356 protein-coding genes, 3 tRNA genes, 7 pseudogenes and 2 riboswitches are annotated in these 396,151 nt (G+C 64.7%); of the genes and pseudogenes, 137 read left to right on the top strand and 229 right to left on the bottom strand.

The genetic code is table 11. From position 1 onward, the window contains the following. Positions 1-146: 146 nt before the first annotated feature. The 9 genes from AC1DQ3_RS06005 to AC1DQ3_RS05965 form a co-directional block, all read right to left on the bottom strand. Entirely contained in the window at positions 147-1,295 is a 1,149-nt protein-coding gene (locus AC1DQ3_RS06005; RefSeq protein ID WP_477119250.1) for an alginate lyase family protein, read from the bottom strand. Continuing rightward, positions 1,292-2,221 carry an SMP-30/gluconolactonase/LRE family protein gene (locus AC1DQ3_RS06000; RefSeq protein WP_477119249.1) on the bottom strand — a complete coding sequence of 310 codons (930 nt, stop codon included), beginning with the start codon at positions 2,219-2,221 and terminating at the stop codon, positions 1,292-1,294. The genes AC1DQ3_RS06005 and AC1DQ3_RS06000 overlap by 4 nt, the downstream gene beginning before the upstream one ends. Continuing rightward, complete coding sequence (locus AC1DQ3_RS05995; RefSeq protein ID WP_477119248.1) at positions 2,218-3,063, bottom strand: NAD-dependent epimerase/dehydratase family protein; 846 nt, start codon at positions 3,061-3,063, stop codon at positions 2,218-2,220. The genes AC1DQ3_RS06000 and AC1DQ3_RS05995 overlap by 4 nt, the downstream gene beginning before the upstream one ends. 92 nt (positions 3,064-3,155) lie before the next feature. Then, positions 3,156-4,394 (bottom strand): porin, encoded by a 1,239-nt coding sequence (locus AC1DQ3_RS05990; RefSeq protein ID WP_477119247.1) that lies wholly within the window; start codon positions 4,392-4,394, stop codon positions 3,156-3,158. Positions 4,395-4,482: 88 nt separating this feature from the next. Then, the gene (locus tag AC1DQ3_RS05985) at positions 4,483-5,580 is read right to left on the bottom strand and encodes an ABC transporter ATP-binding protein (RefSeq protein ID WP_477119246.1); all 1,098 of its coding nucleotides are present in this window, start codon (positions 5,578-5,580) and stop codon (positions 4,483-4,485) included. A 31-nt stretch (positions 5,581-5,611) separates the two neighbouring features. Then, a complete protein-coding gene (locus tag AC1DQ3_RS05980) occupies positions 5,612-6,511 on the bottom strand; it encodes a carbohydrate ABC transporter permease (protein ID WP_477119245.1) in 900 nt (299 codons plus the stop codon). Next, on the bottom strand, positions 6,508-7,398 hold the full coding sequence (locus tag AC1DQ3_RS05975; protein ID WP_477119244.1) for a carbohydrate ABC transporter permease: 891 nt from the start codon (positions 7,396-7,398) through the stop codon (positions 6,508-6,510). The genes AC1DQ3_RS05980 and AC1DQ3_RS05975 overlap by 4 nt, the downstream gene beginning before the upstream one ends. 29 nt (positions 7,399-7,427) lie before the next feature. After that, on the bottom strand, positions 7,428-8,762 hold the full coding sequence (locus tag AC1DQ3_RS05970; protein WP_477119243.1) for an ABC transporter substrate-binding protein: 1,335 nt from the start codon (positions 8,760-8,762) through the stop codon (positions 7,428-7,430). Between the two features lie 99 nt (positions 8,763-8,861). After that, positions 8,862-9,710, bottom strand: a complete 849-nt coding sequence (locus AC1DQ3_RS05965; protein WP_477119242.1) for an SDR family NAD(P)-dependent oxidoreductase — start codon at positions 9,708-9,710, stop codon at positions 8,862-8,864. 346 nt (positions 9,711-10,056) lie between these two features. On the opposite strand from AC1DQ3_RS05965, the gene AC1DQ3_RS05960 reads away from it, so the two are divergent. The 6 genes and pseudogenes from AC1DQ3_RS05960 to AC1DQ3_RS05935 all read left to right on the top strand — a co-directional run bounded on the left by AC1DQ3_RS05960 (position 10,057) and on the right by AC1DQ3_RS05935 (position 16,156). Further along, complete coding sequence (locus AC1DQ3_RS05960; protein ID WP_477119241.1) at positions 10,057-11,319, top strand: glucarate dehydratase family protein; 1,263 nt, start codon at positions 10,057-10,059, stop codon at positions 11,317-11,319. A 36-nt stretch (positions 11,320-11,355) separates the two neighbouring features. Next, entirely contained in the window at positions 11,356-11,577 is a 222-nt protein-coding gene (locus AC1DQ3_RS05955; RefSeq protein WP_477119240.1) for a hypothetical protein, read from the top strand. Between the two features lie 234 nt (positions 11,578-11,811). Beyond that, the gene (locus tag AC1DQ3_RS05950) at positions 11,812-12,861 is read left to right on the top strand and encodes a LacI family DNA-binding transcriptional regulator (protein WP_477119239.1); all 1,050 of its coding nucleotides are present in this window, start codon (positions 11,812-11,814) and stop codon (positions 12,859-12,861) included. Positions 12,862-12,983: 122 nt separating this feature from the next. Then, positions 12,984-13,236 (top strand): annotated as a pseudogene (locus tag AC1DQ3_RS05945) (aquaporin family protein); the annotation flags it as partial. Between the two features lie 215 nt (positions 13,237-13,451). Next, complete coding sequence (gene nikR / locus AC1DQ3_RS05940; RefSeq protein WP_477119238.1) at positions 13,452-13,913, top strand: nickel-responsive transcriptional regulator NikR; 462 nt, start codon at positions 13,452-13,454, stop codon at positions 13,911-13,913. Positions 13,914-14,119: 206 nt separating this feature from the next. Beyond that, positions 14,120-16,156 carry a TonB-dependent receptor gene (locus tag AC1DQ3_RS05935; protein ID WP_477119268.1) on the top strand — a complete coding sequence of 679 codons (2,037 nt, stop codon included), beginning with the start codon at positions 14,120-14,122 and terminating at the stop codon, positions 16,154-16,156. Positions 16,157-16,280: 124 nt separating this feature from the next. Here the strand turns inward: AC1DQ3_RS05935 and AC1DQ3_RS05930 are convergent, their stop codons facing one another. Together AC1DQ3_RS05930 and AC1DQ3_RS05925 are read right to left on the bottom strand one after the other, a co-directional pair. Next, a complete protein-coding gene (locus AC1DQ3_RS05930) occupies positions 16,281-16,835 on the bottom strand; it encodes a single-stranded DNA-binding protein (RefSeq protein ID WP_477119237.1) in 555 nt (184 codons plus the stop codon). A 172-nt stretch (positions 16,836-17,007) separates the two neighbouring features. Beyond that, positions 17,008-18,264 carry an MFS transporter gene (locus AC1DQ3_RS05925; protein WP_477119236.1) on the bottom strand — a complete coding sequence of 419 codons (1,257 nt, stop codon included), beginning with the start codon at positions 18,262-18,264 and terminating at the stop codon, positions 17,008-17,010. 441 nt (positions 18,265-18,705) lie between these two features. Between AC1DQ3_RS05925 and uvrA the strand changes: the two genes are divergently transcribed. The 3 genes from uvrA (at position 18,706) to AC1DQ3_RS05910 (ending at position 22,530) form a co-directional block, all read left to right on the top strand. Next, positions 18,706-21,570 (top strand): excinuclease ABC subunit UvrA, encoded by a 2,865-nt coding sequence (uvrA, locus tag AC1DQ3_RS05920; protein ID WP_477119235.1) that lies wholly within the window; start codon positions 18,706-18,708, stop codon positions 21,568-21,570. Positions 21,571-21,579: 9 nt separating this feature from the next. Next, complete coding sequence (locus tag AC1DQ3_RS05915) at positions 21,580-21,936, top strand: hypothetical protein (protein ID WP_477119234.1); 357 nt, start codon at positions 21,580-21,582, stop codon at positions 21,934-21,936. A gap of 108 nt (positions 21,937-22,044) precedes the next feature. Continuing rightward, positions 22,045-22,530, top strand: coding sequence for an adenosine-specific kinase (locus AC1DQ3_RS05910; RefSeq protein ID WP_477119233.1), 486 nt, complete (start codon positions 22,045-22,047; stop codon positions 22,528-22,530). A 110-nt stretch (positions 22,531-22,640) separates the two neighbouring features. Here the strand turns inward: AC1DQ3_RS05910 and AC1DQ3_RS05905 are convergent, their stop codons facing one another. Beyond that, positions 22,641-23,213 (bottom strand): adenine phosphoribosyltransferase, encoded by a 573-nt coding sequence (locus AC1DQ3_RS05905; protein ID WP_477119232.1) that lies wholly within the window; start codon positions 23,211-23,213, stop codon positions 22,641-22,643. Positions 23,214-23,413: 200 nt separating this feature from the next. Here AC1DQ3_RS05905 and AC1DQ3_RS05900 point away from each other — a divergent pair, with 200 nt between their 5' ends. Then, positions 23,414-23,992: a DJ-1/PfpI family protein gene (locus tag AC1DQ3_RS05900; protein WP_477119231.1), complete on the top strand. Its 579-nt coding sequence runs from the start codon at positions 23,414-23,416 to the stop codon at positions 23,990-23,992. A gap of 60 nt (positions 23,993-24,052) precedes the next feature. After that, positions 24,053-24,439: a ribbon-helix-helix domain-containing protein gene (locus AC1DQ3_RS05895; RefSeq protein WP_477119230.1), complete on the top strand. Its 387-nt coding sequence runs from the start codon at positions 24,053-24,055 to the stop codon at positions 24,437-24,439. Between the two features lie 7 nt (positions 24,440-24,446). Here AC1DQ3_RS05895 and AC1DQ3_RS05890 read toward each other — a convergent pair whose 3' ends face one another. After that, on the bottom strand, positions 24,447-26,426 hold the full coding sequence (locus AC1DQ3_RS05890) for a monovalent cation:proton antiporter family protein (protein WP_477119229.1): 1,980 nt from the start codon (positions 26,424-26,426) through the stop codon (positions 24,447-24,449). A gap of 152 nt (positions 26,427-26,578) precedes the next feature. Here AC1DQ3_RS05890 and AC1DQ3_RS05885 point away from each other — a divergent pair, with 152 nt between their 5' ends. The 10 genes from AC1DQ3_RS05885 to AC1DQ3_RS05840 all read left to right on the top strand — a co-directional run bounded on the left by AC1DQ3_RS05885 (position 26,579) and on the right by AC1DQ3_RS05840 (position 35,463). Next, entirely contained in the window at positions 26,579-27,562 is a 984-nt protein-coding gene (locus AC1DQ3_RS05885) for a KpsF/GutQ family sugar-phosphate isomerase (protein WP_477119228.1), read from the top strand. Between the two features lie 15 nt (positions 27,563-27,577). Next, positions 27,578-28,204 carry an LPS export ABC transporter periplasmic protein LptC gene (gene lptC, locus AC1DQ3_RS05880; protein ID WP_477119227.1) on the top strand — a complete coding sequence of 209 codons (627 nt, stop codon included), beginning with the start codon at positions 27,578-27,580 and terminating at the stop codon, positions 28,202-28,204. Positions 28,205-28,290: 86 nt separating this feature from the next. After that, complete coding sequence (lptA, locus tag AC1DQ3_RS05875) at positions 28,291-28,935, top strand: lipopolysaccharide transport periplasmic protein LptA (RefSeq protein WP_477119226.1); 645 nt, start codon at positions 28,291-28,293, stop codon at positions 28,933-28,935. Positions 28,936-28,971: 36 nt separating this feature from the next. Then, complete coding sequence (lptB, locus tag AC1DQ3_RS05870; protein WP_477119225.1) at positions 28,972-29,799, top strand: LPS export ABC transporter ATP-binding protein; 828 nt, start codon at positions 28,972-28,974, stop codon at positions 29,797-29,799. 146 nt (positions 29,800-29,945) lie between these two features. Further along, on the top strand, positions 29,946-31,421 hold the full coding sequence (locus AC1DQ3_RS05865) for an RNA polymerase factor sigma-54 (RefSeq protein WP_477119224.1): 1,476 nt from the start codon (positions 29,946-29,948) through the stop codon (positions 31,419-31,421). 49 nt (positions 31,422-31,470) lie between these two features. Further along, the gene (hpf, locus tag AC1DQ3_RS05860; protein ID WP_477119223.1) at positions 31,471-31,821 is read left to right on the top strand and encodes a ribosome hibernation-promoting factor, HPF/YfiA family; all 351 of its coding nucleotides are present in this window, start codon (positions 31,471-31,473) and stop codon (positions 31,819-31,821) included. 385 nt (positions 31,822-32,206) lie between these two features. Beyond that, on the top strand, positions 32,207-32,662 hold the full coding sequence (locus tag AC1DQ3_RS05855) for a PTS sugar transporter subunit IIA (protein ID WP_477119222.1): 456 nt from the start codon (positions 32,207-32,209) through the stop codon (positions 32,660-32,662). 35 nt (positions 32,663-32,697) lie between these two features. Then, on the top strand, positions 32,698-33,669 hold the full coding sequence (gene hprK / locus AC1DQ3_RS05850) for an HPr(Ser) kinase/phosphatase (RefSeq protein ID WP_006159437.1): 972 nt from the start codon (positions 32,698-32,700) through the stop codon (positions 33,667-33,669). A 122-nt stretch (positions 33,670-33,791) separates the two neighbouring features. Next, positions 33,792-34,709: an RNase adapter RapZ gene (gene rapZ, locus AC1DQ3_RS05845; protein WP_477119221.1), complete on the top strand. Its 918-nt coding sequence runs from the start codon at positions 33,792-33,794 to the stop codon at positions 34,707-34,709. Between the two features lie 64 nt (positions 34,710-34,773). Further along, positions 34,774-35,463 carry an LON peptidase substrate-binding domain-containing protein gene (locus tag AC1DQ3_RS05840; RefSeq protein ID WP_477119220.1) on the top strand — a complete coding sequence of 230 codons (690 nt, stop codon included), beginning with the start codon at positions 34,774-34,776 and terminating at the stop codon, positions 35,461-35,463. 99 nt (positions 35,464-35,562) lie between these two features. On the opposite strand, the gene mutY is transcribed toward AC1DQ3_RS05840, so the two are convergent. The 3 genes from mutY to mutM all read right to left on the bottom strand — a co-directional run bounded on the left by mutY (position 35,563) and on the right by mutM (position 39,961). Then, positions 35,563-36,735, bottom strand: coding sequence for an A/G-specific adenine glycosylase (mutY, locus tag AC1DQ3_RS05835; protein WP_477119219.1), 1,173 nt, complete (start codon positions 36,733-36,735; stop codon positions 35,563-35,565). Between the two features lie 92 nt (positions 36,736-36,827). Next, the gene (locus tag AC1DQ3_RS05830; protein ID WP_477119218.1) at positions 36,828-38,771 is read right to left on the bottom strand and encodes a dynamin family protein; all 1,944 of its coding nucleotides are present in this window, start codon (positions 38,769-38,771) and stop codon (positions 36,828-36,830) included. 275 nt (positions 38,772-39,046) lie between these two features. Next, positions 39,047-39,961: a bifunctional DNA-formamidopyrimidine glycosylase/DNA-(apurinic or apyrimidinic site) lyase gene (gene mutM, locus AC1DQ3_RS05825; RefSeq protein ID WP_477119217.1), complete on the bottom strand. Its 915-nt coding sequence runs from the start codon at positions 39,959-39,961 to the stop codon at positions 39,047-39,049. A gap of 142 nt (positions 39,962-40,103) precedes the next feature. On the opposite strand from mutM, the gene AC1DQ3_RS05820 reads away from it, so the two are divergent. The 7 genes from AC1DQ3_RS05820 to pth all read left to right on the top strand — a co-directional run bounded on the left by AC1DQ3_RS05820 (position 40,104) and on the right by pth (position 46,326). Beyond that, positions 40,104-41,996: a tetratricopeptide repeat protein gene (locus AC1DQ3_RS05820; RefSeq protein ID WP_477119216.1), complete on the top strand. Its 1,893-nt coding sequence runs from the start codon at positions 40,104-40,106 to the stop codon at positions 41,994-41,996. 103 nt (positions 41,997-42,099) lie between these two features. Then, positions 42,100-42,714: a lipoprotein insertase outer membrane protein LolB gene (gene lolB / locus AC1DQ3_RS05815; protein ID WP_477119215.1), complete on the top strand. Its 615-nt coding sequence runs from the start codon at positions 42,100-42,102 to the stop codon at positions 42,712-42,714. Beyond that, a complete protein-coding gene (gene ispE, locus AC1DQ3_RS05810; protein ID WP_477119214.1) occupies positions 42,711-43,589 on the top strand; it encodes a 4-(cytidine 5'-diphospho)-2-C-methyl-D-erythritol kinase in 879 nt (292 codons plus the stop codon). The genes lolB and ispE overlap by 4 nt, the downstream gene beginning before the upstream one ends. 61 nt (positions 43,590-43,650) lie before the next feature. Then, positions 43,651-43,727 (top strand) — tRNA-Gln (locus AC1DQ3_RS05805). A 96-nt stretch (positions 43,728-43,823) separates the two neighbouring features. Continuing rightward, entirely contained in the window at positions 43,824-44,777 is a 954-nt protein-coding gene (locus tag AC1DQ3_RS05800; protein ID WP_477119213.1) for a ribose-phosphate pyrophosphokinase, read from the top strand. Positions 44,778-44,894: 117 nt separating this feature from the next. Then, positions 44,895-45,503, top strand: coding sequence for a 50S ribosomal protein L25/general stress protein Ctc (locus tag AC1DQ3_RS05795; protein WP_477119212.1), 609 nt, complete (start codon positions 44,895-44,897; stop codon positions 45,501-45,503). Positions 45,504-45,732: 229 nt separating this feature from the next. Next, complete coding sequence (gene pth / locus AC1DQ3_RS05790; RefSeq protein WP_477119211.1) at positions 45,733-46,326, top strand: aminoacyl-tRNA hydrolase; 594 nt, start codon at positions 45,733-45,735, stop codon at positions 46,324-46,326. Positions 46,327-46,426: 100 nt separating this feature from the next. On the opposite strand, the gene AC1DQ3_RS05785 is transcribed toward pth, so the two are convergent. The 5 genes from AC1DQ3_RS05785 to AC1DQ3_RS05765 form a co-directional block, all read right to left on the bottom strand. Beyond that, positions 46,427-46,687 (bottom strand): YfhL family 4Fe-4S dicluster ferredoxin, encoded by a 261-nt coding sequence (locus AC1DQ3_RS05785; RefSeq protein ID WP_477119210.1) that lies wholly within the window; start codon positions 46,685-46,687, stop codon positions 46,427-46,429. A gap of 68 nt (positions 46,688-46,755) precedes the next feature. Beyond that, the gene (gene coaD / locus AC1DQ3_RS05780) at positions 46,756-47,241 is read right to left on the bottom strand and encodes a pantetheine-phosphate adenylyltransferase (RefSeq protein WP_477119209.1); all 486 of its coding nucleotides are present in this window, start codon (positions 47,239-47,241) and stop codon (positions 46,756-46,758) included. A gap of 191 nt (positions 47,242-47,432) precedes the next feature. Next, complete coding sequence (gene rsmD, locus AC1DQ3_RS05775) at positions 47,433-48,086, bottom strand: 16S rRNA (guanine(966)-N(2))-methyltransferase RsmD (protein ID WP_477119208.1); 654 nt, start codon at positions 48,084-48,086, stop codon at positions 47,433-47,435. 97 nt (positions 48,087-48,183) lie between these two features. After that, positions 48,184-49,563, bottom strand: a complete 1,380-nt coding sequence (locus tag AC1DQ3_RS05770; protein WP_477119207.1) for a M16 family metallopeptidase — start codon at positions 49,561-49,563, stop codon at positions 48,184-48,186. Positions 49,564-49,583: 20 nt separating this feature from the next. Continuing rightward, positions 49,584-50,984, bottom strand: a complete 1,401-nt coding sequence (locus AC1DQ3_RS05765) for a M16 family metallopeptidase (protein WP_477119267.1) — start codon at positions 50,982-50,984, stop codon at positions 49,584-49,586. A gap of 186 nt (positions 50,985-51,170) precedes the next feature. Between AC1DQ3_RS05765 and ftsY the strand changes: the two genes are divergently transcribed. Beyond that, positions 51,171-52,283, top strand: a complete 1,113-nt coding sequence (gene ftsY / locus AC1DQ3_RS05760; RefSeq protein WP_477119206.1) for a signal recognition particle-docking protein FtsY — start codon at positions 51,171-51,173, stop codon at positions 52,281-52,283. A 72-nt stretch (positions 52,284-52,355) separates the two neighbouring features. Here ftsY and maiA read toward each other — a convergent pair whose 3' ends face one another. Next, complete coding sequence (maiA, locus tag AC1DQ3_RS05755; protein ID WP_477119205.1) at positions 52,356-53,003, bottom strand: maleylacetoacetate isomerase; 648 nt, start codon at positions 53,001-53,003, stop codon at positions 52,356-52,358. Between the two features lie 4 nt (positions 53,004-53,007). Beyond that, on the bottom strand, positions 53,008-53,709 hold the full coding sequence (locus tag AC1DQ3_RS05750; RefSeq protein ID WP_477119204.1) for a fumarylacetoacetate hydrolase family protein: 702 nt from the start codon (positions 53,707-53,709) through the stop codon (positions 53,008-53,010). A 208-nt stretch (positions 53,710-53,917) separates the two neighbouring features. Between AC1DQ3_RS05750 and AC1DQ3_RS05745 the strand changes: the two genes are divergently transcribed. The 3 genes from AC1DQ3_RS05745 to ybiB all read left to right on the top strand — a co-directional run bounded on the left by AC1DQ3_RS05745 (position 53,918) and on the right by ybiB (position 57,122). Further along, positions 53,918-54,565, top strand: coding sequence for an ANTAR domain-containing response regulator (locus AC1DQ3_RS05745; RefSeq protein ID WP_477119203.1), 648 nt, complete (start codon positions 53,918-53,920; stop codon positions 54,563-54,565). 127 nt (positions 54,566-54,692) lie between these two features. Next, positions 54,693-56,009, top strand: a complete 1,317-nt coding sequence (locus AC1DQ3_RS05740) for a CmpA/NrtA family ABC transporter substrate-binding protein (protein WP_477119202.1) — start codon at positions 54,693-54,695, stop codon at positions 56,007-56,009. Positions 56,010-56,114: 105 nt separating this feature from the next. Further along, on the top strand, positions 56,115-57,122 hold the full coding sequence (ybiB, locus tag AC1DQ3_RS05735) for a DNA-binding protein YbiB (RefSeq protein ID WP_477119201.1): 1,008 nt from the start codon (positions 56,115-56,117) through the stop codon (positions 57,120-57,122). A gap of 14 nt (positions 57,123-57,136) precedes the next feature. On the opposite strand, the gene AC1DQ3_RS05730 is transcribed toward ybiB, so the two are convergent. Next, positions 57,137-58,012: a pirin family protein gene (locus AC1DQ3_RS05730; protein ID WP_477119200.1), complete on the bottom strand. Its 876-nt coding sequence runs from the start codon at positions 58,010-58,012 to the stop codon at positions 57,137-57,139. Positions 58,013-58,409: 397 nt separating this feature from the next. Between AC1DQ3_RS05730 and rpoH the strand changes: the two genes are divergently transcribed. Next, the gene (gene rpoH / locus AC1DQ3_RS05725; RefSeq protein ID WP_477119199.1) at positions 58,410-59,303 is read left to right on the top strand and encodes an RNA polymerase sigma factor RpoH; all 894 of its coding nucleotides are present in this window, start codon (positions 58,410-58,412) and stop codon (positions 59,301-59,303) included. A 113-nt stretch (positions 59,304-59,416) separates the two neighbouring features. Here the strand turns inward: rpoH and AC1DQ3_RS05720 are convergent, their stop codons facing one another. The 5 genes from AC1DQ3_RS05720 to AC1DQ3_RS05700 form a co-directional block, all read right to left on the bottom strand. Beyond that, positions 59,417-60,028, bottom strand: a complete 612-nt coding sequence (locus AC1DQ3_RS05720) for an SCO family protein (RefSeq protein ID WP_477119266.1) — start codon at positions 60,026-60,028, stop codon at positions 59,417-59,419. Between the two features lie 173 nt (positions 60,029-60,201). After that, positions 60,202-61,137: a heme o synthase gene (gene cyoE, locus AC1DQ3_RS05715; RefSeq protein WP_477119198.1), complete on the bottom strand. Its 936-nt coding sequence runs from the start codon at positions 61,135-61,137 to the stop codon at positions 60,202-60,204. Then, positions 61,134-62,237 (bottom strand): COX15/CtaA family protein, encoded by a 1,104-nt coding sequence (locus AC1DQ3_RS05710; protein WP_477119197.1) that lies wholly within the window; start codon positions 62,235-62,237, stop codon positions 61,134-61,136. Before AC1DQ3_RS05710 ends, cyoE begins: the two co-directional genes overlap by 4 nt. A 7-nt stretch (positions 62,238-62,244) precedes the next feature. Beyond that, a complete protein-coding gene (locus AC1DQ3_RS05705) occupies positions 62,245-62,901 on the bottom strand; it encodes an SCO family protein (RefSeq protein ID WP_477119196.1) in 657 nt (218 codons plus the stop codon). A 133-nt stretch (positions 62,902-63,034) separates the two neighbouring features. Beyond that, positions 63,035-63,778 (bottom strand): SURF1 family protein, encoded by a 744-nt coding sequence (locus tag AC1DQ3_RS05700; protein WP_477119195.1) that lies wholly within the window; start codon positions 63,776-63,778, stop codon positions 63,035-63,037. Positions 63,779-63,862: 84 nt separating this feature from the next. Between AC1DQ3_RS05700 and AC1DQ3_RS05695 the strand changes: the two genes are divergently transcribed. Beyond that, positions 63,863-64,072 (top strand): twin transmembrane helix small protein, encoded by a 210-nt coding sequence (locus tag AC1DQ3_RS05695; protein ID WP_035861044.1) that lies wholly within the window; start codon positions 63,863-63,865, stop codon positions 64,070-64,072. 168 nt (positions 64,073-64,240) lie between these two features. Here AC1DQ3_RS05695 and AC1DQ3_RS05690 read toward each other — a convergent pair whose 3' ends face one another. The 8 genes from AC1DQ3_RS05690 to AC1DQ3_RS05655 form a co-directional block, all read right to left on the bottom strand. Further along, positions 64,241-65,101 (bottom strand): cytochrome c oxidase subunit 3, encoded by an 861-nt coding sequence (locus AC1DQ3_RS05690; RefSeq protein WP_477119194.1) that lies wholly within the window; start codon positions 65,099-65,101, stop codon positions 64,241-64,243. A gap of 144 nt (positions 65,102-65,245) precedes the next feature. Continuing rightward, positions 65,246-65,458, bottom strand: a complete 213-nt coding sequence (locus AC1DQ3_RS05685) for a DUF2970 domain-containing protein (RefSeq protein WP_035861042.1) — start codon at positions 65,456-65,458, stop codon at positions 65,246-65,248. Between the two features lie 32 nt (positions 65,459-65,490). Next, on the bottom strand, positions 65,491-66,105 hold the full coding sequence (locus tag AC1DQ3_RS05680; protein ID WP_477119193.1) for a cytochrome c oxidase assembly protein: 615 nt from the start codon (positions 66,103-66,105) through the stop codon (positions 65,491-65,493). Between the two features lie 17 nt (positions 66,106-66,122). Then, entirely contained in the window at positions 66,123-66,254 is a 132-nt protein-coding gene (locus AC1DQ3_RS05675; protein ID WP_477119192.1) for a cytochrome oxidase small assembly protein, read from the bottom strand. Positions 66,255-66,314: 60 nt separating this feature from the next. Beyond that, on the bottom strand, positions 66,315-67,919 hold the full coding sequence (ctaD, locus tag AC1DQ3_RS05670; RefSeq protein ID WP_477119191.1) for a cytochrome c oxidase subunit I: 1,605 nt from the start codon (positions 67,917-67,919) through the stop codon (positions 66,315-66,317). A 23-nt stretch (positions 67,920-67,942) separates the two neighbouring features. Beyond that, on the bottom strand, positions 67,943-69,205 hold the full coding sequence (gene coxB / locus AC1DQ3_RS05665) for a cytochrome c oxidase subunit II (protein ID WP_477119190.1): 1,263 nt from the start codon (positions 69,203-69,205) through the stop codon (positions 67,943-67,945). A gap of 56 nt (positions 69,206-69,261) precedes the next feature. Beyond that, positions 69,262-69,771, bottom strand: a complete 510-nt coding sequence (locus AC1DQ3_RS05660) for a DUF2244 domain-containing protein (RefSeq protein ID WP_477119265.1) — start codon at positions 69,769-69,771, stop codon at positions 69,262-69,264. A 265-nt stretch (positions 69,772-70,036) separates the two neighbouring features. Next, complete coding sequence (locus tag AC1DQ3_RS05655; RefSeq protein ID WP_477119189.1) at positions 70,037-70,987, bottom strand: methyltransferase domain-containing protein; 951 nt, start codon at positions 70,985-70,987, stop codon at positions 70,037-70,039. Here AC1DQ3_RS05655 and AC1DQ3_RS05650 point away from each other — a divergent pair. Further along, positions 70,976-71,908, top strand: a complete 933-nt coding sequence (locus AC1DQ3_RS05650; RefSeq protein WP_477119188.1) for a double zinc ribbon domain-containing protein — start codon at positions 70,976-70,978, stop codon at positions 71,906-71,908. The genes AC1DQ3_RS05655 and AC1DQ3_RS05650 overlap by 12 nt on opposite strands. A 118-nt stretch (positions 71,909-72,026) precedes the next feature. After that, entirely contained in the window at positions 72,027-72,497 is a 471-nt protein-coding gene (gene trmL, locus AC1DQ3_RS05645; protein ID WP_477119187.1) for a tRNA (uridine(34)/cytosine(34)/5-carboxymethylaminomethyluridine(34)-2'-O)-methyltransferase TrmL, read from the top strand. Between the two features lie 24 nt (positions 72,498-72,521). Here the strand turns inward: trmL and AC1DQ3_RS05640 are convergent, their stop codons facing one another. From AC1DQ3_RS05640 to AC1DQ3_RS05615, 6 genes and pseudogenes are all read right to left on the bottom strand, one after another. Beyond that, on the bottom strand, positions 72,522-73,511 hold the full coding sequence (locus AC1DQ3_RS05640) for a Bug family tripartite tricarboxylate transporter substrate binding protein (protein ID WP_477119264.1): 990 nt from the start codon (positions 73,509-73,511) through the stop codon (positions 72,522-72,524). Positions 73,512-73,560: 49 nt separating this feature from the next. Next, positions 73,561-74,577: an NAD(P)H-dependent glycerol-3-phosphate dehydrogenase gene (locus tag AC1DQ3_RS05635; RefSeq protein ID WP_477119263.1), complete on the bottom strand. Its 1,017-nt coding sequence runs from the start codon at positions 74,575-74,577 to the stop codon at positions 73,561-73,563. A 210-nt stretch (positions 74,578-74,787) separates the two neighbouring features. Next, positions 74,788-74,925: pseudogene (locus AC1DQ3_RS05630) on the bottom strand (RRXRR domain-containing protein); the annotation flags it as partial. Positions 74,926-75,327: 402 nt separating this feature from the next. Next, on the bottom strand, positions 75,328-75,846 hold the full coding sequence (gene secB, locus AC1DQ3_RS05625) for a protein-export chaperone SecB (protein ID WP_477119186.1): 519 nt from the start codon (positions 75,844-75,846) through the stop codon (positions 75,328-75,330). 160 nt (positions 75,847-76,006) lie between these two features. Next, positions 76,007-76,264, bottom strand: a complete 258-nt coding sequence (grxC, locus tag AC1DQ3_RS05620) for a glutaredoxin 3 (RefSeq protein ID WP_477119185.1) — start codon at positions 76,262-76,264, stop codon at positions 76,007-76,009. Positions 76,265-76,407: 143 nt separating this feature from the next. After that, complete coding sequence (locus AC1DQ3_RS05615) at positions 76,408-76,821, bottom strand: rhodanese-like domain-containing protein (RefSeq protein ID WP_477119184.1); 414 nt, start codon at positions 76,819-76,821, stop codon at positions 76,408-76,410. A gap of 140 nt (positions 76,822-76,961) precedes the next feature. Between AC1DQ3_RS05615 and gpmA the strand changes: the two genes are divergently transcribed. The 3 genes from gpmA (at position 76,962) to AC1DQ3_RS05600 (ending at position 80,305) form a co-directional block, all read left to right on the top strand. Then, positions 76,962-77,708 carry a 2,3-diphosphoglycerate-dependent phosphoglycerate mutase gene (gene gpmA, locus AC1DQ3_RS05610; RefSeq protein WP_477119183.1) on the top strand — a complete coding sequence of 249 codons (747 nt, stop codon included), beginning with the start codon at positions 76,962-76,964 and terminating at the stop codon, positions 77,706-77,708. A gap of 165 nt (positions 77,709-77,873) precedes the next feature. Beyond that, the gene (locus AC1DQ3_RS05605) at positions 77,874-79,472 is read left to right on the top strand and encodes a S41 family peptidase (RefSeq protein WP_477119182.1); all 1,599 of its coding nucleotides are present in this window, start codon (positions 77,874-77,876) and stop codon (positions 79,470-79,472) included. A gap of 62 nt (positions 79,473-79,534) precedes the next feature. After that, complete coding sequence (locus tag AC1DQ3_RS05600) at positions 79,535-80,305, top strand: HesA/MoeB/ThiF family protein (protein ID WP_477119181.1); 771 nt, start codon at positions 79,535-79,537, stop codon at positions 80,303-80,305. Between the two features lie 7 nt (positions 80,306-80,312). Here AC1DQ3_RS05600 and mnmH read toward each other — a convergent pair whose 3' ends face one another. The 12 genes from mnmH to AC1DQ3_RS05540 form a co-directional block, all read right to left on the bottom strand. Next, a complete protein-coding gene (mnmH, locus tag AC1DQ3_RS05595; protein WP_477119180.1) occupies positions 80,313-81,425 on the bottom strand; it encodes a tRNA 2-selenouridine(34) synthase MnmH in 1,113 nt (370 codons plus the stop codon). Next, a complete protein-coding gene (selD, locus tag AC1DQ3_RS05590) occupies positions 81,425-82,492 on the bottom strand; it encodes a selenide, water dikinase SelD (RefSeq protein WP_477119179.1) in 1,068 nt (355 codons plus the stop codon). Before selD ends, mnmH begins: the two co-directional genes overlap by 1 nt. A 266-nt stretch (positions 82,493-82,758) precedes the next feature. Then, positions 82,759-83,238, bottom strand: a complete 480-nt coding sequence (gene bfr, locus AC1DQ3_RS05585; protein WP_477119178.1) for a bacterioferritin — start codon at positions 83,236-83,238, stop codon at positions 82,759-82,761. 109 nt (positions 83,239-83,347) lie between these two features. Then, positions 83,348-83,644 (bottom strand): (2Fe-2S)-binding protein, encoded by a 297-nt coding sequence (locus tag AC1DQ3_RS05580; RefSeq protein ID WP_477119177.1) that lies wholly within the window; start codon positions 83,642-83,644, stop codon positions 83,348-83,350. Positions 83,645-83,877: 233 nt separating this feature from the next. After that, entirely contained in the window at positions 83,878-85,662 is a 1,785-nt protein-coding gene (gene ptsP, locus AC1DQ3_RS05575) for a phosphoenolpyruvate--protein phosphotransferase (RefSeq protein WP_477119176.1), read from the bottom strand. Positions 85,663-85,824: 162 nt separating this feature from the next. Continuing rightward, entirely contained in the window at positions 85,825-86,094 is a 270-nt protein-coding gene (locus tag AC1DQ3_RS05570; RefSeq protein WP_477119175.1) for an HPr family phosphocarrier protein, read from the bottom strand. After that, positions 86,063-86,518, bottom strand: a complete 456-nt coding sequence (locus AC1DQ3_RS05565; RefSeq protein WP_477119174.1) for a PTS sugar transporter subunit IIA — start codon at positions 86,516-86,518, stop codon at positions 86,063-86,065. Before AC1DQ3_RS05565 ends, AC1DQ3_RS05570 begins: the two co-directional genes overlap by 32 nt. Positions 86,519-86,608: 90 nt before the next feature. Then, positions 86,609-87,562 carry a glutathione synthase gene (gshB, locus tag AC1DQ3_RS05560; protein ID WP_477119173.1) on the bottom strand — a complete coding sequence of 318 codons (954 nt, stop codon included), beginning with the start codon at positions 87,560-87,562 and terminating at the stop codon, positions 86,609-86,611. Positions 87,563-87,648: 86 nt separating this feature from the next. Continuing rightward, entirely contained in the window at positions 87,649-88,944 is a 1,296-nt protein-coding gene (gene gshA, locus AC1DQ3_RS05555; RefSeq protein ID WP_477119172.1) for a glutamate--cysteine ligase, read from the bottom strand. Positions 88,945-89,524: 580 nt separating this feature from the next. Beyond that, a complete protein-coding gene (locus AC1DQ3_RS05550) occupies positions 89,525-91,060 on the bottom strand; it encodes an ammonium transporter (RefSeq protein WP_477119171.1) in 1,536 nt (511 codons plus the stop codon). 31 nt (positions 91,061-91,091) lie between these two features. Continuing rightward, positions 91,092-91,430, bottom strand: a complete 339-nt coding sequence (locus AC1DQ3_RS05545) for a P-II family nitrogen regulator (RefSeq protein WP_477119170.1) — start codon at positions 91,428-91,430, stop codon at positions 91,092-91,094. A 64-nt stretch (positions 91,431-91,494) separates the two neighbouring features. Further along, on the bottom strand, positions 91,495-92,304 hold the full coding sequence (locus AC1DQ3_RS05540) for a TorF family putative porin (protein WP_477119169.1): 810 nt from the start codon (positions 92,302-92,304) through the stop codon (positions 91,495-91,497). A gap of 379 nt (positions 92,305-92,683) precedes the next feature. On the opposite strand from AC1DQ3_RS05540, the gene AC1DQ3_RS05535 reads away from it, so the two are divergent. Together AC1DQ3_RS05535 and AC1DQ3_RS05530 are read left to right on the top strand one after the other, a co-directional pair. Then, positions 92,684-92,947, top strand: a complete 264-nt coding sequence (locus tag AC1DQ3_RS05535) for an accessory factor UbiK family protein (protein ID WP_477119168.1) — start codon at positions 92,684-92,686, stop codon at positions 92,945-92,947. A gap of 138 nt (positions 92,948-93,085) precedes the next feature. After that, positions 93,086-93,283: pseudogene (locus AC1DQ3_RS05530) on the top strand (magnesium chelatase domain-containing protein); the annotation flags it as partial. A gap of 123 nt (positions 93,284-93,406) precedes the next feature. Here the strand turns inward: AC1DQ3_RS05530 and AC1DQ3_RS05525 are convergent. From AC1DQ3_RS05525 to AC1DQ3_RS05510, 4 genes are all read right to left on the bottom strand, one after another. Continuing rightward, positions 93,407-94,657, bottom strand: coding sequence for a tyrosine-type recombinase/integrase (locus AC1DQ3_RS05525; RefSeq protein WP_477119167.1), 1,251 nt, complete (start codon positions 94,655-94,657; stop codon positions 93,407-93,409). Between the two features lie 644 nt (positions 94,658-95,301). After that, a complete protein-coding gene (locus AC1DQ3_RS05520) occupies positions 95,302-97,455 on the bottom strand; it encodes a hypothetical protein (RefSeq protein ID WP_477119166.1) in 2,154 nt (717 codons plus the stop codon). A gap of 25 nt (positions 97,456-97,480) precedes the next feature. Next, complete coding sequence (locus AC1DQ3_RS05515; RefSeq protein ID WP_477119165.1) at positions 97,481-99,532, bottom strand: hypothetical protein; 2,052 nt, start codon at positions 99,530-99,532, stop codon at positions 97,481-97,483. Between the two features lie 437 nt (positions 99,533-99,969). Further along, the gene (locus tag AC1DQ3_RS05510; RefSeq protein WP_477119164.1) at positions 99,970-100,812 is read right to left on the bottom strand and encodes a hypothetical protein; all 843 of its coding nucleotides are present in this window, start codon (positions 100,810-100,812) and stop codon (positions 99,970-99,972) included. 1,295 nt (positions 100,813-102,107) lie between these two features. Here AC1DQ3_RS05510 and AC1DQ3_RS05505 point away from each other — a divergent pair. Further along, positions 102,108-102,488, top strand: coding sequence for a winged helix-turn-helix domain-containing protein (locus AC1DQ3_RS05505; protein WP_477119163.1), 381 nt, complete (start codon positions 102,108-102,110; stop codon positions 102,486-102,488). Here the strand turns inward: AC1DQ3_RS05505 and AC1DQ3_RS05500 are convergent. Then, positions 102,394-103,488, bottom strand: a complete 1,095-nt coding sequence (locus AC1DQ3_RS05500; RefSeq protein ID WP_477119162.1) for an ATP-binding protein — start codon at positions 103,486-103,488, stop codon at positions 102,394-102,396. The two genes, AC1DQ3_RS05505 and AC1DQ3_RS05500, sit on opposite strands and share 95 nt — an antisense overlap. After that, positions 103,478-104,269: a response regulator gene (locus AC1DQ3_RS05495; protein WP_477119161.1), complete on the bottom strand. Its 792-nt coding sequence runs from the start codon at positions 104,267-104,269 to the stop codon at positions 103,478-103,480. Before AC1DQ3_RS05495 ends, AC1DQ3_RS05500 begins: the two co-directional genes overlap by 11 nt. Before the next feature lie 282 nt (positions 104,270-104,551). Between AC1DQ3_RS05495 and AC1DQ3_RS05490 the strand changes: the two genes are divergently transcribed. The 3 genes from AC1DQ3_RS05490 (at position 104,552) to AC1DQ3_RS05480 (ending at position 107,279) form a co-directional block, all read left to right on the top strand. Then, a tRNA-Arg gene (locus AC1DQ3_RS05490) sits at positions 104,552-104,628 on the top strand. Between the two features lie 171 nt (positions 104,629-104,799). Continuing rightward, positions 104,800-106,527, top strand: coding sequence for an Eco57I restriction-modification methylase domain-containing protein (locus AC1DQ3_RS05485; protein ID WP_477119160.1), 1,728 nt, complete (start codon positions 104,800-104,802; stop codon positions 106,525-106,527). A gap of 17 nt (positions 106,528-106,544) precedes the next feature. Next, the gene (locus tag AC1DQ3_RS05480; RefSeq protein WP_477119159.1) at positions 106,545-107,279 is read left to right on the top strand and encodes a PaeR7I family type II restriction endonuclease; all 735 of its coding nucleotides are present in this window, start codon (positions 106,545-106,547) and stop codon (positions 107,277-107,279) included. A 757-nt stretch (positions 107,280-108,036) separates the two neighbouring features. On the opposite strand, the gene AC1DQ3_RS05475 is transcribed toward AC1DQ3_RS05480, so the two are convergent. The 6 genes from AC1DQ3_RS05475 to AC1DQ3_RS05450 all read right to left on the bottom strand — a co-directional run bounded on the left by AC1DQ3_RS05475 (position 108,037) and on the right by AC1DQ3_RS05450 (position 117,981). Continuing rightward, on the bottom strand, positions 108,037-108,873 hold the full coding sequence (locus tag AC1DQ3_RS05475) for an HNH endonuclease (RefSeq protein ID WP_477119158.1): 837 nt from the start codon (positions 108,871-108,873) through the stop codon (positions 108,037-108,039). After that, positions 108,870-110,387, bottom strand: coding sequence for an ATP-dependent nuclease (locus tag AC1DQ3_RS05470; RefSeq protein WP_477119157.1), 1,518 nt, complete (start codon positions 110,385-110,387; stop codon positions 108,870-108,872). Before AC1DQ3_RS05470 ends, AC1DQ3_RS05475 begins: the two co-directional genes overlap by 4 nt. A gap of 12 nt (positions 110,388-110,399) precedes the next feature. Next, the gene (locus tag AC1DQ3_RS05465; RefSeq protein WP_477119156.1) at positions 110,400-111,623 is read right to left on the bottom strand and encodes a phospholipase D-like domain-containing protein; all 1,224 of its coding nucleotides are present in this window, start codon (positions 111,621-111,623) and stop codon (positions 110,400-110,402) included. 174 nt (positions 111,624-111,797) lie between these two features. Then, entirely contained in the window at positions 111,798-112,664 is an 867-nt protein-coding gene (locus tag AC1DQ3_RS05460) for a PIN domain-containing protein (RefSeq protein WP_477119155.1), read from the bottom strand. A 6-nt stretch (positions 112,665-112,670) separates the two neighbouring features. Next, positions 112,671-112,844 carry a hypothetical protein gene (locus tag AC1DQ3_RS05455; protein WP_477119154.1) on the bottom strand — a complete coding sequence of 58 codons (174 nt, stop codon included), beginning with the start codon at positions 112,842-112,844 and terminating at the stop codon, positions 112,671-112,673. 832 nt (positions 112,845-113,676) lie between these two features. Beyond that, positions 113,677-117,981 carry a Tc toxin subunit A-related protein gene (locus AC1DQ3_RS05450; RefSeq protein WP_477119153.1) on the bottom strand — a complete coding sequence of 1,435 codons (4,305 nt, stop codon included), beginning with the start codon at positions 117,979-117,981 and terminating at the stop codon, positions 113,677-113,679. Between the two features lie 1,205 nt (positions 117,982-119,186). Between AC1DQ3_RS05450 and AC1DQ3_RS05445 the strand changes: the two genes are divergently transcribed. From AC1DQ3_RS05445 to AC1DQ3_RS05430, 4 genes are all read left to right on the top strand, one after another. Next, positions 119,187-119,609: a hypothetical protein gene (locus tag AC1DQ3_RS05445; RefSeq protein WP_477119152.1), complete on the top strand. Its 423-nt coding sequence runs from the start codon at positions 119,187-119,189 to the stop codon at positions 119,607-119,609. A gap of 137 nt (positions 119,610-119,746) precedes the next feature. After that, a complete protein-coding gene (locus tag AC1DQ3_RS05440; RefSeq protein ID WP_477119151.1) occupies positions 119,747-121,354 on the top strand; it encodes a hypothetical protein in 1,608 nt (535 codons plus the stop codon). Further along, a complete protein-coding gene (locus AC1DQ3_RS05435) occupies positions 121,342-131,562 on the top strand; it encodes a hypothetical protein (protein WP_477119150.1) in 10,221 nt (3,406 codons plus the stop codon). The genes AC1DQ3_RS05440 and AC1DQ3_RS05435 overlap by 13 nt, the downstream gene beginning before the upstream one ends. A gap of 241 nt (positions 131,563-131,803) precedes the next feature. Then, entirely contained in the window at positions 131,804-132,589 is a 786-nt protein-coding gene (locus tag AC1DQ3_RS05430; protein WP_477119149.1) for a carbohydrate-binding protein, read from the top strand. 763 nt (positions 132,590-133,352) lie between these two features. On the opposite strand, the gene AC1DQ3_RS05425 is transcribed toward AC1DQ3_RS05430, so the two are convergent. Together AC1DQ3_RS05425 and AC1DQ3_RS05420 are read right to left on the bottom strand one after the other, a co-directional pair. Further along, complete coding sequence (locus tag AC1DQ3_RS05425) at positions 133,353-134,087, bottom strand: TOPRIM nucleotidyl transferase/hydrolase domain-containing protein (RefSeq protein WP_477119262.1); 735 nt, start codon at positions 134,085-134,087, stop codon at positions 133,353-133,355. After that, positions 134,084-134,380, bottom strand: a complete 297-nt coding sequence (locus AC1DQ3_RS05420; protein WP_477119148.1) for a hypothetical protein — start codon at positions 134,378-134,380, stop codon at positions 134,084-134,086. The genes AC1DQ3_RS05425 and AC1DQ3_RS05420 overlap by 4 nt, the downstream gene beginning before the upstream one ends. A 190-nt stretch (positions 134,381-134,570) precedes the next feature. Here AC1DQ3_RS05420 and AC1DQ3_RS05415 point away from each other — a divergent pair. Then, positions 134,571-134,669: pseudogene (locus tag AC1DQ3_RS05415) on the top strand (H-NS family nucleoid-associated regulatory protein); the annotation flags it as partial. Positions 134,670-134,683: 14 nt separating this feature from the next. Here AC1DQ3_RS05415 and AC1DQ3_RS05410 read toward each other — a convergent pair. The 3 genes from AC1DQ3_RS05410 to AC1DQ3_RS05400 all read right to left on the bottom strand — a co-directional run bounded on the left by AC1DQ3_RS05410 (position 134,684) and on the right by AC1DQ3_RS05400 (position 136,298). Beyond that, the gene (locus AC1DQ3_RS05410) at positions 134,684-135,034 is read right to left on the bottom strand and encodes a YHYH domain-containing protein (protein ID WP_477119147.1); all 351 of its coding nucleotides are present in this window, start codon (positions 135,032-135,034) and stop codon (positions 134,684-134,686) included. 404 nt (positions 135,035-135,438) lie between these two features. Continuing rightward, positions 135,439-135,663: an HD domain-containing protein gene (locus AC1DQ3_RS05405; protein ID WP_477119261.1), complete on the bottom strand. Its 225-nt coding sequence runs from the start codon at positions 135,661-135,663 to the stop codon at positions 135,439-135,441. A 191-nt stretch (positions 135,664-135,854) separates the two neighbouring features. Continuing rightward, positions 135,855-136,298 carry a hypothetical protein gene (locus tag AC1DQ3_RS05400; RefSeq protein ID WP_477119146.1) on the bottom strand — a complete coding sequence of 148 codons (444 nt, stop codon included), beginning with the start codon at positions 136,296-136,298 and terminating at the stop codon, positions 135,855-135,857. A gap of 363 nt (positions 136,299-136,661) precedes the next feature. Between AC1DQ3_RS05400 and AC1DQ3_RS05395 the strand changes: the two genes are divergently transcribed. Further along, entirely contained in the window at positions 136,662-136,979 is a 318-nt protein-coding gene (locus AC1DQ3_RS05395) for a hypothetical protein (RefSeq protein ID WP_477119145.1), read from the top strand. 30 nt (positions 136,980-137,009) lie between these two features. On the opposite strand, the gene AC1DQ3_RS05390 is transcribed toward AC1DQ3_RS05395, so the two are convergent. The 5 genes and pseudogenes from AC1DQ3_RS05390 to AC1DQ3_RS05370 all read right to left on the bottom strand — a co-directional run. Continuing rightward, a complete protein-coding gene (locus AC1DQ3_RS05390; protein WP_477119144.1) occupies positions 137,010-137,267 on the bottom strand; it encodes a hypothetical protein in 258 nt (85 codons plus the stop codon). A gap of 153 nt (positions 137,268-137,420) precedes the next feature. Then, entirely contained in the window at positions 137,421-138,551 is a 1,131-nt protein-coding gene (locus AC1DQ3_RS05385; RefSeq protein WP_477119143.1) for a hypothetical protein, read from the bottom strand. Between the two features lie 127 nt (positions 138,552-138,678). Next, entirely contained in the window at positions 138,679-139,272 is a 594-nt protein-coding gene (locus tag AC1DQ3_RS05380; RefSeq protein ID WP_477119142.1) for a hypothetical protein, read from the bottom strand. Positions 139,273-139,340: 68 nt separating this feature from the next. Further along, positions 139,341-139,655, bottom strand: coding sequence for an H-NS histone family protein (locus tag AC1DQ3_RS05375; protein WP_477119141.1), 315 nt, complete (start codon positions 139,653-139,655; stop codon positions 139,341-139,343). Between the two features lie 505 nt (positions 139,656-140,160). After that, a pseudogene (locus AC1DQ3_RS05370) lies at positions 140,161-140,388 on the bottom strand (IS3 family transposase); the annotation flags it as partial. A 175-nt stretch (positions 140,389-140,563) separates the two neighbouring features. Between AC1DQ3_RS05370 and AC1DQ3_RS05365 the strand changes: the two are divergent. The 8 genes from AC1DQ3_RS05365 to AC1DQ3_RS05330 all read left to right on the top strand — a co-directional run bounded on the left by AC1DQ3_RS05365 (position 140,564) and on the right by AC1DQ3_RS05330 (position 153,162). Next, positions 140,564-142,159 carry a hypothetical protein gene (locus AC1DQ3_RS05365; protein ID WP_477119140.1) on the top strand — a complete coding sequence of 532 codons (1,596 nt, stop codon included), beginning with the start codon at positions 140,564-140,566 and terminating at the stop codon, positions 142,157-142,159. Next, a complete protein-coding gene (locus tag AC1DQ3_RS05360; RefSeq protein WP_477119139.1) occupies positions 142,160-142,894 on the top strand; it encodes a hypothetical protein in 735 nt (244 codons plus the stop codon). Between the two features lies 1 nt (position 142,895). Beyond that, positions 142,896-147,230, top strand: a complete 4,335-nt coding sequence (locus AC1DQ3_RS05355; RefSeq protein WP_477119138.1) for a coiled-coil domain-containing protein — start codon at positions 142,896-142,898, stop codon at positions 147,228-147,230. After that, complete coding sequence (locus tag AC1DQ3_RS05350) at positions 147,227-148,270, top strand: Wadjet anti-phage system protein JetD domain-containing protein (RefSeq protein WP_477119137.1); 1,044 nt, start codon at positions 147,227-147,229, stop codon at positions 148,268-148,270. Before AC1DQ3_RS05355 ends, AC1DQ3_RS05350 begins: the two co-directional genes overlap by 4 nt. Positions 148,271-148,984: 714 nt before the next feature. Beyond that, entirely contained in the window at positions 148,985-149,629 is a 645-nt protein-coding gene (locus tag AC1DQ3_RS05345; protein WP_477119136.1) for a hypothetical protein, read from the top strand. A gap of 1,013 nt (positions 149,630-150,642) precedes the next feature. Next, positions 150,643-151,137, top strand: a complete 495-nt coding sequence (locus AC1DQ3_RS05340; RefSeq protein WP_477119135.1) for a TIR domain-containing protein — start codon at positions 150,643-150,645, stop codon at positions 151,135-151,137. Between the two features lie 111 nt (positions 151,138-151,248). Next, positions 151,249-152,688 carry an SIR2 family protein gene (locus tag AC1DQ3_RS05335; RefSeq protein WP_477119134.1) on the top strand — a complete coding sequence of 480 codons (1,440 nt, stop codon included), beginning with the start codon at positions 151,249-151,251 and terminating at the stop codon, positions 152,686-152,688. Between the two features lie 147 nt (positions 152,689-152,835). Further along, positions 152,836-153,162, top strand: coding sequence for a hypothetical protein (locus AC1DQ3_RS05330; protein ID WP_477119133.1), 327 nt, complete (start codon positions 152,836-152,838; stop codon positions 153,160-153,162). A 225-nt stretch (positions 153,163-153,387) separates the two neighbouring features. On the opposite strand, the gene AC1DQ3_RS05325 is transcribed toward AC1DQ3_RS05330, so the two are convergent. Continuing rightward, on the bottom strand, positions 153,388-153,906 hold the full coding sequence (locus AC1DQ3_RS05325) for an HAD domain-containing protein (protein ID WP_477119132.1): 519 nt from the start codon (positions 153,904-153,906) through the stop codon (positions 153,388-153,390). A gap of 92 nt (positions 153,907-153,998) precedes the next feature. Then, positions 153,999-154,289 (bottom strand): hypothetical protein, encoded by a 291-nt coding sequence (locus AC1DQ3_RS05320; RefSeq protein WP_477119131.1) that lies wholly within the window; start codon positions 154,287-154,289, stop codon positions 153,999-154,001. Between the two features lie 133 nt (positions 154,290-154,422). Here AC1DQ3_RS05320 and AC1DQ3_RS05315 point away from each other — a divergent pair, with 133 nt between their 5' ends. Next, entirely contained in the window at positions 154,423-154,668 is a 246-nt protein-coding gene (locus AC1DQ3_RS05315; protein ID WP_477119130.1) for a helix-turn-helix domain-containing protein, read from the top strand. Positions 154,669-155,033: 365 nt separating this feature from the next. Then, positions 155,034-156,398, top strand: a pseudogene (locus tag AC1DQ3_RS05310) (YifB family Mg chelatase-like AAA ATPase); the annotation flags it as partial. Positions 156,399-156,463: 65 nt separating this feature from the next. Here AC1DQ3_RS05310 and AC1DQ3_RS05305 read toward each other — a convergent pair. The 3 genes from AC1DQ3_RS05305 to AC1DQ3_RS05295 form a co-directional block, all read right to left on the bottom strand. Beyond that, positions 156,464-156,643, bottom strand: coding sequence for a hypothetical protein (locus AC1DQ3_RS05305; protein WP_477119129.1), 180 nt, complete (start codon positions 156,641-156,643; stop codon positions 156,464-156,466). A gap of 112 nt (positions 156,644-156,755) precedes the next feature. Then, complete coding sequence (locus AC1DQ3_RS05300) at positions 156,756-157,406, bottom strand: LysE family transporter (protein WP_477119128.1); 651 nt, start codon at positions 157,404-157,406, stop codon at positions 156,756-156,758. A 66-nt stretch (positions 157,407-157,472) separates the two neighbouring features. Further along, positions 157,473-158,072 carry a hypothetical protein gene (locus tag AC1DQ3_RS05295; protein WP_477119127.1) on the bottom strand — a complete coding sequence of 200 codons (600 nt, stop codon included), beginning with the start codon at positions 158,070-158,072 and terminating at the stop codon, positions 157,473-157,475. A gap of 283 nt (positions 158,073-158,355) precedes the next feature. On the opposite strand from AC1DQ3_RS05295, the gene AC1DQ3_RS05290 reads away from it, so the two are divergent. The 5 genes from AC1DQ3_RS05290 to AC1DQ3_RS05270 all read left to right on the top strand — a co-directional run bounded on the left by AC1DQ3_RS05290 (position 158,356) and on the right by AC1DQ3_RS05270 (position 164,750). Continuing rightward, positions 158,356-158,784 (top strand): thioredoxin fold domain-containing protein, encoded by a 429-nt coding sequence (locus tag AC1DQ3_RS05290; RefSeq protein WP_477119260.1) that lies wholly within the window; start codon positions 158,356-158,358, stop codon positions 158,782-158,784. A 98-nt stretch (positions 158,785-158,882) separates the two neighbouring features. Next, positions 158,883-159,437: a TlpA disulfide reductase family protein gene (locus AC1DQ3_RS05285; protein WP_477119126.1), complete on the top strand. Its 555-nt coding sequence runs from the start codon at positions 158,883-158,885 to the stop codon at positions 159,435-159,437. Positions 159,438-159,976: 539 nt separating this feature from the next. Then, complete coding sequence (locus AC1DQ3_RS05280; RefSeq protein WP_477119125.1) at positions 159,977-160,945, top strand: reverse transcriptase domain-containing protein; 969 nt, start codon at positions 159,977-159,979, stop codon at positions 160,943-160,945. Next, positions 160,942-162,285 (top strand): AAA family ATPase, encoded by a 1,344-nt coding sequence (locus AC1DQ3_RS05275; protein WP_477119124.1) that lies wholly within the window; start codon positions 160,942-160,944, stop codon positions 162,283-162,285. The genes AC1DQ3_RS05280 and AC1DQ3_RS05275 overlap by 4 nt, the downstream gene beginning before the upstream one ends. 353 nt (positions 162,286-162,638) lie before the next feature. Next, the gene (locus AC1DQ3_RS05270; protein WP_477119259.1) at positions 162,639-164,750 is read left to right on the top strand and encodes an ATP-dependent helicase; all 2,112 of its coding nucleotides are present in this window, start codon (positions 162,639-162,641) and stop codon (positions 164,748-164,750) included. 23 nt (positions 164,751-164,773) lie between these two features. Here AC1DQ3_RS05270 and AC1DQ3_RS05265 read toward each other — a convergent pair whose 3' ends face one another. The 3 genes from AC1DQ3_RS05265 to AC1DQ3_RS05255 form a co-directional block, all read right to left on the bottom strand. Beyond that, positions 164,774-166,090: a sigma-54-dependent transcriptional regulator gene (locus AC1DQ3_RS05265; RefSeq protein WP_477119123.1), complete on the bottom strand. Its 1,317-nt coding sequence runs from the start codon at positions 166,088-166,090 to the stop codon at positions 164,774-164,776. Between the two features lie 8 nt (positions 166,091-166,098). Beyond that, complete coding sequence (locus AC1DQ3_RS05260; protein ID WP_477119122.1) at positions 166,099-168,084, bottom strand: sensor histidine kinase; 1,986 nt, start codon at positions 168,082-168,084, stop codon at positions 166,099-166,101. Positions 168,085-168,163: 79 nt separating this feature from the next. After that, on the bottom strand, positions 168,164-169,465 hold the full coding sequence (locus AC1DQ3_RS05255) for a dicarboxylate/amino acid:cation symporter (RefSeq protein ID WP_477119258.1): 1,302 nt from the start codon (positions 169,463-169,465) through the stop codon (positions 168,164-168,166). 438 nt (positions 169,466-169,903) lie between these two features. On the opposite strand from AC1DQ3_RS05255, the gene AC1DQ3_RS05250 reads away from it, so the two are divergent. The 6 genes from AC1DQ3_RS05250 (at position 169,904) to AC1DQ3_RS05225 (ending at position 175,302) form a co-directional block, all read left to right on the top strand. After that, positions 169,904-170,224, top strand: a complete 321-nt coding sequence (locus AC1DQ3_RS05250; RefSeq protein ID WP_477119121.1) for a (2Fe-2S) ferredoxin domain-containing protein — start codon at positions 169,904-169,906, stop codon at positions 170,222-170,224. Between the two features lie 72 nt (positions 170,225-170,296). Next, positions 170,297-170,941: an alpha/beta hydrolase gene (locus tag AC1DQ3_RS05245; protein ID WP_477119120.1), complete on the top strand. Its 645-nt coding sequence runs from the start codon at positions 170,297-170,299 to the stop codon at positions 170,939-170,941. A 73-nt stretch (positions 170,942-171,014) separates the two neighbouring features. Then, entirely contained in the window at positions 171,015-172,223 is a 1,209-nt protein-coding gene (locus tag AC1DQ3_RS05240) for a D-alanyl-D-alanine carboxypeptidase family protein (RefSeq protein ID WP_477119119.1), read from the top strand. A 16-nt stretch (positions 172,224-172,239) separates the two neighbouring features. After that, entirely contained in the window at positions 172,240-172,545 is a 306-nt protein-coding gene (locus tag AC1DQ3_RS05235) for an HP0495 family protein (RefSeq protein WP_477119118.1), read from the top strand. A 173-nt stretch (positions 172,546-172,718) separates the two neighbouring features. Then, entirely contained in the window at positions 172,719-173,912 is a 1,194-nt protein-coding gene (locus tag AC1DQ3_RS05230; protein ID WP_477119117.1) for a class I SAM-dependent rRNA methyltransferase, read from the top strand. Between the two features lie 412 nt (positions 173,913-174,324). Continuing rightward, a complete protein-coding gene (locus tag AC1DQ3_RS05225) occupies positions 174,325-175,302 on the top strand; it encodes an NAD(P)H-dependent flavin oxidoreductase (RefSeq protein ID WP_477119116.1) in 978 nt (325 codons plus the stop codon). A gap of 40 nt (positions 175,303-175,342) precedes the next feature. On the opposite strand, the gene AC1DQ3_RS05220 is transcribed toward AC1DQ3_RS05225, so the two are convergent. The 7 genes from AC1DQ3_RS05220 to AC1DQ3_RS05190 form a co-directional block, all read right to left on the bottom strand. Then, positions 175,343-176,593 carry a phenylacetate--CoA ligase family protein gene (locus AC1DQ3_RS05220; RefSeq protein ID WP_477119115.1) on the bottom strand — a complete coding sequence of 417 codons (1,251 nt, stop codon included), beginning with the start codon at positions 176,591-176,593 and terminating at the stop codon, positions 175,343-175,345. A gap of 81 nt (positions 176,594-176,674) precedes the next feature. Then, a complete protein-coding gene (locus tag AC1DQ3_RS05215) occupies positions 176,675-177,490 on the bottom strand; it encodes an ABC transporter ATP-binding protein (RefSeq protein ID WP_477119114.1) in 816 nt (271 codons plus the stop codon). A gap of 150 nt (positions 177,491-177,640) precedes the next feature. Beyond that, positions 177,641-178,975 carry an ABC transporter substrate-binding protein gene (locus tag AC1DQ3_RS05210; protein WP_477119113.1) on the bottom strand — a complete coding sequence of 445 codons (1,335 nt, stop codon included), beginning with the start codon at positions 178,973-178,975 and terminating at the stop codon, positions 177,641-177,643. Positions 178,976-179,062: 87 nt separating this feature from the next. Then, complete coding sequence (locus AC1DQ3_RS05205; RefSeq protein WP_477119112.1) at positions 179,063-180,139, bottom strand: branched-chain amino acid ABC transporter permease; 1,077 nt, start codon at positions 180,137-180,139, stop codon at positions 179,063-179,065. Between the two features lie 26 nt (positions 180,140-180,165). Continuing rightward, positions 180,166-181,080, bottom strand: a complete 915-nt coding sequence (locus tag AC1DQ3_RS05200) for a branched-chain amino acid ABC transporter permease (RefSeq protein WP_477119111.1) — start codon at positions 181,078-181,080, stop codon at positions 180,166-180,168. Between the two features lie 13 nt (positions 181,081-181,093). Next, positions 181,094-181,990, bottom strand: coding sequence for an ABC transporter ATP-binding protein (locus AC1DQ3_RS05195; protein ID WP_477119110.1), 897 nt, complete (start codon positions 181,988-181,990; stop codon positions 181,094-181,096). Positions 181,991-182,013: 23 nt separating this feature from the next. Further along, the gene (locus tag AC1DQ3_RS05190; protein ID WP_477119109.1) at positions 182,014-183,984 is read right to left on the bottom strand and encodes an AMP-dependent synthetase/ligase; all 1,971 of its coding nucleotides are present in this window, start codon (positions 183,982-183,984) and stop codon (positions 182,014-182,016) included. 237 nt (positions 183,985-184,221) lie between these two features. On the opposite strand from AC1DQ3_RS05190, the gene AC1DQ3_RS05185 reads away from it, so the two are divergent. Further along, positions 184,222-184,890: a Crp/Fnr family transcriptional regulator gene (locus AC1DQ3_RS05185; RefSeq protein ID WP_477119108.1), complete on the top strand. Its 669-nt coding sequence runs from the start codon at positions 184,222-184,224 to the stop codon at positions 184,888-184,890. Positions 184,891-185,010: 120 nt separating this feature from the next. Here AC1DQ3_RS05185 and AC1DQ3_RS05180 read toward each other — a convergent pair whose 3' ends face one another. The 3 genes from AC1DQ3_RS05180 to icmF form a co-directional block, all read right to left on the bottom strand. Further along, entirely contained in the window at positions 185,011-185,865 is an 855-nt protein-coding gene (locus AC1DQ3_RS05180) for a 3-hydroxybutyryl-CoA dehydrogenase (protein WP_477119107.1), read from the bottom strand. A 76-nt stretch (positions 185,866-185,941) separates the two neighbouring features. Further along, complete coding sequence (locus AC1DQ3_RS05175) at positions 185,942-186,376, bottom strand: HIT family protein (RefSeq protein WP_477119257.1); 435 nt, start codon at positions 186,374-186,376, stop codon at positions 185,942-185,944. A 136-nt stretch (positions 186,377-186,512) separates the two neighbouring features. Continuing rightward, a complete protein-coding gene (gene icmF, locus AC1DQ3_RS05170) occupies positions 186,513-189,809 on the bottom strand; it encodes a fused isobutyryl-CoA mutase/GTPase IcmF (RefSeq protein WP_477119106.1) in 3,297 nt (1,098 codons plus the stop codon). Positions 189,810-190,364: 555 nt separating this feature from the next. Here icmF and AC1DQ3_RS05165 point away from each other — a divergent pair. Both AC1DQ3_RS05165 and AC1DQ3_RS05160 read left to right on the top strand, forming a co-directional pair. Beyond that, positions 190,365-190,628: a DUF4258 domain-containing protein gene (locus tag AC1DQ3_RS05165; protein ID WP_477119105.1), complete on the top strand. Its 264-nt coding sequence runs from the start codon at positions 190,365-190,367 to the stop codon at positions 190,626-190,628. 36 nt (positions 190,629-190,664) lie between these two features. After that, a complete protein-coding gene (locus tag AC1DQ3_RS05160; protein WP_477119104.1) occupies positions 190,665-191,087 on the top strand; it encodes a BrnA antitoxin family protein in 423 nt (140 codons plus the stop codon). A 116-nt stretch (positions 191,088-191,203) separates the two neighbouring features. Here AC1DQ3_RS05160 and AC1DQ3_RS05155 read toward each other — a convergent pair whose 3' ends face one another. Next, entirely contained in the window at positions 191,204-191,542 is a 339-nt protein-coding gene (locus tag AC1DQ3_RS05155) for a DUF2917 domain-containing protein (protein ID WP_477119103.1), read from the bottom strand. A 190-nt stretch (positions 191,543-191,732) separates the two neighbouring features. Here AC1DQ3_RS05155 and AC1DQ3_RS05150 point away from each other — a divergent pair, with 190 nt between their 5' ends. After that, the gene (locus AC1DQ3_RS05150) at positions 191,733-193,139 is read left to right on the top strand and encodes an aminotransferase-like domain-containing protein (protein WP_477119102.1); all 1,407 of its coding nucleotides are present in this window, start codon (positions 191,733-191,735) and stop codon (positions 193,137-193,139) included. Between the two features lie 9 nt (positions 193,140-193,148). Here the strand turns inward: AC1DQ3_RS05150 and AC1DQ3_RS05145 are convergent, their stop codons facing one another. The 3 genes from AC1DQ3_RS05145 to aptA form a co-directional block, all read right to left on the bottom strand. Continuing rightward, a complete protein-coding gene (locus AC1DQ3_RS05145; RefSeq protein WP_477119101.1) occupies positions 193,149-194,540 on the bottom strand; it encodes an amino acid permease in 1,392 nt (463 codons plus the stop codon). A gap of 148 nt (positions 194,541-194,688) precedes the next feature. Continuing rightward, on the bottom strand, positions 194,689-196,206 hold the full coding sequence (locus AC1DQ3_RS05140; protein WP_477119100.1) for a CoA-acylating methylmalonate-semialdehyde dehydrogenase: 1,518 nt from the start codon (positions 196,204-196,206) through the stop codon (positions 194,689-194,691). A 37-nt stretch (positions 196,207-196,243) separates the two neighbouring features. Continuing rightward, positions 196,244-197,575, bottom strand: coding sequence for an omega-aminotransferase AptA (aptA, locus tag AC1DQ3_RS05135; RefSeq protein WP_477119099.1), 1,332 nt, complete (start codon positions 197,573-197,575; stop codon positions 196,244-196,246). 348 nt (positions 197,576-197,923) lie between these two features. On the opposite strand from aptA, the gene AC1DQ3_RS05130 reads away from it, so the two are divergent. Next, the gene (locus tag AC1DQ3_RS05130) at positions 197,924-199,438 is read left to right on the top strand and encodes an aminotransferase-like domain-containing protein (RefSeq protein ID WP_477119098.1); all 1,515 of its coding nucleotides are present in this window, start codon (positions 197,924-197,926) and stop codon (positions 199,436-199,438) included. 32 nt (positions 199,439-199,470) lie between these two features. Here AC1DQ3_RS05130 and AC1DQ3_RS05125 read toward each other — a convergent pair whose 3' ends face one another. The 5 genes from AC1DQ3_RS05125 to AC1DQ3_RS05105 all read right to left on the bottom strand — a co-directional run bounded on the left by AC1DQ3_RS05125 (position 199,471) and on the right by AC1DQ3_RS05105 (position 204,479). Further along, the gene (locus AC1DQ3_RS05125; protein WP_477119097.1) at positions 199,471-200,049 is read right to left on the bottom strand and encodes an acyloxyacyl hydrolase; all 579 of its coding nucleotides are present in this window, start codon (positions 200,047-200,049) and stop codon (positions 199,471-199,473) included. Between the two features lie 397 nt (positions 200,050-200,446). After that, positions 200,447-201,331 (bottom strand): alpha/beta fold hydrolase, encoded by an 885-nt coding sequence (locus AC1DQ3_RS05120; protein ID WP_477119096.1) that lies wholly within the window; start codon positions 201,329-201,331, stop codon positions 200,447-200,449. Between the two features lie 12 nt (positions 201,332-201,343). After that, complete coding sequence (gene leuD / locus AC1DQ3_RS05115) at positions 201,344-202,003, bottom strand: 3-isopropylmalate dehydratase small subunit (RefSeq protein ID WP_477119095.1); 660 nt, start codon at positions 202,001-202,003, stop codon at positions 201,344-201,346. After that, positions 201,996-203,414, bottom strand: coding sequence for a 3-isopropylmalate dehydratase large subunit (leuC, locus tag AC1DQ3_RS05110; protein ID WP_477119094.1), 1,419 nt, complete (start codon positions 203,412-203,414; stop codon positions 201,996-201,998). The genes leuD and leuC overlap by 8 nt, the downstream gene beginning before the upstream one ends. A gap of 60 nt (positions 203,415-203,474) precedes the next feature. Next, positions 203,475-204,479, bottom strand: a complete 1,005-nt coding sequence (locus AC1DQ3_RS05105) for a tripartite tricarboxylate transporter substrate binding protein (protein WP_477119093.1) — start codon at positions 204,477-204,479, stop codon at positions 203,475-203,477. A 157-nt stretch (positions 204,480-204,636) separates the two neighbouring features. On the opposite strand from AC1DQ3_RS05105, the gene AC1DQ3_RS05100 reads away from it, so the two are divergent. Then, the gene (locus AC1DQ3_RS05100) at positions 204,637-205,557 is read left to right on the top strand and encodes a LysR family transcriptional regulator (protein ID WP_477119092.1); all 921 of its coding nucleotides are present in this window, start codon (positions 204,637-204,639) and stop codon (positions 205,555-205,557) included. A gap of 20 nt (positions 205,558-205,577) precedes the next feature. Here the strand turns inward: AC1DQ3_RS05100 and chrA are convergent, their stop codons facing one another. From chrA to AC1DQ3_RS05080, 4 genes are all read right to left on the bottom strand, one after another. Beyond that, positions 205,578-206,933, bottom strand: a complete 1,356-nt coding sequence (chrA, locus tag AC1DQ3_RS05095) for a chromate efflux transporter (protein WP_477119091.1) — start codon at positions 206,931-206,933, stop codon at positions 205,578-205,580. 95 nt (positions 206,934-207,028) lie between these two features. Next, a complete protein-coding gene (locus AC1DQ3_RS05090) occupies positions 207,029-207,475 on the bottom strand; it encodes a GNAT family N-acetyltransferase (protein ID WP_477119090.1) in 447 nt (148 codons plus the stop codon). Between the two features lie 214 nt (positions 207,476-207,689). Beyond that, positions 207,690-207,765 (bottom strand) — tRNA-Cys (locus AC1DQ3_RS05085). Positions 207,766-207,858: 93 nt separating this feature from the next. After that, entirely contained in the window at positions 207,859-208,278 is a 420-nt protein-coding gene (locus AC1DQ3_RS05080) for a hotdog fold thioesterase (protein ID WP_477119089.1), read from the bottom strand. Positions 208,279-208,526: 248 nt separating this feature from the next. Between AC1DQ3_RS05080 and AC1DQ3_RS05075 the strand changes: the two genes are divergently transcribed. Both AC1DQ3_RS05075 and AC1DQ3_RS05070 read left to right on the top strand, forming a co-directional pair. Then, positions 208,527-210,371: a putative bifunctional diguanylate cyclase/phosphodiesterase gene (locus AC1DQ3_RS05075; RefSeq protein WP_477119088.1), complete on the top strand. Its 1,845-nt coding sequence runs from the start codon at positions 208,527-208,529 to the stop codon at positions 210,369-210,371. Positions 210,372-210,379: 8 nt separating this feature from the next. Continuing rightward, positions 210,380-211,831, top strand: a complete 1,452-nt coding sequence (locus tag AC1DQ3_RS05070; protein WP_477119087.1) for an HDOD domain-containing protein — start codon at positions 210,380-210,382, stop codon at positions 211,829-211,831. A 53-nt stretch (positions 211,832-211,884) separates the two neighbouring features. On the opposite strand, the gene AC1DQ3_RS05065 is transcribed toward AC1DQ3_RS05070, so the two are convergent. The 4 genes from AC1DQ3_RS05065 to glmU all read right to left on the bottom strand — a co-directional run bounded on the left by AC1DQ3_RS05065 (position 211,885) and on the right by glmU (position 218,629). Then, on the bottom strand, positions 211,885-212,313 hold the full coding sequence (locus tag AC1DQ3_RS05065; RefSeq protein WP_477119086.1) for a GNAT family N-acetyltransferase: 429 nt from the start codon (positions 212,311-212,313) through the stop codon (positions 211,885-211,887). Positions 212,314-212,881: 568 nt separating this feature from the next. Next, a complete protein-coding gene (locus AC1DQ3_RS05060) occupies positions 212,882-214,636 on the bottom strand; it encodes a phosphodiesterase (RefSeq protein WP_477119085.1) in 1,755 nt (584 codons plus the stop codon). A 672-nt stretch (positions 214,637-215,308) separates the two neighbouring features. Further along, positions 215,309-217,147 carry a glutamine--fructose-6-phosphate transaminase (isomerizing) gene (gene glmS / locus AC1DQ3_RS05055; RefSeq protein ID WP_477119084.1) on the bottom strand — a complete coding sequence of 613 codons (1,839 nt, stop codon included), beginning with the start codon at positions 217,145-217,147 and terminating at the stop codon, positions 215,309-215,311. A 120-nt stretch (positions 217,148-217,267) separates the two neighbouring features. After that, positions 217,268-218,629, bottom strand: a complete 1,362-nt coding sequence (gene glmU / locus AC1DQ3_RS05050) for a bifunctional UDP-N-acetylglucosamine diphosphorylase/glucosamine-1-phosphate N-acetyltransferase GlmU (protein ID WP_477119083.1) — start codon at positions 218,627-218,629, stop codon at positions 217,268-217,270. A gap of 302 nt (positions 218,630-218,931) precedes the next feature. Between glmU and AC1DQ3_RS05045 the strand changes: the two genes are divergently transcribed. Further along, positions 218,932-219,798, top strand: coding sequence for a DUF6279 family lipoprotein (locus tag AC1DQ3_RS05045; RefSeq protein WP_477119082.1), 867 nt, complete (start codon positions 218,932-218,934; stop codon positions 219,796-219,798). 15 nt (positions 219,799-219,813) lie between these two features. Here AC1DQ3_RS05045 and ttcA read toward each other — a convergent pair whose 3' ends face one another. The 3 genes from ttcA to AC1DQ3_RS05030 form a co-directional block, all read right to left on the bottom strand. Then, positions 219,814-220,755 carry a tRNA 2-thiocytidine(32) synthetase TtcA gene (gene ttcA / locus AC1DQ3_RS05040; RefSeq protein WP_477119081.1) on the bottom strand — a complete coding sequence of 314 codons (942 nt, stop codon included), beginning with the start codon at positions 220,753-220,755 and terminating at the stop codon, positions 219,814-219,816. Between the two features lie 156 nt (positions 220,756-220,911). Beyond that, positions 220,912-221,313, bottom strand: a complete 402-nt coding sequence (locus AC1DQ3_RS05035; RefSeq protein ID WP_477119080.1) for a dihydroneopterin aldolase — start codon at positions 221,311-221,313, stop codon at positions 220,912-220,914. Positions 221,314-221,374: 61 nt separating this feature from the next. Beyond that, a complete protein-coding gene (locus AC1DQ3_RS05030; RefSeq protein WP_477119079.1) occupies positions 221,375-222,202 on the bottom strand; it encodes an SDR family oxidoreductase in 828 nt (275 codons plus the stop codon). A 15-nt stretch (positions 222,203-222,217) separates the two neighbouring features. On the opposite strand from AC1DQ3_RS05030, the gene AC1DQ3_RS05025 reads away from it, so the two are divergent. Together AC1DQ3_RS05025 and AC1DQ3_RS05020 are read left to right on the top strand one after the other, a co-directional pair. Beyond that, positions 222,218-223,417, top strand: coding sequence for a class I SAM-dependent methyltransferase (locus AC1DQ3_RS05025; protein ID WP_477119078.1), 1,200 nt, complete (start codon positions 222,218-222,220; stop codon positions 223,415-223,417). Positions 223,418-223,453: 36 nt separating this feature from the next. Continuing rightward, the gene (locus tag AC1DQ3_RS05020) at positions 223,454-223,648 is read left to right on the top strand and encodes a DUF2905 domain-containing protein (protein ID WP_477119077.1); all 195 of its coding nucleotides are present in this window, start codon (positions 223,454-223,456) and stop codon (positions 223,646-223,648) included. 118 nt (positions 223,649-223,766) lie between these two features. Here AC1DQ3_RS05020 and AC1DQ3_RS05015 read toward each other — a convergent pair whose 3' ends face one another. The 4 genes from AC1DQ3_RS05015 to AC1DQ3_RS05000 form a co-directional block, all read right to left on the bottom strand. Next, complete coding sequence (locus AC1DQ3_RS05015; RefSeq protein ID WP_477119076.1) at positions 223,767-225,002, bottom strand: multifunctional CCA addition/repair protein; 1,236 nt, start codon at positions 225,000-225,002, stop codon at positions 223,767-223,769. A gap of 8 nt (positions 225,003-225,010) precedes the next feature. Then, entirely contained in the window at positions 225,011-225,700 is a 690-nt protein-coding gene (locus tag AC1DQ3_RS05010; protein ID WP_477119075.1) for a glutathione S-transferase family protein, read from the bottom strand. Positions 225,701-225,918: 218 nt separating this feature from the next. Beyond that, a complete protein-coding gene (locus tag AC1DQ3_RS05005) occupies positions 225,919-226,944 on the bottom strand; it encodes a complex I NDUFA9 subunit family protein (RefSeq protein ID WP_477119074.1) in 1,026 nt (341 codons plus the stop codon). A gap of 95 nt (positions 226,945-227,039) precedes the next feature. Further along, a complete protein-coding gene (locus AC1DQ3_RS05000) occupies positions 227,040-228,986 on the bottom strand; it encodes a lytic transglycosylase domain-containing protein (protein ID WP_477119073.1) in 1,947 nt (648 codons plus the stop codon). Positions 228,987-229,082: 96 nt separating this feature from the next. Here AC1DQ3_RS05000 and AC1DQ3_RS04995 point away from each other — a divergent pair, with 96 nt between their 5' ends. Next, on the top strand, positions 229,083-229,691 hold the full coding sequence (locus AC1DQ3_RS04995; RefSeq protein ID WP_477119072.1) for a 5-formyltetrahydrofolate cyclo-ligase: 609 nt from the start codon (positions 229,083-229,085) through the stop codon (positions 229,689-229,691). Positions 229,692-229,702: 11 nt separating this feature from the next. On the opposite strand, the gene AC1DQ3_RS04990 is transcribed toward AC1DQ3_RS04995, so the two are convergent. From AC1DQ3_RS04990 to ahcY, 5 genes are all read right to left on the bottom strand, one after another. Beyond that, a complete protein-coding gene (locus AC1DQ3_RS04990; protein ID WP_477119071.1) occupies positions 229,703-230,461 on the bottom strand; it encodes a Mut7-C RNAse domain-containing protein in 759 nt (252 codons plus the stop codon). 55 nt (positions 230,462-230,516) lie between these two features. Then, complete coding sequence (locus AC1DQ3_RS04985; protein ID WP_477119070.1) at positions 230,517-230,876, bottom strand: TfoX/Sxy family protein; 360 nt, start codon at positions 230,874-230,876, stop codon at positions 230,517-230,519. 22 nt (positions 230,877-230,898) lie between these two features. After that, positions 230,899-231,729, bottom strand: a complete 831-nt coding sequence (metF, locus tag AC1DQ3_RS04980; RefSeq protein WP_477119069.1) for a methylenetetrahydrofolate reductase [NAD(P)H] — start codon at positions 231,727-231,729, stop codon at positions 230,899-230,901. A 62-nt stretch (positions 231,730-231,791) separates the two neighbouring features. After that, complete coding sequence (locus tag AC1DQ3_RS04975) at positions 231,792-232,145, bottom strand: phage holin family protein (RefSeq protein WP_477119068.1); 354 nt, start codon at positions 232,143-232,145, stop codon at positions 231,792-231,794. 110 nt (positions 232,146-232,255) lie between these two features. Continuing rightward, positions 232,256-233,674: an adenosylhomocysteinase gene (gene ahcY / locus AC1DQ3_RS04970; protein WP_477119067.1), complete on the bottom strand. Its 1,419-nt coding sequence runs from the start codon at positions 233,672-233,674 to the stop codon at positions 232,256-232,258. 137 nt (positions 233,675-233,811) lie between these two features. Further along, positions 233,812-233,892: riboswitch (S-adenosyl-L-homocysteine riboswitch) on the bottom strand. Positions 233,893-233,966: 74 nt separating this feature from the next. Here ahcY and thiD point away from each other — a divergent pair. Beyond that, complete coding sequence (gene thiD, locus AC1DQ3_RS04965; RefSeq protein WP_477119066.1) at positions 233,967-234,797, top strand: bifunctional hydroxymethylpyrimidine kinase/phosphomethylpyrimidine kinase; 831 nt, start codon at positions 233,967-233,969, stop codon at positions 234,795-234,797. Between the two features lie 57 nt (positions 234,798-234,854). Continuing rightward, positions 234,855-235,295, top strand: a complete 441-nt coding sequence (locus tag AC1DQ3_RS04960; RefSeq protein ID WP_477119065.1) for a PGDYG domain-containing protein — start codon at positions 234,855-234,857, stop codon at positions 235,293-235,295. 4 nt (positions 235,296-235,299) lie between these two features. On the opposite strand, the gene AC1DQ3_RS04955 is transcribed toward AC1DQ3_RS04960, so the two are convergent. From AC1DQ3_RS04955 to thiC, 6 genes are all read right to left on the bottom strand, one after another. Further along, positions 235,300-235,746, bottom strand: a complete 447-nt coding sequence (locus AC1DQ3_RS04955) for a PaaI family thioesterase (RefSeq protein WP_477119064.1) — start codon at positions 235,744-235,746, stop codon at positions 235,300-235,302. A 141-nt stretch (positions 235,747-235,887) separates the two neighbouring features. Next, positions 235,888-237,021 carry a thiamine phosphate synthase gene (locus AC1DQ3_RS04950; RefSeq protein WP_477119063.1) on the bottom strand — a complete coding sequence of 378 codons (1,134 nt, stop codon included), beginning with the start codon at positions 237,019-237,021 and terminating at the stop codon, positions 235,888-235,890. Then, a complete protein-coding gene (locus AC1DQ3_RS04945) occupies positions 237,018-237,866 on the bottom strand; it encodes a thiazole synthase (protein WP_477119062.1) in 849 nt (282 codons plus the stop codon). The genes AC1DQ3_RS04950 and AC1DQ3_RS04945 overlap by 4 nt, the downstream gene beginning before the upstream one ends. Before the next feature lie 6 nt (positions 237,867-237,872). Next, entirely contained in the window at positions 237,873-238,070 is a 198-nt protein-coding gene (gene thiS / locus AC1DQ3_RS04940; RefSeq protein ID WP_477119061.1) for a sulfur carrier protein ThiS, read from the bottom strand. Positions 238,071-238,091: 21 nt separating this feature from the next. Further along, on the bottom strand, positions 238,092-239,270 hold the full coding sequence (locus AC1DQ3_RS04935) for an FAD-dependent oxidoreductase (RefSeq protein ID WP_477119060.1): 1,179 nt from the start codon (positions 239,268-239,270) through the stop codon (positions 238,092-238,094). A gap of 139 nt (positions 239,271-239,409) precedes the next feature. Continuing rightward, positions 239,410-241,296: a phosphomethylpyrimidine synthase ThiC gene (gene thiC / locus AC1DQ3_RS04930; RefSeq protein ID WP_477119059.1), complete on the bottom strand. Its 1,887-nt coding sequence runs from the start codon at positions 241,294-241,296 to the stop codon at positions 239,410-239,412. A gap of 103 nt (positions 241,297-241,399) precedes the next feature. Continuing rightward, a riboswitch (TPP riboswitch) is annotated at positions 241,400-241,501 on the bottom strand. Between the two features lie 251 nt (positions 241,502-241,752). Between thiC and AC1DQ3_RS04925 the strand changes: the two genes are divergently transcribed. Beyond that, entirely contained in the window at positions 241,753-243,414 is a 1,662-nt protein-coding gene (locus tag AC1DQ3_RS04925; protein WP_477119058.1) for an acyl-CoA dehydrogenase family protein, read from the top strand. A gap of 35 nt (positions 243,415-243,449) precedes the next feature. Here AC1DQ3_RS04925 and AC1DQ3_RS04920 read toward each other — a convergent pair whose 3' ends face one another. Next, entirely contained in the window at positions 243,450-245,129 is a 1,680-nt protein-coding gene (locus tag AC1DQ3_RS04920; RefSeq protein WP_477119057.1) for a GMC family oxidoreductase, read from the bottom strand. 287 nt (positions 245,130-245,416) lie between these two features. Here AC1DQ3_RS04920 and AC1DQ3_RS04915 point away from each other — a divergent pair, with 287 nt between their 5' ends. Then, on the top strand, positions 245,417-246,820 hold the full coding sequence (locus AC1DQ3_RS04915; protein WP_477119056.1) for a coniferyl aldehyde dehydrogenase: 1,404 nt from the start codon (positions 245,417-245,419) through the stop codon (positions 246,818-246,820). A 60-nt stretch (positions 246,821-246,880) separates the two neighbouring features. On the opposite strand, the gene AC1DQ3_RS04910 is transcribed toward AC1DQ3_RS04915, so the two are convergent. Both AC1DQ3_RS04910 and metK read right to left on the bottom strand, forming a co-directional pair. Then, positions 246,881-247,834, bottom strand: coding sequence for a Kdo hydroxylase family protein (locus tag AC1DQ3_RS04910; protein ID WP_477119055.1), 954 nt, complete (start codon positions 247,832-247,834; stop codon positions 246,881-246,883). 185 nt (positions 247,835-248,019) lie between these two features. Next, positions 248,020-249,183, bottom strand: a complete 1,164-nt coding sequence (metK, locus tag AC1DQ3_RS04905; RefSeq protein ID WP_477119054.1) for a methionine adenosyltransferase — start codon at positions 249,181-249,183, stop codon at positions 248,020-248,022. A 283-nt stretch (positions 249,184-249,466) separates the two neighbouring features. Between metK and AC1DQ3_RS04900 the strand changes: the two genes are divergently transcribed. The 4 genes from AC1DQ3_RS04900 (at position 249,467) to AC1DQ3_RS04885 (ending at position 253,120) form a co-directional block, all read left to right on the top strand. Next, on the top strand, positions 249,467-250,405 hold the full coding sequence (locus tag AC1DQ3_RS04900) for a lysophospholipid acyltransferase family protein (RefSeq protein WP_477119053.1): 939 nt from the start codon (positions 249,467-249,469) through the stop codon (positions 250,403-250,405). Beyond that, on the top strand, positions 250,402-251,295 hold the full coding sequence (locus AC1DQ3_RS04895) for a lipid A biosynthesis lauroyl acyltransferase (RefSeq protein WP_477119052.1): 894 nt from the start codon (positions 250,402-250,404) through the stop codon (positions 251,293-251,295). Before AC1DQ3_RS04900 ends, AC1DQ3_RS04895 begins: the two co-directional genes overlap by 4 nt. A 100-nt stretch (positions 251,296-251,395) precedes the next feature. Further along, positions 251,396-252,262 carry a diaminopimelate epimerase gene (dapF, locus tag AC1DQ3_RS04890; RefSeq protein ID WP_477119051.1) on the top strand — a complete coding sequence of 289 codons (867 nt, stop codon included), beginning with the start codon at positions 251,396-251,398 and terminating at the stop codon, positions 252,260-252,262. A 48-nt stretch (positions 252,263-252,310) separates the two neighbouring features. Next, positions 252,311-253,120, top strand: a complete 810-nt coding sequence (locus AC1DQ3_RS04885; RefSeq protein WP_477119050.1) for a polyphosphate kinase 2 family protein — start codon at positions 252,311-252,313, stop codon at positions 253,118-253,120. A 108-nt stretch (positions 253,121-253,228) separates the two neighbouring features. Here AC1DQ3_RS04885 and AC1DQ3_RS04880 read toward each other — a convergent pair whose 3' ends face one another. The 4 genes from AC1DQ3_RS04880 to pyrE all read right to left on the bottom strand — a co-directional run bounded on the left by AC1DQ3_RS04880 (position 253,229) and on the right by pyrE (position 256,701). After that, positions 253,229-254,431 carry a DUF3734 domain-containing protein gene (locus AC1DQ3_RS04880; protein ID WP_477119256.1) on the bottom strand — a complete coding sequence of 401 codons (1,203 nt, stop codon included), beginning with the start codon at positions 254,429-254,431 and terminating at the stop codon, positions 253,229-253,231. Positions 254,432-254,666: 235 nt separating this feature from the next. Beyond that, entirely contained in the window at positions 254,667-255,449 is a 783-nt protein-coding gene (locus AC1DQ3_RS04875; RefSeq protein WP_477119049.1) for a 3-hydroxybutyrate dehydrogenase, read from the bottom strand. A gap of 93 nt (positions 255,450-255,542) precedes the next feature. Further along, positions 255,543-255,824, bottom strand: coding sequence for a hypothetical protein (locus tag AC1DQ3_RS04870; RefSeq protein WP_477119048.1), 282 nt, complete (start codon positions 255,822-255,824; stop codon positions 255,543-255,545). A 187-nt stretch (positions 255,825-256,011) separates the two neighbouring features. After that, positions 256,012-256,701 (bottom strand): orotate phosphoribosyltransferase, encoded by a 690-nt coding sequence (pyrE, locus tag AC1DQ3_RS04865; protein ID WP_477119047.1) that lies wholly within the window; start codon positions 256,699-256,701, stop codon positions 256,012-256,014. A 30-nt stretch (positions 256,702-256,731) separates the two neighbouring features. Between pyrE and AC1DQ3_RS04860 the strand changes: the two genes are divergently transcribed. Beyond that, entirely contained in the window at positions 256,732-257,508 is a 777-nt protein-coding gene (locus AC1DQ3_RS04860; RefSeq protein WP_477119046.1) for an exodeoxyribonuclease III, read from the top strand. Between the two features lie 9 nt (positions 257,509-257,517). On the opposite strand, the gene AC1DQ3_RS04855 is transcribed toward AC1DQ3_RS04860, so the two are convergent. Both AC1DQ3_RS04855 and AC1DQ3_RS04850 read right to left on the bottom strand, forming a co-directional pair. After that, positions 257,518-257,919: a type II TA system antitoxin MqsA family protein gene (locus AC1DQ3_RS04855; protein ID WP_477119045.1), complete on the bottom strand. Its 402-nt coding sequence runs from the start codon at positions 257,917-257,919 to the stop codon at positions 257,518-257,520. Between the two features lie 3 nt (positions 257,920-257,922). Next, positions 257,923-258,219, bottom strand: coding sequence for a type II toxin-antitoxin system MqsR family toxin (locus AC1DQ3_RS04850; protein WP_477119044.1), 297 nt, complete (start codon positions 258,217-258,219; stop codon positions 257,923-257,925). Positions 258,220-258,368: 149 nt separating this feature from the next. Here AC1DQ3_RS04850 and argC point away from each other — a divergent pair, with 149 nt between their 5' ends. Further along, a complete protein-coding gene (argC, locus tag AC1DQ3_RS04845; RefSeq protein ID WP_477119043.1) occupies positions 258,369-259,316 on the top strand; it encodes an N-acetyl-gamma-glutamyl-phosphate reductase in 948 nt (315 codons plus the stop codon). Positions 259,317-259,421: 105 nt separating this feature from the next. Here the strand turns inward: argC and AC1DQ3_RS04840 are convergent, their stop codons facing one another. Further along, entirely contained in the window at positions 259,422-260,414 is a 993-nt protein-coding gene (locus AC1DQ3_RS04840) for a M48 family metallopeptidase (RefSeq protein WP_477119042.1), read from the bottom strand. 147 nt (positions 260,415-260,561) lie between these two features. On the opposite strand from AC1DQ3_RS04840, the gene AC1DQ3_RS04835 reads away from it, so the two are divergent. Continuing rightward, complete coding sequence (locus AC1DQ3_RS04835) at positions 260,562-261,818, top strand: muropeptide transporter (protein ID WP_477119041.1); 1,257 nt, start codon at positions 260,562-260,564, stop codon at positions 261,816-261,818. A 17-nt stretch (positions 261,819-261,835) separates the two neighbouring features. Here the strand turns inward: AC1DQ3_RS04835 and AC1DQ3_RS04830 are convergent, their stop codons facing one another. From AC1DQ3_RS04830 to argB, 7 genes are all read right to left on the bottom strand, one after another. Beyond that, positions 261,836-262,666, bottom strand: a complete 831-nt coding sequence (locus AC1DQ3_RS04830) for an acyl-CoA thioesterase (protein WP_477119040.1) — start codon at positions 262,664-262,666, stop codon at positions 261,836-261,838. Between the two features lie 98 nt (positions 262,667-262,764). Next, entirely contained in the window at positions 262,765-263,607 is an 843-nt protein-coding gene (locus tag AC1DQ3_RS04825) for a DMT family transporter (protein WP_477119255.1), read from the bottom strand. A 228-nt stretch (positions 263,608-263,835) separates the two neighbouring features. Continuing rightward, positions 263,836-264,447, bottom strand: coding sequence for a methionine biosynthesis protein MetW (gene metW, locus AC1DQ3_RS04820; protein ID WP_477119039.1), 612 nt, complete (start codon positions 264,445-264,447; stop codon positions 263,836-263,838). Further along, the gene (gene metX / locus AC1DQ3_RS04815) at positions 264,444-265,616 is read right to left on the bottom strand and encodes a homoserine O-succinyltransferase MetX (RefSeq protein WP_477119038.1); all 1,173 of its coding nucleotides are present in this window, start codon (positions 265,614-265,616) and stop codon (positions 264,444-264,446) included. The genes metW and metX overlap by 4 nt, the downstream gene beginning before the upstream one ends. 343 nt (positions 265,617-265,959) lie before the next feature. Continuing rightward, positions 265,960-266,616, bottom strand: a complete 657-nt coding sequence (gene slmA / locus AC1DQ3_RS04810; RefSeq protein WP_477119254.1) for a nucleoid occlusion factor SlmA — start codon at positions 266,614-266,616, stop codon at positions 265,960-265,962. Continuing rightward, positions 266,616-267,572, bottom strand: coding sequence for an HAD-IA family hydrolase (locus tag AC1DQ3_RS04805; RefSeq protein WP_477119037.1), 957 nt, complete (start codon positions 267,570-267,572; stop codon positions 266,616-266,618). Before AC1DQ3_RS04805 ends, slmA begins: the two co-directional genes overlap by 1 nt. Positions 267,573-267,641: 69 nt before the next feature. After that, a complete protein-coding gene (gene argB, locus AC1DQ3_RS04800; RefSeq protein WP_477119036.1) occupies positions 267,642-268,559 on the bottom strand; it encodes an acetylglutamate kinase in 918 nt (305 codons plus the stop codon). 269 nt (positions 268,560-268,828) lie between these two features. On the opposite strand from argB, the gene AC1DQ3_RS04795 reads away from it, so the two are divergent. Genes AC1DQ3_RS04795 through AC1DQ3_RS04785 form a run of 3 tightly spaced genes read left to right on the top strand, consistent with a single transcriptional unit; the run spans position 268,829 to position 269,883 of the window. Then, positions 268,829-269,404, top strand: coding sequence for a sigma-70 family RNA polymerase sigma factor (locus AC1DQ3_RS04795; protein WP_477119035.1), 576 nt, complete (start codon positions 268,829-268,831; stop codon positions 269,402-269,404). A gap of 24 nt (positions 269,405-269,428) precedes the next feature. Beyond that, on the top strand, positions 269,429-269,659 hold the full coding sequence (locus AC1DQ3_RS04790; protein ID WP_477119034.1) for a zf-HC2 domain-containing protein: 231 nt from the start codon (positions 269,429-269,431) through the stop codon (positions 269,657-269,659). After that, entirely contained in the window at positions 269,656-269,883 is a 228-nt protein-coding gene (locus tag AC1DQ3_RS04785; protein ID WP_477119033.1) for a cysteine-rich CWC family protein, read from the top strand. Before AC1DQ3_RS04790 ends, AC1DQ3_RS04785 begins: the two co-directional genes overlap by 4 nt. Here AC1DQ3_RS04785 and AC1DQ3_RS04780 read toward each other — a convergent pair whose 3' ends face one another. Beyond that, positions 269,884-270,402, bottom strand: coding sequence for a DMT family transporter (locus tag AC1DQ3_RS04780; protein WP_477119032.1), 519 nt, complete (start codon positions 270,400-270,402; stop codon positions 269,884-269,886). It abuts the gene before it with no gap. 95 nt (positions 270,403-270,497) lie between these two features. Here AC1DQ3_RS04780 and AC1DQ3_RS04775 point away from each other — a divergent pair, with 95 nt between their 5' ends. Beyond that, positions 270,498-271,433: a LysR family transcriptional regulator gene (locus AC1DQ3_RS04775; protein ID WP_477119031.1), complete on the top strand. Its 936-nt coding sequence runs from the start codon at positions 270,498-270,500 to the stop codon at positions 271,431-271,433. 23 nt (positions 271,434-271,456) lie between these two features. On the opposite strand, the gene AC1DQ3_RS04770 is transcribed toward AC1DQ3_RS04775, so the two are convergent. Next, the gene (locus tag AC1DQ3_RS04770; RefSeq protein ID WP_477119030.1) at positions 271,457-271,936 is read right to left on the bottom strand and encodes a copper chaperone PCu(A)C; all 480 of its coding nucleotides are present in this window, start codon (positions 271,934-271,936) and stop codon (positions 271,457-271,459) included. Between the two features lie 181 nt (positions 271,937-272,117). Here AC1DQ3_RS04770 and AC1DQ3_RS04765 point away from each other — a divergent pair, with 181 nt between their 5' ends. Both AC1DQ3_RS04765 and AC1DQ3_RS04760 read left to right on the top strand, forming a co-directional pair. Next, positions 272,118-273,515 (top strand): ATP-binding protein, encoded by a 1,398-nt coding sequence (locus tag AC1DQ3_RS04765; RefSeq protein WP_477119029.1) that lies wholly within the window; start codon positions 272,118-272,120, stop codon positions 273,513-273,515. Then, a complete protein-coding gene (locus tag AC1DQ3_RS04760; RefSeq protein WP_477119028.1) occupies positions 273,512-274,111 on the top strand; it encodes a response regulator transcription factor in 600 nt (199 codons plus the stop codon). The genes AC1DQ3_RS04765 and AC1DQ3_RS04760 overlap by 4 nt, the downstream gene beginning before the upstream one ends. 38 nt (positions 274,112-274,149) lie before the next feature. Here AC1DQ3_RS04760 and AC1DQ3_RS04755 read toward each other — a convergent pair whose 3' ends face one another. Beyond that, complete coding sequence (locus AC1DQ3_RS04755; RefSeq protein ID WP_477119027.1) at positions 274,150-274,446, bottom strand: hypothetical protein; 297 nt, start codon at positions 274,444-274,446, stop codon at positions 274,150-274,152. A gap of 198 nt (positions 274,447-274,644) precedes the next feature. Further along, the gene (locus AC1DQ3_RS04750) at positions 274,645-275,226 is read right to left on the bottom strand and encodes a V-type ATP synthase subunit E family protein (RefSeq protein WP_477119026.1); all 582 of its coding nucleotides are present in this window, start codon (positions 275,224-275,226) and stop codon (positions 274,645-274,647) included. 257 nt (positions 275,227-275,483) lie between these two features. Here AC1DQ3_RS04750 and AC1DQ3_RS04745 point away from each other — a divergent pair, with 257 nt between their 5' ends. Next, a complete protein-coding gene (locus tag AC1DQ3_RS04745; RefSeq protein ID WP_477119025.1) occupies positions 275,484-276,035 on the top strand; it encodes a YcnI family copper-binding membrane protein in 552 nt (183 codons plus the stop codon). A 67-nt stretch (positions 276,036-276,102) separates the two neighbouring features. Here AC1DQ3_RS04745 and hslU read toward each other — a convergent pair whose 3' ends face one another. The 4 genes from hslU to AC1DQ3_RS04725 form a co-directional block, all read right to left on the bottom strand. After that, positions 276,103-277,434: an ATP-dependent protease ATPase subunit HslU gene (gene hslU / locus AC1DQ3_RS04740; protein ID WP_477119024.1), complete on the bottom strand. Its 1,332-nt coding sequence runs from the start codon at positions 277,432-277,434 to the stop codon at positions 276,103-276,105. Positions 277,435-277,523: 89 nt separating this feature from the next. Then, complete coding sequence (gene hslV, locus AC1DQ3_RS04735) at positions 277,524-278,060, bottom strand: ATP-dependent protease subunit HslV (protein WP_477119023.1); 537 nt, start codon at positions 278,058-278,060, stop codon at positions 277,524-277,526. Positions 278,061-278,359: 299 nt separating this feature from the next. After that, positions 278,360-279,346: a tripartite tricarboxylate transporter substrate-binding protein gene (locus AC1DQ3_RS04730; protein WP_477119022.1), complete on the bottom strand. Its 987-nt coding sequence runs from the start codon at positions 279,344-279,346 to the stop codon at positions 278,360-278,362. A gap of 292 nt (positions 279,347-279,638) precedes the next feature. Continuing rightward, positions 279,639-280,538, bottom strand: coding sequence for an alpha/beta fold hydrolase (locus tag AC1DQ3_RS04725; protein ID WP_477119021.1), 900 nt, complete (start codon positions 280,536-280,538; stop codon positions 279,639-279,641). Positions 280,539-280,811: 273 nt separating this feature from the next. Here AC1DQ3_RS04725 and AC1DQ3_RS04720 point away from each other — a divergent pair, with 273 nt between their 5' ends. The 7 genes from AC1DQ3_RS04720 to AC1DQ3_RS04690 all read left to right on the top strand — a co-directional run bounded on the left by AC1DQ3_RS04720 (position 280,812) and on the right by AC1DQ3_RS04690 (position 289,590). Next, a complete protein-coding gene (locus AC1DQ3_RS04720; protein ID WP_477119253.1) occupies positions 280,812-281,288 on the top strand; it encodes a Fur family transcriptional regulator in 477 nt (158 codons plus the stop codon). A 105-nt stretch (positions 281,289-281,393) separates the two neighbouring features. Then, on the top strand, positions 281,394-282,482 hold the full coding sequence (locus tag AC1DQ3_RS04715; RefSeq protein ID WP_477119020.1) for a CobW family GTP-binding protein: 1,089 nt from the start codon (positions 281,394-281,396) through the stop codon (positions 282,480-282,482). Positions 282,483-283,072: 590 nt separating this feature from the next. Next, positions 283,073-283,492 (top strand): RNA polymerase-binding protein DksA, encoded by a 420-nt coding sequence (dksA, locus tag AC1DQ3_RS04710; RefSeq protein WP_477119019.1) that lies wholly within the window; start codon positions 283,073-283,075, stop codon positions 283,490-283,492. Between the two features lie 237 nt (positions 283,493-283,729). Then, complete coding sequence (gene zigA, locus AC1DQ3_RS04705; RefSeq protein ID WP_477119018.1) at positions 283,730-285,034, top strand: zinc metallochaperone GTPase ZigA; 1,305 nt, start codon at positions 283,730-283,732, stop codon at positions 285,032-285,034. Next, complete coding sequence (locus AC1DQ3_RS04700; protein WP_477119017.1) at positions 285,024-285,497, top strand: hypothetical protein; 474 nt, start codon at positions 285,024-285,026, stop codon at positions 285,495-285,497. The genes zigA and AC1DQ3_RS04700 overlap by 11 nt, the downstream gene beginning before the upstream one ends. A gap of 165 nt (positions 285,498-285,662) precedes the next feature. Continuing rightward, positions 285,663-287,813 (top strand): TonB-dependent receptor, encoded by a 2,151-nt coding sequence (locus AC1DQ3_RS04695; RefSeq protein ID WP_477119016.1) that lies wholly within the window; start codon positions 285,663-285,665, stop codon positions 287,811-287,813. A gap of 193 nt (positions 287,814-288,006) precedes the next feature. Next, a complete protein-coding gene (locus AC1DQ3_RS04690) occupies positions 288,007-289,590 on the top strand; it encodes an ABC transporter substrate-binding protein (protein WP_477119015.1) in 1,584 nt (527 codons plus the stop codon). 36 nt (positions 289,591-289,626) lie between these two features. Here the strand turns inward: AC1DQ3_RS04690 and AC1DQ3_RS04685 are convergent, their stop codons facing one another. The 24 genes from AC1DQ3_RS04685 to AC1DQ3_RS04570 form a co-directional block, all read right to left on the bottom strand. Continuing rightward, entirely contained in the window at positions 289,627-290,220 is a 594-nt protein-coding gene (locus tag AC1DQ3_RS04685; protein WP_477119014.1) for a GNAT family N-acetyltransferase, read from the bottom strand. A gap of 99 nt (positions 290,221-290,319) precedes the next feature. After that, positions 290,320-290,916, bottom strand: coding sequence for a GatB/YqeY domain-containing protein (locus tag AC1DQ3_RS04680; RefSeq protein WP_477119013.1), 597 nt, complete (start codon positions 290,914-290,916; stop codon positions 290,320-290,322). Between the two features lie 39 nt (positions 290,917-290,955). Next, positions 290,956-291,873, bottom strand: a complete 918-nt coding sequence (locus tag AC1DQ3_RS04675; protein WP_477119012.1) for an MBL fold metallo-hydrolase — start codon at positions 291,871-291,873, stop codon at positions 290,956-290,958. 31 nt (positions 291,874-291,904) lie between these two features. After that, the gene (locus tag AC1DQ3_RS04670; RefSeq protein WP_477119011.1) at positions 291,905-292,585 is read right to left on the bottom strand and encodes a DsbA family protein; all 681 of its coding nucleotides are present in this window, start codon (positions 292,583-292,585) and stop codon (positions 291,905-291,907) included. 42 nt (positions 292,586-292,627) lie between these two features. After that, a complete protein-coding gene (locus tag AC1DQ3_RS04665) occupies positions 292,628-292,876 on the bottom strand; it encodes a DUF1289 domain-containing protein (RefSeq protein ID WP_477119010.1) in 249 nt (82 codons plus the stop codon). Positions 292,877-292,936: 60 nt separating this feature from the next. Next, positions 292,937-293,458 (bottom strand): YbaK/EbsC family protein, encoded by a 522-nt coding sequence (locus tag AC1DQ3_RS04660; protein ID WP_477119009.1) that lies wholly within the window; start codon positions 293,456-293,458, stop codon positions 292,937-292,939. Between the two features lie 25 nt (positions 293,459-293,483). Continuing rightward, positions 293,484-294,419, bottom strand: coding sequence for a hydroxymethylglutaryl-CoA lyase (locus tag AC1DQ3_RS04655; RefSeq protein ID WP_477119008.1), 936 nt, complete (start codon positions 294,417-294,419; stop codon positions 293,484-293,486). 86 nt (positions 294,420-294,505) lie between these two features. Beyond that, positions 294,506-295,447 carry a 2-hydroxyacid dehydrogenase gene (locus AC1DQ3_RS04650; RefSeq protein WP_477119007.1) on the bottom strand — a complete coding sequence of 314 codons (942 nt, stop codon included), beginning with the start codon at positions 295,445-295,447 and terminating at the stop codon, positions 294,506-294,508. A gap of 297 nt (positions 295,448-295,744) precedes the next feature. Next, entirely contained in the window at positions 295,745-296,788 is a 1,044-nt protein-coding gene (gene bioB / locus AC1DQ3_RS04645; protein ID WP_477119006.1) for a biotin synthase BioB, read from the bottom strand. A 58-nt stretch (positions 296,789-296,846) separates the two neighbouring features. Continuing rightward, positions 296,847-297,584: a dethiobiotin synthase gene (gene bioD / locus AC1DQ3_RS04640; protein ID WP_477119005.1), complete on the bottom strand. Its 738-nt coding sequence runs from the start codon at positions 297,582-297,584 to the stop codon at positions 296,847-296,849. After that, positions 297,581-298,798 carry an 8-amino-7-oxononanoate synthase gene (gene bioF / locus AC1DQ3_RS04635; protein ID WP_477119004.1) on the bottom strand — a complete coding sequence of 406 codons (1,218 nt, stop codon included), beginning with the start codon at positions 298,796-298,798 and terminating at the stop codon, positions 297,581-297,583. Before bioF ends, bioD begins: the two co-directional genes overlap by 4 nt. After that, entirely contained in the window at positions 298,788-300,242 is a 1,455-nt protein-coding gene (bioA, locus tag AC1DQ3_RS04630; protein ID WP_477119003.1) for an adenosylmethionine--8-amino-7-oxononanoate transaminase, read from the bottom strand. The genes bioF and bioA overlap by 11 nt, the downstream gene beginning before the upstream one ends. 310 nt (positions 300,243-300,552) lie before the next feature. Then, the gene (locus tag AC1DQ3_RS04625) at positions 300,553-301,431 is read right to left on the bottom strand and encodes a dienelactone hydrolase family protein (RefSeq protein WP_477119002.1); all 879 of its coding nucleotides are present in this window, start codon (positions 301,429-301,431) and stop codon (positions 300,553-300,555) included. A 61-nt stretch (positions 301,432-301,492) separates the two neighbouring features. Continuing rightward, the gene (locus AC1DQ3_RS04620; RefSeq protein WP_477119001.1) at positions 301,493-302,185 is read right to left on the bottom strand and encodes a glutathione S-transferase family protein; all 693 of its coding nucleotides are present in this window, start codon (positions 302,183-302,185) and stop codon (positions 301,493-301,495) included. Continuing rightward, the gene (locus AC1DQ3_RS04615) at positions 302,182-302,607 is read right to left on the bottom strand and encodes a YchJ family metal-binding protein (RefSeq protein ID WP_477119000.1); all 426 of its coding nucleotides are present in this window, start codon (positions 302,605-302,607) and stop codon (positions 302,182-302,184) included. Before AC1DQ3_RS04615 ends, AC1DQ3_RS04620 begins: the two co-directional genes overlap by 4 nt. Continuing rightward, positions 302,604-303,293, bottom strand: coding sequence for an HAD family hydrolase (locus AC1DQ3_RS04610; RefSeq protein WP_477118999.1), 690 nt, complete (start codon positions 303,291-303,293; stop codon positions 302,604-302,606). Before AC1DQ3_RS04610 ends, AC1DQ3_RS04615 begins: the two co-directional genes overlap by 4 nt. Continuing rightward, positions 303,290-303,997, bottom strand: a complete 708-nt coding sequence (locus AC1DQ3_RS04605; protein WP_477118998.1) for a DsbA family protein — start codon at positions 303,995-303,997, stop codon at positions 303,290-303,292. The genes AC1DQ3_RS04610 and AC1DQ3_RS04605 overlap by 4 nt, the downstream gene beginning before the upstream one ends. Before the next feature lie 148 nt (positions 303,998-304,145). Further along, positions 304,146-305,276, bottom strand: a complete 1,131-nt coding sequence (locus AC1DQ3_RS04600; RefSeq protein ID WP_477118997.1) for an acyl-CoA dehydrogenase family protein — start codon at positions 305,274-305,276, stop codon at positions 304,146-304,148. Positions 305,277-305,336: 60 nt separating this feature from the next. Beyond that, positions 305,337-306,017: an SDR family oxidoreductase gene (locus AC1DQ3_RS04595; RefSeq protein ID WP_477118996.1), complete on the bottom strand. Its 681-nt coding sequence runs from the start codon at positions 306,015-306,017 to the stop codon at positions 305,337-305,339. Between the two features lie 81 nt (positions 306,018-306,098). Then, complete coding sequence (locus AC1DQ3_RS04590) at positions 306,099-307,295, bottom strand: acetyl-CoA C-acetyltransferase (protein ID WP_477118995.1); 1,197 nt, start codon at positions 307,293-307,295, stop codon at positions 306,099-306,101. Between the two features lie 105 nt (positions 307,296-307,400). After that, the gene (gene can / locus AC1DQ3_RS04585; protein WP_477118994.1) at positions 307,401-308,072 is read right to left on the bottom strand and encodes a carbonate dehydratase; all 672 of its coding nucleotides are present in this window, start codon (positions 308,070-308,072) and stop codon (positions 307,401-307,403) included. After that, positions 308,069-309,913: a bifunctional isocitrate dehydrogenase kinase/phosphatase gene (gene aceK, locus AC1DQ3_RS04580; protein WP_477118993.1), complete on the bottom strand. Its 1,845-nt coding sequence runs from the start codon at positions 309,911-309,913 to the stop codon at positions 308,069-308,071. The genes can and aceK overlap by 4 nt, the downstream gene beginning before the upstream one ends. A 132-nt stretch (positions 309,914-310,045) precedes the next feature. Then, positions 310,046-310,504: a PaaI family thioesterase gene (locus tag AC1DQ3_RS04575; protein WP_477118992.1), complete on the bottom strand. Its 459-nt coding sequence runs from the start codon at positions 310,502-310,504 to the stop codon at positions 310,046-310,048. A 127-nt stretch (positions 310,505-310,631) separates the two neighbouring features. Then, a complete protein-coding gene (locus AC1DQ3_RS04570) occupies positions 310,632-311,069 on the bottom strand; it encodes a MerR family transcriptional regulator (protein ID WP_477118991.1) in 438 nt (145 codons plus the stop codon). Positions 311,070-311,252: 183 nt separating this feature from the next. On the opposite strand from AC1DQ3_RS04570, the gene AC1DQ3_RS04565 reads away from it, so the two are divergent. Beyond that, the gene (locus AC1DQ3_RS04565) at positions 311,253-312,347 is read left to right on the top strand and encodes an MBL fold metallo-hydrolase (RefSeq protein WP_477118990.1); all 1,095 of its coding nucleotides are present in this window, start codon (positions 311,253-311,255) and stop codon (positions 312,345-312,347) included. A gap of 140 nt (positions 312,348-312,487) precedes the next feature. On the opposite strand, the gene AC1DQ3_RS04560 is transcribed toward AC1DQ3_RS04565, so the two are convergent. The 5 genes from AC1DQ3_RS04560 to argS form a co-directional block, all read right to left on the bottom strand. Further along, entirely contained in the window at positions 312,488-313,321 is an 834-nt protein-coding gene (locus AC1DQ3_RS04560; RefSeq protein ID WP_477118989.1) for a helical backbone metal receptor, read from the bottom strand. Beyond that, positions 313,318-314,118, bottom strand: coding sequence for an SDR family oxidoreductase (locus tag AC1DQ3_RS04555; RefSeq protein ID WP_477118988.1), 801 nt, complete (start codon positions 314,116-314,118; stop codon positions 313,318-313,320). The genes AC1DQ3_RS04560 and AC1DQ3_RS04555 overlap by 4 nt, the downstream gene beginning before the upstream one ends. A gap of 136 nt (positions 314,119-314,254) precedes the next feature. Then, complete coding sequence (locus AC1DQ3_RS04550; RefSeq protein WP_477118987.1) at positions 314,255-314,893, bottom strand: thiol:disulfide interchange protein DsbA/DsbL; 639 nt, start codon at positions 314,891-314,893, stop codon at positions 314,255-314,257. A gap of 88 nt (positions 314,894-314,981) precedes the next feature. Continuing rightward, positions 314,982-315,758, bottom strand: a complete 777-nt coding sequence (locus tag AC1DQ3_RS04545; RefSeq protein WP_477118986.1) for an SPOR domain-containing protein — start codon at positions 315,756-315,758, stop codon at positions 314,982-314,984. Positions 315,759-315,873: 115 nt separating this feature from the next. Next, positions 315,874-317,667, bottom strand: coding sequence for an arginine--tRNA ligase (gene argS, locus AC1DQ3_RS04540; RefSeq protein ID WP_477118985.1), 1,794 nt, complete (start codon positions 317,665-317,667; stop codon positions 315,874-315,876). A gap of 245 nt (positions 317,668-317,912) precedes the next feature. Between argS and AC1DQ3_RS04535 the strand changes: the two genes are divergently transcribed. After that, positions 317,913-318,236 carry a DUF1840 domain-containing protein gene (locus tag AC1DQ3_RS04535; protein ID WP_477118984.1) on the top strand — a complete coding sequence of 108 codons (324 nt, stop codon included), beginning with the start codon at positions 317,913-317,915 and terminating at the stop codon, positions 318,234-318,236. 270 nt (positions 318,237-318,506) lie between these two features. Here the strand turns inward: AC1DQ3_RS04535 and AC1DQ3_RS04530 are convergent, their stop codons facing one another. Both AC1DQ3_RS04530 and AC1DQ3_RS04525 read right to left on the bottom strand, forming a co-directional pair. Further along, the gene (locus tag AC1DQ3_RS04530; protein WP_477118983.1) at positions 318,507-318,890 is read right to left on the bottom strand and encodes a glycine zipper domain-containing protein; all 384 of its coding nucleotides are present in this window, start codon (positions 318,888-318,890) and stop codon (positions 318,507-318,509) included. Positions 318,891-319,010: 120 nt separating this feature from the next. After that, positions 319,011-319,172 carry a DUF1328 domain-containing protein gene (locus tag AC1DQ3_RS04525; RefSeq protein ID WP_150992526.1) on the bottom strand — a complete coding sequence of 54 codons (162 nt, stop codon included), beginning with the start codon at positions 319,170-319,172 and terminating at the stop codon, positions 319,011-319,013. 284 nt (positions 319,173-319,456) lie between these two features. On the opposite strand from AC1DQ3_RS04525, the pseudogene AC1DQ3_RS04520 reads away from it, so the two are divergent. Continuing rightward, positions 319,457-320,815 (top strand): annotated as a pseudogene (locus AC1DQ3_RS04520) (CHASE3 domain-containing protein); the annotation flags it as partial. A gap of 259 nt (positions 320,816-321,074) precedes the next feature. Here the strand turns inward: AC1DQ3_RS04520 and AC1DQ3_RS04515 are convergent. The 6 genes from AC1DQ3_RS04515 to AC1DQ3_RS04490 all read right to left on the bottom strand — a co-directional run bounded on the left by AC1DQ3_RS04515 (position 321,075) and on the right by AC1DQ3_RS04490 (position 327,208). Then, positions 321,075-321,218: an entericidin A/B family lipoprotein gene (locus AC1DQ3_RS04515; protein WP_477118982.1), complete on the bottom strand. Its 144-nt coding sequence runs from the start codon at positions 321,216-321,218 to the stop codon at positions 321,075-321,077. A 150-nt stretch (positions 321,219-321,368) separates the two neighbouring features. Continuing rightward, a complete protein-coding gene (locus tag AC1DQ3_RS04510) occupies positions 321,369-321,776 on the bottom strand; it encodes a response regulator (RefSeq protein ID WP_477118981.1) in 408 nt (135 codons plus the stop codon). 108 nt (positions 321,777-321,884) lie between these two features. Beyond that, entirely contained in the window at positions 321,885-322,517 is a 633-nt protein-coding gene (locus AC1DQ3_RS04505) for a response regulator (protein ID WP_477118980.1), read from the bottom strand. 236 nt (positions 322,518-322,753) lie between these two features. Continuing rightward, positions 322,754-323,119 carry a hypothetical protein gene (locus tag AC1DQ3_RS04500; protein ID WP_477118979.1) on the bottom strand — a complete coding sequence of 122 codons (366 nt, stop codon included), beginning with the start codon at positions 323,117-323,119 and terminating at the stop codon, positions 322,754-322,756. Positions 323,120-323,357: 238 nt separating this feature from the next. Next, complete coding sequence (gene metH, locus AC1DQ3_RS04495) at positions 323,358-326,105, bottom strand: methionine synthase (protein ID WP_477118978.1); 2,748 nt, start codon at positions 326,103-326,105, stop codon at positions 323,358-323,360. Between the two features lie 35 nt (positions 326,106-326,140). Continuing rightward, the gene (locus AC1DQ3_RS04490; protein WP_477118977.1) at positions 326,141-327,208 is read right to left on the bottom strand and encodes a homocysteine S-methyltransferase family protein; all 1,068 of its coding nucleotides are present in this window, start codon (positions 327,206-327,208) and stop codon (positions 326,141-326,143) included. 166 nt (positions 327,209-327,374) lie between these two features. On the opposite strand from AC1DQ3_RS04490, the gene AC1DQ3_RS04485 reads away from it, so the two are divergent. Then, on the top strand, positions 327,375-327,767 hold the full coding sequence (locus AC1DQ3_RS04485; protein ID WP_477118976.1) for a rhodanese-like domain-containing protein: 393 nt from the start codon (positions 327,375-327,377) through the stop codon (positions 327,765-327,767). Between the two features lie 101 nt (positions 327,768-327,868). Here the strand turns inward: AC1DQ3_RS04485 and AC1DQ3_RS04480 are convergent, their stop codons facing one another. From AC1DQ3_RS04480 to AC1DQ3_RS04465, 4 genes are all read right to left on the bottom strand, one after another. After that, positions 327,869-328,126, bottom strand: coding sequence for a BTH_I0359 family protein (locus tag AC1DQ3_RS04480; protein ID WP_477118975.1), 258 nt, complete (start codon positions 328,124-328,126; stop codon positions 327,869-327,871). A 253-nt stretch (positions 328,127-328,379) separates the two neighbouring features. Next, positions 328,380-329,222, bottom strand: coding sequence for a 3-oxoadipate enol-lactonase (gene pcaD, locus AC1DQ3_RS04475; RefSeq protein WP_477118974.1), 843 nt, complete (start codon positions 329,220-329,222; stop codon positions 328,380-328,382). 85 nt (positions 329,223-329,307) lie between these two features. After that, positions 329,308-330,369, bottom strand: coding sequence for a DUF3108 domain-containing protein (locus AC1DQ3_RS04470; RefSeq protein ID WP_477118973.1), 1,062 nt, complete (start codon positions 330,367-330,369; stop codon positions 329,308-329,310). Continuing rightward, positions 330,329-331,165: an IclR family transcriptional regulator gene (locus AC1DQ3_RS04465; protein ID WP_477118972.1), complete on the bottom strand. Its 837-nt coding sequence runs from the start codon at positions 331,163-331,165 to the stop codon at positions 330,329-330,331. The genes AC1DQ3_RS04470 and AC1DQ3_RS04465 overlap by 41 nt, the downstream gene beginning before the upstream one ends. A 245-nt stretch (positions 331,166-331,410) precedes the next feature. On the opposite strand from AC1DQ3_RS04465, the gene AC1DQ3_RS04460 reads away from it, so the two are divergent. The 6 genes from AC1DQ3_RS04460 to rfaE2 all read left to right on the top strand — a co-directional run bounded on the left by AC1DQ3_RS04460 (position 331,411) and on the right by rfaE2 (position 337,484). Next, positions 331,411-332,394, top strand: a complete 984-nt coding sequence (locus AC1DQ3_RS04460) for a fumarylacetoacetate hydrolase family protein (RefSeq protein ID WP_477118971.1) — start codon at positions 331,411-331,413, stop codon at positions 332,392-332,394. A gap of 224 nt (positions 332,395-332,618) precedes the next feature. Continuing rightward, entirely contained in the window at positions 332,619-333,482 is an 864-nt protein-coding gene (locus AC1DQ3_RS04455) for an enoyl-CoA hydratase/isomerase family protein (RefSeq protein ID WP_477118970.1), read from the top strand. Between the two features lie 69 nt (positions 333,483-333,551). Then, a complete protein-coding gene (locus AC1DQ3_RS04450) occupies positions 333,552-334,454 on the top strand; it encodes a PhaM family polyhydroxyalkanoate granule multifunctional regulatory protein (protein WP_477118969.1) in 903 nt (300 codons plus the stop codon). A gap of 48 nt (positions 334,455-334,502) precedes the next feature. Next, complete coding sequence (locus tag AC1DQ3_RS04445; protein ID WP_477119252.1) at positions 334,503-335,744, top strand: patatin-like phospholipase family protein; 1,242 nt, start codon at positions 334,503-334,505, stop codon at positions 335,742-335,744. Positions 335,745-335,964: 220 nt separating this feature from the next. After that, positions 335,965-336,828: a ferritin family protein gene (locus tag AC1DQ3_RS04440; protein WP_477118968.1), complete on the top strand. Its 864-nt coding sequence runs from the start codon at positions 335,965-335,967 to the stop codon at positions 336,826-336,828. Between the two features lie 161 nt (positions 336,829-336,989). After that, positions 336,990-337,484, top strand: coding sequence for a D-glycero-beta-D-manno-heptose 1-phosphate adenylyltransferase (rfaE2, locus tag AC1DQ3_RS04435; protein ID WP_477118967.1), 495 nt, complete (start codon positions 336,990-336,992; stop codon positions 337,482-337,484). Between the two features lie 21 nt (positions 337,485-337,505). On the opposite strand, the gene AC1DQ3_RS04430 is transcribed toward rfaE2, so the two are convergent. From AC1DQ3_RS04430 to AC1DQ3_RS04420, 3 genes are all read right to left on the bottom strand, one after another. Further along, positions 337,506-338,219 carry an SPOR domain-containing protein gene (locus tag AC1DQ3_RS04430; RefSeq protein ID WP_477118966.1) on the bottom strand — a complete coding sequence of 238 codons (714 nt, stop codon included), beginning with the start codon at positions 338,217-338,219 and terminating at the stop codon, positions 337,506-337,508. A gap of 61 nt (positions 338,220-338,280) precedes the next feature. Further along, on the bottom strand, positions 338,281-339,126 hold the full coding sequence (locus AC1DQ3_RS04425; protein WP_477118965.1) for a type III pantothenate kinase: 846 nt from the start codon (positions 339,124-339,126) through the stop codon (positions 338,281-338,283). Further along, positions 339,123-339,989, bottom strand: coding sequence for a biotin--[acetyl-CoA-carboxylase] ligase (locus tag AC1DQ3_RS04420; RefSeq protein WP_477118964.1), 867 nt, complete (start codon positions 339,987-339,989; stop codon positions 339,123-339,125). Before AC1DQ3_RS04420 ends, AC1DQ3_RS04425 begins: the two co-directional genes overlap by 4 nt. A gap of 211 nt (positions 339,990-340,200) precedes the next feature. On the opposite strand from AC1DQ3_RS04420, the gene AC1DQ3_RS04415 reads away from it, so the two are divergent. The 5 genes from AC1DQ3_RS04415 to AC1DQ3_RS04395 all read left to right on the top strand — a co-directional run bounded on the left by AC1DQ3_RS04415 (position 340,201) and on the right by AC1DQ3_RS04395 (position 345,116). Continuing rightward, positions 340,201-341,322, top strand: coding sequence for an MlaE family ABC transporter permease (locus tag AC1DQ3_RS04415; RefSeq protein WP_477119251.1), 1,122 nt, complete (start codon positions 340,201-340,203; stop codon positions 341,320-341,322). Further along, the gene (locus AC1DQ3_RS04410; protein WP_477118963.1) at positions 341,319-342,182 is read left to right on the top strand and encodes an ABC transporter ATP-binding protein; all 864 of its coding nucleotides are present in this window, start codon (positions 341,319-341,321) and stop codon (positions 342,180-342,182) included. The genes AC1DQ3_RS04415 and AC1DQ3_RS04410 overlap by 4 nt, the downstream gene beginning before the upstream one ends. Continuing rightward, positions 342,182-343,120, top strand: coding sequence for an MlaD family protein (locus tag AC1DQ3_RS04405; protein WP_477118962.1), 939 nt, complete (start codon positions 342,182-342,184; stop codon positions 343,118-343,120). Before AC1DQ3_RS04410 ends, AC1DQ3_RS04405 begins: the two co-directional genes overlap by 1 nt. Positions 343,121-343,221: 101 nt before the next feature. Next, positions 343,222-343,851: an ABC-type transport auxiliary lipoprotein family protein gene (locus AC1DQ3_RS04400; RefSeq protein WP_477118961.1), complete on the top strand. Its 630-nt coding sequence runs from the start codon at positions 343,222-343,224 to the stop codon at positions 343,849-343,851. Positions 343,852-343,862: 11 nt separating this feature from the next. Continuing rightward, positions 343,863-345,116, top strand: coding sequence for a VanZ family protein (locus tag AC1DQ3_RS04395; RefSeq protein ID WP_477118960.1), 1,254 nt, complete (start codon positions 343,863-343,865; stop codon positions 345,114-345,116). Positions 345,117-345,121: 5 nt separating this feature from the next. On the opposite strand, the gene pcp is transcribed toward AC1DQ3_RS04395, so the two are convergent. The 9 genes from pcp to AC1DQ3_RS04350 form a co-directional block, all read right to left on the bottom strand. Further along, positions 345,122-345,796: a pyroglutamyl-peptidase I gene (gene pcp, locus AC1DQ3_RS04390; RefSeq protein ID WP_477118959.1), complete on the bottom strand. Its 675-nt coding sequence runs from the start codon at positions 345,794-345,796 to the stop codon at positions 345,122-345,124. Between the two features lie 70 nt (positions 345,797-345,866). Then, positions 345,867-346,817, bottom strand: a complete 951-nt coding sequence (locus tag AC1DQ3_RS04385) for a DUF979 domain-containing protein (RefSeq protein ID WP_477118958.1) — start codon at positions 346,815-346,817, stop codon at positions 345,867-345,869. A gap of 3 nt (positions 346,818-346,820) precedes the next feature. Further along, the gene (locus AC1DQ3_RS04380; RefSeq protein ID WP_477118957.1) at positions 346,821-347,561 is read right to left on the bottom strand and encodes a DUF969 domain-containing protein; all 741 of its coding nucleotides are present in this window, start codon (positions 347,559-347,561) and stop codon (positions 346,821-346,823) included. A 122-nt stretch (positions 347,562-347,683) separates the two neighbouring features. Continuing rightward, positions 347,684-348,424, bottom strand: a complete 741-nt coding sequence (gene pxpA, locus AC1DQ3_RS04375) for a 5-oxoprolinase subunit PxpA (RefSeq protein ID WP_477118956.1) — start codon at positions 348,422-348,424, stop codon at positions 347,684-347,686. Positions 348,425-348,500: 76 nt separating this feature from the next. Further along, positions 348,501-349,529, bottom strand: coding sequence for a 5-oxoprolinase subunit C family protein (locus AC1DQ3_RS04370; RefSeq protein ID WP_477118955.1), 1,029 nt, complete (start codon positions 349,527-349,529; stop codon positions 348,501-348,503). Continuing rightward, positions 349,526-350,176, bottom strand: coding sequence for a 5-oxoprolinase subunit PxpB (gene pxpB / locus AC1DQ3_RS04365; RefSeq protein ID WP_477118954.1), 651 nt, complete (start codon positions 350,174-350,176; stop codon positions 349,526-349,528). The genes AC1DQ3_RS04370 and pxpB overlap by 4 nt, the downstream gene beginning before the upstream one ends. Positions 350,177-350,673: 497 nt before the next feature. After that, complete coding sequence (gene lipA / locus AC1DQ3_RS04360; RefSeq protein WP_477118953.1) at positions 350,674-351,669, bottom strand: lipoyl synthase; 996 nt, start codon at positions 351,667-351,669, stop codon at positions 350,674-350,676. 43 nt (positions 351,670-351,712) lie between these two features. Further along, positions 351,713-352,444 (bottom strand): lipoyl(octanoyl) transferase LipB, encoded by a 732-nt coding sequence (gene lipB, locus AC1DQ3_RS04355; protein WP_477118952.1) that lies wholly within the window; start codon positions 352,442-352,444, stop codon positions 351,713-351,715. A 194-nt stretch (positions 352,445-352,638) separates the two neighbouring features. After that, positions 352,639-352,998, bottom strand: a complete 360-nt coding sequence (locus AC1DQ3_RS04350) for a DUF2917 domain-containing protein (RefSeq protein WP_477118951.1) — start codon at positions 352,996-352,998, stop codon at positions 352,639-352,641. A 217-nt stretch (positions 352,999-353,215) separates the two neighbouring features. On the opposite strand from AC1DQ3_RS04350, the gene AC1DQ3_RS04345 reads away from it, so the two are divergent. After that, positions 353,216-354,175 (top strand): transcriptional regulator GcvA, encoded by a 960-nt coding sequence (locus AC1DQ3_RS04345; protein ID WP_477118950.1) that lies wholly within the window; start codon positions 353,216-353,218, stop codon positions 354,173-354,175. On the opposite strand, the gene AC1DQ3_RS04340 is transcribed toward AC1DQ3_RS04345, so the two are convergent. The 7 genes from AC1DQ3_RS04340 to gatC all read right to left on the bottom strand — a co-directional run bounded on the left by AC1DQ3_RS04340 (position 354,172) and on the right by gatC (position 361,127). Beyond that, positions 354,172-355,350 (bottom strand): tyrosine recombinase XerC, encoded by a 1,179-nt coding sequence (locus tag AC1DQ3_RS04340; protein WP_477118949.1) that lies wholly within the window; start codon positions 355,348-355,350, stop codon positions 354,172-354,174. The genes AC1DQ3_RS04345 and AC1DQ3_RS04340 overlap by 4 nt on opposite strands. Before the next feature lie 40 nt (positions 355,351-355,390). Then, on the bottom strand, positions 355,391-356,059 hold the full coding sequence (locus AC1DQ3_RS04335) for a DUF484 family protein (protein WP_477118948.1): 669 nt from the start codon (positions 356,057-356,059) through the stop codon (positions 355,391-355,393). A gap of 186 nt (positions 356,060-356,245) precedes the next feature. Next, positions 356,246-357,706 (bottom strand): Asp-tRNA(Asn)/Glu-tRNA(Gln) amidotransferase subunit GatB, encoded by a 1,461-nt coding sequence (gatB, locus tag AC1DQ3_RS04330; RefSeq protein ID WP_477118947.1) that lies wholly within the window; start codon positions 357,704-357,706, stop codon positions 356,246-356,248. An 87-nt stretch (positions 357,707-357,793) separates the two neighbouring features. After that, positions 357,794-358,768, bottom strand: a complete 975-nt coding sequence (locus AC1DQ3_RS04325) for a dienelactone hydrolase family protein (protein ID WP_477118946.1) — start codon at positions 358,766-358,768, stop codon at positions 357,794-357,796. Next, positions 358,765-359,232 (bottom strand): hypothetical protein, encoded by a 468-nt coding sequence (locus tag AC1DQ3_RS04320; protein ID WP_477118945.1) that lies wholly within the window; start codon positions 359,230-359,232, stop codon positions 358,765-358,767. Before AC1DQ3_RS04320 ends, AC1DQ3_RS04325 begins: the two co-directional genes overlap by 4 nt. Beyond that, positions 359,229-360,734: an Asp-tRNA(Asn)/Glu-tRNA(Gln) amidotransferase subunit GatA gene (gene gatA, locus AC1DQ3_RS04315; RefSeq protein WP_477118944.1), complete on the bottom strand. Its 1,506-nt coding sequence runs from the start codon at positions 360,732-360,734 to the stop codon at positions 359,229-359,231. The genes AC1DQ3_RS04320 and gatA overlap by 4 nt, the downstream gene beginning before the upstream one ends. A gap of 93 nt (positions 360,735-360,827) precedes the next feature. Further along, complete coding sequence (gene gatC, locus AC1DQ3_RS04310) at positions 360,828-361,127, bottom strand: Asp-tRNA(Asn)/Glu-tRNA(Gln) amidotransferase subunit GatC (RefSeq protein ID WP_477118943.1); 300 nt, start codon at positions 361,125-361,127, stop codon at positions 360,828-360,830. Positions 361,128-361,796: 669 nt separating this feature from the next. Between gatC and AC1DQ3_RS04305 the strand changes: the two genes are divergently transcribed. The 6 genes from AC1DQ3_RS04305 (at position 361,797) to AC1DQ3_RS04280 (ending at position 368,984) form a co-directional block, all read left to right on the top strand. Further along, on the top strand, positions 361,797-362,840 hold the full coding sequence (locus AC1DQ3_RS04305; protein ID WP_035859663.1) for a rod shape-determining protein: 1,044 nt from the start codon (positions 361,797-361,799) through the stop codon (positions 362,838-362,840). 205 nt (positions 362,841-363,045) lie between these two features. Continuing rightward, positions 363,046-364,071 (top strand): rod shape-determining protein MreC, encoded by a 1,026-nt coding sequence (gene mreC / locus AC1DQ3_RS04300; RefSeq protein ID WP_477118942.1) that lies wholly within the window; start codon positions 363,046-363,048, stop codon positions 364,069-364,071. Next, the gene (mreD, locus tag AC1DQ3_RS04295; protein WP_477118941.1) at positions 364,068-364,580 is read left to right on the top strand and encodes a rod shape-determining protein MreD; all 513 of its coding nucleotides are present in this window, start codon (positions 364,068-364,070) and stop codon (positions 364,578-364,580) included. Before mreC ends, mreD begins: the two co-directional genes overlap by 4 nt. Positions 364,581-364,650: 70 nt before the next feature. Continuing rightward, positions 364,651-366,981: a penicillin-binding protein 2 gene (mrdA, locus tag AC1DQ3_RS04290; RefSeq protein ID WP_477118940.1), complete on the top strand. Its 2,331-nt coding sequence runs from the start codon at positions 364,651-364,653 to the stop codon at positions 366,979-366,981. Between the two features lie 12 nt (positions 366,982-366,993). Then, entirely contained in the window at positions 366,994-368,136 is a 1,143-nt protein-coding gene (rodA, locus tag AC1DQ3_RS04285; protein WP_477118939.1) for a rod shape-determining protein RodA, read from the top strand. Between the two features lie 80 nt (positions 368,137-368,216). Further along, a complete protein-coding gene (locus AC1DQ3_RS04280) occupies positions 368,217-368,984 on the top strand; it encodes a ParA family protein (protein ID WP_477118938.1) in 768 nt (255 codons plus the stop codon). A 101-nt stretch (positions 368,985-369,085) separates the two neighbouring features. Here the strand turns inward: AC1DQ3_RS04280 and AC1DQ3_RS04275 are convergent, their stop codons facing one another. The 6 genes from AC1DQ3_RS04275 to AC1DQ3_RS04250 all read right to left on the bottom strand — a co-directional run bounded on the left by AC1DQ3_RS04275 (position 369,086) and on the right by AC1DQ3_RS04250 (position 378,978). Beyond that, the gene (locus AC1DQ3_RS04275) at positions 369,086-370,018 is read right to left on the bottom strand and encodes an alpha-E domain-containing protein (RefSeq protein WP_477118937.1); all 933 of its coding nucleotides are present in this window, start codon (positions 370,016-370,018) and stop codon (positions 369,086-369,088) included. Between the two features lie 95 nt (positions 370,019-370,113). Beyond that, the gene (locus tag AC1DQ3_RS04270) at positions 370,114-371,148 is read right to left on the bottom strand and encodes a transglutaminase family protein (protein ID WP_477118936.1); all 1,035 of its coding nucleotides are present in this window, start codon (positions 371,146-371,148) and stop codon (positions 370,114-370,116) included. Then, positions 371,145-373,814: a circularly permuted type 2 ATP-grasp protein gene (locus tag AC1DQ3_RS04265; RefSeq protein ID WP_477118935.1), complete on the bottom strand. Its 2,670-nt coding sequence runs from the start codon at positions 373,812-373,814 to the stop codon at positions 371,145-371,147. The genes AC1DQ3_RS04270 and AC1DQ3_RS04265 overlap by 4 nt, the downstream gene beginning before the upstream one ends. A 24-nt stretch (positions 373,815-373,838) precedes the next feature. After that, complete coding sequence (locus AC1DQ3_RS04260) at positions 373,839-377,393, bottom strand: transglutaminase family protein (protein WP_477118934.1); 3,555 nt, start codon at positions 377,391-377,393, stop codon at positions 373,839-373,841. Between the two features lie 164 nt (positions 377,394-377,557). Beyond that, positions 377,558-378,298: a tetratricopeptide repeat protein gene (locus AC1DQ3_RS04255; RefSeq protein ID WP_477118933.1), complete on the bottom strand. Its 741-nt coding sequence runs from the start codon at positions 378,296-378,298 to the stop codon at positions 377,558-377,560. A gap of 89 nt (positions 378,299-378,387) precedes the next feature. After that, a complete protein-coding gene (locus tag AC1DQ3_RS04250) occupies positions 378,388-378,978 on the bottom strand; it encodes a MarR family winged helix-turn-helix transcriptional regulator (protein WP_477118932.1) in 591 nt (196 codons plus the stop codon). A gap of 203 nt (positions 378,979-379,181) precedes the next feature. On the opposite strand from AC1DQ3_RS04250, the gene AC1DQ3_RS04245 reads away from it, so the two are divergent. Next, complete coding sequence (locus tag AC1DQ3_RS04245; protein ID WP_477118931.1) at positions 379,182-380,177, top strand: Bug family tripartite tricarboxylate transporter substrate binding protein; 996 nt, start codon at positions 379,182-379,184, stop codon at positions 380,175-380,177. Between the two features lie 56 nt (positions 380,178-380,233). Next, positions 380,234-381,793, top strand: a complete 1,560-nt coding sequence (locus AC1DQ3_RS04240) for a sulfatase-like hydrolase/transferase (RefSeq protein ID WP_477118930.1) — start codon at positions 380,234-380,236, stop codon at positions 381,791-381,793. 490 nt (positions 381,794-382,283) lie between these two features. On the opposite strand, the gene kdpE is transcribed toward AC1DQ3_RS04240, so the two are convergent. From kdpE to AC1DQ3_RS04200, 8 genes are all read right to left on the bottom strand, one after another. Continuing rightward, positions 382,284-382,979 (bottom strand): two-component system response regulator KdpE, encoded by a 696-nt coding sequence (gene kdpE, locus AC1DQ3_RS04235; RefSeq protein ID WP_477118929.1) that lies wholly within the window; start codon positions 382,977-382,979, stop codon positions 382,284-382,286. Beyond that, a complete protein-coding gene (locus tag AC1DQ3_RS04230; RefSeq protein WP_477118928.1) occupies positions 382,969-385,914 on the bottom strand; it encodes a DUF4118 domain-containing protein in 2,946 nt (981 codons plus the stop codon). Before AC1DQ3_RS04230 ends, kdpE begins: the two co-directional genes overlap by 11 nt. Positions 385,915-386,050: 136 nt before the next feature. Beyond that, entirely contained in the window at positions 386,051-386,686 is a 636-nt protein-coding gene (kdpC, locus tag AC1DQ3_RS04225) for a potassium-transporting ATPase subunit KdpC (protein ID WP_477118927.1), read from the bottom strand. Positions 386,687-386,722: 36 nt separating this feature from the next. Next, entirely contained in the window at positions 386,723-388,954 is a 2,232-nt protein-coding gene (gene kdpB / locus AC1DQ3_RS04220; protein WP_477118926.1) for a potassium-transporting ATPase subunit KdpB, read from the bottom strand. An 85-nt stretch (positions 388,955-389,039) separates the two neighbouring features. Continuing rightward, the gene (kdpA, locus tag AC1DQ3_RS04215) at positions 389,040-390,860 is read right to left on the bottom strand and encodes a potassium-transporting ATPase subunit KdpA (protein ID WP_477118925.1); all 1,821 of its coding nucleotides are present in this window, start codon (positions 390,858-390,860) and stop codon (positions 389,040-389,042) included. Then, positions 390,860-390,949: a K(+)-transporting ATPase subunit F gene (gene kdpF / locus AC1DQ3_RS04210; RefSeq protein WP_006164365.1), complete on the bottom strand. Its 90-nt coding sequence runs from the start codon at positions 390,947-390,949 to the stop codon at positions 390,860-390,862. The genes kdpA and kdpF overlap by 1 nt, the downstream gene beginning before the upstream one ends. Further along, on the bottom strand, positions 390,949-391,116 hold the full coding sequence (locus tag AC1DQ3_RS04205; protein WP_477118924.1) for a hypothetical protein: 168 nt from the start codon (positions 391,114-391,116) through the stop codon (positions 390,949-390,951). Before AC1DQ3_RS04205 ends, kdpF begins: the two co-directional genes overlap by 1 nt. Before the next feature lie 196 nt (positions 391,117-391,312). Further along, complete coding sequence (locus tag AC1DQ3_RS04200; RefSeq protein WP_477118923.1) at positions 391,313-392,284, bottom strand: magnesium and cobalt transport protein CorA; 972 nt, start codon at positions 392,282-392,284, stop codon at positions 391,313-391,315. Between the two features lie 220 nt (positions 392,285-392,504). Between AC1DQ3_RS04200 and minC the strand changes: the two genes are divergently transcribed. The 4 genes from minC to AC1DQ3_RS04180 all read left to right on the top strand — a co-directional run bounded on the left by minC (position 392,505) and on the right by AC1DQ3_RS04180 (position 395,853). Continuing rightward, positions 392,505-393,308 carry a septum site-determining protein MinC gene (minC, locus tag AC1DQ3_RS04195; protein WP_477118922.1) on the top strand — a complete coding sequence of 268 codons (804 nt, stop codon included), beginning with the start codon at positions 392,505-392,507 and terminating at the stop codon, positions 393,306-393,308. 62 nt (positions 393,309-393,370) lie between these two features. Beyond that, positions 393,371-394,186 carry a septum site-determining protein MinD gene (minD, locus tag AC1DQ3_RS04190; protein WP_477118921.1) on the top strand — a complete coding sequence of 272 codons (816 nt, stop codon included), beginning with the start codon at positions 393,371-393,373 and terminating at the stop codon, positions 394,184-394,186. A gap of 15 nt (positions 394,187-394,201) precedes the next feature. Further along, positions 394,202-394,456, top strand: coding sequence for a cell division topological specificity factor MinE (minE, locus tag AC1DQ3_RS04185; protein WP_017225994.1), 255 nt, complete (start codon positions 394,202-394,204; stop codon positions 394,454-394,456). 308 nt (positions 394,457-394,764) lie between these two features. Further along, complete coding sequence (locus AC1DQ3_RS04180) at positions 394,765-395,853, top strand: porin (protein WP_477118920.1); 1,089 nt, start codon at positions 394,765-394,767, stop codon at positions 395,851-395,853. Positions 395,854-396,151 lie beyond the last annotated feature (298 nt).

The following is a 396,151-nucleotide window of genomic DNA, read 5'->3' as shown; positions in this document are numbered from 1 at the left end:
GGCCCCGGGGCACCCCTGCGTAAGCAGCGTCATGTGGCAGATTCTATCGCCACGCTGCGATTGGAGCTCGCTGCCGCACTGCTTGCCCGCCTTGAACGGTGCCCGTGCTGCGGTCGGAAAACCGAGTAGTTGTTAACACAGTAGTACTATCCGGGGAACAAGGCGGGGAACAACGCCCGCGTCACTGGCCTGGCGTCGAGCATGGCCGACACGGCGGCAAATTGCCCATCCAGGCGCGAGGCAATCCAATACAGGTCGGCGGCCTCGTTCCGCTGCCAGAGACCCGAATACCCTTTCACCTGCGCGGCGGCACGCCTGGCATCGAACTTGACGGTGCTATGCACGAATTCCTCATGCTGCCGTGCGCCCCGCGCGTAAGGCGCGAGCCACTGCAACGCAAGCGGCAGCCTGCCGCGAATCTCGGGCGCGCCATACCAGTCGTCGCCGTGCGCGGCGGCCATCGAAGCCGCCATCAGGAGTGGCTCCAGGTCGTACACAACGTAGTGCATGGCGTCGCGCTGCGTGAAATCGTAAGTGCTGCCGTCGTCCCGCACATTGCGCTGCACATGGGCGACGAAGGCCGCGCGCGCGGCATCCACCCACCTGGCATCGGCGCTCAGGTAGGCGCCGGCAGTCGCAAGCTTCACCCGATGGCTTTGCCAGTTGTTCAGCAGCGTGCTGTCGTCGCCCACGCGCCGCGCGGCCCCCAGATACGCCTGCGCCACTTGGCCGCCAAAGCCGGAGATGCGATCGGCGATTGCCGGCGCCAGGCGGTCTTCCAGCAAATCCAGCGCAATCAGTAACTGCGCGAGATCGGCCTCGTCGACCGGGTTGGCCGATGACCGATAAGCGGGCAACCAGGCGCCGACATAGGCGCAGGCCTTCTCCGCATACGCTGCGTGGCCGGAGATCCGGAAGGCCAGCGCCTGCTTCAGCGTCTGCCGCCAGTCCTCCTGGGCCTGTACGCTGGCGTCGCGCTCCCCCTCGTGGGGCAGCAAGCCCTGCGTATGAACGACAGGCCGCGCATGCATGCCGCGCGCGAGTCCCGCGTCGGCCTCGGCGATCAGTTGCGAGGCCACGCCGGAAGGGACCAATGCCGCCAGTTCCAGCGCTCGCGGCGGCGCGATCAGTGCATAGCCGCGAGCCGTATTGCCCGGCTGGCCCGGCTGGCCCATTGCCATGCCGGCCGCCCAGGTCTCACCGAACGCACCGCCGATCAACGCCAACGGCGCGGCGACCGCGCCGCGCAACAATCGGCGGCGGCGCTCCAGGCACAGCGCATCGTGGCGACTCACAGCGCCCCCGCGTATTCCGGCTCAGGGAGCCCCTGCACGCCCGGACGAACGGCGAAGACATGGCCGTCGTTGTCATTGGCGCCAGTGGGAGGACGAATCGAGGTCACGAACAAAGTACCGAGATCGCGATCCCCGAAGGCACACATCGACGGCTTCGCCGCCGGTAGGGGAATCATCCGATCGAGCTTTCCTTGCGGCGTGAAACGCAACAAGGCACTTCCATCGTTGGCGCAAGTCCAGTAGCAACCGTCCGCGTCGACAGCCGCGCCGTCCGGCCGCCCGACGTAATAATACAAATCGGCGAAAAGACGGCGGCGGCTTGGCTCGCCTGTCTCGATGTCGTAGTCGAAGGCCCAGATCAGGCGCCTTGAAGGGTGCGAGTCGGACAGGTACATGGTCCTGCCATCCGGCGACCATGCCAGTCCGTTCTGCACAATCAGCTCGCCGACCACGGGTCCCGACAAGCCGCGCTGCGCGTCGAAGCGGAACAGCGTGCCCACGGGACTGGCCGCCCCCATGTCCATCATCATGGTTCCCGACCAGAACCGGCCCTGCCGGTCGCACCGTCCGTCGTTGAACCGCATGTTTTGCGTGGGGAACACGGGCGCGGCGAGTTTGCGCACGGAAGCGGGAACCGCCTCGCCAGGCGATGCGGGCTGCGGCAGTGCCACGGAAAACAGCCCGGTCTCCAAACCGGCCAGTACGCCGCCATGGCGGCCGAAGGCGATGCAGGCCACCTTCTCCGGCAGCAGCCATTCCGCCCGCGCACCGCTCTCGAGGTGCTGGCGAACGATCCTTTGCGCTGGGATGTCGACCCAGTAGAGCGCGCCTTCCGCGCCACGCCAGACCGGGCTTTCCCCGACCGATGCGGGTGCCTGCCCAACGTCCACGCGCTCGGCGCGCAAGCTCGAAGCCGGATACGTCATTTCGGCTCCATCGGACCGGCGAGGACGAATGGCCCCCCCTGGAACGCCTGGGTCGGATCGTCGCGATCAGCCGTCGGCGCGCTGGCCGGAAACAAATGCTCGAATTGTACCGAGCTGTCCTGCGGACGAAAGCCGAGAAATCCGGCCTTGGTATTGTCCGCCCATTTGACGCGGTTGTCCGACACGCCATAGACAATGGCGTGACCCACCCGATTGGTGAACAGCGAACAACGCACGAGTTCGATGAAATCCCGATAGCTCAGGTAGGTAACGAGCATGCGCGGGTTCTTCGGCGCTTCAAATGACGAGCCGATACGCAGGCACACCGTCTCGAGCCCGAAGCGATCGAAATAGTAGCGCGACAAGGCTTCGCCAAAGCACTTGGTCACCCCGTACAGGCAATCGGGCCGCAGCGGCGCGTCGGTATCGAGCACGGACGTCACCGGCTGAAAGCCGACCGCATGGTTCGAGCTGGCATACACGACGCGCTTGACGCCGTGCTTTTGTGCAGCCGAATACAGGTTGTAGAGACCGCGGATATTGCTTTCGAGCAAATCGTCGAATGGCGCCTCGACGGAAATGCCGCCGAGGTGCACCACCGCGTCCACCCCTTCCAGCAGCCTGTGCACCGCGTCGCGGTCCGACAGATCCACGACCGCGCCCTCTTCATGCGGGGCCATGCCGCCCAGCGGCGCAATATCGCTCACCCGGACGATATCGGCCCACCCCGCAAGCGCTCCCCGCAGCTGCTTTCCGAGATTGCCAGCCGCCCCGGTCAGCAGTAGCCGCCGGAACGGCTTGTGCTGCACCGCCGTGCGGTCCTTGATGCTATCTTCGCCCATGCTCCCTGGCTCCTTGATGTTGATGGGTGCCGGCCCGCTTCAACCCTGCAGCGGTTCCGCCGCGCGGCGGGCCGGCAACCGTACTTTAAAAACTAGAACGAATGGCGGATGCCAATGCCCGCGCCAAGCGGCGAGCCGCCCGGCGCCCGGCTCCCGACAGAGGTGACCACCGGACCGGTGTCGTAGTCATAGGTACCGAACGAGCTGTTGCGGATCCGGCTGACGTAGGCTTGCAACATGGTCCGCGCCGACAGCCAGTAGTGGTAGGCAAATACCATTTGCTGTGCCCCCGTATGCGGCTTCTGGGCGGCGGAGCACTGCCCGGACAGCGCGGCGCCCGAACAGCTTAGCGGACGAGCCGCGGAGTAGCTGAAGATAAAATCCTGCGGACCGATCTTCTGCATGATGGCAATGCTGAAGGCATCGCGATAGGTCTCGCCGCCACCGGCCGCACTGCCCGCGCCGAAGACGCCCTTCGAGCCCAGGCGGTCCCAGCCCACGGAGAAGCTCGTCGCGCCAAACGAAAACGGACGCGTTTCGTAGCGCAGCGCCAGGCGATGCTCATAGTCGTTCGAATAGCCGGCCGCGGCGACACCAAGGCCTGCGCTGGCGGCTCCGGACAAGCCTGCGCCAGCGCCGAGCAAAGCCTGCCCGCGGCGCGACTCGTAGGCATACGCGGCATAGATCTGGCCTCCCGCATATTGCGTACCGAATCCGTATGCGTACATGCCGTTCAGCGGGGCACCGCCCGATCCTGAAACGCTGCTGTTGGAGGGCGGCGTGCTGCCCTCGCCTGGCGAGTACACCATTTGTGCGGTGAGCCCCCCGAAATCGGGCGTGCTGTACTGGATGGAGTTCGCCAGGCGCGCGTTCAGATTGGTCTGCGTGCCGTTCAGTGTCGTCATCACACCGATATTGTTGGCTATCGACGTGCTGCCGGGGATGAAGTTGAGCTTTCCGCCCAAGGCGCGCATGGGCGAGGTCAACAAGCCAAGTTGCAGCAAGCCGAGATTGTTGCTCGACAGCCCGACGTACTGGTCGCGGCCACTCGGGCCCGAACCGGTATCGACGTTGAACCCATACTCGATCTGGAAAATGGCGGCCAGGCCGTTCCCCAGGTCTTCCTTGCCCCGCATGCCCCATAGCGAACTGTTGCTGTTCTCGCGGCCTGTCGTTGGCACATTGGCCCCCGCCTTGTTGGAGCTGGTGGTCCGTACCGCTTCCACCGTCGCGTCGATGACGCCATACAGCGTTACCGAACCCTGGGCGTGCGCGTGAACGGATGCGCACGCCATCGCGGCGATGCAGGCAAATTTCAACTTCGTGCTCATTTCATTTTCCTCCTCTTAACCTTCTTTTCTCGTTTTGATTTTTTCGGCCGCGCGGGCGCCTTCCCGTGCGACCTTGGGAAGCCGGGCATTAACCGAGACGCAGCTCGGAATGGCGGTCAAACAAATGCAGGCTCGCGGAAGGAATCTGCAAGCGGATCCGCGCGCCTTTCTTCAAGCCATATGCATCCCGGTCCCGCCCCGTCGCCGCCAGCGTCCCGACAGGGGTATCGCAAACCAGCAAGGTTTCCGCCCCGTAGAACTCGCCGCTCTTCACGTGCCCGGGCAAGCACAACTCGGCCTGCGCCTGGTCCTGCGCAGCGCCCACCCGGATATGCTCGGGGCGCACGCCACAGACAACCTCCTGCCCGTCCTTGACCGGCGGACGGCTCGCCAGCGGGACCTCGTAACCGTCCGCGCAGCGGATCGTCGTGCGCTCGCCGCGCACCTGCGCCACGCCTTCGAAAAAGTTGATCGCCGGCGAACCGATGAACTGGGCGACGAAGCGGTTCGCCGGCCGGTCGTAGAGCTCGGCCGGCGTACCGACCTGTTCGACGCTTCCGTCCCGCAGCACCACGATGCGGTCCGCCAGCGTCATGGCCTCGACCTGGTCGTGCGTGACGTAGACACACGTCGTGCGCATCCGCTCGTACATCTCGCGGATCTCGCCGCGCACGCGATGTCTCAACGCGGCATCGAGGTTGGACAGGGGTTCGTCGAACAGGAACACCGAGGGCTTGCGCACGATCGCGCGACCCATGGCCACACGCTGCCGCTGGCCGCCGGAAAGCTGACGCGGATACCGGTCGAGCAGCTTGTCGAGCGCAAGCGAAGACGCAATCTCGTTCACCACGCGATCGATCTCCGCCTTCGGCCGCTTGGCGAGCTTGAGACTGAAACCCATGTTCTCCCGCACGGTCAGCTGGGGATAGAGCGCGTAGCTCTGGAACACCATCGCGATATCGCGGTCCTTCGGGTGCAGCTGCGTGACGTCGTGCGCGCCGATCCTGACGGCGCCGCCGGTGACCTCTTCGAGACCGGCAATGATGCGAAGCAGTGTCGATTTGCCGGACCCGCTCGGGCCGACCAGTACGCAGAACTCGCCGTCGCGAATCTCCACGGAGACGTTCTTGATAATGTGCAGATCGCCAAAACGCTTGTCGATCGCATTCAATGTCACGGAAGCCATGCGCTTCACTCCTGGTGTCGGGTACGCAAGTTCAGCCCTTCAGCGCGCCGGCCGTCAGGCCGCGCTGGAAGTGCTTCTGAAGGCCGAGGTAGAGCAGGATGCTCGGAATCATTGCCAGCAGCGTGACGGCAATGAAGACGTTCGGCGAGATGTGTTCGTCGGTGCGCAGCGAGGCGAGAATCACCGGGAGCGTGTAGAGGGTCTCGCGGTTCACCACGATGAGCGGCAAGAGGTACTGGTCCCAGATCATCAGGAAGCCGAAGATCGCGGTGACACCCAGCGCTGGCTTGACCAGCGGCAAGACCACCCTGAAGAAGATCTGCCACTCGCTGGCGCCGTCGATGCGCGCCGCCTCTTCCAGCTCCAGCGGCACGGCCTTCATGAACTCGGTCAGCACGAAGATCGAAAACGCCCACCCGGCAACGGGCAGGATCATGCCGAGATACGAGTTGAGCAGGCTGACATGCACCACCGGCAGCTTGCCAAGCACCAGGTAGAGCGGAATCGCGATCACCTCTTCGGGCAGCATCATGGTCGAAAGGAAGAGCAGGCTGACCATGCCGGCCCCGGCGAACTTCTTGCGCGCCAGCGCGTAGGCCGCCAGCGCGCTGACCGAGATCTGCAGTGCCAGGGCGGCAACCACCACCACGCAGGAATTCAGCAGGTAGCGCCAGGTGCCGACATCGCTCCATGCGTAGACAAGATGCTTGAGCGACGGATGCGACGGCCAGAACTGCATCTGCCCGGGCTGGACCGTCTGCGCGCTGAACGCCGTCGCCACCATCGCCCAGTACGGGCCGGCGAACACGGCGATGACCGCCGCATAGAGGAGCCATCGGCCCGCAGTCGCCGCAATGGCGGCAAAGCCGTAGCGCGGAGTCGCGACATCCATGGCGGGGGCATGCCCCGATAGCGTCTGTTTGGTGTTCATTGCGCTTTGCTCCGTTGCCGCAATACCAGATAGGTGACGGTCGTGACCGCGGTGAACAGGAACAGCAGGCACGACACCGCCGATGCATAGCCGTAGTCGAACTGCACGAAGCCTGCCTTGTAGACGTAGGTCATCACGACCTCGGTCGCACCGCCCGGCCCGCCCCCCGTGCTCGAGTACACCTCGGTGAACACGCGCACGCCGCGGATAAAGCCGAGCACGCCCACGATCACCAGGGTGTGGCGCATTGCCGGAAGCGTCACGTACCAGAGGCGCTGGTGCCAGCGTGCGCCGTCCACCGCCGCGGCGTCGCACAGCTCCCGGTTGACCCCGGTGAGCCCGGCTATGAAGATCATCATGTCGTAGGGCACCGTCTTCCAGATCTGCATGGCGATCAGCGAACCCAACGCCTGGTCGGGATCGGAGAAGAAGCCGGCCGGCGCGGCGCCAAGCCAGCCAAGCACGATGTTGCCGATGCCCTGCGGCGTCGGCGCCAGCATGATCTGCCAGATCTGCGCGACCACCGCGGCGCTGGTCACCGCAGGCAGGAACATGGCCGTGCGGATGATGCGCAGATGCCGTGCCGGGCCTTCGAGCGCCAGCGCAAGACCGAAGGCGACGATCGCCGACACGATGACCGAGACCGAGACATACACGGCGGTCTGTATCACTGCCGCGTGCAGGTCGCTATCGGCGAAGGCGCGGCGGAAATTGTCGAGCCCCACCCATTCCCATTCCGAACCGAACTGAACCTGGTAGAAGCTCATTTCGAGCCCGCGCAGCATCGGCACGAACTTGAACGTGACAAAGAGTGCGAGCGCCGGCAACAGAAAGAGCCATGGCGCGATAGCGTTGGACGTCGCCAGGCCGCGAGCGTTGCGTTTCATGATGTGATCTCCGGGTGGATGAAACGCGCTCAGTTGGCGGCAACGCGTTGGCGCGCCAGTTCCTGATTGACCTTCCTGTTCAGGTCCTTGAGGCCCACGTCGATATCGCTGCCGCAGTTGGCGAGGATGCGGTTGAGGCCGTCCGCGGTCACCTGGCGCAAGCTCATCCAATCCGGAATGGCGGGCGCGTAGTGCGCGTTCTTCTCGTAGACGCTTTCGACCGTCTGCCAGCGCGGGTCGTTATAGACCTTGCCGGGGTCGACGTTCTTGTTCACCGGCAGGCGCACCACCGGAAAACCGCCCGGATGCATGCCCAGCCGTTGCCCGTCCGGCGATGTCAGGAAGGTGATGAAGGACAGCGCCGCCGCCTTGTTGGCGGTGCGCGTGACATAGGCCAGCTCGCCTTCGCCCAGGCTGTCAGCCTTGCCGGCCGGGCCAGGCGGGGGCGCGATGACCTCGACCTTGCCGCGGCCAGGTTCCTGGTCGACCACGGCAATGTGGTAAGGCCCGCTGAAGAAGATGCCGGTCTGCCCGGAGCGGAAACTCGCGATGGCGTCGGCCGTGCTGGCGTTGATCGCGCCCGGCTGCGTCACCTTGTCCGTGCACATCATCTGGCGGAAAAAGCCGACGGTCTTCGCGGCGGCGGGCTCGTCCAGGGCCCCTCGGAATTTCCCGTTTCCCTCGGGTCGAATGAAGTCGCCGCCTGCCTGCCACAGGAAGCTGCTGATAAACCAGGTGGTATAGCCGCGCGTTGCCGACGCGGGGAATGCAAAGCCGTAGACCTGCTTGCCCGGACCGGCCGGCTGCCGCGTGGTGAAGGCCTTCGCAAGCGCGGCGATGTCGTCCCAGGATTTCGGCACGGGCAATCCGAGCTTTTCCCGCCAGTCCTTGCGGATGAAGAATACGAACGACTGGACCGAGACGGGTACCGCGTAGTACTTCCCGTTGTAGCCTTGTGCGCCTTGCCACGCACGCTCCTGGATATCGGCCGCGCCTGCCAGGCTGCCCCGGTCGATCTCGGTCGCGACGCCGGTCTTCATCATCAGGCCCAGCGACGAACTATCGTTGATGATGACGTCGGGCAAGTCGTTGCCCGCGATCGCGCGCGACAGACGCTGCTCGTAGTCGGTCATCGCGTTGAAGTATTCGACCTTGATGCCGGTCTTCTTCGTGAACGCGGCGGCAATGCTGTCGTAGGTCGCGCGGGCGTCCGGGTTCGAACGGGTCCAGATGCGCAGGGTCGTGTCCGCGTGCGCCGACGCCGCGAAGCCGGACAGTGCGATGCACAGCGCCCCGGCCAGCGCCGGTCGCGCGAGAGGCGAGTGCCGCGCTTTGTTGTTAATGTTGTTGTTGCTGCCGTTCATATTGTCTCCTGATCTTGTCGTCGTCACGGCGTCCGATGCGTCCGGCGCCGTAATCGCTTCCTGGTCGTCACCGCGAGGCGCGCGGGCCCCGCGATGTACTCATTTCGCCGGCATCCGCAACTGGGCCAGCAAGCCACCATCGACAGGCAACACGTGGCCTGTGATGAACGACGCCGCGTCGGAGGCCAGGAACAGCACCGGCAGCGCCGCCTCCTCGGTCAATCCGTGACGCGGCAGCGGCAAGCCGCGTGCGGCTTCCGGGTCCACGTCCGGCGTATGCGAATGCGGAATCTGCGCAGGGGCAATGGCATTGACCCGGATGCCGTGGCGACCGAAGTCGACCGCCAGGCAGCGCGTCAACGCGTCGACACCGCCCTTGCTGACGTCGTAGAGGGCGTTGTTTCGATGCGCGCGCTGGGCGCCCGGCGACGAAACATTGACCACCACGCCCTCGTGCCCGCGGGCCACCCATGACCGGATCACGTCCAGGCTGAGGGCATACATCGACCGCAGGTTCACCGCGACGATCTCATCGAAATCCTCGAGGGTGGTTTCCCCCGTGGGCTTCCTGGTCTGGGTCATGCCGGCGTTGTTGACGAGCACATCGATGCCGCCTTGCCGCGCCGCGCGCTCGACGATCTCGCGTCGATGCGCCCCATCCATCATGTCGCCGACAACGATGTCGCAGCRCTCGCCCAAGGCTTCGCTCAGCGAGAGGAGCGCATCGCGGTTGCGGCCGGTGGCAACCACATATGCGCCCGCTCGATGGAATTGCTTCGCGATCGCGGAACCAATCGCGCCGCTTGCGCCTGTCACTACTGCCAACTTGCCGTGGAAATCGAACTGGGTCTGCATATTGAAAAAGCGATCAGGCTTCCAAAGAAAAACGTTTTCCCGAATATATTCACGAAGAACAGGCAAGTCAATCGTTTTCCTGATCTGACGCACCCGGGGAAACACCAATCCGCAACACGAGCGCCTTTCACGACGCATGAGCCTTACCCCCGGAATGTCTACGCTGTGTTCCGCTGCTAATTCGCGCGAAAAATCGAGTTAAAGGCATAAATTATCGAGCCAATCGGATTGCCGTGGCTTTTAGCTAACTTGCTGAAGGAATCGGAAACACGTTCACGATCCGGGCCCCTGCCCGGGTTTACGGCCTCGATTTTTTTGGATAGCATTGGAAAACGTTATTCTTAACGAGGAAAGCGCAGAGGCCTCGCGTCACAGACGCAACCCACCCGGCAGAGAGATCCGCCCAATGCCGCCCTTGCAAGACAACAGGAATTCGTAGATGAAAATCGCCACCGTCCGCGTCACGCCCATCGCCATCAGCGATCCCCCCCTGCTCAATGCAAGCGGGGTTCATGAGCCGTACGCCCTGCGCGCCATCATCGAGGTGGAAACGGACAACGGACTGGTCGGGCTGGGGGAGACATACGGGGACAAACCTGTGCTCGATGGACTGCTGCGCGTGAAGGACCTGCTCATCGGGTTAGGCCCGTTTGACCTGAACGGCCTTTGGCAGCGCGTCCTTTCCGCCGCAGCGCCCACCTCGGCAGGCATCGAGCTCGACGTTGCGCCGGGCTCGCAGGCGAGCAAGGCGGATCGCAAGGTGTTTGGCGCGTTCGAAGTCGCGCTGCTGGATCTCCAGGGACGCGCGCTCGGGCTCCCGGTGCACGCGCTTCTGGGAGGCGCATTGCGGCGGCAGGTCCCGTTCTCCGCCTACCTGTTCTTCAAGTTCGCCAGCGACATCGATCCGGCCTATAAGGCAGACTCCTGGGGACCCGCCCTGGATGCCACGCAGCTTGTCGCGCAGGCGCGCGCCATGATCGACCGCTATGGCTTCGGCAGCATCAAGCTGAAGGCGGGCGCACTGGAGCCGGACCATGAAGTCGAATGCCTGAAGGCGCTGAAGCGGGCTTTCCCCAACCACCCGCTGCGCATCGACCCGAATGCGAACTGGTCGCTCGACACCGCGATCCGCATGGCCGAGCGGCTGCAAGGCGACCTGGAATACTATGAGGACCCGACGCCGGGGCTGGAGGGCATGTCCGCCCTGCATCGGGCTACCGGCCTGCCGCTGGCGACCAACATGGTGGTCACCGACATGGAGGAGTTCCGCCGCAACGCGACGCTGAACGGCGCGCAGATCGTGCTGTCCGACCATCACTACTGGGGCGGCTTGCGCGCGACGCAGGTCCTGGCAACGATGTGCGACACGTTTGGGCTTGGCCTGTCGATGCATTCGAATTCCCACCTGGGCATCAGCCTGATGGCGATGTCGCATCTCGCGGCCGCCGTGCCCAACCTCACCTACGCCTGCGATACGCATTACCCGTGGCAGGACGATGAAGTGCTGAAAGGCGGCAAGATCCCGATCCGGAACGGCTGCGTCACGGTCACCGACGCGCCGGGGCTCGGCGTCGAACTCGACCACGACGCGCTGGGCGCGCTTCACGAGCAGTACCTGCGCTGCGGCATCACGAATCGCGACGACGTGTCGCAAATGCGCAAGTTCCGGCCCGACTGGACGCGCAAGAAGCCTCGCTTCTGATGCGTGCCTTCGCATGCACGTGACACCTCGCCTGCCATGAGCACTTCGACGGCGATCACGCTGCGGGCTGGCGGCATCGAGGCCGAGTTGCATCCGGCACCGGCCGGCACCTTGCGCTATCGTGCCCTGAAGCGGGATACACGGTGGTCCATCACCGGGCCGGCGAAGGGTTCCTCTGCATCGAGCCATGCACGCATCAGGCGGGCAGCCTGGACCCGGCAGCAAACGCGGCTCGCCCTGGCGAGCCGGTCGCGCTAACCATGCGGCTCGACCTCGGGTAATGCAATGCCGCCAGGGGCCCGTCCGCAGAGCGTCTCGCCCATGGGCCGGATCCGGCCGGAGACGTTTTCGACATATAATTCCGCACCCGGCCCCGACTGCATCCAGCCCATGCGCGGCCGGGGCACAGGGATCCGCCGAGGCGCAGCCCGTGAGAGCGTTGCACCTCGGCCGGAGCAGGCTCACACATGGTAAAAGGCAAATGCCTCACCGATGAAAAAGAATTCTCCGACGATTCGTGACGTAGCCGCGGCAGCCGGAGTCTCGGTTGGCACCGTCTCGAAGTTCATGAACGAGACGCAGCGCTTTTCCGCGCCGGTGGAAGCCAAGCTGAAGGCCGCCATCGAGGCGCTCGGCTATCGCTCCAATCCGCTGGCGCGCTCCATGATCACGGGCAAGACGCGCACCATCGGCCTTGCCATCCTCGACATCCGCAATCCGCATTTCACGAACATCGTCAAAGGCGCGAACCGGATCGCCCTGCAGAACGACTACACGCTGCTGCTGGTCGACACCGAAGAGAGCCAGGAACGCGAGCGGCAACTGCTCGAAGCCCTTGCGCAGCGCGTCGATGGGATGATCGTCAGCTCCCGCATGCCGGAGGACTCCGTGCAATGGATGCTGGAACTCAACAAGCCGGTCGTGCTGTTTGGACGTCACCAGCATCTCCCGATCCCGAGCGTCGGCACGGACAGCTACCTCGCGGCATACATGCTCGCCCGTCATCTGCTCAACGAAGGGCATCGGCACGTGGCATACCTCGGCTTTGGCCAGTCGCGCTGGAACGCCGAGCGGATTCGCGGTGTCGCCGACTGCCTCAGGGAAGAAGGCCTGGAGCTCGACATCTACGATGCGCTTGCGCCATCGGCCCAGGCCGGCGAGCGTACTTGCTCGGCCATCATGCTAGGCCCGAAGCGTCCGCAAGCCGTGATTTGCTACAACGATCTCATCGCGCTCGGCTTCATGAAGGAGGCACGCACGCTCGGATTCAAGCTGCCCCAGGATGTGTCGATCGCCGGCTTCGACAACGTGCCCTACGGCGAATATGCCTCGCCGGCACTTACCACCATGGATCTCCAGAGCGAGCGGATGGGTGAGCTGGCCATGCTGAAGCTGCTGGACGCACTGGACGGCAAGGAGGACCGCGAGTATTCGCTGCTCGAGCCCCGCCTGATTGTTCGCGAGTCGACCCAGCGCCGCGCCGATGCGGTCGCGCCCGGCACGCCCGGCGCAGCGCCAGCGCGCAAGCGGACCAAGGAATAGCACACACGGCCCGCCGGTCTGGTCCAGCCGTGTCGTGGCCGGGCGCGCGGGCTACAAAGCACTACCGCCCTAATCTGTTGGCTCGTCAGTGGCCTCGTCGCCGCGTTCGCAGGTTTCCGAGCGTGGCAAGCTACATCGGCGCGGCCTACTGGTTCACGGCTTCGACGTCGTTCGCCAACCCGCGCGGTGCTAAGCCGCATGTTCAGCAACAGCTTTGCCGGCATCGCACCGGTCAGTGCGCCGGGCTTCATGATTGCAGAATTGGCAGGCGCGGCGATCGGTTTGGCCCTCCACTCCGTCTTTGAACCGGGCAGACAACGTATCGGCCACCCCAGCGTCATCGAGTCCTCCGGAGAGCACGAGGAGATTTGCTAAGGCCAGCGTCCCGGCTACGTGGAGTTGAGCCGTTTTTTTTTTGGACGCGTGCCTTCTTCCGACGCCAGCGGCTGGCTTCGTTACGCTCCGAGTCGCGATCGTTTTCGACTTTTCCGTGTCACATGTTCGAATCGGCCAGTTGGGCCATGTCGGTCAACACACCTGGACCTCGTGGTAACGTTTCTCTCTCCACCAATCAATTTCGCGCCAGATCCATGGAACGGTTCACCATTTCGCTAGACGACGCCCTTGCCACCGAGTTTGACCACCTGATATCGGAGCGCGGGTATGGCAATCGGTCCGAAGCAGTGCGCGACATCCTGCGACGCCATCTGGATCACTGGCGCGAGTCGATTGATGCCGACGGCCCCTGTGTCGCCAACCTGTCCTATGTCTACAACCATCATGAGCGTGAGCTGGCGGAGCGGCTGACCCGCATCCAGCATGATCACCACGACCTCACCGTCTCGACCATGCATGCCCATCTTGATCACGAGCATTGCATCGAGACCGTTATCCTGAAGGGGCCGGCCAGTGCCGTCCGTAGGCTCGCCGATGCCATTAGCAGTGAGCGCGGTGTGCATCAGGGGCAACTGAACATGGTCATGACCGACGGCGATCCCACGCGCCTGGACTCGCTTGCGCATAGCCACGCGGGACACAACCACCACAACTGACCGATTCGAAGGGGTCTGGCTCCGCACCATGAAGGTGCGTACAGGATGGTATGAAGTTTGCGAGATTCTTCATACCATCCTATAAAGTAAAAATGAGCCAGTTTTCTCCTTCCCGCTGCGCGCCCGAGACGCGCTCAGGCGGTCCTGGACTTGGCCTTCTCGCGGCAGCGCTTGCCGCTGCACCTGCCACCAGCCTGGCCGGTGGCATGCAGCAGCCCCCACAGGAACTCCCTGCCGTAACGGTTCAGGCGACGCGTTCCGACGCCTCGACGGCCGATACCGCCGTCTCTGCAAGCCAGGGCTTCGTCAGCCAGGAGCAGCTCGCAAACCGGCCCTTGCTGCGTCCGGGCGAACTCCTGGAGACGGTCCCGGGACTGATCGTCACGCAGCACAGTGGCGACGGTAAGGCTAACCAGTATTTCCTGCGCGGGTTCAACCTCGATCACGGCACCGACCTGGCCACGACCGTTGCCGGGATGCCCGTCAACATGCGAACGCATGCGCATGGACAGGGCTATACCGACCTCAATTTCGTGATTCCCGAACTGGTCAGCGGCATTGCCTACAAGAAAGGCACGTACTTTGCCGAAGATGGAGACTTCTCGGCGGCGGGTGCGGTCAACATGAACTATGTGTCACGACTGCCTGCCGGTATTGCACAGATCGAGTTTGGTCAGCACGACTATCGTCGCGCGCTACTGGCCAATTCGCATCAGGTAGGCCCTGGCACTGCGCTCTTCGGCCTGGAATGGCTGCAGGAGAACGGTCCCTGGGTGATGCCCGAGGGGGTTCGCAAGCTCAACGGGGTGTTCCGGTATACGCTGCCACTTGGTGGCGGTGAGCGCGTGAGCGTTACCACAATGGGATACCGCAATAGCTGGGACGCAACGGACCAGGTGCCGCAGCGTGCGATCAACGAAGGCCTGATCTCGCGCTTCGGGTATATCGATCCCACGGATGGTGGCTACGCTTCCCGCTACAGCCTCAGCGCTGACTGGCTGCGGCCGCTGCAGTCCGGCCTGTTCACGGTGAACGGGTATGTCATCAAGAGCCGGCTCCAACTGTTTTCGAACTTCACCTATGCGCTGAACAACCCAGAGCGTGGCGACCAGTTCCAGCAGTTCGAGAATCGCGTCACGGCAGGCGTCAATGCATCACGGCTCTGGTTCGGCAAGCTCGGACAGCACGACTCGGAGACCGAGGTCGGCGCGCAACTTCGGTTTGACCGTCTGGATCCCATCACGCTGGCCAATTCGGAAGCGCGGCAGATCTACGAAACGGTACGGACCGACACGGTCAACGAGACCAGCGCCGCGCTGTACGTCCGCAATACGACCGAGTGGCTGCCTTGGCTGCGCACCATCGCTGGGCTGCGCGCGGATCAGTTCTGGTATGGCGTGTCGAGCGACAACCCCGCCAATTCCGGAAACGGCACCGACCACATCGTGAGTCCCAAGTTCAGCATTGTGATGTCGCCAGCCGACCAGACGGAAGTCTTTCTGAACTGGGGGCGCGGCTATCACAGCAACGATGTACGCGGTGCAACGACCACGATAGATCCGACCACCGGCGAGCGGACGCAAAAGGTCAGTGTACTGGTACCTGCAACCGGCTATGAGATCGGGGTCCGCACGAGACGCCTTGCGCCAGGCCTCCAGCTGTCTGCCTCGCTCTGGCAACTCGATATCGGCTCCGAGCTGGTTTTCTCTGGCGACAGCGGCACCACGGTGCCAAGCCGCCCCAGTCGCCGCAGAGGGATCGAGCTGGCCGGATACTACGCACCGCCCGATGGCCCGCTCGCTGGGTTGATCCTGGACGCCGATGCGGCATTCTCACGTGCTCGCTTTCGCGATCATGAGGACGTTGGCGACTACATCCCGGAGTCCATTCAGACCACAGCCTCGATGGCCGTTTCGTACAACACGGGACGATGGTCCGTCGGCGCGCGGGCGCGGTATTTCGGTCCGCGCCCGCTCATTGAAGACAACAGCGTGCGTTCAGCATCCTCGTTCCTGGTCAACCTGAAGGTGGGCTACCGCGTGCTGAAGGATGTCCGAGTCTTTGCGGAGGTTTTGAATGTGCTCGGCAAGCAGGTGAACGACATCGATTACTACTATGCGTCGCTCCTGAAAGGCGAGACATCTCCGGTGAATGCTGATGGCAACCCGACCGGGATCAACGATCACCATATCCATCCGGCCGAACCGAGAACTTTCCGGGTGGGTGTCCTTTGGAATTTCTAGCCTCAGGCCTGTTCCGTCTGTCCGCGCCGACTGAGCCAGGATGTTGACAGCAACAAGAAAGCAGAAACCCCCGCAGGGCGGGGGTCTCAGGGCGATACTTTACAACTTACTCTCAGGTGTAAGTCTAGAACGGAATATCGTCGTCCATGTCCTCAAACCCGTTCGACGGCGCCTGCTGCTGACGGCGCGCGCCGCCGCCCTGCTGGCCACCGGCCGCCGCCTGGCCGCCACCGCTGCGGGCACCGCCGCCGTAGCCACCACCGCCCGACGCTTCACGGCCACCGCCGTAACCGGCGCCACCACCGCCCATGTCGTCACCGCCACGATCAGCGCCGCCCATGCCCTGGCGCGAGCCCAGCATCTGCATCTGCTCGGCGACGATCTCGGTGCTGTACTTTTCCGCGCCCGACTGGTCGGTCCACTTGCGGGTGCGGATGCGGCCTTCGATATAGACCTGCGAGCCCTTGCGCAGATATTGGCCGGCGATCTCGGCCAGCTTGCCGAAGAAGGCGATGCGGTGCCACTCGGTGGCTTCCTTCATCTCGCCGCTGGTCTTGTCCTTGTAGCGATCGGTGGTCGCCAGGCGGATGTTGCTCACGGCGTCGCCGCTGGGCAGGTAGCGGGTTTCCGGGTCCGCGCCCAGGTTGCCGACGAGAATGACTTTGTTGATCGATGCCATGTGAATGTTCTCCCAGGGCCACGCCCTCTGCTGCAAGCGGCGTGGCGATGCCTTGACTGATGCGTAAACGAATAACGCGCCCCCGGCCAAGAAGTCGGGCGCGCGGTCATGCTAGTGCCTGTTTGGGGCAAAAAGCTTTACAAAGTGATGCAGACGCAATTCAGGACCGACCTCACGCCGCAGCAGTCCGGCCGGTACTTACCCGGGCCGGAGGTGGCTTCATACTCCAGGCAATTATAAGCCAGAGCATCAACAACACCGCGCAGCCTACAAATACAGCGCTTCGTCCCTCATGCTGGAGCAGCCAACCGCCTGCGGGCCCACCCAATGCCATGCCCAGCGCCTGCGTAGTGTTGTAGACGCCCAGCGCCGCACCACGAGAGGCGGCAGCGTAGCGAGATACCAGTGATGGCTGCATGGCCTCCAATAAATTAAAGGCAACAAAGAACAGCAACAATACGCCGGCGATGGCCCACAAGCCATGGACCGTTGCGAACAGCAACTGTACAGCAGTCATCAGCGCCACCGAACCGAGCAGCACAGGACGTATCTTTCCGTATCGCTCCGCGGCCATCATCGGCGCCAGCATCAGGACAAATGACACCAGCACTACCGGAAGATAAACCTTCCAATGCTGGTCAAGTGGCATACCCGCGTCCGTCAGCATGGCCGGCACCACCATAAACATGGCGACCTGGGAGACATGAAGCGCCAGGACACCGACATTAAGGCGAACCAGGTCGGGATTCATCAGCACAGCGCGAAATGGCAGCCGCACCGGATGCGGCGGCGGAGGCGCCGGGACCACGAACAACGTGACGAAGATTGCTAACAATCCAAACACGGACATCATTGCAAATATGCCGGGCATGCCAATGATATGCAGCAGCGGCGAGGCGATCACCAGCGACAACGCAAACGTCAACCCGATGCTGCCGCCTACCATGGCCATGGCCTTGGTGCGATGCTGCTCGCGGGTGAGATCCGCAATGCACGCAGTGATAGCCGCGGAGATGGCCCCCATCCCCTGCAGCGAACGGCCAATGATGATGCCTGTCAGGGTGTCGGAAAAGGCAGCCACCAGAGCGCCGACAGCAAACATCAACAGGCCGCCTACCATCACCGGCTTACGGCCCACCCGGTCGGACAGCCAGCCAAGCGGAATATGGAGAAAGGCCTGCATTAGCCCGTATATACCCATGCCAATGCCAACCCGGAGCCCGTCGTGGCCGTCCGGAAGGGTTCGCGCGTACTCCGCGAAGATTGGCAGGATCAGGAACAGGCCCAGCATGCGCAGTGCAAAGATGCTGGCCAGCGAGATACTGGCCCGCAATTCCATGCGGGTCATGCGGTCGCGCCCGGCAGCGGGCTGCACCTTGGAATCGTCGGCCTTGGCCGCATCTTGGGAGGAGCTATGGATCGACGACATTGCGATCGTGGGGAGTTTCTCTGACGGATTGCCGGCTCGTGCACCGCGCACGTACCGCATCACCCCAGTGCTGACGGGGCGGCGACAACTTCGATCCATGGCCGGAGCGGAAGTTGCGGCCCCTTCTGCCACCGTTGCGCCGGGCGCCAGCCAAGACGGAAGCATCCTTGCCAGACAACCTTGAGCAGCATGCCGGATCTGGGCATCGCTGGGTGCCATCTGATGGCCCATGCAACCCCCGGAAACCGAAGTTCGGTATATTAACAGGTTTGCTCCGCTGCGCTTTAGGGTCCGGAGCGGACGCCGCAAGCCCCGGCGCAGACCGGCACAGCCAGGCCAGAAGCCGGCTGCAGCCAAGCTGGCATGCTTTTTTCTTGAAGTTCCGTGAGACCCGGCCTGTCGACCTGACCGGCGGCCCCGCCTGGCGTAGACAATCGGTATATGGAAGAAATTAGAATCCGTGGTGCCCGTACCCACAACCTGAAAAACATCAATCTCGATCTGCCGCGCAACAAGCTGATCGTGATTACCGGGCTGTCCGGATCGGGCAAGTCCTCCCTTGCCTTTGACACCCTGTACGCGGAGGGCCAGCGCCGCTACGTGGAGTCGCTGTCGGCCTATGCGCGCCAGTTCCTGCAACTGATGGAAAAGCCCGACGTCGACCTGATCGAGGGGCTTTCGCCGGCGATCGCCATCGAACAGAAGGCAACCAGCCACAACCCGCGTTCGACCGTGGGCACGGTCACCGAGATCCACGACTACCTGCGCCTACTGTACGCCCGCGCCGGCACGCCTTACTGCCCCGACCACAACCTGCCCTTGCAGGCGCAAAGCGTCTCGCAGATGGTCGACGCCGCGCTGGCGCTGCCGGAAGACACCAAGCTGATGATCCTGGCGCCGGTGGTGGCCAACCGCAAGGGCGAGCATTCCGACCTGTTCGACACCATGCAGGCGCAGGGCTTCGTGCGTTTTCGCGTGCGTTCGGGGGGCGGCACCGCACATGAGGCGCCGGCGGTAGTCTACGAGGTGGAGGCGCTGCCCAAGCTGAAAAAGACCGAGAAACACTCCATCGAGGTGGTGGTGGATCGCGTCAAGGTGCGCCCCGATATCAAGCAGCGGCTGGCGGAATCGTTCGAGACCGCGCTGCGCCTGGCCGACGGCCGCGCCATCGCGCTGGAGCTGGACACCAACCAGGAGCATGGTTTCAGCTCCAAGTTCGCCTGCCCGATCTGCTCGTACTCGCTGCAGGAACTCGAGCCGCGCCTGTTCTCGTTCAACAACCCGATGGGCGCCTGCCCGACCTGCGACGGCCTGGGCCAGATCACCTTCTTCGATCCCAAGCGGGTGGTAGCCTTCCCCAACCTGTCGCTGGCCTCGGGCGCCATCAAGGGCTGGGACCGCCGCAACCAGTTCTACTTCCAGATGCTGCAGAGCCTGGCGGCCTACTACGACTTCGAGCTCGATACGGCTTTCGAGGACCTGCCGGCCGAGGTGCAGGAAGTCGTGCTGCACGGCTCCGGCGAGGTGGAGATCCCGTTCACCTATATGAACGAGCGCGGCCGCACCACGGTGCGCGAGCATGCCTTCGAGGGCATCATCCCCAACCTGGAGCGGCGCTATCGCGAGACCGATTCGATCGCCGTGCGCGAGGAACTGGCAAAGTACCAGAACAACCAGCCCTGCCCCGCCTGCCACGGCACCCGCCTGCGCACCGAGGCGCGCCACGTCAAGCTGGGCGAGAACGAGCAGGCGCGCGCCATCTACGAGATCAACGGCTGGCCGCTGCGCGACGCGCTGACGTATTTCCTCACGCTGGACATGCACGGCGCCAAGCGCGAGATTGCCGACAAGATCGTCAAGGAAATCAGCGCGCGCCTGAACTTCCTCAACAACGTGGGGCTGGATTACCTGTCGCTGGAGCGCAGTGCCGACACCCTGTCGGGCGGCGAGGCGCAGCGCATCCGGCTGGCGTCGCAGATCGGCTCGGGCCTGACCGGCGTGATGTATGTGCTGGACGAACCGTCGATCGGCCTGCATCAGCGCGACAACGACCGCCTGATCGGCACCCTCAAGCACCTGCGCGATATCGGCAACTCCGTGCTGGTGGTGGAGCACGACGAGGACATGATCCGCGCCTGCGACTACGTGGTCGACATCGGCCCGGGAGCCGGCGTACACGGCGGCATGATCGTGGCCGAGGGCACGCCGCAGCAGATCGAGCAGTCGGCCAACTCGCTCACCGGCCAGTACATGTCCGGCGCGCGCCGCATCGAGGTGCCCAGGGAGCGCGCCGCGCCCGACGAGGAAAAGCTGCTGCGCATCATCAATGCCACCGGCAACAACCTGCGCAACGTCAGCGCCGAGATCCCGGTGGGCCTGCTCACCTGCGTGACCGGCGTGTCCGGCTCGGGCAAGTCGACGCTGATCAACGACACGCTCTACCACGCGGTGGCGCGCCACCTGTACGGCTCCACCGCTGAGCCCGCGGCGCACGACCGCATCGACGGACTGGAGCATTTCGACAAGGTCATCAACGTCGACCAGAGCCCGATCGGCCGGACCCCGCGCTCCAACCCCGCCACGTACACCGGCCTGTTCACGCCGATCCGCGAGCTGTTCGCTGGCGTGCCGTCGGCCAAGGAGCGCGGCTACGATCCGGGCCGCTTCTCGTTCAACGTCAAGGGCGGGCGCTGCGAGGCCTGCCAGGGCGATGGCGTGATCAAGGTCGAGATGCACTTCCTGCCGGATGTGTACGTGCCCTGCGACGTCTGCCACGGCAAGCGCTACAACCGCGAAACGCTGGAGGTGCTCTACAAGGGCAAGAACATCCACGAAGTGCTCGACATGACGGTGGAGCAGGCGCATGAATTCTTCCTGGCGGTGCCGGTGGTCAGGCGCAAGCTGAAGACGCTGCTCGATGTCGGCCTGGGCTACATCCGCCTGGGCCAGTCCGCCACCACGCTGTCCGGCGGCGAGGCGCAGCGCGTGAAGCTGTCGCTGGAACTATCCAAGCGCGACACCGGCCGCACGCTCTACATCCTGGACGAGCCCACCACGGGCCTGCACTTCCACGATATCGAGCTGCTGCTCAAGGTCATCCACAAGCTGCGCGACCAGGGCAATACGGTGGTCATCATCGAGCACAACCTGGACGTGATCAAGACCGCCGACTGGCTGCTAGACATGGGCCCGGAAGGTGGTGCGGGTGGCGGCCAGGTCATCGCCAAGGGCACGCCGGAAGCCGTAGCAAGGAGCAAGGCCAGCTTCACCGGCAAGTACCTTGCGCCGCTGCTCGAGCGCCGCTGAGTGCGCGCCATGCGCCCGGGTGCCCGCCTGATCCTTTGCGCCTGGCAATGCGCGGCGCTGCTTGGCGGCGCCGCTGCCGCCAGCCCGGCCGCGGCGCAGGCGACCGTCACCCCGATCGACCTGGCCGCACCGCAGGCGCGCGCGCTGGACGAACCGGCAGCGCCGGCGGCATCCGCCCCACCCGCGCAAGCCGCCCGGCCGGCGGAGCCTGCCAGCGCGGCACAGGCGGCAGGCAAGACCGGCAGCGGGGTTCCTGGCACCGCGATCCTGACGACAGCCGGTGCGCTCCTGCTCGCGGGCATCGCGCTACTGCTCCGGCACATGCGGAGCAGGCGCCGCAACGACGGCTCATCGCCCGGCAAGTAGCCCCGCGCGGCTCCTTGCATTCGACCCCGCCCGGCCTACCATAGACTGCGAGAGGCCCTTGGCGCCCATCGGACGCGGATCAACGCAGGCCAACGCAGGAGCACGGCCATGGATCTCATCGTAGTACCGGTCACCAAGCCCGAGGCGATCAATTTCATCTTTGGACAATCGCATTTCATCAAGACCGTGGACGACATCCACGAGGCACTCGCCGGCGCGGTGCCGGGCATCCGCTTCGGCCTGGCGTTCTGCGAGGCCTCGGGCAAGCGCCTGGTGCGCTGGTCCGGCACCGACGATGCCATGATCGACCTTGCCTGCGAGAACGCGATGGCGATCGGCGCCGGCCACAGCTTCCTGCTCTTCCTGGGCGAAGGCTTTTATCCCGTCAATGTGCTGGCCACGGTGCGCGCGGTACCGGAGGTGTGCAGGATCTTCTGTGCCACGGCCAACCCGACCGAAGTGGTGGTGGCCCAGACCGCGCAGGGGCGCGCGGTGCTTGGCGTGGTCGATGGTGCTTCGCCGCTCGGGCTGGAAACCGAGATCGACATTGCCTGGCGGCGGGACCTGCTGCGGGAGATCGGCTACAAGCTGTAGCCCGTCGCGGGCAACGCCATGGGCGCATGGCCTGAATAGGCCGCAACACCGCGTCCCGCCTGGGATTGGCGGACCGCGGAAAATCCACGCTCAGGCGTTAATGCCCGTCGTCAATGCCCGTCAAAGCGGCAAACGGTGAACAGCGGCAGGCCGCTGTTGAGCAGGTGGCGCGAGCCGCCCAGTTCGGGCAGGTCGACGATGGCAGCGCCCTCCACCACCGTGGCACCCAGACGCTCCAGCAGCTTGCGGCCGGCCATCATGGTGCCGCCGGTCGCAATCAGGTCATCCACGAGCAGCACGCGGTCGCCGGGCTTGCAGGCATCGGCGTGGATTTCCACCGTGGCGCTGCCGTATTCGAGTTCGTATTCCTCGGCCACGGTCTGGAAGGGCAGCTTGCCCTTCTTGCGGATGGGCACGAAGCCAAGGTTCAGTTCGTAGGCCACGATGGCACCGAGGATAAAGCCGCGAGCGTCGATGCCTGCCACCATGTCGAGCCGGGCGTCCATGTAGCGGTGCACGAACACATCGATCAGCACGCGCAGGGACTTGGGATCCTGCAACAGCGGCGTGATGTCGCGGAACATGACGCCGGGCTGCGGCCAGTCCGGCACGGTACGGATGCGCTCGCGCAGGTAGTGGGTGACGTCGCCAAGGGCAGACGACTGGATGGTGGTGTTGGGCATGGGGACTCGTTCGGAAAGCCGGCCGGAGCGACGGAAACGACGGAAACGACGAAAGCGACGGCAACGGCAGGCTGAATGCGGTAATGGGTTACCACCCGGGCTGCCGCAAACGGCAACACAATGGGTGCAAGGCTCAGGCGGGCCGCACGCGTTCCGGCGCGGCTCCCGGCCTGACAACCGTAACCATACAGGAGACCGCGATGGCTAAAAAGATCTTGATGCTGGTCGGCGACTATGCCGAAGACTATGAAACCATGGTGCCGTTCCAGGCCTTGCAGATGGTGGGCCACACGGTCCACGCGGTGTGTCCGGACAAAGCGGCCGGCGCCAGTTGCCCAACCGCCATCCATGACTTCGAGGGCGACCAGACCTACAGCGAGAAGCGCGGGCACAACTTCGCGCTGAACGCGAGCTTTGCCGATATCGATCCGGCGGCCTATGACGGGCTGGTGATCCCAGGCGGCCGGGCGCCCGAATACCTGCGCCTGAACGAACGGGTACTGGAGATCGTGCGTCACTTCGCCAGCGCCAACAAACCGATTGCCGCGGTGTGCCACGGCGCCCAGTTGCTGGCCGCTGCCGGCGTACTGGAAGGCCGGACCTGCTCGGCCTATCCAGCCTGCGCGCCCGAAGTGCGCCTGGCGGGCGGCAAGTACGCCGATATCCCGGTCGACCAGGCATATACCGATGGCAATCTGGTGACCGCCCCGGCATGGCCTGCGCATCCCGCCTGGCTGGCACAGTTCCTTGCCGTCCTGGGCACCAGGATCGTACATTAGAGACTTCCGAACGCGGCCCGCGAGCAATCCTTCCCAGGCCGTCACGCACGGGAGTTTTCTATGTGTGAAATCTTCATCCGGGCCAACCCGCAGTCGTACGCGTGCCAGTCGCGCTCCTTGCGCTTGCACGGCGTGGCCACCAGCATCCGGCTGGAAAGCCTGTTCTGGGAAGTGCTCGAAGCGCTGGCACAGCGCGACGGCATGAGCGTTGGCCAACTGATCACCCGCCTGCACGACGAACTGACCGCCTACCGGGGCGAGGCGGCCAACTTCACGTCCTTCCTGCGCGTGTGCTGCCTGCGCTACCTGATGCTGCAAGGCGAGGGCCGCATTCCCGCCGATTCGCGCGTGCCGATCGGCTCGCTCGACGCGCGCGCCGTGCTCGACGGCCTGCCGCCGTCATGGGCGGAAGCGGCGCGCCCCGCCAGCCACGCGGCGGCGGCATAGGGCCGGATCAGCCGCCCAGCATGCGCTGTTCCGCTGCCTCCAGCGCCTCGGGCTGCCCGCGCAGCACCACGATGTCCCCTGGCTCCAGCACGGTTTCCGGCTGCGGATCGAAGGCGCGGATGCCGCGCCGGCGCACCGCCGTCACCTCCACCCCGATGCGATCCAGCCCGAGTGCGCCCAGGCGCCGGCCCACCGCCGTGGCGTCGGGGCCGAGCGAGACCGACTGCAGCCGCACCGACTCCCGCTCGACCAGATCCTCCTCGTCGTCGCGCCCGTGGAAATAGCCGCGCAGCAGGCTGTAGCGCGCATCGCGCGCCTGCTGCACGCCGCGCACCACGCGACGCATCGGCACGCCCAGCAGCACCAGCGCGTGCGACGCCAGCATCAGGCTGCCTTCGATGCTTTCCGGTACCACCTCGGTAGCGCCCGCCTTCTGCAGGATGTCGAGTTCCGAATCGTCCATGGTACGTACGATGACGGGCAGCGCCGGTTCCAGTTCCTGCACGTGGTGCAGCACCTTGAGGGCCGAGGGCGTGTTGTTGTAGGTGATGACCAGGGCAGCCGCCCGATGCAGGCCCGCCGCGATCAGCGCCTCGCGCCGGCCAGCGTCGCCGTACACTACGGTATCGCCGGCGCCGGCGGCCTCGCGCACGCGATCCGGGTCAAGGTCGAGCGCCACATAGGTGATGCCCTCCCGCTCCAGCATATGCGCCAGGTTCTGCCCGCTGCGGCCGAAGCCGCAGATGATGGCGTGCTTCTCGGTCTGCAGGCTTTGCGCCGCGATGCGCGTCATATTCAGCGACTGCATCAGCCATTCGTTGGCAGTAAAGCGCAGCACGATGGCATCGCTGTACTGGATCAGGAACGGCGCCGCCAGCATCGACAGCAGCATCGAGGCCAGGATGGCCTGGATCAGCACCGGATGGACCAGGTTCAGCCCGTCGATCTGGTTAAGCAGCACGAAACCGAACTCGCCGGCCTGCGCCAGCCCCAGGCCGGTGCGGATCGCCACCCCCTGGCGCGAGCCGAACAGGCGCGCCAGGCCGGAAATCAGCAGCAGCTTGAAGACAATCGGCACCACCAGCAGCCCCAGCACCAGCCACAGGTGATCGAGCACCACGTGGATATTGAGCAACATGCCGATGGTGACGAAGAACAGCCCCAGCAGCACGTCGCGGAAGGGCTTGATGTCCTCCTCCACCTGGTGGCGATACGGCGTCTCGGAGATCAGCATGCCGGCAATGAAAGCGCCCAGCGCCATCGACAGGCCCAGCCGTTCGGTCAGCGCCGCCATGCCCAGCGTGACCAGCAGCAGGTTGAGCATGAACAGCTCTTGCGAACGGCGTGCCGCCACGATGTGGAACCAGCGGCTCATCAGCCGCTGGCCGACGAAGAAGATCAGGCTCAGGGCCACCACGATCTTGACCGTGGCCAGCCCGAGCGCCATTGCCATGTCGCCGGGCTCGCGCGACAGCGCCGGGATCACGATCAGCAGCGGCACCACCGCCAGGTCCTGGAACAGCAGGATGCTGATGATGTTGCGCCCGTGCTCGCTTTCCAGCTCCAGGCGCTCCGACAGCATCTTGGACACGATCGCGGTGGACGACATGGCCAGCGCGCCGCCCAGCGCCACCGAAGCCTGCCAGGACAGCGGAAACAGCCAGTTGAACGCCCAGCTCGCCGGTATCACCGCCAGCAGCGACAGCACCACCTGCGAGCCGCCCATGCCGAAGACCAGCCGCTTCATGGCCTTCAGCTTGCCCAGGCTGAACTCCAGGCCGATCGAGAACATCAAAAAGACCACGCCGAACTCGGCCAGGTACTTGGTTTGCGCGGTATCGCTGGCCAGGCCAAGCGCGTGCGGCCCGATCAGGATGCCGACGACCAGGTACCCCAGCATCGGCGGCAGCTGGAGCATGCGAAAGGCGACCACGCCGAATACGGCGGCAGCCAGCAGCACAAGGGTCAGGTCCAGCGCAGAGTGCATCGGAAGGATCAGGGTACGCCGCCAACAGACCAGGGGGCAGCCCGGCGCGGGCGGCCCTGCCGGCGCATTGCGGCAAGCACGGCAGCCGCCCCGGCCGCCCGATCCCAGGAACAGCCCAAGCGCCATCGCATTCGTTGGTATACTTCGTCGCCATGATAGCTAATTTCAATGCGGATCGAGCACTTCGGCTCGCTCGCGAGACCCTCCAGATCGAAGCCGATGCCGTCGCCGCCCTCGCGGGCCGCCTGGACGGCGAATTTGCGCAGGCCGTCCAACTGACCCTCAATTGCAGCGGACGCGTGGTCGTGTCTGGTATCGGCAAGTCGGGACACATCGGCCGCAAGGTCGCCGCCACGCTGGCATCGACCGGCACGCCGGCCTTTTTCGTGCATCCGGCCGAGGCCAGCCATGGCGATCTCGGCATGGTCACCCGCGACGATGTGCTGATTGCCTTTTCCAACTCCGGAGAGACCGCCGAGCTGCTGTCGATCGTCCCGATCGTCAAGCGCATCGGCGCCAAGCTGATCTCCGTGACCGGCAACCCCGACTCCACGCTGGCCAAGCTGGCCGACGCCCACCTCAATGCCGGGGTGGAGAAAGAGGCCTGCCCGCTCAACCTGGCCCCGACCGCCAGTACTACCGCCGCGCTGGCGATGGGCGACGCGCTGGCGGTGGCTGTTCTGGACGCCCGCGGCTTCGGCGAAGAGGATTTTGCCCGCTCGCATCCGGGCGGCGCGCTCGGGCGCAAGCTGCTGACCCATGTGCGCGACGTCATGCGCAGCGGCAATGCGGTGCCCAAGGTGCGCGAAAGCACGCCGCTGGCCCAGGCCTTGATGGAAATCACCCGCAAGGGCATGGCCATGACCGCGGTAGTGGACCCGGACGACCGCCTGATCGGCGTGTTCACCGACGGCGACCTGCGCCGCCTGCTGGAAACGCCGCGCGACTGGAAGACCGTGCCCATCAGCGAGGTGATGCACCGCTCGCCGCATACGGTGGGGCCGGACCAGCTGGCGGTGGAAGCCGTGCAGGTCATGGAGGCGAACCGTATCAACCAGATGCTGGTGGTCGATGCCGACCAGCGCCTGGTCGGTGCCCTGCACATCCACGACCTGACCCGCGCCAAGGTCATCTGAGGGCAACCAGAACCTATGCAGGATCTCCTGTCCTCCCTGAGCCGGCTTGGAATGCGAATCTTGCCGCTGCTGCTGATGGCGCTGGTGGCGGGCAGCACATTCTGGCTGGTGCAGGTCAATTCCCCGAAGGAAGCCGCCACCGGGCCGGTGGGCAAGAAGCATGAGCCCGATTACTACATGATCCGTTTCTCCGCCACCGAACTCGCCGAGGACGGAAACACCAAGATGCGGTTTACCGGCGACAAGATGATCCACTTCGAGGATGACCAGACCTACGAAGTCACGCGTCCGGCCATGCGCGCCTATGAAATCGACCGTCCGCCCGTGACCGGCCACTCCGATCGCGGCACGATGAACGCGGAAGGCTCGGTGATCGACCTGTTCGGCAATGCCTTCATCGTGCGCGCCCAGGGGCCCGACCTCGCCAAGGATCCCCAGATGACCGCCGCCTCCGAGTATTTCCAGGTGCTGGTCAACGATGACATCGTCAAGACCGACAAGGCTGTCAAGCTGACCCGCGGCCCGTCGGTGATGACGGCCAACGGGCTGATCTTTAACAATGTCACCCGCGAAGTACAATTGCTGGGTAACGTACGCGGCACCATTATCACGGGACCGCCGCCGGCGAGCCCCGTGAAGTAGTCCATCTCCCTTGTTCTTCGACAGCCGCCAGGAAACGAAGCCGCCCGCGGGCTACAGCCGTCCGCGCCAACCGCCATCACGCCAACATGAATCCATTCCTGACGACATCGTCCTGTCGCCGCCGCACCACGGCCGCTTTGCTGACGCTGGCAGCCGTCCTTGGCCTCGCGCTGGCCGCGCCCGCCAGCGCGGAGAAGGCCGACCGCGACAAGCCGCTGGTGCTGGAGGCCGACAACGCCAGCTACGACGACGTCAAGCAGGTTTATGTGCTGACCGGCAACGTGGTGCTGACCAAGGGCACCATGGTGCTGAAATCCGACGCGGCCGAAGTCCGCACCGATCCCGAGGGCTACCAGTACGCCGTGGCCACGTCCAAGGGCGACAAGCAGGCCTATATCCGCCAGAAACGTGACAACGTCGACGAATACATCGACGGCTGGGGCGACCGCATCGAGTATGACGGCAAGCAGGAATTGTCCAAGCTGATCGGGCGCGCACGCATGGCGCGGCTGGCCGGCGCCAAGCTGGTCGACGAGATCCGCGGTGCGGTGATCACCTATGACAGCCGCAACGAGTTCTACACCGCCAGCGGCGGCGCGGAGAACGCGACGGCGGGCAGCCCGTCCGGGCGCGTGCGCGCCGTGTTGTCGCCGCGCCAGGAGCAGCCCGCCAGCGGCGCCGCCGGCAAACCGGTGCAGCTCAAGCCGGCGCCCGCCCCCGTCAACCCCTGACGCCGCCGCGTCGCCCGATCCACGGATTCCAGCTTCATGACCGAGACCCAGACCCAAACCGTTACCGAGGCCGTTACCCAGGCCGCTCCCCGGGCCGCGCCCGCCCATCCCGCCGCCCTGACGGAGAGCAGCACGCTGGTCGTGCGTCACCTGAAAAAGCGCTACGGCTCGCGCACGGTGGTCAAGGATGTGTCTCTCGACGTCAAGAGCGGCGAGGTGGTTGGGCTGCTGGGGCCCAACGGTGCCGGCAAGACCACCTCCTTCTACATGATCGTGGGGCTGGTGGCGCTGGACGAGGGCGACATCGTGCTCGACGACAAGCACATCAGCGGCCTCGCCATCCACGAACGGGCCCGCATGGGCCTGTCCTACCTGCCGCAGGAAGCCTCGGTGTTCCGCAAGCTCAATGTGCAGGAGAACATCCGCGCGGTGCTGGAGTTGCAGGTCCAGGACGGCAAGCCGCTTGGCAAGACCGAGATCGAGCGCCGGCTGGACACGCTGCTCGATGACCTGCAGATTGCCCACCTGCGCGACAACCCGGCGCTGTCTCTGTCCGGCGGCGAGCGCCGCCGCGTGGAAATCGCCCGTGCGCTGGCTTCGGCGCCGCGCTTCATCCTGCTCGACGAGCCTTTCGCCGGCGTCGACCCGATCGCGGTCGGCGAGATCCAGCGCATCGTCAGCTTCCTGAAGGCGCGCAATATCGGCGTGCTGATCACCGACCACAACGTGCGTGAGACGCTTGGCATCTGCGATCACGCCTATATCATCAGCGAAGGCGCCGTGCTGGCTTCAGGCCAGCCTGAAGACATCATTGCCAACGAATCGGTGCGCAAGGTCTACCTGGGCGAGAATTTCCGCATGTAAGGGCTCACGGGCGGCACGCGGCGTCTGGCGCGAATTTGCGCCCAGGTGCCTCCGGTGCCCCCTTTTGTCCGGCAAACGATCACGGCGGCGTCAGCGATAGCAATTTCCGTTCCACCAGTACGGAAGTTGGGCATAAAATAGGTCGCATGAAACCGTCGCTTCAGCTCCGCCTCTCGCAGCATCTCGCGCTTACGCCGCAACTCCAGCAGTCGATCCGGCTGCTGCAACTGTCCACGCTCGAACTGCAGCAGGAAGTGGAGCAGGCGCTGACCGAGAACCCGCTGCTCGAACGCGAGAACGACTGGCTGGACAGCCCGCTGCGCGTCGCTGCCGACGGCTCGGTCAATTTGCAGAGCGCGCCCGCGCCGGCGCCCGCCGACGGCCAGGGCACCAGCGAGAACCGGCCCGACGGCGCGCCCGAAGCCGAAGACAATTATTCCGACAGCAATGAAGACTACGGCAGCGACTGGAGCCTCGACGATTTCGCCCGCCGCCCGCAGGGCGACGACGACGAAAAGACGCCGATGCAGTTGCGCGATGCCGAACCCACGCTGCGCGAATACCTGATGGAACAACTCGCGCCGCTGAAGATTTCCATGCGCGACAAGGGGCTGGCCATCTTCCTGGTGGAATCGCTGGACGACGACGGCTACCTGAGCGCCTCGCTCGAGGAAATCTGCAGCGAACTGCCGGAGGAGCTCGAATTCGAAATCGACGAGGTCCACGCCGTCCTCACCCTGCTGCAGAGCTTCGATCCGCCTGGTGTGGGCGCACGCAACGCAGCCGAGTGCCTGGCGCTGCAATTGCGCCGGCTCAAGCACCCGCAGCGCGACCTGGCGCTGAACATTGTCACCAACCACCTGGAACTGCTTGCAGTGCGCGACTACACGCGCCTGAAGAAGGCGCTGCAGGTGGACGAGCCGGAACTCAAGTCCGCGCACGAACTGATCCGTTCGCTGGCGCCCTATCCTGGCCATGCGTACAGCCGGCCGGACGCCGACTTCGTCGTGCCGGACGTGTTTGTTCGAAAACTGAACGGCGGCTGGATCGCGCAACTCAATCCGGACGTGATGCCGCGACTACGTATCAACGACATGTACGCGCAAATCTTGCGCGGTGCAAAAGGCGATGCGGGTGCGGCTGGACTGCAGCAAAAGCTGCAGGAAGCACGCTGGTTGATCAAGAATATCCAGCAAAGGTTCGACACGATATTGCGCGTCGCACAAGCGATTGTCGAACGTCAGAAGAACTTCTTCACCCACGGTGAAATTGCGATGCGCCCCTTGGTTTTGCGGGAGATTGCCGATACACTGGGATTACACGAGTCCACCATCTCTCGGGTGACTACCAATAAATACATGGCAACGCCGATGGGGACTTTCGAGCTGAAGTATTTCTTCGGCAGTCATGTTTCCACAGAAACCGGCGGCGCGGCCTCGTCAACGGCAATCCGTGCGTTGATCAAGCAGTTAATAGGAGCCGAAGACGCCAGGAACCCCTTGTCCGACAGTCGGATCGCCGAATTACTCGGCGAGCAAGGCTTCGTAGTGGCACGGCGTACCGTTGCCAAATACCGCGAGGCGCTCAAGATTCCGGCAGTTACTCTCCGAAAGACTTTGTAGCCGAGCTGCATCGCCTGCCTGATGCAGCTCTTTCAGAAGGAGAAACGCTATGAACTTCAAGATCAGTGGACACCACTTGGACATCACGCCCCCGCTGCGTGAGTACGTGGAAACGAAACTGGAGCGTATCGTCAGGCATTTCGATCAAGTCATTGGCGTAAGTGTGCTGCTCTCTGTCGACAATACAAAAGAAAAGGACCGGCGGCAGTACGCGGAAATCAATCTGCATCTGAAGGGCAAGGACATCTTTGTCGAAGCGCACCACGAGGACCTGTATGCCGCTATCGACGCGCTGGTCGACAAGCTCGACCGGCAAGTGATTCGCCACAAGGATCGCGTGCAAAGCCACGACCGTGAAGCGGTCAAGTACCAGATGGCCGAATCGCAGATGCAGCAATGACCGTGCCTGGCGGCCCACAAACCGCGCCGCCTGTGTCAGTCCTCTGAAAAATGGAATCAAGCCGCGCCCATAGCGCGGCTTTTTCGTTGCTGGCGCCCGTCCGGGACCACGCAGGGGATTCCGCAACGCACACGTACCGGTGTATGCTGTGCAATACATAATTCACTTGGCTCGGCCATTTTTCCGTGCGCGCGGCACCACTTCCGCGCATCGGCTATTGCATTGCACAAGGCGGGGGCGGGCCTGCTCTATAATGGCCACACGCCCGACACCGGCATGGGGATACCCGGTGAAACATCGGACCTTGTCTTTTATCTTTTCTGCCCGCTGGGACGCCCCGAGGCCCCGGGCATGCTCTTACTAGAAAACGCTGCGCATTCCACACATGAATCGTTTGGCTAAATTGCTGCCACCCGGCAACATCAACCTCGACGTCAGCGTCACCAGCAAGAAGCGCGTGTTCGAACAGGCCGGGCTCCTCTTCGAGAACAATCATGGCGTAGCGCGCGCTACCGTGACCGACAACCTGTTCGCCCGCGAATCGCTGGGGTCCACCGGGCTGGGCGCCGGGGTTGCCATTCCGCACGGTCGCATCAAGGGACTGAAACAGCCGCTGGCCGCCTTCATGCGCCTGGCCGAGCCGATTCCCTTCGAGTCGCCGGACGGCAAGCCGGTCGCGCTGCTGATCTTCCTGCTGGTGCCCGAACAGGCCACCCAGCAGCATCTGGAAATCCTGTCCGAGATCGCCCAGTTGTTGTCCGATCGCGAGATGCGCGACGGACTGGCTACTTTGCCCACCCCCGACGACGTGCACCAGTTGCTGATGCAATGGCACCCCTGACCCGCCACTGAAAGTTCGTCCCTGAAAGCATTCGCATGGAACTCACTGGCGTCACCTCGCAGTCGATCTTCGACGACAACGCAGCCGATATCAAACTGTCCTGGGTAGCGGGACTGGAGGGCGCGGACCGTGCCTTCGATGTCGAGTTCGCGCGTGAAGCCACTTCCGCGGCCGATCTCGTCGGCCACTTGAACCTGATCCACCCGAACCGGATCCAGGTACTGGGCAAGCCCGAGATCACTTATTACCAGCGCCTCGACGACGAGATGCGCAAGCGCCAGATGGGCGAGCTGATCCTGCTGGAGCCGCCCTTCCTGGTGATCGCCGACGGCATGGAGCCACCGCCCGACCTGGAACTGCGCTGCACGCGCTCCTCCACCCCGTTGTTCACCACGCCGGTGTCTTCCGCGGCAGTGATCGATCACCTGCGCCTCTACCTGTCCCGCATTTCCGCGCCGCGCGTGACCATGCACGGCGTGTTCCTCGACATCCTCGGCATGGGCGTGCTGGTGATGGGCGAGTCCGGCCTGGGCAAGAGCGAACTCGGCCTGGAACTGATCTCGCGCGGACATGGGCTGGTGGCCGACGACGCCGTGGACTTTGTCCGCCTGGGACCCGATTTCATCGAAGGCCGCTGCCCACCGCTGCTGCAGAACCTGCTGGAGGTGCGCGGCCTGGGCCTGCTCGACATCAAGACCATCTTCGGCGAGACCGCGGTGCGCCGCAAGATGAAGCTGAAGCTGGTGGTGCAACTGGTGCGCCGCAACGACGGCGAATTCGAGCGCCTGCCACTCGATTCCCAGTACCTGGATGTGCTCGGCCTGCCCATCCACATGGTCAAGATCCAGGTGGCGGCCGGCCGAAATCTCGCCGTGCTGGTCGAGGCCGCCGTGCGCAACACCATCCTGCGCTTGCGTGGCATCGACACGCTGCGCGATTTCATGGACCGCCAGCGTGCCGCCATGCAGGCCGACGTGGCGTCGCGGGGCCAGGGCCGGCTGCTCTAGGCCTCGGCAACAAAGTCCTGACCGTGCGGACGTGCGAAAATGGCGAACCCTCCGGTTCGCCATTTTTCCTGGCGCCTTGCCGTCATGACGGCGTCATCACCTGATGTTATGCTTGCCGTGCTATGCGCATCATACTTATCACCGGCATCTCCGGCTCCGGCAAATCCGTTGCCCTGAACGTACTGGAAGACGCAGGTTATTACTGCGTTGACAACCTGCCGGCCCAGTTCATCCCGGAACTGGCCAAGTACCTCGCGGCCCAGGGCTACACGCATCTTGGCGTAGCCACCGACATCCGCAGCCGCGAATCGCTGGACGAATTGCCCGGCACGCTGCGCGACCTTGCTTCCGAACACCAGGTGCGGGTGGTTTTCCTGACCGCCAACACCGACGCGCTGGTACAGCGATACTCGGAAACGCGGCGACGCCATCCGCTGTCGATGCGCGTCGACAAGGCGGCGCTCCCCGCCAGCGCAGAAAGCGCGGGCGTTGCGGACAATGCACTCGATGCGCTGTACAGCGACACTTCCCTGATCGAGGCCATCGAGATGGAGCGCGAATTGCTCAGCCCGCTGGCGGAGGCTGCGCATCGCATCGACACGAGCAATGTGCGCACCAATACGCTGCGTGCATGGATCAAGGAATTCGTGCGCGGCGATGACCTGAAGCTCACCCTGCTGTTCGAGTCGTTTGGCTTCAAGCACGGCGTGCCCAGCGACGCCGACCTGGTGTTCGACGTCCGCTCGCTGCCCAATCCCTACTACGACCTGGCGCTGCGCCCGCTGACCGGCCGCGACGAGCCCGTGATCGAATTCCTGCAGAGCCAGCCCATGGTGCTCGCCATGGCCGAAGACATCCGCGCCTATGTGGAAAAGTGGCTGCCGAGTTTCATCGCCGACAATCGCAGCTACCTGACCGTCGCCATTGGCTGCACCGGCGGCCAGCACCGCTCCGTGTATATCGCTGAAAGACTTGCCAACTATTTTCGCGCCCATGGTAATGTGCTGGTGAGACACCGCGAGCTCGCACCGGGCGGCTAAGGCCGCATCGCCAGTTCTCGCGGCCAGGCTCGGCAGTCCTCGCCCGAAACTCTGCTGGCTCCGCATGTCACACGCCACGCCCGGCTCGTCCGCATCGCCCGCCGCCTTTTCCGGAACATCGTCCGGCACATCGTCGGTACCGCCTACGCTGGATAGCCTGCCGCTATTTCCGCTGCACACCGTACTTTTCCCGGATGGCCTGTTGCCGCTGCGCGTTTTCGAAGCACGCTACGTAGATATGGTGCGCGCATGCATGCGCGATCACACGCCCTTCGGCGTCTGCCTGATCGCCAGCGGCAACGAGGTTGCCCGCCCCAACGAGTCCACCATGCCCGAGCCCATCGGCTGCCTGGCCGATATCGTCGACTGCAATATGGAGCAGCTTGGCGTGTTGCTGATCAGCGCCCGCGGCCGCCAGCGTTTCCGGCTGCTGGGCCACAGCGTAAGCGCGGATGGCCTGCTGGTGGGCCAGGCGGAATTGCTGCCGCCCGACATCATCGATTGCAAGCTCGAACTGCTGGGCGAATGCCTCGCCGTGTTGCGCCGTATCGTTGCCTCGCTCCACGCGGAGCATCCGGGCAAGCTTCCCTTTGCCGAGCCGTTCCTGTGGGATGACCCGAGCTGGGTCGCCAACCGGCTTTGCGAGTTGCTGCCGGTGCCGCTCAGGGCCAAGCAGATGCTGATGGCGCTGCCGGATGCAGGAATGCGGATCGAGATCGTGCACAAGTACATGCACCAGCACCATATTCTCTAGAAAGGTCTGGAAAGGTCTGGAAAGGTACAAGGTGCGACTAAATCCGCTGCGCGGCCCGTGGCAGGCGCTGCGATTTCTTCGCACCTTCCGACGCGCGGCTTAGAACAAACCGCCTTGGGCTTGTGCCTCCAGCAGCTTGCGCACCGGTGCCGGCGTGCCTACCGTGCCGAGATCGTCCAGCGACAGCCAACGCAACGCGGGGCCGTTCGTGGCATCGTGCGCGGTCAGGCCGGTCACCTCCACTTGGATGGCGCGGATCAGCAGACGGAAGTGGGTGAAGACGTGGGTCAGTTCGCCGACCATGTTGGCAGTGGTGGGCGTGCCAAATTCGCGGGCGCGTTCGAGGGCGGCGTCTTCGGCCAGTTCGGCATCGAAGGGCACGGTATCGACGGGCATTTCGGGCAGGCTCCACAGGCCGCCCCAGATGCCGCTGTCCGGACGCAAAGCGAGCAGGACCTCACGGCCACGGCGCACCAGCAGCATCACGGTACTGCGCTCGGGAATGGCCGCGCGCGGTTTCGGCGTGGGCAGCACGGCGGTCAGGCCGTCACGGCGCGCCACGCAGTCGCTGGCCAGCGGACACGACGCGGCGGCGGCAAGGCAGGCTGGCTTGCCGCGCGAGCAGACGGTGGCGCCAAGATCCATCACCCCCTGCGTGTACGACACCATGTCCTCGGCCTGCTTCGGACCCTTGGCGGGCAGGACCTCCTCCGCGATGCGCCACATGCAGTTTTCCACCGCCTTGACGCCGGGGTGGCCGTGGATGCCGAAGAACCTGGCGAATACGCGCTTGACGTTGCCGTCCAGGATGGGCGAGCGCACGCCGGCGCTGAACGCGGCCACCGCCGCCGCGGTGGAGCGGCCAATGCCGGGCAGCGTCACCAGTACTTCGGGGTCGGTCGGGAACACGCCGCCATGCTCGCTCATCACGGCTTTTGCGCAGCGATGCAGGTTGCGCGCACGCGAGTAATAGCCAAGCCCCGCCCAGAGCGCCATCACCTCGTCCGCGCTAGCCTCGGCCAGGGCGGCCACGGTAGGCAGCCGGCCGACGAAGCGCTGGAAATACTCGATCACCGCGCCGACCTGGGTCTGCTGCAGCATGATTTCCGACAGCCAGATACGGTAAGGGTCGCGCGTGTTCTGCCACGGCAGGTCGTGGCGCCCGTGCTGGCGCTGCCAAGCCACCACGCGCGTGGCGAAATCGGCGGGAACGGCGTCGGGAGAAAGATCGGCGAGAGAGAGGGCGGAAGAGGCGGCTGGCTTGCGGGGCATCGGAAACGTGACGGGAAAGGCGGCGGCGCCGGAAGCGGCGGCGCGTCATGATACCGCCTCGCCGCCTCCGGCACTGCCGGCGGGCCGTTGCGTCAGGCCGCGACGGCCTTGAGCTGCCCGTCTTTCGCGTCCGCCCGCAGGATCTGCCGGGAGAAGGACTCGATGCGTCCGCTGCGCTCGTCCAGCCCGTTGAGCACTTCCTCCAGTTGCGCGATGCGGCCCTCCAGCGTGTCGGTAGCCTCGTGGATGCGCTCGATCGAATCCACCCGGCGACGCAACTGCTTCTGGTGCTCGCGCACCTGCGCTTCCAGCGGCGTCATCACCGACTTGAGCCAGATCTCGATATCGCGGTTGAGATCGCGGAAGGTTTCCAGCACGCGGCTGGCGATGGTGGAGAACGCGCTTTGCATCAGCTGGGGCCGCGAGCGCGTCAGCATGCTCATGGTGCCGAAATGCGTGTGGGCCAGCGCCAGCGTCTGCTGCAGTTCGCTGACATAGCGCGCGGTGACGAACTGGATCGGCGCCGGCAACGTAAAGCCGTGCTCGGCATTGAAGCGGCGGTACATGCCATCGGTAAGCTGGTGAAGCTGGACGATTTTCTGGTCGGCCTCGCTGACCAGCTCGCCAAGCCGCACGAACAGCCCGTCCAGGTCCTCGCGCATGCCGCGCGAGAAGAACCGCTCCTTCATCTGCTCGCGGCGCTCGCGCATGGTACGGCGTACGTCGCGCAGTTGCAGGCTCTTGATGATGTCGGCGCTATGGCGCCCGAATACAAGACGCAGCGCCTGGAACTTGGCGATACTCTGCTCGAACTCCTCCTTCTCCGAATGCACGCGCATCAGCATGTGCTTGACCATCGCGTGGTTCTTGCCGCGCAGGCCGCGCAACTCGAACAACTGCTCGACGATGCTGCGGCGGCGGCTCTGCAGCAGTTGCTGCGCGCCGCGCGCCATTTCCTCCACCGAGCGCTGCACCTGGTCGGCGACGATCTCGCGCCGCTGCGGGATCAACTGGTCCGACAGCACGTGCTCGAACTGCGGCAGGCCGCTGCGCGCCAGCAGGTCGTCGTCTTGCGTGACCTTGGCCACCAGGCCCTTCTGCGCCGACACCGGGTAGACGCGCGACTCGTCGATTCCCAGTACCTGGGCACTGTTGGTGACCTGGCGCGCGATTTCGGACGCGGTCTCGGCCGGCGACTTGAGCGGGTCCCACAGGCCGTCGATCTTGTTGAGCACCGCCAGGCAGCCCTTGCGGTGGCCCGCACTGACATGGCTGCGCCAGAGGTCGAGGTCGCTCTTGGTCACGCCGGCATCGGCGGCAAGCATGAACACCACCACATGCGCCTCCGGAATCAGGCGCAGCGTCAACTCCGGCTCGGTGCCGATGGCGTTGAGACCCGGCGTGTCGAGAATCACCAGGCCCTGACGCAGCAGCGGATGCGGGAAGTTGATGACCGCATGGCGCCAGCGCGAAATCTCCACCATGCCATCGGCATCGAGCGCGTAGGCGGCGTCGGGATCGTTCTCGTTGTACAGGCCGAGCGACTCCGCCATCGCGCGCGTGACGCGGTTGGTCTCGACCACGTGCCGGAACGCATCGAGCATCCCCTCCGGCGACGAGGGATCGAGCGGCACGGTATGCCAGTGCGCTTCGACGTCGAGGAAATCGGCGGTGGAGGCCTCCTGCAGGCGTGTCTCGATCGGCAGCAGGCGAATGCACGGCGCCTCGGCTTCGTCGTAGCGCAGCTCGGTCGGGCACATCGTGGTGCGCCCGGCGGAAGACGGCAGGATGCGCCGGCCGTAGTCGGCAAAGAAAATGGCGTTGATCAGCTCGCTCTTGCCCCGCGAGAACTCCGCGATGAAGGCAACCTTGAGCCGGTCGCTCTTGAGCACGCCCTGGATGCGCTGGACGCGTTCGTCGGCCTGGGCGTCGTAGAGATCGTGCTGCTGCAGCCAGGAGCGGAATTCGGCCAGGGAGTCGAGTACCCCGGTTCTCCAGGCGCCGTATTGTTCGAATTGAAGGGCGAGGGTTGTCATTGGCACTGGGGTCGGCTTGGCGAAAAGCCCCCGCGACGGCGCTGCAGGTCTGGCGTCTTGATGTCCGATAGCCTGCACCCGGGCGGTGACATGGTGTCTTGGTAACACTTTTTTACTTTGCTGAAGATACAGGTTTCCGGCGGACTTTTGTGAAATTCACGTCGCGTGGCGGCCCTGCTGTTGCGCCGGCCCATCGGCCTGCGTCGACGGCACCGGGAAGTTATCCAGTAACCACTTCGATGCGGGGATCGCCGCCGCGCAAGGCCGCCGTCATTTCAGCGCTGGCAGGTAGGGCAATAGAAAGTAGAGCGCTGGCCCTGGACGATCTGCCGGATGGTGGTGCCGCAGACCCGGCACGGATGGCCGGCACGGTCGTACACGGCGCAATCCAGCTGGAAATAGCCGCTGCTGCCATCGCTGCCGACGAAGTCGCGCAACGTGCTGCCGCCGCGCTCGATGGCACGGGCCAGGGTGTCCCGCACCGCTGCGGCAAGGCGTTCGCAGCGCGCCAGGGACAGCCTTCCGGCCGGCGTGGTGGGACGGATGCCGGCGGCAAACAGGCTCTCCGACGCGTAGATATTGCCCACGCCCACCACGATGTCGCCCGCCAGCAGCACCGTCTTGATGGCTGCGCTGCGCCCGCGCCCCAGGCGATACAGCCAGGCCCCGTCGAAGCGGGGATCGAAAGGCTCGACGCCCAGGTTGTGCAGCAGCGGATGCGTTGGCAACTGCGCCTCTTCGAGGGGGCTCCAGAGCACCGCGCCAAAGCGGCGCGGGTCGCGAAAGCGAAGCACCAGGCCGGTGCCAGTGCCGGCGTGGGCATCCGCGGGGTCCGCCAGGACCAGGTCGAGGTGATCGTGGCTGCCCGGCGGCGGCGCCTGCGGCAGCACCCGCAGGGTGCCTGTCATGCCGAGGTGGATCAGCAGCCAGCCGCGGTCATCCCCGCATGGCGCGTCCGGGAAGCCATCCGGCGGCAGGCCGGCCACGGCCGGGCGCACGCACTCCAGCAGCAGGTACTTGCCGCGCCGTTCGATACGCGCGATCACCCGGCCGGCCAGTTGCGCTTCAAGCTCAGGCTCGACCGGCCAGCGCAGGCCGCGATGGCGCACCACCACGTCGGTAATGCGCCGCCCCACCACGTGCGGCAGCAGGCCGCGCCGGGTCACTTCGACCTCCGGCAACTCTGGCATCGAACCTCTCCGTTTTGTGCCACTCCAACCGCCAGAGACCCCAGTCATACTGGCGCCATGCGGATCTGCAAGGCATTGTAGCGGCAGGCTACAATGCCCTTAACATTCCGATCGCCATTGAGTGCTGGAGCACCCACCCCCCATGTCGGACCGCCTGGACCGTACCTCGATGACCACCGCTCAACTTCTCTCCATCCGGCGCTCTACCCGGCGGCCACTGCGTCACAGACTCGCAGCCACGGCTGCGGCTGCGCTTGCGGTCTGCGCCCTGGCGCCGCTCGTCAGCCATGCCGCGCCCCCGCAGGGCAAGCGCGCGATGAAGGTGGCGGCGGAGGCCACCGCGCCGATCCGCTCGACGCCGTTGCCGCCGAAGATGCCGCTGCCGGCGGTGCCGCTGACCGCCGACATCCTGTACCGGGTGATGGCAGCGGAAATCTCCATTCAGCGCGGCGTGGTCGGTCCGGCTTACCAGACTTACCTGGAACTGGCCCGCAATACGCGTGACCCGCGCTTTGCCCAGCGCGCCACCGAGATCGCCTTCAATGCGCGCAGCGCCCAGCAAGCGCTCGACGCCGCGCGCCTGTGGACCGAACTCGCGCCCACTTCGGCCGGTGCACGTCAAGTCCTTTCCACCCTGCTGGTGCTGAGCGGCCGCTGGGACGAGGCCGAGCCCTTGCTGGCCGCGCAGCTCAACGGCGTGCCGCCGAGCCACCGGCCGGATGCGATCCTGCAGATGCAGCAACAGCTTTCGCGCACCAGCGATCCCGCCGGCGCCGTTGCCCTGATGCAGCGCCTGGCGGCGAACGACATGCGCTCGGCCGAGACCCACCTCGCACTCGCTCGCGCCAAGGAAGCCGCCAACGACATTCCCGGTGCCCTGGCCGAACTCGACGAAGCCCAGCGCATCCGCCCCGACTACGAAGCCGCCGCGCTGACGGCAGCCGAGTTGCGCGCCGACAGCGCACCGGACGAGGCTATCGCCGGCCTGAAGTCGTTCGTCGGCAAGGCGCCTGCCTCGGTCAATGGCCATATCACGCTGGCGCGGCTGTACCTGCAGCAGAACGACCTGCAAGCCGCCCGCGCCGAATTCGAGGCCCTGCGCAAGATCGCGCCGAAGGACCCGCGCGTGCCGCTTGCCCTTGGCCTGACCAGCCTGCAGTCCAAGCGCTATGACGAAGCCGAGCAGTACCTGAAGGAGTACCTCGACCTGGCCCAGCAGGTGCCTGCCGCCAGCCCGGATATCGCCTACCAGTACCTGGCGCAGATCGCCGAGGAAAAGAAGGACTACCCGGCCGCCGTCGCCTGGCTCGACCGCATCGAGGACAGCCGCCTGGCGCCTGCCGCCGCCGTCAAGCGCGCGCAGTTGCTGGGCCGCATGGGCAAGCTCGACGACGCCCAGTCCGTATTCAACGACATGCTGGCCGATACCGAGGATATCGCCGATCCCGACCAGCGCGCGCAGCGCATGACCGCGATCCGCCAGGCCGAGGTTGGCATGCTGATCGATGCCAAGGCCTACGGCCGCGCCCGCAAGGTGCTGGAGGAACGCACCGTGGCCGAGCCCGACAACTCGGACTGGGTCTACGAGCTGGCCATGCTCGACGAGCGCGAGAAGCACTACGACAGCATGGAGAAGCTGCTGCGCCAGGTGATCGCCATGCAGCCGGACGCGAAACAGGGCTATAACGCGCTCGGCTACTCGCTTGCGGACCGCAACGTGCGCCTGCCGGAAGCCCTCCAGCTGCTGGAAAAGGCCTCCGCGCTGGGCCCGGACGATCCCTACATCATGGATAGCCTGGCCTGGGTCAAGTTCCGGCTCGGCCAGTTGCAGCCTGCCGCCGAACTCTTGCGCAACGCCTACGCCAAGGCGCCCGAGGCGGAAATCGGCGCCCACCTCGGCGAAGTGCTGTGGCAGCTCGGCGAGCATGATGAGGCGCGCAAGACCTGGACCGAAGCCGCCAGGATCGAGCCGGACAATGTGATCCTGATCGACACCCTGCGCCGCTATAACGTGCCGCTCTCCGCGCTCAAGTAGGCACAGGTAGGCACAGGTCGTTTCCGATATTTCCACATAGCCCGCGTCATCCGCCGGGCCGGGCGCCGGGCGCCCGGCCGCGCCGGTGCGGGCGCAAGACTCCATGCATAGATCCCGACGCCTAGCCCTGCTCTGCCTGAGCGCCCCATTCTGGCTTGCCGCCTGCGCCAGCATTACGCCCACGCGGCAGTTCGATGCCGGCGAGACTGCGCAGGCGCGCGACCTCAGCGGACGCTTCGCCGCCAACTACGTGCGCTATGGCCGCGCGGAAGGCGTGCAGGGCAGCTTTCAATGGCATGAGCAAGGCCGCAACGTGCGCCTGGACCTGATCTCGCCGCTGGGCCAGACCCTTGCCGTGGTCACCGCCACGCCTTCGGGCGCGACACTCGACCTGCCCAACCAGGCACCGCGCAATGCGCCAGAGGTGGATACCTTGCTGGAACAGGCGCTCGGCTTCTCACTGCCGGTGGCCGGCATGCGCGACTGGCTGCACGCCCGCCCCGCGCCGGGCAGCCCGGCGCGCACCACCCGCGACGAGAGCGGACGGCTGGCCACGCTGGCGCAGAACGGCTGGACCGTGCGCTATGTGGCGTGGCAGGACACTCCGGCAGCGGCCACGCCGGCCGCGGCGCTTCCGCGCCGCATTGACCTCGCACGCGATGGCGACAGCAGCCCGCTCTCGGTGCGTCTTGTGATCGATCCGGAGCATGCGCAATGAGCACGGCCCACCCCCTGCCCCCCGCTGAACTGCGCGGCTGCCCGGCGCCCGCCAAGCTGAACCTCTTCCTGCACGTGACCGGCCGCCGGGCCGACGGCTATCACACCTTGCAGACCGTTTTCCAACTGGTGGACTGGAGCGATACGCTGGATTTCCGCCGCCGCGACGATGGCCGCATCGAGCGCACCACCGAGGTGCCCGGCGTCCCGGCCCAGGCGGACCTGATCGTGCGCGCCGCGCAGGCGTTGCAGCTAGCCGGCGGCACGCGCTTCGGCGCCGACATCGCCATTGCCAAGCGGCTGCCGATGGGCGGCGGCATTGGCGGCGGCTCTTCGGATGCGGCGACCACGCTGCTGGCGCTCAACCATCTGTGGGGCCTGGGCCTGGGACGCGACGAACTCAAGCGTGTCGGCCTCGCGCTGGGCGCGGACGTGCCCTTCTTCGTGCATGGAGAAAACGCCTTCGCCGAGGGCGTTGGCGAGGAACTGACGACGGTCGATTTGCCCGAGAGCTGGTTCGTGATCATCCATCCACGGCAGCATGTTCCGACCGCTGCAATTTTTTCGGACGAGCGCTTGACAAGGGATACGCCCGTCAGCATAATAGCGGACTTCACTGGATGCACAAACAAATTCGCTTTCGGTCGCAACGACCTGGAAACGATAGCAACAGTGAAGTTCGGCGAAGTTGCCCGAGCCCTTGAATGGCTGAGACAATACAGTCCCCATGCAAGGATGACCGGTTCCGGAGCCTGCGTGTTTGCGCGATTCAACGACGCGCAAACGGCGCAGCAGGTACTAGGCCGGTTGCCACCCGAATGGGATGGCAGGTGTGCGAAGAGTTTATCGCAACACCCGCTCGCAACGCTCGCATAAATAGTTTTTCGTTCGGCGTCGCAGTTTGGTTGAGTGTGACGATGAGCGTACCCGGTTGTGTAGGGGAGTCGCCAAGTTGGTCAAGGCACCGGATTTTGATTCCGGCATTCGAAGGTTCGAATCCTTCTTCCCCTGCCATTACATTCCTATAGTGTCCTTACGGACCCGCGCGACAAAGCTGCCGGCACTAGCCGGCAGCAGTCTTTCCCCCCAGCAGCAAGACAGGTGCACCGAATGAGCAGCGAAGGCTTGATGGTTTTTACCGGCAACGCCAACCCCAAACTCGCGGAGGCTGTCGTTCAGCACCTCGGCATCCCACTCGGGAAAGCCCAGGTCGGCCGGTTCTCCGACGGCGAAGTCCAAGTTGAAATCCAGGAAAATGTTCGCGGCAAGCACGTCATCGTGCTGCAGTCCACCTGCGCGCCGACCAACGACAACCTGATGGAACTGATGGTGATGGTCGATGCGCTCAAGCGCGCCTCGGCACGCAGCATCACCGCCGCCATGCCCTACTTCGGCTATGCCCGCCAGGACCGCCGCCCGCGTTCGGCGCGTGTCGCGATCTCGGCCAAGGTGGTTGCCAATATGCTGGAAGTTGCCGGCGTCGAGCGTGTCCTGACCATGGACCTGCACGCCGACCAGATTCAGGGCTTCTTCGATATCCCGGTTGATAACATCTACGCCTCCCCGGTACTGCTGGGCGACCTGCGCGAGAAGAACTACGGCAATCTGCTGGTGGTCTCGCCCGACGTCGGCGGCGTGGTGCGCGCCCGTGCGCTGGCCAAGCAGCTGAACTGCGACCTGGCCATCATCGACAAGCGCCGTCCCAAGGCCAATGTGGCCGAGGTGATGAACATCATCGGTGAAGTCGAAGGCCGCAACTGCGTGATCATGGACGACATGATCGACACCGGCGGCACACTGTGCAAGGCTGCCCAGGTGCTCAAGGAACGCGGCGCGCTGAAGGTCTTCGCCTACTGTACCCATCCGGTCCTGTCCGGCGGCGCGGCTGCCCGCATCGCCGACTCGGAACTGGACGAAGTGGTGGTTTGCGACACGATTCCGCTGCGCGACGATGCCATCCAGTCCGGCAAGATCCGCCAGCTCTCCACCGCATCGCTGCTGGCAGAGACCTTTACCCGGATCGTCAAGGGCGACTCGATCATGTCGCTGTTTGCCGATTCCTGATAGAATTCAAGGCTTTACCGCGTTTGCGGCCGTTTTTCGGGAACATCCCGGCTACGGCGCAGGCGCGATTCATCGGGCTGTCTGGTCGCGGACAGCCCTCTTACATTTGGAGTCATCATGAAAGTAGTAGCCTTCGAGCGTAGCGTACAGGGAACGGGTGCGAGCCGCCGCCTGCGCAACGCCGGCAAGACCCCCGGCATCATCTATGGCGGCGCAGCCGAGCCCAAGATGATCGAACTGGATCACAACGCACTGTTCCACGCACTGAAGAAAGAAGCATTCCACTCGTCGATCCTCGACCTCGAAGTGGAAGGCAAGGGCGAAAAGGCCCTGCTGCGCGCTTTCCAGATGCACCCGTTCAAGCCGCTGGTCCTGCACGTCGACTTCCAGCGCGTGTCGGCCACCGACAAGATCCACGTCAAGGTGCCGCTGCACTTCATCAACCAGGAAAACGCCCCGGGCGTGAAGCTGGGCCATGGCATCGTCAACCACATCCTGAACGAACTGGAAGTGTCGTGCCTGCCGGCCGACCTGCCTGAGTTCATTGAAGTGGACCTGGGCAACGCCGAACTGGGCCAGACCCTGCACCTGTCCGACCTGAAGCTGCCGAAGGGCGTCAGCGCCATCACCCATGGCGATGAAAACCCCACTATCGCCAGCGTCTCGCTGCCGGCCGGCGGCGTGTCGGAAGCAGCCGAAGGCGAAGGCGAAACGCCTGCTGCCTGAGTACCCTGATCGCAGCCTTCGGGCCGCGCACAGGACGGCTCTCGCAGCCGCAAGAAAAAACCGCCGGCGCGTCCGGCGGTTTTTTTTCGCGTCACGGATCGCGTATCCTTGCCATGCAAAGCGAATCCCCGGCGATGCGCAGCCAGTCCCTCACGCGACGCGAGCCGTAAAGGTTTTTGCAGTCAGATCAGATCCGCCCGAGCCATCCAAAACCAAGCAGTCCAACCCCATGATCAAACTCATCGTCGGCCTCGGCAACCCCGGGGCGGAATACGAAGCCACCCGCCACAACGCCGGCTTCTGGCTGGTCGACCAGCTGGCCCGCATGGGTGGCGTCACCCTGCGCGTGGAAGGCCGCTTCCACGGCCTGGCAGCACGCGCCGGGCTGTGGGACCAGGACATCTGGCTGCTCAAGCCATCCACCTTCATGAACCGCTCCGGCCAATCCGTGGTGTCGCTGGCGCGCTTCTACAAGATCCTGCCCGACGAGATCCTGGTAGCCCATGACGAAATGGACATGCCGCCCGGCACCGTCAAGCTCAAGCGCGGCGGCGGCGCCGGTGGCCATAACGGCCTCAAGGACATTGCCGCGCACCTGACGACGCAGGACTACTGGCGCCTGCGCATCGGTGTGGGCCATCCGCGCAACTCGGCAAGCGGAGGCGGTGATCGCGAGGATGTGATCAATTACGTATTGAAACCGCCGCGCCGCGAAGAGCAGCAAGCCATCGATGAAGCCATCGACCGCAGCCTGGGCCCGCTCGCGCTGCTGGCCAGGGGCGAGAGCGAACGCGCCATGCTGGAGCTGCATACGAACCGCTGAACAGCCGCACTACCAACGGCGAGATCAACGAAGAAAGCCCCGTCACCTCTCGGTGACGGGGCTTTCTTCATACCTGCGAGCCGCAATCGCGACGGCCGCGTCAAGTTACTCGTTTGGCCGCCGTGAGCAGCCGATAGCGCTGCATCAAGGTATCGCGCGACTCGACCCGGTTGGGGTCGTTCGGGATGCAAGCCACCGGGCAAACCTGCTGGCATTGCGGTTCATCGAAGTGTCCGACGCATTCCGTGCATTTGCCGGGGTCGATCTCATAGATCTCGGGCCCCATCGAAATGGCTTCGTTTGGGCACTCGGGCTCACAAACGTCGCAGTTGATGCAGTCGTCGGTGATCATCAGTGCCATGGTGTTTCCTTTAAGCCAGACATGCCCGCGCCCGACTGGCCGCGGCCGGCATGTCCCAAAGCTCTATTTTATTCCGGTTTGGCAATCTTCTCCTGAAGCCAGCGTTCGACCGACGGGAATACGAACTTGCTGACATCGCCGCCCAGCACCGCGATCTCGCGCACGAAGGTGCCCGAGATGAACTGGTATTGGTCGGACGGCGTCAGGAACATGGTTTCCACATCCGGCAACAGGTAGCGATTCATGCCCGCCATCTGGAACTCGTACTCGAAATCGGAGACGGCACGCAAACCCCGCACGATCACCCGTGCATTGTTCTTGCGCACGAAATCCTTGAGCAGCCCGGAGAAACCTTCGACTCGCACATTGGGATAGTGTCCAAGGACTTCGCGGGCGATGCTTATGCGCTCTTCCAGCGAAAAGAATGGGCGCTTGTTGGGGCTATACGCCACGCCGACCACGAGCTCATCGAAGATATTGGACGCTCTGCGTACCAGATCTTCGTGGCCCCGTGTCATTGGGTCGAAAGTGCCGGGATAGACCGCGACGACCATGCTTCCTCCTTGTTCTGCCCGTTGCCGGTCCTGGATGGACCAATCGACCCCGCCCGCTATGATTGAGGGCTGGGGCCAAGGCAGCCTGACGAGCGTTGGCAACCGCGCCGTAGTGTAACCCTAAACGCGGCACTTGGAAGCCATCGCATCATGCTTTCGCGGCAGTGCCGCAGCAAGCGTGCGATGGCCGCTCATGCCGCGTCCGGCCCGCCGGCCCGGTTGTTCCTGTGCTGCAGCAAATGGAAATGCACCGCGCCCGCACGGGCATGCCGCACGATCTCCAGCGCCGCCGGTACCGGCGCATCCGGGCCCGTCAAGGCACGGTCGGTTTCCACATAGACGGCGCCGCCCGGCCGCGACAGCCGCGCCGCATGTTCCAGCGCGGGACGCAGCCAATCCTCGGCAAACGGTGGATCGAGAAACACGACGTCGAAGCTGGCGGATGGCATCTGCGCCGCCGTAGCGAATGCGTCACCCTGCACAACGCGAATCTGCTGGGCATCCAGGCGATACTGGTTGTCGCGCAGTTGCTTGGCCACGCGCGGGTTGGCTTCCACCAGGGTGACCTGGTGCGCACCGCGCGAAGCGGCTTCGAAGCCAAGCGCGCCAGAGCCCGCAAACAGGTCGAGGCAGGCCAGCCCGGACATGTCCTGGCCGAGCCAGTTGAACAGGGTTTCACGGACGCGGTCCGGGGTGGGACGCAGCCCTTCGGCCGCCAGCACGGGCAGCGGCGTGCGCTTCCACTTGCCGCCGATGATGCGGACCTGCGCGGGCGACTGCCGCGGCGAGGGGGGAGAAGTTCGCGCGCTGGCAGCGGGCGAGGGAGATCGGGTACGCGAATTCATGTCGTGATTGTAGAGCCTGCGGGCCGGATCGCGCTCACTCCCTTCTCACTCCCTTCTCACTCCCTTCTCACTCCCTTCTCACTCCCTTCTCACTCCCTTATAAGCCCTTGCCCCCTTGCTCCGGTCCACCCACGATCACGGTCGCCATGGCGTCGGGATGCACGTGGCGCAGAAAGGCGTCCTTGACCTGGGCTCGCGTGACCTTGCCGATCTGCCTGGTCCACGTGTCGAGGTAATCCAGCGGCAACCCGTACCAGCCGATATTGGCCACATTGGTCAGCAGCTTGCGGTTGTTGTCGATACGCAGCGGGAAGCCGTTGACGAGATTGTCCTTGGCGGCCTTCAGTTCCGCGTCGGTGGGGCCTTCGGCCACGTACTGCGCCAGCACCTTGCGCACCAGCGCCAGCGCCTCGTTGGTCTGCGCCTTCTTGGTCTGCAGGCTGATGCCGAATGGCCCTGCCTGCTTGGCCGGCGCGAAGTAGCTGTCGACGCCGTAGGTCAGGCCACGCTTCTCCCGCACCTCATTGGTCAGGCGCGAGCTGAACCCGCCGCCGCCGAGGACGTAGTTGCCCACCAGCAGGGCGAAATAGTCGGGATCGCCGCGCGCAATGGCGGGCTGGCCCATGGTCACGGTGGCCTGCTGCGCCGGATGCGGCACACGCTGCTCGCTGGCCGGGATCGTCGGCTGCACGGGCGGCATCGTGGGCGGCGTGGCGCCGGCGGGCAGCCCGCGCGTAAGCTGTTCGGCGATGGTCTCGGCCTGCTTGCGGTCGATGGCGCCGATCAGCGTCACGACGGCGCGCGACGGCGCGAAGTTGTCCCGCCAGAAACGCTCGATATCGGCCCGGGTGATCGACTCGACCGAAGCCACGGTCGGCGAAACGCCATAGGGATGGGCCGGATAGATCGCCTTCGACACCATCTTGTCGGCAATCACGCCAGGCTTGGTATCGGCTTCGCGGATCGCCGTGATCAGGCGTTGCTTCTCGCGCACCACCACGGCGTCCGGGTAGGCCGGCGCCTTGATCAGCTGGCCGGCCAGCGCCAGCGACTGGCTGAGCTCCGGCTCGGAGGTCAGCGTGCGCAGGCCGATGCCGCCGCGATCGCTGCTGGCGGCGCCGCCGAAGTCGGCACCCGTATCGGCAAAAGCATCGGCTACCTGCGCCTCACTGCGCGCGGGCTGGCCGTCCTGCGCGGCGGCGCCCTTGTCGAGCAGGGCCGATGCGAGCGTGGCAACGCCGGCCTTGCCGGGCGGGTCGTAGCGGCTGCCGGCGTCGAAGTCCATATTGACGTCGAGCATGGGGATGGACGGGCTGCGCACGAAATACACGCGGGCACCGGTGGAGGTGGTCCATTGCTCGATCGGGATGGCAGCCAGCGCGGCCTGCGAAGCGATCAGGGCAAGCGCGCCGCAGGCAGCGCCTGCGATGCGGCGCAGCAGGCGCGGCGACGGGATCGTCGGGGCAAAGAGAGACATCGTCGGTCCTCTGAATGGCTTTAGCGGAGCGAGCCGGCGTCAACCGGAGCCTTCGGCTTGTTCGGGTCGATCGGTTGCGGCAACAGGGTTGCCACGGTCAGGTTATCGTCATTGAAGTATTTGCCTGCCACAGCCTGCACCTGGGCGGGCGTCACTTCCTTGATCTTCTCCAGCATGCGGTCGATCTGGCGCCACGAAATACCGGCGATCTCGGTCACGCCGATTTCCATGCCCTGCCCGAACACCGAATCGCGCTTGTAGATCTGCGCGGCCACGACCTGTGTCTTGACCCGCTTGAGCTCTTCGGGCGAAACCCCCTCCCGGGCGATGCGGGCGATCTCGTCGCGCAGCGCTCGCTCGAGCTCCTCGGTGGTGTGGCCATCGGCCGGCGTGCCATCGAGCACTATCACGGACTCGCCACGGTTGACACTGTCGTAGCCCACGTTGACGTCATCGGCGATGCGGCGCTCGCGCACCAGGTCGCGCGGCAGGCGGGCGTTGTCGTAGCCGTTGAGCACGGCCGACAGGACCTCCAGCGCGTAGGGGTCCACGTCCTTCTCGACGTCGTGCAGGCGCGGCACCTTGTAGGCCATCACCATATAGGGGTTCTCGGCCGGCGCCTTGACCCAGATCCGCTTGACGCCCTTCTGCGCCGGCTCGATCTGGTCCCTGCGGATTGGCAGCGGGCGCGCCTTGAGCTTGCCATAGTAGCGTTCGGCGAGCACCTTGACCTCGGCCGCCGTGACGTCGCCGGTCACGACGAGCAGCGCGTTGTCAGGCACGTACCAGTTCTTGTACCAGGCCTGCACGTCTTCCACGCGCATATTGACCAGGTCGGCCGGCCAGCCGATCACCGGGTGGCGGTAGGGCGCGGCCGTGAACACAGTGGCCAGCAACTGCTCGTAGACCGTGCCACGCGCGGAGTCGTCCGTGCGCAGGCGCCGCTCTTCCATCACGACCTTCATTTCCCGCTCGAACTCATCCTTCCTGATGATGAGATTGGCCATGCGGTCGGCCTCGAGCTCCATCATCCTGGGCAGATACTGTTTGCTGATCTGCTGGTAATACAGGGTGAAGTCGCGGTTGGTCATGGCGTTCTCGCGCCCGCCCAACGCCGCTATCTGCTTGGAAAACTCCCCCAGGCCGACCTTTGGTGTACCCTTGAACATCATGTGCTCAAGCATGTGCGCCACGCCCGTGGTGCCGCTGACCTCGTCCATGCCACCCGCGCGATACCAGATCTGGTGGGCTACGGTGGGCGCGCGATGGTCTTCCTTGACAATGACCCGCATGCCGTTGGACAGCTTGAATTCGGTGGTTTTGGCCTCCCCCGCGACACTTTGCGACGCGCTCGCCTGGCTGCCCGGCGCCGGCGACGCCACCGCGCCGGTCTGCGCATGAGCGGCGCCGAACCAGGGCATGGCGATCAACAGGAGGGTGGGAAGAAGGCGCCGGGAGAAAGCGGCCTGGCGAGAAACGCCGGCACCGGCAAGATGCGATGCGGTACGGGCGGCGCCCGACCTGGACCTGACAGCACAATGGTTCATGCGACCCCGTCTGCTAGAATTTTGGCGATTGATTCTACCGGGGTATTGACCCCTTTCCCAATGTTTAGTTTCTGGAAGAAGCGCAAGGCCGAACCGGCCGGTGCGCCACCCGAGGTGCAATACCCCGCGCCGGTTGCCGTGCCCGCACCCGCGCCGGTCGCCAGCGCGGCGGTCTCCGACGCCGTTTCCGCCCCCGTTCCCGACCCAATTTCCGACGCCATATCCGCCCCCGCAGACCTGGTCCTGATTCCGCCGCCGGCCCCCACCGCCGAAGCCAGGCTCGGCTGGATGCAGCGCCTGCGCACCGGCCTGTCCAAGACCAGCCGCAATCTTGGCACGCTGTTTGTCGGCGTCAAGGTTGACGAAGATCTGTTCGAAGACCTGGAAACGGCCCTGATCATGGCCGACGCCGGCGTCGAGGCAACCCAGCATCTGCTGACCGCCCTGCGCCGCCGCGTCAAGAACGAGCGCATCGAGACCTCCGAGGGCGTCAAGATCGCCTTGCGCGAATTGCTCACCGACCTGCTGCGCCCGCTCGAGAAAACCATGGTGCTGGGCCGCGAGCAGCCGATGGTCATGATGATCTCCGGTGTCAACGGCGCCGGCAAGACCACCAGCATCGGCAAGCTGTGCAAGCACTTCCAGAGCTACCACCAGTCCGTGCTGCTGGCCGCGGGCGACACCTTCCGCGCCGCCGCGCGCGAGCAACTGACGATCTGGGGCGAGCGCAACAACGTGACCGTGGTCGCGCAGGAGAGCGGCGACCCCGCCGCGGTAATCTTCGACGCGGTCAACGCGGCGCGCGCGCGCGGCATCGATATCGTGATGGCCGATACCGCGGGCCGACTGCCCACGCAGCTGCATCTGATGGAGGAACTGAAGAAGGTCAAGCGTGTCATCGCCAAGGCAATGCCGAGCGCGCCCCACGAATCGCTGCTGGTCATCGACGGCAACACGGGCCAGAACGCGCTGTCCCAGGTCAAGGCCTTCGACGATGCACTGGGCCTGACGGGCCTGATCGTGACCAAGCTCGACGGCACCGCCAAGGGCGGCATCCTGGCAGCGATCGCGCGCCAGCGGCCCGTGCCGGTCTACTTCATCGGCGTGGGCGAAAAGGTCGAGGACCTCCAGCCCTTCAAGGCCGAGGAATTCGCCGAAGCATTGCTGGGCTGAACGCCGCGGCAATGAAGAAAAGCCCCGCAATGTCTTGCGGGGCTTTTCCTTGCGACGGCCTGCGCGCCAGCCTTACTCGGCGTCCGGCTGCGTCTTGGGCTCGGCCTGCTGGAACGCAGGCAGCGCCATGCTGGACTCGAACACCCTGGCAATGGCCGGATAACGGCTCACGTCAATATTGAAACGCTGCGCGTTGAACACCTGCGGCACCAGGCAGATATCGGCCAGCGTCGGCGTATCGCCAAAGCAGAAACGGCCTGCCTTGCCCGTGCGCACCAGGTTCGTATTTACCGACTCGAAGCCCAGCTCCACCCAGTGGCGATACCAGGCGTCCTTGGCCTCCTCCGCCACGCCCAGCGTGTGCTTGAGGTACTTCAGCACACGCAGGTTGTTCAGCGGATGGATTTCGCACGCGACTTCCTGCGCCACCGCGCGGATATAGGCGCGGTCGAGCGCGCTGCCCGGCAGCAGGGGCGGCTCGGGATGCGTCTCGTCGAGATACTCGACCATCGCCACGGACTGGATCAATACCTGGTCGTCCTCGACCAGGGTCGGCACCAGCCCGTCCGGATTGAGCGCGCGGTAGGCCGGCAGCAGTTGCTGGCCGCCGTCGCGCAACAGATGCACCGGCACATACTCGTAAGGCAGGCCCTTGAGGTTCAGCGCGATACGCACCCGGTACGATGCCGAGCTGCGAAAGTAGCTGTAGAGCTTGAGCATGGCCTCAGGCCACCTTGACGGTGAGCTCGCCCACGCCTTCGATCTTGCACAGCATGACGTCACCCTTCACCACCGGGCCCACGCCTTCGGGCGTGCCGCTATAGATCAGGTCGCCGGGCTGCAGCTCGAACAGCCGGGACAGGTACGAGACCATCTCGGGCACCGACCAGATCAGGTCGGACAGATCGCCACGCTGCTTCTCCACGCCATTGACGGACAGCGTCACCGCGCCCTTCCCGGGATGTCCGATGGCGGACACGGGCACGATCGGGCCGATGGGCGCAGACTTGTCGAAGGCCTTGCCGGTTTCCCAGGGCCGGCCGGTCTTCTTCGATTCGTTCTGCAGGTCGCGGCGCGTCATGTCGAGGCCGAGCGCGTAGCCAAATACGTGGCTGGCGGCGTCTGCCTCGGCGATATCCTTGCCGCCCTTGCCGATGGCGACAACCAGCTCCGCTTCATAGTGGCAGTTGCTGGTGCCCTGCGGATAAGGGAAGGTGCCTTCACTGCCCTCGGCCACATAGCTCACCGCGTCGGCGGGCTTGCAGAAGAAGAACGGCGGTTCACGATCGGGATCCGAACCCATTTCACGCGCATGCGCGGCATAGTTGCGGCCCACGCAGTAAACCCGGCGCACCGGGAACTGAGCGCTGCTGCCGCGCACGGGCACGCCTGTGGGCGCCGGCGGGGCAAATACGAATTCGGTCATCCTTCTCTCCAGACTTGTGTATTGTGTTTTAGGCTGCGCGCCGGCTGCAGCGTCGCCAGTAGACGCCCCGCTGCGCAGCAGGGCAATAGGATACACCTGCGGTTCCCGCTACGTATGCTGGCAACCATTGAATCCGGGAAACTCCGCCATACAATGAGAAGCATCTCGGCGCGAATCTTGCATGGCACGAGAGATCTCAAGCGACGCCATGAATCGACGCCCCCCAGCCCCTCCCAGCCCGACGCATCCCGCGCCCGCCTCCGCAGCGGGTTCGCGCTCGCTGCGCATCCTGCTGGTGCGCGATCCGCACGACGCCGACCCGCTCAATGTCGAGACAATCCACACCGGGCTCGTGTCCGCGGGTTTTACCGACATCGAGACGGTGGACGCCGACCTGCGGCTGCCCGACGCGATTGCCGCACGGCAGCCTGACCTGATCATCATCGCTTCCGAGTCCGCGGCGCGCGATACGGTCGAGCATGTGTGCGTTTCCACCCAGCACGCGCCGCGCCCCATTGTGCTCTTTACGGATAACGACGACGCCCAGCGCATCAAGGCCGCCCTTACGGCAGGCATCACCGCCTACATCGTCAACGGCCTGCGCGCCGATCGCGTGAAGACCGTGCTCGACGTGGCTTACGCGCGCTTCGAGCTGGATCAGGAACTGCGCGCCGAACTGGATGCCACGCGCCTGCAGCTCGCCGAGCGCAAGGAAGTCGAACGTGCCAAGGGCCTGCTGATGAAGGAGCGCGGCATGAGCGAGGAAGAGGCTTACAAGCGACTGCGCAGCATGGCCATGGAGCGCGGCATCAAGCTTGTCGAAGCGGCACGGCGCGTTATCGATGTGATGAGTTGAAGGCGGGACGACGCCCCGCACGTGTTTGGTGCAACGCACAAGGATGGCGCTGCCGCCCTGCCTCCCGCGCACCGGCACCGACCGCCGCCCTGCCAATCCAGGACGCTTTTCTTTTTGGAGCCGTGGAATGCCCTCTCGCGTGAAAATTACCAAGCCGCTGCATGCCGCGGTTGCCTCCGACACCAGCGCCGCCGCCGATGCCGTGCCCGCCAGCAATGGCCGCCGCCGCGCGCTCGCCACCATCGGCGGCGCCAGCGTGGTGACGCTGGTTGACCCCCTGGTGCGCGCCGGGGCCTGGGCCGCCGGCTCCGATGCGCCGGAAAAGCCGGAAGTGCGGATCGGCTTTATCCCGCTGACGGACTGCGCCTCGGTGGTGATGGCCGGCACGCTCGGTTTCGACAAGAAATATGGCATCAAGATCACGCCCACCAAGGAAGCCTCCTGGGCCGGCGTGCGCGACAAGCTGGTCAATGGCGAGCTGGATGCGGCGCACGTGCTGTACGGCCTGATCTACGGCGTGCAGCTCGGCATCGGCGGGCCCAAGAAGGAGATGGCCGTACTGATGAACCTGAACCACAACGGGCAGGCCATCACGCTGTCGTCAAGACTGGCCGAGAAAGGCGCCAGGGACGGCGCCAGCCTGAAAGCGCTGATGATGAAAGAGAAGCGCGACTACACCTTCGCCCAGACCTTCCCTACCGGCACCCACGCGATGTGGCTGTACTACTGGCTGGCCGCCAACGGCATCGACCCGATGCAGGACGCCAAGGTCATCACCGTGCCGCCGCCGCAGATGGTGGCCAATATGCGCGCGGGCAATATGGACGGCTTCTGCGTGGGCGAGCCCTGGGGCGCGCGCGCCATCGCGGACAAGATCGGCTTTACCGTGCAGACCACGCAAGCGATCTGGCAGGACCATCCGGAAAAGACCCTGGGCACCACGGCCGAGTTCGTGCAGAAGTACCCCAACACGGCACGCGCCATGGTTGCCGCCGTGCTGGAGGCATCGAAGTACATCGATGCCTCGGCCTCCAACCGCCGCAAGACCGCGCAAGCCATTGCCGCCAGATCCTACATCGACACGGATATGGACATCATCCTGGACCGCATGCTCGGCCGCTACAGCAACGGCCTGGGCAAGACCTGGGACGATCCCCACTCGATGAAGTTCTACCAGGACGGTGGCACCAACTATCCCTTCCTCTCCGACGGCATGTGGTTCCTCACGCAGCACAAGCGCTGGGGCCTGCTCAAGGACCATCCCGACTACCTGGCGGTGGCGAAGAAGGTCAACCGCATCGACATCTACAAGCAGGGCGCCGCGGCCGCGCAGGTGCCGGTGCCCAACAGCGACTTCCGCACCGCGAAGCTGCTGGATGGCGTGGTGTGGGATGCCAGCAAGGACCCGAGGGCTTACGCCGACGCCTTCGAGATCAAGGCCTGAACCAAGCGCGGCATTGTTCGATGTCGCGCTGGCATGCCCAATGCCATGGGCACAGCCTGCTCGCTCCGCTATCATGAACCTCAAACCACATTGCCCCAGCCCGCCATGACCAGCACGCCCGCTACCGCCGCCCCTGCTTTTGCCGCCGCAAAGTACATCAAGGAAATCGGCCGGGGCGTCAACGGCGCCCGCGCGCTGCCGCGCGAAGATGCCCAGGCCTTGTTCGATGCCATGCTGGCCGGCCGCGTGGCCGATATCGAGCTTGGCGCGGTGCTGATGGCCTATCGCATCAAGGGCGAAGCCCCCCACGAACTGGCCGGCATGCTCGATGCAGCCCACGCGCACTGCCTGCCGCTGGCTGCGCCGCCGGACCGCATCGTGGTGACCATCCCAAGCTATAACGGCGCGCGCAAGCAGCCCAACCTGGTGCCGCTGTTGTCGCTGTTGCTGGCGCGCGAAGGCATTCCCGTGCTGGTGCATGGCAGCCGCGCGTTCACCGGGCGCGTCACCAGCATCTCGCTGTTCGAGGCGCTGGGCATCGCGCCGTGCAGCGCCGTGGCGCAGGCCGAAAGCCAGCTTCGCAGCAAGGACAGCCAACCCGGCCCGCTGGCGGTGCTGCCGATCGATGTGCTGTCGCCGGCGCTGGCCGGCATGCTGGACCGGCGCATGCAGATCGGCTTGCGCAACTCCGCGCATACCGTGGTCAAGCTGCTTCAGCCGGTGGGCACCCACTCCCCGGCCGAGGCGCTGCGGCTGTACAGCTACACCCATCCCGAGTACCGCGAGACCCTCACCGACTACTTCTCGCGCGAACCCGCCAATGTGCTGCTGGCGCGTGGCACGGAGGGCGAGGTGGTGGCCGACGCACGCCGCGGCGGCCGCATCGACTGGCTGCACGATGGGCATCAGCGCACGCTGGTCGATCCCACCGCGGGCTCCATCGTTGAAGTGCCGGAATTGCCGCCCGGCAGCGATGTGGACCAGACCGCCGCCTGGATCCGGCTCGTGCTGGACGGCAAGGCGCCCGTTCCCGCTCCGATCGCCACCCAGATCGAGGCGATCCGCAGTTGCCTGGAACAAGGCACGCGGGTGACCTGGGCCAGCCCGGTCTGAGCCATCCCGGGCGTTCAGCGCTTGCGCTGGGGCAGCGGGATGCGGTCGTCCTCGCCGGGCACGCGCGGGAACTGGTTATCCTCCCAGCGCTGGGAGGCTGCTTCGATGGCTTCCTTGGTGCTGGCGACGAAGTTCCAGAAGATAAAGCGGTGCCCGTCGGCCGGGTCGCCCCCAAGCAGCATCACCCGCGACGGCTCGCGCGCCGTCAGCGTCACGGTCTCGCCCGGCACCAGCACCGCCAGATGCCGCTCCGGCAGCGTTTCGCCATCCAGCGCGATGCTGCCGTCCACCGGATAGATGCCGCGTTCGGCATGCTCCGGCGGAATTTCCAGGCTGGCACCCGCATCGAGCTCGATCGCCACGTACAGCGTACGGCTAAACACCTTCACGGGCGCCACCGCGCCAAACGCGTCTCCCGCGATCACGGTCATCCTCACCCCCGGACGCTCCAGCTTGGGCAGCGTGGCGGCGGGATGATGATGGAAGGACGGCTCGTCGTTCTCATGCGCCTTGGGCAGGGCCACCCAGGTCTGGATTCCATGCAGGCGCGGCCCGGCATCGCGGGCGGCCTGGGGCGAGCGCTCGGAGTGGGCGATGCCCTTGCCCGCCGTCATCCAGTTCACGTCGCCCGGCCTGATCACCTGCTTGCTGCCCAGGCTGTCGTGGTGAAGGATCTCGCCTTCGAACAGGTAGGTCACGGTCGCCAGGCCGATATGCGGATGTGGCCGCACATCCGCACCTTCCCCGGGCGGCATCGCCACCGGTCCCATATGGTCGAAGAAGATAAAGGGCCCGACAGTCTGGGTTGCCGCGGCGGGCAGCAGCCGGCTTACGGCGAAGTCGCCGAGGTCACGCGTATGCGGTTTGAGCAAGTGTTCTATGGCAGACATGAATTCTCCCCGGTTCGGCCGATGCTGGCGGCACTGGCGGTCAGTGTAATAAAAAAGAGTGTAGCCCCTGAAGAAACACTGCATCTCATTTGGCGGAAGAACCGAAGGCGGCGGGTGCCCTCTAACCCTTGTCATTCAGCTGATAGCGCAGCGCAGGATAGTGGGCTCGCCACATCCCGCAAGCTCTTGGCGCAAAATACTATGTAAAAGCATAATGTGATTGTCGGGAACTATTAACCCTATAGTTACTCCAACTTAGCAGTCCCCCGGCTTGAGTGCTAATATGTGTTGCAATGCAGTGCGTAGCCCCCATGGGTTGGCGTACGCGGGCAACCCACCCGCCGGATGCAAAAGGAGCAATCGAGTGAACGCGGTCCTATCTGCTGACCAAACCCAAATGACCAAGCTGCCCACGGCCCCCAAGGGCGCCGGGACGTTTGCACTGACACTTCCCGGAACGCTGGGAAATCTGGACAGCTATATCCAGGCTGTCCACCGTATCCCCCTGCTCACCCCCGAGGAAGAGCAGCGGCTGGCGCGCGAGTTGCGCGAGCACGACTCCGTGGATGCGGCACGCCGGATGGTGCTGTCGCACCTGCGCCTGGTGGTGTCCATCGCCCGCCAGTACCTCGGCTACGGCCTGCCCCATGCGGATCTGATCCAGGAAGGCAATATCGGCCTGATGAAGGCCGTGAAGCGCTTCGACCCGGACCAGGGCGTGCGGCTGGTGTCGTACGCGATGCACTGGATCAAGGCCGAGATCCACGAATATGTGCTGAAGAACTGGCGCATGGTCAAGGTGGCTACCACCAAGGCCCAGCGCAAGCTGTTCTTCAACCTGCGCAGCCACAAGCAGGGTGCCCATACCTTCACGCCGGAACAGATCGACGCGGTGGCGCGCGAGCTGAACGTCAAGCCGGAAGAAGTGATGGAGATGGAAACCCGCCTGTCCGGCGGCGACCTGGCGCTCGAAGGCCAGATCGACGATGGCGAGGAGGAGTTCGCTCCCATCGCCTACCTGGCCGACAATCACAACGAGCCCACCCGCGTGATCGAGGCCCAGCGTCACGACCGCATGCAGGTGCAAGGCCTGGAAGAAGCCCTGTCCAAGCTCGACGACCGTAGCCGCCGCATCATCGAAGCGCGCTGGCTGCAGGTCAATGACGACGGCTCCGGCGGTTCCACGCTGCACGAGCTGGCCGACGAGTTCGGCGTTTCCGCCGAGCGCATCCGCCAGATCGAAACCGCGGCGATGAAGAAGATGAAGGGAGCGCTGCAGGCATTCGCCTGAAGCGCGCCGGACGGCGGCGGGCATTTCTCCCCCGCCCCTTCCCGAAGGCAACAGGGCCGGTCTCGCGACCGGCCCTGTTTTATTTTGCCAACCGGGGCAACCGGCGGCGCCCCTCAGGAAGCAAGCAGTTGCTTGATGTCGTGCGCGATCGGCTCCGGCCCCTGGCCGTGGCGAATGAACAGGCGCAGCTTCMCGCTCGGGTCGAACACATAGCTGCCCGCCGAGTGGTCCATGGTGTAGTTGGACGGCGACGTGCCCGGCACCTTGGCGTAGAACACCTTGAAGTCCTTGGCGACCTTTTGCAGCGCGGCGTCGTCGGCCGCACGCATGCCCAGGAAGCGCGGATCGAAAGCCGGCACGTATTGCGCCAGCAGCGCCTGCGTATCGCGCTCGGGATCAACCGTGACAAACAGCACCTGCACCTTGTCGGCGTCCGGTCCCAGTTGCTCCATGACCGCCTTCAGCTCAGCCATGGTGGTCGGGCACACATCGGGGCAATGCGTATAGCCGAAGAACATCACCACTACCTTGCCCTTGAAGTCCGCGATCGTGCGCACCTTGCCGTTGTGATCGGTGAGGACGAAGTCCTTGCCGAATTCACTGCCGCCAGTGATGTCGACGTTCTTGAAGGACGCCCTTTGTTGCCCGCATGCCGCAAGCAGCAACGAGCACAGCGCCAGCAGGCACAACCGGCGCAAGGTGGCGAAGTTGGCGAAGTTGGCCATGAGGCCGGGAGAGAGACGGTTTGACATGCGGGTTCGGTAGGTTTGGCGGGCCGGGAACGCCCGGCACTCGGCCGGACGCGGCAAGGTCACATTGACAGTTGTCATGCAGTATCGCCGATTCGAGTTCCCGCGCACGCAGGCCGCGACAAGATGTCGCAAGCCATGCCTGCCGCTCAGGCCTGCGGCAGGTACTTGAAGTAATGGTCGACCAGCAGCGCGGCGAATAGCAGCGAGAGGTAAAGGATCGAGAAGCGAAAGGCCCGCTGCGCCAGTGCATCCGAATAATTGCGGTACATCTTCCAGGAATACGCCAGGAAAACGCCGCCCAGGATCAGCGCCGCCGCCAGGTAGATATAACCGCACATGCCGTACACGAACGGCAGCAGCGTAGCCGCGATCATGATCAGCGTGTACAGCAGGATGTGCAGCAGCGTGAAGCGCTCGCCATGCGTCACCGGCAGCATCGGCAGGCCGGACTTGGCGTAATCGGCCCGGCGGTACAGGGCAAGCGCCCAGAAATGCGGCGGCGTCCACGTGAAGATGATCAGCACCAGGAACCAGGCCTCGGCCGGCAGATCGCCTGCAACAGCCGCCCACCCAAGCGCCGGTGGCATGGCGCCGGACAGGCCGCCGATCACGATATTCTGCGGCGTGGCCGGCTTGAGCAGGATCGTGTACACCACGGCGTAGCCGACGAAGGTGGCCACGGTCAGCCACATGGTCAGGTCATTGGTGTAGACATGCAGCAGCCACATCCCCGCCCCGCCCAGCACCGCCGAGAACACCAGGGTCTGGAAGGTGGTGATTTCGCCAGTGGCCGAGGGGCGCCAGGCCGTGCGGCGCATCAGCGCATCGACCTTCTGTTCCACCAGGCAGTTAATGGCGAAAGCGGCACCCGCCAGCAGCCAGATGCCAGCGGCGCCCCCGATCAGCACCGGCCACGGCACCATGCCTGGCGTGGCCAGGAACATGCCGATGATGGCGCAGAAGACGGCAAGCTGCGTCACTCGGGGCTTGGTCAGGGCGGCGTATTGGCGGACCAGGTGACGAACCCGTCCGAAGGGATGTGTGTGGGTAGCAGTAGCCACTGGGGAGTTCTTGTCTTTCATGTGGCGCGCGCGGCAGCCGGCACGTCCGTAGCGATGTTCGCGGACCGGGCCGCGAGCCCTATATTGTAATTGAGGCGAACCAACAGCAGCAGCAAGACCGCCGCGCCACCGTTATGCGCCACCGCGGCGCCCAGCGGCCAGTCGAACACGATGTTCGAAAGACCGGTTGCCAGTTGCAGCGCCAGCACGCCCATCAGCCAGCCGGCGCTGCGTCCAAGGCCGCCAATGCGGCGCGCCCGCAGGCCGAACCAGGCCAGGAAAGCCAGCACGACAAAGGCAAAACCGCGATGCACCCAGTGGATCGCCACCAGGGCCGAGTGCGGAATGTAATCGCCGTCGGCGGTCATGCCGAGCTGGCGCCACAGCGTGAAGCCGTGGCGGAAATCCATCTCCGGCACAAGCTGGCCGTTGCACAGCGGGAAATCGGTACAGGCCAGCACCGCATAGTTGGTGCTCACCCAACCGCCCAGGAAGATCTGCAGCACAAGCAGCGCCAGCGCAATGCGCGCCGGCCAGCGCAGCCCGCCCGCCGAGGGCGCAATCGACAACGGCGGATCGCTGCGCGAACCCAGCCAGATCAATGCCGCCAGCAGGCTCATGCCGAGCATCAGGTGCGTCACCACGATGATGGGCTGCAGCTTCAGCGTCACGGTAAAGGCGCCGAACGCGCCTTGCACGCAAACCAGCAGCAGTACGCCGGTGGCGAACCAGGGTGACTGCCTGAGTTCGCGCCGCTTGACCCACGCCAGCACCATCAGCGTGGTGATCAGCACGCCCAGCGCCATGGCGAAGTAGCGGTGGCTCATCTCGATCCACGCCTTGGTGATGGTCACGGGCCCGCTGGGCATGGCCGTCTCGGCCGCGCGGATATGCTCTTGCGCCGCATGCGGATTGGAGTGGCCGTAACAGCCCGGCCAGTCCGGGCAGCCCAGGCCGGAATCGGTCAGCCGCGTGAAACTGCCGAACATGATCAGGTCCAGCGTCAGGAAGGCCGTGATCCACACCAGCTTGCGGTATTTGTTGCGATCCCCCTTGACCAGCACATAGCCGAGCGGGAACAGTGCGATCAGGACGCCAATGATGGCGAGTTGGAGCAGCATGCGCGCCTCACCCGATGTGAGAGTACTTGAGCAGCTTCTTCAGGTCGGAGCTCATTTTCTTGGGGTCCGGCTCCCTGGGGAAGCGCATCATCAGGTTGCCCAGCGGGTCGACCAGGAACAGGTTGTCCTCGATCCGGGCACCCGGTTCCGCGGGCAGCCATTTCTGCATGGCTTCGCGGTTGGCGCGCAGGAAGCGCACGCCCGCATAGGGTTCGTTGTAGGCGGCCGACAGACGGGCATCGATGGGGCCGTCGTCGCTGACCAGCCAGACCGGCACGATGCGCTCGCGGTCCTGTCCCTGCCCTGCACGGATCTGACGAATGGTGAAAAGCTTCCTGGCGCAAGCCTCGTCGCAGGCGGCGCCGTCGGCGGTGATCAGCAGCCACTTGCCCTTGAAGCTGTCCAGCGGCACGGACTCGGCGCGCTCGTTGCCGACTTGCATCGCCGGCATCGGGCGCTGCGGCTCGACCAGCGCGCCGTAGTTGGTGGATCCGCCTGCCGGCTTGAACACGTAGTAAGTGAGGTAGGAGGCGATCACCGGCGAAGCGCACACCAGCAACAGCATCAGCATCTGGATGCGGCCGCGGCGGGTGCGGGCGTCGATGCGCGAATCTTGCGGCGCGGCGCGGGCGGCCTGGGCGGAGGCGGGATCTGGCTGTTGCATCGTGTTTCGTCTGTTGGTCTGTTGGTCTGTTTGTCTGTGGTTGGGAGCGCCTGCGGTCATCTGACCGCAGGCGCCCGCCGTGGTTCGCCGAGTGACGGCGCAACGCTGGTGCCGCCAGCCGTGGCCATGTCTCTCAAGCCGCCATACGGGCGGCACGCCGCCAGCTCAACGCCACCAGCAGCACCAGCGTCAGCGCGGCCAGGCCGAACCACTGGAAGGCGTAGCCATAGTGGCGCTCGGCGCCGATATCCGCCGGCGCCCAGTCGCGCGCCAGTCCGTCGCCGCTATCGTTGCGCTGTTCCAGCACAAAGGGCTGCAGCGGCACGCCAAGCTCTTTCGCGAAAGAAGCAAGATCCACATTCTGCCGGATCATCTGTCCGGCCTCCGCACCGGCGTCCCTGCCCAGGCTGAAGACCCTGGGCACCGTGGCCAGCGCGGTGCCGTCCAGTTCCACTTCGCCGTCGGGGGTCGGGAATGGCGCGATGTGCGTGCGGTCCTGTGCGTCGCGCGGCAGCCAGCCGCGCAGCACCAGTACCGCCGGCGCCGCGGGATCGGCCCCCGCCACGTGCAGTGGCGTCAGCACCATGAAGCCGGCACGGCTATCGGTGCCGTTGCCGTGGGGGCGATTGTCCAGCAAAACGGTATGCGCTGCATCGAAGCGGCCGCGCACATGCACCCGCCGCTCCGCTACCAGCCCTTCCACCGGGGCAGTTCCGACCATCAGGGGCGCTTGCGCGGCCAGCGTCTCCAGCCGCGCGGCCCGCGCCAGCTTTTCATGGGCACGGTTTAGCTGCCAGTTGCCAAGCGCGCAGGTGACGGCAATCACCACCAGCGCGGCGAAAGTGGGGATCGGACTCAGCGCACGCCATAGCTTCACGGGCGGCTCCCGAGTGCATGCGAGCGCGCAGCGATGTGATAATGGCACATTACCTCTAGCGGCCCCCGCGCCTGCGGCCCCTCCATGCGCATCGTCATCATCATCGCGTTCATCCTCATCATCGGCAGCCTGGCCTCGGCCCTATTCTTCATGATGCGCGACCGCGGCAAGACGCCAAACATGATGCGCTCGCTGATGTTCCGGGTCGGCTTTTCCGTGGCGCTGTTCGTCTTCATCCTGTTCTCGCACTGGATGGGCTGGATACAGAGCACGGGCATCCGCATGGGGCCCTGAGCCCGGCGCGCCCGCCGGCACACCTGCCGCAAGTATTCGAATCATAAAAAAAAAAGCGCCGCAGTGGCTGAACTCCCGCGGCGCTTGTTTTTTTGTTGTTCTTCGCCGGGAGACGAACCTCTCCGGCGATTCCGCCGGCAACGCCGGCGGGCACTGCAGTCGGGTGACTTACAGCCAGTACACCACGATGTAGAGGAACAGCCACACCACGTCCACGAAGTGCCAGTACCAGGCGGCGCCTTCGAAGGCGAAGTGGTGATCGGGGGTGAAGTGCCCCTTCAGCACGCGCACCAGCACCACCGTCAGCATGATCGCGCCCATGGTCACGTGGAAGCCATGGAAGCCGGTCAGCAGGAAGAAGGTGGAACCGTAGATGCCCGAGGTCAGCTTGAGGTGCAGTTCCGTGTACGCATGATGGTATTCGTACACCTGGAAGCACATGAAGACCGCGCCCAGCAAGATGGTGAGCACCAGGCCCTGGATCAGCTGGCTGCGCTTGTTGGCCAGCAGCGCATGGTGCGCCCAGGTCAGCGTCACGCCGGACATCAGCAGCAGCGCCGTGTTGATCGTCGGGATCGGCCACGGGCCCATGGTCTGGAAGGACTCGACGACGCCGGCCGGGCCAGAATTAGGCCACACGGCGGCGAAGTCGGGCCACAGGATCTTGTTGTTCAGGTCGCCCAGCCACGGCATGGCGATATTGCGGGCGTAGAACAGCGCGCCGAAGAACGCCGCGAAGAACATCACTTCGGAGAAGATGAACCAGCCCATCGACCAGCGGAAGGACAGGTCGATGTTCTTGCCGTACTTGCCGGTCTCGGATTCGCTGATCGCCTCGCTGAACCAGCTCTTGAGCACGAACAGGAACCACAGCAGGCCCAGGATGCAGACGTAAGGCCCCCAGGGCTGCCCGTTTACCCAACCAGCAGCACCCCCAGCCGTCAGCAGCAAGCCAAAGGCCGCCGTGATCGGATGGCGCGAGGGGCCCGGTACGAAGTAGTACGGAGCGTTTGCGCGGTTCGCACTCATTCTTTTTTCTCCAGCTCAGAGTCTCTGATTCAGTCGTCGTTATCCGCACATCCGGCCCCGACTGCTGGCCGGCGGCATGCTTTTGCCCTGCTTTTACTTTTACTTTTACTTTTCCCTGCCCGATCCCGCCCCGCGCGAGGCTGCCTACCCTACCACTACGCGTACCACTGTGATCAGCACGGCGATCAGGATGGCTACCCCGATCAGTCCGGCAATGATCACGTGGACCGGGTTGAGCTGTGCCATGTCGCGCTCATGCTCGCTGCCCTTGCGCAGGCCGATAAACGACCAGAACACCGCGCGCAGGGTCTGCGCAAATGACAGCTTGCGCTTGACCGCATCCTTCATCTCATCCACGGCTACCCCTTGCAACCACTACACCTGCAAATTCAACTGCCCTTGCCTGCTCCGGACGGCTGCGCATCGAGCGGACCCTGGGGCGCTTGCGCCACCGGCAAACCGGTCTCGAAGAAGGTATAGGACAGCGTAATGTTCTTCACATCTTTCGGCAGGTCCGGATCGATCACGAACACCACCGGCATCTCGCGTGCTTCATTCGCCTTGAGCGTCTGCTCCTTGAAGCAGAAGCACTCGATCTTCTTGAAATACTGCGTGGCCAGCTTGGGCAGGTAGCTCGGGATCGCTTGCGCCGAGATATCGCGCGTCTGCCCGTTTGCGACTTCGTAGACGATGGTGGTCATTTCGCCCGGATGCACCTCCATGCTGCCCTTGACCGGACGGAAGGCAAACGGACCGCGCGCGTTGGAATCGAACTCGACCGTGACGGTGCGCGTCTTGTCCACCTGCGTATTCTTCACCTGCCCGCCGTACAGATCGCGCGTGGTCAGCACATTCAGGCCGGTGATCTCGCAGATCTTCTTGTACAGCGGCACCAGCGCATAGCCGAACGAGAACATCAGCGCCACCACCACCAGCAGCCGCAGCATCATCCCGCGGTTGAACTTCCTGTCGGTGGCATCGTTTGACTGCTGGTTCACGCTCATCTCAATACCCTGCGGGATCAGCCGAGAAGAATCATCTTGGCGAAGAAACCCAAAAAGAAAATCATCACGATCGAGAAAAGGATCAGGCCGAGACGACGATTCGAGGCCTTGCGCTCTGCCTGCGATGGACTTTTGTCCGGATCCTGCATAACACCTCGCCTGCGTGACGCGCAAGGACGGGCATCGCCCAGCCTTGCGCGCATCATTGCTTACTTGACCCGCGGGGGGACCTCAAAGGTATGGAACGGGGCCGGCGACGGCACGGTCCATTCCAGGCCTTCGGCGCCATCCCAAGGCTTGTCTCCGGCCGGCTTGCCGCCACGGTAGGATGGCAGCACCACGAAGAAGAAGAAATACACCTGCATCAGGCCGAAGCCCAGAGCGCCAATCGAGGCAATCGCGTTGAAATCCGCGAACTGCGTCGGGTAGTCGGCATAGCGGCGCGGCATGCCGGCCAGGCCCAGGAAGTGCATCGGGAAGAAGGTGACGTTGAAGAAGATCATCGAGCCCCAGAAGTGGATCTGGCCGCGGGTTTCGTTGTACATGAAACCGCTCCACTTCGGACCCCAGTAGTAGAAGCCCGAGAACATCGCGAACAGCGAGCCCGCCACCAGCACGTAGTGGAAGTGCGCCACGATGAAATAGGTATCCTGCAACTGGATGTCGATCGGGGCCACCGCCGGCATCAGGCCGGTGAAGCCGCCGATGGTGAACACGAAGATAAAGCCGATCGCGAACAGCATCGGCGTCTCGAAGGTCATCGAGCCGCGCCACATGGTGGCGATCCAGTTGAAGATCTTCACGGCCGTCGGCACCGCGATCAGCATGGTGGCGTACATGAAGAACAGCTGGCCGGTCACGGGCATGCCGGTCGTGAACATGTGGTGGGCCCACACGATGAACGACAGGATGGCGATCGAGGCGGTCGCGTAGACCATCGAGCTATAGCCGAACAGGCGCTTGCGGGCGAAGGCCGGCACGACGTGCGAGACGATCCCGAACGCCGGCAAGATCATGATGTAGACCTCGGGGTGGCCGAAGAACCAGAAGATGTGCTGGTACATCACCGGGTCGCCGCCGCCGGCAGCCGAGAAGAAGCTCGTGCCGAAGTGGCGGTCGGTCAGCACCATGGTGATGGCGCCAGCCAGCACCGGCATCACGGCGATCAGCAGGTAGGCGGTGATCAGCCACGTCCAGCAGAACATCGGCATCTTCATCAGCGTCATGCCGGGTGCGCGCATATTGAGCACCGTGACGATAATGTTGATCGAACCCATGATCGACGACGCGCCCATGATGTGCATGGCGAAGATCGCCATGTCCATGCCCGGGCCCATCTGCACCGACAGCGGCGCATACAGGGTCCAGCCGGCGGCGGTGGCGCCGCCCGGTGCGAAGAACGACAGCACCAGCAGCAGCGCTGCCGGGGGCATCAGCCAGAAGCTGAAGTTGTTCATCCGCGCGAAGGCCATGTCGGATGCGCCGATCTGCAGCGGGATCATCCAGTTGGCGAAGCCGACGAAGGCCGGCATGATCGCGCCGAACACCATGATCAGGCCGTGCATGGTCGTGAACTGGTTGAACAGTTCGGGGCGGAAGAACTGCAGGCCCGGCTCGAACAGTTCGAGGCGGATCAGCAGTGCCAGCGCGCCGCCAGACAGCAGCATGGTGAACGAGAACAGCAGGTACAGCGTACCGATGTCCTTGTGGTTGGTGGCGAACAGCCAGCGGCGCCAGCCATGCGGATGATCGTGGTGCTCATCGTGGGCGTGGTCGTGCGGGTGGGCGAGCGCGTCCGGGGTAGCAGTACTCATCGCGAAAACTCCTGAAATCCTGTTCAGCCTGCGGCGCGGTCACCCGCGGCGCTTGCCTGCTTTGCAGCCGGCTTGTCTTCCGTCTTGGGCGCGGCATCGCCGGAGGCACCAGGTGCGCCGCCGCCTTCGCGGAACTTGCCCGCACGGGCGTTCACGAAATCGCTCGGTTGAATCACTTCACCGGTCTTGTTACCCCAGCTGTTGCGGGTGTAGGTCATGACGGCAGCGAGTTCGGTATCGGAGAGATGCTTCCAGACCGGCATGGCGCCCTTGCCTTCCAGCAGGATGTGCATCTGGCCGGCGTCGGGCCCGTTGACGACCTTGGAGCCGTCCAGCGCCGGGAAGGGACCGCCGCCCTTGCCGTTCGGCTGGTGGCAGACCGCGCAGTTGGCGGTATAGACCTTCTCGCCACGGGCCTTGATTTCTTCCAGGGTCCAGGTCTTGTTGGGGTCGTCGGCCTTGGCGGCGAGTTCCTTCTTCTTGCCATCGACCCACTTGGCGTAGTCGGCGTCGGAGACCACGCGCACGACGATGGGCATGAAGGCATGCTCCTTGCCGCACAGTTCGGCGCACTGGCCGCGGTACACGCCGATCTTCTCGGCCTTGAACCAGGTGTCGCGCACGAAGCCGGGGATCGCATCCTGCTTGACGCCGAAGGCCGGGATCATCCAGGCGTGGATGACGTCGTTGGCCGTCAGCACCATGCGGACCTTCTTGTGCACGGGCACCACCATCTCGTTGTCCACCTCCATCAGGTAGGTGTTCGACTTGGGGGCCTCGTTGTTGATCTGATCGCGCGGGGTGGTCAGGGTGGACACGAAGGAGATGCCTTCGCCGTCGCCCTTGAGGTAATCGTAGCCCCACTTCCACTGGTAGCCGGTGGCCTTGATGGTGAGGTCGGCGTTGGTGGTGTCCTTCATCGCCACGACCGTCTTGGTGGCGGGCAGGGCCATGCCGATGACGATCAGGAACGGGATGATGGTCCAGATCACCTCGACGGTGATGCTTTCGTGGAAGGAAGCCGACTTCGCGCCCTTGGACTTGCGGTGCTTGAACACGGAGTAGAACATCACCCCGAACACGCCGACGAAGATCACGGTGCACATGATCAGCATCATCCAGTTCAGCCAGTGAATCTGTTCTGCGATCTTGGTGACCGGCTCGGTCAAATTGAGCTGGCGCACGGCGGGGCCGCCTGGCATGTCTTCCACTGCCAGGGCTGCATGACCAGTGAGCAGGGACGCGCCCACCAGACACGCTGCGGATGCCTTCTTCCACATTTTCATTTGTTATCTACCCAATTTACAGATTCAAATCTGTCACTCGCCAGACCCGCGCTGCCTCAGAGGTAACGCAAAGCCGATACGAGTTCCTGCGCGAACTTTCGCCGCTTGTACGGGTCCAGAAAATACCCCACCCGCACAGCGCACTTGCCCGAGCGCAGCAACACCAGCGCCCGTAATGATTCACCCAGTTCGACCCGCACCCACAGCGGGTTGAATTCATGCCGTGTCAGCTTCCCTGCACTGACCGAAACCACTACCAGCCTGCCGTCGACCAGGCTGACGCGTTCATAGTCCGACGCGTGGCGCCCATGCACTAGCAGCGCAATGCCCAGCCCCAGCAGCTCCAACCCGGCGAAGGGAAGGACGAGCCATGACCCTCGCCACGCAAAAAACAAGGCGATGGCGAGTGAAACACTGACGATAGAGAGGTAAAACCAGCCGACCTGGCGCGGAGACAGCGAACAATTCCGCTTCATCAGCCAGTCTTTGTCCGGCGCGCCGGACCCGCCGGACCTGCCGTCGGGTTCGTCTTGCGCCGTCTGGAATGCGATACCCAAGTCTTGCATCGCCAACCTTGCATCGCCAACCGCTGTGACCGGATGCACGCCTGGAACGATTGCGCCTGGGACGCACCATTGGGGTGCGGTGTGGGGCAAATAGTGCCAGGGAGACCACTGCGACAAACTGGCGCATTATAGGGCGCTTCGCCTACTCGGACAAGGCCGCCACTTGACCAGGGGGCTGGCGCGCGACAAGTTTTTGTGCTTCGGCGCGGTGCTTGCGACAGCGGGCTTGACTGGGCCGGAGATGCATGCAGGTGCGCCGGTCACGCTACTTGCGCAGCCGCGCCCGCCCGATCTTGTCGAGTGGAACCACGGCGTGGCCGAGTTCGTCGACGGCCTGTTTGCCGCGCGGCGCGAGCTTCCAGGCATGGCCGTAGACGATCTCGAAGGTGAGCGGAATCAGGCCATCGGCATTGCGCCGGCGCTCGAGCGCGGCCAGCAGCGCCTCGAACCAGGCGCGCCCGCGCAAGCCCCCTTCGCTGATGGGCGCCGGCGGCAAGCGCAGGCCGCCGAAGGCCTGCACTTCACGCAGCAAGGTCCGCGGCGACTCGTAGGTGACGGTGAGGGTTTCCATGTCCATCACCGGCGTCGACCAGCCGCTGTGCACCAGCATGTCGCCGATATCGTGCATGTCGACGAAGCGCAGCGAATGCGTGTCGCCGTCCACCTCGGCGAAGGCGGCACGCAGTTCGGCCAGGGTATCGGGCCCGAACAGGGAGAACAGCACCAGGCCTTCGTCGCGGGTGACCCGGTGCCATTCCGGGAAGACCCGGTGCGGCTCGGGGTGCCAGTGCAGCGCGAGATTGGACCACAGCAGGTCGAAGCTGGCCGGGGCGAAGGGCAATGTGGCAAGATCGCCCTGCACCAAGTCGAAGGTGGGCCGCTTGCCAAGCAGGCGCCCCAGCCACCCGGACTGGTGCTGGGGATCGCGCTGGGCTGCCTCGCGCAGCATGGCGCCGGAGATATCGAGGCCGGCGATCTGCGCATCCGGGTACTGGGCGCGCAGCGCGGCCAGGCCGCGGCCGTGGCCGCAGCCGATGTCGAGCGCGCGCGCCGGCGCCAGCCGGATCATCTGCATGCGCTCCTGCATGCGCTGGCCGATCTCGCCCAGCAGGAAATCGAGCTGGCCGAAGCCGGCGCTGCGCCGGTCGAAGGCGAGACGGGTCAGCCGCGTGGGCGGCAAATAGGCATCGGGGGAGTCGGCGTCATGCAGGGACACGGTCAAACCAGGCAACAAGAGGATGAAGACGGCGGCCGCGGCAATGCGTCCGTCCAGGATACGGTGCGCGCGCCAGCGGACGGCGCGACCGGATCGCAAGTATACGCGCCTGCCGCCGCGACTGCCGGCGGCGCTCCGGCATCCCATGTGGCTTGCGGGCGCGCGCCGCCCCTGCTGGCGCGCCCCGGCGAGAGCACGCTGCGCCAGCATGCGCGCCGCTGGATGCGCACGCTGCTGCCGGCGGCCTGTGCGCTGTGCGGCACGGTGCAGGACGAAACCGTCTGCGCCGGCTGCGCGGAGGAACTGCTGGCGCCGCTGCCGCGCTGCCGCTGCTGCGCCCGCCCGCTGGGGCGCACCGCCGCGCCTGACGCGGCCTCGGTCTGCAACCAATGCCGCTACGATCCACCGCCCTTTGATGCCGCCCTGGCGCTCGGCGATTACGCCAGCCCGCAGGACGGCACGGTGCTGGCGCTGAAATTCGGCGGCGTGCTGCCGCTGGCGGACTGGCTCGCGAGCGAACTGGCACGCCGCTGGCCGGCCGCTGCCGCCACGGCCGGTCTGGCATCGCCCGATATGCTGGCGCCGATTCCGCTATCCCCGCGGCGACTGGCGGAACGTGGCTTCAACCAGTCCTGGGAGATGACGCGGCCCCTGGCACGCCGTCTCGGCGTGCGCGCCGCGCCGACGCTGCTGGCGCGTGTGCGCGATACCCCGGCGCAGGCCACGCTGGACCTGCCCGCGCGGCAGGCCAACCTGCAGGGCGCCTTCGGCCTTGGGACCGGCCACGATGTCGCGGGGCTGCACGTTGGCCTGGTCGACGATGTGATGACCAGCGGCGCCACCCTGGGCGAAGCGGCACGCGTCCTGAAGGCGCATGGCGCAACGCGCGTGACGGTGCTCGTGGCGTTGCGCACGCCATAGGCCTGGCGCCGCGATAAAGCGAAGTACGCACTGGCCCCGCCCCGCGTGACAGGCAGCGCCCGGCAGGGTAAGCTGCGCAGCGTTTCACGGCTGCGGCGCCTCCGGCCCGCCCCTTCCCATGTTCAATGTCGTCCTGGTCGAACCCGAGATCCCGCCGAATACCGGCAATGTGATCCGCCTGTGCGCCAACACCGGCGCACGCCTGCACCTCGTCAAGCCACTCGGTTTTCCGCTGGAGGATGCGCGCATGCGCCGCGCCGGGCTGGACTACCACGAGTACGCCAGCATGCGCGTGCACGAGAACTGGGACGCGCTGATGGACAGCGAGCAGCCCGACCCCACCCGCATGTTCGCGCTGACCACGCACGGCTCTACACCGTTCGGGCAGGTCAGCTTCCAGCCTGGCGACTGGTTTGTCTTCGGCTCGGAAACGCGCGGGCTGGCGCCCGAGCGGCGCGCATGGTTTCCCGCCGCGCAGCGCATCCGGCTGCCGATGCGGCCGGACAACCGCAGCCTGAATCTCTCCAATACCGTCGCCGTGGTGGTGTTCGAGGCCTGGCGCCAGAACGGCTTTGCGGGCGGCGCCTGACCCGGGCGTACGAACGCGCGCGGCTTATTCCGGCTGCACGCCGGCGACGCGGATCACCTGGTCCCAGCGCACCTTTTCGCTCGCCATGGTCTGGCGCAGCGATTGCGGCGCAGTACCTGCCGGCACGAAATACAGGGCCCGCATCCTGGCGCGCACATCCTCGCTGCCGATGATGGCCACCAGCTCGCGATAGAGCCGGTCGATCACCGGCGCGGGCGTGCCCGCCGGCGCCAGCACGGCTTGCCATGAGATCGCCTCGAAGCCGGGATAGCCGGATTCCGCCACGGCAGGCACCGCCGGCAGCAGGCTGGTGCGCCCGCTGGTGGTAACCGCGATGATGCGCAGCTTGCCGGCGTTCACCAGGGGCATGGCGACGGCGGGCACCATGAAGCCGGCCTGCAACTGGCCGCCGACCATGGCGGTGGTGATCTGCGCGAAGCCCGGATAGGGAATGTGCTGCAGGTCGATCCCCGCCGCCGCCTTGAGCTGCTCCATGGCCAGGTGGGCAGCGCTGCCGTTGCCAACCGAACCATAGTTCAGCACGCCCGGACGGGACCGTGCCAGCGCCACGAACTCGCGCACGTCATGCACCGGCAGGCGGGCATCCACCACCAGCACATTGGGCGAGGTCGCCACCAGCGACACGGGCGCCAGCTGGCGCACCGGGTCGTAGCCGAGATGGCGCGACAAGGTTGGCGCGGTCACCAGCGGACCGTTGATGGTCAGCAGCAAGGTGTAGCCGTCCGGGGCGGCCCTTGCCACCATGCCGGTGCCGATATTGCCGCCGGCGCCCGGGCGGTTCTCCACCACCACGGGTTGCCCAAGGGCGACGGCCAGTTTCTCGGTCAGCAGGCGCGCGATCAGGTCGGGCGAGGACCCTGCCGGGAACGGCACCACCATGCGGATCGGGCGCGCCGGCCACGGCTGCCCGGAGGGCGCGGCCAGCGCCCTCCCTGCCGCGCCGGACAAGGCGCAGGCTGCCAGGGCGATCAGGGTACGGCGGCGGGCCGCCATGAAGTCCCGGGACATGGTGCAAGGTGGCGCACCGCTGATCAGCACGCGCTCACTCATCGCGCGCGTCGCGCTGCAGCAGCCGCGCCACCGCATCGGCGGCAGACAGCCCTTCGAAGAGCACCGCGCACACGGCACGCGTGATCGGCATATCGACGCCCTTTGCCGCCGCCAGCGCCGCCACCGCCTGCGCGCAGCGCACGCCCTCGGCAACGTGGCCCAGCTCGTCCAGTACCAGGGCCAGGGTCTTGCCCTCGGCCAGTTGCTGGCCCACCTTGCGATTGCGCGAAAGGTCGCCGGTGGCGGTCAGGATCAGGTCGCCGATCCCGGCCAGGCCCATGAAGGTTTCAATGCGGCCGCCCAGCGCCATGCCCAATCGGGTCATCTCGGCCAGGCCGCGCGTCACCAGCGCGGCACGCGCGTTCAGGCCCAGGCCGAGCCCGTCGCTGGCGCCGGTGGCGATCGCCAGCACGTTCTTGACCGCGCCGCCCACCTCGGCGCCGACCAGGTCGTCGCTGCCATAAATGCGCATGGCGTGGTGATGGAATGCATGCTGCGCCAGTTCGGCGAGCGCGGGCGAGGTGCCCGCCACGGTCAGCGCGCACGGCAGTCCAAGCGCTACCTCGCGGGCAAAGCTGGGGCCGGTCAGCACGCCATAGCCGGTGTCATGGAGATGGCCGGCGGCGTCGAGTTCTTCGCGCACCATCTGGTGCGGCAAGGCATTGGTGCCGGCCTCGAAGCCCTTGCACAGCCAGAGCATGCGCAAGGCCCGGGTCTGCCGCGCGGCCAGCCTGCGCGTCATTTCGCGCAGGCCCGAGACCGGCGTGGCCACGATCACGAGGCCAGCGGGCTCGACATCGGCATGCGCCGCGGCACGCTCGAAATCCGGCTCGACCGCGAGCCGCGCGGACAGCGGCACGCCAGGCAGGTAGGTGGCATTGACGCCATCGGCACCGATGGCGGCCAGCTGTTCGGCGTCCCGCCCCCACAGCACCACATCGTGGGCCGCGGCGGCATGGCTGGCGAGCGCGGTACCCCAGGCACCTGCACCGAAGACTGTGATTTTCATCAGTGTGCGCGGGAAACATCGGCCTTCAGGCCGGTGAGGGATAGCGCGCGACGCGAAGCGTCGCCCCTGCGCCCGCTCTCCTTCGTGGATGGCGCTACGCGTGAATAACCATATCCGTCGCCGCGTTGCATGAGCGTGCAATCGCGGTGAGAGACACCCTGGACGACCCCTTCGGCGGTCTGAATGTTGAAGGAGCCGGTGGCGCGAATCGCGCCGATCCACCAGGCGGATGGCGAAGGGCATCACGCGGTGCACGCGCGCGCGGCCGCACGCCAGCAACAGCCTGGCGCGCTTCTCACTGCACGGCATGAGCGGCTTGCCGCGCTTGTCCAACACAAAGACTGCCAAGGCAATCTCTCCTAAAAGTTGCCCTTGCGGGCCTGGTGACGCCTCCCCTGCGGGAGGTCTCCCCTCGGCAATGTTGCGAACCGGCGATCTGCCCCGATCCGTTTCGTGCTTACCCTGTCGCTTGTCTGCAACCGGGGCTTCAAGAGGTTGGAACTGAGGAAGCATTCCAACGTTGGTCTTGCACCTATTCGCAACGTAGCGGGTTGGGTACCGCTTTGCCTGGTCAACCCGAGCCTGTTCGGTTGCCTCTACAAGCTCCGGCCTTTTAGGCCGGGGTAGTTGACGGCCGTTCGCCTCGTTGGTTCGGCCCCGCGCATACATCGCGACTACGGGGGCCGCAAAGACAAAACGGGGCCGAGGCCCCGTCTTCGCAACTGACTACTGACTACAGACCCCGCAGGATCAGTGACGAGCCTGGCTGCCGTCGGGCATCACGATGCCGCTGTTGCCGTCGTGGGCGGCTCCGGCTTCTTCCATCGCCGCCTGCAGGCGTTGCTCGTACAGCGCCTGGAAATTGATTTCCGACAGGTGGATGGCCTGGAAGCCGGCGCGGGTGATCACGTCAGCGATATTGCCGCGCAGGTACGGGTAGAGAATGGTCGGGCAGGCGATGCCCAGCAGCGGGTCGAGCTGCTCCGCCGGCACGTTGCGGATATCGAAGATGCCGGCCTGGTGGGCTTCCACCAGGAAGGCGACCTTATCCTGCACCTTGGTCGTCACGGTACCCGTCACCACCACTTCGAAGATGCCTTCCTGCAGCTGCGAGGCACCCACGTTCACCTGCACTTCCACGGCCGGCGCTTCGGTCTCGAGGAAGATGCCGGGCGAATTCGGTTGTTCGAGCGACATGTCCTTCAGGTACACACGCTGGATATTGAAGAACGGCTGGTCTTCCTGCTGATTGTTTTGCTGGTCGCTCATGAAAGGCTTCCGGAAAGGGGCATTGGGCGCCTGGCCTCCAGGCCGTCTGCGCCGCGGGCGGGAATGGCCCTGGCTAACGGCCGGGTCGGCACCCGGTTGGAAAACACGTATGGTACATGACGCGGGTGACGAATTCACCCGCGGCGGGACGGGCCGCGCTTCAGGCAGCCAGCAGCGGCACCAGCCCGCCCTGGCGATCGAGCGCCGCGAGCTCGTCGAAGCCGCCCACATGGGTCTCGTCGATGTAGATCTGCGGCACGGTGCGGCGGCCGGTGCGGGTCATCATTTCCTCGCGCTTGCCGGGCTCGCGGTCGATCAGGATCTTCTCGATCGACTCGACGCCCTTGGCCTTCAGAAGGCGCTCGGCCATCTGGCAATACGGACAAACTACCGTGCTGTACATCACAACGCGGGTCATGCGGTTCTCCTTAAGACTGGACTCTGGGCCTAACTCGGGATAGCTCGGGTGCAGGCAAGCCAGGACTGCGCCACACCGGACGAGGACGGGCGCCCTGATGGCGCGGCGACGGGGGCATGCCTCCGAAGCCGCTCAGGCGCCACTTACTTGACGATGGGCAGGCCGGCTTGCTGCCAAGCGGCCAGGCCGCCTTCGAGCGAATAGATCTCACTGTAACCGGCTTCCTTCAAGGCTGCTTGACCCTTGCCCGAGCGCTGGCCGGTCTGGCACACGACGATGATGGGGACGGACCTGTCCTTTGCAAGGCCGGCGGCGCGGCTGGGCAGGTCGGCGAGTGGCGCACTCTTGGCTTGCGGCAAGTGGCCCTTGGCGTATTCGGTGGCTTCCCGGATATCCACGACAACCGCATTGCGCTTGTTGATCAACTGGGTCGCGCCGGCAGGGTTGACGGTCTTGCCGGAGGTACCGCGCGTGATGGCGGGCCAGGCCAGCAGGCCGCCCGACACCACGGCGATGGCGATCAAGGCAAGGTTGTTGTAGTCGGCGAAGAAATTCACGTTGGCATTCCGGTGGGTTGAGTCGGCGGCATTATAAAATAGACGGTTCCGCGCCCGCGAACCGTCATTGTCCCTTAGTTGGCATATGTGCGGTGATATGTGGCTGGGCGCACACAGGTTTCTCACGCTTTGGAAGCAGCATGTACAAACTCGTTCTCATCCGCCACGGCGAATCCACGTGGAATCTAGAAAACCGCTTCACGGGCTGGGTCGACGTCGACCTGACCAGCACCGGCGTGGCCCAGGCCAAGCTGGGCGGCAAGCTGCTGCGCGAAGCCGGACTGGCTTTCGATGTAGCCTATACCTCGGTGTTGAAGCGCGCCGTGCGCACGCTGTGGCACGTGCAGGACGAAATGGACCTGATGTGGATCCCGGTACGCAACGAATGGCGCCTGAACGAACGCCACTACGGCGCGCTGTCCGGCCTCAACAAGGCCGAGACCGCCGCGAGGTTCGGCGACGAGCAGGTGCTGGTATGGCGCCGCAGCTACGACACCCCGCCGCCGGCGCTGGAAGCGGACGATCCGCGCGCCGCGTACGAGGACCCGCGCTACGCCCAGGTGCCGCGCGAGCAGATCCCGCTGACCGAATGCCTGAAGGACACGGTGGCCCGCGTGCTGCCGCTATGGAACGAATCCATTGCGCCCGACATCAAAGCGGGGAAGCGCGTGGTAATCGCGGCCCATGGCAACAGCATCCGCGCGCTGGTGAAGTACCTGGACCAGGTTTCGGATGACGATATCGTTGGCATCAATATCCCCAATGGCACCCCGCTCGTGTACGAACTGGACGCCGATCTGCGCCCGCTGCGCCATTACTACCTGGGCGACCAGGAAGCGATCGCCGCGTCGCTGGCAGCCGTGGCGAACCAGGGCAAGGCACGCTGAGGCCAGGGCCGGGCGCGCGCCTCCCAGGCGCGCCGTCCGGCCGCCCGATGCAGTGGACCGGTCTTTTTTTTCCGCTCCCTCTTATACTGTCGGACAAAGCCGGCCGGCGTGATGCGCCAGGCCGGATCCGACACAGCACAATCCTCACACGTTCAGGCCGCCCTCATGCGTAAGACGCTCAAGAACATCAGTCTTGTTTCTGCCGGACTCGTTGCCGGCGTGCTCGCCACTCTGCAGCTATCGGCCACCGCGCAAAACTCTTCGGGGCCCCTGCCGTTGGAGCAGTTGCGCTTGATGGCAGACATCTTTGGCCAGATCAAGCGCGAGTACGTAGAGCCGGTCGATGACAAGAAGCTGCTGACCGAAGCCATCAAGGGCATGGTCGCGAGCCTGGATCCGCACTCGGCCTACCTGGACGAGAAGGATTTCAGGGAATTGCAGGAAGGCACGCGCGGCCGCTTCGCCGGCCTGGGGATCGAGATTTCCCAGGAGGAAGGGCTGGTCAAGGTGATCAATCCGATCGAAGACACCCCCGCGTTCCGCGCCGGCATCCAGCCCGGCGACCTGATCACCCGTATCGACGACAAGCCCGTGCGTGGCCTGCCGCTCGAACAGGCCGTCAAGCGCATGCGCGGCGAACCGGGCACCAAGGTCACGCTGACCATCTATCGCAAGAGCGAGGAACGCACCTTCCCGGTGTCGATCACGCGCGCCGAGATCCGCGTGCAGTCGGTCAAGGCCAAGCTCATCGACAACGACAAGCTCGCCTGGGTGCGCCTGACCAGCTTCCAGGAGCGCACCGTGGCGGACCTGGGCAAGAAGCTCGATGAGCTGGCGGCGAAGAACCCGAACCTGAAGGGCGTGATCCTGGACCTGCGCAACAATGGCGGCGGCGTGCTGCAAGGCGCGGTCGGCGTGGCAGCGGCCTTCCTGCCCGACGACGTGACCGTGGTCTCGACCAACGGCCAGGTGCCCGACGCCAAGCGCGTCTACAAGGCCACCTTCAACAACTACCGCCTGTCGTCGCTGGAAGACGATCCGCTGAAGGATCTGCCGGCGCTGTACAAGAAGCTGCCAATGGTGGTGCTGACCAACGCCTACTCGGCCTCGGCGTCGGAAATCGTCGCCGGCGCGCTGCAGGACCACAAGCGCGCGCTGATCATGGGCAAGACCACCTTCGGCAAGGGTTCGGTGCAGACCGTGCGTCCGCTCACCAACGACACCGGCATCAAGCTGACCATCGCGTACTACTACACGCCGACGGGCAAGTCGATCCAGGCGAAGGGCATCCGCCCGGACATCCCGGTCGACCAGAACCCGGAAGGCGATCCGGACGATGCGCTGATCACGCGTGAGATCGATACCGAGCGTCACCTGCACAACAAGCAGGAGTCCGAGGAACCCGAGATGAACGAGCGCGAACAGCGCCGCGTCGAGGAGCTGCGCAGGCTCGAAGAGGACAACGCCAAGAAGACGCCGGAAGAGCGCGAGAAGGAACGCAAGAAAAAGCCGATCGAATTCGGCACGGCAGAGGACTTCATGCTGCAGCAGGCTGTCGCACAGCTCGAAGGCCAGCCGGTCAAGCGCTCCAAGTCGAAGCTTGAGGCCCTGGCATCGACCGACAAGCCTGCCAAGGCTGGCGCGGCCAAGGGCGCAGGCACGGCGAAGCCCGCGGCACCGGCCGGCAAGGCACCAGCCGTCGGCACGCCGCCGGCAAGCGCTCCGGTCACCCCGCTGGGCACGCCGACAGGCAAGGCTCCCTGAAAACCTGACGGACAAAAGCGGCCCTGCGGGGCCGCTTTTGCATTGCACGACCATTGCACCACATGAACGACGATCAACTGCTGCGCTACTCGCGGCATATCCTGCTCGACGAACTCGGCATCGAGGGACAAAACCGGCTGCTGGCCGGCCACGCGCTGGTGATTGGCGCTGGCGGCCTCGGCGCTGCCGCCCTGCCTTACCTGGCCTCCGCCGGTGTCGGCACCGTCACCGTGGTCGACGACGATGTGGTCGACCTGACCAACCTGCAGCGCCAGATCATCCACACCACAGCCAATGTCGGCCGGCCCAAGGTGGAATCGGCGCGCGAAGGCATGCTGCGCATCAACCCGGGCATCGACGTGCGCCTGGTGCAGGCACGCGTCGGCGCGGCCGAACTCGCGCGCCTGGTGGCCGATGCCGATGTGGTGCTCGACTGCTGCGACAACTTCGACACGCGCCAGGCGGTCAATCGCGCCTGCGTGCGGCACAGCGTGCCGCTGGTGTCCGGCGCGGCCCTGCGCTTCGACGGCCAGATCAGCGTGTTCGACCGCCGCCAGCCGGACGCACCCTGCTATGCCTGCCTGTTCCCGCCGTCACATCCGGCGCCGGAAGTGGCGTGCGCCACCATGGGCGTATTCGCGCCGCTGGTGGGCATGGTCGGAACCGTGCAAGCGGCGGAGGCGCTCAAGTTGCTGATGGGAATCGGCACCACCCTGGCGGGCCGCCTGCTGATGGTCGATGCGCTCGGCATGGAATGGACCACCATGCGCCTCGCACGCGTGCCGGATTGCGAGATTTGCGGCGGCGAGGACCATCGGGACCTCGGCGACTAGGCGCCTGTCAGGCGCGCGTGCGCTCGCGCAGGAAGGCGAGCACGGCGGCGCGCTCGCCGCGGAACACGATCCTGGCCTCGCGCTGTTCGCGCTGGTAGGCATACATCGGATCGTAGTATTGCTGCAGCAGCACGGCGATCCATGCCCGATGCAGATCGGTATCGCCCGTTTCGGCCTGGCGTGCCAGGGCCTGCCCCAGCAGGTCCGAAAGGCGTTCATAGCGGGCCCCGCCGAGCCGCCTGGCAATCGCTGCCATGGCGTCTTGCAGGCGCGCGGCATAGGCTGCAAAACCCGCCTGCTCGCCGAGTGCCGCGACGAAATCGGCCGACAGGCCAATCACATAGTCTTCCAGCACGCGGTTCTCGCGCGCTTCGAAAGACTCCTCCAGCCAGACCAGCGGCGCCGCCTGCATGGTGAGGTAGAGGGACTGCGGCAGGTTGCGTGCGCCAATGAAGCGGCCTTCGTCCTCCAGCACCAGTACCGATCGCCCGGTCGCGCGATGGCGCAAGAGCGCGATCGCCAGATCGCTCTCGAAATCGATTTGCGTGGGCTGCGCCACCGCGCGCCGGCCGAAGCTGGAACCGCGATGGCGGGCCAGGCCCTCCAGGTCGATGGCTGCGTCCTGGCCAGCCATCAGGTCGGCGATCACTTCAGTCTTGCCGCTGCCGGTCAGTCCGCCCAGTGTCAGCAGGCCGCATTCGGCGGCGGCGGCATCGATGGCGTCGATCAGGTAAGCGCGCATCGCCTTGTAGCCGCCCGTCACGCGCGGATAGTCGATGCCCGCATCGTCGCGTAGCCATTGCTGGACGATCTGCGAGCGCATCCCGCCCMGGAAGCAATACAGGTAGCCTTCCGGATGTGCCCGCGCAAACGCCGCCCAGGCGGCGGTGCGCGCGGCGCGAACTTCGCCGCTCACCAACTGGTGGCCAAGCACGATCGCGGCCTGCTGCCCCTGCTCCTGATAGCACAGGCCCACCTGATGCCGCTCGTCGTCGTCCATCAGCGGCAGGTTGACGGCACCGGGGAAGGCACCGCGCGCAAACTCCACCGGCGCGCGCACGTCGAGCAGGGGAAAGCCGGACAGGAAAAGCTGACGAAAGTCGGACGCATCCTCGCGCATCAGATCACCTCGACGGCGTACCGGCCTTGCGCCACCATCTCGCCGACCGGCGCCAGCGCCAGGCCGAACTCGGCACAAGCGGCGTGGAATTCGGCTTCGCCAGCCGGCTCGACGGCCACCAGCAAGCCGCCGCTGGTCTGCGGATCGCACAGCACGGCGCGCTGCACGTCGGACAGCGCCCCGCCCTGGTTTGCAATGCCGGCGCCAATCCGTACGCCGTAGCTGTCGAAGTTGCGCTGGGTGCCGCCCGGCACGCAACCGGCTTCCACGTAGCGCAATATTTCCGGAAGCAGCGGCACCGCGGCGTAGTCGAGGCGGGCGGTAAGGCGGCTGCCTTCGGCCATCTCGACCAGATGCCCGAGCAGGCCGAAGCCGGTCACATCCGTCATGGCACGCACGCCAGGCAGCTTGCCAAAGCGGCTGCCCGGCCGATTGAGCACGCACATCCAGTCACGTGCCAGGCTTGCATCCTGCGCGCGCAGCTGCCCCTGCTTCTCGGCCGTGGTCAAGATGCCGATCCCCAGCGGCTTGGTCAGGTAGAGGCGGCATCCGGCGGTGGCGGTATCGTTACGCTTCAGGTGCGCACGATCGACCACGCCGGTTACCGCGAGGCCGAAAATAGGCTCGGGCGCATCGATGGAATGGCCGCCGGCGAGCGGGATGCCGGCATCCTCGCAAGCGCGCCGTCCGCCCGCCACCACCTCGCGCGCCACTTCGGGCGGCAGCAGCTTGACGGGCCAGCCAAGGATGGCGATGGCCAGCAGCGGATCGCCGCCCATCGCGTAGATGTCGCTGATGGCATTGGTGGCGGCGATGCGGCCGAAGTCGAACGGATCGTCGACGATCGGCATGAAGAAATCAGTGGTGGAAACCACGCCGCGGCCATGATCCAGCCCATCCAGCGCATAGACTGCCGCGTCGTCGCGGGAGGCATTGCCGACCCAGAGGCGCGGGTCGATATGCTGATTGCCGCTGCCGGCAAGGATCACATCGAGCACCTGCGGCGAAATCTTGCAGCCGCAGCCGGCACCATGGCTGTACTGCGTCAGGCGGATGGGTTCTTCCATGATGTTTGGCTCCTGTTGCGTAGCGTCACGCGAATGGTGCGCCTGGGCTTGTCCACTCTCTATGCTATCCGCCGCCCTTCTCCCCTGCATAGCCGGATCGAGGCCGAGTTTGCACCAGCAGCGACAACGCGGCGGGATTGGCAAGGAATGGGAATCCGAATGAGACGGGTTACTACCCGGAGACGGGCTGCTGCGGCAGCACCGAGTGGCGCTGCGCGGGCGCGACCACTACGTTCTCGCGAACTTGCGGCCGGCTGCCGGGCTGACTACTGCTCGCCCGGCTCCATCTGCGACTGCAGATAGTTGGGCAGGCCAACCTTGTCGATCAGGTCGATCTGCGTCTCGAGGTATTCGATGTGCTCTTCGGTATCGGTCAGGATGTCGACCAGGATCTCGCGGCTGACGTAGTCTCCCACCGATTCGCAGTAAGCGATGCCTTCCTTGACGGTGGCATGCGCGCCCTGCTCCAGCTTCAGATCGCACTTGAGCATTTCCGGGGTGTTTTCGCCCAGCAGCAGCTTGTTGAGATCCTGCAGGTTGGGCAGTCCATCGAGCATCAGGATGCGCTCGATCAGGCGATCGGCATGCTTCATTTCGCCAATGGATTCCTTGTACTCGACCTCGCCGAGCTTTTTCAGGCCCCAGTGGCGGTACATGCGAGCGTGCAGGAAATATTGGTTGATCGCGGTCAGCTCGTTCTTCAGCTGCGCGTTCAGATGCTGGATGACCTTCTTGTCACCTTTCATTGGCGGCTCCTGTTACAACGGGCCCCCGCAAAAACGCGAAGCGGCGCAAGGCGCGCCGCAGGCAGTCTGTCAGTGCAATGACGCCGTAACCTGATGGTTACGGGCGAACTCAGGCAACCAGCGCGGTACGCTGATCGTTCGCGACTGCCGGGTCCCGAGTGTCCATTATGGCACGTGGGCCCGATGACGAACAGGAGGAAATGTCCACGACCTGGATGGCGGAGACCTTCACATTGCGCACCGCCGCCACGCCTTCGCAAAGCACCTGCTGGGCGCATTCGCGGCAGCGGCCACAACAGGTGCCGACGCCCAGCGTTTCAGCCAGTTCGTCCAGCGTCTCCACGCCAAGATGCGCGGCGCCATGAATTTCTCGGTCGGTAATCTGATTGCAAATGCAAACGTACACAAATCCCTCCTTGGGAGAGGGGTGACACCGGCATGTCACCCGCGATGTACGTCAGAATATCAGAGATCGAAAATGATAACAATTCCCATTAAGGCACTTGGTGAACAAGCCAGGAACACGACACTTATGACCGGCAAAATGCATATCGACTACGTCACACCCGGCCAATGAAGTGCCTGAAAAGGCATTGTCGATGTTGGATTTCGGAAAAAACCTTAGTGTGGCCAGGGTTGTCAGAGCTGCTTCAGCGCGCTGGCCAGTTCCTCCGGCTCGTATGCGCCCAGGACCTGCTCGACCAGCCGCTCCAGCCGCTCGCAGTCGGCATGCAGCACTTCCTGCTTGACCCGCAGCAGCTGCGAAGGATGCATGGAGAACTCGCGCAGCCCCATGCCGAGCAGCAGCCGGGTCATGGCGGGGTCGCCGGCCATTTCGCCGCACACCGCCACCGGCACGCCGGCGCGGTTGGCCTCGCGGATGGTGCGCGCGATCAGTTGCAGCACCGCCGGATGCAGCGGGTCGTACAGATGCGCCACGGCGTTGTCGGCGCGGTCGATGGCCAGCGTGTACTGGATCAGGTCGTTGGTGCCGATGGAGAGAAAATCCATGCGCCGCAGGAACAGCGGCAGCATCAGCACGGCGGCCGGGATCTCGATCATCGCCCCGACCTTGAGATACGGGTCGAAGGCCTGGCCACGGACGTCGAGCTGGCGCTTGGCCTGCGCGATCAGGTCCAGTGTCTGGTCGATCTCCCGCGCGTGGGCCAGCATCGGAATCAGCAGCCGCACCGGCCCGAAGGCCGAGGCCCGCAGCAATGCGCGCAGCTGGGTCAGGAACATGGCCGGCTCGGACAGCGACCAGCGGATCGCGCGCAAGCCCAGCGCCGGGTTGAGCGCGGTCTCGAAATCGTCGCCGCGCCCATCGCGCCCGTCACGCCCGTCCCGGCCGTCGAGCGGCTTGTCGGCGCCGATATCGATGGTGCGGATGGTGACCGGCAGCCCGTGCATGGCATCCACCGCGCCGCGATACGCCTGGAATTGCTCCTCCTCGTCTGGCAACTCGCCGCGGCGGTTCATGAACAGGAATTCCGAGCGGAACAGGCCGACGCCGACCGCGCCGGCGGTCAGCGCCGCGGTCGCGTCCTCCGCCATCTCGATATTGGCCAGCAGGTCGATCTCAAGCCCGTCCAGGGTCACCGCAGGCGTATGGCGCAGGCGCTGCAGGCGCTTTTTCTCCAGTGCCCGCTCGCTCTGCCGATGCCGGTATTCCTCGAGAATGATGGCCGATGGGTCGACGATGACCAGGCCGGCATCGCCGTCGATGATGACCCAGTCGTCCTGGCGGATGAGTTCGCTGGCGCTCTGCACGCCCACCGCGGCCGGGATGTCGAGACTGCGCGCGACGATGGCGGTATGGGAAGTGCGCCCGCCGAGATCGGTCACGAAGCCGTGGAACACGGTGTGGCGGAACTGCAGCATGTCGGCCGGCGAGATGTCGTGGGCCACCACGATCACGCCGGGCGCCGGCTCGCCGTCGGGCGCCAGCGAGGAAGGCGGCGCCGGGGCCGGCGCCAGCATGGCCGCGCCGGCCAGCACCTTGAGAATGCGCTCGACCACCTGGCGGATATCCGCCTTGCGCTCGCGCAGGTATTCGTCCTCGATTTCGTCGAATTGCCGCATCAGCTCTTCGAGCCGCGTGGTCAGCGCCCATTCGGCGTTATAGCGCCGGTTGCGGATCAGCGCCTCGGGCTCGCGGGCCAGCGCCTCGTCGTCGAGGATCATCGCGTGCACATCGAGAAAGGCGCCCAGCTCTTCCGGGGCTTCGCGCGGGAGATCGCGCTTGAGCGTGGCCAGTTCGGCCCGCACCGCCGCGCGTGCCGAGCGCAGGCGCTCGACCTCCGCGTCGAGCCGGTCTTCGTCGACCAGGTAGTGGGAGACATCGAGCGCAGCAGGCGCCAGCAAGTGCGCGCGCCCGATGGCGACGCCGCGCGAGACCGGGATGCCGTGCAGGGCAAATGGCATGTACCGCTCCGTCAGGAACGTTTAAAAAGTCTGGCCAGGGCCAGCAACCTTGGAAGCGGTGTCGGGATGCAGCGAAGCGGCCCCGGCCAGGCGCGCCGCGGTGCAGTGCCACCGCCTTCATCCCGCATCGACCTCTACCTCCTACCTCCTACCTCCTGCCTCCTACTCTCCTTCGCCGAAGCGGTTGGCAATGAGCGCCAGCAACGCGTCCATCGCCTCTTGCTCATCGGGTCCGTCGGTCTCGATGGTCACGGTGGAGCCAATGCCGGCCGCCAGCATCATCACGCCCATGATGCTCTTGGCGTCGACCTGCCGACCATTGCGCGACATCCTGACCTGACTGACGAAGTTGCCCGCCAGTTGCGTCAGTTTGGCGGAAGCACGGGCATGCAGCCCAAGCTTATTGATTATGTTCGTGTCCCTCTGCAGCATATTTGTCGGGATGATTTGCGATCTGGTTCTGGACGGTGGTGGAGCCTATCTGCAGCACGCCTTGCGAGCCGCCGGCCAGCGCCTTGAGGACAAGCTGGTCGAGTTTCTCGCTGCGGTAGCAAATGGCGCGCACCAGCATGGGAAGATTGACGCCGGCGAGCACCTTGACGCGGCCCGGCTCGGCGAGACGGGCGGCAATGTTGGCCGGCGTGGCACCAAAGATATCGGTCAACACCAGTGCGCCATTCTCTTCGCTGACCTCGGCCAGGCGGCGCCGGGCTTCGGCCAGCACGGCGGCGGGGTCGGTGTCGGGCATGACGTCGATGGCCTCGAGCCGTTGGGGCTGGCCGCAGTAAACGTGGGCGGCGCACTCGCGCAATGCCGAAGCCAGCGGGGCGTGCGCGATGATCAGGATGCCTGCCATGGTGGTGAATCCGTTGGATTGACGCGATTGTAGCAGGCACACTGGCCGGTAATTCAGTGCGCCGCGCCGGTTTGGCCCGGCGCCGGCACCTCAGCGGGCGCGGGCCTGCACGGCTTGCTCCAGTGCATCGATGAACATGGCGGCGACCCGGAAGCCCGTTTGCTGGGTGATTTCCTGGAAACACGTCGGACTCGTCACATTGACCTCGGTCAGGTAATCGCCGATCACATCCAGCCCGACCAGCAGCAAGCCGCGCGCCCACAGGCCCGGCGCCAGCGACTCGGCGATTTCGCGATCGCGCGCGGAAAGCTCCTGGGCCCGGCCGGTGCCGCCCGCGGCCAGGTTGCCGCGCACCTCGCCGTCCTTGGGAATACGCGCCAGCGAATACGGCACGGGCAGGCCGCCGATCAGCAGGATGCGCTTGTCACCGTCCTTGATGGCGGGAATATAGCGCTGCGCCATCAGCGTGCGCGCGCCGTTCTCGCCAAGGGTCTCGATGATGGCGCCGAGATTCATGCCGTCCGGCCCGATCCGGAAAATCCCCATCCCGCCCATGCCGTCGAGCGGCTTGAGGATGACGTCGCGGTACTCGGCATGGAACGCGCGGATGCGATCGGCGTCCCGCGTGACCAGGGTCGGCGTGATGAACTCGGGGTACTGGGCAATTGCCAGCTTCTCGGAATGGTCGCGGACCGCCTGGGGCTTGTTGAACACATTGGCGCCCTGCGATTCGGCCAGTTCCAGCAGCCAGGTGCTGGTCACGTACTCCAGGTCGAACGGCGGATCCTTGCGCATCAGCACGGCGTCGAAGCCCGTCAGCGGCCGCAGGCTGGCCTCGCCGGCGCGGTACCAGTCATGCGGATCACCGGTGAGTTGCAGCGGATGCACGGGCGCCTCGACCTGGTGCCCCGACAGCGACATCTGCGACTGCAGGCAATAAAACAGCTCGTGCCCGCGCTCGACCGCCTCGACCATCATGGCGTAGGTCGAATCCTTGTAGGTCTTGAAGGTGTGCAGCGGGTCGGTAATAAACAGAATACGCATGATGGCTCGTCCCGGTCGCAGGGTTGCCGCGCGGCTTGCGCGGCAAGTCAGGGCGCTGCCGCCAGGGCAGCGCCGTTTCAGGCATGTCAGAGAATCGGATTGGGGTCGGTCTTCTCGAGTTCCAGCGACGCCGCCAGCAAAGCCAGCCGCGCCACCACACCGTACATATAGAAGCGGTTCGGCACCGCCGCGCCGGGCTTGGCATGGCTGTCGGGAATGCCGTTGGGCGCGAACGCCAGCGGCACGAAATGCATGCCCGGCGCATTCAGGTTCTCGTCGTGGCCGCGGCCGGTATGGACACGGTAGAAGCCGCCGACCACATAGCGGTCGATCATGTACACCACCGGCTCGGCCACCGCTTCGTTGACCTTCTCGAAGGTGTGCACGCCTTCCTGGATGATGACGTCGTTGACCTCGAGGCCTTCCTTGACGACGCTCATCTTGTTGCGTTCCTTGCGGTTCAGCCCCTTGATCTCGGACGGATCCTTGATCGTCATGATGCCCATGCCATAGGTGCCGGCATCCGCCTTGACCACCACGTAGGGCGTTTCCTTGATGCCGTATTCGCGGTACTTCTTGGCGATCTTCTTGAGCACGCCCTCGACCGAGTCGGCCAGCGCCTCTTCGCCCACGCGCTCATGGAAATCAATTCCCGAGCATTTGGCGAAATACGGGTCGACCATCCACGGATCGACGTCGATCAGCTTGGCAAACTTCTTGGCGACCTCGCTGTAGGCGGCAAAATGGCTCGTCTTGCGGCGCGTCGACCAGCCCGCGTGCAACGGCGGCAGCAGGTATTGCTCGTTGATGTTCTCCAGGATCGGCGGGATGCCGGCGGAGAGATCGTTGTTGAGCAGGATCGAGCAGGGATCGAAATCCTTCAGCCCCAGGCGGCGGCCGCGCGCGCCCAGGCGGGCCAGCGGCTCCACCACCAGCGTCTGGCCGTCGGGCAGTTCGATCGGGGTGGGCTCGGTGATGTCTTCGGACAGCGAGCCCAGGCGGACGTTGAGACCGGCCTGGCGCATGATCAGCGACAGCCGCGCCACGTTCTGCAGGTAGAACATGTTGCGGGTGTGGCGCTCGGGAATCAGCAGCAGGTTCTTGGCGTCCGGGCAGATCTTCTCGATCGCGGCCATGGCCGCCTGGACCGCCAGCGGCAGCATTTCCGGCGCCAGGTTGTTGAAGCCGCCCGGGAACAGGTTGGTATCGACCGGGGCCAGCTTGAAGCCGGCGTTGCGCAGGTCGACCGAACAGTAGAACGGAGGCGTATGTTCCTGCCATTCCAGCCTGAACCAGCGCTCAATGGACGGCGTCGCATCCAGGATCTTCTTTTCCAGCTCGAGCAGAGGACCGTTCAGCGCGGTGATGAGATGCGGGACCATATACATCCTATTGATCGTCTTTATCGTTCGCCCAGATTGTAGAGGAACGGCCAATTGGCTGCTGGCGCTGCCAAATTAAGCATATGCGAGCGCCGGCATAAGGGATAAGGGATACGGATATGGGGGTACGGTCCCGGAATAAAAGGGGGGGCGGACCCAAGCGCAATCGGGCGCACTTACGGACGGCCTCGCCAGGGCCAGCCTGCCCCGCCACCCATCGGGAACAGTTATCGCGGCCGGGAGGCAAAAAAAAAAACGCGACCGGAGCCGCGCTTTCAAATGACCTGACAGAAACGGGGAGCGCTCTGCAGGCGGAGGAAACTGCCTCATTGGCACTGTATGTGCGCCACCCCCCGAAAACAATTGAAGCTTTTTAAGATCGGATTTAAGCACTTTGCGAGGCAGTCGCCCCGATCCGGGCGCCAGAATCGGGATCACACGCCACATCCGCATTGCTCCGCGCGTCCTTCAGACCCCCGGCGCACATGGAAAAAAGCCCGGCACAAGGCCGGGCGAAACTCCTGAGAGAGATTCCCAATCAGCTCTCCAGCACAACACCTTTACGATCAGGCTTCATACATCAGGCTTCATACGCGGTTTCGCCGTGCGAGGTGATGTCCAGACCCTCGCGTTCTTCTTCTTCCGGCACCCGCAGGCCGATCAGCATATCCACCAGCTTGAAGGCCACGAAGGCCACCACGCCCGACCACACGATCGTGGTGAGCACGCCCTGGAGCTGGATCCACACCTGGCCAACGATCGAATAATCGTCCGCCACCTTGTTGGCCACGTAGTCATAGATGCCGGTGCCGCCCAGGCTCGGCGCGGCAAACACGCCGGTCAGCAGCGCACCCAGGATGCCGCCCACGCCGTGCACGCCGAACACGTCCAGGGAGTCGTCCATGCCCAGCAGTTTCTTCAGGCCGGTCACGCCCCACAGGCACAGCAGGCCGGCGGCGATACCGATCACGATCGAGCCCATCGGGCCGACGAAGCCGGCAGCCGGGGTGATGGCCACCAGGCCAGCCACTGCGCCCGAGGCGCCGCCCAGCATCGAGGGCTTGCCTTTGCTGATCCACTCGCCGAAGGTCCAGGACAGCACCGCCGCGCAGGTGGCCAGCAGGGTGTTGACGAAGGCCAGGGCCGCCGAACCATTGGCTTCCAGCGCCGAGCCGGCGTTGAAGCCGAACCAGCCGAACCACAGCAGCGAGRCACCCACCATGGTGAAGGTCAGGCTGTGCGGACGCAGGGCCTCGCGGCCAAACCCGATGCGCTTGCCGAACATGAAGGCACCCACCAGGCCAGCCACGGCTGCGTTGATGTGCACCACCGTGCCGCCGGCGAAGTCGAGCGCGCCCTTCTGGAACAGCCAGCCGCCCTTGGCCGTGGCTGCCGCGCCGGCTGCCGCGTCGGTGTACAGGTCAGGACCAGGCCAGAACCAGACCATGTGGGCCATCGGGATGTATGAGAAAGTGAACCACAGCACCACGAAGACCAGCACGGCCGAGAACTTGGCGCGTTCGGCGAAGGCGCCGATGATCAGGCCGCAGGTAATGGCCGCGAAGGCGCACTGGAAGGCGAAGTAAGCCAGTTCCGGTACCACCACGCCCTTGGAGAAGGTGGCAGCCACGGCATCCACGTTGAGGCCCTTCATGAAGAGCCGGTCGGTGCCGCCAAAGAAGGCGTTACCCTCGGTGAAGGCGAAGCTGTAGCCGTAGATGGCCCACAGCAGCGACACCAGCGAGAAGATCACCAGGCACTGCATCAGCACCGAGAGCATGTTCTTGGAACGGACCAGGCCGCCGTAGAACAGCGCCAGGCCCGGCAGCGTCATCAGGATCACGAAGGCCGTGGAGACCAGCAGCCAGGCGGTATCGCCCTTGTTGGGCACGGGTGCCGGCGCGGCGGCGGGAGCAGCAACAGCAGCAGCGGCCGCAGCAGGCACCGCTGCGGCGGGAGCGGCGGCGGGCGCGGCGGCGGCGGGAGCGGCCGGTGCCGAGGCTTCGGCTGCGGGCTTGTCCTGCGCCACGGCATGGGTGGACATGCCGATGCCGGCCGTGCCCAGGGCCAGCGCCATGGCGCCGGTTATCAGGATGCGCTTGATCCAGGATTTCATTGTGATTAACCTTTTGTCGTTGGGCCGTGCGTCACAGTGCATCGCCGCCGGTCTCGCCGGTACGAATACGGATGACCTGCTCGATGGGCGCGACAAAGATCTTGCCGTCGCCAATTTTGCCGGTTCGCGCCGATTTCTCGATCGCCTCGACGGCTCGCTCGACCACATCGTCCGGGACGGCCACTTCGATCTTCACCTTGGGCAGGAAATCCACGATGTATTCCGCGCCCCGATACAGTTCGGTATGGCCCTTCTGGCGGCCGAAGCCCTTGACTTCGGTCACGGTGATGCCGGACACGCCCACATCCGAGAGCGCTTCGCGCACCTCGTCGAGCTTGAACGGCTTGATGACGGCGATGATCAGTTTCATCCGATTTCTCCTGTGAGCGGGACGGCCCGGCGTGCGTCCGGCGCCCGCTCTACCTGATACGTGTTTAGAAAGTCTTGGTGATCGAAGCCCAGGCGGTGGCCTTGCCGACATAGCGGCCATACGTATTGGTATAGACCGACTTGTGGGCGTTGGTGTCGATATAGGCGACCGCCAGCGAGAAGCCCTTGCCCAGGTCCTTGGTCAGCCCCAGCTTCCAGTCCGTGTACGAGGCGCTGTTCACGTGCTTCACGTTCTGGTAGCCCACGTGGGCATTCAGCGTCAGGTCCCAGAAGTTCAGCGGCACATTGGCCGACAGGTCGGCGTAGTAACTGTACTTGCTGTCGGTGAAGCCAAACAGGTTGGTCACCGCCTGCGACCACTTGAAGAACACGGGACCATAGCCGGCGCCGACATACACTTCCGTGGTGTACGGGCGCGTGAAGCCGTTCGGATAGTCGCCCGGGTAGTAGTACTGCAGCACGCCTACGTCATAGTTCCACTCCAGGCCGGCCACCGTCACCGTGTTCTTGAAGCCGCCGTAGAAGTCCATTTCGATCGGCGCGGAAACTTTCGAGTTGCTGTCGCCCAGCCAGCTGATGTTCGAATTCCAGTTCCCCAGGTAGAAGCCGCTCGAATGCGCATAGTCGAACCCGCCCTGGATGGCCGGGCGGCGGTTGGTCTGCATCAACCCGCGGTAGCGATACTCGCTGGCCAGCGTCACGTTGGCGGTGAACGTATGGGGCGAGACTTCGGCGGCCGGCGCGGCGTCGGCGGGTGCTCCACCTTCCTGCGCGGTGCTCTGGGCAAAAGCGGGAGGCGCAAGCCCGCAAAGCAGGACGACACTGGCGCTAGCTGTAAGGGCCAACTTCTTCATGAATTTGTTCTCCTTTTCCTTTGGCTCGGTACTCGCGTGTTCAAGAATTCTTTGTGAAGCGAGGCTCCCGTCAGCATTACTGCAACTGCCGTGCCAGGTTGGATGGCACACTCGCGAAATCTCGCTTTATGACGAAAGCGCCCCTCTGAAAGACCGCGCGGACCGCCTCCGGACGGGCGCGCAGACGTTAAAAGGTGTTGCCAGACCGCACCGGCGCTTTCCCGGCGAGGCTTGAAGCGCGATAATCGGCCCATGCTGGCGGCAAGTGCCGTGCACGCACCGCGTTCGTCCGCGCCCCACAGAGGCGCACCGGAATGCGGCGCACCAAATCCGCCTCCCAGGTTACTCGCACCAAGGCGGTGCAAAGGAGAGTCATAAAATGAAACCCACCGACCTGTTCAACGATTTCCAGACCAAGATCAGCGAAGCCCTGCGCAACTCGCCCGCCAAGGACATTGAAAAGAACGTGCGAAGCATGATGACGCAGGGGTTTTCCAAGCTCGACCTGGTCACCCGCGAGGAATTCGACGTGCAATCGCAGGTGCTGGCGCGCACGCGTGCCCGCCTGGAAGAACTGGAAGCCCGCATGCAGGCCCTGGAAAGCCGCGCCGCTGGCGGGTCCGATACGCCGGTTTCGGGCTGAAACCCTTGTCCTTGTCACGCGCCGCGCTCGCCCGATGGGTCCGATGACCCCCGGGCCCGGGCTCCCGACTGCCAGGATGGCCGCCGTATTCCGGCGGCCATTTTCGTTAACACATTCCTTGATGTTGCACGGAATCCGATGAGCCTTGCCCTTCTGCGCAGCCGCGCCCTGACCGGCCTCGAGGCACCCCTGGTGTCGGTCGAAGTGCACCTGGCCAACGGCCTGCCCGTTTTCAATATCGTGGGGCTGGCCGATACCGAGGTGCGTGAAAGCCGCGAGCGGGTGCGCGCGGCCATTCTCAACAGCGGCCTGGAGTTTCCCAGCCGGCGGATCACGCAGATTTTCTGGACACACCCTTACAATCAAAAGGAGCTCCTGCGCCTGGAGCGCCGCCAAGCAGCAGTTCAACTGACATCCACCAACTGACTATTTTGCAGGTCACCTCACGTAAGGAACCCCTCAAGTCTTCAATGCCCGGCTCACTGACCGCTGAAGGCTATCGGCGAGTTCCAGCAATCGCCGTGAGAACTCGGTATGGAGCGGTCCCTGGCAGTCAACTTCCTCCTGCTGCATCCAGCGCAACGTCTGATGCGCGATCTCCAGGTCGATCCGCAACTGATTAAGCTCATCCGCATTTCCAAAAGCCCTCAGTTCTTCGATCGCCAGATGAACGTAGGGCATTAGGCTCGCCTCGCTCCCATGCCCGGTGAAAGCTCTTACACGAGCGAGCACACTGCGGTAATCTGCATCGGACAACAACAAGCGCTCCCCTCTGCCTTGCGCGCTCATAAACGCCTGCAGGTGAATCCGAATCATATTAGTAATGAATCTGTGCCGAAACATACTCATACAGACATGCTGAAACGGTGCTGCAATTACCGCAAGGCGCCGAAAATCCTTCTGAAGTGAATCTATCGTCAGCGGGGCTCCGCTAAAGGCGTCCAAAAAAACAAGTTGGTCGACTTCAGCGACGCCTCCGGTGGAACCAAGCTCCAGAAGGAGAGTCCTTCTGGGGCCCGCTATAAACAAATCCAACCTGATCGCAATTGCTTCGGGTATGGGAATCCGCCTAAATGGATCCTCGACCTTCCTTGTTTTCAACGTTGGCAGAATTATCGTTCTCTGCGACAGCGGGCCAACGCAATCTGCCGTCTTTAATCTAATCAACTCTGCAGGGCGGCAACCCGTTCCCTCAAGCAAAATAAGCATAAGTTCACGGCGCGCCTTGAGAAAGCTCTGCCGCCGCTTATTCCAAAAACGGGATCCTTGACTCTTCGCCAGAACCGCATCCCATAGTGCATTACGCAAAGGACTTGAAATCGGCTGCTTTCTCTCAGTCGCAACACGCCTTGGATAGAATCGCGGCATTCGCACACCCAACACTTTATGCCCTTCCCCCGACTTTAGCCGCCACGCCCCCAGGTCGTCATCGTCAAATACACCAAATAATTTTCGACACCACAGAACAAAATCTACGCACACTGAAATTATATTTCTTATCGTATTTACGTTCCGCACCTTTCTTCCATCTTCTCGCCGTGCTGACCCGAGGTATTCAGAAAATTCAACTAAATCTTGCTCATCAAGCTCCCAAAACTCTACGCGTCGCGCCCAACAGAAGTCGATTATCCGCAACAGGCTCGACGAAATCATTTTTAGCGAACCGCCGTCGTGGGGTCGGACGGTAAATCGCCCTTGAATTTCGAGCACGTACATCTCCGCTAGCACGCATGGATGCCCATCAGGCTTCAAAAGTGCGAACACAGCGGGCCGAGTCACTAAATTGGGGCCGTAATCTCCCATCGATGAACTCCACCGCGCAGATGCCGCAACGGGCAGATTTCTGTAAAGCCTGGAGATGGATTGCACGTCGCAGGCGTCAACTACTAACGACGCGCAGCCTCATCAGGTCCCCGAATGCAATCAGGTGCCGCTGTAGTCTTCGATCGATCAACGGATCTTGTTTCGCTGCCGTTCGGGCTATTGACAGGACGTCGAGATAAGCCATCTCCAAGCCCATTCGCCCGGTAACCTCGTTCCGAAGGCTCTCCTGCGCATCCAAGCACTTCCTCTTCCAAGACGTATCAGTAGTAGTAATAGACCAGATCCCTTCTTTTCCCTGCAAATAATCGTGCAACTCTCTGCGCCTTTTCTCCAGATCACGCCAACCTTTCTGCCCAAAAACTCGCGTTGCCGCGCATTTCAGGGTATTCAGACTCATTGAAATAACACCATAGCTTTCATAGCTATACATTGCGAGCCCCTTCTGTGTCTTGACTGCCTCCTTTAATTCCACTGGAACATCTCTACCTTTGAGACATTTCGCCATCAACTCATATAGTTTTCGAACACTACTATCGCAGCGATCTTCCTTTATCGCCGTCGAAACTGCCTTTTCCCCTTTTTTTAGCACGCTTACCCCCCTCATCCAACCTAACAACAATAGAGACACTCGCAGCGGTACCCTGCTGCAGATTAACCACCTCGATTCTGTACAATTTTTGAGAAAAGGCAATCTTCAGCCATTCCCGCAACTCCTCCGTGTCAATAGCCATCGCGCTGGATACGCAGAAGTGATTGCACACAGATCGGTACAACTCGTCCACTTTTCCCAACTCCGCTTCCTCTCCACCGCCTTCATATGCCAATAACTGCTGCCGCGCGTAATMCGCCTCTATGCCCGGCAACTCATCGCCAGGAAAATTTGCTTCGATATAGGCGAACACGTGCTCGGCATCCGTGTGTCCCGCAATCCACCTAGCCGCATCTAATCCTCCGAATCTGTAGCACCAGAAATATGCAATTAGAAAGCTCTTTCTTAGCTGGTGAATACGGATATACCAGCGCACGCCATCACTTTCATTTGACGGGGCTATATAATCAGCAAAATTATCAACATATCGGTAGAAGGTATTTCTCGTAAGCTGTATGCCGTGCTCGCCACCATCCCGTGTAAAAGCCGGAAGATAAAATAAGCCTCCGCGCCGTCTACGCCCTAGCCCCCAAATCTCCTCACTACAGGCGTCACCAAGTCTGATAAGAAGGGAGATCGCTTGAGCAACAATATTTGGAATCGGCCTACTAATTGCCTCCCGCCGATCCTGCACGACACGTTTCAATTGTGTATGCTCAAGCCACGCACCGCCGTCCGGACCAACATGGAGGCAATCACGCTCCAATGTCAATAATTCCATTAACCTTATAGGTTTAAGCGTAGCTATTAATATACTCACTGCAGCCACCAGCATGGCCAATGATTCGCAAAGAGATGGGCGCTCTCTTAATTGCGCAAAGCTACGAAAATTACCTGGGCCGCCATAGACACTGCACCACCCATTAATATTCAGCTCTCTCAGTGGAACTGACAACATGAGCATAACGATTTCGTCACGGCGATTCCGCTTTCCAACTTTATATCTTTGAGCATCGTGCGAGCTTGGAAGCAGGTGCTGCTCGGCAAATTTCTTTAATGTACTGATACACATGTCGACCAAAGCGTTACCATATTTACAGACGTAAGCCATAGCCTCCCGTAGGTAAACAAGTGCAACTGGCATAGGTAGCCATGGCGTGTGACCTGCAACGTTCGAGGCTAGCTTAGTTGCCGGCATCCCTGATTTCCAATCGCCTAATAATGGAAAAGCCTGGGGGAAATGCGGCTGAAGACTGCACCAAATCTGCAAGGACCGAACGAAGCGATTTAAGTGACTTCGCGATCGCCTCGGGGAGGCTATATTTGTGGCATTAGGGGGCTGTTCTTGCCATAGATTAGTAGCCCGCCCCATATAACCGCCTCGCCAAGCTTGCAATTCCGGCTCGAACTGCCGAAAGAATAACGTCAAGCGACTATTTGATTCTAAGTTCGGCAGCCCCAATAGCCTGCTCAATTCTTTTCGCTTTACTCGCCTCAGCCCTCTTGATCTACCGTAAAGCGAGTTCATTTCAATCCATCTTGAAATTCTCCGGCAGACATTTTTTGGAAGATTAAATGGATCAAAATTAAATCCTCCTCGACCCAGATTATATTCTGTCTTTACGAGAAGACAATCCAAGCAAGATTTAACCCACTCCATCATTTGGATGTGACATCCACTCCCGAGATCCTCTATCATTCTATCTATCGATGGGCCATCCAAATACCGGAGAAAGTAATTATCAGGATTGAATTCATCTGAATATTTGCACACCCATTTCACAATCGCTATTACATCGCGAATCCACTGAACAAATGTCTTCGTTGAAACTCTCCTGAGAGTGGAGAGCGTCCGGGCCTTCACTATCGATATTTTTACGAAAGAAAGCAGATCTCTATGCTGTGGATCGTTAAGCTTTGTGCCATCTGCCAGCTGTACTGACCAGCGCACCCTTACCACGTCGACCCATTTTCCATCGATCAGCTTTGACTGTCGCGAGCGTATCACCCAAACGTCTTCGTCCAAATCGGATATCAGCCATTCTGGGTGCTCGTGCTTCAACCCAGCTCTTGCATGAGCGAGTATAAATTCCACCTGGCGAATCTCCACCTTTGTGAAATTAGATGGCAGAGGCATCATCGATCTTCGTGAAACGACTGCTATTATCAATGACGATCTTTAGGTTATTTTCCAGCGAAAGCCCTATTCCTGTAGTAGCTAAATCATGCGCCCGTCGCAGATTGTTTTCTCGATGCGTCGGAAGTGTTCCGCGGAGAAATCTAGCAAGATTGAGGAACGCTTCCGGGCTTATGCCGGCGAATTTCTTGCGAAGATTAGCTTGTCCAGGATTTGATAGAACGAGCTGCCTCTCATATGCATATAGCAGTCTTAGGGAGTCCGGTGAGACGGATATCATGAGTGTCTTCCCGTTGAGATCAGCTTCTTGGTTTTCATCTAGAAGTTCACCGAACCTCTTATGTAACTCCTTTCCAAGCGGCGAGTCGCAAGCTCGGTGCTCGGCAAGAATCTCACATAGGAATTTGTGTAAACCCACCGCATCTTTGAAGTCCGTCTTCTCCAAAAGGCCTTCTGGCGTACCCCAGGCTACGCATATTTCTAGATTCTGATATCGTCTAATCTGCCTTGCATTCCATAACTCGATTAACCACGGCGGTATATAGTGAATCAGCACGGTGCCGGTCGTGTTGCCGAGCCGCCTTGCGACAGCCTTTATCGATCCAGTTTTGAAGTATTCGAGTACACCTTCTGTGTTTCTGATACGTGAAAAGCTGATCGGTAGAGACGGCCCAAAACCCATTTGTTGAAGCTCAGGGAAGTGGTCAACGAGAGAAATCTCTCTCTCACCGCTATTGGTAAGCGCTGCGGCACAAGTTCGATATGCGGGTTCACGCGGTCGCCCGGATTGCGCCTGTATAAAAAGAGTCTTTGATACTGGACTTGCCGTTCGCCTCAGCTCCTCCCTATGAAATCTTGTCATCTCAAGAACCCCGGAGATGATCTCACGGGATATCTCGCTCAAATTTGACGTCTTATAGCTAGTTGCCCTTGCCTTGAGCACTGTAAATGAATAGCCGCATTCGCCCACCTTAAGCATTGAGTGACCTCTCTCATTCTCAATTTGAGCATCCACTATTGCTTGCGGCGTGAATACTGGGTTTTCCATTAAGAGCAAGGCACAAAAACTAGCCACTTCAGAAGCACCAAGATTCCCCAGCATGTAGTTCACAATCTGTGTTTTTCGCAAGTGGGGAGAGAATGGAGTTGGTGCTGAAGAAGGAAACCTGATGACAGATAGGCTAGGCAGCCCCTCTGAATTTTCCACTAGCTTTTTCTCAAACATCGACCCGTGACGGGTTCGCAATAGATATAGCAAAAGACCTAATGATTCTTCAGTTCCGCCATTCAGAATATGTGGCCCACCCTTTATCCAAGGGACCCGCCGCATACCGCGTAGATATAAATTTAAAAGTGATTTTATGTTTTCCTCCCTTGCCACTTCTCGCCCAAAAAGAAAGCATTCTTTAACGAAGGTCCAGTGACGAAGCAAGCATTCCCGGACTATACTTCTCCGCATCAAAAGTCGGTCCGCATAGATCTGTAAAAAATCAGCTCCCCCAATACTCAAATCGATGTCGAGAAGCAGTTTGCATGTTGCGGGATAATGGGTGTGCTCCTCTTTGTCGGCTAGCGTGCGCCCGTGAACGTCTTCACCCTGCACAACTGCGTATGGTACCCGCGGGAGAAAAATCCCAACTGGCAATAAACCATGCTCGTCACGCAGATACCGTAGCAATGGTTCGACACCTTTATTCCAGTAGTGAACCCTGCTCTTCAGATTTGCTGTCGACGTGCTATTTGTAATAGTCCACTCGAGACATTTCTCTATAAGCAAAGTCCACTGTTCGTCATTTGCAGGCAACTTTTTTATGGCGAGGGCGTGTAAAGCATTGCCAAGTAGCTGCAGCGCTCGAATGCGATTACGGATGGTATAGAAGTTGGCGCATGCGAGAAATCCTTGCGCAAGGTCTGCAAGGTTCCTTCCGTCGGCGCATGTAAGGTTCAGCTTACTAATATCGGCCCGATATGTCTTGCCGTAGCGGCTCGGATACTCGAGTGCAATGGGAGCTAGCTTCTTCCTCGCACTGGGCATGGGCACTCTCCGAGAAGCCTACGGACCGATGGTCTTAGCAACGCGCACATCGAGGAAGCCTAACTCTTCCCGGACGCTGTGCGCAACCACCAAGGACGCGGCGCTTTCTTTGGTGCTCTGAATAGCACATAGCAAAAATGAAGGGAGTCTTCACGGATATTTTTGATTTTCGTGGCGCGCCGCCGATATTCCAGAGGATATCTCCGCTACATAACCATTTTTTCTGCGTTCCACCCGTTTCCGTGGAGGAAAATAATATTAATTATCTCGCTACCCTAACAAATGTGTTGCGCAAAAGCAACAAACTATCTTGTAGGTCCTAGTTGGTCGACGCGGGTTTCGGCATGTGCCGCAGGAGCTCACGATCATTGGTGTCAAGGGGACTGCAGAGGAGTGATGTATTCAAAAAATGCTCAAGGAAACCACCGTTCCTGCACTTAGCGCTCCTCTGGCGTTTTCCATGTCTGGAAGCGCTCAAGCGGATTCAAGCCTTGCGCGAGAACGAAGAACTGCGACGGCGTGTAGCTGACCTCACCAAGCACAAGGTGGTGCCACTGCGAACGGATAAGGAGCAACGCTAACATTACATCCTGGTTCTTGAGGAGTTCGAGTTCCACCAGCTCTGGCCGACGACCGCCGAGCATGGCCTCGGCACCTTCAATCCAGCTCTGGGTCTGGGTAATTACGAGAATGCGCCATACGCTGCCATCGACCTGACCCGTCGGGCCGAGGATAGCTTGAAGGAACTGCCGGATAACACCGAACTCCACTGGGTCGATACGTTCGGCGGAGTCGACGACGAGAACATTGTTCGGGTTGACCGTCGAGTTGAGAACCTGCGCCAGCTCATGCCTGAGGGGAAGCGTGCCGCGACGCGCTGCGCTGAGCGCAGTCTTCAAATCCTCGGGGCCGAACCAAACCTGCGTCCACGTCCCGAACTGCGCGCCAAGTACATTTTTTACGAGTGCTGATTTGCCTGAGCCCGACGCTCCGAATACCACTGTGATCGCATTCGCGGAAATCGCAGTTTCCAGCTTCGACTTCTCTTCATTCCGCGGGACACTGTAGCCTGAAGGTAGCTCCGTCTCTACCCGCGCCTTGTAATCGGACGTGATGTTGGAGAGCGTCTCCCAATCGCGGGCAAAATCAGGATGGTGACGAAGGCCGAGCTCCTTGCGGAGCGCCGACCAGAGGCCCTGAATGGTGATGGTGCCGCAGCGAAGGCGAACCTCCTTTGCCACGTTGATGAGCCTCACCCAAAGCTTTTCTGCTTCCGTCAAAGACGTGATGTATCCCGCGTGTCACGAGCGCTAGACCGTCGCGCGATCGGTTCATCGGGCTCTGTGGGTTGCGCCACTGCTCCCACGCACGGTTCACGAAGTCCGCTGGTAGGCCTGACGCACTGACTTGCAAGTTTCCCTTCGCGGAGATGGCTAGCCGTCCAGCGGTGTCTGCGCCCCCCTGCATCGTCAGCAGCAGGTCGTCAATGTGCCAGCTGAGAGAGGAAACCTGCGCCTGGAGTTGGGTGCCGGTTCCGCCAATTGCGGGGGCCTGCTCACCTACCAGCATCTTCACCAGAAGCCAGGCGCTAATCTGGTCCTCAAACTCGAACCCAGCACCACTCGTTGACCGTAGGGTCGCGGGTGCTCGCTTCCTTCCGTCTAATTTTTTCGGCATCGCTGATTTCTTCGGTCAGGCCATCGCCATGCGAGACTAGTACCAATAAATCTCGCACGTGCGAACTGGGCGGTGTTCAGAGAAGTCTAGCTCAAGACGATCGCTCGTTCAGCGGCGGCTTGATGGCGAACGTCAACGGCCCCTGTCTCGGTTGCGGACTTCACGACGATCAAGAATCGGGGGCAAAGCCCCACCCTCAGGATCCTTGCCAACTTCCGCTTCGGGGCGGAGCGTGCTCTCGCTTGCTGGATGCCTAAAGGTCGAGTTAAGTGAACGGCAGCGCCATGGGAAGCGTCGAATTCGAGTCGATCTCTCAAACGGGATGCGGCTCACGCCGCTCTCCACTGTCGCCGACGATTCCCGGACCAGGCTCGTTAGCGGGCTCACCCAGCAGCGAGGCCGATCGCCGCGAGCTCGCACCAATGGCTTGTCGGTCATCGCGGCGCTGCCGTTCCCTTTATAGTTGCCCATCGGGCACGCCCGACCCCGAAGGATGAAGCGGGCTTTGGGCCACCGAATTGCGTTTGGACGGTAATAAGATGGTAGTCGGTGTCGGTAACAAGGTCGGCTTCTGATTGGTACCCCGAGCCCGTTTTATAGTTGGACCCGCAGCCCTGCGAGCACCCCGAATTGCGACCATGGGTGGTGACACCCCGGAGCGCGCCTAGTAGATTTCGACGACGAGGGCTACTGGCGATGCCATCCGCCACCTGCTCAAACGCCTCGCGGACCTCGGGTGCCACGTCGATCCCATCGCTCATGCTGTCTAACGCTTCTTAGTAGTTGTCCATCGGGCGCGCCAGACCCCGATGGATGAAACGGCGGGGACCAAGAGGCACTTCGTGACAGCGTTTCCTAGTAGGGCAGAACCGTTTCTTCGCGAACGCCGGGCGCATGCATGGGCTTGGGATGCTCAGAAGCATCCGTGAGCTATTTCGAGACCGAAGTCCTGGCCCATATGTTCCCGGACGTTCTCGATCTGCTGACCCGCATGTCGATCTGTAATCCCGTCAGCGGGCCGCTCTGCGCCGCACTGCTCGGCGATCCGCACGCCGTAGCGAAAACTCTGGCGCGGCTCGGCCGGCTGGATGCCGGCGATCTGTTCATCACGCAGATCAACGACAGCGAGCACGAGACCTTGTTCAAGCTCCACCCGCTAATGCGCGAGGCCCTGCTCGCGCGCCTTAAATCCGAACATCCCGAACCTCAAATGAAAACCTATTCTCGGATATTGGAATTCCATTCCGCTCGTATTTGGCCGGACCACACGAGACATTAATGCGAGTGCGGTTTGCCTTCGCAGCCTCTTGCGCTACAAATAAGCCCACCCCCATTCCATCACCATCAATTGCTTGACCATAAACACCGCGCACCCCGCGCTCAAAAATGATTTCGCGCTCTCCATCACGGATGGCAGGGCCGACCGAAACAACCTCAATAAAAGTGTGATCTGCTTTATCAACAAATCGAATTGTAATCGAATCATCTATTGAATACTTGACAGCATTGTTTATCAAAACAAGCGGTATTATTTTAAATGATTCGAAAACATTAAATTTTCTGAATGATCCGCCCTCCATGGCTATCTTCTTTCTAAATCCGCCATTCTTGCTGATCGCCAGTAATCGCGTTAGTTTGTCTACTAACTTGTAAGGCTCGATTGTATGCAAGTCCCCCAGGCTAGCGCTTGCTGGGTTAAAAAATATAGCCAGCATGTCGAAACTATCGACCAGTAGATCTGCTGCTTTGAAAATCGTCCTTTCAGCCGGGCTTGCAGCATCAAATTTTAAATCAAATGACGCCCCTGGCTTTCCAATTATAAGGGATTCAGCAGCATTGCGAATCTCCTGCGCTAGCTTTGGGGTCTCATGGAGTGGGTGCAACGCCTCACTTATTTTCTTCGCCTCTTTTTTGGATAAGAAGTTAAACAACGCTCTCAGCTTCTCCATCCACTCAGAAAATTGTTGTGTAGTGCATGTCCTGCCCTTTAAGTCATCTTTGTATTTATATTGAATGTATTTTGAGAGTGCCTCTTTGCCATCTCTACCCAATACGCCATATACGACTATTGAGAATTTATCAATCTTTGACTCGTAAAACGTAAACCCATATGGACATTTTTTCCCCAAGATCGTTCCGTGACCTTGCATGCAGACCCGTTGCTCGCAATCATTTGTACATGCGAGTGGTTCGGCTACCAACGCGTCATAGACTTTAGAGTGGCTAGCCGTCGGCCAGGGAAGGTGGAGAGCGCCCGTTGCAAGAATCTCATCGAACATCGTAGTACCTCGCAAAGCGCTGAAAGGTCTGCATCAATTGTTCAATTCTTGCTTGTCGCGCGCTGTCAGAAATATAACCAGCCGGAAGATTCCGCCCCCCTGCAAGAAGGGTCTTGATTATTTTTTTGGAAGTTTTTGCCTTCTTGGCCCCATCCTCCGGAAGATTGTTAACCTCTGATTCGATCAACGAAGCAACCCCAACTGGAGTAGCCCGCATGACAAGAAGAGACTCCAAGCATTGCGAGAAATCCGCTTCCTTGATTGGTTTTTTTATATTTTTGTCGGCCAGTCGGAAAAAATCAATTACCGTCGGATCCCATTTCTTTGCGGAGGCTGCAATAATTAGTGGGGATGGCGAATGAGATTTTATAATCTTCAGCAATTCCAGCCCACCCGCAACCTTGTCTTCCGCAACGACCCCGGAAATATCAAGCACCACTAAATCAAGACGTTGTAATTTCGCGGCATCAGCGAGCGAGACGCTCGTAAGCACATCAATGTTATAACCAAGGTTTCTCGAAAACTGTATAGGGAAGTGCTCAGGTTGATCGTCAACTATTGCAATTGAAATTGATGCTTTTGATGCGGGATTGAGCTTTTTCCCACCGGGGCCATATCGTTCTTCGGACCACGCGGTCAGACCTGACCACTTCATTTTTCCGGAGAAATATGAATATATGCTTATGGGAATGCCGAATAAAGTCAAAAATCCTGTGATTATTCCAAAAGCGTTTGCGAGAGCGGATTGCCCCGCAAAAAAATCCCATATTGCCTGTATCATTATTCGTATATTTTGTTGGCCACACAATAAAAACCGGTCGACCCACCGGTGCAATCCGCCCCTACGGGGCTTAGTGAAACCGCCCTTCACTTCGCGACTCCGCTCTGCGCTCAGACGAGGCTAGATCGTAGCATTGTGACGTCACAGGAACAAACCGAGGTGCGGATACCGAAGGAACAATGTGAGTGCATCATGAGTCACTATACGGCCACCTCAATAAGGCTGCCTGCGAAAGCAATGCTTGCATTTTCACGCGACTGCGCTAGAATCACGACCTCGCGTGCGGCTGTAGCTCAGTTGGATAGAGTACTTGGCTACGAACCAAGGGGTCGTGGGTTCGAATCCTGCCAGCCGCACCACCAATTAAAAGGGCTTCCAGAAATGGACGCCCTTTTTCGTTGCGTCGGCATAATCGTCCGCGGGCCGGCCGTGCCCGTGGCAAATCGAGGCGCTTTGCCTATCGTAGGCAGCAGGGCGCACGAAGCGTGCCGCTAGCGTCGCCTTCACCACGGTAAAATGCGCAGTCTCACTTGGATCTTACCCATACCGTGCCGCAAGAAATTCACGACCTTAAACAGGCTGCCCTGCCTGGCTTCTGCCCGATTACAGAAGCCGTCTACGGTTTGGCGCATGGTGCCGGCACGGAGCAGCGCGGCGCGGTCTTCACACGGCGAGAGGTTGTTGACTTTATCCTTGATCTGGCTGGCTACACTCCGACGAGAGCTCTCTACAAACTAAAGTTGCTTGAGCCTTCGTTTGGTGAGGGTGATTTTCTAATGCCGGCGATTGATCGGCTGCTCTTCGCACGAAAGAAGGCTTTGGCCGCAGGCAAGCAAGTTGGAAGCCTAGCAAACTGCATACGGGCTATAGAGGTTCACCAAAACACCTTCAATAACGTTTGGAACCGAGTAATTGAGCGCCTCAGGCGAGATGCATTCTCGGAGAGCGAAGCAACTGAACTGGCAAACGCTTGGCTCATTCACGGTGATTTTCTCCTTGCTGAGTTGCCTGGGGATTTTGATTTTGTTGTCGGAAATCCACCCTATGTCCGTCAGGAGCTAATCCCCGCTGCACTCCTTCAGGAGTATCGCAGGCGCTTCTCCACGCTCTACGATCGTGCGGATCTCTACATACCCTTTATCGAGCGCTCGCTAAATTTGCTCGGCAAAAACGGACAGTTGAGTTTTATTTGTGCGGATCGTTGGATGAAGAATCGCTATGGCGGGCCACTCCGTCGCTTAGTTTCCAAAGAGTTTCATCTGAAAGCCTATGTGGATATGGTGGACACGCCTGCGTTCCTTTCAGAGGTGATCGCCTATCCCGCAATCACCTTGATCGCCAGGGGTTCACATGGAGCCACGCGCGTGGCCGAACGGCCAAAGATTGAGGCAAAGGCATTAACGGAGCTGGCGAAGGCGCTGACTGACTCCAGATCATCGCCCTTGGTTCGCGAACTTATTAATGTTGCTTTAGGCGACGAACCGTGGGTTTTGCATGGCGTCGAACAGACGGACTTAATCCGCCGCATCGAAGCCGCCTTCCCGACACTTGAGGAAGCGGGGTGTAAGGTGGGCATTGGGGTCGCGACAGGGGCTGATAAGGCTTATATCGGACAGCTTGATCAGCTTGACGTCGAGCCAGACCGAAAAATTCCGCTGGCAATGACTCGTGACATCCTTTCCGGTCATGTCGCGTGGCGAGGATATGGTGTCATTAATCCATTCACCGATGAAGGCCCGCTGGTTGATCTCGCAGAATACCCCAAGCTTAGGCGATACCTCGAAGCCCGCAGACAAGAAATCGAAGGGCGACATGTCGCGAGAAAGGCTCCGGGGAAATGGTATCGCACGATCGATCGCATCACGCCTTCCATTGCGAAGCGACAAAAACTTCTTATCCCCGACATCAAGGGCGAAGCCCAAGTGGTCTTCGAAGAGGGCAAGCTCTACCCTCACCACAACCTTTACTACGTTGTATCGGATGCATGGGAGCTCAGGGCCTTGCAAGCGGTGTTGCTGTCCAACCTTACGCGGTTCTTCGTCGCTGCATATTCGACTAAGATGCGCGGGGGCTTCCTCCGGTTTCAGGCGCAGTATTTGCGTCGAATCCGTCTGCCTCGCTGGGAGAGCGTGTCAGTGCCTCTCCGTGAGAAGCTTGCCCGAGCGGCCATTGGGCTTGATATCAACGCCTGCAACGAAGCAGTTGGGGAGCTCTACTCACTCACGAAGGAAGAGCGGGCAGTGCTTGCAGGGAAATAGAATAATCAAAGGGAATCATGGCTCTGGATTTGGTCGGCTACGAAATAAAGGCACGAGACGCGGTTAAGGCGTTTTGGGGCAACCGAGATAAAGCAAGACAAAAACAGATCGAGGCGGGGAAGATCGATCAGGGTGAGCGGTCGGGCGTAACGGGTGGGAAGAATCTCGACGGCTTTATCTCATTGATCCTCGATCTGGTTGAGGCCAACGGCCTAAGTCATGCTGATATCCATCAGAGTCGCGCACTTGTCACGCTACCGGGATTCTTCCGCCCCACCAAGCTATGGGATTTGCTCGTAATTCACAGGGGGCATTTGGTAGCAGCCATCGAGCTCAAGAGTCAAGTAGGTCCCTCCTTTGGCAACAACTTCAACAACCGGACAGAAGAGGCGATCGGTACCGCCCACGATCTTTGGACCGCCTATCGTGAAAAGGCATTTGGCGAGCAATCCAGGCCTTTTGTTGGCTGGCTTATGGTCGTTGAGGATGCTCCAGGCTCACGCTCCCCCGTTCGAGACTCGTCACCGCACTTCCCCATTTTCCCGGAATTTCGAGGCGCTTCCTATCTGCAGCGCTACGATATTCTCTGCCAAAAACTTGCTCTGGAGCAGCTATACACGGCTGCTTCTGTAATCACATCGTCGCGGGATGGAGCGAATACTGGCGCTTATTCGGAGCTGTCGGAAATGACTGGTCTCAAGACGTTCGTGCGGTCTTTCGCCGCACACATTGCTGCAGAGGCGTCGCGATAAGCGATGCGCTCTGCCGGACAATCCGACTGGTAGCAAACTACGTGAGGCAACAGGTCAGCACGGGTTGCAGTTCTAACAGTTAGCCGTATTTCCTTCCACGCCTTGAAGGACAACGACATCGGGCGATACCAGCGCCTTCGTTCGCGACGTCGATCGCGATGCTTCGAGACGCGACGCAGGGAATTGCACGCGTTGGAACTGTTGATGCGCTTCTTGCGTGATCGAGGAGGGTGTCCTGCCGCTCAAGCGCGCGCTATTGCCGCTGACGACGTTGCCGAGGAGTTCGCGCAGTCCTTACAGCGCGATCATGGGTTGGCCGTTGTGACCGTCGAGACCTACGCAAGGATGGCGCGCAAATTCCTGGTATGGCGGTTCAGCGGGCGGCCTCAAACAATTCTTGCTGAATGTCGCTTTGGCGGGGAAGAGACGACGGGACAACTGCGGGCCGAGGTCCCTTCCCGACCCACTTCGGCCCTTCGACGGGCGTTAAGCCGACGGCAGCTTCCGAGGGACAACGGCCATTCGCTGACCCGCGTCGGACGGCGCGTGATCGGCCATTGAAGACGCTCGCGGATCGCTGGCAGCGGTCGACCAGCAGCGTATCTTGGGCGTCTGTTTCCAAGATTGCTGAGGGATCCGTTCCGACGCCTCACGGATCTTCGGCTAGTGACCGATCAAAGGGCGTTCATGACCCAAAGGCAACAATTCCCTGCGGTCTATTCGCATCAAAGCCCATCGTTGGCGGCTACTCCGAGAGCTACTCTTCGATGCACTCAAATCCTCCATTGCAAAAGTCATCGCTTTCAGCGAGTCCCCAGTACAATGCCGCCCGCCATGAATTGAGATTGTCGCGCTGGCGACTGCGAGCAATGAGGCGCAGCTCGTCGCGGAGAACCTCTACTCCGCCGGCAAAGTTCCGACGGAACGTGTCTTTGCTCTCAACCAGTTCCACTGCCGTGTGGGAACTGTACAACTGGCCAAGTTGAAGCAAGTCGAAATGGTGCTGAGCGCGCTGTACCTTCTCGGCCGGGAAACCCGGCACACCCACGATTGCGAAGGCTACGGAAACAGACTGGTCGACGTCTACTGTGGCATGGAGGATCCGACGCGAGCCCCAATTATCGAAATAAGGATGAAACGTCTGCTCAGCGTGTGCCGTGGCCGCGTGAGCCAGTTTGGACTTGTTGCAGTCAGAGCAGCTCGGGACGAGATTCGCTGGGAATACCGCTAGTTCTGGATAGTCAGAACGGGGAAGATAATGATCGAGGGTCTTTACGTCCCGTTCGGCACACAGAGGGCAGCGCTTAAACTTTGAGCTAGCCTTAATGCGATCGTATAGATCTCGCTCATTCCCTTTCACAAGCGCGCGATCATAAACGCCGGAGAGCTGCTCGCTGGTTATCCCAACTGGAACTTCGGCCTCCATTTGAAATAGCTCGCCGGAGTCAGCTAGTTCGAGATACTCCGCGGCTCTCTCACCGACGCGTACGCTTACGCCAAGCAACGCCCTTCGAAGAAGAATGTCTCGAGTTCGCGACGCAGCCCTGCGGAATACGGCTTCAGCGTCATCATCTGGGCAGGGAATGCTGATCACGCGTCACTCTCCCGCCAAAGCGCTCGGACGAGCGCACGCCCTTCGGCCCCAAGGTTTCCGCCAAACTTTTCGAGCGCCTGATTCACCGTATCCGATCGCCTGACAGCTTGTGCTATTAGCGCGTGATAGCCGCTCTCTGTGAGTTCAACCCGAAATATTGCCCGCGTAAGTAGCCCAACATTCTCTGCGAAGGTTTCAATCTCGGGGCGCTCAACCTCGACGTTGTCACCTGACCGGAATAACAACGACACACAGGTGTGCGGCACTTCTTGGACGATCACCGGAGAGTGGGTGGCTAGGATCGCGACACCGTTGCGATGAACAAGTAAATCGGACAAAGCACGAATAAACGAGGCCGCAAGAGGCGGATGAAGGTGAGCTTCTGGCTCATCGATAAGAACGAGCGTTCTTTCACTGACGAGCTCTACCAGTCGCGTCATTGTCAACAGCACAATCTTGTGACCAGAGCTAGCGGCATCAAAAAGCGCGGTAGCTTCGGGCTCAAAATCCTCTTGCGGAAGGTCTGCTAGTCTCTCAAGCTGCAATGCGGCGAAGCCGGGATCATTTTCGAGGACACGCATGGCGGCACGCCAGCGCGGCTTGCGGGAACTACGGAGGCACTTCAGCGTACTTGAAACGAAATCCTTGCGGAGATCGGCGGGAGTTTTGTTACGGGACTCGACGCTGCCGCTCTTCAAACGAATGTTCTTTCGTAGACCAATGTACGTATACTGAATTCCCGTTTTAGTGCCTTCATTTAGCCGCGGTGATTCAAAATCGTCGAAGGCACTGAAAGCCACCGCTATAAGATTTGCAAAGCCATCTTCACCGCTGGTTTCATTATCTTCCGAGAAGAAGGTGAGTAGCCCGAGCTGGCGCCGTTTTCCATCTCGCAGAAGTGTGCTGATGTTACGGAGGAGTCGCGTTTTGCCTACCCCATTGCGCCCGATGATAACGTGAATATTGGTCGGCGGAACGGCATTCGGCGTTACCTCAACTTCGATACGCGCATTCTCACTGTTCGGAAAACAATATTCGAAGTGGAATGGCGTCAAGGTGGCCTGTTCGTGTATAACAGCGCGAAATTTCTTCAGTTCCCGATCGGTTACCGACCGTCGAAGCGATGTCTCGAATGCGCCCTCGTCGCTGAATGCAGAAAATCGCTCTTCATCCCAAATTGCGTCTCTAAGAGCCGTCAGTATCTCTATCCGCACAGTCTCTTTGAAGCTGACGAGGTTCTCGTAATATTCTTGGTCTTGGCCTAGCGACGCATAGTCTTCGCCGAGGATTTCGAATGCACTATCGATTCCTGTGTAGCTGCGGGACATACCCCTTCGCATGATCTTCAAACTGCCCACATCATGCCTGGTGCCCGCTCCGTCAAAATAGACAAGTGCGAATGTGGTCTTGTACGAGTAATCGTCCCAATTGTTTGTGATTAAAAAGCATTCATCTGCACCGGCCATATTTCCGGTATCCGATGAGCGAGAATGTGGGATTACAGTAAAATTCAAAACGGACTCTCCTCAATCTACTGGATTTCGGCGCGCCATTGACGATCCTTGTGCAACTGTTCCGTCCGAATCCTGATTTACCTGTAATAGATTTCTAATCCTTGTGTCAATCAAATCCTTTACGAAAAGCGCGAAGTCTTTTGTTATTTGGAAATAGCTATTCCCAAAGTTGATCGCGTCCTGAAGATTATCGCCGCCGTTCGTGGTGATCGGTACGCCTGGATAACACTTCTTGAAGTGTTCGGTCACATCTCCATAGAAGATTGGATCCTCGAACCACGTTGCGCCGAACATTGGCGCCAGATTATTCGCTGTCATGTAGTATTTCCAGCGCTTGTGATGCGAGTTCTGTGCTTGCTCCCGAGCGGTACGCATGGACGCGCCGCTGGAGCAGGTGTAGTAGGTAAGAAAGCACTTGCCACCTACCGCCACTTCGACCAGCATATCGCCCGGGTATATGCCTTTGGGCTCTCTCGCGAAGCTTAGTTCGGGATGCGGGTCGTCCCGTGGCTCCCGGTTTTCGGGGAGAATCGGCTCATCCTTGTAGCCYGATACTTTCACGAAATATCGCGCATCTGGTTTGAGCACGATGTCGGTATTATGAGTGCTCGGTGCGCAGTTTTTTGCGAGGATATCAGGCAACCCCATGTCGATGTCGTCATCTTTCGTTCGGGTGGGCGCAGCAGCGCCCACAACGGAGCAAAGGATACTGACCTGTTGCTCGGTGATGTGCACGAAATCGATGTTGCGATCGACGGCGAGGCGGAGATCACGTAGGATCGCCTTATCCGTTATAACTATGCCCGTTTCAGAATTGTTCTGAAGGCCACCATGGGTCAGATTGCCAGACGTCACGACGCCTACTACGGGATTTTCCTTATCTCCGAAGATATAGACTTTAGAGTGCAGTGATTGGTCGATGTGGATGACAGGCCACCGACCTGTCTGTTCCTGCACGAGTCTGCCGAAGCTCTGCATGGAGAATGGTTTGGTCAGCAGATCGTTCCCGCGCGGTGTGCAACACGTCACTAGGTCTACACGCTTTTTCGACAAGTCGATGCCAGAAAAAAGGGCATTGAACTCCATGAAGAGGAAGGGTGAAACCAGATATGTGTAGTCAAACCTTTGAAGCAGCGCTCTTATCAACTGGAAATGGTTGTTGACGGTGATATCAAAATTGCCTTCTGACGTGGTAATCGAGAGCCTGAGCTCCCCCCGATTGCTAACCACATGCATGCCGCCCCCGTATGTGCTGTGTTTGGTCCGCCGATGATACACCGGCGACAATACCCGTCCAAACGGTCAGATCGCGAGTCCTGAGAGAACAGATCAGCGCAGATGAGTGAATCAAATATTGCACGGCGACGTCCTTGCCGCTAGGAGCGTGTGCTGTCCAAGGGTTCTGCTGGACTACTTGTACGTTTCATACTGCTGGATATCCACATAGACGAAGTCGTCGTCAAGAAACTGCAGTTCCTCGACTGCAACGGGGTTCGCGCTTTTGTCGACGGATACGAGCATCGAGAATCGTACGTCGAAGTTCACGTCGGTCTCTCCGCTGACCTCTCGCCACGGTATTGCGACCTTGTCGTCCGAGTCCCAACTCGCCGTGTCCCAGTCGGGATGTGTATATGACACCTTTGCGGTCACAGTAGCGGTGTCGACCGCGAGGATACTTCCGCTGTCTTTCGTCCAACGGAAAGTTATCAAGTCCGCAAGTTGAACCTGCGTCACAGACGCCTCGTCGATCTCCGCCTCGGGAACATCGGCAACTTCAAGACCCCAATTAGATAGTTCCGCGTCAAAAAGGCCGACGACTTCTTCCTCGTGGTCGTCCAGAAACTGCTGAATCTCAGGGGCTTCGACTTCCAGTCCAAGTAACTTAAACAGTTCCGGCAAGGACTTTACCAATGTGATCTGCGGTTCGTCCTTGACTGGGCCGGCGAAGTCGCCGTCGGCCGACACGATAATCAGAGGCACGTCTTTCGTTGCCAAGACACGCAACCGTTCGAAGATAAATGCATCCGGGAATTGGTGTTTCTTGCCTTCCCCGGCAAAGAATCCAGTGCCTCCTGAATACGCTTCAAATACAGTAGATGGTCGGACTTCGTCGATCGACAGTGTCGTTGCGCCCAGTCTGGCGAACACGCGTTTCGTGCCGGTATCGAACTTCTCGGCGATCTTCCTTTTAAGGGTAGCCTTGTCAATGTGCGGCAGTTTCGTTCCTAAGGCGTCGCCAAGGATGTCGCGATAGTGATGGCGTGCGTAATCCTTCACGACCTCCTAATCGGTCTCGGTGTGCTTCTTCACCACCTCGGTCACGGTTAAATCCGTCGTAACGACCGCGATGATGCCCACATCGACGAGATCAATCAGCCGTTTGATTGTCGGGCCGCCTGGAGGCTTGCCCGTTTGAATCACTATATTAGCGTCGAGGAATACCTGACGAGGTCGCATTTTGGTCATTCGTTGTAGGCGGACTTAAACGAAGCAGTGAAGGCCTCTCCTGCCAGCTTCCTGCCTGTTATGCAAATCGGTACCTAATACTAGCACTGGCAGGTGGCCACTAGTTGATCGACGGTTGAGCGGGGTAATTCGCCGCTCTTTAACCAACCGTTCCAGACTGAAGCGCAGCTTTGTGGTAGCAGCGTTTTCCAGTCTGGTGACGACGATTGGACGGCCGCTCTGGACCACTCATGTGGTCCGATTGGGGCTCGTAGCACCGCTCGGAACCGGACATCTCAGAGGGCCATAACGGGGATCGCGCGAACGTCCGCGTCGGCCGATGACCCGCCGAATCGAGTCCTTGCCCGAATGTCCGGTACCTAAGCGGAGCTGACGTTCGAATGTCCACTGGAGAGCGAGGTCGAAGGTCCGTAGATGGCCGGCAGTCGCCCTGCGTGAGCCAGGTCGTCATCGGCTCTTCCCGACCCATTTCGGTCTTTCACTGGGACGCTGGTTCAACGGCAGATATCTGGTGCAGAGCGGTCGCCAAACAAAACTGCAGGATCCGCAGATCAACCATTGCTGACCTCCCGGGTCAATTCTGCGTGGACATCAACAGACAGATGGTCTTCCGAGCTTCGGAGTAAGGAAGAAGGGGCTCTCCAAGCGCCTTAAAGTCAGGTTGAAGTGCGTCAGGGAGGCGGCTCGTGCCTTGCAACCGCGGCTTCCCAGGCAAGCGCCCAACGCAACCCTGTGATCTCGCGACCCGCTCCGCGGTAGACGCCGCGCAACAGCCCCTCCATAGCAACGAGCCATTGCCCTGGTTTGGACGACCGCAACCGACTCAGAATGTCGCGGCGTAGTCCAGCCCGACAATCACGTCGGCGGCGTTCGTGAAGTCCACTCCCGGGTTCGCTGCCTTGCGGATTTGGACAGTGAACGCCTGTGAGAGGTCGATCCCCGAAAGCGCATTTAGCGGCGAGGGGGGCGACGTCGACAGCGCATCGGTGATCGGCGGCGCATTCGAGTAGGTCGCACCGTTGGCGAGCGTGACCTTGATCGACTTCGCCGGACTGGTCGTCTTGACGACCGCGTTTACCGCCGCACCGTCCGGGGCGCCCGCGAGCACAACGAAGATGTTGGTGAGCTTGCGCGTCTTCTCGAGCATCGGCAGATCTAGCTTCGAGACGTCGAACACAAAATCCGCACTGCTTTTCTTCTGGAGGTCGCTTAGCGCCGAGGGCTGGAGTCGACTGGCGGAGAGCATCAGCGTCTTTTCGGCCGTAGTCAGAGGCGATCCGGTCGCCTGCTGGTACAGGGGCGCCGAGAAACGCGCCGTCAGGCTGAAGGTCAGTTGCACGTCGGCAACGCCGTTGACGCCGGTCGGATTAGCCGCGGGGGGAAGCTCGATCGACCACACCGAATCGAACCCGCCCCCTTCAAACTGCATGAGCGTAGCGCCGGGCAGCCCGAAGAGGTTCATGTCGAGCGTGGAGATATCGAACTCGCTGATCGGCAGCGCGTCGGCGGGCCTGAGGGACGGCGCGAGCGCGCCGTCAGGGCCGCTGATCTGCGAAACTCCGGGATTGRCGAGCACTCCACGGATCGGAGCCCCGGCCGCCATGCGCACGACGCGCGGCGTCACCGCCCGAATCCGGAATCCGTACATTCCCGGGTAGGACGTCTGCAGAACGAGATCGCTGGTCTTGAACTGGCAGGCGCCAGTTTGCTTAAGAGCGGCGAGCGCAATCGGAAAGTCTCGCACCAGCGAGAAAGTCACCTTCAGGGGCACCATCTCCTGCAGTCCGGCGAGATGCTGCGCCTCAAGACTCGCGAGATCGAGCTGCAATTCATCCGCTCCGCCTGCGCCTTCATACCGGGCGCGGTAATAGTCGAAGCCGATGATGTTGACCGGCGCGCCCTGTTCGTAAGCGAGCGCTCGCTCGGCGAGCCAGCCTGCTCGGGCGCCGAAATCGAGGTAGCGGCGCATGGCGCGCTCAAACAGGGCCGCCATGTACGACCAGAACTCGATGTTGAGGTACCGCTCCTCCGCGTAGGCGAGCAGGCTTTGCGCGAGGCTCGCGTCTGCCTCCGCGATTTGTTGCTGAAGCCCTGCGATCGTCACCTGTTGGTTGGCGATGTCCAGTTGCGCGTTCGCTGCGACGAGATTCTGGTGTTGCAGCGTCTGAAGCTGCTGTTGCCGTTGATTGGCGGCGTCTGCCATGCTCGAGAGCGTGATGTAGCTTGCGGTGAAGGCTGCGCCGTAAACGCCGAGCACGGAAAGGCCGCCGGCGACCGCGGGCGACATGTCGACGCTCACGCTGTCCAGTCCTAGCGCGCCGGACAGGTTGAGGGTCGAGGAGGTGCTCGACGCGCTTGAGCCGAGCTCTGCAGCGTCCTTCGCGCCCTTGGCGAGGTCGCCGATCCCTTTCACGAAATCGCCGACCTGTCCGAAAAAGCTGTCGTGGTCGTCGATGTCCTTCTGCGCTTTCTTGATCTGGTCGTTGACCTGGGCGATGAGCACGTTGGCCTGCTTGATCTGGTCGTTGGCGATGGCGAGCTGCGCCGAGGCGATCTGCGATTGAAGCTGAGCGCGCTTCAGCATCGCGGCGTTCTTCATGGTGTCGATGGTCGCCTGCTCGATCTGCGCCATCGCGTTGAGGAAATCCGTTTCGGCCGACTTGGCGTCGGCGGCGAAAGCGTTGGCGCCTGCGATGAGCGTCGCGTAGCGCTGGCTCGGTACAATGTCGTCGGGATAGCCGAAGAAATTGAGGCCCGCCTCGATCTGGGCGAACCCCAACGCCGCCCGGCCCAGTTGGGAAGCTTTCGCAGGGTTGAAAGGCAATTTGCCCCATGTCGGATTGATCGGCGGGGTGTCTCCATGGAGAAAAGTGACGCCCTTGTAGAGTTCGCGCGCCCGCGCGACGTCGGAGGGATCGTTGGCTCTGTAGACGGAATCCGCCCAGGCCAGCATCGCCGCGCCCATCTGCAGCCTATAATAGGCCCGCTCGACCGGATGCAGACCGGACGGAACGAGCGCGTACAGCGTCGGATAGGGGTCGTAACCGGTGAAATCCGGAGAATCGTCGTCGCCGAAGTTCGGGTAGTAGTCAAGCGGAGAGCTCTCGACCGTGTAGGGCAAGTTCCCCCCGGCATAGAGGAGGTATCGCGCATTGAAGGATGAAACGCCCTTCCACCCGCTGTCGGGCGGGGCGCCCGCGCCAATCAGCGTCCACGCCGAGCGACCGAGGTAGCGGACAGCCTGCACGTATTGCCCGAGCGCCAGCATCGTCTGGGCGATCAGCGTCGGCAGCGCGAAATAATAGAGGTACACAAGCGCGCAGGACAGCTTGATCGTGTAAAAGCCGAAGAAGTCCTGGATCTGGTAGTCGTTCGGATTCGCGTCGTACTCGAGGTTTCCGATCTGCCACATGGTCAGAATGCCCGGGTCGCCCTTGATCGAATTCACCGGGCGATACAAGTCGTCCATTGACGCGACCGCCTTGCCGCGTCGTGCGTTGAACGCGGCCACCACTGTGTTCTGATCCAAGACCTTGTTGAAGAGTAGCGAGCCTAGCGCGGGCCAAAGCGCGTTCAAGGCATCGAGCGCGGCGCGAAACTCGTTCTGCTCTATAAGGGTCAGGGCATGCACATAGCCGTCGTGCAGCGTCAACGCGTCGAGGAAGAACTGGGCTTGCGCCTGGACTGCGCCGGCCGAGCCCGCCAATCCCTTCAGACGCGTCCGCCCCTCGTCGTCGAACGTCATGTCGAAGACGTTCTGGATCTGGACGTAATTCTCGTACGGGACCGGCTGCTGCTGCAGCACCCATTCATCATATTCCAGAAAGAACGGCGCCTTGCCGGCGAGGACGTCAGGGACGATCGGCTGGCCGAGGACGTCCGGGTCGGTGTGCGCCGGGTCGGGACCGCTCTGGAAACTGTCGCGGAAGAAGCCCTGGAGCGTATGGATGTTCTCCCACACGGCGCTCGACATGGCCGGGCCGTCGGGCCGCTCGAAGTCCGTCCGGTAGCGAAGCGAAAGTTCGCCCGCCGAGACGCCGGTGAGGCCGATCAGCGTGTCGAGATAGGCGCGCGCGGTTGCCGTCCCGCGCGGCGGGATTTTGGTGGCCGGCACGCCGAAGCCGAAGGTTGAGCCCGACGCTGTGGTCAGAATCTCGGTCAAAATAGGGATCAGCAGTTCGTTGGGCGGCGCCTGGCTGATGTCGGTCGTCGTGAAATCCTGGTGAAAGCGGTTGCGCAACTGCTGTTCGGCCTGCGCCTCGGTGAGCATGTCCGGCTGAACGTAGACGACCGTCGTGATCGTGTTTGTCCATTGGCTGCGAAGGTAGTCGCGGTAGCCGATGTCGTTGTTGCGCCGGAAGATCGGCCGTCGCCAAGCGCCGCCAGCGTATTCGACTATCCCGGAGGCGGGATCCTGGCGGAAGCGGCTCGGGTCGATTTGCCAGTCGACTGCGGAGAGAGCCGGAAAGGYGGCGAGCTTGCGGGAGACGTTATCGAGGGCGGCTTGCGCGGCCCCTGTCCGGCCTGCGCGGCCGAGTTCGTGCCGATAGGCGTCCAGTCCGCCCGGCGCGGCGAGTTCGCGCCAGGCCGGCAAGGGCTTGATTCTCCGCAAGGCCTTTTCCGGATTGAGAAAAGCCGCCTCGAGCTCGGCAATGGCGTTCTGCCGCTCCTCGACCGGCCAGCCCTTGAACAGAGAGGCCCTGCCGGCAGACCCTGACAGTTCCCGGACGAGCGCGTTCACTTGAGTGAGTCCCGCCGACTTCGCGCGCGCGCCGATCTCCGCCCATTTTGCGGCGCTAATCCGCTTTTCCGGGATCGGAACGAGGAGTTCCAGCGCCGTCTGGTTCGCAGGTGGCCCTTCGAAGGCCCTTTCGATGAGCGGGCGTTTGCCCTGCTTGTCGGTGACGGCGATCGCCCACTTGACTCCGGCGAAGTTCGTGAGAAGGCAAAGCCGCTCCGCAACGGCAAGACCCGGAAGCCAGGCGGCCGTGAAGGCGCCGCCGTCGTCGGACGTCGCAGATCCAAGGAGCGTACACGAGGCTTCGCCTGCGGGCTTTGACGGCTGGTCAAGATAGTAGACGTTGACGGAAAGCCCCGCAATCGGATCGCGGATCGCGGGAGCGCGCATTGAAGAGCGTGCCGGACAGCCGAGGCTCTGTCGAAGGCGAAGTTTTCCTCGATGATGGTGCAGCCGCTGGCTTCCTCATGACTTGCGCTCCATTTTGAAAGTGAACACTCCACCGGCTAAAGCCAGGGGCTTCGGTATCGCCGATCTGTTTCCCGGGAGCGTCGGCGAGGTCCATCCATTTTTTTTAAAGCCAGTGCCTCCCTGGCGCGGTGGCGACGGGGGGAATATCTGGACCACCAGCTAGCACGCCAGGGGGAACGCACCGAATCGGTTGGCTGGGAGTGAGTGGCATTCTTACCTCCAAGTGGTAAGTGCGCGATTAAAGGTCAGGTCACGACTGTCGCCTCGGTACACCGGGAGGAAATTTTCATCCAGTCCGGAAGCCTAGTCTGCAGTTCCCGCTGAAAGGCACACGCATGTTCCTTGTCGAGAGCGGCCATGGGCGCGCCAACCTGTGTTGCGAACCAAAAGCCACCTGCAAGAGCATCGCGCTACCGGACAAATCAGCCGATACACCGTCCGCGTACGCGCTTAGTAAGTGATTTGCCGAGTTTTGCGCTGCAGAAGCTACGCATTAGAGCCGGGCTGAGTGAGTGTAGGTCATTGTCGGGCAGGTGCAAAATCTGGTCTTTAGTAGCCGTCAATTGTTTGAGATCGGAATTCTCGCGCTTACGAAAGAGCACCCGGTCCCCGTGCCTAGTCAAAAACTGGGTGAGCCGCTCGCCGAGGCCTTTGCTGACGCCGTCGCCGCCTCAGTAGCATTTAAATGTTTCTTAAATCTGATTTAATAATGTTGCAGCACTGAAACTGTGGGTGTAATCCCTCTGGATGATACCGGTTTGAGGAACAGTTACCTAGATTCGAACTCGCATACCGAATGCTTTGACCGCTAAAAAAATTTCTCGGTGCGCCGGATTTGTCCACGCGGATCTTTTACTCTACCGGGATAGAGTCATGCCATCTCGCTTCCGGTAGGTCTTGCCATTTTGCGGTATCGCTGCTTGGATTGTTGGCCTTGGGCATTGTGCGCGAGTCCATCTGCCGAACGGTTTATCTATGAGTTCAAAGACGTGATGCCACAGTCTCGGGCACAAGACGTCATTCAATAACGACGAAAGCTTCGTTATTGTGAGGGCACTCGGGGCTAGCCAAGGTCTACGCGACCCATGTATTTGACATCTACGATCAGCGCGCAAAGAGGATTCATGAGCCTGAGAATTCATAAGCGGAGTGATCCGCAACCTGATCCGACCAAGGACTATCTCGAAAGGCTGGTGAAGCTGATTCCCGGCGAGGTAGTAGCACTCTACATGGCCGGGAAGCAGGTGATTCTTGGATCGGTTCCACCGTCCCGCACTGGTCCCCTACACCCTGAGGACAAGCCACTCTGGCTCGCGTGGACGGCGTTCTGTCTAGTCGCGATCATCCTTGTACGGGCTTATGCAACCCGAACGCCTGACAAGCCAACACAGTGGACTGCGGTCCTGCTTGCCGCCTTCTCGTATCTCGTCTGGGTCTACTCGATGGGGGATGTCTTCACGTACTGGGCCGTTTGGGATTCGCGGTTAGCCTCCCTAGTTATGCTCGGTTGGACGTTTCTGGTGCCTCTCATCTACAAGGGGGACTAGGCGGCGCTTCATCAGCATCAAGGCATTGATCGCGCTTATCTTGTTTGTCACGGGCCCTCCATCGGCGAATCTTGACGTCGAATGACTAGCGCCGCCCTAAAGGTCACCGCTAACGATTGAGTGAGGAAGACCGTAACATGGCTACTGGATTATGGTTTCGCGGGGGATGGCTTGCGCGCAGCGCCGGCCTGGTTGCCGCTTTTGCGGGGTGCCTTGCCGGCAGCGGCTGCTCCACCGTCGGCCAAGAGTTCATCGTGGACACTAGGTCACCTGATCCCACGATCTATCCACCAGGCAGCGCACCCGACAAGCCGTTGTTGATACCCCTTGAAGGGTTCACGCTTTCCTGCAGCAATACGCAGGTTATGGTGAACACCAAGGCAGGTGTCATGTCCTTCGTGTTGGCCAACAAGTTGTGGTCTGGCTCCAAGCCTTTTGGGGAAACAGTCGTGGCCGTCCTGGAGCCTGAGGCGACAGCAGACGTAGTGAGCGACGCACTGTCTGGCTCGTTCGACGAGCTTGAAGCGGGCTTGAAAAAGGTGGTGGGCCGCGAGGGTTGCGTACTCGCTCTGCGCGACGAATCAGCGACTACCTCTGCCAAGACTGCGGCGAGGGCCGCAAACATCATTCAGGTCGGCCTGCCACGGAGGTACAGCGCGATGTTGCGCAGCGCATACAACCACCGCGTCTGGCCGCAAGATGCTGGCGTGGACACGGTGGGCATCAGCGTTGACCTGTTTCCTGGGATGCGCCTGCGCATTGAAAACAGTGTGCCCATCGCCCCCGCTGGCGTTGGAAATCACGGCGGACACCCATCATCGTTTGCTGCTCCGACCTATCTGTACTTCCACGCCTTGACGGGTGCCGAACTATGCGACCCGGGCGCCAAGCCACACGACAACCGCAGCCCCGGCTATGAGTGTGTTTCACCACCCCAAGAGTGGGAAAATAAGACTTATCTCTCACCGAACGGCGGCTTGGCTAGGCTTGGGCTCACGCAGTATAACGACATGGTCGATCCGGCTGCGATGGCACCCGGGCATAGTTCCGCCAAGGCCGCCCACAAGCCGGCAGTCGTTATTCAGGGCGAGAACTTTGACGACCTCTCCTTGGRCGCATCCGGGCTCATCGACTTGTTGGAATCGAGCAGCGTCGGTGAAGGCGCACGCCGCTATTGGCGGCTATGGCTTCCCGCGCATCGTATTACGTACACCGCCACCTCCATCGCCGCCGGCGGCGGATCTACGGAACCCCCGGACAGTACGCCGCTCCTGTTTTCCGCCGACAGGATGGACGAATTGCCATACAGCGAACTGGCTGCCCCTAACACAAGTACCGAGCCCTGCACGGTGGCTACCTCTGCCCACGTAAGGTGGACCTGCTATAGCCTCCACTACCGGGTTGTACCCGTCCCGGAGATCGTCATTTGGGTGAACGGTAGGCGGCAGTGGGTCGCCATTGGCACAACGCTGCTGGATGTTGTCGCGGAACGGCTCCATGACGGATTCGCGGGGCGGTCCAGCCACTTCTCCGCGACCGTAGAGGGCCATGACGATCTCGCGGACGACATGCCAGGCACAGCCAGCGACCTCGCACGCACGATCGCCTCGTCCGTCAGCGTGGTCAGACTTTATCGGGATGGTCCCCATGCGGTCGTCTCCCAAAGCTTGGCGAAATCCACCGACGTCGCGAGGCTTTTGCGTCTTCAACTTATGCCTGGGGATGAAATCAAATGGACGAAGTAATTCTGTTCCGAATTCCGGGCACGCAACTCTTCGTCAACTGCAATCCGCCGAAAAGTGCCGGCACGATTGCTGAGGCGTCTTTCTGTTTCTTCCACGCTCCCGCCACGGCGAGGCAAGACATTACCTTTACCGAATCGCTGATGGTGAAGGGGGCGTATGCCTTCATCCCGCCGAATGCGGCCAACCCATTTTCGGTGCTCATACCGTTCCTGCAACGAGCAGCACAAGGCGACGGCACGTACTATTTCTGGATGAATGAGAAGTGGGCCAACGCGCCAGCGCAATTGCGTATCATAAATGCATCCACAGCCCAACGCCTGTCTATCACCCAGTGGGCGTTCGAAGCATTGCCCGACACTGGGACGGGCAGCGGCACGATGACCGTCACCCTTCCAAAGGGAACCGCAGTTGTATTCGACGCCGGGGGTATTTTGCTGAAAGACCCCGGCATCCAGCTCGAAGTCACCGTCTACAAAAAGACAATCAAGTTCGCCCCGGACGCCGGCTCGATGCGTATCAACATCGGCTCGGGCCCGCGCTGCGCGACCTTCGAGGGCCGCCTCTCGACTCCTGACACGGGGGAGCTGATCTCGGCCATCACGCCTCAGGTGAGGTACGCGTGGATTCCGCGCGGGAGCACTTTCCCCACTATGCGTGCTGCACGCATCCTGTCCGACCGAAGCGGCGATCATGTCGGTGTGGCAGCCGCGTTCCAGCTTCACCGATACACTTCGCGCCGGGAATATACCCGCATCAACCTCATCAGCACCAGCACCAGTGCCGAACTGGTGTCCGAGCTGCCGGACACCAGCGGGCAGCTGCTCGCCTTCCGCCCGGATGTCGATGCGGCAATCTATTTCGACGTTTCGCCGCAAGGCATCTCTCACGCTTCCCTGATGGGCAAGTTCGCCGTCAAGCCGGCGCCGTCCGCGGCATTCGCGGGCGTGGTGCCGGTGTATCGCGAAGTGATGCCGGGCAGCTCTGGCACAGAGTTCTTCCAGTTGGAGAAAGACGGCTACAACGGTGTCGAGTTTTTTCCCGCCCAACCGGCATTCGTCGCATTTGGAGCCGGCTCGGAAGAACCCACGGTCTGTAACGCCGCTACCACGGCCTGGATGGCCCCCTGTCGCACCGGTACGGCCACAGCTTTCAACAATCAGCCCTACAGCTTCGTCACACAACCGCAAGACCAGCCCCTGTTTGGCCGTAGGGACGTTGTGAAGGCGACTCAGAACGTGGATGCATACTCCGTACTGTTTGATCCGGCGCCGTTGACCGTAGAGACGCCGCCAGGCCTTCCGTTGGCAGGTCTTCCGTTCTTTCCGTTCAGGGGCATCCGGCGGAAAACGCTGGACGGAACGCAGCAGCTCGATAGCGAAGCGCTAGGTCCGATACGCAGCCGCCTCGCCGCGGAGTGGTCGCGGCAGACGCGCAAGCGCATGGGCATCTTGGACGGCGACGACAAAACGTGGATCACGACGCCGCAAGGCCTGCTCGTGCAGATTGATGCGGCCAACGTATGGCATACGATCAAGCTAGGGGAAACCGCAGACGTCTTGAGGAAAGCTTCGGATGGCTGGATGCTTTCCATCGATCGGCCAAAGGACATCAATGGCAAGCCAGTGGAACGCTGGGCCCTGCAGGAGGCGCTCAGCCGACCAGATGTGTTTGTCGTCGTCACGCGCAAGGGTCACGCCGACATACCCAACGTCAGCGATCCGCCGTTCGGCAAGATCGATCTGGCCGTCAAGATCGCCGGCTGGCCCATGGTCATCGGCTTCGCGGACACTTCGGGAGCGGCGCCAGTCACGCCGACCGCGGCGGCGCCATCCACTTTCGAGCCGGTGATGGTGATGAAGCTCAGCAAGGGGCCTATTGAGGACCTGCTGGCGGACGTGGGACGCTGGTCGCTTGCACGGATCTTCAATGCCGATCCGACAAAGTCCAGCGTGGCGGCTGTCCAGTCGTTTAAGAACCTGCAGTTACTTAGCCAGGGTTATTCACCACTGGCCGCGCCAGACGCGCCCGAGCGCTACAGGAAAATCGCCCCCGAGCTGGTTTCCCACTATCAGGAGATCTATGACAAGATCAAGGACGACAATTGGACCGGCATTCTGATCTTCAATGCCCAAACACCCTTCGATAAGGTGCCCGACGACGTATCGGTCGTCACCCAGGGGGGGGCCAACGTCGAGGCATTTGCGGTACCGGTCTTGGGCATCGACGTCAGCCGCGTGGTGCCGGACAAGGATGGCGTACTGGTGCTTGAAAAAACATCCGCCTTTGGCGCGATTCATTTCCACGCACCCGCACCAATGGAGTCGAAGGGCGATTTCAAGTTCGAGTTGCGTACCCTGAATGCGGTGTTCAGCAACTCAGAACTGCGAACTTTTCTCGCATCAATGCAACTACGCCTCAGCCGCTTTTTCGGAGCTGAATCTTCGGAAGATGAGTCAGTCGGCGACAGCCGCGTGCTGGACATCCTGGCACGGTATGAAAGCAAGTCGGCAGTCGGCGGCACTGGAGAGTACGTGTTCCGCGCACTCGGACGGCGAAGCATGAAGTTCAAGAGCAGCGATTTCCTGTCCGGCATGGCGGCGACGCGAATTGACGTCACTTGCAAGCGGAAGGGTGATGAGCCACACAGGTACGTTGAATCCAGATTCGGCTTGTGGGGTGAGCTTGAGTTCGGATCGAAATTCTCCGGCGTTTCCGGAATGAAAAAGATCGAGTTCGAAAATGCAGCCCTCATCATGGGCCAGGGCAAGTTCGACATTGACATTGGCAATATACGTGTCGACTTCAAAAAAGAGGGTGCCAATTCGGACGGGGGCGGCCTATTGGCCAATTTCCCTCTCCAGCTTTCCGCAATGCGTTGGGCTTCGCTGGGCGGTTCCCTATCGCTGCCAAGCGTGGGTTATACAGGCCTGTCGCTTCCAGGTCTGGTCGGATTTGACGCGCCGTCGTTTGACTTCGGTCTGGAGCTGGACCTCAATCTAGGATCCATGGGCAAGCTCTTCGAAGCAGCCAACTTCCTGAAGGCGAGAATCATCATTGGCTGGTACGACGTGAAGAACCCCCTTAAGGGCTTTAGCGTCGGCTTCCGTTTTGACGGCGGCAACGGTCCCCTCGACATCGGCATTAACGGCGTGCTGCGGTTGACCGCGGACTCCGTCAATGTCCAAAGTTACGATGAGCCCAACGGCATCGGCATCGGGCTGCTCAATCCGCAGCTGGAAGTCATGGGATATAAGGTGCCTCAAATGCCGTCTGACACACTTGTCGCGTTCATTCCTTCCGGCAAGGACAACGTTGCCTGGGGATGGGCGCGTAGCAAGACGGAAGTCGGCCCGCTGGTGTTCGACTACTTCGCCATCGGGCAGCGGATGCGCTTGGTGCCCGATGGTGCGTTCGGACTCGACAAGAATCTTGAATATATTGTCGGCAAATCGAAGGACCTCCTGAAACCGGCCGACACAGCCGGTAAGGCCAAGCTTCCCAAGATTGGTGAGCTCTATATTCCGGAGGCCGGCTGGGGGGTGGTGGCCAGCGGCAACCTCTATTCCTTCAAGTTCCAGTTCGTCTTTCTGGATGGGCTTGACCGGTACGGCTTGGGGCTGGACATTCCAAAGCTGGCCAAGATCGACGTCATCTACCGCAAGCTGTCCGACGGGCAGGGTGTGTTCTCCGCTGAGATTGAGCCAGGGTTCCGAACCTTGGAAATGGGGGCCGCCACTGTCACCCTGCCCGTCCTGGGATTCGATGCGGTAACGAACGGGGACTGGTCCATCAATATTGGCTACCATGGCAATGATTTCAGCCGCGGAACGACAGTGCAAGTCCTGCCGTTTCTCGGTTCGGGCGGCATGCGTTTTGGAAAGCTCGACTGGCAGTCGTCCTACGTGCTGAATTCACCAGACTCACCCAATTTGCCTGTCGTCATGGCATTGAAACTCGATCCTGTCATCGAAATGTCGCTGGCAGCGCGCATCGGGCTGGGTAAGGAGTTCCGGGAGGGCGTCTTCGCCGCTGGCATCACGCTCTCCGTATATGGCATCTTCGAGGGCGCGGTCGGCACGCCCAACCATCCCAAGTTCCCGTCAAACCGCGCACGACGCTACATCAGGATCGACGGAACTGTCGGCTTGCTGCTGGAGATTTTCGGTGTGGCGAGTTTCTCGCTCATCAGCGCGGTCGTAAGCATCCGGGTGTGGGTCGAGGCTGGAGTGACCTTTGAGTCTTACGCACCGGTGCTGTTCCATGCCGAAGCCGGCGTCAGCGTGTTTGTCCGGTTTGTCATTGCGCGGTTTTCGGTATTCGGCCGTAGCTGGGAAATCGCCATTGAATTTAGTTTTGCGACCCGCGTCCGGTTCAGCCAGAAGATCGTAGACTCGTTCGACGGACCGCTGCCTCCCGAGATAGGATTGCCTGCCCGCGCGGCCTTGTCTGCTGCCATGTTGGCAGAGCTTGCCTATCAGGAGGCGCAGCCTCTCCTGTGGGTCCCGCACAAACTGGCCGCTGCGCCCAAGGTATTGCTCTGCGCCGTCAGCGTCGAACCGATGATGTCGGCCTCGACGCCCGTCATGCAGCCAATGCTGCTGGCCTCCGCCGTCACCCCGGGCTCGGGCGGCCTGGACGACTTCTGTGCCCAGCTTTTTGAGTGGGCGCTGCGCCTGTCTCTCGGCGTGGATCCGGCGGGGCAGACGCCGGCTCGAGTCAAACTGTCTGCGCTCCAGACCTTGGCCGGCCGCGTCACACCACCAAAAGGCGGGTTGTCCCGGTGGGGAGCCGAGCCGCTCGACTTTGCAGCCGTGGTGGGGTTCATCGACCTGCATTTGCAGCTTGAACTCGTGAACATTGATGCTTTGCTACGAGCGCAGACATCGCTGCTTGCTATGGCCGGCAACGCCGCGCCAAAGACCGCGCAAGGCATCATGTTGCCGTGGTTGGCCGACATTGCTGTGAGCGCCGCTTTCGATGACGCCAGTGCCGCATTGATCAGGGACTTTCGCAGCACCCACTCGACCCCGATCGACGACGAGTGGGAAGATAGACTGCATGCCCTGCTGTCCGAATCGATGCCTGACTATCCCAAGGATAAGGCGACTCTGCTGAAGTTGGCCTATATCCAAAATGGCTTGCATGCATTATCAGCGGGTACCAAAGAGGCGCTGGATGCCATTACGGAGGACTGGGCCGCGGCCCTTGTTCAGGGCATTGTTCATCAGGCCCTGCGCATCGCACGGAAGATGACCGAGCAGGCGGGAGCATCGGACACCGAGCCTGACGTGGAGCTCGCCAAGCTGCTGAGTCTATTGAAGGCCCCGGACACCGGTGGCAGCGTCTGCATCCAGGTTGCGCAACACGCAAGCACTTTCCTCCACCACGGTCTGCGCGTACCCGCGGTAAGCGCGGCCTCCAGCCTGGCGCTGCCAGAACTGCTCAAGACCGAGATCGGCATGGCCCAGCTGAATGCGCAAGGCCAGGAATGCGTGCTGTCCTTCAGTCCACGGCCAGGCTTTTCGGGCCGCTGGATCAAGGGTGCAACCACGCACAACTCATTCAAGACTGCCGACGCACTGAAGGCGATGCAGGAGGCAAGCAAGGCGCTGGATTCCCGCAAGATCAAACTCACGCTCGAGTTGGAAGACAGCCTTGAGCAAAAGACAATGCAGGCGCGGCGCTTTGTGGCCCGCACCTTCATTCCGCTGGGCAAGCCCGGCGCGATGGCCGCCAACCTGCGCATGGCTGCAGTGCCTGAAGCCTTATTCGCCCTGTCGCAAGGCCGGGCACTGCCGCTCACTATCGACGCCGCCTTGGAAGATCCCAGCGGCAGCGTGAAGCCGCGCCCGATTACGCCGCGTTGGTACGTCAAACTGGAAATCCGGCTCGAGGCTGCGGCGACGTCTGCCGCGGGAAAGCTGGGAAAGGAGGGAACGGCAGGACGCGCTGTTTATTCCGTACTGAGCGTCGACCCGCGCATCCGCGAGCTGATGGTCAACATGAACAGCGCGATGGGTCCGTCCTTCGTGACAAAGGCGCGACTCGGCTTCAAGGTCGATGGGGAACAACCTGCAGTCCCATTCCATTTTCTGGAAGATGAAGAAGCCTTCTTCTTCACCTCGAACATGTCGGTTGAGCCCAATCCGCCGGTGCAGCGCGCCGCCGTTGCCGCCGGCGGCACGCCAGATGCGCCAACCTTCAGTCGCTTGGGCGACAGCATGGCCGTCGCTCAGATGCTATGGATGTCCAATACGGTGAATTCACCCGGGTTCCATCTAGGGTTCGACAAGAACGACCCGATTGCGCACCTCTTCAAGGGAGGCGCAATTGCGTCGGTTTCGGTGATATTTGAACTATCCCCGTTGCCACATTTCCTGCCGATAATTGATGGGCTACTCCTTGATGCGGCGGAAGCCGCCTCCGGATGGGTCGTCAGTTTAACCACACCGCAAGTAACCGAACTTACCTCGGACACCCCTGACGGACAAGCCGCTATCCTCGTTACCAGGGAAAACCCACTCTATGGCTTGCCCGCCCGGATCACGTCAACCCAGGAGGACGCGCTGTACCTTGCCGCAAGGTACGAGTTGGTCGACTACTGGACGCAGGAGAAGGCAGCCAATATTCAAGGCACAGCAAGCCTCGAACTTAGCCGGGACAGCGTCATGCCGGTGCGCGTTCACATGGACGAAAGCGAGCAGGCGGCACTGCCACCCGGCGGACAGCCGCCCACCTGGCCGCACCGTATTTTGGTGCCACTTGCAAAGATAGGCCAGCGCACGGCCATGCGAAACGCAATGGCCAGTGTCAAGTCTGCGCCTGACGCCAGCCCTTATGAGTTTGTCGGCACCGACCTTGCCACGCTGATTAACGTCGGCGTGCGCGATGGGGCGGGACACTTCTTGGAGGACGGGAAGCTCGACGTGACATGGAAAGGCGACACAACGATCCGCTATCGCGACGCCCTATTCAAGCTGCAGGAATTGCCAGGTATGAGCGCGACATGGATGCCCGCAAAAGGCGGCGCCAATGCCGCCGCGATCGAGTTCAACCTAACGTGGAACGCGGACCTGTTGTACAAGGATGATCCGAAAGCACCACTGCCGCCCGAGCGCAGGCAGGCTCTTGTCGAACAATTCAGGCGGTATGTCACCATGGTCCGCATGGCTGATTTCGACGCAAATATTCGGATGACGCTCGATGGGACGGCGCTAGGTCAGCCTGTGGGGGTCAAGCCAGCCGTTCTGGCCTGGCTGGAGGCGGTCCACGCCGAGCTCGAAGCGCCGGGTGCGCCCAAGGCGCAAGACTGCAAACTGCCCACGGTCAGATTACCGCAGGCATTATTCCCCGCCACAACGGCGAAGCCAGCGCAAATTTCCGCTGAGATGGTATTCAGCCGTCGGCAGGACCTTTGCGACCCCCGCGTGACGAAGACCAGTGACGATCTGTGGTTCGCGTCTTCTCCCATCGGGCCGAAAAGCCTGCAGACTTCACAAGACTGGGTCGACTGGTCGGAGCGCATACGCGTCGCTTTCGGAGGAACATTCACGCTGCTGAGGAAGGTCGAGGGGCGTATAGAGCCGAGTCGCAATCGTGCCGAGGGGGCCACAGTCTGGCTGTTGCGCCGAAGCATGTTGTCCGTGCGCAGTCCAAAGGCAACGTCGGCCTCATACTTCGCCCCCACGCCGCTCGCCAAAACTTTGCTCTCGGGCGTCGCCAACGTGACGATGCCAGATGGGCAACGAGAGGACATCGAGGTTAAAGATGTCGACCTCAATGCGGTTGCCGGCCGCGCCTCTTCCGCCCTGGAAACGATGATGGCGGCTCCCGCTGGCGAAAGCCTTTGCCGCATTGTCCAGCCCGCTGGCCTATATTCGCGACTTGCCAAGGCCAAGAAGGGTGTCGCCGACGCCATGGCGCAACGGCTCGAAACCATTCTCGATGACAAAGCCACGTTGCCGGACAGCACGCTCCTCAAGTTCCGCGATGCTTCGCGCGCCGATACAAAAACGGCTTTCGCAGCGACTGCGGTCGTTAACGTTAACCTTCCTGGCGCGGTGGCTCAAGGCCACACGACGTTCCTTTGGGGCACCGTGAGCGTGTCGAGGACACCGGACCAAAATGCTACCATCGCGTTCTCGCCGATCCGAATACCACTCTTGGATGCGGGTGTTGCGGGGAGCTTTGATGTCGTGGTCCGCTGGGCTGACCCCGGCACGGACCCGCTCGCCAGGGTAGCGGGTGCGATGTCGTTCACGCCACAGTACGTGGAAGTCAGATCCGGTGAGGACATCGTGGGTTATCAACCCAGCGACTGGTATGAAATTCTCTGGACAGGAGAGATCGGCGGCGCCAACACAATGAGCATCCTTCCGGCATCAGGCTCCGAATGGACGATTCCCCTCCCATTGCGCCTTGTTCCACCGACGCCTGCCATCTTGCGGCATCAGATTGAGTCGGCTACGCCAGATTTGAAAGCACCCTTGGCGAACTACATTGCCAACGCGCGCGAGTGGGAATACCTGCTCGCGTTCATGACGCCGAAAGAGAACCACGACACAGCCTTCATTACGGTGAGGTTCGACGAGGACAGAACTGTCAGGTCGATGGGCGCTAACCCGCTCTTCGTCGCGCTGGCAACCTTTGCGAAATACGAAGAACGTGTTGCTGAACTGACGGGACAACTAGCGGCGGGCGTCGAACCGGACGCCAAGAGCGTCGAACTGGCGGTGCAGATTTTCGAAAGGATCGCCGCCAATCTGGGTTCTAAGGACGAACGTCTTGACAGCCTAGAGGCTGCGAGCAGCGCCAGGCTCGTCGACCTGGACACGGTCTTGCCGGTTGGCAAGCAGTTGGGGGAAATTCATTGGCGCACCCCCAAGGTTCCGAACAAACCCGTTCGTGCCGCGCTTCTCCATATCGACCAGGTGGACAGCGAGGAAAGAGTTGTCGCGCCCTATGACGAAACAGATGCGACAGTCCGGTACCAGCCTTCTACCGACGTGATGGCCGCCTTTTCTGGTATCGCCAACCTTTCGCCGCGCAGATTGACGTTTTCCGGTCTCGACGTAATGATAGAAAGCTGCGCCATGCCCACCCTCGTGGCAAAGCGTAATGCGCGCCTGCTCGACGGCGCCGCCATCTCCGAAAGCTTCATTTTCGAGACCGCGAGTGTCAGCACGCCAAATGCTCTGGTGCCGCACTTGGCCCACACCGACACTTACGATATGTCGACGGGCGATCAGGCGACACGCTCGGTCGAATATTGGCTGGAACTCCTGGAGAAGACGCTCTTCGACGGCGCCGAGCGCGCAGGCTTTGCAATCGACGTCTCGGCGCGGCTGAAGCTTCAGCTAGTGCAAGATGGCTCGCCCCAGTCGAGGATCTACTTTAAGGCGCCGTTGCCATCCATCAAGGGCGCTCCTGCGATGAAGGATCCTCAGAACAGTTCTCCGGACTGGTACAAGACACTTGCCGGCCACCTACTGACTTACATCAGGCGCGTGGGACCCGATGCCGCGAAGAACGGTTTCCTCGAACTCAAGGTACAGGTATTTTCCCTATCGGGTTCGGAGTCGAAGCGTCCCGCCCTGTCCCTTGAGAACCTCCAGATTCCCTTGTCGATGCTTTCCCCGAAGGCGGCGTTTGACGACCTGCAAATGGTCAGGCGCCTGCCAACGGATGCCGCGCCGCCGCTGCGCCAGATCGCGGCCTACATCTATGCGAGAAGCCGCACGCTGTTGGCTCCAGAAGCAGTTGTCAAGCAGGCTAGAAGCGAGCTGGCGTCATTCGCGTTGTCACGGGGCCCGAACGAACTGAAGAGCGAGGCTCTGCCGTCGCCAGCGGAACTGTCGACCGCCATGGGGCGCGAAGCATGGGTGAACAGTGCGGCTGCGGCAGTCGATGCGCTGTCGTCCCGCAGCACATCGCCGTATGCAGTGCTGGTGCTAGGCCCCGCCGATGCAACGGGCAACGCGCCGGAACCGCGCGTACGGCACTGGGCCATGGCCCTGGACCCGTCGCTTGTGGTGCGTGTCGCGGGGCCGATGGCCGGCGTGTCGCAGGACGGTCAGGACCTCGGGAATCTTTACCTCTGGGGCATTGCGAGCCGTGCCGCTCACCCTGTCGGCAAACGCACCAGAGGGCGTCCAGAATCGCCCGCCAACCATGCTGTCAAGCGCAAGACCGACAGGAGCAAGAAGTGAAGGTTGGATACGGAAAAGGCAGTAAGTTCGAGATCTGCACAAATGGCGGTCAGTGTGTCCCAGTAACATACCCGCTGACTGAGGGGCACTGCGTGTGCTTTGTTGAACAATTGCAAAACAGAGGCTCGTGATGATGCTAGTTCTTAGCTTTCAGGGACACACTGTGGGCACTCCGGTGCCCAATCCAAGTCATCATGTAGGATTCGTTTCTATCCTCGTTCGCGACTCTACGAACCAGATCATGCAACCACTGCGGATCACCAGTGGCGCAGGGATTGTTGGTCTGTCCGTGGGGTGGGGGGCCCAAATCGACTTTAAGAGCTCCGTTACGAGTTTTGAACTGGTCCTCGGGTGTGGCGCAACGCCGGGCGTCGTGGAGGTATTCGACAGCGGAGGGCAACTTTTGCATCAGATCCCCATTGATGCCTCGGGCCGCGCCAGTTACGCGGCCAACGACATAAGGCGGCTGTTTGTGCGCTCGCCCGAGGACGAGACTTGTCTAGCCCTGTTGAAACTTGAAGGTGTCGCCAAGACAGCAGCGGCGAGGGAGGGGCTCTTCGATCAGAGCATCAATCTCGACGAGGAGTTGAGTGACGCCGTCTGTGCGGAGGTTGTCTTTGGCGAGACAGCGACGCTGCGTGCACCCAATGCAGAGGCGCAACTGGTCAGCGGTCGAACATTCATTGCGGCTGTTGCTTTCGATCGGTATCTTGATGACCCGACACGATTCGCCCCCAGAAAGCATCCGACAGCAAAGGAACTCCAGGACCCGTCCATAAAAAAGCACTGGGACCTGTGCAACGATGCAGCCAAGGCGGGACGCAGTCCGGATATCGGAAACTGTCGCCATTTCGTCATTTGGCCAATCGATCAAGACGGTAAGGCACCCGCCAAGGCGCCGGCGATTCCTGATACTTGGCCTTATGACTATGCTTCGAAAATTGTGGAGCGATATGGACCTTTCAAGAGCTATGGTCAGCCCTCTGGAGATAACATTCACATTTTTAAGTATTGCGGCGTCCCGTGAATCGTGCGGTGAGCAGCCGCAAGTGATTTATCGTGGGCCAGACTTTTGACTCTGGTAACGAGAAGGCCACGGTCTCGTAATGGAGCCGGCCCTTGGGTCGAGGTAGACCGTAGCGCTTTAACCGGACGAAAGGATCCGCAATGCTTCCCTCTACCGAATGGAACAGCCTCGTGCCCAGCGCCAATCGTTTCTATTCTCCGAACCGAAATGCTAGGAAACCTGCATCTCTCAATCCGTCTCATATCGTGGTGCACGTGGCAGGTACCGATAGTCTTGCATCGGTGAAGAAGACCTTCACGGCTGCTAATGGTCGGGCAGACGGCCCCACATCTACTGCAGCTTGGCCCTGCCCGTCGGCACCGTATGTGCAGACATGATAGCGCGATCCCTTTGGCCAGCGTTCCAGTATAGGAGCGGGTCGGTAGCGCATCTTTGGGGGCCTCGTTGCTCGGATGCCGGAATTCGTTTGTCGGCGCATCAGTTTCGAGATGGTCGACGGCTGGAGTCGACCCGTTCCAGTCTCTCAGCTTTGCTTTGTGCCACGACCGCTTTCAAGGTGAAGCGGCCCTTTCACATCGGCGTCGCAGGGGGCACGCGCGGATTCTGCATGCCGCCAGAAACCTACGCCGGTGAGGCCGCAGCACGAAGATATTTCACATACAAACGATCCGTTGATCACACATCTCCTTGGTTACCCTTCGCCGTCGAGCCCGTATTGCATATCATCGTTGGGTTTGGATCCCACAGCAGCGCCGTTTGTAGGTTACGACTGCTTACACGTATCAAGGGAAGGCGAAACGAAATTGAGAACGGCTTGCATGAAGGACTGTAGACCGGTGGGGCAAGAGTCTGCATGCAACCTTTCCAAAGCAGCACGGTTCCAACGCGCTCCTTTTGCGATGTCTGAACAAAGCCACCCCTCCAATTCGCCACAAGGAACTACGAATAGACCACTTTCGCCTAAGAGCGAAAGTAGTTCGTCAATCTGTATCCGGTCGTTGCTTTCGAAATAATCCACCCCTTTGCGTTTAACATCGTCCCACTTGGATTTGATACGTACGCTCGAAACGAGCGTCTTCCTCGCAGTCCGCAGGTCGGTGTGTTTCGTTTCCAGCCATTGCCGAACCGAGGTTTCCATCGATTCCAGGATGTCCGTTTCGCTCGCCTTCCCGACGGAGGTGGCTATCAGGCTTCTCAGCTCGAGAATCCGTGCGCTCGGTGCACTACCTGTGAGCGCCTCCAAAGTCGCCTCGAGCGTCGCTTGAGAGTTCAGTATGTCAATGTCAGCAATTACACAGACCGGTGTTCCTGCCCGCCGGAGAGTTTCAACGGGCGTCTTCATCGCATCTTTGCCGTTACTGTGTATAAGCAACACCTCTTCGTCACCGGCATCGCGAAAAAATCGGTGCAGCACAGTCTGGTAGACGGCTCTGTCTGGGTCACCTTCACAAACGACTACCCCGCGGTGGAATAGTGCGTACGCGCAAAGGCGTGTCAGTCGATGAATTCGTACTCGCCAGTGTAAGGAACAGCTCCCGCCTTCTTTGACTCTGCCAGGTATTCAGCCGCGTGAGTCCGCGCAAACACCGGCAGCAACGTTGGATTGCACTCGAGGAGCGAAAAGACGTCCCGAAGGTAGATTTGTCCTTCAAATCGCACCGCATCAATGAGATACGCGAGAGCGTCTGCGGTCACATCGGAGCAAACAAATTCTTCGCCTCCCGCTTCGCTATCGTCGCTCCACGTCAAAAATTCCAGGCGACCGCCGGTCTTAAGGACAAGTCCTCTCATCTGGCTTTTCCTAGTATATTCAGCTTAGTCGATGCGTATTCTAACTCTGCCCCCTCGCCGGAGGTGAGCTCAAAGTCCCCGACTTCAAGTCCAAGGGGTAGACCATAGCCCTCGCCGAGCGCATATCGTCGACGCCCCCGGCTCGCACCTGGTTGAGCGCCTCTCGGATACGCAACTACTAGGACAGCGCGCTGCCGGCCATAGCTGGGATGGCCACGGCGACCTGCCCGAATGGCTTCAGCGCGCGGTAAATGCAGGCCAATCGCCTGAACATTTCTGGGTTTCGTGAGCACGGCAATCTGGCTAGCAGCCACTATAGTTTTTACGGCCGCTCGCAGTAATCGTGTACGTACCCCCACGAGGCCCCGTGTAGCACGTTTGCCCGGACACCGTCGTGCGAGGTGCTGCAAAGGCATTCGTCGCTCGGCTTGGAGGTGTACGAGAAGCATCAGGAGCGATAAGATTGGCGCTTCCACCTCCGCGGTGACAATGGTAGTCACCCGTCTTTCGATTGGTATGGCACCCAGCGGCATCCAGGCCTCCGCCATGGGCGTACACAGAAGTGGAAAACGAGATAGAACATAGAAGGACAGCAACGACGCCGTTGGCGACGGCCTGAAGACTGCGGACATGTGCGGCAATTGGTGCGCTCATACGACCCTCTCCCGTGGTTGTTATTCTTGTGCTCGGAAGCAGCTCGCCGTCCGCCTTACCGAGAAGGCCCTATTCTCGAATCTGCCGCGTTGCCGAGCCATCCTGCTATAGGGGTAGGTGTTGGCCGCTCTTTCGCCTTTATCTACGAGCACAACCAAGAGGAAAGTACCTTGGCGGACATCCTTCTCGCGACACGCAGCCGTTTGGACCTTGGACGGCAATGTTGCGCCGGCGACCAGAACCAGCCCGTGAAAGATGGGCAGGCTTCGCGGGTGGAAGCCTGCCCCAAATGTTGACAAGGAACTGGCGTTCCTGAGGTTGTTAACGTCAGTTCGGCCCGCACCTTTCGCATTTTTTGTAAGTGACGGAAGCGACTCGCGTGAGCGTCACCCCTCAACGCCACCTCATTCAGCCTTTGACTTGTGGAAATATTCTTGGATGAGCTTGGCCGACTCCTCCCAGAGTGCTGGTGCACCGCGCTCGATAGGTGGCCGGTAACGTGCAAGGGCCTGTCCTTCAGTGACCTGACACTCCACCCAGCTGCCGCCTCCTGTTGCGGCGTTGTGAAGCAGCGGCTGAAAGCGGTCCAACGCTTTCGCAAACCTTGCGTCGTTGCTATCGTACGGCACCACGACACAGCCGCCGAACAATCAGCAATGCTGAGAATGGTTTCATGGCGATTCGGCAAAGGTGACAAACGCGGAGAGGCCAGGCTGGCTTTTCAGCCAACCCGCGCTCTCCGCAAAGCTCCTGCACTCAGGCTACGTTGCAGCGGCCGTCGCCCCGGCAACGCCCCCTCGGTTAGCTCGATGGGAGCAGCTTATTGCTTCTTCGTCTTATCCACGCTGGCTGCGGCCTTCGCGGCTTCGGGCTGAGCCTCGGGCTTCGCCATATCTGCCTTGGCCTTCATCTTGTCGGAATCATTCTTTGCTTCAGACTTCGCCATACCAGCCTCTGTATGGACGGCCTTCGTCTTGCTCGCCTTGTGGTGGGTGCCCTTGGCGGCGGACTTATTGGCATCCGCCTTTACGTCAGTCTTCTCCTTATTGGCGCTGGCTTCAACCTTTGCTTCGTCGCCCTGCACGCTGACACTCTTCTTGTCCTTGTCGGCTTTTGCCTGCGTGGGGCTCTTTTCCTTGGCGACCTTTACCTGGTCTTTCGTCACCCCTGATTGCGGCTGAGTCGCGGAAGCTGGCACACCAGTCTGCGCGAAGACGGTACCGACGAGGGCTGCAGAGGCGAGAGCAGCGAACAGCTTCTTCATGACGTGAACTCCTGATGGATTTTCGGCAGCTCGGCAATGCGCCGTGCTTACCTGCGATAACGGTACTGTCCTGAGCCGAGTTGACTCAGAACTCGTGACAATCCGTAAGTTCTGAAACAGGCAAGCTGAGGTCATGAGCCCGGACGGATGCGCCTTCACCCTCAGCACGGGTCTTCGTCAATTCGGAAGTACTCCGACCTCGGTCCACGCAGAAGATGCTCGGTTGTGTTGTAGCCCCAAAGTCCGGCTGGACATCCAGCGCATCAACGTCGCCGTTACAGAAAGTCACTGCTGTGCAAATCCGCTAATACACCTTGGAACCATGCTGACCTAGAATCTCTGCAAGAGAAAAGGGAGAAAATCATGCGAAAGACCGCAGCGCTCTTGCTCCTAGTCGGCGTTACCGCGCTTGGCTCCAACCTGGCTCAGGCGCGGGTGGACGTCGGCATTGGTATTGGCATCCCTGTGCCAGCTGTTGTCGCCCCGCCGCCCGTCTACTACGAGCCAGCTCCCGTGGTGGTTCAGCCGCCGCCAGTGGTAGCGGCTCCGGCCTACTATTACGACGACTGGCAAGGCCGTGCATGGAGAGAGCGCCAATGGCGCGAACAGCGATGGAGGGAGCACGAATGGCGGGAGCGCCGGCGGGAATGGCGGCGCTGGCATGACGACTATGATGACTAGCATGCGCGAGCGCTAGGCGTGGGTAGCCGACTACTTGGTCAACGACTTGAAGGACTGATTGGACCGTCTTGGGTAGTCTTCTGTCGTTTCCGGCCGGGGGTCTTCAAGGTTTGATAGCTGACCGCGCACCCGCGCATAGCTGGCGGTGCCAGTAGGGCGGGCCAGGAACAAGCCGCCGACTGAAGGAGCGTTCTCCATGTTGCCCGTTGCCGCGCGCATCACTTTTGGTAAAACACTGCCATAGCTTGCTGTCCGCGGAAGAACGATATTGGGGGCGTCGGAACTCACCGACGTCACCTACAGGAGAACATCATGCACAGCTACAATGTTGACCCGAGCAATCCGAACTTTCCGAGCCGCACCGGCAACCCGTCCGGCCCCGGCCGCGGCAACAACCCGCCGGCGAAGGGCAAGTAATACGTTCGGCTACTGGTTGCTCGTTTATGCTGCCTTGGCGAGTTCCGCTAGGTCAGCGCCTTTTTCACGGTGATAGTCCAGCCAGTAGGGATAGCGCGCGGCCGCCCACGATTCGAAGTCGGGGTGGCCAAAGGGATAGGCGGGCCACGGCCACATTGCTGGGGGCTCGCCGTTCTCGCGCGAGATGACGGACAGTGATTGTCCAATGTACCCCAGCAAGTTGATAAGTTTCGCGGCAGAGTGCTGTCGATACAGCATGTCCTTCGGGTTCCGTATGCCGTGGGCCGCTATCAGTTTCGTCATTCTCTCAAGGTCCGGGAAGTGCTTTCCCGAACTCCAACGATACAGCGTGCCAATTTCCACTTCGGGCACGACGCTGGCTTTGTCCAGCATCGCGGAAACCGACGAAACCCTCAGGCGACGTTTCAGTTCATCAAAGAACAGGCTTGCTGGATTGCGAAGACGTCTGCTCTGAGAGGGTATCAAGCAGGCAAACTGCGGTGACTCCAGCCCCTTGTTCTCTGCCTCATCAAGGTCCCAGCCAGCCAACCACCCCAGGTGTGCGTCCATGGACATGGCGGCCGTAAGGGCAGAAATGGCTTGCAAGTTTGGAGCTTTGCGTAGAACCTCCAGCGCCTCTGGCCAAAGTAGGGTGCTCAGAAGAGGATGGTTGGTCATGAAGTCGGCCGCCCCGGCCGCATCACCGGCCTCAAGCAGCTGCTGAGTCTGCCGGCCCGAGCGTTCCAGCACGGCCAGATAGCAATGTTGGCGCTGCCATTCGCTCACCTCAATACCCAACCCAAAAAACAGAGTTTCTATAAACGTCAGGGATTCAACGTACTGTCTGGCGTCTGCGCATCCTCCGATTGCCCGCTTCAGGTCATCGATGAAGGCTGGTGTGGCGTCTTGCGACCCGAGCTTTTCCAGCATTTCGTTCAGGGCTTTCAATACCAGCTTTTCCCTGGGATTGCCTTGGGCCGCCAGCCTCGTCAGCCGCCTGTACGCGTTCCCGGCGCCCGTTTCGGCAAAGGCTGCCTGCACGGACATGCCGAACAGCTTGAGGTAGATGTCCGGCATGTAGGCAAACAGCCCAACCCGCGGAATAGGAGCCGGATGGCCATCAAAGGGGTAACTAAACAGGACTTGTGCATTCATTGGCTATTGCGGCCCCCATTGTTTGCCCTTCAACTGCGGCAGCCACGCAGAACGCTCAGCTCGCGTTCTCCGGTACTCGCAGGCTGAAGACTCCGTAATGGAGCCGAAGGCATTCATTGCCCCGGCTTTACATGCTGCCCTTTTCGCCCAACCGTTGCCCGATGTATAGGTGCGCACCATACTTCGTCACCAAGTTCATGTACTGACTTGATAGTAGCTCGGCCTCTTCGACCTGAGCGGCAAAATCTTCCAAAGTCAGGTCGATTGATTTATCCACATGGCCGGGCGACATATCCCAATCGAGCGGCACAAAAACAAGCAACGGTGTCGCGTCACAGAGCCTTCCAGATTCTGTGTGCAAATGCTTCCCTGGAACACCCCAGCGACCGTGGGCATAGTCGTTGCGAAACCCGCGTGCTTTATTCGTGCGCTTGAACCAAAGAGCGAACTCCCGCTCGCCCTCAGGGTTCGGCCTCGTCCACGCAGCCCGAATCAAACGCTCCAAAGCTTTCAGGCGGCCCTTTAGCTTCGCTTTTTCAGGTTCGAGGAGTGTTTGAATTTCCGGGTCTTCCTCATAGCCCCAGTAGCGCAATTGCAGCCCTACAGTGAAGTCCAGCCTGGCAACGGCATGGACCAGCCGGCCGAGCAATAGATGAAACGCGCTCTCGAAGTCGGTCTCTGCAATCTGACGCCATGCATCTGCTCGCTTAGGTGAGCCCATCAGCGTTCTACCTTGAGCCTAACGTGTATGAGGTCGTTTTAGACACGACGTCTCGAGCTATTGACGGCCTATTCTTCAGCAATGAGGAATCGATTCGGATTCTTACCCAGCCATGCAGGAGTACGACCACGGCCCGACCAAGTCTTACCAGTCTTGGGGTCACGATACTTCGGCGGCAGGGGCTCCTTGGCTGCCTTCTGCGCTCCACTGCCCGCCGGTCGACCGCGACGGCGCCTGACGACGAGGTCATCCACGGACAGACCATACTCTTCCATCAAAGCACGAATTTGCTCGATGACGGCAGTAACCTCGGTGGAGCGTGCTTCAGCAAGCTGCGCTTCCAGTGCTTCCTTTTGGGCCATCAATTGCTTGTAGGTCGCCATGCTCTCTCTCCTTAGATTAGATTTTCTCCGCATCATACTCCGGACACCTTACTTCACACCCGGCATCTGTGACCGGTCGGTCTCGCGATAGTCCTCGCCCCAACGCAGTTCCAAGTCAGACAGCCACGTTTCTTCCGTGGTCTTGCCCAGTGGCCGCCTGCAACAGTTCTTCGCCAGACTCGGGTTGCCCTTTCGGGAAGTCCCGGTTCCGATATGCGCGCAGGGCGAGACAGCGCCACTGGCCGTCGAACTACTGCATCACAACCAGACCAGTCGAACGCTTAGAAGCCGCCTGCCGTCGATGACTTGTCAAACCTGATTTTTACGTGGAGGTCGACGCACGAACCGGGTGTCGTCTTGTCACAGTTCCCTGTTCCGGTGTTCGATGCCTCCGTGTCCAGCGTCAGCAGATGCCGAAACCCACTACGTTCGATATTGAAGAGATTCAGCCAGGCGAAATAGTTGCCTTGTCCCATATCGGAATCTTTAAAGACGATTCCTTTCCTACCCGGGGCGACTTCCACAACCCCACGACGTCCCGACTGAACAGGTCCAGCACAACATCCGGATACAGCCATCCCTCGTCGTTCTAGCTGTACGTGATGTCCGAGCTGAAAACCTGATTCGGCGCAGCCGGCGTGAATTCACGGTTCAGTAGGCTCGGCGCGACTGGCAGCTTGTGCTTGGAATCGGTCGTGACGCGGTAACGATTCTTGTGGCGCACCCGGATGCCGCCTACTGGAAGTGAAATTTCAGGGGGAAGCTCGGTTCGCCGAGTTTGGCGCAATAATAATCTTGTTTGTTGCAAAGTTTAAGTTTAACTTATAATCCATGCGAAAGAATATGCATATTTGGCCCAATACCTTTGGAGGCTTTACCCCTTAATCACCAGCCCTTACAATAGTCCAATGAGCGACTATCAAGAGCCCCTATTCCGGGTCGCGCCTCCGGCATTATTGGAGGGCAGCGACGTCACGATGCCGAATGACGCGCTGGACACGGTCGTTCCAGAGTCGGTCGCTTCTGAGACTGGCGTCACCAAGGTGGTCGACCTTGACGTCGGCGTCGTGCTTGACCGCATCAGCTTGGGCGGGCTGCTCGACCTTTCCAAGCAGCAAAGGAACCTTCTTCTGCTGCGCCCGGTGTTTCAGCTTGAGCTGAACAAGAGCCAGTATCGCGGGGAGGCCAACGGCGACCAGGGCCTGTTTATCGGTGTCGACACCCACTACCTGGTACTTTCGGCGCTGGACTTCATGATGGAAGGCACCACGATGAACATGGGCTCCACCCAAAAGGAGGTCATGGACCATCTCGCCTCCGTAGCGCGCGAGATGAAACCCGTGCTGACCGCTGCCCAGTGCGGCCGCGTGGCGGAGGTGGTGCTCGACACCCTGAATAACAAAGCCGACGGGTATCGGGAATTCCTGTATGACTACTTCGATGCCAAGACGAGGTCCATCAAGTCCGTGCGGTTTCGGCTGGTGACCTACGAACCTGACCCGGAAGACGTCTACCGCTATCGCCCCACCCCTGAAGGCTACCTCGTCTACCTCGGGATGCTTGACCTGTCACCAGAGGATTCGCAGGAGCTGATGGAGAAGATGCTGGACCTTCTGGTCAAGCGCGGTCGCTTCGAGGCGGCGTTGGAAATTGCCAAACGTGCGCGCAAGCTCTCCATCGAATACCGGCAACTCATTGGGGACAGGCTGTTTCAGGCGTACCGCGCGCCGGGCTCGGTCAACTGGTCCAAGGAGATGGCAGGCAAACTCGACACCGCAAGGGAACACGTCCGCGCCCGGCAAGCCGAGGACCAGCGCATGGAAGAGGCCGTGCGCGAGGCGCTGGTGCAGGCCGAAGAGCTTAAGACGCGCCAAGACCTGTCCCAGCTGCTGAAGACGTTGCATAGCGCCGGCAACGTGCGTGCACAGCTCGTGAGCGACATCACCACCGCACCGGACAAATTCCTGGAGGCGCAGCGTGCCGTCTTCCGTGCGCGGCGCCCATCCGGCCTGCCTGACCTCGAGGCCACCCTATTCCCGCAATTCCTGGGGCTGCCAGCGGGGATGCTGGTCGAGAACGCGGACCACTGCATCTCGARCTTCTACCCGCCCGACTGGCCGAAGCTATTCGACTTGAATACTGTTTTTACGCTGCTTCTCGAGCGACGTGCCGAAGGCGCGGAGCCCGAGGAAGACAATGGGGAAATTACGCCGTTTGAGCCTCCGCCGGACCGCTTCCCGCCGGAACTCATCGAGCTCGTCGAGTCCTGGCTGAAGCTGCGGTTCAGTACCGGCGCGAGCTATCGCGTCGACGAGTTGCTGCAGCAGGCTGTCCAGGAAGGGATGAATGCCGACATGCGTCGCTGCATCGTCCTGATGCTCTATCGCTCCTTCCCGCAAACCGAGACCCTCTTTTCCAACATGCACGCGGAATTAAGCGGACGCTTCAATTTTGACGTTGCCGAGGGCGACAACCTGAGGTTCCTGCCCACAGGAGAAGAATAAATGCTAGAGGACCTGTCCACGGTCAAGAACGCTGCCCGGCTGATTTACAAGGGCTTGCATACCGGCCTGTCGCCCGTGAATGACACACAGTACCGAGAGCTTCTGGACGTCTATCGCGCCGACCCGAAATTCGCTGCACAGGTGGCGGACATCGCCGCCGGATTAGAACTTACTGTGCTGGACTACAGTGAGCGAGGTCTGGTACTTGCCCCGGCGTCTCGGGAAAGCCGGTTCGCGGTCCGGCTTGCAGACATCCGCGTGAACCTGAAGCCGGACCAGAAGGCTGCCCTGGTGCTAGCGCACGTGGCCATTGCCTCGGTCTTCTATCCGACCACCGATGGGCTGGAAGACGACAATTACGTTGCACCGCCGGCCAACACGGCGCAGTTCCGTGACGCCCTGCACGCCATTGCGCGGCGACTGAAGGATATGGAAGAGCTGCCGCTGGATGTGCCTGCAGAGCTCGTTCCAGGCTGGGAGACCATCTGCGCCCTGCCGAGCACCATCCCGAACGCACAACGGGCAACGCCCAGTTCGGTCACCGGACTGGTCGGCCTGGCGCTGTCGCAGATGGTATCAGCAGGCCTCGCGCGAGTGGACCGCGAAGCCAGCGATGAGTCGCTGGTCACCTATACCCCCACCCATCGACTGCGTGTGCAACTGCGGGAACTGACCCTTCGCCGGCTCTTCGAGCTGGCACAAGCGAACATTGGCAAAGTGGGGATGAGCCACTGACATGCAAAAAATCACGAGAATCTATGTTGGCAATTACGGGTACCAAGCGGCTTGGTACAACGGAATTGTGTTCGACTTGACAGACCCTGCCACGGGAAGACCGACTGATAGCATTATCAGTCTGGAGAATGGTGGGGGTAAGACGTCTGTACTCAGCTTGATTTTCTCTTGTTTTGAGACCGCGCAAGAGCGATTTCTCAAGCGCATTCAGAATAAGGCTATCGCATTTTCTGATTTCTTCTCTAAGGATGGGCTGCCAAGCATCATCCTGATTGAGTGGGAGATGCCGGCGCGGGTTGCAGGCGGTGCCCCCTATCTGCTGGTCGTCGGTCAAATCTTGGCTGTACGTCAGGGGGACAAGGAGGAGGTCGACCGCGTCTTCTTCAGCTTCGAGGCAACGTCTGACCTGCATCTGCGGTCCGTGCCGGCGCCCAACCTGTCGATGGCGCCCGTCCATACCATGTCCGAATTCTCGCGGTGGATGCAGGAAGCCCAAAAGGTGTCCCCCGATTTCTTCCATACGCGTGTCCAGCAGGACTGGCAGCGGCATCTGCGCGATGAGCGGCTCATCGACATCGAGATGCTGCAGATGCAGGTCAATTTCTCGACGCAGGAAGGTGGCATCGACGCTGGCTTCCTTACATTCCAGTCCGAGCCGGAATTCGTCAAGAAATTCCTGGCGCTAACCATGGACGCGGAGCGTTCGGCATCGGTTCGCCTTGCTGTCGTCAACACCTGCGACAAGCTGCGCAAGCGGCCGTTCATCCAGCTTCGTCTTAAGGAGCTGGAGAAGCTCCAGACCAGTCTAAGCAATTTCGGCAGCCTGGCACAGGACTTCCACAGGGAACAAGAGGCGCAACGCGCCACCACGGAACGCGCCGGCGGCGTAGTGCGCGGCTTGGAGGTGCGCCAACGCGAGCGGGAAGACGCCGCCAATCGCGAAGCCCAAGCCGCAACAGAGCAGCAAGAGGCGCACCGGAACAATCTGAAGATGGAAAAGCAACACGTCGAAGACGAGGTCGTGCTGCGTACCCTTCAGTACCAGCGCAGCGTCGCTGCAGCCAAGAAGCGGTTGGAAGACGCCGAAACCGCTCTGCGTACAGCACAGCAGAAGCATCGGCACATCCGGGCGGCGCAGGCAATGGTCGGTCTCCATGCGGCGCAGTCCCATACGGATGCGCTTGAACAGCAAGCGCGCGAGGCCAACGAAGAGCTCGAGCCCTGGCGGAAGCGCGTTGAGCTCCAAGGTGCCCTCCTTCGACGTGCCCTACATGACGAAGAGCAGCGAGTGTCTGGCTCCGCGAAGTCCGCCGAAACGAGACGGCAGAGTGCTAACGTCGCCAGCGACGCCCTGTCGAAAGAGCGCAGAGAGTTGGACATCACGGAAAAGGCGCTTGTCACGAGAGTGGCAGGCCTTCAGGCTGCAGAGGTATCCTACGAGACTGAAAGAGCACGGCTCGTACAGGAGGGGACGCTGGAAGCGGCTGAGACCTCGGCAGACGCCATCGAGCGATGGGAAAGCGCTGCCGTCACCAACCGAGGGGAAGCGCAACGATGCGCCGAAGAGGCGCGCACCGAGCAAGCCAACGAGAAGGATTGGCACCAGCGGGCCGATGCTCAGAAAGCCGAATCCGTCCGACTGAAGGGTGAGATTACCCAAAAGCGGAAGTTCATCGCCGACGGCCAGGCCGAACGCGAGGCGCTCTCTCAGCTGGCAATCCTGAGGTCGGCAGCGGAGGCTGACGTCGCCGACCCGGATTCGACCGCGCTGCCCTTGGCACTGGACCGCCTGGCGCAAAGCTGTGAGCGAATGGTGACCCAGTCGGACGTCGTGCTCGCTGAGCTCACTGCCAGCAAGGCATCCATCGAGGAGACTGGCGTCGCAGGCAGCTCGCGTGACGTCGATAGCGTCATCGAATGGCTGAAGGCAGGCGGCGTCCAGTCGGCCCGACCGTACAACACCTTCCTGTCACAAGCCCTTCACGATGCTGACGAGGCGCGCCGGCTGGTGGCCAGCCATCCCGCGCGGTTTCTTGGAGTGTCCGTCGCTTCGTCGGAATTTGCATTGGCCGCGAGCCTGAAGACGCCGCGGCCGCAACTTCGCACGCCAGTGATGGTCTCTGTGACGTCGCTGGACCCTGAGGCTGGCGGCAACGACAAGTTGGTGTTGGACGCCTCCGATGATGCAGCGTTCAACGTCCCGGCGGCGAAGGCCCTGCTGGCTACGCTCGAAACCCGTCTCCAGAAGGAATCCGAGACTCGCAGGCTCTATGCAGACCGGCAGCAGGAGGCCGTGAAAGACAAGACGCGGCTCCAAGCTTATGTCCAGCGATATGGCAACGGTGCTCTCGCCGCGGCCAAAGACACGCTCGACCGGTTCACGGCCGAGGCGGAAGCGGCAGACGTGCGAGCCTCCGATGCGGAGTCCAAGGCAGACGAGTGTCGAACCAAAGCCGAGGCGCTGCTGCAAGCCAACTACGGCTTTACCCAGGCAGCCAAGGAGGCGGCTAACCAAGTGCAGACTCTCTGGAGTTTTGCCAAGCACCACGAGAGCGGGCACAACGCACGACTGCAACAGTTGGGAGAGTTGGAGCAGGAACAGAAAATCATCATCGAGCGACGCGCAGCCATCGACTACGAACTGGCCGAACATTCCGAGGCAAAAGATGCTGCCTTGCAGGAAAAGCTCGAGTTGTTGGGATTGGCCAAAGACCTCGGCAACGAGCGCGCCGCGCTGAAGTACTACGACAAAGCGTTCCCGGCTGCAGAGAATCTCGCGAAGAATCCGCAAGAGTTGACGTTACTGCGCAGCCTTTACGCGGACGCCGCACAGACATTCGAATCGCAGGAGGAAAACCGTATCGGGGTATTGCACACGCAGTTGAAGCATGCCCGCGAGAAGCTCAACGAGACGAAGGCAAACTTCCAACAGCAATTCAATGGCGTCCTTGCGAAGGACATGGCACCCTACCAGGGCGGGAATTTCACTGAGTTGCTTCGTGTCGCCCAGGTCGACGTCGCCAGCGCAGCGCGGGAAGAGAAAGCCGCAATCAGCGGCAAGGCCGTCGCGGACAGCCAAGCCGCAGAGTATAGCAAGTCAAACAAACCCGCGCGGGTTGCGACCGGTGAGATGCACGCGCTCAGCGATGCCGACTTGGCTGTCCGACTCATCGAAGTCAAATCGCTCATCGTGACGTATGGTCAAGTCGCACATACGGCCAAGCAGACGGCTGAACATGCCACGCACCAATCCAGCAAAGCTCGCGGGGAAGCCGAAGCCGCCCTCCATCTCGCCACCATGCTCCGCTCGGCGCTGTCGCTGTCCCTGCCTGAGATGATTATTGTCGAGCCGGTAGAACTCATCGGCAATGCGCAAGAGCAGGTGAAAGGCATCATCGAGACTTACAACAGCAAGGGCGAGGCCATCAGGAAGGCGCGCGACGCCGCGTACAAGGCCTTTGACGAGTTGAAGACTGCCGCGGGCCAAAAGTCCTTGCAGGAGGTGGAACCAGACATCGCGACGCAGTTGCAGGAGAATTCCTTCGTTGCCGCATGCGCTGACAGCCAGCGCCTGCTGGACGGGATTCAAGACCGCATCGGCACCACAAAGTCAAACCTGGACGGGATGCAGGGCGACTTCGACGCCGGCGTCGGGGAACTGCTGAACCTGACTAACAACGCCATCGGCCTGCTCAACTCTGCCGTAACCAGCAAGAAGGTGCCAGTTGGTGCCCCTTACGTCGGCGGAAAGGCGATACTGAAGATGCGCGCGAGGTTCTCTGAGCTATCGGTGGACACCCGCCGACAGGCGCTGCATCTCTACGTGGACCATCTCATCGAGACAAGCATTGTTCCGGCAAAGGGCCCTGAGCTTGTCGCCGAGGCACTGCTGCGCGTCCACGGGAAGCCGCTCGGACTGCAGATTCTAAAAATGGTGCCCGACGAGGCGCTCCAGTATGTGCCGGTCGACAAAATTGCGAACTCCGGCGGTGAGGGGGTGGTGATGGCCATGTTCCTCTACCTCCTTATCAATCAATTGCGCTCCGAGACGCAGGCCAAGCTCAAGAAGCTGGGCGGTGGCCCGCTCATCCTGGACAATCCGTTCGCCAAGGCCACCACCCCGGCGCTTTGGAAGGCACAGCGCATTCTGGCGAAATCCATGGATGCGCAGCTCATCTTCGCAACCGCCGCGGTTGACTACAACAGCGTCGGGGAATTCAACCGAATCATTCGCCTGCGCAAACAAGGCCGGAACACAAAGACTGGCCGTTGGCACCTGGAAGTCGCCCAGGTCAATCTGCGCGACCAGCCTGAGCCTCCGCGGGATGCAGCATGAGCACAGACTTTCTTGACCGGCTCAACCAGGGCCCGCGCAAGCGCGTGATGCTTGACGAAGTCCGCCGCATATTTTTCGAGGCTCGGCCAGAACTGGCTTCAAACCCGTTGCGGAACTCTGAGTTATTGGCCACGCTGAAGGCGTTGACAAACGCTGGCCAAATCGAGTTGCCAGCAGCGGGTAGCTGGGAGAAGCGCGGCAGCCCGCCGCTTCCTAACTGGATTCAGTTGGTGCGCGAGGCGCCCGTCGGTGTGCGCGAGGATTTTACCGCCGTTCCTTGGGTACCGGAGATGGGATTCTGGCCAGAGCTGACGGCAACGGCACGCAGTGCAGCGAAAGCCATCAACACTTTCCTGCTGCGCCGGCGCGGCAGATTTCGCATGGTGCCCATCAAGGAGCGTTCGCTGGAAATCTTCGGCGACGAGAAAAGGCTGGATGCGATGCAGAGCCGCGGGGCGCTGTTCGGTGGCCGGCTACCGCTGGCTGCCATTGGGGCGTTCCAGGTTCCCCTACCCTTGGCTTATCGGCAGGCGGATGCCCCGGGACGTCCGCTTCTCGTCCTGGAAAACCACAACTCTTTTCACTCGTTTGGGGAGTGGAACCACGAAGCGCGGCGCTATTCAGCGGTGGTCTACGGCTCCGGCCAGGAGTTTCGCAGCAGTGGCGCGGCGTTGGGGCAGACACTGCGCGAGGTGGAAGGCATGGGCGCGGAATATCTAGGCGACTTGGACCCGACGGGTATTCGCATCCCGCTGGAGTTCAACGCTGCGGTAGCACCCGGGAGTACCATGCTTGAGCCGGCCCGGGCGTTCTACCGCTGGCTGCTGACGCATGGTGTTCGGCGGGAGCGCGGGGAAAGCCAGCCCGTCGCGGGGGCGTTGGGACATGCGTGGCTCGGCGACGAACTAGGGACCGAGCTGGAACAGCTCTGGGCTGAAGGCTTCTGGATTCCGCAGGAGGGACTTGGTTTGGAGATTTTGTTCTCAGATGGCTTCGTGCCTCTACAGCAAGTCAGCGAGAGCTCCTTGTTGTCGGCGTAGGGCAGCATGGGGCGCCTTTATTCAACAGTCGGCCCTCACCATACAAGTCGCGCATGCGATTCTATCGGGCTTCACCCTACCGGTCTGCGATAGCCATGTTTGCCTTATGTAGTCGAGTTGAGTCGCATGCCGTGTCCGGTCCGGTCCGGCAACGGCAACGACGCCACGGACGAACCCACCTAGCCTCCCCAACACCATCTTATGGTACTGTATAAATATACAGGTTTCTGCGGTAACTAAGTAAGTCACAGGCCGGCATTGTCCGCATCTGTGATGGTGCTGACTGCACGCGTATGAAATGCTCGTCTGCGGCAGCCCCCCTCCGCTCCAGTGGGACAAAGCCAGGTTGAGCCCTTGTCCGCCTGGAGCGGTGCGGTCAAGCGGGTCATCCGGTTACGCCGCCGTCGGGGCAATCCCCTTTTGGAATACCCACGAGCACCGAGAGCACAGCGAGTACGGCGAGTACGCAGAGCACGGTGAGCACCACATTTTTTTCTGTAACGCGCGCCAAGCTTGGGTTTTCGATTAACACACGTCGGCATTTTTTACAACTGAGATTCTCACTTGTAGGTTTTCGACGCGGCTCATCTGATAAGTTGCACCTACATTGCTGAGTCAGCTTCGAATGGAATTATCGCAAGCCTTTGATTTACAATATTTTTTTGGCAAAATCCATCTCATTTCAGCTCCGACCATACCGACAACCATACCGACATGGCAAAGCTACCCAGAACAACCAAGAAGGCACCCGCGTCAGGTACAGGGACCGCCAGCAGCGCGGTGAAGACCACCCCGGGTTCAGCCGCGCTTTCTGACAAGGCAGCAAGGAAGCGCATCTCGAAAGCGCAGAAGGCAACCTTGGCCATGCGCAACCAACTGTGGCCGAAAATCTCGGACGGAGACCTGTGGCTGCGCGCCGAGCGCGATGGGTTCACCACCATCCCACGAACGATGCCTCAGTTTATGGAGCTTATTAACGATGCGTCGAAGCGCGTAACCGCCGGAAAGTCAGTGCCGGCAGGGAAGTCTTACCTTGTACTTTGGTGCCGTGTGTTTGATGAAGGCATGGTGAAAATTGACGTCGAAGCTGCAGCAGCAATGGAGGCTGGCTACGTTGGGGAACGCAACGTCACTACCTGGCGCGAGCACTTGCGTGTTCTCAAAGAGCTCGGGTTCATTGACTATGCGGCCGGGCAAGCGGGACCCTGTCAGTTCGTCCTGCTGCTGAATCCTTATCACGCTGCCAAGGCGTTGCACGAAAAAGGGTGGGTGCAGAACGCGGCCTACAACGCCCTCTTTCAGCGAGCACAGGAGATTCGGGCCACGGACCTCGACGAAATTGAAGACGACGAAGACTGAAACCTTTGCGATTTAATTCAGCAGATGGAGCGCCCCGGTTGACGATACTAAGGGGGCGAGCCGCACGATTGATACGAACGGGAAGGACGCGGGTTCAATTCCCGCCGTCGCAATCGACCTGAAGGAGCCCAGAGGATAGCGCGCTTGGAACGCTCGTCAGTAGGGGTAACTGCCGCATAGAAAAATCACCTATCGAAAATAAATTCCGATAAAAAAATTTCTGAATGCAGCTTCTGCAGCTAACGGACCGCCGAAAACCCTTGAAAAACCTTGAATTTGAAGGAAGGTGGCATCGCCGGCGTCTTTTTGCTTGCGCGTGAACATCGCTTGTCAAGACTGGTCATTCGAATTCGTTTCACTACACTGTCGCCAGCACAGGAGAATCAAATGAAGACGCTTTAATGCGGCCCACCGGTAAGTCGTGCCAATCCGGTTGGCCAAAACAAACAGCCTCTGTAGCGCCCACCCTAGGAAAGTGACACTACAGAGGCTTCCGGCACAAGGCCTTGGAAAGCAAACGACACCCCGACTGGCATGTGCCAAGCGGTGTGTCAGTTCGCATTCCGGGCTCGATTCTATCCATTGCCGCATGCAAGTCCAATTGAAAGTAGCAATTGAGATTCGCATCCGGTCCGAATGTATGGTCGCGACAACGTAGCGACCAAGTTTCGAGCAGCACATAAAATGCCACAAAATCAAATAGTTACGTTCAAAAACGGCCTGTCCGAGCAGCACACTCAAGCCGAGCTCTTCCCAGTCAAGGAACTTGAGGTCGATGGCGTCCAGATGGGCGTTCGGAGCGACGGCACCCCTTACTTGACGATGCGGGGCTTGGCACGGATGTGTGACATAGACCACTCCGTGTTGAACCGACTTGCGAATAACTGGCACGACGAACGCCTCAAACCGCGGGGCCAGCGAATTGCGCAGCTCCTAGCAGCGCAAGGCCATTCCACGCACCAGCTTTAAGCGCCAACCTCGCTCGGCCGCGACAACAAACTATGGAGATTGACATGGCACGTAAGTGCTTTTTTAGCTTTCACTACAAACCTGATTGCGTTCGTGCCGCCCAGGTGCGGCAGATTGGCTCTATCGAAGGCAATGCGCCCGCCAAGGACAACGACTGGGAAGAGGTTGTCGGTGGCGGTGACAAGGCAATCGAGAAGTGGATTAGCGGCCAGATGGATGGCAAGACCTGCCTGGTCCTTCTGGTCGGTGAGAACACCGCCAATCGGAAGTGGATTAACCACGAAATCGTCAAGGCGTGGAACGACGGCATGGGCGTTGTCGCCATCCGGATTCACGGCCTAAAAAACTTCCAACAACAAGAGTCCGCTTCGGGCAAGAATCCGTTCGACTTCATTAACCTCGGGTCGAAAAAGCTTTCCGAAGTGGCGAAGTGCTACAACCCGTCCGGCAGCGACAGCAAGGCGCGGTACGCCTGGATTTCCGACAACATGGAAGCCATGGTCGAAGAAGCCATCAAAATCCGCAAGAACCACAAGTAACACCTAGTGCTGCGCCGGGAAGTGAGCACTTCCCGGTCGGCGCTTGCGCAGCCCAGCGCGCGGCACGTCCGCGCACTGTCGCCAGTCATAAATATAAGCAGGGTCTGGTCAATGTCAGCAACTGATGTAGATGCATTTATCACGCAGTACGTAAAAGAGCTTCACGAAGAGACCGCAGCGGTGTTCCTCGGTGCAGGTATGTCGGTCCCAGCGGGCTTCGTGGACTGGGTTACGCTCCTCCAACCGCTGGCAAAGCAACTGGGACTCGATGCTAAAGTCGAGGCAGACCACCTGGTGGCCCTCGCCCAATATCACGTCAATGACAACGGGCAGAATCGCCATGGACTCACCCGCGCACTGATTGACGAGTTCCCCGGCCACAAGAGCCCTCCTGAGAATCACAAAATTCTCGCCAGACTTCCTATCACCACGTACTGGACAACGAACTACGACAAGCTCATAGAGAAGTCCCTCGAGGACGCTGGAAAGATTGTCGATATTAAGTACGCAGTGGCTCAGCTTGCTTCCACGAAACCGCGCCGAGATGCAGTTGTCTACAAGATGCATGGGGACGTGGACCATGCCACCGAGGCCGTCCTCACCAAGGACGACTATGAGCGTTACCCGTTCGAACGAGGAGCCTTCGTCAATGCACTGACTGGCGAGTTGGTCTCGAAGACCTTCCTGTTCCTTGGATTCAGCTTCAAGGACCCGAACCTAGACTACATCCTCTCGCGAATTCGCATCACGTTCAAACAGAACAGTCGTCAGCACTACTGCATCCTAAAAAAGGTCTCGCAGGAGCCGGACGAACAGCCTGCAGATTTCGAGTACAAGCAGGCGAAGCAGCGCCATCTCATCGAAGACTTGAAGCGCTTCAACGTCCGCACGCTTCTAGTTGACGCCTACTCGGATATAACGAATATCCTGAAGCGCATCGATAGGGCCTATCGCGAGAAGACGCTCTTCATCTCCGGAAGCGCGGACGAGTTCAACGGCTGGTCCAAGAACGATGTCTCCGAGTTCCTGTTCGACCTGGGCAAGATTGTCATCCAGAAGGGGTATCGCTTGGTCTCTGGGTTCGGTTGGGGCATTAGCAATGACCTCCTGTCTGGCGCCATCGAGCAAATCTATGCGCAGCGAGAGGGGCACATCCAAGACCACCTCGTTGTTCGTCCATTCCCCCGAGCAATCGCGGACAAGGATAAGCGCGATGCGCTGTGGCATGAATACCGGAAGGACTTGATTGCGCAGGCCGGTATCGCGCTCTTCCTGTTTGGCAATAAGACCGTTGACGGCAATATCGTCAAGGCTGACGGTGTCGAGAAAGAGTTCCGTATCGCCCAAGCTCATGAACTGGTCTGTGTGCCCGTTGGAGCGACGGGCTACGTCGCGCAGGACATCGCACAGGAAATCAAGGCGGCAGTAGAGAGCAGTACGGAGCATGCGAACTACAAGGCTGCATTTGCAAGCCTTCAAGAGAGCGTTGGCAAGCCGCAGGAGCTGCTGAGCCGTATCACGAAGGCATTGGACGCCTTGAAGACAAACTAACGACACATAGAAAGCGCGCCACACTCAAACGGCGTGGCGCGGAGTATCGGAAATAGAAGAATAGGTCATGTACCAGGGATTCAATCTTACGCTCGACGATGACTCCGTTGAGGGACGCTGGTTAAGGCGTGAGTACGGCGGCTACCCATGCACGAAAAAACTTATCACCCAGCCACACAGCACTCAACAAGCTTCTATCACCTGACGCTGTTGACACTGATCGAAGGTTTGAACCAGAAGCTCGCAGACCGTGAAATCGCTGCGCTGCTGACTTCACGAGGCATGCTAAGCCCAGCAGGCCGGACATGGACGCCTACAGCAGTCACGCAGGCGCTTTACAAGGTCAGGAACTACCGCACGGTGAAAAGCAAGATGCATTCTGCGCTTTTGCAACTAGTCTTCGACGGCATCCTGACGAAGCCAGAAGTTCAAATCTTGTTCGCGCAGCGTAAGCCTGTGCCGAACATCATGTAAGTCCCAGCCGCCATCGCGGCACGGCATTACCCAATCCCAACTGGCATTACCCCTTCAATATGCCCTCATGAAGAGTGCCAAGTAGCTCTTCCGTCAACGATACCTCGTAATCCGCAGACGTTCCTGAGCGGACGCGAGAGATATTCCCGACAGCTAGCGTACGTCGGTTATGTTCACGTCCGCCGGGCAAAAGCTCAACCGTTATGCGCAGCATGGCTGGATCTCTCAATCGGTTTGACTATAAAGTAATTGAAGCTTCGCTCTCAGATCACTTTGCGTATTGATGCTCGAAAGGCCCAAGTCACCGTTAGCCACCACGAGCCGGCTGAGAAGGTTCTCATCCCAACCATCGGTATCATCGTCTAGCGCTATCCAATGCACCACTTGTGCACCTGCTCGAGAGACGTACCTGGCAATCTGTTCGTAGCGAGATGCCTGGACGAACCAGTTACTGTGCAGGCGATGGGAGCCCTCACTATGTCGCCCCATCGCGGAGTGCCAGGTACCCCCGATTACACGAGATCTTAAGTTGGAGGGCAGGAAGTCGCGGGCTCGGGTAAAACCAAGAACCTGCACCCAAGAAGTCGACAAAACGATCTTCAGGTCGGGATAAGGCTGGAGCAAATCCATGAGGATAGGCGCCCACATGAACAAGGTGCCCTCCGTCTGCAACACGGGACGTCCATTCACCAGATAGGCGTCATCCGGGTGAAGAACGCCATCGTAGTCAAGAAATAGGATCATGCTCTTTTGCTTCCAGTTTCCAGGTCACCTGACACCATTTGACGACTTAGTAGTCTGGGCGTTCGTCGGCCAAGCGCAACGCATGCAGTCGATCAACGTATATCGTCCCAAGCGCAATACCGGTCGCCATACGTCGTCTGAAATAGAAAGTCACAGTCTCGCTCCTCCGGCAACAAATAGACGGCAAAGCGCTTCGCATCATCCAACGTGCAACTCAACGTGACGATACTGCCTTGCCGCAAGGCAATCTGAAGCTTCTCAGAATCCTCGAAAAACACGGCCTGAGCCACATCCGCCTGCTCGATTGCAACGCTGAACCCGAACTCATCGACCTTAAAGAGCACGCGCGTGTCATCGGTCCGAACCGCCAGTTCGGCCTTCACGAAACGACGACCGTCCGTCGTAGCGCGTCTGCGCCTTCTAGGGGAACTCATATTCTCAATATCCTAGCGTGGAAACCACCATTGTGGCTCAAATCCCACTGACATTGAAGAGGCGACTTAGCACTATGCCGGCATGTCAGAAGTTTCCCCCCCTTCAGCACGCCCTAACGCCCGACACATTCTTGCGGAAAACATTCGCCAGCTTCGGGCTGAGAGAGGATGGACTCAAGAGGAGCTAGCGTTCCGCAGCGGCATGGACCGTTCGTTTCTCGCTCACGTCGAGCGCTGTCGGCATAACATTTCCGTGGACACCATTGAACGCATCGCCGCCGCATTTCGAGTGCCACTTGGTCATCTTTTCCGTGAAACCAGCGATTGAGTTATGGCTTAGCATCCGATGCGGAGCGTCATACGGATGGGTCTGGAACCCTCATCACGACAAGTGGCCCCAGATGAAGTTTAAGCCATTGATTATTATGTACTTTTCTACTTACTCTAAGGCTTCGCGGGCTATAATTTTGGAGGTGGCTCAGAGCGCCACAGACTTGCAAGCTGTGCTCAGAACAGCCGTCAAAGCACCACTGCCTTACGGGGAACCCTAAAGACACAGAAACCCCGAAACCACGCGCTCTGAGGACATTTCGACTTAGCCAAAGACTGGAAGCCGGGACAGATCGTGCCTTTCAAGTAAGGCGGGAGTATCACGAGGAGCGCACTTCATTTAGCCCAACTGACGCTTTTCCTCCCACAGTACAGAAAACGGTGAACCTGGCTCCCGCCGACCTGCCCAAGGAGTCCGGTCGCTTCGACCTGCCGATCGCACTCGGCATCCTGGCCGCGAGCGGGCAGGTTCCGCTGGACGGGCTGGATGCGAGCGAGTTCGCCGGGGAATTATCGCTATCCGGGGAGTTGCGCCCGGTGCGGGGGGCGCTGGCCATGGCAATGTGCCTTGGCCGGGATAACACCGCGCGGCAAATGGCGGGAGCCGGGCCACCCCGCACGTTCGTGGTGGCGGCGGAAAACGCCCCCGAGGCCGCCTTGATCGACGGCGTGACGGTGTATGGGGCAAGCTCGCTACTGGATGTCTGCGCTCACCTGGGGCCCATGCCGGAGGGCCGGCTGATGCGCGCGGAGCCGCTCGCGGACATCGGCTCGGGCGAGCCCGCCGGCCCGGACATGCGCGATGTCCGGGGACAGGCGCAAGCGCGCCGTGCCATGGAAATCGCGGCTGCCGGCCAGCACTCGGCCCTGCTGGTCGGGCCGCCGGGCACCGGCAAGTCCATGCTGGCGCAGCGCTTTCCCGGCCTGCTGCCGCCCATGACGCTGGAGGAAGCGCTGGAATCCGCCGCGGTACAGAGCCTCACCGCCGCCGGCTTCCATCCGGCTCGCTGGCGCGAGCGGCCCTACCGCTCGCCGCACCACACCGCATCGGCCGCGGCGCTGGTAGGCGGCGGCAGCAATCCTCGCCCCGGCGAAATCTCGCTGGCCCACCAAGGCGTGTTGTTTCTGGATGAACTCCCGGAATTCGACCGCCGGGTGCTGGAAGTCCTGCGCGAACCCCTCGAATCGGGCCGCGTCACCATCTCGCGGGCCATGCGCCAGGCCGACTTCCCCGCCCGCTTCCAGTTTGTCGCCGCCATGAATCCCTGCCCGTGCGGCTACCTCGGACACCCATCGCGCCCCTGCCGCTGCACGCCGGACCAGGTACAGCGCTACCAGTCGAGGCTGTCGGGACCGCTGCTCGACCGCATCGACCTGCAAGTGGAAGTGCCGGCCCAGGACCAGCTGGAAATGCTCGATGGCCCGCCCGGCGAGTCCAGCGCCGCGGTGCGCCAGCGCGTACTGGCCGCCCGCGCCCTGCAGCAGGCGCGCCAGGGCAAACCCAACGCGGCCCTCTCCGGGCGCGAAATCGATGAGCACTGCCCGCTCACGCCCGAGGCGCAAGCCTTGCTGCGCGGCGCCATGGCCAAGCTGGCGTGGTCGGCACGCGCCTACTTCCGGGCGCTGAAGATCGCCCGCACGGTGGCGGACCTGGAGGGGGCCGAGCTATTGCAACCCAGCCATGTGGGAGAAGCCATCCAGTACCGGCGCGCGCTGCGTACGCCCTGAGCAGTGACTTGCGCCGCACGGGACAGCAAGCGGCGCACCGCACCGATACGCCGGGCGGCGAGGGTTTAGCGCTCGCTGCCCAGCGGTGCAGGCACGGCTACCGGCGGCTCCGCCGGTGGCGGATCGTGCTCCGGCGGCAGCGGCAGGTCCGGGGGAATGCCGGGTGGCACCGGCTCGTCGAGTGGCGGCACGGTGTGGGTAGGCCGCTGGCACGACAAGCCCTGCAAGGTTGGGAAACTTCGCATGGCTTACCTCCGGGTGGGGCGTCTGCACCCATTTAAGCAAATGCACCCCCGGTAAGCCAGCGGTAGATTGGGCCGGCGGCGAATACCGGCCCGTTTACCGGCCCGTTTCGCCTCAGGCCGGATGGCGCCTGACAAAGAACAGCGCGGCGCCCACGGCCACCAGCACGCTACCGAAGATCCGGTTCTGCCAGCGCACCGCGCGCGCATTGCGGAACAGGCCACGCATGCGCGAGGCCAGCAGCGCGTAGCCATGCATCACCACCAGGTCCACCGCGCACATGGTCACGGCCAGGATGGCGAGTTGGGGCGCGAGCGCATGGGTCGGATCGATAAACTGCGGCAGCACCGCGACCATGAAGATGATGCCCTTGGGATTGGTCACATTGGTCAGCAGCCCGGTGGCAAAACGGCGGCGCGGGCTCAGCGGGGCAACGCGCGGCGCCTCCTGGCCCGGAGCCGCCTCGTCCGGGGCGCTAGCCACGCGCGCGCGCCACTGCTGCACGCCGATGTAGATGAGGTAGAGCGCGCCGACCGTCTTGACCACGGCGAAGGCTTGCCCGGACGCCAGCAGCAGCGCACCCAGGCCACCGCCCGCCACCAGCAGGATGATCACCAGGCCGGTCTGCAGGCCAAAGATCGTGGTGGTGGTCTTGCGCAGCCCGTACGACAGGCCATGGCTCATCGACAGCACCGCGCCCGAACCCGGCGACACGGCAATCACCCAACAGGCCGCGAAATAGGCCAGCCAAACTTCCCAACGCATGACGTTACTCCCTTCATCAGACTGCTCGGTCCGCGCATCGCGGACCTTGAAATTCAACATTGAAACTCAAAACGGATGAAACCCCGTGAGGAACTGCTCGACCTGTTCCGCCTGGCGCTGGTCGCGCGCGGCATCGCCGGCTTCCAGCACCACCGCCTGATAGACGTGCACGCCCGACGCCACCAACCGAGCCGTGAGCCTGCGCGGGGACTGGTCCTGCGGCGAGACCGCGGCCACCTGCACCTCCACGCCATCGAGCGGCACGGCTGGCGATGCGGCCGACATCACGGTCACCTTGCGGGTCTTGACCGCTTCCCCGGGATGGGGGCCAAGGTTGCCGAGCAGCCCTGCCTGCATCGACTCTAGCGCGGCCTGCCGCAACGCGGCGTCATCCCCGGGCAAGGTCACCACGCCCACGGCGAACAGCGTTTCGTCGATCCGGGCCGCGTCCATCGTCATCGGCAGCTTGCGCCCGGCAATTGCCACCTCGCGCGCGGCGCCGCTTGGCTTGCCCGGATAGAGCGCGGCGTACGCGCCTTCATTGGACTGGATGGTGCGCCAGTCATAGCGCGGCGAACAGGCAATCAGTCCGGCGGCAAGTGCGGCCACGGCGACGCCGGTGGCAAGCGAGGACGGCGACAAGCGGGAAAACCAGCGATGGGGCATCTCGGCAGTGGCTACGGCAGCGTGCGGCAATGGGTTGGCGGAATTTCCCGGGTCAACGCCCGGGATGGTGCGATCCCGCGCCCAGGGCGCGCAGGCGCGGCACCACGGATGCGGACGGAAGCCGCTATTATCCGGGAACCTGCCTGACAGCGCTCATCCCCATTGCCAGACCATGCAAATCCCTTCGCCAAGCCAGCCAGTCCGGTCCCTGCCGCAACCGCGCGGGACGCGCGGCCGCCGTGCCTTGCGCGCCGCGGCGGCGGTGCTGGGTGCCTTCCTGGCCATGACGGGCCACGGCGCCATGGCCGCTGATAGCCATCTGCGCGCAGCAACCGACCTGGCCGCCCAGGCCAAGGCGGCGGCCAGCCGCGGGGAACCGCTGGTGGTGCTGGTGACCCTGCCCGACTGCGTATATTGCGAGACGGTGCGGCGCAACTATCTCGGCCCGCAGGCCGCGGCGGGCGAGATCGTGGCGCGGGAGCTGGACATGACCGCGCACACCCCGCTGCGCAATACCGATGGCAGCATGACCACCGCGCGTGAATGGGCCCGCAGCCGCAATGTGACGGTGGCGCCCACGGTGCTCTTCCTGGACGCGCGCGGCCGCTCGCTGGCGGCCCCACTGCGCGGCATGCAGCCCGACTTCTACGGTGCCTACCTGGAACAGGCGCTGGATCAGGCCCGCTCGGCACTTGCCGCCGCGCCGAACTGAGCTGCGGCCAATCGTCGCACCCTGAGCCCTCCATGCATCCGGCAGCGGCGCGACAGCGGCAGTAGAATGGCAGCTTGTCTGACCTGTCGGCGAGCATCATGACGACCTCCGCACCCCCTACCGCAACCCCCTCGGCAAGCCCGGCCTCGCGCAAGCTCTGGCCCATGATCGCCGCCGTGCTGGTGGTTGCCGCGCTAGGCTGGTTCGGCTATCGCGCCATTGCCCCTGCCAATGCGGCGCCGCCCGCCACCTTCACGCTGCTCTCCGGCGAAAAGGTCAGCACCGCCGATCTGAAGGGCAAGGTCTACCTGGTCAATTTCTGGGCCACCAGCTGCGTCACCTGCGTCAAGGAAATGCCGGAGATGGTCAAGACCTACGACAAGTTCAAGGACAAGGGCCTGGAGTTCGTGGCGGTGGCGATGAGCTACGACCCGCCGATGTACGTGATGAACTATGCGCAAACCCGCAAGCTGCCGTTCAAGGTGGCGATGGATTCGGACGGCGCGGCGGCCAAGGCGTTCGGCGAGGTGCAACTGACCCCGACCACCTTTGTCATCGACAAGGACGGTCGCATCCTCAAGCGCTATGTCGGCGAACCCGAGTGGGATGCGCTGCACAAGCTGCTCGACGGCGCGCTCGCCAAGGCGGCCTGATCCGCGAAGCCAGTCCCGCCTGCCAGCAAGGTGCCTTCCATGGCACCTTTTTTATGGAGGGATCGCGAATTCGTTGGAATGGGCATTAGACTGCCTTACTTGCCTGCTTGCTTGAGAAGACCGTCACAGTTCCGGCCAAGAGCCGACAGCGGACGGAATTCTCGCAACGGACGCTTACGTTCGACCAGCGGCCGCACGCATCCGAGCCACGCCAGCAAGGCCATGCGTTTGCTTCGCGCAGCAACTTGGGTTAAGCTTTCGCTATGCCAGCGACTAGGAGTATCTCCAGTCTTATGTCTGGCCTCTCCCGGCTCTGCATCCACTTTACGATTGGGCGGTGCGCCTCTTCGAGGCCGCCGCCCAAATTGTAATCGCCGTCAAAAAGCGAACCTCTCGCCTCTCCCACTCCGCCCCCGCTCCCTCACCTTTTATGTGACGATGGTGTTGTACAAGCAATGCGCTTGTGCCGTCGGCATACTTGCATTCGGTCGTTTCGCGTGCCGCAGGACGGGCCCGCCGACCATATCTCACGCGATTCCATGACTAAGAAGCCACTCGCAGAGCTGTTTCGGGCAATGTATCACGGCAAATACGAATATCGAGACTTCATAGGCGAAGCCTTGGGTTCCCGATACAAACCGCTCAACGTGGGCGCAGCCCACGCGTCGAAGGAACGTCTTGTCTACGCGCCAGACAAGACGATGAAGATCTATCACAGTTTTCTCAATCTGTTTCTGTTCGAGTACCTTGATGTCAATGAGCGCGTCGTGTTTTCGTACCGAAAAGGTGTAAATGTTGTCGGAGCTGTGAGAAAGCACGCGCATAACAAGCATTTCTTCCAAGCCGACATCCAGGATTTTTTCCCCAATATCGATTCGACGATGGTGCGCGCCGTCATCGAAAGAGCCGCCGCGCGCGCACCGATTTCCGACCTGCTGGATCATGTCGATCGTATTATCGAACTGGTTACAATTGGCGACGCCTTACCAATTGGCTTTCCAGCCTCCCCCCTCATCAGCAATGCGGTTCTGTGTTCCTTCGATGATCTTTTTGAGAGTTATTGCGCAGAGCAGGGGATGGTATATACGCGATACTCCGATGACATCATTGTTTCGTCGCAAAACAGGGGTGAACTCACCGATCTCGCGACCGTTATCGAGGGCAAGCTTCAGTCCGTCGGATTGGGTCAACTCAAACTTAACCCCGAAAAAACAAAGATTACGAGTATTGGTCGGAAAATAAAACTTCTCGGCTTGGTAATATTGCCGAACGGGGCCGTTTCTGTCGATATCAAATTGAAGCGGCAAATTGAAACGATGCTTCATTTCTACATCACGGATAGCGCGAAATTTCGTGATTTTTCAGAAACAGATCTTCCCAAAGCCATGGAACAACTTTCCGGCTATGTGAACTACGTGAATACTGTCGATCCAGCGTACCTGGATAAACTTCGCAAGAAATATGGCGTCACTGTAATCGACACGCTTATTCACCAAGGATCAAAATGAAGCTGATCCTGAAAATTGAGAACGTACAGCACATCCGCTCGGCAGAGCTGACTCTTGATCTGGACGCGAATGGAATTACCTGTCTCGTTGGGCGTAACGGGATTGGCAAGACCACTCTTGTTAAGGCGTTGCGTAATCTTCGTATAGCGGATACATTCAAGAAAACGGCCATCGACAGCATTTTTTCGACGTCGAGTAAAATCGCTTACTTGTGCGATCCGTATGAGTATATCTTTACATTCGATCCTAAACTTCAGAGTCTCAACTGCAAAGCAGTCATTGCGCAGCAGCTTCGCGACAGCCTCGAAGTGGAGCTTCCAGTCCCTCATGGCGAACGCTTCAATTTTTTTCAAAGTATCAGCGATGCCGACCAGGAAATCCGACATAACATCGTCCTTGAGAATTACACGCGCCCGGACGAGCTAATCGATTTTCTCGTTGCAATCTACGACGGCAGTAAATTTGACAATCTTCGTCGCATTATCGTCAAGAGGAAGTCCTACTATTGTCTCATTCTTGATGAGAGCAGGTATATCCGGGAAGACTATTTCAGCTCGGGAGAGTATTTCCTTATATCGCTCTACCGCAACATCGTTTCCGGCAGAAAGCTGCTCGTTATCGATGAGATTGACATTTCCCTTGATGCTGCCGCTCAGGCAAAGCTTGTTGGGCAGTTGAGACTTTACTGCCAAAAATACGAAGTGAACATTGTATTCACGACGCACTCTCTTGCGATTATGGGAACCCTACGCGCCAACGAGTTACACTACATCGAGTCGGAGCAGGGGGTGCTTGATATTCAGCCCGTTTCTTTCAACTACGCAAAGAGTCTACTATTTGGATTTTCAGGATGGGATAAGTACATCCTCACAGAGGATGATGTACTGGAAAACTTCATAGAGTTTGTGATCAAGCGATATCTCCCGAAGACATTTTACAAATACAAAATTATATTTATTGGGGGCGGGACGAATACAGTCAAATTGATGGAGAGGAATACCGCCCAACACTTCTTTTCCACCGAAGACAATGTAATCTCCGTTCTCGACGGTGATCAACGTGCATTGCGTTACGCTCGAGATCGGAAGAATATCGAATTCCTACCGTGGGAGAGCATCGAAAAGCAGATTTTTATCGAATACATGACTGGAAATTACTGGCTTCGTTTATCTATAGAAGAAAACCCAGGCATTGATAATCCAGATGGAAAGAATTTGTACGCCGCATTGATTCGAAACAGGATCGTGTCACAAGAGGAAATGTTCCTTCACTTGTGCGCTAGATACGATGAACAGGCACGTGCGTTTGCACATTCGCTGTCTGGCTTTTTGAATGCTTAGCTGAAGGGGCCGTTCTACGCGCCGAACCTGCCGTTGACTATCAGGTATATGAGCGGCAGTTCCGGGTCGAAACCGCCCATCCATCATCACCTTTGAGCAGAACGCGCTCGCATCGGCTGCGCTGCAATCCAGCTAATTCCTGATTTCCGGTCCAGCAAAGGCGCATGTAGTCCAGCTAATTTCGGTTTCTACATTTTTTGGCAAGCGCCAATTCGCAACGGCACGGCTTGCGCACTTCGCCTGTATGGATATACAGTTACCGGCAGTTTTCCCCGCCCATGCCGGCCAGCGCACTTGCGCGTCCGGTATCCCCAAAGGCCCCTGCCGTGTTACTCGATCCCGATCCCAGCGCCGTGCTTTGCGATGCACCTGCCGCCAGGCAGCCTGATGTTGCCGAAGCCGCGGAGGCCACCGCCACGCCTGCCTACCTGTCCACCCTGAACCCGGAACAGCGCGCCGCCGTGACGCACGATCCCGCCGCGCCGCTGCTGATTATTGCTGGCGCCGGCTCGGGCAAGACCAACACGCTGGCGCACCGGGTCGCGCACCTGGTGCTGGGCGGCGCCGATCCGCGCCGCATCCTGCTGCTGACGTTCTCACGCCGCGCGGCCTCGGAGATGGGGCGGCGGGTCGAGCGCATCGTGGACCAGGCGCTCGGCATGCAGACCTCCGGCGCGGGCCGCGCCGCGCTGACGTGGTCGGGCACTTTCCACGCCGTTGGTGCGCGCCTGCTGCGCGAATACGCCGAGACGCTGGGCCTGTCGCCCAGCTTCACGATCTGCGATCGCGGCGATGCCGCCGACCTGATGAATGTGGTGCGGCACGATCTCGGCCTGTCCGCGCAGGCCTCGCGTTTCCCGCGCAAGGAAACCTGCCTGTCGATCTACTCGCGCGTGGTCAATACGCAGGCCCCGCTCGAAGACGTGCTCAAGCAATGGTTTCCGCGCTACGCCATGTGGACGGATGCGCTGCGCGGCCTGTTCGCCGGCTATGTGCAGGCCAAGCAGAAGCAGCAGGTACTCGACTACGACGACCTGCTGCTCTACTGGGCCCAGGCCCTGGCCGAACCTGCGCTGGCGCAGGACATGGGCGCGCGCTTCGATCACGTGCTGGTGGACGAGTACCAGGACACCAATGCGCTGCAGGCCGCCATCCTGCTCGCGCTCAGGCCCGACGGACGCGGCCTGACCGTGGTGGGCGACGATGCGCAGTCGATCTATGCCTTCCGTGGCGCCACGGTGCGCAACATCCTGGACTTCCCCGCGCAGTTCACGCCGGTCGCGGACATGGTCACGCTGTCGCAGAACTACCGCTCCACCCAGCCCATCCTGGCCGCCGCCAATGCGGTGATCGGCCTGGCGGCCGAGCGCTATACCAAGGACCTGTGGTCGGAGCGCGGCTCGGCCGAAAGGCCGGAGATCGTGGTGGTCAACGACGAGGCCGACCAGGCCCGCTATGTGGTCGAGCAGATCCTGGCGCGGCGCGAGGCCGGGCTGGCGCTGCTGTCGCAGGCAGTGCTGTTCCGCGCCGCCGACCACAGCGCGCAGCTGGAGATCGAGCTGGTCCGGCGCAACATTCCCTTCGTCAAGTTCGGCGGATTGAAATTCCTGGAATCCACGCATGTGAAGGATGTGCTGGCGGTGGTGCGCTGGCTGGAAAATCCGCGTGACCGCATGGCGGGCTTTCGCAGCCTGCAGCTGCTGCCCGGCGTGGGGCCGAAAACCGCCGCACGCGTGCTGGACGCGGTGGAAATCGCCACCGAGCCGCTGTTCGCGCTGGAATCCTTCGACGCGCCGCCGGCAGCGGCCGAGGCCTGGCCCGACCTGCTGGCCCTGGCGCGCACCCTGATGGCGCCGGCAGCGCCGTGGCCTTCGGCCTTTGAGCAAGTGGTAGCGTGGTACCAGCCACACCTTGAGCGCCTGCATGACGATGCCCCGGCGCGCGCTGCCGACCTGCAGCAACTGGAGCGGATCGCGGCCACCTATGCCTCGCGCGAGCGTTTCCTGACCGAACTCACGCTCGACCCGCCGGACGCATCGAGCGACGAGTCCGGCGTGCCGCTGCGCGACGAGGATTATCTGATCCTGTCCACCATCCACTCGGCCAAGGGCCAGGAGTGGAAGGCCGTCTACGTGCTCAATGCGGTGGACGGCTGCATGCCTTCGGACCTGGCCACGGGCACCACCGAGGAAATCGAGGAAGAACGCCGCCTGCTCTACGTGGCCATGACCCGCGCCCGCGACCATCTCGACATCGTGGTGCCGCAACGCTTCTATGTGCACCAGCAGACCGCCTACGGGGATCGCCACGTCTACGCCTCGCGCACGCGCTTCCTGCCCAACCGTGTGATGCCGCTGTTCCACAGCCGCGCGTGGCCGCCGCCCCCGCCGCTGGCGGATGCACCGGCCAAGGCGCCGCTGCCCAGGCTGGACCTGGCTGGGCGCATGCGGGATATGTGGCGGTGAGCTGCCGTTGACCACTGGCGGCGCTACAGCCCGTACCGCTTGATCTTGTCGTACAGCGTGGCCTTGCCCACCTGCAGCAGGTCCGCGGCCTGGCTGACCGCGCCGCCGGTGCGCGCCAGCGTATCGGCGATGACAGCGCGCTCGTAGTGTTCCATGCGTTCCTTGAGCGGCGTGGAGTCATCGAGCGCATCGGCGCGCGTGCCGCCCTCGGGCACGCCCAGCACCAGGCGGTCGGCGGCGTTGCGCAGCTCACGCACATTGCCGGGCCAGGCGCGCTGCATCAGCGCCTGGCGCTGCAGTTCGGAGAGGATGGGCGCGGGACGCTGGTAGCGCACCGCGGCCACCAGCATGAAGTGCTCGAACAGCGGCACGATATCCTCGCGCCGCTCGCGCAGCGGGGGCAGCGGGATGGTGACCACGTTCAGCCGGTAGTACAGGTCCTGGCGGAAGGTGCCCTGGGCCACCAGCGCCTCCATATCCCCCTTGGCCGCGGCCACGATGCGCACATCGATTGCGATGGATGCATTGGAGCCGAGCCGCTCCAGCATGCCCTCCTGCAGCACGCGCAGCAGCTTGACCTGCAGCGCCAGCGGCATGCTTTCAATCTCGTCGAGGAACAGCGTGCCGCCCGAGGCATGCTCGAGCTTGCCCACGCGGCGCTTGCCGGCGCCGGTGAAGGCCCCCGCCTCGTGGCCGAACATCTCGCTCTCGAAAATGGACTCCGGCACCGCGCCGCAGTTCAGCGCGACGAACGGCGCGTGGTGCCGGGGCGACAAGGCGTGCAGGCTGCGCGCCACCAGCTCCTTGCCGGTGCCGGTCTCGCCGTTGATCATCACCGGCACGTCGGTGGCGGCCACGTTGGCCACCAGCATGCGCACCTGCTCGATGGCGGGCGAGCGCCCGATGATGCGGGTGCCCGCGGCCGGGCCGGCCAGTTCGCGCCGCAGGGCGAGGTTTTCCAGCTCCAGCGCGCGCCGCTCCAGCGCGCGGCGCACGGTCTCGGTGAGGCGGTCGGCGCCGAAAGGCTTCTCGATAAAGTCGTAGGCACCTTCGCGCATGGCCTGCACGGCCATGGTGATGTCGCCGTGGCCGGTAACCAGGATCACCGGCACGCCCGGCGCCGCGTTGCGGCAGTGCTGCAGCAGGTCCAGGCCGCTGGCGCCGGTGAGCCGCACGTCCGTCACCAGCACGCCAGCAAACTCCGGCGAGAGATGCGGCATGGCGGCTTCGGCCGAGGGTAGCGCCAGCACCGGGAAGCCAGCCAGCTCCAGGCTCTGCGCGGTAGCCTGGCGGACCAGGGGTTCGTCTTCGACGAACAGGACACGCAATCCGTCTTGCATGGCGATGCTCACTCAGTGTGGGTAGGAGAGATGGATCCGCGCGCGGCACGTGGCGCGGCGCCCTCCGGCGAGGGTGCGCGGCGCAGCACCACCACGAATTCGGCGCCACCGCCTTGCCGGTTGGCCGCGCTCAGCTGCCCGCCGAATTCGCGCACGATGGAGGTGGAGATGGCCAGGCCCAGGCCCAGCCCATGGCCGACTTCCTTGGTGGTGAAGAACGGTTCGAACAGCCGGGGCAGGTCGTCGGCGGAAACGCCGGTGCCGTTGTCGCGCACTGCGATGGTGACGGCATTGTCCTGCTCGCTGACCGCCACTTCCACGCAGGGTGCGTCCGGCGCGGCGCTGGCCAGCGCATCGAGCGCGTTGCCGATCAGGTTGAGCAGCACCTGCTCGAGCTTGAGCTCGTCGGCCCACACCGCGGGGCCTGGCGGCTGCGACAAACCCACCACCTCCAGCTTGACCTGGGCAAGCCGCGGCGCCATCAACGCCAGCACATGATCCAGCGCGGCGCGTACATGGACTGCGTGGCGGCGCGCTCGCGCCTTGCCGGCGAACAGCTTGAGCTGGCCGGTGATCTTGCCCATGCGCGTGGTGAGGTCCGCGATGGCGGCGAGGTTGTCGGTGGCGGCATCGAGCTTGCCGCGCTCCAGCAACACGCGGGTGTTGTCGGAGAATGTGCGCAGCGCCGCCAGCGGCTGGTTGAGCTCATGGGTGATGCCTGCTGCCATCTGGCCCAGCGCCGCCAGCTTGCTGGCCTGCACCAGTTCGTCCTGCGCCGCGCGCAGCTCGCTCTCGGCGCGCGTGCGCTCGGCCACCTCGGCTTCCAGTTGCTCGTTGATGGCCATCAGGTCCGCGGTGCGCGCCTCGACGCGGCGCTCCAGTTCGTCGTAAGCGGCTTCGAGCAGTCGCCGGCCATATTCAATGTCGCGCGCGCGCTGGCGACGCTGGCGCCAGGTGAACAGCAGCAGGCACATGCACGCGTAGGCTAGCGCCGCGCCCACGGTGGCATTGCGCGCGCTGGCCAGCACCGGGTCCAGCGAGGCCATCACCTGCATGGTCCAGTTTGCCGGGCCCACCTTGCGGCTGATTTCGAGGTAGCGCTCGGCATTGCCGCCGGTACCGATGCGGACCAGCCGCGCGCCTTCGCCCAGCACGGTGTGGGCGAGCCAGTGCGTGACCGGGGACTGCAGCGCCTCCAGCGGCAACGGCCTGACCGCCTGGTCATGGTACTGGCGCGTGCGGTCCAGTTCGGACTGCAGCTCCGGCGCCAGCGGCAGCAAGGTGCGGTACTGCCAGGCGGGCACCGAGGAGAGAAAGATCACGCCATGGTCGTCGCTCACCATCACCGGCTCGGCGCCGCCCGCGCCCGCGCGCTGGAACCATTCCAGGTTGAGCTTGACCACCGTCACACCCACCACGCGGCTGCCCACCTTCACGGGCTGGGCAATGTAGTAGCCGGGTTCGTCGCTGGTGATGCCGATGGCGTAGAAGCGCCCGATCTCGCCGCGCGCGGCGACCTGGAAGTACGGGCGGAAGCGGTAGTCGGTGCCGACAAAGCTGCCCGGCTGGTCATGGTTGCTGGCAGCCAGCGCCAGGCCGTTGGCGGCGATCACATAGGTGGCCGAAGCCCGCGCGCGGCGGTTGACGTCGGACAGGTAGCGGTTGGCCGCGGCCACCCGCGCGGGATCGCCTGGCGCTGCCAGCAGGTCGTGGACAAAGGGATGGAGCGAGACCAGCGCGGGGAGGAATTCGTAGCGGTCGAGCGTGCTTTCCAGCGTGGCCGCATAGCGGTCGGCGCGGGTGGCCGTGCCCTGCTGCAGGCCATCGATGCCGCGCTGCACCGAGACCAGCCAGGTCAGCGAGCACAGCGCCACCAGGCCCGCGGCCAGCGCCACGGCAAAGCCTCGCCAGTTTCCGCCGCCATCGCCCGGCGCATGCACCAGGCGGGCGGAAGCGGGATCATGCACGGCGAGGAAGTCGTCGGAATGTGGCATCGGCGCAGGCGAAGGAACACGCGCCGATGATACCCGCTGGCGGGCGGCGCCGGCAGGCGCCGCCCCGGCAGCGGGATCCTTAGCGGATGCCGGGGCCGGCTTCGGCAAGGTCGGCTTCTTCATCGCCGCCACGGCGCAGCATGCGGTCAAGCTGCGCGCGGTCCAGTTCATGCTCCCACGCCGACATCACTACCGTCGCCACGCCATTGCCGATGATATTGGTCAGCGCGCGGCATTCGCTCATGAAGCGGTCGATGCCGAGGATCAGCACCATGCCGGCCACCGGAATATCCGGCACCACCGCCAGCGTGGCGGCCAGTGTGATAAAGCCGGAGCCGGTCACGCCGCTGGCGCCCTTGGAGGTGATCATCGCCACGCCCAGGATCGTGATCTGCTGCAGTATCGTGAGCTCGATGCCGGTAGCCTGGGCGATGAAGAGCACCGCCAGGGTCATGTAGATGTTGGTGCCATCCAGGTTGAAGGAGTAGCCCGTGGGCACCACCAGCCCGACCACCGACTTGGAGCAGCCCAGCTTTTCCAGCTTTTCCATCAGATGCGGCAGCGCCGCTTCCGACGAGCTGGTGCCCAGCACGATCAGCAGCTCTTCCTTGATATAGGAGATGAAGCGGATGATGGAGAAACCGGTCAGGCGCGCCACCGTGCCCAGCACCACCAGCACGAAGACGATCGCGGTGAGGTAAAAGGTGCCGATCAGCTTGAGCAGCGGCAGCAGCGAACCCAGGCCGTACTTGCCGATGGTGAAGGCCATCGCGCCGAACGCGCCGAGCGGGGCCACCTTGGTGATCACGTGCACGATGTGGAAGAACACCTTGGAGACCTGCTCGACGAAATCGAACACGATCTTCGAGCGGTCACCCATGGCCGCCAGCGCCGAGCCGAAGAACAGCGAGACCAGCAGGATCTGCAAAATCTCGCCGTTGGCGAACGCGCTGATCATCGTGTCCGGGATGATGTGCATGAAGAACTCGACCGTGCTCTGGCCGTGCGCCTGCGTCACATATTGCGAGATCGCCTTGGTATCGAGCGTGGCCGGGTCGATATTGAAACCCACGCCGGGCTTGAGCAAGTGCGCCGACAGCAGGCCGATCAGCAGTGCGAAGGTGGAGATCACCTCGAAATACAGCAGCGCCTTGCCGCCGACGCGGCCCACCTTCTTCATGTCGCGCATGCCGGCGATGCCGGACACCACGGTACAGAAGATGATCGGCCCGATGATCATTTTGATCAGCTTGATGAAACCATCGCCCAGCGGCTTCATGGCCACGCCGGTACTTGGCCAGAAATGCCCCAGCACGATGCCGACCGCGATCGCGAACAGCACCTGTACGTACAGGATCTTGTAAAAGGGTTTCCTCATGATGTCGTCCTCGGTATTTTGACCGTGCCCGCCGCCGCAGCGGCGGCAGGATCGCGCGTCCTGCAAATGGAACGCGTCTGCCTTGACAGTCGCAACCGCCATGCCAGCGCGGCATGCGGCGCCAAGTGCCTGATTTCAAAAGGAAGCTGGCGAAGCGGACGAATATTCACTCCGATTTTCCGGAAATCCGGAAAATGCGCGTCCGGAGATCCGGACGACCCGGCCCCGGCGGGTGCGCGCTACGCCACCCCGTTGTTGCAATGCAGCAGCCAAGGCATCAAAGCCGGGTTCAAAGCGTCGAACCGTCCCGTATCACACCGTATAATTCAGCCCTTCCACCCATTCCATAGCGGCCGGCGCGCGCCCCGGGCACCTTTTGCCTCCGGTGCCGCACTGCCGCCGAAAAGCCGGAACGCCAGAACGCCGGAAAGCCGACCACGCATGAGCAGCTACTACCAGCACCACGTTTTCTTCTGCCTCAACCAGCGCGAGGACGGCAGCGCCTGCTGCGGCGCGCACAACGCGCAGGCCATGCAGGAATACGCCAAGCAGCGCTGCAAGGCGCTCGGCATCACCGGCGGCGAAGGCCGGGTGCGCATCAACAAGGCGGGCTGCCTGGACCGCTGTGAACTCGGGCCAGTGCTGGTGGTCTATCCCGAGGCCGTCTGGTACACCTTCGTCGACGAGCAGGACATCGACGAAATCATCGAGAGCCATCTGGTGGGCGGCAAGCCGGTCGAACGCCTGATGATCGATCGCTGACCGGTGGCAACGCAGATACGCTGAACCCCAGGGCGCCGCCGCGCTTTAGCCAGTCACCCGCTTCCTGTTTCCATGAACGCGCATACCCAGGTACTTACCGTTACCGGCCCCGCCGGCGCCATCGACATTTCGGTCGACCTGCCCCAGGCCAGCGCCCCGCGCGGCCTTGCGCTGGTGGCACATCCGCATCCGCTGTTCGGTGGCACCAAGGACAACAAGGTGGCGCAGACGCTGGCACGCTGTTTCGTGCAGTTGGGCTACGCCACCGTGCGCCCGAACTTCCGCGGCGTCGGCGGCAGCGCCGGCACCCATGACAACGGCGTGGGCGAGCAGGACGACCTGCTGGCTGTCATTGCCTGGATGCGCACCCAGACCGCATGGTCGCCGGATGCCGCCACACTGCCGCTGGCGCTGGGCGGCTTCTCGTTCGGCAGCTTCGTGGCCAGCCATGTGGCCCGGCGCCTGGCCGAGGCCGGCACGCCGGTGCAGCGCCTGGCCATGGTGGGTACCGCCGCCAGCCGCTGGGAAGTGGCGCCGGTGCCGGCCGATACCATCGTCATCCACGGCGAGCAGGATGACACCGTGCCACTGGCGAGCGTGTTCGACTGGGCTCGCCCGCAGGAGTTGCCGGTGATCGTGATCCCCGGCGCCGACCACTTCTTTCATCGCAAGCTGCACCTGATCAAGCAGCTCGTCGTCAATGCGTGGGACCAGTGACGGAACCGGCGCGCCGCGCCGCCCTGTCGCCGGAAACACTCCCCGTCCCCTTTTCTTTGTCGGAAACTGAAACATGCTGAATAGAGCCACGCCGCTTTTCGCGTCCGCCAACACGTCCGCCCTGGTCACCGCCGCCGTCGTCGGCGCCGCCGTGGTGCTTGCCCCGGCTCCCGTGCGCGCCCAGGGCGTGCCGATGCCGCAGGTGGCGGCCAAGTCCTGGATGCTGTTTGACGTCACCAGCGGCCAGGCACTGGCTTCGCAGAACGCCGATCTGCGTATCGAGCCGGCTTCGCTGACCAAGCTGATGACCGCCTACCTGGCGTTCGCCGCGATCAAGGAAAAGCGCCTCACGATGGACCAGACCGTGGTGCCGACCACCATCGTGCAGAAGGTCAAGAGCGACGAATCGCGCATGTTCCTGGAAGCCAACAAGCMGGTCAGCGTGCGCGACCTGCTGCTGGGGCTGATCGTACAGTCGGGCAACGACGCCTCGCTGGCACTGGCCGAAGCCGTAGGCGGCTCGGAAGAGGGCTTCGTGGCGATGATGAATCGCCAGGCCCAGCAGATGGGCATGAAGAACACCCACTTCAGCAATACCGACGGCATTCCCGATCCGAACCACTACACCACGGCCATGGATCTGGCCACGCTGACCACGCGCCTGATCAAGGACTTCCCCGAGTACTACAGCATGTATTCGCAGAGGGAATTCACCTACAACAAGATCCGCCAGCCCAACCGCAACCGCCTGCTTTACATCGACCCCACCGTGGACGGCCTCAAGACCGGCCACACCAAGTCGGCCGGCTACTGCCTGATCTCTTCGGCCAAGCGTCCGCTGGCCAATGTGCCGAACGGTTCGCGCCGCCTGGTCTCGATCGTGATCGGCACCACCACCGAAGCGGTCCGCACGCAGGAAAGCCTGAAGATCCTGAACTACGGCTTCCAGTTCTTCGACACGCTGCGCCTGTACGACCGCGGCCAGGTGCTGGCCACGCCCGATATCTACAAGGGCAAGGAAGCCACCATCAAGATCGGCGTCAAGGACGAGACCTACATCACCGTGCCCAAGGGCACGGGCGGCCGCATCAAGCCGGTGCTGGAGCGCCAGGAACTGCTGCTGGCCCCGATCACCGCCGGCCAGCAGGTCGGCACGGTCAAGCTGATGGACGGCGCCACCAAGGTGGCCGAGTTCCCGGTGGTGGCGCTGGAAGACGTGCCCGAAGCAGGCTTCTTCGGCCGCTTGTGGGATACCATCCGACTGTGGTTCAAGCGCAAGTAAGCTGGAGGGCCTTGAAATGAGCACCGACAATTCCGGCCAGGGCACGCCGGGCGACGTCCCGCCGCGCGAGTCGCTGATCGAGTATCCCAGCCATTTCCCCATCAAGGTGATGGGGAGCATGCAGGATGGCTTCGCCGAAGCCATCGTGACGCTGGTGCAGGAGTTCGACCCCGGCTTCCATGCCGGCAAGATGGAGATGCGTCCTTCGAGCAAAGGCAACTACCTCGGCCTGACCGTCACGGTATGGGTCACCAGCCGCGAACAGCTCGACGACCTGTACCGCGCGCTGACTTCGCACCCGATGGTGAAGGTGGTGCTGTAGGCGGTCAAGCGATGTGGCAGGCCAGCATTGCGCCGAGCTTGCCGCCATCGTCCCACTCCGCGCCGCCGGGCTCCCCTCGCCCCCCGAGGGGCTGAGGGAGTAACAACATTCAGGCACTTCGGACCGGGTTGGCGCATCCGCCCGGCTTCGATTGGCGCCCAAAACAACAAACCATGAACACCATCACCCTCAAGCCCGGCAAGGAAAAATCCTTGCTGCGCCGCCACCCCTGGGTCTATGCCACCGGCGTGGACACCGTCGAAGGCCGTTGCGAATCCGGCAGCACCGTGATCGTGCGCGCCGCGGACGGCCGTTTCCTGGCGCGCGGGGCCTACAGTCCCACCTCCCAGATTCGCGTGCGGGTGTGGAGCTTCGACGAGAACGAGCCAGTCGATCACGCCATGTTCAAGCGGCGCGTCTGCGCCGCCGTCGCCCATCGCAGGCAGTGGGTCAAGGACAGCGACGCGGTGCGCCTGGTGTTCGGCGAGGCCGACCGCCTGCCGGGACTGGTCGTCGACTACTACGGCAGCGGTGCGAACGGCCAGCTGGTGTGCCAGTTCAACGCGGCGGGCGTCGAGGCGTGGAAGGACGCGCTGGTGCGGGCGCTCGTCAAGGAAACCGGCTGCCCCAACGTCTATGAGCGCTCCGACGCGGCCGTGCGCGAGCGCGAAGGCCTGCCGCTGGTGACGGGCGTGCTGGCGGGTGCCGAGCCCGATCACGCGCTCAACGTGACAGAACATGGCGTGCGCTACTACGTGGACGTACGCAGCGGCCACAAGACGGGCTTCTATGTCGACCAGCGCGACAACCGCAAGCTGGTGGGCGATCTCGCCAATGGCCGCGAGGTGCTCAACTGCTTCTGCTATACCGGCGGCTTCTCGCTGGCGGCGCTGCGCGGCGGCGCCACCTCGGTGACCTCGATCGACTCCTCCGGCGAGGCGCTCAAGACCGCCGCGGGCAACGTCACCCTCAACGGCTTCGACCCCGAGCGTGCGACCTGGCTGGATGCCGATGTCTTCAAGTCGCTGCGCCAGTTCCGCGCCGATGGGCGCCAGTTCGACCTGATCGTGCTCGACCCGCCCAAGTTCGCGCCCTCGGCCCAGCATATCGACCGGGCCGCGCGCGCCTACAAGGAGATCAACCTGGTCGGCCTGCAGTTGCTGCGCCCGGGCGGCCTGCTGTTCACCTATTCCTGCTCGGGCGCGATCAGCATGGAGCTGTTCCAGAAGATCGTGGCGGGCGCGGCCACCGATGCCCGCGCCGACGCGCGCATCCTGCGCCGCCTCTCGGCCGGCACCGACCACCCGATGCTGGCGGCCTTCCCGGAGGGCGAGTATCTCAAGGGCCTGCTGCTGGAAAAGATCTGAAAGCGTGCCGGGATCCACGGCCATCGGCCAGGCATGCACGGCGCCCGCGGGCGCCATTTTTCATGGTGGCGGCGTTGGCGCATGCCATTGGCGCCGCCGTCATGCCGACTTCACGCAAGCGTCTTGGGTTAGTCACAAACGCCACCTATAGTGCGCTGTGCGGATGCGGCATTGGCAGGTGCCCCCCGCCTCTTCCTATCAGTCTTCGTGGTAGTTGCCCCGCGGCGTAGCGGGGTTTTTTTTGCCCTTGTGATCGGCTTGCCACCCAACTTCACCAGTGGTCTATGGTGGAGAGAGCGCCATGCGGGCGTAGATTGCTCCTTCTAGCGCCCGCAAGCCGAAACTCCCTATAATCGAACGATCGTTCATATCCAGGGCGCCACCGGCGCCCCTACGTGGTCCAGGAGACGCCATGCCCGCTGCCAAGCAACTGCCCCAGGTCCTGCAAAACCTGGCGCTGCCCGTGATTGCCTCGCCGATGTTCATCGTCAGCTACCCCGAGCTGGTGCTGGCGCAGTGCAAGGCCGGCATCGTCGGCTCCTTCCCCGCGCTGAACGCGCGCCCGGCCGAGATGCTGAGCGAGTGGCTCACGCAGATGGAAGCAGAACTCGCCAGCTTCCGCGCCGCCAATCCCGGCAAGCCGGTGGGCCCGATCGCGGTCAACCAGATCGTGCATGTCTCCAACGCGCGGCTGGACCATGACATCAAGGTGTGCGTGGACCATAAGGTGCCCATCCTCATCACCTCGCTGCGCGCGCCGCCCAAGGAAATGATCGATGCGGTGCACAGCTATGGCGGCATCGTGCTGCACGATGTCATCAGCATCCGCCATGCCGAGAAGGCGATCGAGGCCGGCGTGGATGGCCTGATCCTGGTGGCCGCCGGCGCCGGCGGCCACGCCGGTACGCTGTCGCCGTTCGCGCTGGTGGGCGAGGTGCGCAAGCTCTTCGACGGCGTGATTGCACTGTCGGGCTCGATCGCCACCGGCGAGTCCGTGCTGGCCGCGCAGGCGATGGGCGCGGACTTCGCCTACGTGGGCACCCGCTTCATTGCCTCGCAGGAAGCCCACGCCAGCGAGACCTACAAGCAGTCGATCACCACCTCCGCCGCGGCCGACATCGTCTACACCAACCTGTTCACCGGTGTGCACGGCAATTACATCCGCGAGAGCATCGAGGCGTCGGGGCTGGATCCCGACAATCTGCCCGAGGCCGACAAGACCAAGATGGACTTCTCCAGCGGCGCTTCCAAGGCCAAGGCATGGAAGGATGTATGGGGCGCCGGCCAGGGCGTGGGCCAGATCCACGACATCCCCACCGCCGGCGAAATCGTGGCACGCATGCAGGCCGAGTACAACGAGGCCCGCGCCCGCCTGGGGCTGGCGGTCTGAGCGCGTTGCCCGCGTAACGCACTGAGTGCGCGGAGCGCGCTCAGTCGTAGCTGCGCGCGTCCTCGATCACCTTGCCATCCTGCGGCAGCGCGCCCGCCGCCACGAAACGCACCTCGCCGCGCAGGCGCATCACCTCCCGCAGCGATTCGCCGATGGCCTGGGCCAGGCCCGCGTCGTCGCGCGTGGCGTCGCAATACAGGGTCATCACATCGGCGCCGACGCTGCCCGTCACCACCAGGCGCGCGGCGCGCACTTCGGGATGGCGCCGCATCACCTCACCCACCTGGCCGGGATGCACGAACATGCCCTTGACCTTGGTGGTCTGGTCGGCACGGCCCAGCCAGCCCTTCAGCCGCAGGTTGGTGCGCCCGCAGGGGCTGGCACGTTCGCCCGAACCGGCGACGAACGCGGAGAGGTCGCCCGTGCCGAAGCGGATCAGCGGATAGTCGCCGTTGCCGAGCACCGTCACCACCACCTCGCCGGTCTCGCCTTCGGGCATCGGCTGCGTGCCACCCGGCTCGACGATCTCGACCAGCACGTTTTCGTCCACCACCCAGCCATCGCCGCCCTTGGTCTCGTAGGCGATCAGGCCCACGTCGGCGCTGCCGTACATCTGCTGCACGCGGATGCCGCGCTCGCCAAACCACGCGCGCAACGAGGGCGGGAGTGCCTCGCCGGACACCAGTGCCTTGCTCAGGGCCGGGGACGGCAGGCCGAGTTCATCGCCCTTTTCCAGCAGCACTTTGAGAAAGGAGGGCGTGCCCGCGTAGGCTGCCGGCTGCAGGCTCGCCAACGCCTGCACCTGCGATTCGGTCTGCCCCACGCCGGCCGGAAACACGCAGCAACCCAGGCGATGGGCGCCGCTTTCCATCATCATGCCGGCCGGCGTGAAGTGATAGGAGAAGGTGTTGTAGACCAGGTCGCCCGCGCGGAAGCCCGCGGCGAACATGGCGCGCGCGATGCGCCACCAGTCGGCGCCATGCCCGTCCGGCTCGTGGATCGGCCCCGGCGACTGGAAGATATGCCGCAAGCCGCCCAGCGGCGTCGCATTGAGCCCGCCCAGCGGCGGCATCGCCTTCTGCCGCGCGGTCAGTTCGGACTTGCGTGTCACGGGCAACGCCGCCAGCGCGGCCAGCGAATCCAGCCCGCGCGGATCCACGTCGCGCAAGATCTCCGCAAAATACGGCGCATGCGCCTTGGCATGGGCAACCTGGCGCGACAAGGCGTCCAGCAGCGCCTGCAGGCGGACGTGCGGCGTGCGCGTTTCGAGCGAATCGAAGTATTCAGACATGGTGCGTAGTTCGCGTAGGTAAGTCGCGTAGGTAAGTCGCGTAGATGAGTCGCGTAGATGAGTCGCGTGATGAACCGCCTGTCAGGCTAGCCAGCGCTTGCGGCGGCGATAGCTTTTTACGTCGCGGAAGGAGCTTCGCCCACCGCCCTCGCCATCGCTCGCAGCCACGCCCAGGTAAAACTCCTTCACGTCCTCATTGGTGCGCAGCGCCTGCGCCGCGCCATCCATCACGACGCGCCCGTTCTCCAGGATGTAGCCGTAGTCCGCATAGCGCAGCGCCACCATGGTGTTCTGCTCGGCCAGCAGGAAGCTGACCTTCTCGCGCTGGTTGAGGTCGCGCACGATCTCGAAAATCTCCTCGACGATCTGCGGCGCCAGGCCCATCGACGGCTCGTCGAGCAGGATCATGGCGGGCTTGGCCATCATGGCCCGGCCAATCGCGCACATCTGCTGCTCGCCGCCGGAGGTATAGCCTGCCTGCGACTTGCGGCGCGTCTTCAGGCGGGGGAAGTAATCGTAGATACGTTCCAGCGCATCGCGCGTCTCGCTGCGCGACAAGCCGCGCGTATAGGCGCCGGTGAGCAGGTTCTCCTCCAGCGTCAGGTGGGCAAAGCAATGCCGCCCCTCCATCACCTGGATCACGCCGCGCTTGACGAGTTCGTTGGGCGTGAGCCGGTCGACCCGGTTGCCGCGGTACTCGATCGAGCCCTTGGTGACGTCGCCGCGCTCGGCATGCAGCAGATTGGAGATGGCCTTGAGCGTGGTGGTCTTGCCCGCGCCGTTGGCGCCCAGCAGCGCCACGATCCGGCCCTCCGGCACGTCGAGCGAAACGCCCTTGAGCACCAGGATGACGTGGTCGTAGATGACTTCGATATTGTTGACGGACAACAGGCTCATGATGCGGCTCGGTTGGTGGTACCTGGCTTGCGGGAGCGCCCTGAGGCGTCGCCGCATCCTTGCCCTCTCGCCCGCTTGCGGGAGAGAGGTTGGGGGAGAGCGGAGCAGACAATCAGCATGCAGCGACGCCAGCTGATCCCGCCAGCCCGCTCAGGACTTCATGCACGAGGGCGAAATTCCCTTCTCTTTCGCGAACTGCGCGGCACTGGCCTTGAACAGCGGATGGATCAGGTTCTTGTTGCCTTCGATCCAGTCCGACACCACGACCCACTTGGTGCCATCCCACTGCTGGATCTTCACCTTGCCCGAGCCTTCATGGTTGTCGCAGCTGGTCTTGATCTCCGGCAGCAGGCCGGTCGCACCCAGTTGCTGCAAGCGGGCGTTGGTCAGGTTGAGGTTCTCGAAGGCCCAGCGCATGTCCTCGCCACTCATGACCTTGCCCTTGCCGTACTTGCCCTGCGCCACGCGAATCGCTTCCACCGTCACCACCGCGGCCGATACGCCACGGTTGTAGAGCACCGAGCCGACCTTGTTGCGGTCCTGCATATTGCCCTTGCCGGCGCCGTAGACCACCTTGTCGATATCGGCGATCACGGGCACGCCCTTGCCGGCCACGTTCCAGGTCGCGCTCATGTAACCCTTGGCGGCGTCGCCGGCGGGCACGGTGTCCTCCTCGGAGCCGGCCCACCACGAGCCGATCATCTTGTCGCGTGAGAAGCCCACCTTCTGCGCGGCCTTGAGCGCGGTCTGGTTCATCACGCCCCAGCCCCAGAAGATCACGTAGTCAGGATTCTCCTGGCGGATCTTGAGCCACTGCGCGCCCTGCTCGTTGCCGGGGTGTGCCACCGGAATCTCGACAAGGTTGAACTTGCCGAGCTTGGCTTCGGCCTCCAGCGCCACGATCGGCTCCTTGCCATAGGCCGAGTCGTGATACAGGTAGACGATCTTCTTGCCCGCCAGCGAGCCGCCGCTCCTGGAGGCCAGGAACTTGACGATGGCCGACACCTGCATCTGGTAGGTGGTGACCAGCGGGAAGGCATAGGGGAAGACCGAGCCGTCCACCGCATCGGTGCGTCCATAACCCATCATCACCAGCGGCACCTTGTCGGCTGCGGTCTTGTCCACCAGCGCGTAGGAGATGCCGGTCGACATGGTGTGGTAGGCGGTGCCCTTGGTGGCCGCGCTCTTGCTCTTGAGCCGCTCGTAGCACTCCACGCCCTTGGCGTTGTTGTACTCCGTCTCGCACTCTTCCCAGGAGAGCTTCACGCCATTCACGCCGCCTTCCTTGAGGTTGACGTAGTTCAGGTAGTCGACAAAGCCGCCGTAGAAGGACTGCCCATTGGCGCCATAAGGGCCGACGCGATAGCTGGGCAAGGCGACGAACTGCTCGCCGCTTTGCGCTTGCACCGCCAGCGGCGCGAGCAGCGCCGCAGAGGCGCCCAGCGCGAGGGCAATGCGCTGCAGATTGCGAATCAGGATGGTCATGACTGTCTCCTTCACCTTGGCAGGTGTGTTTGTTATGAGATACCCGTTTGCCCGGTCCAGCCTAAAAAAACGTCGATGCGATAAGACTCAATGGGGGAATGGCCACAGCCGCAGCTTCTCCTTGGCGATCTGCCACAGCCGCGCCAGGCCGTGCGGTTCCACCACCAGGAAGAAGATGATCAGGGCGCCGAACACCATCAACTGGATATGCGACACCGCGGCATTGGTAAAAGGCAGGTGCAACAGCGCGGCCAGCGGCGGCAGCACGTTGTCCAGGAAGATCGGCAGCAACAGGATGAAGGCTGCGCCAAGGAAGGCGCCGAGGATGCTGCCCACGCCGCCGATGATGATCATGAAGAGCACGCGGAAGGACAGGTCGAGCGAGAATCCGTCCGGCTCTACCGAGCCCAGGTAGCAGAACGCATAGAGCGCGCCGGCCACGCCGCAGTAGAACGAGCTGACGGCGAATGCCAGCAGCTTGGTGCGCATCAGCGGAATGCCGATGACCTCGGCCGCCACGTCCATGTCGCGCACCGACATCCACGCGCGCCCGGTGGACGAGCGCACCATGTTCTTTGCGGCGATGGCCAGCACGGTCACCAGCATCAGCACGAAGAGATATTTCTTCACCGGCGTATCGATGGCGATGCCGAACAGGTTCAGCTGCTGCGCGGTGATCACGCCCGAGGAACTGTTGTTGGAGAACCAGGGAAACTTGGTCAGCGCCCACACCACGAAGAACTGCGCGGCCAAAGTGGCCACGGCAAGGTAGAAGCCCTTGATGCGCAGCGACGGCAGGCCGAAGGCAACGCCCACCAGCGCCGCCGACAATCCCGCCAGGATGAAGGTCAGCAGCACCGGCAGCCCTTCGATGCGCAACTGGAAGTTGTAGGCCGCGTACGCACCCACGGCCATGAAGGCCGCCGTGCCAAGCGAGAGCTGTCCCGCGTAGCCGGTGAGGATATTCAGCCCGAGCGCGGCCAGCGCGAAAATCAGGAACGGGATCAGGATGGCCGAGAACCAGTATTCCGAGCCGATGAGCGGAATCGCGATAAAGGCCACTGCCATCAGCACCGCAAAGCCGATGCGGTCCTGGCGGATGGGGAAGATCTGGCTGTCGGCCACATAGCTGGTCTTGAACTGGCCGGATTCACGGTAGAACATATTGTTTCTCCTGGGGCGGGTGCCGGTCAGACACGATCGATATGTTTCTCACCGAACAGCCCCTCGGGCCGCACCAGCAGGAACAACAGCGCAAAGACATAGGGAAACCAGCCTTCGATGCCGCCGAAGTTGCCGCCGAAAGCGGACTGGAACACGGGCGGGATATAGATCTCGGCCAGCTTCTCCGAGGCCCCGATGATCAGCCCGCCGACGATGGCGCCGGGCACCGAGGTAAAGCCGCCCAGGATCAGCACCGGCAGTGCCTTGAGAGCCGTCAGCGTCAACGCGAACTGCACACCGTTGCGCGATCCCCACAACATGCCCGCCACCAGCGCCACGAAGCCCGCCACGCCCCACACAATGGCCCAGATATGCTGCAGCGGAATGCCCAGCGACAGCGCCGCCTGGTGATCGTCCGCGACGGCGCGCAGCGCGCGGCCCACCTTGGTGTACTGGAAGAACAGCGCCAGCGTGCCCACCAGCACACCGGCGATGCCCGCCGCCGCGATGTCGAACCTGGACACCACGATATTGAAGCGCGTCAGGATGGATTCGATCGGTTCGTCGACGATGCCGAGGTTGATCGGGCGCACTTCGTTGCCGAACAGCAGTGGCCCCAGTCCTTCGAGAAAGAAGGACAGCCCGATGGTCGCCATGAACAGCGTGATCGGCGGCTGGTTGACCAGCTTGCGCAGCACCAGGCGTTCGGTGCCAATGCCCACCACCACCATCACGCCGAACGCGCCGATCACCGCAGCCCACATCGGCAGGCCCTTGTCCATCAGCCCGACCACCGCCAGCGCGGCGAAGTAGACCATCGCGCCCTGCGCGAAGTTGAACACGCCGGAAGCCTTGTAGATCAGCACGAAGCCCAGCGCCACCAGTGAGTACATCAATCCCGACAACAGCCCGCCGATCAGGATTTCAAAGAAGAACGTCATGGTTATCCTTGTCTCAGTGGCCGGCGCCGAGATAGGCGCGAATCACGTCAGGGTTGGCCTTTACCGCCTCCGGCGTGCCATCGCCGATTTTCTTGCCGTAGTCCAGCACCACCACGCGGTCGGAGATATCCATCACCACGCCCATGTCGTGCTCGATCAGCACGATGGTGGTGCCGAACTGGTGGTTCACCTCCAGGATAAAGCGGCACATGTCCTGCTTCTCCTCGACGTTCATGCCGGCCATCGGTTCGTCCAGCAGCAGCATGGAGGGCTCGGCCGCCAGCGCGCGCGCCAGTTCCACGCGCTTTTGCAGGCCGTAGGGCAGCCGCCCCACCGGCGTCTTGCGGATGGCCTGGATCTCGAGGAAATCGATCACTTCCTCGACCTTCTTCCGGTGCAGCATTTCCTCATTGCGCGCGGGGCCCCACCACAGCGCATTGGCCAGCAGGCCGCTGCGGAATTTCGTGTTGCGCCCGGTCATGATGTTGTCGAGCACGGTCATGCCCTTGAACAACGCGATGTTCTGGAAGGTGCGCGCGATGCCCTGGCGCGCCGCGGCGGTGGGATGCATCTTGCGCCGTTCCTCGCCGCGAAACACGATGCGGCCCTGTTGCGGCTGATAGACCCCGTTGATCACGTTGAGCATCGAACTCTTGCCCGCGCCGTTGGGCCCGATGATGGCCCGGATCTCATGCTCGCGCACATCGAAGGAGATATCGGTCAGCGCCTTCACGCCGCCGAAGGCCAGCGAGATATTCTGCAGGTCGAGTATCACGTTGCCGGCCTGCCGTACCTGCGCGCGCTCGGCCTGCAAGCCGCCTTGCAGCTCCGCCGTGGTTGCCGCCGCCGCGGACGCGCCGCTCCACACCGGCTGGCCGTCGCCGCCGCGCTCCACGCCTTTCCATGCCATTTGCGTCATCCTGCCGCCCCTGCTCATGCCGCGCGTGCCCCGCCGGCGGGGGCCGGCGGGAAGCGCTTCACGTCAACCAGCTTCAACGTGGCCGACACGCTGCCTTCGCGCCCGTCCTCGAACTTCACGCGCGTCTCGATGAACTGCTCCGGCTTGCCCGCGTACAGGGCCTCGATCAGCACGCCGTACTTCTCGGCGATAAAGCCGCGCCGCACCTTGCGGGTACGCGTGAGCTCGTCGTCGTCCGGATCGAGTTCCTTGTGCAGGATCAGGAAGCGCGAGATCTGCGAACCGGCCAGCATGGCATCGGTCGCGAGGTCGGCATTCACCTGCTCGACGCACTCGGCGATCATCGCGATCACTTCCGCCCGCGCGGCGAGATCGATGTAGCCGGCGTACGCCAGGTGGCGCCGCTCGGCCCAGTTGCCTACCGCTTCGAAATCGATATTGATGAAGGCGCAGACGCTGTCGCGTCCCGTGCCAAACGCCACCGCTTCCTTGATGTACGGGAAGAACTTGAGCTTGTTCTCGATGTACTTGGGCGCGAACATGGCGCCGCCCGACAACTTGCCCACATCCTTGGCGCGATCGATGATCTTGAGGTGACCGTCGGCATCGATCACGCCGGCGTCGCCGGTCATGAAGTAGCCGTCGTCGTTGATGGCCTCGCGGGTGGCATCGTCGCGCTTGTAGTAGGCCTTGAGCAGCCCCACGCCACGCACCAGCACCTCGCCGTTGTCGGCAATGCGGATCTCCATGCCCGGCGCGGCAGGCCCCACCGAATCGAACTTGACCTTGCCGTCCGGCTGCAGGCAGACATAAGCGCAGGTCTCGGTCTGGCCGTAGAACTGCTTGAGGTTGACGCCGATCGAGCGATAGAAGCGGAACAGGTCCGGACCGATCGCTTCGCCCGCCGTGTAGCCCACGCGGATGCGGCTCATGCCCAGCACATTGCGCAACGGGCCGTAGATCAGCAACTCGCCCGCGGCGTAGCGCAGCCGGTCGGCCAGCGCCACAGGTTTCGCGTCGAGGATATCCGTGCCGCAGCGGCGCGCCACGCCCATCGCCCAGTGGAACAGCTTGCGCTTGATCCAGCCCGCGTCTTCCATGCGGATCATCACCTGTGTGAGCAGGTTTTCATAGATGCGCGGCGGCGCGAAGTAATAGGTGGGACCGATCTCGCGCAGATCGGTCATCACCGTCTCGCGCGATTCGGGGCAGTTCACGGTGAAGCCCGCCGTCATCGCCTGCGCGTAGGAGAACAGGTTGTCGCCCACCCACGCCATCGGCAGGTAGGACAGCACATCGTCCTTCGCGGTCAGGCCGTCGAAGGCGCAGCCGTTGCGCGCCGAGCCAATCAGGCCGCGGTGCGAGTGGCACACACCCTTGGGCTTGCCGGTGGTGCCGGAGGTGTAGAGGATGATGGCGGTATCGTCGGGCGAGCCCTCGGCAACGGCCTGGTCGAAGAAGCCCGGATTGGCGCGGTCGAACTCGCGGCCGATGTCCTGCAGGCGCTGGCAGGACATCAACGCCGGATGATCGTAGTCGCGCAGCCCGCGCGGGTCTTCATAAATGATGTGGCGCACCTTGCGGCCCTGCGCGGCGAGCTGCTCCTCCACCTCGAGCAGCTTGTCCACCTGCTCCTGGTCCTCGACGATGGCAAAATCGATCTCGGCATCGTTCAGCACATAGATCATCTCGCCCGCGATCGCATCCTGGTACAGCGGCACCGGCACGCCGCCCAGCGCCTGTGCCGCGCTCATGGCCCAGTACAGGCGCGGCCGGTTGTCGCCGACCACCGCCAGGTTCATGCCGCGCGCAAAGCCCAGCGCGGCCAGTCCGCACGCCAGCGCGCGGACCTCCTGCGCGGTTTGCGCCCAGCCATAGGTCTGCCAGATCCCGAGATCCTTCTCGCGGTAAGCCGGGTTTTCCGGCCGCTGCTGCGCATGCGCAAGCAGCAGGCGCGGGAAGGTCGTCGCCGACGGTTCCTGCATCGCTGTCTCCTGTCCCTCCGGAGCGGGGATCCGCTACCGGTGTCAAGCCTGCTTCCGCTGGTTATACTTGGGCTGTCTTGCCCGGCGATGTTTCTGCCGCAGCGCAACAAATCCTTCGCGCCTTGTCCTGGCGCACACTCGCTGCTGGCGTGGTCATAAGATAGTGCATGCCATTTGCCCCGGTTGTCACGCCGATGACAATTCCGGGTTAATCCCTACGGGAAGGTTCCCCAGTTCATGCTCAACGATTTTGTCGACCGCTGCGTGTGGGCAGCCGACCTCAGCCCGGAACAAAGCGACGTTGTCCGCCGCGCCATGTGCGTGCGCGAATATAGCCAGGGCGACTACGTCTGTCACAAGGGCGACATGGCCGAGCACTGGCTGGGCGTGCTGGAAGGGATCGTCAAGATCACCACGGTATCGCCTTCCGGCAAGTCGGTCACATTCACCGGTGTGCCCAGGGGTGGCTGGTTTGGCGAAGGCGCGGTGCTGAAGGCCGAGATACGCAAATACGATGTGATGGCGCTGCGGCGCTCGCGGATTGCATTTCTTCCGCGGGAGACTTTTCAGTGGTTGCTGGATACCAGTTTGCCTTTTACCCGGTTCCTGCTGACGCAGTTAAATGAGCGGCTGGGGCAGTTCATTGCCGCGGTGGAATACGAACGGCTGCTCGATATCGATTCGCGGGTGGCGCGCGCGGTGTCGTCCTTGTTCAACGAGCACCTGTATCCGGGGCTGGGGAAGACGCTGGAGATCTCGCAGGAGGAGATCGGACTGCTGGCGGGAATATCGCGGCAGCGGGCCAATCAGGCCTTGAAGGTGCTGGAGCAGCAGGGATTGGTCAAGGTGGATTATGGGGTGATCGAGGTGCTGGATCTGGAAGGATTGCGGCAATACGGAGAGTGATGACCTGACGCCGGGTTTAGTTCAGGCCAGGAAATCAGGCCGAGAAATCAGGCCAAAAAGGAAAAGGGCCGGCGCCGGGTCACCCCAACGCCAGCCCGTTCATCCCGTCGGCGGAAACGCTTACTTGCTGTAGACGTACGCGCCACGCCCGGTCTTGCGGCCAAGATAGCCAGCCGCCACCATTTCGCGCAGCAGCATGGCCGGGCGATACTTCGGATCGGCGAACTCGGTGTACAGCACCTCCATCACCGCCAGCATCGTATCCAGGCCAATCATGTCCGCCAGCGCCAGCGGCCCGATCGGGTGATTGCAACCCAGCTTCATGCCTTCATCGATTTCTTCCGGCGACGCCAGGCCTTCACCCAGCACGCAGAACGCTTCGTTGATCATCGGGCAGAGAATCCGGTTCACCACGAAGCCCGGATTGTTCTTCACGGTGATCGGGTACTTGCCCAGCACCTTGGCGAGTTCTTCCACCAGCGCATGCGTGGCATCGCTGGTCTGCAGGCCGCGGATCAGTTCCACCAGCGCCATCATCGGCACCGGGTTGAAGAAGTGCATGCCGATGAAATTGCCCGGACGGCTGGTGACGGCGGCCAGCTTGGTGATCGAGATCGACGAGGTGTTGGAGGCCACGATCACGTCGTCGCCGACGACGCTGTCGATCTGCTTGAGGATCTTGACCTTGAGGTCGAAGTTCTCGGTGGCGGCTTCGATCACGATGTCCGTGGCCTTGAGCGCGTCATACGCGGTCGAGCCCTTGATGCGCGCCAGCGCCGCTTGCTTGTCGGCTTCGCTGATCTTGTCTTTCTTGATCAGGCGATCCAGGCTGCTGGCGACGGTGGCGATGCCCTTGTTCACCGCTGCGTCGCTGATATCCACCATCACTACGTCGAGGCCCACCACGGCACACGCTTGTGCGATGCCGTTGCCCATGGTGCCTGCGCCTACGATGCCAACTGTCCTGATTCCCATCGTCTCTTCCTTGTTGCTGGTTGCTTGATGCTGATGCTGATGCGGCACGCCGCGGGATGCTGCGAGCCCGTGCGGGTCAGGCTTCGCGCAGCGCGGCGATGATGCGCTCGGCGTGTTGCGTGAGGATTTCCGGGTCCTGCATGTCGGTGCCGTGGCCGCGCAGCGTGCGGTCGGCATAGCGGGGCACGATGTGGAAATGCACGTGCGGCACGGTCTGGCCCGCGGCGCTGCCGTTGAACTGGCCGATCGAGATGCCGTCCGGCCGGAAGGCGGCGCGCACTGCGCCTGCTACGCGCTTGGTGGTGCGGATGGCCGCTTCGGCGGCAGCGTCGGAGAGATCGAAAATCTCGACGGCGCCTTCCTTGGGAAGCACCAGTACGTGTCCGTCGGACTGGGGCATGATGTCCATGAAGGCGACGGTGTCCGCGTCTTCATACACCTTGGTGCAAGGCAGTTCGCCACGCAGGATGCGGGCGAAGATATTGTTGGGATCGTACACGGTACTCCTGATTGGTCTCGTCTTGGTCCTGGCCTGCGGCGCGCGCGCCGCTTTGCGGCTCTACGGCGCTTTACGGCACTCCAGGGCTTTACGCAAACGGCAAGTTTAACGCAGGGGGCGTGCACGAAACAGCCCCCTGGCAGATACATCACATATTGCGGCGGTACTGCCCTCCCACCTCGAACAGCGCATGCGTGACCTGCCCCAGCGAGCACACGCGCACCGCATCCATCAGCACCGCGAACACATTGTCGTTGTCGATCACGGCCTGGCGCAGGCGCTGCAGCATGGCCGGCGCCGCATCCGCATGGCGTGCATGGAAATCCGCCAGCCGGGCGAGCTGACCTTGCTTCTCCTTTTCGCTGGAACGCGCCAGCTCGAGTGTCTGCCTGGTGGGCTCGCCGCTGGGGTTGCGGAAGGTGTTCACGCCGATGATGGGCAGCGTGCCGTCGTGCTTGCGCTGCTCGTAATACAGCGACTCCTCCTGGATCTTGCCGCGCTGGTAGCCGGTCTCCATGGCCCCCAGCACGCCGCCGCGCTCGGCGATGCGCTCGAACTCCTGCATCACCGCTTCCTCCACCAGGCCGGTCAGCTCATCGATCAGGAAGCTGCCCTGGTTGGGGTTCTCGCATTTGGCCACGCCCCACTCGCGGTTGATGATGAGCTGGATCGCCAGTGCGCGGCGCACCGATTCGCCAGTGGGCGTGGTGATGGCTTCGTCGTAGGCGTTGGTGTGCAGCGAATTGCAGTTGTCGTAGATGGCGATCAGCGCCTGCAGCGTGGTGCGGATGTCGTTGAAATCGATCTCCTGCGCATGCAGCGATCGGCCGGAGGTCTGGATGTGGTACTTGAGCTTCTGGCTGCGCTCGTTGGCGCCGTACTTGTCGCGCAGGGTCACCGCCCAGATGCGGCGTGCCACGCGGCCCAGCACGCTGTATTCCGGGTCCATGCCGTTGGAGAAGAAGAACGACAGGTTGGGCGCGAAATCGTCGATATGCATGCCGCGCGCGAGATAAGCCTCCACATAGGTGAAGCCGTTCGACAGCGTGAACGCCAGTTGCGAGATCGGGTTCGCGCCGGCCTCCGCGATGTGATAGCCGGAGATCGACACCGAGTAGAAATTACGGACCTGGTGATGGACGAAGTAGGCCTGGATATCGCCCATCACCTTGAGCGAGAACTCGGTGGAGAAGATGCACGTATTCTGGCCCTGGTCTTCCTTGAGGATGTCGGCCTGCACCGTGCCGCGCACGTTCTGCAGCACCCAGGCGCGGATCTTGGCTTCTTCGTCGGTGGTGGGATCGCGGCCGTTGTCGGCGCGGAACCTGTCGAGCTGCTGGTCGATGGCGGTGTTCATGAACATCGCCAGGATGGTGGGCGCCGGACCATTGATGGTCATCGACACGGAAGTGGACGGGCTGGTCAGATCGAAGCCGTCGTACAGCACCTGCATGTCGTCGAGCGTGGCGATCGACACGCCCGAGTTGCCGACCTTGCCGTAGATGTCCGGGCGCGTATGCGGGTCCTCGCCGTACAGCGTGACGGAGTCGAAGGCGGTGGACAAGCGCTTGGCGTCCATGCCCTCGGAAACCAGCTTGAAGCGGCGGTTGGTGCGGAAGGCATCGCCTTCGCCGGCGAACATGCGGGTGGGGTCCTCGTTCTCGCGTTTGAACGCGAACACACCGGCGGTGTAGGGGAAGCTGCCAGGAACGTTCTCGCGCATCAGCCACCTGAGCACTTCGCCGTCGTCCTCGAAGCCCGGCAGCACCACCTTGTGCACCGTGGTGCCGGACAAGGTGGTGGTGGTGAGCGTGGTGCGGATTTCCTTGTCGCGGATCTTCACCACGTATTCGTCGCCGCTGTAGGCCTTGCGCATCTCCGGCCACATCGCCAGCAGCTTGCGCTCCTGCGCACCCATTGCAGCGTCGCGTTCGGTGGCGAGCGCCTGCAGGGCTTCACCCGTATCCGCGCTATCGCTCGCGGCCTGCAACATGCGGCGCGCCTCGCGCAGTTGCTGGCGCTCGCGGGCCAGCCGGCTCTGCGCGTCCACGCGGCGGTGGTAGGCGCGCACCGTGTCGGCAATCTCGGCCAGGTAGCGGTTGCGCGCTGGCGGCACGATCACGTTCTGGCCGGTGGAGATGCGACCGCTCAGTTGCGGCAGCACGCCGGCCGGCGCATGCATACCGCGTGCATGGAGCGCTTCGCGCAGGCCCTGGTAGAGCATGGTGACGCCGTCGTCGTTGAAGCGGGACGCCTGGGTGCCGTACACCGGCATCTCCTCGGGCTTGGCGTGCCATTGCTCGCGGTTGCGCTGCACCTGCCTGGCGACGTCGCGCCAGGCATCCTGCGCGCCCTTGCGGTCGAACTTGTTGATGGCGACAAAATCGGCGAAGTCGAGCATGTCGATCTTCTCCAGCTGGCTGGCAGCGCCGAACTCGGGTGTCATCACATAGAGCGACACGTCCACGTGCGGCACGATGGCAGCGTCGCCCTGGCCGATGCCAGAGGTCTCGACGAGGATCAGGTCGAAGCCGCTCACCTTGCACGCCGCCAGCACATCGGGCAGCGCCTGCGAGATCTCGGAGCCAGCCTCGCGCGTGGCCATCGAGCGCATGAAGATGTTCGGGTGGTTGATCGCGTTCATGCGGATGCGGTCGCCCAGCAGCGCGCCGCCGGATTTTCGGCGCGAGGGATCGATCGAGACCACCGCAATGCGGAGCTTATCCTGCTGGTCCAGCCGGATGCGGCGGATCAGCTCGTCGCTCAGCGAGGATTTGCCCGCGCCGCCGGTGCCGGTGATGCCCAGCACGGGCGTCCTCACCTTGGCCGCTTCGGCGCGCAGCGCGTCGGCCAGCGACGGATCCGCCTTGCCGTTTTCCAACGCCGTGATCACTTGCGCGAGCGCGCGGCGGTCGCCCCCCTTCACCGCATCGAGCGTGGTGGGCGCATAGCGTGCCAGGTCGATATCGCAGCGCTGCACCATGTCGGCAATCATGCCCGCCAGGCCCAGGCGCTGGCCATCTTCCGGGCTGAAGATGCGCGCCACGCCATAGGCCTGCAACTCGCGGATCTCATCCGGCACGATGACGCCGCCGCCGCCGCCGAACGGCTGGATATGCTCGCCACCACGCTGGCGCAGCAGGTCGACCATGTACTTGAAATACTCGACGTGCCCGCCCTGGTAGCTGGATATCGCAATGCCTTGCACGTCTTCCTGCAAGGCCGCATTGACCACTTCCTCCACCGAGCGGTTATGGCCGAGATGGATCACTTCGCAGCCAGAGGACTGCAGGATGCGCCGCATGATGTTGATGGAGGCATCGTGGCCATCGAACAGCGCGGCCGCGGTAACAAAACGCACCTTGTTGACGGGGCCTTTCGGTCCCTGCGCCTGATGGGGAGCGCTGGGTTGGGCACTCTTCTGGACATCGGAAAGATCGGTCATTTGTCTCCACCCTAAACCTGAAACCGTTGTTCTATAAGGCTTTGCGGTCAGTGCTGGTAGCCTGAAATCTCTCTAGCTGCCCACCTGGCTACCAATTTGTGCTGCTGTGGGGTGATATGTCGTGAGGTTACAACGATCTGTCTACTAGCGGTACTGACCGACAGCATCAGCAAATCCGCTGTCGCGGGCTACTCAAAATTTGAGTAGCAGGTCGCACCGGCGGACGGCTGCGCCCCGAGTATTGCGTCTTTTAGGCTACTTTACGATTCGATGTCCGAATGAGGCGGGGCAACCTCCCCAGAGAGGGCTGACGCGGCCCTGAGTGATCAGCATCGAAGCACCGCGCAGCGGCCTGTATGGCCAAGAGAAACTTCTTGCGCTCAGTCGTGTATATACACAACAATGGGAGACCTGCTCAATTTCCGATCAATCATTGAGCACATTGCGCACCAAACGACACACATTAACCATACGCGCCGTCAGGGACTTGAGTTCCACACGGTTGTCCGTATATACATGGAGTGAGCGCGGTGGAAATTAGTCATCACACCACGCGTGCAGGAGAAGCTCGCGCAGAAACATGGCGGCATTACTGAGGCCGAAATCAATCAAGCTTTTCTCAACCGTGAGGGGCCGATCCTGATTGATGACCGCGAAGAACATGCATCGGACCCACCTACGAAATGGTTTTGCGCTGAGACCGACCACGGCCGGATGCTGAAGGTTGTGTACATCGCAAAGGACGGCAAGATCTTTCTCAAGACCGCATACGAACCGGCGCAGCCCACTGTGGACAGTTACCGGCGCAAGTCAAAATAAGCGGCGTTAACACCGACTAGCTATCAGGAGCAGCACATGAGCAACGCCAAGAAAATCCCCGGTACCGTTGAAGCGTGGGAAAATGGCGAGTTGGGAAACGATGAAGAGTACGCAGTCGTAGTACCCGAAGCATCAGCGGAAGTAGATCAGGCCCTTGGCCTGCAAGCGGTGTCGATTCGCCTTCAGAAGTCGCTGATTGAAGATTTCAAGTTCCTGGCCCAAGAGCATGGCATTGGCTATCAACCATTGATGCGCGAAGCACTGCGCCGCTTTGCAGAGTCAGAAATGAGGCGGCTCGCGGTTCAATATGCGAACGAACGCCGGCAGGAAGTTACCGGGCATGTCGAGCCTGCAGCGCAGCGACGCACTAAAAAGACAGAGCACGCAGAGCAGAAACTCGAAAAGAAGTCGGAACACGCAGAACACGGACACGCGAGCTCCCAAAAGCGCGCTGCTTGAGACGAACATCGGTCCGCAAGCCAACCCGCCGAAGTGGCGGGTTTTTTCTTTTCCGTCGCCAGGAGCCTGCCACTCTCCGTGGCGCCACGTTCCCGCGCAAGCCGGCCTGCATCACATCAGAGACCCGGCTCCGGGCATTCGCCGACGCCGATGTTCCGGCGCTCGCCAAACCGGCGCCCGAGCGCGCCGCTCAGGCCGCGGAGCCAGCGCCACCACAGGGGTGCCGTCGACTCGGCAAGCGTGAAGCGCGCGCCCTCGCTCTCGCCCGACAGCCATACCGTGGCGCCTGCCGGCAGCGCGCACACGGCGCCCGGCAGCAGCCAGATGTCGGCGTGGTGGCCCTCCAGCGTCAGCCACAGGCGCCCGTCCAGCACCTTCACGCTTTGCCCTTCAAGGGCGCGCCAGCTTACCGGCCGGCCGGGTTCATCCAGTTCGAAGATCCTTAGTTCACGCATTTCGCCACTCCTTTCTGCATTGCGGACATGTCTCGTGCCGCCCGGCCGGGCCGGTGCGGGCACCCTCTTCCGCATGCCTTCCATTATTCACGGCGGCCACTACAATTCCATGAACAGTTGCGAACAGTTTTCCATGCACTGTTCAGTAGTTTTTCCTGACACTTCAACGTTGCCGCCTGCGCCCCCCGCCATGAAGCTGACCCTGGTTCCCGCCACCGGCGTGCCCCTGACCGACCAGATCGTCAACGAGGTGAAGAGTTGGATCGGCACGCACGAGGTGCGTCCCGGCGCGCGGCTGCCGTCGATCCGCCAACTGGCGGCGGAGCATGGCATCAGCCGCTTCCCGGTGATCGAGGCCTATGACAGGCTGGTGTCGCAGGGCCTGCTCGACTCCCGCCACGGCTCGGGCTTCTTCGTCGCGGACAGCCCGCTGCTGGCGCGGGCCGCCAACGGCTGGTCGGATCCCAGCCTGGCCGAGGACCTGTCCGGCCATATCCTGGAGCAGTTCAACCACCCCAGCGCCACGCTGAAACTGGCGGGCGGCTTCGTGCCCGAGACCTGGCACGATATCGAAGGATTGACCCAGGCGATCCGCCAGGTCTCGCGCACCGACATCGGCAGCTTGGTCCACTACGGCACGCCGATGGGCGTTCCGGAACTGCGCCAGCATGTGCTCACTCGCGTTCGGCAGCTCGGCATTGCCGCCGAACTGCCCCAGGTACTGGTCACCGCCGGCGCCAGCCAGGCGCTGGACCTGGTGGTGCGGCGCCTGCTCAAGCCGGGCGATACGGTGTTCGTGGAAGACCCCGGCTACTACAATCTGTTCGGCCTGCTGCGCCTGCATGGCGTGCGGCTGGTGGGCGTGCCGCAAACCCGCAACGGCCCGGACCCGGACGCCGCCGAGGCGCTGCTGCGCGAGCACAAGCCCAAGCTGTTCTTCACCAACAGCGTGCTGCAGAACCCGACCGGCTCGACGCTGGCACCGCCGGTGGCGTTCCGCCTGCTGGAGCTGGCGCGGCGGCATGGCTTCCGCTTTGTCGAGGACGACATTTTCTCGGACTTCCAGACCCACTTCACGGATCGCCTGGCCACGCTCGACCAGCTCGAACACGTGATCTATATCGGTGGTTTTTCCAAGACGGTGTCGGCCTCGCTGCGAGTCGGCTACCTGGTGGCCGACAAGGCGCTGGTGAAGGACCTGGTGGACGTGAAGGTGCTCACCAGCGTGGCGGGCTCGCATTTCGCCGAAGCCGTGACCACGGCCTTGCTGGAGCGCGGCGGCTACCGCAAGTACATGGAACGGCTGCGCCTGCGCGTGCGGCAGGCCACCGCGGGCGCGGTGCGGCGCCTGGCCGGCTTTGGCTGGGAAGTCTATTGCGAGCCGGCGGGCGGCAACTTCCTGTGGGCGCGTACGCGCGGGATCGAGGATTCGCGCGATCTGGTGACGCTGTCCGAGCAGCACGGCGTCACGCTGGCGCCTGGCAATTACTTCCGGCCGGGCGGCGAGACCTCGGCCTGGATCCGCATCAATTCCGCCTTTGTCGAAGAGCCGCGCGCGCTGGCCTTCCTGCAGGAGGCGGGCGCGCGCGAACCCTGAAGGCAGGCGTCAGCCGCCATGCAGCACCGCGTTGCGGCGCGCGTAGAGAAAGTAGATCGCCAGGCCAATCGCCAGCCAGGCCAGGAAGGCGATCCAGGTCATTGCCCGCAGGTGGGCCATCAGGAACAGGCAGAAGCCCACCGACAGCAGCGGCACCACCGGCACCCCGGGGCAGCGGAACGCGCGCGGCAGCTCCGGCCGGGTCCTGCGCAGCACCAGCACCGCCACCGAGATCAGCGTGAAGGCCGATAGCGTGCCGATATTGATCAGCTCCGCCAGCACGTTGAGCGGCACGAACGCCGCGATAAACGCGAACACGAGGCCCACCGTCCAGGTAGCGATGTACGGCGTGGCATGCACCGGATGCACCTTCGACAAGCGCTCGGGCAGCAGGCCGTCGCGCGACATGGCGAAGATGATGCGGGTCTGGCCGAAGGTCATCACCAGGATCACCGTGGTCATGCCCAGGATGGCGCCCAGGTCGACGAAGCCCGCCACCCAGTTCTGCCCCGCGTACTGCAGCGCCAGCGAGACCGGGTGGTCGATGCCGGCGAACCTGGCAAAGGGCACGATGCCCGTCATGATGGCCGCCACCGTCACGTACAGCACGGTGCACACCGCCAGCGAACCGATGATGCCGATAGGCAGGTCGCGGCGCGGGTTGCGCACCTCCTCGGCGGCCGAAGTCACGGCGTCGAAGCCGATAAAGGCGAAGAACACCAGCGCCGCCGCATTGAAGATGCCGTCCAGGCCGAACGGCGCGAACGGGTGCCAGTTGGCCGGCCTGACGTGCCACACGCCCACCGCGATAAACAGCAGCACCACCGCGATCTTGATGGCCACCATCACGTTGTTGAGGCGCGTCGACTCGCGCACGCCATAGGACACGACCCAGGTGATGGCCAGCATGATCAGCGCGGCGGGCAGGTTGAACAGCGTCTGCACGCCTGGCACCGCGCCCGGCGCCGCGGTGAGCACGGCCGGCAGGTGGAGGCCGAAGCCCGCCAGCAGCGACTGGAAATAGCCGGACCAGCCCACGGACACCGCCGAGGTCGCCAGGCCGTATTCGAGCATCAGGTCCCAGCCGATCATCCACGCCACGATCTCGCCGAGGGTGGCGTAGCTGTAGGTGTAGATGGAGCCGGAGACGGGAATCGCCGAAGCAAACTCGGCGTAGCACAGGGCGGCAAACCCGCACGCGAGCGCCGCGATCACGAAGGAGACGGTCAGCGCGGGGCCGGCGGTGAGCGCGCCGGTGCCGGTCAGCACGAAGATGCCGGTGCCGATGATGGCGCCGATGCCCATCAGGATCAGGTCGACCGGGCCAAGCACCTTTCTCAGGCCATCGTCGCGGGCAGCGGCCAGCATGGCCTCGATGTTCTTGGTGCGGAACAGACTCATCGGCGGGAACTCCTGGCGCGCTGGGCGGCTTTTGAAAAGCCACGTATTCTAGCGCGGGGTGCCGGCGAGTTCGCCACTTTCGGATCGCAGGGCGCGGCCGCAAGGCCGCGCCTTCCTGCGCCGCGATCACCAGCAGCGTGACTTGCTTTTACTTGGCCACCGGCATCGTGAACTCAGCCCCCTTGCCAATACTGTCCGGCCAGCGCTGCATGATGCTCTTGTAGCGCGTATAGAACCGGATGCCTTCCTCGCCGTAAGCGTGGTGATCACCAAACAGCGAACGCTTCCACCCGCCAAAGGAATGCCACGCCATCGGCACCGGAATCGGCACGTTGATACCCACCATGCCAACCTGGATCTGGCGCGAGAACGCGCGCGCCACGCCGCCGTCGCTGGTGTAGCACGACACGCCGTTGCCAAACTCATGCGCGTTGATCAGGTCCACCGCCTGGGCCAGGTCGTGCACGCGCACCACCGACAGCACCGGCCCGAAGATCTCCTCCTTGTAGATCGTCATGTCCGGCGTGACGTTGTCGAACAACGTGCCGCCCACATAGAAGCCGTCTTCATGGCCATCGACCTTGTGGCCACGGCCATCGGTCACCAGCCTGGCGCCTTCGTCCACGCCCTTGGCGATATAGCCCTCCACCTTGGCCTTGTGCGCGGCGGTCACCAGCGGACCCATCTCGGCATCGGCTTCCATGCCGTTGCGGATCTTCAGCGCCTGCGCGCGTTCGGCCAGGCGCGGCACCAGCTTGTCGGCCACATCGCCCACCGCCACCGCCACGGAGATCGCCATGCAGCGTTCGCCGGCCGAGCCGTAGGCCGCGCCGATCAGCGCATCCACGGCCTGGTCGAGGTCCGCGTCGGGCATCACCACCAGGTGGTTCTTGGCGCCGCCCAGGGCCTGAACGCGCTTGCCGTGCCTGGTGCCTTCCGTGTAGATGTATTCGGCGATCGGCGTGGAGCCGACGAAGGACAGCGCTTGCACGTCCTTGTGCGCCAGCAGGGCGTCCACGGCGTCCTTGCCGCCCTGCACCACATTAAACACGCCATCCGGCAAGCCAGCCTGCTTGAGCAGGTCGGCGATCAGCAGCGAGGGCGAGGGATCGCGCTCGGACGGCTTGAGCACGAAGGTGTTGCCGCAGGCCAGCGCCACCGGGAACATCCACATCGGCACCATCACCGGGAAATTGAACGGCGTGATGCCGGCCACCACGCCCAGCGGCTGGCGCAGGTTCCAGTTGTCGATGCCGCCGCCGATGTTGTCGGTGAAATCGGTCTTGAGCAGGTTGGGAATGCCGCAGGCAAATTCCACCACCTCGATGCCGCGGGTCACTTCCCCCTTGGCATCCGAGAACACCTTGCCGTGCTCGCGCGTGATCAGCGCGGCGAGGTCGTCATGGTGGCGGTCAAGCAGTTCCTTGAACTTGAACAGGATGCGCGCGCGCTTGAGCGGCGCGGTATCGGACCAGGCCGGGAAGGCCGCATGCGCGGCGGCCACCGCGGCATCCACGTCCTGTGCCGAGCCCAGCGCCACGCGCCCCGACACGGCGCCGGTGGCCGGGTTGAAGACGTCGGCGTAACGATCCGAAGAAGCGGCGCGCACGGTGCCGCCGATGTAGTGCGCGATGTCGGCGATCTGCCGGTTTTCTGCGATGTTCACGTCAGTGTTCCTTGTCTTGTCTCTGCAATCACTGCAATCACTGTACTTCCTGCAGGACCTTCGTCACGGTGTCGAACATTTCGCCGATCTGCGCTTCCGTGATGATCAACGGCGGCGAGAAAGCGAGGATGTCGCCGGTGTAGCGCACCAGCACGCCACGCTCCAGGCATTTGAGGAAGGCTTCGTAGCCGCGCGCGCCCGGCTGGCCGGGACGCGGCTCCAGCTCGATGCCGGCGACCAGGCCGAGGTTGCGGATGTCCTTCACATGCGGGGCGCCGCGCACGGCATGCACGGCGGCCTCGAACTTCGGCGCCAGCTCGGCGGCCCGGCCGAACAGGTTCTCGTTCTTGTAGATATCCAGCGTGGCGATGGCCGCGGCCGCGGCCAGCGGGTGGCCGGAATACGTATAGCCGTGCAGGAACTCGATCGCGCCAGGCGCTGCGGAGTTGACCACGGTGTCGTGCACTTCGCGCCTGACCGCCACCGCGCCCATCGGCACGGCCGCGTTGTTGATGGCCTTGGCCATGGTGATCAGGTCCGGCGTGACCTTGAAGCGCTCGGCGGCGGTAGCCGCGCCCAGGCGGCCGAAGGCGGTGATGACTTCGTCGAAGATCAGCAGGATGCCGTGCTTGCTGGTGATCTCGCGCAGCTTTTCCAGGTAGCCCACCGGCGGCACCAGCACGCCGGCCGAACCGGCCAGCGGTTCGACGATCACGGCGGCAACGTTGGACGGATCGTGCAGCGCCAGGATGCGCTCCAGTTCCTCGGCCAGGTGCGCGCCCCATTGCGGCTGGCCCTTGGAGTAGGCGGCCTCGGCGATATTCAGCGTGGCCGGCAGGTGGTCCGTGCCGGGCATCAGGTTGGCCGAGAAGACCTTGCGGTTGCCGCCGATGCCGCCCACCGCCATGCCGCCGAAGCCCACGCCGTGATAACCGCGCTCGCGGCCGATAAAGCGCGTGCGCTGGCCTTCGCCACGGGCGCGGTGATACGCCAGCGCGATCTTCAGCGCGGTGTCGACCGATTCCGATCCCGAATTGGTGAAGAAGATGCGGTCCAGCCCGGCCGGCATGATGGCGGCCAGCTTGGTGGCAGCCTCGAAGGTCAGCGGGTGGCTCATCTGGAACGGCGGCGCGTAGTCCAGGGTCTGTGCCTGGCGCGCAACCGCCTCCGAGATCTCCTTGCGGCAGTGGCCGGCAGCCACGCACCACAGGCCGGCACAACCGTCCAGGATCTGGCGGCCGTCATGCGAGGTGTAATACATGCCGCTGGCCGAGGCGAGCAGGCGCGGCGCCGCCTTGTACTGGCGGTTGGCGGTAAACGGCATCCACAGGGCGTCGAGATCGGGGATCACGGTCTTGGCGGCATCCATACGTCCTCCTCAGGGCATTGGCTTGGGCGGCAATGGCGCCGCACCAGGGTTGTCGAGTGATTCTGGCGAATGCGGCCACTGTAGCGACCCGGCCCCGCTTAAAGAATATACGGTCGGCAAAACATCGCCTTACCGTACAGGCAAGGCTAGGACAACCGTACAGATTCGTAAAAAACGCGATCGGTGCCGGCCTGCCGGAAACCTGGCCCGGACGCCCGTCGCGGCACGCAATCTGGCCCCGGAAGCCGGTTTCGCGCTGCAGTGCCGCAATGCCGCCCTGGACGAAGTCGCTTCCCATCGCACCGCCTGGGCCACTAAACTGTACAGGCCCATTCTTGAATATGACGCATGCTTAACCTTGAACTCGTCCGCAGCCGGCGCAGCGGCGATACCCTGACCGAGCAGATCGTGGCCGGCATTGCCAGCCTGGTGGACCGGCGCGTGCTGCGCGCCGGCGTGGCGCTGCCCTCGGTGCGGCGCTTCGCCCGGCAGCATGGGGTCAGCACCTTTACCGTGGCCGAGGCCTACGGCCGCCTGACCGCGCTGGGTTACCTCAGCGCGCGGGTCGGTTCGGGCTATACGGTGGCGCACCGCCACGCGCCGGCCGGCCAGGCGCCGGCGGCGCGCTGGGAGGCGCCGGGGCTGAACGCCGCCTGGCTCTTGTCCGACGTGTTCGCCGACCATTCCGTGCCCATCAAGGCGGGCGCGGGCTGGCTGCCCGGCGACTGGCTCAACGAGGAAGGGCTGCACCAGGCCATGCGCGCCGCGGCGCGGGTGCCGGCGGCGCAGGTTTCGGGCTACGGCCATCCTTACGGCTTCGCCGCGCTGCGCGAACATATCGCTGCCGGCCTCAGCCTGTACGGCATGCCGGTGCAGGCCCAGCAGGTGGTGCTGACCCAGGGCGCCACGCAGGCGCTGGACCTGGTGGTGCGCACCTTGCTGCGCCCGGGCGACACGGTACTGGTGGAAGACCCGTGCTACTGCAACCTGCTGCAGATCCTGCGTCTGGCCGGGCTGCAGGTAATCGGCGTGCGCCGCACTGCCAGCGGGCTGGACACTGACGCGCTCGACCACGCCATCCGCCACCACGCGCCGCGCGCACTGTTCGTCAACACCGTGCTGCAGAACCCCACCGGCGGCACGCTCACCAGCATGAATGCGCACCGCGTGCTGCAACTGGCCGAGCAATACCGGCTGCTGGTGGTGGAGGACGATATCTACCGCGAGCTGGCGCCGCCCGGCTCGCCCATGCTGGCGGCCATGGACGGCCTCTCTCACGTGATCTACGTGAACGGCTTTTCCAAGACCATCACGCCGTCGCTGCGCGTGGGCTATCTGGCCGCCAGTCCTGAACTGGCCAAGGCACTGGCCCGCACCAAGATGGCGGTGGGGCTGACGTCGTCGGAAGTCACCGAACGCCTGGTGTATTCCGTGCTGACCAGCGGCCACTATGGCCGCCATGTGGCAGCGCTGGCCGAACGGCTGCGCGCCCAGCAGGACCGGATCACGGAGAAAATGGAAGCACACGGGCTGGAAGTGCTGCTGCGCCCGGAAGGCGGGATGTTCGCCTGGGCGCGCATGCGGCCAGACGCAGGGCACGAGCAGGCCGCCCCGTCGGGCAACCGGCTGGCGACGCTGGCGCTGGAACATGGTATCTGGCTGGCGCCAGGCTCCTACTTCGAGCCGGAAGAAGGCGACTCGCCGTGGATACGGTTCAATGTCGCGACCACCGACGCGCCCGCGCTATGGCGTTTTTTCGACACGCAGCGCAGCGGGGAAACCCAGTCCGTGCAAGCAGGACTCCCTGAGCCTGCCTCCCGCACCGCGCGCGCGCCGCGTGCCGGCACGGTCAAGCTGGCCTGAGCATCAGCCCGGGCCCCGCCATCCTTGCCGGTTCAGAAGCGATAGCGCACGTAACCGGTGTAGAAACCGCTGCCCGGATTGGGCTGCTTGATACCGGCATTGGAGACGTGCTGATAGCGGAAGCCAGCTTCATACGCTGTCTTGGGACCGAATGCCATGCCCACGCCAACCATGTCGGAGAACTGGAACAGGCTGCCGGAGCGATGATAGTCGGAGGTGGCCTTGTGACTCATCATGCGCACACCAACTGAAGCCTCCAGGAACGGCACCATCGAGCCGCCGCGCTTTTCCACGCGGAAGATCGGCGAAAAGCCGAATTCGGTCACGTTTTGATGATTGGCGCCGCTGAGGGTGTTCCATTCGGCCAGTTCGGCTTCCCATTGCAGCTTGGCCAGCCAGCCCTGCTGGTTGCCCCAGGCAAAGCCGGAATCCCAGTTGATGCCGACTTCGTACTTGTTGATGTTGTGGCCAGGATCGCGGCCGAAGGCCACGTGCACGCCGGGATCGGCATGCGCCAGCGCGCAGGCACCAAGGGCGGCCATGGCGCCAAGCGCCTTGATAGGTGCGGCTAACCGGTGGGCAAGGCCGGCATTCTTCTTATCGTTGATCATGTGCATCGTGGGTAGTAAGTACCGCGAAGAATGGCAAGTTCCAGCGAAAACCTTGCCACCTCCCAGCGGCAAAGCCGACCACCCGTACTCAAGACCAGAGGCGTTCCATCACCCAACCCGCGGTCATGCAGATCGCGAGCCAAGCGCTAATGCATCCGGCAATAAAACGGTAAGTCATGGTCCATTTCCGCAACAAACGCTTGGGGACAAGCGAATCATTTCGAAATTATACATCCATCCGTGAATGTATGTTGAGACCGACGTAGAACCGGCCGGGGCCTGACGTAATGGTCAGCGATTATGCGCTTCCAGGCGGCGTAATGCGCGCGGTGCCGCCGCCGTGTTGCAACGTTGCGTCAACCCCGTGCCGGACTTCGCGACCGCGTGCCCCACGCGATCAGCTTGCGCCCAGCAGGAAGGGCACGGTCTCCTCCAGCAGCAGTGCCGGCATTTCCTCGGCGATGTAGTGCCCGCACGGCAGGCTCTTGCCACGCACGCGGCGCGCCACCTTGCGCCACTCTTCCAGCGGCGCGAAGCAGCGGCCCACCGCGCCTTGCTCGCCCCACAGCGCCAGCATCTCGCACTCGACCTGGCGCCCCGCGGCCAGGTCGGCGCGATCGTGCCCGAGATCGATCGAGGCGCTGGCGCGGTAGTCCTCGCACAAGCCATGCGCCGCGCCGGGCAGGCTGAGGCAGCGCAGGTATTCCGCCATGGCCGCCACGGTGAACGGTGCCAGTCCGGCGCTGCGGCTGCCCATGGTGCTGTGCAGGTAGAGCGCCGGGTCGGCCTCGATCAGGGTCTCGGGAAACGGCGCGGGCCGGATCAGGAAGAACCAGTGGTAATACGCCAGCGCGAACTGCAGGCTGGTCTGTTCGTACATCGCCAGCGTGGGTGCGATATCGAGCGTGACCAGCCGCTGCACGGCATCCGGATGGTCCAGCGCCATGCGGTGCGCCACGCGCGCCCCACGATCGTGCGCCATCACAAGGAAGCGTTCGAAGCCCAGCGCGCGCATCACCGCCACCTGATCCTGCGCCATGCTGCGCTTGCTGTAGTTGGCATGATCGGGCAAGCCGGCGGGCTTGCCGCTGTCGCCATAGCCGCGCAGGTCGGTGGCGACCACGGTGAATTGCCGCGCCAGCGTATCGGCCACCTTGTGCCAGATCACATGCGTTTGCGGATGGCCATGCAGCAGCAGCAAGGCCGGCCCGTGGCCGCCGACAATGGCGTTGATCTCCACTTCGCCGCATCGGATGCGGTGCGGGGTAAAACCTTCGAACACGGCAAACCTCCTTCAGGCGGACAGCCGCGCCATGGTCTTGGCGGCGACGTCCTGCAGCCAGGGCTGCGCTTGATGATGACGGCGCGCGAACGCCTCGATCTGCGACGACTGAGCCAGCGTCGCGCCGATCATGTCCAGGCCTTGCCGGAACATGGTGCGATGGCGCTCCGCCAGCGTGAAGGCGAAGCGCAGGGCGCCCGCGCTCACCATCATCGCGGCGAGGTCGATCTCGATCCGTGCCGGCACGCCGCGCGACACTTCGGCCATCAGCGCATCCACCTCGGCCTGCGGCAGCATCACCAGCAGCAGGCGGTTGTTCATCGCATTGGAGTAGAAGATCTCGCCAAAACCCGGCGCGATCACCGCGCGGATGCCGAATTGCTGCAGGCCCCACACCGCGTGCTCACGACTGGAGCCGCAGCCGAAGTTGGGGCCCGCCACCAGCACGCCGGCACCGTGGTATTGCGGCTGGTTGAGCACGAACGCAGGACGCGGCGCGCCCTGCGCGTCGAAGCGCATATCATAGAACAGGCCACGGTCCAGCCCGGCCTTGTCGATGATGCGCAGGAACTGCTTGGGCATGATCTGGTCGGTGTCGAGGTTGCCGATGGGCAGCGGCGCGCCGAGGGCGGCGATCAGGTCGGTATCGTGGTCGGGCATTGAATCAGGCATTGCATTGCTCCAGGCGGCGCACGTCGGTGATGCAGCCGGTCAGCGCCGCGGCGGCGGCCATGGCGGGACTCATCAGGTGGGTGCGCCCGTCGCGTCCCTGGCGTCCCTCGAAGTTGCGGTTGGTGGTGGAGGCGCAACGCTCGCCGGGTTCGAGCACGTCGTCGTTCATGGCGAGGCACATCGAGCAGCCGGGCTTGCGCCATTCGAAGCCCGCGTCGCGCAGCACCTGCGCAATGCCTTCGTCCTCGGCCTGCTGGCGCACCGCGCCCGAGCCTGGCACCACCATCGCACGCACGCCATCGGCCACCTTGCGCCCGCGCACGATGGCGGCCACCGCGCGCAGGTCTTCGATGCGGCCGTTGGTGCAGGAGCCGATGAATACGCGTTGCACCGGCAAGCCCTCGAGCGTGGCGCCCGCTTGCAGGCCGACGTAGTCGAGCGCCCTGGCGGCGGCGCTGCGCGCCGTTTCATCGGTGGCGTCCGCCACCAGCGGCACGCGCGCGTCGATGGGAATGGCCTGGTCGGGGCTGGTGCCCCAGCTCACATAGGGGGCGACGTGGCCGGCGTCGAAGGCAAGCTCGCTATCGAAGCGCGCATCCGCGTCCGAATGCAACTCACGCCAGCAGGCCAGCGCCCGCTCGCGCATGGTTGCGTCGATATCGGCGGCGCGTGCCAGCACGTAGCCGATGGCGCTCGCGTCCGGTGCGATCAGCGCGCCGCGCGCGCCGGCTTCCACCGTCATATTGCACAGGGTCATGCGGGCCTCGATGGTGAGCGCGTCGATCGCGCTGCCGGCGAACTCCACCACATGGCCGCGCGCGCCCTGCGCGCTGATACGGCTGATGATATGCAGGATCAGGTCCTTCGCGGTGACGCCGCGCGGCAGCACCCCATCCACACGGATGCGCATGTCCTTCGCCACGCGGTACACCAGCGTCTGCGTGGCCAGCACATGCTCTACCTCGGACGTGCCGATGCCGAAACCGAGCGCGCCCAGCGCGCCATAGGTGGTGGTATGGCTGTCCCCGCACAGCACCACCATGCCGGGCCGGATCATGCCGTGCTCGGGCGCGATCACGTGCTCGATGCCCTGCAGCGCATCGTCGGTGTCGAACAGGGAGATGCCATGCTGCACGCAATTGCGCTTGAGGTTGCGCGCCTGCAGCGCGGAGGCCGGGTCCTGGATGCGGCGCGGGCTTTGCGCATGCGTGGGAATGATGTGGTCCACCACCGCCACCTGCTGGCCGGGCGACGGCACGCCCCGCCCCTGCGCGGCCAGCCCGGCGAATGCCTGCGGGCTGGTGTACTCGTTCATCAGGTGCAGATCCGCGTAGAGAACCACGTGATCGGCGTCGAGCGCGGCCACGGTGTGCGAATCCACCAGCTTGCGATAGAGAGTAAGGCCTGACATGGGGCTCTGCCTGCGTTGGGTTGGGTTGGGTTGCCGAATAAGCGGGAGAAAGCGCCGTGCTTACTCCGGCGTGATGCCGGCCTGCTTGATCTGCGCGGCCCAGCGCCTGATTTCCTTGCGCAGCATGGCGTCGGCCTGCGTCGGGCTCATGGTGAGCGGCTCGAAGCCCTCCTTGACCAGACGCGCCTTGATCTCCGGCGCGGCCAGCGCCTGGTTCAGCGTCTGGTTGAGTTTGGCGATCACGTCCTTGGGCGTGCCTGCGGGCGCGCTGACGATAAACCAGGTTTCGAAGGCGTAGTTGGGCAGGCCGGCCTCTGCGATGGTCGGCACATTGGGCAGCAACGGCGAGCGCTTCGGCCCGGTCACCGCCAGCGCACGCAGCTTGCCTGCCTGCACCTGGGGCAGCGCGGCCGACAGCACCGGGAAGCTGAGCTGCACCTGCCCGGCAATGGTGTCGACCATGGCCGGGCCACCGCCCTTGTAAGGCACGTGCAAGATGGCGGTGCCGGACTCCGACTTGAACAGCTCCGCCGCCATGTGGAAGGTGCTCCCGGTGCCCGCCGAGCCGAAGCTCAACTGGCCCGGGTGGCTCCTGGCCAGCGCGATCAGCTCCTTCACGTCCTTGGCCGGCAGGCTGTTGGTCACCACCAGCACATGTTGCGAAGTCCCCATGGTGCCGACCGACATCAGGTCGCGCTCGGTGTCGAACGGCAGCTTGGCGAACAGCGATGGATTGACGGCCAGCGCCACGTTGTTGATGGCGAGCGTATAGCCGTCGGGCCTGGCCTTGGCCGTCTGGTCCATGCCGATATTGCCGGACGCGCCGGCACGGTTGTCCGCCACCACCGGCTGGCCAAGCTGCCGGCCCCAGGCCTCGGTGATCAGCCGCGCCGCGATGTCGACGCTGCCCCCGGGGGCGAACGGCACGATCAGGCGGATCGGTCGCGCGGGAAACGACTCGGCTGCGGCCAGCCCCGGCGCGACGGCCGCAGACAGGGCGATGGCGCCCAATGCGAGGCGCGGGATCCAGCGTATGTGGCGGACAAATGCGGAAAAGCGGTTCATGTGAGGTCTCCTGGGTGGCAGGCTGGCTTGCGAGGCAGGATCCTCCAAGCCGCCGCACTTATTGAGACGCCAGTTTAACCATTGAACCCATCGCTATAATTGCATCCACAGACTTTCATTCGGGCGCTGAATTCATCAATTCAAGCATTCACGCAACGTGGACAACTTCTCCGACCTCGCTTTCTTCGTCACCCTGGTCAAGCGCGGTAGCCTGGCCGGCGCGGCCCAGCAGTTCGGCATCACGCCGTCGGCAGCAAGCAAACGGCTGGCGGCGCTGGAGGCGCGCCTTGGCGTGCGCCTGCTCAACCGCACCACGCGCCGCCTGAGCGTGACGCAGGAAGGCGAGGCCTACTTGGCGCAGGGCGCGCGCATCCTGGCCGAACTGGAGGAACTGGAACAGGGACTGGGCGGCAGCCGGGTGGCGCCGCGCGGGCTGCTGCGGGTGAATGCCACGCTCGGCTTCGGCCGGCGCCACGTAGCGCCGGCGGTGGGCGCCTTCCTGACGGCCTGCCCCGAGGTGGAGGTCCAGCTCGAGCTGACCGACCGGCCGCTCAACCTGGCGGAAGCCGGTTTCGATGTCGGCATCCGCGTGGGCGACCTGCCCGACGCGCGCCTCACCGCACGGCCCATCGCCCACAACCGCCGCCTGCTGTGTGCCGCGCCGCGCTACCTCGCCAGCTACGGCGAGCCGGCCTCGCCGCGCGAGCTGCAGCAGCACCGCTGCATCGTGATCAGGGAAAGCGACGCCACCTACGGCACCTGGCACCTGCGCTCGGCCAGCCGGCAGGAAACCGTCAAGGTGCGCGGGCCGGCCAGCACCAACGACGGCGAAGTGGCGCTCGGCTGGGCCTTGCAAGGCCACGGCATCCTGATGCGCTCGGAATGGGAAGTGGCGCCCATGCTCCGGTCCGGGCGGCTGCGGCAAGTGCTGCCCGACTGGGAGACGCCGCCCGCCGACGTGTTCGCGGTCTTCCTCACGCGCGACCACCTCACGGCCAAGGTGCGCGCCTTCGTCGATTTCCTGGCGGAGCACTTTGCCGCGCACCGCGTGCAGGGCGCACCCTATGGCGGGTGGTAGGTAGCGGGCATTGGCAAGCGCTAGCCGCGCAGCATTACCAGCGCCAGCCCGGCGGCGCCGCACCCGAGGATCACCGGGATCACCCCGGCCTTGAGGCGGAACAGCGCCACCGCCGCGGCCAGCCCGATCAGCGCCGAGGGCCAGTCGAAGCGGCCATGCAGCCCGCTGGGCCACAACACGTGATAGGCAAAGAACACCGCCAGGTTCACGATCACGCCGACCACTGCCGCGGTGATGGCGGTCAGCGGCGCGGTGAACTTCAGGTTGCCATGCGTGCTCTCCACGAACGGCCCGCCCAGCAGGATAAACAGGAAGGACGGCAGGAAGGTGAAGAAGGTCACCGCCGTGGCCGCCGCCATGGCCGATGCCACCGCCGTATCCGCGCCGAACACGGTATGCGTCCAGCCGCCGACGAAACCGACGAAGGCCACCACCATGATGAGCGGACCGGGCGTGGTTTCCCCCAGCGCAAGACCGTCGATCATTTGCGGCGCGGTGATCCAGTGGTAATGCTCGACCGCGCCCTGGTACACATACGGCAGCACCGCATAAGCGCCGCCGAAGGTCAGCAGCGCGGCCTTGGTGAAGAACCAGCCCAGTTGCGTCAGCGTACCCTGCCAGCCGTAGCGCCATGCCAGCGCGCCCATGGCCAAGCCCCAGATCGCCAGGAAAACCGCCAGCACCCGCGCGAAGCGCTTCCAGGTGAAAAAGGCATGCGCCGGCGTAGGCGTGTGGTCGTCCAGCAAGGCGGGGCCGAAACCGGTCTTGGCCGCGCCATGGCCGCCGCCGCTGATGAAACGTGCCGGCGCGAAGCGGCCGCCTACATGGCCGATCACGGCCGCCGCCAGCACAATGACCGGGAACGGCAATGCGAGCGCGAAGATAGCGACGAACGCGGCCGCCGCGATCGCCCACAGCGAGCTGTTCCTCAGTGCCCGCGAGCCGATCCGCCAGGCCGCCGACACCACGATGGCCGTCACCGCCGGCTTGATGCCGTACAGCACGCCCGCCACCGCCGGCACCTCGCCAAAGCGCATGTAGATCCACGACAGCAGCATCAGGACCAGCAGCGACGGCAGCACGAACAACCCGCCGGCGATCACGCCGCCCCAGGTACGGTGCATCAGCCACCCGATATAGGTCGCCAGCTGCTGCGCCTCCGGGCCGGGCAGCACCATGCAGTAGTTGAGGGCGTGCAGGAAACGGCTCTCGGAAATCCAGCGGCGCCGCTCGACGAGGTCCTCGTGCATGATCGCGATCTGGCCGGCGGGCCCGCCGAAGCTGATAAAGCCCAGCTTGAGCCAGTACCAGAAGGCCTGGTGCAGGGTGATGGCAGCCGGGGCGGCGGTGTCTGGCGCGGTGCTGGTTGCTTGCATGAGTGCAGTTCTTGGGATGGTTCGCCAGCGGAGGGTCGGGCGCCCAAGTTAGCAGAGACTTGTGTCAGCATTCCATACGGCGCGCGTCGCGTGGATCATTTCAGCTCGCAGCACATGCACAGCGGCAGCGCCCCCTCCTGGCGCCGGAACTCGCGCGACGCGCGCACTTCAGGCGCCAGGCGATCCGCCGAGATCAGCGAGAACCCGTAGCGGGCGAAGTAGCTGGGGCAAGTAGCGCTGAGCAGCACGGCGCGCGTACAGCCGTTGGCACGCGCGCGCATCAGCACGGCGGACACCATATGGGAGGCGATGCCGCGATCGCGATACGGCGGCAGCACCGCGACCGAATGCACGACGATGGTTTCCCCACAGCCTTCGGCGCCGGCGCAACCGATGATCACGCCGTCGAGCAGGGCAATATGGAACAACGCCAGCGAGGGATCGAGATCGTCGCTGGCGAGGCCACAGGTTTCAAGCACTTCCGCGATTGCCGGCCAATCGGCCGGCTGTGCGAAGCGGATACGCAGATCTTCTCTTGTCATTGCATTTATTTCCCCGCCACACGCACGACAGCGGAGGTTGTCATGGATGGACTGCGCTGGCTTCACACTACATGAATCGGGCGACTTGTTCCAGCGGGGAAAACGGCATATGAGGCGTCCAAGCCGACGCATGCGGATGCGGAACTTGTGCGCCATGCATGGTGGAACCGGGTAGCACCGGAATAAACAAAAGCCCTGAAAGGTCAGGGCTTGATGGAGGCGGGGGGAACGGAATCGAACCGCCGTGTACGGCTTTGCAGACCGTCGCATAACCACTCTGCCACCCCGCCGCTGCCGGGATGCCGCGATTGGCATCCGCTACAGTGCGGCCCGCAGTGTAGCCGGAAATGAAAATCTTTGCACGGCACCGGACAAGCCGGCATTCAACGCGAAAGGATCGACATGGTGATTCGGGAAACGCACACCGTCTTGCCTTCTTCGTTGCGGATGTCGATGGCCCACACATGGGTGGTGCGGCCGATATGCACCGGCGTGGCGGTGCCGGTGACATAGCCGGTTCGCGCCGCGCGCACATGGTTCGCGTTGATATCCAGCCCTACGCAGTATTGCGTCTCGCTATCCAGGCACAGGCTGGCAGCGCAACTGCCCAGCGTCTCCGCCAGCAGCACCGATGCCCCGCCATGCAGGATGCCGTACGGCTGCACGGTGCGGCGGTCCACCGGCATGCGGGCACTGAGCGCGGCCTCGCCGATTTCGGTGAACTCGATGCCAAGCTGCTCGACGGCAGTGTCCTTGTGGCGGTCCTGCAGGTCTTTCAGGGACGGGGTCGATTTCCACAGCATGCACAGTCTCCGGTGTTGTTTGTCCTGCATTCTAAGGCACTAGCCACCTGAGGCTGGGGCGTCCGGCGTTGCCCGGGAAGCCGCGACCCGGCGGGGTGCGGCCAGGGTTGCAATTGCCACGACGATCCAATCTCCCGTTCGCCGAACCATTCGAGTTGCTGCGCAGCGGCGGATAAGCGTTAAACTGACATGCGCAGTGTGGCCGACATGCATTTAAGATCACTTTAAATCTTGGGCGGCCACGATTATTGGCGCCGGCGGCGTTCGATTATCGAGATTCTCAATCCAGCCTGGATTTCAACAAGAGCTCCATGACGTCGTTTACGTATGATGCTGTTCTAGCGGACGAGCCTCCTGAATGGCCATTGTCCGAGCGGAATCCGCACTTCCCGGTCGATGCATTGGCGCGCGACGCCTGGGCGCTGCTCGAAGCCTCGGGCGGACTCGCCCTGCAAATCGATGTCGCGGGCAACATCGTGCTGGCAACGGAAGCATCGGCTCAGTTGCTGGCCTATCCCCGGGAATATCTTCTTAAGTCCTCGATACTGGATGTGGTGTCGTTCGAACAGCGCGAGCTGCTCGCCGATCTGCTCCTGGCCTGCGAGCAAGACGGATCCGTCCGGCGAGGCCGGATCCGGTTCTCCGGCGGGGTCGGCGAAAGCCGATGGCTGGACCTCAGGGTGTGCCGCCACGCAGATGAAGACGGCAGCGCGTGCCTCCTGTTGTTTGGCTACGACGTTACCCACTGGGTCGACAATGAACAACGGCTGATCGAGGCGTCCTTTCGCGACCCCCTGACTGGCGTCGGTAACCGTGCATTCCTGCGCGAGCGCATTTCCGCATATTTTGTCGAGGACGGCACGGGAAAGCGGCCCTTTGCGGTCGCCTTGATGGACCTCGACGGGTTCAAGAAGGTCAATGATTCGCTGGGCCATGAATATGGCGATGCCTTGCTGAAACAAGTCAGCGTGCGACTGCTGGATGCCGTTCGGCCCAAGGACGTGGTGGCGCGGCTGGGCGGCGACGAGTTTGTGCTGCTGCTCGACGGGATCGCGTCGGAAGCGGCCGCCATTGGCCTGGTCGAAAGAGTGATCCATGCCTGCCGGCAGCCGTTCCATCTCGCGGGTTGCCAGATCCGTGTGACCACCAGCCTTGGCCTGACCTTCGGCTCGCATGCGCATCAGTCCGAGTCCCAGCTCCTCAAGCGCGCGGATCTCGCCATGTATGACGCAAAGGCGCAGGGCAAGAATCGCTATTGCGTCTACACGCCGGAACTGGAGCATCGGCTGGATGAGCAGTTCCGGATCGAACAGGACATGTTCGAGGCCGTCCAGAACGGGGAGTTCCTGCTCAACTATCAGCCCATCGTGTGGCCAGCTTCGGGCGAGGTCTGCGCCGTAGAGGCGTTGATGCGATGGCAGCACCCGACCGGGCCCATCGCGCCGAGCGTGTTTATCCCGGTTGCCGAGCATAACGGGCTCATCAACCACCTCGGCGCGTGGGCCCTGCGTTGCGCCTGCGCACAGCTGGCATGCTGGGACGCGCTGGGCTTGCATGTGGGATATATATCCGTCAATGTCTCCCCTGTTCAGTTCAGGCACCCGGGATTCGCGGATAGCGTCAAGAGGGCGATCAAGGACTCCGGCGTCAGCTCGCACCGGCTGGTCCTGGAAATCACGGAAGGCGCATTGATGACCGACCCGGAGGCGGCGCAGGACCTGCTGATGGAACTGGGCGCCCTGGGTGTCCGGTTCGCGGTCGACGACTTCGGGACGGGCTATTCCAGCTTGTCTTACCTGCGCCGGTTTCCGCTCTCGGCATTGAAGATCGACAGGAGCTTCGTGGCGGACATGATGAATTCACCGCATGCCAGGACCATTGTATTTGCCGTGTTGTCATTGGCGCGGGAACTCGGGCTGGTCGCCATCGCGGAGGGCGTGGAGTCCGACGAGCAAAGCCAGCTACTGGCCGAACAAGGGTGTGAACTGGTGCAGGGGTGGCGCTACGCGAAGGCAATGAGCCCGGTCCAGTTTGTGAAGCAGGCTCAAGGTGGAGAGCTGCGCCTTTGCAGCTCCCGGATATTCTCGAAGTAGACGGCGCCATGTCAAACAAGCAGTTCTTCGATGCACTGTGGGCCCGGATGGCCCAGCAAGGGGACTTCCCCACGCTGCAGTTCTGCATCGACAACGTGTTCAAGACGCTGAACACCGACATCAGCGTCGGCGAGATGGCCGCCGCCGTGCTCTCCGACTTCAGCTTGTCGCAAAAGGTCATTCGCCTGGCCAACTCCGCCATGTATCGCTCTTTCGGGGGCGAGGTCACGACGGTGTCGCGGGCCATCCTGGTCCTGGGCGTCGATGCGATCAGCCATCTCACGCTGGGCGTCCAGTTGCTGGACTATTTCTCCGGCGTGGCCATCAACCGCCCGCAGGCCTCCAATGAACTCAAGAAGGCCCTGCTCGCAGGCGAGCTCACGCGTACGCTCAGYAATGCGCACGGCATCGGACAGGCCGAGGAGGCCGTCGTTTGCACGTTGATGCACCACATGAGCCGGCTCTTGCTCATCTTCTACTTTCCTGAAGAGTGGGATCGGATCCAGGCCTTGTGCGAGGGCGATGCGGCGACGGAAAACGAAGCTTGCCAGCGTGTCCTGGACGTGACCCTGGAGGATATCGCGCAAGCGGCTGCCGTCAAATGGCGCTTGCCCTCCCTGATTGCCACATCGATGCTGCGCAAGCCCTTCGATGCGGACTCGGTACTCGAATCCCATGCCGACTGGCTGTGCGCACTCGCCGACGCGTCCGCCCGCGCCGCGGCGCTGCTTGCAAGGGACGCGCCGCAGGAGGAAGTCCAGGCCCTGCTGCTGACCCGCGCGCAGGCGCTGGGCCTGCAAACCGCCGCGGTCGAAGGCGCGGTCAAGCAGGCCATGGCATTGAGCGTCTCCATGACGCATGCGGAGTCCCCCGATACAACCGATGCGGACAATGCGGCCGACACCAAGCCGCGCCACAACGCCGGCAAGCCGAAGGATGCCCTCAAGCAACTGCAGCAGAGCCTGCTTGAGGTACAGCGCGAGGGCAGCGGGCTGCCGGTATCCGAACTGGCGCCGCTGGTGCTCGAATCAGCCATGCAGGCGTTGAATTTCTCGCATTGCTTTCTCATGCTGCTCAATCCCAAGGCGAAACGCTTTGGGGCGCGCGTCGGCTTTGGCGAAGGCATGCGCGAAAAACTGGAGGCGCTGTCGTTCGAAGAGGGATTCGTCCCCGATATCTTTCACTTCGCGGCCATCGCGCACAAGCCGATGCTCTTCGAAGACTCCTTCGACAAGGAAGTGGCCCACCGCGTACCGCGCTGGTATCGCGAGCAGATGCCCGATGCCAGGTCCATCCTGGTGGCGCCTGTGATGATCAAGAACCGCTGCGTCGCGATGATATGTGGAGACTGGGGCTCGACCGTTTGCGCGGGCGGCCTGTCCGAACGCGAGATGGAAGCGTTCGATCTGCTGACGCGCGAAATCGCATCGAGCTTTCTCAGGTCTGCCGAGCACCGATGACCTTGGCGCATCGGTGCGCTGGCTGACGGCCTACACATGACAATACATTCTGTCTAGAGCTCCACCCTCAGAAACCGTGTACTGATACTTGCGGCAAAAAATTGCGGAGACGCCCGTAGTTCCGGTGGTAAAGCTGCAAGCTCGACTGGCTCGAATCCAAGACGCAAGAAGTAGCCAGCGGCGGTATCCGTACCGACTACCAAGGACTCAATGCCGCGTAGCCGGACGTCCGAGACCAGCACGGCGAGCAGTAGCCCGGCCAACCCCGCACGTCTGGCGCGTTTTGCGACCGCGAGTCCTCGTACCAGGGCGACGTTGCCACCGAACTCCTCGATGCCGGCGCACCCAAGAAGGCCCTCCCTGTCTCTGCTGACATGAAATCGCACGGTTTGGCGACGTATGCCCCCAGCAGGTAGCGAGCAAGACTGCAGCAATGTCTCCACGTCGGACAAGTCGGTCTTGGTTGCATGACGGGGCCGCATGTTGCTACGTGGAAATCTAATAAAGATGAAGGGTGGAGGACAGCGAGCGCTGCGGTATGCGTCGGTTAGCCGAGCCGGCCCGCTTCACGTCGAGGACAAAGCGCCGCAAGCACGCCAAGGCCGAGTTCACACTGGCCCACGGCCGAAACAAAAGAGCCATCCTGGAAGGATGGCTCCGACAACCCCCGCGACAAAATGTCCAGCGAGCACTGCATCCAGGACCGGACACTCTCCGGCATCCGTGCCGTCTTGAAAAGATGCATCTGGACGTGCAATCAAATCGGCGCATGGCCCACCCCAATGGTCCAAACGCGAAAATGCTTTTCAGAATTCTTTAGCTGCGACTTGATACCGGCAATGATAGCGCTCTTGTATTGCAACAATAAGACACTCCTGAAGACAATATTTGCACAATCGCGTGAACTCAATGGTCGCGCACACGCCTCGACACACCCTGATATTGTCTTATGCGCCGCCACCGCCATCCCTCGATGCGCTGCTGCCCGCCACCTGAATAAACAGCTGGGCCGTGCCATGGACGGGAGTATTCAGATGAGCCCGGCCTTGGTCAACCGCAGCAGTTCGGGGCGGTGCAACAAACGTAGAAACTCTCGCTGGACCTCTTTGCCTCACGCTTAGCTGCAGCTGCCAGCGTCGCGATGGCATCGGTATCGATATTGGAGCCAGGCCCCACAGGGACCACACCCACCGCAATTGTCACAAAAGCGTAGAAACGCGAGTTTCCATGGCGGTCTTCGCTCTGGATGCCAGCAGCCTCGATATCGGCCGGCGCGTAGAGTTGCACCGCGTTTGCATTGAAACGCGCCATCGCTGTGCGGATGCGCGTTTCCCAGTCCTCGCTCTGAAAGAGGATAAGAAAATCATCACCTCCCACGTGCCCAAGGAAATCCTTGCGTTGGTCGCAAGCCTCGCTAAGGATCCCCGCCGCCAGCTTCAGCATTTCATCCCCCAGCCAGTAGCCATACTGGTCATTGAAGGGCTTGAAGCTGTTGAGGTCGCAATAGCACGCATGAAAGGGGGCGCCACTCTCGACCAGCCGTTTGATATGTGCATCGATTGGCATATTGCCCGGCAGGAACGTCAGCGGGTTGGCATATCTCGCCGCCTCGATGCGCACTTCCGTGACCGCCCGCACCAAATCCTCCCCCGTCGCCAGCCCCACATACTGACCCTGCTCGACAATCACCAGTCCATCGGACAGATAGCGCTGGTCTTCACTAATCAACAATTGGGCCAACTGCTCCATGGTCGCGCTTTTCTCAACCAGCACCGGAGATGCGTTAGCAAACTCCATGCAGCTCTTCCTGCCAAAGAGTTCCCGGTGATAGGGAAGCGCGTACGCATCGACAAGAGTCCGCCGATTTATCAGACCGACGGGCCGGCCATTTTTCACTACCGCAACAGCATGCAGGTTTGGATGCGTTGTGAGTATATCCAGGACATCGTTGTTGCGGGTTGATGGAGCAACGCTTGGCGCACTGATCAAAAACCTGCTTGCCGAAAACGCGCGAGGTGCCAGCTTGACGGCCTCTGGAAACACCGATATCGAGTTGGCACGAATAGCAACCAGTGCTTGCTCCTCAAGCTTTGCGCCAGGCTTGAGACTTGGCTTGCCCAGCACATACCCCTGCGCAAATGTAATGCCGATGTCGCGGCAGACCGTGAGGTCTTCCAGCGTCTCGAGGCCTTCTGCTATCAGTGTGGCGTGGCCGGCATTGGCGAGCTCCTGCATACACCGCAGCGCTGCAAGGCGGAAAGAAGATATTGCGACACCATCAACGATGGAGCGGTCAATCTTGACGTAGTCTGGCTGCAAGGCAATCCAAAGACTGAGATTGGCATTGCCCTGGCCATAGTCGTCCAGCGCGAACTGGGCCCCTGCTTCCCTCATCACGCGAAGGGAGGATGCAAGGGACGCCAGAGGCATTGGCGTAGTTTGCTCGGTGAGTTCGATGACTATCCGGTCAACTGGAAATTGAACCGCGCCCAAGAATCGGCGGACATCACCTTCGCAGCTGACAATCTCGCGAATGGCCTCTGCACTGAAATTGAGAAACAGCTTTCCTGGCAGGCCCGTTTGCGCAAAGGCACTGATGCAGACCCGGGCTGCGAACCGCTCCAGCCGAACCATGCAACCCTCCCGTTGCGCCTGCTCGAAGAGCGCCTGGGGACTCTCTAGAACAGACCCCACTGGGCCTCGAATCAATGCCTCGTATCCCAGAATTTCTCCCGAGGCAAGGTACCCGATAGGCTGGAACACCGCTTTTAGCAGCTCCTGCTCTATGCATTCTGCAATGGACATGGTGACAGCAAAGACCTATTACAACTACGAACATCTATGCAAGCGAACGCCGCCGGAAGTACGCCGGCGCGTACCGGAGCTTGATCACGTCAGTCTGACCGGTCCGACTACGCGACTCTGACGTGCAGACTCACAATGGTAGTCCGCCACTATCCGGCGAAGTACCAACCGGGCGAGGGGAGAGTAACTTCACTATATGACGTTTCGAGGATGCGCTGCTCCGAAGGCATTCACGCCAGTGCAACAACCATTTTTTGATGTTCACAAGGCAACGTTCGGGGGTGCGCTGGATGGAGCATGCCGAAATGGAAGGCCGCCTCAGGTAAGCGCTGAGACCTCAAGCTTGAAGGTTGCCGCATCCGCTGCAAGGCCTTCTGCCTGTTGGTGAAGCATGCTTGCCGCAGCAGCGACCTGCTCGCGGCAGCTGAACTCCGTGCAAGCCACCCAGCCGCGAGCGAGGTCAAAATAGCAAGCCAGCACCCTGCCCACCACGGCGCCGCAATGGTACCGAGCGCTATAAGTGGGTAGGTTGGAACGTACTATCGTGCCTGCATCCCATTGCAGCGGACCGGAGTGTCATCGCAACCGTTCCACGTAGCGGCCGGCAACGATTCCATGGAATGAGCCTGACGTCGGATTGCCCTTCTCACCGGGCGGCACGGCTTGCTTCGCTTACTCCACCGTGACCGACTTGGCGAGATTGCGCGGCTTGTCCACGTCGGTGCCGCGTGCGCAGGCCGTATGGTAGGCCAGCAACTGCAGCGGCACCACGTGCAGGATCGGCGAGAGGTCGCCGTAGTGCTCGGGCAGGCGGATCACCTGGATGCCCTCGGTGGACTGGATGTGGGTGTCGCTGTCGGCGAACACATACAGCCGGCCGCCACGGGCGCGCACTTCCTGGATATTGGACTTGAGCTTCTCCAGCAGCGCGTCGTTGGGCGCCACCGTGACCACGGGCATGGCCTCGGTCACCAGGGCCAGCGGGCCGTGCTTGAGCTCGCCGGCAGGATAGGCCTCGGCGTGGATGTAGGAGATTTCCTTGAGCTTGAGCGCGCCTTCAAGAGCAATCGGGTAGTGCAGGCCGCGGCCCAGGAACAGCGCGTTCTCGCGGCGGGCGAAGTCTTCGGACCAGGAGATGATCTGCGGCTCCAGCGCCAGCACGCCGTGCAGCGCGACGGGCAGGTGGCGCAGGTTGGTCAGCGCGGCCGCCTCGGCCTCGGCAGTCAGCCTGCCGCGCACCTTGGCCAGCGCCAGCGTCAGCATATACAGCGCGGCGAGCTGGGTGGTGAAGGCCTTGGTCGAGGCCACGCCGATCTCGGTGCCGGCACGGGTCAGGAAGCGCAGCTCGGTCTCTCGCACCATGGCGCTGGTGGCCACATTGCACACCGCCAGGGTATGGGTGTGGCCCAGCGACCTGGCATGGCGCAGCGCGGCCATGGTGTCGGCGGTTTCGCCGGACTGGGAAATCACCACCACCAGCGCGCGCGGGTTGGGCACGGTCTCGCGGTAGCGGTATTCGCTAGCCACCTCGACCTGGGTCGGGATCTTGGCGACCGATTCGAGCCAGTACTTGGCGGTGCAGCCCGAGTAGTAGCTGGTGCCGCAGGCCAGGATCAGCACGCTGTCGATCTCGCTGAACACGCTCTGCGCGTTCGCGCCGAACAGCTCCGGGGTAATGGCTTCGATGCCTTCCAGCGTGTCGCCAAGCGCGCGCGGCTGCTCGAAGATTTCCTTTTGCATGAAGTGGCGGTAAGGGCCCAGCTCCACGGCGGTGGCGTGGGTTTCGACCACGCGCACCTCGCGCTCGACCAGGTGATCGTGCACGTCGTGGATGGTGGCGCCCTCGCGGGTGATCTCCACCACGTCGCCTTCCTCCAGGTAGATGATGCGGTTGGCGGTGCCGGCCACGGCCAGCGCGTCGGAAGCCAGGAAGGATTCATTGTCGCCCAGCGCCACCACCAGCGGCGAGCCAGCGCGGGCGCCGACCACGCGCTCGGGATGGTCCTTGGAGAACACGGCAATAGCGTAGGCGCCGTGCAGGCGCTTGGTCACCGCGCGCACCGAGGCGAACAGGTCGCCGCGCGTGGCGCTGCTCGGATACGTGTAGACCTGGTGGATCAGGTGGGCGACCACCTCGGTATCGGTCTGCGACTCGAAACCATAGCCGGCGGCGCGCAGCTCTTCGCGCAGCGGCTCGTAGTTCTCGATGATGCCGTTGTGCACCAGTGCAATGCTCTCGCCCGAGAAATGCGGGTGAGCATTGGTGGTGTCGGGCTTGCCGTGCGTGGCCCAGCGCGTGTGCGCCACGCCGGTCATGCCGGCCAGGCCGGACGCGCGGGTCTGCTCGTCCAGGTCGGCCACGCGCGACACGGTGCGGGCGCGCTCGAGCGCGCCCTCGCGCACCACGGCCACGCCGCAGGAATCATAGCCGCGGTACTCGAGGCGACGCAGGCCTTCGATCAGGACCGGAACGATATTGCGCGCGGAAACCGCGCCGACGATGCCGCACATATTCTTCTCCCACAGGGTGCGGGCATGGCCGCACCGGATGATTGCTGCGAGGACGGCAGCGCCGTCGCCCGCGGATTGCCTGTGCCGCCGGCCCTTATCCGGGCCGGTCGGCGGCGGGACTCATTTTTTTGCTTGCTTGACCGGGCGCTGCCACCCGTCGAGCGTCGTCTGCCTGGCACGCGACAGCGTCAGCTTGTCGGCGGCCGCCTCCTTGGTCAGCGTGGTGCCGGCGCCGATGGTGGCCCCGCGGCGCACGGTCACCGGAGCGACCAGCTGCGTGTCGGAGCCGATAAAGACATCGTCCTCGATCACGGTGCGGAACTTGTTCACGCCATCATAGTTGCAGGTGATGGTGCCCGCGCCAATATTGACGCGCGAGCCGACTGTGGCGTCGCCCACATAGGCCAGGTGATTGGCCTTGCTGTGTGCCGCGATCTGGCTGTTCTTGACTTCGACGAAGTTGCCGATATGCACGTCCTCGGCCAGCACCGTGCCGGGGCGCAGCCGCGCGTACGGGCCGATGCGGCCTTCCGCGCCGACGCTGGCGTCCTCGAAATGACAGAACGGCTGCACCCGCGCGCCGGCACCCACGGTACTGTTGCGGATCACGCAGTTGGCGCCGATCTGCGCGCCGTCTGCCAGGTGCACGCGCCCTTCGAACACACAGTTGACGTCGATGGTGACGTCGCGCCCGCAGGTGAGTTCGCCGCGGATATCGATGCGTGCCGGATCGAGCAGCGTCACGCCGGCTTCCAGCAAACGCTGGGCCAGGTTGCGCTGGTGGATGCGCTCCAGCTCGGCGAGTTGCACCTTGCTGTTGACGCCAAGCGTTTCCCACAGTGCAGCGGGCTGCGCCGAGACCACTTCGACGCCTTCCGCGACCGCGCGCTCGACGGTATCGGTGAGGTAGTACTCGCCCTGGGCGTTGTCGTTACGCAGCGTGGCGAGCCAGCGGCGCAGGTGGCCGGTGGGCGCCAGGATGATGCCGGTATTGATTTCGCGGATGGCGCGCTGTTGCTCGCTGGCATCCTTTTGCTCGACGATGCGCACAATACGCCCGTCTTCGCGCACGATACGGCCGTAGCCGGAGGGATCATCCATCTCCACGGTCAGGATGCCGAAGCGCCCGTTTCCGGCCTCGGCCACCAGGCGCTGCAGGGTGGATGGCTCGGTCAGCGGTACATCGCCATAGAGCACCAGCGTGGGCTGGCTGTCATCGAGCAGCGGCAGCGCCTGCGCCACGGCGTGGCCGGTGCCAAGCTGCTCGGCCTGCAGGGCGAAGGCGACGTCTTGCGCGCCGACCGCCTCGCGCACGCGATCGGCGCCGTGTCCCACCACCACCACAAGCCGCGTTGGCAACAGTTTCCGTGCCGCATCAATCACATGCGCAAGCAATGGCCGGCCAGAGAGCGGATGCAGGACCTTGGGCAACGCGGAGTTCATCCGCTTGCCCATTCCTGCAGCGAGAATGACGATATTCACAAGGAGGGTCCTAAGTGAGTGTGTCCAAAAAGCCGATTGAAGCGTTTGACTCGTTTGATGCGTTTGACGTGTCTGATGCGTTTGATGCACTCCCCGGCGATGGCCGGGGATCTGCAGCGTCGGTCAGGCTCCTGGCCCAACCCCCGATGCGGGCCGCGAAGCCCCCGGCGAACGGGAATGGCGGGCGCGAACAGGCACCTGAACGTGTGGAAAAGGATTTTATCATGGCGGTTTTACGCCGTTTGACGCCTTTTCCCTTCCTGCGAAGGGACCATCTGCGTCGTCTCGTCCTTGCCACAGTCATGGTCGCCCTGACGGCCTGCAGCGCCATGAAACTGGGCTACCAGCAGGGCGACCGGCTGGCCTACTGGTGGATCGACAACTACGTCGATGTTTCCGCCAGCCAGGACCCGCCCACGCGCGATGCCATTGCCCGCTTCTTTGCCTGGCATCGCAAGGCCCAGCTGCCCGAGATCGTCCGCTTGCTGCGGCAGGTCAAGAGCGAAGTGCAGCAACCGGTATCCGTGGCCGCGGTGGCCAGGATCCAGGAAGACGCCCAGCGCCTGGCGCGCGTGGCCTTCGACCGCTCCACGCCCGATGTGGCCGACCTGCTGCTGACGCTGACGCCGGACCAGAGCGCCCGTATGGAGAAGAAATTCGCCGAAGCCAACGCCAAGTACCGCAAGAAATACCTGCGCCCGGAGCCGTCTGCCCGCGAGGAGGCCCGTTTCGACAAGGTGATGGACTATGCGCGGCTGGTCTACGGGCGCTTCTCCAGTGCCCAGGAAGCCACTATCCGGCGCGCCATGGTCCCGGTGGTGCAAGGCGCCGAGGCGCGCTACGCCGAAAGAGTCAGGCGCCAGCAGGAATGGCTGGCGCTGGCGCGCCAGGTGCAGGCCGATCATCCGCCCAAGGTCCAGGTCGTCGACATGCTCAAGCGCTATGGCGATCACTGGCAGAACCCGCCGACGCGGGAGCGCAACGTGCGCTACGAGGCCAATAAGGAAGCCGGGCTGGCGCTGATTGTCACCATCGCCAACCTGACCACGCCGGAGCAGAAGGCGCACGCGGTGGAGCGGTTCCAGGCTTGGATCGACGATGCCGACTCGCTGATGCGGGAAGGCTCCGCCAATGCGGCGGCAGCGCAGCCGGCGCGGGGGGAGGACTGAGGGAAGGAAGCCGGCTTACTCGGCGGCGGGCTGCGTCGTTCCGGCCGGCACGGACTTCTCGAAGCGCACGAATTCCAGCTTGTTCTCTTCCATGCTGCCGGCAAAGACCAGCGGCTGCTGGGAGTAGGTGGTCTCGCCGAACAGCGCGGCCTCGTCCACCTTGGCCAGGCCCGCGGCCAGGCCGTTGAAATCGAACAGTTCGGTATCCGCGAGGTGCGAAGGCACCACGCTGCGCAGCGCGGCAAAGATATTGTCGGTGCGGCCCGGGTTCTGCCGCTCCCATTCCACCAGCATCTCCTTGACCTTCTTGCGCTGCAGGTTCTCCTGCGAACCGCACAGGTTGCACGGGATGATGGGGTATTCCATGGCGCGCGCGTAGGCGGCGATATCCTTTTCCGGGCAATAGGCCAGCGGACGGATCACGATGTGCTGGCCGTCGTCGGTGGCCAGCTTGGGCGGCATCGCCTTCATCTTGCCGCCGAAGAAGAGGTTCAGGAAGAAGGTCTGGATGATGTCGTCGCGGTGGTGGCCCAGCGCGATCTTGTTGGCGCCCAGCTCCTTGGCAGTACGGTAGATCACGCCGCGGCGCAGGCGCGAGCACAGCGAGCAGGTGGTCTTGCCCTCTGGCACCTTCTCCTTGACGATGGAATAGGTATCCGCATCGACGATCACATACTCCACCCCGACCGATTTCAGGTAGGCCGGCAGGATATGCGCGGGGAAGCCGGGCTGCTTCTGGTCGAGGTTCATCGCGATCAGCTTGAACTTGACCGGCGCCCGCTTCTGCAGCGCCATCAGCACCGACAGCATGGTGTACGAGTCCTTGCCGCCGGACAGGCAGACCAGCACCGTGTCGCCATCCTCGATCATCTTGAAGTCGCCGATGGCACGGCCCGTCTGCGACTGGAGATAGGTCTCCAGGCGGAAGAAGTTCTTGGAATGCGTGGTGGCGGTCATGGCGATCGGGGGCGGCAGAGCAAAGGTCGAAGCGGCGCCTGGTGCGGCAGGTGCATCACATGCACCTGCCGGGGGCGGACAACCGCGTATTTTACCGTGACCGGCCACCCCGCGCCGGCCGCCAGCCGTGTTGCTGGCTTGGACTACTTGCGCGTGTCACTCGCTCTTGATATGGAAAACCTCGACGCCGACCGAATCGCAGTCCGGGTACACGTCGGGCTTTTCGGTCGAAACGCGCACGGCGCGCACCTTGGGGTGCTTGAGCATGGCGCGCGCCACGTCGTCGCACAGGGTTTCCTGCAGGTGGACGTGGCCCTGCGCCATGCGCTCGGCCACGGTGTTGCGCATGAAGTCGTAGTCCACCACTTCCTGCAGCTTGTCGTCCTGCGGCGTGCTCTGGGCCAGCGGCACGAACAGGTCGATATTGATCAGCACGCGCTGCTCGCCCTTTTTTTCGAATTCGTGCACGCCGATATTGATCTGCACTTCGTAGTTGCGCAGGAACATGCGGCGGCAGTCCTGCAGGCTGGGGTGGATGAGGGCGGCGAGCATGGTCATGATGGAGAGAGGGGAAAAAATCGGAGAAAGCGCGCGCGTTCCGGGGCGCGCGCCGGGTACGTCATTCGGTCAGGAACATCACATCGCGCGCCAGCGGCATCAAATGCTGGCCGCCGTCGACGTAAAGCGTGGTGCCGGTCACGGCGCGCGCCTCGGCCAGGTAGGCCACGGCCTGCGCGATGTCCTCGGGGGTGGACGACTGTCCCAGCGGCGTCATGCGGTGGGCGCGCTTGAAGCCGGGGCTGGACTGGTCGCCCGAGGCCATGGTGATGCCGGGCGCCACGCCCACCACGCGCAGCTTCGGTCCCAGGGCCTGGGCCAGTTGCACGGTGGCGGTCTGCAGTGCCGCCTTGGACAGCGTGTAGGAGAGGAAATCCGGATTCAGGTTGTCCAGCTTCTGGTCGAGCAGGTTGATCACCACGCCGCGCTGCTTGTCCGGCAGCGCCCGGTGCATGTCGCGCGCCAGCAGCAGCGGCGCGGCCACATTGATGCGCATGTGGGTGTCGAGCGAGGCATAGGAAAAGCTGGTGGCCACGTCGTACTGGAACAGCGAGGCGTTGTTGACCAGGCAGGTCGGCACGCCCAGCGCATCGCCGCAGGCAGCGATCAGCCTGGAGGTGGAAGCCTCGTCGGACAGGTCGGCCTGCAGCACCGCGGCCCGGCGGCCGCCGGCGCGGATCTGTCCGGCCAGCGCCTCGGCCTCGGCCAGCGAGCTGTGGCAGTGCACCGCCACATCCCAGCCGCGGGCGGCCAGTTCCAGCGCGATCACGCGTCCGAGCCGGCGCGCGGCGCCGGTCACGAGCGCAACGCCGCGCGCGGGGGTGGCGGAGGCTGCGGCGGTGTGGGCGCCGGCAGGCGATACGGAGTCAGGAGATTCGGAGGCGGGCATTGCTACAATCGCGGTATGCACAAAGGCGTTAGTTTACCCCTTCCCCCCGCCGACGCACTGTCGTCGTCCGCCGCGCTGACCGCCCACATCGGCCAGGCGATCGACGACGCCGGTGGCTGGCTCGGTTTCGACCGCTATATGGCGCTTGCGCTATATGCGCCCGGCCTGGGCTACTACAGCGGCGGCGCCGCCAAATTCGGCCGCGATGCGCGCGACGGCAGCGACTTCATCACCGCCCCCGAACTCAGCCCCTTCTTCGCCCGCACGCTCGCGCGCCAGTTCACGCCGCTATTGGCGCAGGGCCTGTCGCAGGTGCTGGAATTCGGCGCCGGCACCGGCCGGCTCGCCGCCGACCTGCTGCTGGCGCTGGAGCATGAAGGCCAGTTGCCCGAGCGCTATGCGATCGTCGAACTCTCCGGCGAGCTGCGCGCGCGCCAGCAGGCCACGCTGGCCGCACGCGCCCCGCACCTGGCGCCGCGCGTGAGCTGGCTGGATACGCTGCCCGAGCATTTCGAAGGGATTGTCGTCGGCAATGAAGTGCTGGATGCCATGCCGGTACGCCTGTTTGCCCGCAGCCACGGCCGCTGGCTGGAGCGCGGCGTGGTTCGCCAGGATGCCGGCGCTGGTGACGCGGATGCCGCCTTTGTCTTCTCCGACCGCCCCGTGGCGGCCGACGCCCTGCCCGAAGCGCTGAACGCCGTGGCCGGCGGCCACGACATCGTCACCGAAACCCACGCCGAGGCCGAAGGCTTCATGCGTGCGGTGGGGACGATGCTGACACGCGGCGCGGTGTTCCTGATCGACTACGGCTTCCCGGTCGCGGAGTACTACCATCCGCAGCGGGTCGGCGGCACGCTGATGTGCCACTACCGCCATCACGCCCACCCGGATCCCTTCCTCTACCCCGGGCTGCAGGACATCACCGCCCACGTCAACTTCAGCGGCATCGCCCATGCCGCCGCCGATACCGGGCTGACGGTGGCCGGCTTCGCCTCGCAGGCGCGCTTCCTGATGAATGCCGGCATCACCGAGCTGCTGATGGCGCTGGACCCTGACGACACGCGCAACTTCCTGCCGGCGGCCAATGCGGTGCAAAAGCTGCTGTCGGAAGCCGAGATGGGCGAGTTGTTCAAGGTCATCGCGCTGACCCGCGACTTCGATGCGGCGCTGCCGCTGGCGGGATTCGCGCGCGGCGACCGCAGCCACGCGCTATAGTCGGGGCACTCTACCCTCTATCTTTAGGCACGCACCATGCTGCGCTGGACCTTCACCATCTTCCTCGCCGTCATCGTGCTGTCGGCGGCGCTGCCGTGGCTGCAGAAGCTGGGCCTTGGGCGGTTGCCGGGAGACCTGCGGTTCCGGCTGTTCGGGCGGGAGTTTGTGTTGCCGTTCGCTTCGACGATCTTGTTGTCGATGGTGGCGCTGGTGATTGGGAAGCTGCTGTAGCGACCAAGGCCGCTGCGCTGGTGGTGTGCCGGAGATCGCTGCTGCGAGCGCCCGCCTCTCCCCCGCCCCCTCCCGCAGGCGGGAAAGTGGAGCAAACCAGCGGCATTGGCCGAAGTTGTTACTCCCCCAACCGCGCCGCCACTGCCGCCACCCGGGCCGCATGCACACGGTCCTTGATCAGGCTGACATTGCCAGCGCACTCCTGCGCCACCGCTCCCGCATCCACCGAAGAAGCCGCTTCCAGCGCCATCAATAACCGCGCCGTCTGCGGATACGCCCGGTCCTCGAACCCAAGCCGCCCGCGCGCATCGGCCTCGCACGCCTGCAGCGCCTCGGCAAAACGCGCCGGCTTGCGCAACGCATCGCAGCGCTCCAGCAAACGCGTCAACGCCGCCGCGCCGAACTCCTCCGAACGATGGATATTGCCGTGCTCGCGCGCCACCACCACCGCCAGGTCGCGGCACTCGGTGGGCACGCGCAAGCGCTTGCAAACCGCCTCCAGCAATGCCACGCTGCGCTGCTCATGGCCGATGTGCCGCGGGAGCACGTCCTGCGGCGTGGTGCCTTTGCCCAGGTCGTGCACCAGCGCGGCAAAGCGCACGGCGAGCGCTGCCCCCATGGCGGCGGCGGTATCCACCACCATCATCACATGCACGCCGGTATCCACCTCCGGATGGTAGTCGGCACGCTGCGGCACGCCCCATAGCCGGTCCAGCTCGGGCAGCAGGCGCGCCAGCGCGCCGCATTCGCGCAGCACCTCGAACATGCGCGAGGGCCGCGCTTCCATCAGGCCGCGTGCGAGTTCCTGCCAGACGCGCTCCGCCACCAGCGCGTCGACCTCGCCCGCTTCCACCATGCGGCGCATCAGCACCAGCGTCTCGGGCGCCACGGTGAAATCGACGAACCGCGCGGCGAAGCGCGCCACGCGCAGGATCCGCACCGGATCTTCGGCAAAAGCGTCCGACACATGCCGGAACTGCCGCGCGGCCAGGTCGCGCTGCCCGCCGTAGGGATCGATCACCGGGCCRGTCAGCGCGCCATCGTCGCCCACGGCCTGCGCCATGGCGTTGATGGTGAGATCGCGCCGCACCAGGTCGTCTTCCAGTGTCACGTCCGGCGAGCAGTAGAAGGCAAAGCCCTTGTACCCGGCCGCGGTCTTGCGCTCGGTGCGGGCGAGCGCGTACTCCTCCCGGGTCCGCGGATGGAGGAAGACCGGGAAATCCTTGCCCACCGGCTTATAGCCGGCGGCTTCCATCTCGGCCGGGGTCGCGCCCACCACTACGTAGTCGCGGTCCTGGCTAGGCTGGCCCAGCAGAGCGTCGCGGATGGCACCGCCTACGGCATACACCTGCATGGACTGACTCAATGGTTGATCACGATCGCGTCGGCACGATCGGGGACCAGTCGGTAGAGCTCGTCCGAGGCCAGGAAATCGCGCTCCTCGCGCGCATCGGCGATCCAGGCCTGCATGGCCGGCAGCGCAAGGATGAAGTCCGCATATTGCTTGGCGGCATCGGGCAGGTGGATGCCATAGGTGGCAAAGCGGCTGACCACCGGCGCGAAATACGCATCGGCGATGGTGAAGGTGCCGAACAGGAACGGACCGGCGGCGGCATGGCGCGCGCGCAGGTCGGCCCAGATCGTGGCGATGCGGTCGACATCGCGCTGCACCGCCACGTTCCAGCCCCGGCCCGGCAGCACCGCGGTGACATTCATCGGCAACTGGCTGCGCAGGTTGCCGAAACCCGAATGCATCTCGGCGCAGATCGAGCGCGCGTACGCCCGCTGCGCACGGTCGGCCGGCCAGAGTTGCTTTCCCGGGAAGGTCTCGGCCAGGTATTCGGCGATCGACAGCGTATCCCATACGGTGATTTCGCCATCGACCAGCACCGGCACCTTGCCGGCGGGCGAGTACTGGGCGACCGCTTCGTCAAACCCGGGCGCGGCCAGGCGCACCTTGATCTCCTCGAAGGCGATACCGGCATGCCGCATCAGCAACCAGGGACGCAGCGACCAGGACGAGTAATTCTTGTTGCCGATGACGAGCTTCATCGCTGTGCTCCTTGCAGGAAACATGGGGGAGAGTGAGGCCGGGGCAAGCCGCCACGCGAAGCGGGCGGACAGCGCGCCGGCGAACGGACCATTGTAGCCAGCCGCGCCAAGCCCCTCCAAGCGAATTACACTCGCAGCGATGTGAATCCAGGTCACATGCGAGACCTGGCGGGGCACTTGGCCAGCCTGCCGCGCGCCGCGCCGGCGTGGCTTGCGGCTCAGCGATGGATGCTACGCCGCAGTACCTGCATATAGCTTTCGTGGCCACGGCCCGCCAGCACGTCGGTCATCACCACTTCAAGCCCCATCGGCTGGCGCAGGCCAAGCTCGGGCGCGATCGGCCCGTGCATGACGTTGTCGAGCTGCATGGAGTCGAGGTTGTCGCGCGACATCACCGGCGTGCCCGGCATGTGTTCCAGGATGGCGGCCTGCACGCGCGCGAGCGCGTCCGGCAGTTGCACGACCGGGCGTGGGTGGCCGCTGGCACGGCCGGCATAGCGCACCAGATCCTCCAGCGTATAGACCTGCGGCCCGGCCAGGTCGTAGGCGCGGCCGATGGTGGCCGGCGTGGCCATGGCATTGACGAAGGCCTGCGCCACGTCGCCCGCGTATATCGGCTGGAATTTGGCCTGCGCGCAGGCCAGCGGGACCACCGGCGCCAATTGCTGCATGTGGGCGAAGAGATTGAGGAAATGATCGTCGGGGCCGAAGATCACGGAGGGACGGAAGATGGTCCAGTCCAGGCCGCTGTCGCGCACCACGCGCTCGCCGTCGCCCTTGCTGCGCAGGTACATCGACGGGCCCGCGCTGTCGGCGCCCAGCGCGCTCATATGCAACAGCCTGCGCACACCGGTGCGCCGGCAGGCTTGCACGATGCGCCGCGGCACCTCCACATGCGCGAAGGCGAACGCCTCGCCGTACGGCTCGGCACGTTCCCCGTGGAGGATGCCGATCAGGTTGACCACGATGCCTTCGGTGCCAAGCGTGCCGATGGCCGCATCCAGCGCGATATCGTTTCTCACATCCAGCTCGGTCACTTCCACCCGCGGCAGCAGCAGCAGGTGCTGTGCGTGCTCGGCGTCGCGGGTGGCGACCACGATGCGCTCGGGGTCGAGGGGCGGCTCCACGACGGTGCCGGGCTCCAGCAGCGTAGCCGACGCGGTGGCGACGCCTGCCAGCCGGGCCACCAGGTGACTGCCGACGAAGCCGGCTCCTCCGATCACTAGAACATTGCTGGTCTGCATGGATTTCTCCGTGGCAAAGCATGACTGGCGCGTTCACCAGGACCGGTGAACGCGCCGGCAACCGCATTGGCCGGCAGACCGTGCGCCCCGAAGACTCAGGGCAGGCTGGTGGTGGTCATCTGCGACGGCGCCACCATGCCCAGGCGATCCTTGAGCGACTGCGGCCGGCCGCTCATCAATGCAGCATAGTACGTGGCGTTCGACAGCACATTCTTGACGTAGGTCCGGGTTTCCGCAAAAGGAATGGTTTCGGCGAAAATCGCGCCCTCGACCCGGCGCTGCAGACTGGAGCGCCAGCTCTTGGGGCGGCCCGGGCCGGCGTTGTAGGCGGCCGACGCCAGCGTCAAGGAGCTGTCCAGGTCGGTCAGCACCATGCTCATGTAGTTGGTGCCGAGCACGATGTTGATATTGGGATCGCCCATCATCGAGGGAGAGAAATCGCCCATGCCGATCTTGCGCGCGACCCACTTGGCGGTGGCCGGCATCACCTGCATCAGGCCATGGGCGCCGGCCGACGAGCGCGCATTCATGATGAAGCGCGATTCCTGGCGCACCAGGCCATAGGCCCACGCCATATCCAGGCCCACTTCGTCGGTGGCACGCTGCATGATGTCGCGGTAGGGCATCAGGAAGCGCAGCGTGAAATCGTGCTCGGCCTGGGTGCGGTCGGCGGTGTTGACGGCGCGGTCCAGCAGCTCGATGCGGCGGGCGTAGTCGGCGGCGGCCAGCAGCTGGCGGTCGGTCATGCCACGCAGCTCCCAGTTCCACTCGCGGTTGCCCTCGAAGCGCAGGTCGAGGTCATAGAACTTCTGCGCCCGCAGGAAGCCCGCGCGGCCGCGCATGGCATTGACCTCGGCATCGCTGACCTGGGTGCGGGCCGGCAGCACGATCCGGTTGCCCAGTTCCTCGCTGGCCAGCTGGCCGTAGAAGTTGAACTGGCCGGCGATCGACTGGAACTGCTTCTCGGCCTCGGCGCCCCGGTTATCCGCCTTGAGCGCGCGGCCGTACCAGTAAGTCCAGGCCGGATCCTTGGCGCGCAGCTCGGGGCGCATCAGCTCCACCGCCTGGCGCACCTGCGCCCAGTCGCCCTGGCGCAGCGCGGCGCGCACGCGCCACTCCTGGGTTTCGTCGGACAGCCACTGGTTGCCGCCCAGGTCCATCTGGCGGCGGTAGAAGCTGGCGGCTTCGGGCGCCAGCTTCTTGGCCGCGAACTGGCCGATCACGCCCCAGCCCGCGCCTTGCTCGTCGCGCGACAGGCTGCCGGCGTTGGCGCTCAGGTAGGACGCGGCCTGGGAGGGATCGTTGCGCGCCATCTTGACCACGGTGGCGAGCGTGTCGCTGTCGCCGCGGGCCTCCGGCACGGCGACGGCAATGCGGCCAGCCAGCGTCACGAAGTTCTGCTCCAGCGCCTGGCGCGCCTGGAAGGCCACGTCGCTGGGCTCGATCTGCCTGCTTTGCGCCAGGTAGCCGATCAGGTCGACGCAGCCTTCGCCGTAGTACCTCGGATCGGACAGCGCGGGCCGCGCGTCGGCCGCCACGTTCTGGCCCTTGAGCGCGCGCGACAGCAAGGCATAGCACTCCACCTGCGTGTCGTCCTTGAGCACGAACTGCGGGTATTCGACATCGAAATTCGCCCAGTCGCGCTTCTTGCCCAGCACCAGCAGCCAGTCGTTGCGCATGCGGTCGGCGATGGCTTCGCCCTTGTAGCGCTGCAGGAAGGCGCGCACCTGGTCGTCCGGGGCGTCGATGCGGGCCAGGCCGCTGGCGTCGAACATCTGCGGCTTGATGCGGAAATACTCGACGTACGACGAGATCGGATAGTCCACCAGGGTGCCGGAGATCGCGTCGGTGCGTGCCGCGTCGTTCTTGCGGGCGGCTTCGCGCAGCGCCACGAAAGCGTCGTCGGGGTTGCTCGGGATGGCCAGCGACTGCGGCTGCGGCTGGGGCCGCTTCTGCGCAAATACCGGCGTGGCAAGCAGTGCGCACGCGATTGCCGCCAGGGCGGCCTTGGCCACACGCTGCGGATATACTCCCTTCGGCATTCTTCTTCCTTGTTGTGACAGCCGGACCACCCGTTGCGAGGGCGCCCATCCGGCCGTGCAGTGTTTGGTCAATCGCAGCCATTATCCCACGCAGCCATGCCCAGCGACGACGTTCGCACCTACTCCGGCGATCCCGGAAATCCAGACTCCGGCGTGCAGCGGGCGGCGCTGCGGCGCCGCTTGCTGGCGCTGCGCGCCACGCTCCGCCAGCGTCCCGCCGCCGATGCCGCCATCGAAGCCACGCTGGCCGCCCTGCTGGAGCGCCTGCCAGTGCATTGCCTGGGTTTCTACTGGCCGATCCAGCAGGAATTCGATGCCCGCGCCGCGGTCTCGCGCTGGCTCGCCGGCTCGCCCGCGCGGCAGGCAGCGCTGCCGGTGGTCAGCCGGCCTGGCGCGCCCCTGGATTTCCACCTGTGGGAGCCAGGCACGCCGATGGTTGCCGGGCACTATGGCATTCCCGTGCCGGACGGCACGCCGCCGTTGTTGCCTGACGTGCTGCTCATTCCCTGTGTCGGTTTCAGCCCGGATAAGTTCCGCCTGGGCTATGGCGGCGGCTTCTACGACCGCACGCTGGCGGCGCTGGCTGCCGCGGGCGGCACGCCGCTGGCGATCGGTATCGGCCATGAAGCCTGCCGCATCGCGCTAGCGCCGCAGCCGCACGACCTGCCGATGGACTGGATCGTCAGCGAGGCTGGCGCCTTCTGATCCGCATCGGCTCAATCGGGGCCGCGCGGCACCAGCTCATCCACCAGTTCGCGCATATGCCGCCAGTGCGACCCCTCCCAGAACACGCGCCGGCAACAACCGCAGGTAACAAACCGCGCCTGCCGCGCGAACACCCCCGCCGGTACCCGGCCATCCACCTCGGCCTTGTCGATCGCCCGCAGCGGCACGTTGCAGTCCAGGCATAAAGAGAACGGCCGCGCACTGCGCGCCAGGTCGAGCCGGGCGAAGATCTCCCGCAACTGCGGCGTGGCCTTGATGGCCCGCACATAGCATCCGTGGGTAACGCCGCGCCGCTTGAGCAGCTCCCGGTCGCGCGTGAGCACGATGCGCCCCTCTCGCATGGCGATGGCCTCGATCTCGCTATCGGCGAAATGGTTGTCGTAAAGGGTGTCGAAGCCGGTCAGGCGCAGCAGGTGGGCCAGCCCGCCCAAGTGGGCATCGGCGACGAAGCGCGTGGCGCGCAGTGGCTCGCCGCGCACGCGCAGCAGCGGCGTGACGTCGAACGCTTCGAACTTGGGATAAACGGATACGCGGTCGCCCTCCTGCAGCAGGCGCTCGAACCCGCATGACTCGCCGTTCACCAGGATCAGCTCGACCTCGGTATGCGGCACGCCCAGCGCCTCGATCATGTGCTTGACGGTGGCGGCGCGCGCGCAGGCGCAAACGCAGTCCAGCCCGCGCTGCGCACGCGGCAGGAAGTCGTTCAGTTCCTCGTAGAAACGAAACGTAGCGGTGACGGCGGTGGCCATGGGCCCAAGTATGCCACCGCGCGGCCGGGTGCCGGAACGGGTTCCGGCCGCTGGCTCAGCCGGCCTGGTTGGCCAGCCGCAGCGTCGATTCGACCGACAGCCGCGCCCATGCCGTCATGGCTTCGGCCGACTCCAGGCAGGCCGGCGGCGCGCTCAGGTAGTGCAGCATGGCGATCTCGCGCCCGGCGCGGCTGTAGCGGAATGGCTCACCGCCCTCGGCCTCGAAACGGGCGCGCGTCTTGTCGTCGACCTTCAGGAAGCAGCGCCCGCCCAGCACCAGCGCGAACACCAGGCCGTCGTAGTACAGGGCATGGCCGCCGAACATGCGGCGCGTGGTGATGGGGCCGATGCGCGCCGCCAGCGGCCCCATCAGTTCGAGCAGGTGGTCGATGAAGGGATCCGGGCGCGCTGGCATGGGCTGATCGTGGCCGGAGGCCTCAGAGCTTCAGACGTTGCCAGATGGCCTTGGTGGCGCTGGCCGTATTGAGCGTATAAAAATGCAGCCCCGGCACGTCGGCGGCCAGCAGGCGCTCGCACAGCGCGGTGACCACATCCAGCCCGAAGGCGCGGATCGATTCGCGATCGTCGCCGAAGCCTTCCAGCCGCTTGGCGATCCAGCGCGGCACTTCGGCGCCGCACATCTCGGAGAAGCGCATCAGCTGCGACGAATTGGTGATCGGCATGATGCCCGGCACGATTGGCACGTCGACGCCCATGGCGCGCGCATCGTCGACAAAACGGAAGTAGGCGTCGGCGTTGAAGAAATACTGGGTAATGGCCGAGTTGGCGCCGGCCTTGACCTTGCGCACGAAATTATCGAGATCGTGGCGGGGCGACTTGGCCTGCGGGTGGTACTCGGGATAGGCCGCCACTTCGATATTGAACCAGTCTCCGGTCTCGGCGCGGATGAATTCCACCAGTTCGTTGGCAAAGCGGAACTCGCCGATCTCGCCCATGCCGGACGGCATGTCGCCGCGCAGCGCCACGATATGGCGGATGCCGCTGTCGCGATAAGTCCGGAGGATATTGCGGATGCTCTCGCGCGAGGAGCCCACGCACGACAGGTGCGGCGCGGCCTCGATACCTTCACGCTGGATTTCCAGCACGGCGTCCAGCGTGCCCTGCTGGGTGGTGCCGCCGGCGCCAAAGGTCACCGAGATGAACTTGGGATGCAGCGGAGCGAGCTGCGCACGCGTGTTGCGCAGCTTCTCGGCGCCTTCCGCCGTCTTGGGCGGGAAGAATTCGAAGCTGAAGTAGCGGTCTTGCATGATGGTGGCGCGCCGCCTATGGCACGGCGCGCTGAAAGAGTGGCGTGGAGCGCCGGACGGCGTCAGGCGCTGCGGCGCTCGCCGAGCAGCAGGCTGGACAGCGCCCAGGAAATCACACTGTAGAGAATCGAGCCGAGCAAGGCCGCGCCAAAGCCGGTGACCACGAAACCGGCCAGCAGCTTGCCCACGAACAGGAACAGCAGCGCGTTGATCACGAAGATGAACAGGCCCAGCGTCAGCAGCGTCACCGGCAGCGTGAGGATCACCAGGATCGGGCGGATCAAGGTGTTCACCAGGCCAAGCACCAGCGCGGCGACCATGGCCGAGCCGAAGCCGCCAAGATGAATCCCGTCGATCAGGCTACCCACCAGGAACAGCGCGGCGGCATTGATGATCCAGACGGCCAGCAATCTCATGACGACTCCTTCGCTTGGGTGAAACGGGTTCGGGGCCAGACGCCCGCGGCGCGCGGGCGCCGCGGGTCGCCGATCCGCAGACCGGCCAATGGCGAATCAATCAAGGCGAATCAATAACGGTAGTGATCGGCCTTGTACGGGCCTTCCTTCTTCACGCCGATATAGGCCGCTTGCTGCTCGGTCAGCTCGGACAGCTGCGCGTTGAGCTTCTTCAGCTGCAGGCGCGCGACCTTCTCGTCCAGGTGCTTGGGCAGCGTGTAGACGCCGACCGGGTACTTGCCGCTATCGCGCTCCTGCCACAGTTCGATCTGGGCGATGGTCTGGTTGGCGAACGAGCTGCTCATCACGTACGACGGGTGGCCCGTGCCGCAGCCCAGGTTCACCAGGCGGCCCTTGGCCAGGATGATGATCTTCTTGCCGTCGGGGAAGACCACGTGGTCGACCTGCGGCTTGATCTCGTCCCACTCGTACTTTTCCAGCGAGGCGATGTCGATCTCGTTGTCGAAGTGGCCGATATTGCAGACGATGGCCTGGTCCTTCATCCTGGCCATGTGGTCATGCGTGATGACGTGGTAGTTGCCGGTGCAGGTGACGAAGATGTCGGCCTTGTCGGCAGCGTATTCCATGGTCACCACGCGGTAGCCTTCCATCGCGGCCTGCAGTGCGCAGATCGGGTCGACTTCAGTCACCCAGACCTGGGCCGACAGCGCGCGCAGTGCCTGCGCGCTGCCCTTGCCCACGTCGCCGTAGCCGGCCACCAGGGCAACCTTGCCGGCGATCATCACGTCGGTGGCGCGCTTGATGCCGTCCACCAGCGATTCACGGCAGCCATAGAGGTTGTCGAACTTGCTCTTGGTCACCGAGTCGTTGACGTTGATGGCGGGGAACTTGAGTTCGCCCTTTTGCGCCATCTGGTACAGGCGGTGCACGCCGGTGGTGGTTTCCTCGGTCACGCCCTTGATGGCGTCCAGGTTGCGGCTGTACCAGGACGGATCCTTGGCCAGCTTTTCCTTGATCGCGGCGAACAGGAAGATTTCTTCCTCGCTGCCCGGGTTGGCCAGCAGCGAAGCATCCTTCTCGGCGCGGGCGCCCAGGTGCAGCAGCAGCGTGGCATCGCCGCCGTCGTCCAGGATCATGTTGGGGGTACCGCCATCCTTCCAGTCGAAGATGCGGTGGGTGAAGTCCCAGTATTCCTTCAGCGATTCGCCCTTGAAGGCGAACACCGGCGTGCCCGATGCGGCAATGGCCGCGGCGGCGTGGTCCTGGGTCGAGAAGATGTTGCACGAGGCCCAGCGCACGTCGGCGCCGAGCGCGACCAGCGTCTCGATCAGCACGGCGGTCTGGATGGTCATGTGCAGCGAGCCGGCGACGCGCGCGCCCTTGAGCGGCTGGGCGGCGGCGAACTCGTCGCGGATGGCCATCAGGCCAGGCATTTCGGTTTCGGCGATGGCGATTTCCTTGCGGCCCCAGCCAGCCAGGCTGATGTCCGCCACCAGGTAGTCGTTTTTCAGATCAGTCACTGCGTTCATGTTTCACTCCGATGAAGAGTGGCGACGAAGGACGAGTGCGGGGGATACGGCCGCGCCATGCCGTGGCGAAAAGCCACTTTGCATCACTTTGCATAACGGGCGGATAGGTCGACTCGCCTCCGTGTGTATATGCCACGGATCAGCGAGCGCCGTTGAAGACAGTCCGAGCCTGGCGAATGGCACAATGGGGTCCATTCGTTGCAACGCTCCTCGGAGTGGCGGTATTGTAGCCTGCCCGGCGGCGCTGCGCGTTGCCGCCAACACGATTTTTTGTTTTCCGCCCGGCCGATACATGACCCCGACGACACTCCGCCCCCCGCGCACCCTGACCATCGCCGGCTCCGATTCCGGTGGCGGCGCCGGCATCCAGGCCGATCTCAAGACCTTTGCGGCGCTGGGCTGCTTCGGCATGAGCGCGATCACCGCCATCACCGCGCAGAACACCCTGGGGGTGAGTGGCGTGCACGCCATCCCGGCCGATATGGTGGCGGCGCAGATCGACGCGGTGGCGAGCGATATCGGCGTCGACGCTGCCAAGACCGGCATGCTGGGCACGGCAGACATCGTCGAGGCGGTAGCCGCCGCGCTGGACCGCCACGGCATCCGCCGGCTGGTGGTGGACCCGGTGATGATCTCCACCTCCGGCGCCACGCTGGCGGACGACGCCACCGCCCAGGCCATGGTGCGCCTGCTGTTCCCGCGCGCCGTGCTGGTCACCCCCAACCTGCCGGAGGCGTCCAGCCTGCTGGGCCGCAAGATCACCCGGCGCGACGAGATGGAGCAGGCCGCACGCGACCTGGTCGCGCTGGGCTGCCCGGCGGTGCTGCTCAAGGGCGGGCACCTGGACCCGGCGGATGCCGGGCTGGACGACCTGCTGCTGCGTGCCGATGGCACCGTACGCGTGTTTTCGCATCAGCGCGTGGATACCCGCAATCTGCACGGCACCGGCTGCACGCTGGCGGCGGCCATCGCGGCGCAGTTGGCAAGAGGCGATGCGCTGGAAGATGCGGTGGAAGTGGCCCTGGATTTCGTGGCCGACGCGATTTTAAGTGGGGCCGATCTGGAACTGGGAGCGGGCAATGGTCCGCTGAACCATGGATTTGCGCCGCGGGTACTGGGTTGATGCAAGTATGATCGGGCGCTTCGGCAACAACTGTACAACTGTCCGCACTTCTCCACCATGCCCACCCTCAGCCACATCGACCTGCGCACCGACCCCGCCGCCGCTTCCTACCAAAAACACGAAGTCGTGCAGGTAGCCTTCGCCACCGCCGCGGGCGAACTCATCAGCCTCGAAGGCCCCAACCGCTACCAGGACGGCGACGCCATCGTCACCGGCTCCACCGGCGACCGCTGGGTCGTGTCGCGCGAACGCTTCGACGCCAGGTACCAGCCGCTGCAAGCCGGCAGGCACGGCCAGGACGGCGCCTACCAGAACATCCCCGGCGTGGTGCTGGCCAAACGCATGGACGAAGCCTTCAGCATTGCCCGCTCCGCCGGCGGCGACGTGCTGCACGGGGCGGCCGGAGACTGGCTGATGCAATACGCGCCGAACGACTACGGCATCGTCCAGCAGGCCCGCTTCGCCCAGGTCTACCGTGCGGCGCAGGGCAAGGCCTGAAGCGTCAGTCGCCGCCGCTGCTCAGCGGCACCAGCTTGAACGCCGCGCGCGCCACGCACACCACTTCACCGGCGGCGTTCTTCACTTCGCCTTCGCAAAAAGCGATGCGCGCGCCGCGCCGCATGCAGCGCGCTTCCAGGTGCAGTTCGCCGCGCGCGGCAGCCAGGAAGTGCGTGGACATATCGATGGTGATCACACCGGTATCCAGCGGCGCGTGCGAGCGCGCTGCGCCGCTCAACGTGAAATCCAGCGTCGCCATCAAGGTGCCGCCGTGTACGTCGCCCCGGCTGTTGACCAGGAACGGGCTGACCGGCAGGCGCGTGCGGCACAGGCCTTCTTCCATCTGCACGGGCTGCAGGCCGAGATGGCGCATCAGCGGCACATCGATGCCGAAGTAGGGCTTCTCGGGCGTGCCCGGTGCCACCGGGACAATCTGAGCGGGACTTTCCAAAACGGGCTTTCCTTTATTCGAGTTCCAACACCGCCTGGCCCCCGGCGACGGCGTCGCCAGGCTGCACCAGGATGGTCGTGACCACGCCAGCCTATCCGGTTCATCGATGACGGGCGGGCCGAAGGCGGGTCCCGCGGCAATTCAAGCCGCCGGAAACATCCCCACCAGGGTCGCCACCGCGGCTGGCACATCCGCCGCCTCGGTGATCGCGCGCACCACAGCCGCGCTGCCCACGCCAACCGCCAGCACCTGCGGCAGCCGCGCCGCATCGACGCCACCAATGCCCACCAGCGAAGGCACCACGGGCTGCATCAGCTTGACGTAGGCATGGAAGCGCCCCAGCCCCTGCGGCGCGGTCGGCATCACCTTGGTGGTGGTCGGGAAGATCGCGCCCAGCGCAAGGTAACTCGGGCCGATGGTGGCCACGCGCAGCATCTCGGCATAGCCGTGGGTGGACACGCCAAGCCGCAGCCCGGAGGCGCGCAGCGCTTCGAGGTCGGCTTCGTCGAGATCTTCCTGCCCGAGATGGATGCCGTAGATGCCGCTATCGCCGCCCTGGCTGGCGTGATATTCAATGGCAGCACGCCAGTGGTCATTGATGAACAGGCGCGAAGCGCTGCCGCGCGCGGCCCTGGCGGCACGCTCGATTTCGCCGCGCACGGCCTGCGCGTCGCCGGACTTGAAACGCAGCTGTACGGTGGGCACAGCCAGCGGCACCAGCCGTTCGATCCATTCCGCACTCGGCACCACCGCATACAGACCCAGCGGCGGGCATGGCGCAAACGGCTCGGCACGCAACTCCGGGGCTACCAGCGCGGCATGACGCACATGCGGGAAGCGTGCGAAATCCACCGGCCACTCCAGCGCGCCTGGCTGCCAGGCGCGCGCCAGGCACAGCGCGTCATGCGCGGGAAAATGCAGCGCCAGGCAAGCCAGCAGCACGGCCACGAAGTCCGGCGAATGCGCGGTGTCGCCATCGGCATGGGCGCCGAACACCCACGTGCCCATCGGCGAGCGCACGGTATCGCTCCACTGCCCGCCCTCGCGGTCGCTTTCGATGGCGATGGCGCCGGCGGCGCCAATGCGCGCCAGCGTGGCCGCGTCGGCTTCGCCGTCGAACAGCACCACGTCGGCATCACCGAGCGCGGCGGGCGCATTGGCCTGTGTCCACGCGCGCCAGGTCTTGTCGCTGGTGCCGAAGGTGGCGCCGTAGCGCGCCAGCAGCGTATCGCGCAGCGCAGCGTCTGCGCTGGCCTGAATACTGCGGCTCGTCATGCGCGGTCCTCCGCGCCTTCGGCGTGCCAGAACGGCATGCCCACCACCGGCGTGCTGGCCTGCGCGATATCGCGCTCGGGCATGGGGCCGGCCAGGTAGGCGGTGCGCCCGGCATCAACGGCGAGCGCGAAGGCGCGCGCCATGTTGACCGGGTAGGCGGCTTGCGCCACCGCGGTGTTCAGCAGCACACCGTCATAGCCCCACTCCAGCACCTGGGCCGCGTGCGAGGGCAGGCCGAGGCCGGCGTCCACGATCAGCGGCGTATCGGGCAGGCGTTCGCGCAGCAGGCGCATGGCGTGTGGATTGACCGCTCCCTTCCCGGTGCCGATCGGCGCGGCCCAGGGCATCAGCGCCTGGCAGCCCACGTCCAGCAGTCGGCGGCATAGCACCAGGTCTTCGGTGCAGTAAGGCAACACCTTGAAGCCTTCCTTGATCAGCGTCTCGGCCACGGCCGGCAGGTTGAGCGTATCGGGCTGCAGCGTGTAGTCGTCGCCCACCAGTTCGAGCTTGATCCAGTCGGTCTCGAACACTTCGCGCGCCATCATGGCGGTGGTGATGGCCTCCTGCGGCGCCATGCAGCCGGCGGTATTGGGCAGCACGGGCACGTCCAGCGACCTGAGCATCTGCCAGAAGGCCTGGCCGCCCTCGCCTTCTCCGACCGCGCCCTGGCGGCGCAGCGCTACCGTCAGCATGGCAGGTTTCGCCACTTCCACCGCGGCCTGCAAGGTGGCGGGAGACGGATAGCGCGCGGTGCCCAGCAACAGGCGCGAGGCGAACGACTCGCCATAGAGCACGAAGGGATCGCCGAGCAGGTCGCGGCGGGATTCAGCGATATTGAGGGTCATGTTGGGTCAGCCTCCCGTCACGGGTTGCACGAGGTCGATACGATCGCCAGCCGCGAGCGCGGTGGCCGCATGCGTGGCGCGCGGCACGAACTGGCCGTTGAGCGCGGCGGCAAAGGGCGGCGCGATGCCCGCGCCGGCCACCGCGTCGGCCAGGGTGGCGTTGGCGGCAAGGACGAGCGGTCGGCCGTTGAGCAGGATTTCCATGGGTGTTCTGTTCTGTTCCGTTCAGTGCAGCACCGGCGAGCCGGCAACGGTATTGAGCGTGGCCTCGATCATGCCCGGCCAGCGCAGCGCGGCCGGCACGGCATGGGCGGCGGGATCGTCGTCGAGCAGCGCCCGCACCACCTGGCAGGCCGCCTCGGTGACCGCCGGGGCGATCAGGAAGCCGTGCCGGTACAGGCCGTTCAGACGCACGATGCGGGCATGCTGGTCGACGCGGATGGCCGGCAGGTGGTCCGGGCGCGTCGGGCGGCGCTGCACATTGAGTTCCAGCACGCGCGCCTCGCCGAACGCCGGATGCAGCGAATACGCCGCCGATAACAGCTCCAGCGCGGAGCGCACGCTCATCGGCGAATCGTCCTCGCTTTCGATTTCGGTGGCGCCGATCACGTAGAGGTCGTTGGGCTTGGGGGCAATATAGATCGGATAGCGCGGATGCAGCAGGCGCACCGGCCGATGCAGCTTGACCTCGGGCGCGTGCACGCGCACCACTTCGCCGCGCAGGCCACGCAGGCCCGGCATGCTGCCGTGCGCGGCCGGCTGTCCGGGCCACGCGGCGCGCGCGCCCAGGCCGCGGCAATCCAGCACCACGCGGGCGCAGATGCCAAGCGCCGGCAGGTCGCCGGCCTCGACTTCACCGGCTTCCCACACGCAGTGCACGCCGCTGGCGACCGCGCTGCACAGTAACGCGCGCAGCGTGCCGCGGTTGTCGAGCTGGCCCTCGCCAGCCAGCAGCAAGCCCTGGGAGAAGCGGCCCGCGAGTTCGGGCTCGAGCGCGGCCACGCCGTTGCCGTCCAGCGCGCGCATGCGCGCCGCCACCAGTTCTGGCGGCGCCACCGCGCGCACGCGGCTGGTGAACAGCGACATCTCGCTGCGGTCGCGGGTATGCCATACCACCAGCGTGCCGTCTTCCTGGAAGAACACCGGCTCCGGCATTTCGGCCACCCAGGCGCGCCAGAGGTCCACGCTGGCGATGCCCAGCTCGACGATGCGGCGCTCGGCGATGGCGGATTCCGCCAGGGGTGCCAGCATCGCCGCCGCCACATGCGCGGCCGAGCCGGCGCCATCGGGGCCGGCGCGCTCGACCAGCGCCACGCGCAGGCCGGCACGTACCAGTTGCCAGGCGGATAAGCGCCCGGCCAGACCGGCGCCGAGCACGGCCACATCAAACGACTGCGTAGTCATGGGGATGGTTGTGCCGGTATTCGCCGCGACTGCGCGGCTGCGCGCCGGCCTCCTTTAAGTCATGGCGTGCCCCGGGTGCCGGGGCACGGAACTTCACGTGCGGGACCCACGCTGATGGGCGAGCCCCGCACCCACTGCCTTACGAGTAGATCCTGCCGCCGCTCTTGACGAACTCGATCGACTTTTCCTGCATGCCCTTCTCGGCTTCCGGCTTGAGCGAGGCGGCGTAGTCGCGCACTTCCTGCGTGATCTTCATCGAGCAGAACTTGGGACCGCACATCGAGCAGAAATGCGCGATCTTGGCGCCTTCGGCCGGCAGCGTGGCGTCATGGTACGAACGCGCGCGTTCCGGGTCCAGGCCGAGATTGAACTGGTCTTCCCAGCGAAACTCGAAGCGCGCCTTGGACAGCGCGTTGTCGCGCAGCTGCGCGCCCGGCCAGCCCTTGGCAAGGTCGGCCGCGTGGGCGGCGATCTTGTAGGTGATGATGCCTTCGCGCACGTCTTCCTTGTCCGGCAGGCCCAGGTGTTCTTTGGGCGTGACATAGCAGAGCATGGCCGTGCCCATCCAGCCGATATTGGCCGCGCCAATACCGCTGGTGATGTGGTCGTAGCCGGGGGCGATGTCGGTCACCAGCGGTCCGAGCGTGTAGAACGGCGCCTCAAAGCAGTGCTTCAGTTCTTCATCCATATTGGCCTGGATGCGCTGCAGCGGCACGTGGCCCGGGCCTTCGATCATGACCTGCACGTCGTGCTTCCAGGCCTTGTCGGTCAGTTCGCCGAGCGTGCGCAGTTCGCCGAACTGGGCATCGTCGTTGGAGTCGGCGATACAGCCGGGACGCAGGCCATCACCCAGGCTGAACGACACGTCGTACGCCTTCATGATTTCGCAGATCTCGTCGAAGCGCGTGTACAGGAAGTTTTCCTTGTGATGCGCCAGGCACCACTTGGCCATGATCGAGCCGCCGCGCGAGACGATGCCGGTGACGCGGTCCGCGGTCATCGGCACATAGCGCAGCAGCACGCCGGCGTGGATGGTGAAGTAGTCGACGCCCTGCTCGGCCTGCTCGATCAGCGTGTCGCGGAACATTTCCCAGGTCAGGTCCTCGGCGACGCCGCCGGTCTTGTCCAGGGCCTGGTAGATGGGCACCGTGCCGATGGGTACCGGCGAATTGCGCAGGATCCATTCACGCGTTTCGTGGATGTGCTTGCCGGTGGACAGGTCCATGATGGTGTCGGCGCCCCAGCGGATCGACCACACCATCTTTTCCACTTCCTCGGCCAGCGACGAGGTCACCGCGGAGTTGCCCAGGTTGCCATTGATCTTGACGCGGAAATTGCGCCCGATGGCCATCGGCTCCAGTTCGGTGTGGTTGATGTTGGCGGGGATGATGGCGCGGCCGGCGGCGATTTCCTTGCGCACGAATTCCGGCGTCATGTCTTCCGGACGCAGCGGCAGCGCGGCACCCAGCGCGTTGCCGGGGTGCTGGCGCAGCAGCGCCTTGTATTCGGGCTTGTCGTACAGCGCCTGCAGGTTCAGCGACTCGCGCAGCGCCACGTATTCCATTTCCGGCGTGATGATGCCGCGGCGCGCATAGTGCATCTGCGACACGTTGGCGCCGGCCTTGGCGCGGCGCGGGTTGGTCAGCTGGGCAAAGCGCAGGTGGGCGGTGGCCGGATCGGCGGCGCGCGCCAGGCCGTATTCCGACGACAGGCCGGACAGCACTTCGGTATCGCCGCGCTCTTCGATCCACTTGCCGCGCACTGAAGGCAGGCCGGACTTCAGGTCGATATGGATGTCCGGATCGCTGTACGGGCCCGAGGTGTCGTACACGGGAATCGGCGGATTGGACATCTCGCCCTTGTCCGTGCGCGTGGACGTCTGCAGGATCGTGCGCAGCGGCACGCGGATGTCCGGGCGGCTGCCGGTCAGGTACGTCTTGCTTGAAGCGGGGTAAGCGAATTTCTTGTCGAGATCGGTTTCAAGCGATTCGAAGGAAGCGGCGGGGGCGGTATTTGTACGGGCCATGGGTGTCGTCCTCTCTCTTGCGGGGATGGACGAAACCAGGAGCCCTGTGAGCATGTCCGCGGTGGTGTGGCCGGGTCATGTGCCTTGGAGAAGGCAGGAGCTGTTCGGTAACCATGAAACTTCCCACGCCGGTACTAGCCGGATCGGGTTCGAAGGGACTCTCTCAGCCGCACGGCCCATCCGTACGGCACCCCTGTTTCATCCAACGGGATGAATTTAAGCACAACGTCCCGGGCTTGACCACCCCTGTTTCAATCAGGAGTGTCGTGCGCTTCTGTCAGGCTATCCCGTTGCTGCGGTGCGGGATAGCGGCCAAGCGCTGGCCGGCGCACTCTGCCAGTGGCGGTTGCGGGGCTTGCCGGCACCGCCCATCTGGTCCGCTGCTTGCCTTACCATGCGATACATGCCCATGCGCAACGCCCGCACAGGATCGCACCAGACCGCACAGGAGACCCCATGACCGAAGCCGCCACCCACCGCGTGTTCAACCAGGTCCCCGACCTGACCGACTACAACCTGTTCGCCGGCGACCCCGCGTTGCGCGCCGCACTGGCGCGGCTTGGCGGCGGCTGGCACGCCGACGCGCTGGACGTCTTCGGCGCCCGCCTGGGCAAGCCCGATGTGCAGCAGTGGGCGGCCGAGGCCAATCGCCACGCGCCTGAGTTGCATACGCACAGCCGCACCGGCGAGCGCATCGACGAAGTGGAATTTCCGCCCGCATGGCACGCTTTGCTGGCCTTGCTGCGCAGCCAGCAATTGCAGGCGCTGCCGTTCGCGCAGCCCCGTGAAGGCGCGTGGGTGGCGCGCGCCGCGGGATACTTCCTGCAGGCGCAAGCCGAATCGGGATCGTTGTGCCCGCCCACCATGACCTTCGCCAGCATCCCGGTGCTGCAGAAGGAAGCGGCGCTGTTCGCGCAACTGGGGCCGAAGCTGTTTGCCACCGAGCACGATCCGCGCGACCTGCCCTGGCGCGACAAGCGCGCCGTGATGATCGGCATGGGCATGACGGAAAAACAGGGCGGCTCCGATGTGCGCAGCAACACCACTGTCGCGCGCCCCGTGCGTGGCGAGGGCCGCGGCGCCGAGTACGCGATCACCGGCCACAAGTGGTTCTTCTCCGCGCCAATGTGCGATGCCCACCTGGTGGTGGCGCGCATGGGCGCCGAGGACGGGCCGCTGTCGTGTTTCTTCGTGCCGCGCTTTCGCGACGACGGCAGCAAGAACGCGGTGCAGATCCAGCGCTTGAAGGACAAGCTTGGCAACCGCTCCAACGCCAGCAGCGAAGTTGAGTTCCGCGATGCCACCGGCATCCTGATCGGCGAGGAAGGCCGCGGCATCCCGACCATCATCGAGATGGCCACCCATACCCGGCTGGACTGCGTGATCGGCAGCGCCGCCATCATCCGCGCGGCGGTGGTGCAAGCCATCCACCACGCGCGCCACCGCATGGCATTCGGCCGCCTGCTGGCGGAGCAGCCGCTGATGCGCAATGTGCTGGCCGACCTGGCGCTGGAAAGCCAGGCCGCGACCCTGCTCATGATGGAACTGGCGCACGCTTTCGAGCGGGCCGATGCCGACCCGCTGGCCGCCGCCTGGAAGCGCATCGTCACGCCGGCGGCCAAGTTCTGGATCTGCAAGCGCGCCATCGAGGTCACCGGCGAAACCATGGAGGTGTGGGGCGGCAACGGCTATGTCGAGGAGGGTCCGATGGCGCGGTTGTACCGCGAGGCGCCGGTCAACTCGATCTGGGAGGGCTCGGGCAACATCATGTGCCTGGATGTGCTGCGCGCGCTCCAGCGCAACCCCGGGGACGCCGGACAGCTATTGCAGGACCTCGCCCGGCGCGCTGGCGGCCACCCGGCGGTGCGGGCCGAGCTCGCCTCGCTGCAGGCAATGCTGCGCGATGCGCCGGATCACCTGGAAGCCGGGGCGCGGCGCTTTGCCCAAGGCCTGGTGCTGACCGCGCAGGCGGCGCTGATGCTCGCCCATGCCGACGCCGACGATGCCGAGCGCTTCGTCGCCAGCCGGCTGGGACGCCAGCACGGCCGCGTCTTCGGCACGCTGGAAGGCGACGACGCGGCGCTGGCCGGCGTGGTGGCGCGCGCCTGGCCGGCTTGATTCCCCGCAGGCCCGGCCTGGCGCCGGGCCGCGCCTCACACCGCCAACACCTCCGCCATGCGCAGCACCACGCGGGGGCCGTGCCGGATCAGGTCATGCGCACGCTCGCCGATCATGATGGCCGGCGCATTGATGTTGCCGCCGATCAGCGTCGGCATGATCGATGCATCCACCACCCGCAGTCCTTCCACGCCGCGCACGCGCAGTTGCGGGTCGACTACCGCGTATTCGTCCATGCCCATGCGGCAGGTCCCGACGGGATGGTAGATGGTGTCGGCATGGCCACGGATCATGGCGCGGATCGCGCAATCGTCGCTGCCATCCGCGCGCAGGTGCGCCGAATACAGCTCCTTGCCGCCGAACGCCGCGAGTTGCGGCTGCGCAAGGATGCGGCGCACGATCCTCACGCCCGCCACCAGGCCGTCGAGGTCGCGCGGGTCCGACAGGTAACGCGGATCGATCAGTGGCGCATCGCGGATGTCGGGCGACGCCAGCCGCACCTCTCCCCGGCTCTTCGGGCGCAGCACGCAGACGTGGCAGGAATAGCCATGGCCCATGTGGATGTGGCGCATATGGTCGTCGGCCATGCCGACCACGAAATGCAGTTGCAGGTCCGGTTCTTCCAGGTCGGGATCGCTCTTGAGGAAGGCACCCGCCTCGGCGAAGTTGGACGTCATCATGCCGGTGCGCTCGCGCCGGTAGCGCAGGATCTCGGCCAGCAGGCGGAAGGCGCCGCCCACCGAGACGCCGAACAGCTCGGACGCTGCCACGCGCTTGTGCACGATGATGTCGAGATGGTCCTGCAGATTGGTGCCCACGCCCGGCAGGTCGTGCACCACGGGAATGCCCAGCTCGCGCAGGTGCGCGGCCGGGCCAACGCCTGACACCATCAGCAGTTGCGGCGAACCAAACGCCCCCGCCGACACAATGACCTCGCGGCGCGCCCGCAGCACGGTCTCGCGGCCGTCCAGCCGCACCACGACGCCGGTCGCGTGGCGGCCCTCGAACTCGATGCGCAGCACCTGCGCGCCCGTCAGCACAATCAGGTTGGCGCGGCCGCCATTGCTGGCGCGGTCGGCGGCGTCGCCGCGATGCAGGTAGGCGCGCGCCGCGTTCCAGCGCTCACCACCGTGCTGGGTCACCTGGTACCAGCCCGCGCCCTCCTGCTCGACGCCGTTGAAATCGTCGTTGCGGCGGTGGCCGGCCTGCTGGGCCGCCTCGATGAAACGCTGGCCAAAGGGATTGGGCGTGCGCAGGTCCGACACATGCAGCGGGCCGCTGCCGCCATGCAGGGGGTCGTCGTCGCGCCCGGCCACGCGCTCGTTGCATTCGGCGCGGCGGAAATAGGGCAGGACGTCATCCCAGGCCCAGCCATCGCAACCGGCCATGGCCCAGCCATCGTAGTCGGCCGGCGTGCCCCGCGTATAGATCATGGCATTGAGCGAGGAACTGCCGCCCAGGCCGCGTCCGCGCGGCTGGTAGCCGCGGCGCCCGTCCAGGCCCGGCTGCGGCACGGTGCGGTAGCCATAGTTGTGGCTGCCGGCGCGCGGCAGCATGGCCGCGCAGCCCGCTGGCGTCGACACCAGCACATGGTGATCGTGGCCGCCGGTCTCGAGCACCGCCACGCTGTCGCTGCCGCTGTCGGCGAGCCGCCCGGCCAGGGCACACCCTGCCGAACCCGCGCCAACGACGAGATAGTCAAAGGTGGTTTCCATCCGTCTCCCCGCCTGTTCGGAGGTCAGTCTGCCGGGGTTGTGCCGGGCGCTCGGGCAGGCCCGGCATGCCGGGCAGCCCGGTCTGGCGGGCACGCCGAAAGCATGCCGCGAAATCAGTGTAGGGCTTTGGCGGGGCGCTGCAAAGGGCAAAGGAAGGGCGGCGCATACGGCGCTTTGCGGCACGAGAGGCCGGCCTCCATTGCCAGTGGCGCCCGCCTGGCATATGGTGCGGGGATCGAAACGCCGCGCGCGCCACAGGCAGCGCGCGGCCCAGGGAGAAGCGGCTTATGGAAGAAGTGCCCGGGATGTCATCCGTCTTTGGCGCCATGCGCGCGGCCTCGCGGCAGGACCAGGCGCCGGCCTGGGCCGTGCGGGCCGACCGGCTGCGACGCCTGCGCAAGCTGGTGACCGAACACCGGGACGAGATCTCGCAAGCCATCAGTGCCGACTTTGGCAACCGTGCGCGTCAGGAAACCATGCTGCTCGAAGTTTTCCCCAGCGTGGCCGGGATCGACGATGCACTGCGGCATGGCAAGCGCTGGATGCGGGTGCGGCGGGCGCGCACCGGCTTGTGGTTCAAACCCGCCACGTCCCGCCTGATGCCGCAGCCGCTAGGCGTGATCGGCATCGTCGTGCCGTGGAACTATCCGCTCTACCTGACAGTGGGCCCGCTGGCGGGCGCGCTGGCCGCGGGCAACCGCGCCATGATCAAGCTATCGGAGTACACGCCACGCTTCGCCGCGCTGTTCGCACGCCTGGCGCAGCAAACCTTCGGCGCCGACGAGGTCGCGGTGATCAACGGCGACGCGGACGTGGCGGGCACCTTCTGCGCCCTGCCCTTCGACCACCTGCTGTTTACCGGCTCGACCCAGATCGGCCACCATGTCATGCGCGCGGCGGCGGCCAACCTCACGCCGGTCACGCTGGAACTGGGCGGCAAATCGCCTGCCGTCGTCGGCCCGGGCGCCGACCTGGAGCGCGCGGTCGAGCGCATCCTGGTGGGCAAGCTGCTCAATGCGGGCCAGACCTGCATCGCGCCGGACTATGTATTGCTGCCGGAAGGAAAGCGCGAGGCCTTCGTAGAAGCCGCCCGCGCCTGCGCCGCCCGGCTCTACCCCGACCTGGACGGCAACCCCGACTACACCACCATCATCAGCCCCCGCCACTTCGCGCGGCTGGACGGGCTGGTCGGCGACGCCGCCCGCGCGGGCGCGCGCGTGGTGCCGCTGTCACAGTCGCCATCGGACCCGGAACGGCGCCGGCTGGCGCCGGTGCTGTTGCTCGACGTACCGGCCGACGCCACGGTGATGCGGGAAGAGATCTTCGGCCCGGTGCTGCCGCTGGTGACGTACCGTACGCTGGAGGAGGCCATCGACTACATCAACGACCGGCCACGCCCGCTGGCGCTCTACCTGTTCGAGAAAGACCGCGGCGCGATTGACCGCGTGATGGCGCAAACCGTGGCGGGCGGCGTCAGCATCAACGAAACGCTGCTGCATATCGCCCAGGAAGATCTGCCCTTCGGCGGCGTGGGGCCCAGTGGCATGGGCGCATATCACGGCGAAGCCGGTTTCGAGACCTTCTCCAAGCTCAAGCCGATCTTCCGCCAGTCCGGGCTCAATGGCGCCGGGCTGCTCAAGCCGCCATATGGCAAGCGGTTCGAAACGATGATCCGGCTGCTGTTGCGCTGAGGGCGGAGGCCCCGGCGGCGGGGGAGCAAACCAGTGGCTGACCGGCGCGCAAACCCGACCTCAACCCTTCACCATCGGCCGCCCCAGCATCCGCGCCAATACCGCCTCCGGCGAATGCGTATGGTCCCCGATCGCCTTGGGCGACAGGTAGTAAGTCTGCTCCATCATGGCCCTGCCACGCATGGCCGCATGCAGCACCTGATCGCTAAACACAATCCACGTCGACCCAGGCGGAAACTGAAACTCCTGCTGCGGCACATTGGCCTGGTACTGCAGATCGGCCTTGGCCAGGTCATGCAGTTGCAGCATCCGATGGTCGTACTCGGAGCGCCGGCGCTTGGTAATGTGCAGCAACGCCATCACCCGAGCCTGCCCCGGCCACATCCCCTTGGTCTTCGGCACGAAGCGCTTCGCAAAATCGCCAAACGGCTCCCCGACCCGCCACACGCGCGGCGCCTGCGGATCGATATTGTGGAATACGCGCAGCAGCCGCTGGCCCAGCATCGGATTGGACGGGAAGGAGTCCACATGCAGCCGGGTGTCGTCCTTGCGCCAGCTCACCGGCCGCCCGGCGATCTCGCTCGGGCGCAGCGAGGTGCCGGCGCGCACCATGTGCGGGCCGTATTCCGGAAACAGGCTCAGCACCAGTTTTTCGCTGTCATCGGCATAGCGCCGAATCAGGTGATACAGGCCCTTCAGGTCCTGCTCGCCGCCGACCGCGCCGCGCACCGCCTGGTCATTGGCCCGCAGGTTGATGTTCTTGGACTTGCCATCCGACCAGCGGCTGTCGAGGAAGCGCTCCTCTCCGGGCTCGAACTGGAAGTGCAGTTGCGGGAAAAACAGCACCGCGCCCTGCTCCAGCTCGCGGCGCAGTTCGGCCTTGGTACCGGCATCGACCTGCGGCGCCCAGTCGGTAAAGGGCTGGGGCCGGATCAGGTTTAACGCGGGCGCGCCGGCCCCGGGCGTGGTGGCGGGGCCCGGCGCGGAAGGCGTAAGGGTCGAATCAGGTGACATGAGCATCCTCGATATGCGGGCTCCGGCGGACTTCGGCGCGTGCGGCAGCACGCTGACAAAACGCCACTCGCCGGACCGTTTTTTCATTCCGCGATTCTACCCTCGCGGCCACGAGCCAGGCACAGCGCCCGCCGGAATGAAAAACGCCGCCCGAGGGCGGCATTCCGGTGCGGCTGACGCGGCGCTTACAGGCCGGCGGCGGCCCGCAGCAGGGCAACCTTGTCGGTCGCTTCCCACGAGAATTCAGGCTCCTCGCGGCCAAAGTGGCCGTAGGCGGCGGTCTTCTCGTAGATCGGGCGCAGCAGGTCGAGCATCTGCACGATGCCCTTCGGGCGCAGGTCGAAATGCTCCTGCACCAGCGCGGCGATCGCGTCGTCGGAGATCTTGCCGGTGCCTTCGGTGTACACCGTCACGTTGATCGGGCGGGCCACGCCGATGGCGTAGCTGACCTGCACCTGGCACTGGCGCGCCAGGCCGGCGGCGACCACGTTCTTGGCAACATAGCGCGCGGCATAGGCGGCCGAGCGGTCGACCTTGGATGGATCCTTGCCCGAGAAAGCGCCGCCACCGTGCGGCGAAGCGCCGCCGTAGGTGTCGACGATGATCTTGCGGCCGGTCAGCCCGCAATCGCCTTGCGGGCCGCCGATGACGAAGCGGCCGGTCGGGTTGACCAGGTACTTGGTGTCCTTGAGCATCTCGGCCGGCAGCACCGGCTTGATGATTTCCTCGATCACGGCTTCGCGGATCTGCGCCTGGGTGATATCCGGCGAATGCTGGGTCGACAGCACCACGGTGTCCACGCTGTGCGGGCGGCCATCGACATAGCGCACGGTCACCTGCGACTTGGCGTCCGGACGCAGCCAGGGCAGGCGTCCGTCGCGGCGCAGTTGCGACTGGCGCTCGACCAGGCGGTGCGAATAATAGATCGGGAAGGGCATCAACTCCGGCGTTTCGTCGCAGGCGTAGCCGAACATCAGGCCCTGGTCGCCGGCGCCCTGGTTCAGGTAGTCGTCGGAGGCGCGATCCACGCCCTGGGCGATGTCGGGCGATTGCTTGTCATAGGCAACCAGCACGGCACAGCCCTTGTAGTCGATACCGTATTCGGTATTGTCGTAGCCGATGCGCTTGATGGTGTCGCGTGCAACCTGGATGTAATCCACATTGGCGGTCGTGGTGATTTCCCCGGCGAGGACTACCAGGCCGGTGTTGCACAGCGTTTCAGCGGCCACGCGCGCGTACTTGTCCTGGGCCAGGATGGCATCGAGGACAGCATCGGAAATTTGGTCTGCGACCTTATCGGGATGGCCTTCGGAGACGGATTCCGAAGTGAACAGGAAGTCGTTTGCCACGAACTTTTTCTCCAGGTTTGGCTATTGCGTGCCAACCTTGCGGTCCGGGCGGCGACGCTTTAGCGGAATTTTCAAGCCGTTCCGGTAGAACGGTATCGCCCCGCAAGTTGTCAGTTAACTCGGCGATACTTGCTATTATACGCGCCTGCAAGCGGCGCTGCAGCGTGCCGTTCAACGTACCTTGCCTGCTGCGTATCGGATACACATTGATTGCCCCACTAACGGCACCGCCCGGCAAAACATTAATAATCCACCCGGCCTACCGGGCCGCTACCGTAACCCGATGACCTTCCTGTTCTGGCTGATTTCCCGCTTGCCGCTCTGGTGGCTGCACATTATCGGGGGTGCGCTTGGCCTGCTGGCGGCACGCCTGCCAGGACGCTATGGCAGGCGGCTGGCCGAGAACCTGCGCCAGGCCTACCCCGATGCCAGCGCGGCGATGCTGGCCGAAGCGGCCCGCTCAACCGGCCGCATGATCCTTGAGATGCCCTATTTCTGGAGCCGGCGCAATCCCGAGGCGCGCATGTACGGCTTCGCCGACCGGCTCTGGCCGGAAATCGACCTGCTGATGGCGCAGGGCCGCGGGCTGATCATCCTGGTCCCGCATCTGGGCTGCTTCGAAGTGCTTCCGCAGGCATTTGCACTGCGGCATCCCGTCACGGCGCTGTACAAGCCGCCGCACCAGGCCTGGCTGCGCGACTGGATCGTCAAGATGCGCACGCGCCCCAACCTGGCCATGGCGCCGGCGCAACCACGCGGCGTGCGCATGCTGGTGAAGGCGCTCAAGCGCGGCGAGGCCATCGGCATCCTGCCGGACCAGGTTCCGACCGGCGGCGAAGGCGCGTGGGCGCCGTTTTTCGGCAAGCCGGCCTACACCATGACGCTGGTGCAACGACTGCAACAGCTCACTGGCGCGCCGATCGCGGTGATCTTTGCCGAGCGCCTGCCGCGCGGCGTTGGCTACCTCGGCCATATGCAGATCATCAATCACCTGTTGCCCGACGACCCGGCCGAAGCTGTCGCCGTCATCAACGAGACGGTCGAGAAGCTGGTGAGCGTATGCCCGACCCAATACCTGTGGGGCTACAACCGCTACAAGCAACCGGGCGGCGCCGGGCTGCCGCCCGCGGAGTCGCCCCGGGCGCCGCCGGCCGGCGCTTCGCGCAATCCCCTGGAGGTGCCCGCCCCGGCACCAGCCCCTCTCTCCAACGACCAAGAATGAGCCGTATCCTTACCTGGCTTGGCATCGGCCTGCTGACCGTGCTGGGCAAGCTCCCCTATCCGCTTGTCGCACGCTTCGGCGAAGGGCTGGGCAGCCTGCTCTACCTGATCCCCAGCAGCCGCCGCCGCGTGGTGCAAACCAACCTGCGCCTGTGTTTCCCGGACCGCAGCGAAGCCGAGATCGAATCGCTCTCGCGCCAGACCTTCCGCAATGTCTTCCGCAGCTTTGCCGAGCGCGGGATCTTCTGGACCGGCAGCGAAAAACAGATGCGCCGCTGGGTCCAGATCGATGACCAGGCCGACCTGGTGGCACTCGACGGCACGCCCCACATCCTTGTCACGCTGCACCTGTCCGGCGTGGAGGCCGGAGCGATCCGGCTCACCATCCACTTGCGCGAATATGTGGGACGTTCCGGCGCATCGCTGTACACCAAGCAGAAGAACGACCTGTTCGACGGCTTCCTCAAGCATGCCCGCGGCCGCTTCGGCGCCAAGATGATTGCCCGCAATGACAGCGCGCGCGACATCATCCGCTGCCTGCGCAAGGGCGAAGCCCTGCAACTGATCGCCGACATGGACTTTGGCGAGCGCGATTCGGAGTACGTACCGTTCTTCGGCGTGGAGGCCCTGACGCTGACATCGGTATCGCGCCTGGCGCGGCTGGCCGGCGCCAAGGTGGTGCCGATCTATACCGAGATGCTGCCCGACTACCAAGGCTATGTACTGCGCATCCTGCCGGCCTGGGAAAACTATCCCGGCGACAGCGTGACCGAGGACACGCGGCGCATGAATGCCTTCTTCGAAGACTGCATCCACCCGCGCGTGACCGAGTATTACTGGGTGCACAAGCGCTTCAAGCACCGCCCGGAGGGCGATCGCGAAAACTATTGACCACGCGGGCGCGGCAGCGGCATCGCCGGGCAGATATGCTGCCCGCGCCACCCCCGATACGCCGCCAGCAAGCGCCGGACGGCCCGACTACAATCGCACTATGAAAATCCAGTTCACCAAGATGCACGGCGCCGGCAACGACTTCGTCGTGCTTGACGGCATCCACCAGACCCTGAACCTGACACCGGCGCAGTGGCGCGCGCTCGCCAGCCGCCATTTCGGCGTGGGCGCCGACCAGATCCTGGTGGTCGAGAAGCCCACCCGCGCCGACGTCGATTTCCGCTATCGCATCTTCAACGCCGACGGCGGCGAGGTGGAGCATTGCGGCAACGGCGCACGCTGCTTCGTGCGCTTCGTCACCGACCACGGCCTGACCGACAAACGCTCGGTGCGCGTGCAGGTGATGAACGGCGTCATCACCCTGACCTTGCAGGACGATGGCCAGGTCACGGTCGACATGGGCGAGCCGGAACGCGAACCGGCCCGCGTACCCTTCCGCCCCGACGGACTGCCGACCCGGGTCGAAGGCCGCGAAACGCTTTACGGGCTGGAAGTGAACGGCCGCACGGCATGGATCTCCGCGATCTCGATGGGCAATCCGCATGCGGTGCAGGTGGTGGACGACACCGAGGCGTTCCCGGTGCTGCAGGACGGCCCCATCATCGAGCATCACGCGAGCTTTCCCAACCGCGTCAATGCCGGTTTCATGCAGGTGGTGGAGCGCCAGACGATTCGCCTGCGCGTGTTCGAGCGCGGCGCCGGCGAGACGCTGGCCTGCGGCACGGGCGCATGCGCGGCGGTTGTCGCCGGCATCCGCCGCGGCCTGCTGGACTCGCCGGTGCTGGTGCACACGCACGGCGGCGACCTCACCATCGCCTGGGACGGCGACGGCGAACCGGTGCGCATGACCGGCCCGGCCACCACCGTCTTTGAAGGCAGCATTGACCTGGAGCGGTTGCCTGCCTGACCATGGAGGCTTGCGGCCGGCCATGGCCGCGCCCTCCATGGAGTGCCAATGCCGCTCGCCGACTTCCGCATCACCTCGGGCAAGAACTTCCGCCTGGCCGATTTCAACAGCAGCGCCAAGCCGCTCTCCAGCGGCAACAAAGCCACCGACCAGGCCCGCCTGGCCGAACTGAGCACCCAGCTCGACGCCGTGCAGGACATCTTCTACGCTGAACAGAAGCGCAAGCTGCTGGTGGTGCTGCAGGGCATGGATACCAGCGGCAAGGACGGCACCGTGCGCGGCGTGTTCCGCAGCTTCGATCCGCTGGGCATTCGCGTCGTCGCTTTCAAGTCCCCTACCGCCGAAGAGCTCGCGCACGACTACCTGTGGCGCATCCATGCCCAGGTGCCGCGCGCCGGCGAGATCGTGGTGTTCAACCGCAGCCACTACGAAGACGTGCTGATCACGCGGGTACACGCATGGATCGACGAAGACGAATGCGAGCGCCGCTACAAGCAGCTGCGCGCCTTCGAGACGATGCTGCTCGAAACCGGCACCACCATCGTCAAATGCTTCCTGCATATTTCCAGGGACGAGCAGAAATCCCGGCTTGAGGCCCGGCTGGCGGATCCGCAGAAACACTGGAAATTCGACCCCAGGGACCTGGAAGAGCGGCAGTACTGGAAGACCTACATGACTGCCTATGAGGCCGCCATTGCCGCCACCAGCACGCCGGAGGCGCCGTGGCATATCGTGCCGGCGGATTCCAAGACGCACCGGAACCTGATGGTGGCGGAGATCATGATGGCGGTGTTTGCCGGGTTGAAGCCGGAGTATCCGCCGGGCAAGCCGGAGCTGATGAAACTGAAGGTGGTGTAGGGATGGCGATAACCGGCAACTGCCTTGACCGCGGTTGCCGTTAATCCGTTTAGCCGTTAATCCGTTTAGCCGTCAAGGCGTTTAGCGTTTAGCCCTCCCCTCGCCCCCTCACGCATGCCCATTCCCCCGATGGATGTCATGCGTGACAAACGGCTTCTCATGCGTAGGCATGGCCAGCCACTCCGGATGCTTCAACGTCTCCCGGATATCATCCAGCCCGCTGGTCCAGTGATCGTTCATCGTCAGCAGGCCAAACTGATAGTCCTTGGCATTCCCTTCGAATGTCTTGTCGCGGTAAATCAGCTGAATCACATTGCGCCGCGCGTCGCACGCGTATTCCCCCGCCTTGCGATACCAGTTGTTGTCGCGCTGCTCCTGCGGCACGAGTGCCATCACCTCGCTGAGCATGCGGCGGAAGTTCTGCTGCTGGCCCATGTAGTCGGTGATGGTGCGGGTGCGGCTGGAATACTGGATGTCTTTCTGGCGCTCGGCCACGTCCAGCAGGTTGTGCGGCAGCTTGCCGCGCGCGCTCCACAGGTCTACCTGGAAGATCAGCGCATCGCGCCGCGGCTGGGCGGTCAGCACTTCGGACAGCGGCGTGTTGGACACCAGGCCGCCGTCCCAGTAGAACTCGCCATCGATCTCCACGGCAGGGAAGCCGGGCGGCAAGGCGCCGGAGGCCATGAAATGCTCGGCACGCAGCTTGCGCCGGGTGTTGTCGAAATACGCAAAGTTGCCCGTTCGCACATTGACCGCCCCTACCGACACCCGCATCTCATGATGCTGCGCGTTGATGCGGTCGAAATCGGCGAAGCGCTCCAGCGTGCTCTTGAGCGCAGACGTGTCGTAGTAGCTGGCGCCGCCAGGTCCGGCCTGGCGCTCCAGCAGGCTGGGCCAGGGCCGTGGATAGAAGAAGCCGCGCTGGCCCTCCAGGACCGCGCGCGCGGCTTCGATGCCGTCGAACCAGACGCGCAGCGGATCGGGCCAGTGCACGGCACTCGCGGCCACCACCTCGTACGGAAACAGGTTGGGCAGCCAGGGCTGATGGCAGATGTACTCCCAGAAGGCGCGCAGTTGCTCGACCCTGCGCTCGGGCGCATTGCCCGCGATCACCGCGGCATTCAGCGCACCGATCGAGATGCCGGCGACCCAGTTCGGCTCGATGCCGGCTTCGGCCAGGCCCTGGTACACGCCCGACTGATAGGAACCAAGCGCGCCGCCGCCTTGCAGCACCAGCGCCCTGACGGCGTATTCGTGGTGAACCGGCTGTTTGCTGCCGGCCCCCTGCGGCGCGACATCGGGCGGCAGCAGGTTCGCCTCCGGCGCCGTCGGCGCTTCGCGCCGGAGCACCGGGGCTGCCGGCGCTGCCACCACGGCTGCCGCATCGCTCTTCACCGCCAGTTTCGGCGTGACCTTTTCTTGTACCGCTTGATCCTGCTTCCGCCGACGTCCACCTGCCACGACCTCTCCTTGCTTGCTTTGCTTAACAACGTTGCCTGCAGCCATCACAGCGGGCGGCCATGCCGCCCCGCTGTCTTCCAGCCGCTTACTGCATGAACCAGCCGTGGCTCACGACAAAGGACTGCCCCGTCAATGCCGCCGATGGGAACGCGCTCAGGAACAGCGCGGTCTGCGCCACGTCGTCCACCGTGGTGAAGACGCCGTCCACGGTGCCGCCCAGCATCACGCGGCGGACGACTTCTTCCTCGCTGATGCCGAGTTCCTTGGCCTGTTCGGGAATCTGCTTGTCCACCAGCGGCGTGCGCACGAAACCCGGGCAGATCACGTACGAGCGCACGTTGTACTCCGCACCTTCCTTGGCCAGCACGCGTGCCAGTCCGAGCAGCGCGTGCTTGGCGGCGACGTAGGCGGACTTCAGCGGCGAGGCCTCGTGCGAATGCACCGATCCCATATAGATCACGGTGCCGCCGCGCTTGTCCTTGTACATGTGCTTGAGCGCGGCCTTGGTGGTGAGGAAGGCGCCGTCGAGGTGGATGGCCTGCATCTTCTTCCAGTCGGAGAAGGCGTAGTTATGGATCGGGTTGACGATCTGGATGCCGGCGTTGGAAACGAGGATGTCGATGCCGCCAAACGCCTTGGCAACCTCGTCGGTTGCCGTGTTGACGGCGTCCTCGTTGGTCACGTCCATCGCCACGGCGATGGCGCGCCCGCCCGCGGCCTCGATATCGGCGGCGGCCTTCTGCGCCGCCTCTAGGTTCAGGTCGGCGATGGCAACCGCCGCGCCTTCCTTGGCCAGCAGGTCAGCGATGGCCTTGCCGATGCCGCTGGCTGCGCCGGTAACGATGGCGGATTTTCCCTGGAGCTTCATGACATACCTCCTGTGCAGATGACTCGGGTTGGTCGGGTTGATCGGGTTGACCACATGGGTCGAACCGATGGAGACCGACGGGGACAAGGCCGTTCAGGCCAGATAATCGAACACCACCTCGCCCAGCCCGAGGGTGAGGTCGGCAACATAATGCCTGGTGCCAAGGTTTTCGAGCGGCGGATGGTCGTCGAGGTAACTGACCACCGCATCGGCGGTCTCCGGCGGTTCCGGCGCCACCGGGCGCAGCAGCGCGGGGGCGGTACGGCAGGAGATGAAGAAGAATTCCCGATGGAGGAAGCGGCAAGGCCCCAATGGATAGGCCGGACTGGCGAGCGGCATGGCGAATGCCTGCTCGCGGATCGTCTTGATGTCCATCGCCAGCTGACCTCCTGGAGAGATGCTGCGCCACCTTGCCGGGCGGCAAGGCGAATCGCCGGCGGCCGGGGAGGATGCCCGATCGGCCAGCCAGCGAGATCAATCAGACCGGCGGTTTTACTGCGCGGTTCCCGTCATCTGCTGCAATGCAGTAGCCCTTTGCAAGCAACAGGCAACAGGTTCCAGACTATACGCCGTAGCGCTGCCGATAGGCAGCCACTGCCTCGCGCGAGCCGCCCAGTGCGGGATCCTGCGACGCATCCAGATACGCCAGCAAATCCTTCAGGCTGGCGATCGAGATCACCGGCACGCCATATTCGCGCTGCACATCCTGCACTGCGGAATGGGTGCCCACCTGTTCCGCTGTGCCACTCTTTTCCATGCGGTCCAGCGCGATCAGCACGGCGGCCGGCTGCGCGCCCGCTGCGCGGATCATCGCCATTGACTCGCGCACCGAAGTCCCCGCCGAGATCACATCGTCGATGATCACGACCTTGCCCTGCAGCTTTGCGCCCACCAGGGTGCCGCCTTCGCCGTGATCCTTGGCTTCCTTGCGGTTGTAGGCAAAGCCCACGTCACGTCCAAGACCGGACAACGCGACCGCGGTGGCGGACGCCAGCGTGATGCCCTTGTAGGCCGGCCCGAACAGCACATCAAACTCCAAACCCGAGGCCAGCAGGGTTTTCGCATAGAATTGCGCCACCTGGCCCAACATCGCGCCCTGGTTGAACAGGCCGGCGTTGAAGAAATATGGCGACTTGCGGCCGGCCTTGGTTACGAATTCGCCAAAGGACAGCACGCCAGCGTCCAGCGCGAAGCGGATGAAGGTCTGGCTCAAGTCACCAGCGCCGGGCTGCGGCGTCGTCTGCTGCGTCATCTTTTCTCTCTGATTTCAAAATTTCCCGAGATGTTACGGATTATCAGCGCCAACCTCAACGGCATCCGCTCCGCGGCCAAGAAGGGCTTTTTCGAATGGATGGGCAAGCAGGACGCCGACATGGTCTGCGTCCAGGAGCTCAAGGCCCAGGCTGCCGACATGACGGAAGCGTTCCTGGCGCCACATGGCTACCACGGCTACTTCCATTATGCGGAGAAAAAAGGCTATAGCGGTGTCGGCCTTTACACCCGGCACAAGCCGGAGCGCGTGATCACCGGCTTCGGCGTCGACGAGTTCGATAACGAAGGCCGCTATGTCGAGGTGCAGTATCCGCATCTCGCCGTGATCTCGGTCTACGTGCCCTCGGGCTCGAGCGGGGAAGAACGCCAGCAAGCGAAATTCCGCTTCATGGAAGCCTTCCTGCCCCACCTGCTGCAACTCAAGGCCAGCGGGCGCGAGATCGTGCTGTGCGGTGACGTCAACATCGCGCACAAGGAAATCGACATCAAGAACTGGAAGGGCAACCTGAAGAACTCGGGTTTCCTGCCGGAAGAGCGCAGCTGGATCGGCGAGCTGTTCGATGTGCATGGCTACGTGGACGTGTTCCGCAAGCTGGACTCGCGCCCCGAACAATACACCTGGTGGAGCAACCGCGGCCAGGCTTACGCGAAGAACGTCGGCTGGCGCATCGACTACCACCTGGCGACGCCGAAGATCGCGGACAAGGCGCACGCCACCTCGATCTACAAGGACGAGAAGTTCAGCGATCACGCGCCGCTGTCGATCGACTACGACTTCCCGCTGTAAGCGGGCGCGCTAAGCCGAGCGCACCTCGTCGAGCAGCTCCGGGTGCCGCTCCAGCACCTTGAGCAGCTTGACCAGCGCCAGTGGCGGCTTGGTCTTGCCGGTTTCGTAGCGCGAGAAGGCATTGACGCCACCGCCGAAGATTTCCGCGGCCTCGCGCTGGTCCAGGCTCAGCTTCTTGCGCACGGCCACGATAAAGGCCGGATCGACGATCGCGGCATTGACCTGCTTGTTGAAGGCCAGCATCCAGGCGGACACGCGCCCCGACTCATCGAGGTCGAGCACTGCTTCGCCGCATGCCGGGCAAAACTGTCCGCGCACGTCCGGAATCTCGGTGGCTTCGCCGCGGTAGACATAAGGCAGCTCGCGTACGCTTTCGACGAGTTCGGCGCCGCCGCAGTTCGGGCATTTCATTGTTCACCGCTCCTTGAATGAGACGATCAGCAGGTCATCGATGACAGTCAGCTTCAGATAGACGCCGCCGTACGGCGTAACCGGCCGGTACACGTCCTGCCAGATGGTGTGACTGGCATGCGTTGTCATGCTTTTGTAGAAATCGTGCGGGACCAGACCCGCCACGACAGCCAGCATCGCTGTCGGATCCAGTCCGAGCGCGCTGGCACCGGCCACGGCCGAAATCGTCATGCGGACCCGGCCCTGCTCAATCAAGTGCCGGACTCGCTGCAATCTACAGTGAGGCGTACTTTTCTCCATGAGAATTTAACCTACTTGGTTATCAGAAGCAAGGGGAGATTTGCGCTGCACTGCGGCCCGCATCCTGCTACGTCCCCCCAACCTAGTTACAATGCTGGTTCCCATCCGATTCCGGCATGGGACCTTTCGTATTTCCGAGTGAGTCCGCCATGGTTTTCAAAGTGTTCGTAGATGGTCAGGAAGGCACCACCGGTCTCCGGTTGCTCGACTATCTCTCCGGCCGTTCCGACGTGGAGCTGCTGCGTATCGCCGATGACAAGCGCAAGGATCCGGCCGAACGAGCACGCTTCCTGAATGCCGCGGACGTCGCTTTCCTGTGCCTGCCCGACGTCGCCTCGCGCGAAGCCGTGGCGCTGGTGACCAATCCCGATACCTGCGTGATCGACGCCAGCACGGCGTTCCGCACCACCGACAGCTGGGCCTATGGCCTGCCGGAACTCACGCGCGGCCAGCGCGAGAAGATCCGCACCAGCAAGCGCATCGCGGTGCCGGGCTGCCACGCCAGCGCCTTCCTGATGGCGGTGCGTCCGCTGGTGGAAGCCGGCGTGATGCAGGCCGATTACCCGGTCTCGGCATTCTCGCTGACCGGCTACAGCGGCGGCGGCAAGCAGATGATTGCCGAGTTCGAAGCCGGCGGTAACCCGAAGCTGGACAGCCCGCGCCCCTACTCGCTGGGCCTCGCGCACAAGCACCTGCCCGAGATGCGCGTGCAGGCCGGCCTGGCGCAGGCGCCGATCTTCAACCCGATCGTCGGCAACTTCCTCAAGGGCCTGGCCGTGACGGTGCCGGTGTATCCGGATCGGCTGGCGCGCAAGGTCACGCCGGAACAGATCGCCGATATCTACCGCAAGCACTACGAAGGCGAGCAGTTCGTGCGCGTGATGCCGGTGGGCGACGAAGCCAACCTGGACGGCGGCTTCTTCGACGTGCAGGCCAGCAACGACACCAACCGGGTCGACCTGTTCGTGTTCGGCTCGGCCGAACGCATCGTGCTGATGGCGCGCCTGGACAACCTGGGCAAGGGCGCTGCCGGCGCCGCGGTGCAATGCATGAACGTGCATGTGGGCGCGGACGAGGCGACCGGCCTGAGCGCCTGAAGCCAGCCAACGCCGGCAGGAACGAAAAGAGCCACCCTGCGTGGCTCTTTTCGTTCCTGGGGCTTCCTGGCTTGCGCAGCGCCTCGACTTGGAAGTCCGGCGTACCTACTGTTTCAGCGGTTTTTGCCGGTCGTCGTCGCCGCTATCCACCGGCGCGTTGCTCAGATTGGCCATATTGGCGCGATAGGGCGGCAGCTTGGCTACGGAGGAGTCGATGGCCCGCGCGTAGAGCGGCAGCACCTCGGGCAGGTGCTTCTCGAGTTCGGCGATGCGGGTGCGGCCCGAGGGATGGGTGGAGAGGAATTCCGAGCCCGACTGCGCGGTGGTTTGCGACACCGCGCCCATTTTCTGCCACAGCGATACGGCCGCTCGCGGGTCATAGCCGGCGCGCGCCGCGATATCCATGCCGACCAGGTCGGCCTCGGTCTCGTCCGAGCGCGAGAACCGCAGCGTGAGCAACTGCGCGCCGGTGCCAACTGCCATATTGCCCAGGTTGCCGAAGCCGAACAGCTGCGAGATCACGTTGGCGCCGAGGTTGGTGATTTCGGACTTGGCAGCCCGCTCGCGCGCATGCTCCTGCAGCGCGTGGGCGATCTCGTGCCCCATCACCATGGCGACTTCGTCGTCGGTCAGCTTGAGCTGGTCGAGCAGGCCGGAGTAGAAGGCAATCTTGCCGCCCGGCATGCAAAAGGCATTGACCTGCCTGGAATTGATCAGGTTGACTTCCCACTTCCATTGCTTCGCGCGTTCGTTCCAGCGCCCGGTCTGCGGCAGGATGCGCTTGGCGATGGCGCGCAGGCGCTGCAACTGCGGATTACTGTCGCCGGCCAGCGTCTTCTTGGCCTGCGCTTCTTCCTTGAGTTGCTCGTACTCCTGCGAGGCCTGCTGCTCGATCACCTCGACCGGCACGATCTGGCGGATGGATGCTCCGCCGCGCTGCACGTGGATGCCATCGTCCGCGTCCTGTGGCGGAGCCTGGCCCTGGGCCTGGGCCGCTCCCGTGCCAAGCGCACTGGCGGCCAGCGCCAGCGCGGCCAGTTGCCGTGACAACGCAAGCCCTGCCCGCTGGCGGTACTGACAACGCTGACGATCGGACATGGCGATTCCTTGAATGCGGTCTTCGGCAAGCAGGGTGATGAAGGACTGGGGAGCCCCGGACAGCGGCCAGGACATCGCCCGGGGCCGACGCTGGCGGTAATGCAATAATACACGGCGCCTTGCCCAGCCTGATTGCCATCCTGATTCATGACCTTCCAAGACTATCTCGACATTTTCCGCAATCGCCGCATTGGCGCCATGCTCGCGCTGGGCTTCGCTTCCGGGCTGCCGCTGGCGCTCACCTCCGGCACCTTGCAGGCCTGGATGACGGTGGAGGGGCTGGACATCAAGACCATCGGCTTTTTCTCGCTGGTGGGCCAGGCCTATATCTTCAAGTTCCTGTGGGCACCGTTGATGGACCGCTACACGCCGCCGCTGCTGGGACGGCGCCGCGGCTGGCTGCTGGTGACCCAGCTGGGCCTGGTGCTGGGCATCGCGGGCATGGCCTTCTGCCCGCCGCACGAGGCGCTGTGGACGCTGGCTGCGCTGGCCACGCTGGTGGCCTTCCTGTCGGCCTCCCAGGACATCGTGTTCGACGCCTACAGCACCGACGTGCTGCGCGCGCCCGAGCGCGGCGTTGGGGCGGCGGTCAAGGTGCTGGGCTACCGGCTGGCGATGCTGGTCTCGGGCGGGCTGGCGCTGTGGCTGGCCGACCGCGTGATGGGCTGGCAGCAGATGTACATCCTGATGGCGGGCCTGATGGGCATCGGCATCTTCAGCCTGCTGTGGGCGCCCGAGGCGGAATCGCCGGCCCGCACGCCGCGCTCCATGGAAGAAGCGATCCTGGGGCCGCTGCGCGACTTCTTCTCGCGCCCCGGCGCCTGGTGGCTGCTGCTGCTGATCGTGCTCTACAAGCTGGGCGATGCATTTGCCGGCAGCCTTTCCACCACGTTCCTGATCCGCGGCGTGGGCTTCTCGGCCGGCGAAGTCGGCCTGGTCAACAAGACGCTGGGGCTGGCCGCCACCATCGTGGGCGCGCTGTTCGGCGGCACGCTGATGATACGCCTGGGGCTGTACCGCTCGCTGATGCTGTTCGGCATCCTGCAGGCGGTGTCCAATCTGGGCTACTGGATCCTGGCGGTAACGCCGCCACACCTGTGGACCATGGGCGCCACCATCGCGGTGGAGAACCTCTGCGGCGGCATGGGCACGGCGGCCTTCGTGGCGCTGCTGATGACCCTGTGCAACCGCTCGTTCTCGGCCACCCAGTACGCGCTGCTGTCGGCGCTGGCCTCGGTCGGGCGCGTCTATGTGGGCCCCAGTTCGGGCTACCTGGTGGAAGCCTTCGGCTGGCCGGCGTTCTACCTCAGCACCGTGGTGGTGGCGCTGCCGGGCGTGGCGCTGCTATGGGCAATGCGCCACACCGTGCACCACTACGAGGCCCGGGCCCGCGCAGCGGCCTGAAGCCGGGGAGCGCGCGCTTACTGCTTGTAGTAGACGATCTGGTGCGAGGTCGCCAGCAGCTCGCCCCGCGGGCTCCAGATCTGCGCGCTCTGGTCGAAGAAGCCCTGGCGGAACACCTGGGCCTGGGCGCTGCCCAGCACATGGCTGTCGCCCAGCGCGGCCAGCGTGGGCGCGTCGGCATGGAAATAGGTCGTCAGCGACACCGTGCCAGCCGGCACGAAGCCGGCGCGCTTGAGGAAGATACGCGGGTAGAAGGTGTCGCACCATGCCGCCATCGCGGCAAAGTCCGGGGTACGCGCCGGCGCGTCGCGCAGCCAGAACTGCGTCAGGCTGTCCGGGTTCTCGGTGCCGGGCTCGGCGCTTGGCCTGGCCCCGCGCACCGGCCGCAATTCATAGGCATCCAGCCAGCGCACCGGGGCAAAGCCCGGCATCGTTTCTACCGTGTCGGCCGGCGGCACCTGCGGGAACACCGCCTCGCCGCAATTCCACGTCTCGCGGCGCACCGCGAAGAAAGCCGTGGCGGTGGTCGCCACTTCGTCGCCCTGGCGCAGTTCGATGGACCAGTGCTGGGTGTTGCGGTTGGTACGCACCGGCCGCGCCTCGATCACGAACGGCCCTTCGGCGATCGGCCCGGCAAAGTTGACGGTCAGCGCGGATGGATCGCCCAGCCGCTCGGGATGTTGCAGCACGGCCTGCAGCAGCGTGGCCGCCGTGATGCCGCCGAAGGGGCCGATCATGTTCCAGTAGACGGGCGTGGTACGGCCGTGGAAAAGGTTGCCGCCCGCCGGCTCCAGCGCGATCGCGTGGTCGAAGGAATGGACGGACTGGCTGTCTGGCGTGGCTATCATGTCGGGGATCAAAAAAAAGTACGATCGTTCGATAATACGCCAAACGATCGCCATGCGCTGGCGCCGTCAATCGAAATCCCCTCCAATCCGGTGCCGCTTCAGCCCTGCGCCCGCCGGAATGGATTCCAGCCCAGCTGGTTGCCGACCACCGCCAGCAGGATCAGCGCCATGCCCGCCAGTTGCAGCGGCGTGAGCACCACCCCGAACACCAGCACGTCGATCACGATGGCCACCAGCGGGTAGACGAACGACAGCGTGGCGATCGACAGCACATTGAGACGCTGGAAGGCGCCGTACAGCAACGTGTACATCACTCCGGTATGCACCAGGCCGAGCGCCAGCAGCGCCCCCCAAGTACGCCCGCCGAAGGTCTCCACCGCCGGATGCGCCAGCGGGAATAGCAGGATCACCCCGATCACCATCTGCAAACCCGCGATCTGCCCGGCCGGGATGCCCTTGAGGCGGCGCGTGGCCATGGTGGTGACGGCGTACAGCAGTGCCGCCAACATCGCCAGCCCAATCCCCAGCAGCATGCCGCCACTGGCGCCGCCATGCTCCAGCCCGGTAATCAGCACTACCCCGCCAAAGGCCAGCAACAGCCAGGCAAGCCGTCCGGGGGCAATTGTCTCGCGCTGGAACACAGCCGACAGCAACAGCAGGAAGAAGGGCTGGGTGTGATAGACGACCGTGGACACCGAGATGCCGCTGTATGAATACGCGGAAAACAGCGCCAGCCAGTTGCAGATCAGCGTGACGCCGCCGAGCGCCAGCCAACCCCAGTCGCTGCCGCGCATGGGTTGCCAGCCACGGCGCAACGCCAGCGTGCCCAGCAGCGCGGCGCCGCCAAAGATGCAGCGGAAAAACACAACGTCGAGCGGCGACTGTCCGCTGGTCACGACGAACCAGCCGATGGTGCCCGACAGGGTCATGGCGGCCACCATGCGCCACGCGCCCCCGCCCAGGGCGGGTTCCGTGGCCGGGGGCGCCGATGCGGCGGCGGGTGTTGCGGCGGCGGCGCCGGGTCGATCGATGTTCATGCGAGTCTCCTGCGTACTTTGCTCATGGGCGCTATGGGTCCATCATGCATACGGCGCCTTCGGCGAACGCTGGAAGCTGCGGCACAAGGAAGACTGGCGGGCGGCTAAACGCCCTCGCCGTGCCCTGCCCGGTCAGGTGGAACAGACGCGATACACCGCCAGGCTGCCCCGCCAGTTCAGGCCCCAGTTGACGATCACGCCCTCGTGCATCACCACGCGGTCGAGGATGCGCAGCCCGACCTTGGACGCCAGCGTTTCAAAGTCGCTGATTGTCAGCACGCGCACGTTCGGCGTGTTGTACCACTGGTAAGGCAGCGCCTCCGACACCGGCATGCGCCCGCGGAACACCGACAACCGGTGCGGCCAGTAGCCGAAGTTGGGGAAAGACACGATGCATTCGCGTCCCACCCGCAGCGTCTCGCGCAAGACCTGCGCGGTGTTGTGGATGGTCTGCAGCGTCTGCGACAGGATCACCGTATCGAAGCTCTTGTCCTCGAACAGCGCCAGGCCGCCTTCCAGGTTCTGCTGGATCACGTGCACGCCCTTCTGCGCGCACGCCAGCACGCCGTCGTCCTGGATCTCGATGCCGTAGGCCTGCACGTCGAGTTCGTCCTGCAGCACGCGCAGCAGGCTGCCGTCGCCGCAGCCCAGGTCAAGGACGGTGGAGCTGGGCTCGATCCAGCGCGCAATGGCGCGGAAATCGGGGCGCAGCGCGAGGATATTGGGGTTGGCCGCAGCATTCATGCGCCTATCTCCTCGGCGATGCGTTCGTAGTAGGCGCGCATCAGGTTGTGATAGCGCGGGTCGTCGAGCAGGAAGGCGTCGTGGCCGTGGGGCGCGTCGATCTCCGCGTAGCTGACCGGGCGCTTGTTGTCGAGCAGGGCCTTGACCAGTTCGCGGCTGCGGTTCGGCGCAAAGCGCCAGTCGGTGCTGAAGCTGGCCACCAGGAAGCTGGCCTGCGTGTGCGACACCGCGCGCGTGAGATCGCCGCCGAAGGCCAGCGCCGGATCGAAGTAGTCGAGCGCGCGCGTGATCAGCAGGTAGGTGTTGGCATCGAAGTACTCGGCGAACTTGTCGCCCTGGTAGCGCAGGTAGCTCTCCACCTGGAACTCGACATCGAAGGAGAAACCGATATCGTCGGCCTTGAGCTCGCGGCCGAATTTCTCCGCCATGTCCTCGTCGGACAGGTAGGTGATATGGCCGATCATGCGCGCCACGCGCAGCCCGCGCTTGGGCTTGACGCCATGCGCGTAGTAGTTGCCGCCGTGGAAGTCCGGATCCGACAGGATGGCGCTGCGCGCCACCTCGTTGAAGGCGATGTTCTGCGCCGACAGCTTGGGCGTGGAGGCCACCACGATGCAGTGGCGCAGCCGCTCCGGATACATCAGGCTCCAGGCCACCGCCTGCATGCCGCCCAGGCTGCCGCCCATCACCGCGGCAAACTGGCTGATGCCGAACCTGTCCGCCACGCGCGCCTGGGCATTGACCCAGTCTTCCACAGTGACCACCGGGAAGGTGGCGCCGTAGGGCTGGCCGGTGGCCGGGTTGGGACTCATCGGCCCGGTCGAGCCGAAGCAGGAGCCGAGGTTATTGACGCCGATGACGAAGAAACGATTGGTATCCAGGGGCTTGCCGGGGCCGACCATATTGTCCCACCAGCCCACCTCGCCCAGGTCATGCGCGTACACGCCGGCCACGTGGTGCGAGGCATTGAGCGCATGGCACACCAGCACCGCGTTGGAGCGGGCGGCGTTGAGCGTGCCGTAGGTCTCGACCATGAGGTCGTAGTCGGCAAGCGAGGTGCCGTTGCGCAGCTTCAACGGCTCGGGGAAATGCATGCACTGCGGCTCGACGATGCCGACCGAGTCGGACGGCACGGCGAGCGCGGCAGGGGGCGGAGCTACGTCTGTCATGGAATAGGCCCGTCGGCAAACGGGCGTAAAAAAACCCGACCGGCATTTGCGTTTGGACGTTGCCTGCACATGACTTCAAGCATGGCATCAACGTTGGCGCTGCCAAATCGGGTTTTGCACGGGTCTTGCGTCCCGCGTGCCGGTACCTTGCGTGGCAAGGGTACCGACCCACCTCTTTAGCCGCATTTATATTGGCTGCCGGTCCCCCCAATCCGATAAGCCAGGGGTTACCATGCCGCCGCGCGCCCGCAAGCCAGTCTTCAAATCGGCGCGACCGGCCCATTATAGAGCAAACCAACGCGGAGGCGGCGCGCCGCCCGGCAGCCGCCGCGCAAGCCTGAGCTTAACCGAGCAGCACGCGCAATTGCGCTTCCGCATTCTCGCTCGGCAACTTGCGGAAGCCGCTCTTGGCATAGCGATGCCAATGCCCCTGCACGGTCGCCATGATCAGCGCCGCGCGTACCGGCACGTCGGCGTCGGGCGGAAAGGCGCCCTGGGTGATGGCCACCTTCAGGCACTGCCGCAGCGAGGCCTCGATGCGGTCGACCACCTGGTTGATGCGTTCCTGCAGCCGGTCGTGCTCTCCCACCAGCGCTTCGCCGGTCAGCACGCGGGTCATGCCGGGATTCTTCTCGGCAAAGGACAGCAGCATGCGCACCACGGCCTGCGCCTGGCGCAGGCCATGTTCTTCCTGGGTGGTGATCTGGTTGATCAGGCCGAAGACTGTTTGCTCGATAAAGCCGATCAGGCCTTCGAACATCTGCGCCTTGCTGGCGAAATGGCGGTACAGCGCCGCCTCCGACACGCTGAGCTTGGCGGCCAGCGCGGCGGTGGTGACCTTTTCCCCGCGCGGCACTTCCAGCATCCCGGCCAGCGTCTGCAGGATCTGCACACGCCTTTCGCCCGGACGCGGGCGTTTGCGTGCCGGCGCCCCGTCCGCGCCTGCGCCCTGCCCGGCCGCGGCCGGAGCCACACCCGATGGGCGCTCGTTACTGTGCATCATGACCCGATTCTCCGCATTCGTCGTTGGAGTTGATGCATGGATTGTACTTTTACGTTCACATAGCCGGGGCGATTTACGATGCGCGCCCGCACGCGCGGCGCCGATGCCGGCGGCGCTTGCGGCGGCGGATCCTGCGTCTCGGCCGCCACCAGGGTCACCGAGTGCTCCTGCGCGGCATGCCCCGCATGCTGCCGGTCCTCGGCGTCCAGCGTGGTGCGCAGCACGGCGTCGCCGCTGACCCCGGCCGCCGCCGCGCTGGCGGGCATCGGCACATCATGCGGACGCGATGGCGCCAGCGTGCGCAGATAGCCCGTGACCCAGGCCGTGCGAATACCCGTGCCCGCGTAGCGCTTGAGATGGGACAGGGTGTCCTCCACCAGCACCGCCCGGTGCGGCGCCACCCGCTCCTGGGCCAGCAGCCGCCGCAGCATGCGGCGGTCCGGCTTGGGCCGCAGGTGCCCATGCACCCACATATCCTCAATGGCGACCACGCGCTCGAAGCAATGCTGGATGCCGGCCACTTCCATGACCGCGCGCGCATATTGCGCCGGCGCATTGGTCACCAGTATCTTGCGCCCCGCCAGGCGGCGCAGGTGGCCGGCCAGGCCGCGCTGCACGCGCACCATCTCCGCCAATTTGGGGAAATCGTGCGCGGCGCGCAAGAAGTCCGCCGGATCCACGCCATGGTGGCGGATCATGCCGAGCAGCGTCGCGCCATAGCGCTGCCAGTACTTCACCCGCAGTTCGCTGGCCGTAGCCGCGTCGCAGCCCAGCACCCGTGCGACATACGCCGTCATCAACTGGTTGATGGCGGGGAAGACCGCGTGCGACGCGTCGTGCAACGTGTTGTCGAGGTCGAACAGCCACACCGTGCGGCCGGAATTGTCGCCCGCGGGGCGGCGTCGGCGCGCACCGCGCAGGCTGCGGCGCGAAGCTGGGGAGGTAGATGGCACGCGGGAAGGAAAGAGGGGGGTGAAGCAGCAGCGCGCGCGGCGCGCGCGCTGCAGGTCGATACATTCTGTCTAGTGCGAACGGATCATGGTACCGAAGGCTTGTTCGGTCAGGATTTCGAGCAGCAGCGAGTGTTCGATGCGGCCGTCGATGATGTGCACCGAATTGACGCCGCTCTTGGCCGCGTCCAGGGCCGACGAGATCTTGGGCAGCATGCCGCCGGAGATGGTGCCGTCGGCGAACAGTTCCTCGATCTCGCGCGCGGACAGGTCGGTCAGCAGGTTGCCTGCCTTGTCCATCACGCCCGGGATGTTGGTCATCATGACCAGCTTCTCGGCCTTGAGGATCTCGGCCATCTTGCCCGCTACCACATCGGCGTTGATGTTGTAGGCCTGGCCGTCGTCGGAGAAGCCGATCGGCGAGATCACCGGGATGAAGGCGTCGTCCTGCAGCGCCTTGACCACCGCCGGGTTGATCGCTTCGATGTCGCCCACATAGCCGATATCGATGAAGGCACCGGGATTCTCGCGGTCCGGCATCTTCAGGCGCCTGGCGCGGATCAGGCCGCCGTCCTTGCCGGTCAGGCCCACGGCCTGGCCGCCGTACTGGTTGATCAGCATGACGATGTCCTGCTGCACTTCGCCGCCCAGCACCCATTCGACCACTTCCATGGTCTCTTCATCGGTCACGCGCATGCCCTGGATAAACGTGCCGACCTTGCCAACCTTCTTCAAGGCTTCGTCGATCTGCGGGCCGCCGCCATGGACCACGACCGGGTTCATGCCGACCAGCTTGAGCAGGATCACGTCGCGCGCGAAGCCGTGCTTGAGCTTGTCCTCGGTCATCGCGTTCCCACCGTACTTGACCACGATGGTCTTGCCGTGAAACTTGCGGATATAGGGGAGCGCCTCGGCAAGGATTTCGGCCTTGAGGGCTGGGGCAATGGCGGCCACCGCGGTAGCGGCAGGCCCAGGGGTGTCGGCGTTCATGGCAAGGGACATCCGTGTGATTCAACAGGTATCATGGCAAATCTGGCCGGCGGTGGGCATCTGGTTCCTGGGATTTCTGATCCCGTCGACCCCGAATTAGCCACCTCCGGCCGCGGCAGGCGCCGATTTTACAAGAAACCGCGCCGCACGCGTGCGGACGGTGGCGCGCAGCGGCTCAAAACCGGTGCATGCGTCCTGCGGCGCACCATGGCGTCCTATCCACGCAACAGTCGGCTGACAGTTACCCACAATCGAACCGTGGCAAGAAAATGAGCCTGCACCCCGACGATCTTGGCGCCCTGCGCCCCCACCTGCTGCGCTTTGCGCGGCTGCAACTACGCGACCAGGCGCTGGCCGAGGATACCGTCTCCGACACCCTGGTGGCCGCGCTGGAGCACCCGGAGCGTTTTAGCGGCCAGTCCGCGCTGAAGACCTACCTGATCGGCATCCTCAAGCACAAGATCATCGACACGCTGCGCAGCGGCCGGCGCGAAGTGCGCCTGACCCTAGGTGGCGACGACGACGGCGAGGCCCAGTCGGATATCGATGCGTTCGACGCCCTGTTCGCCAAGAATGGCCACTACCATACGCCGCCCTCCGACTGGGGCAACCCGGACCGTACACTGGAGCGGCGCGAATTTTTCGAGATACTGCAGCTTTGCGTGGACAAGCTGCCGGCCAAGATCGGCCGGATTTTCATGATGCGCGAATGGCTGGAACTGGAAACCGAAGAAATCTGTCAGGAACTGGAGATCACGACGACCAATGCATGGGTCATGCTGTACCGGGCCCGCATGCGCTTGCGCGAGTGCCTGGAACTGAACTGGTTCGGGCAAAAAGCATGACCACCGGTCCGCTCCAAGGAAGCCATGTCCGATAAGACGCCACCCCGCCGATCCCTGCTGCCGAACTGCCGCGAGATCCACCACCTGACCATGGAAGGCATGGACCGTCCGCTCAGCTGGAGCGAACGCTTGCGCATGCGCGGCCACATGGCCATTTGCGACGCGTGCACCAATTTTTCGGCCCAGATGCGGCTGATGCGTGCCGCCATGACCCGGTTTGGCCAGGACGACGAGCCGCCCCGGGACAAGGCGTGAGCGATCCGGCCACGGTGCTGACGGGACAATTGCGCCCGGTCGAGCATTGCAGCGCCTGCGGCGCCGGCTTTGTCTGCGGCTATGCGGCCGGCCTGCCGGCATGCTGGTGCGCCAGCCAGCCGCTGTTGCCCGCGCGGCGCATCGTGCCGGGCCAGCATTGCCTGTGCCCGGCGTGCCTGGCCCGCCGCCGCGAGGAGCCCGGCGGCCAGCAAGGCCAGGCCTGATCAGTTCGCCGCCCGCGCCGGCACGGTGCCAGGCGCGACGGCCCCGGTGCACTGCATCACCACCACCCCCAGCACCACCAGCACGGCGCCAGCCAGCCGGCCCGGCGCCACCGCCCGCACCGGGAAGCCGGCCAGGCCGAAATGGTCCAGCAGCAAGGCCCCCACCATCTGCCCCGCCGCCACCGCTGCGATAAAGCCGCCGGCGCCCAGGCGCGGGGCCAGCACCAGCGCCGTCGAGAGATAGAACACGCCCGCCACGCCGCCCGCCCACATCCAGGCCGGGCCGCGCGCCGCCAGCGCCAGCGCCGGCAACGGCACCTTGAGCAGCAACAGCAACGGCAGCACCACCGCCAGGCTGATCAGCAGCGAGGCCACGGCCGCCCACAGCGGATGGCCCAGGCTGCGCCCCAGCATGGCGTTGGCGCCCGCCTGGAAGGGAATCACCGCCCCGCAAGCCATGGCCACCAGAACGGGAATGAGACCGGCAAGCGTGGGCGAAAAGTTACTGATTCCTGGCATTGGGGCGTCTCCACGCGAACAAATCTGATGCCCCCAGTGTGAAATATTGTGCCGCGAATTTCCAATTCTCGTTTCATAGCGTTAATATGCGCCGCATGAATGATCTACGCGGTATCGACCTGAACCTGCTGGTGGTGCTGGAAGCCCTGCTGGCCGAACGACATATTTCGCGCGCGGCGTTGCGGCTGCACCTGAGCCAGCCCGCCGTCAGCCATGCGCTGGGCCGCTTGCGCCAGTTGCTGGACGACCCGCTGCTGGTGCGCGGCCAGGGTGGCCTGGTGCCCAGCGCGCGCGCCCACGAACTGGCCGGCCCGCTGGCCGAGGCGCTGGCGCAGGTGCGCATCCTGCTGGGGCCGTCCGGCTTCCAGCCCGCCACGGCGCGCCGCAGCTTCCGCCTTGCCATGTCCGACTACGGCGCCATGGCGCTGCTGCCTGGCCTGCTGCGCGCGGTGCGCAAGATCGCGCCGGGGATCGACCTCGTGGTCAGCCAGGCCAGCCGCGAAGCGATGACCGCCAAAGTGGCCGACGGCGAGATCGACATGGCGCTGGGCGTGTTCGCGCAAACCCCGGAAGGCGTGCGCAGCACCGAGCTGTTCGAAGAGACCTATGCCTGCATGGTGGATGCGGCCACGGTGCGCGGCCTGGGCAAGCTGGACCAGGTTGCCTACCTGGCCCGCTCGCATGTGCTGGTGGCAGCGCACAGCGAGCGCGTGGATGCCATCGATGCCGCCGTGGCCAAGATCGGCGGGCGGCGCAAGATTGCCTGCGTGCTGCCCCACTGGAGCGTGGCACCGGCGCTGATTGCCGGCACCAACCTGGTCCTGACCACGGCGCGCCGCAGCCTGCCCGCGTTCGAGGAGGATCCACGCTTCGCGGTGTTCGATCCGCCGTTCCCACTGCCTGGCTTTATCTTCAGCCTGATCTGGCATGACCGCACGGACGCCGATCCCGGCCAGAGCTGGCTGCGTGAGCGGGTCCTGGCGGTGGCCGCGGGCGACGAGCCCGACGAGGCGATCAGCCTGCGCAGCTAGGCAGCCGGGCTGCCCGTCGCGCTTCAGTGCTTGTGGTCGCCTTGCGAGCCGGCCGCCGGCGCCGGCGCGCCGAGGTCGCGCACTTCGGCGTCGACCTTCTGCGCGATGACCTTGCCGCCCTGCTCGATCTTGAGCGTCAGCGGCACGGTATCGCCCTTCTTCAGCGGCGCCTTGAGCCCCATCAGCATCACGTGATAGCCGCCCGGCTTGAGCTCGACATCCCGCATGCCCGGCAGGTCGAGCGCGCCGACGGCGCGCATGCGCATCACGTTGCCATCCATCTTCATCTCGTGGACCTCGGCCACGGCGGCCACCGGCGTGCTCACGCCAACCAGCTTGGCGGGCTCGTGGGCATGCAGGGTCATGAAGACGCCGGTGGAGGTCTGCGCCGGCACCGTGCCGCGCGCCCAGGCGTTGCTGACATCGACCTGGGCGATGGCTGCGCTCGAGCACAGCGCGGCGAGCACGGCGGCGGGCACCGCGGCGAGGAATCTGGCTTGCATCGGGATCATCTCCACTGAACTTTTCAAAAGAAGCATTAAACCATGTCGGCCATGGCGGTGCGAGCCGGGCGGCACAAGCCCGGCAGCTAACCGGCCAGTCTGGCAGCGCCCGCGCCGCCGACCAATGCGGCACGGTGTCGCACGCGGCGGGCCCGGCCCCCGTCGTTGTTAAACTCGCGGCATGGATACCACCGCAGCCGTGCCGCCAGACACCTCCCGCCTCGGCCCCGCCCCGGGCATCGCCCCGGTGCGACACAACCTGATGAGCCTGCGCCGCCTGTTCTGGCTGCGCTGGGCGCTGATGGGCGGCCAGTCGGTGCTGCTGGTGTCGTGCGAATCCATGGCAGGTGTGATCCTGCCGTACAGCCCCCTGCTGGCGATCCTCTCCCTGCAGGCGGTGTTCAACCTGCTGACGGGCCTGCGCCTGCGCATGCATGCGGGAAACGGCACCATGCCCAGCGACGCCGAGCTGATGGGCCAGCTGCTGGTGGACCTGACGGCGCTGTCGGCCAACCTGTTCTTCACCGGTGGTGCGACCAATCCCTTTGTGTCGTTCTACCTGCCGGGCCTGGCGATCGCCGCCGCCATCCTGCCGTGGCGCAACGTGATCGCGCTCTCGGTCTACGCCATGGCCTGCTACAGCCTGATGCTGATCGAGTACGTGCCGCTGAACCTGCGCAACCCGGACAATGCGGTCAACTACCACCTGGCCGGCATGTGGCTCAACTTCGTCGCCAGCGCGACCATGATCGCGGTGTTCGTGGCGCGGCTGTCCGGCGTGCTGCGCCAGCGCGATGCCGAACTCAACCTGGCGCGCGAGCAGTTGCTGCGGGACGCGCGTGTCGAGGCGCTGAACGACCAGGCCGCCGCGGTCGCCCACGAAATCGGCACGCCGTTGGCCACGCTGGCGGTCATCGCCGGCGAGCTGCGCGCCGATGCCGCCGACCCGCGCCAGGGGACCACGCCAGTGTCCGCCTACCTGCCGGACCTGCAGACCATGGAGCAGCAGCTCGAGCTGTGCAAGTCGATCCTGGCCCACCTGCGCGACGACCACGAGACCGCGGCGCCGCAGCGCATCGATGGGTGGCTGGATGGCTATGTCGAGCGCTGGCAGCTGCGCCACCCGCATGCCCGCCTGGAGGCCAATGCCATCGGCGAGGCGGCCGCGCTGCCGGTCGAGGCCGCGCGCGTCGGGCAGATCCTGACCATCCTGCTGGACAACGCCGCGCGCAGCCAGCTGGCTGCGGGGCACGAACGGATTCCGCTGCGCCTGGCCATTTCGCTGGAAAGCAGCGGCGCGCTGCCGACGCTGACGTTCCGCGTGACCGACCGCGGCCTCGGCATCCCGCCTTCGCAGCGCGCCCGGCTTGGCGAAGCCCCGGTGGCCAGCCTGCATGGCGGCCAAGGCATCGGCGTGTACCTGGCGCAAAGCGCCGCCCGGCAGATGGGCGGACGGCTGGCCTGGCACGACCACCACGACGGCGGGACCGTGGCCGAACTGCGCCTGCCCGCTGCTTCCCCGGCAACCTCCCCGGCTGCTCCTCCGTTTGCCTCACCCCTGACAACGAATCCGCGATGACCGACGCCTCCACCCATCCCGCCGCCGACGGCGCCCCCTTCCTGGTCGTCGACGACGATGCCGTGTTCGCCGGGGCGCTGGCGCGCGCGCTGACGCGCCGCGGCTATGCGGTGCGGATCGCGCACAACCGCCAGCAGGCGCTGGCGCTGGCCGCGCAAACGCCGTTTGCCTACATCACCCTGGACCTGCACCTGAGCGCGGCGCCGGAAGCGGGCAGCACCGTGCCGGCCGAGTCCGGCCTGCAACTGGTCGCCCCGCTGCGAGCCGCCCTGCCGGATGCGCGCATCCTGGTGCTGACGGGCTATGCCAGCATTGCCACCGCGGTGGCTGCCGTCAAGCACGGTGCGGATGAGTATCTGGCCAAGCCGGCCAATGTGGATTCGATCCTGACGGCGCTGATGGCCGGGGTATGGGAAGACGCGGCCGAAGCCGCCATGGAAGAGCCGGTGCCATTATCGGTGGCGCGGCTGGAGTGGGAGCATATCCAGCGCGTGCTGGCCGAGCACGACGGCAATATCTCGGCCACCGCGCGCGCGCTCAACATGCACCGGCGCACGCTGCAGCGCAAATTGGGGAAGCGGCCGGTGTCCCGCTAATGCCCTGCCAATGCGCCGCTAATGGCCGCCGCCCGCGCTCAGAGGCGCAACTGCACGTAGTCCCAGTCCAGATCGTCTTCCCGGCCCGAGGCCTGCTCGGCCACGCAGAGGGCATCGCTGGCATGGCGATCGGCACGAGAGCCCAGGACGCCGGCCTGTACCGCCAGTTCCACCGCGGCTTGCGGCGTTGCACGGGGGCGCACGGACGGATTGCGCACCGCGGGCCCGCCCTCCTGGCGCAACGCGGGTGCCGCCTCCGGGCGTGCGCACAGGAACACGGTTGCCGCGGCGAGGCCGCACAGCACGCCGAACGAGGACAGTAGCTCGCGTTTCATTTCGGTTCTCCTGCCTGGTTGGTTTGTGGATGGATGGATGCGAAGCGGCCGGCTGCGATCATTGGATCGAGCCGGCCGCCACTTTGGCATTGCATCGCTGTGCGCGCCAGTGCGCTTACGAATGCTTACCTGCCTTACTTTTGTCTTTTTATCTTTACTTTTTTTAAGCGAAACGGTTACTGCGCTGACTTCGATGACTTATTTGGCGTACCTGGCCTTCACGTTGGCATCGCACTTGGCCTTGGCATCGCCGGACATGGCATCGCACTTCTCCTTGTCGGCCTTGTAGGCAGCATCCATGCTGTCCTTCCTGGCATCGGCGCGCGCTTCGGCCACGTCGGTGCTGGTGCCGGTGGCGGCAGTCTTCTCGACCTTGGCGGCACCCAGCGCTTGCACATGGGCCGCCTTGGCTTCCTTCACGCACACGTCCTTGTCATTGTCCTTGAGGTCGTCGCATTTTTCCTTGGCCACGCTGTAATCGGCGTCGGCCTTGACCTTGTCCGCCTTGGCGCGCGCCTTGGCGGTGCCGTCCCGGGTCGCCTCGGCGTTTGCCTTGGCCACGTCCTGGTCGCGCCTGGCTTCCTTCACGCAAACGTCCTTGGCGTTGTCCTTGAGGCTGTCGCACTGGGCGCGGGCGGCCTTGTAGTTGGCGTTGGCGGTCTTCACGGCCGCGTCGTAATCCGCCTTGGAACCTGCCGGCTGGGCATGCGCCAGCGTAAAGGCCGCTGGGCCGGCGAACATCATCGAACACACTGCTGCGCTCAGCCATTTCTTCATCATGTCGTGCTCCTTTTTCAGTAGCGGAATATTGTGGAGGGCGGTCTCGCTGCCAGGCTCCTGCCTGGTGCGATCCACCGTTGCCCGCTCCGTACGTACAGAGTACGCATGGGCCCTTCCCGCAATCAGGCGTCACGCTCCGATAGCCCCGTAAGACAATTCCGACAAGATTTTTCCGGGCCACGAGCCCTGCGGCCCTCCGCCGCAGGGCCAACGGGCGCCATCGGCGCTAGACTGACGCGCTTCCCTGGAGAATCGACATGACCCCATCCCGCCGGCTGCCCGCAGTGACCATCACGCTGGCCTCGCTCGGCGCAAGCTGGGCGCCGGCGGCGCTCGCGCACATCGTGTTCGAGCAGAAGACCGCGACGGCCGGCAGCTATTTCAAGGGCGCGCTGATGGTTGGCCACGGCTGCAACGGCAGCGCCACGCGCGCCATTACCGTGACCATCCCGGAAGGCGTGCAAGGCGCCCATCCGCAGCCCAAGGCAGGCTGGCAACTGGAAGTGAAACGCGCTGCGCTGGCCAGGCCCTACACCTCGCATGGCAAGACCGTGAGCGAGGACGTGCGTACGCTGCGCTGGTTCGCCGGCACGCTGGCCGACGCGCATTTCGATGAGTTCGTGATGCTGATGAAGCTGCCCGCGCAGGCCGGAAAGCTGTATTTCCCGGTGGTGCAGGAGTGCGAGGACGGCCGCACCGAGTGGACGCAAATCCCCGCCGATGGCCAGAGCCTGCGTGAGCTGAAGACGCCTGCGGCGGAACTGGAGCTGACCGCGCCGATGCCGGCGGGGCACGTACACGCGCATTGAACGGGCGCAGACGGCAGGAAGGGCGCCCTGGCGCCCTTCCTGATACCGATACCGCGACGGCTATCGCCTACAGCACGTAGCGCGACAGGTCTTCGTTGCCGGCGAGATCGGCCAGGCGTTGGTCCACGTAGGCCGCGTCGATGGTGACCGTCTCGCCCGAGGACTTGATGGCGTGGAAGGACAGGTCCTCCAGCAGCCGCTCCATGACCGTGTACAAGCGGCGCGCGCCGATGTTCTCGACCTTCTCGTTGACCGAGAAAGCGATCTCGGCCAGCCGGCGGATGCCGTCGGGCGCGAACACCAGCTCGACCTGCTCGGTGCTCAGCAACGCCTGGTACTGCTTGGTCAGGCTGGCATCGGTCTGGGTCAGGATGGCCTCGAAGTCGGAGACCGACAGCGATTCCAGCTCGACCCGGATCGGGAAGCGGCCCTGCAGCTCGGGGATCAGGTCGCTGGGCTTGGACAGGTGAAACGCCCCCGAGGCAATGAACAGGATGTGGTCGGTCTTGATCATGCCGTATTTGGTGTTGACCGTGGTGCCCTCGACCAGCGGCAGCAGATCGCGCTGCACGCCCTGGCGCGACACTTCGCCGCCGCCCAGTTCGCTGCGGCTGGCGATCTTGTCGATCTCGTCCAGGAACACGATGCCGTTCTGCTCGACGTTGGCCACGGCCTTGTGCTTGACCTCCTCGTCATTGAGCAGCTTGGCGGCTTCCTCGTCGATCAGCAGCTTGAAGGCTTCGTGCACCTTCATCTTGCGGCGCGCCTTCTTGCCCTGGCCGAGGCCGGCAAACATGGTGCGGATCTGCTCGGTCATGTCTTCCATGCCCGGGGGGCCCATGATGTCCATGTTGGACGAACCTGCGGCGACCTCGAGTTCGATCTCCTTGTCGTCGAGCTGGCCTTCACGCAGCTTCTTGCGAAACACCTGGCGGGTGTTGGAGTCCTTTTCCTCGGGCTGGTTGAAGCCGATATCGCGCGGCGGCGGCAGCAGCACGTCGAGCAGGCGATCCTCGGCGGCTTCCTCGGCCTTGGTGCGCACCTTCTTCATTTCCGCTTCACGAGCCTGCTTGACCGCCATCTCGGCCAGGTCGCGCACGATGGTGTCGACGTCGCGGCCGACATAGCCCACCTCGGTGAACTTGGTGGCTTCGATCTTGATGAACGGCGCATCGGCCAGCTTGGCCAGGCGGCGCGCGATTTCGGTCTTGCCGACGCCGGTCGGTCCGATCATCAGGATGTTCTTGGGCGTGATTTCCTGGCGCAGGGGCTCTTCCACCTGCTGCCGGCGCCAGCGGTTGCGCAGCGCGACCGCTACCGCCTTCTTGGCCTTGTCCTGGCCGATGATGTGCTTGTCGAGTTCGGAAACGATTTCCGACGGGGTCATGGTATGCGACATGGTATCCGTTCAGTGGAAGTCGGGCCGGAGCGCGGCGGCTCCCAGTCCCAGGCGGCCGCGCGTCAAGCGACTACGCGGCCGTCCGACGCTCATTCCAGCGTCTCGATGACGAAATTGGTGTTGGTGTAGATGCAGAGTTCGCCGGCAATGCCCAGCGACTTCTCCACGATCTCCTTGGGCGACAGCTCGGTGTTCTCCACCAGTGCCCTGGCCGCCGACTGCGCATAGGCGCCACCCGAGCCGATCGCGGCCACGCCGCCTTCGGGATCGAGCACGTCGCCGTTGCCGGTGATCACCAGGGTGGTGTCGCGGTCGGCCGTGATCAGCATGGCTTCGAGCCGGCGCAGCGCGCGGTCCGAGCGCCAGTCCTTGGCAAGGTCGACGGCAGCGCGGGTCAGGTTGCCCTGGTACTTCTCCAGCTTGGCCTCGAAGCGGTCGAGCAGCGAGAAGGCGTCCGCGGTGCTGCCGGCAAACCCGACCAGTACCTTGCCGTTGTAGATGCGCCGCACCTTGCGCGCGGTGCCCTTCATCACAATATTGCCAAGAGTGACCTGGCCATCACCGCCGATTGCAACCTGGTTGCCGCGCCGGACGCTGACGATGGTAGTGCCGTGATACTGTTCCATGATGGCTTCGCAAGAATATGTCAGGGAGGAAGGTGGCGGCGGGTGCGGCCGAATTCAAGGGCCGCCGCGCGATGCCGTCCTGGCGTGCTTTGCCGGACCGTGGGCAACCAGTTCAATATAGACGAGACGGCCACCGCACGTGCGGCAGCAGGGTTGCAGGGGCCGAAAAGCAAAAAGGCCACGCGTCGCGCGTGGCCTCCCGTGGCCGACGAGGCGGGATCCGCCTTGTCGGCCCCCCCAGCCCTGAGGGCAGAGGGAGTAACTGCCGCTGTCAATCCATCCGGCTTTGGCCCGTTCCGTCAGTCGGCATAAACGCCGGCCTTCTTGATCACCGGGGTCCACTTGCCGATTTCCCCCGCCAGGAAGGTCCTCAGCGATTCCGGCGTAGCGCGCTGGGCAGGCACCGCCTCGGCACCCAGCTCGGCCATCTTGGCGCGGAAGGTGGGGTCCGTCACGGCCTTTTGCAGCGCAGCGGAGAGCTTGTCCACCACCGGCTTGGGCGTGCCCTTGGGCGCGTACATGGCGTGCCAGATCTTCACTTCGACGCCCGGCAGGCCTTGCTCGACCGCGGTCGGAATGTCCTTGAACGCTTCCACGCGGCGGCTCTGCATCGCAGCATAAGGCTTGAGCGAGCCTGCCTTGAGCTGGCCGGCGATATTGGTGGTCTGGTCGCACATCAGGTTGACCTGGCCGCCCAGGACATCGGTCAGCGCCGGCGCCGTGCCCTTGTAGGGCACCGTGGTCAGCTCGGTCTGGATCGCGCTCTGGAACAGCAGGCCGCACAGGTGCGAGGCCGAGCCGATGCCGGCGTTGGCCAGCGACAGCTTGGCGGCATTGGCCTTGATGTACGGCACCAGGTCCCTGAAGGTGGCCGGCGGCAGGTTCTTGTTGCCGACCATCACCATCGGCACGTCGGCGATCTCGCCCACGGTCTCGAAGTCCTTGAGCGGATCGAAGCCGAGGTTGCGGTACAGCGCCGGCGCGGTCGACATGCCGATATGGTGGATCAGGACGGTGTAGCCATCGCCCTTGGACTGGGCGACCTTCTTGGCGCCGATGGTGCCACCGGCGCCGCCCAGGTTCTCGATCACCATCGTGGTACCCAGGTGCTTGGACATGATCATGACCAGTTCGCGCGATACCTTGTCGGTAGGGCCGCCCGCGGCGAACGGCACCACCACCGATACCGGCTTGCTGCCCGGGAATTCCTGTGCCTGCGCGCCCGCGTGCATCCCCATTACGCCGACCGTCACTGCGGCAGCCACAATTTGTGCAACTCGTTTCATGCTTTCTCCTGGATACCCTTCTGTTCCCGTCCCGGCACTGCCCCGGCCGGAGCGGCGCGCCCTGTCGGGCGCCGCCGCCCCTGCGCCACCGGCCCGATCCGGGCGGCGGCGCCGACCATGACGCGAGCGCAGCGCATACGGCCGCCGCGGCTTGGGCCGCGCGGCCGGAGCGCAATGCTAACAATGCCGAAAAGTGACAAATATCCGGAATAACCCGCTAAGACATTTCTTCGTTAAAAATGTATCGAACAAATTCTACACAGCGAACTTGCCGCAACCGGCGAGAAGGGGCTCAACAGAAGAAGGCCAGCATTTCCTCCTGCAGCACCTCGGGCGCTTCCTCCGGAATGTAGTGCCCGCACGGGACCGCGCGGCCGCTGACGTCGCTCGCCACCTCCTGCCACAGGGACATCGGCTCGAAACAGCGCGCCACCACGCCGTGCTCGCCCCACAGCACACGCAGCGGGCAATCGACGCGCCGGCCATCCGCGAGGTCGGCGCGGTCGTGGTCCAGGTCGATGGTGGCTGCCGCGCGGTAGTCCTCGCACATGGCGTGCACGTGGGCCGGATCACGCATGGCGGCGGTGTAGGCCGCCATCGCGTCGGGCACGAAGGGACTCAGGCCGGCGTGGCGCAGGCCCATCAGCTTGTTGAGGTAGAACTCGGGCTCCGCATTGATCAGCGTCTCGGGAAACGGCGCCGGCTGGATCAGGAAGAACCAGTGCCAATAGGCGGCGGCAAATGCCATGCTGGTGCGTTCGTACATGGCCAGCGTGGGGGCAATGTCGAGCAGCATGGCACGCGTGACCCGGCCAGGGTGGTCCACGCACAAGCGGTGCGCCACGCGGGCGCCGCGGTCGTGGGCGCAGAGCGCGAAAGACGTAAAGCCCAGGCGCGCCATCACCTCCACCTGGTCCTGGGCCATCGCACGCTTGCTGTAGTTCTCGTGGCCGGTGTTGCCCGGCGGCGCGCTGCTGCTGCCATAGCCGCGCAGGTCGGTGGCGATGACGGTGAAGCGGTCGGCCAGGGCCGTCGCCACCTTGTGCCAGATCAGATGGCTCTGCGGATGCCCGTGCAGCAACAGCAGGGGCGGCCCCGAGCCGCCGCGCACCCCGGCGATGCCGACCTCGCCAAGCTGCATGCGGAAAGGCTCGAAATTGGGAAACAGCAGGGCGCTGGCATCGTTCTGCATTTGGGGTCTCCTCGCAATGTCCGGACATAGGGCCGGTGCGCGGCGCCCGTGCCTGCCCGCGCGCCTCCCGTGCCGCCTGCTGGCGATGATAGACGCAAACAGAGGCAACGCAGGCGGGCGGCGGCGCGCTCGCCGGCAAAGGCGTAAAGTGGCACCGAGCGGCGCCGGGTGGCATGGAATTGACGCAACTGAATTGCATCACCCGGGGCGCTATGGTTAAATCCGCTCATGAGCAGCAGCCCCTCCCCCACCCAGGACATGCCTTCCATCGCCATGACACACGCGCCCGGCACCCTGGACGCCGCCCACGAGCGCCTGCGCGAGCTGGGCGCCCGAGTGACCCAGCCGCGCCTTGGCATCCTGGCCTGTCTGATGGAAAGCCATGAACCGCTGACCCACCAGGCCGTGATCGACCGCATGCCGGCCGATGGCGAGGCGATCGACCGCGTGACCGTCTACCGCGTGCTCGACTGGCTGGTCGAGCACGGCCTGGCCCAGAAGCGGGCCGGCCCCGACCGCGTATTCCGCTTCAGCCTGGTCGAGCACGAGGCGGCCCGCGCGCAAGCCCACCGGCAGCACAGCCACTTCCATTGCAACCGTTGCGACCGCACCTTCTGCCTGGACGGCGTCAGCGCGCCGGCGCAGGCCGCGCCCAAGGTGCCGAGCGGCTTTGCCGTGGAACATGTAGAGCTCACCGTCACCGGAATTTGCGCCGAATGCGGCGCACGCACGCATGGCCAGCACGGTTGAGCGGCAGGACCGCTCGCCCGCCCCGCACAAGAACGAACAAGTTACCCAGACCAGACTTACCCCGCACGCGACAGGCCAAGCGGCATCCCTTCCCGGAGAACGACAATGTCCAAACTGACCCCGGTCACGATCCTGACCGGCTTCCTTGGCAGCGGCAAGACCACCCTGCTCAAGCGCATCCTGAACGAGCAGCACGGCATGAAGATCGCCGTGATCGAGAACGAGTTCGGCGAAGAAAACATCGACAGCGAGATCCTGGTGCAGGATGGCCGCGAGCAGATCGTGCAGATGAGCAACGGCTGCATCTGCTGCACCATCCGCGGCGACCTGGTGGCGGCGCTGTCCCAGCTGATGACCCGGCGCGACGCCGGCGAGATCGATTTCGACCGGGTGGTGATCGAGACCACCGGCGTGGCCAATCCCGGCCCGGTGGCCCAGACCTTCTTCATGGACGATGAGATCGCCCAGCGCTACCTGCTGGACGCGGTGATCACCCTGGTGGACGCCAAGCACGCCAACCAGCAACTCGACAAGCAGGAAGAGGCCCAGCGCCAGGTTGGCTTTGCCGACGCGATTTTCATCACCAAGGCCGAGCTGGTGGCGCAAGACGACATCGCCGACCTGCGCCACCGCCTGTTGCACATGAACCCGCGCGCGCCCGTGCGCACGGCACATTTCGGCGAAGCCCCGATCGACACGATTTTCGACCTGCGCGGCTTCAACCTGAACGAAAAGCTGGAAATCGACCCGGATTTCCTGCGCGCCGAGGCCGAAGAACACGATCACGATCACGGCCACGGACATGACCACGCCCACGGCGAGCATTGCGCCGACGACTGCGGCCATGACCACCACGACCACGGGCATAAGCACGACCACCACCACCATCGCCACCACACCGACCGCATCGGTTCCTTTGTCTTCCGCAGCGAAAAACCCTTCAACTACACCAAGCTGGAGGAGTTCCTGTCCGGCATCCTGTCGGTCTACGGGGAAAAACTGCTGCGCTACAAGGGCGTGCTTTATATGGATGCGGTGGACCGCAAAGTGGTGTTCCAGGGCGTGCACCAGCTGATGGGCAGCGATATCGGCGCCAAATGGGGAGAGGAACTCCCCGGCACCAAGATGGTCTTCATCGGCGTGGACCTGCCCAAGGACGCCATCCTGAAGGGCCTGGCCACCTGCCTGGCCTGAGCCCGCCAGGCGCCCGCCGCCCGCCCGGCCATGCCCTCCCACGGGAGGGTGGGCTGGGATATCAGGGAAAACTCCCCGCTTTTCTCCCATATCTCCAAATTTTTTGTTCAAGTACAATAGTCTGGATTTAGTGCGGGTAACGTAGCCTTTTGCCTTCAGTCTTTAGTCTTCTGGCCATGGGACCCGCAATGCAGGGCGGCGGTCGTCGTCAGCATGAGGCGGGCTGCCGGCAGGTGCGGTCGCAGTGCTTTATGCGGAGACCGCCCTCCGCTTGGGGCACCCGTCACGCGCCGTCATCGATCGACGCGAGAGAGAGGTGTCCCATGGTAGCCGCAACGAAACCGAAAGAAAGCCGCAGCAAAGGCAATAGCGCTGCGGCCGAGACGCTGAAGGCGCAGTCCATGGAGGCTGCGCCTGCTCCCCGCGGCAGTACGGCGCACGCCGGTGCGGGCGAGGCCAAGGGAGGCACGCAAAGCAGCAAGACTGCAGCCAGCCAGAGCGAAACGTCCGCGCCGCGCAAGCGGCCGGACACTGCACCCGAGCGGACCAAGACGCCGCCGGTCGCACCAACAAGAGAATCAGCAGCAACCATGAGCAGCAATAAACTTCTGTCTGAAGCTGAAATCCTGAAGATGGGCGACAAGGATTACATGAACGAGGCGCAGCTCGCCTTCTTCAAACATCGCCTTGAGCAGCTGCGCGACGATATCCTGAAGAACGCCGATCAGACCACCGAGCATCTGCGCGAAACCGTCATCGTGCCGGATCCGGCCGACCGCGCCACCATCGAGGAAGAGCACGCGCTGGAACTGCGCACGCGCGACCGCGAGCGCAAGCTGCTCAAGAAGGTGGAGCAATCGCTGGCCCGCATCGAATCCGGCGACTACGGCTGGTGCGAGGAAACCGGCGAGCCGATCGGCGTGCCGCGCCTGCTGGCGCGCCCCACCGCCACGCTCTCGCTGGAAGCCCAGCAGCGCCGCGAACTGCGCCAGAAGCTGTTCGGCGACTGATTCCGGGTCTGCCCCATTGCAAAACGGCCCGGTTCTCCGGGCCGTTTTGCTTGGGCGCCACGTCCCCTCGCGGCCTTTCGCCTTTGTGGTGTCGCAGCCACGGGCCTATCATTAGGAGCGGCAGGATCCTCGCGGCCGACGCCGCCCCGAATTCCGTGCTTTTCCGTCCCCTTTCTGATACAGTCGCAACTTTGTTGCAATAACGCGTGCCGCCCTGCCCCGGCGCGCCTCGATGCCATGGCCGATCGCCTGCCCGTCACCGTGCTGTCCGGATTCCTCGGTGCCGGCAAGACCACCCTGCTCAATCATGTACTGGCCAACCGCGAAGGCAAGCGGGTGGCTGTGATCGTCAACGACCTGGCCGACGTCAATATCGATGCCCGGCTGCTTGGCGACGGCATGCTGGCGCAGGCCGGCGAGCGCCTGATCGAGCTGACCAATGGCTGCATCTGCTGCACCCTGCGCGAGGACCTGCTGACCGAGATCGGCAAGCTGGCGCGCGAGGGCCGCTTCGATTACCTGCTGGTCGAATCGACCGGCGTGGCCGAGCCGCTGCCCATCGCCGAAACCTTCACCTTCGAGGACGAGCACGGTGTGACGCTGGACAGCATCGCCCGCCTCGACACCATGGTGACGGTGGTCGACGCCGCGCACTTCCTGCAGGATTTCAACGAAGCCGACTTTCTCCAGGACCGTGGCCAGGCCCGCGACGAGGACGACGACCGCACGGTGGTCGACCTGCTGATCGAGCAGGTGGAGTTCTGCGACGTGATCGTGCTCAACAAGCTCGACCTCGTCAGCGAGAGCGAGCGCGCGCGCCTGGCCGGCATCCTGCATTCGCTCAACCCGCGCGCCGCCATCGTGCCGGCCAGCTTCGGCAAGGTGCCGCTGGACAGCATTCTGGACACCGGCCGCTTCGACTTCGACGCCGCCGCCGCCGCACCGGGCTGGCTGGCCGAACTGCGCGGCGAGCACGTGCCGGAGAGCGAGGCCTACGGCATCGGCAGCTTTGTCTACCGCCGCCGCCGCCCCTTCCATCCGCAGCGCTTTGCCGACCTGATCCACACCGAGTGGTTGCGCGAGCATGGCAACGTGCTGCGCTCCAAGGGTTTCTTCTGGCTGGCCACGCGCATGCACGCGGCCGGCACCTGGGGCCAGGCCGGCGGCGTGTGCCGCCATGGCGGCGCGGGCGCCTGGTGGGCCGCGCTGGACCCGGCCGAATGGCCGGACGACGAAGCGGCCCGCGCCGAGCTGGACGCCGACATGACGGTGGACGGCAAGCCCGCCCCCTATGGCGACCGCCGCCAGGAACTGGTGCTGATCGGCCAGGATCTCGACCGCCCCGCGCTCGAAGCGCTGCTCGATGCCTGCCTGCTGACCGATGCGGAAATGGCCACCGGCCCCGACGCCTGGGCGCACTACCCCGACCCGTTCCCGAGCTGGGACGACGGCCTGGAGGGCGAGGACGATCACGAGCACGGCGACGACTCCGCTTGCGATGACCACGGGCACGGCCACGACCATGGCGAACATGGGCACTGATGCCCTGACGCTCTGGCAACGCCTGCAGCACCGCAGCACCCGCGGCCTCGGCTTGGGGCGGGTGCTGTGGCTGGTGCTGTGCCTGCTGCTGACCCAGCATGCCGGGATGACCCACCGCGTCCAGCACGGCGGGCTGCTCAGCGCGCTAACGCAGGCGAGCGCCAGTGACGGCGAGCGTGGCGTTGAGGCTGGCGAAGACACCATCACGGTTTCCGGCACCGGCACGATCGGGGTCAGCGAGACGGATCCCGGCCAGCCTCCTGCGCTCAGGCTGGCGGGCCATTCCTGCGTGCTGTTCGATGGCGCCACCGTGGCCGCCTGCCATTGCGGCACGCCGGCCATGCCGGCGCTCACGCACCTGCAATCGCCGGTTCGGTTCAGCGTAGGCTGGCGCCGGCCCTACCTGCAGCATCCCCAGCCCTTCCGCTCGCGCGCTCCCCCGGCCGTTCACGCCTACGCCTGAACTCCGGGCGCCGGCATGCTTGCCGCCGCCCGCCGCCTGACGCATCGCGCCACGCTCCCGAATCGCCCTGCCCGCCGCCGCCCCGCGCATTTCGCGCCGGGCGGCGCGGCTGGCATTCGCTTGCCCGCGCCAAGCGTTCGATCACATCCAGGAACAACGCGAGTCATGTCTTTCCGTATCCAGCAAGAAAACCGCCCGCGGCGCACGCCGCTCGCCGCCATCGCGGCCCTGATCGCCTCCGCCTCCGCTGGCACCGGCGCCTTCGCGCAAAGCGCCCCCGCCGCCCCTGCCAGCGCAGCCACGCCGGCGCCCTCGTCCACCCTGCGCGAGGTGGTGGTCACCGCCAACCCGCTGGGCAGCGAACTCACCGACCTGGTGGCGCCGGTCTCCTCCCTCGGCGGCGATGCGCTCACGGTGCGCCAGGGCAGCACGCTGGGTGACACCCTGGACAAGCTGCCGGGCGTGTCCTCCAGCTACTTCGGCCCCAATTCCAACCGCCCGATCATCCGTGGCCTGGACGGCGACCGCATCAAGGTGCTGCAAAACGGCGGCAGCGCCATCGACGCTTCCACCCTCTCCAACGACCACGCCGTGGCGCTCGACCCGCTGGTGGCCGAGCGCATCGAAGTGGTGCGCGGCCCGGCCGCGCTGATGTATGGCGGCAATGCCATCGGTGGTGTGGTCAACGTGATCGACAACCGCATTCCCAGGGAGCCGATCCAGGGCATAGGTGGCGCGGTCGAAGCCAGCGGCACCGCTGGCGGCGACGTCGCCCGCAACACCAGTGGCATGCTGGAGGCCGGCAACGGCCGGTTCGCCATCCACGCCGATGCATTCGTGCGCAAGACCAGCGACCTGCACATTCCGGGCTACGCCCGCAGCGCCGCCCTGCGCAACAGCCAGCCGCTCCCGGACGGCGAAAGCGAGGCCTACGGGCGCCTGCCCAACACCAGCTCGCAGCAGCAAGGCGGCTCGCTGGGCGGCGCCTACACCTGGGCCGACGGCTTCGTCGGCGCCAACTACAGCGAATACCACAACGAGTACGGCACTCCGGCCGAGGACACCGTCCGCCTGCAGATGCGCCAGCAGCGCTTCGCGCTCGAAGGCGAAGCGCGCAACCTGACCGGCAATACCGGCGGCTTTATCGAATCGGTCAAGGGCAAGTTCAGCTATACCGACTACGAGCACAAGGAGATCGACTCCGGCCAGACCGGCACCCTCTTCAAGAACAACGGCTGGGACACGCGCTTCGAGGCCAGGCACGCGCGCATCGGCAATATGACGGGCGTGATCGGCACCCAGTTCAGCTCGACCCGCTTCTCGGCGCTCGGCGAGGAGGCCTTCGTGCCGACCACCGATACCGACAATGCCGCGCTGTTCATCTTCGAGGAAATGCCGCTGACCACCAGCGGCGACCTCAAGCTGAACCTGGGCGGCCGCGTGGACCACACCAGCCTGAAGACATACGCCAACGGCAACGACCGCTTCGCCGACGCCAGCCGCAGCTTCAACGCCGGCAGCGCCTCGGCCGGCCTGCTCTACAAGCTGGCGCCGGCCTGGTCGCTGACCAGCAACGTGGCCTATACGGAGCGGGCCCCGACCTTCTACGAGCTGTATGCCAACGGCCCCCACGTGGCCACCGGCACATGGGAGCAAGGCGACCCGAACGCCGCCAAGGAACGCGCGACCTCGCTGGACCTGGGCGTGCGCTTCAAATCCGGCCAGCACAGCGCCAGCATCGCCGGTTACTACAGCCGCTTCTCGAACTACCTGGCGCTCACCAACACCGGCACCGCGCGCGACGCGGAGGGCGACTTCGTGACACCGGGCAGCGCCGGCGCGCTGCCGGTGATGCAGTACATGGGCGTGCCCGCCACGCTGTACGGCTTCGAGGCCGAAGGCAAGGCGCGCGTGGCGCAGAAGCTGCTGACCGGCAGCGACACGCTGGACCTGGAAGCCCGCGCCGACTACGTGCGCGGAGAAAACCGCAACACCGGCGAGCCGCTGCCGCGCCTCTCGCCGCTGCGCCTTGGCAGTGCGCTGGTCTACGGCGCCGGGCCCTGGGGCGCGCGTGCCGAGCTGACCTACGCGGCCCGGCAAACCCGCGTGCCTGCCAATGACACGCCCACCGCCGCCTACACGCTGCTCGGCGCGTCCGTCACCTACAAGTTCAAGGTGGCAGGCACCCAGACCCTGGTCTACCTGCGCGGCGACAACCTGACCAACCAGGACGCCCGCATCGCCACCTCGATCCTGCGGGAGATCGCGCCGCTGCCAGGGCGCAGCGTCAAGCTGGGCTTGCGCACGACGTTCTGAGCGCAGCGCGGGCCGCCTTCGGCCCGCGCCTCGGGCAGGGCAGAAAACCGGCGAAGCGGCACGTCCGCTGTGCATGGCCGCCTCGCCCCGCTGCATCCGGTGCTGCGGGTCTGCCCGCCTTGACATGGTTGTGCGCACGTCCCGACAATGCTTGCACCGCATCTTGCGCAGCTTGCCTGACAGGGACCCATCGATGACCATCATCCGCCGCGCCCTTGGCGCCGCAGCGCTTGCCACAAGCCTTGCCTGCGCCGCCCTCTCGCCGACCGCCTTTGCCGCAAGCCTCACCATCGGCCTGTCCGGGGACATCACTTCGCTGGACCCGCACTATCACAACGTCACGCCCAACGCGAACGTGGCCGAGCATATGTTCGAGGCCCTGATCGCCAAGGACGAGAAGATGCGCTTCAAGCCAGCACTGGCGCTATCGTGGAAGGCGGTCAACGACACCACCTGGGAGATCAGGCTGCGCCCCGGCGTGAAGTTCCACGACGGCAGCGAGTTCACGTCCGCCGACGTGGTCTACTCGCTGAACCGGCCCGCCACGGTCAAGAACAGCCCGTCGCCGTACACCATCTACACCAAGGGCTTCAAGGACATTACCGCGGTCGACACGCTGACCGTGCGCATCACCACCAACGGCCCCTACCCACTGGTGCCGAATGACCTGTCCACCATCTATATGGTGTCGAAGACGGTCGCCGAGCACGCCACCAGCGAAGACTTCAACAGCGGCCGCGCAATGGTCGGCACCGGCCCCTACAAATTCGCCGGTTTCCGCAAGGGCGACCGCGTCGAACTGACCCGCAACGAAGGCTACTGGGGCAACAAGCCAGAGTGGGACACGGTGTCGCTGCGCATCCTGACCAATGACGCGCCGCGCGTCGCGGCGCTGCTCGCCGGCGACGTGCAGGTCATCGAGAACGTACCCACCTCGGACATCCGCAAGCTCTCGGTGGATCCCGCCGTGAGCGTGTTCAAGGTGCCCACCTTCCGCATGATGTACCTGCACCTGGACACCAACCGCGACGTCACCCCCTTCGTCACCGACAAGGCCGGCAAGCCACTGGCCAGGAACCCGCTCAAGGACCCGCGCGTACGCGCCGCGATCTCGCACGCCATCTCGCGCCAGGCCATTGTCGACCGCGTCATGGAAGGCGCCGCCGCGCCTACGGGGCAACTGGTCAACTCCACCCTCTTTGGCTATGTGCCGGGCCTCAAGCCCGATACCTTCGACGCGGCCGGCGCCAGGAAGCTACTGGCCGAGGCCGGCTACCCCGACGGCTTCCAGATCACGCTGCATGCGCCGAACAACCGCTACGTCAACGACGAACAGGTCGCGCAGGCCATCGCCTCCATGCTGTCGCGCATCGGCATCCAGACGCGGGTTGAGGCCATGCCGTCGGCGACCTTTTTCACACGCGCGAACAAGCTGGAGTTCTCCTTCCTGCTGGCCGGATGGGGCGCGGATACGGGAGAAGCGGGATCGTCGCTGAAGTCGCTGCTGGCCACCTATGATCCGGCCAAGGGATGGGGCGCCTCCAATCGCGGGCGCTACAGCAATCCGGCGCTGGATGCCAGGCTGACCACCGCGCTGACCACGATCGACGATCACGCGCGCGAGAAATTGCTGCAGGAGGCTACGGAAATCGGGATCAAGGACTACGGGGTGATTCCGCTTTATTTCCAGATCAATGTCTGGGCCGCGAAGAAGGGGTACAAGGTGACGCCGCGGCAGGATGAGCGCACTTACGCGTTTGCGATTACCAAGGGCTGATGGCGTGTTCGATGGCCTGGCACAGGCAGCTTCCCTTCATTTCGCCCCCTTGTCCCCACCCCGCCCAGGCTGCGCGGCCTGCCCGGCATTGCGGTACCACGGCGGCACCAGCGAATACATCGCCGCCGAGCACGGCACGCCATGCAGTACCAGCCGGTTGCGCGCGATGCATTCGAATTGCGCGCCGATCTTCTCCGCCACGGCGCGGCTGATCATATTGTGTTCCGCGGCGACCACCTCCAGCCGCGTCAACCCGAGCCGGTGGAATCCATAGCAGGCCATCAGTTCCGCCGCGCGCGCCCCCAGTCCCTGCCGTTGCCGGCTCTGTCGGATCCAGTAGCCGAGGTTGCCAAAGTTGTAGTCGCGGTTGATCTGGTTGATGGAGACGCCGCCATACAGCTCCCTGCCGTCCGGCGCAAACACGCCGATGTCATAGGCTTCGCCGATGCCCATGCTCTCCGTGCACATATCGACCCAGTTTTCGGCATCGCGCACGCTGTAGCCCGCATGGCACCATGGCAGCCACTTGCCCACGGTGTCGAGCGATTCATTCACGGCCGCCACGAACTGCGGCACATCGGTATAGCGAAAGGGGCGAAGGAGGAGACCTTGGCCGTGGAGGGCTTGCATGGTGCGTCCTTGCGATCGGTCAGCGGCGGCGCTTGCCGGCGGATGCTGTTGGCAGCGTACCCGGGTCCACCTGCTTCCCAGTGTAGCAATCCGCCGGCCTTATCTGGCCTTCCTGGCTTCGCCGATCAGCAGCCGGGCCTGCACGCGCGCATGCAGCAGCGCCATGTCGGCATGGCGCAGGCACGGGTGGCGGCTCAATGTGGCCATCACCTTGCCTGACTGCTGTGCCGAAGCGATGCCGGCCTCGGCTGCGGTGCGGTCGATCAGCGCGTCGAGCTCCGGCTCCGACAGCGGGCTGGCGATGCGGGTGGCCAGGCTCAGCGCGGTGTCGTCGAAGCCGGCGCCGTCGTCGAAATGGATGCGGCCTTCGAGCATCATGGGCAGGCCCTGTGGATCGAGCTCGCCGAAACGCAGCTCGCTGACATCGACCGCATGGTGGCGGCCTTCCACATGGATCGTGCCGTCGATATAGCCAGGCTCCGGGCTGAGCGGAAAGCGCAGGCGCTTGCCCGCCAGTTGCGCCAGGCTTTGCGACGGCAGGCTGACGCCGTCGAGACGGATCGCGGTACGCACCGATGCGCCACTGAGCACGAAGGGCGCCAGCTCGATCTGCAGGTCGGCCCCATGCGCGTGGATGGCCGAGGGCGAGAGATGCGCGACCAGCGGCCGGAGCAGTGCGACGGGAAAGGCAGGCATGGTCGATCCTCGCGATGGGTCGGGGTGCGGCGGCACCGCTTAGTCCCGGTTGTACACCTCGTTGCCATCCAGCGCCAGCGCACCGCCGGCAGCGAGAGAAGCCAGCGCGCGATCGAGGACCTGCGCCATCTCCTGCCCGGCCAGAAAGCGCGTTTGAATGCGTTGCATCAGCGGCGCCTGCTTCATCCACGCCAGCAGCGCTTCGCGCGGCATGCGTTGCTGCTCCAGCAGCTTGAATTTCACCAGCACCTTGATCGCGTGCGCGGCATTGCGCCCGGCATCGCCGCTCAGGTAGGCCAGGCGCGCGCCGGCGATATCGAGCGCCGCGGCGACGTTGGTGAACGGCCGCCCATGGCCGGGTATCACCACGCGCACGTCGAGCGTGGCGATGCGCGCCAGTACGGCCGCCTGCTCGGCGAAACCGCTCTCGCCTTCGAGTTCCGGGAAAATCACGCCGAAGCCGTTTTCCCATAGCGCATCACCGGAAATCAGGATGCCTTCCTGCGGCGCGAACAACATCACTGCATGGGGATCGTGGCCGGGCGCGGCCACCACCTGCCAGTCGATCCCGCCCAGACGCAGGTCATCACCGTCCTGCACCACGCCGTCGAAGCCGAAGCGATCGCATTGCTGGCCGGTGTCGCGGTAGCTGAGCGCGTCTACATCCCACGCGCGCACGGCGTCCGCCTCCGCGGCGGGGATCAGCGTGCGCGGTTGCCAGCGCGCCTGCAGCGCGGCGTTGCCGCCGCAGTGGTCGGAGTGCAGATGCGTGTTCACGAGGCGCCGCAGCGGCCGCCCACCGAGGCCGGCCTCGACCAGCGCCAGCGTCTGCGGCGCATGCGTGACATAGCCGGAGTCGACCAGCGCAGTGTCGTCGCCGTCGACAAAGAGGATGTTGTTGGCCGATAGCCAGCCGCGCTCGAAGATGCGCATGGTGGACGGCAGGGGGGGAGGCATGAAAGTGGCTGGCATCGGGGGCTATGGCTGATCAGCGGCCGGCGGACGAGGTCGGCGCATCGGCGCGCCCCGCTCCCACCGGCAAGGCAGCGGCGGCACGAAACGCGCCGGAGGCAAAAAAGGGATCCTGGTCCAGCCGCGCCGCCAGCATGTCGAGCGCATCCAGGCCCCAGAACACCTGGCCCTGGGCATCGCCCGGCAGCACGGCGGTGGGCACGCCGAACACGCCATGCGCGACGGCTTCGTCACCATGCTCGCGCAGGCGCGCCTTGACCGCATCCTGCGCCAGCGCAGCGGTGGGTACGCCCAGCAACGCGCACAGCGCATCGAATTCCGCCTGCTGTTGCGGCACATGGCCTTGCTGCCAGACAAAGCGGAAGACCTGCGCCAGCGTCGCGCGCGTGAGCCGGCCTTCGATCTCCAGCGCTACCGCCAGGCGCAACAAGGGCAGCGGGTTGAAAGGATGCACGGCGGGCATGGCGAGCCTGATGCCGTCCCGGTGCGCGATCCAGGCAACATGCTCGAAGGTGAAGCGGCGCTTGGGCGCGATCTCGGCCGGGCCGACATTGCCCCAGTGGCGCAGCAGCCCGGCAAACAGCAGTGGCACGTAGCGCACCGTGACATCGGCCGGCAAGGCCCGGGGCAGCCGTTCGAACGCAAGGTAGGCAAACGGCGAGATCGGGTCGAAGTACCAGTCGATGGCGGTGGTCATGGCCGGATCACTCCGTGTTGCCTGCAGGGGACGCCGACGCCATCATGACGCCGCCCTTGTGACGAGCTCTGCAGCGCGCGGCGGCAAGAGCAGCCAGATCCTGCGCCGCTCGGCCTCGTCGCTGCCGGACCATGCGGCAATCTCGTCGATGGTGCGCAGGCAGCCTTCGCAATAGCCGCTGGCGGCATCCATGCGGCACACATTGCGGCAGGGCGAAGGCACGGGCTCCGCGCGCTGGGCGGCTTGCGCGCCGCGCGTGAGTTCGGCGAGCAGGCGGGTGGCTTGCGACATCGCCTCAGCCCTCGTGCCGGATGCCGTGCGTGCCGCATGTGCCGTGTGTACGTGGCGGCTTCATGCGGACTCGCGCTGCGCCACGTCGGCCACGTCGGCCCCGGTCATGCGCTGCAGTTCTTGCGGCGTGAGGTTGAACACCGCGTGCGGATGGCCGGCGGCGGCCCACAGGCTGTCGTAGCGGAACAGGTCGCTGTCGAGCAGCATCACCGGAGCGACCGCATGGCCGATCGGGCAGACGCCGCCAATGGCGTAGCCGGTCTTCTCGCGTACGAACCTGGCGTCGGCCTTGCCAAGCGGGCCCACCACCGCGGCGACCTTGGCTTCGTCGACGCGGTTGCTGCCGCTGGCGATCACCAGCACCGGCGCGTCGTCGGCCACGCGGCGAAAGATGATGGACTTGGCGATCTCGGCCACCGAGCAGCCGAGGCCAGCCGCGGCTTCGGCCGAGGTCTTGCCGGTGGCGGGCAGCATGACCACGGGCTTGTCGTGGCCCAGGCCGGCCAGCAGGCCGGCCACACGCTGCGCCGCCTCAGGCAACGCGGCGGTGCCGTGGGCTTTGTCGGGAGAGCTGCTGATCATATCGATACGTGCGAATGGCAGGGTCTTACACGCAGGCAGGCGCGGCGTCGGCCGCGGCGCCCCACTTCGTCAGCAGCGCGCGTCCCACGCGCGAGCTGTTCGGGCGGCCGATCGACTGCGAGATAAAGTCTCCCGCGCGTACCACCTGCTCCAGGTCGATGCCGGTGTGGATGCCCATGCCGTGCAGCATGTACAGCACGTCCTCGGTGGCGACGTTGCCGGTGGCGCCCTTGGCGTAAGGGCAGCCGCCGAGGCCGGCCACCGAAGCGTGGAAGATCGAGATGCCGACCTGCAGGCTGGCCAGGATGTTGGACAGCGCCTGGCCGTAGGTATCGTGGAAATGGCCGGAGAGGCGGTCGATGGGGAATTCGGCGGCCACCGCGTGCATCACCTCCTGCACCCGGCCCGGCGTGCCCACGCCGATGGTGTCGGCGATGTCGATCTCGTCGCAGCCGAGATCGCGCATGCGGCGCACCACGTCCACCACCGCGTGCACCGGCACTTCGCCCTGGTACGGGCAGCCAAGCGCGCAGGAAACACTGGCGCGCAGGCGCAGGCCCTTCTCCTTGGCGGCGGCGGCCACGGGCTCGAAACGCGCGATGGATTCGGCGATGGAGCAGTTGATGTTCTTTTGCGAGAAGGCCTCGCTGGCGGCGCCGAAGATCACGACCTCGTCCGCGGAAGCGGCCACCGCGCCTTCGAAGCCCTTCATATTGGGCGTGAGCACCGAGTACAAGGTGCCCGGCCTGCGCTGGATGCGCGCCATGACTTCGGCACCGTCGGCCATCGCCGGCACCCATTTGGGCGAGACGAAGGAAGCCGCTTCGATATTGACGAAACCGGCGTCGCTCAGGCGGTTGATGAGATCGACCTTGACTTCGGTCGGCACCAAGGCCTTTTCGTTCTGCAGGCCATCGCGCGGGCCGACTTCGACGACTTTCACATAGTGGGGCAGGTTCACGATATCTCCTCGTTCTGGGTAGCCGCGCCGGCGCGGCCTATCCGGTCCGGGACACGGGGGGCGCTGCGCCCCGGTGCCCGGTTTGATCAATAACCGCGGTGCAGGTCGACCACGCCGGCGATCGGCTGGCCCGCGCCCAGCGCGCGGATCTTGCCCGCGATCTGGGCGATGCTGTCTTCGCGCAAGGTCAGCGCCGCGATATGCGGCGTGATGGTGATGCGCGGCTCGGCCCAGAAGGGATGGTCGGCAGGCAGCGGCTCGGTGCGGAACACGTCGAGCATGGCGCCGGCAACCTGGCCGGACTGCACCGCGGCCAGCAGGTCTTCCTCGACCAGGTGCGGCCCGCGCGCCACGTTGATCAGGTAGGCGCCCTTGGCAAGCTTGCCCAGCAGGCCGGCATCGAGGATGTTCTCGGTTTCCGGCGTGAGCGGCAAGACATTGACCAGCACGCGCAAACCGCCCAGGAAGCCAGCCTGCCCAGCCTCGCCGGCAAAGCCCTGCACGCCTTCGACCTCGCGCGCCGTGCGGCTCCAGCCGCGCACCGGGAATCCCAAACCGGCCAGCGCCTTCGCGATCTGCGCCCCCAGCGTGCCCACTCCCATCACGCCGACGGTGAAATCGGCGCGGCGATGCGGCTTGAGGAAACGCCAGGTGCCGGCCTGCTGGGCCAGCGCATATTCGTCCAGGCGGCGGAAGTAGCGCAGTACCGCGTGCGTCACGTAGTCGATCATCTGCGCAGCCATGCCGRCATCGTCCAGGCGCACGATGGGCACGCCGGCCGGCAGCGCGTTCGCGTCGGTGTCGCGCAGGCTCAGGATGCCATCCACGCCGGCGCCGAGATTGAAGACGGCCTTCAGGTCGGTACGCCCGCGCAACATCTCCAGCGGCGGGCGCCAGACCACCGCGTAGTCCACCTGCTGGTTCCTGCTGTCCTCCCAGGTCAGGCATTGCGCCTCGGGCAGGGCTTCGGCAAAACCGTCGATCCAGGGCTGGTAGCGGCCGTCCGGTACGTACAACTGCAACTTCATCTCATCTCCACTCTGGCATTCTTACTCGTCTATTTTCGCAGAGGACGGGCGCTGCCCGCGGATTTCTTGCGGCGGCGCCCCCGCACGGGCAGCAGTTCGGCCGCTGCCGGCCTGGATGAAGTGTAACCGGGCGCCCTTCCCTTGCGCGGCATGCGCGAGCGGGTCGATCCGGGAAGGCGCCAACAGGCGGTGGCCGCTGCAAGGAACAAAGGTATCACCTTCCGCATGGACCTGCCCGGGGGCGCGACGGGTGCCGAGATCGGCACGGCATGGGCGCCGGATAACAGCGTCGCGCGCTTACCCTGCGTAGCCCTCGGTGCGAATATCGAGCCGGGCCAGCAGGGCGCGGTCACGGTCGGCCTGGGGGTTGGCGGTGGTCAGCAGCCGGTCGCCGTAGAAGATGGAATTGGCGCCGGCCATGAAACACAGCGCCTGCAGCGCATCGTCCATGGTTTCGCGCCCGGCGGACAGGCGCACCATGGCGCGCGGCATGGTGATGCGCGCCACCGCGATGGTGCGGACGAACTCGAACGGGTCGATCGGCGGCGTGTCGGCCAGCGGCGTGCCCTTGACCGCCACCAGGTTGTTGATGGGCACCGACTCCGGATACGGATCGAGGTTGGCGAGCTGCGCGATCAGCCCGGCGCGCGCTTCGCGCGATTCGCCCATGCCGACGATGCCGCCGCAGCACACGTTGATGCCCGCCTCGCGCACATGGCCGATGGTGTCCAGGCGGTCCTGGTAGGTGCGGGTGCCGATGATCTCGCCGTAGAACTCGGGTGAGGTATCGAGGTTGTGGTTGTAGTAATCCAGCCCGGCGTCCTTCAGGCGCTGTGCCTGCTCGGCCTCAAGCATGCCGAGCGTGACGCAGGTCTCCAGCCCCATGGCCTTGACCTCCTTCACCATCTCGATCACCGGCTCCAGGTGGCGGTCCTTGGGGCTGCGCCAGGCGGCGCCCATGCAGAAGCGGCCGGCGCCGCTGGCCTTGGCGGCGCGCGCGGCTTCCAGCACTTCATCGAGCGCCATCAGCTTGCCGGCCGTGACGCCCGCATCGTGGTGTGCGCTCTGCGGGCAGTAGCCGCAATCCTCTTCGCAGCCGCCCGTCTTGATCGACAGCAGCGTCGAGAGCTGCACAGCGTTGGCGTCGAAATGCTCGCGGTGCACCTGTTGTGCGCGGAACAGCAGGTCGTTGAACGGCAGCGCATACAGCGCGGCGACTTCGGCCACGGTCCAGTCGCCGGGCCTGGCGTCCGGCGCGGTCTCGGTGAAGCGGCGGGCGGTCTGGCGCAGGGCGTCGGCGGAAATGGTGGCGACGGTGTCGGGTGCGTGGGGAGTGGTCATATTCGTTCTCTGTTCCGGTAATGCTTGCTGTGTTATCGGTAATCTGGCTGGCGCGCGCTCAGGCGGCGACGCCCGTGGTGCCGGCATGGCAGGCGGCAATCAGCGGCGCCAGCGCGAGCTGTCCGGCGGCATCGGCCGGCGCGACCTGCCACGGCAGCGTGCCGAGGTGCGGAGCACCCAGCGCAGCGCGCAGCGTGTCGATGTTCTCGTCGGCGAGGTCCATGGCCGGGTCGATACGGTTGGCGATCCAGCCGGCCAGGTGCAGGCCGCGCGCGCGTATGGCTTCTGCGGTGAGCAGCGCATGGCTGATGCAGCCCAGGCGGATGCCCACCACCAGCAGCACCGGCAGGCCGAGCATCACGGCAAGGTCGGCGGTGTCCCAGCCCCCCTCTTCCCGCGGCGCCCCGTCGAGCGGCACGCGAAAGCCGCCGACGCCTTCCACCACCACCGCATCGGCCTGCGCCTGCAGCGCGGCAAAGGCGGTACGAATCGGCTCACGCGTGATGCGCGCGCCTTCGATGGCGGCAGCGAGGTGCGGCGAGGCCGGCGTGCGCAACAGGAAGGGGCAGGTCAGCGCCTGCGGCACGGTCACCGCACTGGCGTCGCGCAGCTGCGCCACGTCATCGTTATGCCAATGGTCGCCGCGCCATTCGCTGCCGCTCGCTACCGGCTTCATGCCGACCGCGCCGTGGCCGGCGGCGCGCAGCGCATGCAGCAAGGTGGCGCTGGCGTGCGTCTTGCCGACGCCCGTGTCGGTGCCCGTGACGAAGCAGGCGATGGGTGCGCGCGCGCTCATGACGCCTCCGTGAGCGGCATCACGCTGCCCAGGCTGGCCAGCAAGCGCTCGACATCCGCCAGCGTGTGCGAGGCCGACAGCGTGATGCGCAGGCGCGCCGTGCCCATCGGCACGGTGGGCGGACGGATCGCGCCGACGCGGATGCCATCGGCCTCCAGCGCCGCGGACAGTGCCAGCGCGGCCATGTTGTCGCCCACGATCACGGGCTGGATCGCGGTGGCGCTCTCGCCCAGGCGCCAGCCCGCGGCGCGGGTCAGGTCGGCCAGCCCGGCGCGCAGCGCGCGGATCAGCGTGCCGAGGTGCGCGCGGCGTTGCCGCCCTTCGTCGCCGGCGATCAGCGCCAGGCTCGCGGACAAGGCGTGCGCCACCGCCGGCGGCGCGGCCGTGGTGTAGATGTATTGCCGCGCGGTATTGACCAGGTGCTCGATGATGGTCTCGTGCGCGGCCACGAAGGCGCCCGCCACGCCGGCGGCCTTGCCCAGGGTGCCGATGTAGATCAGGCGCGGCGAAGTCAGGCCAAGGTGCTCCAGCACGCCGCGGCCTTGTTCGCCCAGCACGCCGAATCCATGCGCGTCGTCGACGATGATCCACGCGTCATGCCGCTCGGCCAGCGTCAGCAGTTCGGTCAGCGGCGCGAGATCGCCGTCCATGCTGAACACGCTGTCCGTAACGATCAGCTTGAGCGGGCTGCTGCTGGCGCACAGCAGGCCATCCAGCTCGGCCACGTTGCGGTGGGCATACCGGCGGATTTCGGCGCGCGCCAGGCGGGCGCCGTCGATCAGCGAGGCGTGGTTGAGCTCTTCGCAGAACAGCGTGGCATCGGCGCTGCCCAGCGCGGTCAGCACCCCCATATTGGCCATATAGCCGGTGCAGAAGTACAGCGCGCGGGCATGCGGGATATGCGGCGCGAACCACTCAGCCAGTTCGCTCTCGAGCCGGTGGTGGGCCAGCGAATGCCCGCTCACCAGGTGGGATGCCCCGCTGCCCGCGCCGAACTGGTGTGCGCCCTCCGCCATCGCCGCGATCAGCGCGGGATGGTTGGCGAGGCCCAGGTAGTCGTTGCTGCAGAACGTCAGCAAGGAGTGCAATTCGTCGCCGCCGGCATCGCTCACCGCCTGGTGCGGGGCGCAGGCGGAGTACGCGGTGCGGCGGCGCCGCGTCAGTGCCTGTTGGTCGCGCTCGGCGGCAGCCAGGGTCAGGTGTTCAAGCAGCATGGCAATTCTCCGTGGGCGCGGCGGTGCTGCCGGCCAGTACCGTGTCGAGCGTGGCGTGTAGCTGGCCGGCCAGCCACTGCGCCATCTGCGCATCGAACACATAGGGCGGCATGACGTAGAGCGTGCGTCCGATCGGCCGGATCAGCACGCCGTGCGCACGCGCGGCATGATGGAAGCGCGCGGCGAATTCACCCGCGTTCGCGGCGTATGCCTCGCGCACGTCGGCGGCCCAGATCAGCCCGCGCTGTCGCACGTGCTCCAGCCGGGCATCGGCGGCCAGCCCTGCCATGGCTTGCGCGAGCCACTGCGCGCGCTGCCGGTTTTGCGCGACCACGTCTTGCCGGGCGAACAGGTCCAGCGTGGCCAGCGCCGCGCGGCAGGCGAGCGGGTTGCCGGTGTAGGAATGCGAGTGCAGGAAGCTGCGGGCGCGGTCCGGGTCCCGCTCGCCGGCAACGAAGGCCTGCTGGATGGCACTGCGGGACAGCACCAGGGAGAGCGGCAGGTAGCCGCCGCTGATGCCTTTGGACAGGCACAGGAAATCGGGCCACAGGTGCGCCGGCAGCGGTCCGCCGGATGCATCGCCGGCGCCGCGCGCCTGCTCCCAGGCGAAGAAGGTGCCGGTGCGGCCGCAGCCGACCGCGATCTCGTCGGCGATCAGGTGCACGCGGTAGCGGTCGCACAGCGCGCGCACGCCTTCCAGGTAGAGCGGATCGTGCATCGCCATGCCGGCGGCGCATTGCACCAGCGGTTCGATGATGAGCGCAGCGACCTGCCCGCCGCGCGCCTGCAGCAGCGCCTCCAGTTCGTCCAGCGCGCGCTGCGCCACCTGCGCCGCGCTCTCGCCCGGGGCGGCCTGGCGCGCGTCGGGCGACATCACCACGTGCGAGCGCATCAGCATCGGATCGTAGGCATCGCGGAAGATCGCCACGTCGGTCACCGCCAGCGCCCCCACGGTCTCGCCGTGGTAGCCGTGGCGCAGGCAGATGAATTCGCGCTTGCCACCCAGGCCGGCATTGCGCCAGTAGTGGAAGCTCATCTTCAGCGCGATCTCGACGGCGGAGGCGCCGTCGCTGGCATAGAACGCATGGCCGAGCGCGCCGCCGGTCAGTGCCGACAGCCGCTCGCCAAGCTCCACTGCCGGTGCATGCGTGCAGCCGGCCAGCATCACGTGCTCCAGCGTGTCGAGCTGCTCGCGCAGCGCGGCGTTGATATCGGGATTGGCGTGGCCGAACAGGTTGACCCACCAGGAACTGGTGGCGTCGAAATAACGCTGCCCGCCGGTGTCGTACAGCCAAGGGCCTTGGCCACGGGCGATGGCCAGCGGCGGCTCGCCGGCATCGGGCCGCAGCGGCGTGCACGGATGCCAGACGGCGCGCAGGCTGCGCTCGCCCAGCGTGAGCGGCGCGGCCGTCGCCGGGGATGCGGAATTGGACTGGTCTTCCAAGGAAACCCTCCTTTATTGACCGCGCGCTGGCCTGCCCGGCCGGGCTGAGCCCGGCGTGGCGGCACTTGCGTGCGGGTTGGGGAGAGTCATGGTAGGGAGCTACCAGGCAACTTGGCAAACAGCGCCGGATTTACACGTTGGCGGCGCGTTAAGCGAAAATACGCGGAGAAGGGCGCATCAGGCACGTATCCCCATGTCGCCATGCCCTTATCTTCACACCCGGTGCCGCCGGTGTTTGCCGCTATCGGGGGAAATCCGGGGCAAACCTGGGGTAAACCTTCCGCCAGTGCGCGCATTTCGACCTTCGCAGTCATGGCTGGGGATCGAAGGGAAGCCCGATCTCCTTGAAGAACCGCCCCACTTCCGGCAGCCAGATGGGCAAGCCGGCCCGGCTGCCGAACATCGTGTGCGAATCGCCCGCGAACGCGCCGAAGTCCACCATGTGCGTGTTCGCGGCAGCACCGTGCACCTGCGCCTTGTAGGCTTCAAACATCTTCGTGGGCAACGGCTGCGGCCAGTAGCTGTCGTTATCGCCGTACATCCACAGCGAGGGATAGTGCGCCTGCTTGCCATAGTCGCCAAACGCATCAACCAGGTTGAACTCCCAGCGGGCGCAGGATTCATCGCGCAGCCCGCCGGCGAAATTGACGACGCCGAGCACGCCCGGGTACGCAATGGTGCTGAAGGCCATGGTGGTCAGCCCGCCGTGCGACTGGCCAATGACGACGATGCGGGTCTTGTCGACATAGGGCTGCCTGACCATGTAGTCGAGCGTGGCGACCACGTCCTCGGCCTGCACCAGGCCGTTGCTTTCCACATTGCAGCCGCCGCCGATATAGGCGCCGCCGGACTTGGAAAAGCCCTGGCGCATCGGTATCGCCACCACGTAGCCGCGCTTGACGAATTCAGCGCTCTGGGCGAAATAGCGTGCGCGCGGCTGGAATGCCGGCTTGCCGGACGCCTTGCCATGATTGAGCACGATCAGGGGAAACGGGCCGTCGCCGGGTGGCTTGAAGACGGTGGTCTCCAGCTCCACCGAGAATATCGCGCCCGGCTTGGGGATCATCGTAATCTGCTCCGCCAGCGCCGGGGCCCGCGAAGGCGAAGAGGCGCCCTCTTGGGCACGCGCATGGCCGCCTGTCACGAATACCAGCGCCAAGGCCAGTCCAGCCGCGATCCGTCTCACCATTGCCTGCTCCCAGATTTGCCCGCCCGGTTCCAGCCGACCCGCCGCCCCGGCGCCCACCCGCTCAGCCGGCGCGTTTCGGCAGCGGATGGCCGGGCAGGAGCGTATAGGGATGCTGCCAGCCCGGCAGCGCGCGCAGCCGCTCGGTCCAGGCGTGGATGTGCGGATATTCCTTGCGCCAGTGCACGCCGATCTCGTCGTCGAAGAAGACGTAGCCCGCCAGCGAAAAATCGGCAATGGTAAGCCGCTCGCCAAGCACATGGGCGCGCCCCGACAAATGCGTGTTGAGCACGTTCCATGCGCCTTCGCAGCGCTGCCGCAGGAACTGCAGTACCGCCGGGTCCGGCGCCTTGGCGAAGGTGCGCAGAAAGCGGTAGGTCGCGGTATAGGAGCTGAACTTGTGGTTGTCGAACAGCAGCCAGCGCAGCACTTCGATGCGCTCGGCATCGTCGGCGGGGCCATAGGCGCCGAGCCGCTGCGCCAGCACGTCGAGGATGGCGCCTGATTGCGACAGCCGCCGGCCGTCGAACTCCAGCACCGGCGCCTCGCCCATCTCATTGATGGCGCGATACGCCGGCGTGTGCGTCTCGCCATTGAAGTAATCGACGAAGCGCGGCGTCCACAGCTTGCGGCCGCGCTGCACGCCGACGGTTTCCAGCAGCAGCGCCACCTTGTAGCTGTTGCCGGATTGCGCGAAGCCGTACAGCAGATAGTCGGCGCTCGATGCGGTACCTGTAGTGGCCTTCGATTCCGTCATGGTTTCTCCCCCAGCATTTCGCCATCCACATAAAGCCAGCGCGGCGCCTCTCCCGCGCCGCGCGCCTCGCGTACGAAGCGGCTGCGCTCGTGCAGCCGCCAGGCGCGCCCGCCCACCTTGTAGCGCGCCACGAACTCCACCTCGGCGTGCGTCTCGTCCTGCTGCGCGTGCGCCTTGACCGCCAGCCCGAGCCAGCGCGTGCCGGTGTCGGGCGCGAGGTCAGCCGGGCAGGTGGACGGATGCCAGGTATGGCGCAGCCAGTCCACGTCGCCCAGCACATAGGCGCTATAGCGCGAGCGCATCAGCTGCTCGGCGTTGCCCGGCAACGCCTCGCCGCGATGGAAGCGCCCGCAGCAGGTGGCATAGTCCCCGCCGCCGCAGGGACAGCCGCCGGTGCCGGCGCCGGACGCGCGCGCCTTCATCCGATCAGCCCCGGCAACTCGCGCATATCGGTAAAGATGGTGCCGGCACCGGCCGCCACCAGCGTTTCGGCGGCATTGCGCGCGGCGTAGCCGAGCACCGTCATGCCCGCGGCAACGCCGGCGGTCACGCCCGTCGGGCTATCCTCGATCACCACGCAGCGCTCCGGGTCCACGTTCATGGTGCGCGCCGCCAGCAGGTATACGTCGGGTGCCGGCTTGCTGCGCTCGACTTCGGTGGACGAGAAGATATGCTCGCGCTCGTCCCGCTGGAACAGCTCGACCAGCCCGGTGCGGGTCAGCTGCAGCTTGACCTTGATGCGATCCGCGCCTGACGCCACGCAGATGGGCAGGCCCGTGGCGGCGATCGCCGAGACCGCCTCACGCACGTGCGCCACCGCCTGCACCTCCGCCTCCAGCACCGCATTGCGCCGCACGAACCAATGCGACAGCCAGTTCTCCGGCAACGGCGCGCCGCGCCTGCGCTCGATATTCTCGAGCTCCTCGCGCACCGCGCGGCCGAGGAACCATTTGGTGGATTCCTCGATCGAGATGCGGATGCCGAGTTCGTTGAGCATCTCGTTGAGCACGCGGTTGACGATGGGCTCGCTGTCGACGAGCACGCCGTCGCAGTCGAAAATCACGCAGTCGAAACGGGGGTGGCGGACCGGCTTGTTGCTGATGTTCATGCAGGCTTCTTTTCCTTGCTGATGTCTGTGTTGCTGTCTGTGTTGCTGTCTGTGTTGCTGATTGTATTGCCATCCGTGCCGGCCACCGCGCGCAGTGCCGTCGGGCGCCTGCTCTTGAGATGCGCCTCGATCTGGTCCAAGCGGTCGAAACCCCAGAACGGCTCGCCGTCGATGATCACGAAGGGGGAGCCGAACACGCCCCTGGCCATGGCCGCTTCGATCTCGGCCTTGAGCTGGTCCTTGATCTGGACGCTGCTGGCGCCGGCATCCATGGCGTGCGCGTCGATGCCCAGCGGCTCGGCCAGCTTCACCAGCTCCGCCGGTTCGCTGATGTTGATGTCTTCCAGGAACAAGGCGTGATAGACCGCCTTGGCGAACGCAATCGCGATATCGCTGCCATGATGGTTCTGCAGCCACAGCATGGCGCGCGCGGCTTGCGTGGTCGGCAGGGGGAAGTGCGTTGGGCGCCTGTATTCGATATCGTGGAAGCGCGCGGTGCGCTCGAAATCGAGCCACGCGTAGTCGCCCTTGAGCGGCACTTGCGGCAAGGGCGAGCCGCCGGTGGTCTTGAAGACCACGCCGAGCAGGATCGGATGCCATGCGACGTCGCGCCCGTATTTCCGCGCCAGCTCGTCGATGCGGGTGCTGGCGAAATAGCCGTAGGGCGAAGAAAAATCGAAGTAGAAGTCGATGGCAGCAGTCATTGTCTGGGGGGGCTCCTGGCGTCTGGCCGTGTGGGTTCGGTACTTCGGTACTTCGGTACTTCGGTACTTCGGTACTTCGGTACTTCGGTACTTCGGTACTTCGGTACTTCGGTACTTCGGTACTTCGGTACTGGGCAAACAACCGTCTTCAGGCCAGCGCCCGCGCGATCAGTATCTTCTGGATATCGCTGGTGCCTTCGTAGATCTGGCAGACGCGCACATCACGGTAGATGCGCTCGACCGGGAAATCGCTGACATAGCCGTAGCCGCCGAAGACCTGGATAGCGGCGGAGCAGACCTCCTCCGCCATCTCGCTGGCATACAGCTTGGCCATCGCGGCTTCCTTCAGGCAAGGCCGCCCCGCATCCTTGAGCGATGCGGCGTGCCACACCATCTGCCGCGCCACCTCGATCCTGGTCGCCATGTCGGCCAGGCGGAACTGCACCGCCTGGTGCGCGAACAGCGGCTGGCCGAAGCTCTCGCGCTCCTTGGCGTAGGCCAGGGCCGCCTCGAACGCGGCGCGCGCCATGCCGATGCTCTGCGAGGCGATGCCGATGCGCCCGCCTTCCAGCCCGGAGAGCGCCATCCTGTAGCCGGCGCCTTCCTCGCCGAGCATATTGGCGGCGGGCACGCGGCAATTCTCGAACAGGATCTGCGCGGTGTCCGACGAATGCTGGCCGAGCTTCTCCTCAAGCCGCGCCACGATGTAGCCGGGCGTGGAGGTCGGCACAAGGAAAGCGCTGATGCCACGCTTGCCCGCTGCCTTGTCGGTCACGGCAAGCACGATCGCCACATCGGCGTTCTTGCCGCTGGTGATGAATTGCTTGACGCCGTTGAGCACGTAGTCGTCGCCGTCCCGTACCGCGCTGGTGCGCAGCGCCGCGGCATCGGATCCCACGTGGGGCTCGGTCAGGCAGAAGGCGCCCAGCATCTCGCCGCGCGCCAGCGGCACCAGCCACTGCTGCTTCTGCGCCTCGCTGGCAAAGGCCATCAACATGCTGCACACCGGGCAGTTGTTGACGCTGATGACGGTGGAGGTGCCGCCGTCGCCGGCGGCGATTTCCTCGAGGATCAAGGCCAGCGACAGATAGTCGAGCCCGGCCCCGCCGTATTGCTCGGGCACCGCCACGCCGTACGCGCCCAGCGCGGCCAGCTCGCGGTGCACCGCCTGCGGGAAGGTCTTGTCGCGATCCCAGGCGGCGGCGTGCGGCGCGATCTCCTGCTGCGCGAACTGGCGCACGGCGTCGCGGATCATTTCCTGTTCTGGCGTGAGCAGCATGTCAAGTCACCAAGGTTGTCGCCGCTGCGGGCGTGACGAAGGATGCAACGACCGTGGCGCTCACCACGGGATCGCGCTCCCATCGTAGTTGCGAAAGCCGCCATTGTCCTGGCGGGTCGCGCCGGCGATCACGGCGCGCATGCCGGAGACGCTCTGCTGCGGCGTGAGGTCGGCTTCCTTGCCGCCCATCTCGGTCTGCACCCAGCCAGGGTGGAAGGCCAGGCAGGTGGCATGGCGCGCATCGAGCGAGATCGCCTTGAGCGCCGCGTTGGCCGCGGCCTTGCTGACCCGGTAGAGCCAGCTGCGGTTGCTGTCCATCGTGCCGATGCTGCCCATGCGCGAGGCCAGCACCGCCAGCACGCCGCCCTTGCCCGCACGCCCGGTTTCGACCATCGGCAGCAGCAGCGGCAGCGCCATCATCGGCCCCAGCACATTGACATGCATCACCTTGTCGAAGTCCTCGCGGGTCACGGGCTGCGCGCTTTCCGTGCGCGGGCCGATCACGCCGGCGTTGTAGATCGCCACGTCGATGGACTCGCCGTCCAGCTTCCAGCCCAGCCCGGCGACCTGACCCGGGTCGGTCAGGTCGGCGCGCAGCGCCTCGGCGCCGAGCGCCTCGATGGCCTTCATGCCATCGTCGCTGCGCGCAACGGCCAGTACCCGCCAGCCTTCGGCGCGGTACTGGCGGACGAATTCGAGACCGATGCCGCGCGAGGCACCCAGGATCAGAGCAGTTGGCAAGGCGATACTCCTTCTACGTTGGTTGCGGCCCTGCTGCCGCGCGGAGGCGGCAGCCACTCGGTTGCGGTCGATGCCGCGGGTTCAGACGATCTCCAGCCCCACCGCGGTGGCTTCGCCGCCGCCGATGCACAGGCTGGCCACGCCGCGCTTGCCGCCGGTCTTGCGCAGCGCGCCGATCAGCGTGGCCATGATGCGCGCGCCGGAGGCGCCGATCGGGTGGCCGAGCGCGCAGGCGCCGCCGTGGATGTTGACCTTGTCGCGCGGGATCCCGAGGTCGTGCATGGCGGCCATCGGCACCACGGCGAACGCCTCGTTGATCTCGAACAGGTCGACGCTGTCGGTGGTCCAGTCGAGCTTGCGGTAGAGCTTGTTGATGGCTTCCACCGGCGCGGTGGTGAACCAGCCGGGTGCCTGCGCGTGGGTAGTGTGCCCCAGCATGCGGGCCAGCGGCACCAGGCCGAGGCGCATGGCGGTGGATTCGCGCATCATCACCAGCGCGGCGGCACCGTCGTTGATCGACGAGGACGACGCGGCGGTAATGGTGCCGTCCCTGGCAAAGGCCGGCTTGAGCGACGGAATCTTGTCGAGCTTGATGCGGCGCGGGCCTTCATCGGTGTCGATGACGGTGTCGCCGCCACGGCCCGGCACGGTCACCGGCGCGATCTCCCAGCGGAAGTCGCCGCGCTCGGTGGCCTGCTGGGCGCGCCGCACGCTCTCCATGGCGAACTCGTCCTGTGCCGCGCGGGTAAAGTTGTACTTGGCCGCGCAGTCCTCGCCGAAGGTGCCCATCGAGCGCCCGCCGCCCTTCTCGTCCTTGATATAGGCGTCTTCCAGGCCGTCCAGCATCATGTGGTCGAAGATCATGCCGTGGCCGATGCGGTAGCCGCCGCGGCCCTTGGGCACCAGGTAAGGGGCATTGGTCATGCTCTCCATGCCGCCGGCGACGGCGATCTCGAACGAGCCCGCGATCAGCGCATCGTGCACGTTCATGGCGGCGCGCATGCCGGAGCCGCACATCTTGTTGACCGTGGTGCAGCCCACGCCAAGCGGCAGCCCGGCGCCCAGCGCCGCCTGCCGTGCCGGCGCCTGGCCCTGCCCGGCGGGCAGCACGCAGCCGAACACCACTTCCTCGATCTGCTCCGGCTTGAGGCCGGCGCGCTCCACCGCGGCGCGGATGGCGGTGGCGCCCAGTTGCGGCGCGGTCAGGGCGGCGAACTCGCCCTGGAAGGCCGCCATCGGGGTGCGGGCGGCGGATACGATGACAATGGGATCATGCATGGGATGTCTCCAGGGATTAGGGGCGCTGATGGGGCGCTGACGGGGCGCAATACGTGGCGGCGATGGTTGGCTCTTCCTGAATCTCTTCGTGCTTCCGGCCGGTGCCTAGCGGATCGACGCCTGCGGCGGATCGCCGAACTGGCGGTAGGCGGCTTCGAGCTGTGCGTGCAGTTCGTCGTTGTTGCTGGCGGCCATGCCCAGGTCGCGCAGCAGGCCGTCGGACACGCCGTAGACCCAGCCGTGCACGGTGATCTGCTGGCCACGGTCCCAGGCATCCTGCAGCACCGTGGTCTGGCAGACGTTGCTGACCTGCTCGATCACGTTCAGCTCGCACAGCCGCGTATGCGCGTCTTCCTCGCGGGTGATGGTGCCGAGGTAAGCGCCATGCTTGTCCGCCACATCGCGCACATGGCGCAGCCAGTTGTCGGCCAGGCCGATGCGCTCGCGCTTGAGCGCGACCTTGACGCCGCCGCAGCCGTAGTGGCCCACCACGGTGATGTGGCGCACCTTGAGCACTTCCACCGCGAACTGGATCACCGACAGCGCGTTGAGATCGCTATGGGCGATGACGTTGGCGATATTGCGGTGGACAAAGACCTCGCCGGGCGCCAGCCCGAGAATCTGGTTGGCCGGCACGCGCGAATCGGAGCAGCCGATCCACAGGTACTCGGGCGCCTGCTGGTTGGCCAGGCGCATGAAGAAGCCCGGGTCTTCCGCGTTGACGCGGTCCACCCACTCGCGGTTGTTGCGAAAGAGCTGGGCGATGGCGTCACTCATGCAACCCTCCTTGCGGCAGTGTGTTCATCGCGGTTTGCGTGCGCTGCGGCGTCGCCGCTGCGGGCGGCATAGCGATGGATAAAGCGTTCAGAAACATCATAGGCATAGAAATCATGGATTTGGCCGGCCAGCAGCCGGTCCTTGTGAGCCTGCCACATGGCGGGGTCGAAGAAATCTTCATGGTGGCGCAGGAAGGCGGCGCGCACACGCGGGTCGCCCAGCAGGAAGCTGCGATAGGTCTCGGGAAAGATATCGTGGCGGCCCACGCTGTACCAGGCCTCGCCCGACATCTCTTCCTCCTCGTTACGCGGCTTCGGCACGTGGCGGACGTTGGTGTCCGTCATGTATTCGATCTCATCGTAGTCGTAGAACACCACGCGGCCGTGGCGCGTGACGCCGAAGTTCTTGTAGAGCATGTCGCCGGGGAAGATATTCGCGGCGATCAGCTCCTTGATGGCGTTGCCGTACTCGACGATGCCGTGCTCGACCTGCGCGTCGGTGCCTTCCTGCAGCCAGATATTGAGCGGCGTCATGCGGCGTTCGATGTAGACGTGGCGCACCACGATTTCCTCGCCGCCGTCCTTGCCGCGCTGGTACTCGATCATCGACGGCGCGTCCAGCTCCAGCTCGCGCACCAGTGCATCGTCGAAGCGCGACAGCGGGAAGGCCACGTCGGAATACTCCAGCGTATCGGCCATGCGGCCCACGCGATCGTGCTGCTTGACCAGCTGGTACTTCGACTTGATCAGCTCGCGGGTGGTCTCCTTGGGCGCCGGGAAGTAATCCTTGATCACCTTGAACACGTAAGGATACGACGGCAGCGTGAACACCAGCATGACCAGGCCCTTGATGCCGGGCGCGCTGATGAACCTGTCGGAGGAGTGCTGCAGGTGATGCAGGAAGTCCCGGTAGAACAGGTTCTTGCCCTGCTTCTGCAAACCCAGCGAGGTATAGATCTCCGCACGCGGCTTGCGCGGCATGATGTCGCGCAGGAAGGTCACGTACGCCGACGGGATCTCCATGTCCACCATGAAGTAGGAATGCGTGAAGGAGAACAGGATCAGCAACTGCACCTTTTTCAGCAGCACCGTGTCGAGCGACAGCTTGCCGTCGGGCGTGTGCACGATGGGAATCGCCAGCGGAAAGGTGCGGTCGGCGTTCAGGATGCGGCCGATGATGAAGGCCGACTTGTTGCGGAAGAACAGCGACGACAGCACGTGGATCTGGAAATTCGGCGCGATGCGGAAGTCGCCGAAGTACTCGGTGACGGCGCGCACCACATAGCCGATATCGCGCGTGAGATCCTCGAACGGACGCTCCAGCTGGAAGTTGTGGACGATGCGCTCGAAGCACGCCGCCATGCCGCTGCGGCTGCCCGGATAGTAAGCGCGGAAGGTCGGCCGGGTGGGCGACTCCTCGTTCTCGATGTACTCGGTCGAGATGGCCGGACGCACGAAGATGAAATCGTTGTTGAAATACGAGCGGTGCAGGATGCGCGTGCACACCGAGTTGAAGAAGGTCTCGGCCAGTTCCGGCTGGTGATGGTTGGTCAGCAGCCCGATGTAGTGCAGCTTGATCTGCTGCCAGATCTCGTCCTCGATATTCTCCGCGTCGTATTCATCTTCCAGGATCACGCTGGTCTCGCGCACCCGCTCGTTGTAGAAGGCGATGCGGTCGCGCTGCAGTTGCTGCAGGCCAAGCCAGTCGGCTCCCTCGAACTTCAGCTTGGCCTGGTGGCTGACCTCGCGGAACAGCCTGTAATGCTTGTCGAACCCGTCCAGCATCGTGCGGGCCACGTCATAGGCGATCTGCGAGGACAGCAGCTTCGGGAAGTGGGACATGACGCAGGCCGATGACGATTGGGGGTTCCGGAGATTGTAAATTGGTTCGGCGGCTGGGCGAGTGCTCTTTCGGCCAATCCGGCGTCGCCGGCATGGCGCCCCGGCGGGCGCCATCGCCGTGACGCGCTGGCATCACACGTGGCCGAGCGTGCGCACCACGCACAAGGTCATCAGCATGGTGGCCACCGCCTTGCGCACGCCGGCGGTCTCGGTGAACACATCGCCCTGCGCCACGATCAGCGTGCGGCCGGGCTTGAGCACGCGGCCCACCGCCACCAGCCGCTCGCCCTGGGCCGGCGACAGCAAGTTGATCTTGTACTCGGCGGTCAGCCCGGCTTCGCCCTCTCCCACCATCGACAGCGCCGCATAGCCGCAGGCGCTATCGGCCAGCGCACCCACTGTGCCACCGTGGAAAAAACCGTGCTGCTGGGTCACGCCCTCGGACCACGGCATGGCGATCTCCACCTCGCCGCGCGTGACCCGCGCCAGCGTCGCGCCGAAGGTGGTCATCAGGCCCTGGCGGGAGAAGCTGGTAGCGATGGCATCCGCGCGCGCGGCCGGCAAGGCGGTGGATTCGACGGCAAGTGGCATGGGCTTTCCTTTGGTTCGCCGGCCGGCAACACGGCGACGCGGCGCAAACGATGGGCTGACCGCTTATTCTATTTACGTTTACGTAAACGTCAATCAAATCCGGTGGCAAGCGATAAATAATGCTGCATCAGGCGCTTTTTACCTCGTTCCCGGGGCCCACCGCGCCGGTCTGGGCCGCCAGCAAGGCCTGGCACTGCCGTTCGTACTGGTCTATCTCGGCGAGCTGCGCATGCAGATCTTCAAGCTGGCGCTCCAGCGTGCCGCGGTGAAGTGCCAGCGAATGCAGGAATCGTTCGAGTTGGGGCGCGGTGTCCCGCGGCGATTCGTAAAGGTCGAGAATCTCGCGGATCTCGTTCAGCGTAAGCCCCAGGCGCTTGCCCCGCACGGTAAGCTTCAGCCGTGTGCGCTCGCGCCCGTTATAGACGCGCTTGCGCCCGCCCGGGCCTTGGCGCTCGGGCGACAGCAGGCCCTGATCCTCATAGAAGCGGATGGCGCGGGGCGTCACATCGAACTCGCGGGCGAGATCGGTGATGGTGTAGGTCGGCGTGGCTGGCGAATCTGGCATGGTGGCCCGGTAAAAAAAGTGAACGGTCGTTCGGTACGGAATGAAGTTTTCGCTTAATATTGAAAAGCCCGCCCCAATTGACGTTAACGTTAGCGTCAAGCAAAGCGGCTGGCAACCGTGACAACGAGAAAGCCCGCCTGCATGCGGCACTGCATGCACAGGGCTTCAGAACCGAGACTCCTGATGAACGCACTAGAACACCAGCTCCAATACCCGTTTGGCGACACGATGCCCGCAGGCGGCGCGCGGCAGGAAGTCGCGCCCGGCGTGTACTGGCTGCGCATGCCCCTGCCCTTCGCGCTGGACCACATCAACCTGTGGCTGGTGCGCGACCGCATCGACGGCCGCGACGGCTGGACCATCATCGACTGCGGCGTCACCAACGACACCATCAAGGCGCACTGGGAATCCGTCTTCGCCAATGAACTCGAAGGCCTGCCGGTGCTGCGCGTGCTGGCCACCCACTGCCACCCCGACCACATCGGCCTCGCGCACTGGCTGTGCAAGCGCTGGGACGTGCGGCTGTGGATGAGCCTGGGCGACTATATGAACGCCCGCGTGATGGGCGGCGGCGGCGGCATCGGCTCCAACGCCGGCGGCGACTTCGCCGCCAGCCACTTCGCCCGCCACGGGTTGACGGATCCCGAGAGCCTGGAAAAGCTGCGCGCGCGCAAGAGCTACTATCCGTCGCTGGTGCCGGATCTGCCCACCCAGTACCGGCGCATGATGGATGGCGATATTGTCGCGATCGGCACCGACCCGGCCACGTCGGGCTGGCGCGTGATCACGGGCTTCGGCCATGCGCCCGAGCACGTCGCGCTGTATAACGCCGGCATCAATGTGCTGATTTCCGGCGACATGGTGCTGCCGCGCATTTCCACCAATGTCAGCGTGTTCGACATGGAGCCGGAAGCCAATCCGCTCAAGCTGTATCTGGACTCACTGGGCAAGTACGAGCCGCTGCCGGAGGATGTGTTGATCCTGCCGTCGCATGGGAAGCCGTTTCGGAACCTGCATACGCGGATCCGGCAATTGCGGGAACACCATGTGGATCGTCTTGCCGAGACGCGTGCGGCCTGCGCGGAGAAGCCATGCCATGCGCATGACATCGTTGGCGTCATGTTCAAGCGGCAGTTCGATATTCACCAGATGACGTTCGCGATGGGCGAAGCGCTGGCGCACCTGCATGTGCTGTGGCATGCGGGGGAGGTCAAGCGGGAGGTGGGGGCGGACGGAGTTGTCAGGTTCAGGATTCAGGCTGAAGGCTTGACGGCTTGACGGCTTGACGGCTTGACGGCTTGACGGCTTGACGGCTTGACGGCTTGACGGCTTGACGGCTTGACGGCAAACGAACCGATCGTGGCATCGCGCGCGCGCCCTCTCCCGCAAGCGGTAGAGGGGAACAAACCAGCCGCAGGCTAGGCAACGGCAAAGCGCGACAGATACCTGAGCCCTTCCACGGCCCGGCTCCCGTACCAGGAAACCATCTCGCCATCGATCAGCAAGACCTCCTTGCCGATCTGCCGCTCCAGCGCGTCGACGTGCGCCTCGGTGAACCGATAAGGCTCGCTGGACAGCAAGACCAGGTCGATCTCCCTCACCAGGGCCTCGTTCCAGCGGAAGCTCGGATAGCGGGTTTCAGGCGTGTTGGGCCGGCTGCAGTCCCCATCGACACAGGCTTCCGGCATAGCCTGCGCCGAAGGCCACGTCTGCCAGTTCACCAACGCCAGCATCCGGCTGATATAGGTATCGCGCGACACCGTCATCCAGGGGTCCTGCCAGATCGCATACAGCACCTTGCGCGCGGGCCACTGTCGCGTGCGCACCTGCGCCAGCTCGAACGCCATGGCAGCGCATAGCGATTCAGCCTCCGCGCTGCGGCCAAAGATGCCGCCAAGCAAGCGATAGAGCGCAAGGTTGTCCTCAGGCGCACACGGATGCGTCACGATCACGTGCGGCACGAAAGCCCGGATCTCATCGACCGTCTCCCGCCGGTTCTCATCGATATTGACCACCACATGCGTAGGCGCCAGCGCCCGCAGGCGCTCCAGCCTGACGTCCTTGGTGCCGCCGACCTTGGCAACGCCACGTACCGCAGGCTCGGGATGAATGCAGAAGCCGGTACGTGCCACCACCTGCGGCCCGAGCCCCAACGCAAACAGCAGCTCGGTCACGGACGGCACCAGCGAAGCGATGCGCACCTCCCCGGCAGCAGGGCGATGCCAAACGCCGGCGGCGTCCTGCCAGCTCATGGCTGCTGGTCCTGGCTGCGCGGCTTGCGCGGCGCGCGGGCGAAGAGCGCATCGTAGAGCCAGCGCGGCATCAGGTGCAGGATCGACGCCACCACCCCCATCTGCCACGGCACCACGGCAAAGCGGCGGCCTGCGGCAATAGCACGCACCGCCTTGCGGGCAAATACGTCGGCATCCATCAGGAAGGGCATGCGATAGGGATTGTGCTCGGTCATCGGCGTGCGGATGTAGCCGGGCGCGATGGTGACCACGCGGATGCGCTCGCGGCGCTGTTCCAGGCGCAGGCTTTCGAGCAGCTTGATCACGGCGGACTTGGAGGCGCTGTATGCGCCGCCGCCAGGCAGCCCGCGCACGCCAGCCACGCTGGCGATGCCAACCAGTGTGCCGCGCCAGCCGCCGGCGCCGGGCTCGCGCTCGCGCATGGGTTGCATGAAGGGCTGGAAGGTGGTGAGCACGCCGAACCAGTTGGTGTCCATCACCATCCGGAAGGCTTCGAGATCCTCGCGCTCGCTGGCTACCGTGCCGACCGACACGCCGGCATTGGCGATCACCACGTCGGGGCAGCCAAAATGATCGAGGAAATCCTGGGCGGCGCGCTGCATGGCGGCGGCGTCGCGCACGTCCGCGGCATAAACGCGCACCGCATTGGGATTGGGCAGGCTGCGGGCAAATTCGCGCAGCGCCTCTTCGCGCCGGCCAACCAGTCCGAGGATGGCGCCCTGCGTGGCGTACTCGCGCGCCAGGGCCTGGCCGATTCCGCTCGACGCGCCGGTAAGGAAGACTTTCTGTGCTCGCATCGGGTTGGGTCCAGGGGAAAGCGCAACATGATTCATGCCGACCGACCCCGACCCGGCGCACCGGACGCCGCTGCGCCACATCGGCGCCGGCGGTGCCGGCCGGCCACAAGCGGCCACCTGGCCGCTACCCGGGGACTTACATCTTCTTGTCGCGCACCTGGCCGACCAGGTAATCCATGGTCTGGATGGCCGCGGCCTTGGAGCCGGCGATGGACGGCGAGGTCTCGTACTTGCCCTGCACCACGATGGTCGGCACGCCGTCGATCTTGTAGGCGTCAGCGATCTTGTTGGCACGCTGCGAGTTGGTGATCACCGAGAACGAGTTGTAGGCGTCGACGAAGGCCTTGCGGTCGATGCCGTTCCTGGCCATGAAGTCGGCGATCTCGTTCGGGTCCAGCATGCGCTTGCGGTCGACGTGGATGGCGTTGAAGACCTTGGTGTGCATGGCGTCGAGCTTGCCGATGGCTTCCAGCGCATAGAAAATCCTGGTGTGCGGCAGCAGGTCGTCGCGGAAGGCAACCGGCACGCGCTTGAACACGACGTCCTTGCCTTGCTTGCCGACCCAGGCTTCCAGCTCGGGCTCGAAATCGAAGCAGTGCGGACAGCCGTACCAGAAGAACTCGGTGACTTCGATCTTGCCCGGCGCGACGGGCTGCGGTGCCTTTAGCACCTGGTATTCCTTGCCAGCCGTGGGCGCGGCGGCCTGGGCGGGCGCGGTCATCAGGAAACCGGTCACGGCGACCAGCGTGGCGAACAAGGTGGCGAGTTTCTTCATGTGGCGCGGCTTTCGAGGTTGGGCAATGAGCGTATGACAGCGGCGGGGCGTTCCGGTTCAGCGAACGCCCCGGGTTGTTTTACTTGTTTTACTGCTTGGTAAAACGGATAACCGAAGCATCGAAGCCCGACGACTGCAGGCGGTCGCGCGCACGGTTCATGTCGTCGATCTTGTTGAACGGCCCCAGGCGCACGCGGTAGAGCTTGGTGCCATTGACGTCGCGCTCGGTCACCTTGGCCTCGAAACCCTGCATGGCGAGGTTGGCCTTCTGGCGGTCGGCGTCGTCCGGCGAGCGGAAGGCGCCTACCTGCAGCAGGTAGCCGACCTTGTTGGCATCGGCCAGGGCGATCTCGGCGATCGGATCGGCGACGGGCTTTTCAGCCGGCTTTTCGGCAGGCTTTTCCGCCGGCTTCTGCGCGGGCTTCTCGACCGGCTTGTCGGCGGGCTGCTCGGCTGGCTTTTCGGTGGGCCGGTTGACGGCCACCGGCGGCTGGCGCTCGGGCTGCTGACGTTCCGCCTGCTGGCGCTCCGGCGGCTTCACCGTCGTCGGCGCCGGACCGGCCGGCTGCTCGGGCTCGGCGCTGGGCCCGACGGGCCTGGCCGGGGTCTTGCTCCACAGCGGCTTGTTGGGATCGGACGGGGCTTCCTGCGCCGGGGCGGGCAGGTTGCTGACGACATTGCCGGGTTCGGACGGCTTCTGTGCGCCCTTTTGCTGGAATGGCGCCGGCGACCTGGTGATGTACAGGGCGACCACTACCGCAATCGCCAGGCCGACGATCAGGCCCAGCACCAGTCCCAGGAACGTACCTCCGCGCTGCGGGGCGCGGCTGGCATTGCGCGGGGCGCGCTTGCGTTGCTGTTGCATGAATTCCTCTAGCGTGATGGCGCGATTATAGAGCCTGCGCGAATCCCGGCATCACTGTCTGTGGTCAAGACGACACGCCTGCCCATGCCCCCGGGGGCAAGCCCCGGCATGGCACTTACATCCGTTGCGGCGCCGAGACACCGATTACCGCCAGCCCGTTGCGCAGCACCTGCCGCGTGGCGGCCAGCATCGCCAGGCGCGCCAGCTTGACGGCCTCGTCATCCACCAGCACGCGGTCGGAGTTATAGAAGGCATGGAAATCGCCCGCCAGGTCCCGCAGGTAGAAGGCGACCGCGTGCGGCGCCAGTTCATCCGCCGCCGCCGCCAGCATGTCCGGGAAATCGGCCAGGCGCTGGCCCAGCGCGAGCGCCTGCGGGGTAGCATCCGGGCCGGTCACGGGCGCCAGGTCGGTGCCGGCCAGCGCGGGCAGCCTGGCTTCCCAGTCGGCGCCGCCCCAGGATTCGAAGATCGAGCAGATCCGGGCGTGGGCGTACTGCACGTAATACACCGGGTTCTCGTCGTTCTGCTTGAGCGCGAGGTCGACGTCGAAAATGAATTCCGTATCCGCCTTGCGCGACAGCAGGAAGAAGCGCACCGCATCGCGCCCGCGCGTGAAGTGCGCCGGCCAGTCGGCCACGCCGGCTTCCAGGCAGCCGCGGATGGTCTCGCCGCCTTCCGCGCCGTTGCTCCACTCGATCAGGTCGCGCACGGTCACGTAGGAACCGGCGCGCTTGGAGATCTTGACCTCCTCGCCGTTCTTCATGACGGTGACCATCTTGTGCAGCACGTAGTCGGGATAGCCCGGCGGAATGCCGATATCCAGCCCCTGCAGTCCGGCGCGCACGCGCGCGATGGTGCCGTGGTGGTCGCTGCCCTGCACGTTGATGACCTTGGCGAAGCCGCGCTCCCACTTGCTGGTGTGGTAGGCCACGTCCGGCACGAAGTAGGTATAGGTGCCGTCGCCCTTGCGCATGACGCGGTCCTTGTCGTCGCCGTCGTCGGTAGTGCGCAGCCACAGCGCGCCCTCGTTCTCGTACGTCTTGCCCTTGGCCACCAGCGATTTCACCGTGGTCTCGACCTTGCCGTCGCTGTACAGGGATGATTCCAGGTAGTAGCGGTCGAACTTGACGCCGAAGGCGCGCAGGTCGATGTCCTGCTCGTTGCGCAGGTAGGCCACGGCAAACTTGCGGATCGATTCGATATCCTCGACCTCGCCGGAGGCCGTCACGGCGTCGCCATCGGCGGCGCGCACGGTCTTGCCGGCCAGGAAGTCGGCGGCAATGTCGGCGATGTAGTCGCCGTTGTAAGCCGATTCCGGCCAGCCGGCGTCGCCCGGCTTGAAGCCGCGGGCGCGCGCCTGCACCGACAGCGCCAGGGTCTGGATCTGCACGCCGGCGTCGTTGTAATAGAACTCGCGGTGCACGGCGAAGCCCTGCCAGCCCAGCAGGTTGGCGAGCGCATCGCCCAGCGCCGCCTGGCGGCCGTGGCCCACGTGCAGCGGGCCGGTCGGGTTGGCCGAGACGAACTCGACCAGCACCTGGCCGCGCGCGCCCTGCTCCTGGGCGCCATAGCGATCGCCCTGCTCCAGCACCGCGCGCAGGACCTCGGCCTTGGCGGCCGGCGTCAGGCGCAGGTTGATGAATCCGGGACCGGCAATCTCCAGCCCGGCCACCAGGCCGGCGGTACGCGCATCGGCCTTGACCGCATCGACAATCTGCTGGGCCAGCTCGCGCGGGTTGCGCTTGAGCGAACGGGCAACCTGCATGGCGAGGTTGCAGGCCAGGTCGCCGTGGGCGGCCACCTTCGGACGCTCGAAGATGGCTGCAGGCAGGACGGCGTCGGCCGGAGCGATGGCGCGCACCGCGTCGTTGAACGCAGCGGCAAGATTGGTGGTCTGAACTGGCAGCATGGATGTCGTGGCCCTGAGGCGGTTGTCTGGCGCCGTCGCGGCGATCCTGAAGCGGCGGCACCGTCACGGGCGGCATGTGGAGACCGCGCCGCGTGGCAGGCAATGAATTGCAGAACGCGGAATTTTATCAGGTGCTATGCTGACATTATGCTGCGGGTCCCAAACCGGCCGTTGCGTGCCCCGCCCGATGCCCGGACAAGCCGTGCCGTCATGTACTTCGCTGTACGCAATGGAAAGGAAATATCATGCTGATCACCTTCAAATCCCGCGCGTCGCAAGACCTGATCATGATGAGGGATCTCGCCGTCACGCTCCTGGGGATAGTCGGCAAGCATCTGGGAGAGCGCGGGGTGATCACCACGGAGGAGCTGCCCCGCTGCATCCATAAACTGGAAGCCGCGGTGACGGATGCCAAGAAGGTGCACCCGGCCGAATCGTCGGTTTCACCAGGCAAGCACGACGAGGACGAAGAGGAAGAGCCCCTGCACCTGGGCCAGCGGGCCTACCCCTTCCTGGACATGCTGCGCGCTTCCCAGCGCGAGAACACCGAGGTCATGTGGGGCGTATAGCGGGGGCGTATAGCTGAGGCGCGTAGCAGGGGCGTGTAGCGGCCTCGCCAGGCTTGAACCGTCAATGGCAGCGGACGCGGGAGGCCGCCGGCGTCCTCGCTGGCCTTCCCGGCGCAAAAAAAATGCCCGGCCGCTGTTTCTGGCCAGGCCGGATCAGGGTGTGGATCCGAAAGGGGGAACTGCTAATCTGGTGCGGCGCATGCAGCACTGCAAGCGCCGGGCTAATCAATAACGCATCAATACCGCTTCAATGCGGCCGGGCCCGACGCATCAGTCGTCCCTGCTGCGGCCGTTAGCGGCCAGCAGCAAGCCGACCAGAGCGCCCGCCGCCGCCGCGATGCCGATCGCCTTGAGCGGCGAGGCCGCCACGCGCTGCTGCACGCCGTCCACCGCATGGTCTACACGCGCACGCGCACGTCCCCGCAACCGGCGTCCGGCCTGCACGGCTTCGGATGAACCTTCCCGCCCCAGCACCTCCATGGTGTGCTCGAGTTGCGCGATCAGCGCCCCCATCTCGCCGGCAACCGGCCCCACGGCATCGCGAGCGGCGCCACGGGTATCGCGCACGGCATGCCGGATCTGGCGCACGGTGCTTTCGGCGCTGTCGGCCAGGTGGTTCATTTCCTTTCGAATCCTTGGATTGTTGGTCAGCATCGACTTATCTCCGTTACGCCTGACGACGTGTTGTGATTTGCGTTCGCGCTGTGTGCCGGTGTTCGCGAGTGCGCGGTAAAGCGGCGGCCTGCCGCCCGCGCCTGAGGCCTGAGATCTCGCCTAACGTCTCACCAGGCTGATCACGAAAGTCACCAGGGCGACCACCAGGAAAATGAAGAACAGGATCTTGGCGATTTCCACCGCGCCTGCCGCGATGCCCCCAAAGCCGAACACGGCGGCAATCAGGGCGATGACAAAAAAGACGAGTGCGTAGTGCAACATGATGATGGCTCCCTAGATGGCAGTAATGCGCAAGGTCATGGGTTCATGGTAGAAAGCGCCCCACCCTGCAGACACCGCAGCCGCACCGATTCCCTTGTCAGCCGATTCCTACAGTGCAAGGACAGGCGCGGTTGCGCGGGCAGCACCGTGGCATGGCCGGTTGACCGGGCGGCGCCGATATGCTTCTATCGACACGACAGGGTGCATGCCTGAGCTGGGCCTCGCCCAGGCCATTCGGCGCGGGAAGGCCCAGCCAATCCAGCACCCGGCATCGGGAAACGACAATGCTAAAGCAGCCAATGTTGCGCTCCACCTTGCTTCTGGCAGGCGGCATCGTGCTGACCGTGGTGGTGCTGATTGCCTCCGAGGCGGGCAACATTCGCTTGCGCCAGGCTTATACGCAGGTGATCCAGTCGCAGCAGGTGCAAGGCCAGATCACCTCGCTGCTCGGCGAGCTGGTCAATGCCGAGGCCGGCCAGCGTGGCTTCCTGCTGACCGGCAAGGAGAGCTACCTGCAACCGTATTACGAGGCCCTGCCGCGCATCAATGCGTTGACGAGCGCACTGCGCAACCGCTACGCGGACGACCCGGAAGCGCTCAAGCTGTTCACGCAGGCGTCCACCGCCGTCAACCGCAAGCTGACCGAGATGGATCTCACGCTGATCTACGGCAAGCGCGACGTGGAAGTTGCGCTCGACCTGGTACGCACGGACTTCGGCAAGCAGACCATGGACAACGCGCGGCGTGGGCTGGAGGCGCTCCTGCAGCGCGAGGCCGTCTCGGTGTCGCAAAGCCTGGAACACGCCGACCGCGACCTCGCGCTGTCGCGTCTGGGCATCGGCCTGCTGACCGCCATCAATATCGTGCTGCTGATCGTGGTGGGCCTGCAGCATTCGCGCCGCATGGCGGTGGCGGAAGCCGCGCGCAGCGAACTGGAGGAGGAAAGCGCCCGGCTGGACCGCATGGTGCGCGCGCGCACCCGCCAGCTATCGGCGCTGGCGTCCCACCTGCAGCGCGTCACCGAGGATGAGAAGACCCGGCTGGCGCGCGAACTGCACGACGAACTCGGCGCAATCCTGACCGCCGCCAAGCTCGATATGCACTGGGTACGCCGCCGCGTACAGGACACCCATCCCGACGTGGCGGAAAAACTCACGCGCGTGATGCTGCACGTGGACCAGGGCATCCAGATCAAGCGGCGCCTGATCGAGGACCTGCGGCCCACCGTGCTGCTCAACCTGGGCCTGAAGGAAGCGATCGGACAGCTGGCGGAGGAAGTCGCCACGCGCAACCAGTGGGAGTCGGATGTGGAGCTTGCGGAGGCGGTGCCGCCGCTGCGGGACGACGCGGCCATCGCGCTGTACCGCATCGTGCAGGAATCGCTGACCAACGCGAGCAAGTATGCCGAAGCCAGTCGCGTGGTCATCAGGCTGGACTGCGCCGACGGGGTGCTTCTGCTGACCGTGAACGACAACGGACGCGGGCTGCCTGAGGACGTCGAATCGCGGCGCAGCGTTGGCCACCACGGCCTGCTGGGCATGGAGCAGCGCGTCATCGCGCTGGGCGGCACGCTGGATATCGCTTCGGAGCCGGGCGCCGGCGTGACCATCCGGGTCGCGGTGCCGCTGACCGATGCCGTGGTGGCGCCGCCGCGCGATGAGAAAGAGGCGTTCGACGATCCGCCCCGGGAAGAGGCCGAAGGCACGCCGCCMGAGGCGCCGGGGACCACGCTGGCGGCTGCGGCTACCAGTGCGGCCGCGGACACACCAGCCAGCACATCGGCATCCGCCGCAGAGCCGCCGCGCCAGCCGGGCTAGGATGCCGGGACGCGGCCGGCCAAAGCAAACGGGGCGCCGAGGCGCCCCGTTGACATTGCCGTGTCCACGCACAGCAATGCCCGCCCTACATCTTCTGCTTGGTATTCTCGGCAGCGCCTTGCATCTTCTCGCCGCCCCTCTCGATATCCTTGCCGGCACCGGCCATCGTATTGCAACCGGTCACCAGGACGACACCCGCCAGGGCGCACAGCGCCATCAGCTTTCTCATGATCCTCTCCTTGCTTTTGGTTAACGCGGCGGGGCCGCGACAGGAAACGCCAATACTGCTGGACTGCCTCGGATGCGTCGTCCACACCCAAGGCTACCGTCCAGAACTCCAGAACAAAAGAACAAAAGAACAAAAGAAAAAAAGCGCGGTTCAACTGCCCGATTGCGCGTACTCCTCGATCACACGGAACACCTGTTCAAGTTCAAGCGATTTGTCGAAAAAGTAGTCCGCCCCTGCCTCGGCGCACTGGCGCCGGTAAGTCGGCACCTGCGCGTGATTGGTGTAGACGATACGGATGCCCGACGCCCCGGTCTTCTGCAGGGCACGCAGCACATTGATGCCGTTCCCCTGCCGCAATTGCAGATCGACGATAACGACCTCGTACTCGCCCGCCTCATGAAGACGCAGCGCCAAGTTTTCGGTATCCGCCCAATCGACAGCCTCGACAAACGGGAATGCGCTCAGGTATTCGAGCAACATACCTCGCAAGACCGCCGAGTCCTCGATCAGCAGGACCCGCAGCGCGCGATACGGGGGGGTCGCAGCTTGATCCGGCATGACTTCATGGTAGCAACAGAGTATGCAGAGAGGTTATCGGCGTCCGTCCTACAGCGGGGCCGGGCAGGACGGCAAAAGCGCCCATCGCGCCCCCCGCGCTTGCGCTGCCTACTCCACCAGGCCGTTCTTGATCGCGTAATAGGTCAGGTCGGCATTGGTCTTCATGCCCATCTTTTCGAGGATGCGCGAGCGATAGGTGCTTACCGTCTTGACGCTCAGGAACAGTTGCTCGGCGATCACCGAGACCGACTGGCCGCGCGAGAGCTTGCAGAAGATCTGGAACTCGCGCTTGGACAAAGTCTGGTGCAGGGCCTGGTCGGTGGGCTTGTCCAGCCCGCCGATCAGCAGGTCCGCCACCGTCGGGCTGACATAGCGCCGGCCCTGGGCCACGGTGCGGATCGCCTTGACCAGGTCGTCGGGCGCGCTTTCCTTGGTCAGGTAGCCGGAGGCGCCGGCGCGGATCAGGTTGATGGCGTACTGGTCTTCCGGATACGTGGAGAGGATCAGCACGGGGAGGTCGGGATGACGCTGGCGCAACAGCTTGAGCACATCGATGCCGTTGCGCTCGGGCATCGAGATATCGAGCACCACGACATCGAACTCCATCTCGCGCAGGCGGGTCATCACTTCATCACCGCTGGCAGCCTCCCCTTCCACCCGGATATCGGGTTCGTCGGCAATGAACTGGCGCAGCCCGGCGCGCACGATCTGGTGATCGTCGGCGATCAAGACGCGAATCATGGAAGTCTCCCTGGGCATGAATGCCCCAGCTCTCAGGCGCAGCCGGGCTAATGCTTAGTATGCATTGTAGTGCTTACAAAACCGCGCGAATGTCGGTGTAGGACTGACACGCACGCGCAGGCCGCGCGTACATGAAAAAGGGACGGATTCGATCCGTCCCTGCGTTCCAGCCCATCCGCGCACCGGATGGCGGCAAGCCAGGCGCCTGCCGTCCCGGGCTGGCGCGCTTCCAGCGCTTACTGAAGCTTGGTCGACGTGCCGGCACCGGCATCTGCACTGGCGTCGGTCGAAGCCTCGCCCTTCTTGCTCTTGGCGTGGCTGCTGTGCTTCCTGGTTTTGGTGGTCGGCTTGGCCTGCGTGGCAGCGTCGGCACCGGCGCCCGCCTTGGCGTCCATACCCTTGTCGGCGCTCGCCGAGGCGCCCAGGCCAACGTTGGCACCTGCGCCGGCCGCTGCACCCTTGTCTGCGGGCGCGCTGATTGCGGGCGCCGCGATGGCGCCGGTGGCGCCAGCCTTCGCATCAACGCCGGTGCCTTGCGCCATGGTCAGCGAGGAAGCGGCAGCGATCGAGAGAGCGGAAAGGGAGATCAGCAGTTTGTTCATGGAGAGGCTCCTTGCAGTCTGCGCCGCGGCGAAACATTCGCTGCGGCGTTCACTTGATGTGAGCCTTCAGTCTATGGATGCGGACCCGCGCGGTCTGTTAGGAGATGTAATGCCTTGTAAGGAGTGGTGAAGAACTTGCAAAGTCACATGGACGGGCCCCGAGAAGCTTTTCCCTGCCTGCCCAATGGCTTGCGGCGGCGCGGCAGCGCAAACCGCCGCTGCCGCCGAACGCATGCGGTTACAGGTTAGGCGCGAGCGCGCGCTCCAGCACGCTGCGTTCTTCACCGCGGCGCGCCACCATGTCGTCGAGCTGGTCCTGGCCGATCTTGCCCACCGAGAAATAAGTGGACGCCGGATGCGCCAGGTGGAAGCCGCTCACCGAAGCGGCCGGCGTCATGGCCAGCGAGTCGGTGATGCCCATGCCGATCTCGGCGGCATTGAGATAGTCGAACATCGGGCCCTTGACCGTATGCTCCGGGCAGGCCGGATAGCCCGGCGCCGGACGGATGCCGCGATAGCTTTCGGCGATCAGCTGCTCGTTGGTCAGCACCTCGCCCGCGTCGTAGCCCCACAAGTCCTTGCGCACGCGTTCGTGCAGGCACTCGGCGAAGGCTTCGGCCAGACGGTCGGCCAGCGACTTGAGCATGATCGCGCTGTAGTCGTCGTGATCGGCCTCGAACTGCGCCTCCTTCTTGTCCACGCCGATGCCGGCGGTGACGGCAAACACGCCGATGTAGTCGGCAATGCCGCTGTCCCTGGGTGCGACGAAATCGGCCAGGCAGCGGTTGGGACGCATCACGCCGTCGACCACCGGGCGCTCGCTCTGCTGGCGCAGGTTGTGCCAGGTCAACGCAACCTTGCTGCGGGTCTCGTCGGTATAGATCTCGATATCGTCGTCGTTGACGGTGTTGGCCGGCAGCAGGGCCAGCACGCCGTTGGCGGTCAGCCAGCGGCCCTGGATCAGGCGCGCCAGCATGGCCTTGCCGTCCGAGAACACGCGGCGGGCGGATTCGCCGACGATCTCGTCGTTGAGGATGTCGGGGAATTTGCCGGCAAGGTCCCAGGTCTGGAAGAACGGCGCCCAGTCGATGTAGTTGGCCAGCTCCGCGAGGTCGTAGTTGCGGAAGATGCGCCGGCCGATGAACTTCGGCCTGGGCGGCACGTAGGTGCTCCAGTCGATCGGCGTCTTGTTGGCGCGCGCCTGCGCCAGCGTCACCATCGGCGTGGCCTTCCTGCTGGCGTGCTGGTGACGGATGCGCTCGTAATCGGTCTTCAGCTCGGCCAGGTACCTGGTCGCGCCTTCGTCCGACAGCAGGCTGGATGCCACGCTGACCGAACGCGAGGCGTCCGGCACGTAGACCACCGGGCCTTCGTAGTGCGGCGCGATCTTGACCGCGGTATGCACGCGCGAGGTGGTGGCGCCGCCGATCAGCAGCGGGATCTTCTTGATGCGGAAGTAATCGTCGCGCTGCATCTCCGAGGCGACATAGGCCATTTCTTCCAGCGACGGGGTGATCAGGCCGGACAGCCCGACGATGTCCGCGCCCTCGACCTTGGCGCGCGCCAGGATCTCGTTGCACGGGACCATCACGCCCATGTTGACCACTTCGAAGTTATTGCACTGGAGCACCACCGAGACGATGTTCTTGCCGATGTCGTGCACGTCGCCCTTGACGGTGGCGATGACGATCTTGCCGCGCGCCTTGACGTCGCCACCGGCCTCGGCCAGCAAGCGCTTTTCTTCCTCGATGTACGGCAGCAGGTGGGCCACGGCCTGCTTCATCACGCGGGCGCTCTTGACCACCTGGGGCAGGAACATCTTGCCGGCGCCGAACAGGTCGCCCACGATGTTCATGCCGTCCATCAGCGGGCCTTCGATCACCTCGATCGGACGGCCGCCGCGCGCTTCCACCTGCTGGCGCACTTCCTCGGTGTCTTCGACGATGAAGGTGGTGATGCCGTGCACCAGCGCGTGCGACAGGCGATCGCCCACCGGCACCGGGCTCTCCGGCGTGCCGCGCCACAGCAGGTTCTCTTCCTTCCTGGCGCCGCCGCCCTTGAAACGGTCGGCGATCTCCAGCAGGCGGTCGGTACTGTCCTCGCGGCGGTTGAGCACGACGTCTTCCACGCGCTCGCGCAGTTCGGGATCCAACTGGTCGTACACGCCTAGCTGGCCGGCGTTGACGATGCCCATGTCCATGCCTGCCTTGATGGCGTGGTACAGGAACACGGTGTGGATGGCCTCGCGTACCGCGTCATTGCCGCGGAAGGAGAACGACACGTTGGACACGCCGCCGCTGACCTTGGCGTAGGGCAGGTTCTGCTTGATCCAGGCGGTGGCCTCGATGAAGTCCACCGCGTAGTTGTTGTGCTCCTCGATGCCGGTCGCCACCGCGAAGATGTTCGGGTCGAAGATGATGTCTTCCGGCGGAAAGCCGACTTCATTGACCAGGATGTCGTAGCTGCGCTTGCAGATCTCGGTCTTGCGCGCAAAGGTGTCGGCCTGGCCCTTCTCATCGAAGGCCATCACCACGGAAGCGGCGCCATAACGGCGGATCAGCTCGGCGTGGTGGCGGAACTGTGCCTCGCCTTCCTTGAGCGAGATCGAGTTGACCACGGGCTTGCCCTGCACGCATTGCAGGCCGGCCTCGATCACTTCCCACTTGGACGAGTCCAGCATGATGGGCACGCGCGCGATGTCGGGCTCGGAGGCGATCAGGTTGAGGAACCGCACCATGGCCGCCTTGGAGTCCAGCATGGCCTCGTCCATGTTGATGTCGATGATCTGCGCGCCGTTCTCGACCTGCTGGCGGGCCACCACCAGTGCCTCGTCGAACTGGCCGTTGAGGATCATGCGGGCAAAGGCCTTGGAGCCGGTGACGTTGGTGCGCTCGCCGACGTTGACGAAGAGCGTGTCCTCATCGATGGTGAAAGGCTCGAGGCCGGACAGGCGCATCGGGCGCGGCGGCAGGGTATCGTTGGTCATGGCTTGATCTTGTTCTGTGGGCTCGCGGTGCATGGTCAGGCGGCGTCGCGGTACTGGCCAGGCCAGGCGCGGGGCTTCTTGCTGGCCACGCTCCGCGCGATGGCGGCGATGTGCTCGGGCGTGGTGCCGCAGCAGCCGCCCACCAGGTTGACCAGTCCGGACGCGGCGAACTCTTCCACCAGCGACGAGGTCACCTCGGGCGTTTCGTCGAAGCCGGTATCGCTCATCGGGTTGGGCAGGCCGGCGTTCGGGTAGCAGGAGACAGCCGCGTCGCAGATCTTGGCCAGCTCGGCGATATACGGGCGCATTAGCGCGGCGCCGAGCGCGCAGTTCAGGCCGAAGGTGATCGGCCGGGCATGGCGCAGGCTGTTCCAGAACGCTTCCACGGTCTGGCCCGACAGGATGCGGCCGGAGGCGTCCGTGACGGTGCCGGAGATCATCACGGGCAGGCGCTCGCCGGTGTCCTCGAAGAGCTGGTCGATGGCGAACAGCGCGGCCTTGGCGTTCAGCGTATCGAAGATGGTTTCCACCAGGAACACGTCGCAGCCGCCTTCCAGCAGACCCTTGCCCTGCTCGTAGTACGAATGGCGCAATTCTTCGAAGCTCACGTTGCGCGCGCCCGGGTCGTTGACGTCGGGCGAGATGCTGGCGGTCTTGGGCGTGGGCCCGAAGGCACCGGCCACGAAGCGCGGCTTGTCGGGCGTGCTGTACTTGTCGCAGGCTGCGCGCGCCAGCCGGGCGGCCACGAGGTTCATCTCGTATGCCAGGTCCGCCATCTTGTAGTCTTCCTGCGCGACACCGGTGGCACCGAAGGTGTTGGTCTCGATCAGATCGGCGCCAGCGGCCAGGTACTGCTCGTGGATCTCGCTGATGACCTGCGGGCGGCTCAGCAGCAGCAGTTCGTTGTTGCCCTTGACGTCCACATGGTGCCCGGCGAAGCGTTCGCCGCGGTAATCCGCCTCGGTCAGCTTGTAGCGCTGGATCATGGTGCCCATGGCACCGTCCAGGATCAGGATGCGCTCGCGCAGCAGGGCCGGCAGATTGGCCGCCCGGGTATAGGGGCGCGCGGGAGGAAGCGAGGCAGTACGTGGGGCGGCGCTCATGTGGGGCTCGGCAGCAAGAGAAAAGGCAACGATTTTATCAGTTATATCAATGGTTTGCGCAATTGCGGGCGCGGCCGGCCGGTGCGCGCGAAGGCGCTCGCGGGTTGCCGCATGGCACCGCCCGGCCCTACACTGGGGCATCTGCCCATCATCGCAAGCCTTGTCCATGCAACACCTCAGCCCCGGCGACGCGCAAACCCTGCTCGACGCGTCGCCCGACGCGCTCTTCATCGATTGCCGCAGCGAAATGGAATACCTCTTCGTGGGACATCCCAAGGGGGCGCACAACGTGCCCTGGAACGATGGCCCGGACTGGGAGGTGAATCCCCATTTCGTGCAGTCGGTGAAGAAGCTCGCCGGACAGGCATCGGCCCGCCCGGTGCTGCTGATCTGCCGTAGCGGCAACCGCTCGGCGGCAGCCGCGAGGGCACTGGAGGGAGCAGGGTTCAACACGGTCTTCCACGTGCTGCACGGCTTCGAGGGCGACCTGGACGCCGAGCGCCATCGCAACACGCTCAATGGCTGGCGGCACGCGGGCCTGCCCTGGGAACAGTACTAGGCGCACGCAAAGCAAGAAGCCCGCGCATTGCACGGGCTTCCTGTTTGCGTTCGGCTCGCCGGCCCGCCCCAGGCGGAAAACCGGCAGAGGCGGCCACAAGCCTAGTGCATCACCAGCGGATGAATCATCACGGTATCGAACTTGCCAAGAAAATCATCTACCTCTTCCACCGACGGCTCGCTTTCGATCAGACGTTGCACGTCCGCGCGAAAGCTCTCGGCCATCCGGCCGCCGAGGAATATCTCGCGTTTCAGGTTCTTGTCGACGATTTCATAGCCGCCAGAGGCAAGAGGCGCATGCTCGACATCCGCACCAAACTCGACAATGCAGTAATTGTCGCTGTTGTAGATCATTTGCATGGCACACCTCCTGGCTGTCATGGATAAGCGGCGGGCCACACTGATTATTACGATGACCGGCACAATGGCCGGCTGCCCTCCGCGACTTCACCTCCAAGCTGAGGGTGTCTGCCGGGTTTTCAAGATTGTTGCTTCGGCGAACCGCAGGAATTAAGCGTTCCCTCACTACATTGGGCAACGGCGCCGCCAGCAAGTTCTTGAGTTGGGTTGGAAAGATAACGCTGGATATTTCAAAGAATTACTGCATATCGCGTCATGGCGCCTCGCACTGTGCCCCGCACGCCGCATTGCCCAGAAACGCGTCGAGCACGGCGTGAAAACGATCGGCTTGTTCGATAGGGGCCAGGTGCGCAGCGCGAGGCAGCACTTCCAGGCGGGCGCCGGGGATGGCGGCGGCGATCTCGCGCGCCATCTCCGGCGGCGCGCCCTGGTCCTCTTCGCCCACCACGACCAGCGTGGGGCAATGAATGCGCGCGATCGCCCCGGTCAGGTCGAATGCCATGATGGCCTGCCCGGTTCCCACATAGCCGTGCACGGGCGTGGCCAGCAGCATCGCGCGCACGCGCGCCACCTCTTCCGGATGGGTCGCGTGGAATTGCGCGCTGAACCAGCGTTGCAGCGTGTCGTCGGCCACGCCCGCCATGCCGTGCGCCTCGACGTGACCGATGCGGTCATGCCACATCGGGTGGGCATCCAGCGGCGTGCGGTTGACGGTATCGACCAGCGTCAGCGACAGCAGGCGCTCGGGATAGCGCACGGCCATCGTCTGCCCGATCATGCCGCCCACCGAGACGCCGACGAAGTGCGCGTCCGGCACCGCCAGCGCATCCATCAGGGCGGCCACGTCGTCGGCCAGGCGGATCATCGAATAAGCGCCGATCGGCGCATCGCTCCGGCCATGTCCGCGCAGGTCGTAGCGCAGCACGCGATAGCGCGGCGCCAGGTGGCGCGCGGTGGCGTCCCACAACGTATGGTCGGCGCCCAGTGCGTGCGCCAGGATCACCCAGGGGCCGTCGCCCCCGTCGATGCGAACCTGGAGGCTGATATCCCCCACGCTGACGCGGCGGGCCTCGGAAGGTGGCTGGGTGGCGGTCATGGCAGGTCTCCGGTAGTTGAGCAAGTCAGTATGACTCCCGCCGCCTGACGATGCGTTGACGGCGCATTGACGACGCATAGACGACTCAGTGCAGCGCTTCACTGTCGCGATAGACGAGTTCGAACAGTGTGCCGTCGGGCTCCGTCTGCTGCAACTTCACCGGCATCCATTGCAGCGACGGCGCCAGCCACAGTTCCACGCGGCGGTGATCGCCCTCATGCCGCGGCAGGCGCATGAAATGCTTGGCGTGCACCATGCCGCGACCGGTATCTACGTCCTCCTCGCCCACATACTGCACCTGCATTGGCTCCAGGTCACGCGTATCGGCCACCTCGAAGCTGTCCGTGACGCCGGGCGTGGCATAGCGCTGGGGATTGCCGCGCACCAGGCCCACCAGTTGCAGGAATACGCTGAAGCGGTCCTGCCCCGCGGCCGGCAAGGGCACCTGCTTGCCGCGGCTCTCGAAGACCAGGGTGTCGGCACCGCGGTCGAAGCGGGCCGCCTCGCTGCGGTTGCGGCGCTCCTCTTCATAGCGCTCGGGCGCGAGGCCACGCTCGCTTAGTGCACCACTGCTGTGAAAGTTGAAGCGGAACCACAGCACCCGCGTTTCCACCGAGAGCAGATAGTGCGCGCCGTCCTGTTGCCAGCGGATCAGCCCGTCCGGGTTCTGCACGCCGTTGACAAAGCTGGAGTAGTGCATCAGCGTCGAGGGCGGCGCCGAATAGCGAACGCCGTCGGCGGGCGGTGCGGCGGGGGGCGCCGCAGGCGCGGACGTGGCCACCTGCCCGGCCTGGCCGCCGGCGCTCGCCATCGCCGGGCCGGAGCCGGGCGCGGCCAGCAGCGGCGGCGCCTCCGGAGCGGCAGGCGTCGCCGGCGCTTCGGGGGCGGCCTCGGGCCGGGGCGCGGCGGGCCGCTTTCGCACGATCGGCGGCGGCGCTTTCGCGACCGGTGGCGCCGGCGGTGGCAGCAAGATGGCTTCGAGCGGTGGCATGGCAGTCGGATCGCTCGGCGGCCCGGGCAAACGTATCAGGCCCAGCACCACCACCAGGTGGGCCGCCAGCACCAGCGCGAGCGCGACCGCCCAGCGCAGGCAGCGCGGGGTCGGCTTATCGGGAAAGGCCGTTCGGCGCGTTCGTCGGGCTGCCACCAAGATAACCAAGCTCCGAGGAGATCTGCCGGGCGATCTCGCGCACATGAAGATCGACCGTACCGCCCCATTCTGCATCGAATACGCTCTGGGCGCCGAGCACGATCAAACCCATCGCGATATGACCGTTGGCATCGAACACCGGCATCGAGAACGCGTTGATGCCCGGCAGCACGCCGCCTTTGGTGCGTGCCGCGCCGTGCGCGCGCACCTCCTCGCACACCGCTTCGTAGTCGGCCAGCGAGCGCGGCAGCCCCGGGATATCGTCGTGGCCGCGCTCGGCCAGTTCCCGTTCGACCAGCGGGCGCGTCTGTTGTTTCGGCAAGTAGGTGCCGTACAGGCGGCCGGTGGCAGAGTTAAGCATGGGCATCACGTCGCCCAGTCGCAGGCTCACAGTGACGGGATGGCTCGATTCCTCCCAGTGCACGATGGTCGGGCCGTGGTTGCCCCACACGGCGATGCCGATGGTCTGGTCCATCTCGTCGCGCAATTGCGACAGGATCGGGCGGGCCTTCTTGACCGGATCGAGCCGGTTCAGACCCGCCAGGCCCAGTTGCAGCGCAAAGGGCCCCAGGTCATAGCGTCCGCCCAGCGGGTCCTGCGCCACCATGCCCAACCGCTGGAAACTGACCAGGTAGCGGTGCGCCTTGGCCGGATTCATGTCGGCGGCGGCGGCCAGGTCGCGCAGCATCATGGCGCGCGGCGAGGCGGCCAGCGCCTGCAGCAACTTGAAGCCAACCTCGATCGACTGGATGCCGGAACGCAGCTTGGAATCGTCTTCTTCGAGTTCGGTCATGCGGCAACTGGTGGCAATACGGGTGAAAATACAATGCGTGAAGCACACGCGAAAGCGGTGCGGGGAAGACAATCACGCCGGCCGGGACATGAATTTACTATAGCGAAATCGATTTACCAATTTTTAAACCATCGGTAAACTTTTAAAGCACTTTGCGCGTCACATCGGGCGCATCGCATCACGGTAGACTAGCGGGCCGCCTTTCCTGCTTTTCCCGCTTCTTCTTTACGCATCGCATCRCATACATGAAACTCGCCACCCTCAAGGACGGCTCCCGCGACGGCCAGCTCGTGGTCGTCTCGCGCGACCTGAAGACCGCTCACTTCGTCAACGATGTCGCCGGCAGGCTGCAGACGGTGCTGGACGACTGGAACTTCTACGCGCCGCAGTTGCAGGACGTCAGCGACGCCCTGAACGCGGGCCGCGCGCGCCATCCCTTCGCCTTCGACCCCAGGGCGTGCATGGCGCCGCTGCCGCGCGCCTACCAGTGGGCCGACGGCTCCGCCTACGTGAACCACGTGGAGCTGGTGCGCCGCGCGCGCGGCGCTGAGATGCCGCCCGAATTCTGGACGGACCCGCTGATGTACCAGGGCGGCTCCGACGACATGATCGGCCCGCACGACGATATCGTGTGCGCCAGCGAAGCCTTCGGCATCGACTTCGAGGCCGAGATCGCGGTCATCACCAGCGACGTGAAGATGGGCGCCAGGCCCGAGCAGGCCGCCGACGCCATCCGGCTGGTCATGCTGGCCAACGACGTGTCCTTGCGCAACCTGATCCCGGCCGAACTGGGCAAGGGCTTCGGCTTCTTCCAGAGCAAGCCGGCCACGGCATTCTCGCCGGTGGCGGTCACGCCCGACGAACTGGGCGAAGCCTGGCGCGAGCGCCGGGTGCACTTGCCGATGACAGTGCACTGGAACAGCAAGAAAGTGGGCGTGCCCGACTGCGGCACCGACATGGTGTTCGATTTCGGCCAGCTCATCGCGCATATCTGCAAGACGCGCAATGTCCGCGCCGGCAGCATCGTGGGCTCCGGCACCATCTCCAACGTCGACCGCAGCAAGGGCTACTGCTGCATCGCCGAGAAGCGCATGCTGGAGATCATCGATGGCGGCCAGCCGGTCACCGGCTTCATGAAGTACGGCGACGCGGTCAAGATCGAGATGTTCGACGCGCAGGGCCATTCGGTGTTCGGCGCCATCGACCAGTTGGTGTCGGCCCCGCGCTAAGCCGCCGCCAGCGCCTTGACGATGCCCTGCGCCAGCATGGCATCGATCTCCTGCTCCCCATGGCCACATTCAGCGATGGCAGTTCGTATCACCTGGCAAACGACAGCGAAGACAGGACGCCCGCGCCTATAATTGACCGACCGCCCGGTTGACTAATTGCCTGCGCCTGCGCGGGCCGGTCCCATCATGATCCACTATGGAATGGCCACGGCCATCGCTGCCCCATGACCGAAATCCCTGCGCCAGATGCTCTGCAATCTTCACCGACGTCCCAGCCGGCCCCGTTGTCGCCACGCTACGACCGCTACCAGGCCCTGACGCTGCGCCGGCATGGCCCCATCCTCGAGATCGTGATGGGCGCGGAGCAGTCCGCCAACCGCAAGCTGGCCACCGCCGACGCCAATATGCACCGCGAGCTGGCGGAAATCTGGCGCGACGTCTCGGCCGATCCCGAAGTGCGCGTGGCGCTGATCCGCGGCGAGGGCAAAGGCTTCTCCGCCGGCGGCGACCTGTCCCTGGTGGAAGACATGGCCAACGATTTCGCTACCCGCACACGGGTGTGGCACGAGGCACGGGACCTGGTCTACAACGTCATCAATTGCGACAAGCCGATCGTCTCGGCCATGCATGGCCCCGCCGTCGGCGCCGGCCTGGTGGCCGGCCTGCTGGCCGATATCTCGATCGCGGCCAGGACCGCGCGCATCGTCGACGGCCATACGCGGCTGGGTGTGGCGGCGGGCGATCATGCCGCCATCGTGTGGCCCCTGCTGTGCGGGATGGCCAAGGCCAAGTACTATCTGATGCTGTGCGAGTCGATGAGCGGCGAAGAGGCCGAGCGCATCGGGCTGGTGTCGCTGACCGTGGATGAGGATGAACTGGTCGAACGCGCCTTCGACGTGGCGCGCCGGCTCGCAGCCGGGTCGCAGACTGCGATCCGCTGGACCAAGTACGCGCTCAATAACTGGCTGCGCATGGCGGGCCCGGCGTTCGACAGTTCGCTGGCGCTGGAATTCATGGGCTTCGCCGGCCCCGATGTACAGGAAGGCGTGGCAAGCTTGCGGCAGAAGCGGCCGCCGCAGTTCGACTGATGCAGTTCGACAAATGTAGTTTGACCCCGCAGCCGGCGCCGCCGGCTGCCGACCCCCGGAGACGCAACGATGTTCGGCCAGATCCCAGATTTCAGCAACGGCTTCGAGTTCCTCCGCAAGATGTGGGGCAGTGCCGCCGGCATGCCGGGCGGGCTGATGCCGGGCCTGCAGGCCATGACCCCGCCGATGAGCCTGGAAGAAGTCGACAAGCGCATCGAAGACCTCAAGGCGGTGGAAGGCTGGTTGCAACTCAATACCAATATGCTGCGCACCACCATCCAGGGCCTGGAGGTGCAGCGCGCCACGCTGGTGGCGCTGCAGGCCATCGGCACCGCGCTCTCGCCCGAGGCCATGCAAAGCGCAATGGACAGCGTCGCGCGCGCGGCCAGTTCGCCCAGCGCCGCGCCGTTCCAGCACAAGGCGGAGCCGGCCGCACCCCAGCGCGTCTGGCCCGAGCCCACGGTGGAGGAAAACGAGGACAAGGAAGACAACGGCCCCGATGCGCCCCAGCCGTCCGAAGCCAGCCAGGCGGAACAACCGGCCGCCGCATCCGGCCGGGCCAGCGCGCCCCCGCCAGATGCCAACCTGTGGTGGGATGTGCTGCAGCAACAGTTCAAGCAGATCGCCAGCAGCGCCGCAACCGCCAGCCTGACGCCCTTCGCCAACCTGGGCAGCTTTGGCATGCCGGGGGCAGGCGCGCAGCCCGGACCTGCCGCCGAGCCGGCAGGCAAGGAGGAAAAGTCTGCCAAGGCGGCCAAGGCGGCCAGCAAACCGGCCGGCAAGACCGGCGCCAAGGCACCCGCCAAAGCCCCCGCCAAGACGGCAGGCAAAACCGCAGGCAAGACCGCGGCCAAGCGCCCGCCAGCCAGCAAGAAGCCCGCCGCCACCAAGCCCGCGCCGGTGAAGGACGCGGCCGCGGCCCGCGCATCCGGGGACAAGCCGGATACGGCCGTCCCCGGCGAGCCGCACTGATCCCGCGCCGGACCTGGCCGTGACCCATCTACCGAGCCGACACCCTTGGTGAACACCACCTCGCTGATCATGATGGGCGGCGGCGCCCGCGCCGCCTACCAGGCCGGCGTGCTGCACGGCCTCGCGCGCATCGCCGCGCGGCACGGCCTGGATCGCGGCCGCATCCCTTTCGACATCATCTGCGGGACGTCGGCCGGCGCCATCAACGGTGCCGGCATGGCGATCAACGCGGCCAACTTCCGCACCGCGGCCGACAGCCTGGCAGCGCTGTGGAGCGGCATCCATGCCGAGGACGTCTACCGCACCGGCGTGGTCGGCGTAGGCGCATCGGGGGCCAGGTGGCTCTCCGCGCTGGCGTTCGGCTGGGTCACCCGGCACGCCCCGCGGGCGCTGTTCGACAACGCGCCGCTGGGCGGGCTGCTCAGCGAACTGTTCGACCCCGAGCGGGTGCAGGCGAGCCTGGATGCCGGCAACCTCCAGGCCTTTGCCGTGACGGCGCTGTCCTACACCACCGGGCGCCACGTCACTTTCTACCAGTCGCACCGCCGCATCCATCCGTGGCGCCGCAGCCAGCGGGTTGCCGTGGAAGCGAAGATCGGCGTTGACCACTTGCTGGCGTCCTCGTCCATCCCTTTCCTGTTCCCCGCGCTGCCGCTGGAACTGGAGGGCCATCACGAGTGGTTCGGCGACGGCACCATGCGCCAGATGTCGCCCTTGTCGCCGGCCATCCATCTCGGCGCCTCGCGCATCCTCGCCATCGGCGCGGCATCGCGCCAGCGCCCGGGGTGGTTCGACACCGTGCCGGCCGGCGGCTACCCGTCGCTGGCGCAGGTAGGCGGCCAGGCCCTGGCGAGCATCTTCCTCGACGGCCTGTCCGCGGACCTGGAACGGCTGCAGCACATCAACAGCCTGCTGTCGCGCATGCCGGAAATCGCCAACGACAGCGAGGGCTGGCGCCCCGTGCAGGTGATGACGGTTTCGCCCAGCGAACCCATCGAAGCCATCGCCGCCGAACATGTGCAACAGCTCCCCCGCACCGTGCGCGCCTTGCTGACCCCGCTGGGCGGCACCGAAGCGCGCGGCGCGGCCTTTGCCAGCTACCTGCTGTTCGAGCCCGAATTCACCCAGGCCCTGGTCGCCCTGGGCGAGAAGGACGCCTTGGCGCAAGAACACGAACTGGCCGCCTTCCTGTATGGCATCATCCCGCCGGATCCCGGCAACGAGATAGGGTCGGCGTCCACACGTCCAGCTACACTTGATCATGAACCACCCGCCCGCGTGATGGCCTGACCTGTGGACATGCCAGGTTTGTCCGCGCATCCGCATGCGGCCAGGAGTGATGCATGTCGCGCTTTGCCCGACACGAGAAACAGGCGGAACGCGCGATATTCGCCCATCAATCAAGCATCGCGCAGATTCGGACGCGTCCGATTCCCGACTTTCAATATGAAAAGAGCATTGGGAATAATTCGCATCTGGTAGAATCTGCCCGTAATTTCAAAGGCTTACCATGCTCTACCCCGAACTGTTCAAATCGCTGGAAGCGGTACGTTGGCACATGGACAAGGACATCCCCTGGGATTCCTTCGACCCCAGCCTGCTCACGGACGACCAGGCCAAGACGATCCGCATGAATGCCATCACGGAATGGTCGGCCCTGCCCGCCACCGAGATGTTCCTGCGCGACAACCGCCACGATTCCGACTTTTCGGCCTTCATGAGCATCTGGTTCTTCGAAGAGCAGAAGCATTCGCTGGTGCTGATGGAATACCTGCGCCGCTTTCGCCCGGACCTGGTGCCGACCGAGGAAGAACTGCACGCCGTGCGCTTCGAGTTCGACCCGGCCCCGCCGCTGGAAACCCTGATGCTGCATTTCTGCGGCGAGATCCGCCTGAACCACTGGTATCGCCGTGCCGCCGAATGGCACACCGAGCCGGTGATCAAGCAGATCTACCGCACCCTGTCGCAGGACGAAGCCCGCCACGGCGGCGCCTACCTGCGCTACATGAAGAAATACCTGACCCAGTTCGGCGACAGCGCCCGCTCGGCCTTTGCCAAGATCGGCGTGCTGATGGCCTCCGCCCGCCGGACTGAAAAGCCGCTGCACCCGACCAACCTGCACGTCAACAAGGCGCTGTTCCCCAACGACACCGTGCAATCTCGCCTGCCGGATCCGGATTGGCTCGAGCACTGGCTCGATGAGCAGATTCGCTTCGATGAGGGCTGGGAGAAGAAGGTGATCGAGCGGATCCTGCACAATATGTCGCTGCTGTTCGAGCGCACGTTCGAGACGGTGCAGGATTTGAACCGGTATCGGAAGGAATTGAATGCAAGGTTGCAGGCGGCCGGCGGTGAGCAGCCGGCGCAGGCATAAAGCAGCCTGGTTTCCGGCTGTCGGCGCCAGTATTCGATCGCCTTCGATAGAACGAGCCCCATGACGATGGGGCTTTGTCTTTTGGGGATATTCAGCTTTTGGTACCTTGAAGCCCGGCCTGGCAATTCCCCGCAAGCGTCCCGAACTCCCAACACCCTCCCATGCCGCTCCCGAACTTCGAATCCAAGCTCGTCGCCCCCGGCAACCCGCACGACCTGGCCGAAAAGCTGGCCGCGCTGCCGCGCCCGATGGTCTTCACCAACGGCGTCTTCGACATTCTCCATCGCGGCCACGCCACTTACCTGGCGCAAGCCAAGGCCCTCGGCGCCAGCCTGGTGGTCGGCGTCAACAGCGACGCCTCGGTCCGCATGCTGGGCAAGGGCGACGACCGCCCCCTCAATCACGAATCGGATCGCATGGCGCTGATCGCGGCGCTGGCATCGGTGGACCTGGTGGTGATGTTCCGCGAGCAAACGCCGGTCGAGCTGATCCGGCTGGTGCGCCCCGACATCTACGTCAAGGGTGGCGACTACGATATCGATGCGCTGGAAGAAACGCGGCTGGTGCGCAGCTGGGGCGGGCAAGCCCATGCCATCGCCTTCCTGCACGACCGCTCCACCACCAGGCTGCTGTCAAAAGTCCGCCAGGGCGGCTGAGCGAAAGCCGCGCTCCTGCCTTCAGGTGCAGGTCAACAAATCCTGCACGCCATACCGCTGCCGCAGCTCGTCAAGCCGCGTGCGCAACGCCGCGTCGGCATTGCGCACGCGCAGCCACTGGCGCGTGAGCGGATACGGCGTGTCGCTCAGCACCGCGGTGCGCACGCCCTGTTCGCGCAGGGTGTCCAGGAAATGCTCGGCATGCTCGCGCTCCTGGAACAGGCCCAGCGAGATCGTATAGGTTTCGGGCGTCCCCGCGCTGACCACCGCCACATCGGTGATATTGCGCCGGCGCAGTTCGCCCAGCTTGCGCGGCAGGTTTTCGCGCGTGGGCTGCGGCGGCAGGTGGACCCACCAGCGCGCCTGCTCCTGCCGCTCGAACTGTTCCACCCGCCAGGCGCCGGCCGGTGCGCCCGCCAGCTCATCGGCCACGCGCCGTACCAGTTCGCCGTTGAAGCCGCCAATCTCGACGCAGGCGCTGGCCGCGTTGGCTTGCGTAGCGCTGGCACCCGCTACTTCATGCACCACAGGCTGGGCGCGCGGGGCTGCCGGCGCCGATGCCTCCCGCGCCAGCTGGCGGAACCGCTCGGCACGCGACTGCTGCCCGGCGCGTTCGGGCTCGCGCGCGCTTTCCATCCAGCCCGCCAGGGGCTGTGGGCCGAACGCGCCCAGCACGGCTGCCAGCAGCAGCGCATTGACCAGGACCAGCAGGATTAACAGGCTTCGTTGGAGCATGGGGGCGGTGCGGGGGTGGACGACGGGCTGGAAATCGGAATCGGAATCGATGGCCGCAGGCTCAGTCCGAGGGAGCAGCCTGGCTTTGCGAGGCCATCACATACAGGCCGAGCAGCACGAGATTATCGTGCATCTCGAACGGCATCGAAAGGGCGTTTGCCAGCACGTGACGGGCGCCACCGGACAGCAGGCAGCGTACCGGGCCGCGCTCGCCCAGGGCACGCCAGGTGCGCTCCACCGCACCGGCTTGCGCTGCCAGGCAGCCGGCGGCAATGGCGTCGCGGGTGTTGTCGGCCCAAGGTGCGGCCAGACCAGTATCGCCGACGCCCAGGGCCGGCAATTGCGCGGTGTTTTGCGCCAGCGCGCCCAGCATCAGGTCCAGGCCGGGCAGGATCAGGCCGCCTTCGAAGCGGTCCTGCGCGCTCACCACGTCGAGCGTGGTGGCGGTGCCGGCGGTGACGACCAGCAGCGCGCCCTGCGGCCGGTAGCAGCGCGCGCCGATGCTGCCGATCCAGCGGTCGACGCCGAGCTGGACGGGATCGCGGTAGCCGTTGACCAGGCCCCCGAACCGCGGGCCCGAGCGTACCCAGGTCACACTGGTTGCGGGGCCGAACACGCTGTCCAGCGTGGCCTGCAGGCTGGCGGCGACGGCCGCGCCGGCTACGTTGCTCACCCACACCCGAGGCCGGGCGGGGCCGGGCGCGCGCAGCGATGCCCATTGCGCCGCCAGCGTGGCCAGGGCGTCGTGGGCCACGGCGCCGCCATGCTGCCACGGCGTTGGCAAGGGCGCCTCGTGCAACACCGCGCCGGACCAGGCGTCTTCGCACCAGGCCCATTTCAGGCGGGTATTGCCGATATCGACCAGCAGTTGCGGCACGCGCGGCATGCCCGCGGCAGGCACGGTCATGCTCCCGCCCCCTGGCCTTCGTCCGCCGGGCGCAGCGAGACTTCGCCGCTGGCGATGCGCTCCAGGCCCGTGGCCGTTTCAAGCAGCAGGTAGCCGTCGCCGTCCACGCCGCGCGCCAGGCCTTCCGCGTGCACATGGCCGTCGTGCAGCAGGCGCACCGGCTGGTCCCGATAGGCGTCGCGGGCGGACCAGCGGGCCGCCATCGGCGCAAATCCCTGCGCCAGGAATTCGTCGCGCATCGCCGCCAGCCGGTTCAGCACGGCGGCCAGCAGCGCGGTGGGATCGCAGTCCGGCAGGTATTCGGTCACGCCGGCCAGGCTGCGTCCGAGCGCGGCCTCCATCTGCGCATCGCGCACCAGATTCAGGCCGATGCCGATCACCGCCCAGACCTGCTGCGGCCCCGCCGGCACCGACTCGATCAGGATGCCGGCCAGCTTGCGGCCGTCGATCTGCAGGTCGTTGGGCCATTTCAGGCCGAGGACGGCGCCGAGCCGCGCATCGCAACCGGCCAATGCCTCGGCCAGCGCGAGGCCCACCGCCAGGCTCAGCCCGCTGAGCTGCGACGGCGCCAGCGGCAAGGGCAGCGCCACCGAGAACGTCAGCCCGGCCTGGCCTTGCCAGGGACGGCCGAGGCGGCCGCGCCCGGCGGTCTGGCGGTAGGCCAGGCGCAGCGTGCCGGCCTCGGTCCAGGGCGCGGTGCGGCAGGCCAGCGTCAGGTCGGCGTTGGTCGAGCCGGTCTCGTCGACCATGTCGAGGGTCCAGCCGCGGGCGGCGCCGCTAAGCGCGGCGCGCAGGCGCTCGGGGTCGATGCGCCAGGCCTGGGCTGGCGAGGCGGATGGCGGCAGGGATGGGTCAGCGGGCATGCGTATCGGCAATGGACGGCACAAAGGGCACAAAGGTCACATGGTGCGCCAGGCGCACAGGAAACATGGTGCGGGCCGCGCAGCCCGGGGCCGCGCGGGGGAATCCAGCCCGCATTGTAGCCGCGCGAATCCATGGCCGAGGCGGTCCGGGCGCCCACTGACCCTGCGGGTGGCATAGAATCGGGACTTGCCCATCACTTTCCCTCATCCTTTGGAAAGCCTTACCACGCCAGCCATCGAAGTGACGCGCACGCACGGAGCGGCGACGGTGCAATTGCGTGGCGACTGGACCGCGCTGGCGCTGTCGGACTGCCATCACGCTCGCGGCCTGCGCCATGATTTGCATGCGATTGCCGCAGATTCGCACTGGTCGCTGGCCGGCCTTGGCCGGCTCGACCATATCGGCGCGCAACTGATGTGGCAGGCCTGGGGCGGCAAGCTGCCCGAGCGGCTGGAGGCCAACGAGGCCCAGCGGCGCGTGTTCTCGCGCATCGCCGGGCTGCGGCGCGAGAACTGGAAGAAACATATGGTGGACCGGTTCAATCCGGTGACGCTGTTCGGCACCGCGATCCTGTCGATGTTCTCGCAGCTCGGCAACGGCGTGGCCATGCTGGGCCAGCTGGCCTTCGACCTGATGCGCCTGGCGCGTGCCCCGCAGCGCGGCCCCTGGCGCGAGATCTCGGCCAATATCTACAACGTCGGCTATAAGGCGCTCGCGATTACCGCGCTGGTGGGCTTCCTGATCGGCATCGTGCTGTCGTACCTGTCGGCCAACCAGTTGCGCACCTTCGGCGCCAGCATCTTTGTCGTCAACATCCTGGGCATGGCAGTGATCCGCGAGCTGGGGCCGGTGCTGGCGGCCATCCTGATCGCCGGCCGCTCGGGCTCGGCCATCACCGCGCAGATCGGCGTGATGCGCGTCACCGAGGAGCTCGACGCCATGCGCGTGATGGGCATCTCGCACGGTTTCCGGCTGATCATGCCGCGCGTGATCGCGCTGGCCGTCGCCATGCCGCTGCTGGTGGCGTGGACCGACTTGCTGGCGCTGGCCGGCGGCATGCTGGCGGCCAAGTTCCAGCTCGATATCAGCGTGGCCTTCTTCCTGCGCACGCTGCCCGATGCGGTGCCGGTGGCCAACCTGTGGATGGGCCTCGCCAAGGGCGTGGTGTTCGGCATCCTGATCGCGCTCACCGCCTGCCATTTCGGCTTGCGCATCCAGCCCAACACGCGCAGCCTCGGCGAGGGCACCACCGCCTCGGTGGTGACCTCGATCACGGTGGTGATCCTGGCCGATGCCATCTTCGCCATCCTGTTCAAGGACATCGGACTATGACTGCCGTCACCGCTGCCAGCCAGGCCAACATCACGGCGTCCGCCCGCACCACCGTCATCGAGGTGCGCAATCTCGTCAAGCGCTTTGGCGAGGCAGTCGTGCACGACCACCTGAACCTCGATGTCTATCGTGGCGAGGTGCTGTCCATCGTCGGCGGCTCGGGCAGCGGCAAGACCGTGCTGCTGCGCCAGATCGTCGGGCTGGACCGGCCCACCTCGGGCACCATCCGTGTGTTCGGCGAGGACCTGATGCGGCTCGATACCGCGCGCCTGCAAGCCCTGCGCAACCGCTGGGGCCTGCAGTTCCAGCGCGGCGCGCTGTTTTCCGCGCTGTCGGTGATCGACAATATCGCGTTGCCGCTGCGTGAACTTCGCACCCTGCCGGACGATCTCATCTGCGCGGCATCGCTGCTCAAGCTGCAACTTGTAGGGCTGTCGGCGCGCGATGCGGACAAGATGCCGTCCGACCTGTCCGGCGGCATGATCAAGCGCGTGGCGCTGGCGCGGGCCCTGGCCCTGGAACCCGAGCTGGTGTTCCTGGACGAACCCACCGCCGGACTGGACCCGATGGCCTCGGACGACTACGTGGCGCTGATCCGCGAACTGCGCCGCGAGCTGGGCCTGACCGTGGTGATGGTGACCCACGACCTCGACACCCTGGTGGCGCTGTCGGATCGTGTCGCCGTGCTGGCGGACCACAAGGTGCTGGCGGCGCTGCCGATACCGGAGCTGGTGCATATCGACCATCCGTTCATCCGCGAATATTTCCTGGGCGAACGCGGGCAGCGCGCCATGCAGGGCCTGGCCCGGGCGCCGGCCATCGCGCAACTGCCGGCAGGTCCGCAATCTGGAGACGCATAATGGAAAACAAGTCATACGCCTTCCTTGCCGGCGTGTTTACGATCGGCCTCGCCATCCTGGTGCTGTTCGCGATCTTCTGGTTCAGCAGCGATCACGCGGTGCGCGTGCCCTATGACCTGATTACCCGCACCACCGTCAACGGGCTGGGGCCGCAGGCCGACGTCAAGTACCGTGGCCTGGAAGTGGGCAAGGTGGTGTCGATCCGCTTCGATCCCGCCGTGCCGGGCCAGATCATCGTGCGCATCAGCGTCAACCAGGACACCCCGATCACCACCACCACCTATGCCACGCTCGGCTTCCAGGGCGTGACCGGGATCGGCTACGTGCAGCTCGACGACACCACCGCGCAGGAGGGCGGTTCGCCATCGCCGCACCTGCGCACCTCGTCCAAGTCGGTGGCGCGCATCACCATGCGGGCCGGCTTCTTCGAGGAACTGGAAAAGCGCGGCGACGGCTTGCTGACGCAGCTCGAAACGATCATGGGCTCGCTGACCGACATGTTCCAGGCCGACAACCGGCGCGAACTGATGGGTGCGATCGGCTCGGTGCACAAGACCGCCGACGATGTCGCGCAACTGGCCGGCTCGCTCGAGCCAGCGGTACGCCAGTTGCCGCAGCTGACCAACAACCTGAACGCCACGCTGGCCTCGACGCGGCGCCTGACCCAGGAGCTGGCCAACCCGGACGGCACCGTGCTGCGCACCGTCGACCGCGTCGGCCGCGACCTGCAGGGCGCCGCGGATTCGCTCCAGTCGGCCGTCGGTGGCGTTTCGCAGGACACACTGCCGCAGATCAACGGGCTCGCGCGCGATGCGCGCCAGACCATGCGCAGCATCGACCGCGCGGCCAGCCAGTTCAACGACAGCCCGCGCAGCGTGCTGTTCGGCGCTCCGGCCGCCGTGCCGGGTCCGGGCGAGTCTGGCTTCACGGCGCCGTGAGCGGAGCAGCGACCGTGATGCCGCGCCCCTGCGCAATCGCCGCTTGCCTGGCCCGCCAGGCTGGCGCAGCAAATCCTTCGACCAAACCGAGGCACTCCACAATGCGCAACGCCCGTCTTCGGCCAGACCGTTCCAGCCCCTCCGGCCTGCCGCGCCGGCTGGCCGCCGGCATCGCACTGGCCGGCCTGCTGCTGGGAGGCTGCGCCCTCACGCCCTCCGCGCCCACCATCACCTACGACCTGGGCCCGCCGGCCGGCGCGGCGCCCGGCGCGGCGCCGCTACCCAGGATGCGCGTGGCGCAGACCGACGGCCCCGCCTGGATGGACGGCAACGCGTTCTTCTATCGCCTGCACTATGCCCAGGCGGAGCGCCTGCAGCCCTATGCCACCCAGCGCTGGGTGATGTCGCCGGTGCGCCTTTTCGACGACCGCCTGCGCGAAGCCGTGGCCTCGCGCGGGGCGCTGACCTGGCTCGGCGATACCGCCGCGCCGGCACTGAAGATCGACATGCTGGAGTTCGAGCAGGTCTTCGATAGCGCCAGCGCCAGCCGCGGCGTGATCCGGGTGCGGGCGACGGTGTTCCGCAACGGGCTGATCGGGCAGAAGACCTTCGTGGTGGCACAGCCCGCGGCAACGGCCGACGGCGCCGGCGGCGTCAAGGCGCTGGCCGCCGGCAGCGACGCCGCCATCGCGGCGATCCTGGACTGGGTGGCCACGCTGCCGCTGCAATAACCCGGTTCCGCATGGCATCGGCTCCCGCGCAGCTTCCCCCCTTGCCGCCTACCCCGCGCCATTCACCGCTGGCGCGGGTGGGGCTGCTGTGCTTCACCCTGCTGGTGATCTACGGCAGCCTCTATCCGTTCACGGGCTGGACCGACAACGGCATTTCGCCGCTGGCCTTCCTCACCGCGCCCAAGCCGCGCTACCTGACCGAGTTCGACCTCATCACCAATGTGCTGGGCTATTGCCCCTTCGGCGCGCTGGTGGTGCTGTCCCTGCACCCGCGCGTTTCCGGCGCGCGCGCCACGCTGGTGGCGCTGGTGGCTGGCGCCTTGCTGTCGGGCTGCATGGAGGCATTGCAAACCTGGCTGCCCGGCCGCGTCTCGTCCAATATCGACCTGATCACCAATGCGCTGGGCGCCTTGCTGGGGGGCGCCGTGGTGGCGCCCTTCTCGGCCTCGCTGATCGATCGCGGCTACTTGCGCCAGCTGCGCATGGCGTGGTTCGAGCCGCACGCCAGCTTCGCCATCATCCTGATCCTGTTGTGGCCGTTCGCGCAGATCTTTCCGCAGGAGCACCTGTTCGGCATGGGCGCGATCGTGCGCGAGTGGCTGACCGATCCCGACTCCTGGCCCGTGCAGTGGCTGCAAGGCGTGTTCCCGGCGCTGCCCGACCTGATCGAAGGCGTGAGCCTGTTGCGGCCCGACGATATGCAGGGACAGCAGTTGCTGGAATCGCTGGTGACCGCGTGCGCGTGGCTCGGCACCGGCCTGTTCGCTTCGGCCGCGATGCGGCGCAACGCCCCGATGACGCGCATCCTGGCCGGCCTGCTGGCCAGCACGTTGCTGCTCAAGGCGGCCGTGTCGGAGCTGCAGTTCCCTGACGACAGCGCCTTCAACTGGCTGACCGAAGGCGGCCGTTTCGCGCTGCTGACCGGCTCGCTGGCGCTGGTGCTGCTATTGCGGCTGCCACGCTGGCTGCGCGGCGCGCTGGCGCTGGCTGCGCTGATGCTGCTGGTGCTGCTGTCCAACCTGCTGCCCGCCAATCCGTATTCCTGGATCTCGGAGCAAGGCTGGCGGCTGGGACGTTTCATCCACTTCAACAGCCTGGCGCAATGGCTGGCCTGGATGTGGCCGTTCCTGGCGTTGTTCTACCTGGCCTGGCGCTTCGAGCAATTCCAGCTGGATCGACGTGCCTTGCGGCGGGCGCACCGCAAGGCACGCCGGCAGGAGGTTGCGCAGGCTACCGCCGGCGACGACACGCCGCCGGGGGCTTGAGCGCTTCAGTGCGTCTGCCCGCCCTGCTCGCGGATATCTTCCTGCGTCGACAGCGCGGTCTCCACCGCGCTGCGGATGCCGTCGATCATCGTGGCCAGCGCCAGGCTGGGCTGGCCCGGATGCTGTGTGGCCTGCTCCGGCAGATAGGGAATATGGATGAAGCCGCCACGCACTCCCGCAGGTACGCTCTGCGTCGCCAGCAAGTGCATCAGCCCATAAAACACGTGGTTGCAGACGAAGGTGCCAGCGGTCTGCGACACCGAGGCCGGCACGCCGGCCGTGCGCATGCGGCGCACGATGGCCTTGATCGGCAGGCTGGAGAAATACGCCGCGGGTCCGTCCTCGGCAATGTGGGTATCGACGGGCTGCGCGCCAGCGTTGTCGGCGATGCGTGCATCGTCGACATTGATCGCCACGCGCTCCACCGACATTTCCGGGCGCCCGCCCGCCTGCCCCACCGCGATCACCAGCACGGGCCGCAGCTCATCGAGCAGGTCCGCCATGAGGTCGTTGGCCACGCCGAACACGCAAGGCAGCCGGCGCGCGACGATCGCGGCCGCATCGGCGCCGTCGGGCGTGCCACCGATGCGCTCGCCGTCGAGCGCGCGCACTACCTCCCAGGATGGATTGATGAGTTCGTCCTCGAACGGCTCGAAGCCGGTCAGCAGCACGGTACGCATGGCAGGGACTCCCGGCCGCAGGCCCGGTTGCCCGGGCCCCTGGCCAATCTTTCGCGGCTGGGCCGCGTCCTTACATCAGGAAATACAGCAGCGCGATATTGGCCACCAGGATCATCAGCGCGGTCGGCACCTGCGCCCGGATCACGGCGTTCTTGTCGTCCAGCTCCAGCAGCGCGGCGGGCACGATGTTGAAGTTGGCCGCCATCGGCGTCATCAGCGTGCCGCAGTAGCCGGAGAACATGCCGATGGCCGCCATCACCGCCGGGTTGCCGTGGAACATGTTCACCAGGATGGGCACGCCGATGCCGCCGGTCATCACCGGGAAGGCGGCGAAGCCATTGCCCATGATCACGGTAAACAGCGCCATGCCCACGCAGTAAACCACCACGGCCACCAGCCTGTAGTCCATGTTGATGTAGGCCGTGGTCAGGTAGGCCACCGCCTTGCCCACGCCGGCATCGGCAAATACCAGCCCGAGCATGGCCAGCATCTGCGGCAGCACCAGCGCCCAGCCCAGCGACTCGGTCAGGCGGCGCGACTCGCGCACGCCCTGCACCACCGTGTCGCGGGTGAGCCAGCAGGCCACGGCCAGCGCCACCAGGCAGCCGATGCCGAGCGAGACGAAGGTCACGTTCTTGGGATCCAGCAGCGGCAGGCCAGCGATCTTCACATCCTTGAACAGCACGGTGCCGATCACGGTCACCAGAGGAATCAGCAAGGCCGGGATAAACAGCTTGTTGCCAAGCCGCTTGGCCGACGCGCGGCGCTCGGCTTCCGGCAGCGCGCCGTGCTTGCCATGGCCGACGCCGCCGAAGCCGGCGATCAGGGCCATCACCACGGCGCCAACGCCAACGATGGCCGGCGGCAGCTTGTCGCCGATCAGGAAGACCAGCGCGTACAGCGCCCAGAACAATCCCGTGCTGAGGCGGCGCGGATGCTCGCGGTCCGCGAAGATCATCAGCGCCGTGATGGCCAGCACCAGGCCGGCAAGCCAGTAGAGATACTCGATGGAAATGATCATGGCTTACTCCCCGCTCTTGGCCGTGGCCGTCGTGCCGGCAGCGGCGGCGCCAGCCTTGCCGCCCACCTCGCGTTCCAGCCACATGTCCAGGCGCTTGAGGCGCACGGCGTGGATCAGGAAGGCGCAGATCGCGGTGGGGATGCCCCACACGGCGATACGCAGCGGTTCCACGTCGATGTTGGACGACAGCAGGAAGGTGTGCATCAGCGCGATGGCGCCGAAGGCCACGAAGATGTCCTCGCCGAAGAACAGGCCGACGTTGTCGGTGGCCGCGCAGAACGCCAGCACGCGCTGGCGCACCGGCTCGGGCAGCTTGCCAAAGCGGGTCTCGGCCGCACCCTCGGCCATCGGCGCCAGCAGCGGACGCACCATCTGCGGATGCCCGCCAAGGCTGGTCAGGCCCACCGCCGCGGTCAGCTCGCGCACGCCGAGGTAGACGATCAGCAGGCGTCCCACGGTGGCCGAGGCAATGCGCGAGATCCACGCCTGCGCGTGCTCGCGCAGCCCGTGCCGCTCGAGCAGCCCGATCACCGCCAGCGGCAGCAGGATGATGAGGGGCAGGTTGCGCGTCTTGACGAAGGCCGTGCCGATCGCAGTGAAGATCTGCATGACCGGCATGGTCGCGGCCAGCCCGGTGGCGATGGCGGCAAGCGCCACCACCATCATGGGATTGAAGCGCAGCACGAAGCCGAGGATGATGATGCCGACCCCGACTAGGGGCCAAAGATTGACTGCCTGTTCCATGAGAGACACCAATAGAGTGTGATGGAGGCGAACGCCATGCGTCGCGTCATGCTGCTCGACGTCGCGCGGGGCGCAGTGAAAGCCGGAAACCTGGGGGCGCGTCCGTTAGGTCCGCGAGCCCCTCAGTCTCCGGCGCGGATTGCGATGCCTTCGGCGCCGAGCCGCTCGCGGATGCGGCGCGCAAAAGCAAGCGCATGTGCGCCATCGCCGTGCAGACACACGGTTTCGGCACGGATCGGTACATAGCTGCCGTCGATGGCGCGCACGCGCTGCTCGCGCACCATCTGCAGGGTCTGGCCAAGCGCCACGTCTTCGTCGTCGTGCAGCGCGCCGGGCGTGCCGCGCTTGACCAGCGAGCCGTCGGGGTTGTAGCCGCGGTCGGCGAAGACTTCTTCCCTCACCTTGAGCCCGGCTTCGCGCGCCACCTTCACCATCACGCTGCCGGCCAGGCCGAAGAAGGCCAGGTCGGCATCGAAGTCGCGCACGGCGCGCACGATGGCATCGGCCAGCCGGGGATCTTTCGCGGCCTGGTTGTAGAGCGCGCCATGCGGCTTGACGTGGGCCAGCTGGCCGCCCTGCGCGCGCACCAGCGCGGCCAGCGCACCGATCTGGTAGAGGGTGTTCGCGTACACCACCTCCGGGTCCAGCTGCATCTCGGTGCGGCCGAAGTTCTCGCGGTCCGGATAGCTCGGATGGGCGCCGATGGCGACGCCCTGCTCCAGCGCCCACTTCACGGTCTGCAGCATGGTGGCGGGGTCGCCGGCATGCCAGCCGCAGGCCACGTTCGCCGAGCTGATCAGGCCAAGCAGTTCGCGGTCGTTGCCGCAGCCTTCGCCGAGGTCGGCATTCAGGTCGATATGCATTGCGTTGCTCCTCTTCGTGCGCTGTCCGGGGTTCGTCGGGTTCGTCGGGTTCGATTTGAACGGGGCTTCGCGCGGTTCAGGCCACGGCCACGTCCGCGCGGCTGCGCGTTCGGCGCCGTGCCGCGATCACCATGCCGTCGCCCTGCCACTTCAGCGCCCGGTGCACCTGCTGCAGATAGCGGTCCAGTGCGGCCTGGGCGGCGGCGGCCTCTTCCAGCGAGACATGCACGAAGCGTACCGGCGCGCCCAGCGGCACCTGCGCCAGCCGCCACAGGTCAGCGCCGATCACCACGCCGATCTTGGGATAGCCGCCGGTGGTCTGCGCGTCGGCCATCAGCACGATGGGCTGGCCGGCCGGCGGCACCTGCACCACGCCCGGCAGCACGCCGTGCGAGAGCAGGTCGGCCGCGCGTTCGGGCTGGCGGGCCAGCGCCGGACCTTGCAGGCGCAGGCCCATGCGGTTGCTGTTGGGGGTGACGATCCAGTCGGACTGCCACAGCGCCTCGTGCGCGGCGGCGTCGAAATCCTCGTACTCGATGCCGGGCAGCATGCGGATGGGCACCGCATCGCCCAGCTTTTTCACCGGCAGCGCCCAGGCCGGGGCCTGCACGCCCAGCCAGTCGCTGTCCTCGGCCACGCCGGGGCGGCCGGCATCGAGACGGTCGCCTTCGCACAAGGCACGGCCGCCGAGACCGCCGAAACCGGCCTTGAGGTCAGTGCTGCGCGAGTCCATCACGGGCGCCACGGCAATGCCGCCCGCCACGCACAAATAGGTACGGGTGCCGCCCTGCGCTGCCGACAGCGTCAGCGTTTCGCCGCGGCGCACGTCGAAGGCATGCCATGACCACACCGACACGCCGTCCAGGTTGGCCCGGCAGTCGGTGCCGCTTAGCGAGACGCGCATGTCGGCGTGAAAGCGCACGGCGGCGCGGCCCAGCGTGAATTCGATGGCGGCGTCGCCCGCCGGATTGCCGAGCAGGCGGTTGCCGATGGTGAGCGCGACCGTATCGAGCGCACCCGCGGTGCCCACGCCGAAGCGGCGAAAGCCGGGACGGCCGAGGTCCTGGATCGAGGCGAGCGCGCCGGGACGAATGATCTCGATCATGGCAGCAGCGCCTCGACGACAAAGCGCACGGTATCGCCCGGCGCAAACAAGGAAGGCGGATCGCGGTCTGCCACGAAGAGCTCGCTGGCAGTGTGTCCGATCAGTTGCCAGCCGCCGGGGGCGGCGGCCGGGTAGATGCCGGTCTGCTCGCCGCCGATGCCGACCGAGCCGGCCGGCACCGACAGCCGCGGCTCGCGCCGGCGCGGCGTGGCCAGCGCCGGGTCCATGCCGCCCATATAGGCGAAGCCGGGCTGGAAGCCGAGGAAGTAAACGACGTACTCGCCTTCGCTGTGGCGGCGCACCACCTCCTGCGCCGTGAGGCCGGTATGCGCGGCCACATCGGCCAGGTCGGGGCCGAATTCGCCGCCGTAGCGCACCGGGATCTCGACCAGCCTGCCTGTCGCCGCGCGCGCCTCGCCCGAGGCCCAGGCGAGCTTCAGGTTGCGTTCCAGCGCTTCGGGATCGGCATCGCGGTCGAACACCACGGTGAGGTTGTTCATGCCCGGCACCGCATCCACCACGCCGCGCCATTCGGCCGCGCGCTGGGCCATGGCCCAGATACGTCTCTGTACAGCAAGCGAGGCGGGCGGCGGGACGCTGCACAGCAGCGCGCGCTCGGCCAGGCGGTGAACGGAACATCGGGTCATGGGAGGCACTGGCAAGTGGACACTGTATTGCAGTGTAGGCGGACGCACCGGACTTGGTCAGGGGCGCCGCCGGCTGCAACCCGGTCCGTGGCAACAATGTTTTTTCATCGACGTTTTGTCGATAAATTCATGATAACTAAACAAGAAGATGCTGGGGCTAGGTGTAGACCCTAGGATTTTTCCGGTGCGGTGTCGTGCGTGACGAACCCTGCGCCCCGCCCTGGTGCGGTCGGGCGAAGCCGCGAATGCCTCCGGTGCAGGAGCGCTCGGGAGGGCTCTCCCCTTGCGCCGATCCGGTGCGATTCCGGTGCGATTCCGGTGCGATTCCGCTGCGCGCGGGTTCTGCCGCAAGGGTGCGGGCGAAACAAGAAATATCAGGAAAGCAGGCGGGCCGTGGCGTGCATGCAACGCCAGGAGCGTCGGCGGCGAATGCCGCAGGCGAAAAAAAACCGGCCGCGTGGTTAAGCGGCCGGTCGGACTACAGGCAGCCAGGCGGCTCAGGCGAAGCCGGCCTTATGCGCCTGCTCGTCCGCGTGGTATGAGCTGCGCACCATGGCGCCCACGGCGGCATGGGTGAAGCCCATCTTGTACGCCTCGGCCTCGAACATCTTGAAGGTGTCCGGATGCACGTAGCGCATCACCGGCAGGTGGTGGCCCGACGGCGCCAGGTACTGGCCGATGGTCAGCATGTCGATGTCGTGGGCGCGCATGTCGCGCATGACTTCGAGGATTTCCTCGTCGGTCTCGCCCAGGCCCACCATCAGGCCCGACTTGGTGGCCACGGTGGGATTGCGGCGCTTGAACTCCTGCAGCAGCTTGAGCGAGTGCGCGTAGTCGGCGCCCGGGCGTGCCTGCTTGTACAGGCGGGGCACGGTTTCCATATTGTGGTTCATCACGTCCGGCGGGCCGGATTGCAGGATGTCCAGCGCCTTGTCCAGGCGTCCGCGGAAGTCCGGCACCAGCACTTCGATGCGGGTGGCCGGCGACAGCTCGCGGGTCAGCGTGATGCAATCGACAAAGTGCTGGGCACCGCCGTCACGCAGGTCGTCGCGGTCGACGCTGGTGATCACCACGTAGTTGAGCTTGAGCTGGGCGATGGTGCGCGCCAGGTTGCCCGGCTCGTTCACGTCGAGCGGATCGGGACGGCCGTGGCCCACGTCGCAGAACGGGCAGCGGCGGGTGCACTTGTCGCCCATGATCATGAAGGTCGCGGTGCCCTTGCCGAAGCATTCGCCGATGTTCGGGCAGCTCGCTTCCTCACATACCGTCACCAGGTTGTTGGCGCGCAGGATGTCCTTGATCTCGTAGAAGCGCGAACTGCCGGTGGCCGCCTTGACACGGATCCATTCGGGCTTCTTGAGCTTCTCGGCGGGGACGATCTTGATGGGAATGCGGGCGGTCTTGTCGGCCGACTTCTGCTTGCGGGTCGGGTCGTACTGCTCCGCCTGGGGTTGCGGGGCTTCGCTGGAAGTGACGATCAGGGCGTCGCTCATAGTGTTCTCCGCACGCGCGCTGCGTGCATATTCGGCTGGATGACTAAGTGGCCAGGGCCGCGGCGGTGTTCCGGTCGGCTGCCAGGGCGCGCTCTTGCGCCGCTGCCAGCACCTCGCACAACGCCGCCGCAAGGCGCCGCGCGATATCGGCTTGTTGTGCCGCGGTCACGGGCAGGCGGGACGCGCCAGCCGCATCGGCCACCGCGACGGTGGCGCCCGCCGTTGCCATGTCGACCGTTTCCAGGCCGGCATAGCCGCAGGGGTTGATGCGCAGGAAGGGCGCGAGGTCCATCTGCACGTTGAGGCTGACGCCGTGATAGCTGCAGCCATTGCGGATCTTGAGGCCGAGCGCGGCGATCTTGGCACCCTGGTGCGGACCATCGCAAAGATAGATACCAGGCGCGCCGGGCTTGCGTTCGGCTGCGAGATTATACGCCGCGAGCGTGTCCAGCACGGCTTGCTCGATCGCATGGACAAGCTCGCGGACCATCAGGCGGCGCCGGCGCAGATCGAGCAGCAGATAGGCGACGACCTGCCCAGGACCGTGATAAGTGATTTGTCCTCCACGATCGATCCGCACCACGGGGATCGCCTCGTCGGGGGCCAGCAGGTGCGCGGGATCGCCCGCCTGGCCGAGGGTGTAGACCGGAGGATGCTCGACCAGCCAGATCTGGTCGGGGGTATCGGCGGTGCGTGCGGCGGTAAAGGCACGCATCGCGTCAAAACAGGGCGCGTACTCTTGCCGGCCCTGGTCGATGACTTGTATCGGTTGCATCCCGGCAGTTTAACGAAAAGGGGCGGATCTCACAGGAGACCGCCCCATTTTTGCCTTCGGCTTACCTCGTGCCTGCCTGGTCGCGTTCGTCGGATTCGTCGCGTTCGTCACGTTCGCCGGCACAGGGCGCCGGCCGCGCATGAACCAGCCGCAGATGGCCGCGTGCGCGGTCATCCACGTCCGGCCCCGCCGGTTCAGGATGCCGTGATCTGGTCCTGGTTGGCCGTCCATTCGGTGCCTCGAACCAGACGCCGCGCCATGCGTGCCACCAGGTGCGTCAGGTTGACGGCGGGCCGGCGGGCTTCGGCTATCAGTGCCAGGCGAACCGGCTCGGCCGCACGCGGATCCACGCTCACCGTGATTTCATCGCCGCTGGCAAGCAGCAGGCTGCCGCCGCAACGCAGCCAGTAATCTTCCGAATCGCCTTCGCGGGTCAGCCAGACATCGGTTCCGGTGGCCTCTTCCACGCGCAGGCGCTGGGCGGCATGGATCGAAAGCGAGGTAACTTCGCCCGGGCTCAGGGTGAACAGGGTCGTTGTGAGCAATGTCTTCATTTTGGGCATCCTTCAACTGGCATCGCCGCTTGCGCGCCCGCTTGCCCGAAATGGGCTGCCGCCGATCACACACGCCTTGCCAGGCTATGCTGCTACGGGACCGGATCGGTGCGGGTCGAACGCCGATGCATTGCATTCTAGTGATTGCCGGCGCGCTTCCAAAACGATATATTTTCCTTGTTCTTGTTAGATAAACTCACATAAGACGAGGTCGGTGATGGCGTTGAAGGGTGCATGGGAGAGAGAATTGCCACGTGGCTGGCATCGCGAACTGCCGCGCCTGCCGCCGCTGACCGCGCTGCGCGCCTTCGAGGCCGCCGCCCGCCACGAGAGCTTCTCGCGCGCGGCCACCGAACTGTTCGTCACCCACGGCGCCGTCAGCCACCAGGTCCGCGCACTGGAGGAAGAACTGGGCCAGGCGTTGTTCGAGCGCAACGGCAAGCGTGTCAGCCTGACGCCCGGCGGCCGCGCCTACGCCGGACGCGTGCGCGAAGCGCTGCTGGAGATCGCCGATGCCACGCGGGCGCTGCAGGCTGGCAACCGCGACAAGCGCCTGACCATCAGCACCATGCCGTCCTTCGCCGCGCGCTGGCTCACGCCGCGCATCGGCAGCTTTATCGAACGGCACCCCGAACTCGACGTGGAGTTGCTGTCGTCCAACACGCTGGTGGATTTCGCGCGCGAGGAAGTCGATATCGCACTGCGCATGGGCGGCGGAGACTATCCCGGCCTGTATGTGGAGAAGCTGCTCGACGATGTGTTCTTCCCCGTCTGCAGCCCGGCCTTCAACGGCGGCAAGCTGCCCGCGCGCCCGCAGGAGATGAAAGGCCTGCCGCTGCTGCGCGGCGAGGGCGACCCATGGAAGCCGTGGTTCGAAGCCGCCGGACTGGACTGGCCGGAGCCGCGCAAGGGCCTGCTGCTGGAAGACTCCTCGCTGCTGCTGCAGGCGGCTGCGGCAGGCCAGGGCATTGCGCTGATCCGCTCCTCGCTGGCCTATAACGACCTGCTGTCGGGACGCGTGGTGCGGCTCTTCGATGTCAGCATCACCTGCCCCTGGCTGCTCTACTTCGTCTGCTCGACCAGCATGCTGGAGGCGCCCAAGGTGAAAGCCTTCCGTGCCTGGCTGCTGCCGGAGATGGAAGCGTTCCGCGCCATCCTGGCGCAGTGGGAAGGCTAGTCGTCCTTGCCGTCTTCCGTGTCTTCCCTGTCTTTGCTGTCGTCGACGGTCTTCGGCGCAGCGGTCGGCGCAGGCGCTGCATGCGCCCTGCCCGCGCGCGGGTGCGCCTTGTCGTAGACCTTGGCCAGATGCTGGAAATCCAGCGCGGTATAGATCTGGGTGGTGGCCACGCTGGCATGGCCGAGCATCTCCTGCACCGCGCGCAGGTCGCCCGAGGATTGCAGCACATGGGTGGCAAAGGAGTGCCGCAGCATGTGCGGATGCACGTCGGTGGGCACGCCGGCCCGGATCGCCTGCTGCTTGATGCGCAGCTGCACGGTGCGCACGGGCAGGCGCCGCCCGCGCACGTTCAGGAACAATGCATGCGCGTCTGCCGGCGCCGAGCCGGCGCGCAGCATCTCCGCGCGCACCGCCAGCCACCCGCGCAGGGCCTCCATCGCCTTGCTGCCGACGGGCACGGTGCGGCGGCGCGAGCCCTTGCCGATCACCGTGACTTCGGCACCGTCCATATCGATCCAGCCGGCGGAGCGGTATTCGCCGTCCTCGGTATAGCGATGATCCAGTTGCACCAGCTCCGATACGCGCAGGCCGCTGGAGTAGAACAACTCGTAGACGGCCTGGTCGCGCCGGCCCTCGTTGTCCTCGCCAGCACTATGCGAGACCAGCGCCACCGCATGCTCCACCGACAAGGCCTTGGGCAGCCGTTGCCCGGACCTGGGCGCGCGCACGCCATCGACCGGATTGGCCTCGACCCCCAGGCCATGGCGCGCAGCCCACAGGTAGAAACCACGCCATGCCGACAGCGTGCGGGCGATGCTGGTGCCGGCCAGGCCGCCACCGTGCAGGCGCGCGGCAAAGCCGCGGATATGGTGGGTCTGCAGCGCCAGCAGCGCGCAGCCCGGCGCATGGCGCTCGGCGTGCGCCTGCAGCACCGACAGGTCGCGGGCGTAATTGGTCAGGGTGTGCGCCGCCAGCTTGCGGCTGCCGGACAGCCATTCCAGGTAGCGCAAGACCACCGGGTCGGGCACCGGCTTGTCCTGGGGCTGCGCCGGGGCGTCCCGGCGTGCACGGGACTTCGCGGCGTCCCCTGCCGTCTTGCGCGCGGCAGGCTTCGTGGCGGGAGGCGCCGCTGCCTTGCGTGGCCGCGCGGCCCCGGGCGGGCGGGTTCCCGTCATTGCCAGGCCACGGTCATGCCATTGCGGCGCATCGCCCGGCTCAGTCGCGCAGCCGGTTCAGCGCGGCGCCGGCCACTTCGCCGATCTGGGCCAGGTAGGCCGTACCCATGCCCTCATGGAAGCGCCGCGGCTCGGGCGAACCCAGCACCAGCAGGCCAAAGGCCGCGCCGAGGGTGCCGGCTTCGCGCACGGGCGCGCGCAGCGTCACCATGGCCAGCGAGACGATCTCGGCGTGCTCCAGCCAGCCAGCCGCCTCGAAGCCGCTGTTGGCGCCGCAATACGGCGCGCGCAGGCCCTCGGCGAACAGGCGCACGTCCTCGCTCGCGCCCTGGGCCACTTCCATATGCGCGTAGCTTGCGGCCACATTCCACAGCTTGAGGGCCACGCCGGGCACCTCGAACACTTGCTGCAGGCCGTCCTGCACCGCATAGGGCAGTGCATGGGAATCCACCTCGGCCAGCAGGCGCAGTTGCCAGGCATGCATGCGCTGCTGGGTGCGGTCGTTGTCATGGCCGTGGCGGACGAGGTCCGCCAGCCTCAGCTCCAGGCCTTTGTTCTTCTCGCGCAGGATTTCCATCTGGCGCTCCTGCAGCGACACCGCCCGGTGGCTGTGCGGGCTGGTGAGCTGCACCGCGGCCAGCAACTCGGCGTTGTCTTCGAAGAACTGGGGATTGGACTGCAGGTAGGAGGCAACTTCTTGGGCGTTCATTGGCTTCAACCAGGATGTTTGGGGGGCAGTGTAGCAAAGGTGACGGCGTGCTTTGGGGGGCTGAGTCGGCTTTCGGGCCCAAGAACAAGACTGTTGGCTTTAGTGCTCGCGTTTGGGCTTCGATCCGGGCGGCGTTGGCTTTTTGCACCCGGCAGCCAACGCCGACCAAAGACAGCGAAGAGCCCCTTACGCCCCCAGCTTCTTCTTCAGCAGCTCATTGACCTGGGCCGGGTTGCCCTTGCCCTTGGTCGCCTTCATGGCCTGGCCCACCAGCGCGTTGAACGCCTTTTCCTTGCCGGCGCGGAATTCCTCGACCGACCTGGCGTTGGCGGCCAGTACGTCATCGATGATCTTTTCCAGTTCGCCCGAGTCGGACATCTGCTTCAGCCCCTTGGCCGCGATGATGGCGTCGGCGTCGCCACCTTCCTCGCCGGCCCACATGGCCGGGAAGACATCCTTCTTGGCGGTGTTGTTGGACACCGTGCCGTCGGCGATGCGCACCAGCAGTCTGGCCAGTTGCGCCGGCTTGACCGTGGCCGCCTCCAGCGCGATGCCTTCCCGGTTGAGCAGCGAGGACACGTCGCCCATCAGCCAGTTGGCGGCAGGCTTGGCGTTGGCCGCGCCGGCTTCGGCGACCACGGCTTCGAAGTAGCTGGCGAGCGACTTGGACGCCGTCAGCACGCTGGCATCGTAGGCAGACAGGCCGTATTGCGATACCAGGCGCGCCTGCATGGCGGCCGGCAGCTCCGGCAGTTCGCTCTTCACGCGGTCGATCCAGGCTGCATCGATCTCCAGCGGCAGCAGGTCTGGGTCGGGGAAGTAGCGGTAGTCGTGCGCGTCTTCCTTGGTGCGCATGGCGCGCGTCTCGCCAGTATCCGGGTCGAACAGCACGGTGGCCTGCTGGATCTCGCGGCCGTCCTCGATCTCGGCGATCTGCCACTGGACTTCATAGTCGATGGCCTGTTGCAGGAAACGGAAGGAGTTCAGGTTCTTGATCTCGCGGCGCGTGCCCAGCCTGGGGCTGCCGTAGGGGCGCACCGACACGTTGGCGTCGCAGCGGAAGCTGCCTTCCTGCATATTGCCGTCGCAGATGCCCAGCCACATCACCAGCGCGTGCAGGGCCTTGGCGTAGGCCACGGCTTCGGCGCTGCTGCGCATGTCGGGCTCGGTGACGATTTCCAGCAGCGGGGTGCCGGCACGGTTCAGGTCGATGCCGGTCTTGCCCGCGAAGTCCTCGTGCAGCGACTTGCCTGCGTCTTCCTCGAGGTGGGCGCGCGTGAGCTGCACGGTCTTCTCGTAGGTCTCGCCCTTCTTGCCCTCGACCTGGATGCTGATGCTGCCGCCCTGCACCACCGGGATCTCGTACTGGCTGATCTGGTAGCCCTTGGGCAGGTCGGGGTAGAAGTAATTCTTGCGCGCGAAGATGCTGCGCGGCGCGATGGTGGCGCCGATCGCCAGGCCAAACTGGATGGCGCGCTCGACCGCGCCGCGGTTGAGCACCGGCAGCACGCCCGGCAGCGCCAGGTCAACCGGCGAGGCTTGCGTGTTGGGCGCCGCGCCGAAGGCGGTGGAGGTACCGGAGAAAATCTTGGAGGCCGTCGACAACTGCGTGTGCGTCTCGAGGCCGATCACCACTTCCCATTGCATGGCGGTATTCCTGTTCGTGTGCTGTATGTGTTGCTACGTGTTTGCTACGTGTTTGCTATGTGTGGCTATCTGTTGCTACATGTTCTTTCACGGATTCGGGCTGGCCAGCCACCAATCCAGTTGCGCCTGCGCCGCAGCGCGCGCGACCCTGTCGCCGCTGCTGCCGCCCACGGTCACGCCCTGGCCGGGCCGCGTGCCGTTGGGCGCATCGCGCCGCACCCGCGGCTCGCCGGTGCCGTCAAAGCCGTGACGCGCGCCAGGGTAGATCTCCAGGCGGAAGCGTGCATCGGGCTGGCGCGCCGCAACCGCCTCGCGCAACATGGCGCAGCGGGTGGCCGGGGTCCAGTCGTCGGCGCCACCTGTCAGCAGCAGCAACGGCGTGCGCAGGCGGTATTCGTGCCGCTGCACGGCACGCTTGCAGCCAGGATAAAAAGCCACGGCGCGCTCGATGGCCGGTACGCCCGCTGGCCAGTCGCGGCTGGCGTCGATGGTGCTGAGCACCGCCTGCGCACCGTTGGACCAGCCCAGCAGCACGATGCGCGCCTTGTCGACGCCGGGTTGCCGCGCGAGCCATTGCAGCGCGGCCAGGACATCGCCGCGCCGCGCTTCGTCGTCGATGTCGCGCCCGGCCACCGGTTCGGTGCAGATACCCTGCGGCTTGCCGCGCGGGCCGAAGCTGTCGGGCAGCAGCACCGCGTAGCCGCGCGCGGCGAGCCATTGCACGTATTCGCGGTAGCTCCCCTGCAACGCCGCGGCATCCGCGCCGCCGCCCTGGTAGAGCCCGGCGCAGCCATGCAGCGCAATCACCACCGGCAATGGCCGGACCGGTGCCTCCGCGCCGCGCTGCGGCACAAACCAGTAGGCACTGAGCGGCTTGCCCTTGCCGGCACCGGGGAAATGCACCATCTGCGCCGGCGGCATGGCGCGCATGCCTTGCGCCGGCACGGTTGCCTGCACCAGCGCGGCATGGCTTGCCAGCACCAGGGCGCAGGCGCCCAGGCAGAGGGCGCGCACGCAAGCGGCGAGTCCTGGCATGGCCATGGGCAGGCTGAGCGGGTTCATCGGGTCTGCGCGCAGCCGCCGGTGCCAGGCTCGAACATCACCGGCCAGGCTTCCTCATAGATGCCCGCCGAGCAGCGCGCCTCGCAATTGGCATGCGCCAGCGTGACCCGGCGCGGATCCTGCCAGACCATCAGCTTGCAGGCGCTGCCGTCGTTGGCGCGCAACTCGATATGCGGCTTCTTCTTCGTCTGGCGGAATTCGGCCAGGTTGAAGCTGCACGAGCCGCGCTTGCCCACCCACAGCTTCCACGACAACTGCTGCACGCTGTTGTCCACCACGCGCAGCTGGGCGTCCTCGCGGAAGCCGTCTTCCTCGGTGCGGCGGCAATCGCCGGCCAGGTCGATGTCGCGGCTGGCGATCGGCGTGGGCCCGCCGCCGAAGCGCGGCAGCGGAATGCAGGCCGCCACGGCGGCAGCCAGCCCCATGCCGAGCGCGAGCCGAACCAGCCAGCGCCGCGCCGTCATGCCGTGGCGGGCCGGCGCAGGTGCCAGTCCGTCGCCTGCTGGAAGGCGTGCGCCGTCTGCAGCAGCTCGGCCTCGCCGAAGTAGTTGCCGATCAGCTGCAGGCCAACCGGCATGCCGCCTTCGCCCAGCCCGCAGGGCACGCTCATGCCGGGCAGCCCGGCCAGGCTGGTCGACAGCGTGAAGATGTCGGCCAGGTACATCTGCACCGGGTCGGCGCTCTTCTCGCCGAGCTTCCACGCCACGGTGGGCGCCACCGGGCCCATGATCACGTCGCACTGGGTAAAGGCGCGCTGGAAATCGTCGGCGATGATGCGGCGGATTTTCTGCGCCTGCAGGTAGTACGCGTCGTAGTAGCCGTGCGACAGCACGTAGGCGCCCACCATGATGCGGCGCTTGACCTCCGGGCCGAAGCCTTCCGCGCGGGTCTTCTTGTACATGTCCATCAGGTCGCGGTACCCGGCGGCGCGATGGCCGTAGCGCACGCCGTCGAAGCGCGACAGGTTGGACGAGGCCTCGGCCGGCGCGATCACGTAGTACACGGGGATCGACAGCTCGGTCTTGGGCAGCGACACCTCGACCAGCGTGGCGCCCAGCTTCTCGTATTCGGCCAGCGCGGCGCGCACGGCCTGCTCCACGTCCGCGGACAGGCCCTTGCCGAAGTACTCGGCCGGCAGGCCGATGCGCAGGCCGGACATCGGCCTTTCGGCACTGGCGCCGATGCGCGGCTTGCCCAGCAGGCGGGTGTAGTCCTCGTCGACGCCGCCCTGGGCGGGGGCGAGGCTGGTGGAGTCGCGCGCGTCGAAACCGGCCATGGCGCCCAGCAGCATGGCGCAGTCCTCGGCGCTGTGCGCCATCGGGCCACCCTGGTCGAGCGAGGAGGCGAAGGCGATCATGCCGTAGCGCGACACGCGGCCATAGGTGGGCTTGATGCCGGTGATGCCTGAGAACGAGGCCGGCTGGCGGATCGAGCCGCCAGTGTCGGTGCCGGTGGCGGCGGGCGCCAGGCCGGCCGCCACGGCGGCGGCGGAACCGCCCGAAGAGCCGCCCGGCACGCGGCTGACGTCCCAGGGGTTCCTGACCGCGCCGAAGTGCGAGTTCTCGTTGGACGAGCCCATCGCGAACTCATCCATATTGGTCTTGCCCAGCGTGACCATGCCAGCGGCGCCGAGGCGCTCGACCACGGCGGCGTCGAACGGGCTTTCGTAGTTGGCGAGCATGCGCGAGCCGGCCGTTGCGCGCCAGCCACGTGTGACGAACACGTCCTTGTGGGCGATCGGCACGCCGGTCAGCGGGCCGGCTTCGCCGCGCGCGCGGCGCTCGTCGGCGGCACGGGCCTGCGCCAGCGTGAGTTCGGAGTTGACGTCGACAAAGGCGTTGAGCGCGGCGGCCTGCTCGATGCGGGCCAGGTAATCGCGCGCCAGTTCTTCGGCGGAGACGGTACGTGCCGCCAGCGCGTCGGAGAGCTCGCGCAGGGAAGTCACGGAAGAGACGGAAAAGGACATGTCGGTCGGTTTGGCTTGGCAGGTGATGGCTGCCGGCGCAGCCTGGGGCGGCGCGACGCAGCCGCTGGTTCTAGGGCCGGTGTGCGATGACCTTTATTCGATGACCTTGGGCACCAGGTAGAGGCCGCCCTCGGTGGCCGGGGCGGGACGCTGGTAGTCCTCGCGGCGGTTCGGCTCGGTCGCGACATCGTCGCGCAACCGCTGTGACATCTCGCGCACAGCGGACAGCGGGTGGGCCAGCGGCACGATGCCGGTGGTGTCGACCGCCTGCATCTGTTCGACCAGGGAGAAAAATTGATTGAGCTGCACAAGCGTCTGCCCGGCCTCGTCATCGTTGATTTCGATGCGGGCAAGGTGGGCGATGCGCTTGACGTCGGATAGGTCGAGAGCCATGGCTTGGGGTCGGTGCGAAAGGCGATGCGGGCGCGGCCGGGGCGGGCTGGCGGGCAAGTGATGCCGGGGGCGCCCGGGAATCGTCAAGGTTACAAGGTTTATTCGAGGAAGAAGCCCCCGAAACAGGGGGAATTATAAGGTATCATTGCGCGTTGCCATCTTTTGGCAGCGCCTTCGTCACATTAGTGCACATTGGTGCAAAACCGCGTGCTGCGGAGCTTTGTAGGGCACCCGATGGTCCCCGCGAGCGCCCTGTCGCAGCATTTGGCAGTATTCGGCAGCACTGGCCACATCGCCAGGCCGCCAGCCAGCGGTGCAGGATGGAAGGCCTGCAAGGGATGCAGACAGGTTCCTCCGATTAGACCGCCCCCGCCAGCAATTAATTTGTAATAGCGGCGCCGTTCCAGCGAACTTTCGCGCGTGGTCTAATCAAAGGTTCCCGTACAGGCCGTTTCCGCCCACGGGCGAGGCGGTCCTGGTTGGCGGCTCCGGCCCTGCCGGACCGCATCGACAGCGGGCTGGCAACGGCGCCGGCCTCACCTGACAACCGGACGACCGGGGGCCTTAATACTACCCGTCGGCTACCCGTCGCAATGCATATCTTGGCTGGCCCCGCAGCGGCGCCGGCCACTTCGCATACACGCGCACCACCAGAAAACAGGATTCCTGATGTTCGGATTTCTCCGCAGCTACTTCTCCAACGATCTCGCGATCGACCTTGGCACCGCCAACACCCTGATCTACATGCGCGACAAGGGCATCGTCCTTGACGAGCCGTCCGTGGTCGCGATTCGCCAGGAAGGCGGGCCCAACGCCAAGAAGACCATCCAGGCGGTCGGCAAGGAAGCCAAGCAGATGCTGGGCAAGGTGCCGGGCAACATCGAGGCCATCCGCCCGATGAAAGACGGCGTGATCGCCGACTTCACCGTCACCGAGCAGATGCTCAAGCAGTTCATCAAGATGGTGCACGACACCAAGCTGCTGCGCCCCTCGCCGCGCATCATCATCTGCGTGCCGTGCGGCTCGACCCAGGTCGAGCGCCGCGCCATCCGCGAATCGGCGCTGGGCGCCGGCGCCAGCCAGGTGTACCTGATCGAGGAGCCGATGTCGGCCGCGATCGGCGCCGGCCTGCCCGTGTCCGAGCCGTCCGGCTCGATGGTGGTGGATATCGGCGGCGGCACCACCGAGGTGGGCATCATCTCGCTGGGCGGCATGGTCTACAAGGGTTCGGTGCGCGTGGGCGGCGACAAGTTCGATGAGGCCATCGTCAACTACATCCGCCGCAACTACGGCATGCTGATCGGCGAGCAGACCGCCGAAGCCATCAAGAAGGCCATCGGTTCGGCCTTCCCCGGCTCCGAAGTCCGCGAAATGGAAGTCAAGGGCCGCAACCTGTCCGAAGGCATCCCGCGTGCCTTCACGGTGTCGTCCAATGAAATCCTGGAAGCCCTGACCGATCCGCTGAACCAGATCGTCTCGGCCGTCAAGATAGCGCTGGAACAGACCCCGCCGGAACTCGGCGCCGACATCGCCGAGCGCGGCATGATGCTGACCGGCGGCGGCGCGCTGCTGCGCGACCTGGATCGCCTGCTGGCCGAGGAAACCGGCCTGCCGGTGCTGGTGGCGGAAGACCCGCTGACCTGCGTGGTGCGCGGCTCCGGCATGGCGCTCGAACGCATGGACAAGCTCGGCAGCATCTTCTCTTACGAATAGCCAGTAAGCAGAGGAATCGCTCGTGGCGCAACGCGGCCTGCCGGACTGCCTGGTCGGTGCCGCACCGCGCCGCGCCGTCCTCCCGACCCGGCCCGACCCCGGGCACCGCGCCACGGCGCGCCGCGCCAGCCGCCAGGGCTGGCGTTGCATGCCGGCATCGCCGTGCCTCCGGGGCCGGGGGACCTTTCTGCCAGCGCACGGGTAAATGGATTACACTCCGCCGCCGCTCTTCAAGCAGGGCACTTCCGCCGTCGCGCGCCTCGTCTTCTATGTGACGATCGCGCTGGCGCTGCTCATCGTCGATGCGCGCTTTGACGCCCTGCGCGTGGTGCGCCAGGTTGCCGCCACCGTGCTGATGCCGGTCGAGCGTACCGTGCTGGTGCCGCGCGACGCGCTGCGCGCCACGTTCGACTACGCCCAGTCATCGGCCGCGCTGGCCAGCGAGAACCGCGACCTCAGGCGCCGCATGGTAACCGAGGCCGATGGCTCGGTGCGCCAGTCCCAGCTCGAAGCCGAGAACAGCCAGCTGCGCAAGCTGCTTGGCCTGGTGCAGCAGTCGGCCACGCCGGTGACGGCGGCCGAGATCCTGTACGACGCCCGCGACCCCTACAGCCAGCGCATCGTGATCGACCGCGGCAGCCAGCACGGCCTGCGCGCGGGCTATCCCGTGATCGACGAACGCGGCGTGATCGGCCAGGTCACGCGGGTTTCGCCGTTCCAGTCGGAAGTCACGCTGCTGACCGACAAGGAGCAGGCCATCCCCGTGCAGGTGGTGCGCAACGGCTTGCGCAGCGTGGCCTTCGGCGGCGCCCGCGCCGGCCTGCTGGACCTGCGCTTCATGGCCGCCTCGGCCGACCTGCAGCAGGGCGACCTGCTGGTGACCTCGGGCCTGGACGGCACCTACCCGCCCGGCCTGCCGGTGGCCAGGATCGTGCAGATCGAGCGCAAGGCCGAGACCGCCTTCCTGCGCGTGTACTGCGAACCGGTGGCCGGTGTGCGCTCGCACCGCCAGTTGCTGGTGATCCGCTACGAAGCCCAGCTGCCGCCGCGCGAGTCCATCGACGGCCCGCGCGACGCCAAGGAAGCCAGGACCGTCCGGGCCGACCGGCCTGGCGTCAGGGACGCCGAACGCGCGGACGGGAAACCATCCGCGAAGCCCGCGGCAAAGCCGGCCGAGAAGCCCGCCGGGAAGCCGGCGGAAAAGCCCGCTGACAAGGAGGCCAAGCGTTGACCAATCCCCAATACCTGTTGCGCCCGGTCAACCCCGCGTTTATCGCGCTGAGTTTCATGCTGGCCTTCCTGTTCAACCTGATGCCCTGGGGCACCACGCTGTGGATCCCCGACATGGTGGCGCTGGTGCTGGTGTTCTGGAACATCCACCAGCCGCGCAAGGTCGGCATGGGCGTGGCGTTCGCGCTCGGCCTGCTGATGGACGTGCATGACGCGCGCCTGCTGGGCGAGCATGCCATGGCGTACTCGCTGCTGGCGTACTTCGCCATCACCATCCATCGCCGGGTGCTGTGGTTCACCGTCTATACCCAGGCGCTGCACGTGCTGCCGCTGCTGTTCGTGGCCCATGCGGTGCCGGTGGTGATCCGCCTGGCCATGGGCGCGCCGCTGCCGGGCTGGCAGTTGCTGCTGGCGCCGGGCATCGAGGCGCTGCTGTGGCCGCTGGCCACCAGCATGCTGCTGGCGCCGCAGCGCCGCAGTGCCGACGTGGACGAAACCCGGCCGATCTGAGCTCTACCTCCAACCGAGTCCCGCCGCGCCCCAACGGGTGCGCGGCAAACCGCAAGGCTGACGCAGCACCATGACCGAAATACGCAATGTCGAACAGGAGCTCGGCCGCTTCCGCATCCGCGTAGCGGCCGCGGGCCTGTTTGCCGTGATCTGCTTCGGCCTGCTGTTCACGCGCTTCCTCTGGCTGCAGTGGTACAAGCATGACCAATACTCGGCCAAGGCCGAGGACAACCGCATCTCGGTGGCGCCGATCGAGCCCAACCGCGGCATCATCATGGACCGCAACGGCGTCGTGCTGGCGCGCAACTATTCCGCCTACACGCTGGAAATCACGCCGTCCAAGCTGTCCGATACGCTCGACAACACCATCGAGGAACTGTCCAGGCTGATCGACATCCAGCCGCGCGACCGCCGCCGCTTCAAGCGGCTGATGGAAGAATCGCGCAGTTTCGAGAGCCTGCCGATCCGCAGCCAGCTCACCGATGAGGAGGTGGCGCGCTTCTCCGCGCAGCGCTTCCGCTTTGCCGGCGTGGACGTGCGCGCCCGCCTGTTCCGCCAGTACCCGATGGGCGAGTCCGCCTCGCACGTGATCGGCTACCTGGGCCGCATCTCGCAGCACGACCAGGAACGCATCGAGGCCATGGACGAGGCCAACAGCGCCGAAGGCGCCAAGTACGATCCGCGCAAGGACGCCGACAACTACAAGGGCTCCAACTACATCGGCAAGATCGGCCTCGAGCAGAGCTACGAGACCGAGCTGCACGGCCTGACCGGCTTCGAGGAAGTGGAAGTGAGCGCGGGCGGGCGCCCCATCCGCACGCTGTCCACCTCCCCCGCCACGCCCGGCAACAACCTGATCCTGTCGCTCGACATCCGCCTGCAGCAACTGGCCGAGGCGCTCTTCGGCGACAAGCGCGGCGCGCTGGTGGCGATCGAGCCGAGCACCGGCGACATCCTGGCCTTTGTCTCCAAGCCGACCTTCGACCCCAACCTGTTCGTCGAAGGCATCGACACCAATACCTGGAACGAACTCAACGGCTCGCCCGACAAGCCGCTGCTGAACCGCCCGCTGCGCGGCACCTACCCGCCCGGCTCCACCTACAAGCCGTTCATGGCGCTGGCGGCACTCACCACCGGCAAGCGCACCGCGGCCTGGGGCTTCCACGATCCGGGCTCGTTCACGCTGGGCAACCATACCTTCCGCGACGACAAGCCCGGCGGTCACGGCTGGGTGGACATGAATGCATCCATCGTGCAGTCGTGCGATACCTACTACTACATGCTGGCGCGCGACATGGGCGTCAACGCCATCCACGACTTCATGAAGCCGCTGGGCTTCGGCCAGATCACCGGCATCGACATCGAAGGCGAGAGCCGCGGCATCCTGCCGTCGACCGAATGGAAGCAGCGCGCCTACCGCAAGCCCGAGCAGCGGAAATGGTATGACGGCGAAACCATCTCGCTGGGGATCGGCCAGGGCTATAACAGTTTCACCATCCTGCAACTGGCCAACGCTGTCTCCATCCTGGTCAACAACGGCACCGCGATGAAGCCCCACCTGGTCAAGGCGGTGGAGGATTCGATCAGCCGCGAGCGCGAGCTGACCGTGCCCAAGGAAAGCTACCGGCTGCCATTCAAGCAAGCCGATATCGACGTGATCAAGCGCGCCATGGTCGGCGTGACGCATTCGGGCACGGCTGCCCGCGCCTTTGCCGGCGCCGCCTACGAGTCTGCCGGCAAGACCGGCACCGCGCAGACCTTCACGATGGGCAAGAACGAGAAGTACAACCACCACGCGCTGGACGAGCGCAAGCGCGACCATGCGCTCTACACCGCATTCGCCCCCGCCGACAATCCCAGGATCGCGCTGGCAATGATCGTGGAAAACGCCGGCTTCGGTGGCGCGATCGCCGCGCCGATCGCGCGCAAGGTGCTGGACTACTACCTGCTGGGCAAGTGGCCGGAAGAATTGGCGAGCATCGCCCCGCCCGCGTCCGAGCGCGCCGGCGGCAAGCCGCCCGTAGATACGCCCAGCGTATTCACCACCGGCCGCACCGCCAGCATCGCCAGCGCCACGGTGATGGGCGCCAGCGAAGCCGCCGCCACCAGCGAAGGCGCCAGCGCGCCGGCGGCGCGCGTGGCAAGCCGTGCCGCATCCGCCGCCGCCGCGCCCGCATCCGCCGTGCTGGCGCCGGTGATCGATCCCGCCGCCATCCCGCCGGCCTCGGCAGTGCAAACGCTGGACGCGCGCATGGCGCTGGCCCTTGGCCACAGCCATCCGGCACCGGCACCAGCCTCGGCCCCGGCCCCGGCTACGCCGGCCGTCGGCCCCGCCAGTTCCAAACCCCGCGCCAAGCCGGCAACCGCGCCTGCCGCGGCCGGCGGCAACGCTTCACGCTGAAGGAGACGCGCCATGGATCGCCGCCGCGTCCTATCGTTCATCAAGACGGCCGTGACCGGCTTCGACAAGCCGCTCGCGCTGATCGTCTTCCTGCTGTTCGCCACCGGCATCGTGGCGCTCTACTCCGCCGCCATCGACATGCCCGGCCRGGTCGAGGACCAGTTGCGCAACATCCTGCTGTCTTATGTGGTGATGCTGGTCATTGCTTACCTGCCAACCCAGAAGCTGATGCGGGTGGCGGTGCCGCTCTATACGGTAGGCGTGGCCCTGCTGGTCGCGGTGGCCATGTTCGGCCTGATCCGCAAGGGCGCGCGGCGCTGGCTCTACGTCGGCATGGTGATCCAGCCCTCCGAGATCATGAAGATCGCCATGCCGCTGATGCTGGCGTGGTACTTCCAGAAGCGGGAGGGTGCGGTCAGGTGGTACGACTTTGCGCTGGCCATGGTGCTGCTCCTTGTACCCGTCGGCCTGATCGCCAAGCAGCCCGACCTGGGCACCGGCCTGCTGGTGATGGCCGCCGGCCTCTATGTGATCTATTTCGCCGGCCTGTCGTGGAAGATCATCCTGCCGTTGCTGGTGGCCCTGGTGGTTGCCGTTACGGCGCTGGTCACCTTCGAAAACGATATGTGCGCGCCGGGCGTGAGCTGGCCGGTGCTGCACGACTACCAGCAACACCGCATCTGCACGCTGCTGGATCCCACCACCGACCCGCTTGGCAAGGGCTTCCACACCATCCAGTCCATCATCGCCATCGGCTCCGGCGGCGTCTTCGGCAAGGGCTGGCTGAAGGGCACCCAGACGCACCTGGAATTCATCCCGGAAAAACACACCGACTTTATCTTCGCGGTGTTCTCGGAGGAATTCGGCCTGATCGGCAACGCGGTGCTGCTGGTGCTGTACCTGCTGCTGATCTTCCGCGGGCTGTACATCGCGGCCAACGCGCCGACACTGTTCTCGCGGCTGCTGGCGGGGGCGATCACGCTGATCTTCTTCACCTACGCCTTCGTCAACATGGGGATGGTGAGCGGCATCCTGCCCGTGGTGGGAGTGCCATTGCCGCTGATGAGCTATGGCGGAACGGCGCTGGTGACGCTGGGGATGGGGATCGGGATCCTGATGAGTATCTCGCGTCAGAAAAGGCTGATACAAACGTAGGTTGTCGTGCGATTTGCGCGCTGATGACACCTTGCTAAGGTATCCTCCTTGCTTTGGAACATTCACATCCAAGGGCTCAAATGCGGCGCGTCGTATTCAATCAGAAGGGCGGTGTCGGCAAGTCGACCATCGTTTGCAACCTGGCGGCCATCAGTGCCAGCGAAGGCCTGCGCACCCTGGTCATCGACCTGGATGCGCAAGGCAATTCCAGCCAGTATCTGCTCGGCGCGCAGGCCGCGCAGGCCACCCCGACCGTGGCCGACTTCTTCGACACCGCGCTGACTTACAGCTTCAAGCCGGTCGAAGTCACGTCGTTCATCCACGCCACGCCCTTCGAAAAACTCGATGTGATGCCCGCGCACCCCGAGCTCGACGCGCTCCACGGCAAGCTGGAGTCCCGCTACAAGATCTACAAGCTGCGCGATGCGTTGGTCGAACTGGAAGCGGTGTATGACGCCATCTACATCGACACGCCGCCGGCCTTGAATTTCTACACCCGCTCCGCGCTGATCGCCGTCGAACGTTGCCTGATTCCGTTCGACTGCGACGACTTCTCGCGCCGCGCGCTTTATACGCTGCTCGACAATGTGAAGGAGATCCAGCATGACCACAATGCGGATCTGGAGGTCGAGGGGATCGTGATCAACCAGTTCCAGCCCCGGGCCAGCCTGCCGTTGCAGCTGGTTGAGGAGCTGGTCAGCGAGGGGTTGCCGGTGCTGAATTCAAGGCTGTCTTCGTCGGTGAAGATCCGGGAGTCGCATCAGCATGCGATGCCGATGATTCATCTGGATCCGCGGCATAAGCTGGCGCTGGAGTATCTGGCTCTGCATCGGGAGCTGGTGGGGTAACTGGGGGTAACCGGGGATAACCGTTTTCCGCACCTGGCCCGTTCGGCCGTCATCGGAGCCGGCAGGGGAACGCGTATCAGCATCGCGAGCGCCCGCCCTGCTCACGCCCCCTTCATCAGGAAATCCCGGCTGACCCCACCACCCAGATCATGGATCCTGCGCAGGAAATCACTGAGCCATCCATGAATCCCGACGGAAAAAATATCCTCGATCCGCGTGAACCTGAGTTCGGCATGCAGCTTTCCCGCCCGCCGCTCGGTCTCCCCTGACTGCGCGTTACGCACCTGCGCCAGCAGCGAAACCACTTCCCGCAGGCTGGCCGCGAGCGAGCGCGGCATATCGGGATGCACGATCAGCAGTTCCGCCACGCGTTCCGGCGTGACCACCGAGCGATAGACCTTGCGGTACATCTCCAGCCCCGACACCGAGCGCAGCACCGCCGCCCATTGGTAGAAGTCGTCCTGCTGCCGACCCAGGTCGGTAGCCTGGAACTTCACGTCGAGAATGCGCGCGGTGTTATCGGCCCGTTCCAGGAACGTGCCCAATCGCATGAAGCAATAGGCTTCGTCCTTGAGCATGGTCCCGGCTTCCACGCCGCGCGTCAAATGAGAGCGAAACTTCACCCATTCGAAGAACTGCGCCGGATCGTGCCGCAGGATGCCTTCGGCAACCATTTGCTGCACATCGAGCCAGGTGGTATTGATGGTCTCCCACAGCGGCGTGGTGAGCGCCCCGCGCACGGCGCGGGCGTTTTCGCGGGCGGCGCGCAGGCACGACATGATCGACGCCGGGTGGCTCAGGTCGCGGACCATGAAGTCGATCACTTCGTCGTGTACCACCGCGCCGTGGTGCGCGCCGAATACCGGCGTGAGTTCGGTCACGTCGAGCATTGCCAGCCAGCCTTGATGGGCCACGTCGGGCGACTGCGGCAACATCGAGGCCTGGTAGTTGACGTCGAGCATGCGGGCGGTGTTCTCCGCGCGCTCGGTGTAGCGGGCCATCCAGAACAGATGGTCGGCGGTGCGGCTTAGCATGATGATTCCCCCCTTTCCTCGACAAGCCCAGGCTACCGACAAGCAATTGGCTTGCCAGCCGCCGAGGGCAGTGCCGACCCGCCGGCCCGCCGGCTCTATGCGAGCGGCAACACGCTGACCTCCACCTCGACATCGTGCGCGCCGCCGCCCACGATGACACCACGCAGCAGCGAGACATCGCTGTAGTCGCGCCCGAACGCCAGCGTGACGTGGCCGGTGTCGGCCAGCACATCGTTGGTGGGGTCCAGATCGACCCAGCCGGCCTGCGGGCAGTACACCGACAGCCAGGCATGCGAGGCGTCGGCGCCGATCAGCCTGGGCTGGCCGGGCGGCGGATCGGTGCGCAGGTAGCCGCTGACGTAGCGCGCGGCCAGGCCCAGCGAGCGCAGGCAGCCGATCATGACCTGGGCGAAATCCTGGCACACGCCGCTGCGCAGGCCGAAGGCTTGCAGCGCCGGGGTATCGACTTCGGTGACGGTGGGCTGGTATTCGAAGTCGGCATGGATGCGGTGCATCAGGTCGATGGCGCCCGCCACCACCGGCATGCCGGGCCCGAAGCTGGCGAGCGCGTAGGCCTTGAGGTCGGGATGCAGCGCGATGTTGGGCGAGGCGAAGCAGAACTCGCTTTGCGGCAGGAAGGGCTGACCGGCACGAAAGCGCAGCGCCGCGACGGCAGCTTGCCACGGCATGCTGGCGGCGGGATCGAGGCTCTCCCAGCGCGGCGTCAGGCTGACCGTGCTCTCGCAGGCGAGCTGCATGAAGCCGTGCGGTACGTCGATGGTGAAGTACAGCACGTTGTTGCCGAAGGCGTCCGTGTCCGCGCGCTGGTGCGACGGCGTCGGCTCGATCAGCGTGCTGTGCGAGAGCACGGCCTGCCACGGGCAGGTCACCGGGAAGATCACGGCGCGCTGCTGGGCGTTCTCCACCGGCGCGGAGTAGTCATAGATGGTCTTGTGGTGGACGGTCAGCACGGAGGCGGCGCACTTATCGGGTGCAGTGGGCGCAGTGGGCGCAGTGGGCGCAGTGGGTGTCGTGGGCGCAGTGGGCGCAGTGGGTGTCGTGGGTGTCGTGGGTGCAGCGGATGCTGCAGGCGCCGCGGCCGCGGTCGTCTCGTTCGCCGCCGCGGTCATGGCCGCACCTCGGCCAGGTTTCCGCTTCCGGCCCCGGCCATGCCGGCATGGCTGAAGTAGCGCGCACTGATCTCGTCGGACAACTGCACCATCATGCTCGTCAGTTGAGCGCACAGTTGCACCAGATTGGTGTACTGCCCGTCGGCGTCGCGCTCGCATAATGCCTCCCAGCCGGGCAGCGTATCCACCGTGGGCAGGAACTGCGGTAGCGGCAAGCGCCCGGTACCGGCCGGGCTGGCCGGCGGCGTGACCTGGCCGAGCTTGACGCGCAGCCGCGCCAGCACGCCGTAGAGCCCGCGCGGGTTGGTGGGTTCGATCACGATCAGGTCGACCAGCGCGGGCACATCGGCGCGGCCGGGATAGCGCGCGCGGAAGGTCAGCGTGCTGTCGAACAGGTGCAGCACCAGGTCAAGGCACGTCCGGTGCAGCAGCGCGCCGTCTTGCGCGAACACCCGCAGGAAGGTCGACAGCGTGGCCACGCGCTCGATATGGCGGCCGATAAACAGCAGGCGCCAGGCTTCGTCGCGGGACATGCGGTCGCCCTGGGCGCCGCTGATGGCGGCTAGCTGCATGCCCAGGTGGTCCAGCGCCGCCAGCACGCGCGGCCGGTCGTAGTAGCCGGCGTCGCTGCCCGCGCCACCCGGGCTGCGGGGGCAGGCCGCCGCCATGGCGTCGCTGAAATCGTTGCGCGCGGCCAGGATGGTGCGCCAATGGTCGTTGGACAGCCGGTTGCGGATCTCGGTGGCGGCATGCACATGGCTGGCCAGGTTCTGGCCCACGCTGGTCCAGCCGGCTTCCTCCGCCAGCGCGGACACCAGGCTGCGCTCGAACACGCGCAGGGAAGCGCGCGGCTGTGGGGCGCCGGTCGGCAGCAGGCCGCAGGCAAGCACCAGTTCGCCGATTACGTCGAGCGCACCGTCGTCGCGGTCGTCGCTGCTCTCGATCGAGCCCAGCACGAGCCGGCACAGGCGCACATTGTTCTCCGCGCGCTCGGCGTAGCGGCCGGCCCAGAACAGGTTCTCGGCGGCGCGGCTCGATACCGCCAGCGGCTTGGGCGCCCCGCCGAATCCCGTGGCGGCCATCGGAAACGGCGGGGACTTCGGCGGCGGCTGCGCCGGCTGGCTCGACAGCACCCAGGTATCGACGCTGGAGCCGCCGAGCTGCATCGATACGGCCGGCTGCCCTTCGCCCGCGAGCCGGGTAAAGCCGCCCGGCATCACCTGCCAGCCGCCGCGCCCGTCGGCAATGGCGTAGACCCGCAGCATGGCCATGCGCGAGCCGATATGCGGCCCTTCCCAGCGCGGTGCGTGCGACAGCGGCAGGTCGGCCTGGATGGTGAAGAGGTCGGGCACCTGCTCGATGCGCTCGCGCCAGTCGGCCAGCCGCTGCAGGCCGCGCTCCATGCCCGGCCGCGGCCCTTCCCAGGGCTGCGCCATGCCGCGCGGATAGGTCGGCAGCAGGAAGGCTTCGCTGAATTGCGCGAGCGCTTCCTCGCGCGCCGAGGCCTCGCCGCACCACCAGCTTGGCACGCTAGGCAGGTGCAACGTCTCGCCCAGCAGTTCGCGGGCGATGGCGGGCAGGAAACCGTGGATGGCCGGCGTCTCCAGGAAGCCCGAGCCGGGCGCGTTGGAGACCAGCACATTGCCCGCGCGCATCGCCTGCAGCAGGCCGGGCACGCCAAGCGTGGAGTCCTGGCGCAGCTCGACCGGGTCGCAATAAGCATCGTCCAGGCGGCGCAGCACCACGTCGACGCGCTCCAGCCCCGCCAGCGTCTTCAGGTAGACCACGTCCTTGCGCACCGTCAGGTCCTTGCCCTCGACCAGCGTGACGCCGAGGTAGCGGGCCAGGAAGGTGTGCTCGAAATAGGTTTCGTTATAGGGCCCGGGCGTGAGCAACACAATGTGCTTGCTGACCCCGGCCGCTGCGCCGGCCGCGGATTCGGGCGCGCATGGCTGCGCGGCGGGCTGCTGCGCCAGCGTGGCCACCAGTTGCATGAAGGCGGCCGGCAGGCGCCGCACGCGCAACTCGCGGAACGCATCGGTAAACAGGCTGGAGATGATCAGCCGGTTCTCCAGCGCGTAGCCCATGCCGGAGGGCGTCTCCGTGCGGTGGGCCATGACCGTCCAGCCGCCGTCCACGGTATGCGCCAGGTCCACCGCGACGATATGCAGGAAATTGCCGCCCGGCGGCTGGTAGCCCTTGAGCGGGCGCAGGTAGCCGGGATGGCCGAAGACCAGGCCGGCCGGCAGCAAACCCTTGGAGAGCAAGGTCTGCGGGCCGTAGATATCGGCCACCATGGCGTTGGCCAGCGCGGCCCGCTGGATCACGCCGCGCTCGATCCGCTCCCAGTCGTCCTCGGCGACCAGGAAAGGCAGCAGGTCCAGCGCCCACGCGCGCGCGCCGGCCTTGTCGGCCTGGTCCGCGTACACGTTGTAGGTCACGCCATTGTCGCGGATCTGGCGCGCCATGGCGGCGGCCCGCTGGTCGAGGTTTTCGATGCCCTCCTCGCCCAGCACCTGCAAGAAGCTCGCCCACGGCGCGCGCAGCCCGTCGCCGCACGCGCCCAGTTCGTCAAGATGCCCCGGCGGCACCGGCCGCGCGCGGCGGATCACCGCGTCGACGGCGGGCGTGGATTCATCGAAAGGCAGTGACGGCTGTAGAGGCACGGGCGCGGCTTGAGGCGAACCGGATCAGCGTTGCCGCAAATCCAGCGTAAACGGAAACTCGAGACTGCGCCGGGCTGGCTCCACGCGCATCACGCCCGGTGTGTGTCCGAGTGTGAAGAAACGTGTCAGGCGCCGGCTCTCAGCCTCATAGGCATTCACCGGGAAGGTCTCGTAGCTTCGCCCACCCGGATGCGAAACATGATACTGGCATCCCCCGATGCTGCGTCCCATCCAGGAGTCCACCACGTCGAAGGTCAGCGGCGCGTGCGACGGGATGCTGGGGTGGAGCGCGGATGGCGGCGCCCAGGCGCGGTAGCGCACCCCCGCCACGAATTCGCCGGCGCGCCCGGTGGGCTGCAGCGGCACCGCCCGACCGTTGACGGTGACCACGTGCCGGCTGTCGTTCAGGCCGAGCACGCGCACCTCGATGCGCTCCAGCGAGGAATCCACGTAGCGCACGGTGCCGCCGGCACTGCCCTCCTCGCCCATCACGTGCCAGGGCTCCAGCGCGGTGCGCAGCGTCAGCGCCAGCCCGCCCGCCGCCAGCTCGCCCACGCGCGGGAAGCGGAACTCGAAGTGCGGCGCGAACCAGGCGTCGTCAAAGGCGAAGCCCGCTTCGCGCATCTCGGTGAGCACGTCGCCGAAATCCATCTGCACGAAGGTGCCGAGCAGGAAGCGGTCGTGCAGCTCGGTGCCCCAGCGCGTGAGCCGCGCGCGATACGGCTCGCGCCAGAAGCGTGCCACCAGCGCGCGCAGCAGCAACTGCTGCACCAGGCTCATGCGCGCATGCGGCGGCATCTCGAATGCGCGCAGCTCCAGCAGGCCGAGGCGGCCGGTGGGGCCGTCGGGCGAGTAGAGCTTGTCGATGCAGAACTCGCTGCGGTGGGTGTTGCCGGTGACGTCGATCAGGATATTGCGCAAGGTGCGGTCGATCAGCCACGGCGGCATATAGGCACCGACGCCGCCGTCCGCGCTGCCCAGCCGGTCGAGCTGGTGCTGCAGTTCGGCAAAGGCGATCTCCAGCTCGTAGAGCTGGTCGTTGCGCGCCTCGTCCACGCGCGGCGCCTGGCTGGTGGGGCCGATGAACATGCCCGAGAACAGGTAGGACAGCGAGGGATGGTTGTGCCAGTACGCGATCAGGCTGGACAGCACGTCGGGACGGCGCAGGAAGGGGCTGTCGGCCGGGGTGGCGCCGCCCAGCACGAAGTGGTTGCCGCCGCCGGTGCCGGTGTGGCGGCCGTCGAGCATGAACTTCTCGGTGCTGAGGTAGGTTTCGTGGGCGGCCTGGTAGAGGAATTCGGTGTGGTCGACCAGTTCGTCCCAGTTGGCGGCGGGATGGATATTGACCTCGATCACGCCGGGATCGGGCGTGACCTGCAGCATCTTCAGGCGCACGTCGCGCGGCGGCGGGTAGCCTTCGAGCACGATCTTCACGCCCAGCCCGGCGGCAGTGGCCTCCACCGCCGCCAGCAGTTCCAGGTAATCCTCCAGCACGGTCAGCGGCGGCATGAAGACATAGATGATGCCGCGCTTGTCGCCCGCCGCATCCTGCTCCACCTTGGGCCCGGCCGCGCGGCTGGGATGGCGCACTTCCACGCACAGCGCGGTGCGGGTGATCCAGCCAGCGGATTCGCCGCGCTCCGGCACGCGCGCCAGGTTCGCGGCCAGGGCAGCGGCAGCATCCGTGCCGCCGACCGTTCCCGCCCCGGGCCTGGCTCCCGCAGTCTTGGCAGCCCGCGCTGCCGCTGCCGCCGCGGCTGCCGAGCCGGGCGCGGGGTAGGGCGCGGTGCTGGCGTGGAACGCCTCGGCCTGTCCAGGCCCCGCGCCCGTGCCGGCAAGCCCTGGCAACTGCGCGCGCAACTGGGGCCCGGTGGGCAGCGGCGCACGCGCCGCGAATGGGTCCTGGTCGAACTGCCAGGGGTAATCGGCCTCGCTGACCCAGGGCAGGGCGTCCAGCGGCAGGCGATAGCCCATCGGCGAATCGCCGGGCAGCAGGTACATGCGGTCGTCGCGGAAGAACCACGGCCCGCTGATCCAGCGCTTGTCGGCCAGGGCGGGGCCATCCTCCAGGCCGCTGCGGCGCAGCGGCAGCACGTAGCCGGTCGCCCGCGACAGGCCGCCATCGAACACGCGGCGCAGCCGCATGCGCTCCATTTCGTCGTCCAGGCGCGCCTCCAGCGGGTCGACGTTGACCGGCAACCGGCGCTCGCGCCAGAGGTAATACCAGGTGTCTTCATAGCCGGGCTGCACAAGGCCCGGGTCCAGGCCGAGCCGGGTGGCAAGGCTGTTGAGGAAACGCTGGGCATCGGCCTCGCTATGGTTGCCCGGCTCGTGCTCGTCGGCGAACAGCGACGGATCCTGCCAGCAGGGCTGGCCGTCGGCGCGCCAGCAGATCGACAGGGCCCAGCGCGGCAGTTGCTCGCCCGGGTACCACTTGCCCTGGCCGAAGTGCAGGAAACCGCCCTCGCCGTAGCGCGCGCGCAGTTTATGCACCAGATCGGTGGCGTAGCCGCGCTTGGTGGGGCCGAGCGCGTCGGTGTTCCACTCCGCGCCGTCGCGGTCCTGGACCGCGACAAAGGTCGGTTCGCCGCCCATGGTCAGGCGCACGTCCTGGGCGTTGAGCAGGCGGTCGACCTCGGCGCCGGTGGCCGCCACGGCCTGCCACTGCGCTTCGGTATAGGGCTTGGTCACCCGCGGCGACTCATAGACGCGGGTGATCGACATCTCGTGGTGGAAGGTCACCTCGCTCTTGTCCACCGCGCCGCTGACCGGCGCCGCGCTGCCGGGCTCCGGCGTGCATGCCACCGGGATATGGCCCTCGCCGGCCAGCAGGCCGGAGGTGGGATCCAGGCCGACCCAGCCCGCGCCGGGCAGGTAGACCTCGCACCAGGCGTGCAGGTCGGTGAAGTCCACCTCGGTGCCGCTGGGGCCGTCGATGGACTTTACATCGGGTGCCAGTTGCAGCAGGTAACCCGATACGAAGCGCGCCGCCAGGCCCAGGTGGCGCAGCGTCTGCACCAGCAGCCAGCCCGAATCGCGGCACGAGCCCGCGCCGGACGCCAGCGTTTCCTCCGGCGTCTGCACGCCGGGTTCCATGCGGATCAGGTAGCGGATGTCCTCCTGCAGGCGCTGGTTCAGGGCCACCAGGAAATCGATGGTGACCTGCGGCGTGCGCGGGATGCTCTCCACGAAGGCGGCAAAGCGCGGGGTGGGCTCGCCCTTGACCATATAGGGCGCCAGTTCATGCGCCAGGCCGGCCTCGTAGCTGAAGGGAAAGCGCTCGGCGTAGGGTTCGAGGAAGAAGTCGAACGGGTTGTACACCGCCATCTCGACCACCAGGTCGACGGTGATCTTGAACCCGGTCGTGGGCTCGGGAATCACCAGCCGGGCCAGGTAGTTGGCGAACGGGTCCTGCTGCCAGTTGACGAAATGCTGCTCGGGCTCGATGCGCAGCGAATACGAAAGAATGGGCGTGCGGCAATGCGGGGCGGGCCGCAGCCTTACCACTTGCGGCGAGAGTTTCACCGGCCGGTCATACCGGTAGTGGGTGACATGGTTCAGTGCGACGTGTGTTGCCACTCGGGCCTCCCATTGCGTTGCGCAGGTTTCGTGCTGTAGTTCCAAGCAAGAGTTGTACCGCCCCGGGCCAGGCTCAGGCTGCCCGGGGCACAGATTCCTCCGTTCCAGCGCTTTCCTCCAGCCTGCGTCACCGCTCGTGGGACACGGCATGGCAGATCGCATCATTACATGGCGCCGCCGCCCTTGGGGTTGGCTTTTGCCTTGTCGTTCAGCCCCTCCTGCAGCAGCGAGCGCAGCTTGGCCAGCGCGCCGGGGTCACCGTGCGAGGCGGCGCGGGCATACCAGATCTTGGCCTGCTCGATGTCTTTCTCCACCACGCCGGGCTCGCCGCGTTCGTAATAACTACCGACGATGTACTGCGCGCCGCCATCGCCGGCGGTGGCGGCGCGGCTGTACCACTCGAATGCCTTGCCGTAGTCCCGCGCCACGCCGCGCCCGGTGAAGTAATTGGTCGCCAGCTCGACCTGAGCCTGCACATGGCCGCCTTCCGCCGCGCGGCGGTACCACACATTGGCCGACTCCAGCGAACGCGGCACCAGTTCGCCATGCTCGTACAGCTCGCCAAAGGTGAACTGGGCATGCGTCATGTCATTGTCGGCCGCGCGGCGCAGCCAGACCAGCGCCTCCTGCGGGCGCACCGGCGTGCCTTCGCCGCGCAGCAGCATCATGGCGTAGTTGAACTGGGCCAGCCGGTTCCCCTGCTCGGCCGCCTTGGCGAAATCGCGCAAGGCCGAATCGAAGGCGCCGGCGTCGTAGGCAGCCACCGCCTGGCGCGTCAGGGTCTGCGCCGGCGCGGAAGGCTGGGGTGCGGCGAGAGCAAGCGGGACGCCGAGCAGGCAGGCGGGAAGCAGCGCGGCAGCGGCAGCAGCGCGGGCTCGGGAGGAAAAGAGACGAACAAGCTGCATGGCAGGCTCCAGGTACACGCGCTGACTCCAACTCTACAAGTGTAGGAGCCGGAAGTCGCCGGTTGCAGTCGGAAGCCGGCCGGCAAACCTTACGGCTGGTGCCACAAATTCCGGGGTGGCTGCGCAGGCACGGGTACGGTGTCGGGCAGCGTTTGCGCCTGCGCCAGCAAGGTTTCGGCCTCGGCATGCAGGCGGGACAGGCAACGTGCCAGCACCCGCGCCTCCTCCGGATCCAGGCAGGCGGCCAGGCGGGCATTGAAGGCCTGCGCCTGTGCAAAGGCCTGGCGGTAGACCGCCTCGCCCTCCTCGCTCAGCACGAACGCCGCCGCCCGCCGGTCCTGCTCGCGCGTGGCGCGGCGCACCAGACCGCGCGCCATCAGGGCATGCACGGCGCGGCTGGCCAGTACCTTGTCGAGCCCCGCGCTTTGCGCCAGCTCCGTGAGGCGCGTGCCCGGCTGCTCGCCGAGGAAGGCCAGCATGCGCCACTCGCGCCGGCTCACCCCGGCTGCGGCGCGCAGGTGCTGGCCGCTGGCCTGCAGGGCGACGCGGGTCAGGTGATAGAGGCGGTAGTTCAGGAAGTCGGCCAGCCGGGCGGGGTTCTGCAGCGTCTCGCCGGCGTCCCGGTCATGCTCGTGCCCGCCTGCGTGCCCACCCTGGCCATGCGCTTCGCTACCGCTCATGCTGCACCCGCAAATTTGGTTGATTTTGTCAATTATATGGGTGGGTGTTAGCGTCTGTGCCGCTACATAAGAACCGGCGGCCCAGCATCTGGCGGCAACAGGCGAAACGTGCAGATCAATCTGCGAAACGCTGACCAGGCGCACCGGGACCGACTCGATAAATTGGCCGGCTTCCCGCCGATGCCGAACCAACAGGAGAGACCGTGAAACCCGCCCAACTGCTGCGCGCGCTAGTGCCCACTTTCGCCACCCTGGCCGTGCTGGCTGCCACCTGCCTGCCCAGCGCACCGGCCAGCGCCCAGAACGACCGCCCGCTGCGCATCCTGGTGGGCTACCCCGCCGGTGGCACCGCCGATCTGGCCGCGCGCCTGATCGGCGACAAGCTGCGCGAGGCATTCAAGCAGACCGTGGTCATCGAGAACAAGCCCGGCGCCGGCGGCCGGCTGGTGATGGACTACGCCCGCACCCTGCCCGCCGACGGCAATACGCTGGTGGTGGCCAACTCGGCGGTGATGACCATCGCCCCGCTGGTCTACAGCAAGCTCAACTACGACATCCAGCGCGATTTCACGCCGGTGGCGCAGACCGCCAACTTCCAGCTGGCTCTGGCCGCCGGCCCCGGCACGCCGGCCAGATCGCTGAAGGAGTACATCGACTGGCTCAAGGTCAATCCAGACCGGAACAATTCCTACGCCTCGCCGGCGCTTGGCAGCATCCCGCACTTCTTTGGCTTGCTGATCGGCAAGCAGGTAGGGGTCGAGATGCTGCATGTGCCGTTCAACGGCTCGGCACCGTTGATGAACGCTCTGGTTGGCGGGCAGGTCCCGACCTCGGTGGATACGCTGGCCGACCTGACCGAGATGCACCGGGCCGGGAAGATCCGCGTGCTGGCGAGTTCAGGGACGCGGCGGTCGGTGGCGCTGCCGGACGTGCCCACGTTTACTGAACTTGGCTATAAGGACATCGAGGGCGTTGGCAGGTACGGGTTCCTGGCGCCGGCCGGCGTGCCAAAGGCGACCATCGACCGGCTGAACGCGGCGATCGTGCACGCGGTGCAGTCGGGGGATCTGAAGGAGCGGTTCCTGAAGCTGGGGCTGGAACCGCAGACCGGTAGCGCGGAGCAGTTCGGGAAGGTGCTGGCGGCGGATGCCGTGCGTTGGGGGCCGGTGGTCAAGGCATCCGGTTATACGGGGGATTGAGATTTCATCTGTGATTAATTGGTTGCTCTATTCTTACGGTGAATAATCTAAACAGCATGTCGACCCGCAACACCCTCTTCATCATGTGCGACCAGCTGCGCCAGGACCACCTGGCCTGCTACGGTCACCCCACCCTGCGCACGAAAAACATCGACGCCCTGGCTGCCCGCGGCGTGCGCTTCACCAAGGCCTTTGTCACCTCCGGCGTCTGTGGCCCCAGCCGCATGAGCTTTTATACCGGCCGCTACCCAAGCAGCCATGGCGCCACGTGGAACCGCGTTCCGCTGTCGGTCGGCGAAGTGACGCTGGGTGAATACCTGAAGGACAGCCACCGCGCACTGGCGCTTGCCGGCAAGACCCACGTCATGCCCGACAACGCCAATCTGAAGCGCCTGCATCTTGATGGCGGCAGCGAGCTCGAAACGCTGCTGCGCAGCGGGCATTTTGTCGAAGTCGACCGGCACGACGGCCATCACGCCGAGCCGCACAGCGCCTACGCCGAATGGTTGCGCAAGCAGGGCTACGACAGCGCGGATCCGTGGACGGACTACGTGATCAGCGCGGAAAACGCGCAGGGCGAGATCGTGTCGGGCTGGCAGATGCGCAATGCCGGCCTGCCGGCGCGCGTGGCGGAGCCGCACTCGGAGACGGCTTATACGGTAGGCCAGGCGATGCAGTACATCGCCGCGCGCGGCGACGATCCGTGGGTGCTGCATCTCTCGCTGGTCAAGCCGCACTGGCCCTACATGGCGCCCGCGCCTTACCACGCGGCCTACACGCTGGACGACTGCCTGCCGCTCAAGCGCCACGACGTGGAGCTGCAGGATCCGCATCCGGTGCTGGACGCTTACCGCACGCAGGAGGAATGCGCCACCTTCATGCGCAGCGTCGTCTCGGACACGGTGCGCCCCGCCTACCAGGGCCTGGTGCAGCAGATCGACGACCGGCTGGGCGAACTGTGGGAACAGCTTGAACGCCTGGGCCGCTGGGAAGACACGTTGATCGTCTTCACGGCCGATCACGGCGACTTCCTTGGCGATCACTGGCTCGGCGAGAAGGAGCAGTTCTACGACACCGTGCAGAACATCCCGCTGATCGTCTACGATCCGTCGCCCGACGCCAACGCCACGCGCGGCAGCGCCGATGCGCGCATGGTTTCGGCCGTGGACGTGGTGCCGACCGTGCTGGACGCGCTGGGCCTGCCGCCGGCGGACCATCGCGTCGAAGGCCGCTCACTACTGGATCTCACGCGCGAGCGCGGCAATGGGCAGTGGCGCGATTTCGTGGTGTCGGAGCTGGACTATGCCTATCGCGGCGCGCGCCTGGCGCTGGGCCGGCACCCGGGCGAATGCCGGGCGTGGATGGTGCGCAATGCGCGCTGGAAGTATGTGCACTGGCAGGGTTTCCGTGCGCAGTTGTTCGACCTGGCGCGCGACCCCGACGAGTTCTTCGACCTGGGCGCCGATCCTGGCCATGAGGCAATCCGCTCGGCCATGCAGGGGCACCTGCTGGAATGGTTCTGCACGCTGAAGCCACGCACCACCGTCAGCCATGAAGAGGTGGCGGCGAAGACCAATGTGTATAAGCAGGCGGGGGTGTTCTTTGGCGTGTGGTGAGGGGGGAAGGCCGCCGCTCATGGGAGAGAGCAAACCACCGTACTGCATCCGGCCACTCGTACCAGGATGCAGTACCCACATGAAAGTCCGATGAACCGAAAATGCGATAGCGTCGGATCACAATGGGTGTAGCCGTGTTTTCCGCCCGTCGGGCGGCAAACACCGTCCCGCGATGCGAAGCGAGCCGTAGCGGTTTGCCTAGCCCGTATGGGGCGCCTCGTCGTCAGGCAAAAAGAGCGGAAAAGAGGGGGCCATGTTTGAGTATCGCCTTAAGGCGATGCGAGTTTGGCCCCCGGCCGCTCTTTTTGTCTGACGACGAGGAGTCTTTCGCCCCATCCGGGTCGCCTTCTTTGCCTACTTTCTTGGCGAGACAAGAAAGTAGGTCGCCTCCCCGCAGGGGAGGTGAAACTGCCTTTGACTTTGCAGTTGCAGTTGCAGTTGCAGTTGCAGTTGCAGTTGCAGTTTCCTTTAACCCCCCTCCCCCTCCCCCTCACCCCACAAACCGATACCCCACCCCCACCTCCGTCATCAAATGCGAAGGCTGCGCCGGATCGGCTTCCAGCTTGTGCCGCAGATGTCCCATATACACCCGCAAATAATGGCTGCTCTCCGAATGCGCCGGCCCCCAGACTTCACGCAGCAACTCGCGATGCGTCATCACCTTGCCGCGATGCGCGATCAGCACAGCGAGCAGGCGGTATTCGATCGGCGTGAGATGCACGTCGTCTCCGGAGCGCGTGACCACCCGGTTGGCCAGGTCGATCTGCACTTCGCCAAAGGCAACCAGTGGCGTGCCTTGTGGGTTGATCTTGGCGTGCCGGCGCAGCAGCACACGCACGCGCGCGATCAGCTCGCCCACGCCGAAGGGCTTGGTCAGGTAGTCGTCGGCGCCGGCATCGAGCGCGGCGATCTTGTCGGATTCGCCGGCGCGCGCCGATAGCACCAGCACCGGCACTTCGGTCCAGGTGCGCATCTCGCGGATCAGCGTCATGCCGTCGCCATCGGGCAGGCCGAGGTCGAGGATCACCACGTCGGGCTGGCGGGTACCCGCATCGATCAGGCCACGCTTGAGCGTCTCGGCCTCGTGCACGGTGCAGCCCTCCGCTTGCAGCGCCTCACGCACGAAGCGCCGGATATGCGGTTCGTCTTCGACCAGCAATACCGTTGGCGAGAATTCAAATGTCATTTCGGTTCGATTCCTTGTTGGCTGCCTCGCGCGCGGCGCGCCCCGCGCCATGCGAGGACATGGCGACTTCCTCGGGCGGCTCCGGCTCGACCGCCGGCGGATTGCCGCGCGGCAGCGCCACCACGAACCGCGCCCCGGTGCCCAGCGAGCCATCGGCGCGCGCGCCAGCGCCTTCCACCCAGATGCGCCCGCCGTGCGCCTGCACGATGGCTTCGCACACCGCAAGGCCCAGGCCGACGCCAGCGGTGGCCGACTCGCGCTCGCCGCGCGTGAATTTCTGGAAGATCGACTGTTCCTGCCCGCGCGGCACGCCGGGGCCGTCGTCCTCCACCGTGAGCCGCACCTCCGCGGCAACCACCTCGCCGGCAATGCGGATATCCGTGCCCGGCGGCGTGTACTTGGCGGCATTCTCCAGCAGGTTGCACAGCACCCGCTCCATCAGCACCGCGTCGCACTCCACCAGCGGCAGCTCCGACAGATCGGCGACCGACACACGGTGCCGCGACAGCGCGTCGCGCATGCCGGCCAGCGCCGCGCCCACCAGTTCCTCGATCGACTGCCATTCTTTCTGCATGCGTACGTCGCGGCTTTGCAGGCGGGCCATGTCGAGCAGGTTGACCACCATGGTGCGCATGCGCAGGGCCTGCTCGCGCATCGCATCCACGCTTTCGGACAGCGGCGGCGGCAGCGGCGGCTCGGCGCGCTGCATGGTTTCGGCCATGCCGATCAGGCTGGTCAGCGGCGTGCGCAGGTCGTGCGAGACGGCGGCCAGCAGCGAGCTGCGCAGCCGCTCCGACTCCATCGACACCAGCGCCTGCTGCGCCACTTCCACATAGTGCAGCCGCTCGATGGCGATGGCGATCAGCGTGGCGAACACGTCGATCTGCCGGCGCCGTTCGGGCCGCGCAAAAGCGCGCCACTCCTGCGGCTCCACCGCCAGCACGCCGCGCGTCTGCATCGGCGCCTTGAGCGGCAGGTAGAGCACGGTGCTGCCCGGCAGCGTGTGGGTACCGGTGCCAGCGGGCTGGCCGTGGTCGAAGACCCATTGCGCCAGCACGGGGTCGATGGCGTCGGTGCCTCGCTGCCCCGGATCGATCACCGGCGGTAACAGCCGCCCCTTGGCCGACACCAGGAAGAACGCCGAGCGCGCGCCCAGCGCGGCTTGCAGGAAGCGGCTGCTGATGGCGACGATCTGCTCGGGCATCAGCGCGGCGGACAGCTCGCGCGCCAGTTCGTAGAGGGTGCGCGCATCGGTCTCGCGCTCCACCGAGACCTGGGCCTGCTCGCGCAGCCCGGCAGTGAGCTGGCCGATCACCAGGCCCACCGCCAGCATCACCACGAAGGTCACCAGGTACTGCACGTCGCTGACCGCGAAGGACATGCGCGGCGGCACGAAGAAAAAGTCGAAGGCGGCCACCGACAGCACCGAGGCCAGCGCGGCAGGGCCGCGTCCGTGGCGCAGCGCCACGCCGACCACCGCCGCGAGGAACAGCATGGCGATATTGACCAGATCGAACCACGGCCGCGTCAACGCCGACAACAAGCTCGCGCCCGCGCACCACGCTATCGCCCACAGGTAGTCGATACGGCGGGCCGCCTCACTGCCTTCATCGCTGTGCGCCGGGTCCTCGCGCACGTCGGGGCGTCCGTCCACCGGTTGCGGGCGGCCGCGCGTGTCTGCGCCCATGGCGTCCGCGGCCACGCGGATCACGTCGATCTCCGGGCAGCCCAGCGCCAGCGAATCGGCAAAGCTATGGCGGCCGAACAGCCAGGCGCGCGCACCCAGGAACGGCGACAGGCCCAGCGCCAGCAGCGCCCGCGCCCGCTCCAGCAAGCCGCCGCCGCTGGGACGCCAGTTGCCGGGCGCGCGCCCGACCAGCACCTTGGTGAGGTTGTGGCGCCGCACATAGCCGGCTACCGACTGCACGATATCGCGGCCGGCCAGGGTCTCGGTGCGCGCGCCGAGTTCCTCGGCCAGCCGCATCGCTTGCTCGATGTTCTGGCGCTCCCGCGCGGCAAGCTGCGCCAGGCGCGGCGTGGCCACCGTCACCACATGCCAGTCGCAATCGAGCTGCCCGGCCAGCCGGCGCGCGCTCTTGACCACCTGCCCGGCGTCGTCGCCGGTGCCGATGCACGCCAGCACCGCTTCGCGCGTGCGCCAGACCGGGCGGATCGATTCGGCGTGCCGGTAGGCGCGCACATCGTCGTCGACGCGGTCGGCGGTGCGACGCAGCGCCAGCTCGCGCAGCGCGATCAGGTTGCCCTTGCGGAAGAAGTTGCTGGCCGCGGTACGGGCCTGCTCCGGCAGGTAGACCTTGCCGTCGCGCAGGCGCCGCAGCAGTTCGTCGGCGGGCAGGTCCACCAGGATGACTTCGTCGGCGTCGTCGAAGACCGTGTCGGGCACGGTTTCCCACACGCGGATGCCGGTGATGCCGCCCACCGCCTCGTTGAGGCTGTCCAGGTGCTGGACGTTGACCGTGGTCCAGACATCGATGCCGGCGGACAGCAGCTCCTCGATGTCCTGCCAGCGCTTGGGGTGGCGGCTGCCGGTGGCGTTGGAATGCGCCAGCTCGTCGACCAGGATCAGCGCCGGGCGCCGGGCCAGCGCGCCGTCCAGGTCGAACTCCTGCAGCACGCGGTCGTCGAGCTTGTGATGCGGCATGTCCTTCATCGGCAGCCGCTCCAGCCCCGCGATCAGCACCTCGGTCTCGGCGCGGCCATGGGTCTCGACGACGCCGATCACCACGTCGCTGCCCTGCTCGCGCAGCGCCCGCGCGGCGGTGAGCATGGCGAAGGTCTTGCCGACGCCGGCGGAAGCGCCGAAATACACACGCAGCTTGCCGCGCGCGGCGCGCTCGCCCTCCTCCTGCATGCGTTGCAGCAGGGCATCGGGATCGGGCCGGTCGGGGGCATCGCGCGTGGCGGCGTCAGGCATGGTGGGGGTCATTGCCCGGGAGAGGGATGGGTACAAACGATTGTGCCACGCTGGAGGCCCGGCATCCGGGCGAGAAGAGCACTCGCCCTCTCCCGCAAGCGCGGGAGAGGGGAACAAACCAGAGGCATCGTCTACCTCACTGCTTCCCGCCATCCAGCGCGAGATTCAACTTAAGCACATTCACCACCGGATCGCCCATCACCGCCAGCAGCGGCGCACCGGTATTCGCTGCAATCAAGGCCTGCACGCGCTCCAGCGGCAAGCCGCGCAGGCGGGCTACGCGGGCCGCCTGGTATTGCGCGGCGGCGGGGCTGATATGCGGGTCGAGCCCGCTGCCCGAAGCGGTCACCAGATCCACCGGCACCGCCGCCTTGTTGCCGGGATCGGCCTCGCGCAGCGCGTCGATGCGGGCACGCGCGGCATCGGTGAGCGCCGGATTGCTCGGGCCGAGATTCGAGCCGGACGACGCCGCCGCGTTATATGGCATCGGCGACGTGGCCGACAAGCGGCCCCAGAAATACTTGGGGTCCGAGAACGGCTGGCCGATCAGCGCCGAGCCGACGGCGTTACCGTCCTTGACGATCAGCGACCCGGCCGCCTCAAACGGGAACACTGCGTGCGAAATGCCGGTGATCACGCCGGGGTACAGCAGCCCGGTAATCGCCGACAGCACGACGAACACCGTCAGCATGGGCCGCAGGAAGCCGCCCTGGACGGGCGTGGCGGGCTGGGCGGTTTGGCCAGTTTGGGCGGTTTGGACTTGCGTATTCATGGATTGCTCCGTTTACATTCGATGCGGCGCGATGCGTCAGACCCAGCCGAACAGCGCCAGGATCATGTCGATCGCCTTGATGCCGACAAAGGGGATCAGGATGCCGCCCAGCCCGTAGATCAGCAGATTGCGCCGCAGCAGGATGGCCGCGCCGAGCGGGCGGTACACCACGCCGCGCAGTGCCAGCGGGATCAGCACCACGATGATCAGCGCGTTGAAGATCACCGCCGACAGGATGGCCGAGGCCGGCGTGGCCAGGCCCATCACGTTGAGCTGGTTAAGCTGCGGATACGTGGTGGCGAAGGCGGCCGGGATGATCGCGAAATACTTCGCCACGTCGTTGGCCACGCTGAAGGTGGTCAGCGACCCGCGCGTCATCAGCATCTGCTTGCCGATCTCGACGATCTCGATCAGCTTGGTCGGATTGCTGTCCAGGTCGACCATGTTGCCGGCTTCCTTGGCCGCCTGCGTGCCGCTGTTCATCGCCACGGCCACGTCGGCTTGCGCCAGCGCGGGCGCGTCGTTGGTGCCGTCGCCGGTCATCGCCACCAGGCGGCCTTCGGCCTGGTAGTCGCGGATCAGCTTGAGCTTGGCTTCGGGCGTGGCTTCGGCGAGGAAGTCATCGACGCCGGCCTCGGCCGCGATCGACGCGGCGGTGAGCCGGTTGTCGCCGGTGATCATCACGGTCTTGATGCCCATCTTGCGCAGTTCGCCGAAGCGTTCGCGGATACCGGCCTTGACGATGTCCTTCAACTCGACCACGCCGAGCACGCGCACGTTCTCGCCATCGGTGCTGGATTCCGCCACCACCAGCGGCGTGCTGCCGGCGCGGGCCACGTCGTCCACGGCCTGCATCACCGCGTCGGGGAACTTGCCGGCGCGTTCGGTCACGTACCTGCGCACCGCGTCGGCGGCGCCCTTGCGCACGCTGCGGCCACCGGCATCCACGCCGCTCATGCGGGTCTGCGCTGTGAACGGCACGAAGATCGGGCGCAGCGCGCTGATATCCGGCGTAGCGGCACCGGTCTGCTGGCGTGCCAGCGTCACGATGCTGCGGCCTTCCGGCGTTTCGTCGGCCAGCGACGACAGCCAGGCGGCTTCGGCCAGTTGCTGCGCCGACACGCCGGGCGCGGCGATAAAGCGCGAGGCCTGGCGGTTGCCGTGGGTGATGGTGCCGGTCTTGTCGAGCAGCAGCACGTCCACGTCGCCGGCGGCTTCCACCGCGCGGCCCGAGGTGGCGATCACATTSGCTTCCATCATGCGGCTCATGCCGGCCACGCCGATGGCCGACAACAGGCCGCCAATGGTGGTCGGGATCAGGCACACCAGCAGCGCGATCAGCACCGTGATGGTGACGGGCATGCCGGCCTTGGCGACGAGCACGCTGTACACCGAGAACGGTTGCAGCGTGGCGGTGGCCAGCAGCAGCACGATGGTCAGCCCGACCAGCAGGATGGTCAGCGCCAGTTCGTTGGGCGTCTTCTGGCGCTTGGCGCCTTCGACCATGGTGATCATGCGGTCGATAAAGCTCTCGCCGGGATTGGTGGTGATGCGCACCACGATCCAGTCGGACAGCACGCGCGTGCCGCCGGTGACCGAGGAGAAATCGCCACCCGACTCGCGGATCACCGGCGCGGATTCGCCGGTGATGGCGCTCTCGTCCACCGAGGCCACGCCTTCGATCACGTCGCCGTCGCCAGGCACCATGTCGCCGGCTTCGACCAGCACCACGTCGCCGCGGCGCAGCGCGGCGGCGCCGCGCGGCTCGGTGGCGCCGGCGGCGCGGTAGTCGCGCCGGCCTTCCTTGACCAGCTTGGCGGTGACCGTGGTCTTCAGCCCGCGCAGCGCCTCGGCCTGCTGCTTGCTGCGCCCTTCGGCCAGCGCTTCGGCAAAGTTGGCGAACAGCACGGTGAACCACAACCACACCGACACGGCCAGGATAAAGCCGGCGCTTTCGCCGCCGGCCGTGGCCGGCGCGAACAGCGCGCGGAAGAACAGGATGGTGGTCAGGATACTGCCCACATAAACCACGAACATCACCGGGTTGCGCAACTGGTCGCGCGGCGAAAGCTTCTTCACCGAGTCAAGCATGGCCGGCTTGACCAGTTCCGGCGCGAACATGCCCCCGCGCGCCGGACGATGATGGCCGCCGCCCTTGACCAGCCCGTGGGACCCGTGGACCGGCGTGGCCGCGCTGGTCGCCGGGGTAGTGTTTGCCGGTGCTGCGCCGGCGTTCTTGCCGCGCGTCACCATGGATTCTTGTTGCATGCGCTTCTCCGCAATCTGCTGATACGCTCTTTTTGAGGGCTGGCGCCGGATGCGCTGGCGCCGGCCCTCATTCCTTGCTGACTTGTTACTTGCCCGCCGCCGTCACCGCCGGAGGCTGCAATTGCTCCGCCACCGGACCCAGCGCGAGCGCCGGGATATAGGTCAGGGCGCCCACCATCAACACCGAGCCAACCAGCAGCACCACGAACAGCGGGCCGTGCGTGGGCATGGTGCCGCCGGTGACCGGCAGCCGGCGCTTGGCCGCCAGCGACCCCGCCATGGCCAGGATCGGCACGATGATCCAGAAGCGGCCGAACCACATCGTGGCGGCCAGCGCCACGTTGTAGAAGGGCGTATTCGCCGACAAACCGGCAAAGGCGCTGCCGTTGTTGTTGGCGGCCGACGAGAAGGCGTAGAGGATCTCCGAGAAGCCGTGCGTGCCGGGGTTGAATACGCCGGCGCGGCCGGGCTCCACCATCACCGCCACCGCCGTGCCCAGGAGCACCAGCAGCGGCGTGACCAGGATCGCCACGGCGGTCATCTTCATCTCATACGTTTCGATCTTCTTGCCCAGGTACTCCGGCGTGCGGCCGATCATCAACCCCGCGATAAACACCGCCAGCACCGCGTACACCAGCATGCCGTACAGGCCCGAGCCAACGCCGCCGAACACCACCTCGCCAAGTTGAATCAACAGCATCGGCACCAGGCCGCCGATGGCGGTAAAGGAATCGTGCATGGCGTTGACCGCGCCGCACGAGGCCGCCGTGGTGATGGTGGCGAACAGCGCGCTGGCGGCAAGGCCGAAGCGCGTTTCCTTGCCTTCCATATTGCCGCCGGCCTGCAGCGCGCTGGCGGCATGGTCGATCGGCAAGCCCGCCAGCGCGGCATTCGCCTGCTGCTCGGAAAGCGCGGCCACGCACGCCATCACGACGAAGATCACCGTCATCGAAGCCAGTATGGCCACGCCCTGGCGGCGATCCTTCACCATCTCGCCGAAGGTGAAGCACAACCCTGCCGGGATCAGGAAAATGGCCAGCATCTGGATCAGGTTGGCGAGCGCGGTCGGATTCTCGAACGGATGGGCCGAGTTGGCGTTGAAGAAGCCGCCGCCATTGGTGCCGAGCATCTTGATGGCTTCCTGCGAAGCCACCGGGCCCATCGCCAGCGTCTGCTTGTCAGTCTTCATGGCCTGCGTCACGGGCGCGCCCTTGGCGTCGAGCACGGGCTGGCCGGCGGCGTCCACCTTGGGCTGGCTGTATTCGACCGGCGTCACCAGCGCGACTTCCTTGTAGCCGTCGAAATTCTGGATCACGCCCTGGCTCACCAGCGCCAGCGCGATGGCCGCGGAAAGGGGCAACAGCACGTAGAGCGTGCAGCGCGTCATGTCCACCCAGAAGTTGCCGATGGTGGTCGCGCTCTGCCGCGCGAAGCCGCGGATCAGCGCAAACACAACGGCAATGCCGGTAGCCGCCGAGAAGAAGTTCTGCACCGTGAGCGCCAGCATCTGCGTCAGGTAGCTCATGGTGGACTCGCCCACATAACCCTGCCAGTTCGTGTTGGTCACGAAGCTGACGGCGGTGTTGAAGGCGGAGTCCGGCGAAACCGCGCCAAAGCCTTGCGGGTTGAGCGGCAGCCAGACCTGCACGCGCTGCAGCACATAGACGGCCACCACGCCCAGCATATTGAAGGCGATCACCGCGACAGCGTATTGCTTCCAGCCCATCTCGGCATTGGCGCGCACCCCGGCCACGCGATACAGCAGGCGCTCCAGCGGACGGCCCCAGGCCGTGGCGAGGTAGCGGTCGTCCTCCATCGCCCGGCGGATATAGCGCCCCATGAAGGGCGCAAGCGCCAGCAGGATGGCTAGATAGAGGACCAGGAGTCCCAGGAATTCGCTTGACATCAGAATTTCTCCGGCCGGAACAGGGCGATCAGGAGGTAGATAAAGACAGCGACGGCGAGCACGCCGCCCAGCAGGTCAGCCCAGTCCATCACAGCCTCCTGTCGGCGGCGCTGTCCTTGCGGAGCGCATCGAAACCCTCCGCGCCCGGCCCGTCCCCCACGCCAGATGGCTTGCCTCCCAGTGTGGCGCATAAGGCCAGCAGCGCTCCGGTCAGCGCAACGAACAGCAACAACCCAATGAAATAGATCCCATCCATGGCAGTACACCGTGAGTGATTCACAGATGGCAGATTAGGGATGGCACGGTAAAAACGGGGTAGAGAGGGGAGGCGGGGGTGTAAAGAAGATATATAAATCGCGTAAATAACGGCATGAAAGTGCGCGGCAGCGCTCATGGCTGATCCTGCCGGGGTGGCAGGCGTGGCGTGGCGACCGGGCCCCCGCGCCCGCCGCTCAGATCCAGCCGGACTTGTGCAGCTTGCGCCAGAGCCCGCCGCAGGCCAGCACGGTCACCCCGATCACCACCGGATACGCATAGTGGAATTTCAGTTCGGGCATGAAATTGAAGTTCATCCCATACAGGCTGAACACCACCGTGGGAACGGCCAGGATGGCACCCCAGCCGGCAAGGCGCTTGACCACCTCGTTCTGTCCCACGGTCACCAGCGCCAGGTTCACCTGCACCGCGGTGGTCAACATCTCGCGCACCACGTCGAGGGCGCGCACCTGGCGGCTGGCATGGTCCTCGATATCGCGGAAATACGCGCGCAGCTCCTTGGGCACCAGGTTCTCGTGCAGCCGGATCAGTTGCCCGCAGATCTCCTCGATCGGATAGACCGCATTGCGCAGGCGCAGCACCTGGCGCTTGATGTGGTAGAGGTGCTCGATCGCGGCGCGGTCGAACTCGTCGCGGAAAATGCCTTGTTCGAGCTGCTCGAAGCCGTCCTCCAACCGGGTGACGATGGGCATGTAGTGATCCACCACGAAATCCATCAGCGCGTAGAGCACGTAGCCCGGGCCATTGGCCAGCGCGCGCGGATCGCTCTCGCAGCGCTCGCGCACCGGCGCGTAGCTGCTGCTCGCGCCGTGGCGGACCGACACCACATAGTTCGGGCCGACGAACAGATGGGTCTCGCCGACCACCACTTCCTCGTCCACCAGCTGGGCGGTGTTCAGCACGACGAAGATGGAGTCTCCGTAGGTTTCCAGCTTGGGCCGTTGGTGCGCGTCGAGGGCATCCTCCACCGCCAGGTCGTGCAGGCCGAACTCCTGCTGCACCTTGCGCAGCAGCGGCAGGTCCGGTTCGTGCAAGCCCAGCCACACAAAGGTGCCGGGCACGGCGATGGCGTCGCTGATCTCGTCCACGGCCACATCGCGCAGCCGCTTGCCGCCCCGGTAAGCCACACTATTGACGATCGCGCCCATGACCACTCCGTTGTTCAGATGGCGCAATCGTAACAAGAGCGGCGGCATCGCGGCACGCTGGTGTGCCGTTGCCTGCGCGCCGCCGCCAGGGCGGCGCGTCCGGCCCCGGAAAACGCGCCGTCAACGCGCCGCATCCGGCACTGACCCGCAAGCATCGGGCATTTGTTACCGTTCTGCACCCAGACGAAGTTAGAATGTCCCATTTCCACGGTCACCGACTATGTCCCAGAAGAAATCGCCACGCTTCGAGCTGCGCAGTGGCAATGTCGACGCCCTCCTTCTCGCTCTCAAGACCGCTGACATCGCAGCGCTGCGGGACGATCTTCTGTCCCGCTTCGAATCGACCCCCGATTTCTTCTCCAACGATGTGGTCGCCCTGGACCTGCGCCGCCTGGAAGGCGACGACAGGATCGCCCTGGACACCGTGATCGAAACCCTGGCCCTGCTCAGGGCCCGCGCCATCGGCGTGGTGGCCCGCGAGGGGCAGCGCGGCTGGGCCGCGTCGTTCGGCCTGCCCCTGCTGGACAGCCAGAGCCGGCGCGGCGGACGCGAGGAAACCCCGCAGGCCGAGGAAGCACAGGCGCAAGCACAGGCCGAAGCCAGGGCGCAAGCCGAAGCCAGGGCCGCGGCAGCCGAGGTGGAAGCCGCGGCCGCCGCCGCAGCGCTGGCCGAAGCCGCTTCGCGCGGCGCTCCCACCATGCTGATCGACAAGCCCCTGCGCTCCGGCCAGCAGATCTACGCCGCCGGCGACGTGGTGATCCTGGACCTGGTCAGCTACGGCGCCGAGGTGATCGCCGAAGGCAATATCCATATTTATGCCCCGCTGCGCGGCCGCGCGCTGGCGGGCGTCAAGGGCAACGCGCAGGCGCGCATCTTCTGCACCTGCCTGGAGCCCGAACTGCTCTCCATCGCCGGCATCTACCGCACTGCCGAACTGCCACTGCCCGACGAAGTGCTGGGCAAGTCGGCCCAGGTGCGGCTGGCCGGCGAGAAACTGATACTCGAACCGCTCCGGATGAAGTAACACCCGCCGCAGAGCCCAACCCACAGCAGCGCAAGCTTCAACCATTACTGGATCCAAGAGCCATGGCAAAAATCATCGTTGTGACCTCCGGCAAGGGAGGCGTAGGCAAGACCACCACCAGCGCCAGCTTTTCCACCGGCCTGGCCCTGCGTGGCCATAAGACTGCCGTGATCGACTTCGACGTCGGCCTGCGCAACCTCGACCTGATCATGGGTTGCGAGCGCCGCGTCGTGTACGACCTGGTCAACGTGGTGCAAGGCGAGGCCAACCTGAACCAGGCCCTGATCAAGGACAAGAAGTGCGAGAACCTGTTCATCCTGCCGGCCTCGCAGACCCGCGACAAGGACGCGCTGACCAAGGAAGGCGTGGAGAAGGTCATCAACGGCCTGGTCGACATGGGCTTCGAGTACATCGTCTGCGACTCGCCCGCTGGCATCGAGTCCGGGGCCTTGCTGGCCATGTATTTCGCCGACGAGGCGCTGGTCGTGACCAACCCGGAAGTGTCCTCGGTGCGCGACTCGGACCGCATCCTCGGCATCCTCTCGTCCAAGACCAAGCGCGCCGCGGAAGGCGGCGATCCGATCAAGGAACACCTGCTGATCACCCGCTACAACCCCAAGCGCGTGCATGGCGGCGAGATGCTGTCGCTGACCGACATCCAGGAAATCCTGCGCATCAAGCTGATCGGCGTGGTGCCGGAATCCGAAGCCGTGCTGCACGCATCCAACCAGGGCACGCCCGCCATCCACCTGGAAGGCTCGGACGTGGCCGATGCCTATGGCGACGTGGTGGACCGCTTCCTGGGCAAGGAAAAGCCGATGCGCTTCACCGACTACCAGAAACCGGGGCTGCTCTCTCGCATCTTCGGCAACAAGTAAGGAGGACCTACACTCATGTCGATTCTGTCCTTCCTGCTCGGCGAGAAGAAAAAGTCCGCCTCGGTTGCCAAGGAGCGGCTGCAGATCATCCTCGCCCATGAACGCTCCGGCCATTCCGCGCCGGCCGACTATCTCCCCGCCCTGCAGCGCGAGCTGGTCGCGGTGATTTCCAAGTACGTGAAGATCAGCGACCAGGACCTGCGCGTGAGCCTGGAGCGCCAGGACAACCTTGAGGTGCTCGAGGTCAAGATCGAGATCCCGCAAGGCTAGGATCGCTGGCCCGAAGAAGTCCGGGCCAGCGATCGCGACCTGCCGCACGCTTGCGCACCGCCGGCGCCCCCCAATCCCGTGGGGTAGGCGCGATGGCACTGCCGCCATCCTGCGATGCACCATTTGGTAGTTCTGTCGCGGCGTCACAACGCTTTTGCACCAAATGCCTGCAAAGGGCCTGTCAACGGGGTGCATTAGTGTCTAAATCTTTTCTGTTTTGTTAAATTTCCGCGAGCGTTTACACGGAACGTAAACTCGTCCGCCGCCGCGATCCGGCCGCGGACTATACAGAATAGAAAAGGAGCCATATGAAGAAGTCAGCCCTCACCCTTGCCATTGGTACGCTGCTGGCCGGCAGCGCCTACGCCCAATCGTCGGTGACCCTCTACGGTATCGTCGACCAGAGCCTGCGCTACACCAACAACTCGAACGCCAACAACGACAGCCTGTACCAGCTGACCAACGGCGCGATCACCAACAGCCGCTGGGGCATCAAGGGCAGCGAAGCCCTGGGCAACAACCTGAAGGCGATCTTCCAGCTGGAAAACGGCTTCGATCCGCAGAACGGCCGCGCCAATCAAGGGGGCCGCCTGTTCGGTCGTCAGGCCTATGTGGGCCTGGCCGGCGACTTCGGCACCGTCAAGCTGGGCCGCCAGTACACCGAGGGCTTCAACTTCTTCGGCGACTACGATCCGCTGACCATCGGCAACTACACTGGCAACGCCTGGCCGTTCTTCCTGACGAACTTCCGCAATGACAACGTAGTCAGCTACGACGGCAAGTTCGGCGGCCTGAACGTGGGCGCCAGCTATGGCTTCGGCGAAAAGGCCGGCTCCTTCACCTCGTCGCAATACTATGGCGGCCGCGCTGCATACACTGTTGGCCCGTTCGGCTTCGGTGGCGTGTACCAGCTGACCCGCGACTCCGCCGGCAACAAGCAGCAAATGTGGGGCGCCGCAGGTAAGTACAGCATCGGCCCGGCGAAGATCTTCCTGGGCTATGTGGGTGGTCAGGACAAGACCGGCAGCGTCGACGCCAACCTGAACGCCGACGCCCTCTCTACTGGCACCCCCACCGGCAACCCGGTCCCGACCGGCAACTTCACGGCGAACCCGCGCAAGGATGCCATCGGCTACCTGGGCCTGACCTACCAGTTGACCCCGGCGCTGGCACTGACCGGCGTGTTCTACGGCGACCACGTCAAGAACACCAACGGCGTGTCCAACAACCAGGGCAATCGCTACACCGGCGTGCTGCTGGCCGAGTACTCGCTGTCCAAGCGCACCCAGGTCTACGGCACCGTGGACTACAACAAGCTGACTGGCGGTACGAAGACCGAACTGCCGGGCAAGAACAACCAGACTGGTGCGGCCGTCGGTATTCGCCACATTTTCTGATTGTCCTTCCAGGCTTGATCCCCGCTCGTTCGGGGGACACGCCGGACGACAAGAAAGAACCTCCGGGTCGAGGCCATCGCTTAATCGGTTGATTCGGCCTGCCTGATTCGGAAAAATGACCCCTGTGAGTCAATGACTTGCAGGGGTTTTTTCATCAGTTCGCGCGGGAAACATCGGCCTTCAGGCCGGTGAGGGATAGCGCGCGACGCGAAGCGTCGCCCCTGCGCCCGCTCTCCTTCGTGGATGGCGCTACGCGTGAATAACCATATCCGTCGCCGCGTTGCATGAGCTTGCAATA

The sequence above is a fragment of the Cupriavidus sp. 01T418 genome (genome assembly GCF_056398885.1).
Note: the sequence above shows the minus strand (reverse complement) of the source record. Positions and strands in the feature narration are given on the sequence as shown.

Coding starts and splice junctions, on each gene's coding strand:
- pxpA (WP_477118956.1), bottom strand. CDS start 348,424: ATGCATATCGACCTGAATGCCGACCTCGGCGAAGGCTGCGGCAACGAC.
- AC1DQ3_RS05865 (WP_477119224.1), top strand. CDS start 29,946: ATGAAACCGTCGCTTCAGCTCCGCCTCTCGCAGCATCTCGCGCTTACG.
- AC1DQ3_RS05180 (WP_477119107.1), bottom strand. CDS start 185,865: ATGGGAATCAGGACAGTTGGCATCGTAGGCGCAGGCACCATGGGCAAC.
- AC1DQ3_RS05650 (WP_477119188.1), top strand. CDS start 70,976: ATGCAGGGACACGGTCAAACCAGGCAACAAGAGGATGAAGACGGCGGC.
- AC1DQ3_RS04695 (WP_477119016.1), top strand. CDS start 285,663: ATGTCTTTCCGTATCCAGCAAGAAAACCGCCCGCGGCGCACGCCGCTC.
- AC1DQ3_RS05990 (WP_477119247.1), bottom strand. CDS start 4,394: ATGAGCACGAAGTTGAAATTTGCCTGCATCGCCGCGATGGCGTGCGCA.
- lipA (WP_477118953.1), bottom strand. CDS start 351,669: ATGAGCGACGCCCTGATCGTCACTTCCAGCGAAGCCCCGCAACCCCAG.
- AC1DQ3_RS05480 (WP_477119159.1), top strand. CDS start 106,545: ATGGCTCTGGATTTGGTCGGCTACGAAATAAAGGCACGAGACGCGGTT.
- ctaD (WP_477119191.1), bottom strand. CDS start 67,919: ATGAGTACTGCTACCCCGGACGCGCTCGCCCACCCGCACGACCACGCC.
- AC1DQ3_RS04345 (WP_477118950.1), top strand. CDS start 353,216: ATGGCGTTGAAGGGTGCATGGGAGAGAGAATTGCCACGTGGCTGGCAT.
- gatA (WP_477118944.1), bottom strand. CDS start 360,734: ATGTCCTTTTCCGTCTCTTCCGTGACTTCCCTGCGCGAGCTCTCCGAC.
- AC1DQ3_RS04825 (WP_477119255.1), bottom strand. CDS start 263,607: ATGGTGGCCGCCATGACCCTGTCGGGCACCATCGGCTGGTTCGTCGTG.
- AC1DQ3_RS05695 (WP_035861044.1), top strand. CDS start 63,863: ATGCGCATCGTCATCATCATCGCGTTCATCCTCATCATCGGCAGCCTG.
- AC1DQ3_RS05210 (WP_477119113.1), bottom strand. CDS start 178,975: ATGACCATCCTGATTCGCAATCTGCAGCGCATTGCCCTCGCGCTGGGC.
- zigA (WP_477119018.1), top strand. CDS start 283,730: ATGGCCGATCGCCTGCCCGTCACCGTGCTGTCCGGATTCCTCGGTGCC.
- AC1DQ3_RS05795 (WP_477119212.1), top strand. CDS start 44,895: ATGAAAGTAGTAGCCTTCGAGCGTAGCGTACAGGGAACGGGTGCGAGC.
- ahcY (WP_477119067.1), bottom strand. CDS start 233,674: ATGAACGCAGTGACTGATCTGAAAAACGACTACCTGGTGGCGGACATC.
- can (WP_477118994.1), bottom strand. CDS start 308,072: ATGAGTGACGCCATCGCCCAGCTCTTTCGCAACAACCGCGAGTGGGTG.
- AC1DQ3_RS04790 (WP_477119034.1), top strand. CDS start 269,429: ATGTCCGATAAGACGCCACCCCGCCGATCCCTGCTGCCGAACTGCCGC.
- AC1DQ3_RS05640 (WP_477119264.1), bottom strand. CDS start 73,511: ATGGCGGCCCGCCGCCGTACCCTGATCGCCCTGGCAGCCTGCGCCTTG.
- lptA (WP_477119226.1), top strand. CDS start 28,291: ATGAATCCATTCCTGACGACATCGTCCTGTCGCCGCCGCACCACGGCC.
- AC1DQ3_RS04465 (WP_477118972.1), bottom strand. CDS start 331,165: ATGACCGAACTCGAAGAAGACGATTCCAAGCTGCGTTCCGGCATCCAG.
- AC1DQ3_RS04305 (WP_035859663.1), top strand. CDS start 361,797: ATGTTCGGATTTCTCCGCAGCTACTTCTCCAACGATCTCGCGATCGAC.
- AC1DQ3_RS04600 (WP_477118997.1), bottom strand. CDS start 305,276: ATGCTGCTCACGCCAGAACAGGAAATGATCCGCGACGCCGTGCGCCAG.
- AC1DQ3_RS04700 (WP_477119017.1), top strand. CDS start 285,024: ATGGGCACTGATGCCCTGACGCTCTGGCAACGCCTGCAGCACCGCAGC.
- AC1DQ3_RS04535 (WP_477118984.1), top strand. CDS start 317,913: ATGCTGATCACCTTCAAATCCCGCGCGTCGCAAGACCTGATCATGATG.
- coxB (WP_477119190.1), bottom strand. CDS start 69,205: ATGAAAATGTGGAAGAAGGCATCCGCAGCGTGTCTGGTGGGCGCGTCC.
- AC1DQ3_RS04530 (WP_477118983.1), bottom strand. CDS start 318,890: ATGCTGACCAACAATCCAAGGATTCGAAAGGAAATGAACCACCTGGCC.
- slmA (WP_477119254.1), bottom strand. CDS start 266,616: ATGCACAGTAACGAGCGCCCATCGGGTGTGGCTCCGGCCGCGGCCGGG.
- AC1DQ3_RS04550 (WP_477118987.1), bottom strand. CDS start 314,893: ATGAAGAAACTCGCCACCTTGTTCGCCACGCTGGTCGCCGTGACCGGT.
- AC1DQ3_RS04280 (WP_477118938.1), top strand. CDS start 368,217: ATGCGGCGCGTCGTATTCAATCAGAAGGGCGGTGTCGGCAAGTCGACC.
- AC1DQ3_RS05435 (WP_477119150.1), top strand. CDS start 121,342: ATGGACGAAGTAATTCTGTTCCGAATTCCGGGCACGCAACTCTTCGTC.
- argS (WP_477118985.1), bottom strand. CDS start 317,667: ATGCTGCCAGTTCAGACCACCAATCTTGCCGCTGCGTTCAACGACGCG.
- chrA (WP_477119091.1), bottom strand. CDS start 206,933: ATGCAAGCAACCAGCACCGCGCCAGACACCGCCGCCCCGGCTGCCATC.
- AC1DQ3_RS05430 (WP_477119149.1), top strand. CDS start 131,804: ATGCAACCACTGCGGATCACCAGTGGCGCAGGGATTGTTGGTCTGTCC.
- metW (WP_477119039.1), bottom strand. CDS start 264,447: ATGAATGCTGCGGCCAACCCCAATATCCTCGCGCTGCGCCCCGATTTC.
- AC1DQ3_RS04335 (WP_477118948.1), bottom strand. CDS start 356,059: ATGAACGCCCAAGAAGTTGCCTCCTACCTGCAGTCCAATCCCCAGTTC.
- hprK (WP_006159437.1), top strand. CDS start 32,698: ATGGAACTCACTGGCGTCACCTCGCAGTCGATCTTCGACGACAACGCA.
- AC1DQ3_RS04410 (WP_477118963.1), top strand. CDS start 341,319: ATGACTGCCGTCACCGCTGCCAGCCAGGCCAACATCACGGCGTCCGCC.
- AC1DQ3_RS05495 (WP_477119161.1), bottom strand. CDS start 104,269: ATGATACAGGCAATATGGGATTTTTTTGCGGGGCAATCCGCTCTCGCA.
- mutM (WP_477119217.1), bottom strand. CDS start 39,961: ATGCCAGAGTTGCCGGAGGTCGAAGTGACCCGGCGCGGCCTGCTGCCG.
- uvrA (WP_477119235.1), top strand. CDS start 18,706: ATGGAAGAAATTAGAATCCGTGGTGCCCGTACCCACAACCTGAAAAAC.
- pcaD (WP_477118974.1), bottom strand. CDS start 329,222: ATGACCGCCACCCAGCCACCTTCCGAGGCCCGCCGCGTCAGCGTGGGG.
- bioD (WP_477119005.1), bottom strand. CDS start 297,584: ATGAGCGCGCGCGCACCCATCGCCTGCTTCGTCACGGGCACCGACACG.
- AC1DQ3_RS05045 (WP_477119082.1), top strand. CDS start 218,932: ATGGTCGCCCTGACGGCCTGCAGCGCCATGAAACTGGGCTACCAGCAG.
- AC1DQ3_RS04730 (WP_477119022.1), bottom strand. CDS start 279,346: ATGAAACGAGTTGCACAAATTGTGGCTGCCGCAGTGACGGTCGGCGTA.
- AC1DQ3_RS05730 (WP_477119200.1), bottom strand. CDS start 58,012: ATGTCTGCCATAGAACACTTGCTCAAACCGCATACGCGTGACCTCGGC.
- AC1DQ3_RS04505 (WP_477118980.1), bottom strand. CDS start 322,517: ATGATTCGCGTCTTGATCGCCGACGATCACCAGATCGTGCGCGCCGGG.
- AC1DQ3_RS05980 (WP_477119245.1), bottom strand. CDS start 6,511: ATGAACACCAAACAGACGCTATCGGGGCATGCCCCCGCCATGGATGTC.
- AC1DQ3_RS05225 (WP_477119116.1), top strand. CDS start 174,325: ATGCCCGCTGCCAAGCAACTGCCCCAGGTCCTGCAAAACCTGGCGCTG.
- AC1DQ3_RS05335 (WP_477119134.1), top strand. CDS start 151,249: ATGTCAGCAACTGATGTAGATGCATTTATCACGCAGTACGTAAAAGAG.
- selD (WP_477119179.1), bottom strand. CDS start 82,492: ATGGAAGAACCCATCCGCCTGACGCAGTACAGCCATGGTGCCGGCTGC.
- mutY (WP_477119219.1), bottom strand. CDS start 36,735: ATGCCCCGCAAGCCAGCCGCCTCTTCCGCCCTCTCTCTCGCCGATCTT.
- metF (WP_477119069.1), bottom strand. CDS start 231,729: ATGCAAGACCGCTACTTCAGCTTCGAATTCTTCCCGCCCAAGACGGCG.
- AC1DQ3_RS04340 (WP_477118949.1), bottom strand. CDS start 355,350: ATGACGGGAACCCGCCCGCCCGGGGCCGCGCGGCCACGCAAGGCAGCG.
- AC1DQ3_RS05340 (WP_477119135.1), top strand. CDS start 150,643: ATGGCACGTAAGTGCTTTTTTAGCTTTCACTACAAACCTGATTGCGTT.
- hpf (WP_477119223.1), top strand. CDS start 31,471: ATGAACTTCAAGATCAGTGGACACCACTTGGACATCACGCCCCCGCTG.
- AC1DQ3_RS05905 (WP_477119232.1), bottom strand. CDS start 23,213: ATGCCCAACACCACCATCCAGTCGTCTGCCCTTGGCGACGTCACCCAC.
- AC1DQ3_RS04605 (WP_477118998.1), bottom strand. CDS start 303,997: ATGACTGCTGCCATCGACTTCTACTTCGATTTTTCTTCGCCCTACGGC.
- gatB (WP_477118947.1), bottom strand. CDS start 357,706: ATGCAATGGGAAGTGGTGATCGGCCTCGAGACGCACACGCAGTTGTCG.
- AC1DQ3_RS05820 (WP_477119216.1), top strand. CDS start 40,104: ATGTCGGACCGCCTGGACCGTACCTCGATGACCACCGCTCAACTTCTC.
- leuD (WP_477119095.1), bottom strand. CDS start 202,003: ATGCCTGATTCAATGCCCGACCACGATACCGACCTGATCGCCGCCCTC.
- AC1DQ3_RS04900 (WP_477119053.1), top strand. CDS start 249,467: ATGACCTTCCTGTTCTGGCTGATTTCCCGCTTGCCGCTCTGGTGGCTG.
- AC1DQ3_RS04660 (WP_477119009.1), bottom strand. CDS start 293,458: ATGATCAGCAGCTCTCCCGACAAAGCCCACGGCACCGCCGCGTTGCCT.
- kdpC (WP_477118927.1), bottom strand. CDS start 386,686: ATGAATACGCAAGTCCAAACCGCCCAAACTGGCCAAACCGCCCAGCCC.
- AC1DQ3_RS05855 (WP_477119222.1), top strand. CDS start 32,207: ATGAATCGTTTGGCTAAATTGCTGCCACCCGGCAACATCAACCTCGAC.
- AC1DQ3_RS05995 (WP_477119248.1), bottom strand. CDS start 3,063: ATGGGCGAAGATAGCATCAAGGACCGCACGGCGGTGCAGCACAAGCCG.
- AC1DQ3_RS04975 (WP_477119068.1), bottom strand. CDS start 232,145: ATGAGATTGCTGGCCGTCTGGATCATCAATGCCGCCGCGCTGTTCCTG.
- argC (WP_477119043.1), top strand. CDS start 258,369: ATGGTTTTCAAAGTGTTCGTAGATGGTCAGGAAGGCACCACCGGTCTC.
- AC1DQ3_RS04240 (WP_477118930.1), top strand. CDS start 380,234: ATGTCGACCCGCAACACCCTCTTCATCATGTGCGACCAGCTGCGCCAG.
- AC1DQ3_RS04835 (WP_477119041.1), top strand. CDS start 260,562: ATGACCTTCCAAGACTATCTCGACATTTTCCGCAATCGCCGCATTGGC.
- metX (WP_477119038.1), bottom strand. CDS start 265,616: ATGACAGACGTAGCTCCGCCCCCTGCCGCGCTCGCCGTGCCGTCCGAC.
- rfaE2 (WP_477118967.1), top strand. CDS start 336,990: ATGCCGCTCCCGAACTTCGAATCCAAGCTCGTCGCCCCCGGCAACCCG.
- AC1DQ3_RS04385 (WP_477118958.1), bottom strand. CDS start 346,817: ATGATCATTTCCATCGAGTATCTCTACTGGCTTGCCGGCCTGGTGCTG.
- AC1DQ3_RS05220 (WP_477119115.1), bottom strand. CDS start 176,593: ATGTCTGAATACTTCGATTCGCTCGAAACGCGCACGCCGCACGTCCGC.
- AC1DQ3_RS04270 (WP_477118936.1), bottom strand. CDS start 371,148: ATGACCGCGGCGGCGAACGAGACGACCGCGGCCGCGGCGCCTGCAGCA.
- AC1DQ3_RS04250 (WP_477118932.1), bottom strand. CDS start 378,978: ATGAGCGGTAGCGAAGCGCATGGCCAGGGTGGGCACGCAGGCGGGCAC.
- AC1DQ3_RS04625 (WP_477119002.1), bottom strand. CDS start 301,431: ATGGTGAGACGGATCGCGGCTGGACTGGCCTTGGCGCTGGTATTCGTG.
- AC1DQ3_RS04485 (WP_477118976.1), top strand. CDS start 327,375: ATGCAACACCTCAGCCCCGGCGACGCGCAAACCCTGCTCGACGCGTCG.
- AC1DQ3_RS05910 (WP_477119233.1), top strand. CDS start 22,045: ATGGATCTCATCGTAGTACCGGTCACCAAGCCCGAGGCGATCAATTTC.
- AC1DQ3_RS05895 (WP_477119230.1), top strand. CDS start 24,053: ATGTGTGAAATCTTCATCCGGGCCAACCCGCAGTCGTACGCGTGCCAG.
- metH (WP_477118978.1), bottom strand. CDS start 326,105: ATGACCAACGATACCCTGCCGCCGCGCCCGATGCGCCTGTCCGGCCTC.
- AC1DQ3_RS05975 (WP_477119244.1), bottom strand. CDS start 7,398: ATGAAACGCAACGCTCGCGGCCTGGCGACGTCCAACGCTATCGCGCCA.
- bioB (WP_477119006.1), bottom strand. CDS start 296,788: ATGACCACTCCCCACGCACCCGACACCGTCGCCACCATTTCCGCCGAC.
- AC1DQ3_RS05245 (WP_477119120.1), top strand. CDS start 170,297: ATGAACGCGCATACCCAGGTACTTACCGTTACCGGCCCCGCCGGCGCC.
- AC1DQ3_RS04915 (WP_477119056.1), top strand. CDS start 245,417: ATGGAAGAAGTGCCCGGGATGTCATCCGTCTTTGGCGCCATGCGCGCG.
- minD (WP_477118921.1), top strand. CDS start 393,371: ATGGCAAAAATCATCGTTGTGACCTCCGGCAAGGGAGGCGTAGGCAAG.
- AC1DQ3_RS04320 (WP_477118945.1), bottom strand. CDS start 359,232: ATGACGGCGCGGCGCTGGCTGGTTCGGCTCGCGCTCGGCATGGGGCTG.
- AC1DQ3_RS05145 (WP_477119101.1), bottom strand. CDS start 194,540: ATGAGTCTGTTCCGCACCAAGAACATCGAGGCCATGCTGGCCGCTGCC.
- AC1DQ3_RS04780 (WP_477119032.1), bottom strand. CDS start 270,402: ATGCCAGGAATCAGTAACTTTTCGCCCACGCTTGCCGGTCTCATTCCC.
- coaD (WP_477119209.1), bottom strand. CDS start 47,241: ATGGTCGTCGCGGTCTATCCCGGCACTTTCGACCCAATGACACGGGGC.
- AC1DQ3_RS05315 (WP_477119130.1), top strand. CDS start 154,423: ATGTCAGAAGTTTCCCCCCCTTCAGCACGCCCTAACGCCCGACACATT.
- AC1DQ3_RS04590 (WP_477118995.1), bottom strand. CDS start 307,295: ATGCATGATCCCATTGTCATCGTATCCGCCGCCCGCACCCCGATGGCG.
- AC1DQ3_RS04715 (WP_477119020.1), top strand. CDS start 281,394: ATGTCCAAACTGACCCCGGTCACGATCCTGACCGGCTTCCTTGGCAGC.
- AC1DQ3_RS05190 (WP_477119109.1), bottom strand. CDS start 183,984: ATGCAGGAACCGTCGGCGACGACCTTCCCGCGCCTGCTGCTTGCGCAT.
- AC1DQ3_RS04570 (WP_477118991.1), bottom strand. CDS start 311,069: ATGCCAGATTCGCCAGCCACGCCGACCTACACCATCACCGATCTCGCC.
- AC1DQ3_RS05570 (WP_477119175.1), bottom strand. CDS start 86,094: ATGCTGCAGAGGGACACGAACATAATCAATAAGCTTGGGCTGCATGCC.
- AC1DQ3_RS05985 (WP_477119246.1), bottom strand. CDS start 5,580: ATGGCTTCCGTGACATTGAATGCGATCGACAAGCGTTTTGGCGATCTG.
- AC1DQ3_RS05505 (WP_477119163.1), top strand. CDS start 102,108: ATGGGCTTGGGATGCTCAGAAGCATCCGTGAGCTATTTCGAGACCGAA.
- trmL (WP_477119187.1), top strand. CDS start 72,027: ATGTTCAATGTCGTCCTGGTCGAACCCGAGATCCCGCCGAATACCGGC.
- AC1DQ3_RS04620 (WP_477119001.1), bottom strand. CDS start 302,185: ATGACGGAATCGAAGGCCACTACAGGTACCGCATCGAGCGCCGACTAT.
- AC1DQ3_RS04450 (WP_477118969.1), top strand. CDS start 333,552: ATGTTCGGCCAGATCCCAGATTTCAGCAACGGCTTCGAGTTCCTCCGC.
- AC1DQ3_RS05205 (WP_477119112.1), bottom strand. CDS start 180,139: ATGTTCTACCGTGAATCCGGCCAGTTCAAGACCAGCTATGTGGCCGAC.
- gatC (WP_477118943.1), bottom strand. CDS start 361,127: ATGGCTCTCGACCTATCCGACGTCAAGCGCATCGCCCACCTTGCCCGC.
- AC1DQ3_RS04200 (WP_477118923.1), bottom strand. CDS start 392,284: ATGGGCGCGATCGTCAATAGTGTGGCTTACCGGGGCGGCAAGCGGCTG.
- AC1DQ3_RS04850 (WP_477119044.1), bottom strand. CDS start 258,219: ATGGAGAAAAGTACGCCTCACTGTAGATTGCAGCGAGTCCGGCACTTG.
- cyoE (WP_477119198.1), bottom strand. CDS start 61,137: ATGAAAGACAAGAACTCCCCAGTGGCTACTGCTACCCACACACATCCC.
- AC1DQ3_RS05930 (WP_477119237.1), bottom strand. CDS start 16,835: ATGGCATCGATCAACAAAGTCATTCTCGTCGGCAACCTGGGCGCGGAC.
- thiS (WP_477119061.1), bottom strand. CDS start 238,070: ATGGAAATCCTGCTCAACGGCCGACCGCTCGTCCTTGCCGCCAACGCC.
- AC1DQ3_RS04615 (WP_477119000.1), bottom strand. CDS start 302,607: ATGAAGGCGCGCGCGTCCGGCGCCGGCACCGGCGGCTGTCCCTGCGGC.
- AC1DQ3_RS05385 (WP_477119143.1), bottom strand. CDS start 138,551: ATGAATGCACAAGTCCTGTTTAGTTACCCCTTTGATGGCCATCCGGCT.
- AC1DQ3_RS04720 (WP_477119253.1), top strand. CDS start 280,812: ATGACACACGCGCCCGGCACCCTGGACGCCGCCCACGAGCGCCTGCGC.
- gshB (WP_477119173.1), bottom strand. CDS start 87,562: ATGCGTATTCTGTTTATTACCGACCCGCTGCACACCTTCAAGACCTAC.
- AC1DQ3_RS05545 (WP_477119170.1), bottom strand. CDS start 91,430: ATGAAACTGATCATCGCCGTCATCAAGCCGTTCAAGCTCGACGAGGTG.
- ttcA (WP_477119081.1), bottom strand. CDS start 220,755: ATGACCGCCACCACGCATTCCAAGAACTTCTTCCGCCTGGAGACCTAT.
- AC1DQ3_RS05090 (WP_477119090.1), bottom strand. CDS start 207,475: ATGACAAGAGAAGATCTGCGTATCCGCTTCGCACAGCCGGCCGATTGG.
- AC1DQ3_RS04460 (WP_477118971.1), top strand. CDS start 331,411: ATGAAACTCGCCACCCTCAAGGACGGCTCCCGCGACGGCCAGCTCGTG.
- minC (WP_477118922.1), top strand. CDS start 392,505: ATGTCCCAGAAGAAATCGCCACGCTTCGAGCTGCGCAGTGGCAATGTC.
- AC1DQ3_RS05960 (WP_477119241.1), top strand. CDS start 10,057: ATGAAAATCGCCACCGTCCGCGTCACGCCCATCGCCATCAGCGATCCC.
- thiC (WP_477119059.1), bottom strand. CDS start 241,296: ATGGCCCGTACAAATACCGCCCCCGCCGCTTCCTTCGAATCGCTTGAA.
- AC1DQ3_RS05970 (WP_477119243.1), bottom strand. CDS start 8,762: ATGAACGGCAGCAACAACAACATTAACAACAAAGCGCGGCACTCGCCT.
- secB (WP_477119186.1), bottom strand. CDS start 75,846: ATGAGCGACCAGCAAAACAATCAGCAGGAAGACCAGCCGTTCTTCAAT.
- AC1DQ3_RS04400 (WP_477118961.1), top strand. CDS start 343,222: ATGCGCAACGCCCGTCTTCGGCCAGACCGTTCCAGCCCCTCCGGCCTG.
- hslU (WP_477119024.1), bottom strand. CDS start 277,434: ATGTCGCATACCATGACCCCGTCGGAAATCGTTTCCGAACTCGACAAG.
- AC1DQ3_RS05355 (WP_477119138.1), top strand. CDS start 142,896: ATGCAAAAAATCACGAGAATCTATGTTGGCAATTACGGGTACCAAGCG.
- AC1DQ3_RS05745 (WP_477119203.1), top strand. CDS start 53,918: ATGAATCGACGCCCCCCAGCCCCTCCCAGCCCGACGCATCCCGCGCCC.
- AC1DQ3_RS05660 (WP_477119265.1), bottom strand. CDS start 69,771: ATGCAAGACTTGGGTATCGCATTCCAGACGGCGCAAGACGAACCCGAC.
- AC1DQ3_RS05235 (WP_477119118.1), top strand. CDS start 172,240: ATGAGCACCGACAATTCCGGCCAGGGCACGCCGGGCGACGTCCCGCCG.
- AC1DQ3_RS05765 (WP_477119267.1), bottom strand. CDS start 50,984: ATGCCCTGGTTCGGCGCCGCTCATGCGCAGACCGGCGCGGTGGCGTCG.
- bfr (WP_477119178.1), bottom strand. CDS start 83,238: ATGAAAGGTGACAAGAAGGTCATCCAGCATCTGAACGCGCAGCTGAAG.
- AC1DQ3_RS04685 (WP_477119014.1), bottom strand. CDS start 290,220: ATGCAAGCCCTCCACGGCCAAGGTCTCCTCCTTCGCCCCTTTCGCTAT.
- AC1DQ3_RS05230 (WP_477119117.1), top strand. CDS start 172,719: ATGAACACCATCACCCTCAAGCCCGGCAAGGAAAAATCCTTGCTGCGC.
- AC1DQ3_RS05515 (WP_477119165.1), bottom strand. CDS start 99,532: ATGCCCAGTGCGAGGAAGAAGCTAGCTCCCATTGCACTCGAGTATCCG.
- AC1DQ3_RS05280 (WP_477119125.1), top strand. CDS start 159,977: ATGACTAAGAAGCCACTCGCAGAGCTGTTTCGGGCAATGTATCACGGC.
- AC1DQ3_RS05785 (WP_477119210.1), bottom strand. CDS start 46,687: ATGGCACTGATGATCACCGACGACTGCATCAACTGCGACGTTTGTGAG.
- AC1DQ3_RS05030 (WP_477119079.1), bottom strand. CDS start 222,202: ATGCCCGCCTCCGAATCTCCTGACTCCGTATCGCCTGCCGGCGCCCAC.
- AC1DQ3_RS05840 (WP_477119220.1), top strand. CDS start 34,774: ATGTCACACGCCACGCCCGGCTCGTCCGCATCGCCCGCCGCCTTTTCC.
- AC1DQ3_RS04545 (WP_477118986.1), bottom strand. CDS start 315,758: ATGCAACAGCAACGCAAGCGCGCCCCGCGCAATGCCAGCCGCGCCCCG.
- AC1DQ3_RS04230 (WP_477118928.1), bottom strand. CDS start 385,914: ATGCCTGACGCCGCCACGCGCGATGCCCCCGACCGGCCCGATCCCGAT.
- lptC (WP_477119227.1), top strand. CDS start 27,578: ATGCAGGATCTCCTGTCCTCCCTGAGCCGGCTTGGAATGCGAATCTTG.
- AC1DQ3_RS04575 (WP_477118992.1), bottom strand. CDS start 310,504: ATGCCACTTGCCGTCGAATCCACCGCCTTGCCGGCCGCGCGCGCGGAT.
- AC1DQ3_RS04425 (WP_477118965.1), bottom strand. CDS start 339,126: ATGACCGTGCCTGCCGCGGGCATGCCGCGCGTGCCGCAACTGCTGGTC.
- pth (WP_477119211.1), top strand. CDS start 45,733: ATGATCAAACTCATCGTCGGCCTCGGCAACCCCGGGGCGGAATACGAA.
- AC1DQ3_RS05395 (WP_477119145.1), top strand. CDS start 136,662: ATGCGAAAGACCGCAGCGCTCTTGCTCCTAGTCGGCGTTACCGCGCTT.
- AC1DQ3_RS04950 (WP_477119063.1), bottom strand. CDS start 237,021: ATGACGAGCCGCAGTATTCAGGCCAGCGCAGACGCTGCGCTGCGCGAT.
- AC1DQ3_RS05155 (WP_477119103.1), bottom strand. CDS start 191,542: ATGCGTGAACTAAGGATCTTCGAACTGGATGAACCCGGCCGGCCGGTA.
- AC1DQ3_RS05500 (WP_477119162.1), bottom strand. CDS start 103,488: ATGTTCGATGAGATTCTTGCAACGGGCGCTCTCCACCTTCCCTGGCCG.
- AC1DQ3_RS05380 (WP_477119142.1), bottom strand. CDS start 139,272: ATGGGCTCACCTAAGCGAGCAGATGCATGGCGTCAGATTGCAGAGACC.
- AC1DQ3_RS04750 (WP_477119026.1), bottom strand. CDS start 275,226: ATGATGAAGAAATGGCTGAGCGCAGCAGTGTGTTCGATGATGTTCGCC.
- AC1DQ3_RS05750 (WP_477119204.1), bottom strand. CDS start 53,709: ATGACCGAATTCGTATTTGCCCCGCCGGCGCCCACAGGCGTGCCCGTG.
- AC1DQ3_RS04670 (WP_477119011.1), bottom strand. CDS start 292,585: ATGACCACCGCCATCGACTGGTACTTCGACCCGATCTCGCCGTTTGCC.
- thiD (WP_477119066.1), top strand. CDS start 233,967: ATGACCCCGACGACACTCCGCCCCCCGCGCACCCTGACCATCGCCGGC.
- AC1DQ3_RS04205 (WP_477118924.1), bottom strand. CDS start 391,116: ATGGATGGGATCTATTTCATTGGGTTGTTGCTGTTCGTTGCGCTGACC.
- AC1DQ3_RS05600 (WP_477119181.1), top strand. CDS start 79,535: ATGAACGACGATCAACTGCTGCGCTACTCGCGGCATATCCTGCTCGAC.
- AC1DQ3_RS05005 (WP_477119074.1), bottom strand. CDS start 226,944: ATGCAGACCAGCAATGTTCTAGTGATCGGAGGAGCCGGCTTCGTCGGC.
- lptB (WP_477119225.1), top strand. CDS start 28,972: ATGACCGAGACCCAGACCCAAACCGTTACCGAGGCCGTTACCCAGGCC.
- AC1DQ3_RS04515 (WP_477118982.1), bottom strand. CDS start 321,218: ATGAGAAAGCTGATGGCGCTGTGCGCCCTGGCGGGTGTCGTCCTGGTG.
- AC1DQ3_RS04985 (WP_477119070.1), bottom strand. CDS start 230,876: ATGCCAGCGCGCCCGGATCCCTTCATCGACCACCTGCTCGAACTGATG.
- AC1DQ3_RS04875 (WP_477119049.1), bottom strand. CDS start 255,449: ATGAAGCTCCAGGGAAAATCCGCCATCGTTACCGGCGCAGCCAGCGGC.
- AC1DQ3_RS04275 (WP_477118937.1), bottom strand. CDS start 370,018: ATGCTAAGCCGCACCGCCGACCATCTGTTCTGGATGGCCCGCTACACC.
- AC1DQ3_RS04680 (WP_477119013.1), bottom strand. CDS start 290,916: ATGCCTGCCTTTCCCGTCGCACTGCTCCGGCCGCTGGTCGCGCATCTC.
- AC1DQ3_RS05065 (WP_477119086.1), bottom strand. CDS start 212,313: ATGCGGCCCCGTCATGCAACCAAGACCGACTTGTCCGACGTGGAGACA.
- AC1DQ3_RS05350 (WP_477119137.1), top strand. CDS start 147,227: ATGAGCACAGACTTTCTTGACCGGCTCAACCAGGGCCCGCGCAAGCGC.
- AC1DQ3_RS05675 (WP_477119192.1), bottom strand. CDS start 66,254: ATGCAGGATCCGGACAAAAGTCCATCGCAGGCAGAGCGCAAGGCCTCG.
- AC1DQ3_RS04945 (WP_477119062.1), bottom strand. CDS start 237,866: ATGACCCTCAATATCGCTGAATCCCGCCGCGACCTGCTCGGCGATCCC.
- AC1DQ3_RS04525 (WP_150992526.1), bottom strand. CDS start 319,172: ATGTTGCACTACGCACTCGTCTTTTTTGTCATCGCCCTGATTGCCGCC.
- AC1DQ3_RS04500 (WP_477118979.1), bottom strand. CDS start 323,119: ATGAACAAACTGCTGATCTCCCTTTCCGCTCTCTCGATCGCTGCCGCT.
- AC1DQ3_RS06000 (WP_477119249.1), bottom strand. CDS start 2,221: ATGACGTATCCGGCTTCGAGCTTGCGCGCCGAGCGCGTGGACGTTGGG.
- lolB (WP_477119215.1), top strand. CDS start 42,100: ATGCATAGATCCCGACGCCTAGCCCTGCTCTGCCTGAGCGCCCCATTC.
- mreC (WP_477118942.1), top strand. CDS start 363,046: ATGGATTACACTCCGCCGCCGCTCTTCAAGCAGGGCACTTCCGCCGTC.
- AC1DQ3_RS04455 (WP_477118970.1), top strand. CDS start 332,619: ATGACCGAAATCCCTGCGCCAGATGCTCTGCAATCTTCACCGACGTCC.
- AC1DQ3_RS04490 (WP_477118977.1), bottom strand. CDS start 327,208: ATGAGCGCCGCCCCACGTACTGCCTCGCTTCCTCCCGCGCGCCCCTAT.
- AC1DQ3_RS04885 (WP_477119050.1), top strand. CDS start 252,311: ATGCCGCTCGCCGACTTCCGCATCACCTCGGGCAAGAACTTCCGCCTG.
- AC1DQ3_RS05400 (WP_477119146.1), bottom strand. CDS start 136,298: ATGAAGAAGCTGTTCGCTGCTCTCGCCTCTGCAGCCCTCGTCGGTACC.
- AC1DQ3_RS04990 (WP_477119071.1), bottom strand. CDS start 230,461: ATGGCCACCGCCGTCACCGCTACGTTTCGTTTCTACGAGGAACTGAAC.
- AC1DQ3_RS04775 (WP_477119031.1), top strand. CDS start 270,498: ATGAATGATCTACGCGGTATCGACCTGAACCTGCTGGTGGTGCTGGAA.
- AC1DQ3_RS05200 (WP_477119111.1), bottom strand. CDS start 181,080: ATGACGTTCTTCTTTGAAATCCTGATCGGCGGGCTGTTGTCGGGATTG.
- AC1DQ3_RS04910 (WP_477119055.1), bottom strand. CDS start 247,834: ATGTCACCTGATTCGACCCTTACGCCTTCCGCGCCGGGCCCCGCCACC.
- AC1DQ3_RS05010 (WP_477119075.1), bottom strand. CDS start 225,700: ATGAAGCTCGTCATCGGCAACAAGAATTACTCGTCCTGGTCGCTGCGT.
- rapZ (WP_477119221.1), top strand. CDS start 33,792: ATGCGCATCATACTTATCACCGGCATCTCCGGCTCCGGCAAATCCGTT.
- AC1DQ3_RS04180 (WP_477118920.1), top strand. CDS start 394,765: ATGAAGAAGTCAGCCCTCACCCTTGCCATTGGTACGCTGCTGGCCGGC.
- ispE (WP_477119214.1), top strand. CDS start 42,711: ATGAGCACGGCCCACCCCCTGCCCCCCGCTGAACTGCGCGGCTGCCCG.
- AC1DQ3_RS04430 (WP_477118966.1), bottom strand. CDS start 338,219: ATGCTCCAACGAAGCCTGTTAATCCTGCTGGTCCTGGTCAATGCGCTG.
- AC1DQ3_RS05195 (WP_477119110.1), bottom strand. CDS start 181,990: ATGGCATGGAAAGGCGTGGAGCGCGGCGGCGACGGCCAGCCGGTGTGG.
- AC1DQ3_RS05830 (WP_477119218.1), bottom strand. CDS start 38,771: ATGACAACCCTCGCCCTTCAATTCGAACAATACGGCGCCTGGAGAACC.
- AC1DQ3_RS05770 (WP_477119207.1), bottom strand. CDS start 49,563: ATGTCTCTCTTTGCCCCGACGATCCCGTCGCCGCGCCTGCTGCGCCGC.
- AC1DQ3_RS04405 (WP_477118962.1), top strand. CDS start 342,182: ATGGAAAACAAGTCATACGCCTTCCTTGCCGGCGTGTTTACGATCGGC.
- AC1DQ3_RS05680 (WP_477119193.1), bottom strand. CDS start 66,105: ATGAGCGTGAACCAGCAGTCAAACGATGCCACCGACAGGAAGTTCAAC.
- AC1DQ3_RS05160 (WP_477119104.1), top strand. CDS start 190,665: ATGAGCAACGCCAAGAAAATCCCCGGTACCGTTGAAGCGTGGGAAAAT.
- AC1DQ3_RS05915 (WP_477119234.1), top strand. CDS start 21,580: ATGCGCCCGGGTGCCCGCCTGATCCTTTGCGCCTGGCAATGCGCGGCG.
- AC1DQ3_RS05275 (WP_477119124.1), top strand. CDS start 160,942: ATGAAGCTGATCCTGAAAATTGAGAACGTACAGCACATCCGCTCGGCA.
- AC1DQ3_RS04855 (WP_477119045.1), bottom strand. CDS start 257,919: ATGAAATGCCCGAACTGCGGCGGCGCCGAACTCGTCGAAAGCGTACGC.
- AC1DQ3_RS05420 (WP_477119148.1), bottom strand. CDS start 134,380: ATGAGAGGACTTGTCCTTAAGACCGGCGGTCGCCTGGAATTTTTGACG.
- AC1DQ3_RS04370 (WP_477118955.1), bottom strand. CDS start 349,529: ATGATCGAGATCATTCGTCCCGGCGCGCTCGCCTCGATCCAGGACCTC.
- AC1DQ3_RS05360 (WP_477119139.1), top strand. CDS start 142,160: ATGCTAGAGGACCTGTCCACGGTCAAGAACGCTGCCCGGCTGATTTAC.
- AC1DQ3_RS05455 (WP_477119154.1), bottom strand. CDS start 112,844: ATGCGACCTCGTCAGGTATTCCTCGACGCTAATATAGTGATTCAAACG.
- AC1DQ3_RS05080 (WP_477119089.1), bottom strand. CDS start 208,278: ATGCTGTGGAAATCGACCCCGTCCCTGAAAGACCTGCAGGACCGCCAC.
- AC1DQ3_RS05605 (WP_477119182.1), top strand. CDS start 77,874: ATGCGTAAGACGCTCAAGAACATCAGTCTTGTTTCTGCCGGACTCGTT.
- AC1DQ3_RS05025 (WP_477119078.1), top strand. CDS start 222,218: ATGCACAAAGGCGTTAGTTTACCCCTTCCCCCCGCCGACGCACTGTCG.
- kdpF (WP_006164365.1), bottom strand. CDS start 390,949: ATGGACTGGGCTGACCTGCTGGGCGGCGTGCTCGCCGTCGCTGTCTTT.
- gpmA (WP_477119183.1), top strand. CDS start 76,962: ATGTACAAACTCGTTCTCATCCGCCACGGCGAATCCACGTGGAATCTA.
- leuC (WP_477119094.1), bottom strand. CDS start 203,414: ATGTCAGGCCTTACTCTCTATCGCAAGCTGGTGGATTCGCACACCGTG.
- hslV (WP_477119023.1), bottom strand. CDS start 278,060: ATGGAACAGTATCACGGCACTACCATCGTCAGCGTCCGGCGCGGCAAC.
- aceK (WP_477118993.1), bottom strand. CDS start 309,913: ATGTCCCACTTCCCGAAGCTGCTGTCCTCGCAGATCGCCTATGACGTG.
- AC1DQ3_RS05445 (WP_477119152.1), top strand. CDS start 119,187: ATGAGCCTGAGAATTCATAAGCGGAGTGATCCGCAACCTGATCCGACC.
- AC1DQ3_RS05215 (WP_477119114.1), bottom strand. CDS start 177,490: ATGAGCCTGTTGTCCGTCAACAATATCGAAGTCATCTACGACCACGTC.
- glmS (WP_477119084.1), bottom strand. CDS start 217,147: ATGTGCGGCATCGTCGGCGCGGTTTCCGCGCGCAATATCGTTCCGGTC.
- AC1DQ3_RS05125 (WP_477119097.1), bottom strand. CDS start 200,049: ATGATCAACGATAAGAAGAATGCCGGCCTTGCCCACCGGTTAGCCGCA.
- lipB (WP_477118952.1), bottom strand. CDS start 352,444: ATGCAACCGATACAAGTCATCGACCAGGGCCGGCAAGAGTACGCGCCC.
- AC1DQ3_RS05800 (WP_477119213.1), top strand. CDS start 43,824: ATGAGCAGCGAAGGCTTGATGGTTTTTACCGGCAACGCCAACCCCAAA.
- AC1DQ3_RS05325 (WP_477119132.1), bottom strand. CDS start 153,906: ATGATCCTATTTCTTGACTACGATGGCGTTCTTCACCCGGATGACGCC.
- rpoH (WP_477119199.1), top strand. CDS start 58,410: ATGACCAAGCTGCCCACGGCCCCCAAGGGCGCCGGGACGTTTGCACTG.
- AC1DQ3_RS05740 (WP_477119202.1), top strand. CDS start 54,693: ATGCCCTCTCGCGTGAAAATTACCAAGCCGCTGCATGCCGCGGTTGCC.
- AC1DQ3_RS04440 (WP_477118968.1), top strand. CDS start 335,965: ATGCTCTACCCCGAACTGTTCAAATCGCTGGAAGCGGTACGTTGGCAC.
- AC1DQ3_RS04925 (WP_477119058.1), top strand. CDS start 241,753: ATGACCGAAGCCGCCACCCACCGCGTGTTCAACCAGGTCCCCGACCTG.
- AC1DQ3_RS05305 (WP_477119129.1), bottom strand. CDS start 156,643: ATGCGAAGTTTCCCAACCTTGCAGGGCTTGTCGTGCCAGCGGCCTACC.
- bioF (WP_477119004.1), bottom strand. CDS start 298,798: ATGCTGCTTGAACACCTGACCCTGGCTGCCGCCGAGCGCGACCAACAG.
- nikR (WP_477119238.1), top strand. CDS start 13,452: ATGGAACGGTTCACCATTTCGCTAGACGACGCCCTTGCCACCGAGTTT.
- AC1DQ3_RS04795 (WP_477119035.1), top strand. CDS start 268,829: ATGAGCCTGCACCCCGACGATCTTGGCGCCCTGCGCCCCCACCTGCTG.
- AC1DQ3_RS04380 (WP_477118957.1), bottom strand. CDS start 347,561: ATGGAACAGGCAGTCAATCTTTGGCCCCTAGTCGGGGTCGGCATCATC.
- AC1DQ3_RS04755 (WP_477119027.1), bottom strand. CDS start 274,446: ATGAAACGCGAGCTACTGTCCTCGTTCGGCGTGCTGTGCGGCCTCGCC.
- ptsP (WP_477119176.1), bottom strand. CDS start 85,662: ATGCCATTTGCCCTGCACGGCATCCCGGTCTCGCGCGGCGTCGCCATC.
- AC1DQ3_RS05150 (WP_477119102.1), top strand. CDS start 191,733: ATGAAGCTGACCCTGGTTCCCGCCACCGGCGTGCCCCTGACCGACCAG.
- minE (WP_017225994.1), top strand. CDS start 394,202: ATGTCGATTCTGTCCTTCCTGCTCGGCGAGAAGAAAAAGTCCGCCTCG.
- AC1DQ3_RS05265 (WP_477119123.1), bottom strand. CDS start 166,090: ATGCAAGACGGATTGCGTGTCCTGTTCGTCGAAGACGAACCCCTGGTC.
- AC1DQ3_RS04690 (WP_477119015.1), top strand. CDS start 288,007: ATGACCATCATCCGCCGCGCCCTTGGCGCCGCAGCGCTTGCCACAAGC.
- AC1DQ3_RS04960 (WP_477119065.1), top strand. CDS start 234,855: ATGCCCACCCTCAGCCACATCGACCTGCGCACCGACCCCGCCGCCGCT.
- AC1DQ3_RS05295 (WP_477119127.1), bottom strand. CDS start 158,072: ATGCCCCATCGCTGGTTTTCCCGCTTGTCGCCGTCCTCGCTTGCCACC.
- AC1DQ3_RS05290 (WP_477119260.1), top strand. CDS start 158,356: ATGACGGGCCACGGCGCCATGGCCGCTGATAGCCATCTGCGCGCAGCA.
- AC1DQ3_RS04765 (WP_477119029.1), top strand. CDS start 272,118: ATGGATACCACCGCAGCCGTGCCGCCAGACACCTCCCGCCTCGGCCCC.
- AC1DQ3_RS05955 (WP_477119240.1), top strand. CDS start 11,356: ATGAGCACTTCGACGGCGATCACGCTGCGGGCTGGCGGCATCGAGGCC.
- AC1DQ3_RS05060 (WP_477119085.1), bottom strand. CDS start 214,636: ATGTCCATTGCAGAATGCATAGAGCAGGAGCTGCTAAAAGCGGTGTTC.
- kdpE (WP_477118929.1), bottom strand. CDS start 382,979: ATGACATTTGAATTCTCGCCAACGGTATTGCTGGTCGAAGACGAACCG.
- AC1DQ3_RS04745 (WP_477119025.1), top strand. CDS start 275,484: ATGACCCCATCCCGCCGGCTGCCCGCAGTGACCATCACGCTGGCCTCG.
- AC1DQ3_RS05635 (WP_477119263.1), bottom strand. CDS start 74,577: ATGAAAATCACAGTCTTCGGTGCAGGTGCCTGGGGTACCGCGCTCGCC.
- AC1DQ3_RS05935 (WP_477119268.1), top strand. CDS start 14,120: ATGCAGCAGCCCCCACAGGAACTCCCTGCCGTAACGGTTCAGGCGACG.
- AC1DQ3_RS05565 (WP_477119174.1), bottom strand. CDS start 86,518: ATGGCAGGCATCCTGATCATCGCGCACGCCCCGCTGGCTTCGGCATTG.
- AC1DQ3_RS04665 (WP_477119010.1), bottom strand. CDS start 292,876: ATGTCGCAAGCCACCCGCCTGCTCGCCGAACTCACGCGCGGCGCGCAA.
- AC1DQ3_RS04255 (WP_477118933.1), bottom strand. CDS start 378,298: ATGCAGCTTGTTCGTCTCTTTTCCTCCCGAGCCCGCGCTGCTGCCGCT.
- pyrE (WP_477119047.1), bottom strand. CDS start 256,701: ATGACGCAGCAGACGACGCCGCAGCCCGGCGCTGGTGACTTGAGCCAG.
- AC1DQ3_RS04510 (WP_477118981.1), bottom strand. CDS start 321,776: ATGCCGGATCAAGCTGCGACCCCCCCGTATCGCGCGCTGCGGGTCCTG.
- AC1DQ3_RS05410 (WP_477119147.1), bottom strand. CDS start 135,034: ATGAGCGCACCAATTGCCGCACATGTCCGCAGTCTTCAGGCCGTCGCC.
- AC1DQ3_RS04770 (WP_477119030.1), bottom strand. CDS start 271,936: ATGCAAGCCAGATTCCTCGCCGCGGTGCCCGCCGCCGTGCTCGCCGCG.
- AC1DQ3_RS05885 (WP_477119228.1), top strand. CDS start 26,579: ATGATAGCTAATTTCAATGCGGATCGAGCACTTCGGCTCGCTCGCGAG.
- AC1DQ3_RS05540 (WP_477119169.1), bottom strand. CDS start 92,304: ATGAAGAAGTTGGCCCTTACAGCTAGCGCCAGTGTCGTCCTGCTTTGC.
- AC1DQ3_RS05035 (WP_477119080.1), bottom strand. CDS start 221,313: ATGACCATGCTCGCCGCCCTCATCCACCCCAGCCTGCAGGACTGCCGC.
- dksA (WP_477119019.1), top strand. CDS start 283,073: ATGAGCAGCAATAAACTTCTGTCTGAAGCTGAAATCCTGAAGATGGGC.
- AC1DQ3_RS05330 (WP_477119133.1), top strand. CDS start 152,836: ATGCACGAAAAAACTTATCACCCAGCCACACAGCACTCAACAAGCTTC.
- AC1DQ3_RS05250 (WP_477119121.1), top strand. CDS start 169,904: ATGAGCAGCTACTACCAGCACCACGTTTTCTTCTGCCTCAACCAGCGC.
- AC1DQ3_RS05690 (WP_477119194.1), bottom strand. CDS start 65,101: ATGAGTGCGAACCGCGCAAACGCTCCGTACTACTTCGTACCGGGCCCC.
- AC1DQ3_RS04920 (WP_477119057.1), bottom strand. CDS start 245,129: ATGGAAACCACCTTTGACTATCTCGTCGTTGGCGCGGGTTCGGCAGGG.
- AC1DQ3_RS05705 (WP_477119196.1), bottom strand. CDS start 62,901: ATGCAACAGCCAGATCCCGCCTCCGCCCAGGCCGCCCGCGCCGCGCCG.
- AC1DQ3_RS05900 (WP_477119231.1), top strand. CDS start 23,414: ATGGCTAAAAAGATCTTGATGCTGGTCGGCGACTATGCCGAAGACTAT.
- AC1DQ3_RS04675 (WP_477119012.1), bottom strand. CDS start 291,873: ATGCCTCCCCCCCTGCCGTCCACCATGCGCATCTTCGAGCGCGGCTGG.
- AC1DQ3_RS05535 (WP_477119168.1), top strand. CDS start 92,684: ATGAAACCCACCGACCTGTTCAACGATTTCCAGACCAAGATCAGCGAA.
- argB (WP_477119036.1), bottom strand. CDS start 268,559: ATGAACGCCGACACCCCTGGGCCTGCCGCTACCGCGGTGGCCGCCATT.
- AC1DQ3_RS04840 (WP_477119042.1), bottom strand. CDS start 260,414: ATGTCCGATCGTCAGCGTTGTCAGTACCGCCAGCGGGCAGGGCTTGCG.
- mrdA (WP_477118940.1), top strand. CDS start 364,651: ATGACCGAAATACGCAATGTCGAACAGGAGCTCGGCCGCTTCCGCATC.
- rsmD (WP_477119208.1), bottom strand. CDS start 48,086: ATGAATTCGCGTACCCGATCTCCCTCGCCCGCTGCCAGCGCGCGAACT.
- AC1DQ3_RS04860 (WP_477119046.1), top strand. CDS start 256,732: ATGTTACGGATTATCAGCGCCAACCTCAACGGCATCCGCTCCGCGGCC.
- AC1DQ3_RS04610 (WP_477118999.1), bottom strand. CDS start 303,293: ATGAACATCAGCAACAAGCCGGTCCGCCACCCCCGTTTCGACTGCGTG.
- AC1DQ3_RS05000 (WP_477119073.1), bottom strand. CDS start 228,986: ATGCCGAAGGGAGTATATCCGCAGCGTGTGGCCAAGGCCGCCCTGGCG.
- AC1DQ3_RS04395 (WP_477118960.1), top strand. CDS start 343,863: ATGGCATCGGCTCCCGCGCAGCTTCCCCCCTTGCCGCCTACCCCGCGC.
- pxpB (WP_477118954.1), bottom strand. CDS start 350,176: ATGACCCGATGTTCCGTTCACCGCCTGGCCGAGCGCGCGCTGCTGTGC.
- AC1DQ3_RS04480 (WP_477118975.1), bottom strand. CDS start 328,126: ATGCAAATGATCTACAACAGCGACAATTACTGCATTGTCGAGTTTGGT.
- AC1DQ3_RS05950 (WP_477119239.1), top strand. CDS start 11,812: ATGAAAAAGAATTCTCCGACGATTCGTGACGTAGCCGCGGCAGCCGGA.
- ftsY (WP_477119206.1), top strand. CDS start 51,171: ATGTTTAGTTTCTGGAAGAAGCGCAAGGCCGAACCGGCCGGTGCGCCA.
- dapF (WP_477119051.1), top strand. CDS start 251,396: ATGAAAATCCAGTTCACCAAGATGCACGGCGCCGGCAACGACTTCGTC.
- AC1DQ3_RS05020 (WP_477119077.1), top strand. CDS start 223,454: ATGCTGCGCTGGACCTTCACCATCTTCCTCGCCGTCATCGTGCTGTCG.
- AC1DQ3_RS05710 (WP_477119197.1), bottom strand. CDS start 62,237: ATGCTGCTCCAACTCGCCATCATTGGCGTCCTGATCGCACTGTTCCCG.
- AC1DQ3_RS05285 (WP_477119126.1), top strand. CDS start 158,883: ATGACGACCTCCGCACCCCCTACCGCAACCCCCTCGGCAAGCCCGGCC.
- AC1DQ3_RS05925 (WP_477119236.1), bottom strand. CDS start 18,264: ATGTCGTCGATCCATAGCTCCTCCCAAGATGCGGCCAAGGCCGACGAT.
- AC1DQ3_RS04725 (WP_477119021.1), bottom strand. CDS start 280,538: ATGCAGAACGATGCCAGCGCCCTGCTGTTTCCCAATTTCGAGCCTTTC.
- aptA (WP_477119099.1), bottom strand. CDS start 197,575: ATGGATGCCGCCAAGACCGTGATCCCCGATCTCGACGCCCTGTGGATG.
- maiA (WP_477119205.1), bottom strand. CDS start 53,003: ATGCTCAAGCTCTACAGCTACTTTCGCAGCTCGGCATCGTACCGGGTG.
- AC1DQ3_RS04420 (WP_477118964.1), bottom strand. CDS start 339,989: ATGCCCGCTGACCCATCCCTGCCGCCATCCGCCTCGCCAGCCCAGGCC.
- kdpA (WP_477118925.1), bottom strand. CDS start 390,860: ATGTCAAGCGAATTCCTGGGACTCCTGGTCCTCTATCTAGCCATCCTG.
- AC1DQ3_RS04760 (WP_477119028.1), top strand. CDS start 273,512: ATGACCGACGCCTCCACCCATCCCGCCGCCGACGGCGCCCCCTTCCTG.
- AC1DQ3_RS04565 (WP_477118990.1), top strand. CDS start 311,253: ATGAACGCACTAGAACACCAGCTCCAATACCCGTTTGGCGACACGATG.
- AC1DQ3_RS04935 (WP_477119060.1), bottom strand. CDS start 239,270: ATGACTACGCAGTCGTTTGATGTGGCCGTGCTCGGCGCCGGTCTGGCC.
- AC1DQ3_RS05345 (WP_477119136.1), top strand. CDS start 148,985: ATGGCAAAGCTACCCAGAACAACCAAGAAGGCACCCGCGTCAGGTACA.
- AC1DQ3_RS04870 (WP_477119048.1), bottom strand. CDS start 255,824: ATGGACATCAAGACGATCCGCGAGCAGGCATTCGCCATGCCGCTCGCC.
- gshA (WP_477119172.1), bottom strand. CDS start 88,944: ATGGTCCCGCATCTCATCACCGCGCTGAACGGTCCTCTGCTCGAGCTG.
- AC1DQ3_RS05260 (WP_477119122.1), bottom strand. CDS start 168,084: ATGCCACATTCCGACGACTTCCTCGCCGTGCATGATCCCGCTTCCGCC.
- icmF (WP_477119106.1), bottom strand. CDS start 189,809: ATGACCGATCTTTCCGATGTCCAGAAGAGTGCCCAACCCAGCGCTCCC.
- AC1DQ3_RS04895 (WP_477119052.1), top strand. CDS start 250,402: ATGAGCCGTATCCTTACCTGGCTTGGCATCGGCCTGCTGACCGTGCTG.
- AC1DQ3_RS04555 (WP_477118988.1), bottom strand. CDS start 314,118: ATGCGAGCACAGAAAGTCTTCCTTACCGGCGCGTCGAGCGGAATCGGC.
- grxC (WP_477119185.1), bottom strand. CDS start 76,264: ATGACCCGCGTTGTGATGTACAGCACGGTAGTTTGTCCGTATTGCCAG.
- AC1DQ3_RS04995 (WP_477119072.1), top strand. CDS start 229,083: ATGCCCAGCGACGACGTTCGCACCTACTCCGGCGATCCCGGAAATCCA.
- AC1DQ3_RS04830 (WP_477119040.1), bottom strand. CDS start 262,666: ATGATAGCCACGCCAGACAGCCAGTCCGTCCATTCCTTCGACCACGCG.
- AC1DQ3_RS05185 (WP_477119108.1), top strand. CDS start 184,222: ATGCTCAACGATTTTGTCGACCGCTGCGTGTGGGCAGCCGACCTCAGC.
- AC1DQ3_RS05890 (WP_477119229.1), bottom strand. CDS start 26,426: ATGCACTCTGCGCTGGACCTGACCCTTGTGCTGCTGGCTGCCGCCGTA.
- AC1DQ3_RS04325 (WP_477118946.1), bottom strand. CDS start 358,768: ATGAACCCGCTCAGCCTGCCCATGGCCATGCCAGGACTCGCCGCTTGC.
- AC1DQ3_RS05375 (WP_477119141.1), bottom strand. CDS start 139,655: ATGGCGACCTACAAGCAATTGATGGCCCAAAAGGAAGCACTGGAAGCG.
- AC1DQ3_RS05105 (WP_477119093.1), bottom strand. CDS start 204,479: ATGAACCGCTTTTCCGCATTTGTCCGCCACATACGCTGGATCCCGCGC.
- AC1DQ3_RS05300 (WP_477119128.1), bottom strand. CDS start 157,406: ATGCGTTGGGAAGTTTGGCTGGCCTATTTCGCGGCCTGTTGGGTGATT.
- AC1DQ3_RS05130 (WP_477119098.1), top strand. CDS start 197,924: ATGCTTAACCTTGAACTCGTCCGCAGCCGGCGCAGCGGCGATACCCTG.
- pcp (WP_477118959.1), bottom strand. CDS start 345,796: ATGCGTACCGTGCTGCTGACCGGCTTCGAGCCGTTCGAGGACGAACTC.
- AC1DQ3_RS04350 (WP_477118951.1), bottom strand. CDS start 352,998: ATGAAGACATTGCTCACAACGACCCTGTTCACCCTGAGCCCGGGCGAA.
- ybiB (WP_477119201.1), top strand. CDS start 56,115: ATGACCAGCACGCCCGCTACCGCCGCCCCTGCTTTTGCCGCCGCAAAG.
- AC1DQ3_RS04560 (WP_477118989.1), bottom strand. CDS start 313,321: ATGAGCTGGCAGGACGCCGCCGGCGTTTGGCATCGCCCTGCTGCCGGG.